The organism is Psychrosphaera saromensis, from assembly GCF_002954545.1.
In the GTDB taxonomy this organism is placed as follows: domain Bacteria; phylum Pseudomonadota; class Gammaproteobacteria; order Enterobacterales; family Alteromonadaceae; genus Psychrosphaera; species Psychrosphaera saromensis.
Window position 1 is genome coordinate 1 of sequence record NZ_MSCH01000003.1, and the last position, 461,373, is coordinate 461,373.

The window sequence follows — 461,373 nt, forward strand, 5'->3', positions numbered from 1 at the left end:
GAGAGTCTAGCGATTGTTGAACGGCTTTTATTTTAAACTCTATGGAGTGCTTACGTCTGAATTCGATTTTCATGACACCTTATTCCTAAAAATAGGTGTCTACTTTTGTGGAGTCATATCAAGTATAGTTCGTTTAAGAAGTATAAACTTTTATTTATAGTTCTTTTTTTACTGCATTTTCTGTTGGTACAACTTCATCTATATGAGTCTTTTTTGGTAAAGGCTCTTCTATTCCACGTAAATAAACCTGCTTATTCGCTTCTTTAGTTAATACCACCATTTCTGTATTAGTAAGTCTGTCTTGTAATGACAATTTAGTTTTAGGCATTAACAACACTAAGATGTTGCCTAGGCCAAATAACGCAAACAAAGCCCTTTTAGCAGCACGAATAAACGAAACTGGCTCGTCGTTAGTACTTTGAATTTTAACGCGCCATGCTCGCATCCCCAACGTTTGACCACCGTCATGCCAAAACCAAGCATAAAAGCCCCAAATCACAGCAATTGTTTCAACTTTATACCACCACTGCTGATTTAAATACGCAGAATGATCTTGGTAACCCGTTAACGTAAACAAGCCAAAAGATTCTAAGGCAAATAGGCCACCCAAATTGATAAGACTAAGCAACATAGCTAAGGCAATAACCGCTAATAAATCATAAACGATCACTGCTAAACGTTTAACAAAGCCAGCACGAGGATAAATTTCAGACATAAATTTCAATTAAGCTAATAATAATTGGGGCTAGTCTATCAACAAAAGCAATAAATCCAAACAACATAGAGCGCGTTGATTTAGCAATTTGCACAATATATAAACACTCAAGAGCTATATATTGATAAATCACTTGCAAGCAACCAAAGCGTGGTTATAATTCGTCTCGCTAAATGTAGCGCAGTTGTGACAAACTTATTGTTGCAGCAAATTACATTAAAGCATCAGTTATAGTATAGAAATGCCAGCGTGATGAAATTGGTATACATGGGGGATTCAAAATCCCCTGCCGAAAGGCGTGTCGGTTCGAGTCCGACCGCTGGTACCATTTCTAACTAATAACTAAAACAACCGACCTTCTTGTAATAAAGAGCAGTCGGTTTTTTTATGCCTGAAATTTAGTGTAATCTTCTACAAATAATAATACTTATGGAATGGGTAAACAAAGGGGATTCGCTTTCAATAAGAGCGCCCTGCCGAAAGGCGTGTCGGTTCCTGAGTTTTGAAAGTAGCGACCGCTGGTACCATTTCGCCTTGTTCTTATTAAGAGCATAACTAAAACAACCAGTATCTTTTGTATAAAGAATACTGGTTTTTTTATGCCTGCTCTTTATGAAACCTAAGAAGTAAAATTGGTATACGAGGGCATCTTCCATAAGAGCAACTTGCCAAAGTAAATCAAGTGTTCTGACTCCACTGATTGCTAATTAGTACTATATAATATTGTCTTACAATCTTATTCGTATAATATGAGCCCCTGATTTTTATTTATTGAGTATACTACCTTGCAATTTAGAAAAGATATCAATGGGTTAAGAGCCATAGCAGTGATCGCTGTCGTGCTATTTCATTTCAATGCTAGTTGGATGCCCGGTGGTTTTGCAGGAGTAGATGTCTTTTTTGTCATCTCCGGTTTTTTAATGACGGGAATAATATTTAAGGGAATCGAACAAGAAAACTTTTCTATTCTGAAGTTTTATGTTGCTCGAGCAAACAGGATCATCCCTGCCTTGGCCGTGCTTTGTTTAGTCTTGTTGGTATTTGGCTGGTTCTACCTTACTCCATTGGATTACAAAGCGCTAGGCAAGCACGTAGCCAGTAGTATGGCGTTTCTATCTAATGTAATTTATTGGAGAGAGTCTGGCTATTTCGATGCAACATCGCACGAAAAATGGTTATTACATACTTGGTCATTATCTGCAGAATGGCAGTTCTATATAATCTATCCATTAGTGCTTGTTGCTATGCGAAAGTTTATGTCAGTAAATGCAATGAAAGCGACTGTGTTACTTGGAACAGTTTTAGGCTTTATCTTTTGCGCCATCGCTACCTATAAATGGCCTACCCCTGCATACTACCTATTACCAACAAGAGCGTGGGAAATGATGATAGGCGGTGTTGCTTTTCTTTATCCTATGGCAATAAAAGAAGAACGAAAAAAACTATTAGAATGGCTTGGTTTAGCATTAATTATTGGCTCTTATTTCTTAATCTCAAAAGATAACCCTTGGCCTGGTTATTTAGCAATATTTCCCGTTTTAGGCTCGTTCTTAATAATTCAAGCACAACGCAATGATAGCCTTATTACCAGTAATCTAATATTTCAAAAATTAGGTGCTTGGTCTTACTCTATTTATCTATGGCATTGGCCTTTTGTTGTCGCTATTTACTACTTTTCATTGAATGAAATATTCGTTTATTTTGGTATTTCCATGTCTGTATTACTTGGTTTTTTGAGTAATAAATATATTGAAAAAATCAGATTCAGAAGTGATTTTGGTTTTTTTTGGGGATACCTAAAATGTAAGCCTGTTTATATAATGTTAATTGTTGGATTATTAGCTTCGTATATTTATAGCATCAAGGGGGAAAATGCTTGGCTACTTAGACAAAATATAATAACACAGAAAACATATACTATTATTAGTGAAAGGTCGCCAGAATTAGATAGTTGGGGAAGAGATGTAGATGGTAACCAAGACTTTTCTGATTGCCGTTTTAATGTCCAAAACTTAAATCCTAACCTTGAGTCAAGGCTGTCAAAATGTCTGTCTAATTATGGTTCTGGAATATTGATTTTAGGAGATAGCCACGCTAAAGATTTATTTGGAATGGTTTCTTCCAGATTTGATGATGATTTTATTGTTGGAATAACAAGTACGCAAGGATGTCGGCCACATACACCGAAGAGTCAGTGCCAATATGAGGAAGTGAAGACATTTTTATCAGCTAATCCTCGGATATTTAAGCATATTATTTATGAGCAGGGAGGGTTTTATTTGTTACTTGATGAAAATGGTAATAAAGGCACTAGAAATATGTTTAGTAAATTAGATATATCTATGAGCGTTGAGGGTTTAAGCATTGATATAGAACATATAGAACTTGTACTTAACTACCTTTCAGAGATAAGTGAGTATGCACCTATCACTTGGTTCGGTAGTAGAGTTGAGCCACATTTTACACCGAAACAAATACTTCAGAAAGGTTGTGATTTTAACTTTAAGTTAAGAAATAACCATAAAATGTTTTTTGATTTGCTTGATGAGTATATAGAAAGTAATACCCCCCCTTTAAACAGGGTTAAGTTTATATCGCAAAATAAAACTCTAAAGTATCAATTTCCACAGGATTTTATGAACTGTGAAAAAATACTATGGTCTGATGGAGATCACCTTTCAATTATTGGCGAAGAAGTATTAGGAAAACGCCTTCCTGATAACTTCCTACACTATTAAATAAATGCCACGTCTCGAGTATCAGAAGCGGTATTTACTATCCCTTTTGACTTTTTGGGGCTTATACTTTTCAACGAGTCGAGCTCTGAACTTATTTTTTGAGCTCACATTTCCTCCTTTCTTCGTTATGAAATCAATGGGGCCAGAGACTGTACGATCCCCACAAATTAAAGTGTCTCAAATAAGTATGCTCCTCCTGTTAAGTGGAGTTGCTTTACTGCTGTTAAAAACTGCCTAACAGTGAGTTTTGAATACCTATCGGCAATGACTCGAAATCCGATAAAATGCAGTGATAGCACGTTATCGATTTTTAAACTATTTGCTTGATATTGACGATGGCGCTTTGCATTCTTTGTAGCCAACCCAATAGCCATCAGCACCCAATGCGTTATTGTTGTTAATAGAATTAACACGGCAAGTCTTTTTGTCTCGGTGGTTTTATTGTATTCAAATCCTTGCCCATAACGGTGACTTTTCATGTCTCTGAAGCCTTCTTCAATCTGCATTCGTAAACGGTATATTTTCACTACTCTTTTCGCTAGCTGACCCCCTTGTGGTAAAGAGGTCGTTAACAACCACGGGTCATGCGCTGATTTAGAGTGAACCTTTGAGTGTTTAGATTGCTTGATTTGGCCACTTCGATTGACCGCATGTCTGCCTTTGACCTTTCCTTTAAAAAGAACCAGCTGACAATTCAACGGATTTCTCCTTGCTATCGTTCCGGTGTAGGACGTTGGGCATGTTGTTGCTGTTTTATATAGGTTGGTAATGGATTGCCAACTTTCACCATCCAAGCTGTAAAAATTAGGTAAACGCGTACGTCCTACAAAATCCCAACCTTGCGCTAATACAGAACGAAAACATGGCGTTTTAAATCCTGCATCGCTTACTATGATTGGTTTGCAGTCATCAGGCAATATTTGAGCAAGGCGCTGTAAGAATAGCGTATGTATAGAGGGTTTTTCTTTGGTGCTATTAGTAATTTAAAAGACGCAGGATTAGTGATTGTTATGGCTATTGGAGGCATGGTACTTCCAGCTCTAATATACATAGGTATTATTTGGCTTAGTGATACTAATGCATATCAAGGCTGGGGGATCCCAATGGCGACAGACACCGCGTTTGCCATAGTTATTTTGACTCTTATGGGCACTAAAGCTCCAAAAGCCGCGGCAGTTTTACTCACAGGCTTGGCAATTGTTGATGATATGGGAGCGGTGGCTGTTATTGGTTTATTTTATACCGAGCAAATTGTTGTTCAATCACTTGTTTGGGCTGGTATCACTTTATTATTTCTGTTTCTGTTGAACATACTTGGTATAAGAAAGCCTATATTTTACTTTACTGGCGCACTTCTACTTTGGTGGTTTATCCTGCAATCTGGTGTGCATGCGACAACAGCCGGACTTTTAGCTGCGATGATGGTTCCAACTCGACCTTACGCCAAAAAAAAATGGTTTCGTAATAAAATGTCCGACGTTATCGAAGACTTCCAAGATATGGACAAACCTAACCCCCCTATTCTAGCTAATGAACAACAACATGCACTTGCTATGCAAGCCGAAGATATAGCTAAAAGCAACACCATTCCTATTTTGCGTTGGGGAAGTGCATTAGACAAACCCGTCACTCTTATTATTTTACCTTTATTTGCCTTTTTAAATGCAGGTGTATTATTACCCACCGAGATACCAAATTTTAATGACACTATAGTCACACTCGCTATTATGTTTGGTTTAGTCTTAGGTAAAGGAATTGGTATTAGTCTCTTTGCTTGGGTTAGTTTAAAAATAGGGTTAGTCAGGTTGCCACCAGATATACATTTTTATCATATTGTTGGTATAGGATTTTTGGCAGGTATAGGATTTACTATGTCATTATTTATATCAGCGTTGGCATTTGCAGGGCAGCCTGCATTAATTGAACAAGCCAAATTAGGTATTCTGTTTGGGTCAATCATTGCTGGGATTTTAGGATTCATTATATTTTCATTACCATCTAAAACATAAACTTTCAGTATTAACTCTTGTTAATGTCGTTTAACATTTGAGTTATAAACTATTTATTAAAGATGAAAATAATGACCATTGAAAGACTAGAAACCAAACAACGTATGAGCCGTATTGTGAAACACAACGGGGTTATTTATTTATGCGGCCAGGTTTGCGCAGATGCGACCAAAGGTATAACTGAACAGACTCAAACTATGTTAGATAAAGTGGATACATTGCTTGAACAAGCTGGTAGCGACCGTAAGCATATTTTATCTGCCACTATTTATATAAAAGACATGCAAGACTTTGCTCAAATGAATGCAGTTTGGGACAGTTGGGTGCCAGACGGTTTTGCTCCTGCTAGAGCTTGTGTGACTGCGGATATGGCACGCGAAGCTCTGTTAGTTGAAGTGTCTATTGTTGCCGCTGAAATATCTGCGAAGCTTTAGGTTTAAAACAAAACGACTGTCTTAATGTAAGAACAGTCGGTTTTGATTATCTGAATTTAAGGCTATTCGCTTTTACTTACCGGTTATGGCTTACCGCTTTTTTGCCTCCATCTTTACAAGCCTATAGCCTTACAACCTTAAAACTCATAAATCGCCCTTTCACTACGTTTTCAATTATTAATAAGCCTTTTATCTAAATAGTACTACAGTGATAGATATGGTTAACATGCTGATTTTTTCTACTACTTTAGTCTTAGTTTCTATCTTTTAGGTTGACCTTCTAGCGTCATAGTTAAACACTATAAAAAAAGAGGAATTACTATGGTTTACTTCCAATTAATCAGCAATTTAGGACTTATTGTTTTATTTATTATTGGTTATCTACAAAATGAGATTTCCCAGCCCTTTACCATTGTTGGTATTTTACTTGGCTGTTTGCTTCTTCTACCACAATTACGATCTGGAATATCAAATACAGACAATAAAGGTTCACAGGGTAAAGATACCGATGTAGAGCCCGATAATTTTTATTCTCAAATAAGTCAAAAAGTCACAAGTGCAACGTCAAAAATGGCCATGGGTGCAGCGGAAGTTTCTTATTTTGTCGATACCTTAAGTAAAGACATACATAGTACTCGCGACGACAGCGAACAAATTACCCAGGCGGTAGAAACCTTATCTAGCACAGGCATGACTCTCTCTAGTAACCTTGGTCAATTAACTCACACTATGCGTGATACCGCAGAGTCTAGCCGTATCGCTCAACAGGCTTTAAAACAAAGTGCCGAACAAGTTAGCGAGCTGACACAGAAAGTACAAAAAGCCAGTGAACAATTAACCCTGTTAACACAAAGTGCGGATGATATTGATAGTATTACTGCGGTTATTAAAGGTGTGTCTGAACAAACCAACTTATTATCGTTAAATGCAGCCATTGAAGCAGCCCGAGCCGGTGAGTTAGGGCGAGGCTTTGCCGTTGTTGCAGATGAAGTAAGAGCGTTAGCTGGGAAAAGCGCTGACGCTTCCGAGCAAATTTCAGGATTGTTGGCCGATGTACGTACTAACAGCGAATTAACCAACAATGAAATGACTTCACTGAAGACGTTAACCGAATCTTTATCCACTACATTATTAGGCGAAACCCAACGTTTTATTACCTTAACCGAAGAAGTTCAAAATGCTTCTGTCGTGTTATCTGAAGTTGAAAGTGCCGGTGAAAAACTCGGTGAAACCAGTGCACAAATTAGTGGTTCTATTACACGTATCAGCACGTCGTTAAACGATATATCCCAACGTAGTGATCATTTATCTAAAGAGGCGTCTGGTTTAAGTAATGGCGCTGAGGTGGTATTTAGAGAATTGGATAAAGTAGACCAATCCCTGTTTTTCTCTGACCTGGTTAAAACCGCTAAAACTTCGGCTCAAGCCCTTGGTGATTTACTTGAAACTGCCATTGATAGTGGCGGGTTAACAGAACAAGCTGTGTTCTCCAAAGATTATCAACCCATTAAAAACTCTAACCCGCAAAAGTTCAGTACCAGTTACGACCACTTTACCGATCAAAACTTCCCTGCAATTCAAGAGGCGGTATTACAACAATATGATGAAGTTATGTTTGCTGGAGCGGTAGATACCAATGGGTATTTCCCAACCCATAACAACAAATTTAGTCAGCCGTTAACGGGGGATTACGATAAGGATTTAATCAACAATCGTACCAAACGTATCTTTGATGATCCTACAGGTCGTCGTTGTGGAGCGCATACTGACAGCTTTTTATTGCAAACCTATAAGCGTGATACTGGGGAGATTTTACATGACTTATCTGTGCCGATTTTTGTAAAAGGCAAACATTGGGGTGGGTTTAGAATGGGCTTTAAATCCAGTCACTAATTAAATGAGCTAGCTTAAACTCACTAGCACAAATGGCCTAGTTCAAATGCCTGAGTTCAAATGCCTGAGTTCAAATAAACTGAATCAAAAGAGTAACCAAAAGAGTCATCAAAAATAGAATGCTCTTTATTACAGCCTCTTGAGTTCAAGAGTTTTCACTGTACTAAAGAGCTCTATTTACCACCAAGCACTCAAACTGATTTAAAAAAACAGCTTACAAACCGTTATGATATTGCACTACGGTTGAGTCTGGCACTAAGGTGTTAATAGCTTCAATTGGTGCGATATCGCCACTAAGCAGTTGTTCAAACTGCTGAATTAACGTCACTTTATCCGGTGAGGTTTTATCCCCAGCGCCAATGTTGGTTAAATCAATCATAAAGCTGTCAAACAAGTCTGATAAGTCTTTGATGATCTCAGTATTTAAGAACTGATCTTGATTATAAATACTTGGGTAACCGGCTTTTTGTTTGTCGATGGCAAACGAGTCACCTTTGAGGTTGGTGATACTGGTGGATTTATCACAAGACAACATACAACCATTGTCTATACGTGGTTTTTCACAACCAACACTTTGTTGGAAGAAACACTGTCGGCTTGTCATCAATAATATTGGATGATAAATGCTATACATCATCTTAAAGTTATCAGGACGCGCCATGTGTCTAATTTGCTTGAAGTTTATCTCGTTAGAAATAAACGCACCGGCACAATCAAATTCTTGCTGTAAACCTAATAACGCATACGAGTTAGTGGTGTTTAAAAACGGACCTGCTATCCACTTAATACCTAACGCGTTGGCTTCATAAGCGATACCTGTGTTGTTAGTCACAATCAGTTTAGGTTTAACCTGCTTTAAAATATTTACCGCAACGTCGTAATCTTTACCAATTAATACTGGTGGAAACCAAGGTATTAAACGAGGGTTTTGATTTAAGAAATCGATGTAGTGGGTGCAGTCACGCTTGTAAGCATCTGGCAATTTGAAGTAAATATCCGCGTCGGTAGAATCCGCTAATATCACATCCGCTTCGTCACAAATTAGAATACTCAAGTCTGCTTTTTTAAGGCCGTCTGTTTGCGGTTTTTGATGTTTAGTTAACGGCGGCAATACCACTTCTGGGTGAATTGGCGTGTTTTTATTAAGAATGAGTGATATTTCATTTCTAATCGCAGTCAGTTCTTTATAAGGAATACTTAAGCCATCATCTAACCCATCTGAGTTTAACGCTAATAAGTTATACTCTTCATTGTTTAAGCTTCTGAATCGTTTACTTAGCGTGCTGTCATCTAAGCTTAACTTCTCACTTTTAACTAATGAACTGGTTGAATTAATTTCAAACGATTTAGTCTCTGTCTTTAACAAGCTAGAAATATATTCTTGGGTTGTTACCGTAACGGTAAATACGTCGCCAAGTTTGCCTGAGAAGTTTAACGTTAATGGTATTTTATCTATGCTTAGATGTTTGATTTTATCTAGCATGATGTCTTGCAGTTCGCTTTTCTCTTTATTGAGATCTTTCTCAACTTGTTGGATTTGAACGACCGATATTAAATCACGACTCTCGATACCTGGTTTTCTTAATACCAAGCTTTCTGCAACTTGTTTTTCTACACCGTTTTTCTCTAATGCATAAACTTTAGAGTTATCTCTCGGGTTGTCGATAAACATCGACTGATTTAAGTCACCACGCAAAAAGGCATTGGAGAAGTCGCGGTTAAATACTTTGTATAAACGTTCGCCATCTTCTAACAATTCACCGGTTTTTAAGAATCCGTCAATTTGCTTGCGGAAGCTATCCACGACAGTGTGTACATAACTTGCACCTTTAATACGCCCTTCTATTTTAAAAGAATGAACGCCGGCTTCAATTAACGCAGGCAAGTCAAAAAAGGCGGAATTGTCTTTGATATTTAGTGGGAAATTATTACCAGACTCTGTGGTTTCATATTCTTCACGACAAGCTTGGCTACAACGGCCACGGTTACCTGAATTACCAACACTCGCTGATGTTGAGTAACACAAACCAGAAAACGCAACACAAAGCGACCCATGGACAAATACTTCCATTAGTACATCGTGTTCAACACCTACTTTAGTTAGTTCGGTGATTTCGCGTAAATTCATTTCTCTGGATAAGTTAACACGAGATGCGCCAAACTTTTTCAAAAATGGAATTTGCCCAGCGTTATGCGTAGTCATTTGCGTAGAGGCATGGATATCAAGAGTTGGATAATATTTTTTCAATACATAAAGCAAACCAAAATCTTGGATGATCACGCCGTCTAACGTGGTGTTTACCAACTTATTTAATAACTTAGTTAACGCCTTAAATTCATGCTCTAAAATAACAATATTAAGGGTTAAGAATATCTGACATTCATACTGGTGCGCCAAACGAATTAGGCCAACAAGTTGTTCAAATGTGATATTACCCGCACGATTTCGTGCATTAAATGTATTTAACCCGCAATAAACGGCGTCAGCTCCGGCTATGATTGCGGCTTTAATGGCTTCGGCGTCTCCACCTGGGGCGAGTAATTCAATTTTAGGGCTCATTTGTAGGCTCATAAGTACAACTTGTTATCTGCAAAACTTTGGGCGGGGATTTTACCTGTATAATTAAAGAATGAATATGGTTAAAATGCTTATTCCTACTAAAATGCTCAACTATTATTAATACGCCAGGCAAAGAATACAACGTGATGAAAGAGAATCTTAATAAAGCCAATGAGTTACCAATACTCTACTCATTGAGAAATTGCCCTTTTGCTATGCGCGCTAGGTTAGCGATATTTCGTTCACAGACTCAAGTTATTCTGCGTTCTATTGTATTAAATGACAAACCTGCTGATATGTTAACGGCTTCACCAAAAGGCACAGTACCCGTTTTGGTTTTACCGCCAACAATTAACCTTGAGGATAAAGGTGAAAATGAAAAGCCTGAACAAGTCATTGATGAAAGCTTTGACGTTATGGTGTGGGCATTAACACAAAACGATCCAGACAATTTATTACACAGCCAAGATTCAGCAGCTTCAACAGATATGTTTGCACTAGTCGCTAAGTTTGATAATGAATTTAAATCAGCCTTAGAAGATTACAAAGCAGCCAAACGTTATCATGAAGATAACTTAGTTGAGTGCCGACAAGTTTGTGAAACATATATTGCTGACTTGGAACAACGATTAACGGCGCACTCGTTTTTGGTCTCCAACCAAGAAAGCTTTGCAGATTTAGCATTGCTGCCATTTATTCGCCAGTTTGCCAAAATTGAACGCCAATGGTATTTACAATCCCCTTACCCCAATTTACAAAAATGGCTTAACAGCTATTTACAGAGTTTGATGTTCAGCAAAGTCATGGTGAAGCATCCTTTGTATTTATCATCGGATGAAGTGATTTATTTGAACTAATTGTTTTGTTTGATTTTTTACCATACATAAAAAAACCGACCTTATTGAGTCAACAAGGTCGGTTTTATATTTAGTAATTTAATTACTGTTAACACTTACTTATGTAAATGCACATCCATTTGTGGGAATGGGATATTAAGCCCTTCTTTACCAAATGTTTTGTATACGTTTTCATTCATGTCGAAGTATACGCCCCAGTAATCTGGTGCTTTAACCCAAGCTCTTACCGCAAAGTTCACTGAACTGTCTGCAAGTTGAGATACCGCAATAAAGACTTCAGGGTCTTTTAAGATTCTTTCGTCTGCATCACATAATTGTTTAATTACCTGACGAGCTTTGTCTAGGTCATCGCCGTATGCAACACCAATTGTCCAATCAACACGTCTTTTTTCTTCCGTTGAATAGTTGATCATTGATGACGTTGATAAACCACCATTTGGGATAATAATGGTTTTATTATCTGGTGTTTTTAAAATGGTATTAAATATTTGTATTTGAGCAACTGAGCCAACATAACCTTGTGCTTCAATTACATCACCCACTTTAAACGGTTTGAATAGCAGTATCATTACACCGCCAGCAAAGTTCTGTAACGTACCAGACAATGCCATACCAACCGCTAAACCTGCAGCACCTAAGATAGCAATGAAAGACGTCATTTCAATGCCTAACATTCCAAGCACACTGATGAACAACATCACCTTAAGTAACATGCCTAACATGCTAAGTAAGAAAGGTTTAAGTGACGGGTCAACGCTGCCCTTATCTAACGCAATTCTTACGCTACCAACAACCGCTTTTATTACCCAGCTACCTATAAATAGAACAGCGATTGCAGCTAATAAGTTAGGTCCGTTAGTTAGCACTAACTCAGTTAACTTATTTAATAATACTTCTGGATCCATGAATTTTCCTACATTTTTTTAGTGAGTTATATAATCGAATCAAGCATAGCTTGATATTGATTAATCACCACTTTGATTACACATTTTTACAATTAATCCTTGCTGTTTACTTGTAGGGTTAGCTTTATGCTTATATTATTGGGTTAAAGCAGTTTGGCTTGACCCAATAATTGGAAAGATTAGATTCATGGATTGTCGTTTAATTACTCAGTTTTTTGCTAATGCGGTGTTTATTAAACGCAGCACTAAAAAAACATTAACTGTAATTAGTTTTATGGCTTTGATTGTTATTCCGCAATTTCCAGCGTTTGCTAGTTCACCTTGTTGGTTAACAAATTTAAATACCGATAACAAAAACATTTATGGTGTCTCTAGTAAAATAAGTGCGTCTAATATGCCGGCTCTGCATTTTGCTAAAGCCAATGCGTTAAATAATTGGTTGTTATCTGAAGGCTTAAGCCCTGTCCAAATTAAAGAAAATCTAGCACCACTGAAACAGTATTCAGTGCAGCAGCATACGGTTTATTTTTTAGATGAGTACGAAGAAAACAATCGTATTTATAGTTTAGTCTCCAATAAACCAAGCCCTGATTATACTAGCCAAAGCTGTGAGGTTAACTCTTGCGACATTAAGCAATGTTCGCCGCTTTGGTTATGTGAAAATACCAGTGACAATATCGCTATTATTGCGGTTTCTGAGCGTACAGCAATGCCTAACACTCAGATTAAAAGCGTAATACAAAACGCCCAAGATATAGCTCAAACAATTAATAATGCACATGTAAAAGGCTACATTGATACATTGCACTCAAATACTGATCAAATAAAAGTATCGAATACCCAACAACGTTACTCGATAACTAATTTAACTGAACATCAGCCTAAAGTAACAATTGGAGAGATGTGTAGTCACACGGGAACCTTGTACGCTCAAGTCAGCCTAAATAAAAAAAGTATTGGCTCTGAACATAACTGGATGGATCAACCCTTGCTAGGTGATATATTAGGTGTTGTCGGGTATGCTAAAGGGCAAACATCAACGGGACGTTTAAGTGACTTAATAGACGTTGCTGTTAGACGTGCTTTATTTGAAATGGCAACAGCCAAAAATATAAATGTGAAAAATAATCTTAAATTAGTTATAAATGAACAAGGTTATTATTCACTGGTGAGAAAGTCTCATCAATATACCGAATCTATAGTGTCTGCATACATTGCGGATATGAAGATGAAAATTAACGATAAACTCCAACCTGAGATATTTATTTGGTTATTGGAAAATAAGGATAGATCATGAATAAGCTTACAAAATTATCAACTGTTATCGCTATTACTGCAGCTCTAGCTGCATGTGGCACTACTCCAGAAACGCCGGATGAGCTTAACGCTAATATTCCAGACTGGGTATTAAGCCCTAGTGTTGAAGACGGTATTGCAGCAGCTGCTTGTGTATCTGCATCTGGCAGCATGACGACTGATAAAGCTCAAGCAACGGCTTTATCTCGTGTTGATTTAGCTCAACAAATTGGTACTCGTGTTCAGTCTTTAGACAAAACATACCAAGAACGTATTGATGTTGATGGTCAAGCACAAGTAGGTTCAACGTTTACTTCTGTTTCTAAACAACTTACAGAACAATCTTTAACTGGTTCGCGCGTTATTAAAACGTCTTATGCAAACTTTGATGGTAAAAATCAATTATGCGTATTAACTGCACTAGGTTCTTCTTCAACTAAAGAACTTTTTGCTAGCATCTTAAAAGACAGCCAACGTCCAGTTACTCCTGATCAAGAAAGAGTGTTATACCAAGAGTTTAAAGCGTATAAAGCTCAAGATGAGTTAGACGCTGAACTTATGAAAAATAAGTAGCTGTTAAACAGCACTTATAAAAAAACCCAAACACATGTTTGGGTTTTTTATTGCCTGTCATTTAAGTTCTTAACGAGCATAAAAGTCAGATTCTTAAAGAAAGCATTAAATAACTAGTCTCTAAAATTATTAAACTGTAAAGCTTGCTCAAGGTCTGCTTGTCTTAACACTTGCATCACTTGCTGTAAGTCATCACGTTTTTTACCCGTGATACGAACTTTATCACCTTGAATAGACGCTTGAACTTTATACTTACCTTCTTTAAGCAGCTTAACAATTTTCTTAGCTAGGTCCTGTTCAAGCCCTTGCTTAAAGTCGACCCAAAACGTATGGGTTTTTCCAGTAATATCAATTTTGGCAGAGGTATTCATTGCTTTGGCATCTAAACCGCGTTTAGTGCATTGCGAACGCAAAATGTCAGTTAATTGGCTAATTTGATACTCGCCTTCCGCAACTAATTTCACTTTCTCATCTTTAAATTCAACACTTGCGTCGACACCACGAAAATCGAATCGTGTGGCGAGTTCACGCTTTGTGTTATCCGCAGCATGGCGTACTTCATTCATATCTATTTCTGAAACAATATCAAACGATGGCATGGAGTTTCTCCTAACAAAAAGCCTTTCAAATCCTAATTTTGGATAATAAGAAAGGCTTTATTTATAACAAATTACTTTTATTTACGTATGGCTGTTAAGGCATCATTGGATCTTGATCCGCGCCTTCTTTTTCAACAACCGTTGGCATTAAGTCTTCTTTACTTATACCTAAACCCAGTGCAATTGAACTTGCTACATAGATTGAAGAATAAGTACCGATAACCACACCAAATAATAATGCAGTAGCGAAACCTTTGATTAATTCACCACCCACTAATAACAATGCAACAAGTACTAACGCTGTTGTTATTGACGTAACCATAGTTCGGTTAAGCGTTTGAGTTAGTGAAGTATCAATAATTTCTTCTGAGTCGCCTTGACGCATTTTCAAGAAGTTTTCACGGATACGGTCAGATACAACAATCGTATCATTAAGTGAATAACCAATAACCGCTAATACCGCCGCTAACACAGTTAAGTCAAACTCAATACCTAATACACTGAATAAGCCAACCGTTATGATAACGTCGTGCGCTAACGCTGACACAGAGCCAACCGCAAAACGCCATTCAAAACGCATAGCAACGTAAATTAGTATACAGATAAGCGCAGTTAACATAGCTAAACCGCCCTGCTCTCTTAGTTCGCTACCAACACTTGGTCCAACAAATTCGATTCTGCGCATAGTGGCAGTATCATCCATCGCTGTTAACGATTTCATAATACGGTCACCCACCATTTTAGAATCGGCAGTGGTTTTACCTGCATTTTCTAATGGCGCCATACGAATTAATACATCTTTACTTGAACCAAAGTTTTGTACTGTTGCGTCTCTAAAACCTTCTTCATCCATCACTGAACGAATTTTTTGTAGGTCTGCACTTTCAGCAAAAGAAACTTCAATCAGGCTACCGCCAGTAAAGTCTAATCCCCAGTTAATTCCTTTGGTCGCAAATGACGCTAAAGAACCAATAATAAGGAGCAGTGAAAACGCCAAAGTAAAACGGCGTATCGACATAAATTTAATTGTGTCTTGAAGATTTAATAATTGCATTGTAATTATTCCGTCGTTTTAAATTGAAAGATTGTCAATACGTTTACCACCCCAGGTGGCATTAACAATTGCACGTGTACCCACAATCGCTGTAAACATTGACGTAGCAATACCAATCGCAAGCGTGATAGCAAATCCTTTAATTGGACCTGTACCTACTGCAAATAAGATAACCGCTGCAATAAAGGTAGTAATGTTAGCATCGGCAATGGTTGAGAATGCACTTTCGTAACCGTGATGTATTGCTTGTTGCGGACTACGATTATCTTTCAGCTCTTCTCTAATACGTTCAAATATCAGTACATTGGCGTCAACAGCCATACCTACCGTTAATACGATACCGGCAATACCAGGTAAGGTTAATGTAGCACCTGGGATCATCGACATAACACCAATAATCATCACTAAGTTTGCAGCAAGTGCAACGTTAGCAACTAGGCCAAATTTCTTGTAGTAAACGAGCATGAAGATAAGTACTAGGCCAAAACCTAGTAATACTGCGTTCATACCTGCATCTATGTTTTCTTGGCCTAAGCTTGGACCAACAGTACGCTCTTCAACAATTTGAATTGGCGCAATTAACGCACCAGCACGTAATAACAATGCAAGGTTATGCGCTTCAGCTTGTGAACCAGAACCTGTGATACGGAAGTCACGACCTAAACGGCCTTGAATCGTAGCAACACTAATAACTTCTTCAATCTTCTTAAGTTTGAATTTGCCGTTAGCGTCTTGTTTATCTGTTTTTTTGTATTCAATAAAAACAACCGCCATTTGATTGCCAACATTATCTTTAGTAAACGCTGACATCTTACTGCCGCCTTTAGAATCTAAAGAAATATTAACTTGTGGCATACCGTATTCATCAAAAGAACTCGTTGCATCAATAATATGATCGCCCGTTAACGCCACTTTCTTTTCTAATAAAACTGGACCGACTTTTGAGTCTTTGTACAATTTAGAACGTGGAGGAACACGACCATTTAACGCGGCACTTAAGTCACCATTTTTATCAACAAGTCTAAAGTCTAACGTTGCTGTTGCGCCTAAAATTTCTTTAGCGCGAGCTGTATCTTGTACACCAGGAAGTTGCACTACAATACGGTCTTGACCTTGACGTTGAACTAATGGTTCAGCAACACCTAATTCATTTACACGGTTACGAATAATTGTGATGTTTTGCTCAACCGCATAGTTACGAATTTCTTTTATTTTATCTGCTGTCATTTTAACTAACAGATCAAATTCGTTTGTATTGTTGTCTTCAAAAACGGTATAACCTTGATAACGCTTTTCTAAGAAGTCTTGAGCTATCTCAATGTCTTCTTCGCTACGTAATTCAATACGAACCGCTTCTTTAGCTAGGTCACGTTTAATTGTACGGTAACGAATTTTTTCTCCGCGTAGGTCAGCTTTGAAGTCTTGTTCCATTTGAGTAAACGACTTATTAAGCGCTTCTCCCATGTCCACTTCCATCAAGAAATGCACACCACCGCGTAAATCTAGACCTAGTTTTAACGGAGTAGCACCAATTGCGTCTAACCAAGCTGGTGTCGCTGGCGCTAAGTTTAATGCCACAACATAGCTGTCACCTAAACTATCACCGATCGCTTCTTTTGCTTTAAGCTGATCATCTGAATTGTTTAAACGAATTAGAATACGGTCAGTCGTTAATTCAGATTTTTTAAAACCGATTTGGGCTTTATCTAACTTAGCTACTACGCTATCTAGTACTAACGAGTTAATTTCCGCACCACGAAGTCCTGAAACTTGAATAGCGGGATCTTCACCATATAAATTTGGAGCTGAGTATAAGGCGCCTATAGCCAATACCATCACTACCATTATGTATTTCCAAAGTGGATACTTGTTTAACACGTGTTAACCCTTTTGAATTTATGTAATTAAAAAACAAAAAGGCCAGCCCATTGGCTGGCCTTCTTAGACACTTATATTGACTTGATGGTGCCTTTTGGAAGTACAGAGCTTACTGAGGCTTTTTGAATCGAAATCTCTACACCGTCAGCTAACTCAAGTTTAACAAAATCTTTGTCGTCAGGTACTTTTGTTAATTTACCTAGAATGCCACCAGCGGTAAGCACTTCATCGCCTTTAGCTAGTGCTGAAATTAAGTTCTTTTGTTCTTTAACACGCTTAGCTTGTGGACGGTAAATCATGAAGTAAAAGATAAGACCGAAAATTGCTAACATGATCAACATGTCTGGACCTGCACTAGCTGGGCCTGCGCCGCCTTCTGCGTATGCGTTTGAAATAAATAAGCTCATTATGTTTCCTTAGTATTTTATTTTAATTTTTATATGGAATTCTATATAAGGGCAAACAGGTATAGAAACAACTGATTTCCCTCATAATAATTATTTTTTATATTATTTTGCTAAACCTTCGTCAGATAGACTTGGTACTGGCAACTCACGTTTTGCATAAAAGTCAGCAACAAATTCTTCTAATGTATTGGTTTCTATTGCCCCTCTTAAACCTTCCATAACTCGTTGGTAAAAACGTAAGTTATGTATTGTGTTAAGTCGAGCACCTAAGATTTCGTTACACTTGTCTAAATGATGCAAATAAGCACGAGAATAGTTTTTACATGTATAACAATCACATTCAGCATCTAACGTGGATGGGTCGTCTTTATGACGAGCATTACGGATTTTAACTACGCCATTGGTAACAAACAAATGACCGTTACGAGCATTACGCGTTGGCATAACACAGTCGAACATATCGATACCACGACGAACTGACTCAACTAAATCTTCTGGCTTACCAACACCCATTAAATAACGAGGTTTATTTTCAGGTAATTTATACGCTGTGGTATCCAGAATATTCATCATGTCTTCTTTTGGCTCACCAACTGACAAACCACCAATTGCATAACCGTCAAAGCCGATGCCTTCCAAGCCTTCAAGAGATGACTCTCTTAAATCTGGGTACATGCCACCTTGAACAATACCAAATAAAGCAGATTCACTGTCGCCATGTTCTTTCTTACAACGTTCAGCCCAACGAAGAGATAACTCCATTGAGGTTTTAGCTTCTTCAAATGTGGCAGGATATGGCGTACATTCGTCAAAAATCATAACGATGTCTGAGCCAAGTTCACGCTGAACTTCAATTGAACGTTCTGGTGTTAACATGATCTTTTCACCATTAATTGGTGAACGGAATTCAACACCCGCTTCAGAGATTTTTCTTAAATCTCCTAAGCTGAATACTTGGAAACCACCTGAGTCGGTAAGAATCGGTTTATCCCAACCCATGAAGTCATGTAAATCACCGTGTTTACGAATGATTTCTGTACCTGGACGTAACATTAAGTGGAAGGTATTACCCAAACAAATGTGAGCACCGGTTTCTTTTACTTCATCCGGAGTCATGCCTTTCACTGTGCCGTAAGTACCAACAGGCATAAATGCAGGTGTTTCAATGACACCTCGGTCAAAGGTAATTCTACCTCGACGGGCTTTGCCGTCGGTATTTAATAATTCGAACTTCATTATAAGTCTCAAAACTAAGGGCTGAACGAGAGTAACTAACATTCAGCGATAGGTAATAAAATGGCGGCTATTATATACCAGAGGGCTTAAAGAGTAACCCTTTAGATCAAATTAGCTAGGATCTAACTAAGCGTATAATTACAGGCATAAACGCCCCAACTAAAGCGCTAATCAACCGCTTGATTGGTTAAAAACATTGCATCGCCATAACTGAAAAAACGATATTCGTTAGCAATTGCTTGGTTATAACCTTTAAGGATATTTTCTTTACCAGCAAAAGCCGACACCAACATAATTAAGGTTGACTCTGGTAAATGGAAATTCGTTACCATGGCATCAACCACTTTAAATTCATAACCTGGGTAAATGAAAATATCGGTTTCACCAGTGAACGTAGTTAATTTATCAAATTGCTTACTTGGCATGTCACACTTCCATGCGGCCGACTCAATTGAACGTACTGATGTTGTACCTACTGCTATAACTCGTTTGCCGTTGGCTTTGGTTCTTTGAATCGCTTCAACCACATGCAATGGTACTTCTGCGTATTCAGAGTGCATGACATGCTCTTTTACATCTTCAACACGAATAGACTGGAATGTCCCCGCCCCTACGTGCAAAGTAACAAATTCAGTGTTAACGCCTTTTTGCTTTAACTTTTCAATAAGCTCTTCAGTAAAATGCAAACCTGCAGTTGGTGCTGCAACCGCACCTGGCTTTTCGTTATAAACCGTTTGATATCGTTCTCTATCATCTTCTGTATCGGGACGGTCGATATATGGAGGTAATGGCATGTGACCATATTTTTCTAATGCCGTTAATGCAGTTTCATCCGATAAAAATTTCAATTCAAATAAATCGTCATGACGTTTTATCATCTCGGCTTTTACCGCACCTTCTAAAATCAGAATATTACCCGGTTTAGGGGCCTTGTTAGCACGCACATGTGCAAGAACCGTATGTTCATCCACTAAACGCTCTACTAATATTTCAACTTTACCGCCACTTTCCTTTTGGCCGAACAAGCGAGCTGGAATTACGCGAGTATTATTAAATATTAATAAGTCCCCTTCGTTGACCAATTCGATTATTTGTTCAAATTGGCAATCTTGTATATCACCAGTTTGGCCATTTAACGCCATTAGTTTACTGCTACTACGCTGTTTTTTGGGCGCTTTGGCTATTAATTTTTCTGGTAAATCAAAATGAAAATCAGCTACCTGCACTACAAACCTCTACAAGGATAAGTTGCCATAATCGAACTGGCATAGAAAATTGATGAATATAAATCGATATTGTATCAGCGTTTAAGATTTAGAGTCTTGTTTATTCCTCATATTCTTTATAAAGTAGAACACGTTTTAACCAACTCTTACTTTAATAAGCGGTCTCACTCAATATGAATAGTCAACTACCCTTGTTGTTAATTTCTGCTGATGCAGGAACTAGGACAAAGTTGAAGAATTACATTAATAAACTTCAACTGTTTGATGTTGACGTAGCATTTGATAGTAAGGACGCAATCGATAAGTTAAGACAAAACCCTTATCAGTTCATCATTTCCGACATTAATATTGGCGACGTAGATGCTTGGTGCTTATCAAGTTTAATCCGTTCAGATATATATAAATGTGACAAAAAAACCCCTATCGTATTATTAGCTGACACCCATAGTGAACGTATTGCAGAAGCTACCGCTAAGTCTTTTGGTATCAATTCGGTATTAGCTAAGTCTGATTCAGCACGGGTAAATGAAATTTTAGCGGATGCTTTTTCTACCTCTTTACCACTAAGAGACCGACTTAATGGCTTAACTATCATTTCACAATCTGCTAACACAGCTGATTTTGAAACCTTATTACAAGACAAGTTTTACATTGAATCGGTTTATTCCGCTAAAGACGGGCTAGCGTTAATTAGACAAAAAGAATTTGATTTTGTCATTATTGATAGTGAGTTAGAGCACGAATCTGCGATGCCATTAATGCAAACGATACGTTTTGAAATGCCAAGTTTACCTGTTGTGATCCTCGCACCTAAAAATAACTATGCTTGTGCCGAACACTTTGTATTAAATGGCGCGAGTGACTTTATCTACATTCCGTTTAATGCCTCAAGAGTCATCAACATTTGCGAACGCGCGGCTCGTCGTAATGACTTTATGATCAGTAATAAACAATTTACTCGCAAAGTTAATCAATTAGAAAAAAGTGAGAAAAAGTTTAAGGCACTATCCAATGAGCATACTCAATTACTGGGGAATTTAAGTTCCGTGGTTATGGAATTGGATGAGACTGGTCATATACGCTTTTTAAACAATGCCTGGAAAACTTTAACTGGCTTTAGTATCTCTCAATCTATTGGCCGTAATATTATGGATTTCATCGACACCGATGAATTAGGCGTTACTAAATTTTCAAATCAATTAAACAATTTATTAATGCAAGTCACCCCCTCTTCTACTGAAGAAGTGAGAGTGTTAAATGCCCAAGGGCACAGTGTTTGGGTAGAAATTAAATTCCATCAACTAATTAAAAATAAACAAGCCCATGGCCTTGCTGCCACTATTGACAATATTGATGATAGAAAAATAGCTGAAGAAAAATTACAACACTTAGCCTTACACGACACGTTAACTGGGCTTAACAATCGCTACTTTTTTGATAATGAATTAAACCGTTTAACTATGCTGGCATCACGTGGCAAAACAACTCATTGCCTTTTATATATCGACCTAGATCACTTTAAGATCATTAATGATACCGAAGGCCATCAAATGGGCGACTTAGTTCTAAAAGAAGTCGCACTATTGTTAGAGAAACGTATACGCCAATCCGATATTTTATGTCGAGTTGGTGGTGATGAGTTTGTGATTTTATTAGCGGAAACTGAATTACAACAAGCAATGACGATAGGTAAAAGTATTTGTCATCAAATTGCAGAAGCTCATTTCCAATTTGGCAATAACAGCTATAAAGTCAGTGCCAGTATTGGCGCTGCTGAAATCGATGGTAATGCCTCAGCTGCAGAGTATCTACGAAGAGCTGACATTGCATTATACGTGGCTAAAAACAAAGGTCGTAATCGTACCCATTGCTATTCAGAAACCGATACTGACAGCAAACAACAACATGACAATATGCAGTGGGCGCATCGCTTACAAGAAGCCGTACTCAACGACAATATTGTTTTACACTTCCAGCCTATTTGGGATTTAAGAACTGACGAGGTTGCTTATTATGAAGCGCTAGTTCGGCTAAACTTTAATGGCGAGTTAATATACCCAAATGACTTTATACCCGCTTTAGAACACACTGAAGATATTAATTTATTAGATCACCAAGTGGTTCACCAAGCAATAAAACTAGTCAGCCAGCATCCTGAGTTACATAAGATTGCGATAAATTTATCGGCCCAGGCATTTTCTGATGAAGGTTTATTGCCTTTGATCCAAAAAGAATTAAAAGCTCACAATGTGGATGGCGCGAAGATTATTTTTGAATTAACAGAATCTGCTAGTTTAACCAATGTGAGTGCGACCAGACGAATGATCCAACAGCTACAACAGCTTGGTTGCCAATTTTCAATTGACGACTTTGGCACTGGATTTAGTACCTTTGCCTATTTAAGAGAACTACCTGCCGAGTCCGTAAAAATTGACGGTAGTTTTGTCAAAGACATGGCAACGAGCTCTGTAGATAGATCTTTAGTATCAGCCATCATCAATGTCGCAAATACGCTTGGTAAAGTTTGTATTGCTGAATTTGTTGAAGATAAAATTACATTTGATGAATTACGCAAGTCAGGGGCTGAGTTTGCTCAGGGTTATTATATTAGTAGACCATTAAGAGTTGACCAAATTAAAGACTTCAAATTCACACCTTAAGATCTATTCCCTCTAGATAAATATGCCGAACAGTCTCAATTATGAAATATATGTATTAAATCTCAGCCATAAAAAAACCGCTTACATGCGGTTTTTTTTATATTTGTCGTTAATTTGAATAACGCCTAACGCTCTGCAATTGCTGTCACGATTGGTGAATCTGCAAACCCGTTACCTGTAGCCCATTCTGCATCACCAGAACCAGCAAAATGTGATGCAGGCATTCGTTTTACGATATATGCACCCGTTTTTGCTGAGCCTGTTTTAATCGCATGACGAACCAAATTTTGACCACCACAAGAAATACCATCGTAAATATCGCGAAGTTTAACTCCGGCTTCTTTTAATTTTTTACGGAATCGACCTTTATTATCAGCTGCAACATTATCACAAATGCCCGCTAATAAAGCGCCAACATCCGCAGATTTAACTGCTGGTGAATAACTAAGCGTCATTACCACCAAAAAACTGGCTAAAATACTTGCAAAAAACTTCATAAAATACCCCTTATTAGTTGCTTCAAATTGAAACTAACATAAAAATATAGGTTATTAAACTTTAATGCAAAAGTTCCCTAATTATTTTTTATTTAGCGTAACAAACTCATATGCAAGAGAATTTTTTTCATCAGCTTGATAGGATTCATGTGAAACTTGTTGCCAATCAGCCACTTCAAGCCAATCAGGGAAACGAGTATCTCCATCCACCTGTAAATCAATAAAGGTCAAATATAAGGTATCTGCTTGAGGTAGAAACTGCTGATAAATATTACCACCACCAATGATCATAACCTCTTCAACATCTGATACTAGCTCTAGAGCTAACTCAGGTGATGAAACGACTTCAACACCATCGTGAGACCATTGTTGATTGCGCGAAATAACAATATTTTTACGCCCAGGTAAAGGTCGACCGATAGATTCGAAAGTACGGCGCCCCATTATTACAGGTTTACCTAACGTAACCTTTTTAAAATGTTGCAAGTCAGCAGGAAGGTGCCAAGGCATGTCATTGTCTTTGCCAATAACCCGATCTTTCGCCATTGCTGCTATTAAAGAGATTTTCGTCATATACTTATTCTTTTAAACGCTATTCGTTGGTATAGACAACATTTGGATGATCATCTTCATCTTCATCATCCCAAACATCATCGTCTTGCTCATCATCTAATGCTTCTGGTTGAGGCGTATCCCATTGGAACATAAGCTTATCGTCAGCATCGGTAACTATCTCTCTTGGCATTAGGTCTAATGCGTCTGAGATATCATTACATAAAGCTTTAGTATTAATACCATTAACCGCTGAAATTTGATAAATAGGACCTTCCCATTCTAGCTCAGCCGCAATTTTCTTACATAATACATCAGCTTCTTCATCAGACATTAAGTCAATTTTATTGAATACTAACCAACGAGGTTTTTCTGCTAATTTCTCACTGTATTTTTTTAGTTCATTTACGATGATTTTAGCGTTTTCAACTGGATCAGACTGATCCATCGGCAAAATATCAACTAAATGCAGTAATACACGACAACGCTCTAAGTGACGTAAAAAACGAATTCCTAAACCTGCACCTTCAGATGCACCTTCAATCAATCCTGGTATATCGGCAATAACAAACGAATTACCCGCTCTTACTACACCAAGATTTGGTACTAAAGTAGTAAACGGATAATCCGCAACTTTAGGTTTAGCTGCAGATACGTTTCTGATAAAGGTAGACTTACCTGCGTTAGGAAGACCTAACATGCCAATATCAGCCAATAATAATAACTCTAATTGTAGCTCTCTAAGTTCACCGTCAGAACCGTTGGTCTTTTGTCTAGGCGCTCGGTTTACACTACTCTTAAAACGGGTATTACCTAAACCGTGGAATCCACCTTTAGCGACTAATAAGCGTTGACCATGTTTAGTCAAATCACCAATAACTTCATTGGTATCTAAGTCTCTTGCTCGAGTTCCAATAGGAACTGGCATAATACAATCTTCACCACGTTGGCCAGTACATTTACGGCCCATGCCGTTTTGACCACGTTGCGCTTTATGGAATCGTTCAAAGCGATAATCAACTAAAGTATTTAGGCCTTCGTCTGCTTCAAGAAATACATCACCGCCATCGCCGCCATCACCACCGTCAGGGCCACCCATTGGAACATATTTTTCGCGACGAAATGATATGGCACCGTTGCCACCATCACCGGCTTCTACTTTAACTTCTACTTCATCTACAAATTTCATATCACGAATAACTCTTATTTTAAGAAGAATTGTAATTATTCAAGTTATTACTCAACAACGCTAACGAGAATACCAAGTTGAATAACTACAACTATATGACTGAACCAAACATCTGCCAAATATTTTGGACATTTGCATTCAATTATTAATACTTATGTTACAAGCGCAAAAACAAAAAACCCCGCAAGCAGCGGGGTTTCAAATTTTGCAAAGGTTAACTGAAATTATTCAGCAACAATACTTACGTATTTACGGTTAAGAGGACCTTTAACGTCGAACTTAACTTTACCTTCTACAGTAGCAAACAATGTATGATCGCGGCCCATGCCAACGTTTGAACCAGCATGGAACTTAGTTCCACGTTGACGAACGATGATGCTGCCAGATAAAACTGATTCGCCACCAAAACGTTTAACACCTAAACGTTTGCTTTCTGAATCACGACCGTTACGAGTACTACCACCAGCCTTTTTATGTGCCATTTTATAGTTCCTCTATTAATTAAGCGTTAATGCCGGTAACTTTCACTTCTGTAAACCACTGACGATGGCCAGCTTGTTTACGTGAATGCTTACGACGCTTAAATTTAACAATTTTCACTTTCTCACCACGACCGTGAGAAACAACTTCAGCTGAAACTTTTCCGCCAGCTACTAATGGAGCGCCAACCTTAACGTCGTCGCCATTAGCTACTAATAACACCTGATCAAACTCAATGATAGAACCAGTTTCTACATCAAGTTTCTCAAGACGAATAGTTTGGCCTTCAGCAACACGGTGTTGTTTACCACCACTTTGGAATACCGCGTACATATTACTCCGTCTCCTGTGCGTTTCTCGCACAAATTAATTCTTTAAAACAGGGCGCGAATTCTAATGGAGATGAAATATAGACGCAAGCATAAATTGACTTAATTTTAAATAAATCGGTAATAATTGGCATATTCATCGATATTTAGCCCAAAATTGCGAAATATTTAAGGGAAATCTATTTTTCCATTAGACCGAGCGCATTATAGTAACAAGAAACTGGGTTAAGTTATTTAGAAATTAAATATATTAAGGTAAGATACGTTCAATTTCAGACTCCAGCAAAAGTTAGTCGATAATAATGAACATCATACAAATTTCAGAGTTAGCAGAACAAGACATGCAGTTAGTTAATCAATGTATTGGCAAGCAGTTAAACTCTGATGTTGCGTTAATCAATCAACTTGGTATGTATATAGTTAATAGTGGCGGTAAAAGAATTCGTCCTATGTTAACGGTATTAGCGGCCAAAGCTCTAAACTACCAAGGTGAAAATCAACATACCCTAGCGGCTATTATTGAATTTATTCATACCGCTACATTATTACATGATGATGTGGTTGACGAATCAACACTGCGCCGCGGTAAACAAACAGCCAACGCTGTATTTGGAAATCAAGCCAGCGTATTAGTTGGTGACTTCTTATATACACGTTCATTTCAAATGATGGTGACATTAGACTCTATGCGCATCATGAATATTCTGGCTGATGCAACCAATGTTATATCTGAGGGCGAAGTACTGCAGTTAATGAACTGTAACGACCCTGACACCACTGAAAAAAGCTATTTTGATGTTATCTACGGAAAAACAGCGCGCCTGTTTGAAGCCACTACACAGCTTGCGGCTATCATTGCCGAAAGTACTCCTGAAGTAGAAGATGCGATGCGTTTATATGGCATGCATTTAGGAACGGCCTTCCAGTTAATTGATGATGTTATGGATTACGCTTCAGAAGCTGAAGATATGGGTAAAAACGTGGGTGACGATTTAGCTGAAGGTAAACCAACACTGCCACTTCTGTATGCTATGTGGAATAGTGAAGGAAAACAAAAACAACAAATCAGCGATGCTATTGAGCACGGTAATGGCATGGAACATCTAACTGATATTTTAGCCACGATGAAACAAACCGGGGCGCTGGAATACACAAAACAAAAAGCAGAAGATGAAGCTGACAAAGCAATTAAAATGTTAGATATCATTCCAGAGTCTAGTTACAAACAAGCGTTAATTGGCTTAGCTAATATTTCGGTAAATAGAACGGCTTAGGCGCGAGTGTCGAGTGTCGAGTGTCGAGTGTCGAGTGTCGAGTGTCGAGTGTCGAGAAAGTAAGCCTTTAAGAAAATTTATGCGCAACTAGTTTATTAGTCAGTAATTATTATTTTATGGTATTCCACACTAAGATTTTCGAAAACACTTTTAATCATTTCCAATAAAAAAGGTGCATTCAATATGCACCTTTTTTGTATCTAAGCTTTTGCTTTACTCGAAGCCCTGCGAGCTAGTAACTCGTCACTCGCAGCTTTCTATCCCTTAAGCAGGGCTATTAACAAAATCTTCACCTAGTTTGATGTCAGCTTTTTTCCAAGCAATAAAAAAGGTGCATTCAATATGCACCTTTTTTTGTATCTAAGCTTTTGCTTTACTCGAAGCCCTGCGAGCTAGTAACTCGTCACTCGCAGCTTTCTATCCCTTAAGCAGGGCTATTAACAAAATCTTCACCTAGTTTGATGTCAGCTTTTAAGCCATCAAGCATTTCAGTTTTACATTTTGTTTCATATTCACTGATATCGCCGTAATGTAAAATTTCTTTTACGCCGTCTTTACCAATTAATACAGGTTGAGCAAAGAAACGTGCATCTTCGCCGTCGCCTTCAACATATGTATATTCATAAACGTCGTCTTCGCCATTTAATGCGTCAACTAAGCTTAAGCAGAAACGTGCAGCTGCAAGTCCCATTGATAATGTAGCAGAACCGCCACCAGCTTTTGCTTCAACAACTTCAGTACCAGCATTTTGGATACGATTAGTTAATTTTTCAATTTCTTCTTGAGTGAAGTCAGCGCCTTCAACTTGAGAAAGTAATGGAAGAATTGTAGTACCACTGTGTCCACCAATAACTGGAACAACGATTTCTTCTACGTCTAAGCCTTTTAATTCAGCAACAAACGTTTCAGCACGGATAACATCAAGTGTTGTAACACCAAACAATTTAGCTGGGTTATATACACCTTTCGCTTTTAATGCTTCTGCAGCAATTGCTACAGTTGTATTAACAGGGTTAGTAATGATAGCAATACAAGCTTCTGGAGCATGATCAGCAATAGCATCTACTAAGTTTTTAACGATACCCGCATTGATGTTGAATAAATCTGAACGATCCATTCCTGGTTTACGTGGAACACCAGCTGGAATTAATACTACGTCAGCACCTTTTAGTGCTTTAGGTAAATCATCAGCACCAAAACCTTCAACTTTTACCGCTGTTGGTATGTGGCTTAAATCAACAGCAACACCTGGAACAACTGGTGCAACGTCATATAACGCTAAATCTGTACCTGCTGGTAATTGCGTTTTTAATAATAAAGATAGAGCTTGACCGATACCGCCTGCGGCGCCTAATACTGCAACTTTCATATTCTTCTCCGAAGTCATTTTGTGTAGAGTACATTTATACGCACAGACCATACTTAAATCTGAGTAAAAACTCAATTAGCATTTAGTCTAAATTAGTATATTTTAGTGAAATACTTTAAACTGCGCTCCTGTTTGAAGGGGGATACATGAGCCAAGTGAAACAAGAAGAATTAATAAAGTCATTTAAAGCACTATTAAAAGAAGAACGATTCGGCTCTCAAGGGGATATTGTAGACGCATTAAAAGGCTTAGGCTTTGATAATGTAAGTCAATCTAAAGTCTCTCGATTACTGTCAAAATTTGGTGCGGTTAGAACCAGAAATGCCAAATTAGAAATGGTGTACTGCTTACCTGCGGAGTTGGGTATGCCTACGGCTAAAAGCCCATTAAGACAGTTAGTACTCGATATAGAACACAATGAATCTATGGTTATAATTCGCACTAGCCCAGGAGCTGCGCAACTTATCGCGCGATTATTAGACTCAGTTGGTAAAGCTGAAGGGGTTTTGGGTACAATTGCTGGCGATGACACTATTTTTATAGCGCCATTAAAAGTAAGCGATATTGAACATACGATTCAAAATATTAGACAATTATTTGAAACTGTCTAAATAGTCTTAAATCTTTAATACCAATTGTACCAATACAATTGGTATTAACGTGCCACTTACATCAACAACCACAATCCATATACAAATTGCAGTTAGTCTATATTTCCTTGGTTTTTAAGGAAATCGATAGACGGAGCAAAAAACGCGGAGCCAGTCTCTGCCGTTGTATAATCCAACATATGATCGTAATTACCTTCATCAGTACCAAATACCATACTATTTAATATACGTTCAAAATAAGTAGGTTGTGCACAATACGATATAAACAATAAGCCTTGAATTGATGCGTTACCGTAAGGCATGCTTTGACGCATTAATTCCAAACCATTACCGTCTTCATCTTTTACATTGGCTCGTTTTACATGGGCAGTTTCTGGCATTTCTTCTTTCGACATTTCAATGTCATCTATTTTGGTACGGCCAATGATCAACTCTTGATCTTCCGTCGGAACTTGATCCCAACGAGCCAAATTATGGCGATAACGCTGAACATGTAAATAGCTACCTGCGGCAAATGCCCCTTCTTTAACCAGTGCAACTTCTCTACGACTGCGCCCTTTTGGGTTTTCAGTACCGTCGACAAATCCGGTTAAATCTCGGCCATCTAAATAACGAAAACAAGGCACTTGCTCAATTAACTCTATCATTTCACCGAACAAACTCACCAAACGCTGACATGCTATATAATTCACATCTTGTCTATCCGATCTTAACTGCACAAATAAATCTATCGATTCTGCAGGCATATATCTATCATCATGGTTAATGGCTGTAAAAGGCTTTAACCCCTCAGGTTTTTTATCTGGATAAAGTTCATCCCAAAACGTTGCCCCTATCGCAATAACGCCACTGAACATAGCTTCAGAAAATTGCTCATTAAGCTCTTCAAATATTTTAGGTAACTGAGTTAATGCTTCTCGTATTACTGGTTCATAACCGTCATGCGCATTAAAAAACAAATGAAGCCCATGTAAATTTGCCTCAGAGCAAATACCCCATTGTTCTCTTGCCATGCTAGCCCCTTATTACATTTATGAAGTTATTATAATTAATAAACTGTGATCAAAACTATACGATACCGACCGAGCGGTCTATACTGTCCACACCCATTACGAATACTTTACATTATCAATGCGAATACTTCTTTTATTTATAGTACTTTTATTTTCAGCCTCAGCAAAAACAGCGACTGAAGAGTTTGAATTTCAATCTGCTGGATTAGTCGGTTTAGGCCATGCTTTTTATAGTGTGACCTTTTACGATAAACACACCTACTCTATTGGTCTTGGTTATGTACCTGAGTTGTCGGATCATGATGATATGACATTAATCAGTTTAAAGTATAGATATACTCTAAGTAAAACGTATCAACTAGATATAATGGACCATAAAATACAGTGGCGACCTTATAGTTTTTCGGTCACTCTCTTACGTGGTGAAGATAATGATATCTATAAAAAATTACCGGATGAAATCCCTGCCAACTATTACCAACCAACAGCTAGGCGTTTAATATTTAGTATGCAGACCAACTTTCTTATTAAAGACAATGTTGAAGTTTACTGGGATTGGAGTGTATTAGAAGTAGGTTTGGTTAATTACGCAAGAAATTTTGAGTTTTACCGTGATAATTATAGGTTCCTTGGTCTTGAAGGGATAGTGAGTTACGGCGTTGGTTTTAGGGTGAAATTATAATGAAGTTATTTATGCAATCGGTCAATAGAGTTATATTTGTTGCCATTATTACAATGCTAGTTGCATCGTGTAAGTTTGATATTTCCCCATGGGAAACCGATGTAGGTTGCGCTACCTTAAATTTAGAAAAAAACTTGGCCTGGTTAAGTGAAATAGAACAAGCAAGCCCAGATCAAGACTCATTCAGCGTTGCTGTTATTGGCGATCCTCAGCAGTACCCTGGTGATTTAGAACTTACGGTTAAAAAGATCAATAACATTGATAAGATTGATTTCATCGTGTTACTCGGCGATTTAGCGGAAACTGGCGTAGAAAAAGAGTATGAGTGGACTTGTAAAGCAGCTAGCCATTCTACCAAGCCAATCTTGGCTGTAATTGGCAATCACGATGGACTTGCGTATGGACCAGTCATTTGGCTAGAAACTATAGGTCCCTATGATTACTCGTTTACCTATAAAAATACCAAATTCGTTGCGTATAACGATAATAAATATGAATTTGAAGATGTACCTGACAAAGAATGGCTAGAAGATGAAGCCAGTATCGCTATTGGTGAGGTTCGTAATCATACAATAGGCATGTCTCATATAGAGCCTTGGGACAGTGAGCCTACGCTTACTGATGATTTAAAATCATTTGGATTTGATCATATGTTTCATGCTCACAATCATAAATTTGATTACTGGCAAAAAACTGAAGTTCAATTACCCCACTTTATAACTGCAAACACGTTAGACGTTAAATATGGTATTGCGAATATTACACCTGACGCTATATCCATAGAACAATGTGAACCTGAATGCACCACCGTATTACCAACTAATAGATAATCGATAGGTAAACATTTCAATAATTACAGTTTTTGGTATTTTTTATTACAAGAATATGACACTTGTCATATTCCTGTAACATTTGTGTTTTTTAATAGTATCAACTTAAATAAGACTAACGTTTTATTACGTACATCTATTATTAACTAGTTCCTTATAAAGGCTCCTCAAATGAAAATGCTTAAAACAATACTAGCAACAGCTGTTATCTCTGCTTCAATTACTCCAGCTTTAGCTAACACCGACGTATACGGCAAACTAAATGTATCTCTGCAAAGCTCAGACAGCGGTGACGGCGCAGTTTCAGAGCTTAAAAGCAACTCTTCACGCTTTGGCCTAAAAGGAATAACTCAGTTAGAAGACGGCTTATCATTAATTTACAAATATGAATTTCAAGTTGATGTCACTGATGAGTCTAAAGAAGAAAACCTTAAATCACGTAACCAATATATTGGTTTAAAAGGTAACTTTGGTGAAGTGTTATTAGGTCGTAATGATACTGTCTTAAAACAGTCACAAGGTAAGTTTGACCTTTTCTCTGATTATGAAGCCGATATAAAAAACCTTGGCTGGAAAGGTGAAAATCGCGCTAATGACTCTGTCACCTATAAAACACCGAAGTTTAATGATTTCCAATTTGGTTTAACTTACATCCTTGACGAAGAAAACGAAGATGCATCAACATCATTCTCTGCAACCTACGGTGATGGCGCACTGAAAAAAAGCAAGTACTATGCTGCCGTAGCGGTAGACAGTGAAGTGGGTGGCTATGACTCTACTCGTATCACTTTAGGGACTAAACTGTCTGATGTTAAATTAGGCTTAATGTTTCAAACTCAAGAATCGGTTGAAACGGGTGTTGATAAATCAGGTGTAATGTTAAGTGCTGACTACAAAATCGGTTTATATAACTTAAAAGGCCAATACCAAACATTAGAAGATGACGCTGGCATTTCAGTTGGAGCGGACCGTAAACTGGGTAAAAGTACCAAAGTATTTGCCTTCTATACCACCTTTACTCCTGATGTTGGTGACGACGCGTCTTATCTTGCTTTAGGCTTAGAACATAAGTTTTAACCAAATATAAATCCCTTACTACCTGTTATGTAAGTTAAAAATAAAACCGCCTTGTGCGGTTTTTTTATGTCCTGGATTCAAGAAACATTCAAGTTTTATTAAATATAAGTTATAAACTAACTCTAGTGTCATAAAAGTGTCATAATTATTAGACATACTGAGCTCACTGAATAATTTCAACATCATTCCAATTGAATTTTGTATAACCTATTGAAAAAGATTAACAATGATGAATAAAATTTTGATTATCGAAGACGAAGCACCTATTAGGGAAATGCTCGTTTTTATACTAGAACAAAATGGTTACCAAGCTCTTGAAGCGGGTAGCTTTGAAGAAGCTCAGCGTCACTTAGTAGAGCCTGTACCTGTATTAATATTACTTGACTGGATGTTGCCGGATATTAGCGGCATTCAAATTGCCAAGTCGTTAAAACAAGGTGACTTAACCAAACATATCCCAATTATTATGTTAACCGCCAAAGGCGAAGAAGAAGACAAAATAAAAGGTTTAGAAGTTGGTGCAGACGACTACATGACGAAACCATTTTCACCAAAAGAATTGATGGCGAGAATTAAAGCTGTATTACGTAGAGTAGCGCCTACAGCCATTGAAGAAGCAGTTGAAGCCGACGGTATAATCCTTGATCCCGTATCTCACCGTGTTACTGTGCACAACAAATTGGTAGACCTTGGTCCTACTGAATTCAGATTACTTCATTTTTTCATGACTCACCCAGACCGTGTTTATAGCCGAGAACAGCTACTAGACCATGTATGGGGAACCAACGTTTACGTTGAAGACCGTACGGTTGATGTCCAGATAAGACGATTAAGAAAAGCCATTGGCGAAGTTAATACCATGATCCAGACGGTACGAGGCTCAGGGTATCGTTTCTCTAAAATGACATAAAGAATTAACAAATGCGTCAATTACCAAGCAGTAAAAATTTGTTTATAAAGGTGGTGATATTCTTACTGCCTTTTTTCTTAATAGGGATGTTTTTTAACGCCCCTATTGAGAGCCTTTGTATTGGACTTGTTTGTCTAATCGTTTGGCATTATCACCAACTGTCTCTACTTATTGACTGGTTATGGAAAAAACGAGGCGCATACCCACCTGCATCTAAAGGTATTTGGGCCGATGTTTTTGACGGCATCTATCAGCAGCAACGTAAACATAGAAAAAAACGCAATGAGCTAACGGTATTAGTTAGGCGTTTTCGTTTAGGTGCTGAATCTCTGCCAGACGCAGCTTTAGTATTCAACAATGACAGAACCTTAGTTTGGTGTAATTCTTTAGCGCAAAAAATGCTAGGATTTAAATGGCCAGAAGATATGGGAAACCGTATCGATAACTTCTTACGCCAGCCAGAGTTTATTGAGTACTTAGAATTAGAAAATTACGAAAAACCATTTGAATTCCCCTCCCCGGTAAATGAACTCACTATATTAGAGTGTCGAATCGCGCCATTTGAAAAAGACAAATGGACCTTGATAGCCCGAGACATCACTCAAATAAAACAAATTGAACAAATGCGTAAAGACTTTATTGCTAACGTATCTCACGAATTAAGAACACCACTAACCGTTATGCGTGGTTACTTAGAGCTATTAACTGAATCTGACGTGCCAGAAGCCGCTATTTGGAAAAAAGCGCATGCCATGATGAATGAGCAAACTATTAGAATGGATGGGTTAGTGAATCAATTATTAACCCTAACAAAATTAGAAAACAAACAATTTGTGTTGGCTCAAAGTAAAGTCAATGTAGCGCGTTTACTGCAAATGATTGCAGAGGAAGCAAAAACACTTTCTGACAACAAGCACATAATAAATTTGGATATAGAGCCGAATTTATTTATCAGCAGCAGCGAAGAGCAAATACGCAGCGCATTTTCTAATTTAATCTTTAACGCAGCAAGGTACACACCTGCGGGCAAGAGCATCAATATTAGTTGGAAAGCGTTAGATAATGGTGGAGCTAGATTTGTCTGTCGTGATACTGGCGATGGTATACCAGCCGAGCATTTATCCCGTTTAACAGAACGATTTTATCGTGTGAATCAGGCAAGAACGCGTGACTCTGGAGGGTCTGGTCTTGGCTTATCAATTGTTAAGCATATCTTAGCAAATCATAATTCAGACTTAGAGATCTCAAGTCAGGTGAATGTTGGTAGTACCTTCTCTTTCACTATCCCCGCTCAGTTTATTGTTAAAGAGTAATTAATAACCAAATGTCCACTATAGCTCCAGGAAAAACAATACAACCCAGCTAACAATTGAGCTTAAGTGGCTAGATATGATTAAAAAACGACTAAACAGTCGTTAAAACCAGTCCATTAATAGACAAAAATATAAATTGCCGTTATGTTAAGGAACGTTTACCTTTCATATTGTGCAATATAAATAGCCCCTAATGAAATATTGCTAGGTGACGGTCAGTTACTCACTTTGTCACTGATTTTATATCTGGAGAGCGATTTGAATATTAAGCCTAACAAAAACGACCAACTAACATCTTCAACACAAAATAACGTTGCAGTTTTAGACATAGGTTCAAATAGTTTTCACCTCATCATAGTTAGCCTAAATCCAAATGAATTAAGTATATTACATAAAGCTAAGTACAAGGTTGGACTGGCTGAAGACTTAATTAATACTGGATTACTCAGCCATCAAGCCATTTCAAATGGCTTAGAGGCGCTCAAAAAGATCAACACTGTGGTAGATAGTTACCCAATTGACCATGTCAGAATTATTGCAACCCAGGCATTACGTAGCGCTAAAAATACAGAAGATTTTATTAGCCAGGCTGGAAAAGTGTTTCCTTACCCTATCGAAGTTATCTCAGGTAAAGAAGAAGCACGCTTAATTTATAAAGGTGTGGTTAGTCGAGAGCAAGCTAGTGATGTTCAATTGGTTATTGATATTGGTGGTGGTTCTTCAGAGTTCGTTATCGGACAAAGCATACAAGCTAAGTTACTCAATAGTATTAATATTGGCTGTGTCAGTTTCACCAACCAATTTTTTAGTCATGGTGAGCTTACTGAACATGCATTTAACCAAGCAATTGAGGCTGCCTGTAAAGAAATAGAACCTATTTCATCTGAATATATAACACATGGTTGGGATGTTTGCTTTGGTACATCAGGTTCAATTGAGAGTATTTTCTCTGTTATGCAAATGATGAAAATTGGCAACCAAGTCAACCTTCACAATTTAGAAACATTAATGTCACAAATCATCACATTTAAATCCGCTAACTTGCTTAAGTTGGGTGTCATTAATGAAGATAGAAAATGTGTTTTCCCTGCGGGCTTAGCAATATTAATAGCTATGTTCCGTACCTTAAAGATTGACCAAATGGCGTTTTCACAAGCTGATCTCGGCCAAGGTGTTGCCTTTGAACTCATGGATCAACAAGATTAATTAATATTAATAACGTTTAAACCCTGCCTTCTACTTACCGCTTTTTCTAGCCTTTTCAAAGTCATTGTTACAAACAAAGACACTTATGTATTTACTAATATTTAATAATTGTTCAGTTAAATTCACTTTGTAATATTTTTGACATATAACCCGAATATGATGAACGCAGCTTTTTAAGAAACAACTATTTTTATAACGAAACCTTTAACCCATTGCCAAATATATAAACTTGGCAGGAGTAAAATATGAAATTAAAAACATTGTTCAGCGTATTAGGTTTTACCTTAACTACGTTAGTATCTACATCAACTATGGCTGTTGATAAAGAAATTGCCGACTACGAAAAAACAAGCGGTATCTCAGGTAACCTTTCAACGGTTGGTTCTGATACTCTTGCTAACATGATGACATTTTGGGCTGAAGAATTTAAACGTCTATACCCAAATGTAAATATACAAATTCAAGCAGCTGGTTCTTCTACTGCTCCTCCGGCATTAACGGAAGGGACGTCTAACTTTGGTCCTATGAGCCGTAAAATGAAGTCAAAAGAAATTGAGTCTTTTGAAAAACGCTTTGGATATAAGCCAACTGCAATTCCAGTTGCTATTGACGCGCTTGCCGTATTTGTACATAAAGACAATCCAATTAAAGGATTAAAAATCTCAGAAGTAGACGCTATTTTTTCTGCTACACGTAAGTGTGGTAGCGACCAAGATATCTCTCGTTGGGGCGACACTGGTTTAACAGGTCAATGGGCTGCGAAAGACATTCAATTGTACGGACGTAATTCAGTTTCTGGTACATACGGTTACTTTAAAAAGAAAGCATTATGTAAAGGTGACTTCAAAAACAACGTAAACGAACAACCTGGTTCAGCGTCTGTTGTACAGTCAGTATCTTCATCATTAAATGGTATCGGTTACTCTGGTATCGGTTACAAAACGTCTGGTGTTAGAGCTATCGCATTAGCGAAAAAAGGCACTAACTACGTTGAAGCTAACATGGAAAATGCAGTGTCTGGTAAATACCCGTTATCTCGTTTCCTTTATGTTTATGTAAACAAACACCCAAACAAACCGCTTTCTCCAATGGAAACTGAGTTTGTTAAAATGGTACTTTCACAACAAGGTCAGCAAATTGTAGAAAAAGATGGATACATTCCATTACCTGCAAAAGTTGTAGCCAAACAGCTTAAAGTACTTGGCTTAAACTAATACCCACGTTTGTAGGTATAAGCCACTCATAAAAAAACCGAGCATAGCTCGGTTTTTTTATACTTTAAATTTACATTATAAACTTCAGCACGCTTCTTCTAAATCAACAATAATATCTGACGCTAAGTCTTCTAAAGCATCGGCAATAACATCAGCATTCATACCTGTAGGCAAATACACTTTTGCTATCGCATGAAATAAACCACCTCCCCAATTGGGTGCAGTTTGACGACTACTAACAAACTGAATAATACTGCCACCTTTGTGGGTAATTATACTTGCAAGTTCTTGGACGATACCTTTGCGATCGTTGCCCGTAATAACAAATTCAATTTCTTGGCCAGCAGGTAACTCTTCTCCAGCTGCATCATGGATTTCAATTTTCAATTCATCAATATTGGAAAGAGCTAATGTTAATGCTTGGATATTCTCAGCAGCAACTTCGATTTCTACTACGCCAGCAAAGTAACCGCTTAAGTGAGATAAGTTACTCACTAACCAGTTTGCATTATGATCAACTAAAGCGTTGGAAAGCATTTCTACCAATCCCAATCTGTCCTTACCAATCACTGTCAAAATAAGTCGTTTCATTAAACTTTTAGCCCCTACTGCCTTTTTTAAACGTCTCCAGAGTATTAACGGTAAAGTATAAATAATCCAGAAAGCGAATGCATAAAAACCCAATACGCTACTTGAGGATTGATTTTTAATCAAATTTTTATTTTACATTATCAAATTATTACATTGGTAGATGACTTATGTCACATAACTGTAACATTAGCGCCATATACTAGCGTCAATCAAAACTAAGTTGGATTTTTAGATGTCTAGAACTTCAGACAATGCTTTAAAAACAGAGTCGACTAGGTTACTCAAAGACAAAGTAGCCAAGTATGGTGTAACCGCAGGTGGCATAATGGTTTTATGCGCTTTGTTACTAATATTCTTTTACCTTCTTTATATCGTAAAACCGGTTTTTAATGCAGCCGAGATTGAACCGATCACTAATATAGAAAAGCTGACACAAACTTATGCAAGTGTCGCGGTAGAAGAGCAAAATGAAATCGCGTTTGCTCTGACAGAAAAAGGCTTAATTGATTTTTACGCGTTAACGGGTGACAAAGCCGGACAATTAATCTTGTCTGAAAATATCCCAGAAACCAGTGAAATAACCGCATTTGATGCAAGTGCACCTCAAAAAGGGCTGTACGGCTACATCAATGATCAATCCGAATTATTGATCACAAAGCCAGACTTTAGAGTTACATTCCCAAATGACAAAAGACAGCTTATGCCTTATATGAGCTACCCTTTTGGCGAAAGCGCTATACCGTTAGACACTGAAAGCTTATTTACCATTAACAGCTTCTCATTTGCCACTGACGAAGAGTCTATTGGTTTAATTCATCAGCATTCTGATTCAAAAGTATTCTTCACCAAATTGGAAGGTGAAGAAGACATGTTTACCGAAGAAATTGAGTGGACCTCAAGCTCAACTGAATTAACTCAAGTGAATGGCAACATTCTACATACACTTGTATCTCCTGATTTGTCTCGTGCATTTATCATTACCACTAATCAGTTATATGTATTTAATACCCGTGACTCAAGTGATGTATCGCTGCTTTATAACGTCAACTTAATTGCTAAGTTAAATTCAAATATTAAAGTGACGGCGGCAAACTTATTAGCTGGCGCAAACTCAGTTATCGTAGGCTTTAGTAACGGTGTGCTTGAACAGTGGTTTGAAACCAACAGCGACCAAGGCCGTGACTTTGTTAAGGTTCGTCAATTTGAATTATCAGGTGAAGCTAAGGGGTCTGCGGTTCAAGCTATTTACCCAGAGTTTTATCGTCGTACTTTCCTTGCCACAACGGAATCAGGTCATATCAACCTTTTCCACACCACCTCAGAAGCAGAATTATGGCAAGGTAAACTAGCTGACGGAAAAATTGATTCGTTGGCGTTTTCACCTCGCTCAAATGCTGTTATTTCAATTGCCAACGATACGTTAAACATTTCAAAAGTTGAAAATGAACACCCTGAAGTAACGTGGTCTGGATTATGGCAAGAAGTTTGGTATGAAGGTTATCCTGAAGCCGACTACGTTTGGCAGTCATCTTCAGCCAGTGATGACTTTGAATCAAAATTCAGCTTAGTACCAATTTCGTTTGGCACCTTAAAAGCGGCTATGTACGCTATGTTATTTGCCGTTCCTATTGGTTTATCGGCTGCTATCTACACAGCTTACTTTATGGCTCCAAATGTTCGTAAATTTGTTAAACCTACCGTAGAAATTATGGAAGCCTTACCTACTGTAATTCTAGGCTTCCTTGCGGGATTGTGGTTAGCCCCTGTGATTGAGGAACATCTGCCCGGGGTCGTATTGTTGTTAATACTATTGCCTATTTCAATTTTATTAACCGCGTTTGCTTGGCACAATTTACCGCAAAAAATCAAAAATGCGGTTCCACAAGGCTGGGATTCAATCGTATTGTTACCAGTGGTTGTTATTGTTTCTTATGTATCATTTGGTCTGAGTCCACTTGTTGAGGAATGGTTATTTGATGGTAATACACGTTTATACATTACTAACGAGCTGGGAATTACTTTTGACCAACGTAACTCATTAATTGTTGGTATCGCTATGGGCTTTGCTGTTATTCCAACCATCTTCTCTATTGCAGAAGACGCGGTATTCAGCGTACCTAAAACACTTTCAAACGGTTCATTAGCCCTTGGTGCAACCCAATGGCAAACCTTAGTTAAAGTGGTATTACTAACCGCCAGTCCAGGTATATTTTCAGCCGTCATGATGGGCTTAGGCCGCGCAGTTGGTGAAACTATGATTGTGCTTATGGCAACCGGTAATACACCAATTATGGATTGGAGCATCTTTGAAGGTATGCGTACCTTATCAGCCAACATAGCGGTAGAAATGCCTGAGTCTGAAGTGGGTAGTTCACATTACCGCATCTTATTCTTAGCCGCCTTTGTACTATTTATATTTACTTTTGTGGTAAACACCATCGCCGAATTTGTGCGCCAACGTTTACGCGAAAAGTACAGTTCACTTTAACCCGTAACTTGAAGATATCAGGAGTATAACAATGAAATTATGGTTCAAGTCTGGGTCACCGTGGGTATGGATGACAGCTGGTGCAGTTAGTGTCAGTTTAATATCCGTTATTGGCTTATTACTATTAATCGCAAGCCGTGGCCTATCTTATTTTTGGCCGGCAGATATCCATCAATTTGATATAGTCACTCAATCGGGTGCGAATAAAACAATTATTGGTGAGATATACGAAAAAGAACAAGTACCTACTCAACAACTTGTTGAATCTGGTGTTTTATTTAAAGAAGCACAAGGTGAGACAGTAGAGAGATTTTTGATTAAAACCGGTAACCGTGAATATGTTGATTTAGACTTTCAGTGGTTACTAACTACGTATATTAAACAAGAGTCTACACCAACTGGCTTAGCGGTTTTTGAACGCAGTAAAAATGGTAACTTTTATGGTTACTTAGACAGTATTGTCCAAGACGGCAAGGTTATTACTGACAATAAAAATGAATTATTAATTGAGCTAATAGATCGTGCCGTTGAGTTAAATGACAAAGCATTGGATTTACAAAACGGTGAAATTGGTGCGATTAACTACGAGTTTGAAAGGCTTAGACTTAAGCAAAGAAAACATGAACTAGACGGTGATTTAACCGATCAAATAAAACTCGATATAACAGCACAACGTGATGCACTTCAAGCTGAATACCTCACGTATGAAAAGCAGTTGTTTGAATATCGTAATTTAGCAAAACGTGACACTGTTATCGTTAAAGATATGCGTGGCGAATTAGTTACCTTACCGCTAAATTATATACTAGATGTTATTTTTCCAAATGACATGTCCACTATAGAAAAGGTTGGACAGTTTGGTAAACAAATTGGCAAATTTATTGTTGATGACCCACGTGAAGCTAATACTGAAGGTGGCGTATTCCCTGCTATATTCGGTACGGTTTTCATGGTGATGTTGATGGCTGTTATTGTAACGCCGTTTGGGGTTATCGCTGCGGTTTACTTACATGAATATGCAGGTAACGGCGCAATTACTAAAATCATCCGTATTTCGGTTATTAACTTAGCGGGTGTACCGTCTATTGTTTATGGTGTATTTGGTTTAGGCTTCTTTGTTTATATGTTTGGTGGCTCGATAGACCAACTATTTTATCCAGAAGCGTTACCGGGTCCAACATTTGGTACTCCTGGTATGCTTTGGTCAGCCTTAACATTGGCTATATTAACCTTACCTGTGGTTATTGTTTCAACCGAAGAAGGCTTATCTCGAATTCCTGGTTCATTACGTCAAGGTTCACTTGCGTTAGGCGCAACAAAAGCTGAGACGTTATGGCGTATAGTTATTCCTATGGCGAGCCCTGCAATAATGACAGGTTTAATACTTGCTGTTGCACGAGCTGCCGGTGAAGTAGCCCCGTTAATGTTAGTTGGCGTAGTAAAAATGGCACCAACATTACCGCTTGATGGTAACTTCCCATTTGTGCATTTAGACCGTAAGTTTATGCATTTAGGTTTCCACATTTATGATGTTGGTTTCCAAAGTCCAAATGTTGAAGCGGCAAGACCATTAGTTTATGCAACATCCTTTTTACTGGTCTCCGTTATTGTCGCTTTAAACATAACTGCCATTGGCATACGTAACCATTTACGTGAAAAATATAAAGCGCTAGACCATTAATACACTAGTAATAGATTAGTAAAGCGGTATTTATAACCATTGAGTGTAAATACCGTTACAACAAATTAAAACGATTAAGTGAGTAAGACATGATTTCCATGGCACCTGATATGAGTAATAAAAAGTCATCAATAATAGATTTGAATAACTTACAAGAGCAACAAATCGCCCTTAGAATTCAAAACCTAAATTTATTTTATGCAGAGAAACAAGCTTTAGAAAATATCACCATGAATATCCCTAAAGGCCAAGTTACTGCGTTTATCGGCCCATCTGGTTGTGGTAAGTCAACGTTATTACGTTGTATCAATCGTATGAACGACTTAGTAGATACTTGTAAGATTGATGGTCAAATCCTTTTACATAGCCAAAATATTTACGACAAGTCTGTAGACGTTGCCTCTTTACGTCGTAAAGTTGGAATGGTATTTCAACGCCCTAACCCATTCCCTAAAAGTATTTATGAAAATGTCGTATACGGTCTACGCTTACAAGGTGTGAGTGACCGTCGTGTGTTAGACGAAGTAGTTGAAAACGCCTTACGTAATGCGGCACTTTGGAATGAAGTAAAAGACCGTTTACACGACAGTGCCTTAGGTTTATCTGGTGGACAACAGCAAAGACTGGTAATTGCTCGTGCCATTGCTATTGAGCCAGAAGTATTATTGTTAGATGAACCAACATCAGCACTTGATCCAATCTCAACCTTAACCATTGAAGAATTGATCACAGAGTTAAAAAATAAATACACAGTGGTTATTGTTACTCATAACATGCAACAAGCGGCTCGAGTTTCTGATCAAACGGCCTTTATGTATATGGGTCAGTTAATTGAACATGCTGATACAAACACATTATTTACAACACCAAGTAAGAAGAAAACAGAAGATTATATTACTGGCCGTTACGGCTAGTAATATCGAATTACTCCTTAGCGGTTTTTAACTCGATACTTGGCATAGCAAAATTTAACAAAGGTAAGACGATGGAATTTAATATAAACAAACATATATCTGGTCAGTTTAACGATGAATTAGAGCAGATCAGAAACGACGTATTAAAAATGGGTGGACTTGTTGAGCAGCAACTTACCAATGCACTTAACGCCGTTAATAAAAGCGACAGAGATTTAGCTAAACAAGTTTTAGAGTCGGATTACCTAGTAAATAAAATGGATGTTCAAATCGACGAAGACTGCACCCGCATTATTGCTAAACGCCAACCCGCCGCTTCTGACTTACGTTTAGTATTAGCCATTATCAAAACCATTACTGACCTAGAACGTATTGGTGATGAAGCCAAACGCATTGCTAAAGTTGCCCTTGAGTCGTTTAATAAAACACAGCAAGAATTCTTAGTTTCTATGGATGGAATGGGAAGAAAAGCCATTGCTATGCTGCATGATGTATTGGATGCCTTTGCCAGAATGGATGTTGATGCGGCGTTTGACGTACACAAAGCCGATAAAGAATTAGACCGTGAATACGAAGGTATTGCGCGTCAATTAATGACTCATATGATGGAAGACCCTCGTTCAATTCCAAAAATAATGGACGTTTTATGGTCGGTTCGTTCTTTGGAGCGTATTGGTGATAGATGCCAAAACATCTCTGAGTACGTTATTTACTTTGTAAAAGGTAAAGATGTTCGTCATACGTCAGAAGATGATATTAAACAAAACATCCTAAGCTAGCCCTAAAGTTAACAGGACAAGTAGTAGCTTATTATAGTGCACTTTTCATATAGCCAATAAAAACGCCTATTTCAGGCGTTTTTTTGTGCTTAATGTTTTTTTATTACCATTTTGTTACATAAACTATAATCTCGTCACATAAATGTAACATTACGGACATATAATCTACTCTTGTTGACATGCATCATTAATTAAATCGCAGAAACAACTAAACAGGTGTGACATGGTCACGTCTACAAGTTACAATTCGCTCGTTTTTACCAACCCCAAAAAGGTATAAAAATATGGCCTCTAATTCAATACTTGGCTTATTTGCAAAATCTCCTCTAAAAGCATTAGAAGAGCACATTAATAAAGTACACAGTTCGGCTAAATTACTAGTTCCGTTTTTTGAAGCTGTCTTTGTAGACGATTGGAAAACCGCTGCAAAAATTCGTGAAGAAATATCACAACTAGAAAAGCAAGCTGACGTACTTAAACGTGAGATCAGAATGAATTTACCACGTGGTTTATTCATGCCTGTTGAGCGTACTGATATTCTCGAGCTTGTTACTCAACAAGACAAGATAGCTAACAAAGCTAAAGATATTTCTGGGCGATTCTTAGGGCGCGAACTTTCAGTTCCTAAGTCAATACAAACAGAATTCAAAGCTTTTGTTCAACGCAACATTGATGCGACGAAACAAGCTAGAAATGCTATCAACGAAATGGACGAATTACTTGAAACTGGTTTTAAAGGCCGTGAAGTAGACTTAGTTGAAAACATGATAACTGAATTGGATGCGATAGAAGATGATACCGATCGCATGCAAATTGCCATACGTTTACAACTTAAACAGTTGGAAAGCGAATTAAATCCTATTGATGTGATGGTGACTTACCGCATGATTGAATGGATTGGTGAGTTGGCCGATTTGGCCGAACGAGTAGGTTCACGTCTTGAGCTTATGCTTGCACGTTAATCTCAAACGTTCTTTTATTAATTAAAAATTAGGTTAAATCTATGGATTTTTTCGCAACGTACGGTGTAATGCTGGTAATAACGGCAGCAGTAGTCGGATTTTTTATGGCTTGGGGCATAGGTGCCAATGACGTAGCAAATGCTATGGGCACTTCTGTAGGCTCTAAAGCACTTACTATTAAACAAGCAATTGTTATCGCGATGATATTTGAATTTGCCGGCGCTTATTTAGCTGGCGGTGAAGTTACTTCAACTATTCGCAAAGGTATCATTGACTCAGCAATGTTTGTCAATAACGCAGACTTACTGGTTATTGGTATGATCTCAGCTCTTTTATCAGCGGCTATTTGGTTAGCGGTAGCATCTTACTTAGGTTGGCCAGTATCTACCACTCACTCAATTGTTGGCGCCATAGTTGGTTTTGCTGCATTTGGTGTAGGAATGGATGCAGTTAACTGGGGTAAAGTTGGCGGTATTGTATTAAGTTGGATTGTGACGCCTGCCCTGTCAGGTATTCTTGCTTACGTTATCTTTATGTCCGCACAACGTTTGATATTCAATACTAAAAACCCGTTAGAAAATGCAAAGAAATATGTACCTTTTTACATGTTCCTAGCTGGTTTTATTATGTCACTTATTACCATTCAAAAAGGTCTTAAGCATGTAATAAAATCGAGTGACTTTGCAATTAGCACATTTGAAACTTACTTGTACGCTGTTTTAGTCGGTCTTCTTGTGGCGTTAGTGGGGAAATACTTTATTAGTAAAATAAAGATGGATCCTAAAGCTGACAAGAAAATGCACTTCAATAATGTTGAAAAAATCTTTTCAGTATTAATGGTTATAACAGCATGTTGTATGGCGTTTGCTCACGGCTCTAATGACGTTGCGAATGCAATTGGTCCTTTGGCTGCAGTTGTAAGCATAGTTGCTAACGACGGTGAAATCGCTGCAAAATCAACATTAGCGTGGTGGATATTACCACTTGGTGGATTTGGTATTGTTGCTGGTCTAGCATTATTTGGTCATAGAGTTATTAAAACAATTGGTACAGGTATTACTCACCTTACACCAAGCCGAGGTTTTGCTGCTGAATTAGCGGCTGCGACAACCGTTATTATTGCATCAGGTACTGGTCTTCCTATCTCTACTACTCAAACCTTAGTAGGTGCGGTATTAGGTGTTGGTCTAGCTCGTGGAATTGCAGCTCTTAATATGGGTGTTGTAAGAAACATCGTTGTATCTTGGGTCATCACCTTACCTATTGGTGCAGGCCTTGCGATTATCTGTTTTGTAATATTAAAAGCAATATTTGGCATCGCATAAATACTCAAATGTACACTTAATTGGTGTACACCAATTAAAAAAACCAGCTTCGGCTGGTTTTTTTATGGCCTAGTTATGACCTTTTAAAAATTACCCACTCATAATTTACCTATAATAGAAACTTAATCTATACTTGTCCTGCAACTTATAAATAATATAAACAAGGACAGTTATGACTCACATCACTCTTTTAATATTATGCATTTGCTTAGCTGTAATGCCTTCACAAACATTAGCGCAGTCGGTCAAGCCTAATATCATGTTATCCAAAACTACCTCTTTAGAAAGCATACAAGGCGATGAACAATATAATAAATATATTCTCAAAGACTACCTAGTAAGTGAAAAGCTAGATGGAGTAAGAGGGTATTGGAATGGTCAACGTTTATTGTCACGTACAGGTAAAGTTATTAATGCACCAGCTTGGTTTATTAAAGACTTTCCGAATATAAAATTGGAAGGTGAATTGTGGACAGCTAGAGGTCAATTTGATTTAGTCTCAGGTATTATTCGCAAACAAACACCTGTAGATAGTGACTGGCAAAAAGTGAAGTTTATGTTATTTGATGCGCCAGACTCAAAACTCATTTTCAGCCAACGACTCGACTACATAAAAAACCAGATCACGCCTTTGAAGCTGCCTTGGCTCAAACTAATAGACCATAAATCCTTTACCGAATTCAGCCAGCTTAAAACCTATTATGAAAGCGTGATCAACAATAATGGCGAAGGTGTCATGTTAAACAAAGCCAATGCCTATTATCAAACTGGCCGTACCGACAATATAAAAAAACTAAAACCTTTCACAGACAAAGAAGCAATAGTAGTAAAACACTTAACGGGGAAAGGGAAATACAAGAATATGATGGGCTCATTGTTAGTAAAAGATAAAAACGGCAGAGAGTTCAAAATAGGCAGCGGCTTTAGTGACCAGCAAAGACTACAGCCACCTAAAATTGGCGACATCATCAGTTATCGTTACACAGGCACCACAAAAACAGGATTACCAAGGTTTCCGGTGTTTATTAGGGTTAGAACGGATATGGAAGAGTTGTAGGGGTGAGTTGGCGAGTGACGAGTTTCGAGCTTCGAGTGGCGAGTTTCGAGTTTCGAGAAATAGGCTGTAAGCTGTAAGCTGTAAGCTGTAAGCTGTAAGCTGTAAGCTGTAAGCTGTAAGGCAAATATTATAAATACGTACTGAAAGCATACTACTAATATTAATTTGTATTTAGATTAGCTCTGAGCAGTTTTATTAGGGGCTTCTAGTTCACATTTTCGCTTGCAAAAGCAAACTCGTTAATAGATGTTAGACACTTAAAGGAAATGTACGTAAATACAGTAAACTTGGAACTAATAAGTTTTGGAAATAAGAAAATTAAATACTCTCAGGGGTTTGGCTGCACTAATTGTATTTATTACACACTTTAGCGACGAAACAAACTGGCTTGGAGGTATTCTAGGAGGCGCAGCTGGGCAATATGGCGTCATGCTGTTTTTTCTATTAAGCGGTTTTCTAATGTCTCACCATTATTTTGAACAAGACTTCAACAAACAAAATATACAGAAGTACTTCCTTGCTAGGTTGGCTAGGGTACTTCCGTTATATTTATTAATTGTATTTTGCTCATATTTTTTGTCTTTGTGGGACATCCAAACGCTATACAATATTACAACGACCGAAGAATTAATATCCCATTTAACCTTTATCTATGGTGACAGTGTTCTCTGGACCATCTCCCCTGAAATACAATTCTATTTAATATTTCCCTTATTTTGGTATTTGGCTGTAAATAGAGTTGGATATATTTATGTGTTGATCATAGCCGTGCTTATTATTTTATTTTTAACCAACTTCCCTCGCTTAAGCGGCGACTTACACGGTGTTAAATATAACATTTTTAATGTACTCAGAAGCCTTCCATATTTTTTTATTGGGCTAATAATGGGCATGCATTATAAGGCATTCAAAGTACCTCAATATCTTAATAAAAATTGGTTTGTGCTTACTCTTTTATTAATCCCATTAATGTATCCAGAGTTCACTCCTGTAACCACAGATGCCAACAAGAGAATGTGGTTAAGTTACGAGGTGTTACTGGTGATGAGTTCGGTGTTTTTTGCTATTGTTTTTTTAGTGCCAAATAACAATATATTACTAGCGAATAGCGTTGGGGATTTTTTTGGGAAAATATCATACTCGTTATACTTGCTGCATCTGCCAATTATTGTTCAAGTTAATAATCTTAATATTTCAATAGAATTTAAGCTTCTAACCTCTACCATCCTTAGTATTACAATTGCTTACTTATCGTATATGTATCTTGAAAAGCCAACCGCCAAGTATATTCGAAATAAAATCTTTAAAAAAACCGGTAAATTAGATTATTAAGTCCGTCTGCAATTCATAGTTTAATTTAACCCTGACTCGTTTTATTTAAACGATGCGAAGAAATATGCCTTATAAAAACAAAATCTCTTTTAAAAAAATTTACAAAAAATGCCAGCATAAGCTGGCATTCTCTAATCGTAAATCTTAGTAATTAATATTAATTACCAAATTTTAACGCGATCTTCTTTTTTCAAGTAAAGACCATTACCTTCTTTAACATCAAAGGCTTCATAAAACTCTGGCATATTCTGTAGGATACCGTTTACACGATATTCACTAGGCGAATGTGAGTCTGTTTTAAGACGAGTTTGTAACTCTTTATCACGGTACAGACGACGCCAAATTTGGCCCCAACCTAAGAAGATACGCTGCTCAGCAGTGTAACCGTCAAGTACTGGTGCGGCTTTTCCTTCAAGTGATAAGAAGTAAGCTTTATAAGCGACGGTTAGTCCACCTAAGTCGCCAATGTTCTCACCTAAAGTTAAGTCACCATTTACAAACTCACCAGGGAATACTTCAAACTTACTGTATTGCTCTGAGAACATTTTACCGCGAGCGTTAAATTGCTCTTCGTCAGACTCAGTCCACCAGTTACGTAAGTTACCTTCACCGTCGTATTTAGCACCTTGGTCATCAAAACCGTGGCCTAATTCGTGTCCGATAACAGCACCAATACCACCATAGTTAACCGCATCTTCCGCTTCTAAGTTAAAGAATGGAGGTTGTAAGATAGCCGCAGGGAATACAATTTCGTTCATTACTGGGTTGTAATAAGCGTTAACCGTTTGTGGCGTCATGTGCCATTCATTACGGTCAATTGGTTGGCCTAATTTTTCCAACATGTTTTGCATTTGCCATTGGTTGTAACGCATGTAGTTACCAACCAAGTCACCTGGTTTGATTTCTAGAGAAGAGTAATCTTTCCACTCATCTGGGTAACCAATTTTCGGCGTGAATTTAGATAGTTTTTCAAGTGCCGATTTTTTAGTTTCTTCACTCATCCACTCTAATTCTTTAATAGCAACTTCATAACCTTTGATTACGTTTTTAACCAACTGTTCCATACGTGCTTTTGCTTCAGGTTTAAAGTGTTCAGCTACGTACAAACGGCCTAACAATTCACCCAATACTGAATTAACACCGTTAACGGCTTGTTTCCAGCGAGGTTGTTGCTCTTCTATCCCACGTAAATCTGTTCCATAAAAACTAAAGCTACGGTCTACAAATTGTTTAGACAATTTACTGCCGTATTCTGACACTAAATGTAGAGTTAAGTACTCTTTCCAAGTATTCACATCAACAGTATTAAATACTTCACCAAACGCTTTTAAGTAAGTATTTTGTGAGGCAATTACGCTGTCTACTTTATCTAGACCTGTTGCTTTTGCGTATACTTCCCAAGGGAAGTCACCCATATATTTTGTGAACTCTTCTGTGCTGTATTTGTTGTAACGTTTATTCGCGTCACGGCTTTCTACACGAGACCACTGTTTTTCAGCAATTTGAGTTTCTAACGCCAAAATACGAGACGCCGCGCCTGCCGCATCTTCAGAACCAGCCATCGTTAACATATCAGTGATATAGCTCACGTATGCTGCACGGTTAGCTTTTGATTTTTCGTCGTCTTTTAAATAGTAATCACGGTCTGGTAAACCTAGACCTGATTGCACAACATACACTGCATATTGGTCAGATTTTTTAGCGTCGTTATTTACATACCAACCTAAAGGACCACTTACGCCAGCGCTATATAAGCCACCAATTAACGATGCTACGTCGTTATGAGTTTCTACTGAATTGATTTTAGCAACCAAACCTTCTAACGGAGCAAAACCTTTTTCTTCAGCTTGAGACTCATCCATAAATGAATTATAGAAGTCACCTAATTTCTGTTCGTCAGAACCAGGCTTATTGTTTTTTGCCTGTGATGAACGCTCAATAATAGTTTTAAGATTTTGCTGAGCATCGTCATATAACTTAGAGAAAGAACCATAGTTAGATTTATCACCAGGAATTTCCGTAGTGTCTAACCATTTACCATTGGTGTGACGATAAAAATTGTCAGCTGCTTTATAACTTTTATCCATGTTCTCAAGTGCGATACCTGAGGTTAACGGTTTAACTTCAGCTTGTTCTGCTTGAGCATCTTGTTTTGGTGAGCATGCTGTTAACGACAACGCTCCAAGGCTCAATGCAACACTTGCTGCAATTGCACTAATTTTTTTCATAATGATTTCCCAAAAATGACTTACAGGATAATTGACTAAACTTAGTTTTAGACAATTTCCAATATTATTATTCTAATTTTAACAGCTAACGTCAACGCACAAGACACTGTAAAAAAGACCCAACTAGAGTACGGATTGTGACATTAAAGTCAATATTGGGAACACTTAGTTACAATTTAATTACAGAGTCTAGATCTTAACGTTTGAACTCTTTGTAATTATCTCTAAACACTTGAAATAAATGAGTAAGATTCTCAGCCATGGTTAATTCACCAACTTGTCTGAAAATTTCAGCGGCTACTTCAACTGTGCTTAAATGGTGATCATGATATGCCTCGCGCAATTGATAATCACCTTTGGCTTTATGCGACACTTGCAGTACAGGCAACTTGGCTAAATAAGGTGACTTCACAAACATCTTTTTGGCTTGACGCCAAGTACCATCTAAAAATACTAATAATGGACGTTTCCCGCCTAATTCTAGTTTTTCAGGTACTTGCTGAATTTGACGTTCAACTTCAACGTTGTCGTGCGGAAATACAATAATTGGATACCAGAGTTTCGAGGTTAACAATTGCTCAAGCTCAGACTCTAATTCCGTTCTCTGCCAACGATATGCAAAGTTATCTTTAATAACATCACAGATTAATTGGCCAGTGTTTGACGGTTTATAATACTCTGCATGATACATCAGCATACACACGCCAAGCGTTGAGTCGAGCTGCGGCACTAAACCACAAACACATCGAGTTTCCGCTAACAAACAAGACTCACAACGCTTTAATAAATATCCACGGGCTTTAAATTCACGAGTTGAAAACTGACGTTGATAATCTCTTAATACTCTCACCGAGTTATTTTTAAAGCTTGGTGAGCTTTTTATATCTATAGACGGTTTTATATCTACAGGCGTTTCTATATTATTCGTGCTCATCAGCTTCTTTATTTCGTTGTTTAGCTTCTGTTAATGCTGAGTCAAAAAGCGCATCAAATTGATCGACCGATTGTTCAGTTGAAATGGCGGAGTTAAGTAACATGCCCGACGGTAAAACAACCGCATATGACATTGGGTATGGTTGAACCGCCCCATCGTCTTGGCTACTAAAATAGAATAAAGCAGCAATCGAGACCACTAGGGAACATGAGACAATGGAGATACGTTTTAAGCTCATGTTACTGGCTAGATAAAAACAGCCACAAAAGAACAGTACCATCATCACAAATTCAACAAGATCCGCGCCTAGGTTAACTAAGCCAGAATCGCCCCAGTTAAATAGTAATAACTGACCTAAACCTGCAGTAATTTGCCAAGCGACAAACATAGTAAAGCTGAACACAACCGCAGTAAAAAACTTAACGTCTTTTTTAAATACCCGAGCAGAAAGTGCAATTAACAAAGGGAATAACATAAGTCCAATTGTCACTAACAAAGCGGTGGCAAATAACTTAGTCCAAATGATGTCGTCTATCGCAGAGAAGTAAGATTTAACTAACATGCTAGAGAAGAACACTAACGCAGCAAACAATGCTAAATACCATTGGTTTGCATGACTGGCGATATCTTCAAGTGGATTCAATTTTTTAGTTTTAGCAATAGGATGATGTGGTAATACAATTCTGATTAAATGTTTACCTATGGTAACTACGTCGCCAGATTTTAAATTGACCTGAGCACCAACATCTTTGTTTTTATTATCACGAATACCGTTAACCGAGCATTTGTCGATTAACACTAAGCTGCCATTTTCAGCTTGAACAATCTCAGCATGATGTGGGCTGATATGTTCATCTTGTAATATAAAGTCATTCTCGTACGAGCGACCTATTTTTATAGAGTCACCTGACAACTTCTGAAAGCTTTTTACTTTATTATTACGGGTGATAAGCTCAATTATTATTTCCATTGAACATTCTCCATAAACTTAGCGTAAAAGGCATTGGCCGTTTGTTTTGTTACACCTTGTAAAAAGTATTTACCTATTAATGTTTGATCATCTTTTTCTAGCAGTAACGACGTAAATCTAACATCAAATAAACCCGCATATTGTCGATAAGCTCTTATACACATAAGACCTTTTACGGTATTACCAACTGCGTTTTCTAGAATATTTTCATTGCATTGAAAGTCAGAAACATCATCGCGGCCCGCATTATTATGACCATAACGTGCATTCAAATTTAATGTGTATAAATGGCTTAACTGCATAGTATTTAACTTATCGCTTTCAATCCAATTGAAACCAATTTGGGCAAAACCAGTACGCAGGGAATCACTGATATAAATACTTTCTTCTAAACGGCAGTTTGAAGTTGCCTGATTATATTGTTTCTTTTCTTGGTCTTGGTTTGAGTCACCCCAACAAGGCATAAAGGTCGACATTTCGTTTGGCACAATTGCACCACCTAAAGACGTTGTCGGCCAATCGCTTGCTAATAGCTGTTGGTATAAGTCGGTTTGATTAGCGATTAATTGTTCACCAATATCTGCAAGTAAATCCACTTCTGCTGTTTTTACATTTTTATATTTATTAACCAACAACCAAAGGCGCTCAACTGGAACCAAAAAGCCGATTTGATTACCCGCGGTTGCGACATTAATACCAACCACATTGCCCGCATGGTTAACCGTTGGGCCACCTGACATACCCGGATTTATTGAACCGGTAAAGTGAATACGTTGATAAAAGCTCTTTAATTGAATCCCGTTATAAGTACCTGGAACCACTATCATGCCTAAGTCATGAGGATTACCTAAGGCAAAAAGATCGGCCCCTTTTTCAGGTTCTTGTTCAGACAGTTTAAAAAATACATCGCTGTTTGTGCCACTGGATAACAAAGCAAGGTCGTTGATAACATCAACCGCGATCACTTTTACGCTATAGGTACCTTGTTGGTCGTCAACATATTCAAGTTTGTATTTTTCAGGTGACTGCACAAAGCTAGAAATAACATGATAGTTAGTGACTAAGTTGCCATCTTTAGAAATAAAGAAACCAGTACCAATTGAAGACTTTTGTCCCGACTCCAAGTTGATTGACTTTATTTGCACTAAGGCTGGGCTAAAGGTAGTAAATAATTCATTGGCATCTTGTGCCATTACCGCCTTAGGCAACACAGTTAAACTAAGAAGCATAATAAATACGGACTGTATTCTCACCTTAGTGTTAATTAAAAAAGGTATTTTTATTTTATTCAATGAAACAAACTCCACCTAGATAAGAAATCGCTAAATACAAAATAAACGCCTTCCAATCAGAACAAGAACAAAAATGCCGCTCCCATATAAGAGCGGCATTTATTAAGATATTAACGTGTTGTAAATTGGTACGTCATTAAGATAGTTTTTCAGTTAAAAACGCACTAACCGATGCTAATGCAGTATCAACATTTTCAGGTTGAGTACCACCAGCTTGAGCCATATCTGGACGACCGCCACCTTTACCACCAACTTGTGAAGCAACGTGATTAACTAAGTCACCGGCTTTTACTTTACCAATTAAGTCTTTAGTTACGCCTGCGATTAAACTAACTTTATCGTCGTTCACCGCTGCTAACATAATAACCACTGAGCCTAATTTGTTTTTCAGCTCATCAATCATGCCGCGTAACGATTTAGGGTCAACCGACTCTAAATTAGCAATTAGACATTTAACACCTGCAATTTCAGTAACGTGTTTAGTTAAGTCACTACCTTGTTGGCTCGCCATTTTTTCTTTTAGCTGACGTAACTCTCTTTCTAATGTTTTATTACGAGATAAGGTTTGTTCTACTTTTTCAACTAAAGAGCTTGTATCAGCTTTTAATAAACTAGCAACCGTATTCACGGTATTGTCAGTTTGATGTAAAGCTTCAATCGCTGCCATACCGGTAACGGCTTCAATACGACGTATACCTGCCGCAATCCCCGCCTCTGATATTATTTTACATAAACCTATATCACCAGTGCGCGATACGTGTGTACCACCACAAAGTTCAATTGAAGATGGTCCCATGCTAACAACGCGTACTTCATCATCGTATTTCTCGCCAAATAACGCCATTGCGCCTTTTTCTTTGGCAGCATCAATTTGCATTAAATCTGTGGTTAAGTCATGGTTTTGTTGAATTTGTTCATTCACCAAACGTTCAGCTTGTTGTAGCTGAGCCGCCGTCACACCTTCATAATGTGAGAAGTCAAAACGGAATTTGTCAGCTTCAACTAACGATCCTTTTTGACCAACATGATCGCCTAACACTGTGCGTAATGCGGCGTGTAATAAGTGAGTTGCTGAGTGATTTTGTTTAATCGCATCACGACGAGCCGCATCTATTTGTGCATTAACACGAGCATTTACCGTTAATGAACCAATGATTTTACCGTAATGACCAATCGCGTTACCGACTTTTTGTGTATCTGTAACCGTAAATTGAGCGACGTCATTATCAAGTACACCGTGGTCGCCTGACTGACCACCAGATTCAGCGTAAAAAGGTGTATTATCTAAAATAACAATACCTTCTTCGCCATCACTTAATTCAGTTACCGACTCACCATTTTTGAATAACTCAACCACAGTGGCTGAGTACTCTAAGTTGTCATAACCTTTAAATACCGACTCATGCTCAGACTTAACTTGATCGTTATAGTCTGCACCAAAACCAGAAGCCGCTTGCGACATTTTACGCTGTGCAGCCATCTCGGCGTCAAACGCCTCTTCGTTTATGGTTAATTCTTTTTCACGTGCAATATCAGCCGTTAAATCTGCTGGGAATCCATACGTGTCGTATAACTTAAAGACTAGTTCGCCCGGAATTACTGTACCTTTTAATTCAGCCAGTGAGCTCTCTAATAAAGCTAATCCGCGTTCTAATGTTTTAGCAAATTGCACTTCTTCAATACGCAACATCTTTTCAACAATGGCTTGCTTTTGCGTTAGCTCTGGAAAAGCCGCACCCATTTCTTTTACTAATGTTTTCACTAATAAATGGAAGAATAAATCGCTAGCGCCTAACTTGTTACCATGACGAATAGCACGACGAATAATACGTCTTAATACATAACCACGGCCTTCGTTTGACGGCATAACACCATCAACGATTAAAAATGAACATGAGCGAATGTGGTCAGCAATAACACGTAATGATTTGTTTTCTAAGTCCGTTACGTTTAATAACTCAGCGGCTGCTTTAATAAGGTTTTGGAAAATATCGATTTCGTAGTTTGAATGTACCCCCTGCATAATTGCAGAAATACGTTCAATGCCCATACCGGTATCAACCGACGGTTTAGGTAATGGATGCATTACGCCATCAGCAGTACGGTTGAACTGCATGAACACTAGATTCCAAATCTCGATAAAACGGTCACCATCTTCTTCTGGAGATCCTGGAGGACCGCCCCAGATATGTTCACCGTGGTCGTAAAATATTTCAGAACATGGACCACAAGGACCCGTATCGCCCATTGACCAAAAGTTATCAGACTCGTATTTTTTGTCCGCTGACTTATCACCAATACGAATGATCTTTTCTGCTGGAACGCCAATAACTTTGTTCCAGTAGTCGAATGCTTCACCGTCAGATTCATACACAGTAACCAGTAATTTATGCTCTGGTAGTTTTAACTCTTTGGTTAAAAATTCCCACGCAAAGCTCATGGCGTCTTGTTTGAAATAGTCGCCAAAGCTGAAGTTACCTAGCATTTCGAAAAATGTATGATGACGAGCGGTATAACCTACGTTTTCTAAATCGTTATGTTTACCACCAGCTCGTACACAACGCTGAGAAGAAGTTGCGCGAGTATACGGACGAGATTCAGCGCCCAAAAATACATCTTTAAAAGGCACCATACCTGCGTTGGTAAATAACAAGGTTGGATCATTGCCTGGTACCAAAGAACTTGAAGCAACTATTTGATGTTGTTTATCTGCAAAAAAATCTAAAAATGCCTGTCGTAAACCGGCCGTCGTGTTATACATACAATAATACCTAAGTTCTAATTATCTTATTTACAATACTCTTTGATCACCAATCGTCTGACTGGTTTTCCATTGAATACTTTATTTCATCGGGTTTAAATCCCCGATACGACATATAGCGATAACGTTTCGCTTTTTCTTTATAAAATTTATCTTTACCTAATTGGTCTATATCCATTGGCTTATTTGCGAACTTTCGCTCATAAGTGGATTTGGCTTGTTCAAACCAATCTATCTCTAGTGACTCAATATATAAGTTAGTAACATCACTTTTTAAACCGTGTTGTTTTAACTCTTGCTGAATTCGTTGACAACCTAATCCCATTGATAACTTTATACGAACAAAGCCCTCTAGGTAACGTTGTTCGTTTAACCAATCTCGGCTGACGAAGTCGGTAATTAACGCTTCCGTTAATTCAATATTTTCACAAACCTTTTCTAACTTAACTCTAAAGTCATGTATTGAGTACTCTTGTCTGCCAAGCCAATACAATCCTCTAGCGCGTAATTTAGCAGGATCAGTTATCAGGGGTATTGTTTTTTGAAACTTGTTCATTATCCGTATCTTGTTCGCTACTTACGTCAGTTTCGTCATCTTTAACAATTTCACCAGCGCCATTGGTAATTATCGTTTTATGTTTTATTGGCGTTTCAGGTTGATAAATAGATAAAAACATTTGATAAAAAGATAACACGCTTACTGAATACATCACTAACCAGCCTACCAGAATAATAGGCATGCTTATCAAAATAAGAGCCATAATCATAAAACCGTATATAGTTAACGGCAGTACGTTTATCCAACACGCTTTAAAGCTTTGTTTTAATAAGGTTAATACGTCAGTCTCTGGTGAAATCCAAGCGGCAGGTAAAGCAAAAGCTAACAACATAAAGTTTAGCCACATCAAAACAACTAACAAAGATGCGTTATTAAAATCGATTGTCCCCACACCTTCGATCATAGCTTGAACATCAGCTGCAACAGAAACGGCGATTTGTGTCATTGGAATACTTAGTACTATGCTGACAAACGCCAAGTGGATAAATACTCTATGGGTTTGTATTTGAGAAAAGTAAGCAAAAATATCAACGGCAGTAATACTTTCGCCTTTTTCAGCTCTGGATGCACATTGATAAAATCCGGCAGATAAAAACGGCATCATAAAAATCACAACAACGCCAAAAATGGCATTCAAGTTACCTAAAAAACTAATCGCGATAATTATGGCACTCATAGCCATAAATGGACCAGGCTGTAAGGTAAATAAACTCCATCCTTGTTTAATCCAAGTAAAGGCGTTTAGGGTCTTTGTTTTAGTAACGACAAGCTTCATAAAATCTACTTATTTTCCGTAATTCAACAATCAATTTAAACTATGCTGATCTGTAATAATTATTTGATAATGGTATTTAGTACCAAAGTGAGTAATCATACCTTATTAGCTGTGGAATTCCATCGTTGAAAGCCACTAATTAAATAACTAAATTGAACAACTAATTAAGATAACTCGTGACTAATAATAACTGGCAATTAATTCATTCGCTTAATGACATTGAGCCTGAATTACAAAAACAAATATTTGCACATTCAAATAATCCATTCACTAGCCTAGCGTTTTTACTCGCCTTGGAACAGACTCAATGCATTGGTGAAAGTTCAGGTTGGATACCGCATTACTTTCTATATAAAGAGAATTTATACACCAAGACTCTAGAAGCTGAGAAATCTGCCCCACGTTTTGGTTTATTTATTAGTTATTTAAAAACACATTCTTATGGTGAATATGTATTTGATTGGGCTTGGGCAGAGGCTTATCAACGTAACGGATTAAATTATTACCCTAAATTACTCGCAGGCGTTCCATTTTCGCCTATCCCTTGCAGTAAATGGTTAACTAATTCATCAATGTCTGAGTTAGAAGCTTTTGAGCACATTAGGCAGTTTTCAGTACAAGAGTTTGATATCAGCAGCAGTCATTATATTTTTCCAGATAAACGTTTACTTATACCTGTTGATGACAATAAGGATATACATTGGATTGAGCGAGAAGGACATCAGTTCCATTGGTTTAACGAATACCAAGACGGCAGTTTGCTAACTGATTTTGACCAATACTTATCATTAATGACGGCGAGAAAACGAAAAAACATTATTAAAGAACGTAAAAAAGTACGCGATGCAGGAGTCACAACACAGTGGCGTTCAGGCTCTGTGGTTTCTGATTTGGAATTAGAGACTTTTTATCAATGTTATCAATCCACCTATTATAAACGCAGACAAACTGGTTATTTGAATCCAGAGTTTTTCCAACAAATATGCCGTACTATGTTAGACAAAGTACAAATACTGTTTTGCTTTCATGATGATGAAATTATTGCTGCAGCTTTGTATCTTGTCTCTAACGATACCTTATATGGCCGTTATTGGGGGGAGATGCAAGAGCACGAAATCCTGCATTTTGAAGCCTGTTATTACCAAGGCATTGAATATTGTATTAGCAACAAACTAAAGACGTTTAATCCTGGCACTCAAGGCGAGCATAAAATATCCCGTGGTTTTAAACCCATCACCACTTACTCCTATCACCAGATAGAACTAGCGCCTTTTCATCAAGCCATTGAAAACTTTTGCCTACAAGAAAAACAACAGAACAAACATTATATGCAAGCTTGTGAAACTCGCCTGCCCTTTAAGACAGGAGATTAGTGCAAGGGCAAATACCAGAGCCTAAGCCTGAACCAATGATAGAGCTTAATACTTGAATACGTGTAATTGCCATTTCCATTTAATTGCCGCTAAGCGGAGAAGCAGCACAGCAGAGAAAGCACTTATAATCGCCACCTCTTCGTAAAATGGAATGATAAGAACATATAAACTAGCACCAACAATACAACAGATGGCATATAACTCTTTTTGCAAGATCATCGGGACTTCGTTAGCTAATACGTCACGTATCATGCCACCAAAGCATCCTGTCATCATGCCCAAAATAATCGCAGTTACATCAGAAACACCATAACTTAATGCTTTGCTTGTGCCCATCACCACAAATAATGCCAGTCCAATCGCATCGGCAATCTCTAACGCTTTGGCTGGAATTCTTTCAGAATAGTTTAACCAAATAATTGCCAGCACTGCCGCAAATATGACCACGTAAATATAACTGGGCTGAGTTAACCAAAAAACGGGCGCATCTAATAATAAGTCCCGAACTGTACCACCGCCGATTGCTGTAACCGCAGCGAGTACTAACACACCAAAGCCATCCATCTTTTGTTTATACGCCATGATGGCACCAGAAATAGCAAACACGCCACAACCAATTAAGTTCATCATATAAATAATGTCTATTTCTACTGTACTCATTACCACGTTATTAGTCTCTCAGTCTTACATTTTCAGGAGTGCTTACTTTTTATCAGCTGGTGTTTGTAATTCTTTTGGATCAGACAAGTCTTGGTATTCTTGCCAATGCTTGAGCTTGGCAAAGTAATCATCCCATACACAAGGGCAACAACTTCCACCACCACAACATTCATTAGGTGCTGGCTTATCCGGCTTTTCCATTTTTTGACGATCCAATATTACGATTGGTTGAATATATAAGAAGGCGCTTAAGGTTTGTAGTTTTTTATTTAAAACACTGAAATAACGCTTATTTTAACTTTTGATTAGACAGTTATTTAAGCAATAGCGTTAAAGTGAATTTGGGGGGATTTTTATTTAACCAATAAAAAAACGCTTAAGTTTACATTACCTAAGCGCTTATATTTATAACACGATTAACTTAACGACTAGAATTTGTAAGCAGCCATGATGAACATGTGAGCATCAGAGTAAAGGTTATACTCAAACGTTACGTCAAATTTCTCATTAATTTCGTATTTAGCGAATCCGCCAATAAAGGTATCACCACCTTCCGATGCTACGTAACCTTCAAGGATCACTTTATTTCCAAAGTCCCAGCCAGCACCAAATTTATATGCTAGATCATTTTCAGTAACTTCAAAACCAGCCACTTCAGCTGCACTACGCACAAAACCACCTTCTGCTAACCAATATAATTGATCAGTTGAAGGAAAGTGCATACCAACAATTGCTTTTAATTGAGATGTCTCAACATCAAAAGTGTAAGAGCCATAACCTTCATCGCCACTAACGGTAAAATAAGATGCGTCTGCATAAAGACCTGATGCTAAATCAATACGACCACCAAATTTTACGCCAGAGTAGTCACCTACACTTGCAAAACCTACAGTGGCGCTTTTCTTAGCGTTTTCCATATCGAACATTTCGTTTGCAAAAGAAGATGATGTGGCAACCGTTAATGCTAAAGCCAATAATGTTTTTTTCATTTAATTTAATTCCATTAAGTTATATTTAATTGCCGATCAATCGGCGCGACTACTATATAAAAATAAATCTATATTTCAATCCGTTAGTTAAAGAAAAATTGATATTAACAAACAGACTAATAACGTTAAATTTATATTTTATGGGCTTGTGCTGAAATTTTTATCCGTTATCTCTGGTTATATACAGTACAGTAACATTACTTCCATTTTGGAGTTACCAATGAATTTACGATATACATTACATGCATTAGTCATTAGTTTAATGGCGTTTAGCTTTGCTAGTTGCAGTACCGAGTCAAAACCAGCCGCTAAACTACTGGCTGACTCTGATTTTAAAACCATGCATCTTGATACTGTGGTATTTGGTTTAGGTTGTTTTTGGGGGGCAGAAAAACGCTTTGCTCAACTTTCAGGTGTTGCCGACGTTATCTCAGGTTATGCCGACGGTAAAGGGGTTAAAGCTAACTACCAAGCCGTAACACTACGCCAAAATAAATTTAATCCTAACAATCATGCTGAAGTTATTCAGGTATCTTATAATCCTGATCAAATAACCCTGACTCAATTATTACAAAGCTTTTTTGAGCAGCACGATCCAACTCAAATGAACCAACAAGGTAACGATATTGGCACACAATACCGTTCAACCATTTTACTCAAAGAGCAAAAGCAAATTGATTTGGCCAATAACGTGTCAGCTCAATACCAAACTTTATTAACAAAAGCTGGCCTAGGTAAAATTAAAACCCAAATAAAGCTAATCGATACTTTTTATCCAGCAGAAGAATATCACCAAGATTATTTAGTTAAGAACCCAAATGGTTATTGCCCAGATCATTCCACCGGTGTGCGTTTTTTAAAAAAAGATGGCTCACCATCGGATAAAGTCGAAAAGAAAGACAACACTGCAATTCAATCTGGCCAACACATAGTGATCATCGACTCTGAATTTTGTCCTTACTGCGACAAGTTTAAAGCTGACGTAGCGAATGACTACCAAGGTAGCATTCCAATGCACTTTCGCCGCGCGTCACAACTTGATGGATTAACAATAACTTCACCAACGTGGGCAACTCCAACCATTTTATTTATGCAAGACGGTAAGGAGCAATACGCGATTCAAGGTTATGTGAATGCACCTAAGTTTTATAAAGCATTAGGCTATTTTAAGCTAGGTGACAGCGAAGCATTTAATGTGGCGTTTACCGAAGGAACCGATTCACGGTTTTGTAAACAATATGAGATTTTCAAAAACACACCAGATGGCGTATTTATTGATAAAATATCTGGCGCACCGCTATTTGATACACGCGATAGATTTAACTCAGGCACTGGTTGGTTATCGTTTACTAAACCGATAGATGATTCAGTTTATTACAAAGAAGATAATCGCTTTGGTATGGAACGTTTAGAAATTAGAGCTAAGAAATCAGATATCCACTTAGGTCATAAATTTGATGATGGTCCAAACGGACAGCCAAGATACTGCATCAATGCCACAGTATTGGAATTTAAAGCTAGAAGTTAAGTCTGGATGCCGTTCAAAACAACAGTTAACATTAAATAATATAAAGGCGGTTTTTAACCGCCTTGTTTATTTGTTCTGCTTAACTAATCCGCTTTCACGCGGTTTAAAATAATTTTAACTAAGCTATTTAACTCTTCATCTTTACATTCTTGATGGCCCATAAACCAAGCGAATAAATCAGGATCTTCACTGGTTAATAAACGCTGGAATATTGCTTTTTGATGCGTAGATAAAGCGTCATAAGCTTCATCAACAAACGGTTCCAACAAAACATCTAATTCCAGCATACCTCGACGACATGCCCATTTAAGTTTAGGCTTTGAGTCTAGTATGAATTTATTGCCACTAACATCGACATAAACTATTTCTGCTTTCGGATTTTTATCTGTCATCTTATTTGTGCGCCATTATTGGTCTAATAATTTGTTAACGAGCGAATAATAACAAATTTTTGTAATTATATTCGCGATTATATATGAAACTACTTGAGCTTTAGCTATTTATCCCCATTATTAACTGTTCTAATTTATTAAAATTAAGTTTTGTTAAATGTCTGCTCAAAATATTACACGATTACCAGAGTTTTCCGTTATTAAATTAACCGGTCCAGACGCAGTTACTTTCTTGCAAGGGCAAGTATCTTGTGACGTAACTAAACTCGCCGAGCAAAAAGTCATGCCTGGATGCCATTGCAACGCAAAAGGCAAAACATGGTCAACATTTATTGCGCTTCAGCATGACGCGGATATTCTTTTAGTATTAACAAAACAAAGTGCTGAAGTATCTTTAGCGGAATTAAATAAATACGGCGTTTTTGCTAAGGTCGACATTACCGACGAAAGTGAGAATTGGTTTATTTATGGCTCAGATGAAAACCTAGCGTTAACCCAAAGCGCAGAGATCTCAGTTCCATTAGCCGACAAGCACTTTATCAATTTATCCAAACAAGAGTTAACAGAAACAACAAATTCTGACTCTTGGTGGAAAACGGAAATATTATCAGGCCGTGCACATTTATATAGCGCAACCTCTGGCGAATATGTGCCGCAAATGATCAATATGCAAGCACTCGATTATATCTCCTTTAATAAAGGCTGTTATATGGGCCAGGAAATGGTTGCCCGCATGCGTTATTTAGGGAAAAATAAACGCGCTTTGTATATCGCATCGTCTGATAACATTGAATCGATAAATATAGGTGATGATGTTTATCGTGAAGTAAACGGCAACAAACGTTCTGCAGGTAAAGTTATCAACGTTTGTCATGCCGATAGTAAGACCTATTTACAACTTGTATTGCCTAATGATACTGACTTAGCTGATCCTATATTTGTAAATCAAACAACGTCACATTCCATAACATTAATGGCACTGCCATATTCTTTAGAACAAAGCTAACAAGGTTTCCACATGAAAATTGCAGATAAAACAGTAGTAAAAATGCACTATTCCGTACTCGACGGTGAAGGTAATTTAATCGACAGCTCATACGATGCTGAGCCATTAGAATTCCTACACGGCACAAACTTCTTACTCGAAGGTTTAGAAAACGCATTAAACGACCATAAAGCTGGTGATACGTTTGAAGTAACTATTGCATCAGACGATGCATACGGTCCTCGTGTTGATGCCTTAGTTCAACAAGTTCCGCCTGAAATGTTCACTGACTTTGAAGTGGAAGTTGGTATGCAACTTAGAGCGGGTACTGATGAAGGTGACCAAACCGTTATCGTTGTCGATAAAACTGATGAGTTTATTACTGTTGACGGTAACCACCCACTGGCAGGTATCGATCTTAAATTTGACGTCGAAATCTTAGACGTTAGAGCAGCAACGGCTGACGAAATCACTCACGGCCATGTACATGCTGCAGGCGGTTGTGGTCACGCACACTAGTCACTAAAGTTTTCAAATTAAAAATGCCAGCTTATGCTGGCATTTTTTTTGTTCTAAGCAAATGAAAACTAAATAAAAGCTTACCGCCGCCGCTATATAAGTTAACTAAAAAGATAACCCATACAGGCACCGCAGCTAACAATAAGTTAATAATGTATTAATTTTTATAGTTAATTATTCTGGCGATTGGGTTATCATTTTGCGATCTACCTGAGGAGTATTATGTTTAAGTTAATTGGTTTATTTATTTGTATCGCATCTATTGCTGTTGTTATGAAAGCAGGAGGCGGGTTTAACATGTATCTTGATTTACCAACGTTACTATTATTGTTTGGCATTACATTAGCTGGCACGATTGTAGGTTACGGTAAACAAACGATTTATTATTTTATGTTAGCCGGAAAAAAGCAAATTCCGTCTAAGGACTTACTGCCTGCGTTAAACTTTTTTAACTATATTTCTAGACTGACATTATATTCAGGCATTTGTGCTTTCTTCATTAGCGCTGTGGTTGTCTTAGTTAATTTTACTGACGTGAAAATGTTAGGTCCTGCGATTGCGATCACATTGCTTAATATTATTTATGGGTTGATTTTCTCTTTTATCATCATACAACCTATTAAACATGGCATTTTACTTAATCGTTTAAATGTTGATTCTTCGACTGAGAAACAAGGCAAGTAACATGAATAAATTCATTGGATATTTACTTTTTATCGCGACCTTTGCCGGTGTAATATTTCTAACAGGCTACAGCGAATTTTTCATTGACCGATTTAGCTTACTGCTTATCTTTGGCATGGTGTTTGGTGTTATGTTTTTAAGTTATGGCATTCATGCATTTAGTGCTTTTAAATACATATCTCGCCCTGTGACTTCACAAAAAGAATTCTTTTTAGCTGTGTCGTTTTTTGATCACCTATCAAACACGGCGATTATCGCAGGTATTTTAGGAACTTTACTCAGTCAATTAGCTATGCTGTCAAACGTCACAACTACCGCCGAAATATACCCGGCCACTGGAGCTAGTCTAGTTAGTTTTCTTTATGGTTATTTAGTAGCCAAGTTGATATTTGAGCCGTTAAAACAAAACGTGATCAGAAATGCAAAAATCGGCAATATAAACGGATTAATCCAATTGCACATAGATCAGAATAATTCATTACCAAATACTTTTGTTCTAATGGGATTTGCAGCCATAGTAGGCAACTTTGTTATTTTGATTAGTTCTTATTAATCCCCGCATAAAAAAACGCCGCGAGCTAAATCATTAGCTTGCGGCGTTTTTGTATCTGTATTATTTATATGTGAATAAGGCTTATGCCTCTATCAAACCTACTCTAATTGAAAACCTTACCAGGCCAGCAACGTCTCTAATACTTAATCGATCCATAATGTTAGCTCGATGTGCTTCTATCGTTTTAACACTCAAGAACAGCTTCTCAGCGATGTCTTTAGTGGAATGCCCTTCTGCTATCAACTGTAAGATATTGCGTTGACGTGACGTTAGTATGTCTAACGCATCAACGGCGACATCATCATTACTGTTAATTTTAGCAATAATGTTTTGGTCAATATCCGGACTGATATACATGTTGCCATCAATAATATTTTTGAGGCCATCTTGTAGCTCGTCCACGGCCGCATCTTTTAGCATATAGCCGTCAGCTCCAGCTTTTAATGCTCTGATCACATAAGGTTCATTATTATAGTGAGATAGCATTAATACTTTTATTTCTGGAAATTGATTTTTTATTGCATCGACCGCTTCAAGCCCATTCATCTCAGGCATAGAAACATCCATAACGATTAATTGTGGCTGAGTTTTCTTTACGAAATTAACCGCTTCACGGCCATTAGCCGCTTGATATATTCGGTCTTTATCAATGAATGAAAAGTTCTGGGTCAAGCTGATCAAACCTTGACGTAACAAGGTGTGATCGTCTGCAAATAAAATACTGTACTTATTCATAAAAAAGCCTTAATTGTTTAATGCCGCTTCTGCACTTTTTAGGCGAAGCTCTAATTCACTTATTAAACGAACTAAATTTTCATGTTCTTGTTTAATAGAGCTGATGTCTCTCATACTCGATACTAATCGTTTGGCTTTGCCTTTATCATCACGCTCAATAACACAACCGCGCTCAACTAACCAAACCCATTCTTGTTCTTTACCTGAAATGCGGTATTCAATCTCGTAGTTATTTTTACCGCCTTGCATTAACGATTCAAAGTGGCCTAAGAAAACACTTTTATCATCCGGATGTAAGGTCTCGATAAAGGCTTCAGATTGAAAATAAACCTTATCTGGTAAGCCGATCGTGGCATTTTTATTAATACGATTAATCGTATTATTCATTATGTCACAGTCTAAAACCTCATCCCCTGTTGCTAACGAAGAAATACTCAATACTTGTTGTTGAATTTTCATGCGCTCGTAATAAGCTCGTCGGCGTTTATTTAACGCTGATTGATAGTAAAGGTAAATACCCACAAAAATAACGACAATCAAAATAGAACTAACACCAACGAATCGTTGCCATGCACTTTTAAATTCTACGTTGGCTTTAGCAATTACCCCTTTATAAGGCTTAGCATCCACGGATACAGCTTCAACACTGCTTTTACTGTCGACTCTGATGAGCTTGTCATTATCTAATAACCAAGTGCCTGTGTCGGTAATAAGATAAATGTCGGTATTTGACGACTCGACTAGCTTATAAACTTCAGTGAAAGCAGCAGGTTCACTTTCTGCACTGATTAATTTACCACTGAATCCTAAACTAACACATAACAAAAATAATGCTTTAAACAGTCTCATCATTTATCTCCATCCCAAACGAGCCGCCATCTAATACATTATCCAAAACCGGTACTCTTAATTCAATTAACGTGCCTTCTTCTGGTGTCGATGAAATCTCAATCAAACCATTTATTAAAAAAGCCCTTTCTTGAATACCCAACAATCCTAAGCTTTGGCCTTTAATGGCACTGTTGATTTTAGAACTCACATCAAAACCAACGCCGTTATCTTCTATGCTTAGCTGCAGATAATTATGTTCAATTGAACAACGAATCGTTACTAAATCGGCGTGTGAATATTTATGAATATTGGTAAACGCTTCTTGGGCAATCCTAAATACGGATATTTCAAACTTGTCATTAAACCTAGGTAACCCTGGCATAATGTCACTGACAATCGCCAACTGACTGAACTTTCGTTGTCGGTCGGTTAACCAGTCTAATGCCGCAGACAGTCCCATATCGTCTAAAATTGATGGCCTTAAATTTAATGATAAATTTCTAACCTTGTCGATTAACTCAGATAAAACAGATGTTATTAATTCTTTATCTGGTTCAGGTAGTTGATGCTGAATTTTCAATAAGGTTAAACTTTGCCCAATTTCATCGTGTAGCTCTTTGGCAAAATAACGTCTTTCTTCTTCTTGTTTATCCATCAAGTTAAATGACAGTCTTTCTAACTTCTCTCGAATGGTATGTTCGTTAGTTTGTAATGCTATTTTTTCGGCTAAGTCTAAAAACCAAGCTTGGTGATAACGTTCGCCATTAATATCAATAACTTTAAACTCAACACGAACAGAAATCACATTGCCATTATCACCAATAATAACCGTTTCACCAGACCAATAACCTTGACTGGAAAGTGCCTTAGAAATCGTTTCAAATAACGGGTGTGTATGCAGAGGATGTTTTACTTTATCTAATCGAGTTCCCTCAACGACGCCAAATAACTTCTTAAACGCGTCGTTAACAAAACGTATTTCGCTATGTTCTGTGCAGTAGAAGTAGGCATTTTTCGACGAATTTAAACCGGTTGATAATAATGTCCAATCTGCCGCAAAGTATTTGTCTACTTTAACAACCAAACTGATCACGACCACGACAAATAACATCTGCAATAAAGTCACGGCGGACCATAAGATGGCATTTTCAGCGGCAACTAAACCAAGAAAACCGGTGAACATAATTAACACCGGCAGTAATTCAAATTCAGAGTATTGAGTTAATTTAAATTGAATCCTCATTAACCCAACGGCCAATAAGATTGAACAACTAAACGCACTAAATATCATCATCACGGAAAGATCTGAGTGCAGAATTTCAGTGGTGTTGGTCCACTCGTAGGTATAACCAATAAAAAGGAAAAAGCTCAAACTTAATAACGTGATCACGATGAGATCGGCAAGACGCTTGGATAAAAAAGTCAGGTATAAGTTTAAATAAAGTAAGCAGGTAATGAATAAATTTATACCAATAACCATGGACCAATTGGTTTGGTCATGGGTGAAAAATAAATACAGCCCTTCAACCGCTTGCAACAGTAGAACAAACCCTATTTGCCATGTTTTAAACAGGCTAAATAGCGTCATTGCCGCCAAGCTATATCTAATGAATAACCAGTACAAAAATACAGAAGAACATACCAGCCCTTTCATTAAGCTAATAGCCTGATAAGTATTTAAATTAGTTACATCAAGATGAATAAATTGAGCAGTGATTAAACTACCAATAAAAATCAAAAACGAGAAAATTAATGACGAATGTAATACCGCTTTAGGCTTAATTAACAAAACAATTCCTTTATTACTCGGCTCTAAAATCAGACCAGGCAATTAACAACTCAATTAAGTCAGCTTTGCCGCACTCTGACTGAAAATCCCACACCACATCAGACAAGCTTTGTTCTGACTCAGTTAGTTTATCCTGCTCAGACTTAGTTTCAAGCTGACTGGCATGAATTATTGTTAATTCATCGTTATCAAATTCAATACACCATTCTGTGAATTGAATAACGCCGTCTTTTTTTGATTCTAACACGTCAACTAAGTCATTTAGTTGTTCAGATGCATTGCTAGCATCGCCAAATTCGGTATTTAAAAAGCGACCGACAGCGAATTGCTCACCAACCACCTCGACAGTATGTATTTTAGTACTTGTATCAAAGATAAATTCGTAATCCATACTTAGTCCCTGGTAATTTATAGTAAACTGATTTTAATACGTTTTTTACGAAACGTACGGTTTGTTTATGAAGTATATGTGAATCTAGCAAAAGTGCTATGCAGAGTTTCAATGCACCATCTCTAGTTAGCTTGTGAGATATATCTCACATTCGATAGGGATAATACTGTTATTTACTTAAATTACAATTTAATAAAACAATCAACCTATTGTTTTATATGTATTTTTACAACATTCCGTCAAATCTAAATTATTAGTGCGTATATTTTTGTAGGTTCTTATCCTTTTTACTATTTATAAATTACGTACTATAGCTCCATCTTAACGACGAGACTGCTAAATGACTTAGCAAACATGGATTGGAATCGCTGGATGCGAAAACGGATTTAATTAGGAAAGCAGGAGCTTTTTTGACAGGGAAACTAGGACCAACAGGGACATGGATCGCAAGATGCGAAATGGATAGGCGAGTATTACGCCAAACCGAATTCAAGGAAAAAAAGGAAAGGACTGGCTGGATGCCATAGGGATTATAAAGGAAAGCGGGAAGCTTGTTGCAAGGAAAGGGAAAAAAGGGAAGGAAAGTCTAGGGATTGGGCAGCATGGAGCAAAAAGGAAGAACATACAGACGGATTTGTTTGGTAGGATGCCAAAAAGGAATATAAAGAAAGTAGCTGAGGCTACTTTTTTTATGCCTGTAATTTAAGATTTGTATCCTTATTTATTAACGTATCTACCGATTAAAGTACTTACCGATTTAAATATCTATCGCATTCAAGCCATATTATTTAACTATCTTATAAATGCCTTGTTCCAATGTCTTTATTGAAAATACCTAGGAACTTTGCAGGTAGCCCTGCCACTGAGCTTCATATTCACTCATACGTTTATGCTTTTTACCTGCTTGGTGACTTGTTTTCTCTTGTTCAGTTTCAAATGGTCCTGCATGGCAAATGTCACAACCTAGCTCGCCGAATAAAGTCGGTAGAGGATTCATCGCTGGGAATAAGTCTAACCTAGCCTCTCTATTGTGGTTTGATGTCCATACATAAGTTAAAGAGGCGGTATCTTTTACATGTTTGTCTCTATCCACATTCCTAATTTTATAACCAGGGAACTGTTCCGTTATAAATTCCATTGAGCCAATACAGCTAAGCTCAGTCTCTTTTGTTAAGGAATACTCAATATCCCATTCAATATAAGGTTTAACGTCTTTGGAACTGATATAAGCTAACTGAGCGCCATCTTGTGCTAATAAACAATCAAAGCTGTTGATTAAAAATAATCTTAACAACCTTCTGTTAATTGTATTAATACTCAAAAATTGTTCACTGCTTTGAGAGCCGATTTGGGTGCGAGTTTTAGTATGTTGCTGAAATTCACCTTGGCTGGAGAAATTAGGCACTAAAGGGAATTGAAAAATAACTAAGTCGTATTCTTGGGTTAATTGGCGAACCTTATCTAAATCAGTGATATCAAATTCAGTCACGACCTGACAATCAACCTCGTTTAATACGCCGTCACTTTGTTTCTGTAAGTAATCTAAGTGCTCACTGCCATATTTACTGGTTAACTCATTTACTGAGTCCAATACCGTAGCGGTAAGTTTTTTAGGTTTGTAATTGTCAAATATAGATCGAGAAAAAGATAGATCACCGTCGCCAATTGTTAGAACTGACCACTCCTTATTAATTACCATATGTGTTAATTACCACTATTCTAATTTATGCAATTGGCATTATGCCTAATTCTGGTAGTAAACGACAGACACAAAAAAGCCGTCACTAGGACGGCTTTAAGATAATACTAGAATACTAAATATTAGTTATTTGCATTCACAAATTCAGGATAAGCTTCTATGCCACATTCTGAACGGTCAACACCTTCGTATTCCTGCTCTTCTGTAACACGAATACCAATCACTGCTTTAAGAATTGCCCAAACGATAAGGCTTGTGCCAAATACCCAAACAAAGATTGTTGCTGCACCAATTAGCTGACCAGAGAATGACGCCCCGCCATCTTCAGTTAATGGGTTAGTCAAAGGAACTAACATTAAACCTAAGAAGCCAACAACACCGTGCACTGAGATAGCGCCTACTGGATCATCAATTTTCAATTTATCTAATGCTAATATAGAACCAACAACTAGCAATCCACCAATAGCACCAAACAATGTTGCTTGTAATGCAGTAGGAGTAGAAGGTTCAGCTGTAATTGCAACTAGACCTGCTAGCGCACCGTTAAGTGCCATCGTTAAATCTGCTTTTTTGAACAATATCGCACTTAATACTAATGCTGCAATTGAACCACCTGCCGCTGCTGCGTTAGTGTTTAAAAATACCATAGCAACTGAGTTTGCATTACCGATATCGCCAAGTTTTAACACTGAGCCACCGTTGAAGCCAAACCAACCCATCCATAAAATGAACGTACCTAATGTTGCCATTGGCATGTTTGCACCAGGGATTGCATTTACTTTTCCGTCTTTAGTGTATTTACCCTTACGAGCGCCTAACAACAATACACCAGCTAATGCAGCTGAAGCACCGGCCATATGAACAATACCAGAACCGGCAAAGTCAGAGAAACCTAAATCACCAAGTGTATACATACCAAATACAGATGCACCGTTCCAAGTCCAAGCACCTTCCATTGGATAAATGAACCCAGTCATTACAACTGCAAATGCTAAGAATGACCAAAGCTTCATACGCTCAGCAACGGCACCAGATACAATTGACATAGCGGTTGCAACAAATACAACTTGGAAGAAGAAATCTGATGCACTAGAGTAAATTGAATCGCCAGCAAAACCATCTTCACGTGCTGCAAACTCACCAAGCGTTGCTTCAACGTCTACGGTTTCAATTCCAGCTAGGAACAGGCTACCGTCATACATGATTGAATAGCCAACGATTAAATACATAGTGCAAGATATAGCGTATAAGGCTACATTTTTAGTAAGAATTTCTGTTGTGTTTTTAGCACGAACTAAACCAGCTTCTAACATAGAGAAACCAGCAGCCATCCACATAACCAATGCTCCACAAACTAAAAAGTAGAATGTGTCCATTGCATATTGGAGGTGAAAAATATTTTGTTCCATTGTTATTCCCCTATATCGCTTCGTCGTCAGTTTCACCAGTACGGATACGTACGGCTTGAGCTAGATCTACTACGAATATTTTACCATCACCGATTTTACCAGTGTTAGCTGCCTCGGCGATTACTTCAACTAAACGCTCTGCATTTTCATCTGATGTAGCAATTTCTAGTTTTACTTTAGGTAGGAAATCTACTTGATATTCCGCACCACGATATAGCTCTGTGTGACCCTTTTGACGACCAAAACCTTTAACTTCAGTTACTGTAAGTCCTTCAACTCCGACTTCACTGATGGCTTCGCGTACATCATCCAGTTTAAATGGCTTGATTATGGCTGTTACCAGTTTCATTGTTATTCCTTAGTCTATTTTTTTTATTATCAAAGAAACTAAAGGAAGATCAATGCCAGTAATGTAAGTAACTGTTATATAAAATTATTCCGAAAAGGAAAGGCGTTAATTAATTACAATTGCACCATATTGGGATATTTGAATGTACAGTTATGGTGCACTATTAACGTGCACCTTTGTGCGAACTAATTTGGGGATTTAACGACTGGGAACACAGACCAAACAGCTGTGTTAATGTCAATTTTTACCGATTGATTTAAAAATGAATTTGGGGTTTTTACAACGATAGTTTGCCCTAACCATTGAACCTGCGATTCATAGAACTCACCAGCAAAACGTTCGTTTGTTACTACAACATGAGAATCATCAGACAAAGTTAATTTAAGCTGGTGTGGCCTAATATAAACATCCACTTCATCTTCAACTTGTAACGACATTACGCTAAGTAAATCTTTATCACCGGCATAAGCGATATCACCTAATTCTGATAACAGAACAAGCGCCGATGCCACTTTACAGCGCAACCATAAACCTTGCCCTAGAAATTCAGCGACAAATCGGGTTTGTGGATAATTAAACAAACGTTCGGCATGATCTATCTGCTCAATTTTTCCTTTATTTAACACGGCAATTTTGTCACAAAAAGCAAATGCTTCATCTTGGTTATGCGTTACAAATAAAGCCGCAATGTTATGTTGCTTCAATAACGCACGAATATCGTTTATCAGCTCAAAGCGAAATTGCGGGTCGATATTTGAAAAGGATTCATCAAACAACAGCAACTCAGGCTCACACGCTAATGCTCTAACAATTGCAATTCGTTGTTGTTGCCCACCGGATAATTCATGTGGATATCTATCGGAATATTCCGCCATCTTTATTAACTCTAATAAAGAGTCGACTTTGGCTGTCCTTGCAGATCTGATAGCTTGTCTAAACCAAAAGCCACATTTTGTGCCACAGTTAAATGCGGGAATAACGCATAGTCTTGAAAAATAAGACCTATCTTTCTATCTTCAGTCGCTATGTTAATACTCGTATTACCGTGACGGTTAATACCAAGAACTTGTTTGCCACCAATGATGATGTCACCAGAGACATCATCTAATAATCCAGCAATGGCTTTGAGCACTGTGCTTTTTCCACCGCCAGATGGACCAAACAAGGCAACGATTTCCCCAGAATTAACTTGTAACTCGAGCTCATCAATTATTTGAATCTTGCCTTGGGAGCTTGCAGAGCTTTTATAACTGACATTTAACTTAGATAAGCTCAATACTGACATGGTAATAATTCCATACAAAGGTTCACTCTATTTGCCATTCACTCTATTTTGAATCACTTTACTTGAGTCAATGTTAGTTGAGTCAATGCTACTTGAGTCAATGCTACTTGAGTCAATAGAACGGTTTAAAATTAACAAAGGGATAAGGCCAACTAATACTATCAAAATTGCGCCTAATGCGGCTAACTCAAGTTGCTCGTCACTGGCATATTGATATACATAAGTCGGTAACGTTTGGAAGTCAAAAGGCTGTAATAACAAAGCAGCTGGTAACTCTTTCATACTCTCAACAAAAATAAGCAGCGCTGCAACCATTGCACTTTTTCGCACTAACGGTATATGTACTTTCTTTAATAAACTTCCCCCATTAGTTCCCATAGTTTTGGCTACCATATCCAACGACGGACTTATTTTTTCATAACTCGATTCTAAGGTTTTATTGGCAATCGCAATAAATCGCACCAAGTGAGCAAAGATAATAGCAATGACAGAGCCGCTTAATAACAGACCAGGCGCAGAAAACCCCAACCAAATCGCAAGATCATTCATTTGTATATCTAAAAAGGTTAATGGCACTAATACGCCAATCGCCATCACAGTCCCAGGAATTGCGTAACCAGAACTAGCGGCCTTTAATGAAAATGCTTGTACCTTGTTTGGTTTAACTCGGTATGCATAATTGAGTATTAACGATAAAAGTAACGCTAACAGCGCAGTAATAAAAGCAATGCCTGCACTGTTGAGGGCAAACTCAAACACTTGTGTACTCCAAGATTGCTCAAAGTAATTTACCGCATATTGCAGCAATACAAACACAGGGACGATAAAAGCAACAAACAAAATAACTGAACAAAAACTAACAGCAAATACGGTTTGTTTTTTACTCAATTTATAAGTCAGTGACTGCTGACTTACTTTGGCATCATTACTGCTTTTTTGTTTTCCTTTTTGTAATTGCTCCAGGAACAAAAGTACAAAAACCCCCATAACCATAATAGATGACAACTTGGCGGCGCTGGCTAAATCATAATGTCCTAACCATGTATCGTAAACGGCTGTGGTTAAGGTACTGACAGCAAAGTAATTAACGGTAGCAAAGTCCGCCATACTTTCCATCATGACTAAAGCGCAACTGGCAACAATAGCGTTTCTTGCTAAAGGTAAAGACACTTGCATAAAACACTTAAAAGGTGACTTACCTAGCACTCTTGCCGCTTGGGTTAACGTGGCATTTTGCTCAAGAAAGCTCGCTCTAACCATCAAATACACATAAGGATATAACACCAAAGACAGCATAACCGCAGCACCAGATAAGCTACGAATGTCAAAAAACCAATAATCATTCACACTTGTCCACCCAAACCAGTCTCTAAGAGCTACCTGGATAGGTCCAGCGTAATCTAATAAATCAGTGTAAGTGTAAGCCACTAGATAAGCCGGCATAGCAAGGGGTAAAACTAATGCCCAATTAAAAAAGCGTTTTCCCCAAAAGTCACAATTGGCAATCAGCCACGCTAACGGTATGCCAATGATTAAAACTAAAGTGCCAACAGAACCCATTAATAACACGGTGTTTATTACGTAATCGGTTAATACGGTTTCTCTTATGTGAGCAAAACTATCGCCGCTGCTAGAGAATGCTTCAAATAGCAAAGTGATTAATGGTAACGCCATCACTAGTGCTAATAAAAAACTTATAATTTTGACGTGTTTAAAACTCGGCAATCGATAAGCCAATTTTGATAAGAATGTGTTTGAGGAGGAAGGTGAAACACCAACGGAGGTTACTTTGTTAATAACGTCCGTTGGCTTTAAATCATTCATTTACAGCTCATGTATTTACGCTAGCGTGTATTACTCATCCGTTATAATACAGATTCATTAATACCGACAACTCATTTATAGGTCGAACTTTACTTTATCAACTAACTTTAACGCAGCTTCTCTATATTCTGCAACTTTAGTTAACGGTAAAGTATCTTCTTTAAACTCCCCCCAACTTAACATTATCTCTGCAGGTTTTACTGCTGGGTTAACAGGGTATTCCATGTTGACCGACGCATACGTTTGCTGCGCTTTTTCTGAGGATAAGAAAGTTAACAATTGTAGAGCGTTTGATTTATTAGGTGCGTATTTAGTGATCACAGCGCCAGAAACATTAACATGTGAACCACGATCATTCTGATTTGGATAAACAATGTTTACTGCATCAGCCCAAGGTTTTTGCTCTGCATTTTCAAGCATCTTACCGTAGTAATAACTATTACCTAAAGACACATCACACAAGCCTTCTTTAATTGCTTTAACTTGCGCTCTATCGTTTCCTTGTGGCTTACGTGCCAAGTTTGCTTTAACACCTTGTAGCCAAGTTTGAGTTTCAGCTTCACCTTTATGAGCAATCATAGAAGCAATTAATCCTAAATTATAAGGATGCTTACCACTGCGAGTACATACTTTGCCTTTAAACTCAGGTGCCGCTAATGACTCATACGTTAATGCTTGAGGGTTACTCACTCTGGTTTTAGATGCATAAATATTACGAATACGTTTAGTTAATGCAATCCATTGACCTTGATCGTCACGAAAATGAGCTGGGACATTTTTATCAATATTGCTACTTTCAATTGTTGAAGTTAAGCCTTCATCTTTTAATTGCAGTAACTTATTAAAATCAGACGTTAAAACCACATCAGCAGGACTGTACTTCCCTTCGCGTTTAAGGCGTTCAATCAAACCTTTTTTGGCGAACACCACTTTGGTTTGAATACCCGTTTCTACTGTGAATTTTTCTAATATTGGGTCTATTAAAAACGACTGTCTAAAAGAATAAATATTAACCGTTTGTGTAGTTTCTGCTAAAACGCCAAATGTACCTAATGCTAAAAAAGCTAATATTAATTTTTTCATATAATAGAGAATCCAATGAGTGAGCTATTGCAATTGAGAATTATTCTCAACAATTCTAGCAAGGGATGATAAAAAGTACAGAATTAAATTTGATTTAAAAACAAAAAACAGTCATTTTTATAACTCATTAAAAATAATAATAAAATAAGAGATTGTTTGATGATTAAAAATATTGCGCTTGTAGCACACGACAAAAAAAAACCAGAAATTATTGCCTGGGCTAAAAGACATCAAGATAAGTTAATTAAACACAACTTATATGGCACCGGCACAACTGGGAAATTAATTAAAGAAGCGGTTCCTGGACTAGATATTACGCCATTAAAAAGTGGCCCTTTAGGTGGCGATCAGCAACTCGGTGCTATGATCTGTGAGGGCAAATTAGACATTCTGTTTTTCATAATAGATCCTATGACTCCACAACCACACGATGTTGATATTAAAGCACTATTGCGTTTATCAACTATGTATAACTGCGTGGTCGCCTGTAACTTTGCAACCGCTGACTTTGTTATTGAGAGTCCGCTATTTGAAGAGCCACAAGTACACGCTACCGATTTTAGTGAATATGCTGATAGAAGTATTTAATTTATGCTGACATGTTTTTCTATAGTAAAACGATATGGTTCAAAGCCTATTATTAATAACTTCAGTCATGACTTTACAACTAACAACACAAAAGTTATTGGCCCAAATGGCAGTGGTAAATCAACCTTACTAAGATTATTAGCTGGTTTAGAAATGCCAACTAAGGGCAAGATAAATAGCTCGGCGCCATTAACCGAATTAATATCGATAAGCTCTGACAGCATTACCCCACCAGAGTTTTTATCTACAGCTGAAGTCACTGAGCTATTTCAACGCTATAGCCATTTTGATAACACCTATTACCAAAATGTTATTAAGCAGTTGGACCTTGGTGAATTTGAACATAAAAAGTTTGCTAAGCTATCTTCAGGGACAAAGAAGAAATTTTCTGTTCTTTGGGCTTTATCGCAACATTCAGAAATATTAATTTTGGATGAACCCTTTGCCAGTTTAGATCAAGACAGCCAGAGCGTTTTCAAAAAAATCATCCAGGCAGATGACAGAAAATTAATCTTTGTCGACCACGAAAATATTTTAGACTTTGATGACTCCGTGCATGTTTAGCCAAGTATTCAGTAAAAAACAAAGCATTCATAAACAGCAAGATCAACTCTACCGTGTTCTTATATTTTGCTTGCTCTTGTTTAGCCCAGTAATTTTATTACTGTCACCTTTACCTAGCTTTTTGATTTATCAAGGTACTGATAATTACGTATCGCATCTTGTAGGTTGGCTTATTATTACTCTTGTTAGTTTACTCGAAGGGTATTTATTCTTGTCCGTTTGGCAAAACAAAGAGTTGATATTTTTCAAGTACTTATTTGGCCGAAATTTTAACAAGAATCTATTACTTACCTTTTTTAAATTTACTATTTTATTACATGTTTGTGTTTGGGCAGGTTATGCAAAAGTCGACTGGTCGTTGTCAAACCTTGCTTTAACAGCAAGTATATACGCTTATAGTGCTGGTATTTTCATATTACAGCTCAAGTTTAAACTAGCACCAAAAGCAGAAATAAAGATGAAATGGCCCAATATAAAAATAGTTAACTTTATATTATTAAAGGGTAATTTAACGTCCATTGCTTTATTTTTAATTGGAAGTTATGTCTGTTATATTTTTCTCAATAACGTTGAAAAAATTGAAGTTATATTAGCAGTCGTTGGTCTGTGGTTAATATTAACCACTTATTTGATGTTGCAAATTTGGCGTTCTATTAGAAAAAACCAAGCTAGCATGAGTTTATTCTTAACCAACATAAACTCAAATTACTGTACTCTTATCTGCACGATAACTAATTGGTTGTTTATTTTTGCACTAGTAACAAGTTTAACCATAATGGTTATTATGTTGTTGCCCGCAAAATAAACTCTCTCCTTTGTAATATACAAATAGTGTAGGAGACAAACCTATAAAAAAGGCCAATATATTCATTGGCCTTTTCTTTTATACGATCATCTATAAAGTTTGATCACTTAATCCAGATTTTCAATTGGTATCTTTTTAGCTAGATAATCTCTGATCTCAGCTTCCATTTGATCGGCAGCACTGCCGTTGTCTATGCGTTTTTTCTGACGTTGGCCATTAATATAAAAACCACTGCGTTTGTTCGCACCTGCTAAGCCTAAATCTGATATTAGAGCTTCACCTGGACCGTTCACAACACAACCAATAACCGATACAGTAATTGGTTCAATGACATCTTCTAAACGCTCTTCAAGCTGATTCATGGTTTGTACCACATCAAACTCTTGTCTTGAGCAGCTAGGGCAAGCAATAAAGTTAATTCCGCGAGAACGTATACTTAGTGATTTTAAGATATCAAAGCCCACTTTCACTTCTTCTACCGGATCCGCAGCTAAAGATATGCGCATTGTATCGCCAATACCTTCGGCTAATAACATACCTAAACCAACTGCCGATTTAACCGCACCAGAGCGGAAACCGCCAGCTTCTGTAATGCCTAGGTGAATGGGTTGTTCAATTTCTTTGGCCAATAAACGATAAGCACCTACCGCTAAATGCACATCAGACGCTTTCACACTGACTTTAAAGTTATGAAAGTCATAGCTCTTTAAGATATTAACATGACGCATAGCCGACTCTAATAAAGCTTCTGGGCAAGGTTCATGATATTTTTCTTGAATGTCTTTTTCTAAAGAACCGCCATTTACGCCGATTCTAATTGGAATGTTTTTTTCTTTTGCTGCATCTATCACCGCTTTAATACGGTCTTCACTACCAATATTACCTGGATTGATGCGTAAACAGTCAGCACCATATTCAGCAACTTTTAGCGCAATACGATAATCAAAATGAATGTCCGCAACTAATGGAATATCCACTAACTGTTTAATTTGTTTAAATGACTCAGCAGCATCCATCGTTGGTACAGAAACTCGAACGATATCAGCACCGGCTTTTTGCAGTGCATTAATTTGGTTTACAGTTGCTTCAACATCAGAAGTGTTAGTGTTGGTCATCGACTGAACCGAAATTGGAGCATCGCCACCAACAGGGACATTACCAACCATGATCTGTATTGATTTACGGCGAGTTATTGGGTTTTCACCAAACATTTATTTCTCTCTACAATTAAATTCGGGCAAAATAAAAGGCTGAACGTGACAGCCTTTTATTTATGAATAAGCTATTAAGGCAGTTTACCCTATTATAAAGCTTCTAACTCAAAACGAGCTACTCTATTTTTAGGTAAATGATCAAGAGTGAACGCTTTGCCATTTACAAAAACACTCACACCTTCAGGTTTACCAAGTGACACACTTAGTGGACCTTGTGCATTTAATGACATTACGTAACCACCAGGTTTATTACCAACGGCAATACGGTCACCGTTTACGTCATAAACTTCAACCCAGCATTCACTTTCAAAACGCATCTCTACTTTAATGTAACCTTCTGCATCAACAGTACCATTGTCGGCAACCATAGATTTTTGTGATGCACTTAATGGAACCGGTCTTTGAATATTATTAACTGGAACCGCCGTTTCTACAAATTTAGGTAATTCTTCCGCAGCAACCGTTGTTGTTGCAGCAGCTATAGTAGAAGTCTCTTCATCTGAAATGACAGGTAGTTTAACCGGCACTACCGCTTTCACTTCACTGGCTTGTACAATAATATGATCGTCATCACCAGCTACTGGAGCAAAGTCACTATATTGATTATCTTGAATCCACCAAAAACCTAATGCTGCGATAACAATCATAGCAAAGATCCAGGTAACAAAAGACAATCGTCTTTCTAATTCTTTACGTTTCGTTCTACGAGAAAAAGATTGCATCTCTTTAGCTGATTCGTCAAAAACCACACCTTTAGTTTCAACTACAGGAAGAACTGAATCTTCTGATACATTTACTTTTTTAGCATAAGAGCGGATATATCCACGAACAAAAGTATCAGGTAAGTTTTTAGGAACTCGATCTTTTTCAATCGCTTCTAATACATGTAATGGTACTTTTATTTGTTTTGCTAAATCAACTAAATCGATATTTAGTGCTTGTCGAGCCGCAACTAGAATTTGTCCAGGACTTTGTTTTTGTTTTTGTTCGTCGTTCGATTGCTCACTCATGACCAAAACTACTCCACTTCCACTTTTAAGATTTTAGTACCTACGGCGACTAAACCGTCATGTTTCACTTTATTCCAAGCCATTAACTTAGCCAAAGGAATATTCAATTCATCGGCTATTGCTGACAAATCTTTACTTTGTTTTACCGTATAAAAAATATCTGGGTTTTGAACAAACAACTTATCGCCAGAGTTTACTTGCTGACTTTTTAATTTATTCCATTTCACTAAAGCTGAAATTTGAACATTAAATTTAAGCGACACTCGATATAAATTTTCTCCATATTGAACTGTATAACTTGGAATTTCAACATTATCGACATTTATATCTAAAGTAGGTGCTCGTTTAACCGACTCAGTCTTAGAATTATCATCTTGTTGTGAAACAATAATTTCACTAGGTAAAGCTGACGACTTCCCAATACCGACCACTGAATGCGGACTACTCGGCTTACTTTCTACTTTAACAATTTCTTGATTTTTTGATAATTTTTGTACTTTCACCGTTTGAGTATTTGCTTTTGAACCTTGTTTAACTATTTGTAAGTAGCGTATTTTTCGCTGTTCAAAAATAGATTCCTGAATTAAATTCGAGCTTAACAACAAACTTTGGTGACTTAGCGGAAAATCTGAGGTTAAACGAGTACGGTATTGTTTAGCTTTATTATGTTTTCCTGCTGAAGTTTCCAGCAAAATCCCCATTAACAAACTTTGGGCATTTTGTTCTGACCTAGCTAAATAGGTGTTATATAACTTAAATGCTTCTGATAAATGCCCCATAGCATAATGCACTGAAATAAGGTCGAGTAAGGTTTCAGAGCTATTCGGGTTATGTTGGTAGGATTGAGTTAGCGATTTGAGAGCGTCTTCAAAATAATCAGCTTTTAGCATGCACAAAGCCATATTCTCATAGCTTTCAGCGATTTGGCTGTAACGAGGAATTGCAACGGCTTGCTTAAAACGCATTATTGCATGATCGTAATCGGTTAATTTACATAAAAATACGGCATAGTTATTTAATGTATTAGGGTTGTTGGGACCAATTTGCAATGACTTCTGATAGGATTGTTCAGCTTTTACCACATCACCAACCGCTTGATAATAGTAAGCTAAACTGGAATGAGTATCGGCACGCATCGGCGCATATTCTAAGGCTTTATCTAAATTGTATTTAGCTTGTGGGTAGTTTTTATTACGTAGGTAGCCTAGACCTAATAACAGTCTAGACTTTGCAGCATCTTCTTTATCAAACGCTAACGAGCGAGCTTGCTGATCAGAGTCAATATAAGACTGTTCTGTCACACAGCCAAATATAAATATTAACCCTAAGCTATATATGATCGCTCGCAAAATACTAGTGCGCATATTTCTTCTCAATTATTTTTAGTATAAGTGTTTAAAACTATTAAACTATTTTGACCGAGATTGAATCACCTTTCGCCTGTTTTTTCAATACTCTCTTAGTTCTATCAACAATATCACCAGCAAGTTGACCACAAGCTGCATCGATGTCATCACCTCGAGTACGACGTACAATACAAGTATACCCCTCTTCTTGCATCACTTTAGCAAATCTATCTACACGAGAGTTAGACGATTTACCGTACGGTGCTCCTGGGAACGGATTCCACGGTATAAGGTTTATTTTTGAAGGCGTGCCACGTAATGTTTTGGCTAATTCACGAGCTTGTTCCATGGAGTCGTTGATACCGTCTAACATAACGTATTCAACCGTAATATCTTGATTGGCAGTAGAGCCATCAATATAACGACGACATGATGCTAAAAAGGCTTCAATATTATATTTTTTATTAACTGGAACTAAGATATCTCGTAATTCATCATTTGGCGCATGTAATGAAATAGCTAACGCCACATCAATTTTTTCTTTTAATAAATCTAAAGCCGGTACAACACCAGAAGTGCTAAGCGTAACTCGACGTTTAGACAAGCCAAAAGCGAAGTCATCCATCATTAGTTCCATAGCAGGAACCACATTATTAACATTTAATAACGGCTCGCCCATGCCCATCATAACCACGTTAGTTACAGCACGGTTGGTTGATAAACCATCCCAACCAATATCTTGCACTACACGCCAAACTTGACCGATGATCTCACCGACTTTCAAATTACGGTTGAAGCCTTGTGCGCCCGTTGAACAAAACGGACATTCTAACGCGCAACCGACTTGAGAAGACACACACAAGGTTGCTCGATTTCCATCAGGGATCCAAACGGCTTCTACTTCTTGTCCATCTTCTAATAGTAAAGCGTATTTAATTGTTCCATCAGTCGATACTTGGCGAACACTGATCTCTGGTGCTTTTATCACACACTTTTCTTTTAATTTGGTTCTTAAGACTTTAGAAAAATTGGTCATTTCATCAAAATCAGTTTTACCCATTTGATAAATCCACTTCACCGCTTGGTCAGCACGAAATCCTTTCTCGCCAAATTCATCAGCAAAAAACTTACGCATACCTTTACGGTCAAAATCCATTAAATTAATTTTTGCAGCGGTAAGTTGGGTCGCCGGTGTGGTTATTTCTACAGTCATAAAAGCCTCTTTGTAACTTATATCTTGGTTCTTTATTAGGGAGTGCTCCCTAAAAGAAATGGATGCGTTATTACACGCGTACTAATTTTTCTAATAACTCTAATTTATAGCTAATTCTGTGCAATATTTAAGAGTGATTAGAAAAACAAAAAGGACTTAGAATTTCTAAGTCCTTTTAACGTATTGTTTATTTAATATTGCTTAACGATAGTTGTGCTTAAGCAAAAAGTTAAATTAACGAGTACGTGAACAAAGTTCGTCTGCAGAGAAGAAATATGCAATTTCACGAGCTGCTGATTCAGGAGCATCAGAACCGTGACAAGCATTTTCGTCGATAGAAGCTGCATAGTCAGCACGTAAAGTACCAGCTAGTGCTTCAGCTGGGTTAGTTGCGCCCATGATTTCACGATTTTTTAATACTGCATTTTCGCCTTCTAAAACTTGAACCATTACTGGGCCAGAAGTCATGAAAGAAACTAAAGCACCAAAGAAAGGACGTTCGCTATGTTCAGCGTAAAAACCTTCAGCTTGCTCTTTTGAAAGGTGAACCATTTTAGAAGCAACAATGCGTAAGCCTGCAGATTCGAAACGGTTATAGATAGCGCCGATTACATTTTTAGCAACTGCGTCAGGTTTGATGATTGAAAAAGTACGTTCTAAAGCCATGTTAGTTAAACTCCAAGGTTTAAATTTAATAATTAAGGGTTCTAAAATTTAGGGCGCGAATTATACGTTAATTAATTAAAAATAAATATGGTAAAAACTACTATTCACAAACTTATATTAATTGCGCTATTCTTATTACTCACACGATCTGAAATTAAATAAGACTTATCACCTAAGTGCTTATTAAATAAACATATTACGGGCTCAATTTAATGTCACAACCTCAGTTTGTAACTGAACTACTAAATACTTTAAAGTCAAAATATCAACTTGTGTTAGATGATGCCGTTGACTTTTTTGCCCAATATAAAGCCTTACATATGGTATACGCTAAGGAATCTAAAAGATTCGAGGAAATACAGCATCAGCTTACCACTATTTATAATTACAAAAAAAAGCATAATGTCTTACCTAAAATAAAAGGTCACAGTGATCCTAAATCTTATCTTTTAGAGTTAGAAGCGATAAAACTAAGGTCTCAAGCTGAAGTAGATAAAATTGAACCTCAAATATTTGCAGGGTTTAAAAAACGCCAAGCTTTGTTAAACGATATCGCCACATCCATTGCCAAATCTACGATACAGGAAAGAGACGCGAGTCAGTTTATTGCAACTATGATGTTACGCGCGCCACTACCCGCCGATCATAATCGTTGTGAGATCAACGAAAAAACCAAACCTATTTATATATCGGCATTGGTAATTTCACTGTTAACTCAGCTTATTGGCCAAGGTATTATTGATGATGATTATATTATAAGTCGTATTCCTTCTCTGTCAGAGCATGAAAAAGATCCCGACTTAGTGGAACATCACGCTGAAGAATTAGACATTTATATAACAGAAGTTCTCAATCCAATTATCATCGCAGCCCTGCTGCATAATATTGGCAGTTACTGCATGGAAGCAGAAGCTATTTATCAAGGTGATCGTTTCCAGGCATTAGATGAAGATGCCCGTAAGGTATTAATTAAAACCATCAGCGACAATACCAACATCTACTTAAATTGGGGATACGGTAAACCATTAGAGCGTTATTGGGGTGAAGAGCAACTTAATATTGAATTAGATAAGTTTGATATTATAGAGTCCATTGTTAAGAACTACCCTAAATCACAAGATCCTATGGGTAATTTACTCCGTATTCCAATGATCTATTCGTCATTTACCTTGTCGACTAAGCACCAGCATGACTTTAGATTTATTTTCAAAGCTTACGATATCTTAAACAGCGGTATAGAAAAAAAGATGGTGTACCAACCTTATGCTGAAGTATTTTTAAATATGGTCGGCAAATATCCGCTAGGAGCTGGTATTTCGTTTATATCTTTAGAAACTGGCTATCCAGAACGCGCAATTGTATCGGCGTTGAACCCTCCAGAGCCGACAACGGCAGTAGTCAAACAACTTACTCGCCGCCAAGTTTATGCGGACGACCATACCCAAGTTGCGGTCACTAAGGATTATATAGTTTCAAACAGTACAGCACGTAAAAACTCAGAATTCGATACGTCTTATTATAAAAAACAGTTCCCTAATGGTTACTTTTGGAATCCATCAGAAGCTTGGCAAATCGATTTAGAGCATAAGAAGTTTTGGCGTAGAGATAACAGATTAAAACCAAACTAGCATTGAACCAGAATGTTCGACCTTTGGACATTCTGGCATTTCCCTTTTATTTCAGCGAACTATCGGTAAACTAAGGTGTGTCAAAACTAAGACGAATTCAAGAGAGCCCAATGAAATTAAAAGCTATTTTTTTCCTATCGACCCTATTTATCATCAACGCTTGTACTGATGCTGGCAGCAATAACACAGCTCAGTTTCAGCAACTATTAGATAAACATTGGCAAAATGCCAGCACAGAGCAAGTCTTTTTTAGAAACGATCCAGACACCTTTAGAATGAATGGCAAACTGCCAGAAATGTCTGATGCAGGCAGAAAGCGCCGCGCCGAATACAATCAAGCCTTGTTAACCGAATTAGATAACATTGACGTAACGGCTTTATCAGACGATGACCAAGTTACTTACCGTTTATTTAAATATGAACGTCAAACTGAAGCTAAAAGTTACCAGAATATAGATCACTACTTCCCAATGAATTATTACGCGGGTTACCACAGCTACTTTGCTGGCGCACCAGCTAACATGTCATTTTTAACCACCACAGACTACGATAACTATTTAGTAAGCTTGGCTGACTTCCCACGTTACAACCAAGAACATATTAATGACTTAACCATAGCAATTGAAAAAGGCTATACCCAGTACTGTGAAACCTTTAAGGATTACCACAAATCAATTAGTAAACACATAGTTGATAAGGTTGAAGACAGTAACTTTTGGGCACCTCTAGCCAATATCCCAGCAAACTTTAACCAACAAGATAAACAAACCTATCGCAAAAAAGCCAAACAGCTTATCACTGATGTAGTGATCCCTGAATACCAAAAGTTTTATAACTTTTTCACAGAAGATTACATGACAAATTGTAGAACCATCGCTGGAATTAGTAGTGTTGAAGGTGGAGCAGATTACTACAAATATCTCATTAATTACTTTACAACCACAGACATGACAGCGGATGAAATACATCAAATAGGTTTAGATGAAGTAAAACGTATCCGCCAAGAAATGCAGCAAATCATAAACAAAGTTGGCTTTAAAGGTGACTTTAAATCCTTTATTCAATTCTTAAGAACCGACCCACAATTTTACGCGACAACCGAACGCGACTTACTAGAAAAAGCCAGTTACATAAGCCGTAAAATGGCAGCACAACTACCTAAGTGGTTTTCCGTATTACCGCGTACGCCATTTGATATTAAATCTAGTGCCAGTGGCGCTTATTATGTTGGCTCTGATGGTTCAGGTAAAACATCTGGGACTTATTTTCTAGCCACTAAAAACCTAAAAAGCGAACCTTTATACACACTTGAAGCATTAACCTTCCACGAAGCCGAACCAGGTCACCATCTACAAGGTTCAATCGCCCGTGAAGTAGACATGGCAGAGTTCAGAAAAATATTGTCACACTCAGCATTTACCGAGGGTTGGGGCTTATATTCAGAAAAATTAGGCAAAGAAATAGGATTTTACCAAGACCCTTACAGTGACTTTGGCCGTTTAACCTATGAAGCATGGCGTGCATGCCGTTTAGTGGTTGATACCGGCATTCATGCCAAAGGTTGGACTCGTCAGCAAGCAATTGATTATTTAGCTGAAAATACCGCATTGAGCATGCCTGACGTAATTGGCCAAATAGACAGATACATTAGCTGGCCAGCTCAAGCGTTATCTTACAAAATTGGTGAGATAAAGATGTTAGAACTGAGAAAACTTGCAGAAACGGAACTTGGCGAACAATTTGATGTAAGGGCTTTTCACGATCAAATACTTAAAAATGGTAGCTTGCCGTTAGCGCTATTGGAAGAGTTAACTAAAGACTGGATTGCTAAACAGAAAATCTAATTCTGAACGTCTTATGCTCGGAGCTATATAAATCAGAACTATATAAATCAGAACTATATAAATCAGAGCTATATAAATTGGTGCTATATAAATCAGAGCTATATAAAATAGCTCTGATGATAGTTTTAGTTTTACGTACTAACGTCTATTACATTTATTTATATTTTTTCCAATAAAGTTTTAGCGTATCGACAAATTCAATATCACCTTTATCAACCGCTGACACAAATAGTAGAAATTCACTTTCATCATCTAACACTATGGTAACAATTGTATCCTTAGACGCATTTTTTGATTGCTTCACATTGATAGCTTTTATTTTGTCATAAGTAGCCGACTTAATCTGGAAGCCAGTGTCATCATCCATCCAATACGAAAACACTCTTGTTTCTGTGAAACCATTACCATCTTCACGAACATCAAACGTTCCTGCACTGTAAAAGTGAGAAATAGTTTCATTCGGCGACAAGACATTTTTACGATAAAGATATTTGAGATCACTTGATAAAATATCTTGTTCAGTTACAACACTCGAATTTGGTAGATAGTTAGTGAAAGTAGCAGCTGTATAAATCCATAATGGAGCAAAAAGAATAATGCTTAAATACGTAGTAATACGCCAGGTAGAATTGTAATTATAAGCTTGAGTCTCTTTTTCATTCACTTTATTGATATAGGCAAGTGAAGGCAAAAATAACAATGGCGTAAGAAAGAAGGTTATATATCCATAGTTAGAATCGACATACACATCAATAATCGACATCACGACATAACCTACCGCTAATAAAATAGCAGCATAAACTGGCATAGCTCGGTTATCGCCAAATCGTTTTTTAGAGTCGTCAATTAAGTGAGCCATAAATGGATAAAACCAAATTATAATAAACCATCCACGGACAATTGGCATAATATGTAGCTTATGAGCTGTTTTTATTGCCAACCAATTTCGATACATCCAGTAAACGTTAAATAACCCCATAGTCAAAGTACTTAAAACCAAAAATTTCACGATTGAGATAGGAAAAAATACAACCCCATCAAATTGTGGACGCTTTTTAGACTCTTGACGCCAGAGTATAATTATAATGGTCAAGACAATGATGTAAGCCCACACTAATTTTACTGCCCAATCACGTTTTCCTGGACTATCTACGCTTTCATTATTTGTAATTTCATTATCGGTAGTTTCATTGTCTGTAATTTCAGCATCAGTACTTTGGCTGGTGTCTGAATTTTCTACTTTGTCTGGGTATTTTGTAATTCCAAAATAAGCCACCTTACGTAGTCGTTTTCGGGCTTCAATATAGTCGGTAATTTTTTCGGCTGGAACATGATCCGTTTTTGCTTGATACTCATTATGGATAGTCAGTATGTTATTAGAAAACGTGACTGCTTCGCTAAACTTAAAATACTCATTATCTTCTAATGTACTTTCATCAGTAAATTTCCAGCCATTGGTAGCAAACTTAACGATAAAAGTATTATTTATACTATTTGGAAACTCTAAAGAAAGCGGAGTAGTACGATTTATTTCTTTAACTTTTTTGACGGCATTGCGTATATCAGTAGGATAAAAATCCGTAGAAAGGTTGTCACCTTGGCGCCAAAACTTAGGAATTTGGTATGCCTCCTTCAATGTAACAACACCAGATATAGGATCATTTTTTATATCAATACCAGCTGTTGCTAATAACGACGCAAAAAAACCTTGATAATAAATTTCGAAATCTTCTGACATTGCCGCCTTGCCGTCTCGTTCAACACGGTTTAAAAACAAAGTCGCTTCATGGCCATAATATTCAGTATCAACAGCTAATATCGCATCGGCATCATCCCCAAATCCCACTGAATATGTTTCCGTTATTGCTAACTTCGAATATTGGTCAACGTTGAGCATCTCGGTCAAATCGCTCTGTCCTTTTTTTAGAACTAAAGCGTAGCCAAAATTAGGTTGGTAAAGTTCAGCTAATTGACCAAATTGATTGGACATGGTCGGATCAAGCCATAACTGTTTACCTTTATAAAATACGTTTGCTATAACATGGTCAAAACGTCCGACACCTGGAGGTAATGACTTTAATAATTTAGTGTCATCGGTATTAACTAATGCTGGGTAGGCTTCAATATCTAACCCTGCTAATAACGACAGAAATAAAACAACCTTGTCTTTACAGTCACCATACTTAAGTTTCATCGTTTCTTCAGGTGCGGTAGGCATGTGGGAGTTTTCGCCCATCTCGATACCAAAATATCTAATTTCGTCTTGCACATACTTTAGTGCTGCAACTATCTGTTGGTCTTTACCAGAATAGGTATTCTTGATTGTGTTGACCACGTCATTAATTGAGTCATGATCCAAGTCAAAACTATACATAGGTTCAGCCCAATTAACGACATCGCCCCAGCTCTGACTTTCATTAAAATACACATGAGCATAAGAGTCGTACCAATTAGGACTTTGGCTTGGTCTATTGATCGTCGTCTCAAAGTTTAAACTCACTTGATATTGCTTGTATTCCTTCCAATTTGACTGTTTAACGGCCTTATCAAGGTTGGTAAGTTTTACGTTTAAAGGCTTATCTTTTCCCCATAATATTCGCACAAATTGATTTTGAACCGGTACGCTCCAGTTAATGCTACGAGAGTAGGAGAAAATTCCTTTATAAACTGGATTTGCACCAACCTTAGAATAGCTGTAATCAAGAACATCCCCTGTTTGTAAATCGTCGATGATTATATTTAACGACAAAGAGCCGTTATAAATCTGATTAGACAAGTCGCTTTCACGATTTACAACTGAGATATTCGACGAGTCTATTTTGCTGATCCGCTTACCATTTCTAATAATATCGAGGGAATGAAAATGCAAAGTATGGTAACTAGGATCAAAATTTAAATTAATCTGAGATGAACTTTCAACTCCAGTTTGATTAACCACAGTCTCAACATAACGTGAAAATGTAGCTCTTGAGCCGTCACTTTCTACTTTAACTTGGTTGTCGACTAATCGATAAAACACACCACCGCTAATTTCATCAACTGGGATTGGGCTGTTTAAAACAACCTTTCTACTTTCAACCCAATCAGGTTGTTGCTCAATAGAAACCGCTTCATGTAATTTTTTGCCAATAGCTTGGTAACTAAAAGTACAGATGAAAATATAAAACACTAACGATATTAATGATTTGAAAATAGGTAACTTGAAAGGAGATGATTTATACATTTATAAATTCCGTTTTAAATTCAGCAATGAGTTTACCCCACATAACTTAAATTTAAAACTGAGTTTAACATTGCCGATTTTGAACTTGCTTGATGGAATTAAATACAAACACTACAGCTCAAATAACAAAGCAACGCGCACCTTTCTTAATAAAAGTCTTCATATTATAAGAAATAATGACGTTGCTTTTTTGTACTTTGAAACAGTAATATTAAGAGCTCAGATAAGGGCTCAGCAGCATAAAGACTGTTATCCTTTTACTGATTCGTCTTTATTTTTTGGCGGTAACATGCCTTTTAATAAGCGGCCAAATATATCAGCGCCAGTAATGATGCGTTTATTTTCACCCCATATTAACAATACGTCATGCTCAATAACGCCATCAAAGTTTTTGTCAATTGAACCATTAGCTTTCATATCCAATATTGCCTGGTTTAGCGAGGTTGATTCATCCGTTAACACCACTGGACGATGACAATAACGATAAGGGTCAAATTCATTAGGCTGAAACAATGCAGCTCTTGAGAACCCATCGGCATCTAACACTAACAAAGGCCAACCTTCCTCATTGGTTAAGATAACCCAGTTGTAATCGGTTTGATTAACTAAAACTAAAAACGGATCATCGGTTTTATTTGTCATTTCTGGAATAATGGGTAAATCCAGTTTTGTAGGTAAGGCAATAATTGATTTAGGTGCAATTAACTCCCCTTCTTCTATTACTTTAATTTCATCCATAGAAAAAAAGTTTAACGCACCTATGCCTTCAACATGATTAAGATCGGCTTCTTCCGCCGTAATATGGGAGCGTATAATGTTACGTAATTCACTTTCTGCAAAGTAGGTAATGCCCTCTTTTCCTAACCAACCATCAAGTACAAGCCCTGTCGGTTTTGCCACTATATAAAATACCATTTGGTAAAAGCGTACTATTGGTGACAATAAACTGCCCATTTTTAATGCATTACGCGAGAAATAAGCCTGTGGCGTAATTTCACCAATAATAGTAATAGCTATGGTTGAGAATAAAAATGCACTTACCCCCGCCAACACTGAATCTGATAACAAGGTTAACAATACATTAATACACACATTGCCCCATAAAATAGTGGCTAACAAAAAGTTAGAGTCATCCCGTAACTTGAGTATTTTCTTAGCGTCTTTGTTGCCCTTTTTAACTTCCACTTCGAGGTGTAGTCGGCTTATTGAGAATAGCGCTAAGTTCAAGCCTGAAAATATCGCTGACTGTGAAATACAAAATGCAATTGCGCACCAAGTAAGAATGTCCATTGACATAAGTTATGTCCTAATAAGTAAATAAGGTCGTGAATATAGACTAATACTAAATAAAGTAACTTAATAAATTATTCACTACTCAATAAATTTTATTTGTTAAAGTCTACCATCAATCAAACTAGTACATTCTAAAATAAAAATCACTTAGTTGATGAGCATAAAGCCATGTATTATGGCATCAGTAACCAACTATGATTAACAGTAAAAGAAGATTAAATTGAGCGATAATAAACTAGAAGTCGAAACTGGCGTAATTCGTAAAGTACAACATTTTAGTATTTGGCTAATTAGTATTTTAGTCATTGCGCTTGGTGTTTATCTAACCATGATAGAGTTTTGTAATATCGAATGGTTAACTCGAAGCGGCTGTATTGTTGTGATGTTGGGTATTTGGTCTGGTATGGGCGGAATAATTGAAGAAGGTTTATTAAGTAGTCGATTGGATGTACAGCGCCGTATCGCGTTATCTCGTGCCAAAGTCAAATTACGTAAAATTGCTGCACCAGAAGAATATGCAGAAAAAGAACTTGAGTCCATTGAATCTGATCACGAACGTAAAGTGGAAGACTTAAGAAACAAATTCCGATTACAGCTAGGCATACTGGAAGTATCACTGTTATTAACAGGCACATTCATTTGGGGTTTTGGCGACTTACTTTTTAAACTCAGCTTTTAGGATCAACAAGGTTATGACTGACAATAAATGGTGGGGCGACTTTTCTTTTGATAACCAGCAGATCAAAAGTTGGCAAATTGGTGAACGAGCAATAACCATAAAACGTTCCGTTAACGAATGGAATTGTTGGAACTTGGATACCGAAGATGAAATAGACCAACCTATTGTGCAGCGAGAATTGACCGACAATAATCAAGAGTCGGATACGGCTGAAAAAATGTTTGGCCGTTACCTAGAAAACCATTCAGAAGGTAAGATCAGAATATTACCTTTACTGGCAGACCGTTCAGTAGTCACGCGTCCTGCAACACCGTTAACCTTATTGGCTGGTGAAAGTGCTCGACTATTTATTAGTACGCCAATCTGGTTTAGTGCACAAACTCTCACAGATCAAAAAACGTTACCGACTCAGCAGTTATTTTTAGACTTACCATTTTGGCGACCTTCCGACTCTTGGTTTGGTGCATCAACCATAGATGGTCAACTGTGTTACGCAAAATACACCTCGGCTAGAGTACAGTTAGAGCACTTGGAAAAACGTTCTCATCGAGCCATAACGCCAATTACCGTTATTAACCATCAGCACACACCGCTTGTGATAGAACGCATTAATGTGCCAGTTAACTTACTGCATTTATATTGTGACAATCACCATCAATTTTGGACTTCAGGCATTACGGTTAAAACGGAGAACAACTCAAAAAATGTAGAAATGCACATTAATCAAAAAGTTCCGTCAGAAGTGCATTCATATGAGCTGATAAGTACGCCTCGTATTAAGTCAGAAACAAATAAATTAATACGTAATATCAGCAACTTATTTGGATAACCAAGATATGGATTCTATTCGCGAGATTATTAACTTAGTACAAACCTCATTTTTATATGTGTTATTTCAGGCCGTGTTATTGTTAATTATTGGCTACATTCTGGGCCGGATATTCAGTGGGATTGTGGCTAAAATTGTTGATAATAAAATGACCACTCATGGCCAATTTTTATTAAAACGAACGGTTTTTTATGTCATCTTAGCCTTGTTTGCCTTATCGGCTCTTAAACATGCAGGTTTTGATTTAAGTATCTTATTAGGTGCTGCGGGACTATTTACTGTGGCATTAGGATTTGCTTCACAAACCTCGGCCTCTAACTTAATTAGCGGCTTATTTTTGATGGTTGAAAGACCATTTTCAATATCTGACATTATAAGAATTAATGACATAACTGGCGAAGTGATATCTATTGATTTATTGTCGGTGAAACTCAGAACATACGACAATTTATTTGTGCGTATTCCAAACGAAAGCATGATCAAAACGCCAGTAACCACGTTAACCAAATTCCCAATTAGACGAGCCGATATAAAAGTTGGTATCGCCTACAAAGAAGATATTGAACGAGTGCGTGAAGTGTTATTAGCCATCGCCGCTAAAAATGTTATTTGTTTAGACGAGCCTGCGCCATTGTTTATTTTAACTGGCTTTGGTGATTCGTCAGTGGATATTCAATTTTCTGTTTGGGCCAAAAGAGAAAACTTCTTAGAACTGAAAAACTCTATGTATCAACAAATTAAGAAAACCTTTGACGAGCAAGGCATTGAAATACCTTTCCCACATCTAAGCCTTTATAGCGGTAGTGAAACTAAACCTATGCCAGTAAAGTTAAATGATGTCCGTGATAGCAATGAAGGTTAAACGCTCAAAGTTAAATCCTCAAAGCTTTGCAGTAAAAAAACAAGCATAAAAAAAGGGAGTGTTTAAAAACACTCCCTTTCGTTTACTTTAATTAGCTCAGCTACTTAGCAAGCTTTAACCAATAAAATACCCACCTTAAACTCTAGTACTTCTACTTTTGAGCCTTTAGCGATAGGTAAGTCAGACTCAACTTTCCAATCGATACCCGAATAATGATGTTTACCAAATACGCCTGCATCAACATCTTGCTCTAAGGTAAATTGATAACCGTCTAAGTCGGTACTCACTTTTTTATTGTTGCTAGTTGCCTGCAAGTTTTTTAGCGGCTTCCACAATACAAGACTAAATAATGCAGTTAAAAAAGCCACTGATATAAACACAGTTGTAGTGCTATCTGAGATAACCCCAAAGTGAATTAATGCGCCAGTAACTAGCATAGCTAGACCAATTAAGGTTAAGTAGAAAGTGGCAAAACCAAATACCAGTACATCAATAACTGCCATTAATAAACCAACAGCCATTAACGTCTGACTCACATCAGAAAATAACCACATAAACTAACTCCTAATTAACTTTGTTTAGTGTTTAGCGTATTAATAATCGTCATTGCTTGAGCTACAACACTAGAAGCATCTGTGCTGCTATCTGGAAGTAAAACAACGGTAGACTCTTTGGCGATTGCTTGTTTAGCCGCAATTGCTTTGGTCGCTAAATCTAATTGGATTGCACTTTGGCCTTGAGCCGTTTTCGCTACAGAACCAACCATCTCTAATGCTTCAGCTTGTGCTTTAGCCACTTGAAGTATAGCTTGCGCTTCACCTTCAGCACTTAAAATTTGTTCAGCTTTTTCACCTTCAGCTGCTAATACTTGAGATTGTTTTTGACCTTCAGCAACATTGATTGCCGCTTGTCTGTCACCTTCAGACTCAAGTACTTGCGCACGTTTTTCACGCTCTGCTTTCATTTGACGTTCCATCGCTTCCATTACAGAAGATGGTGGAACGATATCTTTAATTTCATAGCGTAATACCTGAACACCCCAAGGCGCTGCAGCATCGTTAATTGCAGATACGATATTCGCATTTAACGCATCACGCTCTTCAAAGGTTTTATCTAGCTCCATTTTACCAATTTCGCTACGCATTGTTGTTTGTGACAATTGCACAACAGCAAAGATATAATCGTCAACACCGTAAGACGCTTTATAAGGGTCAAGAACTCTGAAGTACAACACACCATCAACCGTTAACGAGATATTGTCTTTAGTGATAGCTGATTGGCTAGGTACGTCAATCGCTTGTTCTTTTAACGAACGGTCGTAACCAACTTTATCAATAAATGGCACAATGAAGTTTAAGCCAGCTTCGATTGTTTTATTAAATTTACCAAAACGTTCAATTAAGATAGCTCTGTTTTGCGGAACAAATTTAACTGAAGACCTAAGTAATACAATCACTAACACAAGTATTGCAAACTCAAACGTGAATAACCGAGTAAGTAACATTTCCATAAAAAAAATCCTTATTAATGCAAAATAATTTCAAGCTACATTAATGCAAACAAACACGAAAATGTAAACTAATTTCGCCACGAGATAACTGAAAACTATTGGGATAATTAACTTTAAATGTAAACATTGATTTATAGGTAGGATATACGCCTCTTAATACAATGACTCTTGAGCTTAATATTAAAAGATCCTTTGCTGAATTAGTATTCAGGTTCACAAAACCAACCGTTATTTCATAACATTTATCGCCTATTTATCACTTCCCCCTAGACATTGCTTCAACATTTAAATAGGTTAAGCACAGAACCAATTTAACTGGATAATAATTAATGAATAATAAAAAACTATCACTAAGTTTAGCTGTCATTTCAGGCTTGTTTTTAGCAGGTTGTGGTCAATCTGCTGACTCTTCAGATACAGTAAAAAGCAGTGAACAAACAAAAATGGAAAAAGTTATGTACCCAATCACTAAAAAAGGTGATGTTGTTAACGAATATTTTGGTACGCAAGTAGCAGACCCATATCGTTGGTTAGAAGATGACATGAGCGCGGAAACCGCAGACTGGGTAAAAGCACAAAATAAAACCACGCAAGCTTATCTAAGTAATATCCCTTATAGAGATAAAATTGAAAAACGCCTTTCTGCATTCTTAGATTATGAAAAAGTTGGAACGCCATTTGTTGAAGGTGATTACAGCTATTTTTACAAAAATGATGGATTGCAAAACCAATACGTTTTGTATCGTCAAAAAGGCAATGAAGAAGCTGAAGTATTCTTAGACCCAAATACCTTTAGTGAAGACGGTACAGTCTCCCTTGCCAGTATGGAGTTTACCCAAGACGGTTCTCTTGCGGTTTATATGATCTCTGAAGGCGGCAGCGACTGGCGTAAAGCTAGAATAATTAATACCGAAACCAAAGAGATGGTAGAGAAAGAATTAGTTGATATTAAATTCAGCGGCTTATCCTGGGTTGGTAATAAAGGGTTTTATTACTCTAGTTACGACAAGCCTAAAGGCAGTGAGTTGTCAGCAAAGACTGATCAACACAAACTTTATTATCATGAGCTTGGTACTGCTCAAGCTGACGATACTTTAGTATTTGGCGGCACTGATGCAGAAAAACACAGATACGTTGGTGGTAATGTTACCGACGATGGAAAATACTTATTAGTTTCGGCTGCTGTTTCTACCTCTGGCAATCGTTTATTCATAAAAGATTTAACTAAGTCTGACTCAAAACTAATTCCAGTCGTGACTAACACAGACTCTGATAACTATTTACTAACTAGTGACGGTGATGATCTTTTATTAGTAACTAATATGGATGCGCCGAATAAACGTGTTGTAAAAGTAAATGCGTTATCACCAGAGCCAAAAAACTGGGTTGATGTTATTCCAGAAACTGAAAACGTATTATCAGTGTCAACCGGTGGTGGTTACTTATTCGCTAAATACATGCGTCATGCAACGTCGTTTGTTCAGCAATATGAGCTAACAGGTAAATTAGTGCGTGATATTGAATTACCTGAAGTTGGCACAGCAGGTGGATTCTCTGGTAAGAAAACTCAAGCAAAAATCTATTACTCGTTTAGCAATCAAAAAACACCTAGTACGACGTTTAGCTTAGATGTTAAATCTGGTGAGTCTAACGTGTATATGAAATCTAAAGTTAAATTCAACAGCGACGAGTTTGAATCTAAACAAGTATTTTATGCCTCAAAAGATGGCACAAAAGTACCTATGATTATTACTCACAAAAAAGGCCTTGAACTAGACGGCAGCAACCCAACCATTCTTTACGGATACGGTGGCTTTAACGTAAGTTTACAACCTCAATTTAGTTCAACTCGCGCGGCATGGTTAGAACTAGGTGGTGTTTACGCAGTCGCTAACTTACGTGGTGGTGGTGAATACGGTAAAAAATGGCATGACGCTGGTACCAAGTTACAAAAACAAAATGTTTTTGATGATTTTATAGCTGCTGCCGAGTACTTGATCAGCACTAAAGTTACCTCGTCAGAAAAACTTGCAGTAATGGGTGGTTCAAATGGTGGTTTATTAGTAGGTGCGGTTATGACTCAACGCCCTGAGCTATTCAAAGTAGCCTTACCTGCCGTTGGTGTACTCGATATGCTGAGATACCACACGTTCACATCAGGTGCAGGCTGGGCTTACGATTATGGCACGTCTGAAGATAACAAAGAGATGTTTAACTATCTATTAGGTTATTCACCGGTACATAACGTAAAAGCTGGTGTGCAATACCCTGCTACCTTGGTGACTACTGGCGATCATGATGACCGTGTTGTACCAGCACATTCATTTAAATTTGCAGCTGAGCTACAAGCTAAACAAGCGGGTAGTAACCCAACGCTAATTCGCATAGAGACAGACGCAGGTCATGGCGCAGGTACGCCAATTAGCAAAACAATAGAGCAGTATGCAGATATTTATGGCTTCACCCTATACAACATGGGCGTGAAAGACATTTAGTTTATACGGTAAACTTATAGCCAAAAGCCATCGTTAAGATGGCTTTTTTGTCTTCAGTGTTTCTTCCTTAGTCATAATTTCAATATTTTCTTAGGGACTGCTTCAATAATTTCTTAGGGGCTACTTCAATAATTTCTTAGGGACTGCTTCAATAATAAGTCCAGCAATAAGTTCAATAATAAGTCCAGCAATAAGTTCAATAATAAGTCCAGCAATAAGCTAAAACATAGCAACAAAATGACTAACGATTAAGATCAGTAAGGTTCGTCACTATGATGTCTGTTACTCTTTTAAATTCTTGTAGCTCTTCGTCGGTAAGGTTTTTCTGCATCTGTTGATGGACTTTACCTTGAGTTTCAGCAATCAATAAGGCTAAACGTTTTCCTTCATCCGTTAATGATAACAACTGACTTCTTCTGTCTTGCGGATTATCGGTTTTTATCACCCAAGCATTGGCAATCATATCTTTCACCAATCTGGCAATTTGGGCTTTATCTCTAGCAAAAAAATTAACGATATCATTGGCAGTACAGGATTTATTTGAATCGATAAAGGTTAAACATTTTACGTGCATATAATTCAAGCCAAGTTCACTCGCATTTAACCCTGATCTCATCGCCAGTCTGTAAGAATGAACAAAAGCAAAAACAGTATCTGGAATTGAGTTGTCGTGCATTTTATTACCTTTTAAAGTATTAGTTGACAATATCAACCAATAAAGAATATAGTAGACCTTATCAACTTAATATCTAATATACAAGTTAAAGGTGATTTACCATGGCTCAGAGAAAAACCAATGCTCGTGTAACACAAGTTAGTAACATTATTGAATTGTCATCGCATTTACGCCGCATCGTTCTATCAGGTGATAGCCTTAATGGCTTTCCTACAGGCCAAGAAGGTGCTCATGTAAAAGTGGTTCTACCGTCAGAGCAACAAACTAACTCAGCCGATAAAAATCAAAAAATGCGCTCGTATACTATACGTAGCTTCAATCAAGACACGCTAGAATTAACACTAGATTTTGTCATAAATCGACATAAGGGTCCGGCTACCGACTGGGCTAAAAACGCTAAACTGGGTGATCAGCTCGCTATTGCAGGACCAGGGCCTTTAAAGATCACGGATTATAATCAAAGTAGTTACTTATTAGTGGGTGATATTACCTCAGTAAATGCAATCAACGGATTTGTACCTAAGTTTACTCAAGATGCCGATATTCAAGCTGTGATATCAGTGCCGACACGCTCAGATATTATAACAATGGATTATGATGACTCAGCGAATACATATTGGTTTATTGAAGATGAAATGAGTATTTCATTAGAACAGCAAGTATTGGCATTAGCCAAAAACATGGCAAAAGACACTTGTGTTTTTCTAGCATTAGAAGCCAGTAAAATACGTTCACTCAGACCTATGTTAGAAGAGCAATTAGAGCTCAACAGACTAAACTGTACGGCGGTTGGTTATTGGAAACAAGGCGTGGATGCAGACAAATTTGGTGCACAGAAGAAGTCTGAACCATTCTAATTATAGAAAATAAACGCCAACCTAAAAACTAACGGTTGGCGTTGTCATATTTATTTAACTCTAAACTGAACCTTCCTTACAGCGATTAATCTGTAAGTAATTATCTTCAACAACCGGTGGGAGTTTTAAATCTCGAACTAACACTTCAGAGGCTAACGAGCCGTTTGCAACGTCTTCTATCCAGATAGAAATTTTATTATCTTCTATTTTTTTATTGAGTCTATAACTTTTATTGCCGCTCAAATTAGTTTTAAAGTTGGCATATGCTTCCTTCATTCCATCCATACGACTATGGATAACAGCTTTAATCCATAGATCATGTTCACCTGCCAAGTATTGTTTAGGCTCAGACCAGAGCGTGGGCCTATTCTTCCAGCACATTAAATATACTGTTTGTGAATTACTTCCACGTCCTTCATGTAAATTTGTAAATTTAAAATGGCCATCTTTAATCGTTTTTTCAAAGGGAAAAGTACTGCATCCCCAAATAGATGTACCTAATGCTAATATTAGTAAGACCTTAATATTCTTCATTTTAGTTAGCCCTTTATACAATGATTATGTTTAACGAGAATTATTAATTCTCGCGACCATTTAATATAGTCCGTATCTACTTAATATGACTAATTGTACAAATAAAGCAATATTATTGTGCCGTATAATTTAGATTTTCATCAAAAGATTTAATCAAAGCCTACTTTACCGCGTAGCTGTTTAACTTGGGCTTTGTTCTTTTTGCTGTCTAGGCGGCGGGTTTTAGAGGCTTTTGTCGGTTTCGTTTCTATTCTTGCTTTCACTGGTACGTTTACGCTTTTAATAAGGTCAGTTAACCTTTTGATTGCGTCGTCTCGGTTTTTTTCTTGTGTTCTATGTGATTGAGCTTTTAAAACTATAACGCCCTCTTTTGTAAGGCGTTTGTCGTTTAACTTTAATAAACGTTGCTTGTAAAATTCAGGCAAGCTTGAAGACGTAACATCGAATCTAAGATGAATAGCTGAAGAGACCTTGTTAACGTTCTGGCCACCAGCACCTTGTGCTCTGATTGCTGTCAGCTCTACGTCTTCGTCTGGTATGGATACATTGTTTGAAATAACTATCACTGGATCTTAGTAACCTATTCTTTAAAAAACTGGTTATCTTGCTCAGCTAATAAATCTTCCATCGCGTCTAAATCAGCTTCTGACATTACCGCACCTTGAATTGGTTGGGTGATCACTCTTGTATCACTAGCCCATTCACCTAGGTCAATTAACTTGCAGCGTTCGCTACAGAATGGTCTAAATTCAGAAAGAGGTTGCCATATAACGGCGGTTTCACAGGTTGGGCATTTTACTACAGTAGTCATAACGTCTTTTAACAGGTTGATAATCCGAACTCGATTGTATCATCTACACCAGTTTTGACTAATACTTTATCTGGCACCATAAAGGTAATGGTGTAACGATGTTTACTGCCACTGACCATTGGAAACACACCAAGGTCTGCGTCGTATTTTACTCTGATCAATGAAATTTTATTACTGCAGGAATCTTGGTAAAAGCCATTAACCGCTGATTTATTCTCAAATGGGTCTAGCTCTCGTAAAAAGTGCAAAGTAAAGTCTAATGCCTGTCTTAAAGGTTTTAGGATACTTGTCCACTCATCAACATCAAGTTGCCTTTGCTCTATAGGCTTATTGCACCAGTAATCTAACTGAGGAAGGTCAAAACAACATGAGCCACCAGCAATAGAAAAACGCTGGCGTAAACTGGCTAAAAACTTGTCTTCTTTTAAATCGTGACAAACTTTATTCATGTTACTAACTTGGTGTTGTAATTTAACCGCTTGTTTTAGGTTATTTTGCAGGGTCTCATCAAAAATATCAGGATGTGCTGACCAACGAACCATATTTTTTTCAAGTAAATCCAAATAAAATGAAAGGGTCGGTCTAATATCATTTCTTTCCAGTACTTCAATGCAGTTAAATAAAACTGAAAAGAACGATTGGATATTCACTCTTTGGCTTATGTCTTTGTGGCCATCTAACAAACCAAACAATAACTCTAAGCGCATCAAAACACGTACTCTTTCATTTAAAGGATGTTCGTAAATCGCTGAATTCATTATTCTGTCTTTTTATTATTAATATTAGTAAAGGTAGATAACTCAATTAGACTAAAGCTTAATCATAACTTTTAAAATGACTACGAACTAAACATTAGTGCATTTTGCCTTAATTCGCTACATGTTAAATTGCTCTATTACCAAGCTTATCGGCGGACAAACGTAAAAATTCAGTATTTAACTTAATTACTTGTTTCGCTAACAGCGAAATGTCGTGTTCGTTGGCTACTAAATAATCCGCCTTTTCGTTTCGTTGCTCTCTGGAGAACTGACTTGCCATAATCGCTTTAATTTGTTCTTGCTCTACATCATCTCTACTCGACGCTCTATTTACCTGAACATGCTCAGGCACGTCCACAACGACTACTTTGTCGGTTAACTTATCTAACTTATTTTCAAATAACAAAGGAGCCGATAAAATAACATACGACGATTTTGCATGGATAAGTTGTTGTATCAATTCATTACGGATAGCTGGGTGCATAATGGCATTTAATGTCTGCTTACTTTGTTCGTCACTAAAGATAATTTCTCTTAATTTGACTCGGTTTAATTCACCAGTTGATAATAAAATGTCAGGGCCAAATTCATTAACAATTTGCATTAAAGCAGGAGAGTTTACGGCCACTACTTCACGGGCAACAACGTCAGCATCAACAACGACTACATTTAACTTTTCGAACTCGGCCGTTAACGCTGATTTACCCGAGCCAATTCCTCCGGTAACCCCTATGATTAATTTATCATTAAGATTCAATTGATTGGTGTTCGCTGTTTCAGTCATTACATTAAACCTATATACCAGTTAAATATTTGATCACCCCATAACATTACAATCCAACCCGCTATTGCCAAATACGGACCAAATGGCATTTCAGTATTACGCCCAGCACCAGATGTAAACATCAAGCCAATACCAACAATGGCCCCAACGATGGAAGACATTAAGATAACCATAGGTAATTGTATTACACCAACAACGGCACCTATGACAGCTAATAGCTTAAAGTCGCCGTGTCCCATGCCTTCTTTGCCAGTCACCAGTTTAAATAACCAATAAACTGTCCATAAGAATAAGTAACCTGCAACTGCACCAAAAATCGTCGCCATTGGGGTTAAAAATACATTCCAATTGGCAGCAATTAACACGCCCCATAAAAGTGGAATTGTAATTTGATCAGGCAATAACATCTTATCTATATCGATAAAAATTAAGCAGATAAATGCCCAGGTTAACGGAATAAGTACCAAGCTTTGAGCCGAGAAACCAAATTGGTAGGCTACGATAGCAGATGAAAAAGCGGTTAATAACTCAATCGCTGGATAACGTTTCGATATTTTAGTTTGGCAATTGGCACACTTACCTTTTAATAATAAGTAGCTAATAACCGGAATATTCTGCCATGCTTTTATTGGCGTATTACAACTTGGACAATGTGAGTCTGGCTTTGCTAAGTTAAACGTTTTAGTCTCAGCTTGCTGTTCTGGTTGCGACTCTGATTGAGTCTCAACTTGAGGTTTTGATGGTGTTTTAAGCTCATCTTTTAATAGCTCACGACAGTCACATTGCCATTCACTTTCCATCATTTTAGGTAATCGGTAGATCACCACATTTAAAAAACTTCCGACTATTAATGACAGTAGCGCAACGCTTATAACAAAGAAGATAAGGTTGGCTTCTAGTAACGATAATAAAGGCTCAAACATAGGTTTTTAACATTCCGTCTTAAGGTATAACAATTATATGGAACTGCTCATGTCAAAAATAGGCAAGTACATAACCAGTACCAACCCACCAACTAATATTCCCAACAATAGCATAATGCTAGGCTCTATAAGATTGGTTAACTTATCAATATCGTATTCAACTTCGTTTTGATAAATATTGTTAATTTTAAGTAAACAATGCTCTAACTTCCCGGACTCTTCACCTATTGCTAACAGCTGAATAAAGGTATCAGAAAACAGGTGTTTATCTTCCATAGCAATATGCAACATAGTACCAGAAGAAACTTGTGCTTGAATCTCTAAAAGTGCATTTTTATAAATCAAATTACCTGACGATTTTGCAGCTGAATGCAAAACCTGATGCATCGGAATGCCGGCTGAGAATAAGGTATGGCAAGTCTGGCTTATATTGGCATAAATAAATTTAGTCATTATAGAACCAAATAAAGGCAGCTTTAATACCAATGTATCCTTGAGTAAGCAAAACCAATGAAGGCGGCAGGCAAATTTGAAAGTGACAACAACACACAAGATAACCGCTAATATTAAATGCCAATTTTGCTGAATACTTTGCGACCAAGATATCACTAACCTTGTTGGCTCTGGCAACGCTCGACCAAAACTAGAAAAGATATCCTCAAAGCTGGGGATCACTTTTACCATTAAAATGCCGACCACAATGAAAGCGACAATAAGCACGGCGGTGGGATACATCATGGCTTTGTTAATTTTATTTCTCAGCTGTTCCTTATGCTCTAAATAATAAGTAAGTCTGACAAAACTTTCATCTATTCGTCCAACGGACTCACCAGCTTCAACCAATTCACAATAGAAGGAGCTGAAATATTGTGGCCAAAATTTCAATTCGGCTGATAATGAATGTCCCATATTTACTCGACCGATTAACCTAGCAAGTAACCTTGCATAACCATAATGCTTAACTTCTTTTTTGATGATCTCTAAGCTAGTCACTATCGGTAGGCCAGCTTGTAAAAGTGTTGCTAAGCTGCGAGTGAAATCGCTAACCTGCTTTTTAGACAAATATTTATTAAAAAACCTAATTTTAAAGTTAGATTTTAAACGAACTGAGGTAAATCCTTTATCATCTAGCTGCTGTTGCGCCAATGATTTAGACATAGCGGCGAGCTTGCCCGACACTTTTTGTCCGCTAGTATCAACGCCTTGATAAATGTATGTACGCTCTTTATTAAACAACATTGTTGATCCGTGAATGATGCTAAATGATTATCGGGTTAATGATTTAATGGCTCACTACCCTATTAACTTCTTCCAGGCTAGTTATGCCCTGTAATACCTTAGATAACCCAGCTTGTCTTAACGACATCATGCCACTTTGCATCGCTTCTGTTTGTATATCCAATGCATCAGAACCTTGCATAATAAGTCGTCTAATTTTTTCATTTGGTTTTAGTAATTCAAAAATAGAGGTACGCCCTTTATAGCCTTGATTACAACGACGACAGCCAACGGCTTTATATAACGTGATACCACTTAATTTAGTGTTAATCACATTTGGAATGTCCGCACTCACCATAGAGCTAAAGCCTTGTTTAATTAATTCCTGCTCAGGGATATTCAGTTCCGGTTGTTTGCAGTGCTCACACAAACAGCGCACTAGTCTTTGCGCAATAATAAGAGATATTGCACTAGTTAAGTTATAAGTGGGTAGCCCCATATTAGTAAGGCGATTCAATGTTTCTGCGGCCGAGTTAGTATGTAATGTTGATAAAACTAAATGGCCGGTATGAGAGGCTTTTATTGCTATTTGTGCGGTTTCTAAATCTCTGATCTCACCGACCATGACGACATCAGGGTCTTGACGTAAAAACGCCCGTAAACTACTAGCAAAATCCAACTGGGCTTTTTGATTAACCTGTACTTGGTTTATCCCCTGTAAATGATATTCAACCGGGTCTTCAATGGTAGATATATTTCTATCTTCTGAATTTAGAAAATTGAGGCCACTGTATAGAGTTAACGTTTTCCCAGAGCCCGTAGGACCTGTGACTAAGATAAGTCCTTGTGGTTCAGAAAGTGTATCGATATAACTTTGTTGTTGTGTTGTTTCAAAGCCTAATTGGCTAACATCGGCCATATAACCTTGAGTGTCTAGGACTCTTAGTACAACTTTTTCGCCCCAGATTGTTGGTAAGGTACTCACCCTAAATTCAACATGTTTATTGTTGTCTAAGTCTAGTTTTAATCGACCATCTTGCGGCTTACGTTTTTCCGCGATATCCATATTAGCGATAACTTTGATCCTAGCAGCCAAACGAGAATGTAAACTTTCTGGTGGCGATCCTTTATTAATTAATACCCCGTCAATTCTAAATCTAATGCGGTAACTATTTTCGTACGGTTCAAAATGTAAGTCTGAAACACTCTGATTGATGGCTTGTTTTAATATTTTCTCTACATAGGAAATAATGCGATCATCTTGTTGATTAAACGTCACGGCGTCAGAATCTCTTACTTCTAGGTTAGTAACCGGCTGCACTAATTGCGGATTGAGTTGACTTGCTCCTTTCAGGTTGTTGTTTGTATTTGTGCCTGTTTTAGCACTTGTATTTGTGGACTGTAATAACGGTAGCAATTGCGCAATTTTTTGTTGTAACACTATAGGATCACAAAATACTAAATCTACATGTAAGCCAGTATTAAATTCAAAGCTAGTTTGCACTGCGTAGTTAGATGGTTCCGCAGTCGCTAAAGTCACCAGTTGATCTTGTTGTGCAATAGGTAAAACTTGATGCTCACGCATAAAGTCAGCCTGGCTTTTCAACAATGCGCTATGCAGACATTTCCCATCAGCAAGTTCCAACCTAGCAACCTCAAGTTCGCCAACAGTTAAAACAGGAACGTCAAATACCTTGCAACAAAAATGAGCTAGCTGTTGTGATGTTAAAATTTCCTCCGACACTAAAGCCAAAGGAATTGTTAAATAGTTATCAGCCTGCTTTGCCAGTAATTCAATATCCACTTTATTGATCATGCTGTGGCTCAGCAGTTGCTTTATTAGTATGTTTTCCATAACAGATTTCATAATGTATCTCCTTTTACTTAGTCCTTCCTCTTACCAGGAAAATAGGCCTTATAAGCTATATATTTAAAAGCCTATAAACGAGGGAGAAAACCTTTAAATGCTAAATTTGCGTCACGGCTTGGGTCTAACAGGATATTGACTGAACCATTATCATTTAAGCTAATCACTAACTCGGCGGTTAATGTTTGCAACGCTTTAGGGGCAACTGTAGTGCAGCTAGAGGACACTGCAGTACAAGCAAACTTAACACCTAAAATAAGTTCACTAGAAGAGTCCGTTGGAAAACTAACATCAATACCTGACACAGCCCCGTTGGCAAAGTCGGTAGCACTGTCGTATTGCAGTCCGTCATTATCAACAAAACCACTACTGGCTAAATCGGTAAAACTTTCAGGTAGTTCACCATTGTAAGAAACGTATTCAAAGATGGCATTTTGCAGCGGCCGAATGGCCGAACTGATTTGGGTAGAGACTGTGGCTTTTAAACTGTAGTTTTGATATTTGGGAACCGCTAACCAAGATAAGATACCTAAAATAGTAACCACTATCATAAGTTCTATTAGCGTAAACCCTTTTATATTAGAAGATGGCATAACAATAATCCCTATTATCTATTTTGTTCCCAAAATAGATAATAGTTCACATTTATGAAGATGCCAGTTTGGATCTGTTGCTAATTATATTTCAGTAAAACGCATAGATAAGTCGATGGCTTCAATATGTTTGGTTAAGCCACCAATTGAAATAAAGTCGACGTTGAGTTGCGCGTACGCTTTAAACTTTTCTCCGTCCATATTACCAGATGCTTCCAATTTAACACGGCCATCAGCCAATGCGATCGCACTGGCAGTTTGTGCTACGTCAAAGTTATCTAACATGATGATATGTGCGCCAGCTTCTATTGCTTCCATCAATTCTTGTTCAGATTCAACTTCTACTTCAATGGTTTTATTTGGATTTAATTCTTGCGCTCGTGCAACTGCTTGAGTAATGCCACCAGCCGCTTGAATATGATTTTCTTTTATTAAGTACGCATCAAACAAACCAATTCTATGATTTTCGCCGCCACCACATTTAACTGCATATTTTTGAGCAAAACGTAAACCTGGGATAGTTTTACGTGTGTCTAAAATCTTAGTTGTGCTACCTAGTGCTTTAACTTTAGAAACGTATTTATGCGTTGATGTTGCGGTCGCTGACAAGGTTTGTAAAAAGTTTAACGCGGTACGTTCCGCTGTTAAAATGGCTCTTGCAGCACCTTTTACAATAAATAACGTTTGATCTGGTTTAACTTCATCTCCGTCTTTTACCAACCAGGTAACCACTAAACTAGAATCAACTTGTTTCATGGTTTCATTTACCCACTCAACACCACAGATAACGGCAAGTTCACGAGTGATCACTTTGCCTGTGGCTTGTTGCGTAGCAGGAATGAGTTGTGCGGTAATGTCACCATCAAAGGCAGTTTGACCATTTAGGTCTTCGCTTAAGGCTTGGCTAACTTGTTGCTTTATATAAGGTTTATGCATTTCAATTACTTACAATATTGGCGGTTGAAAATAGTTATTATTTTATTATTTCTTATTTAACTAGTGCAGTTTTAATTATTAATGTGATGCTTTAACGTAAGTTGGTCGCCCAACTGACGGAATTCTACTTGTTTCAATACATTCATGCCTAATAAAATTTGAGTACCTTGCATACCAGGAACGATACTCGCTTTCACATCAAACAATTGAATTTCACCAAGATTTAACTGGTCTATCACTGTGGTGTAAGCCGTGGCGATGCCATTGGCAGTATTCACTTGGATAGGCTGTCCTTTGCGTAAACCAACCTTGTTGGCTACCGCTTGTGGCACGGCAACATTGGTTGCACCTGTGTCCAACATGAATTCAACACTGACCTGGTTAATTAAGCCGCTAGTAACGTAATGACCATAACGATTACGTTGTAGCTCAAGCACTTGAACATCACCAACTTGATAAGAGTTCGGCTGAGAATTTGGGTTTTCTTGTTGGGCTAATTTATCTTGGAAAAAATAAAATAGACCGACCAACAACAGTCCCCAAAAAATGAATGCGAAAGTTTTACCTATTTGTTTAGGTTGATTGCTCATATTAATTAACTACCACTAGATATTTAGTTGCCTTTAACTTATGTGTATTTGGATTATTTCTTCTTTTTGTTTTTCTTTACAGCCGCTTTAGCAAGTTTCTTTTTATGTGGCTTTTTATGTTTCTTCGGCACACTTGCTTCTTTATTCTTAGGCTCTAAACCTTTAATTTTTCTATGTTTAAATTGTTGCTCTGTATAACGTTCAATCTTTTTAACAACGGCCATTTCATGCGCTTCAATCAAACTAATGGCATAACCTTTAGCGCCCGCTCGTGCGGTTCTACCTATACGGTGAACATAGATGTCAGCCGTGCGTGGCATATCAAAGTTAAATACGTGACTGATATCAGTTATATCCAATCCTCTAGCGGCAAGGTCGGTTGCCACTAATATTGTAGAGCGACCAGACTTAACACGTTCAACGGCTTTTAAACGTTTATCTTGCGGCATGTCACCTTGTAAATACGTTGCTGATATATCTTCCGCTTGTAGCTTTTGCACCACTAATTCCAAACGTTCTTTGGTTTTAACAAAGATGATTGATTTAGTGACTTCTTCCGACTTCAAGTAATGCATTAACATAGCAAATTTATGATCTGTGCTGTCGGCCAAATGCGTCCACTGTACTATCTTTCCACGTTCTCTACGTGGCGCATCAGCATCAATACGAGCAGCTTCCGTTAATACCTGATGACTAAACTCGATAATGCCACGCCCTTCTAATGTGGCTGAGAACAACATGGCTTGTTTACGGTTACGAGATTGCTCAGCAATGGTTGCCATAAAGCTACGAAAGCCCATGTCTAACATGCGGTCCGCTTCGTCTAATACAAGTATCTCAACATTCTCACAGTGAAAGCTTTCAGCTTCTAAGTATTCAGTTAAACGTCCTGGAGTCGCAATTAATATATCGTTATTTTTTTCAAATATTTCTTTATGACTGCCGTAGTTAATACCGCCAGTTACCACACCTGATTTTAAGTCGGTGAAGGCAGTTAACTGCTGAGCAACTTCAAAGATTTGGTACGCTAATTCACGAGTTGGTGCCAATACTAATACCCGAGCAAAACCCGGTGCATTACGAGGGAAATCTAATAAGTATTGAATAGAAGGGATTAAGAACGCAGCGGTTTTACCTGTGCCTGTTGGCGCACTGGCTAAAATATCTAACCCTTCTAGCGCTTCAGGTATCGCTAATTTTTGAACCCTGGTTGGCTGAGTATAACCAATTGCATAAATGCCTTGCTCAAGGCGAGGGTCTAAATCAAATTCACTAAACGACATTAAAAATTCCTGAAATACTATCTATGGATAAAACACGGCTCTGATGTTTATAGGTTTGTGAGGTTTTAAAAAATAACTAAAATAAATGATTTAGTTATAAAATCTTAACTTACAAAACATCAAAGTAAAATATTTTGGTATTATAGCGGAATTAGTTATACGACGGATACCTTAATCTTGCCCAGTTTTCCTCCTGCCGACTTTTGTTTTAAACAATTTTCAATTTGGCACCAGCAATGTGCGATGAAAGTAAACACTGACGGCATTTTATTAGGTGCCTGGGCAAATGTAGGTAATGCAAAAAATATTTTAGATATAGGCACAGGAACTGGGCTTATCGCCTTAATGTTGGCACAACGTACTGACTTATTAATCTCTAAACCTAATATCAGCGCATTGGAAATAGACTTAAATGCTTACCAACAGGCCAAATATAACGTTGAGCAGTCACCCTGGTCTTCTCGTTTACAATTAATTCATCATGACTTTTTAACTTGGCAGCGTGAACAAAAAATTGAATCTGAAAGCTTTGATGTTTTAATCTCAAACCCGCCTTATTTTGAAGATTCGTTATTAAGCGATGATCAAAACAAAAATTTAGCTCGCCATACCAAACACATGAGTTTTGAACAGCTGTTATTCGCGGCCGATAAATTGCTAACAAGAGGTGGCGAATTTAATTTAGTGTTACCACCAGAACAAGCAAACAAAGTTATCCAGTTAGGAATGAATATTGGCTTAACACTGACAAGACAGTTGTTAGTGAAAACCACACCCAATAAATCGGTGAGCCGAGTGCTGCTCTGTTTAAAAGAAGATTTAAAAGAAGATTTGCAAAAAGCGGATAAAACAGTAACAACATCCACTTTGACAATTAGAGACCAAGAGCAAAATTACACGCCAGAATATATAAACTTATGTAAAGAGTTCTATTTGAAGATGTAACTTTGCTTTAACTAGATTAAGTTTGTCTGACTTTTTAGTTAAATTTTATCTTCTGCTTTGGAGTTGATCTCTGGCTTGGCTCTGTCTTTTGGTTGGACATCAGCTTTATTAGAATCACGCGTATACGTTACTGTCATAGTCGTTGCACCAAGAGTGATACCTTTTATTGCTGCGAGCAATGTGGCTCTATCTACTGGTTTTTCGTGGTTCACTGTAGCTGCAGTCGATAACGCATAGAGAGTAAATTGGTAAGCTTTTTCGCCAGGACCTTTAGAACAAGGCGGCGCATACCGCAGTAAATCATTAACACTATTACCGCCTATTTCACCTAGAATTTCACCACTGTTTATCAGGCTCTTGTTTGATGGAATATTATACATAGTCCAATACCAATGTACTCCATCAGGTGCATCATGATGCATGACTAGCGCATAATATTGTGTCAACTCAGGTGCTCCAACCCAAGAAAATGGAGGGCTAACGCTTTCGCCATCGCAGGTATAAGTAATTGGTAACTGTCCACCGCTAGTCATTGCAGAACTCGTTAAAACAAAACCTTCCACATGAAGGTCTTCATTATCGTTTTTAACACAAGCACTCAAGACAAAAGCACATATTGTAGTCATTAATAACGCTGAGATTTTTCCCATTATTTACTACTCCGCTAAAAGAAGAACCAAGTTAGATCTGATTAAAAGCTATTTCAGAGCCAGTACAGATACAATGAATAGACAGCCTACCAGAAAAAGTAAAAACACCGTCAGTTAAAAACTATCGAATTTGAATGCCTGCCCTATTATTTCTAGCCCTTATAAATTACTAAGACAGCTTTCATATACTTTTCCTATCCCCCCTTATCCCATCATCCATCTTTTTTATCTCAAGTTTTGTTACTGAGGATTTCATCCTTGGCTTTACTCTGGCATTATCTACTGCAAATTAGAACTGATAGTAAAAATTAGCTTTCTAATGGTCTTATAACCTCAAAAATAAGAATTAATAATGAACAAATTATTCAGTACCTTGCTTGCTGGATTGATGGCTTTGTCATCAACAGCACAGGCAGAAAAAATTAGCTTAGAACGTATCTATTCAGACCCTTCGTTATCTGGTAAAACACCTAAAAACCTAACGGTATCGCCAGACGGAAAACGTGCCACTTACATTCAATCTCGTACTGACGATTACAATCGTTATGACTTATGGGAATACAATGTTGAGTCTGGCAAACGTTCTATGTTGGTTGACTCCAAAGCATTAATGTCTGGTTCAGAGAATTTGTCGGATGAAGAAAAAGCCCGCCGTGAACGTTTACGTATTTATGGCAAAGGTATCTTGCAATACACCTGGTCAGCTGACGGCAAGGCACTTATGTTCCCTTTAGCAGGTGATGTTTATTATTATGAATTAGCTGCAAAAAAAGCCGTTAAGTTAACTAACTCAGAAGGCTTTGCCACTGACGTTAAGTTCTCACCAAAAGGCAATTACATCTCTTATGTACTCGACCAAAACCTGTACATTATTGATATTAAATCGGGTAAAACTAAAGCGTTAACCACACTTGGTGGCGGTGATATTAAATATGCGATGGCGGAATTTGTAGCACAAGAAGAAATAGACCGCATGACAGGTTACTGGTGGTCTGGTGATGAGTCTAAAATTGCATTAACCAAAGTTGATATGTCTCCGGTTAAAGTGGTGACTCGTAATGAAATATACGCCGACAGCATTAAATTAGTTGACCAACGTTACCCATTTGCTGGTACGCCTAATGTAAATATTGAATTAGGTATTATGGATGTTGCAGGTAAAGCTGACGACATTCGTTGGATTGCTCTTGGTGAAGATCAGGTTGAAGGTAAGGGTGCAGACAAAGACATTTACCTTGCCCGTGGCAAGTGGTTACCAAACAACAAAACCTTCAGTTACCAATGGCAAAACCGTACGCAGCAATTACTTGAATTACGTTTTGTTAATGCCGACTCGTTAGAGCAACAAACCATTATTCAAGAAAAGTCAGATACCTGGGTAAACATTCATGACTCGTTAAAGTTCTTAGACAACAGCTTTATTTGGGGCTCTGAGCGTGATGGTTTTCATCATCTTTATCAGTTTGATTACCAAGGTAAATTAATTGCTCAACTGACTAAAGGTGATTGGGTTGTCGACGCACTTAAAGCGGTTAACACTAAAACAGGCGATATCTTTTTCACTGGCCGTAAAGACACACCGCTGGAAAGCCAAGTTTATAAAGTAAACCTTAATAAGCCAAATGTAATTACCCGAGTATCAAAGCGTGACGGTTATCACCGAGTGAACTTTTCCAAAGATGCCAGCATCTACTTAGACTCATACTCCAACATAATGCAGCCAACGCAAGTGAGCTTACATAAAGCCAATGGTCAGCACATCACTTGGATGGAAGAAAATAAAGTAGATAAAGATCATCCTTTTTATCCGTACAAGTCTGACTTTATCAAACCAAGATTTGGTACGTTAACAGCCGAAGATGGACAAACTTTGTATTACCGTATTTTCGAGCCAGTTGGCTTTGAAGGTAAACGCCCTGTTATTAACTTTGTTTATGGCGGCCCAGGTTCGCAACAAATCACCAATAGCTGGAGTGGCCGTAATGCCCTATTCCAACACTTAACGCAAAAAGGTTATGTGGTATTTACCCTAGACAATCGTGGTTCGGCTAATCGTGGTAAAAAGTTTGAAGATCCAATTTACAAGCATTTAGGTAACGTTGAACTTAAAGACCAATTAACGGGGATTGAGTACGTTAAAACCTTAGACTTTGTAGATCCAAATCGCATTGGGATTTATGGCCACAGCTACGGTGGTTACATGACAATTATGGGCATGTTCAAAGCCTCTGATGTTTATAAAGTAGGCGTTTCTGGCTCACCAGTTACTGACTGGGGTTTATACGACACACACTACACAGAGCGTTTTGCCGGACATCCTGGTAAAAACAATAAAGACTACGAGATCAGCAACGTATTCCAATACGCTGAAGGCCTTAAAGGTGACTTGTTGATTTATCATGGAATGGCGGACGACAACGTATTGTTTACCAACTCAACTAAGTTATTTAAACACTTACAAGACCTAGGTAAACCGTTTGATGTGATGACATATCCGGGTAGTAAACATAGTATTCGTGGTAAAAAGACAGGCTTACATTTAGCTAAAACTATCGTGCGCTATTTTGATAAGAATCTTTAAAGTTTGAGGGCTGGAAGGCGATAAGGTCTGAAGGCTGTAGGGCTTGAAGGCCTTAGGGCCTTAGGGCCTTAGGGCTGTAGGGTTTTAAGGCTGGAAGCTGGAACGCTTTATCGCCCTATCGCTTTATCTCCCTACAACCCTAAAGCCTTACAGCCTTACAGCTTCATCCCCTAAAGCTTTAAATTCCATAACCGCTTTATTTATTAGACTTTTCTCTCATATCCAAAATTGGCATATTACCGCTGCCTAAAATGGTTGCTGGTAACTTACCATCCCAATTTTGCGCTTCTGTTAACTTGATGATCAACGGATTGTTGTTTAACGCTTTGGCTTTGGCGGTAATCGACTCAGCTTCTGCTAAACCTTTAATACGAATTGATTCCGCTTCTGCAATCGCTACAAGTCTAATACCGTCCGCTTTGGCTTTTGCCGTATTAACATCACGCTGAGCTTCTAGGTTTTGTCTTGCTAATTTATGTTTTTCAGCATCAGCAAGGTTTTTTTCTGTTTGCTTAGTTTCAATAGACGTTAAGTATTTTGCAGGCAATTTAATGTCTTCAATTTGAATGTTATCAACCGTTACTGGGAAGCTTTTCATTTCTTCAATTAAGTTTGCTTCAATGGCTTGGATTGCACCAGCACGGTCTTGAATTAACTTTTCAGCATCGTATTGAGGAATAACGTCTTTAGTGGCAGAACGGAATCTAGGATCTAAAATTCGGTTTTCAAATTGCGTAAGACCACCGTATTGTCTAAATAAATCTAGCGCAGCTGCTTTATCCACCGTCCAGTTCACTGAAACACTGATAGTAACTGGCATTTGCTCTTTGGTGCTTGATGCCATTCTTTCTTCGTTCTTACGTGTTCTTACTTCTATTTCTTCAACGCTGTCGATAAATGGAATTTTAAAATGCAAACCTGGGTTAACTTGTTGCTTAGCTTCACTAAAACGTTTCACAATACCGATATGGCCTTCATTTACTGTATAAATAGATCCCATAACACCAATCACACCAACTAAAATGCCAGCGATTGTTTTTACTGGAATATTTACTTTCTTCATTTCATTTCCTTTTTGAATATTACTCATATTATTTTTCATTGTTAATTACCCACTCTTAATTCTAACGCTTCAATTGCATCTTCCAATGCATACTTAACACTTGAGTTGGTTGGTGTTGGCAACGTTTTTAAAAACTCAATCAGCCCATCAAATACTTTCATTTTACTGATAGATTCAATGATACGTTGTTGAGCTTTGCTGTTGGTGTTTGAATATGCTTTTTTCATTCCCTCAAACGCAGGTTTGCCAATAACGGCTAATGCATCCACTGCGGCCTCCGCAACTTGTTTGTTGCTTTCTTGTAGAGTCTTTAACATCAAGTTAATAGCTTTTGGGTTTGTGCTTTTGATATTGGATAATACAGTTATAAACGCTAACTCTATACGTGAACGGTAACCAGATTTATGCAACGCTTGTAGACGTTCAAATTGCTTAATAATTTCTTTCTCTGCCGAACTCGCTCTGCTGCCATAAGCCACTAAATAGTCTAAGTAAGTACCTTGTTTTCTGGCACTCAAATCTTTGTTACGACTTTGCTTAGTACATTCAACTGGTTTACATACGTTCACAGCAGGTAAATTATATTTAAGTAAAAATAGATTTTTGTAAGACGCATGCATATTCCTAGATTCGACTAAGTAAGTAAATTCTGCTGGGTAGTCTTTTAATAAGTCATTAAGGTATTGATAATCAACACCGTCTTTTTTTACTCTGTCATTCATCAAAGGTCTTAACACTTCGTATAACGAACTTTTAGAGCTATCAGGTAAGGTTTCAACATCATTATTATCTAAAAAGTGATGCATTACTTTGTCAGCTAATTCCACGGCGTTAAGCTCATTTGAGTCACGCTCTACTGGTGAATGTCCCCACTGGTAAAATTTAATCACGTTTTTTGTAGTTTTATTCACATCAGTTAAATCATCTGCGTAAGTCAGGTAAAGGTTAGCTGAGAATTGATTATGCTCATTATCTTTATTATAAGTAGAGAAAGACTGGTAGATTAATAACTGAGTAACTTTAGATTTAGTAAGCGTCTTATCTTTAAATTTTTGTTCATCCACTAATTCAATAATGTCGTTAACTTTTTCTTTATAGCTTTTAGTATCTAACGAACTGATTTCCCTAACTAAATTTTGTAATGAACGATACGAAGCACTTACCATTACTTTTAAAGTAATAGCCCATTCATCATTGGTTACCTTACCGCTTTGACTTATTGCATACTGAATTGCCTTTGCTGGTAGCTCTAACAATTCAGTTGATTTAATTTTGCTTAATTGGTCAAACAAAAACTCTCGGTAACCGTTTACAGGATATTGTTTATAATAAATAAGAGTATTTAAAACACTGTACTGCCAAGCATTACATTCGTCATTAAAATTGGCTTTCATTGCCAACTCTGCCAGTATTTTATTTCTTTCTGTACTGGCGGGTTTATTTCTTAATTTTTTTACTTGGTTAGTATTAGCGTCACAAGTGTTTACCTTAGGTTTGGCAGATAAACCATTCATTGCATTGGTAATACCGTTAGGATCAACTTCAATTTCTGCTTTAATATAAAAGGTTTCGCCGTTCCACTTTTCATCTAATATTTTTGTTTTTGTTAGTGCCTGAGAAAAAGTTTTAAAATTAAGCTGCATCTCTTGCTTTAATTTACCTTGGATAACCGACTCATGATTAACAACACTCGATTGTATGTGTACTCCAACCTCTTCTATCGCGGCTTTTTGTAACTGCTCTAACGCTGCTCGTCTGGCACTGACTTTTGAGTCATTTTCACTAGCGCGGTAAGTATATTCTTTTACCATAATGACAGGTTCCCTTTGAGTCGCTTGGTCTTCAAAAGGTGCAGCTTGAACGGTAAAGGCTGCACTGAGGCTACATAAGATAAGCAAATAAGCAGTACTAAAAGAGATAAAACGTACTGAAGTAAAAAATGAAGCAAAGAGTGAAGCAAAATAAGTAGTACTGCGCATTGGTGTTCCCTACCGCTGTATGGGTTAAATTAAATTATTTTTGAGTTAGGTTATTTGAACGCTGTCATTTAAACGCAATTAGTAAACTATTGTTATCCTAACTTTGCCCTAAGACAGGACGAAAGAAGCTACGATCGTAACTTAAAATGCATTTAGTGTCTTCAGCATATTGAAATGCACTCATACACTCAGCGTCTAGCAGGGATTTTGTGCGGTATTCTTCGTAAGCCGCTAAGCTTGGAAAAGAAAACAAAGCTAATGCTTTATTATTAGCGCCTTCAGATGGTAAAAAATAACCGTGGTGTTCACCACCAAACTTATTTACTAACGGGATCCAAAGATTAGCGTAATGCTCAAACTCTTTCAGTTTGTATGGGTCAATTACGTAATTAAGATAACAAGTGATCACAGGCATTACTCTTTCTTATTTTAGTTATTTGGTCATTTTTGCGGTTTTTATATAATGAGCATGTTCAGTACTGATAGGCATAACCTTAAAAGGACTGACATTAGCGCCGCCAGTATTTCCCTCTGGCACTAAGCCTATAGCTGTCTTTGTTGCAGCACCAAATATTCTCATAATTTGCCCCAAAAGCTCTTTAAGTTTTCTTTCTTTTAGCGCCCAGACAAACATCAAACAATGTACTTTAACGTGTAAGTATGTGGAGTTTTGACCAATCACGTGTGCATTCTCTAGGTGCTTAAATGCGTTAACTTTGTCAGCTTGAGAATAAGCAATAGAAGCTAATTGCAATTCAGCGTCAACAAACGGCTTAATGTTTTTGGTAAATGTGGAATTCATATTAGCCCCTGAACAATTTAACTTCTAATAAATTTAACGTCTAACTAATTAAAGAAGGAAAAGGTAATTTTTTACCTTAATTGTGCTTGCCATTGTTATACCAGTAATGGTTTTATTTATCATTAACTCAAGCTGGTTGTATGACTAAAACAAGAGCGACGGATAATACTATTGGGTTTGAATATAAAGTCTACTAGGAAATACCCTATTGATTTTTAAGGTTAAAAGAGACAAAGTATGCGGTCAATTTACATCCAGTACGTGATCGTAATACTCAACTCTAAACTCTCAAAAAATATTTAGGACTTTTTACATGAAAAAATGGACATTATTTACTGCAGCTATTGTGGTATCTGGCGGGCTTCTCGCTTGGAATGCTGGTTGGTTACCAATGCAAAAATCTAACGAAAATTTAGCTTATATATCAGCAGACACAGCATATTACTTCGGTGGTACTTCTACGGATGAAATCGCTGAATTTGTAAAAGACTACCCAATTATGCCGTCTTCGCCTAGTCAATCACAAGTTTGGCAGACGCTGTTAGAGTCAATAAATAGTGACCAAGAAAATTCACCTAAAGTTCGTTTCTTTACTCATTTAATGAATAAATACAATGATTTTAGTGAAGGAACAATGGGCGAGCTTGCTGCATTTAGTGGTATGTCACTTACAGGTTCTTTTGCTTTCTATAGTGATGGTATAGTGCCGGTTCTACGTATGGACGTCTCTAATGAAGACGTATTTAATGCGTTAATAGAAGACGCAGTACAAAACAGTGAATGGCAATATGAATGGCAAGATTTAGGTGCATTCAAAGCTCGTACCTGGAAATTAACCGCCGATGATAAAGAAGATGAAGCTTACTTAGCAATATCTAATCATGAAGGTAATGTGGTTATCACCTTTGTAACTAATAAAGATGACTTAATGGCTAAGCAACGCCGTTTCGGTATCGTTAAACCAGAAATGTCATTAGCGACTAACTCAACGGTTAAAGACTTAAAAAATCGTTACAGCTACACTGACAGTATGGTTGGTTTCATTCAATTTGACCAGATTGCTCAAGCAATATTATCACCTGAAAGTAACAGCCTAGGCCGTGACTTAATAACTTACTTACCTCAAGACCAGTTTGCTCAATTCCAAAATAGCATAACAGCTGAATGTAAAACTGAATATGGTCAACTTGCTGATTCAATGCCACGTTTTGTAATGGGTTACCAATCTTATGATATTAATGGCAACAGCATAGAGTTTGATATGCACTCGGCATTCGAGTTAACAAATACTGCAGTTGTTAGTGAACTACAAAAAATGCAAGGTCACTTACCTATGCATAGCACAACATCTAAAGATAAAATATTCGCAATGGGTGTAGGTGTAAATGCAGATAACATAGGTCCGGCAGTGACCGCATTATGGACGCAACTAACTACCACAGAATATAATTGTAGTGAATTACAAATGGTTCAATACATGGCTCGTGAACAAAATCCGGCTATGTTAGGTATGATGACAGCAATGGCTCAAGGCGTTAAAGGCGTTGGTGTTTCTTTGTTTGATATCACTATGAGTGAAAATGGTCCTCTACCACAAGGTATAGACTTTATTGCAAGCATTGCGACTGAAAATCCTGCGACATTATTAAATATGGCAAAAATGTTACCATTTTTCGCTGATTTAAACTTATCTGACGATGGCACTCCAGCACTATTAAACTTGCCTATGCTACCACCAACAATTGAGTTAAAAGCCGCTATTAAAGGCAAACATCTTGTCGTGTTTTCAGGTGAGAAATCTGAGCAAGTTGCTAATGAACAATCTAGTGAGTCAATCGACAGTAATGGTTTACTTAGTATGGCATTTAACTACCGTGAGATTTCACAGCTAATCACTTCAAAAACATTCAATAGCTTATCGTCTAACATGGGCGGAGTTGATACTTGTACTGAACAATATGAAATGGCTCACATGTTTAGCAGCTTACAAATGGATATGAGCATGGTTACTAGTGTAGAAACTGATGGCTTAGTGACAAAATATGCAGGAAGTATGGATAAGCCTTTAGCGGTAAGTAACGAAGTTGCAGGTAAATACCGCGTTGAATATATGGATGAAAATTGTGAATGGACAGGTACCACTGTTGACGATTTAAAAGCTGACGGTACAGGTTATTACGAGTCTAAATCTGATAATAACTCGTGTAACTTATATGAATCAAACTACACATGGGCTAAAAAAGGTAATACTTTAGAGCTTAACGGTAGCGACCAAATTCGTGATACATGTGACCAAGAATTCAATGAAGCAACTCAAGAAACTTACACATGTCATTTGATCAATGTAAAAGCTGATAGCTTTCAATGCTTATTTGACCCAGCTACAGATTACACTAGCTTGTCTCGTTACACGCGTATGTAATAATAAGTTAGGTTCTATAATTTTGTAACTGCGATAGTTGCACATGTTATATGACAGTATGCTTGATATGAAAACGGCACATAAACCTAATGATTTATGTGCCGTTTTTTTATGTCTTTTATTTACAATAACTAGCGTATTTCACTAGAGACTGTTTATCTTGTTAGCTCTTACTTTCATTCTAACAGGTAAATTAAGACGACCTAGTTATTCACTTTCATTAACCGTTTCTTGGTCTTTTAAGTCCATTAGCAAGTCATGGATCTCTGCCTTTAATTCTTTATCAACTATTTTATTGCTGCTTACCTTAGCTTTCTCTAAATACTCTATTGCGCTGTCTTTCTCACCTAGTTCTAATTTTAATAATGCAGTCGAATAAGCGATTGATGACAAGAAGTCTTTTGAATTTATCTCTTGAGCTTTCGTTAAGGCTTTGTCGTAAATAGTGATAGCCAGCTCTAAATCATCTGTGAAGTCGGCTAGAGTTTCCCATTGAACAGGGTGATCTTTGTCAGTGTTGTCGTTGTCGTCACACACTTGTTTTAATTCTTGATAACTTTTATCAAAACGAACTTGATCTTTTTTCTGTACGGCGACCATTAACTCTTCTGCCAGAGAATGTACGTGTGTATATATTTTTGTATTCATGATTTACTCTATTTTAAGCAATACAATTTGCATTACTGTTTATTTTTAAAAATATTAATGCCAATTTTAACTGGCCATAGTTATAACAAAGACTTACCAGCTAATAGTCACAACAACATCATTAGCACCAACACCCCAGCATTGACTATCTGAGCAAGCAATTGCCCAAATATCTAAGTCTGATAGTTTTTTCCAGCTGAGGTTGTCTTTAAGCAGGTTTTTACTGCTAGTGGTAGTTCTACTTGCACTCGCGTCTTCATAGCTAGTTTCAGTGTATTTTTCACTTTTATTCATCACGGCAATCCCTTGTGGGCTTGTGATCAATACATGTTTTTCAGTTATGGCGGAACCATAAACTGCGCCATTAAATGGCGATACAGGTAATGGCATCCATTTAGATTTAGTTAACGAATATTTGTAACCTACCGCCGGCGCCTCTTTTGTTTTTAAACTGCCACCAAAGGTATATAAATTATTTTCATCAAACTGTACGGTAAAAATACCCGCAGCTTCGCCACCGTCATACGGAGAAGGAATTGACTGCCAAGCTTGATCTGCTTTCTTGATTAACAACCGTGGGGTTTCAGCATTGCCAGTACCAATTGCAATGTCACCTTTATCATTATGATTTAAACAAGTGCCACTCGATGCAAAACCACCTTCATCTTCTTGTGCTGCAAAAGGTAAGGTTACTGCTTTCCATGATTTTGCTCCGTCCGTGGTTTTTAACATAGAAAACTTCTCATTGACCGAGTCACCATATAACCAACCTGTTGAGTCATCTAACATGCTAAAGCAATCATAAAAAGTAGACTTGTTTCCACCCTGATTAGTTAATATCCAAGATTCGCCCGCATTTTTTGACATATACAGTTTTGAGTCAGCGCCTTCGCCTGCACTCATTAAAATGATAGTGTCGTTAACCACTTGGATATCTCTAAACTGTAAAGCCTTACTTGTATTAGGAGTGTTTACCGCACTCCATGACTCACCGGAGTCGACAGAATGATAAACGGCAGAGTTAGTTCCGCTTACCCATAAACCACCTTTTTCATCAATAGAAATAGCTTGAAAACGATTACCCTCTGATATTTTTTGTGTGGTGACAACAAAGTCAGCTGCCACAGAGCCAAAGCTCATAAGTAGGGAAAATAATATAACGTTCTTCATAACCGCTCCTAAGGTAAAACAGCATGTTATAACAAGTTTGCTTGCAAGACTCGTTATAATTAAATGTTGATTACTACTCAATTATATAAGTAAGAAAAACAGTTACAAAACTCACTGTCCACTGATTAAAAACGGACACTTTTACTGAGCTTCCGGACACTTTCCACTGTCCGGTCGGACACTTTAAAAATCATAAAAATACAAAAAAACATTATAAAACAGACGGTTAATCTTTTGGCACGTCACTGGCAATACCTTAGATATATTATTCAACACGACTGAAAAAATTATGATCAACAATACCAGCGGACAAGATGAAGTTATCAGCCAAACCATAAGTGCAAAACCATGGAAAAAGATAATGATTACCTTATTAATCACGGTTGCCATTATCTGGATTAGCTTACCAACATTAAGCCAATGGATGGGTGGAGTACCTAGTGTTGATGCGCAAACTATTAGCCGAGCAAAAGTATTTAAAGGCACGCTCATTAGAGATGTTGCTGTTAATGGTAAGTTAGTGGCAGCCAACGCACCAACACTTTATAGCTCAGAAGCAGGCCAAGTGACTTTATTAGCTAAACCCGGTGACTTAGTTAAAAAGGACACTATAGTAGCGACTATTTTAAGTCCTGAATTACAATCTACAGTCAAACAAGCAACAGCCACATTAGAGCGTCTAAAAATAGAAGCAAGTCGTGGAGAATTAAGCGATAACGAAGCGTTACTTGATTTAGAGCGTAGCCTAGACTCAGCTCAAATTACTTACAATGCCAGTGTTAGAGAGCTCACTCGTGCTGAACTGTCATTTGATAAACAAGTGATAAGCGAACTAGAACTAGTCACCAGACGTGACACAAAAACTGAAAGTGAATTGCTGTTAAAACATGCTCACAAACGTGTTGAGTTATCTAAAAAACGCTTAGCCTTTGAAAGCCAAACTCGTACGTTTTTTGTTAAAAGCCAACAACTTGTGGTTGACGAATTACAACGTCGTGTTGAATTACTGAATGTTAGAGCGCCTGTAACTGGTGTAGTGGGTAACTGGTTAGTGCAAAAGAAAGAACGAGTTACTGATGCTCAATCAATTATGACCATTGTTGATTTAAGCCAATACGAAGCTGAACTAAATGTCCCAGAATTCTACGCCGATGACTTAGGATTAGGCTTAGATGTACAAATCACTATCTCTGGTAAGTCTCTATTAGGCAAGGTGATTTCAATCTCCCCTGAAGTTAAAAATAGCCAGGTAGCAGTAAGAGTTTCTATCGCTGATATTAGTGATATCCAACTACGTCAAAATCAGCGCTTAAATGCGCGCATTGAATTTGAGAAAAAAGACAACGTATTAATGGTAAAACGCGGAGGCTTTTTAGCTAGTAACGCGGGTAAAGCAGCTTATGTTATCACTGATAATAACGCTGACAGAAAGCCAATCTCAATAGGTTCACAAAGTGTTGAATTTATTGAAATAATATCAGGATTAAATGCAGGAGATGAGATCATAATTTCATCTACAGAAGAGTTTGATGCTCACCCAGCCATCTTATTAAATTAAAAAATCGTTTAAACGAACAACCAAATTTAGTTAACAAAACTTAAAAAAATTAGGAATAAAATTATGCTTAACATGAAGAACATCAGCCGAATTTACCGCAGTGACACTATTCAAACTCACGCATTACGTGACTTTAATTTAGAAGTAAAAGAAGGCGAGTTTGTTGCGGTAACTGGGCCGTCTGGCTCTGGTAAATCAACATTTTTAAATGTTGCTGGATTATTAGATAGCTTTGACGAAGGCTCTTATGAACTAGACGGTGTTAATATCAAAGGGCTTAACGATGACGAACTATCGCGTTTACGTAACGAAAAAATTGGTTTCATTTTTCAAAACTATAATCTCATTCCCGACTTTAACCTTTTTGATAATATTGATATGCCATTACGCTACCGTGGCTTTAATGCAGCCGAGAGAAAGCGCCGCATTACTCATGCTCTTGAGCAAGTTGGTTTAGCCAGCAGAGCCAACTACCTACCAAGCCAGTTATCAGGTGGGCAGCAACAACGTGTTGCTATTGCTCGTGCATTAGCCGGTGAGCCAAAAATATTATTAGCCGATGAGCCTACGGGTAACCTTGACTCATTAATGGCTCGCCAAGTTATGGAATTATTACATTCATTAAACGAAGCAGGCAGCACCATTATTATGGTAACGCATGACCCTGAGCAAGCACGTGCTGTAGGACGTAACGTACAAGTTATTGATGGTCAAATTACCGATCACAGCGTGTATGCCCCAAGTCACGACAATACCTCAATTGTTGTTAGCGTTTAAGGGTTAAATACTAAGGAATTATCATGGAAATGTTTAACTATTACATAAAGTTGAGCGTGCGGAATTTAATCCGTAACCGACTATTTTTTATATTAATGATCTCAACCCTAGCGGTTGGGGTTGGTGTTTTTTTAGCGAATATCGCGATTATAAAATCCATGTCAGCGGATCCTATTCCACATAAAAGTGACAAAATATTTAATGTCTCACTTAATGTTTGGCCACTGGATAACTCGGATGCAGAGTTACTTGAAATTATGCGTTATGACGACGCTATGCATATTTTAAAAAATGACATAGCAACTCATACTATGGTGCATTACCAATCACAGGTTTATACAAGAGATATTAATTCCAAAAACCTTACTCGTCACCAAGCGGTTGTGCGCGCAACAACACCTGAATTTTTTCCATTAACTGATGCTCCTTTTGCTTTTGGTGGTGTTTGGCAACAAGACTACGCGAAACAAATCGTTATTGGTGACACACTTAATCAGCAAGTTTTTGGTGGGGGCAACAGTGTAGGTAAAGTACTTGAAATAGACGGCAAGCCTTTTGAAATTGTAGGTGTATTAAAACCGTGGGAATTAAAACCTTTATTTTACAACGCATCATTTGGACAAAAATTCGCAAAAACCGATGACATTTATGCACCTATAGAAACCGCACTAGATAGCGAATGGGCTATTGCTCTAAGAAGTATGTCATCAGAGCGTATTAATTCGGTGTCGGATAATCGTGGTAAAAACGGTTTCTTTATTCAGGCTTTTGTTCAACTAGAGAATCAGCAACAAAAAAATGCAATGCAAGAATACATAGATAACTACTCACAATATAGAAAAGCACAGGGTGAATTTTTACGCGCTAATGACAACCGTTTATTAGACGTAAACCAGTGGCTTACGCACCAAAAAGTTGTTGATGAACGCATGTTAGCGTTTGCTTTAGCCAGCTCACTATTTTTAGCTGTGTGTATTTTTAATGCCAGTAGCTTATTACTGGCTCGTTATCACAGCGCAAGATTTGAAACAGGCTTAAGACGTGCTGTCGGTGCCAGAATAAAAGATGTGTTTTACCAAGGCGTGGTTGAAAGTATGTTAATTGGCTTATGTTGCGCGGTATTGACCTTAATATTTGGCTGGTTGTTTTTACAAATTTCAATAACTCTATTTCCAGCACTTCAACAAACTAGCGACATAGACATAACATTAATATTGATGGGAATTGGTATTGCACTAATTACCTCATTTATAAGCATGTTGTACCCATTAATCCGTTCTTGTAGAACGCCTTTATCAACGACGTTGAAGTAGGTCTTATCATGAATATCAAAGCATTATTAAAAGCACTTCGTCTGCGCAAGTTTGCGACAGGACTATTATTACTCCAACTGAGTCTAACCATAGGTTTAATGGTTAACACTGTAATCTTAACTAACTCAGCCATTGAAAAGTTAAACAAGCCATTAGGGTTTGATGTAGAGCAACTTATTTCAGTTGATTTGTTGCCAACGTCAGGTGCTTATCGAGACACGGATTATTATCAGTCTATAACCAAACAAGACATTGCAAAGATATCGGCAATGGACGGCGTTATTAGCGCAGCTCATTATAATCAACTACCAATTCAACGAGGTGGGTGGAATGGTAACATACGAGCAGCTGACGCACCTGAAGATACTGTAACCCCCCGAGAATTACGTTATGTACCTCAGTTTTACAGCAGTAAAATAGGCTTAGAAAATTTAGGGGTCGAGATTATTGAAGGACGAGCATTAACCGATGCGGATGATATTACTACCGATTTTTATACCACAGGAAAACGTGGCGAAATTGAACAGAATATAATCCTTACAGAATCATTAGCTAAAGCGGTTTTTCCTGACAAGTCAGCACTTGGAGAGTTAACCAATAATGGCCGAGTGGTAGGAATAGCGCGAGATTTCATTATTAGCCCTACCCGCCAAGGCATAGATAAAACCTTTGGCTTGTTTGGTAACTTTTTATTTTCACAACCAGACTTTGAGCAGCATTATATTGTGCGCGTAGAGCCTGGAAAAGTAGCACAAGTGCAAGCAAAATTAGCTGACACCATTTTATCGGTTCAAGCTGAGCGTGACATACTTCGTGTTGAAAGCATGCCAGAACGATTAAAAGACTTTTACAGCCAAGATGCAGGTCTAGCGAGTTTGTTTGCTATGCTGTCATTTTTAATGATAGTGGTAACGGTTGTCAGTAGTTTCGCTCACGCTCATTTCCATGTTACCCAACAGCGTAAGTTCATTGGTATCCGCCGTGCCCTTGGCGCGCGTAAAAAAGACGTCATGTTGTATGTATTTAGTGAAAACTGGTTACTTAACTTTGGTGCTAGCATTATTGGCATAGCGACTATGATTGGGTTAAATATTGCGTTATCACAGGTTATTGAGATCGATAAACCAACCGTATTGTTATATGCTTTGGCTGTATTCGTAGTATTTGCAGCAGGCTCTCTCGCAACTTGGTTGCCAGCCTATAAGACAACAAAGATATCACCAGTGATAGCCACTAAAACGTTATAACTGAGTTCTGCAATTGGGTACTCGAGCACGAGACTCTAATAAATAATTGGCCGTTCACAGTTAACGGCCATTTTACATTTACTAAACTCGCTAATGCGACACATCAAAAACAAGGTAATTAAACATGAAGCGGGTTTTAGTAGTTGACGACAATCCAGATATTTTAGATGCACTGGATTTATTATTGAGTTTGCATAACTACCAAGTAGTCACTGCAAGCACAGTAAAAGACGCCGTTATCGCCGCTAACAATCAGTCGATAGATTTAATTATTCAGGATATGAACTTCAGCCAAGGGACAACCTCTGGCGATGAAGGCAAATCACTGTTTTATCAATTAAAAGAATTAGTACCTAACACGCCCATTATTATCATTACCGCATGGAGCCAGTTAGAAACTGCCGTTGAACTGGTTAAATCAGGCGCGACCGACTATTTGCCTAAACCTTGGAATGACGAAAAATTACTAGAAGTGATTGCTGCGAACATTAACTTAAAGTCATCTAAGAATGTAAAAAATCAAATAAGCAAAGCAACTAAAGCAAACAACCAACAAACCAACACGCCTCAATTTATTGTAGAAAGCTTGCCAATGAAGCAACTAATATCTATGGCTGACAAAGTCGCAGCCAGTGAAATTAGCGTATTAATAACGGGTGCCAACGGCAGTGGTAAAGAACGTATTGCCGACTATATTCATCAACACTCCCCACGACATGCCAATCCTTTTATTAAAGTAAACATGGGCGCACTTGCCAGTGAACTGATGGAAGCTGAACTGTTTGGTGCTGAAAAAGGCGCCTATACAGGCGCAACTGCTGCACGCGTAGGTCGTTTTGAAGCAGCCGACGGTGGTACCTTATTTTTAGATGAGATTGGTAATTTATCTCTTGCTGGCCAAATGAAATTATTACGAGTGCTGCAAACCGGACAATTTGAACGTGTGGGTTCAAGCCAAACCATAAGTGTGGATGTGCGAGTTATTAGCGCCACCAACAGTAACTTAGTTCAAGCTATTCAAGATGGGCTATTCCGTGAAGATTTATATTATCGTCTTAATGTTGTGGAATTAAACTTACCACCGTTATGTGAACGCCAAGATGACATTATTCCCCTTGCTCAGCACTTTGTATCTGGCAGCCACACATTGGCGGATGAAACGGCTCAGTTATTAACTCAACAACCTTGGTCTGGCAATGTACGAGAATTAGAAAACCACTGCCAACGAGCCATGGTACTTTGCAGCGATGACATTCTATTGCCAGAGCATTTTATGCTTGATAGCAAATCATCTAAGTTAAAAGCATCTAAATTAACAGCTTATACATCAACAACTGCAAGCTCAACCAGTACCAATGAAGATGACAAAACCCATGTCAAAGCTGTATTAGATAAACACCAATGGGTGATAGCAAGAGCAGCCAGTGAGCTGGGTTTAAGTCGCCAAGCCCTATACAGACGCATTGAGAAGCATCAACTGACTCAAGAACCTTCATCTCAACGGGAGCCTGATTCTCAACAAAAGCCTGCACCTCAACAAAAACAAGTTGCTAAACAAGATCTTGAAAAAGTACAGGGGAAATAGCATGCGCCTCATACTATTTTTAGGCTCGTTGCATTTAACCTTAATGATCGCGGTTTATTATTTTGTGGCCCAATATCCTAGTGCCATTATTGTGTTACTTGTTATTACTTTATGGCTCACTTTTGTCTTATTAAAAAAGCAATTCCAGCGCCACCAGATAATTTTACAAAGCCTAGATCATGGCCTGCAAAGCTTGCGTGACAATGACTTTTCAATCAGCTTAAACCAGCAAAAAGAAACCAGTTACAATTCACTTATTAACGCCTTTAATCAAACCAGTGAGAAACTACGAGACGAACGCCAACGTTTATACCAACGTGAAATGATGTTAGACAAGGTATTAAACGCATCTCCTATGGTCACCATATTAGTGGATCATCGCGACACTATAGTGTTCACCAATAACAGCGCTCAACAAGCGTTTGAATTAAACGGCTCTATTGTTGGGCGCAATTGGCCAAGCTTAGTTAAATCATTAGCGCCTGAATTTCAACACGCTTTAAATCATCAAGGTGAATCCATTTTTACCTTAACGGATAACCAAGGCGCACAACAAGCCTGGCACGTGACTAACTCTAACGTCACCATTCATCAAGCTCGTCATCAATTATTTTTGTTAAAAACCATTACCCAAGAATTATCAAAACAAGAAGTGGCGACGTGGAAAAAAGTAATAAGTGTAATAAGCCACGAGCTGAACAACTCTATAGCGCCAATAAGCTCTATGTGTCACAGCGGAGAGTTACTGGCGAAAAATCTAGACGAACCACGCTTAAATCGCGTATTTAATACAATCAGCGGGCGAGTTAATCACCTTAACGATTTCATCAAAGGTTACGCCACCCTAACTAAAGTCAAACTGCCAAACAAACAGCCAATTAACTGGCCGGCATTAATAGAGCAACTGCAAGCCTTGTATGCATTTGAACTCACCACAGATTTGCCCACAGCAACTTTAAATGCAGACATAGCCCAACTTGAACAAGTATTTATTAACGTGCTTAAAAATGCCCATGAAGCGGACGCTTCCGGCAAAATATCAATGGCATTCACAACCACCAGCAACACCATAGAAATGACAGTAAACGACAATGGTAGTGGCATGTCAGCAGAAGTATTACAAAACGCCCTACTGCCATTTTACTCCACCAAACACTCAGGCACAGGTCTAGGCTTAGCGCTTTGCCGAGAAATAATAGAAGCCCATGACGGAAAACTACTGTTTAACAACCGCGAACAAGGCGGTTTATGTGTGTTAATTATTTTGCCGTTTGAGAGCAGTTAAGAGCAGCTGTAAGTTGTAAGCTATAAGAGTGGCTTCGCCACAAGTAAACAGTGAAAGGGAATATTGAATTACTAGCGACCACAAGGCTGTAGTCGCTCAAGGTTCTATATTATTGCCAGCTATATAGCTGACAATCAAAAACCAGCTATACTTCGTCTGCTTTTTTAACGCGGATTGGCTTGCCACCTAAAACGGTACCATTTAGTTTTACGATAGCTAACAATGCTTTTTTATCGTCTGCTATTTCAACAAAACCAAAACCTTTAGATTTGCCAGACATTTTGTCTAGGACCAAATTACAATATTCAACATTACTAAACTTGGAGAATAGTTCTGATAACTCGTCTTCTGTTGTAGAACGTGAAAGGTTACGCACTAATATTTTCATCTCTAAGCCTGCTTGTTGTATTGATACATTTGGTTAAGGGCGTATTGTCCCAGACAAATTGTAATAAGCCAAGCAATAACCGCTTTCATTGTAACGACAGCAGGTGATTCCACTTTCAATTTGCTCTAAGTTACTTTAGGATTCTGACAAGCTAAATCTGCACATGCTAATTAATGACCCTATTAAACAACACTTTGTTCTATACCAATAAAAAGCTAAGCCACGTTTTCGTTTCTTTTCTCCATTTTTGCTGCCTAAGTCTTTTACTACTAACTAGTTTCATCTCGTATGCCGCGAATGCTCAAGCTGACACAAGCAGTAAAGTTAAAATTGCGGTTGCTAGCAACTTTTATTACACCTTATCAGAGTTATTAAAAAGCTATCCGCAAGCAGATAACGTGCAATTTAAATTATCTTCTGGCTCCAGTGGACTTTTGTACGCTCAAATTAAACAAGGTGCGCCTTTTGATTTATTTTTATCCGCCGATAGCTTACGCCCCAATTTATTGGAACAAGATGGTTTAACCCTTTCACGCCATACCTACGCATTAGGTAAATTGGTGCTGTGGGCTAATGAAAAAGCGCTACTAACAGAGGACAGAGCCCAGTTAAAAAAACGTACATCCTACTCTCAAGTATTAAGCTCACATCAAGGTAAACTAGCTTACGCTAATCCCAAACTTGCGCCCTTTGGCATAGCAACACAGCAAGTATTGTCATATTTAAAACTAGATGATGAATATAAAAACCGCCGAATTTTAGGTAACAACGTGAATCAAGTGTTTCAATTTGTCGACTCTGGAAATGTGGCGCTTGGCTTTGTTCCTGAATCATTATTGTTACAAGCTCAGCAGCAACTTAAACAAAAAAAATATCAAAATTATTGGTTGATTCCAAAACAACAATACCAAGTTATCCAGCAGCAACTAGTTAGCTTAAAACGCAGTAAATACCAAACAGAAGTGAAAGAATTGGTGGATTACTTATTGTCTGACAACATCCAACAACGCATACAAAACATGGGCTATAACTCCCCCAAACAATTATCAGACAGGAGCTTATAAATGACAGATTGGTTTACCGATGCTCAAGCCCTTTGGCTGACTATTAAGCTGGCTTGTTTAACGGTTATTTTGTTGTTATTGATTGGTATTCCGTTGGCTTGGTGGTTAACAAAATATCAAGGCCGTTTAAAACCTATTTTTGAAGCTTTGGTAGCCTTGCCTTTGGTGCTTCCTCCTACCGTTTTGGGTTTCTATTTATTGTTGGCTTTCTCCCCTGATTCTTGGTTTGGCCAATTGTGGATCACCTTAACTGGCGAACAGTTGGTATTTAGCTTTAGTGGGATTTTACTTGGCTCGTTAATTTACTCTTTGCCATTTGTTGTGCAGCCGCTTATGGCTGGTTTTTCTCAATTGGGGCATCAATATGGTCAAGTAGCAGCAAGCTTAGGTGTACCTCCTGTTAAACGTTTTGTGTTCTTAATTTTGCCCTTAATAAAGCCAAGTCTTATTAGCGCAGCAACGTTAGGATTTGCGCATACGTTGGGTGAATTTGGTTTAGTACTTATGATTGGCGGTAATATCCCAGGTGAAACTCAAGTACTTTCCATTGCCCTTTATCATCACGTTGAAATGTTAAGTTATGACAAAGCCCATAATTTGGCCTTGGTTTTACTGTGTTTTTCTTTTGTTAGTTTGACCTTGTTATACAAATTTAATAAACCGTTTTATAGCAATGATAAAAGCCACAGAACAAGCAATAGAAATCAAAACAGTGCGGTAGATTAATGAATAACTTACATATAAAAATCAAAAATAGTCATTTGAATTTATCTATTGATACCAGCTTGCCATTATCCCAAGGCATAGTTGGCGTGTTTGGAAAATCTGGCGCAGGAAAGTCTACCTTATTACGCGTGCTTGCGTCTTTAGAGAAGGCGGCTACAGAAAAAACTGTTTTAAAGAAGCATGGATTTGAAAAAAACGCAGAGCATACAATCACATGGCAACAACAAGAATATAACAATGTCCAAGCCGAACAAAATCCATGTTTATTACAAACTCAACAAGCTCAGCTATTTCCCAACTTAACCGTATTAGAAAACCTAGAATTTGTTTTAAAATATTCTAATTGGGCCAAACAAACACCTTTCACTATTGAGCAAGTTATTCAATGGTGTGGCATTGAACATTTATTAACGCAACCAAGTATCAGCTTATCTGGCGGTGAACAACAAAGAGTTAACTTAGCCCGCAGCTTATTGTGCGGTAAACCTATTATTTTGTTAGACGAGCCATTTTCTGCTTTAGACTGGAATGCCAGAACCCAACTTTTAAGCTTGCTGGTGCAGTTACAACAAGACTACAAATTGTACTTTGTAATTGTCAGTCACTCATTAAAAGAATTGGCATTGTGTAGCCAACACATCTTGGTTATTGATAATGGTGAACTGGTGCAATCTGGCTCAACAACCGAGTTAATCGACAAGCTAACTCATGCTAGTTCAAACTCTGAAATAGACTCTGGTTCAAAAACAGACGCAGGCTTTAGTAACCAAACAAGATTTTCTACTTTAACCTTAACAAACCCAGTCGCTTTGACTGAATACCATTTAACCAAATGGCAACTTAGCGACGGCGATAAAAATCTAGTCATTTATACCAAAGGATCTGAAACCACAAGATCTGAAAGCAAAGGCTCTGAAAACATAGGTTCTGAAAGTGCAGGCTGTGAAAGCAAAAACTTGGATAATAAATCCAGCAAAAAGCTCGTAACGCTTGATGCCAATAGAGTGAGTTTATCCAGGCAAGCCAATTTAGACACCAGTATGTTAAATCACCTTGAAGCAAACATTACCGATATTACGCATATTGAACACTTGGTATTGGTGACATTAAACGTGCAAGGACAAACACTGTACGCAGAAATTTCACTGCTAAGTTTTAGTAATTTAAACTTACAACTTGGTGAAACTGTATTTGCTCAGTTCAAAGCGCTTTAGATAAACGTTATTCAGATACAACACTTTGGCAATTAATCACTAAACAATCAGTTTAACGGTTGGGCTTGGAGTGCAATTAATATAAAATCCCCGCTTTCCTAGCTGTCTTTCTAAGAGCTCGCGCTGCTATTTATTTAAAGGCAAGCGCTTCCATTATTTAACGAGATAAATACGCATTATGATCTTTTCATTTTTTGAAAATCTAGCTAAGCCATTTCCAAAACTAGACAACCAACGTCCACCTTCCACTTTATTTGCGTTTTTAATGCATTACTCAAAAGGCATGATAGTTCCGGTAATCGCAGTGGCGGTTATGAGTGCGGTTATTGCCATATTAGAAGTGTCGTTATTTGGCTTTTTAGGTCAGCTAGTTGACTGGTTAACTACACAAGATAGAGCAACCTTTTTGAGTGACAACCAAAGCACATTAATGTGGATGGGTGTGTTAGTTTTAGTCGGCTTACCTTGTATTGTGATTTTACAATGTTTAGTGACGCATCAGACTTTATTGGGCAATTACCCGATGAAAGTTCGGTGGCAAGCACACAATTATTTGTTAGCGCAAAGCTTGTCATTTTTTCAAAATGAATTTGCTGGACGTGTCGCCACTAAAGTAATGCAAACATCACTTGCGGTAAGAGAAACCGTAATGAAAGTGGTCGACATATTAATTTACATTGGCGTGTACTTTTTATCTATCGCCGTACTTGTGTTTAGTATCGACTGGCGTTTATCTGCCCCTTTGTTAGTTTGGTTTTGCGTTTATATTTTGGTGTTAAGAGTTATGCTACCAAAATTAAAAAAGGTGTCACAAAAACAAGCGGATGCGCGTTCACTGATGACAGGACGCATTATTGATAGTTACACCAATATCTCAACGGTAAAGTTATTTTCTCATACCGACCAAGAAGCAGAATATGCCAAAGACAGCATGGATGGCTTTTTACAAACCGTATACCCACAAATGCGTTTGGCTACAGGGTTATATTCAGCGGTATGGTTTAACAATGCCGTTTTATTATTTGGCATGTCGAGCATGGCCATTTACCTTTGGCTTCAGCAAGCTGCAACTCCGGGTGAAATAGCTATCGCCATCACGCTATGTTTACGTATCAATAGTATGTCTCAGTGGGTTATGTGGGAAGTCTCGGCCTTGTTTGAAAACATAGGCACAGTGCAAGATGGTATTAATACCTTAGCTCAGCCGATTGACGTACAAGACACCAGTACAGCAGAGGATCTTAACATCAGCCAAGGTGCGATTGATTTTAGAAACGTCACCTTTAATTACGATAAGAAAAACCGTGTTTTTGATCAATTGGATATCAAGATCAAACCTGGCGAAAAAGTCGGGATTGTTGGTCGCTCTGGTGCGGGTAAATCTACTTTGGTTAACTTGTTATTACGTTTTTATAACTTAGACCAAGGTGGCATTTTTATTGACGGCCAAGACATATCAAAAGTAAGTCAAAATAGCCTGAGATCAAATATCAGTATGGTGACTCAAGACACATCTTTGTTACACAGGACTATAAAAGAAAATATTGCCTACGGTAAACAAAATGCTGAATTTGACGAAATTGTTGCCGCTGCAAAATCGGCAGAAGCCGACGAGTTTATCAAAAACTTAAGTGATAATAGTGGCAACACAGGTTACGACGTACAAGTAGGCGAGCGCGGAGTAAAACTCTCTGGTGGACAACGTCAACGTATCGCTATTGCTAGAGTTATCTTGAAAAATGCACCAATACTTATTTTGGACGAGGCAACATCGGCACTCGACTCAGAAGTAGAACAAGCCATTCAGAAAAGCTTAGACAATTTAATGGAACAAAAAACTGTATTGGCGATTGCTCACAGATTATCAACTATTGCGCAAATGGATCGATTGTTAGTATTGGATCAAGGGCGCATTGTTGAGTCTGGTAGTCATGCCGAGTTGCTTGAATTAAACGGTATTTATGCCAAGTTATGGCAACATCAAACTGGTGGTTTTTTGGGGCTAGAATAAGTTAACTAAAGTTGCTTTAGTGCGATTAACTACAAACCTGACAATTGGGATTTTTAGCCACTTTAAATTCATTGAATTTCATTGTGCTGGCATCAAACATTAATAACCTTGATGACAGTACAGTGCCAATTCCAGCCAACAACTTAATGGTTTCTGTTGCCTGTAATGAACCGATAACACCGACCACGGGTGATAAAACGCCTGACTCTGAGCACGTCAATTTTTGATCACCGCTACCACCAAAAATGGTACTTAAACATTGATAACAAGGTTGTCCCTGTTGCATTGTATAAGTCGCAACCTGCCCTTCCATTCTTATTGCGGCACCAGATACCAATGGCGTTTTCGACTGAAAACAGCATAAATTCAGTTCATTTCTGGTGTCCAAATTATCAGAACAATCCACCACCACATCATGACTTTCTACGGCCGCTGACAGCTCAGCCCAGCCTAATCTGTGTTCAGTTGTGTTAATGGTTATTTCACTGTTTAGCTGCTGTAGACTTTGTTTGGCAGATTCACACTTATTCATACCCACATTATTTTCAGCGTGTAAAACTTGTCTTTGTAAGTTGGTTTTATCTACCAAATCGTCATCCACCAGCGTTAACTGACCAATACCAGAACACGCCAAATACTGTGCTACAGCGCAGCCTAATCCACCAACACCAATGATTAATACTTTGCTATTCCACAACTTTTCTTGCCCATCAATATCCATGCTAGGCAACATAATATGACGGCTATAACGCATTAACTGGTCGTCTGACAAAGGTTTTGATGAGTGAGGCTTTACGGTTTTAGACATGACTTAATACACTTCTCTTATTTTATACTTTGATTGTTATACTTCTATGGTTACAAGTGCGGCAAAACACGACTGAGTACTTTTGAATAGTACAGGGAGAATACCCCGTTTATTACAAACAACAAATATTGTTAACTGACTATTTATTTTATTATTGTTTTTATTTGTTATTAACACTTTCATTTGGGTCTAAAAATAGCTTTAGACAGGCCTTTATTTGTTAACAAAAACAGTTATGATGGAGATTCACAAAAATTAACTCCGAGCTAATACGTTCACTCGTTTTATTGCCTAACCTTATTGAACTTAAAATGTATCACTACATTTTTCATCAAATAAATATGGCTTATTAGCCGTAGCCACTTCACTGTTTGAAGTGTGCTACCAGGGTCACAATAGAAATGTTGCTATTGGCCTCCCACATTTGGAAAGGTGTTATGTTACAAGACAATTTTGGCCGTAAATTTGAATATTTGCGGTTATCCATCACTGATGTCTGCAATTTTAGTTGCGACTATTGCCTGCCCGACGGTTACGACTGTTCTGGGGCACGCGACTTCCTGTCTCTGTCAGAAATCAAAACCTTAGTCACCGCCTTTGCCAAACTCGGTATGAAGAAAATTCGTATCACAGGTGGTGAGCCAGGCTTACGCAAAGACTTAGTCGACGTTATTCGTATCTGTAATAATACCCAAGGCATAGAGCAAATTGCCCTTACCACCAATGGTTTTAATCTCGAAAATAACATAGAGCAATGGGTTGAAGCTGGACTAACTCATTTAAATGTTAGTGCTGACAGTTTAGATCCTAGGTTATTTCAAGCCATTACAGGCCATCAAAATTTAGAGTCCATTTTACGTGGTGTCGACAAGGCGATATCTTTAGGCTTATCCAACGTTAAACTTAATGCGGTTTTGCTTAAAACATTCAACTTAGATCAAATCGACCAGTACTTATCTTGGATTAAAAATAAGTCCGTCACGGTACGTTTTATCGAGCTAATGGAAACTGGTGATAACAAAGACTACTTTGCCACCAACCATATATCTGGCGAATATATAAAACAAGATTTATTAACCAAAGGTTGGACTCAAGTTATTAAAGGAAAATTAGCAGGCCCAGCTCAAGAGTTTTGCCATCCTGATTATCAAGGCCGATTTGGTTTGATCATGCCGTACAGCACTGACTTTTGTAAAACCTGTAACCGTTTACGCATTGCCTCTAATGGCAAATTACACTTATGTTTGTTTGCCGAACAAGGCATAGATTTAAGACCATATTTAACCGAAGATGGCATTGAGCAAACTTGTGATGCGTTATTGGCGGCGATGACGAATAAAGAAGTAGGCCACGAATTAGCTAAAAACTTCACCGGTGCGACTACCCATTTAGCCATGCTTGGCGGATAAATATAGGAAGGTAGATAATGACAACACAAACTATTCGACCATTCATTGGCTTAATATTAGCCGGTGGCGATTCCTCACGTATGGGCGCAGATAAAGCATTGTTGGAAATTAACGGTGAAACCTTATTACAACGTAATATCGCCTTATTAAAAAGAATAGGTGCAGCCGACGTGTTTATTAGTCGTAATGATTTTACGGAAGGTAGCTTACCCGATATTTATCCGCATCATGGACCGTTAAGTGGTATTCATAGCGCGCTATTTCAGAGTAACTTGTATCATTTGAGTACCCCAATTTTGGTGCTACCAATAGACATGCCGTTATTATCCGAAGACTTATTGATATGTTTGGTGGAAGCAGGTTTAACTATGAGTAGTCCAGTGCATTATGCTGAACATCCACTTCCTGCCTTTATCCTCAACTCAAGTGTAGTTAGAGAATATTTGGAAACCATATTGTCAGACGTAACGGCCGCTAGACCAAGCCGCTCTGTTACACGATTTTTAGAACGAATTGGCGCAGTGCAATTAAGCACCACAGAAGCTGAAAAGTTAGTTAATACCAACACCCCTGAGCAGTGGGGTGACATGGTTAACAACTTCATTAAGTAGCATAATTAATGTTATAGCTTGAGTACATAAGTCAGTCGCATTACATAAACAACTCCATAATTAGTAACAGGTAATAAGATGTCAGCAAAAAAATCAGTTCCTTTTAAGCCACTTAACATCGCGGTATTAACTGTGTCGGATACCAGAGATGAATCGACCGATACCTCTGGCGGCTACCTTGTCGAAATCTTAAATGAAACAGGCCATCACTTAGCTGATAAGAAAATAGTCATTGATGATATTTATCAAATGCGCGCCGTGGTTTCCGACTGGATTGCCAGTACCAATGTACAAGCCGTCTTAATAACTGGTGGAACCGGTTTTACCAAACGCGACTCAACGCCTGAAGCTATGTTGCCATTATTCGACAAAGTCGTGGATGGATTTGGCGAGCTATTCAGACATGTGTCTTATCAAGAGATTGGTACTTCCACTATTCAATCTCGTGCGGTTGCAGGTTTGGCAAATGAGACAATTATATTTTGTATGCCAGGCTCTACTGGCGCATGTAAAACCGCTTGGGGAATTATTGAATCTCAACTGGATGCGTCACACCGCCCTTGTAACTTTGTTGATCAGTTAAAGTCAGTATCTACTGATAGCTGTGCTGACTCTAGAGGCTAATACTGAAGGAAAACAATTGTTCAAGGAAAAAATCATGACTAAATTAACCCACGTAGACCAAACAGGTCAGGCAAACATGGTTGATGTTACCGACAAGACTCCAACCGTGAGAACGGCGATTGCCGAAGGTTATATTCTAATGTCTGCCGCGACTATTGAGGAAGTGATCAATCACTCCAATAAAAAAGGTGACGTGATCACCACAGCCAAAATAGCTGGTATTCAAGCTGCCAAAAAGTGCGCCGACCTTATTCCATTGTGCCATCCACTGGCGTTATCAAAGGTGGATGTAGACTTTGACATTCAGCCAGAATATAACCGAATTCGTGTACAAGCTATGTGTAAATTAACAGGCCGTACAGGCGTAGAAATGGAAGCATTAACCGCCGTTAGCGTGGCAACCTTAACCTTATTTGATATGTGTAAGGCCGCTGATCCTTATATGGAAATTCAAGGTATTAAAGTGCTAGAAAAACTGGGTGGTAAAACAGGCCATTGGTTACATGACAGCAATACCAATAACAACGAAAACTTAGATAAACCATTATGATAAAAGTTTTATTTTTCGCTCAACTCAGAGAGCAATTAAATTGCGCAGAGCTAACTATTAATTTAGCCGAAGACACACGTTTTACAGCAGTGAGTACGTTAGAACAATTACGTACTGAGTTAGCGTTAACTGACGACAACTGGCAGTCTTGTTTGCAAACTGGCAAGTTATTAATGGCCGTTAACCAAACCATAGTCGATGGTAACCAAGTGTTAAAAGATGGAGACGAAGTCGCCTTTTTCCCTCCAGTTACAGGTGGGTAATAAATGGATGAAATGATCTCAGTACAAACTCAAGATTTTGATATGGCTGCAGAATACCAAGCCCTGCTTGCTAACACCGACGGCACGAGTAATAGCAGCGACGGTGCGGTTGTTACTTTTGTCGGTTTAGTCCGAGATTATAACCAAGGTAATCATGTTGAAGGCCTAACTTTAGAACACTACCCAGGCATGACAGAAAAAGCGTTAGAAGACATCGTAGTAGCAGCGCAAAGTAAATGGCCTTTAGGTAAGGTTAGAGTTATACATAGAATTGGAAAGCTGGCATTGTCTGATCAAATTGTATTTGTTGGCGTCACCAGTAAACACCGTGAAGCGGCTTTTGAAGCGACTCAATTTATTATGGATTTTTTAAAAAACAAAGCGCCGTTTTGGAAAAAAGAAGTCACTAATATTGGCGAACGTTGGGTAGAAGCCGAAGATAAAGATGTAAAAGCACAACAAAGATGGGATAAAGCTTAAGCTTCAAAATAACGAAATTTACGCCCTTACTTACAACTTAACTTTTCCTACCCCCAAAAAAATTGTGGCGAAGCCATTCTTATAACTTAGTACATCCTCCTAAAAAATAATTTCAAAAAACCAATCCAGAAAAAACCAAAAAAATCATATCTTTAACTTTAATCTAGATGCAAATCTGTAAACAATTCACTTCAATTTTCTATTAATTGCATAACCTAGACTAAATTATAAATAATTACCCCTTGCTAATGAGAATAGTTATCACTTAGTATAAGTCATCTAAATGATAACAATTTCCATTAACATCTAACTATTAAAGCTTTTTATATGAAACCTATCATCAAAACTATCACCTCATTTATTACTGTTGCTTTAGTTGGCCACATTTCTTTTTTTCAATCTGTGTCTGCTAATACCACAGAACAAGATACTGAATCGCTTGTTCAGCGATTGAAAGAGCTAGAACGTAAAGTTGAATTACTTTCTACAAAAACAGTTACGGCTCAAACATTAAGCCAAAAGCAAGATAAAAACTGGCAGATTATATCTTATGGCAGCATTGCTTACAGTAACGCCCCTGTATTTCGTAATATTCAAGACACCGACGCTGAAAATAAAGGCACAGCTGACCTTGAACGTGTTGTATTAGAATTAAAATATCGACCGTCTGATAAATGGCAAATAGAAACTGAAATCGAATTTGAGCACGGCGGAACAGGCGCGGCTTTAGAATACGACGGATTTGAGGAATTCGGTGAATTTGAAACTGAAATAGAAGCCGGTGGTGAAGTTTTAGTTGAGAAAATTGAATTCAAATACACACACAATGACAATATCAGTGTCAAATTTGGTCACATTGCACTTCCAGTTGGTTTAGGTACCGACTTCCATAAACCTGACCAATATTTTACAACTCAGCGCCATTGGAGTGAAGCGACTCTTATTCCACAAACTTGGCACGAAACCGGTATTAATTTATTAACTAACTGGCAGAATTTCCACTTACAAACCCTAATTACTACAGGTTTAAACTCTGAATACTTCAGAACTTATAACTGGATTGCTAGCGGCCATCAACAACGGTTTGAAACCAATAATGCCGACGATTTAGCATTAACGGTTCGTCTAGATTACGGTGACATTAGAAAAGAAAGTGGCATTGGCTTTAGTTATTACTCTAGCAACACTTCTGGCAATCGCCATAACGACAATAATGTGTCTGCCGATGGTCATGTATCTATTTTAGGTTTACATGGTGTATGGCGTAGTCACGACTTTACTGTTAAAGCTCAATACTTATTAGGTAATTTACAAGACAGTGAAGTGATCACTCAAGCAAATAAAACCACGGCTGGCTTACAACCTGGTAATTTCGCTCTAATTGGAAGTGAAGCTCACGCAGGCTTTGTTGAAGCTGGCTTTCACGTTAACGACTTATTCAATATAACCAACCCAACCACCTTATTTGTTGCTTACAGTTTCGCCAATCCGGTAAAACAAGTTGAAAGCTCCACAGCAACAGACCGATTCGACACATCAGAATTGGCATTTGGCATTAACTACAAACCAGTTAAAAACATAGTTATTAAGAGCCAATTTGCTATTCAACAATATGCCGTTGAAGCCATAGATGACACAAGCTCATTTGGCATTTCAGTCGGTTATCAATTCTCTATTTAGTTTTATATTTAACAAATTTATTTAATTTTAAGGAAAGAAAATTATGTTCAAGAAGTCATGTTTATCAATTTTAGTTTCTGTCACTCTATTATCAGCCTGTGGTTCAGATAATGATGACGACAATACATCGTTTGATTTTGACGCTACGCCAATGATCACTAACCTAACGGAAGACGTGATTGTTGCAGGTTATGTTGATTTGAATACTAAAGCAGAAGCGTTTGTTGCTGCGATAACGACATTATCAACTGATAAAACCGAAGCTAACTTAGCTGCTGCACAGCAAGCATGGAAAAATGTTAGACAACCTTGGGAACAAGGCGAGTCTCACATATTTGGTCCAGTTGATTCATTGGGTATTGACCCGCATTTAGATAGCTGGCCATTGAACACAAGCGATTTAGAAGATCTTTTAAGTTCTCAAAGTAGCTTTACCGCTGACGGTGTACGTAATTCAAATGATGATGTTCAAGGTTTCCATACAATGGAGTTTTTGTTATTTGGTGATGGTGTAGAAGATAACACTAAAGCTATTACTGAAATGACAGACCTAGAAATTGAATATTTAGCTTCAGCCGCAGAAGTATTTGAAGGTTACACTCAAGACTTAGAAGACGCTTGGCTTGTAGCGAGTGATGCGAATAACGCGAGTTCAGAAGCATATAAAGACTACTTATTAGAAACTGACAACGAAGTATACTCTTCACAAGTTGGTGTAGTGGAAGAATTAATTAATGGCCTAATTGGTATCGTGGACGAGGTAGGCAACGGTAAAATTGCAGAACCATTTGGTTCAGATATCGACAATACCGATACATCATTAGTTGAGTCACAGTACAGCTGGAATTCATTGGCCGATTTCACTAATAACATCATTGGTGTGCAAAATGTTTACCGTGGTGAATTTGAAGATGCTGCAGACGCACAAGGTATTATCGACTTTGTAAGCGCTACCGATTCTGAGTTAGCAACTAGAATTGATGACGAAATTTCAGCCGCGATTGCTAACATCAAAGCTATTGCTGGCACTGACGACTTGCCGTTTAGACAGGCTATTGGTGATGCTGATGCACGAGTTCGCATACAAACAGCTATTGATTCATTAACCCTGTTACAAGCGTCTTTAGAGAACGATGTATTACTACTTCTTAATGAGTGGAACGTTCAATAACAATGAATAGATAATAAGTGAAAATTTAATAAGTACTTATTATTCAAGTAATTAACAAAAGGCTCTTATGCAGAGCCTTTTCGTTCATCTAAAACCGGATAATTTAATAATTATGGCCTGTAAACAAATACAACTTATCTCACTGACTTTACTGCTCAGTCAAATCATTATTGGGTGTGACTCAAATGATAATTCAAGCAAATATCCAGATTACGCCTTAGTCGAAAAATTAGGTGACACAGCTACAGCAGAGAACGCCAGTAATTCTGGACATGGTTTTTCTACTCCAATCCCAACATTAACAGACGATGAACTAGCTCAGCATTTAACGGGTGATGTACATTTTGAAACAGCGTTCACCACTGCACCAAATACTGAACATCCAGAATTAGATGGTTTAGGGCCAGTATTTAACAATCAAGATTGCAACTCATGTCATCAACGTGATGGTCGTTCATCCACATTAACAATTCCATCAACACAAGACAGAATACTATTAGGCAGCAGCGCGGGCATATTTTTGCGCATGAGCATAGAAGACGGCTTATGTGAGTACCCAGATGCAGACAATGAATATTGTAATAACGTTGGAGTCGAGGGTTTTGGCACTCAGCTATTTCACCGTGGCGTATTAAAAGCCCGTGATGATTGGAATGCACAAGCGCCAGATACAGCCAATCCATTTATTGGACAAGCTAATGTGTATTTATCTTATGAGAGTTCAACTTACACTTATCCAGACGGAAGTAGTGTTGAATTAAAAAAACCACTATTTGATATTGAAATTCCATACGACGTAGAAAGTGATGATCAAACGAGCAGCGCGATTATGCAAGACAATGTACGTTTTAGCCCAAGAAACGGTATGCCTGTTTTCGGTTTAGGTTTATTAGAGTTGATTGCCGAAGAAGACATTTTAGCACTGGAAGATGAAGATGATACCAACTCAGATGGTATCTCAGGCAGAGCCAATTGGGTATTTGACCCAATAAAAGCAAGAGACGGTGATGACACACCTATTTCATTAGGTCGTTTTGGTTGGAAAGCCAGTACACCAAGCGTACGAGTTCAATCCCTTGGCGCTCTTCGTGGCGACATGGGTATCACCAATCCTTTATTTCCGGATGAAAGCATAGCTAATACCTCAATGCATGAAAGCTACTTAACCCGAACCAATAATGAAGATACAGGCACAGATATTTATGGCGATACAGAAGCAAGCCAAAGCTTTTCTGACGACGTGGTTTTTTACGCCGAAACATTAGCCGTGCCAGCAAGACGTGACATTGATGATGAGGATGTATTGGCAGGCAGTATTTTATTTGAGCAGAGTCAATGTACCGCTTGCCATACGCCATCATTTACAACTCAAACTGGTGAATTAAGCATTGGCGGTAAAGATGCACCTGAGGCATTAAAGGGTCAGAAAATTTACCCTTTCACTGACATGTTATTACACAATATGGGTGACGAGTTAGCGGATAACCGACGCGACTTTATGGCTGACGGTTTTGAATGGAAAACCAGACCATTATGGGGAATAGGCTTAACTAAGACAGTAAACCCAGCAGCTGGTTTTTTACATGACGGCAGAGCAAACACAGTAGAAGAAGCAATACTTTGGCACGGTGGTGAAGCGGCTATTAGCCGAACATTATTTGCTAACTTAACGTCAGTACAGCGTTCACAATTAGTTAGTTTTGTGATGTCTTTGTAAACTGACCTTATGCATTGAGCACTCTGTTAAAAGTTGCGTTAAGCCTTACGTTAAAAATAATATTAAAACAAAAAAACAGCCAAAGGGCTGTTTTTTTATTTATACGTATTGGTGTTTTATAACGCTCACATTCAACTTTGACTGAGAGTGGTTAATAACGAGTCCAACAGAGAATAAGCAACCACAAACATGATCATACCAACAACAATGTCGATTACTTGCTGTACCTTTGAACGACTTAACCAGGGAGCTAACTTAGCGGCGGCGATTGCTAATGCATAAAACCAAAGCACAGATGCGAGTATCGTTCCAAGTGCAAAAGCCACTCTATCGTCACCTTCAAATGTACCACCAACACTCCCTAAAATAATAATGGTGTCTAAGTACACATGTGGATTTAACAAGGTGACCGCAAAAGTCGTTGCTATGATCATTTTCCGGTTAGGCCTTTTATCACTAGCCTTAACACTATGGTATTGATTACGAAAAGCGGATCTTAACGACATTCCACCGTAAATCAGTAAAAATAGAATGCCGCCTATGGTAATAAACAACATTAATAATTCATTGCTAGAGATAAGTTTACCTCCACCCAAAATACCAATACTTATTAATAACACGTCACAAATAATACAAATTGTAGCCGCAAGAATATGATGATTACGTTTAATACCTTGATTTAAAATGAACGAGTTCTGTGCGCCAATAGGAATGATCATTCCTGCACCTAAAATCAACCCTTTCAATAATGCCGCTGTTACCATTTATCTCTCTCTAAATTTATTACTGTTTCTGTATGAATAATTATCACAATACCATGGCGGCAATAACGCCAAATATGACCAAAGGAATATTGTAATGAAGGAATGTAGGAACAACCGTGTCCCAAATATGATCATGTTGTCCGTCTGCATTTAAACCTGATGTTGGACCTAAGGTTGAGTCTGATGCAGGAGAACCAGCATCACCTAAGGCGGCAGCCGTTCCAACTAATGCAGCTGTCGCAAGTGGTGAAAAACCAAAACCTAGTGCGAGAGGCACATATATAGACGCTATAATTGGAATGGTAGAGAAAGACGAACCAATTCCCATCGTTACCAACAAGCCAGTTAACAACATTAAAAATGCCGCTAATACTTTATTGTCCCCTACTAAATCTGTTGTCGTTAGCACTAACGAATTTATTGCATGAGTGGCTTTCATAACCTCGGCAAAGCCTGCTGCAGATATCATAATAAAACCAAATACTCCCATCATATAAACCCCTTTGGTAAATACGTCTTGGGTTTCTTCTACTTTTAATACACCACCTAGTACAAATACGATAAGACCCGCTAACGAGCCAATAATGACGGAGTCCGTGATTAACTGTAATGAAAGCGCACTGACAATAGCCACACCTGCAACCCATAAATGTTTTGTTTGTACTGTGTGGTTTTCAGGCTCAGAGGCTAATATTTTATCCAAAGAATATTCACGTTTTCCTCGGTAAGATACAAACAACGCAAATAACAAACCTAACAACATACCAAAAACAGGAATAGCCATCACTAACGGTAATTGGTCGACCTGAATATTCACGCCGTTATCCACTAAGTTGTTATACAACAAAGTATTAAGGAATATTTTACCAAAGCCGACAGGCAACAACATATAAGTAGACGTTAGCCCGAATGTTAAAATACAAGCAACCGCTCTTCTATCTAATTTAAGCTGGGCCATTACATGTAACAAAGGAGGAATTAAAATTGGAATAAAGGCGATATGAACAGGAACAATATTTTGTGAAGAAATGGCGGCTAATAAAATAACACCAAACAGAATACTTTTAACCCAAATGGTACTGCCAACAGAAGCGTCTTTGCCACTAATTTGAGTGATCACTTTATTGGCTAACACATCAGTAATGCCTGACTTGGAAATTGTGACAGCAAAAGCACCTAACATGGCGTAATTTAACGCAATAGCCGCACCACCACCTAAACCTTGAGTGAACACGTTAACAGTTTCTAGCAGAGGTAGACCGCCAACAACGCCGCCGACTAACGCGCTTAAGAGTAAAGCGATAACAATATTAACGCGCACTAAACTTAAGCCAACCATAAGCAATACCGCAACAACAACAGCGTTCATACTTCTTCCTAATTGAGGGGGTGTAATTAATATTGTGGGATTATCTCTTAATTAGCTGAAATTACTAGTCTCATGTAAGCATTCCCTAAGGATATTAATAATTTACTCACGAATAATAAAAATTAAAATAAATACAATAAACTCGGAGTTTTGACCTTTAGTTAGTTGATAAGTTCATCATTACAAACTACTCTCTACTGACTTTTATGTTGAATTACTACTGAGAAATATGAAAATTTATGTCGTTATTTTATTTTGTATTTTTCAGCTGTTCAGCCCAAATATACAAGCATCTACAGAACAATCTTTTATCCCCGAAAAAGCAACGCAAATTTTATTTATAAACTCGTTAAATCAAGATATGCCTTGGCAAAAAACGATTGAGTCAGGATTACGTAACGAATTAACCGAACAAGCGTCTAGCTTTGATCTGTTTGTTGAAAATATGGATACGGGACGATTTGACCAAGCTCAGCAAAAATCAGTAATGAAGCTTTACTTACAAGAAAAATATCGTGAGAAAAAAGTAGATATCATTATTAGCTTAGGCGTTTCAGCTGCCGCATTGTTGTCTGAATTAGAACCATTTTTTACCGAAATACCCAAAATATACTTAAGACCGGGCTCTAAGTTTACAGTGCCAGATAAAGACGTTGGGATAACTATTCGCCCTAGATTAAATTATAAAAAAGCAACTCAAGACGCTGTTGATTTAATTAATCCTCAAAAAATAATACTTATCTTGGATACCAAAAGTGACTTAGACCTCAGTTTTTACCGACGTATAATGCCGATTATTAATGATGATTTTTCACATCTAGCCGTCGAAAAATGGTTGGATATTCCAACAGAAGAATTAATTGAAAAAGTGAATAATGCTCCATCCGACGCCATTATATTGTTCATGCCTATTTTTCGAAGTTATAACGATAATATACTTAACCCATATCAATTCTTACAGTTGATAACGAGTAAAAGCCCAGCACCTATTTTTAGTTACTGGCATTCATTGTTTGGTTCTGGAATTGTTGGGGGTTATTTATTATCAGGTGAAATTATTGGTAAAAAAGCGGCCGATTCAATAATTTACTTTCATGATTATAAAAGTTTAAAAGTCGTAAATTCGGAAGAATTAAGCTCTTATTATTATGATTGGAGACAATTAGATAAATTTGCCATCGCCCATGAAAAATTACCTACCGACTCAGTAATTTCTTATTATGTACCTTCATATTTTGAAAAAAATCACACGCTTATTTATAGCGCAATTGCCGTTATAGCAATGTTAACTGGCTTTTTAGCTTTTGTATTATTTTCAAATAATAAACGAGCACAACTGCTAAAAGAGCTTGATAACGAAAAGTTGAAATTAGAATCTCGTGTTATTGAAAGAACTGAAGAACTATTAATTGCAAAAGAAGAAGCTGAACATTTAACATCCGTAAAATCAGACTTTTTAGCTAATATGAGTCATGAAATAAGAACGCCAATGAATGGCGTTATTGGGCTCACCAATATTTTACTCAATAGCGATTTACCAGAAAAACAAAAACAATACCTAGATAAAATCAAATACTCGTCAGATCAATTACTCATAGTGATCAATGATATTTTAGACTTTTCTAAAATTGAATCCGGTAATATTAATCTTGAAGACTTCCCTTTTTCGATTCACTCGATTGTCGATTACATCAAAACCACATTTGAAAGCCAAGCTGAAGAAAAAGGCATAGAGTTTGTCATTAATGTTACCGATAACGTTAATCCAGATTTAATCGGTGATGTAGTTCGTATCAATCAAGTACTACTAAACCTATGTTCTAATGCGATTAAATTCACGCCTCATGGCAAGGTATCCATAAGCATTCAAACTGAACCTACGATAAACGAGCATGAAGAAGTGATCATGCACTTTATCGTTAAAGACTCAGGCATAGGTATAGCACCTAAAAACGTACCACACTTATTTGAAGCTTTTACTCAAGAAGATAGCTCAACTACCAGAAAGTTTGGTGGAACTGGCCTAGGTTTAACCATTAGTAAACGTTTATGTAAATTAATGGGTGGTGACATTTCGGTAAGCAGTACACTAAATGTAGGTAGTGTATTCACCGCCTCAATTAAACTAAAACTTCATACTCAAGTACTAACACCTAACTGCCAGAACTTAGTATTCCCGGACGTTTTTGATGTATTGGTGGTCGACGACAATACCTTAGCGCTAAATGCAATTGAGAAACAACTTTCACTGATGGGATTAAGCTGTACCTTGTGTACATCTGGGCAGCAAGCTCTCGATCTTATAAAAAAACGGCAAGATAAGTTTAAAGTCATTATTACCGATTGGAGTATGCCAATTATGAATGGTGAAAGCTTTTTGACCCATATAAAAAATATGGACTCTAAGCCTTGCGACATTATCATTGTCCTTACGGCCTATAGTAAAAGTGCAATAAACGATTTAGCCAACAAACTAAATATCAATACCGTTTTAGAAAAGCCCGTTCTTACCAGTTTATTATATAGCGTTATTCAAACTAACATTGAGAACTCAGTAACATTGGCACTACCAAATAATGGAGAATCATTAGACGGATTAAAAGTATTAGTCGCGGAAGATAACGTGATTAATCAATTGGTCATAACCAAAATGTTAGAGAAAGAAGGCATTGTTTTTCAACTAGTAGACAATGGTTTTGATTGCACCCAAGCGATTGAAAATGAAGACTTTGATTTAATATTAATGGATATCCACATGCCAGTGATGGATGGTGTTGAAGCAAGTAAAATCATACGCAACTCTACTAACGAAAAAGTAGCTAACATTCCAATTATCGCCCTGACAGCCAATGTCATGTCAGATGATATTCAGTACTACCTTTCCATTGGTATCAATGCTCATATTGCAAAACCAACTCAGCCAAAAGATTTACACAACACAATTGTAGAATGCTTAAAAGATTGTTCCGATTACTTTGATAAAATCGCATAACAAACCTTCTTAATATTTGCTGATACGCCTTTAGCTAGCAAAATAAATAAGTACGTAGTTATTTATCCTCTAAAAAAAAGAGAGCCTATAAGCTCTCTTCAATGATTGTATTACTTTGTTGTGTACTGATTAGAATAGATTAATTGCGACAGATGAGTGACCACAGCTATTAATTACAATCACTTATAGATAGTTATTCGGCTGCCTAATAAAGGCTTCTAATACATCTATATTCTGAGTTAGCTGTAACTTTAATCTGTCTTTAAACATAACCGTCAATTTATCAAGTCGGTCAAATTCAGTGTGCCAAATCATGCCCCATTTTTTCTCAGTATCTCTATCGCAAGCCGTTAACCCGTCTTGCTTTAAACAATTCCAAGCATCTTTGTGCGTGGTTTGTGAATAACCGTCATTACCTGAATGTCCGTCAATGGCAAAGTTTGTCGCTTCTAAATACGCAATGGGGATACCATTACAGGCAAAAAGAGCATGATCAGACCAACTGCCCGTTTGCCCTTGAGGGTAACCTTGAAATGCAGGATGTAATTGATGACTATTTTCAGCAAATAAGTCTTTAGAGATAGAAAGCAATTCATCTCTTAATTTTGTTGAAGAGTTATAATTAGGTTTGCTTACAGCTTTACATTTATAAGGCGTTTCATGAGCGCTATGCACGTAGAGTTTATCGCCACCAATTATGGTATCTAAGTTAATCATACCTACAACATGTTTAAGTGATTCTTGTTGTTGTCCCACATAGGCTTTAGAGCCTTGCAAACCAAATTCTTCCGCACCAAAGGCAACTAATCTAACCGTAACCGCTAGCTTTTGTGCTTTTAAACGATTCGCTAAGTCAAGAATTGCTGCGACTCCAGAACCATTATCCGTCGTGCCTAGACTGCCTTGCTTTTCACCTGTTGAGTCATAATGAGCCCCAATAACTAGGATTTTATCTGACTGACCTTTTATGGTGATAGACAAGTTTTCAGACGTTAATTTTTGACCTTTAAGAGAGAATTCAAATGGAAATCCATTAACTGTATAACCTAATAACTGCCACTGTTTTTTGATCCAAACGGCGGTTTCTTTTTCTTTATCTGAGCCGGCGGGTCTTGCGCCAATACCTGAGGTTTCGTCGGTTAATTCAATCAGCTTTTGCCAAGCAAAATCGTCAGCTGATACTGGTTTTGAAAAGCTAAATAATAAACATAATGTTAAAAGATATTTCACGCGGGTTTCCGTATATTTGATGCCAATGTAAGTAGCAGTAAAATACAGGTAAATTGATAGGATAAAAAGATAAATGATATGAAGTAAAAATATTACGAGGTGAATGAAATATCAACCACCCCGTATAAATTGCTATTTAATTACACGTAACCAAATTTAATATGGCTAGTTAACTACAGCTTAGTTAAATGCGGTTAACTAAGTGCATGACTAACTGATAATTAAAAAGCGAGTTTTGCTGATACTTGCATATAAGTTGAATCAGCATCGGCTTCAGCCATTTCAAAGTTACCAACTTCAGCACCAATTGAAAATTTAGGTGTGTAATTTTTGAATATGTTTACACCCCAATGACTTCTGTCTACATCACTTTCAGTTGTTGTGATATTGCCATAAAATACTGAACTACGAACAGCCTCTGTCCAAAAATGACGATACGCCACCATGAAACTACTCGACTCTTCTACTTCTTCTCCCACTAAATCTTGTGCCGCGGCAACACCTACATAACGACCTAAATTGCCTTGATGAAGTTGGAACCTAAAGTCATCTTTACCTGCAACATTAATTTTACCCGCAACAGATACGCCGGCTGCACTTTCAGTTTCGCCTGTTAATGTAGTTAATTGTCTTACTAAAGCAGCAACAGAAACATTACCCCAGTCACCTTTAAATTGATATTTGGCGATCATATCAGGCATAGAATCATTGGTTGGATCACCACCGTATGACTCTGGATTCTCTAACGCTACTGAGAAACCATTTTTGCTATATCTAACTTGTGTGTTTCGAACAAACGCTTCACCTACCATAGCACCAGCAAAATCAACTGTTTCTGCCAAAGCACTGGTATTCATAAACGTGGTCCATGTTTGACCAATAACAAAGTTGTCATATTTAATCGTGGCATGACGTAAACGCGGATTAGATGAATTAGAGATAATTTCATTACCACCGCCGCCGTAAAAATCCATTTCAATAAATGCCGTTACACCATTACCTGTATATGTGGTGTTGATCCGAGACTCGTTAGCAAAAAACTTAGTTTGTGAAGCATCTTCAGCCAATACCGTCCCTGAACCTATCCAGAAATCACGATATCCAACATTACCATCTACATGGCGTCCATCTATTTTAATAAAACCACCAAATTTAATAGTTTCATCATCATTTACTTTTATTTCGTAAGCGGCATAAGAGGCACCACTTAGTAATACGGTTGATAGTACAGTTGCAGACGTTAATACATTTATTATTTTTTTCATTTTATTAAACCCTGTTTCATCTAAATTCAAACATGTGAAGTATCTACTTATAGTTGACACTCTACTGCTATGCAACTTCTTCGAGTTGTAGTTTTCGGAATCCATTATTTGAAAAGAATAAAAATTAAACAATTAGCAATTAGTCTATTCGACTAAGGTCTAATAGCATTCGAAAGGTCATTTCGACTAAGGTTTATTCCATTAAAAAGAACTAGTTGTCATAAAACTTAGTCCAAAATCAATCTACTCATTAGGTGCCTTATTATGACCTCAAAATCATATGCAATACCAAAATTTGACCATAACAATTCAACCCCTTTAACTATTGAGCAATATCATGATTTATATCAAGCCTCAATTAACGAACCTGACAATTTTTGGGACATTCAAGGGCAAAGACTAGATTGGACAAAACCTTATACAAAAGTCAAAGACACACGCTTTAACAAAGGTGATGTGAAAATCGATTGGTATGCAGATGGCGAACTAAATGTTTGTACTAACTGTGTAGATAGACACTTACCTGATCACGCGGACCAAAGTGCCATTATTTGGGAAGCTGATAGCCCAGGTCATAGTAAGCACATTAATTATCAAGAACTACACGATGAAATATGCAAATTAGCAAACGGCTTAAAATCACTTGGGGTTAAAAAAGGTGACCGAGTTGTTATTTATATGCCTATGGTGCCAGAAGCCGCTTATGCAATGTTAGCTTGTGCCAGATTAGGTGCCATTCATTCTGTAATATTCGCAGGTTTCTCTCCTCATGCAATTGCCGATCGTATTATAGACTGTGAAGCAAAAGTAGTTATCACATCAGACATTAGTAAACGTGGCGGGAAAAGCTTGCCATTAAAAGCAAATGTAGATGAAGCATTAGCTAGAGATGACGTCACTACAATTGAAAAAACCATCGTATTTAATCACGACGATACAGAAATGCCATTATTAGATGGTCAAATTTGGTGGCACAAATTAACTGAAAACTGTGATACTAATTGCCCAGCAGAACCTATGAATGCTGAAGATCCACTTTTCATTCTGTACACTTCAGGTTCAACTGGTCAGCCAAAAGGTTTAGTTCATACCACTGGCGGCTATTTAGTTTATGCATCACTGACCCATCAAATGATTTTTGATTATAAGCCTGGCGAAGTTTACTGGTGTGCTGCAGATGTTGGTTGGGTTACCGGTCATACCTATATTGTTTATGGGCCACTTGCTAATAGAGCAACAACCGTAATGTTTGAGGGTATTCCAACTTACCCAGATGAACGTCGTATTGGCCAAATAATTGATAATCATAACGTTAATATTCTATATACAGCGCCTACTGCGATTAGAGCATTAATGGCAAAAGGTGACTTGGCAGCAAAAGACTCTCACCGTGATTCGTTACGTTTATTAGGTAGTGTAGGTGAACCTATTAATCCTGAAGCGTGGCAGTGGTATTACGAAGTTGTTGGTAAATCTAGATGCCCAATTGTTGATACTTGGTGGCAAACTGAAACGGGTGGCGCAATGATCACTCCTCTTGCTAGCTCTACAAAATTAAAACCTGGCTCTGCAACCTTCCCATTTTTTGGTGTGCAACCAGCTTTAGTTGACGCTGAAGGTAATGAACTTGAAGGCGAAAACGAAGGTAACTTAATCATTAAAGATTCTTGGCCTGGACAAGCCAGAACCATACATGGCGATCATAAGCGTTTTGAAGAAACTTACTTCTCAGCATACGAGAATGTCTATTTCACCGGTGATGGTTGTAAACGTGATGCCGACGGATATTACTGGATAACAGGCCGTGTAGATGACGTTCTTAACGTGTCAGGTCATAGGTTAGGTACGGCTGAAATTGAAAGCTCATTAGTTGCGCACGAAAAAGTCGCAGAAGCTGCCGTTGTAGGTTATCCTCATGATATTAAAGGCCAAGGTATTTATGTTTATATCACTCCTATATCTGGGACGGAAGTAACGGAAGAGTTAACCAAGTCTGTACGCGACTGGGTTCGTCACGACCTTAGTCCGATAGCAACACCAGATATGATCCAGTGGACAAACGGTTTACCAAAAACCAGAAGTGGAAAGATCATGCGCCGTATATTAAGAAAAATTGCAGCTGATGATTTTGCTCAATTGGGCGACACGTCTACTTTGGCCGATCCAAGTGTGGTGGACTCCATCATAGAAAATCGACTAAACAGATGAGTGTATGGCTAACTTTTTAATTGCAGATGACCACCCTTTATTTCGTGAAGCGCTTATTGGCGCTTTACGAAGTCAATTTTCTGAGCTGAGTATTGTGGAGTCAGATTCGCTTGAATCCACTATTCAGCAAATTGAAAGCCACGATGATCTAGACTTAGTATTGCTAGATTTACATATGCCCGGTAGCGGCGACTTGTATGGCATTATTAGAATTAGAGAAGACTTTCCGGAATTACCAGTTGCAGTAATTTCTGGCTCAGATCAATTGGACATCATCTCAAAAGTGATGGGCTTTGGTGCAATGGGCTTTATTTCAAAGTCATCCTCGTCAGTTCAAATAGCCCAAGCAATTAACAACATATTAGAAGGTGATACTTGGCTTCCGCCTGGCATTGCCAATCAAATTCAAGCGCTGTCTAGCGACGACTTAAACTTAGCTAACCGAGTCGCTAAGTTGACGCCTCAGCAATATCGAGTTTTATATTTATTACACGAAGGTATGCTAAACAAACAAATTGCTTACGAGCTTAATGTGACAGAAGCCACTATAAAGGCCCATATTACGGCAATATTTAAAAAGTTGGGGATCAATAATAGAACCCAAGCTGTGTTACTTGCAGAGAAACTACAGTTAGAGCCTAGCGTGTCGAGCCACTCATAGAAGGATAAATAAAGTGAACTCAGCAAAAAATGAAAGTGAAATTAACAATAAAACATTTAAAGATTTCTATTTTATGATTGGTTTTAGCCTCGCATTAATTGCGGGGATAGCGATAGGATCATCTTTAATTAGTCTTTTAGACAAGCTGATAACGCAACTGTGATATTTATATCCAGTAAATTCGAGCTATGTATTTAAGCTTAAATAGCGCTTACTGGCTCCAATGCAATTTACTCAAATATATTCACGGTAGTATAATTTAAACATCAGTTTCGAATCTGTGGGTTATACTGACGGCTACAATTTGTTATAGTGACGAACTAACAGCCTTAGGCCGTGTCAATTAATCTTATAAAGAGTAAAATAACGTAATGAAGACATTTTCAAATATTGCAGAATTGATTGAAGTTTATGAAGCCGAAATTGATTCGCTTAACGTTAGTATTGCTGCTTTAAAGAAAAAACCACAAAGTTTTAATGAACGAGTGCTTTTTAATTACATTGATACAGGTAGCACAGGTAAAACAAAAGATTTTGTTAGAGCATTAGGTATAATGTCTGAACGTGGTTCACTATTTTCTTCTGCCGATGTCAGTAAATTGATAAAAGACGGCGCTGGCGACGTTTCACCTGAGTTGCTTGCAATAGCAAGAAAGGTAGTTGGAATGAAAAAAAGAAACGGTAAAGGCTAATAATTTAGCTATAATTGACAATAGTAAGCATTGATTGCAAGTTTGGTGTAGCCAAACACTAATAAAAAATTTAAACTAGCCAAAGTAAAGTTAGTTGAATAGAATTCAAAGTCTGATTTGTAATGGTGATAACAAGTCAGAAATTTATTTTTCACCGAAGAGAAAGAGAAAGTTATGAGTAAAGGTACAGTTAAGTGGTTCAGTGCAGATAAAGGTTTCGGATTCATTACTCCTGAAGATGGAAGCAAAGATTTATTTGTTCACCATTCAGAAATTCAAGCAGGCGGTCAATTTGCAACATTAGATGACGGTCAAGCTGTTGAGTTTGAAGTTGGCCAAGGTCCTAAAGGTCCATGTGCAAACAAAGTTGTTGCTGTTTAAGCGATAATTAATAGGCAGCTGGTGCGCATTGCGCATTGGCTTTCCTATACTTCCCCTGCAATAGATTCCAATTTACCTCTAAATACATACATCCACAAAAATAAACTTCCGATATATACATATTCAACCAAGTACAATATTCCAATCAATAAACTAAAATATTATTCTTATTAAATAGATTTAGACTCTCGTACTCCAAGTGTTAGTTAACTTAACTCGCTATTACCTCTCCTATTGTTCTTACTGCTTTTGCACCAAACTCTTCAGCCAAGATTTTAACGCTGCTGGTTTTAATGGTTTTGGCATATAGCGTACATCTAATTGCTTACATGTTTCTTTTAAGCTCTCTTCTTTTACCGCTGTTATTAGCGCGGCGGGAATATCTAAGTCCCAATGAGATCTAACTTGCTGAATCAACTCTAAACCTGATGTAGTGGAAGGTACTAATTGATAATCAATTAATAATACATCTGGGCAAACGCACTCAGGTAGTTGCAAGTATTCACTCAGAGCTTCTACGCTTGAGAAACATAAACAATGACAGTTCCATTTCTCTAACAATGACTTCATCGCATCCAAGTTTTGAGTCTCATCATCAACGCAAATAACATTCAAATGATTAAATTGGCTAGACTCATGTAGAGCAAATTGTGATGCTTCTGCAACTAGGTTAGGATCGCCAAGTTCAATCGTCACACCAAAACAAGAACCTTTACCAAATCGAGAGCTTAGTTTTATTGGGCATTTAAGCTGCTCACTCATACGTTCAACTACACCTAAGCCTAATCCTAGTCCTTTAATGCTTCCGGTATGAGTACGATAAAAGTCCTGGAAAACATGCTGATGGTCAGACTGTGAGATGCCCTCTCCGGTATCCCATACTTCAATTCTTATACTTCCTTGTCCATTGCTGCTTTTTACATAACGAATCCCAATTAACACTTTACCTTCATGAGTATATTTAGCGGCATTCGATAAAAAATTCTGCAAGATCCTACGTAAATACGTAGCATCGCAATGCACCACCTCATCATGCCAATGCTCAATAAACTTAATTCCCTTTTGTTGGCACTGGGCGGCTATTTCATCACATAACGGTCGTAACACGCTGGATAACTTAAAGTGGGTAAAGGTCGGCACTAATGCCCCTTGCTCTAATTTAGATATTTCCAATAACGTCGCGAGTAAGTCTTCCATTGCATACAAGGACTGGTCGACTTTATCTAAGGTTTGATGTTGGCTTTGAGTAAGTGAGTCTTCACTTAATGATGAAACATATAACCTTGCTGCGTTTAATGGTTGTAATACGTCGTGGCTCGCTAGCGCTAAAAATCGGGTTTTTGAGGCATTTGCTTGTTCAGCTTCTTGTTTTGCTAGCCTTAATTCTTGGCTAATTTCACTTATTTGATCGACTCGACGTTTCACCTTATGTTCAAGGTTAATATTGGCGTCTTTTAATGCTTGTTCCGTTTCTATAAAACTGGTGATGTCATTGAAACTCGTTACAAAACCACCATTAGGTAATGGATTACCAACCATTTCTATCACTCGACCGTCTGAGCGTCTGCGGATAAAACTGTGTTTTTGACTGCTTTTTAAATGCGATAGACGTTTATTTACTAGCTCGTCAATTTCGCCATGACCACACTCGCCTCTTAATGCATTAAATTTGATTAAGTTTTTAATTGGTAATCCAACTTTTACCATCGACTTAGGGTAATCAAATAATTCTAAGTATTGCTTATTCCAGGCGACTAAATTTAAGTCTTTATCTATAACACTAATACCCTGACTTAAATTTTCTAACGAGCTAAACAAAATAGCCTGGTTGGTTTTTAATGCCATCGTGGTGTCATCAAAGAAATTTACAACATCTTCAACATCTAATTGCTTACCGGACAATACAATATTCACCAAAGATTGAGCTGATGATGCTCCGAGCACACCGGCTAACATTCTTTCGCAATACTCGACAAAGTGATGAGTTAATTCCTCAGTGTCTTTTAACTTAACGATTTGGCTGCCCTCTTTAATGGCCAGCTCTTCTTGGTCTTGCTCGTACTCCAGTAATAGCTGATCACATCTACCATTACCTAAAAAGGTAAGTAACAAGTCGGTTAAGTCTTTTACACTTGCGCTGGTGTGCAGTAATTTTTGACGAGCAATTGGCACCTTAACGTTAGGATGAACAAACGCAGCTGCTTGAATTTTATCAATTAATCGCTCTTTAGCCATTAACGAAAATACATAATAAGCCAAGCTATTGACAATTAAACTAATGATCACGCCTTGGCTAATGATCCCACTGTGCTGTGAGACATCACTTGCGGAAGCAAGAGGCATAAGTAGAAACATCAGCCAACTTAAAAAACCGAGAGTTAAACCAGCGTAAACTCCATTAGCATGGCCTTTACGCCAGTATAAGCCACCAATAATAGCCGGTAGTAATTGGATCACTAACGAAAACGCAATAAGCCCTATGCTGTGTAACGACGTTTGATTGGCCCAGGATAAATAATAGGCGTAGGACAAGAGTAAAATAGCGCCTATGGTAAATTGTCTAAGAGGCACAACTTTAAATTTATACATTCCTTGGTCGAGGATTTGATGACTGTCGCGTTTTAACAATAACGGCATAAATACATCGTTTGTGATCATGGTACTTAACGTTAATGTCGCAACAATGATCATGGCACTAGCGGCCGAAATACCACCTAAAAATACAAAGATAGTTGCCCAATGACTATTAACGTACATTGGCAATTCCATTGTAAAAATGTCTTTATTTACGCCAGTATCCAATAAGAAATAATGACCCGCAAGAGCAATAGGAATAATCGCAGCAGCTGTCAGTATTAAATATAAAGGGAACAACCAGCGTGCTGTTTGTAAATTTTTAGAGTCGCTATTATCTACTACCATGACATGAAACTGCCTTGGCAAACATAATATTGCAGCACCCGCCATAAAGGTTTGGACAATAAAATCTAAACTAAAAAAACGGTCTGTGGTCCAAATCGTTTCTGGCAGAGGTGGTAAATCAGCAATTTCTATTTGATCAAATAAAGTGAATGCAATCCAGGCTGAAACCATTAGACCGAGTAGCTTAAACAGTGATTCAAAGGCAATGGCAAAAATTAATCCTGATCTATATTCAGTCACATCGGCTTTTCTTGCACCATATAAAATGGCAAAGAGCGCAATTAATAATGCGGCTAAAAATGCGGAGGTGTATTCAATACCAGTCACACTATCGTTTACTAAAGTAAGAGCTGAAAAGCTCGCGTTAATGGCTTTTAGTTGTAATGCAATATAAGGAATGATGGCCAAGGTTGCGATTACCGTGACGATAAGCGCCGTTTGCTGACGTTTCCCGTAACGTGCAGAAATAAAGTCGGCAATAGACGTTAAATTTTGTTTCTTAGATACTTTAACTAATTTGGCTAATATCGGATAACCAAATAACATCAATAAAATGGGGCCTAAAAGAATTGGTAAAAACTGCCAACCGTCGGTAGATGCTGTGCCTACAGCTCCAAAGTAAGTCCAACTAGAACAGTATATGCCCAGCGCAAAAGCGTAAATGATAGGATGATGAGTGATCTTTTGTGATAACGGATTATTAGTTCTATCGCCCCAACGAGCAATTGAGAACATTAACCCTGCATATATAGCTGAAACTATAATTATCACTGCGGTCATTCATTTTTCCTTATGCGTTATCTGTATTGTGTGCCGAATTCATAAACTAAGTACGTTTATCTGTGTCGCCACTATTTGCACATCTATGATGCTAAGTAGCTAAATTAACACATCTTTTAATTGCATGTTGCTCGCTTTTTTCTCATCTATCATAGTGAGATACAACTCTGCGGTAGCAATTGCATCGGATAAGGCATGATGTTGCTGATAAAAAGGCAATTTGGCTCGTTTTCTTAAATTAGCCAAGGTTAAATCTTGCGGTTCAAAAGGCAGCCCTCGTCGATTAAATGCTTTGTTTGCTAACACTAAAGTATCAATCATAGGCAATACTGGCGCGACGCCATACAACTTTATGCAAGCTTCATTAATAAACTCACGTTCAATTTTGTTAAAGTGAACTAACATGACTTTACCGGCTATCAACTTTAAAAACTCATCCATAACTTGCCTAAGTGGCGAACCAGATTGGCATTCAGAGTCGGTAATTGTATGAATGGTCACGTTGTCAGCATCAAGCGCTTGGTCAATGGCAATGATTTTATGGAAGCTTGAACCCAATTGAATTTGGCTATGGGACATATTTACGCAGCCAATACTCAATAACTTATCTTGTTCTGCATTTAATCCTGTTGTTTCAAAATCGACAGACACTATATCAACCGACGACAATTGAGCATTTAACGCTGGCATTGGCACAGACAAAAAGTCATAAAGCCCGTTATCTTTGGGCAAACGTTTCAGTAGTGACAGTCGCACTTTTTCATACTTACGATTTGCCGGTGTAAGCAACCAAGCCAAAGGCATTACAACATTACCTGTCGAGCATCTTGTAAGGTTTTAATTACCTTAAATGCATCTTTTAAATGTGTGCGTTCCAGCCGTGAAATATCCCCAGGTGATAAATAATTGTTAACTGGTAAATCAGCCAAACTTTTTTTCAGATACAAGCCTAATTTTAATTGGACCAAAAATTCAAATGCATCAATCAAACTAAGGGCTGATGAGCGACTCACGACACTATTGCCGGTTTTACATTCTGCCACTTTTTGTAGTCTGCCTATTGTGCAGGTTTCTTCTATTCCCAAAGCTAAAGCATAAATACGAGCCAAGTCGACAATGGGCGCAATAGCATTATGTTTCAAGTCCATGGTAGATTTATTATCCCCACTTGAGATTAAGACAAAGTCCCGAATAAAACCTAACGGCGGGCGATTGGACTGCATATTTTTACTTAGGTGAGCCAAAAACAATGTGCTTTTAGTGGTTTTACTCAGCACGTATTTTTTGATGTCACTAACTAAACTCATTTCGCCATACACAAAACTTAAGTCAAAGAAGATACTAGAATTTAATAGCGCTTGTGGCGATGGGGTGTCAATCCAAGTTCGAAAATAATCAAGCCATACTTTTTGAGTCTGTCGCCACTTAATATTGCTCGCCATCACATTGCCAGGGCAATAAACAAAACCACATAGGTTTAAGCCATCACAGACAAAATTAGCTAATTTTTTAAACCAGTCAAAATGCTCAGGTAATGCACTGTCACTGATTATCAAACCATTATCTTGATCCGAATAGGCTAACTGCTCTTGCCTAGCTAATGATCCTGCCGAAAACCAGGCAAAAGGAACGGGAGCTTGTCCTAATTCTTCTTGGCCTAGCTCTATTAGTTTTACAGTAAGTGCTTTTGATAATGCACTAATACTCTTACCTATTTGTAATCCGGCTATGCCTAGCTTAGTCATTTTCAATTGCACGTCAGGTAACATAACGCCAACTTTAACTAATTCATCCACGGTTTTCGCTCGTCGAATAACACTAATGAGATGAGCGGCATTCTGTGCTTCTTTGTGCATTAAGTCGGTAATGGTGATAACGCCATGTAACTGGCTGTTTTTAGTAACAAGTAAGTGATGGATATTCTTATCCATCATCATGATCAGTCCATCAAAAGCAATACTACTGGCATCTATGCTGTATAAATCTTTGGTCATGATCTCACTAACTTGAGTGGTATACGGCAAAGCTTCGGCGACACAACGAACACGAATATCTCTGTCTGTGACTATACCTAACTCTTTGATACCAATTGAGCCTTCCTGCTTTAAAACAACCAGACTGGAGTAGCCTAAACGAGTCATTTTCTCTGCCGCTTGCTGAATCGTTTCATCTTGTGAAATGGTGGCAGCTTGTTTGGAAATTAAATCCCCAATTAAAGTATTATTTAACGGAGATGCACTTATTTCAGTGGCATGTTGGCTAATGATTGTTTGTTTTAATCTAGTCTCATGGGAGACAGTTAAAAATTGCATAACGCTTGGGTATTCACCCACGGCCGACAAAACATCATCAAGTTTTAAGCAATAGACTAAGGCATCTTCTTCTACTACTAAGGTTGAGTTGTTGTTTAAAATTAACTGACGACACAAATCACCTTCGCCGTATTTTTCAATGGTACTTGTTTCATTATTTATACAGGTTCGTTTTACCAATATGCCTTTTTTGATCAGTAATATCGTGTCTTGTAACTCGTCATTGTCGGTGAGCACCTGGCCTGCGGTAACATAAGTAATGGTTATGTTTTTTGTTAATTCTTGTAAGACTTGCTTTGGCAAGATATCAAATGGAGGAATTTGTTGAACAAACATGACATGTTCTATTAACTCGCTATTCATCTCTTTTCCCTAAATCCATTCAAATCTGCAATTTCATTACACATTAATTATTTACATGCTTTATTTTTAAAGGGTTAACGCCATTTTTACAAGATTTAAATCACCTCTTTAGACTAAAGTTGAATACCGCACATGTAATCTCATTGTTAATGTAATTCTAGTTGGTTGGTGTATCAATGTTGTTGAAGGTCTACGTGCTTAACTTTTACGATTCGGCTTTAACAGGGTTAGCTTCTGAGAGTTTAGTTTCCACGACAGCGATACATCACATCTCCCCTTGCAATTAACAGAGATTAATTTGGAGTAAGTTGTGGAAAATAAAACGTCATATTGGCAAGAAAATCTTCGCCTAATATTTATCTGCTTAATAATATGGTTTGTTGTGTCATTTGGTCTAGGCATTATGTTTGTCGAAGAACTTAACACAATACGATTAGGCGGTTACAAACTCGGATTTTGGTTCGCTCAACAAGGTTCTATCTATACCTTCCTAGGTCTTATTTTTTGGTATACCAAAAAAATGAATGACCTAGATAAAAAATATAATGTGGAGGAAGAATAATGGAACAGCTGAAACTCTTTACCTATATCGCCGTATTCGGCTCTTTTGCGTTATATTTCGCTATTGCTTGGTGGGCTCGTGCTACCACAACTAGCGATTTTTATGTTGCAGGTGGTGGTATAACGCCACTACAAAACGGTATGGCTATTGGTGCCGACTGGATGAGCGCCGCGTCGTTTATTTCTATGGCGGGCTTAATCGCTTTCCTTGGTTATGGTGGCTCTGTATTTTTAATGGGTTGGACTGGCGGTTATGTGTTACTCGCTATGCTACTTGCCCCTTATATGCGTAAACACGGTAAATTTACCGTGCCAGAATTTATCGCTGATAGATATTATTCAAAAACAGCTCGTATAGTTGCTGTTATTTGTTTAATCATCGCTTCATTAACCTACATCATAGGTCAAATGAAAGGTGTAGGCGTTGCTTTCTCTCGCTTCTTAGAAGTTGAATATGACAATGGTTTATACATAGGTATGGCGGTTGTTTGGGTTTATGCTGTTTTAGGTGGCATGAAAGGTATTACTTACACGCAAATCGCACAATATTGTGTACTTATTTTTGCTTATACCATCCCAGCTGTATTTATTTCATTAGAATTAACGGGTAACCCAATTCCACAACTTGGCTTAGGTAGTACACTTGCCGATGGCAGTGGTATGTACTTACTCGACAAGCTCGACTTAGTCGTTACAGATTTAGGCTTTAAAGAATACACCACAGACAACATGGGCGGTTCAGTTAATATGTTCGCTTATACTCTATCATTAATGATAGGTACTGCGGGTCTTCCTCATGTGATCATGCGCTTCTTCACGGTTCCTTCAGTAAAAGCAGCACGTTCATCTGCAGGTTATGCTTTAGTATTCATCGCGTTACTTTATACAGTTGCTCCAGCTGTTGGCGCAATGGCTCGTTTAAACCTTATGAATACGATTGAACCAGTCGCTGGTCAAAATTTAGAATATGCAGAACGTCCTCAATGGTTTAAAGATTGGGAAAATACTGGATTATTAAAATACGAAGACAAAAACGGTGATGGTAAAATTCAATACACGGCAAATGCAGAAACAAATGAAATGGTTAAAGTTGACCGTGACATTATGGTTCTTGCTAACCCTGCTATTGCGAATTTACCGAACTGGGTTATTGCACTGGTTGCCGCAGGGGGGATTGCAGCAGCACTGTCCACCGCAGCAGGTTTATTATTAGCTATTTCGTCATCGGTTTCGCACGATTTAATGAAAGGAGTCTTTACGCCTGACATATCGGAAAAGAATGAACTGTTGGCAGGTCGAGTAGTCATGACAATATCGATCATTGTCGCAGGTTATCTCGGACTCAATCCGCCTGGATTTGCCGCAGGTACGGTCGCGTTAGCCTTTGGTTTGGCTGCGTCATCTATCTTCCCTGCACTAATGATGGGTATATTCTCTAAACGTATGAACAGTAAAGCCGCTATCTGGGGTATGTGTTCTGGTATCGGCGTAACTATGCTGTATGTATTCCAACATAAAGGCATTATGTTTATCCAAGGCACTGATTTCTTGGGTGGTTTAGAGCCAAACTGGTTCTTTGGAATTTCACCTAACGCATTTGGTGTAATCGGTGCAGTTGTTAACTTTACCGTTGCCTTTGTAATCCTTCAGTTCTCAGAAGATGCTCCTGAAGAAATTCAAGAGATGGTAGAAAACTTCAGAACTCCAGTGGGTGAAGTAGTTGCGGCACACGATCACTAAACTTTAAGCAACACCGTTCCTAACTTGGCCTCTTCTTAGAGGCCTTTTTTTTCTCATACTTTTTAGTGAGCTATTTACTTAATTATTGCTTGTTTTGGCTATTGGACTTAGCTCTCAAATTAAGCTTTTTAATTTAACTATTTAATACCGCTTTTTTGATATAGTCTTTTACATGAGTTTTATTTTTACAGAAATTTTATATAAGCCCTTATTCGCCCTTAATAAAATCAATTACAATTAACGGATACGAAATGAACAAACATACCAAAACTGCATTATTTGTTGCACCAGTGTTAATAATTTTAGGTTATATATTGTCGGATATATATGTAGAGAACAAAGCCTACGACGACAAAGTCGTTCAGTTATCACCAATTGGTGTTTGCGACATTATCAACAAGTCTTGCGTATTAGAAGCAGACGATCTACAAATAAGCATTTATGATGAAAACGGAACAACCTTCGTCAACTCTACATTTCAATTAACTAAAGCGACTTTATTTTTGGTTGATATAAACGGCCAAAGCACAGAAGTAAAACTACAGATGCACGACAACCCATTTTATTGGAAACAAGAAACTCAGCTAAGGCAGTTAACGTCAAATTCAGGTGATAAGCACAAACTGAGATTGATAGCTGAAATCAAAGGCGGGAAATACATTAGCGAGTTTTATACTAAGACATTTTAAACTATAAAAAGTTAATCCCCAGCAGGTAATAATTATCACGATTTCAAGTGTAATATATATAATGACCTCAAAATAAACATTAAAGTGAATATTATGTCTGAGAAAAAAGTTAAGTTTGAATTTGAGAAAGCAACTAAGAATAGTGTGCGCTACAAAGAAGTACCAGAAGAAGGCATGCCGCCAATTATTGGTAGTATTTATGTGCAAAAATGGTTTGCTGGCGATACTAAAAATATTGAAGTCGTTATTAACAAAAAAGACTAATTAAAAAAGATTAATACACAAGATTAAGCAAACATTAGGCTAATTACAAAGGATGAGTTACTACTCGTACAACAAAGAGTAACTCATCCCCTATCTATACAATTCATTCCCAACACCCACCAGCAAAAAGCGCATTTAATATACAATTTAACGTTGACCACTACCGACTGGTAAAGTAACATGCGCGACCTGTACCCAAAGGTAAGGTTTTGTCGTAACCATTATCTAGGCGGACAAATATAAACTTATTTCAAATGTTGTATTAGCTTAAAGTTAATTAAAGGAACCCTTAATGTCTCTATCCTCTCTCACTGTCTTTAACTTCGGTTATCTTGGACTCTCAAATATTATTCGTAATTGCTCTCGTCTGCTTGTTGCAATCTCTTTTGCATTAACACTAGCTGCTTGTGGTGGAGGAGGTGGTGATTCGGGTGAAGAAGTTATAATAGAGGTACCTGTTGATGATGCTACTGATGCTGGTAGTGAAGTAGCTGTAGACACAACAGCTCCAATAATTACCTTAAATGGTGATGCAGAAGTAAATGCTGAATTTGGTAGTACATACACTGATTTAGGCGCAACTGCGACTGATGATGTGGATGTTGTGGTTGATGTTATTACTACAGGTGTAGATGTGATAGATACATCATCATTTTCTACTTATACTATTACTTACACAGCAACTGATGCAGCAAACAATACCACAACAAAAACACGCACAGTTACGGTTGTTGATACAACACCGCCTGTTATAACTCTAGCTGATGATGAAGATTTCAATTTAGTACAAAATAACCGCTACAGTAAGTACAGCGAGTCTGGCGCTACGGCCTTTGATCTAGCTGATGGAGACATTAACGTTGTTATTACTGGCGATGTGGATCATAGCGCAATTGGCACCTACACCATTACTTATACCGCAACAGACAATAGCAATAACATAACAACACTGTCTCGCAGCGTTAATGTAGAGGAGCAAACGCCATTTATTACGGTATGGGATACAAACCCTGCCGGCACTAATTTTTCTTCAGCAAGTAACCAAATAATAATAGGCACAGATGGTTCGGGATATAACTTCACTGTTGACTGGGGTGATGGCATCATTGAAGAAAATTTAACAGGAGATACAACCCATACTTATTCAGCCGAAGGTGAATACACAGTCAAAATAACTGGGGAATTTCCAGGGATATATTTTGGCTATCATACTAGGGGCTACGATAACGACAAATTGTTATCTGTTGAGCAGTGGGGTAACAACCCTTGGCAAAGTATGGAGAACGCATTTAATGAAACGAATCAAATGACATTTAACGCCACAGACGCACCTGATTTAAGCCAAGTTACAAGAATGAATAACATGTTTTACGATTGTTTAGCTTTTAATAGTGATATTAGCCATTGGGATGTTTCTAATGTCACTAATATGAGTGCTATGTTTGAAGAAACAAATAGCTTTAATCAAGATATTACTGCTTGGGATGTATCCAGTGTTACTAATATGAGTAGAATGTTTAAATATGCAGATGCATTTAACCAAGATATTAGTGCTTGGGACGTATCGAGTGTTACTAATATGAGTGAAATGTTTGCCAATACTGAGATTTTCAATCAAAGTTTGAACGATTGGGACGTGTTAAACGTAACCGATATGCACGATATGTTTAGTGTAGCAGAAGCTTTTAATCAAGACATTAGCCAATGGGATGTTTCCAATGTAACTACTATGGACCGTATGTTTTATAAAGCAGAAGTTTTTAACCAGGACATTAGTCAATGGGACACTTCTAGCTTAGTTAATGCATCAAATATGTTTAATGGCGCTACGGCCTTTGATCAAAACCTTGGTGAATGGGACATGTCAAATGTAACCAACGTGACTAATATGCTAAGCAGCAGTGGGTTATCAACAGTTAACTATGACGCATTATTGAATGGATGGAGCACGCAAATATTAAAACCGAACTTAAATTTTTCGACTAACGCTACTGTTAGCTCTGCAGGGTTGGATGCATGGCAGTACATTGAAAATACTTATAACTGGGTATTCAATCACAATAGCCCGTTTTAGTGTTATAAAAGGATACGAACAGTTCCGAGTGGCGAGGAGATAAAAGCAGTTTCGAGATTCGAGTGGCGAGTTTCGAGTACAAAACAAGTTTGAGCTTTTGCTTTTTACTCGTACCTGAAAGCAGTTCCGAGCTGCGAGGCTCGAGTGGCGAGGCCAAAACGAGCTTGAGCTTTTGTTTTTGCTTTTACTCGTAGCTGAAAGCTGAAGCCAGTTTCGAACTGCGAGCAGCGAGTTTCGAGAAAATACGAAGTTTGTGCTTTTGCTTTTACTCGTACCTGAAAGCAGTTCCGAGCTGCGAGGCTCGAGTGGCGAGGAGATAAAAGCAGTTTCGAGTGGCGAGTTTCGAGAAAAAGACAGAGCATTTTGGAGAAGAAACGAAATTTAAGCTTTTGCTCGTAGCTAGAAACTCGTGGCTCGACGCTGAAGAAATTAAGAGCAGTTTCGAACTGCGAGCAGCGAGTTTCGAAATTTAAGCTTTTGCTTTTGCTTTTGCTTTTACTCGTAGCTCGAGACTCGATTCTCGTTGCTGAATGAAGTTTCGAAAGGATTTGAGCTTATGTTTTTGCTCGTAGCTACAAACTCGTAGCTCAGAGCTGAAGAAAATTGCGAGATGGCCGTTAAGCCGGGTTTTGTCTAGGACAATCATTCGTCTAGGCCTTAAATCGCTCTAAGGCTCAAGCTTTCTACCCGGTTCCCGCGCGGACCACGCGTTGACCTCTAAGGATCGAGGAACCCTATTTGAAATTGCTCCGGCTGAAGTTTACCGTGCCACGAACTATTACTAGTCGCGCGGTGCGCTCTTACCGCACCCTTTCACCCTTACCTGTGCACTTTTACAAGAAAAGGCCATCGGCGGTATACTCTCTGCTGCACTAGTTGTAGGCTCACGCCCCCCAGAAGTTATCTGGCAACCTGTCCGTATGGAGCCCGGACTTTCCTCCCCCACATCCGTCTACTAAAACCCGAAGGCTAAAGTACAACGATATAGCGGCGATTGTCTTGGCCATCTCGCGGCGCGGATTATAATTGATGTAAACCAATAAAGCGAGGAAAGATACGGCAGTTTCGAGATACGAGGATAAGAACAGTTTACGAGTGACGAGTTACTAGTTGCGAGGAAAAGATGGAATAGCTTCGAGCGACGAGCTTCGAAAAAACTCCAAGCTTGAGCTTTTGCTTTTGCTTTTACTCGTGGCTCGTAGCTCGAGACTCGTGGCTAGAGACTCGCTGCTCGCCGCTCGAGTCTCACTACTCCCCTTCTTCCTGCCATGTCAGTGCTAACTTATACAAATCATTCTTTTTTAAATCATGTACCTGAGCGGTTATCGCAGCGGCTTTTTTAGTTGGTAGTTCAGCCATTAACAACTTCATTAGTTGTTCGGCTTCTGGCGACAAGGCTTGTTCGGTTTTATTTGGCGCTAACATCAACACCATTTCACCTTGTTGGCGGTCTTTATCTTCAGCAAACCAATCTATGACTTTTTGCGCATTACCTTTAACAAAGCTTTCAAAGTGTTTGGTTAACTCTTTGGCTAATACCACTTCTTTATCTTCACCTAGTGTTTGCTTGATATATTCTAAAGTATCGATAATTCTGCGTGGACTTTCATAAAATACAGTGGTGAAGTCGGCATTTTTATATTTTTCAATTTCGGCGATTCTGGCTTGCTGCTTTACTGGTAAAAAACCAGCAAACAAAAACTTATCCGTTGGTAATCCAGCAGCACTTAATGCCGTGATCACCGCACTTGGTCCTGGAATAGGATGAATGGTAACGTCTTGATCTCTGGCAATATTAACTAAATTGTAACCTGGGTCAGAAATTAATGGCGTGCCGGCATCACTTATTAATGCAATATTTTTACCTTCATTAATTAAATCTATTAAATACTGAGCTTTTTGTTTTTCATTATGATCATGCAAAGCAAACATTTTGGTTTTGATCCCAAAGTGCGACAACAGCCTACCGCTATGGCGTGTGTCCTCTGCAGCAATCAAATCTACACTATGTAATATGTCCAACGCACGTTGTGTTATGTCAGATAAATTGCCGATTGGAGTGGCAACAATATAAAGAGTTCCAGCGTCTATCATGTTTGAATGTCTCTTGGCCGTTGTGTAGATGATAATTGGCTTGTATGATACCTTTTTATTCGACGAATAAGTAATACCCATTAATACAATTAATTCTGGTTTAAGTTAGAGTAAATTGCGTTAAAATGTATCGAATTATATTCAATTAAGGTGGATGTACGTGACTCTTGGACAAACAAGCAAATCTGTTTTTAGTAACTGGTTACGCTTAACTCAGCTGTGTGTTTGCATGATAGTTATTGTGAGCTGTTCTTCTTCTGAGCCATCAAAAGAACCTCGTTCAAAAAGAACTAAACCTCAGCGACACGATCAACTTAGAGAAGTAAACCCTGTTTACAATAGTGAATATTTCTTAAATCGAGCCGATGAGCTTGGTTTAATTGAAGGTAGACCTTACCGAATTACGGCTGCAGAACTCGCTATTCAGGAAAACCACAGTATTGGTTACATTAAAAAAATTCTAGTTAACATCGACTTAGATGCACGTGGCACGTTAGACAACGACATCACTTTAATAAAACTGTTATTACACATAAAAAGTAACCAGGATGCAGAACGATTATTAATACGCTTAAAAAGAGGTGTATTACCAATCAACTACCAAGTACCTATGTGGTTATTAACAGCGCAAGTTAGCTCTAACAATAATCAACACGTTAAAACAGTAAGAACTTTATTTAGAGTAAAAGATCTCTACGCCAAAAGGTTATCCACCTTTGATAAAATATTAGCCAATGAATTGATTTGGAAACATATCGTTCAAGTTCCTGAAGATTCACTAAATACATTTGTAAAAGACTTTGGTAGCGAAGCCGCAAGTTGGGTACAGCTAGCTAAAATCGTACGCAACAATATTGGCGCACCAGAGCAATTCCCTATTGAGTTAGCTCGCTGGCATACCAATTATTCAAGGTTTGATGACTTTGAGTATTTACCTCAACAAATAAAAGACCTGATCTCTGTTGCGCCTTATTCACCAACAAGAATAGCTTTATTGTTACCTCTTACAGGCTCTCTTTCGGCTCAAGCACAAGCTATCCGAAACGGCTTTTTAGCTAGCTTAAATTTTGATGACAATGTTGAAGTTACAATCTTAGATACTGAAGTTGAGACTTTAGAGAGCATAGAGCAGAAGCTTCTTGCAGAAAGTGTTGGCTTTATTGTTGGTCCATTGAAAAAAGATAAAATCACTGAGTTCCAAAAAAGTGAATTATTAGCAAATATTCCAACTCTATATTTAAACTCTATAGAATTAGAACAATACGACAATCCGTCTCAGTTCTACTTCTCTTTAGCACCTGAAGATGAAATTGATCAAGCGGTAGATTACTTTATCCGTAAAAAAATAGCCTACCCTGCGCTTATTTATGCCGACAATTCATTAGGCCGACGTTTAGCTGAACAATTTAAGCAACAATGGTTATTCCAAACGGACAAAGAAATAGAAACCATAGCGTTTAAAAACAAGTTAAAACTAGGTGTCGCAGTTAAGAACTTATTAGACGTAAATTACAGTGAACAACGTGTTAGAGATATGAAACGTTTATTTGGCTCTCATCTAAAAACTGAAAGTCGTAGCCGTAACGACATTGATGCTATTTACGTAATTGCTAACTCACAGCAGACACGTTTGATTAAACCGTTTTTTGATACTAATGTAAGTGTGTTTAACAAACTATTACCTATCTATGCATCTAGTCGTAGTTATTTGATTGGTGAAACTCGTTCACAAAAACGTGATTTAAATGGTTTAACGTTTACTGAGATGCCTTGGTTGGTTAAAGATACTAACTTAGAAGCTACCTCTATTTACCGTGAAGTTAGTGAAGATCATACCCAACTTAAAAAGCTATTTGCCTTTGGTTATGATGCTAAATATCTGATCCCATTATTAAAACAACTACAAACCTTATCTGGTTTAGAAGTGGCGGGTCTTACTGGTAAATTAAGCTTAAATGATAAAAACACGATTAAACGATATTTAGATTGGTCAAGATACCAACAAGGAAAAATCGTTGTTCTTAAGCAACTTAATTAATAAACGTTCTTTAGGTGATATTAAAGAGCAACAAGCCAAAAAATATTTACAAGCTCAAGGTTTGACCTTTGTTGAACAAAATTTTAATTGTAAGTTGGGTGAAATCGATCTGATATTTTCAGATCCTGACACTGACATTTTAATATTTGTTGAAGTTAAGTATCGTTCCAGTAGCAAGTTTGGTGGTGCAGCCGCATCAGTTACACCAACCAAGCAACAAAAAATAAAAAAAGCCGCGCTTTTTTATCTATCCCAAAGTAAAATTACTCCATCTATCCGATTTGATGTTGTTGCTTTTGATAATGAGCAAATAAACTGGATTCAATGTGCATTTACATGACTGACAATAAAATAAAACAGCTATATACAAATAACATACAAAACCTGATGGCGTCGGGCGAACAAAACGCAGACTTTTTAGCGCTTTCAGCTGCATTAATTTCACAGACTTTATTATCTGGCAACAAGGTTCTAACTTGCGGTGATACCTTATGCTCTATGATTGCGGATCACTTTGCTGGCATTTTAGTAAACTACTATGAAATTGAGCGTCCATCTTTACCGGCAATCGCCTTATCCAATACCGCACATACTTGTGCGTTTGAGCCTTTAGATAACAATCACTTAATTGACGTGTACGCTCGTCAAATTAGAGCGATGGGCAATGCACAAGACATACTGGTTGTGTTTTCAATAAACAACCGGGAACTTTCCATCAAGTCAGCAATCGAAGCTGCATTAACGAACGATATACAAGTCATTGCATTTACGTCCGATGATGGTGGTGAAATTGCAGGACTACTCGGTGAAAACGACATAGAAATTCGTTTACCTACCAACAAACCAAGTAGAACGTTAGAAATTCAATTATTCACAGTTCATGTATTAAGTGAGTTAATAGATGAAGTTATCTTTTCAATGTGATCCGTCTTTTTCGATGTAATAAATAATAAAAATGAGAAAACCAATATGACATTTACTAAAAAGCTATTAATTTTGGCACTATCTCTGTCGACCTTACAAGGCTGTACAACACTTTTTGTCGCAGGAACTGCCGTTACCGCCGTTTCAGCAGCTAATGACCCTCGTACTATCAGCGCCCAAATAGATGACAGCAGCATTGAGCTTAAAGCGAGCTTAGAGCTAATGAAAGACGACGGCATAAGTAAACATACCCATCTCAATGTTATTAGTTACAACGGTAAAGTATTAGTGGTTGGTCAATCGCCAAATAAATTCTTAATTCATTCAGCTATTAATATTCTGAGAAATATTGATGGCGTGACAAAAATACATAATCAGATAAAACTAGGTACTCCAGCATCGCTTTCAACTAAAACAGCAGATACTTGGATAACCACTAAAGTTAAATCAGAACTACTAACTGATGATGTAGTAAAAGGCCATAGCATCAAAGTGGTAACAGAGAATAATGAAGTCTACTTAATGGGCTTAGTCAGTAAAGAACAAGCCGCACTTGCCGCTACCATTGCATCAAATGTAAGCGGCGTTACTAAAGTGATCACGGTATTTGAAAATTAGGTTCATCTATAACTGTTATTAAAATCATCCCGCCTTAACCACAAAAAAACGAACAATTAATTGTTCGTTTTTTTGTTTTCATTCGGTAATAAATGTACTTAGTACTTTTATTTTTTATTAATAAACATAAAAAACAGTCTATTTATGTATTTGAGTTAATTAACTTTTATTGGGATTAAGGTAGGAACAATCAAACACTTTATTTCTAGGTCTTCACATATAACGTTACATACTTCTGGTATATACCAAAAAAACATTAAAAAGGCCGCTATAAGCGGCCTTCTTTGTAACTATATATGTTTAACTAAACGCTAAAGCTAGCACCACAACCACAAGTTGTTGTTGCGTTAGGGTTGTTAACAAAAAAGCGTGAGCCTTCTAGCCCTTCAGTGTAGTCAACTACGCCACCAACTAGGTATTGTAAGCTCATAGGATCGATAACCATGCTAACGCCTTGTTTTTCAATCGCCATGTCGCCTGGGTTTACGTCTTCATCAAACGTAAATCCATACTGGAAACCAGAACAACCACCACCGGTTACATAAACTCTAAGTTTTAATGCTGGGTTCTCTTCTTCGTCCACTAATTGTTTAACTTTAGTCGCGGCGGCATCTGAAAACTGGATTGGCAGCTCAGGAATATCGGCTGATGCTTCAGCTGGAGTAAAAAGTTCAGTCATGAAAAAACCTCTAAAATTTGAGGGCAAGATTATGTAATACCCGACAGTTTTAGTCAAGTATTCAAATCCAGTAAAATGCCCAACAATAGCAATTAGGTTAATGCATTTAGCACAAACACTAGTGATATCAATTTATTAACGAGGAGTACTTATTCCTCTAACTCTGGCCAGTCAAATTTTTGTGTGAACGATTTATATGGCTGCCATTTATTTTTCGGTTGTATTACTTTAACCGCTAGCTGTTCAGCTATCATCCCTGGTTCTAAATCAAACTCAGCTTCAAAATATTGGAAAAAGTGAAAACTAAACGTAAGATTCTTTTTCGACATTTTAGCTAACTTAGCTAAGTCTAACGTGCGCTTTTCATCGTTTTGGCTCACGACCAAATTAACGCGAATGTTGCCTCTGGCATAACGCTTCGCTGAATTTGTTTGAACTAGTGCAAACCTAAATACATAACGGTTAGCAATATTGGTCGCTTCAACATTAAATTGCTCAACGGAAATACCATCGGCAACTAACTCAGGCGCTAACACTTTTTGGTAAAAGTTAAGTTCACGTCTAAGGGCAAACGACTCTTCACGGATATCCAATAACTCTTGCTGAATTTGTTCATTGGCTCTTTGTTCAACTTCAAGCTCAACGGTCAGGTAGTTTATTTGCCTGATTTTTTCATCAAGCTCGCTGTATAGATTGTCTAAACGATAATCTTGGTCTTTTATTTTATTTTCTTGCCAAATATCACTTTCACCGCCCAAGGAAAACCCAAGGTAACCCACTAGCGATGTGATAATTAAAAGAGCCAACATAAATTTGAATCGGCCTAGCTTGTATTTCAGGCCATTAAAGCTCCACCAAGGAGTCATAGATTTTCCTATCGAAAAGATTGCAAATTAACTCGCGTTCAACAACTAAATGACAAACCAGATCAGTAATATCAAGCTCGTTATTCAATTGGAATTACACACAGATAATTTTAATTACACTTACTCACTTTATGGTACACTTTTGTCCTATTGATTGACCACTACTTATATCGGAATTTTAATGCTCTCTGCTGGCCTTTATGCATTAAGGAAACGACTGGCTATTCCCTACACTAGCTTGCAACTTAGTCTTTTAGGGCTAATTGGTGGAATTATAGCTGCATGCTTAATAGTCCTATTCCGATTATCAATAGAATTTATTCAATTATCATTTACCCCTAGCGGTATTTTTGGCGACATCTCACCTTATATTATTCCGTCCCTTCCTATATTAGCTGCAATTTTAATTGTCATCATTGCGGATTTAACCGGATTTAAAAACTACCGACTCGGCATTCCTTTTGTATTACACAGAATTAAAGCGCATTACGGCAACATGCCATTTGGTAATGCAATCAATCAATTCTTTGGTGGCATATTAGCCTTAGCGAGCGGATTCTCAGTTGGTCGTGAAGGACCATCTGTACATATTGGCGCATCTGGTTCTAGTTGGTTAGGTAATTGGTTACGCTTGCCATACAACGCAGTGAGAACGTTAACTGCATGTGGTATAGCAGCTGGCATTTCAGCGTCGTTTAATACGCCACTGGCTGCGGTTATTTTTGTTATGGAAGTGGTACTAAGAGAATACAAAATCCATATCTTTATTCCAGTTATGTTGGCCTCTTCAGCAGGTTCCATCATCACTCAAGCTGTGTTTGGTCAACAAACTGAATTTGCTTATTTAAGTGTATTTAACTTACCGGTTAATCATTATCCGTACTTAATTTTATTGGGTATTACCTTAGGTGCGTCGGCCTATGTCTTTAATACTAATTTAATGCGTATGATGCGCACATTCCGTCATGTGTCTATTTTTCCTCGTTTATTATTTGCAGGTGTTATCACGGCTTTATTTGGTTTTTTTGTACCAGAAGCATTAGGTGATGGAACCAGCGCAATAAACGAAGCTATGCTTTCGCCTACCAATACTCAGCTTATTATTATTTTATTATTCTCCAAACTTATCTTAACTTGGGTCGCCCTAGGGTTAGGTATTCCTGGCGGTATTATTGGCCCAGTATTTGGTCTTGGAGTATTAGTGGGCTTAAGTGTCGCGAATGTGATTATGCTGTTTGATCCGAACATTCAATTTGTCAGTACTTTTGGCGTATTAGGTATGGCTGGATTAATGGCGTCTTGTTTACACGCTCCATTAGCTGCACTTGTGGCAGTTATGGAACTAACTCGCTCTGCTGATGCGGTAACGCCAGCCATCATAGTTATTGCTACGTCTTACATTACCAGTGCTCAAGTATTAAAAAACCGCTCTATTTTCTTACAACAACTTGAGTATCAAAAACTCTCATTTCAAACGCCACCGGTTATTGATGTACTGTCAAAAACCGGCGTGTTAGCAGAAATGAAAACCAATATTAGCCTTATAGAATACCGAAGCGAACAAGACGTTCGTTTCCATTTGAAACAAGCCAAAGATGATGAAATTGTTGTGGTCTCCATTAAACACGGTTTAGGTACAGATTATTCTTTAGCGGAAACTGAACCCACTATTACTGGTGATGCGAGTAAAATCAAATACACCCCACTGCAAACACTTGATACACGTACAACCATGGCTCACGTATACGAAGTGCTAGAAGATCAACGAGACGGCGCAGCGTTAATCATGTCTACCGACGGTGATAAAGTCATGGGCATCGTTTTATGGGAACAATTACATACAATTTTAATGAAGAGGTACGCATTAGCATAATGACTATTTTATGGTTAAAAGCATTTCATATATTTTTCATGGTGGCCTGGTTTGCAGGTATTTTTTATCTACCAAGGTTATTTGTTTATCACTCAGAAAATAACAGTGCGACTAACGCTAACATGCATACGTCAGACACTTTAAAAGTAATGGAAAGACGGTTGTTATTTTTTGTTACTCCTTTTGCCATTTTCACTTTAATTTTTGGCACTTTGCTGATCAGCCAATATGGCGCAGCTTGGTTTAAACAGGCTCATTGGTTACACGCCAAATTACTGCTCGTTACCATCTTATATTGTTATCACGGTTACTGCTTTAAACTATTAAGTGACTTTAAACACAACCGCAATACAAAGAGCAGCAAGTTCTACAGAATTTTTAATGAAGTACCAGTACTAATACTGCTAGCCATTATTTTACTGGCGGTTTTAAAACCAGCGTTTTAGCTGGTAATTACTTAAGTATTAAGTTGTGAATTTACCTTCGGTAACACGCTTAATACTTTTTAGGTAATTACACCAACGGGTGTAATCTTAGCTTTAGCCTTTTAATTTGCTCAGCTATAATCGCCCCCACTTATTCTTGTCCTTTTTAAGCGTGGATCTTTGTATGAATTTTTCTGGTCAACATGTACTTTCAGTTAATCAATTTGAGCGTGACAATTTAGAATACATTTTCAGTATTGCTGAAAAAATGGAGCCCTACGCTAAACGAAAAGTTCGCACTAATGTGTTGGACGGCGCTATTTTAGGCAACCTATTTTTTGAACCATCAACACGTACTCGTGTTAGTTTTGGTTGTGCCTTTAACTTGTTAGGTGGTGAAGTTAGAGAAACAACAGGCATGGAAACCTCAGCGTTAGCCAAAGGCGAGTCGTTATACGACACCGCACGCGTAATAAGCAGCTACAGTGACGTTATCGCTATGCGTCACCCGCAAGCAGGTTCTGTTGCTGAATTTGCAGAAGGTAGCCGAGTTCCCGTTATTAACGGTGGCGATGGCGCTAACGAGCATCCAACTCAAGCATTATTAGACCTTTATACTATCCAGTCTGAATTAAAAGCGTTTGACCAAAAAGTAGATGGCATGCATATCGCTATGGTAGGGGATTTAAAAAATGGCCGTACGGTGCATTCTTTATCTAAATTATTATCTATGTATAAAAATGTGCATTTAAGCTTAATTTCACCAACTGAATTAGCTATGCCAGATTACGTGATAGATACCCTTGAAAATGCCGGACACAAGGTAACAATTTCAGACAATATGGAACAAAACTTAAATGCCGATATTGTTTACCAAACACGCATTCAAGAAGAACGTTTTGAAAGCCAATTAGAAGCTAATAAATACCGTGGCCAGTTCCGTTTAAACAGCGACATCTACACGCGCTTTTGTAAGTCTAATACCGTGATTATGCACCCATTACCACGTGACTCTCGTGCCGACGCGAATGAGCTAGACAACGACTTAAATCAAAATCCCAATCTGGCTATTTTCCGCCAAGCAGATAATGGCGTATTAATTCGCATGGCGCTGTTTGCTATGACATTGGGTGTGGCTGACAAAGTTGATAAATACCAATGTGAAGTGCCTTTTTACAGCGCAAAATAAGCAGATAGAAAATACGCCAGTAAAAAATAAATAGATAAGACAGCACAAACAAATTCGTCTAAACCTCAGTCATCGGCTGAGGTATTTATAACAAACAAATATATTAAGAATCCTTATGAACAAATCTTCAGAGTTATTTGAACAAGCAAAAAAACATATCCCAGGTGGCGTTAACTCACCAGTCCGTGCATTTAATGGCGTAGGCGGCACACCTGTGTTTTTCGCTAAAGCAGACGGCGCATGTGTTTACGACGTAGACGGTAAAGAATATATAGATTACGTAGGTTCTTGGGGGCCAATGATCTTAGGCCATAATCACCCAGCAATAAAAACAGCAGTACTTAAAGCAGTGGAAAACGGCTTGAGCTTTGGCGCACCAACAGAAGTTGAAGTGACAATGGCTGACAAGGTATGTGAATTTTTACCGTCAGTTGAAAAAGTACGTATGGTAAATTCAGGCACTGAAGCCACAATGACGGCAATTCGCCTAGCACGTGGTTTTACCGGTCGTGACAAATTACTTAAATTTGAAGGTTGTTACCACGGTCACGCAGACTCGTTATTAGTTAAAGCGGGTTCTGGTTTATTGACCATGGGCGTACCTAGTTCTCCAGGTATTCCTGCCGATGTTGCAGCGCATACGTTAACGGCAGAATTTAATAACTTAGACTCTGTACGTGCGTTATTTGAAGCGCAACCTGATGATATCGCTTGTATTATTGTTGAGCCAGTTGCGGGTAACATGAACTGCATTCCACCAAACGACGGTTTTTTACAAGGTCTTAGAGACTTGTGTGATGAATTCAAAGCAGTTTTGATTTTTGATGAAGTGATGACAGGTTTCCGTGTTGCTAAAGGCAGTTGTCAGACTCTGTATAACGTTAAGCCAGATTTAACTACACTAGGTAAGATCATTGGCGGCGGCATGCCTGTAGGCGCATTTGGTGGCCGAGCTGACATCATGGGGCATTTAGCACCTGACGGCCCTGTGTATCAAGCCGGAACATTATCAGGTAACCCAGTTGCGATGGCAGCAGGTTTAGCGGCATTAGAACAGTTAGAAGCTGACGGTTTCTACCAAGAGCTAACAGACAAAACCACTTATTTGTTAAATGGCATAAAAGCACAAGCGGCTAAATACAAAGTAGCTATGACCACCTCACAAGTTGGCGGCATGTTTGGCTTATTCTTTACTGACAAAGAAAAAGTCCAAAGCTTTGCAGAAGTAATGACCTGTGATGCAGACAAGTTTAAACGCTTCTTCCACCTATGTTTAGAGCAAGGTATTTACCTAGCACCATCAGCCTTTGAAGCAGGCTTTGTATCAGCCGCCCACAGCTATGAACAACTGGATAAAACCATTGCAGGGATTGGTAAGGCGTTAGAGCAGCTGTAGAAAAAAGCAGTTGCGAGATAAAAGCAGTTTCGAGCTACGAGTGGCGAGAGGCGAGGAAAAGATAGAGCAGTTTCGAGCTGCGAGTTTCGAGATAAATTTTTGAGCTCGTGGCTCGTGGCTCGTGGCTCGTGGCTCGTGGCTCGTGGCTCGTGGCTCGTGGCTCGTACAAAAGCTTGAATTGAGGTGATACTCTTTTCAAGCTTTTTTGTTAATTATTATTCTGGGGATTCATATTTGAAAACTACATGTTTTACAAACATTGGAATCCCAAGATATTAATAAGCTACTGCAGTTTTCTTTATAAACCTCCCATCATTATCTAACCCTCCCATAAAATCAGAAGGTAAAAACCAAAGAGTAAGTATTAATATAAAGAACGTTATCCAAAGGTATTTTTGGGGTAATGGCTTTCTTGTTGGTACCACAACAGTGAACAATGGTTGTAGGAAAAAGCAACGATTATCAAGGATGGTTAATACTGCAACAGATAGTAATCATTAATGTCAGCTATTGACTAAGGCTGTTAACAAACAGGATTTCACTTTACTATCATTCATAAAAAATGCCGCTAAAAAGCGGCATTTAAAATGATGTATATTTACTCTGTCATCTCATACCACCGCACAAGATGACAATCACGCAGTGATTTAAGGTTCTAAACCATCATCAGTAATATTCCAACCAAAAGTACTCTCTAGCAGGTCACGTGCTGCACTAGCACTATCACTATAATAACTATCAACCCCTAAAGTCACGTTTTCCTGTACGGTTTGAGCACTCCATCCAATAAGTAGTGCATCGTAATTAGCCACCGATAAATTAGCGTTAGAAAACATACTACTCATTCTAGTAACAGATTCAATGTTCCAGTTACTAATATCTTGGTCGAAAGCGACTGCACCTTGGAACATGTATTGCATTTCCGTCACATTAGATGTATCCCAACGACTAATATCTTGATTGAAAACGCCTGCATATCGGAACATGTATTGCATTTCCGTCACATTAGATGTATCCCACTCACTAATATCTTGATTGAAAGCGACTGCACTGTCGAACATGTATCCCATATTCTCCACATTAAATGTATCCCAACCGCTAATATCTTGGTTGAAAGCGGCTGCATCTGCGAACATTTTATCCATTCTCGTCACATTAGATGTATCCCAACCGCTAATATCTTGGTTGAACAAGGCTGCGCCCTCAAACATATTAGCCATATTGGTGACATTAGAAGTAATCCATTCGCTAATGTCTTGATTAAATTTACTTGCGCCCGAGAACATGCTGTACATATTCTGCACATTAAACAGGTTATACTTCCAATTATCTAATGGCTGATTAAAAGCAGTGGCACCATTAAATATATAATTCATGGTTGTTACACTAGAAACATCCCACGCATTAATATCCTGATTAAAAGCACTAGCCCCACTAAACATAGAAGACATGTTTGTGACATTTGACACATCCCACTGACCAATATCTTGATTGAAAGCCCTTGCGTTGTAAAACATTTGAGTCATATCAGTGACATGAGGAGTAATCCATTCGCTAATATCTTGATTAAATTTACTTGCGTTCACGAACATGCTGTACATAGTTGTCACATTATACAGTTTATCTTGCCAACCATCTAATGGTTGATTAAAAGTAAAGGCTCCAAAAAACATGCTAGTCATGTCGGTCACACTAGAAACGTCCCACGCGTTAATATCCTGATTAAAGATTGCAGCATTATAAAATATTGAATTCATACTGGTTACACTAGAAACATCCCAAGCACTAAGGTCCTGGTCGAACGCTTTAGCATTTTTGAACATGTTGCGCATATTTGTGACGCTCGAGGTGTTATCACTCCAATCTCCAATAGGTTGATTGAAATATTCAGCGCCTTCCAACATACTTTGCATTGTAGTAATAGTCGATACATCCCAACTACTAATATCGCTATTAAAGTTGGTCGCATCCTTAAACATTTCGTTCATGCTGGTCACTTGATGTAGTACTGGTGAATCTGTCGCTGTAATTTCTAGGTTCTCAGCCCCTTCAAACGCACTGTCCATACTTGACCAAATATTATTACCCCAAGCTGTAACAGCGGTAATCTTAGTCTCAATCGATGAATTGCTGTTTATATACAATCTTGGGAATGGACCTGTAATTGTTACTGTGTATGTACCTGCAGAAGGGTAAGTATGCGTAACGCTACCTGTTTGATTATCTTCAACAGTACTGTCTCCCCAGTCAATAGAGTAATCATAACCTGAACCAGAAGTCGGTATTGTTAAAGCAAGATCACCAGCCGGAATTTCCCAAGTAGTAATAAATGGCGTTGCTGCAACGACATTAACAATACGAGTTACTACCGTTTCATTGCCTGCAGCATCAGTGGCGGTATATGTTAATTCATTCTTGCCTGTTGTCGTCGTATCAACGCTACCAGTTACTACAACAGTAAGTTCGCCATCACGTTCATCATAAGCAGAAAAACCTAACTCGTTAAAGCTAAAGTCTTGAGTCCAGTCGATGGTATTGCCGCCTGTTAGGGTAATAACTGGCTCAGTACCATCAGTATCTAACACTTGAACAGTACGCGTAACACTTCCGACATTACCGGCAGCATCGGTTGCTGTGTACGTTATCTCATAATCGTCTTCTACGGCAGTATTTACAGTGCCAGAAATAACAACGTTAACAATACCATCTCGCCAATCTTCTGCTCTAGCGTCTAACTCGGTATAAGGCGTATTTATAGTAAGCTTGATGACAGCGTCACCATTTAAAGTAACAACCGGAGGAGTGGTATCAACAGGGACGATAACTGTACGCGATGTTGTCACCGTATTCCCTGCTGCATCTGCTGCCGTGTAAGTAATGGTGTAGGTGCCAGTTACTCTATAATCCACTGTTCCAGAGATGACTGGAGTTAATATGCCGTCTCTTTCATCAAGTGCTGTTACGCCCAGATCAATATACGCTTCATCTTGACCTAACGTAATGGTAGGTGCGCCGTTTAAAGTTAAAACAGGATCAATAGTGTCAGCCTCAATCACATTCACAGTACGCGTTATAACGTCTTCATTACCCGCTGCATCTCTTGCGGTATAAGTGACGGTGTATTCACCTAGTGTTGTGGTGTCAACTGTTCCGCTGATTATAGTGACTGGCATAGCACCGTCGCGATCATCAACAAACAGAGCGCCAAGCTCAACATAATCAGTGCCTACTGAAATAGTCACATTAGACTCACCAATTAAGGCAACTTCTGGGCTAACGCTATCAGCTTCTGTTGGTAGCAATCCCTTATCAGAAATAGTCCAATTGAAGTCGTTTACTAGTTTATCTCTAGCGTCGCTAGATGCTGCACTGTAGTATGAATTAACGTTTAAATTTACAGATGTCTTTAGTTTTTGCTGGCTCCACGCGATCAATAACGCATCATAATTAGCCACTGACAAATGAGCATCAGTAAACATGTTATCCATGAGCCTCACGTTTTTCACTTGCCAGCTACTTATATCCTGATTAAAGTATTTAGCGTTTTCAAACATACTTACCATGCTATCGACGTTAGATACATCCCATTGGCTTAAATCTTGGTTAAAGTCTGTTGCACCTTCAAACATCGATTCCATGTCGGTAACGCTTGTAACTACCCAGCCACCAATATCTTGATTAAAGGCTTCAGCATCACGAAACATATAATCCATTGCTGTAACATTGCTAACATCCCACCCACTAATATCTTGATTAAAAGACTCAGTATCATAGAACATACTTTGCATTTCAGTGACATTGGAAACATCCCACTGGCTAATATCACTATTAAATGAATAGGCTCGGTAAAACATCTCAGACATATCCGTTACGTGACTCAAATCAGGTACATCAGTTGCGTTAACAACCATATTATTTGCTGAATGGAACGCTTGAGACATACTCGACCATTGATTATTACCCCACTGTTCAACCGATAATAATTTATCATTATCATAACCACTGCTGTCCAAATCAGAATACAAACGAGGGAATCTGCCGGTAATTTTTATTGTATAAATGCCAGGAACTTCATAAGTATGAGTTTTACCTTCAGTTTGATTATACTCAATAGTGCCATCCCCCCAATCAATGGTAAAATCGTAACCAGTGCCTTGTGTGCCAATTTTTATTTGATTGTCATCTGACGCATCACTGCCAGCACTTGGGTGGTCAGTTTGCCATGTTGTAATAAATGGTGTTGGGGCGGCCACCGTAATAGTACGAGTTACAACAGCTTTATTACCACTATCGTCGGTTGCTGTGTAGGTCACGACATAGATGCCGACCGCATCAAGGTTTATATTTTCTTCGCCTGTAATAACAACATCAACTTCACCATCTATAAGGTCAACTGCCGTTGCACTACTTGATTCATAAACATTGTAAGGACTGCCAAAAACAAAACTTACATCTGAAGGATCTTCCAACGTAATAACAGGTGCTGTTATATCAGCAACCGTTATTGTACGCGTTGCACTAGCTGTATTACCCGCAGCATCAGTCGCTGTGTAAGTGATAGTGTAAGTTGCAAATACGGATGTATCTATCTCATCCAAACCAGTTGTGATTACATCAACATTACCATCTGTTTCATCATTAGCTGTAGCGCCTGAATCAGAATATGTACTGTCAAGTCCAATCGTTACTTGAGCATCGCCATTTAAGGTTATAACAGGAGCTGTTGTATCTACAATCTGTTCACTGTCAGAATCATCAACAGGTACTTCTATTACCGTATCATCGTCAGGTGTAGACGAACCAATACCCCCACCACAAGCGGTTAATACGCTTGAAAAAGCAATAACAGCAAGTATACGTATGCTTTTCTGCGTTATATTAGACATGTTTATTTTAATAAACCGATTGCCAAAAAGACCGAAAGTTGTGAGTGTGGATAAAAACATTAAATTTTCCTTTAATTAGCATTAAGCTAATACAGCAATAAAGTAGTTGTAAATTAGTCCATGATAGGTAAAGCCATCTTCTTTACCGAGTAGTATGGAAAGTCGCGCATAATACTGTACCAGTTAGTAATGGTCAACATTCCCTGCACAATTTACATACTACTTTTGATGTTTAAACAAACTAACATTAAGTAAGATTTTGATATAGCAGGCTTTAAAGTATAAATTCGGTATATCAGCTGTAAGTAAACTTCGAGATAGAAGTAGTTGCGAGATAAAAGCAGTTTCGAGCTACGAGTGGCGAGAGGCGAGGAAAAGATAGAGCTGTTTCGAGTACAAAACCAGTTTGAGCTTTTGCTTTTACTCGTACCTCGAGACTCGTTTCTCGTTGCTGAAGGAAGTTTCGAGTGGCGAGTGGCGAGTGGCGAGAAAAAGATAAGGCTGTTTCGAGTACAAAACCAGTTTAAGCTTTTACTTTTGCTTTTACTCGTACCTCGAAACTCGACTCTCGTTGCTGAAGGAAGTTTCGAGTGGCGAGGAAAAGATGGAGCAACTTCGAGACTCGAATCTCGTCACTCTTAGCTCGCAGCTGCTCTTGTGTCATTTCAAAAAATCAAAAAACGAGGGACATTCTTTAATTTGATCTGATTTTGAGGCCACTTCGGCTTTTCTGATCGGCAGTAAAATATAGTCACCACATTCACCGGAAAGGATCTCACCTGTATTTAAATCTACTGGGTAAACATCAATATCATTTGGTTTTGGCGTGACAATAGACTCCGCTTTTCTGGCGGCTTGTAAGTCTAAAAATATAGTTACCGCCCCTTGGCTACCCGTAAGTTTAACCGGTGAGTTATCGTCTTTGCCTATCCAAATGGTGGTTAACTTGTTTTGGTCAAAGCCCATAAACCAACTATCTCTTGAGTCGTCGGTGGTGCCGGTTTTACCTGCATATTGGACATGTGGGTAATACATACCTAAACGTTTTCCAGTGCCCACTTTAGTTACTTGTTTTAGTCCTTCATTAAGCAGGTAACTGGTGGAGTAGTCGGCGACTTCGGTGACGTCTTTAGACTTACTCCAGATAGCAAAGCCATTAACGTCGGTAATATCAAGAATGGCCGAACTTGTTAGCTTTTGGCCATAACTTGCAATAGGTTGCAACATTTTGGCGACATTAAGTGGTGACATAGGCACAGCACCCAACAAGATAGATGGATATTGTGGAATACGTTGTTCAACACCCAAAGATTCTAGTGTCGATATCACCCGATTCAGCCCCAATTCAAGACCTAAATGCACGGTAGGTAAGTTAATTGAGTTAACTAAACCTTGTTGCAATAACACTGAGTCTGATGTGGTTTTATCGTAGTTTTGCGGCTGCCACTGATCACCCTGATTGTTTTTCATGGCAAGGGCTTTATTAGATAACACGCTGGCAAAGTTATATCTTTGGGATTGCAGCGCAGTTAAATAAATAGCGGGTTTGACCAACGAGCCAATATTACGGTTGGCATCTAACGCTCGGTTAAATCCAAACGAGTTAGGATTTTTATCACCCACTAACGCCATGATACTCGCGTTGGTACTATCAATAGAAACAACGGCACCGTTAATGTCTTTTAAGCCGTATCTCTTTTCTAACTTTCTAACACTACTACCAAACAACTTCTGGTAGTTTTTTTGTAGCACAGGGTCAAGTCCAGTGAATACCAATAAACCATTGGCGCTGTATTCATCAACGTCCAACGCTTTTAATTCGCGTTCCACTAGTTGCATATAAGATGGATATAAGTCTCGGCCTTTGGTTTTTTGTTGTCTTATTACCATAGGTTTAACTATGTATTTTTCATACTCAGCACTGTCCATTACGTTTTCGGACACCATTAGCTGTAGCACTAGATCTCTGCGTTTTTTAGCACGTTCGGCGTGTCTGGTCGGATTGTAATAAGACGGCCCTTTGACAATAGCGATGAGTAACGCAAATTCGTGTTGCTGCAACTCTACCAGCGGTTTACTAAAATAAAACTTACTGGCTAAGGCGAAACCATGTACCGCACGACTGCCATTTTGACCTAAATATATTTCATTAAAATAGGCTTCCAGAATGTCATCTTTACTGAATCGATAATCTAAAATTAATGCGGTTATCGCTTCTTTGAATTTTCTTAAATAGGTTTTTCTGTTGTCGTTTAGCAGTAAATTTTTAGCTAGCTGTTGAGTAAGCGTACTACCGCCTTGTACTTTACGCCCTGCAACTAAATTTGCCCATAAGGCTCGTAAAATAGCAAAAGGCGATACACCATGATGATGATAAAAGTTTTTGTCTTCCACCACCAACAAGGTATCTATCATCCACTCTGGCACTGTGGCTAAATTGATAATGTCGCGGTCTTCATTTTTAGAGTTGGTTTTACGGGAAATTAATAAAGGGTCTAAGCTTTCAATACTAGACAATAACCACTGACCGTCTTGCTCGCGTTGTGCCGAGACAATACGGTCGTCGCTAAATGTTACTTTTAATTTTTTAGGTTCAAGCTGGTCGTCAACGTAAATAAATCCGCGGCGGTAGACTTCTACCGTTTGGCCTGACACGCTGTACTGACCTGGCTCTACAACGTTATCGACTTGCCTATAACTCAGAATTTTAAGCTCAGCTACTAATTCATTTCTAGGCAAAAATTTGTGTTGATACAAAGATAAAGGACGAGCAAATACCTTAACCGGCGTTTCCCATTTTTGTCCTGTCATACGAGTTTGCACCCAAGCGTCCATGTAAATAACATAAAATGCTAAAACAATAGATACCAGAACACCTACCTTTAGAAAACGGATACTCCACTTTTTTAGGAACTGATTAGGGTCAACTACGTCTGTCATACTTTGCTCTTATAGATAAATGGGGTTCTTATATACGAATATTTTCACACTCTCTATTGATTCATTGATTTAATAGAGAGCTAGTTATATGTCGGTGCTTATTCTGCTGCTGATATATTTCGGCTGCTTAAATCGCCATTTACATGTAGCGATCTACATATAAGGCGACAAAAAGAGAATACTGTCATTTATTGTGACTAATTAACATATTAAAAAGTAAATTATCCCAATTGTATTCTTTTGTGTTTTTGTACTGCATTCGTATTCGCCAGCTTTACTAGCCAAGCGTTTTCTTAAAACGCATAGATGCGACCGCTAAACCAATAATGGTAAACAGGGCTAACCAATATATATCAAACGTAAGATCGGTAAACTCCAGGTCTTTTAGCACCACACCACGAATTAACCGCATAAAATGCGTGGCAGGAAAGGCTTCTGCAATATATTGAGCCGCCAACGGCATGCCTTCATAAGGAAACATAAAACCCGACAAGAGTATCGATGGCAACAAAACAAATATCGTCATTTGAGTAGACTGCAGTTGGTTTTTCGCGATAGTTGAAATCACCAAACCTAAAGTGAGACTGGCGGCGATAAATAACAAAGTAATGGCTAACAGAGACAGCAAGCTACCATTTACCGGCACATCAAATAGCAGATAACCTAAGCCTAAAATAATCACCACTTGTACTACGCCAATAAAAATATACGGAATGATCTTACCTAACATAATCTCTATCGAACGAATTGGCGTGGTGATCAGCATTTCCATATTGCCTTGTTCACGTTCGCGCACAATAGCTGCCGAAGTAAACATGATCATTGTCATAGTTAATATAATACCGATTAAACCAGGTACTATATTTACCGCCGTTCGTTGTTCTGGATTGTAATACAAGGTGACTTCAAACGTTGGCGTACTTCTATTTGCAGGCTTTACCGACACTAATTCAGACAAGGGCATATTGCGTAAACTTTTAATGGTTGCAGCAATTGCAGTATCGGCGCCGTCCACCAGCCACTGTGCAATTGGCCTACTGGTTTCTTCATCACTGGAGGCGGGTAAACCAAAGCCTGTGCTAGGGTGACGAGCAACACGTTTAGTGACATCTGGCGGGATAATTAATATTGCGCGGATTTCAGAGCGTTTAAGTGCGTCTTCTGCCGTTTTTATATCTTGGAATTGCTGCTCAAATTTAACCACTTGAGTGGCGGAGATAGTTTGCACTAACACTCGGCTTAACGCACTTTGGCTTTGATCAACCACGCCAACTGGAATATGTCTAATATTGGTATTAATCGCATAACCAAACAACATCAGCTGAACAAGTGGGATCATTATCACCATGCCAAAGGTCATTCTGTCACGTTTAAGTTGGGTTAATTCTTTGAAGAATATCGCCTGAATACGAAGTAAACTTAACATCATTGTCGGCTGTTCCCAGTACAAGTAACAAAAACATCTTCCAAACTTGGTCTAACCAAATTTAAAGCCTGTTTGCCTATATTGCTGTGCAGCGCAATAAAACCAATTGGGTCATTTACCGTATTTTTAATTAATACTCTGAGTCGAGCACCCAACTGAGAGGCGGTGATCACCTCGGGCAATTGTATTAGTTGCTGTTTTAACTCACGAAGTTCAGATGCTTCAATTTCAATAACATGAACCGCCATATTGTCCATTAGCTCCGCAGGCGTACCGTCGGCACGTTTAACACCGTCTTCTAATATCGCAAGCTTATGACAACGTTCAGCTTCATCCATGTAATGGGTAGACACCAAAACACTGGTACCTTGATCACATAAATCAAATAACTGCTCCCAAAATTCACGGCGGTTTTCTGGGTCGACAGCAGACGTTGGTTCATCTAAAAACAACAATTCTGGTTTATGCAAAGTTGCGGCGGCCAATGCTAAACGCTGACGCTGTCCACCACTCATGCTGCCAGCAAATTGGGTTTGTTTATGATTTAAACCGTAAATAGACAGTAATTCGTCAATTCGTTTTTTTTGTTGAGTGCCAGTAATGCCGTATATTTTGCTAATAAACTGTAGGTTTTCTTTTACCGTTAAATCGTTATACAGAGAAAATCGTTGCGTCATATAACCAATTTTAAGTCTGAGTTTTTCAGCCTCTTGCGGCAAACGTAAACCTAACACTTCAATCTCGCCAGAAGTTGGCGTTAACAGGCCTGTTAACATACGAATAGCCGTGGTTTTTCCGCAGCCATTTGGACCCAAAAAACCATAAATACGTGATTTCTCAACGCTAATATCAAGGTTATCTATCGCTTTGAGATCGCCAAAATGTTTACTTAATCCTTTGGCTTGAATCGCGTATTCAGACACGGGTGAATTATTCATGGCAACTCTACTTGTGCACCAACACCATTAGGTAAAGTGGCGTAACTATCCGGTAATTGGACTTCTGCCAAATACATCAAACGAGAACGTTCGCCCTGGTTCAACGCATAATAAGGAGTAAATGCAGGCTCTGATGAAATCCAGCGCACTTTGCCCGGCATTGACTGTTTTAAACCATCAACTCTTACGGTTAATGTATCCCCTGCCGATATTTTTATTCTGTAAGGTTCTGGGATATACACACGAGCATAAGGCGCAACGCCGGCTAATACCACAGCCACAGGACTACCGAGAGTGACACGTTCGCCAAGGTTCCAAGGTAGGTTATCTAAAATTCCGTCACGGGTTGCCACTACAGTTAAGTCTAATAGCTTTTTAGACTCGCTGGCTGCTATCGCTTCCATTGCCGCTAAATGCGCTTTAGCAATGGCTAAGTCTTCTGGACGTGTACCATTGGTTAGTTTTAATAATTCTTCTTTTGCCGACTGCACCGCTGCAACATTGGCATCTCTGGACGCTAACGCTTGATCTAACGAGGCCTTACTAACAAGCTCTTGCTCAACTAAGTTTTTTGCTCGGTTGTAACCAATTTCACTTTCCAGCAGAGACGCTTTAGCACCATCTAACTTTGCGGTGGCAGATGCTACATCTTCTGATCGAGCACCGTTGCGGAGTTTTTCTAAGTTGGCTACCGCTTCTTTTACGTTAGCTCTGGCTTTTGCTGTCATGGCCAATTGTAAACGTGTATCTAACTGTACTAATACATTGCCTTTTTTTACTCGCTTGCCCTGTGCGATAGGCAAATAAACCACAACTTCATTGGCTGTGGCGGTATGGGAGATTCGGTCACGTTCCAATGTCCCCAAAGCCAAACTAGGAGAATCTAAATCACACCCAGTTATGGTGAACATTAAAGGGGTTAAAATAATAACAAGCACAGCAGAAAATGAAGATGCTTTTGGCTTGGCTGTTAAGAGTGTCTTTGAAAGGACTTGGCTGAATGAACGAGTAAACAAAATACATTCCTATTAGGTTGAACGTGCGTGATTTTAATTTATCATCTTATAGTTAACATGCTGAATGATTTTATGTTATCTAAACGTTAATGGCTATTAAGCTTTAACGTCTATCAACCATTAACTTCTCTTAAGCTGAGACTTAGTTTTACTGGTGGCCACAAAATTAATTGGGTCGTCTGGCCACGGATGCTTAGGGTATCTACCTTTCATTTCTTTTTTTACATCTTGATACGCATTGTTCCAGAAATTAACTAAATCTTGAGTCACTTGCAACGGCCTTTGTGCGGGCGATAACAACTCTATTAACAAAGGTTGTTTACCGTGGCAGATAGCTGGGCTAGTTGGCTCACCAAACATTTCCTGTAATTTGGCAGACAGTTTTGGCGTGTCGGCCAAGTAATCAATTTTTCGGCTAGAACCCGCTGGCGTTTTATAAGTGTCTGGACAGGCTTTTTGGAGTTCTTGTTGTAATGACCAGTCCATTGTGTTTAACAGTATGTCAGTAATGTTGAGTTTTTTTAATTGCGCGACACTTTTTACATCCGCCAAATAACTCACTAACCAGTTCTGCGGATTATTAATCCCCGTGAATAAAGACTCAAACAAGGTATTGTAACTAAAATCAGGCCAAGGCTGGTTTGATTGAGCTTGTGGTAAATGCTGTTTTACTAGCTGTAATTTTTTTATCAGTACATCAGTTTGCTCATTAATGTTTAAGCAGTTCAAGCCTTTTTGCTTAATGTAATCCAACCAAATTTGTTGCCAACCTTCTGGCGTTAACGTCAAAGGTTTAGCCTTTTCCGATATAACCAGCTCGCCAATTTTTACTTGCTGGGCTTGATACGGTTTTTGTAACGCGTCTGACCAACCGGTTTTATCCTCAGATACGATAAGCTCAGGTAACACCTCTTGTATTTCCGTTAAGCTCACTGCGGCATAAGACTGAACATACTGGCCATATTGCCCAGCATTAAACTGTGCTATCACAATAAGCTCTGCGTTTGGCTCCACTTGATTGGGATGAAATTGCACGCCAACGCCGTTACTTAACTTCCACTGTTTACCAATCTTTTTGGCTATATTTTTGGCTATCCTGTCTGGAAATGCCAACGCCAATAACAAGCCTATATGTTCTGGCTCTAGCTGAGACTTTTGTATTTTTGTCAGCTTAAAACGTTTGCCATAACGGTTAATAAACTCAGATAACTGTGACCAGGTGTAATGATCCATTTTTTCTATTTGCGCAGTTAAGTCACTTTCGTTGTTAGACGCTCTACCGTGCTCAATTAATGCGGCTAATACACAAGCGGTTGGTAACAAACCGCTTTGTTCGCTTGGCGAGTTTTGTAAAGCTGCGGCTTTAAGCAACATTTTACTTAAGCGTAATCCGGCTCCAATATTTTGATATTGGTTTGCCAAATTACTTACCTGAACACCTTTTATGCCTTGTTCAAAATAGCCTAGTCCTTGTAGTTTTTGTTGCGCTACATTTAATAAAAAGGGTTCTGGTTTGGTGAGCCAAAACAAATCGTCAAATTGTGCGCCCCACAAATACACTTCTAGTAACAACTGGGCTAAATCTACTCGTTCTATTTCTGCTGTGTCGTGTTTTCTGCGGCGGTCAAAGTTTTCTTGTGATCCTAAACGATAACAAAGTCCTGCGCGTAAACGCCCTGCACGTCCCATTCGTTGTACAGAAGACGCTTGTGAAATTTGTTGCGTCACTAACTGCTCAGATTTAAGTTTTGGTTGATACACCATGACTTTTTCAATGCCTGCATCCACCACAATATCCACACCGTCTATGGTTAAACTGGTTTGAGCTATGTTAGTGGCCAGTACAATTTTACGCATGCCTTTTTCGGCTGGTTTTATTGCGTTCGCTTGTTGCTCTATGGTGAGGCCACCAAATAGCGGATAACATTTAATGTGTGCTGGTAAGGTTTGGTTTAGCCTTTGTTGCACTCGGTTAATTTCACCTATGCCAGATAAAAATACCAAAACAGAAGACTGCTGATTATTAAAATTTGCGTTAATCGCCATATCAACAGCACGGCAAATATCATCAATACTTGGGGTGGTATAAGTCGTAGCCGTGGCGTTTACGTATTCTACTGTAACTGGGTATTGTCTACCGTCTGACTCTACGATTGGTGCATCCAAGGAGGTTGATAAGGCTTGCAAGTCTAAGGTGGCCGACATGATCAGTACCTTAACCGTTTCATTTAACTCTTGTGCATCTAAAGTTAAGGCGAGCGCTAAGTCGGTTTGTAATGCACGTTCGTGGTATTCATCAAAAATGACTAAAGCAATATTGTTAAGCTCAGGATCATTTTGTAACTGCCTAACCAACACGCCGTCGGTCATTATGGTAATAACCGTATCTTGCGAGGTTTTGTTTTCACCACGCATCACTAAGCCAATTTGCTCACCTATTTTTTGATTTAACTGTGCAGACAAATACGCTGCAATTTGCCGAGCAGCTACACGACGCGGCTCTAATATTATGATTTTATGTTTGTTATTAAATTGCCCAGTTTGTAATAGCAATAACGGCAACCGAGTTGACTTACCAGCCCCTGGCGGCGCTTGCAAAATAACACGATTTGACGATAAAAGTACTTCAGCCAGTTGTGGGAAAATATCATCTATTGGTAAGGTCATGCAGTCGACTTATCTCGGTTTATCTCAGCCCGCCTCAGTCCACCTAAGTCCATAAACAAAGAGCAGAGCGGGCAAAGCTGAAGAGAATATAAATTGTGCTTTTATATGAATAGCTTTTACAAAAAGCGCTTTTTTATTAAGAGCCCTTAAAAAGAATGCAACTTTACCATACCTTGAATTCAAGCGTAATAAACTCATTTTTATATTAAAAACGATAACAACTGAATTCCCTCTGCATCTCAATAAAGCAGATCATTAGGTTTTATAGTTTTTCCTCAAACCTATGTCCTAATAATAAACGTATTTATAAATAAAAAAACGGCATTTAAGTTACCTTAAACGCCGTTTGCTTGTGTGTTTATTTTGTTTTTTACCCTGTTAATTAATAACTCAGTTGTTTAATTAACAATCCAGTAAATCTAAAGACGATACGAAACACTCAACATCACTGTGTTTACATCTCGCTCTACACTGGTCTTTAACCATCTAAGTCCCAAGCTAGCTTTGTTATTCAATTGGTAGCCTAGCGTTAATCCATATAATAATGAGATATCGCTTTCTTTAAATGTATGTGATTCATCACCTACGTCTACGCCAATTTCACCATTCCATGAAAACAGACCAACTTGTGGAGCTAAGTACCAATTCTCTAAGTTATAGTTATTGGCACCTTTGTATTGATAAGTGTATTCAACACTCGCCGTTAAGCCTTTGCCGCTGACCATATCAAGCTCAGATAACGCATCAACCAAATCTTCTACTGAAGACGTTACGCCATTAAAGGTTAACGTTGCTGGTCCCAAGTCCATATAACCAGCGAGTACACGCCAGTCACTATAAATTTGATACCCAATCTCGGCGTGATATCCAAAACGACTGCCGTCCGTTGATATGCCATTTTGCTCTTGGCTATTATTAGCTAAACCTTGCTCTGCGCTTTTATTGCTTACTTCACTACTTGCAGTGCCCAAGCTTAAATCAATCGTCAAATCACTCATTTTAAAGCTTTGTGATTGAGTCTCTGCTGCTTGAACGCCAGTGGCAAATAACACCAAGAATGCCGCCATTAGCTTTTTTATCGGTGTCGGTGTCGCTGTAGATATAGACGTAAGCTTAACTTTGCGTATTAGTAACAATATCAAACAACCAAATAAGCCCATGATTGGCATACTGCCGCCACTGCTTTTTGCTTTTACTGTCACTTCTTTAAACACAGAATTAAATGTTGTACTTGCACTACTGGCTTCGCTGCTTGCGTCAGCACCTACAATGCTAGTCACTATTGCACCATTAACATTTGCACTGCCAACTAAAGCTAACGTAATGGTAACCGTCTCCCCTGCTTCAACACTTGCAATCGTACAGGTTAATAAAGTACCCACTAGTTCACAGTTATCTGGTACAACGCTCAATACAACACCTTCTGGTATCGTCGTGGTTATTTGTACATTCTCAGCCGCCTCGTCACCACTATTGGTAAGCGTGATTTCATAAGATATGTCATACGATGTGTTATTTGGTGTTGTGGCTACTGCACTAACCGTTAAATTTGCAACACTAGATGTTGATGATCCATTAACACTAGGTGTTGATGATCCATTAAGATTACTTGCTGTGATTGTTATGGTGCTATCAGCAATGGTTAAACTAGTTTTAGCCCCTGCATTCCAATCTTCTGCAGCCGCTAAATTATAGACAGTACCATCCATTGAGGTAGTGCCGTTTTTATTGATTAACGCATTTACTTCCGCTTTGTCAGTTTCACTTAAGGTTAACGTAAATTCTGTTGAGCTGGCTATATCAACATCGACCGAATCAGTTAATGTATAACTGTCACTCGCTTCACCTGTAAAGGTAAACATTGAAACGTCAATATCATTAGTTGCACCAGTTTTATCAGAAAAATTAATGCCAGTTACTGTTAATTTGCCATTTAAAATATCGTAAATAACACCTGTAATTTCAGGAAATACGATATGTAACATTTCAACTTTTGACAGTACCGGACTAATAACCGGTGACAGTGAATTCAATTGTGCACGCCAGCGTATATCGTCAGTGCCAGTTTCTGGGAAGGTAAACTCAGTGCCTGATTTTACGCTGTACCATTTGTCACCACCATTATTGCTTACATAATAATCGATAGACGTATTGCGGGTGGTAGCGGTATTGGTTGTTGCTGTGGCGGTTAGCGTAACACTGATAACATCAACCAAAGTGCCATTCACTTTATTTGAGTAGACTTGATTAGCATGAGTGTTGTAGTAAGCTTGTTTATACAGCTTATTACTTTGTCCATTATTGCCTGCGACAAGGTCTACATCCCCATCGTTATCAACGTCAAATAAGGCTAGTGCCCTAGTCGCATCTGTCTCATCACCTATGTCAATGCCTGTGGTTGAAAACGCGCCACTGCCGTCATTTAAGTAGATTTTATTAGTCTGATTAGCATTGCTTACAACTAAATCTTTATCGCCATCATTATCCACATCCATGAAAACCACTGTACGGGTCTCGTCCAGTTCAGTACCGATATTTGTACCCGCCGCAAAAGTGCCATTCCCAGCATTCAAGTAAAGCTTATTCACATCCAAATAATTACCTTCAACCATATCCAGATCGCCATCAGAATCGACATCGAGAAAAGCAAGAGAAGCGGTATCATCTTTATTTGTATTAATAGGCGTGCCTATTATAGGCCAATCTCCAGTACCATCATTCATGTAAGTTTTATTAGTCGCATCCTTGCTATTACCTGCCACGACATCTAGGTACCCATCATTATTGATGTCCTCTAAGACGATTGCATAAGTAGCCTCGTAATCACCACCAATGTCACGACCTCTTGTAGGAAAGCCGCCACTGCCGTCATTACGATATAGCTGATTGCTTACAGTGAGATCAAGGTTACCAAGCACTATATCTATATCCCCGTCCTTATCGACATCACCTACCGCAATACTACTGGTGTCATCCGTATCATCGCCAATGTTGATGCCTGTAGCTGAAAAGCCACCAGTACCATCATTAAGATACACTTTAGAAGCTTCTCCAAAAGCATTGCCGGCTATCACATCTATATCACCATCTTTGTCGATATCGGCTAAGGCAATCGCATTAGTATTATCAGTTTCACTACCAATGCTGGTACCAGTTTCAGGAAAGTTACCACTTCCGTCATTGAGGTAAAGTTTATTGGTATTATTAGTATTACCTACCACTAGATCTAAATAGCCATCTTTATTAACATCACCATAGGCAAGTGCAGTGGAATAATCCTCCTGGGTGCTTATATCAGTACCTCTCGACTCAAAAGTACCACGCGTATGGGTAAGGTAAAGTCTGTTGGTGCTGCTATTATCTTTATTCGCCATAAAAACATCAAAATCGCCATCATTATCAACATCAGCAAACGTTATTGCATTGGTAAGTTCGATCTCTTCACCATAAGTGTCAATATTAATAGCTGTACCTGTGGTAGGAAAATTAGCACTGCCGTCATTAAGGTAAATTTTATTGGGTTCACCTGGATCAGCGGTCATCACATCTATATCACCATCATTGTCTATATCGAACAACTTAAGCCCAAGAGTTGGAGCTGTATCATTACCAATGCTGGTACCTGTCGTAGGGAATTCACCAGTACCATTATTAAGATAAAGTTTATTTGTTGATCTATCCTCCGCTGTCACAAGGTCTAAATCACCATCATTATCCATGTCGGCAAAGACAACGCGTCCAGTAGCATCTGTCTCAGTTCCAATGCTAGTAGCTGTAGCAGAAAAGCCACCACTGCCATCATTAATATAGAGTTTGTTTGTTTCAGAATTATTCGCTATAACCACATCTATAAAACCATCCACATTTACATCTACTAGCGCAACATGAACAGAAATATCTGTGTCATTACTAATGTTAACTCCGGTATTGGAAAAACCACCACTACCGTCATTGAAGTATGCTTTATTGGTTTCATTAACGTTAGCTGCCACTATGTCCAAGTCGCCATCGTTGTCCAAATCAGCCAAAGCGATAGACAAAGTTGCATCTATATCACTACTAATGTTTGTAGGTACTGCAGGAAAACCGCCATTACCATCATTAATGAAGAGCTTATTGGTTTCATTTTTATTGCCAATAATTATATCAAGATTTGCATCGCCATCCACATCAGCCAATACAATAGAAATACTCTCTTCCTCGGTAGTGTCTATAATCGTACCTGTTTCTGCAAAAGTGCCATTTTCATTACCAAAGTAGATTCTGCGTTTGTAATAACTAGAAACGATTATATCAACATATCCATCGTTATTTATGTCTCCCGAAGCAGCACTAATGTTAGAATCTGTATCAGTACCAAAGCTGATCCCTCTTGATGTAAGGCCACGATCACTTTCATTCCGATAAAGCTTATTGGTTTGATTATAATCGCCTGTCATAAGGTCAATGTCGCCATCATGGTCCACATCACCAAGCGCTAGACTACGAGTGTCATCCGTATTACTGCCTACGGCTGTGCCTGTTGCAAAAACGCCGCTACCATCATTAAGGTATAATGTATTGGTTTGACTATCATTAGCTGTCATTAAGTCAAGATCACCATCAATATCTACATCTGCTAAGACGCCCAAATAGGTTTTATCGGTACCACTGCCAATGGCGGTGGCTGTTGCCGTAAAACTACCGTTCCCGTTGTTAAGGTGTAACTTATGGGTTGCATCATAATTACTAACCAGTAAATCAAGATCGCCATCACTATCTAAATCCCCTAAGGAGACAGAGACGGTATCATTTGCATCACTGTCTATAGCAGTACCTGTTGTTGAAAAACTACCACTTCCATCATTGAGGTATAACTTATTGGCTTGATCTTTATTTCCGACCACGACATCAAGGTCGCCATCACTATCCACATCCCCTAATGAGATAGTTTGGCTGCTATCGGTTTCACTTCCTATATTTGTGCCTACGGTAAAACCGCCCACTCCATTATTAAGGTATAACTTATTGGTTTTACCTTTATTTGCGGTTACTACATCAAGGTCACCATCACTATCCACATCCCCTAAAGCAAGTTCCCATGTTTCATCGGTCTCATTGCCAATATCTGAGCCTGTTGCTGCAAAACTGCTGGCGCTACTATCATAAAGATACAACTTATTGGTTTCACCCGAATTACTAACCACAAGGTCAAGGTAGCCATCTTTATTAACATCGGCTAAAACGACATGATAGGTAACATCCGTCTCACTGCCTATATTTGTACCTGCTGCAAAACTATTATTACCAGGGTTATAAAGATATAACTTATTGGTTTGACCATTATTACCAGCCACAAGGTCAAGGTCACCATCTCCGTCCACATCCGCAACGGTGATACTTGTAGTAGCATCCGAATCACTACTATTCGAGTCAAATCCTAGTGTATTTCCGTCAAGTAGACCTTGTTCTTGTTGCCTTGGTCCAGCCAAATATAAGGCTTGCTTTGCAGTAGATAAATTTGCCGTAGTTTTTGAAGTGTCAATTGAAGCGTCACTTGAAAAGCCTTCAGAGAAAGTAACGCTTGCGGCAATAACGCCAACACTCGTAATAAGTGCAAAAGAAACTAACCACTTCTTTTTTGAATTATGTGTCAGGTTAAACATGTGTGTACCTACCTTTTGGGATAGTGGATTTATGGCTAAGCTTTTGTGCTAGCTCTTATAACAGTCTCTTTTTTATAAACATCGTGGGTGTTTCATACTTATAAAATGACATTTAAAATAACAAGAATATTAACTGAACAATATTGCACGGTATTGCACGTGACAAATGCAAGTAGCAAAGTACACGTGGCAAAATGCACGTAGCAAATTAAATTACCTTGGTAGCAATGGTAAAGAAAAAACAGATGTGTCGATATATGCAGAGGTGAGGAATGTTTGCTTAAATGTCTCAATCTTTATCGTATTTGTCTCATGCAGGTCTATTTTTGCAATAAAACTCGATTTAACCATGCACTTATTAACAGAGAATTAGCTGTAGGTTGTTCATTGGGATCATTCAAATCAACCATTTTGTAGGTATTAGTTAGCTGGATAGATTCTGAAGGTGATATCCCAAACTCTTCTTTAAATAACAAGCTAAAATTAGATAAAGATTTAAACCCTGACTGAAAGGCAATAGTCGATATTTGTGGTTTTGTTTCTTCGTTACTGCACAGTAAGTGATACGCATGATGTAATCTTTGCTTCCTAATAAAATTTGCAACGCCGCCTAAAGCCTCTGTTATACGATACAGTTTTGCTCTAGAAATATTATATTTTGTGCAAATATCAGCCACATTAAAATCAACACTTTGGATATTTGCACAGATATATTCTTTAATTTTAAATAATAGATAATTATCTGATCTAGGAGGAGTAAGAACAGCTGTTTTGATATGATTTTGTAAGGCTGATATAACCAATTCAATGGTCAATTTAGAAACGTCTAAAATTTCATTCTGAGTAATATATTGTGCTTCTTGTCTTAACATCCTCAGATGATTTACTAATAGGCGAGTCATCACACTTGCTTGGTCTAACGTTTGTAGATGTAATCCCTCTATGTTTATACCATATTTGCTTATAACATCTCTTGGTATAACAAGACTTATAGTATCAATTATAGGGGTAATGCCAGTGACCTCCCGTGACATATCAAGGATAGTTATCCCTCCAGCACCATTACGAATGCTACTACCGTCACCAGAGAAATCACAATATCCATCTAATATTAATTTAACAATTACGCCATCATAGCCAGATTTAAGCGCTCGCTCTGTATTACTGTAATATTTTTGCGGAGTGGCTCCTGCGTTAATACATAGGAAGTTTTTAAAAAAATAACCACTTACTTTAGCTTCAAAGGTAGCATCCTCAACATTAGCATCTTCAACGTTAGCGCCTTTAGCTTGCTCTGGTGTAAGATTTGATGTTTGATAAAATGGATGCATAACATCTCGCCACGCCACTTTTTTATGTTCAGTAGGAAGCGTAGAAGTACAAAAATGAAAAGATGATATTTTTTGTGGCATGCATAATCTTAATAGATTTTATTATAGGCTTTATACAATATTACTCATATTGCAGTAGCAAAACTACCTATTAATGCTTGAATGCTTGAATGCTTGAATGCTTGAATGCTTGAATGCTTGAATGCTTGAATGCTTGAATGCTTGAATGCTTGAATGCTTGAAATGGTAAAGCCCTAAAAACACAAGGTCAACAAAATGCAAAAAAATCACTCGCGTTATTTTATTGGTTTAGATTTATCTAGTACTGACAAGTTGGCTATTGCTCATTGGCGTGACAAGCAAATATTTGCAGCGACAGACAAGCCAGTTCCAGTTGAGAATTTTCACATTACCTTGTCGTTTTTGGGGCAAGTTACTCAGAATAAACTTGAGCAGTTGGAAACGTTATTAGATGCAATTTCAACCCAAAGAGTTAACACAATAACCAATGAGCTTGGTGTATTTAGTAAACCTAAAATATTGTATTTGGGTGTGGAGTTAACGCCAAGTTTACAACAGCTAGCCAAGCAATGTTTGGGGGTTAATGGAAAATTAGCATTGCCTAGTCCACATGAAATATACCGTCCGCATATAACACTAAATCGTAAACACGCAGAAGCAGTTCCTATCATGTTTGAACCACCAAAGCTTGAATTAAACTTCACTGAGTTTCATTTATTTGAGTCCGTATCAAGTTCCAAACAAGGTAAACCACCGCATTATCCTAAACGCATGAGCTTTAGACTGGAATAAGCTGTAAGCTGTAAGCTGTAAGCTGTAAGCTGTAAGCTGTAAGCTGTAAGCTGTAAGCTGTAAGCGAAAAATGATGTATCGTTATTATATACAGTCAACAATTAAAAGTTAGATAAGCTTGAGGGAAGTGATGGTAAATTTACAATCTTTAATTGTATTCTGTCTTTAAATATTTCGAGCATTCTCAAAGTATCACAGTCATACATTCTTGGGTCATCGTTATATGCAATATTAGTTAAGGGTAAAAATATATAATCTCGATAATCTTGATCTAATTCCCACCAATCACAAACGTAAATATTTAAGAAATCGACTACGGCGTTTATCGCTAATTCAGCTTCACTAATAGACCAACGTCCTCGCTCATATGTCATATTTTGTACGTTCTGTTTCTTCAATTTCTTTTTTTCTATTGATTTGTGAAGCCAAGATAACTCACCTTCTAATTTTTGTGATTTATACTGAATTTTCTTCGAGGAAACCTTAGGATGTACGCTGTCATTTCGTAGTTTAATTAAATTTTTAATGCCTTGATATTCTTTACATGACTTATCTAAACTTTTACCTGTGTTTTTATTTAATACCAACTCAAATTTTTTTAAAGTATCATATTGCCTTTCATTTACAGGTTCCTCTAAAGCTTCAAGTATACAATTAGCAGCAGCCTCTAAACTATATGTAATAGTCAGAATAGAGGATGTAACTAAGCAGTTTTGTAAAAAAGTTTCTTCGGTTCTTTCAGCTTCATATAACAATCGTAAGGCTTCTCCAAGCAAACTAAAAAACCTATTTTCTGTTTGTTCACCTACTTGCATTTTTAAGCCTTTAATATCATTTCATAATATACATACTGTACTCTAATTTTAATCTTTCATCTAAATCAGCTTATGTTAAGTTTCAATCGCCCAACATTTTTAAAAACTATCACTATTTAAGTAATATGAAACTCACCGCAATTTCAATCAAGACTGAATGATTTATGCGTGTAAACTTGAGCATTACATTACTTAAAGAATCACTAAACTGAAAAATGAATATAGTAAATGGATAAATATCAACAGAGTATCGTTAGGGTTTGTGATTACATTAATCAGAACCTTGATGATGACTTAACCTTAGATAGGTTAAGTGCGGTGTCGGGGTTTTCTAAATATCACTTTCATCGTGTTTTTTCAGCTTTCACTGGGCTTAACTTAATTAAGTATATTCAAATATCCAGACTAAAACGGGCTTCATATCGCTTGGTATTTAAAGCTGACATTAAAATTATCGACATTGCTTTTGAAGCTGGGTTTGAAAGTGCCGAGGCATTTTCAAGAGCCTTTAAGCGCGAGTTTGGACAAAGCCCTTCTGAGTTTAGAAAGTCTCCTCAATGGCTTAACTGGCATGATAAAACAGATACGTTGACCCTAGCGTTACCTGAAAAAACGGATCATACAATGGATGTAAAGGTTGTTAATTTTCAACAACAGAAAGTAGCGGCGCTGGCGCATCGTGGAGATCCAAAACTGCACTACCAAACATCTATGAAGTTTATTGCTTGGCGTAAAGCCAGCAAGTTGTCACCAATAAAAACCAGCAATACTTACGGCATTCCTTATTCTGATCCGAACGTGGTAAAAGCAGAAGATTTTCATTTTGATCTTTGTGGCGCGGTCAAGGCAGACATTCCAGAAAATGAATTTGGTGTGGTAAATCAAATCATTCCAGCAGGACGTTGTGCCGTTGTTCGTGATATTGGTAATCGTGATGACTTAAAAAAAGGTGTTTATTATTTATATCAACAATGGTTGCCAACAAGTGGTGAACAATGTCGAGATTTCCCTGTGTTTTTTCATTATGTTAATTTTGTTCACGACGTGCCTGAACATGAAGTGATCACTGATATATATTTACCAATTATATAGTTTTTGCTTACTGACTTTTATTCGCAAGCTTTTATTAATGAGCTTTATCCAATTAGGAATGTTTAAAATATGACGACTTCTTCTAACAATATGTTTCTTGTCGGTTCGTTACCGTCTGTGTTTATGAAAACCGCCGCACCTATTATTTTAATGATGTTGGTCAATGGTTCATTTTCATTGGTAGACGCTTATTTTCTTGGCGAGTATGTTGGAGCACATGCACTTGCGGCCGTTACCTCTGTATTCCCTGCTTTTATGTTATTGGTGGCGTTATCAAGCTGGGTGTCTGCGGGCTTTTCAAGTGTGATGGCAAGGCTGTTGGGCGCCAATAAAAAAGATGAAGCGATCTCGGCTTACGGACAGGCGATGACCCTGTCTATGTTTGTTTGCATGGTGCTGATTTTACTGTTTTTAGTCGGCGGTGAACAATTGGTATTGTTTGTTAATAATGGCTCAGCAAGCCTATCTAGCATGAGTTACGATTATTTGTCTTTAATGATATTTTTCTCGCCACTGTTGTTTATTCTCACCATTAATAGCGACAGTTTACGTTGTGAAGGACAAATGGCTTTTATGGCAGTTGTGCCTTTGTTATCGGTATTCTTTAACATTGTATTTAACTACATTTTTATTGCGATGCTTGGCTGGGGCGTAGTTGGTTCTGTTTATGGCACTTTGTTAGCGCAAACCTTATCCCTGTTAGCTGTGTACTTATTTCGCCGTTACAGTAAAACCGCTTTAAAAGTGTCTATTGTGCGCTTTACTACAAACCGTAAATTATGGTCAGACTTTTTAGCGTTAGGCGCACCAACGAGTTTATCTTATGTAGGTGTTGCGCTCTCTTCTGCTTTTATTTTATATAACTTACAAATTTGGAGTAATGAAAACTACAGCATGATTGTGGCGGCTTATGGCATTATCACCCGAATTATGACGTTTATTTTTCTGCCTTTGTTGGGATTGAGCATGGCGTTTCAAACCATTTTAGGCAATAACATTGGCGCAAAAGAATGGTTAAGATCGAACAGCGCGATTAAAATCGCCATCATCATCGCTTTTATTTATTGTGTATTTTGCCAGTTGTTTGTTTTGCTACTTAAAAACCAATTGGGCGGTGTGTTTGTTAACGATATAAATGTGACGACAGAAGTGGCGCGTATTTTACCTATTATGTCGTCGGCTTTATTTTTATTAGGTCCGTTAATGATGATTGGTGTTGTATTCCAAGCCATGGGCGATGCAAAAAGAGCCGCTATTTTACGTTTGGCAAAAGTGTATTTATTCACCCTGCCGTTGATTTTTATACTGCCAATCTTGTTTGCCGAAACAGGTATTTGGTTAGCAGGCCCGAGCTCTGAATTATTAGCCTTATTTTTAACTATTGGCGTTTTATATCAACGCCGTAAAAAGTTAGGCAATCCGTTTGGCTTATTCTTTAAAACGGAAACTGCAAATGAGATTAACGCCAAAGAAAATAATTAAGTTTTTGTTCGAATTAGTTTTAGCTAACAATTAAAGTTCTCAACATTAAAAAGTAACTATTGATGAGTTCATTACTGTTGCGTATTATCAGCCTAGCAAAAAATATTTATATAAAAAAAGGAATAAAATGAAAAAGATAATCCTTATTATCATGGCAGTAATTCTAACGGGCTGTGCTTCACTCCCACAACACAAAGGGGTTATCCCACTTGATGTTAGCCCTACTTATAATCAATCAGCTAAGCAAGGTGATGAAAACTTAGCCGAGATTATATGTGCTGAAGGCGAAAGACAGTATTACTTTTTAGGCACAAGTAAACCTTCACTTTCGTTAATGTTCACAGATGAAGGCTTTAAATTCTTCAATGACTATAAAAGTTCGTGGAAATTAGCACCAGGTAAAAGAAATTTTACACTTCATTGGAGCTTTGATGATAGATATGCTGACTTTAAAGTTAGCCAGTTTGAATTTAAAGCTAACGAGAAATACCTTGCAAAATATTCGGTTCAAAATCGACAAATTAAAGTTTGGATAGAAACTGAAGATGGCACTGTAGTTTTTGGTAAAAGACCAAATGAAGGTGAGTTTTAAATTTAATAAAACTCGTATTCTATTACAAAAAAGCGAACTTTCTAAGTTCGCTTTTTTGTTTCAGCAACTCCCCTCTATAACTTTCATGCTCCACCAAGAACTAAGAATCAGTATCTGAGCTGATTGCCTCTACGTTTATAATAGTCGAGCGGTTTAGCGTGATTTTATAGCGCTGAGTATGCTGTTGATGTTGCTTATTTGTATGTACTAACACGACATTAATCTGGTAACGTCGTTCAACCGCTTGTTTGGTTATTTTACTACCTTCAAGTGAATATAAACGCCCTTCGCCTTTTTTTAAGAAGCGAATAAAAGGTGTTAAATTAAATGTAATACGTTGTTGAATTTCGTCGTAACCGGGTAAAAAGCTTTTGGCCGATACACGAGTATCACTACGAAAATGTAATAATTGCGCGGCTTGTTTATTTTGTTGTCGGCGTGTTTGAAACAGCTCGTCTACGTGTTTGGGCAAATCTTTATTACGAATATATTCCAGCCAAATTGCTTGCCCCGCTATTCTGCTTTTATTAACACTGTGACTATAAATGATCTTCCATTTGGGTAGGCCTTTTTGAATACGCCGCCAAATCATACGGGTAAGATCTTCTTTAAATATTTCACGTAATCCATAAATAATCCCTAACATACCCACCAAGGCAACGGTTACTTCGGTAAAGTTAGTTCGGGCATTTAGTACCAACAACATAACAAAAGCCATAATTACAGCGGTTACAGTGCCACGGACTATACGATTTAAGTTTCTATTGAGGTTTTTAACTTCTTTTTTAAACACCACACCATATTCAATTAATCTTTGCAGTAAGCGCATTTTATTGGTGATGCGATTAGGATCGCCGAGTGTGACTTGTGTATTGTATTGGTTATCGTTTCTGTATTCGCTTTCACTGCGGCATAAGGTCAACAAGAAGTTTCTCTCGCTGGTAAAGTCACTACTTTTGGGTGCTCTGGATAACAGTTTTAAAAATGACTGCTCAACTTGCCAACTAAGATAGTTGTCGGCATTTTCAAAATAAGCTCTAAGTTTTTTATCTGGTGGTGCGTAGCGTCTTAGTTTTTTCAGTAAACCCGAAATTTGCTCTGCCAGTATGATGGCTTGCGGATAGAATTCTTCGCTCTCAGTTAGCTTGAGCGTTTGTTTTATGTCGGTGTCTAAAGCAAGACGAATTTGATAGGAAAACAAATTAAGGTTTAAACGATAATCGGTTTGTTCACCTTTTTGTTGACTAATAAAACGACTGCGCACTAAAGGTAGATGCAATTGATCTGAATAGTAGGCGCTGTTGTTCTGAATACTATTATGGAAGTAATTTTCTTCAGTTAAGGTTTTAGGGCTAATCCCCATTTCATCGGGTAAAGAGAAATATAGGTCGACCCGCTGCTTATCACTCGGCAATAATTGGTAACTGACTTTTATGGAAAGGTTTTCATCTTGGCTAAGTTTGATTTTATTCAATTTTCTCTTTATCTCCCCGTCGTTATATCGTCAAGCCTGAGTCAAATGAGTATGCCTTATTTTTACCTCATTACCCACATTAATCAATCACAGTTTTTTAATATAAATAAGGAATAAACGAGCTGAAGCTCTAAGTTGGGAAAACTGTGAATTATCGCGCTTATAGCCCTATGACGATTATAAAACTCATGGGATACATGAGTTTTATAAAGTCATTGTAGACTATTGTGGTAGTAGTCTACAGTCAGTCCAAGTTAATTCAGCTTTAGAAGAAAGCGTCTGTAACTGTGGTAGGTTATTTAATGCTTTGGCATAGATATCGTGGTAAAGAATGATCCCCTTACGCCAAAATAACATAAGCGTAATAACTCTATCTTGAACGTCTTGGTCTGTTAGTTTTCTATTCCAGTCTTGGCTATCAATATTCCATAACATGACTTTTTCATTATGCTCTTTCAGTGATTCAATAAGGTTCACATGACGTTGTCCATAAGGAGGCCGAAACCAATAAGGCGCATTTTGATATTCAGCTAATGCAGACCGAGTCATTTTTAATGATGACTCCCACTCGTCCCACTTTTGATGACTTTTGTGCTGATAACCATGTGAGCCTAAGCATTGTTCGTCATACATATTTTTAGGGGGCTTTGACGATACGAGCCTTTCACCGAGTACAAAAAAAGTGGCGTGTATATTTAGTTCACGTAAAGCGTCGGTTAATGACTGAGTATGGTTTGTTCTAATATTATTTTTTACTGTGTTAGCCGATGGGCCATCATCGTATGTTAATAAAAAACTACCATCTTTAAACTCAGAACCCGTTATCTCGCGCGCCGAATCTAAGCTATCAATTTCGCTGGTGATCCTAGGAAATAAAGTCGCTAAGCGGGCTTGTTCATATAAATAACGTAAGTAGAAACGCTCACTCGCTAAAGCCCAAGCTGCAAGTTCGGCTGGCAATTGAACCCGACTTTTTTCAACTAAATCATCCCAGTTATCTAACGTGCAATTATCACAAGCATTCTGGTAATTCTGTTGTAGTTTTTGTCGTATTTCTAAATGCCATTTTTCTACACTTTGCAGATTTATATTACTGATGCCAGTGAAGGCGGTGATCTTGGCTTCAGTATTAAGTTTAGTTTTTTCGAAAACACGTACAAATGAAAGGATTTCATTGGCCGATGCGTAGTTAAAATCTTTATTGTTTTCTATTGGATAAGGCCATAAGTTACGATCAAGTGTTGCAACTTTTTCTGGTCCAGCAGCCATAGATAAAGAAGGCAATAATAAAAGAATGAGAAGTAGAATACGCATGAATAGCCTTTTAAATAAGAATGAAACTACATTTGTTTAACTATTTTTTAACTGTACTAATTTGATTAGCTCTAAATTATTCGTTGGTATTTTCTATAGATAATGAAGTGCCTCTATGTATTCAACATCAAAGGGCACTTCATGCTTCTATATTTAACTTTGGTTACAGTTTTTCTAGCATACGAGCGATGCCTTTATCGTATGCTTTATGACTACGTAAGGCTTTAGCATTACGGAAGTTATTAAGCGCTTCTTGCCACAAACCTTTTGACTCATAGATTCGAGCTATATTGTAATAACTACTCGCCTTAACTCTATCTTTTCTATCGCCTTCAGCTAACTCAATTGCTTTGCGATTTGCCCAAAGGCCTTCTGCCGTTCTGTTTAATTTTTGGTAAGTAAGACCCAAGTTGCTATACGCTTGACCGTAGCTAGGATAAAGGTCAATTGCGCTTTGGAATACATACATAGCATCTTCCAATTTACCTTGATGATATATTTTTTCACCACGGGTATTAATACGCTTAGCTTCTTTTTTGATCGCATTTGTGATCAATGAATGATTATCAAATGAAGATGCTTGAATTAACTCATTTAGATGACTTGCGACTCCGTCTCTGTTCAAACTCAAGTACTGGTTGATGTCATGAAATGCACCATTTTCATCGATACCAAACACAACCCAACTTGTTCCTTCGGCTGAAGGTTTAACGTTGTATGTACGGATCAGCGTTTGCCCTACATATACCTGTACACGTGCATCACTGAAACTCATTTCTTTTGAATTTTTAGTATTATTTACGCCATTAGTGTAATCGTGAACAGCATAAACATAACGTTTACCTTCATGCTTTTTCTCAATAGTAATTGTTTCTGGTCCATAACTTGTTGTGTCATCTACATCTAGATTGGCATCAAGTTGTTGCTGCTGGCTGAAAAAAACATGGTTATTAGGGAAGTTAAGATGTGCATCTAAATCAGAAGGATTAGCTCCCCAAGTTAGAACCACTCGTAAACCATCTAAATTATCCATTACAGGTGATAATGCATAAATGAAGTTATCGCATGGACATTTGGTTACAAGTGTAGAAAAGCCAGCCTTACGGATGATCATTATCGTGTCAGAGTCATCAGCTAAATTTGCAGGCAAGGTTACTTGTCCATTGCTATTTGTGACGGCTTGTTGAGAACTTTCACCATTACGTTGCCAAACTACATTGGCTTGGTTAATTGTTTTATCTTTTTTAACTGCACTTAATACGGTTAAGTTTCCAGCCTCTGCAGCTGATGGCATTAACATGGTTGATAGCATTAATGCTAAGGGTAATAAATGACGCATAATAAGTTCCTTCATAAATGCTTTGGAGCATTAATTTAAAATGTAAATCCTAAAAATATAGACTCGCTATATCCATTGAATTAACAGCTCGTTTTGCCAAGGATACACAATCTACGACTAATTGGGAAACAGTGTTAATTGGAATAAATTCATAAAAATAATATACATAGGCGTGAATTTTAAATTTATTAAAACCGACAGATAATAAAAAACCGCCGATAAAGGCGGTTTTGATTTTGCTTCTTTTTTATTTCTGTTTTTACAAATAGTGGAGCTGACTCCAGTTGGGAACTATTGTTACAAACACTCTTTTATAAAAACGGTTTTAACTCTGTAGCTGAACCTGTTTATCTAGTCTATTAACCAAATTGGTTCATTGTATTGTCTTTACCACCGGCTTTTAACGCAGCATCACCAGCAAAGTATTCTTTATGGTCGTCGCCCATATCAGAACCCGCCATGTTTTGATGTCTAACGCAGGCAATGCCTTGACGAATTTCTTCACGTTGAACATTTTTAACGTAACCCAACATACCTTGGTCACCAAAGTATTCTTTGGCTAAGTTATCGGTAGATAACGCTGCTGTATGATACGTTGGCAATGTAATTAAGTGATGGAATATGCCAGCTTCACGTGCACTGTCTGCTTGGAAAGTACGGATTTTTTCATCTGCTTCAATTGCCAACTCAGTACCATCATAATCAACATTCATAAGTTCAGCACGGTTATAACTTGATACGTCTTTACCTGCTTCAACATACAAATCAAATATTTGCTGACGGAAGTTTAGCGTCCAGTTAAATGATGGGCTGTTGTTGTAAACTAGCTTAGCATTTGGCACTACTTCACGAATACGATTAACCATGCCGCCGATTTGGCCTACATGTGGTTTTTCAGTTTCAATCCATAATAAGTCAGCACCATTTTGTAATGACGTTATGCAATCTAGTACACATCTGTCTTCACCTGTACCGGCACGGAATTGGAACAGATTAGATGGTAAACGTTTCGGACGTAATAATTTACCATCTCGATTGAGAATAACATCGCCGTTTTGCAATTTACCTGGTGCAACTTCTTCACAATCTAAGAAACTGTTGTATTGGTCGCCTAAGTCACCTGGTTCATTAGTAACGGCTATTTGTTTAGTTAAGCCTGCACCTAATGAGTCAGTACGCGCAACAATAACACCGTCATCTATACCCAATTCTAAAAACGCGTAACGTACTGCGCGTATTTTAGCTAAGAAGTCTTCATGCGGAACGGTAACTTTACCGTCTTGGTGACCACATTGTTTTTCATCAGATACTTGGTTTTCAATTTGAATACAACAGGCACCCGCTTCAATCATTTGTTTTGCCATTAAGTAAGTGGCTTCTGCATTACCAAACCCAGCATCAATATCTGCAATAATTGGCACAACATGCGTTTGATGATTGTCGATTTCGTTCTGTACTTTTTTCTCAGTTGCTTTATCGCCTGCTTCTTTTGCATCATCAAGTTGACGGAATAAACCACCTAACTCACGAGCATCGGCTTGACGTAAAAAGGTATATAGCTCGGCGACTAAACTAGCTACTGAGGTTTTCTCATGCATTGATTGGTCTGGTAAAGGGCCAAACTCAGAACGTAGTGCCGCAACCATCCAACCAGAAAGGTATAAGTAACGACGGTCAGTGCTATTGAAATGTTTTTTAATAGAGATCATTTTTTGCTGACCAATAAAACCATGCCAGCAACCTAACGATTGTGTGTACTGACTGCTGTCAGCATCGTATCTGTCCATATCTGTACGCATAATAGCGGCAGTATATTTAGCAATATCTAAACCCGTTTTGAATTTATTTTGCGTACGCATTCTTGCTGCATACTCAGGGCTAATTGCATCCCAACTTGCACCACGAGAGGCGCGAATAGCTTCTAATAGCTGAATCTCATTTGTATATGCTGACATAGTTGTACCCTCTTAATATCATTTATAATAATTATAGTTATTTTAAATTTACTCATTTAACGACTCACTTTTTGTGAGCTGGAGTAAATCTGTTGATGACAACTCTAATCCAAACGACTAACATTCAACAAATAGATAAATCGCATACATAGGATTCACAGAATGAATATTAGTAAGATAGATCTCAATTTATTGGTATACCTAGATGTATTATTACGAGAGAAAAACGTAACTCGCTCAGCAGATCAGCTTTCTATCACTCAACCGGCTATGAGTAATGGCCTAAAACGGTTACGAGATTTATTTTCAGATCCTATATTAGTGCGTACTTCAGAAGGCATGATGCCCACAGCACGTGCATTACAGCTACAACCTGTAGTGCGAGATGTACTGTCTAAACTAGAAGCGACGATTCAGCCAGAAACTGAGTTTGAACCCATTAGCTCAAATAGAACCTTTAGAATAATGGCCAGTGATTATGCAGAAACTACGCTACTGGCAAAGGTTTTAGGAGAGTTACGAACCAAAGCGCCTAGTGTTACTTTAGATATAGTAACGCCATCAGACGTTAGTTTTCACGATGTTGAACTTGGTAAAGTAGACATGGCCATCAATCGGTTTGAAGAGCTGCCAATGTCATTCCACCAAAAAGTAATTTGGTACGATACCTTCAGCTGTATGGTGAATAAAGACCACCCTTGTCTGCCAAACTTTGACCTCGACAGATATTTAGAACATCAGCATGTTTGGGTGAGCAAAACGGGCTTTGGTGTGGGCGTAGGCATTGACCCTAATGAGGTTCAGAAGCTAGGCTGGGTAGACGCTGAGTTAGATAAATTAGGTAAAAAACGTAATATCCGTGTTTTTACTCGTCATTATCATATGGCGATGTGGCTAGCTAAAGAACAAGGTTTAATTGCAACATTACCAACCAAAGCAACAGAACTATATGCCGACAATGACAACGTTAAGGTACTAGAGCCACCATTCGATATTCCACCAATTGCCTTGAAAATGGCTTGGTCACCGTTATTACACCACGATGTTGGTCATATTTGGCTAAGACGTTTGATTGTAGATGTTGGCAGTAAATGATCTAACTTAGGGTTTTACCCTTTGATTTTAAAGATAAATCACACCTTTATTCATACTATCTATGATGGCTATATAAAAACAAAGCTAGATGAATTTTAGTAAATAACTTTACACTGTCGCTATAAATAAATGTCAGCCTAAGTGTGAGAATAGTTATGAATAATATGGTGCAAGGTAGAGAACACGTTAAATCTGGTCAATTATCTGTTGACGCCGAGTTGTATAACTTTGTGAATACTCAGGTGTTGGATAAAATTGATCTTAGTAAAGAAAACTTTTGGAAAGATGTAGAAAAACTTACCAAAGAGTTGATGCCAATTAATAAAGCGCTGCTGCAAACCCGAGAAAAATTGCAACAGCAGATCAATAACTATCACAAAAAGCAGACAAACTTAGATCCAAAACATTACAAACAATTTTTAACTGAAATTGGTTACTTACAACCAGAACCTGCAGATTTTAACATCACGAGTACCAATGTAGATGATGAAATTGCAACAATGGCGGGCCCTCAGCTTGTTGTGCCTGTAATGAATGCACGTTATGCAATTAATGCGGTAAATTCTCGTTGGGGTAGTTTATACGATGCGTTATACGGCACTGATGTTATTAGTTCAGACAAGGGGGCAGAAGTACAAAGTACTTACAATCCAATACGTGGACAAAAAGTGGTGGCATACGGTCGTGATTTTTTAAATAAAAACACACCTTTAGTAACTGGTGACTTTAATCATGTTACTGGCTTTAAAATTGAAGCTGGGCAGCTAGTTGTTCAAACAAATTCTGGTGACACGTCATTAGCCCAAGCAAGTCAATTTGTTGGTTACCGTGGTAATGTTAACGCCCCTACTGATATCGTATTACAGCATAATAAATTACACATCATCATTAACATTGACGCCAATCACCCTATTGGCAAAACCGACCTTGCGCATATTAAAGATATTACACTGGAATCTGCCCTAACCACGATTATGGACTGTGAAGACTCTGTTGCCGCAGTCGATGCTGAAGATAAATGCATTGTTTATCGTAATTGGCTTGGCCTAATGACAGGTGATTTAACAGAAACCGTTAATAAAAATGGCAAACAATTTACCCGCTCTTTAGCGAGTAATGTGGAGTTTCTAACCCCAAGTGGCATAACAACATCCTTAACAGGACGTGCACTTATGTTTGTGCGTAATGTGGGTCACTTAATGACAAATCCCGCTATTTTGGTAAATGGCAAAGAAATACCTGAAGGTATTTTAGATGCAATTATGACATCAGCCATAGGCAAAATAGACTTGTTAAAATCTGCTACTCCAGCTGCGATAACATCAGCAATTAAAAACTCGCAAAAAGGTTCTATTTATATAGTAAAACCGAAAATGCACGGTGCCGACGAAGTCGCTTTCACCAATACTTTATTTGATAAAGTAGAAGATATGTTGGCTTTACCACGCCACAGCATAAAAATGGGCATAATGGATGAAGAGCGAAGAACATCACTTAATTTAAAAGCCTGTGTAGAACAAGCCAAACACCGAGTTGTTTTTATCAATACTGGATTTTTAGACCGCACTGGCGACGAAATTCATACCAGTATGGATGCTGGCGTATTTGCACCAAAGGCTGAACTTAAAGTGAAACCTTGGATCCACGCTTATGAAGAATCAAACGTAGCTGTTGGCTTAAATTGTGGTTTTAAAGGCAAAGCGCAAATAGGTAAAGGCATGTGGCCTATTCCGGATCAGATGGCGCAAATGATGAAAGTTAAAATTGGTCATCCAAAAGCAGGGGCGAATACCGCCTGGGTTCCATCACCAACTGCGGCGACATTACACGTAATGCATTATCACCAAGTTAATGTTACCGGCATTCAGCAACACTTACTGAGCACGATAACCTCCGACATAGACACTATTTTAGCTATTCCATTAATTACTGATGAATGTGAGTTAACCAAAGAGTTGATCAACAAAGAATTAGAAAACAACGCCCAAGGCATATTAGGTTATGTAGTACGTTGGGTTGACCAAGGTGTTGGTTGCTCAAAAGTGCCAGACATCAACAATGTAGGTTTAATGGAAGACAGAGCAACCTGTCGTATTTCAAGCCAGCACATCGCCAACTGGTTACATCAAGACGTATGCACTGAGCAACAGGTGAACGATGTGTTAGTCACAATGGCGGCTGTGGTAGATAAACAAAATCAAAACGACCCGTTATATGAAAACATGACGCCAAATGTGGAAGACTCACTGGCATTTCAAGCGGCAAGAGACTTGATTATAAAAGGCACGACACAGCCTAGCGGTTATACAGAACCTTTATTGCATCATTATAGATTGTTGAAAAAGCAGGAGATAGCTAAGCGCTGATAACGGATAGCGATCACTGAACTGATAATAAACCGCCTCTTCATTGGCGGTTTTTTTATGTTTCTTATATGAGAACTAATCATTATGAAAAACCCATTTAGAGCTAGGCCCATTACCAAGCCTTTTGGCAAACTCAGTATTTTTTAGAAACAAACTAGTATGACTTGTACTTTGATTTAACAAATTTGATACATCTTCATTAGTGGCTTCTCCATATGCATTTAGAAAGTCATATAACTTAACGTACTTTTCAGATGTTCGAGGTACTTTAAAGTTTTTTGATATACCAAAGTTATTACTCCAACTCTTGCTTATTTTGACATAAACTCCGCTATTATTACCACACAGCTCAAAAAATTGTTGTTGTTCGACTATCTCTTTAATTTCTTGCCATCCACTGTTTTTAAGATGTTTAGTTCGTTTCAATAAATCAGAAACTGATATATGTCCTACTTTATATAGGCTATTAATAAGAATCAGTTCCATTAATCCAAAATCCTCAGAGGACTCTACAGTTATCACGAATATCGCAGGGATAAGAGCTTTAGCTGAAAATGCGACTTCAACTGTATCGTTTGCTTCTTTAAATGTGGGAAACTCACGACCGTACTTTAATGACCCCAATCCCATTCGTTTAACTCCCATCCCAGCACGATCAACTAAATTGAAGTTCATCATTAAGTTTGCAAGAGCTTTGTTTCGATGCCTTGGGTGATGATTAGTAATATTTTCAGGGGAAACTCCGCCAAAAAAACAACCTGGATTTGTAATTGTCATCAGAGTTGAATCAAACTCTATTGACACCATTCCCTCTAACATATAATCCCGGTGTACCAAAGAATTTAAAAAACCTTCATGAAATGCGTCCACATCTAACAATTTACAAGTATAAGACTTTGATTTAAATGTAAATACCTCACTACTATTACAGTCATCAAAATGCTTTTTGGCCTTTATATTTGTATCCCATAAATTGCCATCCCACACCTCATTTACCTTTAGTGTTCCATTTCTCTTTATCCAACTAAAACGATACTCATATGTTCCTAATAAAGCTTTTATTTGCTCAGATTTACCTAAAAATAGCAGCCCGGCTTTTGTAACTTTACCATCAGAAGTAACGCCTATGGCTTCTAAAAACTGCTCTAACGATGGTTGTTCATCATCTGCAATATCTTTTCTAGCGACATAATCCGCATAAGCAGCAGAGATAGAGTGAACATCTAATAATTTTTGATATTCTATGTCCTCAATAGTCTGCGACGTCCAATCATAAGCTCGTAAATTATTTATTGCTGTAGTAACTTCGTGGGGTTGTAATGGTCTGCTTGAACGACCATCTCTAATCATATATTTACCACTACTAGTAGAAACAAGACTGTTTACAGAGCGCTCCACTTGAATTGATAAATATGTAACTGAGTTAATAGCATGGTAAGCGGTACGTAGTTTCTGTCTTGGCTGAAGGTTCCCCTGAATGGAGTCATTAACTATAATTGGATCTCCGAGTTCAGTTCCGACGAGCTGCTTGCTCCAATTATTATCTTTTACATTACTTCCATCTTTTATGCCGACGATTACAGTCCCGCCTTTATGGTTAGCAAAAGCAGCAATTTCTTCTGAAAGATCTTTTCTTTTATCATGTAATGCCTTTAGAGAACGATACTCTTTAAACTCAACAACTTCATTTTCTAGTAGATCGCTATTAACTTGTCCGCAAGAACGGATTAAATCCAATATCTGCTCTTCATTTTTAAAAGTCATAAACATCCTTATAAAGCATAATAACTAGCCATTTTAAATCAAATTAGTTTAGTTTGTAATCTAAAGAGTCATGATATATTTTTATTGTCACTAGGGGTAACCTGTTTAATATGATTGTAATATAAATGGATAATACTTCTGTTATCCATTTTGTGAACTCAATTAGCTTTAGCTCTATTAACTTTAGACCTACTAAAGTTAGCTCTGCTAATTTAAGCCCAACTTATTAAGCGTAAATCACCATGAAATTTATATTTTTAATTCTACTTTGTTTCTTAACATCATGCGGCTTTGCACCTCAAATTAATACTCAAGATAAGCTGGTCATTGCACATCGTGGTGCAAGCGGTTATTTACCAGAACACTCTATAGCAGCTAAAGCGATGGCTCATGCTATGAACGCTGATTACATTGAACAAGATGTCGTGATGAGCAAAGACAACCAACTGCTAATATTGCACGACCACTACCTTGACCGAGTCACCAATGTCGCGACTGTTTTCCCTAACCGAAAACGTCAAGACGGTCGTTATTACGCCATTGACTTTACCCTGACAGAAATCCGTACACTCAAGATGACAGAAGGATTTAGTGTGGATGAAAGTGGCCAACAAAAAGCCGGATTTCCAGAACGTTTTCCATTATGGAAATCTACATTTGCAGTACATACCTTGGCTGAAGAGATTGAGCTCATTCAAGGCTTAAATAAAAGTACCGGCAAAAACATCGGTATTTACGTAGAAATAAAATCGCCAGCGTTTCATTTACACGAAGGTAAAGACATCAGTAAAGCGGTATTAAAAGAGCTGAAACGCTATGGTTACGACAAGACTAACGATAAAGTGTTTCTGCAAAGCTTTGATGCTATTGACTTGCAACGCATTAAAAAGCAGTTGTTACCTGAGCTAAACATGCAGATAAAACTCGTACAGTTAATTGCCATGACAGACTGGCAAGAAACCTTAATTTACCAACAAGATAGTACCAGTGTTTATAATTACGATTGGATGTTGCAGCCAAGCTCCATGCAAAAAATTGCGACTTACGCGGATGGCATAGGCCCATGGAAACCTATGTTAGTTGACTCTAAAAGTAAGCCAGTAAAGTCTAATGGCTTATTAGAAGCTGCACATAAAGCGGGATTAGTTGTTCATCCCTACACGTTCAGAGCAGATAGCGGCCGTATTCCAGAATATGCCCAGGACTTCGATGATCTTTTAAAGATCTTCTACTTCGACATTGGCGTAGATGGCGTATTTACAGACTTTCCAGATAAAGCGGTGCAGTTTTTACAAACAAGAAGGTAAAAAATCCGTAGGAAGCCTAAAGCGCTTCCTAGGTTCGTTCTGAGCTTACTTATCAGCTAATCCCAAAAACGTTTGGACTTTAGGTAGTTTTGGAAACCCCCATTTTTCTAGAACCCAAATAACAATAAGCGACATTAATAACATAGGCAGCAGTGCTGCTAAGGTCACGATCAATACGATTACGCCTTTACTCTTTGTTAGTTTTTGGTCTTGCAGTTTATTAGGAGCGCCTAAACGATCAGCCGGTTTTCGTTTTCGCCATAATACAAAACCACTCACCGACAAAATCAATAAACCTAAAGCAACAATAACGCCCAATAATTGATTAGCCCAACCAAATAACTGCCCTTCATGTGCTGATATTCCAATGCCAATAATGCGATCTAACAATGCTTTATCACTAAAACCATTACGCTTAATGATGTCGCCATTATTATCCAGCCAGGCATTTTGCGACAGCATCATGTTTTGCGACCTTGAAGATACTTTCCATATTCTCTGTTCTGCATCACTTACTGACAATTCAACAGGCGATGCGAAATCAAGGGCAACAGCCTTTTTGTAAACTTCATTTGATAAAGGTATATAAGCTCTAGATTGACGTTGCAGAGTTTGCAACTGTTCTTTTTTATTTATACTCCAATCAGAGCTAGTCATGTGTGTAATTGCTTTACGCACCTCTTTAAAACCAGCTCCCCAGACTTGTGTCCAAGGCAAGCCACTTATTAATAAAAAAAGAATCAAGATGCTTATCCACATACCAATAACCGCATGTAAATCTCGCCAGAAACGACGACCACCTTCTGTTAATCTAGGGTAAATAACACCAGCCATGCCTTTATTGTCTTTTGGCCACCACAAATACATGCCAGTTAACACTAAGAAAATAGTCCAACATGCAGCCAATTCTACTAACAAAGAGCCATTTTCTCCCGCCAGTAAACTGCCATGTAATTCCCTTACCCATTCAATAAATCGATTGTCCGATTCAACAACATCCATAACGGACAAAGAGTAAGGATCTACATAAACAAAATAGCTTTGTTTGTTTTGTAGCGCTGTGATCCTAGTTGCATCTTGATTATTTTGAGGTAGACGATAACTTCGAAACTTAGCGTTTTCCATTGCGGACATCGCAACTGCTATTTGATCGGCAGGAAGCGTCCGCACACCTGAAGTTGATGTTGTTACATAATCGGCTTCTCGCAAATTTTCTATTTGTGGTTTAAACAAATAAATAGAGCCGCTAATAGCTAAAATCATAATGAAAGGAATGCAAAATAACCCAGCATAAAAATGCCATCGCCAAAGTATTCGATATGTGTTGTTGGTATTAGCCATTAAATTCTCATCTTAAATCTAAATTGTCACATTCAGTCATTGTTAATGTGCTAGTAGCCACATCTTCAAACTGATCAAGTTACCATAAGTTTAATTAGAAAAATGATTATACAACAGTGACATATTGTCGCACCTACGGTCATAAAATGAGCACGTAACGTAATAACTGATCACTAAATAAGTAAGGATAGGGTGATTTGTTCAATGAAATAAAGACTAAGCGATAATATTTATCTAGAAGACGTTTTACCTGCAAAAAGCCAAGTATACAAGCCAATTAGGAGTGCAATATTAAACGACAAATAAGCCAGCCAATATACAATTTCTACACCGCTTAATTGCAGCATTAGTAAAGTTGAAATTGCTATTCCACTCCAGCCAATTGTTTTAAATGTGTACCGCGCTTTTTTTGTTAACCTGGTGTTAAAAACAACTTTGAAATGTTTATCCATGCTTAACAATAAACAAGGCAAGGCAAACATCTGCAAAACAATACTTATTAACATGACTTGGCCTCAACCTTTAAATAATTAACCGACGTTCTTACTTTTAACCAAAGCGCTGTTTTTAATAAAATGACGCCAATAATAAACATAGCGACAGTCACGCCAAGGTAAGTAACATTAGTCTGGATTATCGCATTAACGAGCCATTGACTATTTTGCATAACATCAACAAACGGCAGTAAAATACATCCCACAGCAGATACAAGTAATTGCTCAAACCATGCTTTATTGGCAGGACGTAACAATGCATGAATTAAGCATATTAACCAGGTCCATAAGAACACATGAACTTCTAGATTGGCCCGGTTTGCTATTTCAATGGGCAATAATCTACTGGCTAGAAAAAATGCAGTGGTTGCCACCAACAAACCGGCAATTCCCGAGATATTTAGCCGTTCAACAATAAAGTAACCCAAGTGAAAACCCTGGTGTTTTTCTTTGCGTTTTTTTAACCAAATAATAAGACCAGTGGCGATTAATGCACTGGATAACAAACCAAGCAGAAACAGCAACCAACGCAAACCGGTGTCGGCAAAGTGTCCTTCATGTAAACCAAAGAACACTCGTCTCACCTCTGTTGCTGTACTGGCTGGTTGATAGCCTTCAAGCGCTTCACCAGTGTGAGAAGAAAACACCAAACGTTCAGACTGGCGAGACAAGGTGTTGTCTTTTACTCGGTCGACTATAATACGGCCGTTTTGACTAAACGGTTGTTCAAATGTAATACGACGAATTTGATCTTCACCAGCCCACGTTTGTTGTACTTGCTGCTGAACAACAGCAAAGTCTTTTAGTGGTGATGGCATCTCAGATACAGCGTTTGAAGATGACTCTATGGAAGGCAAATTAGGGGCTAAATGAGGAGCTAAGTTAGGGGCTAGCTGCCTAATTAACGCTCGCTCTCCACCAGCATAATAATTGGCGCTAAACGGCATATACATAATGTTGTAGATCATAATGCCGCTGGTGCAGATCATAATACAAAAAGGAATTGTGGTGACGCCAGCTAACGCATGAAAGTCGGTTAACGCTTTACCTACTTTATTGAAACGTAAGGTAAAGAAATCTCGGAAAAATCGCCTGTGAGTAAAAATGCCACTAAACACAGCTATCAGCATAAACATTGCTGCGAGACCTGAAATATAACGACCACCATAACCCCGTAATTCCAATGTGTAATGGAAAACTCTAAAAAAGTTTCCACCAGCAGATTCACGCGGTGTAACAACTTGGCCTTCGTCAGGCCCTAAACTAAGATTCTGCCTATCTCGGCCTTTACTCCATTGGATAGACCAATGTTCGGTTCTTTTATCTGGTAAATTAATACGCCAGCGATCTGAGTCTGTACCTTCTTTATGTAATACATCCAGTGAGCGGTTTACCATATTTTGCGTTGATGAAACTTGAACTAATTCGGGTTTCATCCACTGAGTAATTTCTGGGTTAAAGTAACTTAACGTGCCGGTTAAAAATATCGTAAACAGCAACCATCCAATAACGAGCCCTGAGTACGTGTGTAACCAGATCATCGACTTTCTAAAGTCAGGCTTCATTCTTTTCCTACCATTTCACGACTAACATGTAATAAATAACGCCAAACAAACAGAGACTTAACAATATATCTCGCCATAATAGCCAAGCACTTTTACGACAAAAACAGGCGATTATCACAATAAAGTAAACGACATAACTTAACATTGACGCGGACATTACCGCTTCATTTAGCTCGCAAACTTTCCCCCAAACAAGCAGTTGAGCAAATGCAAAACTGAATGCAACAGACAAAGCATAGCCGCCAATGACGGCGGCTATAACACGAGAGAACACATCTAACTTGTGTTTCATTTTACAATTCAAAATTGTGTAATGTTAAAAGCTATAGGTAGCGGTTAATTTTGCGTTACGGCTTTCACCCGGTAAACCACCTAAGTACATAGCTTTGCTGTAATAAGTTTCATCCGTTAAGTTGCGTAAGTTAAGTTGGATATTCCACTCTTCACCTACATAACTAACTGCGCCACCTAAAACGGTATAAGCTTCAACAATTGCGTAGTCAACACCAAATGCAGACGCTGCAATAGAACGCTCACCTTCATGCGTTACACCAAGGCTAAATTTAATTGGACTTGGTAAAGCTTCAAACTTATAGCTATAACTTGTCCATAAACTAGCAAGGTTTTCTGCAAGACCTTTAGTTACTTCTTCATCCTGGCTAGCTGCGTAGCTGCCTGGAAGAGTTGCCGGTGTTTGGTATGTTGCATTAAAGTTCATTGTCCATTGGTCGTTAAACGCTAAGTTTAAATCAACTTCAACACCTTCTGTTTGGTCTTTCTCGTCGTAGTAATACTCAGTCACATCAAAGTTATCTACATCATCATAAAGAGGATTTGAGTAGCGTAAGTTAGTACGACTTGTTTGGAAGAACACAACAGAGGCAAGTAAGTCTTCTTCAAATGCGGTAAAACGTGCACCTAAATCAAAAGACTCAGACTCTGAATCTGGGCGGTTGTCGTCTTCACTTAAACTACCTAATACGCTGTATGCGGTTCTGCCTTTTGATGCATTTAAAAATGTGCTTAACTGCTCAATTGGTTGGTAATTTAAACCTAGGTTGTAAGTAAAACCACTGTCATCCGCATCTAATTCAGGGTTGCTGTCTGAAGTTTGGTTTTGATATGTTTGACTGATACTACTGTATGCGCCACCAACACGAGCGGTTAGTTCATCTGTAATATAAACCACTTCTTGTAAGCTTAAGCCCCACGCTGTGGCTGACTTATCATATTTACTTCTTAGTGAAGGGTTATAATCTTCAAAAGTACCTGTAGGCCAGTTAGGATTACGGATATCTAAAATATAAGGAACTGCATCACTTCTAGTATCGTCAGCATCCCAAATTGAATATTGTTGGTAATCCATTTCACGGTTTTCATAGTTGGCACTTATTAAATGCTCACCGCTTATATCGCCGAATGTCCATGCGTTAGACAAATCAGCAAAGTATTGCCAAGTTGTTTCATTTGCTTCAATACTACGATATTCCTGACGACGAGCTGCATAAGGATACAATACATCGTCAATCACTAAAGGTGCTCTAGGATTAACATTAGTAGTTTCACCACGTTCCGTGAAGATATAATTATTTGCTGATGTTTGACGAATGTAATCTGTTGAATAGCTTCGGTATTGTAATTGATGCGCTAATACCCAGTTATCTGTAATTTCAAGATCGTGACGAACTTTAAATCTAACTTCTTCACCTTGGTTTGGTGTAGAGATAGGTGAAATTAATGCAGTGTCACCTAACTCAATTGGCTGCCAACCGTCTGTACTACTTAAACTGTCAGCTAATTCTTCACGCTGAGCGTCAGTAAGTTGCAAGGCGTCTGCACTGATAGCAGTATCACCATTTGGTAAATCTGCTGCAGTAATACTTCCAGCTTCGGCATCAATTAGACTTAAATCAACTAAACGTACAGGATGCCCAACAGAATCAATTTGCACAGCATCATCAACATAAGCGGCAGAGAAAAGTAATGAATTACCACTAGAGATGTTATGACTTAAAGAAGCGTAAAACTCTGAGCGTTCTGAGCTTAATCCACGGTAACCGTCAGATGTTTCATAATTAGCAACAATTCTATAAGCCGTGTCTTTAGTTAAACCAGCCGTTGCATCAATCATTAAACCTTGGTTATTCCATTGCCCAGCAACTGCACGGATTTGATAAGCAGCTTCTTGTTGTGGTTTTTTCTCAATTAAATTGATAACACCACCAGCAGCACCCATACCATAAAGCCCTGTTGCAGGACCTTTTAATACTTCAATACTCTCAACATTGGTCATTGTACGTGTTGGGTTATAACTATTTTCTAAGTCAGCTCCGCCATACATACCATCGTAAGCATAATTAACACCTAAACCACGAATAGCTAGATTATCACCAACACCATAGTTATTACCTGCTTGGCTTAATCCACTTACATTACGTAAACTTTCTTGTAATGTTGCGCCAGACTGCTCTGTGAATAACAACTTGTCTACCACGACAATGGCTGCAGGCGTCTGCATTAAATTCATATTAGATTTAGTCGCAGTTCCAGAATCAACAATAAGTTTATTATGTTTGCTATATACGCTTATTTTTTCAATTTCACCGTCTTTAGTTACTTTTGTAGTGTCTTCGTTTGCATAAGTTAGAGGTGAAGTTGTTGCCATTAACATGGTTACAGCAGCTGAAATCGGCCATGTAGGTTTAAGCTTGAAACGCATTAGAGGATACCCTTATTAAATATGTGTGTTTTATATCTTTTCAATTTCGCGCAATGATAATGATTCTCATTTGTTTTTCAAGTTTTAAATCACTATATTTTAACTTGTGTATTAAGCCTGTAGGGTGATGCGGGATTATTATGAGTAAACTTAGTTGATAATTAGGTTGGTGAATGGCGTTATAAAAAAAGCCCGTATTTAAAAATACGAGCCTTTTTTAATCGCTAAAAATTGAAGCTAAACTTAAATCCCACTTAACATAAAGTTAGAAAAACAAAGGGATTTTTATACCATTTATATCTGCAACTTTGTCTTTAAGCGTAAATTCTGTGAAGTACTTTTCACCTTTAATTACTATAAAGCCTTGTCGCACTAGCATTTCCAGTATCGTAGAAATTTCCTGTTCAACCTGTCTGCTTATTTCCTCTCTAGATATATCTTGATTGATAACTTCAGAGTTATTCATAAGGCGTTGATTCATGGCGCTGTTCAAAAATAGATTTAAAACCTCAGCATCTAACTCAAGGCGACTATCCGCTATTAAATGACTGCCCCAAAAAGTCATATTATTAAGCTCAGTAGGTAATGTTCTTACATCAGAAATTTTACTATTTAATTGAAGGTCAAAGCTTCCTTCTGGAATAGTTCCGGACAGTTTAGTTATATTTAACTCTGGATCAGGCGCCAATAATAAAAGAAGATTATCTTCAACAAAACCATAGATTCGGTGAAGATTCATATCTTTATTTACTCCAGTTTTATCGTTAACAATGACATTGAGCCCATCAAAAAATTTGCTGTCCAAATTATTAAACTGAGTATTAAATTCAAAATCACTGGCTTGCCAATCATTAATACTTAACGCCTTAAATTGGTAATCCATGCCTGAGTTTAGAATTCTTGTCGTTTCATCTAAGTCCGACACTATCTCTGTTACAAGACCTTCAATAGATAAACTATATTGTTGACCTTTTACCGTAAATTCAGCCTGCGATGACTCTACCGATACAGTTAGTAGTGAATCGTAGAAAGACGTGTTAGCTAACAGTGCAAAGATATTACGCGGGACCTGGAGGTCTGCGACAAGATTAATAGCTTCACCGTTGAAATCAGCGCCATAGTAAGAAATATTATTTAGCTCACTGTGATGAACTAACTGATTGCCAACGGTCTCGCCCTGCCCCAAATAGCCAGTTAAGCTAATTCCGACACCCGATTTTGGAGCGTGAAATTCAAAGTTACTGATTTTTTCTTGATAAGACAAACCACCTAATACACCAACCTTCCCATCAAAGTAGTATAAAGGCGCGTCTTTTTCCCAGGTAAAATATTCTCTTAATGCTTCACCCGCCACTTCTAATTTTATATTAATTAAATTTAAGCCAGAGCCATTCACTAATCCGCTGTTAGTTGTAAAGTCGATGTCAAATTTCACAGTATTAAAATCGAAAGAGCTTCTTTCACCAATGAGATTCATTAACGCTTCTGGTGCTAGCTCAACCGCTATTTTTCCACGAGTAGAAAACCAGCCAGTTTGCATATCAGATAAGGAAGCTGAATAACCTGGAATATCATTTATTCCACCAACAACTGAGGTCAGTTGTTCTGCGGTTTTATAGGTAATGAGTTTAGCGGAGATAAGACCAAGTGCCGATAATACGATTGCACTTGATAGTATTAATTTTTTCATTCTGAATCCCTTCAAGACCCTGTATTTTTTTATTTTTCAGAGATTAACGTAAACAAGGTCGGTTTTATAGATTTGATTTAACTCTAACTTTTATTAATTCTGTAATTAAATCTCTTCTGGAAACTCAATAACCTGAGACATGGCTTCTTCCCTGTTAGCCCTTATTGCCCTTGATTCATTGTACTGTCGAGCTTCAGCGGTTATATAAAATTCAGCATCACCATGTTTGTCTTTAACTACTTTTTCAATTTCTAATAGTTCCACATCAAAAAACTCTTTGCGGCTATTAACTAAGTTTAATCTTCTATCATTAAATTCATTGTGAAGTGATTTCTCAAGATCTGGTGCATTTTCGGTGTATATCATTGCATGAACATCAAATAGGAAAGGTACACTAGCATCTCCTAATTCTTTAACTCTATCTAGCGGCTCTAACCTTCTAGTCATACCTATTTTATAAACATTTTCGCCAAATGAACCAACATTAGATATGACATAAACATGACCTGCCTTAGTTTGTTCTGCCATTGATTTGGCACGTTCTGACTTCTCATGAGCTTCAGCCAATTCATTGTGTAATTTAGCTATTTGTTCTTCTAATTTAGATAATTTATCGCCCGTAGATTTTTGCGCCTGTTTTGTAGCTTTATCTAATAAAGTCTGGAATTTCCCTTCTTCTTTAAGAGCCTCCTCCATGTCTTTTTCTAGCCTAGACTCTTCACGCATCTGTTGTCTAATTTCAGCTTGTTCTTCTTTTTCTTGCTGTCTTTTTTCATGATATTCATGCGTTAGTTTTAACTCACTTATCTTTAAATCTAAATACTCATCATTGATAAAAATCATATTAGATTCATTAAGTTTATTAATGGCGTCGAAAGCTTTATGAATGCGTTCAATCATTCGCTGAGCATTATTCCATTTTACTTTACCAATAGCTGCATCACATTCATTATTGAAAGCTCTAGCGGTCATTCTAATATTTCTATTAGTCATAGTTCGACCTTTCACTTTACTCCCTTCGACAGACCACTCGGTAGTACAAGTAATAGCAGCTTTATCTCCCACCATTATTTTTTGTTCAGCTTTAATCTCATTAATCTTTTCTTTATATATCTCTGAATGATCAAATGAGAAACTTGGTTTATAGAACCCTAAATCTGCTAATTCAATAGTTTCATCATAAATTGCCGCTTCAGCCATTAAGTTGTCAAAAATCTTCTTTTTTTGTTGATAGCTACTGCGTAAAGAATTTATATCGTTATTCTTTTTTGCTATTTCTTGATCAAGACTAGTAATTGTTTTTTCTCGATCGAAAACATCCGAATATTTGTCTTCAAATTCTTGCACTTTGTTTTGTAATTGAGATTTAACTTTGATTTCGGTAAGTAAATTAGACTTGAGTAATCCAATATTTTTCCGTAGACGAAAAACAATAATGGTAATTATGATTAAAAAAATTACAGCGAATATTAGTGCTAATTTATAGGTTGCAGGGTTTAACGAAAACATAACCATCCTTGATATTGTATTAATTACTTTATGTTAGAAGCTACTTGAAACATGTCAAAACATAAAGTGCTAAACCTAAAGTTAACGTACCTTATCTATTAATTCCTTCTAATATTTATCTCTAAAGAGTTTCGCCATTAGTCCTAATTTATACATTATATCTCGCGACCTAGCTTGCGCATGCCCGTCAGGAGACAAAATCGTCATCAGTAAATAATCAACGTCACTTGATGCACCTTGGCAGTAAACTAGGTGAATATCACTAGTTCTATGAAATTGAATTTTATGCAAAGGAAGAGGATTATCATCACTGCCCAAATGAATATGTTGAACATCTTCTGACTTAACTATTGGCATTGTATTAGGATGATCGTACGGAACGTCCCTACCAAAGTTGTAAGGCACAACGCCTGTACTTTTATAGGACTTAAAGTCCTTAACTAAAGACTCTAATTCATCCGTTGATAATACGCTCTGTATTAATCGACTTTTAAAAACTCGCATCACTCTTCAAAGTCACCTAACTCTTGCTCAGAAGCTGCAAGTAATTGCTCAGCACCTAAAGATGCAATAGTCGCTAAACGTGAACTTGATGGACGAAACTGAGACATTTGTGATTTAGACTCTAATAACATAACCATCTGCTCATAAAGCGCTGCACTTACCATATAACCGGCCGTTTTATTGTTAGACAATACAGCCACAGGCTCATCTATAAAATAATCTGTTGGTTTTTTTCTTAACTCTGAAACTGAGACCGTCTTTTCAGCCAATATCGATTGAATAGCCATACATCACCTCATATTTGAATACACACTTAAAACAACTTAATTATGTACCAAATTTTGTACTTTACAACTTAATTTTAGTTAAAGTCTTAAGTTGATTGATAAATTCATGAAGCTTCACATACAAAAAAGGCCAGAGACAATGTCACTGACCTTAGATAAGTTGTTAACCTATTAAATTGGAAGCTTATTTAATAAAGCGCCAATATTAACAATTAATCATCTAACAATATTCTTGCAATAGTACGTACGCCCATACCTGTTGCTCCGGCTGAGTATTTTCCATTGCCTGCAGGGTTGAATGCGCCTGCTAAGTCAAAGTGTAACCAGTTTTGACCTTCGTTAGACACAAAGCGTGATAAGAAGCCTGCTGCGTTTGAAGCTCCACCTTGACCACCACCTTTTTGTGCTCGGCTGTTTGCCGTATCTGCATACGGTGACGGACACGCTTTTTGATGGAATTTCTCTAATGGTAATGCCCACGCGCCTTCAAACTCTAATTCAGCAGCTTGTAAGCCTTGTGCAACAAATGGTTTGTCTAAACCAAATACCGCATTGTAATCACTACCAACCGCCATCATAGCGGCACCAGTTAGCGTCGCTGCGTTAATAACACGTTGTGCTTTTAACTCGCCTGCGTGTAATAAACCGTCTGCCAATACAACTCGGCCTTCTGCATCTGTATTTACAATCTCAACCGTTGTGCCATTTTTATAAGTTAAAATGTCACCTAGTTTATAAGCGTTACCGCCAATAAGGTTTTCTGCACAACATAAAATAAGTTTAACGCGTTTATTAAGACCACGAGAAATAGCTAATGCAAGTGCAGCGGTTACTGTTGCTGCTCCGCCCATATCGCATTTCATGCTCAACATGCCTTCGGACGCTTTAATCGAATAACCACCACTGTCGAAGGTTATGCCTTTACCAACTAGTGCTGTTGAAATTGGTGCATTTTTATCTTTCGTTGGATTGTAATCTAACGTCAACATCACTGGCGGATGAATACTAGCGCGGCCAACTGAATGCAGTCCAACCCAGCCATTTTCCAATAAGTCATCACCCATTACGATTTCGTGAGTCACGCAATCTGGCGCTAATTCTGTAATAAGGTTTATTGCGCTGTTAGCTAATGCTAATGGATACATATCTTGTGGAGATTGATTGGTAACATTTTTTGACCAATCAAACGCTAGTTTACGATTGTTTAATTCAGTCGTATCACCTTCAGCCCAAACAACCGTTTGGCCACCTTTGGCTGTTGTAAAACCAAGATAGAAACTCCATTGTTGTTCTATGTCCCACGCTTTCGTCAGTGCTACCGCATTAACACCTAAAGATTGAATTTGGCGAGCCGACGTTTGGATAGTTGATAATTGGGATTTGTAATCTGTATCCGTTAGATGAATTACCTGACCTTCGGCATTCATACTAATTGAATTATTTGTCCCCCATTGTGCTGGTGCAGCTTGTTTTGAAACGGTTACGTTTAGGATATCTGACATGGGTTACTCTCATCTGTTGATTAATTGCCTCTATAATAGAAAATTAATTGGCATTAGTCAGTTTATTCCTTGTTTTATCATTCAGATAGTTATTGAATTCTTGTACAAAAAAAGCGACATTCGCAAATTGAACGATTAAATAGCAAATAAAAACACTTAATCGCCCAATGATATGACGTCTCAATATAAATTTAATAATAGATCCAAAGGAAAATAACCATGGCTGGAGCAAGTTTTTTTGCATTGTTTGATGATATCGCCCTCATTTTAGATGACGTGGCTGCAATGACAAAAGTGGCAGCAAAGAAAACCGCTGGCGTATTGGGTGATGACTTAGCCGTTAATGCCGAGCAAGTCTCTGGCGTTAAAGCCAACAGAGAGTTGCCGGTTGTTTGGGCTGTAGCAAAAGGATCTTTTTTTAACAAAGCCTTGTTAGTGCCCGCCGCTATATTAATTAGTATTTTTGCTAACTGGTTAATTGTGCCGTTATTGATCATGGGTGGTTTGTTTTTGTCTTTTGAAGGCGCAGAAAAAATCATAGAAATGATGACTCATAAAACAAATAAAGCAGAAAAACATGAAGCTTTGGTGTCAGCTTTAAATGAGCCTGAAGTGGATATAGTCCAGTTTGAAAAAGACAAAATAAAAGGCGCAATAAGAACCGACTTTGTTTTATCCGCCGAGATAATCATTATTGCTCTTGGCACGGTTGCCAATAAAACGTTAATGGATCAAGTATTGGTATTGTCAGTAATCGCAATTGTAATGACCACTGGCGTTTACGGACTTGTTGCTCTTATTGTAAGAATGGATGATGTTGGTTTAGCTTGGCAGTCGCTAAAGCCGAGTAACTTATTTAACAAATTACGCAATAAAATAGGCTCAGGCTTATTAATGTTTGCACCAAGATTAATGCAAAGTTTAAGTTGGATTGGCTTGGTTGCTATGTTCTTGGTTGGTGGCGGCATGCTAACGCACAATATGGCTTGGTTGCATCATATCTCTGATTTTGTTTTGGGATTCTTACCCGTAGGCAGTAGCGTAACTCATACGATTGTTAGTGTTTTATTAGATGGTAGTTACGGTATTATTGCCGGCTTATTAGTAGCGGGTTTGTTACATCTGTTGGCACACATTTTACCTGCAAAAACAAAAGCGTAACGGTTATATGCAGAATTATTTTATGAGACACTATTTTATGAAAGGTGGCTTTTATGAAGCATAGCTCTGCACTTGAAAAAGGCACGTTAATAAAACGCTACAAGCGTTTTTTAGCCGATGTGGAAACCGAAAATGGTGACGTGATCACGATTCATTGCCCCAACACTGGGGCAATGACTGGATGTGCTGAGCCGGGTTATACCGTGTATTACAGTACTAGCGACAATCCAAAACGCAAATATCCAAATACCTTTGAGTTAGCTCAAAATCACTTGGGTCACTTTATTGGGATAAATACCACACGGGCAAATCATGTGGTGAAAGAAGCTATATTAAACCACGTAATTCCAAGTCTTAATGGTTACAGTGAGCTTAAGACCGAAGTAAAATACGGTAACGAGAATAGTCGAATTGACATATTACTCACGGACAATACGCTAGATGCCGTTTCTGTTAATAGTAGCTCTGTTAATACTAGCTCTGAGAATAACAGTGCCAAACCAGATTGTTATATAGAGGTGAAGTCGACCACTTTATTGTTAGATGAAGAAAGTGGTTTAGGGGCGTTTCCAGACGCAGTTACCACTCGTGGTCAGAAGCATATTCGAGAACTGGCTGAAATGATCCAACAAGGCCACCGAGCCGTATTAGTATTTTTAGTTCAACACTCGGGTATAGATTTTATGAAAGTGGCCGATAATGTTGATGCTAAATATGCTGATGAACTAAAAAAGGCATTTTTAGCCGGATTAGAAATAATTGTATTACACACACAAATCGATGTTGATGGTATTACGGCGAATAACACCAGTAAATTTCAGTGGTCACAGTAAGATTTATTTTGTCCATATTAAATAAATAAATTGCCCTGACCGCTATTATTTGCTATAGATAGCGCCGTTTTTTAAAGCAGTGACACCACTGGTTGCTGGATAAAAATACTTAAAATGCGCTAACCAGTTGAATTATCAGGAGAAAACAACGCATGGCAGATAAAAAATCATTAGGATTGCTAGCCTTAGCAGGCGTTGAGCCGTATGTTGAGAAGAAAAATGAAGAGTATATGTCTGATGAACAGTACATTCATTTTGGTAAAATTTTAGACGCTTGGCGTACTCAGTTACGCGAAGAAGTTGACCGTACTTTGTCTCATATGCAAGACGAAGCAGCAAACTTCCCAGATCCAGTAGACCGTGCTTCGCAAGAAGAAGAGTTTGCATTGGAATTACGTACTCGAGATCGTGAACGTAAGTTGATTAAGAAAATCGAAAAAACACTTGGATTGATTAAATCTGGTGATTTTGGTTTTTGTAAGACTTGTGGAATAGAAATTGGTATTCGTCGCCTAGAAGCACGTCCTACCGCAGACCAATGTATCGATTGTAAAACATTGTCTGAAATTAAAGAGAAACAACTAGGTGGTTAAGGCTTAAGCCTTAACCCTTTTTCCCTTTAGTGTTTATCCATTTTAGTGAAGCCTCACTTGTGAATCCGTTTCACCTGCAAAAACAATTTCAAGCTGACAATTCCCAATACCGTGGGCGTTTTGCGCCATCTCCCTCAGGGCCTTTACATTTTGGTTCTTTAGTTGCCGCCCTTGGTAGCTTTTTACATGCCAAATCACAAAGTGGCTTATGGTTTGTCCGGATTGAAGATATAGACAAACCAAGAGAGCAAGTCGGTTCTGTTGATGACATTTTAGATGCTCTTGTCAGCTTTGGTATGATTTGGGATCAAGACCTGCAAACGCCGGATGATAACAATTATCGTGGCTGCGCTGTTCAGTCCAAGCGTTTAGCTCGTTACCAACAAATTTTTGTACAATTACAACAGCAAGAACTCTTGTATACTTGTTATTGTACCCGTAAAGACATCAAGCAAATGGGTGGCAATTATCTTGGCCATTGCCGTGATAAACAACACCAATTTGACGGTCATGCGGTACGGATAAAACAAACACCAGGTAAAGCTGAGTTTGTCGATTTACTGCATGGCAAAGTGACCGTGGATGATCATTTAATTAACGAAGACTATATCGTTAAGCGTTCCGATGGCTTGTTTGCTTATCAGCTCGTTGTCGTTGTCGATGACATAGATCAAGGCATTACTAACGTAGTAAGAGGTGCCGATATCATGGAATTAACGCCTCGGCAGATAAGTTTATTTAATTTATTTGAAATTACGCCGCCAGCCTATTTGCATTTACCTTTGATAATAAATGAAAATCGGCAGAAGCTAAGTAAACAAAATAAAGCGTCGGCCATTAACTGTAATAATCCAAAGCCTGAACTGCTTAAAGCCTTAAGCTGTTTGGGGTTACCTATTAATGAAGAATCGTTATTAGGCTCTGCTACCGTGGCAGAAATTATTGATTGGGCAATACAAAACTGGGATATGAACAAGGTTCCAGCTCAATTAGATATATTGATTTAACGGCAGAATACACAAATAAAAAATTAAAGATGTTTGATTCATCGTTAACTTATTTATATTTACAGCTTATTGCTGTAAAATGCGCCGCTTTCGTAGCCATCGCTACATGCGTCTAATCATAATTAATAAAATTGGGTAAATCTCTTAGTGGTATTTAAAAAAGTAATATCTTGGTTTAGTAAAAGTAAGCCTGAAGCAGCGGCTACAACTCCAAGCAAGTCAAAGGCACCGACAAAAAATTATGTTGCTCGAACTCCTCGAGTGATCGAGGGCGCCACGACAATTCCACGTAGCGAACATCCTGTGTCCAGAAAGGACATAAGTCCAAGTGCGCTTAAAGTTTTATATCGTCTAAAAGACAATGGTTATGAAGCTTACTTAGTTGGCGGCTGTATCCGAGACATTTTATTAGGCTTAGAGCCAAAAGATTTTGATGTTGTTACCAACGCCACACCAGAACAAGTTAAACGTTGTTTTAACAACTGTCGTTTGATTGGCCGACGTTTCCGTTTGGCGCATATCATGTTTGGTAGAGAGATCATTGAAGTTGCAACGTTCCGTGGTCATCACGAAGCAGAAGCCGAACCTGAAGAAAACGAAACAAAAGAAGAATTAGCTAAAAAAGTTTCTCGTCAAAGCGACGAGGGACAATTACTACGTGACAATGTATTTGGTTCAATGAATGAAGATGCGGAACGTCGTGACTTTACCATTAATGCCTTGTACTACGACATCAGAGACTTTTCTATTTACGACTTTGCTAATGGCATGGCCGATATCGAAAAAGGCTTAATTGACTTAATTGGCGATCCTGAAACTCGTTATCGTGAAGATCCAGTGCGTATGTTACGCGCAGTTCGTTTTTCTAATAAATTACGCATGCAAATTGCAGAACGTACCGAAAAACCAATTTTTGAACTGGCTCACTTATTACAAAATATCCCACCGGCACGTTTGTTTGATGAATCATTAAAACTAATGTTAGCGGGCAAAGCACAGGTAAATTATCAGTCGTTAAGAGAATATGGTTTATTCCGTTATTTCTACCCTGCTGTTGATAAAGAGCTAACTGGTAATTTAGATGATAAAGAAGAACGCTTATTGTCTACTATGTTTTCAGCTACCGATGCGCGCATAAACTCTGGTAAGTCAGTTTCTCCAGCTTATATTTTAGCGGCAATGTTCTGGTATCCGTTGGAAGCTATTGCAACCTCTCTAGAACAAGAAGGTGGTTTACATCCATACGATGCATTCCAAGTTGCGACTAATGACGTACTACAACAAGCTGTGCAGACTATCGCGATTCCAAAGCGTTTTACCGCTGCAGCTCGTGAGATTTGGACTTTCCAACATAGATTAACCAAAATCACTGGCAAACGTCCGTCAGTGTTAATTGAAAATCCAAGATTTAGAGCCGCTTATGACTTCTTAGTATTACGTGCTGAAGTTGAAGGTGGCGAGTTAGTTGAATTAGCCCAGTGGTGGACGGATTACCAAAAGTCAGATGAAGGTAAAAAACACGCCTACTCTAGCCCTAAAGATAAGCCGAACTTTCAATCGACAAATTCAAACTCAACGTATCCGAAGAAAAAACGTAAACCGCGCCAATATGATAAGCCTAAGGCCAAAAACCAAGGAAGCTAAACATGAGTGAATTGGTTTATATTGGCTTAGGGGCTAATTTACAATCTCCTTTGGCAACAATTCAGTTAGCGATAGAAGAGTTAACGTTTTTACCTAGTTCTGAATTTATTGGGGCGTCTAAAATATACAGCAGTAAGCCTATGGGACCTGCTGATCAACCCGACTACGTTAACGCCGTAGCGCTAATTCGAACGGAATTAACCGCTCACGAGTTATTTATCCATACTTGCGCCATAGAAGATAAACATGGCAGAACGCGAGTAGGTGAGCATTGGGGGCCTCGTACGTTAGACTTAGATATTCTATTGTTTGGTCAACACAACATAAATGACGAAACCTTAATTGTCCCTCATTATGGTTTACAGCAACGTGAGTTTGTTATTTACCCTTTATTGGACATTACCCCAACTCTTGTTCTACCTTGTGGGACATCAGTTTCATCATTAACGAATAACATTCCGTTAAATGGTATGACAGCAATTTAAAGCACATATAAAATCACGCATTTAAAATAATCGTTAGGCATATTACAAAGGTTTATCATGGCAAAGATCACAACTTCAACGTTATTAAAGATGAAACAAAACGGCGAGAAAATCGCAGCGTTAACCGCTTACGACGCTAGTTTTGCTCAATTATTTGATGCCCAAGGTGTTCATGTTTTATTGATTGGTGACTCAATGGGGATGGTTTTACATGGTGCTGACAGCACATTAAGTGTGACCAATGAACAAATTGCTTACCACACTCGCTGTGTACGAGCTGGCGCGGCCAATTCGTTAGTTATCGCAGACATGCCATTTATGACTTACTACAGCGCGGATAAAACCTTAGAAAATGCTCATGAATTAATGGCCGCTGGTGCCAACATGATCAAAATGGAAGGTGGTGACTGGTTATACGACAGCATTACTAAGCTGACACAAAACGGTATTCCAGTGTGTGGTCATTTAGGTTTAACCCCGCAGTCAGTTAATGTATTTGGTGGTTTTAAAGTACAAGGTCGTGATGATCTAAAAGCATTAGAAATGATTGAACACGCAAAAGGCTTAGAAGCTGCCGGCGCACAGTTATTGGTATTGGAATGTGTTCCAACCGATTTAGCTAAAGCAATAACCGACGCTATTTCAATTCCAACCATTGGTATTGGTGCAGGTAACCAAACTGATGGACAAATCTTAGTTATGCACGACATGTTTGGTATTAGCTCAGGTTATATTCCTAAATTTTCAAAAAACTACATCGCGTTAACGGGCAACATGCGTGAAGCAGTAGATTTATATGTATCTGAAGTACAATCTGGTGAATTCCCAGATGAATCTCGTTCTTTTAATTAAGGGTTATTGCATTGTTAGTCTTCAATCAACTTTCCGAATTACGTCAATGGCGTAAAGAATTAGCATTACAAGGTAAGTCATTAGCGTTTGTACCAACCATGGGCAACCTACATGAAGGGCATATTAAATTAGTTGAAGAAGCTCATAAATATGCCGACGTTGTGATCACGTCTATATTTGTTAACCCAATGCAATTTGGCCAAAACGAAGATTTAGACGCTTATCCACGCACATTTACAGCGGATTGCGACAAACTAAAAGCCGTCAATAATCACGCTGTTTTTTATCCTAACGCCAAAGAAGTGTACCCAAATGGCTTAGACGCTCAAACCTATGTTGAAGTACCAGATACTGCTCATAGCTTGTGTGGTGAAGCAACCCAAAGGCCTGGTCACTTTCGTGGCGTGTCTACCGTAGTAACTAAGTTATTTAACTTGGTTCAGCCTGACGTTGCGGTCTTTGGCGAAAAAGATTATCAACAATTACGCCTGATAAAAACTATGGTTGCGGATCTGAACATGCCTATTGAAATAATTGGCGTTGAAACGGTAAGAGAAGAAAGTGGTTTAGCAAAAAGCTCACGTAATGGTTATTTAACTGCACAAGAGAAAACTTTAGCGCCTGCGTTAAATCAAGCTCTGAACTTAGTAAAACAAGCTGTGCTAAACGGTTCATCTGATATCGACGCATTAGAAAAATTGGCAACTGAATTCATAGATGAAGCAGGATTAAAAACCGATTACGTTCTGGTTCGTGAAGCGACGACTATGGAACCAATTGCGGATAGCCATAAAGAGATTGTTATTTTAGCGGCTGCTTATTTAGGTAAAGCACGCTTATTAGATAATGTCTCTTTCAAACGTTAACTCAGTTAATTGTTAATCTGGTATCGACAATGTCCAAGATTGAAATACTAATGTCTCGTCCTAAAATACAAAAAAACCAACTTTTATAAGTTGGCTTTTTGTTTGTTTTATTAATGAACGTGTACTTATTGGCTAAGAACTTTCTTTAAAATAGCCGGTAAACTGCGCCAGCTTTCTTTAGCAATTTCTCTTTGCTCATCCAAAATATCTTTTAATATTTCTTTTGTCGTTAAAGGGTTAGCCAATACCGTTCTAAATACCGTAATGGTTTTTCCGTCATAACGTTTCGGCGTTAAACGTGTTCTTGAAACGAACGATTTACCAGACTCACGCTGTTTCTTTTGAATAAAACGCGTTAAGTCATTTAGTAGATCGTTGATGATAACTTTTTCTTCTTTCCCACACATCGCCATAAAATCTTGTACTGCTTTAGGCACATAACGATAGGTTAAAATACATAACTCAGGGTGCGTGATCAGCTCAAAGTCATCATCTTGTTGGATTAGTTCGGCAAAATAGTTGGCGTTGTCTATGCTGCGATCTATCAACATTTCGTAACCTTTGCGTCCCATTACTTTTAAGCACGCATAAACTAACATCGACATACCTGGGCGACTGCCCTCCAGCGTATGTGAACCTAAATCTTTGGAGCCTTTACGTAATATATACTCAGCATGATGCTCAATGACGTCGGTCGCATGTGGGTCTTTAAATAACACCATGCCTGCTCCCATAGGCACATACATTTGTTTATGAGCGTCTATGGTAATAGAGTCGGCTCTTTCTATGCCAGCAAGCTTAGAGCGTTGATTAGCGGATAATAACGTCGCTCCGCCCCATGCTGCATCCACATGAAAGTGAATATTATGTAATTCTGCTAAGTCAGCCATGGCAACGAGAGGATCTATGCTGCCAGTTTCTGTGGTACCAGCCACACCAACCAGCGCCATAATGCCTACGTTTTGTTGTTTTAATTCTTTAATAGTTTCAGCAAGTAAGTCGATTCGGATTTTATTATCGTCATCCGTCGGTACAGTCACTATATCTTGACGACCAATACCAAGAATATCCGCTGATTTACTTAACGAATAATGACCACGCTCAGATACTAATACGACAACACGTTCGTAACCGTAATGCTTCATTGCGCGGAATAAGCCTTCTTTGCCGACACCTTTAAAGTCACCATCTGGTCCCAAAACGGTATTACGTGCAATCCACAATGCCGTTATATTGGCCACCGTGCCACCTGAACAAAACGCACCCAGTGAATGATTTGCACTGTGCATATAATGCTCATAATAGCCGTCATTATTCTCACGCGTTTCGCCATAAGCGATGCGATGCATCATACCGATAACTTGTCGTTCCAATGGCGTGAATGCTTTGGAGGTTTCTATTTTTACTAGGTTTTGGTTTAAACCCACCATCAATTTAGACAGAGGTAGTAAAAAGTATGGAAGCGCAGAGGTCATATGACCAATAAAGCTCGGAGACGAAGTGTGTACTGACTGAGCAACTAATTTATGCAGTAATTCATCAGCAATGTCTGAGACAAACTGAGGATTTTCTGGCATAGCCGAATCTAGAAAGTCTTTTTCAATTTCTGATAGAGGTTTTTCGACTGCAACAATATGATCACGCAAAAAACCATCTAGGTTTTGCGATACTTCTTGTTCAATCAGCGACAGCGTTGAATCTGGATCTTCAGGTATTGTGAAGATCCGATATAAATTTTCTTCTGTTGCCGCAGCAATTCGTTTGTCAGACATAGCTAAATTCAGCCGATTTAAGTTGCCAGTACTTTACTGTAACTGACGGAAAATGTCTTCACTTTATAGTAGGTAAACTTGCTTTTTAATGTGATATTTAACTTATTTAGCTTAATTAAAAACTTAGTAAGCTATAACGGTAAAGTCTCAACATCTAGTTTAGATTTAAGGATATTGATGACAACATCAAGCATTTCGTTATTAAGTTGTCGCCAATCAAAATAAGGAGTGACAAGGCATTGATGTGGTTCAGACCATTTTAATTTATCGAATTTTTGATGCGATATTAATGGTAATACATCTAATTGGCTTTGCGCATAACTAAAACCACAGACAATAGAAACGGTTTTGTGTTTGGCTAAGTCTAATTGACTACGCGTGTCGACTAATGACGAAAAACAAATATATTCAAAGCCCTGCTCTGTTAACAGCTTTGTATCTCGGTACTCTTGCCATGTTTTACATCCTGTATCAAATAACGCAAAAGATATTTTAGCCAAAATTGAAAACACTTTACGCCAATGATTACCCGTTTGTTGAATAATACTAGCAGCTTCTGATACTTGTAACGGGCGATTAATATCTTCTTCGCCATTAATTGCGGCAAAGCCATCAACGGGCGGTCGATTTGCAATATGTAATATCACAGTTGGTGAATCACTTCCGATACCAATTAGATTATTTTTGGACATGTTACTCCCCGCTACTAACTATTCATGCTCTTTATTCCACAGCAATTGCATTCATCTTCTAGCTAAATTTACTGTTATTACAGATATAAAAAAACCGAGCTTAGCTCGGTTTTTTTGATTAAGTCTATCGATTAAATATCGTTAGGCTTAGGACGTGAATGACGCTTACGTTCGTTTTCAGTAAGGAATTTCTTACGGATACGAATGCTTTCTGGTGTAACTTCTACTAATTCGTCATCATCGATGAATTCTAAAGCTTGTTCCAATGTCATTACGATATGTGGAGTTAGCGTTTGAGCTTCATCTGTACCAGATGAACGTACGTTAGTTAATTGCTTACCTTTAAGTACGTTAACTGTTAAGTCGTTATCACGGCTATGGATACCAACAACTTGACCTTCATAGATGTCAGTTGCGTGTCCAATCATCATACGACCACGAGATTGTAAGTTAAAGATTGCATTTGTTAATGCTTTACCCGTTGCGTTTGCAACTAATACACCATTCAAACGTTGACCAATTACGCCACCTTTGAAAGCTCCGTACTCTACGAATGTGTGATAAATCAAACCAGAACCAGACGTTAATGTCATGAATTCAGTTTGGAAACCAATTAAACCACGGCTAGGCATCATGAAGTCCATACGAATACGGCCTTTTCCATCTGGAGCCATGTCAGTAAGCTCCGCTTTACGGATACCCATTTTTTCCATGATAGAACCCTGATGTTGTTCTTCAACATCAATGGTTACTGCTTCATATGGTTCTTGTTTTTCGCCATCAACTTCACGCATGATAACTTCAGGACGAGAAACCGCTAATTCAAAACCTTCACGACGCATGTTTTCAATTAATATGCCTAGGTGTAATTCACCACGACCAGAAACTTTAAACTTATCTGGATCGTCAAGTTGTTCAACACGTAATGCAACATTATGAACTAATTCTTTGTCCAAACGTTCTTTGATGTTACGTGAAGTTACAAATTTACCTTCTTGACCAGCAAATGGAGAAGTGTTTACTTGGAACGTCATTGTTACTGTTGGTTCATCAACAGATAATAACGGTAAACCTTCAACTTGAGATGGATCACAAATAGTGTCAGAGATTTTTAATTCGCCAACACCAGTAATAGCAATAATATCGCCTGCGTGTGCGCCTTCAGCTTCGTAACGGTCAAGACCTAAGTAACCAAATACTTTACCTACTTTAGCATTATGAACCGTACCAGCAGCAGTTTGAATTGTTACTTGTTGGTTTGGTTTAACTGTACCACGTGTAACACGACCAATACCGATAACACCTAAGTATGAGCTGTAATCTAGTTGAGAGATCTGCATTTGTAATGGACCATCAATGTCCGCAGCCGGAGGTGGTACTTGGTCGATAATGGTTTCAAACAATGGAGTCATGTCTGTACCAGTTTCGCCTTCTTCATGAGAAGCCCAACCGTTTAATGCTGAAGCATAAACCACTTTAAAGTCTAATTGTTCGTCAGTTGCGCCAAGGTTGTCAAACAAGTCAAATACTTGATCCATAACCCAATCAGGACGAGAACCAGGCTTGTCGATTTTGTTGATAACTAGAATTGGTTTAAGACCTTGTGCAAATGCTTTTTGTGTTACAAAGCGAGTTTGCGGCATTGGACCTTCTTGCGCATCAACAATCAATAGTACTGAGTCAACCATTGACATAACACGTTCAACTTCGCCACCGAAGTCAGCATGTCCTGGAGTATCTACGATGTTTACACGGTAGTCTTTCCAGTCAATCGCTGTATTTTTAGCTAGGATTGTAATCCCACGTTCTTTCTCAATATCGTTTGAGTCCATAACGCGTTCTTCGGCACCACCACGAGTCTCTAATGTTCCAGACTGTGCTAATAGTTTGTCAACAAGGGTAGTTTTACCGTGGTCAACGTGAGCAATGATAGCAATATTGCGTAAGTGAGCAGCATCAGCTGGTTTGTTCATTTTAATTCTCTCAAATTCATTTTTTGGGGGTACACGTAGCGCAATTTACTATATAAAAGCCAAAACCTCTGGACCATTAAATGTTATCTACTACATTAAAATTTTCGCGCATTATACACGAATAATAAAATAGTGGGTAAAAAAAGAATCAGGTTGAGGCAGCTTATTTTGCTATTGCCACTAACAATGAGTAATTCGTTGAATTTATTGAGGAAGATTATTTAACATTTACGGTTGTTTTTCACTCTAAGATGAATAGACTAAACATCGGTTAAAATTTAGCTAGTTCGGTGTTGTATGGAAAAAAATGCCTTTTATAAAGAAGTATTCTCAACTGTGTTGGGATACAGCCTCGACCTGTTTGCTTATATAGATATTAACTATAAATATCTATATGTCAGTAATAGCTATGCTCATTTTTATGGATTTAAACCTGATGAGTTGATTCAGCAAAGCCCTAAAAAGGTTTTTGATGGTAGTACTTATAAAGAAGTGATCAGCCCGTATTTAAGTCAATGTGTTAATGGTAAAAAACCAGTTAACTTCGAATCTTGGATCACTACCAACAAGTTAGAACAACCTCATTTCTTATATATGTCTTATCTGCCCCACGTTTCACAAGAAACCGGGAAAGTGGTTGGCATTATCGTTATCGCCAAAGACGTCACTGAATTTAAACGAGCAGAAAGTATATTGTCGGTCTCGGCCAATACCGACCCTTTAACCGACATCCCAAACCGCCTTTATTTAGAAAGAAAATTGGAATCATTAACCACGGAGAATAGTCGTTCTTCTGATAGATTTGCACTTTTGTTCTGTGACTTAGATGGATTTAAAAATGTAAACGATTCTCACGGCCATGCCGTTGGTGACAAAGTCTTGTACCAGGTGGCGAAACGGCTCAACAAACATATTCGCAACGAAGATATTATTGCTCGTTATGGTGGCGATGAGTTTGTTATCTTAATTTCTCCACTGACTGACGATAATGTTATTTCTGTTATCAAAGAAAAAATAGACCGCTCTATTTCTCAACCTTTCGATGTGGCTGGCATAAAAATACACATAGGGGTTAGTATTGGTGTGTCTATCTACCCTGATGAATCTAGTGATGTATTAGAACTGATTGACCAAGCTGACCGAAGAATGTACAAAATGAAAAATAACAAACCTCAAATGTAGCGTTTTTCTTACTAATATATTGGATTACATCCAAATTAATGAGATCAAATTAACTAAAAACATTGTTATTAATCACATATCGTTCTAAGTTTAGCGTAGGCAAATAAAATCATTCTCTAAATTCATCAACTAAAAGTAAATATAACCCCATATGAACGTAAAATTTATAAACCCATTTTTAGCATCGTTAATGAATGTACTTGAAACTATGGCCATGACTACGTTAGTGCCTGGTAAACCATCATTGAAAAAAGAACAAATAGCCAAAGGTGATGTATCCGGCTTAATGGGCATGGTTGGCCCTCAAACTAAAGGCTCATTATCTATTACCTTTGAAGAGTCACTTGCCTTTTCTATTATGGAAAAAATGCTAGGTGAACGCCCTGACTCTATTAATGAAGATGTAACGGATATGGTTGGTGAAATAACTAATATGGTTACTGGTGGCGCTAAGAATATTCTATCCGATAATGGTTACGAATTTGACATGGCAACGCCTATGGTTGTTTCAGGTAAAGGTCATACCATAAACCATAAATGTGAAGCATCTACATTGATCATTCCTTTTGACTCAGAAAACGGCAAAGCATTTATCGAAGTATCGTTTGATGTACTTGAGGCAGATGACGAATAAAGGTTAGAGCAATATTTATGTCTAACTGGCAAAAACAAATACATTTAAAACCGCGTTCACGCGGTTTTCATTTAATAGATTCGGATATTTTAAACCAATTACCGCAACTACAAAGCTGTGAAATTGGCATACTAAATCTATTTATCCAACATACCTCAGCCTCATTAACCATAAACGAAAATGCAGATCCCACCGTAAGAATTGATATGGAGTCTCATTTTAATAAATTTGTGCCTGAAAACGCACCATACTACCTTCATGATTATGAAGGTAGCGATGATATGCCCGCCCATATTAAAGCATCCGTAATAGGCAGTTCAGTCAGTATCCCAGTGAATAATGGCAGCTTATTATTAGGAATGTGGCAGGGAGTTTATTTGGGTGAACATAGAGATCACGCAAGCAGCCGAACTATTGTAGCTACGTATATCGGTAGCTAAGGCTGTAAAAAATGTTGTTTGATGTTGTCACTGACTTGATTCAATAAACGCTGACGGGCTTCTATACTCGCCCATGCAATGTGTGGAGTAATGATTAGGTTATCTAACTGAGTTAACATTATATGTTCTTCTGGAGGTGGCTCTACGCTAACAACGTCTAATGCCGCCCCAGCGATTATATTTTTCTGCAATGCTTGAATTAAATCCGCCTCATTAATTATCCCGCCTCTTGCAGTATTAATGATGACAGCAGTGTCTTTCATTAATTCCAATTCTGTTTTACTGATCAAATCAGTAGTTTCTGCGGTTAATGGACAATGGAGACTAATCACATCTGAGTGTTTAATTACATCATCAAAACTCGTTCGACCTTGTCTTAAAACACTCGCATTTTTATGCTCTGCAATAAGCACTTTCATATCAAAGGCTAATGCTATTTTCTCTACTGATTTCGCTAAGGTGCCATACCCTATTAAACCTAATGTTCTGCCAGTGACTTCAGTTATTGGAAAATCCAGCAAACAAAACGATTTACTCTGACTCCAAGCCCCTTGTGCAACACGCTCACGGTATTTACTGGTGTTATTAAGTAACTCCAGCATTAAACTGATCACTAGCTGAGCGACTGAATTACCCGCATAGTTTTTTACATTTTTGACCGTTATACCATGACTCTTCGCAGCAACTAAATCAACGTTATTCATGCCAGTCGCTGCTACACATATCAGTTTCAACTCTGGTAGTTGAGACAATGTCTGAGCGTCTAACTGCACTTTATTAGTTATGATCACCTGTGCGTCTGCGCAGCGTTGCAATACTTCATCTGATGACGAATAGGAATGCATTTGCCAGTCTATTGGTAATGCATTTAATGGTTCAAGATTGATATCTTGACCAAATGTAGCTACATCTAAAAATACGCCAGTTAGCTTTTTCGTCATCATTTTCTATTTAATTACCTGGAAGGTGAGTCGGGGAAGTTAATATTCAATTGCAGGGAGTATGTAGCTTTGCTTAATTAAAGTACGCTGACTTGCTAACTTATCTAGTGCGCTTTGGTAAGCCTGGATCACATCATCAGAAGTGTCTACGTTAAACGCTATATAATTATCAATTTCATTCACTTTCCATACCTGTTCATATTGACTTGTATCTATACTTAAACGATTGGTTAAGTGTTGAAAGCTATGCACTGATACCACCATCATCTCAACACGGCCTGATTGCAGCATGATGAATGAGCGTTCCAAATCATCTACTTTGGCTATATTAAAATCTGGAAAGCCAATTTGGCGAAGTGAGATTTCTGAAATATCACCTTTAATTGCGGATACTTTGTAATTTAACACATCCGCTAAATTGGTGAATTTTAGATTAGACGATTTTTTTGCCACTAAGATATGTACCGACTTAAACAAAGGGCCAACCCACTTAAATAAAGGTTCACGAGCGGGAGTTTTAGCCATTGTAAACAAGGCGGTGTTTGGAGTTTTTAAAGTGTTTCGGTAAGCGCGAGTCCAAGGCAGAACGGTTATACCTTGCTCTGGTAATTTTAACTCACTCCATACCAACTTTAACGAATCCACTGTAATACCAACTAATTCATTATTACTCATATAGTTAGCCGGAGGGAATATTTCGGTGTAAAACGTGATTGGGGTTAGTTTACTCAAATCTAAATTAGACTTGGTGACTGCCATAACTGTATTTGAAAAAGCAAATAACGACAGAGATAAACAAAGGTAAATAAACTTTTTCATAAACATTGTTAACCTATAGTGTGCTTTTATTAAACTAAAATTTTAACTAGCCCGATTATCAAGGATTTTGTAGTTTATTCAAGCTAATACCTACATTATTGGTTAAATTAGCGTCATTTATTTGGAGAATAGTCTAAAACGTTTAAATCTCGACTTTAATCGGTCGGTTTTTGGTTGTAACTGACTAATTGGTGCTTTTTTATGATATCGGCCAATAACGGAAGTTAATACTAACGAAGCAATGACTGAATATAAAACCTGCTCAACCGAATAAACTTGAAACGCTATGGTCAGAATTATCATATCAATGATAAAGATCACTTTTCCGGTATGAATACCATAATGCTTTTCTAAATACAGAGCTAAAATATTTACACCACCAAGAGAGGCGCCATTTCGGAAAACGAGTAATAGGCCAATGCCCATTAAACCACCGGCAATAATCGCAGCTAACCATAGTGGAATAACATCAATAACGATCATAGAAGATAAGGCGTCTGACAAAACGGAAACTAATGCGATGGAGACGATACTTTTAAAGGTAAATGATTTGCCCATTTGTTTAAGCGCAATAACAAAAAACGGTAGGTTAATTAAGAAGAACCAAGTACCAAGACTTATCTCGTACAGGTTATTTGTGATAGCCGCCAGGCCACCGGTTCCGCCAATTAGCAAGCTGCTTGATTGTAAAAAGAAAAAACCTAAAGCGACTAAGAAACAACCTTCAATTATCGCGTACCATTCAAATGCAATTTTTTTCATTTTTACCTCAATATATTTGGCCTGCAGTATATGTTTTTACCCGTTTGATTTCGAGTATAAACTCTAAAAACACTAAATGATTTTTTTACAAAAAAGCCAATAATCAGCAAAACGTATTGAAAAAATGACATAAAAAAACACCGTCCAAGGACAGTGTTTTTATTATCTAACTTATTACCGCAAGCGGTGAATAAATTAAGCTTCCGCGATTACTACAATTTTAATTGATGCAGTAACTTCAGGGTGTAATTGGATAGCAATATCAAATTCACCTAGTTCACGGATAACGCCTTCAGGCATTTTAACTTCAGATTTAGCTACTTGAACGCCGGCTTCAGTTATTGCAAGAGCAATATCACGAGTACCGATTGAACCAAATAGTTTACCTTCTTCACCAGCTTTAGAAGCGATAGTCACTTCACCAAGACCAGTTACTTTGTCAGAACGAGCTTCACATGCTGCTAATTCAGCAGCAACTTTCTTCTCTAATTCTGCGCGACGAGCTTCAAACTGTTCAGTGTTAGCTTTAGTTGCAGGAACTGCTTTTCCTTGAGGGAAAAGGAAGTTACGTGCAAAACCAGACTTAACATTAACGCTGTCGCCAAGAGAACCTAAGTTCGCAACTTTGTCTAAAAGGATTACATTCATATTATTAAACCTCTTATTGGTGTAAGTCTGTGTAAGGTAACAATGCAACGTAGCGTGCGCGTTTGATTGCACGTGCTAGTTGACGCTGATACTTTGCGCTTGTACCAGTGATACGACTTGGTACGATTTTGCCACTTTCAGTAACATAGTTACGTAGCGTAGCTAGATCTTTATAATCTATTTCTTTTACGCCATCAGCTTTGAAACGGCATACTTTACGACGTCTGAAATAACGTGCCATTTGAATTCTCCTAATTGAGTATTTCTATATGTTGAGCGTGCAAGGCAATAATGGGAGTCCCTTTATTACTTTCGTGGCGATTTAAAAAACCACTCACTTGAACTGCATCACCCACAATAAAATTTTTTATTAACTGTTGTTGCTCTTTCCCACAGGTTACAACATGAATTCGAATATAAGCATTTCTACTAAACTCTGACTCTTGTTGAATGGATTTATGTTCAATTGAAAATTGACCATGAACCACCCCTGCTGGACTATCTGAAAACTTAGGTGCTTTGCAAATCAGGCCACTTAATACAACTTGATTCAACACTTAAGACACTCCAAACAAATTAAGCAGCTTGTTCTTTCTTCTCTTCTTTAGCTAAAGGAGAAGCTTCTGTAACTGCACTATCTTTACGGATAGTTAAGCTACGTAAAACCGCATCGTTATAGCGGAAAGATTCTTCTAGCTCAGCAACTACTTCACTTGGCGCTTCAATGTTCAAAAGAACATAATGTGCTTTGTGTAGTTTCTCAATTGGATAAGCTAATTGACGACGTCCCCAGTCTTCTAGACGGTGGATTTGTCCGTTTGCTTCTGTAATTGTACCGGTATAACGTTCAATCATACCTGTAACTTGTTCACTCTGATCAGGGTGAACCATTAAAACGATTTCGTAATGACGCATCGTTAGATTCCTTATGGATTTTTAGCCTCAAAATCAAGCTCAGCCACACTTGAACAAAGGCAAGGAATTAAAATAAATGGCTGATTTGGGCGCGAATTATACTGGGATTGGCTGATAAAACAAGAATTAACTGACTAATTAACAAACTATTTGCTGGCTTGTTCTTCTGCTTGTTTTTTTGCTAACTCTTCTGCGGCTTTTAGTTGGTCGGCTTTCACTTGGTCAACGAGTGTTTCGTATGCCAGCCTAAGCTGTGGATCGTTAGGATCTGACAACACATAGGTAAATACTATTTCACCACGATGGTTAATAAACACAGTCGTTGGGGTGCTAGTTACGTCAAAAGATTTAGCGGCAACATCACCATCGACCAATACGGTAAAGTCGAGTCCACGACTTTTCATTTCTTTTATCGGCTTTGTTCTTGGATTTTCCCAAAAACTGACGGCGTATGTTTCAATCCCTTTTTTCACATACCCTTTAGATATTGTTTCTAAACCCGGTTGTAGTTTTTTACAGTAAGGACACCAAGTCGCCCAAAAGTGAAGAACATACGGTTTACCGAGTAAGCTTTGTGATGAAAGCTCAATAGTGTCATTGGTGATCTGCCAAGCCGGCGCCATAACGGCTTCGACAATGGGATTACCATCTTCATCTAATTCGGGCTCATCACTTAGTGCTAATAACGAGAAGCTACATAAAAAAAGTATGGCTAGTAATTTAATTTTAAACATCATCTTTTACTAAACTCCTCGAACCAGAAAAACTAGCTTCTTTGACGCACAGCTTCAAACAAAATAACCCCAGTTGCAACAGATACATTCAAACTAGACACAGTGCCAGCCATAGGTATCTTTACAAGTTGGTCACAATGCTCACGAGTTAAGCGACGCATTCCAGAGCCTTCAGCGCCCATTACGATAGCCAAAGGACCGTCAAATTTCATTTGGAATACATCTTTTTCAGCTTCACCTGCCGTACCTATGATCCAAACTTGTTCGTCTTGTAACATCTTTAATGTTCTTGCAAGGTTAGTCACAACCATTAATGGCATTACCTCAGCAGCACCACATGCCACTTTACGAGTAATAGACGATAACTTAGCTGACTTATCTTTTGGTACGATAACCGCATCGATACCCGCAGCGTCAGCAGTACGAATAACCGCACCTAAATTATGTGGGTCGGTTACACCATCTAATACTAATAAAAATGCCGCTTCGCCAGCTGCAGATTTTGCATCTAACAAATCTTTTAAGTCAGATTCATTTTTTTGTTTGCCGGCTTTAACTCTAGCCATGATGCCTTGGTGTTGTTCGCCATCACTTTTGTCATCTAGAGCTTTTCTAGACATAAACTGGACAGAAACGCCTAACTCTTTTGCATCATTAATAATGGGTAAAACGCGGTCATCTTCACGGCCTTTTAATGCAAATACTTCAATAATACGTTCTGGTTCATGCTGTAAAATTGCAGCCACTGAATGGATGCCGTACGCTAATTCAACGCTCATTTTTTAACTTACCTACTTACTGTTAACTGCGAGTTTCTATTTATTACTGCTAGCTGTTTATGGCTACTTTTTGGCTGATTTACCTGAACTAGCCGAATCCGTTTTCTTAGCAGCTATGCGTTTACCCGCTCGTGACTTAGGTTTTTTCTTGCCACTTTTTACAGGCTTTTTACGAGAAGCTCTTTTAGGGCTTTTCTCGTCAGTCGACTCGGCGGTTTTACTTTTGCCAGTGCCTCTTTTACCAGAACCGTCAGATTTCGCAGTATTTGGTACATCACCTTTACGCAATTTATCTCTAATTGACGTAGCTGTGTTGTTGGTTCTTTCTTCATTGGCCTTACTACGAGTTCTTGAACCTTTTCCTGCGTTAGCTTTACCTGAATTAGTTCTGCCACCTTGAGTTGGTAACTCGGCCAATTCAAAATCTATTTGTTTTTCGTCTAAATCTACTGCTTTAACACGAACATCAAATTTGTCGCCCAAACGGAAAACTCGACGATTGCGTTCACCGACCAAGACATGACGGTCTCCATCGTACTGGTAATAATCATTACCTAGAGCAGTGATATGAACTAGACCTTCAATATGTAAATCTAACAAGCGAACAAAAATACCAAATGAGGTTACTGATGAAATAACGCCTGCGTGTTCAGAACCAATATGGTCTTGCATGAATTCACATTTCAACCAAGATTCTACGTCTCTAGTAGCTTCATCAGCACGACGTTCAGTCATGGAACATTGTTCACCAAGTGCCTCTAACTCTTCTGAGTTATACGCATAATGCCCAGATGTTTTTTGACCTTGTTTGTTTATGATTGCTTTAATTGCTCTGTGAACAATTAAGTCAGGATAACGACGAATTGGTGATGTGAAATGAGCATACCCTTCCAGTGCCAACCCAAAGTGACCTATGTTGTCTGCTTGATATACAGCTTGGCGCATAGAGCGGATCATCATGGTTTGAATTAACTCACCATCTGGTCTGGATAAATATTTGTTAACCTGAGCACTTAACTCTTTTGGTGTTGGTTCGTCACCAAAGGTAAGTTCGCCACCAAGTTCAGCAATAAAGCTCCTAAATGCAGCTAACTTACTTGGATCCGGTTTATCATGCACTCGGAATAAGGCTTCTGCGTTATTCTGTTCAATAAACTGCGCCGCCGACACATTAGCTAAGATCATACATTCTTCAATGATCTTATGTGCGTCATTACGTGCAACGGTTTCTACTGATTCAATTTTACGTTGAGCATTGAAGATGAATTTAGCTTCAATAGTTTCAAACTCAAACGCACCACGCTCTGCACGAACCAATTTAAGTTGAGTGTACAACTCAAACAAATCAACAATATGTGGGTAGACGTGCTGATAACGTTCTCTTTGTTCTTCATCACCATCTAACATTGCCGCTACTTTGGTATACGTTAAACGTGCATGTGAGTGCATTACAGCTTGATAGAATTTGTGTTCAGACAATTCACCGCTGGCACTAATGGTCATTTCACAGACTAGACACAGGCGGTCTACCTGTGGATTTAGTGAACATAAACCATTAGATAATTCTTCTGGCAACATAGGCACAACTTGATCAGGGAAATATACTGAGTTGCCTCGTTCAATGGCTTCTTTATCCATTGGCGAATTATGTTTAACGTAATGCGATACATCGGCGATTGCGACATATAAGCGCCAACCACCGGTTTCTAATTTTTCACTGTAAACGGCATCATCAAAATCTCGTGAGCTTTCACCATCAATCGTCACTAATGGCAGTTTACGTAAATCTACGCGGCCTTCTTTGTCTTGTTCTGTTACTTCTGCTGATAAGTTCTCAGCAAAGTCACTTACTTCTTTTGGCCATTCGTGAGGAATTTCGTAATTTCTAAGCGCGATTTCAATTTCCACACCCGGCGCCATATGCTCGCCAAGTACTTCAACTACTTTACCAATACCACTTGAACGTTTATCAGGGCGAGTCACTAATTCAACCACAGCCATTTGGCCATGACGAGCGCCTAGCTCTTCACCTTGTGGGATAATAATCTCTTGTTTGATGCGGCTGTCATCTGGAATAACAACTTGCACACCCATTTCCACAAAGTAACGACCAATAATTGGTGCGGTTCTTGGTTCTAATACTTTAACCACTCTAGCTTCTGTTTTGCCTTTGTGTTCGCCAATTTCTTGCGCTTTAACAACGTCGCCGTGGAATAATTTACGCATTTGGCTATGGCTAATATACCAGTCATTTTTGCCAGGACGAGTGCCTTCAAGTTGCAAAAAACCGAAACCATCACGGTGACCGATCACCTTGCCAGTTACAAAGTCACTTTCCAATGGGATTTCATATTTATTATGTCGATTATATAAAAGCTGACCTTCACGCTCCATGGCACGAAGTCGACGCTTTAACGCCACTTTCAGATCTTCGTTGGGGATATGACACAATTTAACCAGTTCGCCAAAACCTAACGGCCCACCATTTTTTACAATTTGTTCAAGAATAAACTCTCGACTTGCAATAGGTGTGTCGTATTTTTCTTGTTCCCGTGAGAAATTCGGGTCGTGTTTAGGCATTTATACTCGCTTAATTAAATTTGTTTTTAGAAGATTTTCTAAGGCTATTATAACTCGGTGGATTTATTGAACAATGTTTAGTTTTGGTTTAGTTTCAATCTTTACTTTCAATGTACAATGTACTCTAGTGTTCAACCCACAATTCAACTTAGTTTAGAAACACTTAATTACAAGTGTATTACATACAAAAAAGAGCCAACATTATGGCTCTTTTTGCGTTATTCATCACTAAGAAGTATAAAGATTAATTACGCTGGGTAAGCCGATTTTAAACCGTTATAAACTAGCTCTTTGAAATTGGCACTCGACGCATCCGTGGAACGTAATACGTCCATTAATACTTCGTTGTCTTCTTTACCATTCCAAATTTTAATATATTCACCGGTTTTATAACCGTGATCTTGACGGAAGAAATTTAAAACATTTTTACCAACGTAATGTCTAAATAATTCATCAAAGCTCAAGTCTGTTTGTTGCATTAAACCAGCGAAGGTATTTACATCGAAACCTTTATTAGCCAATGTATTGCTCACCATAGTTTCAATAGTTTCGGCAAATGTTGGTTGCGTTAATGGTTTACTTAATTCTTTTTCAATGTCCGCAGCAATATCAGCAACATCTTGTCCTGAAACCAAACGAGCACTTAAACCAAAATGAAAAATATCAATTAATTCTAAGTGTACTTGCTCGATATCTGGCTCTTGGTGTTTCCACCATTTCCAACCGTAATGATCTAACATTTCAGCCAGTTCAACCCACATAGCTCTATGCCATGAAAAGCCTTGTTCACGCCACTGAGGGTGAACTTTTGTATTCATATCGTCCTGCATTTGTAACATGGTTAATAATTGTTGCTGCATTATATTCACGCTCAAAAAAATAATTATTTACTGATTGTGGAGCATCATATAATTTTCCGTTGAAATTAACACTACCAAAAAGCTTTTAAATCATTAGTATTCATTCAAATCAGAATAAATATATATTGCGTGTTTATTGATGTGAACATCAAAACAACATGTAAAAATCACTAATTAATTATTACAAATTTTAGGCAGTCCCCTATGAAGTCTTTGTTAAAAACCAGTTTATTATCATTAGTTGTTGTCCTTTCCGCTTGCTCGGATGAAGATGAAAAACTAAATTACCCTGTACTACAGGGCGACTCTAATACACCCTTTGATTTATCTCGCGGCGAATACGCTTGTTATGAAATTATTACCAACTTCGGCAATATAGAATTAGCTTTAGATGAAAAATATGCTCCAGCCACCAGCTTAAACTTTTACAATTACGTTGAAGATAGTTTTTATGATGGTTTGATTTTTCATAGAGTTATCGAAGACTTTATGATCCAAGGTGGCGGCTTTGAACCTGGACTAATTCCAAAAGCAACTCAAGCTCCTATTGAAATAGAATCTAAAAACGGGCTAAAGAATTATCGTGGTCGTATTGCCATGGCAAGAACGTCAGTACCAGATTCAGCAACTTCGCAGTTCTTTATCAATACCGTTGATAATGCATTTTTAGATTATGGGAATGCGTCTGATGGTTACGGTTATACGGTATTTGGTGAAGTGATTGAAGGTATGGATGTGGTTGACGCAATAGAAGCACTTGAAACAGCAACTACCAATGGTTATGCCGATGTACCTGTGGACGATGTCACTATTGATACGATAACGCCAATGGACTGCCCAATAGATTAAGCTTCTGTTTAATATAAAAATAAATATCCAATAACTAAAAAGCGAGATCAATTTAATTGAACTCGCTTTTTTTGTCACTTCAGCCTTAGTTGTAAGGCCAAATGCACAGCACAATCATAACAGCTCAAATATTAATTATTCGCTGATTAAACCAACCTGCTGCTGTTGCCAATCCGTGATGATGACTTGAGGATCTTTATTGAACCAATCCGTTAACATTCGCTTCTCATAATCATAAGAATCACGACTTGAATGAGAATTGCCACCTCTGCTCATAAATGCAGTATCTTTTAACTTTACAGTTTCACTCTTAATGAGTTGTTGACCCTGCATCAGTTGGTATTCAAATTCAATTGATGGCCAGTACATCTGTTGCACCAGCCTAATGTCTTGACTCATTGAAAAGTTATAACTCACATCGCCTGCCAAATTAAGATTGGTTACCTTAATCTTTAATGTCAAATCTGACGGTGCTTTTTCAGCAAGTTGACTGAGATGTTGTTCTAGCTGAGTAAATAAGTTTTCTCTGAATTTAGTTTTATGTGAATTACCATGGCGAATATCTGAATAACTATCAGGTTCTTGCCATTTCACCTCAACATTAGCGGCTTGAGTGTGTGATGCAGTAAAAATGCATACGCAAAATAAAAGTTTATTCATTAATATTTTATTGATAAATGTTTTCATATTATTGTTCCTTAATATTTGAAGATTCTATTTTACCTCTGACCGTTAAAGCTTATAACAGCCAATTTCAACGTTTGTTTCAATAAGTTTATCTTAGTACGAAATAAATACTGAATTACTGTTACCAATTCTATAACCTAATGGAATAACTCCATTATTATAGTTGAGTAAGAATTAGTGCAGCTTGATACCACTGTATACAAAACGAACAACACACACAAGGTTATGCATCCGAATGTATGGCTACTCATGTTAGCTCAAGCATTAATTGGTTCAATTGGCCCAGTTATCGTTTTTGTCGGTGGTTTTATTGGGTTAAAACTAGCACCAACGAAAATATTAGCGACTATGCCGATTGCCTTAATGGTGGTTGGCATTGCTTTATTTATGCTGCCGGTTATTAAAGGTTTATCTATAGTTGGTCGTAAAAACGGTTTTATTATTGCGATTGTTTCTGGTTCACTTAATTGTTTATTTGCCGCCTACGCCATAGAAGTCGCTAACTTTTGGTTGTTTTGTTTAAGTATTACCTTATTTGGTATTGTGATTGCCGCTGTACAACAGTTCCGTTTTGCCGCTATGGAATCTGTATCTGATGAATTGGCCAGTAAAGCAGTATCTATTCTTTTATTAGCCGGTTTAATTGCTGCTTTTATTGGGCCTGAAATCGCATTTGTTGGTAAAGACTGGTTTGCGACTGAGTTTGTTGGTTCGTTTGTTGGCGTTTCAATTCTATTACTGCTGTCTATTATCTTTGTTTGGTTTTATAAACCACTGAGTAAAACGCAAGAAGAAGTACATGCACCAAAACGTGCGTTAAGTGAAATAATCAAACAACCTGTGTTTTTAGCTTCAATCATTAGTGCAACGGTTGGCTTTACCGTAATGAGTTTTATTATGACGGCAACACCCATTAGTATGCATGTGTACAGTGGCTTTGATATAGAAGACACTAAGTGGGTTATTCAAAGTCATATTATCGCTATGTATTTACCTTCCTTTTTTACCGGGAAGTTGATCCAACGATTTGGCCAAGCCAAAATTTTATTCAGCGGTATCTTTGCTTTATCACTTTGCATAATTATCGGTTTTGCTGGTCATCAGTACGTGCATTATTGGGGAGCTTTGGTATTGTTAGGGATTGGTTGGAACTTTATGTTTATAACTGCAACAACATTATTACCGCAAAGTTATACACCTTCTGAAAAATATAAGATCCAAGGTCTAAATGATCTTGTTATGTTTTCTTGTCAAGCAGTGGCGTCCTTGTCTGCTGGTTGGGTTATTAATACTCTTGGCTGGAATTCAATGTTAGTTATTTGTATCCCATTACTGCTAATTGCAGCATTTTTTGTGTTGTACTGGCGTAGTTGGCAATTAAAAAATAAATATACACTCACTAAAATACACACAGTTAAGGAATAATTATGGATTGGCTAGGTTCTATCATGACTGCATTTTCAAACTTTGTTTGGGGAATGCCCATGATTGTCTTATTAGTGGGTGGTGGTATATTTTTTACTGTTTATTCTCGACTAACCCCTTTTCGTTATATTGGTCACGGTATCTCGCTGTTAACGGGAAAGCACGATAAAGACTCAGAAAAAGGTCAATTAACTCATGCTCAAGCATTGTCAGCTGCATTGGCTGGTACTGTAGGAATGGGGAATATTTCAGGCGTTGCGTTGGCAATTACCGCTGGCGGACCTGGTGCTGTATTTTGGATGTGGCTCACCGCTTTATTAGGTATCTCTACCAAATTCTTCACTTGTTCTTTGGGTGTTATGTTCAGAAAAACCGACAAAGACGGTGAAGTGCATGGCGGCCCTATGTATGTGATAACCGAAGGGCTAGGAAAGAAATGGAAACCGTTAGCGGTTTTATTCGCATTTGCTGGATTATGGGGAACCATACCGTCATTCCAAGCGAATCAGTTAACTGCAGCGTTACGTGAAGAGTTAATTCCTAAATCATGGTTTTCATCTCCTGATATGTTCAACCTTGTTGTTGCTATTGTTATTACTTTATTAGTGGCAGGCGTAATTATGGGTGGCTTAAAACGCGTGGCTTATGTCACAACACGTTTAGTGCCAAGCATGGCGATAATGTATGTATTGATGACATTAGCTGTGTTGTTCAATCATTTACCTGAAATCCCGCAATTGTTCCAATCTATATTTGTTGAAGCTTTCCAACCACAAGCGGTTTCTGGCGGCATATTAGGTGTACTTATTATTGGTGTATCTCGTGGTGTATTCTCCAACGAGGCTGGAATTGGTACTGAAGTACTTGCTCACGGCGCAGTAAAAACCAATGAGCCAATCCGTGAAGGATTAGTTGGTATGTTGGGACCGATTGTTGATACCTTAATCATGTGTACTTGTACTGCCTTAGTTATTTTGGCATCAGGTATGTGGCAAGATGTGGAAGGCGTTAAAGGCGTTGAGTTAACTATGCAAGTATTTGGGCAAGAACTAGGTGTTATTGGACAAGTCTTATTAGCCATTCAAATTCTGTTTTTAGCCGCCAGTACTATGTTCACTTATTGGTATTACGGTGAGAAATGTTTCGTCTATCTATTAGGTGAAGCGAATCGTAAATATTACAAACCGTTTTACTTAACCACAATTATGATCGGCTGTTTAGTTACGCTAGATATTATATTTAACTTTATGATTGGTATGTACGGACTTATGGCCATACCAACTATGTTGTCAGCTATTTTATTGGCACCTAAAGTGAAAGCCGCAGCTAAAGTATATTTTGCTAAGCTTTAGTTAAGCTGAGATTGTGCTGAGATTGTGCTGAGATTAAACCGAGCTTTGATTGAGCATCGTTAAAAGAAACTAACTAATATAGATAACAGGAAGGATTAAAGATTATGAAAAAAGCGTCAAAACCAGTTATCTATATTATTGCAGCCCTATCTATCGCATTGGTTGTAATGTATCTATGGCGTTCTTCTTTAACTGAGCCTGTGTTAACTGACTACCAGCCTGAGTTTAATCAATGCGAGAAAGTATACGTAGGTAAAATTCCGTACGTCTGCAATCCCGGTGAGTTAATTTATATCGATGCCGAGGTTGCACAAGAGTACTGTACCGATGAGGTTTTTGTTAAAACTGAGGATCATATTTATTGTGTTTATAACGGTAATCGTCCCGACAGAACTCGAACTCTTAAGAAATTTAATACCCGCACAACAAAAAAGTGATGCTCCTTGGAACATCACTTTCTGTTATTTCAATCCACTTTCTAACTATGCTAACCGCTAAAACTTAGCTAAAAACTTAAATATTTTCTGTTTCCAGTTAGAGTATGGCGCATACCTCATTGGCATGTCGGCAAAAAAGCTCTTATGTAAAATCGGTTTAAAGTGGCTGAAAGTATCAAAACCCCACTTCCCATGATAAGACCCCATACCTGAATGACCAACGCCACCAAATGGAAAGTCAGAATTAAGCATAAAGGTAAGTGTATCGTTAATGCTTAATGTCCCTGAGCTGGTTTCATTTTTTACCATTTTAATTGTTAGATCATCGTTACTAAATAAATATAACGCTAATGGTTTTTCTCTGTCATTAATAAACTGAATCGCTTTATCCATCGATGCAATTTCAATAATAGGCAGTAAAGGACCAAATATTTCTTCTTCCATTATTGGACTGGTTAACTCTGGATTAAAAATTAACGTTGGCGCTATGTATTTTGTTTTTTTGTCGGTTTGCCCACCAATGATCAATCGTTCTTCATTCTCTTTTAGATAACCCGAGATCCGCTGAAAGTGACGGTCATTGATAATTCGACCATAATCCTCAGATTGTTTTGGATCGCGTCCGAACTGTTTGATTAGAGCTTGTTGTAAGGCTTTAATGAGTGGTTCACGCATCAAAGGTGTAACTAATATATAGTCTGGTGCGATGCAGGTTTGTCCTGCATTAATAAATTTGCCCCAAATAATTCTAGCCGCCGTTACTTTTAAGTTAGTGTTGTTATCAACGATACACGGACTTTTACCACCCAACTCTAAAGTAACCGGGGTTAAGTATTCACTTGCGGCGCGCATCACTATTTTGCCAACCGCTTCGCTACCGGTATACATAATATGGTCAAAGCGCTGCTTCAGTAGTTCAGTGGTTGCTGCCACATCACCTTCATATACAGCTACAGCGGATTTATCTAAATATTTAGGCACTAACTCAGCGAGCAGTTTTGATGTCGCCACAGACAATTCTGAAGGCTTAAGCACAACACAGTTGCCTGCAGCTAATGCGGCAACCAAAGGGCTTAACACTAACTGTAATGGATAATTCCACGCCCCCATAATTAACACTGTACCTAACGGTTCAGGCGTGATTTTACTGTGTCCGGGTTGTAACAATAATGGAGTACTAACGTTTCTTGTTTTCGCCCATGTTTTGGTTTTCTTAAGAAACAAAGCGATGTCTTTTAATACAAAAGCATATTCTGATATATGTGACTCAAATTCACATTTACCTAAGTCATCATGGAGTGCTTGATAAATAGACTTTTCGTTTTCCTCTAACATTTGTTTTAACGCCAATAGTTGGCCGTGACGCCACTCTACTGATCTGGTTTTTCCACTAGTAAATGTCTTTTTAAATTGAGAAATAAATTCCATTATTACAACGCCTCATCACTGATTTTCTAATACCGAAGATAACTTGATTTGTTACCCTTGGCAACTTGGACAATAGAACGAATTACGCTGTCCTATTTTTACCGATTCTATAATAGTTTGACAGGTTAAACATTCCTTCCCTGTTCGAGCATACACCAACAATTCTTGAGCAAAGTAACCTGGACTTCCATCTGATTGGGTGAAATCTTTTAATGTTGTGCCACCTTGTTTAATAGCTTGTTCCAAGGTTTGTTTAATATGCACGGTCAGCTCTGCATATTTTTTCTTAGTAATTTTTCCAGCAGGCTTTCTTGGGTCTATGCCCGCTTTAAATAAACTCTCATTGGCATAAATATTACCTACACCTACAACAATGTGATTATCCATAATGAAGTTTTTCACCACAGTGTTTTTGCCTCTGGATTGATCAAACAATACATTAGCGTCAAATTCGTCCGTTAACGGCTCTGGGCCTAATTTCATTAGTAACTTGTGGGTTGTATTAGGTTGTTGCCATAAAAACGAACCAAAGCGACGAGCGTCGTTATATCTGAGTACTTTACCGTTACTAAACTCTATGTCGATGTGATCATGCTTAACCAATTCGACATCTTTGTCGACAACACGTAATTTACCCGACATCCCCAAATGTAAAATGCCACTTCCTGCTTGAGTTTCAATAAATAAATATTTTGCTCGACGGGTTACCGCTTTAACCGTTTGGCCAACTAACAATTGAACTTCATCCGGCACTAACCAACGCAAGCGTCCGTTTCGAACAATGACTTTAGTCACGACTTGATCTGTTATATGAGGTGAAATACCTAAACGGCTAACTTCAACTTCTGGTAACTCAGGCATTCGTATTAACCTAACTAGTTATATTGAGTAAAACGAGTGGAATAAATAAAGGTAACTGGGACTGATCAATCATCATCCATTGTGCTAAATGATGGTCAAAAACATAAACTAGCCCTAAATCATTATCAATAATAAACTCAAAAATGAGCGTTTGTTTGGTCCCCAATACATCCACGGAAATTGGTAAACGAGTATTTGAACTATTTATCGCCGGTTCGTTAGTCAAAAGTTCAATCGAAGTCGAAGTCCAATGACTTACAACATCGGCTGGTATTAACTCTTTATCTAGCGTTATTGCGCTCACTGTACGCCAATTAGCGCCGATGCGTTCAAAACGTAGACCACTGTAATCTATATTCTGAATTAAGCTGTTTGAGTCGATTAGCGTGCGTTTAACTTTGTTATTTTCATTTGATACGAAGCGCTGATGTGTACTGTTAAATAATACGATCATAAATAACGAGGCAAAAATTAAAACATTATTCCACCCTCTTTGACTTAAGCCTGTTCTCATTATACGTCCTATCGAAATTATTAGATCACAAATTATAATCGCACAATTTAAACTTATTGTGCGAGCTTAAAATTAATTAATACAGTCTAGGGGCTGTTTATCTTTCATATTCTGCAATATAGAGAGATCCCCCCTCTAACCGAACTTGAATTTTAGACATAAAAAAACCCGACGTTAGTCAGGTTTTTTAAACTTTTGCAAAAGTTTCAATAGAATCAAAAAGCTTACTTAATTTTAGCTTCTTTGAAGATCACGTGTTTACGGATCTTTGGATCAAATTTTTTGATTTCCATCTTTTCAGGCATTAGCTTTTTATTTTTATCAGTAGTATAAAAATAACCAGTTCCAGCCGTTGAAACTAAACGAATTTTATCACGCATGTTAGTTCCTTAGATTTTTTGACCATCTGCACGCATATCTGCAAGCACTGTATCAATACCTTTTTTATCAATTATACGCATACCTTTAGTAGATAAACGTAATTTCACAAATCGCTTCTCACTTTCAACCCAAAAACGGTGTGTTTGTAGGTTAGGTAAGAAACGACGTCTAGTAGCGTTGCGCGCGTGTGAACGATTGTTACCAACCGCTGGACGCTTACCTGTTACTTGGCAAACTTTAGCCATGTCATTTACTCCAAAACAAAAATTCTGACGTCAATCTAATTCGCCCTATTGGCCAATTGATTTGTCCGGGCATTCGAAAGGGCGCAATTTATACAGAATTTGATGACCAAGATCAAGTTCTTTTATGATTAAGGGCGTAAAAAATGCTTATTTATGTAAATTAAGTTCAATAAATAGGCAAAGCTCTTTTTCAGTACAATTTACGTCCTCTGATGCGCAAACAATTATCGGAGAAAATCGACTTAAAATACAGTTAATTATTTTTAATAAATTGGCTTAAATTAAGCTTAGCGTTATTTTGTTTTCTATTCTTTAAATAGAAGGATATTGCATATTTTATATTGCGCCAAGTTGAACTTTTTTCAGCCCGTCCTTTTCCAGCAGCAATTTTACTAATTTCGCTCGTTTCACTCGTTTCACTATTCTGTTGTTTAATCAGCGGAGGATCTATACCTAAAACATTAATGTTTTTTTCCCAATAATGTTTAAAATCGACATCAACAGGTCTAAAAATTTGTTGTGAATTAGCCACTAACTTAATTGCTCCCTGATTAGACACTACTTGGGCTAATGTATTAATTGGAGTCTTTTCATATTTTACTAAGTCATACGAGTCAGAAATCTCAGTCCGTTGCAATGCTGGCACTTCCCTTGATGAGAATGCTAAACGGATATAATCCCAATTTTTTAACTGAGTTAGTAATGACTCAAAGTCTTTAAACGAATCAGACAGTATAAAGTCATCTTCTAGAATTACGGCATAATCCAAGCTTTCATCTATAATTTTTTGCCAACAGGTAATGTGACTTAAATAACAGCCTATCTCACCTAAGCTTAATGATTTTTTATATAATTTATAATTATTGTCCGCATTGTATACATCATCTACCTGCTGCTGTGACAAATCTTTACCATAGACAGCGGCAACTCGCTCAAATTCTACCCCAAACTTTTCTAACTCTTTTTTGCATAACTCTAAACGGTCAGTGCTTTTATCTAAATTTATTAAAAAAACTTTAAATTTCATTGGCTTTCTCTTGGATAGTACAGGGACTATAAGGATTATCTAATCGCTGAGAAACAGCTTGAAAATGTGCATTCTCATCCGTTAATTTATTCCAACTTTGTGGTAATAAATATTCCACTTTCATATAACTTAAAAACTTACTAACGAGTTCTTGATTAACTGATTTTGTATCAATAGTTAATAATATATTATTTAATTCTTCTTGCGTGTCAGCGTGGTGAACGAGTCCTTCTATATTGAAAAACGCATTACCTAATGTGATCACATTTTTATTCAATAATAGAGATTCGATACCAACGGTTGAATTAATAGTAATAACCGCGAGTGCATTCTCTATCAGTGCTTGTGTATTATTTTCATTAGCAAAAATAATATTGCTGTTTTTATTATGTAAATCGATAAAACTACGAGGCCAACTAGGATGCTCTTTAATCACAAACTTCACAGGTTTCCAATCAGTTTGTTGCTGTAAAAAAGTTAATGCACTCTCTATTGATTGATAGAAAGACTCCATATCAGGTACCCAAGGCGAATGACAAACAATCTGTGTGTCATTCGGCACCTGAAATGGCACAAAAATATAACGTTCAGGTAATGTAATTTCAGCCTTGCTCACTTTTCTATTTTTATGTGCTTCTCTAGCAACGAGCGTTTTATCGGCATTTTCAACTTTCCCTTGCCAGTTTAAGTAAAAATTAGGGTCTCGTGGTAATGAATTTACGGCATTAACGCCTTTAGTATCCAAAACTGTGGTGTTTGGTAATAATCCATTTTCAAATAAAACAGTTTTTTTGCCAACCATCTTTGCAACAACATACGGCGTGCGATTTGGCTGCTTCATCCCGTTCCATATCACAACGGTTTCACATGGATGTTCACTTAGTAACTGAAAATAATAACTCGCTCTAGATTTTTCTCTGAAGCGATAAAATGATTGCACTAAGTCATATAAGAATTTAGAGCGCTTTAAAATTGGATGTCTTACTTGTTTTCTTTTTAAGTGAACATCAACTAGATCATCAATATCCAATTGCTTTAGTTTTTCCCATTGGCTAAAACGAGGAAAAACAAATGTTTTTAATTGATGTAATGAAGCACTATTGCCTAAGTATGAGATTAACTTTTGATAATAACGATAATGCGAAGATTTACGGGAAATAAATAAATATTTTTGTTGGACTGTATTTGGCTTCAAAATAAGCTAATCCTATTATCTTAATTATTGCGTAACATTCTAATCTGCCGAATATTACAGTGATATTATCAAAAAGTTAATGAAATAGTGAATTTCGAGTTTAAAGACATTACACTAGCATCTACTTAAAGACAGAGCTAACTACCTATTGTGCATATTAAAAAATTTCTAATATTCTTCTATCCAGCGTTTTATTTAGCTGTATTCTTAACCGCGAACTCTACGGTTGCAGCCTCTGCGTATTTACCAATCAAGCAATCGGCGAGTATCGAACGTAAAATTGATAAATTGTTGTTATTAGCCAATATGACGACTTTAAAAAAACCAATTGCAATTAATCAAGTAAACAAAGCTGTTGAAAAAGTCTGTTCCGTACAAAATAGCGTACTTTGTAGTGACATTAGAAATCATCTTAAAAAATATGAAAGTGCTGCCAATTTAATAGATGCAAAAGTGACGGTTCAACTATCAAACAGAGATGATGCCGCATTAGCAAATCAAAGAGGCATAAAGTATCAATCTAATTATCATGGACATGCTACGGGGTTCAGTCGAATAAATGATTACATTTCATTTTCTGCTGGCATTCAAATGGATGAAGACAACTTAACCATGGAGAATACTTATTTATCCGTGGGGACAGATTGGCTGCAGTTCGACTTGGGAACAAAACCTCATTGGTTATCTCCGATGGACAACTCTGCCATGTTATTGAGTACTCACGCCTCCACGATTCCTACGCTATCATTTTCTAATTCGGTTCCATTAACTAGTGTTGGGATAAATTATGAGATTTTTGTGGGTGAACTATCCACTTCAGATAAAATTTACTACCAGGGCGAATACATCAGTGGGAAGCCTATTTTAACTGGCCTGCACTTTTCTATAACGCCTTGGCAAGGTTTTAGTTTAGGAGTTAATAGATTATTACAGTCTGGCGGTGGTGAACGCGACTCAAATTCTTTGAGTGATTTCTTTGGTGCTTTTTTAAAACCTGCTACAAATGATAATACAAGTGAAGACTTGTCTGTAGATGAGCAATTTGGAAACCAAGTAGCATCATTAGTAAGCCAATTCACGTTTACTGGGACTGTACCTTTTTCGTTATACTTTGAGTATGCAGGCGAAGACACTAGTAGAGGCTTTAATTACAAACTAGGAAATTCAGCTCTTTCCGCTGGTTTATACATACCGACCCTTACCGATAGTATAGGGCTGCGCTTAGAAATGGCTGAGTGGCAAAATGGTTGGTATGTGCATCATGTATATAAAGATGGATTGACTAATAAAGGTAATATTATAGGCAATTGGGCTGCCGAGTCTCGCTATAGAGAAACCTCTTTTTCAGGTGATGGTGTTGGTGCATATAATGCGATGGCTAAAATATACTGGTCTCTAAACAATGGGGATGACATCACAATTACAGCTAATATGACTGAAAATGAAAGCTATACACAATACAACTACGATACAAGTTATCAGCTCAGAGTGGAATGGCTGAAAGTGGGTGACGAACATTCATGGGAGTCTTCCATTGAATATGGCAAGGATATTTTTAACGAGTCTTATTATTCAATATCAACCTCAATAGCTTGGTGATCTCATGATGAAAAAAATACTAATTATCTTACATTTGGTTTTGTTGCATTTTTCAGCGACTAGTTATAGCACCGAGTCATACCAATTAAGGTTAGACACTGGTGTTAATATATACGCCAGTCGTTTTTTTGAAAATCTTAAACAAGATTTGCCTGGTTATGACTCTTTCAATCTAGACCCATACATAGGAATAGCTGCATATAAATATGTATCTCCAAATAATAAATTAGGCTCTCGTATAGATATCCAAGAAATTAACCAGCATACACTTATCAGCGTTAGAGCGATCGATTACCAATTTGCTATATCGGAATCATTTATGACAAATGTATATTTAGGAGCTGCTCGCTACCAGTTTAGGACTCCAGCTTATGGCTATGCTTTAGGTTTTGGTTTGTTGTATCACCCCCAAAACTGGGGGAACTGGGGGGTTCAGTTAGAAGGTCGTTATTTTGATGCTCTAGCAAGGGATAAATTAACCGATGCAGATCCACAAGGTGGAGATTTTGGGCCAGATTCGTTTCATGATATTCAATCTCTCTCTATCGGACTGAATTACTACTTCTAGGAATATTTAATGACACAAAAAAATATCGCGATATTTATTGATAGTCTTGGTGGTGGTGGTGCGGAAAAGGTCATGTTAACGCTAGCCTCTGGATTTCAAAAAGAAGGCCATCAAGTACATTTCTTTTTATTAGAACCTAGAGTCGAATATGCTAGTTCTAGCGATTTTTTTGTTCATGTTTTATATGACAATATTACTCACCGTAAAAGCACAAACTGGTTAAATATAAAAAAAACCACGTCAGATATGACTCGTTTAGTTAATGGTATATCAACTTCACATGGTCTATTTGATTTACATTTAGTCAATCTAGATCCAAGTAGTAAAGTTCTATCGCGTTGTGATTTCAACAATACATTTTATATTCTACACAATGCGATGGCTGAAGAACTAAAACGTGAAGCTAAACTCGGTCCAATAAAATATTTTCGCAAACTAAGAGAAAAGAAAAGTTACAATAATAAACAGTTAATTGCAGTATCGGACGGAGTTAAAAATGAAGCATTATCTGGACGTTATATAAAACCTAAATCGGTAACCCGAATTTATAATCCTTCTGACATTGCAGTAATAACTAAACTAGCCAACGAATTAAACGATGAGATACCAAAAGAACCATATTTAATTCATGCAGGACGAGTGGTAAAACAAAAGCGTCACGACATTTTATTTCAAGCTCTTGCGTTAGTACCTGAGATTAAATTAGTCCTGCTATGCAAATATGCTGACAAAGCTCGAAAGCTTGCAAAGAAATATGGCGTAGAGCATAGACTCATAACACCAAGCTTCCAAGCTAATCCTTATAATTGGCTTGCTAATGCAAAATTACTTGTATCCAGTTCGGATTTTGAAGGTTTACCTACGATTTTAATCGAAAGTCTCATTTGCCAAACACCTGTGGTTAGTACCAATTGTGATTATGGTCCAAGTGAAATACTAACGGGTGAACAAGCTGAGTTTTTAACACCACTAAATAATCCAGAAGCCCTAGCAAGCAAAATAATTCAGGCATTTAAATCACCGCCAAGTATTGATTCTGAGTATATTAATAAACAATTCTCAATTGACTCTGCAGTTAAAGCTTACCTAAACTTAATTGAATAGATATTTAAGTTATATAACCTATAACTTAAATACAAGACCATTAGATTAGATATTGCTAAAATACATTTTTGGCAATTATCGAGCTTTTTAAATGGTTGAATTAACCTCTAGTGATTTTTTCTTAGCAGCTTTGGGTGGTAGTCTCATTGGAATATCTGCTATTTTAATGCTTTATTTTATTGGCAGAATAGCCGGGATTTGTGGCATTACTTTTTCTTTATTGGACTCCAATGAAATTAATAAGCCTTGGCGTTGGGTATTTTTACTGGGCCTGATACTCGGTCCAATGTTAGTCCATCAAATCTATCAACTGCCAATCCCAGACGCGCCAACAGACAATATTCCGTTGTTGATCCTTGCCGGTTTAATAACTGGATTTGGTACAAAACTGAGTAACGGTTGCACCAGCGGTCATGGTGTATGCGGCATAGCTCGTTTCTCCTCACGATCCATAGTGGCGACGATAACCTTTATGTTATTTGGATTTATTTCAGTTTATGCCCTCAAACACCTTATAGGATTGTAATGAATACATTATTTAGCTATTTAATCATTTTATTAGCTGGCCTATTATTCGGTATAGGTTTGGCAATTTCAGGTATGAATGACACTCATGTTGTACAAGGGTTTTTAGATGTATTTGGCCAATGGGACAGTCGTTTGATTTTTGTTATGTTAGCGGCGTTAATTGTCACTCTATTAACCTTCCCGTTAATATTAAAACGTGAAAAACCGATATTTGATTCGTTATTTCATTTACCAAAATTCAGCCAGATAGATCGTAAGCTAATTATTGGCGCGGCTATGTTTGGTATAGGTTGGGGTTTAGTTGGCTATTGTCCAGGCCCTGCGATTGCCTCAATTAGTTATGGTTATTGGCAAACGGCAGTCTTTATTGTCAGCATGTTAATTGGTGCTTTTGTCTGTAATAAAACCACCAGCTAAGGTACCGCCTAAACGGGGTTCATAACAATCCTCGTTCAGCAAAGCTCACCACTTCGTTATAGCCGATAACAAAGTGGTCGAGTGTTCTAACATCAATAAGGGACAAGGCTTGTTTAAGTTTATTGGTGAGGTTTATATCGGCATTACTGGGCTCTGAAATTCCAGATGGGTGATTATGGGCAAAAATCACAGCGGCCGTTTTGTGTTTAATAACCGAGTCGACAACCACTCTTGGGTAAACCGCGGCGGCGTCAATTGTTCCTGTAAACAATACTTCATCATTAATGACTCTGTGCTGATTGTCCAAATGTATAATCAAAAACTTTTCATAAGTTTCATCTCTTAACAATTGATGTAAATACGTTCTTACTACTTCTGGCGAGTCTAGTACATTTTCTCGAAACATCGACTCTTGAAAGTAACGTTTCGACATTTCTAACACAGCTTGTAGTTGCACGAATTTAGCTTGCCCCATTCCCTTAGTTTGGCAAAACGCACTTTCGTCAGCGTTAAATAACTGATTTAACGAACCAAAGTGTTGCAGTACATGGGTAGCGAGACTAACAACATCCATACCCACCACGCCTGTGCGTAAAAAGATTGCTAACAACTCAGCATCAGATAACGAGTCTGCCCCCTGATTTAATAATTTCTCACGAGGTTTTAAATGTTGTGGCCAATGATTTAATGACATACTGCCTCCGTGCAATAATTGTTTTTATGGTTTTAAATTAGGGCCTGTTGATCTTTCGAGTATGAATTTTGTTCAACCCAAGCCGTTTTGATCGCGGCGCTAATTTACAGGCCTAGTGGGCTAAGTCAAAAATCAGCAACAAAGAGCAAGGCGGCTTGGTTGAATCCTTCGGACAGCGTTTGTTTGGCATTAATACTGCTTCATAACATGATTTATGTAGAATAACTACACTTCACATGTTCTGACTTGTCTAAATACCAAACAATTCGCTGCAAAAACAAACTCAAAAGATCAACAGGTCCTAGTTAAGTTAAACATTATTGAGTTAAACAATGGTTTCCAAACTCGAAAAACGTTAAGGTATAGCCCTAAAAATTATAGTGCCCGTTTTCATTTTTACCAATATTGGCAACAAAAATATGACCATGAACTCCCAATTGAATTCTAATAAAAACATTCTCCTTATTATTACAGGCGGTATTGCTGCCTATAAAATGCCTGAATTTGTTCGCCGAATTAAAGAACATGGCTGTAATGTAAAAGTCGTTATGACTTCTGGTGCTAAAGCGTTTATTACGCCATTAACATTACAAGCGGTTAGTGGCGAGCCTGTTGCAGAGGATTTATTAGACCCTCAAGCAGAAGCATCAATGGGACACATAGAATTTGCGAAATGGGCAGACTTAGTTGTGGTTGCTCCTGCAACCGCCGATATGATTGCAAAAATGGCAGCGGGTTTAGCAAATGACTTAGCCACTACCTTATTATTAGCAACCTCAGCTCCGGTAATTATCTGTCCTGCAATGAACCAACAAATGTACGCTCATCCAGCAACTAAGCATAATCTGAATATTCTAACTCAGCGTGGAGTGTCTATCTGTGGGCCAGCAAGCGGTGAACAAGCTTGTGGTGATGTAGGTTTAGGCAGAATGGTAGAAGCGGCAGAGATTGTTGAAACCTGTATGCAACACTTTGATGCTACATTGAATACGTCATCGACAATAGCAGCATTGCCAATTTGGCAAGGAAAAACAATTACAATTACAGCAGGTCCTACCCGTGAAGGTATTGATCCGGTTCGTTATATCTCAAATCATTCAAGTGGAAAAATGGGATTTGCTTTAGCGCAAGTAGCTAAACAACTTGGTGCAAAGGTAAATCTAATTGCAGGCCCGGTTAATTTAGCCACGCCTGCGAATGTATCTAGAGTTGATGTAGTTAGTGCTTGTGAAATGCATAAAGCCAGTCTTGATTTAGCTAAAAGCTCTGATGTATTTATTGCCTGTGCTGCAGTAGCCGATTACCGACCAGATAATGTAGCAACACAAAAAATCAAAAAAGATAATGATGTGATGCAAATTACCATGACCAAAAATCCAGATATTGTTAAAGATGTGGCTGCGCTAACCGCTAACCGCCCTTTTGTGGTTGGATTTGCAGCAGAAACTCAAGACGTAGAACAATACGCTAAGTCGAAGATGCAACGCAAAAACTTGGATATGATCTGTGCAAATGATGTATCAGTTTCAGGTCAGGGCTTTAATTCTGATCAAAATGCGCTTAAAGTATACTGGGATGATGGAAGTAAGGACTTACCTCTAGATAACAAAGATGCATTAGCCAAACATTTGTTATCGTTAATTCATCAAACCTATAATCGCTAAAATTTAAATTCGAGGAACGTTATGCCAGCAGGAAAAAAAGGAAACCGTAAAGAGCAAATCTTACAATGCCTTGCGGAGATGTTGGAAAGTCACTCAGGTCAACGCATTACAACTGCAAAATTAGCAGAAAAAGTAGGTGTATCTGAGGCTGCTTTATACCGTCACTTTCCTAGTAAAGCTAGAATGTATGAAGGCTTAATTGAGTTTATTGAAGGCACGTTATTATCACGTATCAATATCATATTAGAAAAAGACAAGTCCACTGAAGGACGTATTTCCAATATGATGAAGCTTATTCTAGGCTTCGCTGAAATGAATCGTGGTATCACTGCAATTCTAACCGGTGACGCTCTTATGGGTGAACATGACCGTTTAAGAGAACGTGTGGCAGCATTATTTGAAAAAATAGAAACCCAATTCAAACAAGTATTACGCGAGCGTAAATTGCGAGAAGGTAAAACCTTCCCAATTGATGAAGCCGCGTTTGCTAATATGCTATTAGCTTATACTGAAGGGAAGATGAATCAATTTGTTCGTTCAGGCTTTACTCGTAGCCCAATGGATGGTTTTGACGTTCAGTGGAAAGGTTGGCAGCTTTTTTGGTAAAAACGCGTTAAACACTTGCATAAGCTCTCTTATTAAGAGAATAAAAGGGCTTATGTATTCGCTTTTTGCATCTGCATCTGCATCTAAGCGCAATCAAATCGAGTTCAAAACTCTACATTCAATTCCGTACTTTTCTGCCCACTAGCCCAATACTTACGTTCAAATGGTGTCATTGCATTATCACTGGCATATTCAGTTACGATCGCCGTTACGTTTACGTGTGTAAGCGCTTGAGCAAACTCGTTAATATAAATATCCCAATTACTTCTTACTGTGAGCTTTTCACTTAATAAAGGTATGTATTTAAATACAGGTGCGCCGTGCCATCGTCTTGGTAAGTGTTTACCTTTAGGCCAAGGGTTTGGGTATAAAATGTAGTGATGTGCAATTGGCCAATGAGCCTCTGCAATTAATCGCCACAAGTCATTTAAGTCACCACGGATCAAAATAAAGTTATTCACCTTTTGTTGAAAATGGTGCTCAGACTTATCAATTCTATGTTCAGATTTATCGATGCCAATCACCAACATATCTGGATTATTAATGGCTAAATGGTAAGTGCTTTCCCCGACTCCACAACAAGAATCTAAGATTAGCTTTCCATCTGGATTATCCAACAAAAATGCATTAACTTTAGTTTTAATTTCTTCAAAACCAGCCAAAGAGTAAGGCGCATATGGTTTCTTAAATTCAGAAGTTAAATGTTTAGTCACAACCTTATCTAAATCGTCGTTAATGCCGACTTGGTTCGATGTAATACTTCTGGAGTTGCCTTCAATCATAGGGGCTCTTTGGTTGTGCGAAATAGTAAAGAGATGACTCTGATTTATTACCAAGGTGATATGAATAAATCAGAGTTTCTGGTGTTTAACTAAATCTAGTATGAATCTAAACTTTTTTTACAAACTTAGTCAAAATAACAATTTTTTGTCCGTTAACTCGACCTTCAACATGTTCAGGATTTGATGTTAACGAAATACCACGAACCGTTGTACCTTGTTTTGCGGTAAAACCAGCGCCTTTAACTTGTAAATCTTTTATCAGGTAAACGTTATCACCAGCTGACAATTTAACACCGTTTGAGTCAAATGCTTCTGCATCATCGTCAGACATTAAATGTGCAATACCAGACTCAGCCCATGCTTTTGCATCATCATCTAGGTACATCATGTCTAATAAGTCTTGAGCCCAACCTTCACCGGCTTTAGTTAAGACACTAAGCTGTTGCCATGATAATACTTGAACCGCAGGTGTGGTACTCCACATGCTGTCGTTTAAACAACGCCAGTGAGTAATATTCAATGGCTCTGCACCACTTAACTGTGAAGAACATGTTGAACAAACTAAAACACAATCATCTGAATTTGAAGCGTCCTTTGGTGCAACAGCTTGCACTGTTAGCCCATCAGTTGCGCCGCATAACTCACACACATCATTACTTCTTTGTTTTAGTGCTGATTCGATTGCCATGATAATCCTTAAAATAAACCTAGCTGAGCGTTAAGCTCAATTATATGAGGGCGGATTATGCCAATTTGTGCGATAAATTTAAAGTATTAGCCTATTTTTGTCCGTAAATAACCTCAAATATAGTTATAAAAACTGCATTATTTCATTTTTCATAACAATTTGACCTATCCGAACTTGTCAGATGCTTCAGCTCAATAATAGCGACTATGCGAAAATAGTCTTAGTTCGGCACTTCGGTTTTTACTATTTCAAGTATCTCGGATACCCACTCACCTATAAAAGGGACAAATTCAATTTGCGACAACAAATAAATTAAGGCTGACAAAACAACCGTTGCACCTAAAACACTGCCTAAGCCAAAAGCCACACCTTTTAACAAGTTAAACCATAACAACTGAGGTATTGAGTTATAAACTTTAAACAATTTATGCTTATGGAAGTAGGTTAATTGCTTATTAACCTTTTCAGTTTGAGCAATGATCTGCGCCATCTGATTTTTATTTTCTTGCTGTGCATTTAGCTCTGGGCTAATTTCACTGTCCACTTCTGGTGAAGTGTCTTTTACAACTGAGTCTGTAACTTGGTTCATGCTAATTTGATGCCCTATCGATAATAACTAAGCAGTTTTCATTTATATCATTGTAGACATGATCTGTAATGCACTTCGAGGTTTAATCTACCCAATCTTTTAAATAAGTTTCTTAAATACGTGTAAAAAATGATATTGGGAATAATAGAAGAAGAATTTTAAAAGAGTAAATACGAATAAAAAAAAAGCTGAAATAAAGGAATTTGTTTAAAGATAAACAAATCCCTTTCTCTATTTTAGACCAAGAATATTACGGCTGAGCTTGAGGACGCACGCCTAGCATATGACAAATAGCATACGTCAGCTCACTGCGGTTTAATGTATAAAAGTGGAAGTCTTTAACGCCCTCTTTAGATAAAACTTTAACCATATCCATAGCAATGGAAGCACCAACCATATTACGCGTTGTCGGGTCGTTATCTAAACCTTGGAAAGAGTCGTGGATCCAATTAGGTACATTTACATTGGTTAAGCCTGCAAAGCGTTTTAACGTATTAAAATTAGTAACTGGCAATATGCCTGGAATAATATCAGCCTCAATCCCAGCAGCCGCACAGCGGTCTCTAAAGCGTAAAAATGTTTCTACATCAAAGAAGAATTGAGTGATAGCGCGGTTAGCACCGGCATCTATTTTACGTTTTAAATTAATAAGATCTGCTTGAGCATTACGAGCGTCAGGATGTACTTCTGGATAAGCCGCAACTGAAATATCAAAATCGGCCACTGACTTTAATAAAGTGACAAGATCAGAACCATACATATGTGGTTTTTCTGAGTTATCTGGCAAGTCACCGCGTAAGGCAACAATATGACGAACATCATGTTTCCAATAATCTTTGGCAACTTGGATCAGCTCTTCTTTACTGGCATCAATACAAGTCAAATGCGCAGCAGTAGATAAATTAGTTTCTTTTTGAATGCGTTTAATAACATCATGCGTTCTATCACGAGTACCAGAGCCTGCGCCATAAGTAACAGAGACAAACTTAGGATTTAATGGCGTTAATCGCTCAATTGAATTCCACAGTGTTGTTTCCATTTCCACAGAGTTTGGTGGAAAAAATTCAAATGAAACATCAATTTTTCCTTTGATATCCAATAAGTTGTTATTTATTGACTCTAAGTGCTGTGCATTATGAAAACTCATGTCGCTCTCTTTTAATTATTTTTATGGTTGTTGATCTCATTGGCAATCGCCAACTGAGTTACAAATTTGTTTAAATCAATATTCACGGCTGTCGCGGTAACCGTTGCACCTGCGCCTGGACCTCGAATAATCAAAGGGTTTTCGTTATAAAAGTCAGTTTTCAGAGTAAATACATTATCAGTTGGTGATAGCTGCGTCACGGCATTACTGCTTGATAATGATGTTAAGCCCACAGACGTTAAAGCAACTTTGTCCACAAAGCTTACTTTTGCCTGATAAACTAACTTTTTATTTTCTTGTTCTGCAGCCGAGAATTGCTCCGCCATATAGCTATCGATTTGGTCTTTACTGTCCCAAAAGTCAGCTAAACTGCCTTTTAACAATTTTTCAGGTAATAATGGCTGCACTTCAATATCACCTAAGTTAATAATATAGCCTGCGAGTCTCGCCAAAATTAATAACTTTTTCTGAACGTCGGCACCAGATAAGTCGTCTCTTGGGTCTGGCTCAGTAAATCCAGCCTCACGGGCTTGTTTTATTAAATCAGTGAAACTCGTTTTACCATCATACTTAACTAAAAGATAAGACAAACTTCCTGAAAAAACACCACTAATTGATAGTATTCGATCACCTGCTTGAATTAACTCAACCAGACTCGCCTGTATAGGCAAAGCAGCCCCAACAGTGGCATTTATTCCCCAGTAACAAGCATTGCTTTTTAACAAACTGATCAAACGTTTATATCTTTCAGACGATACCGTCCCCGGTATTTTATTGGCTGAAATAATATGCCAACCTAAAGATGCAAACTCAGGATAGCTATGCGTAATTTGCTGACTAGCGGTTACATCGATAACAACAATATTATCTAATTTAGCGTTTGTTACTACTTCCGTTAATGCCGATAAGTTTCCAGTAATCGCATTGTCAGAAAAGTCATTAAATTCACTAACACTTAATCCTGCAAGATTAAGTAAATATTTTGTTGAGTTCGCTACCGCAACTAAGTTAACTGTAATCGTATCGGCATAACGTGCTTTTTGCTCTTCAAATAAAGATAACCAAGCGTTACCCACATTGCCTTTACCAAGTAAAACTATGTTCACGTCTGCGATGTTTAACTTCCCAACGGCCTTATTTACCATAATGCAGCCAATGCTGGGCTTAGTCGACAAGTTGCAGAAACGTCTTCATCCGTTAAGCTTTCTTGTGCAATAGACGTTTCACCGTCTGAACAAAATGCACTTGAACGCTTTACGTTACCTAATGAATCTAACGCATTCACTAAGTCGTTAATTAAATCACCTTTGTCTTCAATACCAACAGAGAGTCTGATCAACTGTGCGGTAATTCCAGCTTCTTTTTGTGCTTCTGCATCCATAGCTGCATGGGTCATATTGGCAGGGTGACAAATTAAACTTTCCGTCCCACCTAATGATTCAGCTAAGGTGAATAAGTTAAATTCTTTAACGAATGCATCGATTTGACTAGCATTCGCATTAATTTCAAAACTAACCATACCACCATGGTATTTGTGCTGACGGTTAGCCAGCTGGTGATCTGGGTGTTGAGGCAAACCTGGATAGTTAACCGTAGTCACATTTTTATGTGCTTGCAAAACTTCAGCTATCGCTTGTGCATTTTCACTGTGCTGTTTAATTCTAATCGGCAAGGTTCTGATACCACGTAAAATTAAATAACTATCAAATGGCGCACCTGTCACCCCAGTGTTATTAGCCCACCAGCGAACTTGTTCATGAATATCTTCACTCGCTGAGATCACTGCACCAGATACAACGTCACTGTGGCCGTTAAGATATTTAGTACTAGAGTGCACGACAATGTCGGCACCTAATGCTAAAGGAGACTGGCCTAGCGGAGATAAGAATGTGTTATCCACAACAACCTTTGCGTTTACTTGTTTTGCTACTTGGCAAATATGTTCAATATCAGTCAAACGTAATAAAGGATTACTTGGGGTTTCTAACCAGATCATTTGCGGTTTGGTTTGAATAAGTTGTTTGTCTAAGTCATCAGCATAAAAGTCTAACCAAACCAGTTTAAATCCGCCACGCTTAGCTAAACTAGTGAATAGTCTATGTGTGCCACCGTAGCAGTCTTTTGGTGCGACTAAAGTGTCTTGTGGTGTTAGCAACTGCAAAACCAAATTAATCGCCGCCATGCCAGATGAGGTAACAACAGCACCTTTACCACGTTCTAATTCAGTAAGGGCTTGTGCTAATAAATCTCTGGTTGGATTACCACCACGACTATAATCAAAGTTTGGTTTATTGGTTATAGTGTCAAACTCAAAGTTAGTCGCCAAATAAATTGGGGCAACAACAGAATTATGATTTGTATCAGAATTTAGTCCTGACTGAACCGCTATAGTTGCAGCATCAAGATTTGTTAATAACTCGTTTGACATATCGACCTCAGACTTTTATACGTTTAGATGGCTAAACTATAACCCGATAATTCCTATTGTCAACCATCTAGACGTCTAAACTTTTAGAATGCGATAATTGACTAAATAAATAAATTCAATACAATTTCACCGTCTTAAAAATTTAGTACCTCAGTTATCAAATTATTAATAGCTGGATTGAAAATAAATAGGTTTGTTATGGCAAAGTGGAATGGTGAATATATTCACCCATATGCAGAGCATGGAAAAAAATCTGAGCAAGTAAAAAAGATCACAGTATCGATTCCGCTCAATGTTTTAAAGGTGTTGACCGACGAACGAACTCGTCGTCAAGTGCAAAATCTTAGGCATGCGACCAACAGTGAATTATTATGCGAAGCATTTTTACATGCTTTTACAGGGCAACCATTACCTGCAGATAATGATTTAATGAAAGAAAACCCAGAGCAAATTCCTGAAGAAGTAAGAAACATTCTTATTAAAATGGGTAAAGAAATTCCAACAATTGAAGAATAAGTGAAATAAATTCAAATTTATTTTTATTTTTTCAAATAAAAAACCGCAGTATTAATTCTACTGCGGTTTTTTTATATCTGCCTTTTCATAGCTATAAAAAAGGCACACTCTTATTTTAAATCCTAGAAACACCCGATTTAATGGCCGCATCTGAGACCGCTTTTGATACTCGTTCCAATAAGCGCGGATCCATAGGTTTTGGAATTATATAATCCTTACCAAAGGTTAACGTTTTTACATTTGATGCTTTTAATACGTCTTCTGGCACAACTTCTTTGGCCAATTGTCGTATAGCTTCAACCGCAGCAATTTTCATTTCATCATTGATAACGGTTGCTCTTACATCTAATGCACCACGAAATATAAATGGGAAGCACAAAACATTGTTAACCTGATTTGGATAATCTGAACGCCCTGTTGCCATAATTAAATCGTCACGTACTGACATGGCTATTTCAGGTTTAATTTCAGGATCGGGATTTGAGCATGCAAATACCACTGGGTTAGGTGCCATTAGCTTTAATGCATCAGCCGTTAATAAGTTTGCACCTGAAACGCCAACAAAAATATCAGCACCATCGATAGCTTCTTCCAATGTGCGTTTATCGGTATTGTTAGCAAAACGCATCTTGTATTCATTTAAGTCGTCACGACGAGTATGAATAACCCCTTTGCGGTCTAACATATAAATACGTTCTCTTTGCGCTCCACATTTTATAAGGAGTTCCATGCAAGCGATAGCTGCCGCACCGGCACCAAGACAGACGATGGTACAATCGTGGATGTTTTTGCCTTGAATTTCCAACGCATTCAACATTCCGGCACTGGTTACAATTGCAGTTCCGTGTTGATCATCATGAAATACCGGAATATTACAGCGGCGAATTAATTCTTTTTCAATCTCAAAACACTCTGGCGCTTTAATATCTTCCAAATTAATACCACCAAACGAGTCAGCAATACTCGATACCGTATTAATAAATTCTGCGGTGGTTGTATGTGTCACTTCAATATCAAACGAGTCTATATTGGCAAATCGCTTGAACAGTAACGCTTTACCTTCCATTACTGGCTTAGACGCTAAAGGACCAAGATTGCCTAATCCCAAAATCGCGGTACCGTTGGTGATCACAGCAACGGTATTCCCTTTAGCGGTATACTTGTATGCATTATCTGGGTCTAGCGCAATTTCTCGAACGGGTTCTGCAACACCTGGGCTATAAGCTAGCGCTAGGTCATCAACGGTTTCAGCTGATGTGGTTAAGGCTACTTCTATTTTCCCCGGCTTTGGAAATTGATGATATTCCAGTGCTCTTCTTTTCAAATCAGACATTTAATTTATTCCTGATATTTGCTACTCATAGCAATAAGGTTGACTATTTATATGTCAGTTGTAGATAAACTCAATGATTACCCAACTAACATTTAACGGACTTTATATTAGATCTAATGTACTACTAAAGTATTAGAGAAAGAACCACATGCTAGTAATAACTTATAAGCTTTAACGCTGTTCATACCAGTTAGATGTAATTTAACAACATTTAGCATCAAAAAATAAATACAGAGACATTAACTTCGTTAGTTAGATGAATGCAATTAATCACCATTTGTTAAAGAATTAGTACAATTAAATACAAAACTGCCCTATTTTCATACAAGAGCGATAAGTCATAAGAGAAAGTGTTTGTTACTTAATAACAACAAAACGAGGGGAAATGAGAAAAAAACATTTTATTACAGGCATAAAAAAAGCACTTTTCAGTGCTTTTTTTGTACATTAGGCAATTATTACTTTTTGCCAAGCATACCAAAACGATTCTTGAACTTATCAACACGGCCACCAGTAGTAGCTTCTCTTTGTTGACCAGTATAGAAAGGGTGACACGCAGAACATACGTCTAAGTGTAAATCTTTACATACTGTTGAACGAGTTACGAATTTGTTGCCACATGAACAAGATACGTTAATTTCTTCGTACTGTGGATGAATGTCTTTTTGCATGGGAATACCTCATTGGGCCGTATCGCCATCCGGTCATTGCCGAATACCATACGAAGTTAAATAAAATTTCGAGCGCGCATTATAATGGGTCTCTACCAAAGATCAAGCGCTATCTATACAAGAAAGTAAAGATAATTCAATTATCGACGTCGAGTTTTATTTTTACCTCGAGCTTCAATGATCTTCTCTACTTGCTCAGGGTTCAAATAAATACTGCTACCCGGATAAGGTTGGCCAAACTGATAAATCCAGCTTTTTGGTTGGAATTCAGCAACAAGTCTATTCACTCTATTGCACAGTTTAACTTTTGGACGAAAACCAAGTCGACTTTCGTACAGTTTTAAGTAATCATTGTCTACTTGTTCAAACGCGAGAATACAATAACCTTCAGTAGAATAGGTTCTTGCTTCTTTGGCATATATGTTAACATTCACGCTTAGAATTAAGCATGAAAATATAATTTTATACATCTTGGGTACACATAATTTCATCTGTTTTTACTATTCATAGTTACGTAAATCCTAGCAAAAGTAAGTGATTGCCTTTGTTTTGTCAACTTATCCATCTGGGTTATAGAGTGTAATGTCTTTATTTAACAATCAAGTTCTGCAAGTCGCTTTACCTCTTCCATTGCGGAGACTTTTCGACTATCTCTATTTAGAGCCTACATCTGATACTCAAGAATCTAATAAACCGCAGCAAGGTCAAAGGGTAATCGTACCTTTTGGACGCCAAACTTTAGTTGGCGTTGTGATCAAGGTCACTGACAAATCTGAGTATCCGATTGAAAAGCTTAAACCTATTAAAGCCCTGATAGAAAATGAAAGTAGCTTTAATACTCAACAATTAAATTTACTCCATTGGGCTGCCGACTATTACAAACACCCAATAGGCGAAGTGTTTGCTTCAGCATTACCTGGTATTTTACGTGAAAATAAAACCATAGCCCAATTAGCACCGCAAGCTCTCGTGTTATCTGATGACAAAAGCGTTGATGAGCAACTATCTAAAAACGCGACGCAATTACATAAGTTACTTACCTTGCTAAAACAAGGCACATATACTCGTCCTGAATTAACAAGCGCCGATATCAAATCCACCAGCATCAAACGATTTGTAGATGAAGGCTGGGCGAGTTGGCAAGCGATGCCTGCCAATGTAAAAGAAGTAACGCCTGACGATATTTCTGGGCAACTATCACTTAATACTGAGCAAGCAATTGCTGTGTCGGCCATAAATAGCTCATCGGCCAGTAGTAATGTATCTAGCTGCTTTTTATTGGATGGCGTTACCGGCAGTGGTAAAACCGAAGTCTACTTACAAGCTATTGAACATGTATTATTAAAGCAGCAACAAGTGCTAGTGTGTGTGCCTGAAATAGGATTAACGCCACAAACAATTAGTCGATTTAAACAACGCTTTAATTTAGATGTCGAACTTTGGCACTCTGGTATGACAGACAAACAAAGATTTAACACTTGGTATAAAGCTCGTAACGGACAAGCTAAAATTGTTATTGCCACACGCTCAGGTGTATTTTTACCTTTTTCCAAGTTAGGCATGATAGTTATTGATGAAGAGCATGACGCTTCATTTAAACAGCAAGAAGGTTTTAAGTATCATTGTCGCTCTCTTGCTTTGTATCGTGCAAAATTGGCTAACGTTCCAGTGATACTCGGCTCAGCTACACCAAGCTTAGAAACGTTACAAAATGCTTTAGTTGGTAAGTTTCATCATTTGGAATTAAAAAGTCGTGCAGCGGGTAGTCAATTACCGACGATGAAATTATTAGACTTAAATCAATGCCGAGTAGATTCTGGCATTGGTGAGCCATTACTTGAAAAGATAAAACAATGTTTAGCGGCTAAACAACAAGTTATGTTGTTTATAAATCGTCGAGGCTTTGCTCCTGTACTCATGTGCGAAGAATGCCGTTGGTTAACTGAATGTAGCCGCTGCAGTAGTTTCACCACCTTTCATAAAAGTAAAAATTTACTTATTTGTCATCACTGTGGTGATCAACAACCGACGATTCATCAATGTAAAGGTTGTGGCTCTACCCGTCTATCAACCGTTGGCGTTGGTACAGAACAATTACACTTAGCCTTACAAGCCGCCATACCTGACTATCCTGTTATACGTTTAGACAGAGATAGCACAAGTAAAAAAGGTGAGTTTGACGCTATATTAGAGCAGATCAATAAAGGTGAACCTTCAATTATTGTTGGTACGCAAATGGTTGCCAAAGGCCATCATTTCCCAAATGTGAGTTTAGTCGGGATTGTTGATGTGGATGGTTCGCTATTTAGTAGTGACTTTAGAGCACCTGAAAAGCTTGCTCAATTAATTGTGCAAGTAAGCGGACGCGCTGGTAGAGGCAGTGTTAAAGGTGAGGTTTGGCTACAGACCAAATTCCCAGAACATCCAGTGATCCAAGATTTAGTTAACAACAAGTATTCCGACTTTGCTAGTTTTGCCTTAACCGAGCGGGAAATGTTAAGTTTACCACCGTATTCCTATCAAGCTCTTATTCGTGCAGAAGCGACTAATGAGCAATACGCCAGTCATTGGTTACAATCAATTAGCCCGCACTTAAACCAATTTAACGACTTATTAGTGTTAGGTCCAAGTCCTGCGCCGATGACAAAAAAGGCTGGGAAATTTCGTCACATGCTAACGATTCAATGTAAATCACGCCCTTATTTACATAAAGTGGTAGATTGGCTAATTGAAAACTTGGATAGTGTGCAAAAGGATAATAGAATCCGCTGGTCAATTGACATAGATCCTTTGGATTTAAGTTAACGAATTTTAACATTAAGGTTCTCGCCCCAATATGAAAAATAAAGATTACGTAAGCCAAAATAAAAACAAAAGACAACCTAGACGAGCTTCTAAAGCAAGAGAGACTAGACCATTCCCTGTGTTTAAATTATCTATGATTTTAGTCGCTGTGTTTGGCTTTGCTTATTTCCTATCTCAAATCGATGGTGAGTCATCTTCCGATATTGTTGAACGAGAGCAAAAAACAACAACGAAGAAAACCAAACAAACCTTACCACCACCGCCAGAAGACGAAGAGTGGCAGTTCATTGAAGAATTGGAAAACAAACAAGTAAAAGTAAGCACTGAAGAATTAGAAGACAAAGGCCCTTATATTGTACGTTGTACAACGGTTCGTTCTAGAGAGCGTGCTGAAGCGTTAAAAGCCAAAATCGCTTTTGCTGGATTTGAGTCACAAGTGAAAGAATACAAAGGTACTTCAGGCGTTTGGTATCGTGTTGACCTAGGCCCTTATGAGAAAAAACGTACTGCAGAAAAAACACGTCATGAACTAAAACGTAACAACATTCATGGTTGTTTATTCAGATAATATCAAAAGGTTAAAACGGTTTAAGCACTTAATTTACAAAGGCTAAGTCTTAAACTGTTTTAACAATTTATCTAAACCTGACACCAACTGACCAAGTGAGCCAGTAGCTTGTCTGGTCTCTGCACTGGTTTGTTTAACTCGCTCAACTGAATCATTTATTTCATCAATATCTTCACGTATCAAGGTCACATCTTTTTGGCTAGCCTTACCAAATTCAGCCAATTGATTATTTTCATCACTTAGCTTAATAACCGTAGTCTTAAGTTCACTTAATGATTCGACTGTGGTCTGAGTTGCATTTACCGCTTCATTAGCTTTAATTTTATTCGTTTCCATTGACTCAACAGTCACAGAGATAGCACTTACAATTTCAGCTAAAATCGAGTTTATTTCATAAGTAGATGCATGCGTTCGTGTTGCTAACGTTCTTACTTCGCCCGCTACAACAGAAAAACCTCGACCAACCTCTCCAGCTCTCGCGGCTTCTATTGCTGCATTTAATGCTAATAAGTTGGTTTGATCCGCTATTTCAGCAATGGTTTTAACCACTGAACTTACTTTGTCACCAGACTGTTTCAAGCTCAGTAACATATCTGAAGATACGTCAATATCTGTAGATAATTCAGAAATGATAGCGGCTGTTTGTTTAATGTTATTTGACCCCAGTTCCACTTGTTCAGCGCCAAGCATTGCTTGCTCTGATGCAGACATTGAGCGATTAGCGCCATCACCAATACTTTGCTCTAATTCGCTTAAACTAGATAACATAGTGCCTACGGTGGCAGATAATTTCTTAATTTGCTCATCCGATAAACCTGCACTGTGATTTAACAACTCTATAGACTGGCACAGCACATCGGTAGAATTACTTATCTCACCATTTACTTTTCTATAAGCACGTAATAGTTCATTAACACTGTTGGCTGTAATACTAATTTCATCTCCGCTGTTAATGCTTACGTCACGGCTTAAGTCGTGGGCATCTACGATGTAATCTAGTTGTGAAGATAAAGACTTCACCGGTTTTACTATGGTATTTCGAGCTAACAGCAAAGCAAATAATGTGATCACTACAATGATAATAATGGTGAGCACTAACCAGGTCAGCATGTTGTCTATATTTACAGTGATATCATCGACTCTAACATTTGCCTGGGTCGATACCGCAGATTCCGCCATATCGAGTGAGTTTTCAATTTGTTCAGATTGCATCTGTAATTCTGACAACAAGTCTCTCGCTACGTCCCAATCAACTGAATCTGAAGTCATTTGCGCTTTCAATTGAGTTAATGATTCATATAAGTCCGTTAGCTTAAGATCTTGCTTAGTTATATGTTTGCTTACTTTAGGTAAAGCGCTCGACAGCAGCTTAAATTGTTCATCAACCACGAGGGTAAATTCTTCAGCCGTTAAGGTGTATCCGTATAAACCATAAGCTGATATTGATAATTTGCTAAGGCTGGATATTGCCTGATTTGCAGATTGTAGTGTCGGTAAAGTGTCAGTAACAAATTCATCGTTAATTGAATTAATTGTTAACAATTTAGAAAACAAAGTACTGGTGGTCAGCGCTAATACAATTAAAATTGATAAATAGCCGATAACCACTTTTTTACTTATTGAATTTAACAAAGCTCTGCCTTCTAAACATTAATGTAAGCTAATAAAGAACGAATATAGTCAAAATAACTTTCATCGCATCATGAAGTAATATCGGCTAACTCAAAGAATTATTGAATTTAATCCTGTTAAATTCAGATTAATCACAACTATTAAAATGCCAGACTTGAATTCAAAGAAAAAAACATTACATACTCTTTAATCTAAGTTTTTAGGAATGTGCAATGACTACTATAGTATCAGTTCGTCGAGGTAACAATGTTGTGTTAGGTGGAGATGGTCAAGTTTCACTAGGTAACACAGTAATGAAAGGCAACGCTGTAAAAGTAAGACGTTTATATAACAATAAAGTAATAGCAGGATTTGCTGGCGGTACAGCAGATGCATTCACTTTATTTGAAAAATTTGAAGCTAAATTAGAAATGCACAATGGTCACTTAACTAAAGCGGCCGTTGAGTTAGCGAAAGACTGGCGTACCGATAAAATGTTACGCAAACTCGAAGCCTTGCTCGCGGTTGCCGATGAAACCGCCTCTCTTATCATCACAGGTAATGGTGATGTGATTCAGCCCGAGAATGATTTAATAGCTATTGGCTCTGGTGGTCCGTTTGCTCAAGCCGCTGCAACAGCTTTAATGGAAAACACTGAACTATCAGCCCGAGAAATTGTAGAAAAAAGTTTAAACATTGCCGGCAATATTTGTGTTTATACCAATAACAATTTAACTATCGAAGAATTATAGAATTTAAAAAGGTGATCAAATGTCAGCAATGACCCCAAGAGAGATCGTTCACGAGTTAGACCAACATATTATTGGCCAAAATAATGCAAAACGTGCGGTTGCAATTGCCCTTAGAAATAGATGGCGCAGAATGCAACTTGATGCAGAATTACGCGCAGAAGTTACCCCTAAAAATATCTTAATGATAGGCCCAACGGGGGTTGGTAAAACAGAAATCGCTCGTCGTTTAGCAAAATTAGCTCATGCTCCGTTTATAAAAGTGGAAGCAACTAAGTTCACTGAAGTTGGCTATGTTGGTAAAGAAGTTGAATCTATCATTCGTGACTTAGTCGAAATTTCGATTAAATTAACTCGCGAAGTGGCAATGAAGAAAAACAAATACAAAGCAGAAGAAGCGGCTGAAGAACGTATTTTAGATGCTTTATTACCAAAACCTCGTGATTCGTTCGGCCAAAACATTGAATCAACAGAGCCAGAAAGTACAACTCGCCAAGTATTACGTAAACGTTTACGCCAGGGTGAGTTAGACGATAAAGAAATTGAAATTGACGTAGCTCAAAGCGAAATTGGTGTCGAGATCATGGCTCCTCCGGGCATGGAAGAAATGACATCTCAATTACAAGGTATGTTCCAAAATTTATCAGGTGATAAAACTAAACCGCGTAAGTTAAAAGTGAGCGCTGCGTTAAAAATGTTAATTGACGAAGAGGCCGCTAAGTTAGTTAACAATGACGATCTCAAAGAACAAGCGATTGAAGCCGCCGAACAAAACGGCATCGTGTTTATTGATGAAATAGATAAGATTTGTAAACGCGAAGGCGCAAGTAGCGCAGACGTTTCTCGTGAAGGTGTGCAACGCGACTTACTACCGTTAGTGGAAGGCAGTACAGTATCCACTAAGTACGGTATGGTAAAAACCGACCACATGTTATTTGTCGCTTCAGGCGCATTCCAGATGAGTAAACCGTCTGATTTAATCCCTGAGTTACAAGGTCGTTTACCTATCAGAGTTGAGTTAAGTGCATTAACACCTGAAGACTTTGAACGAATCTTAACTGAGCCTAATGCATCTTTAACTGAACAATATATAGCCTTACTTGCCACCGAAGGCTTAGCTATTGAGTTCACGAAAGATGGCATTAAAGAAATTGCTCAAGTGGCATTTAAAGTTAATGAGCGTAGCGAAAATATCGGAGCTCGACGCTTACACACTGTACTGGAACGTTTGATGGAAGAGATTTCATTTACCGCATCAGAAAGCAGTGGTAGTTCAGTGGTGATTGACCAAGCGTTTGTTAAAGGTAATCTAGATGAGATAGTTGAAGATGAAGATTTAAGTCGATTTATTCTCTAAGTCTTTATTTAAAGCGTCCAGTTTAAAACATTAAAAAAGCCCGATAATTCGGGCTTTTTACTAACAATTATTTAACGATATAAATCGCTTTATTTTACTGTTTTATAACGCTCTACTTCTTGTTGTAAAATAGCCGCTTGTTTTGCAATATCTTTGCTCGCATCAGCATTTACCGCAGCACGCTCTTGCGAGTCACTAGCAATATCACGAATTTTAATAACGTGTTTGCTCATTTCTGTCGCCACCATATCTTGCTCTTGCAATGATGCAGAGATTTGGCTATTCATCCCGATAACTTCATCAACCTGATCCGAGATAAGTTGCAACGATTTCCCTGCGTTTTGCGCTTGTTCAGAACATTCAATACCACTTTTATAACATTGATTTACCACATCAACGATAGTCTGAGTGCTTGCTTGTAACGAAGTAATAATTGTTTCAATTTCACCAGTCGACTCTTGTGTACGCATGGCTAAGTCTCTTACTTCTCCAGCAACAACAGCAAAACCACGACCTTGCTCACCAGCTCGAGCCGCTTCAATAGCTGCGTTAAGGGCTAATAAGTTTGTTTGATCTGCAATACTGCGTATCGCATCCGATGCGGTTCCAATTGAATGGCTATCTTTCTCTAGCTTTTCCATTTGCGTTAATGCATTTTTTAACTGGCTGGCCAATTCACCAATGCTTTCAACGGTTAATCCAACTTCTTTAGAACCCGCTTGTGCCATCTCACCGGTTTTTTGTGCTGTGGTAGTAGCTAGTTGAGTGTTTTGACTTATATCAGCAACTGTTGCCTGCATTTCTGCACCTGATGTAGCAACCATGTCACTTTCAGTGAACTGCTGTTCCATACCTTCTAATGTATTCTGGGTGTTAGAAGCAAGTTCCTCTGTGGCATTATCTAATGTATTTAATGCCGAATTAACGTTTACGATTAAGTTTTTAAAATCAGCCACTAATGAATTTACATCCGTACCTAGTTCAACTAATTCATCTTTGCCTTTAGTTTTGACTAACCAGGTTAAATCATTATTTGTTCTGATATGAGAAATCGCATTTCTTACCGCTAGTATCGGCATTAAAATACTTCGACTTGTGGTGTAAACAATAAATAGCGTAAATATCACAGCAGTAACAAACACTATGATTGCTTTAGTTATTGTTGAGTCTACTTCCTGCTCTAGTGCCACATTAAAATTAGTGATGATTGCATCTAACGAAGATTCGGTTTGATGAATTGTTGCTCTTAATTGCCCTAAAGCACCTGACTTTTCATTAAGACCGATTTGTACTTCAGCATTAACAAACTGTTCAAATTTACTTTTATAAATACCAAGATTATTTTGAATACTATTTGCGTTAGAAGGATCTAAAGGTTCATCAAGCAGCTGCTCATTAAATGCTTGCACACCTGTATTGAATTTATCTATATATTTTAAATCACGACGTAGCATAAAGTCTTTTTCAGCACGTCTTAACTGCAGCATTAAAGATAGTAGTTGATATGAGTTTGATTGTTCTAAATCTTCCTCAACGTTATGTACGGCACTTCTTAATTCACCATAAAATCCGTCTTTAGGGTTCATTCCAATTTTTGATTGCAGCTCACTAACTTGATTAAACTGGATTGAATAATTTTTTATCGCTTGTTCAAAATCATTAATTTCTGCGATTTCAAAACCAAAATCAGCAGCTACACGTCGAACATTTAAAATATTGTTCTGTAATTCAGTAACTGTATCTTGAAATTTACCAACGTATTTCAGATCTTTCCGAGCTAAAAAGTCTTTTTCATGCTTGCGTAGTACAAGAACCTGAGCCTCTAACTTTTCAACTTTAGCCAGTGATAGACCCAACTTACTTAACGTATCCGCATTAGACAACATGATTACAAATAAGATTGATAGAGCTGTCGCTACAACAATGGCATTGGCAAACAAACGAGTTTTAATCGTTAAGTTTGTTAAGAGTTTCATTTTTTATCCTTTAAAATAGAAAGTAGGAGATTAATTCAGAATAGTTGTATTTTTTTAGATGGTTTATTACATTTTTATTACACTAACTGTGCAATGCTAAAGTTATCGACCAGTTATCTAAATTCATTAAATATTGTGTGCTTTTATATATTTAAGCTTAATAATGAAAACCATAATACCCAAATTCAGAAATCGAATAAAGATATTCCAAATAAACATATCAAAAACTACGCAGCTGTTTACTTAAACTTAGGGGTTTGGAGAATTGTAACTTGCCACTAATTAACGTATAAATTGATTAATAATCAAACTAAGTTGTGCGCAAATGAAAGTAACCTTTTACGGAGTTCGAGGCTCTATCCCAACACCGGGACCTGATACAGCTCGTTACGGCGGGAATACTCCATGTGTTGTCTTAGAAAGTGATGCTGGTCAAAAGTTAATTTTAGATGCAGGAACCGGTCTACGTTTGGCAAGTAATGAGTTTGAGAACTACAATGACACGATTCATTTATTGTTAAGTCATCATCATTGGGATCATGTGCAGGGATTTCCATTTTTTGCTCCCATTTTCAATAAAGGCACAAATCTGACAATTTATCCGGGAAATACCACACTTAATCATGATACGGCTATACTCGATCAAATGAGTAAAAGCTATTTTCCAGTTAAGTTTCATCAATTGCCATCGACTATCACGATAAAGAAGACTAACTTCTCAGTGGATGATGGAATCGAAATAGGTGATTTTATTATACAAGCAATGGATATGAACCATCCAGATGGTGGATCAGCGTATAGAATATTGTGTGATAACCAAATACTCGTATATGCCACAGATAATGAACTGGTGGCACCAGTAAGCCATAATGTTCATAGTATAATGCAGTGGACTGAGTTTTGTAAAAATGCAGATTTGTTAATTCATGATGCACAATATCTTGATAATGAAATGACACAAAAATTTGGTTGGGGTCACTCATCAGTCTCTGAGACGTTAAATCTGGCGCACAACGCCAATGTTAAAATGTTATCCTTGTTCAGTCATGATCCGTCACGCTCTGATGAACAGATTGATGATTTAACCGCTAAAATATTAAAAACAAATCCAAGCTTCAGTTTCTTTTTTGCAAAAGAAGGTCAAAGCTTAACTTTACGAGGTTAATCCTCTTTTTTTGCAAACAATGTCTTTAAATAACGTTTGTTTTTTAAAGGACTATTAAAAGTGCCAAGGAATTAGAATCACAATGAGTCGAATTTTCACGTTTTTGTTAACGATAGTGCTAGTTGTAAGCTTTAACGCTTATGCTAAGGCTATGTCATATCCAGATGTTATAAAACAACTTAATGATTTATTAACAAATAAACAATACGCAGCTGCATTTCAATTATCCGATGAATACACTTATGAATATGGAGGTTCTCCTGAATTTGATTTATTGAGTGGTTTTTCAGCCTATGGAGATCAGAAGTACCAAGAAGCCGTATTTGCATTTGAGCGTGTTGCGATTGAAGTTCCAAATTCCTATCTAGCTAATTTCTATTTAGCGCATACATATAAGAAATTAGATAACCTTCCTGCGGCCGTTGCACAACTAGACCTATTACTAAATAAACCGATAACAAGCGTGCAAAAAGACAAAGCAAGTAAGTTACGAGATCGCATCAACAATACTATATTGAATAAAAACAAAGCTTGGGAACATAGCATCTCTGGCATGATGGCATTTGATAACAATATAAATAGTGGAACGAGCGAAGATGAAATTTTCATTCCAAATTTAGGTACCATCGACCTATTTGATAGCTCACAGAAAACCAGTGACTTAACATACTCTCTTAATTACCGTGCTCATTACCAACATCCTATTAGCCAAAACAAATCGATTAACGTTAACTTTGGTGCTAATTATGTTGATTATATAGAGTACAAAGAATATCAACGCTTAATAACAAACTTTGATTTAGCTTATGCGCAAGAATCAAAATTTGGCACCATATCAGTGTCAGGTTTTGCGCGTCCGCTATGGTTAGATGGTACTTACTACCGAACCGAAATAGGCGCTAGTTCCAATTGGAAAAAAGACATATCACAACGAAACGGATTAATGTCGAGTCTGAGTTATTCAGTAATAAATAACGATGTGAATTTAGCGTTAGATTTATCTCGTACCAGAGCCTCATTCTCTTACCTTTTCAAATCAAATCAAATCCATACTTTAATGGCTCACTGGCAACAAGATGTTAGTGATGACAGAGAGTATTTTTATAGAGACAAAGATGTAGTAGGCCTTATGTATCAATTAACCTGGCCAATTACAGATTCAATTGTTAGTAATAATTCCATTCTGGTTGAACAACATATGTACCAAGGTGTTCATCCTCTATTTTTACAAAAGCAGGACGAAACTCTGTCCATGTTTTCATCACAATTACTGTTTAATACAAGCGACAAATTACGCTTGAAGCTTTACTTAAATGTACAAAATAAAAACAGTAACATAAAATTATACAGTTATGACCGAGTTGAGCTTGGTGCCAGCTGGCAATATAAGCTATAGAGGTATTTATGAATACGTATAAAGTAATATTAGGGCTTAGCCTATTAACTGCGCTTAATGTTAATGCGCAATCTACTGCAGGCAAAACACTTATCTCTAAAGGGAAAGTTACTGCCAGTGCCAATGACGTTAGCCGCGATTTAAAACGTCGTTCTGTGATATTCGATACCGATATGATCACCACAGGTGATAACAGTAAGGCGCAATTGCGTATGACTGATGGCGGTATGATCGCGTTAAAACAAAATACTGAACTACAAATATCCGATTACCACTTTTCTGATGAAAACGGTAAAGGTTCTGTTGTGATGGAATTGGTAAAAGGTGGGTTACGCTCAGTAACAGGTGCAATTAAAGCCAAGAATGGTGGTGATTACAACTTAAAAACTCCAACTGGTAGTATCGGTATACGGGGAACTCATTACGAAGTTGAGTTAATCGACGGTGATATGTTTCTAGCGGTTTGGGACGGTGCTGTTGATGTCACTGTCGATTCTGACACTGGTGGCAACACAGTTTCTTTTGGCGAAGGCGAAAACTTCTCATTTGGTGTAGTTAGTGCTGAAGGTAAAGTGACTGAGTTGTTAGAAGCTCCTAAGAATTTTAATAAAGGTCACAGTACTAACGACAGTGGAGAAGAAAGTGAAGATCAGAGTAACTCTGAACAAACCGCTGAAAACGACTCAAGCGATGAAGATAGCTCTGAAGCTGCAGCCGAAGATGTTGGGATATCAGATGACGCAGAAGTAGTTGCTAATATGTTAGATGATAGTTTCCAACAGGTTGAGGATGATATCGCCTCTACAGCCAATGACGCTTTCAGCTCTATTCAAAGCACATCAACAGAAGAGTTACTATCTGAACGAAGTGGTAGTTTCACCTACAGTAATCTTGAAAGCTTCCAAGTAAACTCTAGCGAAGGATCCGTTTCCAATTTTAGTATGGAGATGGATGTTAACTTTGATCTTGCCACTATTCCTACCGGCCAATTATCATTTAATGATAATGACGGAGAATGGTTCGCTGCATTTAGCGGAATTATTTCGGCAGATAAACTTAATTTAGATGTAAGTTTTGCGTCTCATGCTAACAACCTTGCTGATGGTGATATTAATGCATCATTCTTTGATGGACTAGATTCTATTATTGGCGAGTTTGATTTACATGAAGTACGTAACCCCAACATTAGGGCTGATGGCAGTTTCTTGCTTAAGTAGTGAATATTATGAATATAGCCACACAAGTACCCAATAAAACAAAGATGTATAAAATTTTTGCCTTATCCACGGCCATGTTATTTATTAATGCATGTAGTGAGAGCAATTCAGATTCAGAGCAAACAAGCTTAGAGTCAAATACGCTTTCAGGTAATGTGATTGATGCTTCTAAAGTGACTTTAGTGCAAAAATCAGGGCCTAATTCATCAGGCAGTCAAAATAAGGCTACTGATACAACAGGTAGCTTCAACTACCCAACTACCCTATCGGAGTTTTCTGGCAATATATCGGTTGCTTTTGATGTGGCGAATCCCCAAGGCCTTAAGCAAGTTTTTATTGGTTTTGAAGGTTCTGATTTAACATTACCTATTTGCCAACAAGACTGTGGCACTGAGTATTCAGCTTTTGTTAACGGTATTAATCCAACCTTATTTGGACTAAGTGGTCGTGAGCAAAATATAACCTTATGGGTTGAAGATAATGACAATGATACATATCAAGTCACTAGCCTAGGTTTAACCTGGCGAGAATTAGCTATTTCTGGCGTAACCGTTACGCTAGATGAATCGTCTGAAGAATTGTCAGTAAGCTGGAATGCATTAACTGGAATGCTAAGGTACAACGTTTACATAAGTAACGATGAAAGCTTAACAGGTCAAAATTATGTTGATTTGGACGGTGGTGAAGCTAAGTTGGCACTAACCAGTACATCAACCGTTTTCACCGAAAAACCAGTTAACGATATTTATTATATTTTAGTTAGCGGTATTGATGGCAGTGGCGAAAGCGCATTTAGTGATAAAGTTATGTTAGGTGATGATGATACGACCACTATAGTAACTGAAAATAGTGCCCCTAGATTTGCTGATCAAGATGGTCATATCGTTACTGTAGATGAAAATAGCCCTGAAGGTACTCCGGTTTATACTCCTAGCGTTACCGATCCAGATGAGGATGCTGAACTAACATACAGTCTATCTAATGGTCATGGTGTATTTCAAATGCACTCAAAAACAGGCGTTGTGTATGTTAATAACCAAGGATTATTAGACTATGAGACTCAGCCTCACAGCTATGAACTAAACATGACAGTAACGGATGAAACCTCATTATCCGACTCATTGACTATAATCGTTCAAGTGAATGATGTAACTGAAAGTAGTAAATTTGCATTAGACACCTCTTTTTCTAATAACGGTATATCAGATTTTAATACTTATGCTGATACAGCTAATAATGATTATCCTGTCGATGCGGTATTAGACGATGAAAATAACAGATACCTTTTATCTTACAGTGACAAACCTATAGATGAAGCCGATTATGTATTTACCGTTTCCAAAATAAAGCAAGATGGCACGTTTGACTTAGCTTTTGGTAAGAACGGTAGAAAACACCTAGAGTTTGATAACTTAAACGACTCTAATGTAGATGAATTTGATGATGGAGCGTCCATTGACACCTTTACCCCCACAAAACTAAAAATTGATAACCTAAACCACAAAATCTATGTGTTAGGTTATCAAGGTTATACAGCCGCAGATTTAGAGCCATTTCTTCTGCGGCTTAATCACAATGGCACTATCGACAATACGTTTAGTCAAGACGGTAAATATGAATACTTAGGTTCCGGCGACAGTTCCGAAGCTGTCGACCTAGTCATCCACTCAAATGGTTCTTTATATCTAGCAATTTCAAGTAAATACAATCCATTAAGCCAAACCAATCCAGCAGCAAATTTCAAACTCGCCAAATTATCAACTTCAGGAAGCCAAAGCGAAGCATATAATTACGAATTAATTAGCCCAAACTCAAATGTATATGTCGTTGGTTTAGTTGAAAATACGGCTGGAAATTTAATTGCATTGGGTTATGCCGATAACGATGGTGATGGCAATGTCGATGGTATGACGCTGGAAATGTTAATCGATAACTTATCTACTGAGGCCAATAATACCAAAGCTCGTAGCAAATTCGATTTAGGTAGCACAAGTGACACAGTCGCAACATATAAACAAATTGATGGTGATACGGTTTTATTAGGTGGTTCAACAGGAACAGATTCAGTCATCATAAAGCTAAAAATTAGCGAACTTAATTCAATTCCAATTTTAGACACTGACTTTAATGGCAGTGGATATCAAACTATTGATACCCAAAGCGTTGAAGAAAGTGTGGTTAGCTTAGATTTCAATTCTGCTGGTGACATTACCTACATTAGTAAAGTTGTCTTAGATTCTGGCCTCTATGAACTTATCCCAGGTCAATTGGATAGTGTGGGACTACCAACCGAAGTAAATACCTCGCTGCAAACTAAAGAACTGACAAATACATCAGGCAGTGGTATTGCTGATGAAAATATTCATGCAGTAGTGCTTTTTGATAACTCAGATACCACCAATACGATAAATATTTTTAGTTCCTTAGAAAAAGAGAATGATAATGGTTTATCTCCATCAGAAGGGATCAATACCGAACTTGAAATATATTACGAGACTCTTGCCAACAATACTTCGTTAGAGGTATTAACTAGCCGGACTGATTACGAGTTTCAAATTGCTGATAGCTTAGCAGTTGATAGTAAATTACTACATTCATCAGGCAAAATAATTACAGTAACACCACGTTATAACGACTCTGGAACTGGTGATAATAGTGATGCGGAAGGTCATACTATCACTAGGCATGATTTTGTAACTGGCTTAATAAACCAAGAACAGAACAGTCTACTACAGCGTAATGGTTATAGTGACAATTATATTAAGCGCCATAGCACCCAATTGATAGAATTGGCTGAAACAGATGACAATGGAGACAATTACTTATTATCTGCTGAAATAATTGAAGACGTAAGTACATCCACTTTACGAGTTACTAAATTTACTATTGATGGGGAGATTTATTCTGGTTTTCCAGTAGAAAAAATCTTACCTGACTACGCTTATTTTGAAAATAATGCATACAATAGCACAGCGGATAGAGTTGCCTTACTTGGCGGTTATAGCGACGGTCAAACCGAAAATACTGAAAATAATTCACTGTTAGTCACCATTGAGCTTAATTGTAGTAGTTGCCCAGCTTTTGACGTGCAAGAGTTCTCAAACACACCAGGCCTGGTATCATCCTATAATCGACTCACCTCTGGTGTGATACAAGATGACGGTTCTGTTATTGCACTTGGCTTTGGTGCTGTAGATGACTCTCTAAAAGAAGATGTTTTTTTACTCAAAATGAATTTTGACCAGTCTTTTATTGGAATAATAGATCCTGATTTTGATAATTCACCAAACGATGGTTCAGATAAGGATGATGGTGATGATGTTCTAAAGATCTCGACTGGCAATTCAAATAATGTTCATTCTGGAAAGTTAGTCCAATTATCAGACTCTTCTCTTGTGTATATCGCCACTCAAACTGAATCGGATGCCCAATCATATTTAGTCAGGTTAATTGATACAGATGCCTCTTCAACTCAAAAATATGCAATTGATGTTAACTTTGATGACATATCTGCTGGCGATAGCGGAGTCGATGGTATTATTTTATTAGATATGGACTCGTTAAGTGCCAATCCACTGAATATTGAAGTAAAAGATTTGGCCGTTAACTCAAATGACGAAATTATTTTAGTTGGTAATGTCAGTACCACTGAAATTGATGCCGGTTTTATTGCAAAATTTAACGGACTTAACGGTGAAGCTGATAGCCTTGTAGGCAAAAACTCGTTATCCGGTTACTCTATTCCAAATGGCGATGCAGGTTGCAACTACTTAAATACAGGTCAAAACGAAGGCGACCTTTGTGACATTCTTGGGTATGACAGAGTGTCGATTGCAAGTGATGGTTCACTGATTATTCACGCACTGCTGCCTGACTCTTCAGGTAGTTCGAATAATAGCGCAATTATGAAGTTCACAGAGCAACACAACGATAATGCAAGTTCCTATACGATCTCTAATGGATAACCAAGGTAAATGAAAGTAACTTTTTATGGTACTCGGGGATCATGCCCTACCCCGGGACCATCTACGTTGAAGTATGGCGGCAATACAGCTTGTGTAATGGTAGAGTCTGAAGGCGGACAAAAACTGATTTTAGACGCTGGTACTGGTATTCGAGTTATCGGTGATGAATTTGTGAAACATAAAGAAGATGTTTATATTTTATTGTCCCATAATCATTATGACCATATTCAAGGCTTTCCATTTTTCAAACCTATTTACCAAAAAAATAGGAACATCTATATTTATCCAAGTGAAACCACACCTAATCACCCAAGAGCGATAGTAGAGCAGATAAACGGCAGTTACTTCCCGTTAGATGAACATGAGTTACGAGCTAATTTGAATTTTGAACATCCTAATTGGCAAGCACAACCCGTTAGTATTAATGGCTTTCATGTCCACAGACGAGCGATTAACCACCCAAATGGTGGTTCTGCTTACATTATAGAGTCTAATGGCAAGAGAATGGCTTATGTTACCGATAATGAACTTAGTCCACCGTCAGCACCATCAACTACACACAGTGAATGGAAAGCGTTTTTACTCGGTGTAGATTTGGTTATTCATGACGGCCAGTACACTGATGTTGATATGCCACTAAAACACGGTTGGGGGCATTCGTTAATCGCAGAAACCATTGACTTAGCGACGACTAGCCGCATTAAACAGTTAGCAATTTATAGCCATGATCCAGACCGAACCGATGACGATTTAGACAAATGGCAGTACAAAATTGATGCTATGAATTTAGATTGCAATATCTTCTTCGCACAAGAACAACAGTGTATTCAACTATGATGTGAATATTGTTCACTCGCATTGAATAAAAAAACACCATATACTTAACAATAATTACGCTTATGTTAGTGATAACAATAAAAAAACTGACAGGTAATAGAGAGTAACCATGACTAATAAATTTAGCGACTCGGCTCTACAGCATTTAATTAATGTTGGTGTTGAGCTATCGACTGAGCAGGATACGACCAAGTTACTAGAGAACATTCTACTTAGTGCTAAAGAGCTGTCGAATGCTGACGGTGGTACTATTTACTCTATTACAGAAAAAAACACTCTTAAGTTTGAAACCTTATTAAATGACACCCTTAATATGTATATGGGTGGAACTTCTGGTGTACCAATTCCGTTTCCAGAAATACCAATGTTTGTTAATGGTGAACCAAACGCAAATGCATTAGTGGCATATGCAGCAGCCACAGATCAAGTTATTAACATTTCAGATGCTTATGAGTCCGGCGACTATGACATGAGTGCATCTCGGAATATGGATGAAAAAACAGGTTATAGAACCAAATCTGTTTTAACCATTCCAATGAAAAACCATGAGAAAGAATTGATTGGTGTTATTCAACTCCTTAATGCACAACAAGATGATCAAGTCATAGACTTCACTCCTGAGTTAGAGACCATTATTCGCTCTCTCACATCAATGGCCGCTGTCGCACTGACCAATAGACAATTAATTGATGGTATGGAAGAGTTATTCCAATCACTAACTCGCTTAATTGCACGCGCCATCGATGCAAAATCGCCATACACTGGTGGTCACTGTAATCGAGTTCCGGAATTAACTATGTTAATTGCAGAGGCCGTATGTTTTACCAATACAGGGCCTTTAGCTGACTTCCACATGGATGACGCTGAAAAGCATGAGCTTGCTGTTGCAGGCTGGTTACATGACTGTGGAAAAATAGTCACGCCTGAATATGTAATGGATAAGTCCACTAAGTTAGAAACCATATTCGACCGCATTGCTTTAGTCGAATGCCGTATTGAACTGGCCATATCTGAAATAAAAATTAAACATCAACAACAGATTATTGATCAGTTAAAACAAGGTAAAGACATAACTAGCCTTGAATCACAGTTACCAGCGTTAATTCAAGAGCTTGAAGATGATAGGTTGTTTTTATGCGCCGCTAATATTGGTGGTGAATTCATGAAACCAGAAGATCAGCAAAGAGTTCAAGACATCGCCAACAAATATGATGTCACTATAAATGGAATTAAACAGCCTTTGCTTACCCGTAATGAGGTTTGTAATTTAGAAATTGCCAAAGGGACCTTGTTACCAGAAGAGCGAGAGATCATTAATCATCACATGGTGATCACTATAGAAATGTTGGAATCACTACCATTTCCAAAACACTTACGTAATGTCACTGAATATGCCGGAGGTCATCATGAAAAAATGGATGGCACAGGTTATCCAAAAGGATTAACCCGTGAGCAAATGTCAGTGCCAGCAAGAATGATGGCAATTGCTGATATATTTGAAGCGTTAACCGCTTCAGACAGACCTTACAAAAAAGCAAAAATGTTAAGTGAATGTTTAAATATTATGGGATTCATGAAGCTAGACAAACACATAGATCCAGATTTATTTGACGTGTTTATCGATGAAGAAGTTTACCTGCAATACGCACAGCAGTTCTTGGCTGAAGCACAAATAGACAATATAGATAAAAGTAAAATACCAGGGTATGTGCCACCTAAAAATAGGAAAACAACAGCTTAATACGCTGAACATACTATTTATGGAAAATACAGCAGACATAATTAAAGGATTAATGAGCAAGATGAAACAATCAATAGCCGTTTTGTTATTCAGCCTTTGTCTGTGTTGTACTTTGTCTGTCTCTGCCAATACCGCAACAACATCGATTTCCCCCAAATTAAAAGCAATTGAATCTGTTTACAAAGCGGACAGTCAACAAGCCTTAATATTAGCTAAAGAATTAATCACTGAATATCCAGACAACGCTGAAGTGATTACTTGGTTAGGCAGGTTATATCCAATATTTTCCGAGTTTGAGTTAGGTTATGAATATGCAAATAAAGCACTCACATTAAATATATCTGCTTATGACAAAACCTATATGTACCTAACATTGGCGGATTATTATCAATATAAACAAAATACCCAACAACAATTTGAGTATTTAGAGCAAGCTATTGAATACGCAAAGAAAACCGAAGACCCAAATCTGATTGTCGAAATGGTATCGGCATATAGCAATATATTAGCTGACAATAACCGTATTGACCAAGCGATGAGGTTTATGAGCCAATCCTATGAGCTTATTGACAGTGTAACTAGCCCTGATGCCCTTTCGACTATGTACAACGCCTTATGTAACATTTATTTAAAAACAGGTCATACAGATGGCGCGATAGAGGCAATGTTAAAGTCTATCGACTATGTGATACAAAGTGGTAATACACAGCAGTTATCGGTTGCTTATTACAACCTTGCTGATATTTACATCAGTACCAATGACTACGAAAAAGCCATTAATGCGTATAAAAATTCGGATAAATATAGCCGGGAAAGCGGAGATATAATTGGTATTGCCTATGCCTATATGGGAATGGGACGAGGTTATTTACAAGCGAAAAATTATAAACAAGCATTGAGGGTTTTATTAGACGCTAAACAACGCTTTCTCTCAGAAAATATTGTTGAGAGCTTAATTCAAATCTATGGCGATCTTGCTAGTGCTCAATTGCATTTAAAACTATACGACGACGCTCAAGCCTCACTGTCAGATCTAAGCGCCTTGTCATCATATAAAACAGAAAAATCAGCTTATACTTACATTCAATCTATGAATACACAGGCTAGTTTATTCTTCGCGTTAAATAAATTTGAACAAGCTTACCAAGCACAGAAAAATTATACTGAACAACTTAAGGATTATCACCAAAAGCAACTAGACGCCTCCACAGAGTCAGCTTTTGAAAAACTAAAAAACTCTATTTACGCCAAAGATAACCAATTGCTGCTATTAGAAAACCAACTCAAAAAAGTTGAACTAGACAAACATAAGAAACAAACCAACTTCCTGTTAATTGTATCGTTACTCTCTATTTGCACCGCCGTTTTTGTTACCTTTATATTGTCGCGCAATATCAAACTACAAAAACAATTAGATAAGTTAGCCACCACTGATTATTTAACTGGGTTATATAATCGTCGAAAAATCATGGCAATTTTATCCGAACGTTTTATTCAATTTAAAAAATCGAAAGACGTATTATATGTTTGTATGTTTGATTTAGATTTATTCAAAAAAATAAATGATTTATACGGTCACGTGATGGGAGATAGAGTGTTAAAACTTATAGCGGATTGCGCTATCAAGCACTTTGGTCCGGAACAACCTATTGGTAGATATGGCGGCGAAGAATTTTTAATTATCCTCAACTCAGAAAACTATCAAGCGGCTTATGCGTCGCTAGAACAATTTAGAGCTGCAGTTGAAGCTATTCAAGTAGATGGTTTATTCGAACCAGTTACTATCAGCTTAGGCTTATCTGAAGCATCGGTTAGTGACCTTTATCAAACTGATATCATCCAAAGAGCAGACACCTCTCTTTATGAGGCTAAAAAATCTGGGCGAAATCGCCTATGTGGCAACTAATTCGCTTAAATATTCTAGTTAGTAAATAATTTGATCTTTATTATAGCCATATAAGCTTTTACCTTGGTGTCGAATACCGTACTCTCTAATCAAATAAATTTATAAGGATCACCCATGTCACAATTTGACAATGTCTCTGTTACAACCAATGCCAATGTTTACTTCGACGGAAAAGTAACAAGTCGTACTGTTACTTTCGCCGATGGCACCCATAAAACATTAGGTATTATGATGCCTGGTGATTACGAGTTTGCCGCTAGCGATCAAGAATTAATGGAAATCAGCTCTGGTGAGCTAGATGTGTTATTACCAAATGCAGATTGGGTTTCAATCAAAGGTGGGGAAAGTTTTGAAGTGCCTGCTAATTCATCTTTTAAAGTAAAAGCCTCCACTGTGATTGATTATTGCTGTAGTTATTTTAAATAGGTCATCTACTACCGCAGAATATAAAAACAAAAAAGCCAGTTGTTATTAACTTAACAACTGGCTTTTTTTATATGAATACACTTCATATTAACAAACGTATTATTCTGACTTAGGATCTCTGGCCAACAAAGCCATGGCAGCTTCTTGTGCAGATTTTCCTTTATAAAGCACCTGATAGATTTGCTCAGTAATTGGCATTTCTACATTTACTTCGTTTGCTAACATATGTACTTCTTTAGTATTACGATACCCTTCAACAACTTGGCCTATCTCTTCCATCGCTGTATCAACTGATTTACCTAATCCTAAAGCTAAACCAAAACGTCGATTTCGAGATTGATTGTCGGTACAAGTTAATACTAAATCACCTAAACCTGCCATGCCCATTAATGACTTAGGATCAGCACCAAGTGCTACTGCCAACCTCATCATCTCAGCGAGTCCACGAGTGATCAAAGCGGTTCTTGCATTGGCTCCATAACCAATTCCATCAGCCATTCCTGCACCGATAGCAATAACATTTTTAACCGCACCACCAAGCTGTACCGCAACAAAATCTGAGTTTGTATAAACTCTAAATTTGCGTTCGCAATGCAACATACCACTGATAGTTTCGGCAAACTCTTGATCTTCAGAAGATAAAGAAACCGCAGTTGGTAGACCTTGTACCATTTCTTTAGCAAACGTCGGTCCTGACAAAACAGCCAGTGACGCGGAATCACCAAGTATATCTCGGGCAACCGTATCTAACAAACGGCCGGTATCAGGGTCTAATCCTTTTGTTGCCCAGCAAATCTTTGGATTCTCAGGTAACAAAGGTTGTATTTGTTTTAATACATTTGAAAATACATGACTAGGAACAACCACCAAATGTAACTCTGACTGAGTAACTGCTTCGGTCAAATCATTGGTTACATGGAGTGTTTCTGGGAAGTCAGCACCTGGTAAGTATTTTCGGTTTTGACGATGTAATTGCATATCTGCCATTTGTTCTTTATCTCGTCCCCACATGATCACTTCATGACCATTACGGGCAAAACAAAAAGCAAGGGCGGTGCCATAAGAGCCCGCCCCTAAAATTGCAATTCTGAATTTTTTATCAGAACTCATACTGTCTCCACTTTAAGCGACAAAATTTATAAAGTAACGTTTACGCGTCTAACTTTTGACCTTCAGCTTGTGCTTTAGCTTGTTGCATATATTGAGCAAACAAGGCATCAAAGTTAACAGGTGAAAGGTTTAATGCAGGGAAAGTTCCACGATTAACTAAATTAGAAACCGTTTCACGAGCATAAGGGAATAATGTATTTGGACAGAACGCACCTAACATATGTGCAATTTGACCTTCTGGCATATTACCAATTACAAAAATACCAGCTTGTTGAACTTCACACAAAAACGCAGTTTGTCCTTCAACTGTTGCCGTTACTGTTACTGATAACGTAACTTCAAACACGCCTTCTTCAACTTTTACACTTTTGTTGTCTAAGTCTAACTTAATTTCTGGCTGCCATTCTTTAGTAAAGATAGCTGGAGAGTTAGGTGTTTCAAACGAAACATCTTTTACATAAATGCGTTGAATTGAAAATTGTGGAGCTGTTTCATTTGTTTGAGTTGCCGCTTCTTGTTCTGCCATTTTATTTTATTCCTGAATTTTATTTATTTTGATAACAACGCGTCTAATTTATTCGCACGTTCTAAAGCCATTAAATCATCACAACCGCCCACGTAATGATCGCCAATGAAAATTTGAGGAACCGTTGACGGTCCTTTTGTTCTAGCTATCATTGGGTCTCTTAGTTCTGGGTGTTGATCTATTTTTATTTCAGTAAACTCAACTTGTTTTGCATTTAACAAAGCAAGTGCTCTACTGCAAAAAGGACAATATCCTTTGGTATAAATATCTATATGTGCCATATCTAAGAGTCTTATTTTTATTTATTTTTTAACTACAGGTAAGCTTGCGCTTATCCAACTTTGAATGCCACCTTGCAGTACAGAAACCTGTTCAAAACCAGCTTTGCTCATTTGCTTAGCTGCTCCTTTGGCCGTCATACCAGTGTTACAAACAATTACTATGGGGTCAGCCTTTTTATTTTCAAGCGCACCAAATTGACCACTAGTGATTTTATCCATTGGTAAATGAATAGAGTCTGTAATACGACCTTTATTAAAATCAGCAATCGCACGGGTATCAACAACTTGACCGTTTGAACGATTCACCAACATGGTTAAGTCGTGGCTGGATACCATCTTAACTGAAGATGTAGCACCAGATAACCAACTCATTACCAACATTAAAAACAACAGAGCCCACGCAGCTCCTAACATATAATGATTGCCAATAAACTCAACAAACTGTTCCATAGATTAACTACCTAATTATTATTGTCTGAAATGTTTTCAGAATTTCTTAAAGTGGCGGGATTATACCTGCTTAACGTTAAGATACCAAAAGCTTATAAGATGATATTAAAAATTGTTAAACACTCAAGTTAAAACAGGTTAGAATCATTTCATACAAGAAATGCATTCACTCAAAAAAAGCCGGGAAATTTCATGACAGATAAAAAGCCTTTTGTTTTAGTTATTATGGATGGTTGGGGTCACAGCACTGCAATAGAAAACAACGCGATTGCAGCAGCAAACACTCCTAATTTAGATAACCTTTGGAATACCAAACCGAGTACGCTAATTTCTGGTAGCGGCTTAGATGTTGGTTTACCGGATGGACAAATGGGTAATTCTGAAGTTGGTCATGTAAATTTAGGTGCCGGGCGTATCGTTTATCAAGACTTTACTCGTATTACCAAGGCGATTGAAGATGGCACATTTAATACTAACCCAGCTCTAGTTAATGCGGTTGATGCTGCAGTTTCAAATGACAAAGCCGTTCATATAATGGGTTTAATGTCACCAGGTGGCGTACATAGTCACGACGAACATATCCTAGCTATGGTGAAAATGGCCGAACAACAAGGCTGTAATAAAGTTTATGTACATGCCTTTTTAGATGGACGCGACACTCCACCGCGCAGTGCTCATGATGCGTTAGAGAAGTTCGAGCAACACTTTGCCGAAACAGGTAAAGGTAAAATTGCTTCATTAATTGGTCGTTATTATGCAATGGATAGAGATAACCGTTGGGATAGAGTGCAATTAGCTTACGACTTATTAACATCTGCAAAAGGTGAATTCACTTCAATTTCAGCCCTAGACGGTTTGCAAAATGCTTATGACCGTGAAGAAAATGACGAATTTGTAAAACCAACCGTTATTGGTAAGCCAGTTCCAATGCAAGATGGTGATGCCGTTATCTTCATGAACTTTAGAGCCGATAGAGCCCGCGAATTAACTCGCAGCTTTGTTGATAATGACTTCGACGGTTTTGAACGTAGAATGACGCCTAAACTTACTGATTTTGTGATGTTGACTCAATATGCAGCTGACATCAAAACCACTGCGGCATTCCCGCCAACACCATTAACAAATGTACTTGGTGAATGGTTAGAGAAACATAACAAAACTCAACTACGTATCTCAGAAACAGAAAAGTATGCTCATGTTACTTTCTTCTTCTCTGGTGGCCGTGAAGAATTATTTGTTGGTGAAAAGCGCGAGCTAATTCCATCACCTCAAGTGGCAACTTACGATTTACAACCTGAAATGAACTCAGAAATGTTAACCGATAAGTTAGTAGCTGCAATCAAATCAAAAGAATATGACTTTATCGTTGTTAACTATCCAAATGGTGACATGGTTGGTCACACTGGCGTATTTGATGCTGCGGTTAAAGCATGTGAAGCAGTTGATCATTGTATTGGACGCATAGTAAACGCGTTAGAAAGTGTAGGCGGCGAATGTTTAATAACCGCTGACCACGGTAATGCAGAAAAAATGGCAAATGCTGAAACAGGTCAAGCACATACGGCTCACACCAGCGAACCCGTTCCTTTCATTTATGTTGGCCGTGATGCCAAAGTAGTTGAAAACGGTAAGTTAAGTGATGTAGCCCCTACCATACTTAATTTAATTGGTATGGAAATCCCTGCAGAGATGACAGGTAAACCTTTAATGTTAGTTGATTGATGTCAGCTGATTAATCTGATTAGATAGACAGGGACGTTTTTAACATCAGGAATATTGTGAATCATTTTTTACTAATTATGAATAAATTGTGTATTAAGTCGGCTGTTATTTTAATAACAGCCGCTTTGTTTTTTTGCGCCTCTGTTTTAGCAAGCCCAAGCAAAAATTCAGAAAAAGACATCAGTACAAACAATAAAAAACTAGAACAAGTCCAAATTAGTATTCAACAGCAACGAGACGCGCTAAATAAGCGTATCGACCAAAAGTCGAGTATTGAAGATTCCTTTAAAGCGGCTGAATTAAAAGTGGCTGAAATTGCTATTCAACTAACTCAAACCACTAACTCGTTACGCGATTTAAAGGATAAAATTGCTAAGTTAAAAAAAGAACAAAGTAAACTTAACAAAGAAAAGAAAGTTCAACAGACGTTATTAGCATCTATGGTCAAAAATGCCTATTTAAGTGGCAAGCACGACTACACCAAATTACTGCTTAATCAAGATGACCCTGCTCAACTAGAGCGATTAATTACTTATTACAAATCAGTTAATGAAGCTCGAGTTAAACAATTAGAAGATATTCAACGAGTACTAACTCGGCTCGACGAAATTGACAAAGAATTAGCCAATCGTCAAATTGATCTTTTAGCGCTGAAAAAACACCAAAACAATGAAAAGCAACAGTTAGCAATTTCTCAAAAAGAAAGAAAAACAGCGCTACGCAATCTCAATAAAAATATAAAGTCTAATCAGGATAAGTTAAAACAATTACATGCCAATCAACAACAATTAACCAACGCGATTGATGCGGCTCAAAATGTAATTGCTGTTGACCCAGCAAATTTAGTTGGCCTTTATAAATTAAAGAAAAAATTGGGTTGGCCTACAAAAGGTAAAATAATAAGCCGGTTTGGACAAAGACGAAATGGCGCTCTTAAATGGAAAGGCGTTATGATTTCAGCGTCATTAGGTAATAGAGTAAATAGTGTCGCAGAAGGCATTGTTTTATACGCTGACTGGTTGAGAGGTTTTGGCTGGGTAACCGTAATAGACCACGGCAAAGGTTATATGAGCTTATATGGTCATAACCAAGCCTTGTTAAAGTCTGCAGGCGATTATGTAGAACCAAATGAACCGATTGCATTGGTAGGACAAAGCGGTGGGCAGTCCGACCCAGGTTTATACTTTGAGATACGTTACAAAGGTAAAACCGTTAACCCTGCTCGTTGGTGTCGTTAACAGGCGACTCAGCTATCCTGAGCTTTAGTGTAAGGCAATTAGCAACTGCCTCTTGTCTGGTTATATTGCCCACAAGGCTTCACTAAATTATTTAACCCAATAATAAGAATTAAAAATTAAGACAATTTTGCGCATAATAAAATCAATCACATTAGTATTACTTTATATCTTATCTGTAGGTTTTGCCCACGCAGCAAAAATTGCAATTGTGATTGATGATATTGGTAATCAATTGAGTGATGAAAAACTTCTTAATTTAAACGAACATTTAACCTACGCTATTTTACCGCACACGCCTTACAGCTTTATATTTTCTAAAAAAGCAGCTGAACTACAACGTGATATTTTAATCCATTTACCAATGCAAGCGACCACCAAAAACATCCTACTTGGCCCAGGCGCTCTTACCGAAGACATGTCTAAGCGCCAGTATCAACAAACGTTAATTGCCGCAATTGAAGATATTCCCTACGCCATTGGAATAAATAATCATATGGGGAGTTTGTTAACACGACTAGATAAGCCAATGCGATGGACTATGGAGCTGTTACAACAACACAACATGTTCTTTTTAGACAGTAAAACTACGGTTTACAGTAAGGTTGAATCTATTGCAGATCAGTACGGGGTTAATGCACTTCATCGGAATATTTTTTTAGATAATGTTAAAAAGCCCAATGTTATGGATATTCAATTTAAACGCTTGATTAGCATAGCTCAAGAATACGGCTCTGCGATTGCCATTGCCCATCCATACCCAGAAACTTATGAGTTTTTACGAGATAACTTACCTTTGCTATCAAGCATGGGAATAGAACTAGTGCCATTATCAAGGCTATTGCCAACAGAACTCACCATTAATAATAACTTCATAGCACCAGATAGCAAACAAGTAGTTAATTAATCTTTGTGATAACTTATTAGTAATTTAATACATTGAGCTTCAACATATATCCTAATCATTTATTCCCTTACTTATGTAATAACGAATTTTCCCATTATCAAGCCAATGTGTTTTAATTGCTCGAGTGCCTTCATTATTAGTACTTCCAAGCCTCATTAACGCATTACGAAGTTCTCTTTTTTGAGTCTCCCAATCAGCTAAATCATCAGATACATTTTGAAAATCGATTTTACATAATGTTCCGCGGCATTCTAATTCATCAACCGCGATAGCAGAGAACCGATTACTCCCATTTTCAATATCAAATAAAATAGTGTCGTTAATATCATTAATCATTCTACTTGACCACTCTGAATCATATTCATCACTTTCAAAAGCCTCTGCAAAGTCTCGTATTTTCATAAAGTATCCATATGCTTCATCATTCTTTCTATCAAACTCTTTTTGGAATTCAATAATTTGTTGATTTGTTGGATATATTTTTTCTTGCTGAAGAAGTTCTTGCTCATGATCAGAGTTACGTTTTTTATTAGTATTAGATATAGGCTTAGGAGTATTCTGAGAGATTATTACCTTCTTTTCTTCTAAATAAGCTTCATTTAATTTCTCACCATCTAAATTAACTAGAGCAAGTGTTGACGTTTCACTATCCAAGTTAGTTTTTAAAGGTTTATTTATTGCAATAGAGTAAAAATAAAATAACGTTAATGACAATATAAATATTAGAAAAATTGAATAGATTAGTTTTTTTTGATTCATACTTAATATTCCGCAGAGATCTCATAAGATGTGAATTTTCGAATATTGATAACGCCGGTATCAAATATTAAGTACTGACCTTTAATTCCTTTCAAAACACCCGACACACCCACTTCTTTATCAAAGTTATATGAGCTAATTTTAACTGGATACTTTAATACTGGAAATTCGATATTCACTACATCTTCATCAAGAATTTCAATACTGTCTTCACCAAATTTAAGCTTAATCTCTGATAAACGTTCCGTAATTTGAGGAATGAGCTCTTGAGCTTTGGCTTTTAAATCAATCGACTCATTGCCACCTTTTAACATGGCGCGCCAATTGGTTTTATCAGCAATAAACTCAGCTAAAGCCGTTTCAACTAAACCAGATTGATATCTAGTTTTTACTTTTATAATAGGTAACGCTTGTGTCGCACCTTGATCTATCCAACGAGTAGGCACTTGAGTATGACGAGTGATCCCCACTTTTAAACCCGATGTGTTAGCCAGGTAAACGTAATGCTCAATCATGCAGTTTTCTTCGCCCCATTGTGGCTCTCTGCAGGTTCCTTCCGCATGGTGACATGTCTCAGGCTTCATGATGCACATATCGCAAGAGGCTAGCTTTCTCATGCATGGAAAGCAAAATCCTTGTGAGAAACTTTTCTTGGTTTTTTTATGGCAGTTTAAGCAACTGATATTGCCAGTGTGCGTTAAAGTAAGAGGTTTGCCTATTAAGGCATTTAAAGGCAGTAGTTCATCGCCGATAGGTAACTTATATTCAACTTCTCCAGTTTCCAAATCTAAAGAGGAAACCATTTTTTTTACAAACCCAATCATTTTTTATTCTTATTTTTATTTACTGTTAATCGCTACGTAATTTTAGCACAGGAAACATAATCCTGTTGTTCAATAACGATTTATTTAACCGACCGACTCAAGTGTCAGAGTCAATATCTACTTGATGGAATATATTTGGGGCATAAAAAAACCAGTCAATTGACTGGTTTTTAAAAAGGACGTTATTGCTTAAGCAGCTAACAAACCTTGAATTTTCTTCATTGCATTTTTTTCTAATTGACGAACTCGTTCAGCCGAAACACTGTACTTATCTGCAAGTTCTTGCAATGTTGATTTATTATTGTCATTTAACCAACGGCTGTGCAAAATATCTTGGCTACGTTCATCTAATGTTTTGATAGCAGAGAACAAACGTTTATTTGTATGCTCTTCCCACTCTTTGTTCGCAACATTTTCTGCAACATCTGAATTATCACGTTCTAAGTATAACGAAGGTGAATACGCAGGCGTTTCCGAATCATCGTCGTCATTACTCATGTCAAAAGCCATGTCGTAATTACTCATCCGAGATTCCATTTCCAACACTTCTTTTTTGGAAACCCCTAAAGTCTCAGCAACCGTTGCAACTTCATCATTACTAAACCAACCTAAACGTTTTTTAGATTTACGTAAGTTAAAGAACAATTTACGTTGTGCTTTAGTTGTAGCAACTTTTACTATGCGCCAGTTTTTAAGTACAAATTCATGTATCTCAGCTTTAATCCAATGAACCGCAAATGATACTAAACGTACACCTACTTCAGGGTTAAAACGTTTTACCGCTTTCATTAGGCCAATGTTCCCTTCCTGGATTAAATCCGCTTGAGGTAAACCATAACCAGAATAACTTCTTGCAATGTGCACAACAAAACGCAAATGCGACATAATTAATTGCTTTGCTGCGGCTAAATTTTCATTTTCATATAAGTCAAAAGCGAGTTCGCGCTCTTGATCTGCAGTTAACATACTGATGCTGGTAACAGAAGACACGTAAGCTTCAATGCTACCGCTATGAGGTGTTACCGATAAATTCATAGATTGACTTAATTTCGACATGATCAATCACTCCTTTTAATAAGTTGAGATGATATTAGCACTCTCAAAGCTAGAGTGCTAATTTTATTTTAAAGCTTTATAGATCTTTTAGTTCTATCTGTTAATTGGCTTAGTTTGTTTACTTATTTGAATACAATTACACATGGTTCATGTGCAATAGGAACTGCAAGGTCAGACTAGTTACACTGCCATTAGTTCAAAATATATTTACTTGTAAAATCAATATATTAAATAACATTTTAAATATATACGTTAAGTAAAAGAGGCATTAATCAAGCCGATTAATTTAATGTATAAAATGAGAGTTTTGTAACAGATGTGAAAGGCAGAGAATGAAGCTAAGATTTTTGGATGAACTACAAAATGAATAACAAATAAAAAGTAAAATTAGCCCATAGTTACAACACAGCGGATATAACTATGGGGTTGTGCTTATTAATCTAAGTCAGGCTCTATTTCTTTAATATGACGATGCACAGACCAAAATGCACCAATGAAGCCTAAGCCAGAAGCTATTAACATTAAAGCTCCAAACTCACTAAATGTTAAGCCCTCAATATGAAAGTCAGCCATATATAAACCAGATATTTCACCAATAGCGGACTGCATCCACCAAATGACAAAGGTAACAATTAAAAAGGCGACAAGACCGCCCATTAAACCATACCAAATACCTGTATAAACAAACGGGCGTTGAATAAAGCTTTCTGTTGCGCCAACCAATTTCATCACCTCTATTTCTTCTTTACGAGAAATAATGGAGAGTCGAATAGTATTACCTATAATAAGCACCACTGAAATCATTAATAACAAAGCCACTGTGATAACCGCTTCTTCTAGCATACTGACAATTGCATTTAATCGGGCCAGCCAGTCAATATCTAATTTACCAAAGTCGATTTCCCGCTCTTTTTCTAACTTAGCTAATAAGGCTTTCGCCGGATCAGCTTGCTTATGATATTTGGTCGGAGTGACGATAAAGGATGCGGGTAAAGGATTAGACTCTAAATAATCTAGCGCTTCGCCAAATCCTGACAAAGACTTAAATTCGGTAACCGCATCGTCTTTACTGATATATCTTAATTCGTCAATTTCATCGTAACTACGAAGCCGACGTATTGCACTTGAGATTTGTTGCTCAGATAAACCATCGTTTAAAAATAAACTTATCTCTGAAGCGCTATCCCACTCTAGATTTATCGACTGCACGTTTTTAACAATAATATGCAAGGTAGCAGGTAACGTTAAACTTAACCCCATTACACCTATCGTCATTGCGGATGCAAGTGGTGTGCGCCAAATCTCACCAATACTAGTAATAATTTGACGTAAATTATGGATCCAAAAATAGATGAATTTTTGTAAAGGATTGACTGATTTTGCATTAGCGCCTGATGAGTCTTTAGAAAATAGAATACTCATAGAAACATACCACCTGTAGATGATTTTTCATCATCAACAGCCAAACCATCATTTATCATACGACCGTCTTTTAAGGTCAAACTACGGTTTTTCATTCTAGCGATTAGGCCTAAATCATGGGTCGCGATTAATACCGATACACCCACATCATTAAATTGCTGAAATACGTTAATGATCTCTTTTGATAACTCAGGATCCAAGTTGCCCGTTGGCTCATCCGCTAATAACAAAGGTGGTTTGTTGACAACCGCTCTAGCAATACCAACTCGTTGTTGTTCTCCACCAGAAAGGTATTTAGGCAGTAACCTGACTTTACTCAACAGCCCAACTTTATCTAGTGCAGCATGTACTCGTTTGGTTATTTCACCTTGAGTGTAAGTCCCTTCTATAACCAAAGGCAAAGCAACGTTATCAAATACACTGTGCTCTTGAAGCAAACGATGGCTTTGAAAGATCATGCCTATATCTCGACGCGCAAAAGGTACTTGCTTGGCAGATATTTGATTTAGATTTTTACCATTGATGAATACATTACCGATAGAAGGTCTTTCTATCATGCTGATCAATTTTAATAGTGTACTTTTCCCTGCGCCTGAATGCCCTGTTAAAAAAGCCATCTCACCTTTTTCTAGGTGAAACGAGACTCTCTCTAGAGCCCGAAAGCCACCAGGATAAGTTTTACTTACCTGCTCAAACTTGATCATTAACGCGTTCCAAATTAAAAATGGTATTGATGTTATTTTGATAGATTAACTCATGCAGCTAATAGAGAAAAGCCAGATGTTAAATTTCTGGCTTTTGCATGGAATAATCTTACGATGTTTTTATATCTTCACCTGATATTACTGGTACTTAGTGGTTATTCAGAAAACAAAGCATCGATAAATGCTCCATGCTCAAATACCCGTAAATCTTCAACGCCTTCGCCCACGCCAATATAGCGAATAGGAATACCAAACTGTTCCGCAAGTGCGAATATAACGCCACCTTTGGCTGTGCCATCTAACTTAGTTATCGACAACCCAGTCAAGCCCACAGCTTGATTGAAAATCTTAGTTTGGCTAATGGCATTTTGACCCGTGGTGGCATCAATCGTTAGCATAATCTCGTGTGGTACCGCAGGGTCAAACTTTTTAAGAACACGAACTATCTTTTCTAGCTCTTGCATTAAGTTATCTTTATTTTGTAAACGCCCTGCGGTGTCAGCTATTAATACATCGACTTTTCTGGCTTTTGCCGCTTGGTAAGCATCAAAAATAACCGATGCGCTGTCAGCACCAGTATGTTGGGCGATAACTGGAACTTGGTTACGCTCGCCCCATACCTGTAATTGTTCAACAGCTGCCGCTCTGAACGTATCACCAGCGGCTAACATGACGGTTTTACCTTGCTGTTGAAATTGCTTGGCCATCTTACCAATGGTTGTTGTTTTACCAACCCCATTAACGCCAACCATTAAGATAACAAAAGGTCCGTCATCTGCTTTTGCTACTAAAGGTTGATCTGACTTTTTCAGAATGTCACTCATTTCAGACTTTAGCAGTCCGTAAAGTGCATCTGCATTTTTTAGGTCTTTTCTGTCCGCATGTTCAGTTAATCTATCAATTAACTTCACCGTTGTATCCATGCCAACGTCGGCCATTAATAACTGGGTTTCAAGTTCTTCATATAAATCGTCATCAATTTCTTTGTCTTTAAACAAAGAAATAAAGCCGCCTCCTATTTGTTGGCGAGTTCTTGATAATCCATTTTTTAGGCGTTTAAAAAAACTAGCTTTTTCAGCGTCTGCCGTTTCAGGTGTTTCTGTTTCTGTTTCTGTTTCTGTTTCTGTTTCTGTTTCTGTTTCTGTTTCTGTTTCTGTTTCTGTTTCTGTTTCTGTTTCTGTAGGCGAGGTTATTTCATCAGCCTCATCTAACAAGACATTTGATGATGCTAGTTCTGATGTACTAACTTCCGACTCTTGTGAAATTAAATTCTCAGATTCAGTAGTGGGAGCACTTTCTGATTTATCTTTTTTTAACCACGAAAATAAACCTGACTTCTTTGACATGAAATAAACCTTTAAAAGACGTAAATTGCACGGGATAATACGCAAATTGATATTGGCCGTATGTTAACCTAATTTTCGTGATTAATTAACCGTTGAACGATCAAATATATCGAGCAAGTTAAGATCCTATCTAACCGTAATTTATCTGTTATTTAGTAAATATGTTAAACCTAGCCGTTATAAAGGGCGTTATTGTGAAATTATCATCTAAGTCTCAAAGCAAAAGTAAATCAACCAACAAGTCGAGTTCCCAGTTGGGTGAGATACGTATAATCGGTGGTCAATGGCGCGGGCGAAAACTAAAAGTGCAAGACAAGGAAGGATTGAGACCAACCACTGACAGATTAAAAGAGACTGTTTTTAATTGGTTAATGATGGATGTGCGCCAAGCAAATGTTTTAGATTGCTTTGCAGGTGCAGGCTCGCTTGGTTTTGAAGCTGCTTCTCGTGGTGCAAATTCAGTAATTTGTGTTGAAAAAAACAAAGTGGCTGCCAATCAATTAAAAGCCAATGCGCAGTTATTAAAAGCAGGTGATCAACTAAATGTTATTCAAGCTGACTTTTTTACCGCAATAAAAACCTTTAACACACCATTTGATTTAGTGTTTATCGACCCACCATTTCATAAAGATATGGTGCAAACATGCATGCAAGCTTTACTAGATAATCACCTTATTGTGTCCGGTAGCTTAATCTATTTAGAGCAAGAATTGAGTAGTGGTTATCAATTAATGGACTCTGATTTTTCTGAGCTGTTTAGTCTTAAAAAAGAAAAAATTGCAGGGCAAGTGAGTGCCCAATTATTCGAGATGATTTAATACAAATAGCCATAATTTAAAATGTTAAATCATGGCTATTGTTATAGCGGTAACAAAGGCGCAAGGTTTTCATTTGAACTTATCGTTTAATCAGTTCTTTATGCAGCTCTTATTTAGTCATTTATTCAAAGTCGGGAAGTTGATTAACCCCGACTTCCAAAAACGCGTTTACATCATCAGGCATCATAGCTTGGCTAATAATATACCCTTGGATTTCATTACACCCCATTCCCAATAAGATATTAACTTGCTCGGCCGTTTCTACACCCTCGCCAATCACCGAAATATTTAAGTGCTCTGCTAATTGCACCAAAACACTGGTAATATTTTTATCTTGCTCTGACGTTTCAATGTCCATGATAAAGCTACGGTCGATTTTCAGTCGATCAATTGGGAATTGCTTAATGTAACTTAACGAACTGTGGCTAGTGCCAAAGTCATCCAGGGCGATGGTAAAGCCTGCGCTTCGTAAGTCTTGTAAATTCTCTAAGCCTCTAGTCAGGTCTGTCATCATAGCGGTTTCTGTTATTTCTAACTCTAGATATTCGGCTGAGATATTTTCTTCTAATACAATGTCTTTTAAGTTTTGACAGAAATCAATTTGCTGGAAGTTTAATGCCGACACATTAACGGCCACCTTACCAAAGGATAACTCTTGTTTTTGCCATACTTTAATCTGTTGGCATACCTGTTTAAATACCCAAGTATCTAACTTACGGATCAAGCCATTTTCTTCTGCTAATCTGATAAATTGATCTGGCGCCACTAAACCACGAGTTGGATTATTCCAGCGAATTAAGGCTTCAAATCCTGAGACTTGTTTCTCTTTCAATTTATATTTAGGTTGATAATAGACAACAAATTGGTCGTTATCTAATGCACCTATCAGTTCACTTTCTAATGACAATAATTCAGTACCGGCTGCATCAACGGTTTGGCGGTAAATATGGCAATTATTTTTACCACTGCGTTTGACCATACTTAATGCCGTATCAGCACAACGCATTAACACTTCTGCTGTTTTGCCATTTTCAGGGGAAATTGAAACACCTAAGCTCGCAGTAATATTTACTTCTGTTGCGCCGAGTAAAAATGGGGTTTGCAATGCCGTTTTTAGACTCTCAGCAACACGTTTAATATAAGAGCGTGGCTCACTACTTAATAATACGTTGGGGATCAATAGAGCAAACTCATCACCGCCAAGTCGAGCTAAAGCAACACCTTTATCTAAACTATTACTTAAGCGTTCACCAACTTGTTTAATTAGTGCATCGCCTTGTAAATGGCTTAAGCTTTCATTCACTTTTCTAAAGTTATCTAAGTCTATAAACACAACAGCAAAATGCGGATTTAACGGACTTGATGTGTTAATTGCATTGTTTACGTATTCAATAAATAAGGTTCTATTTGGCAATTGCGTTATTGAATCTCGAGTAGCTAAATGACGTAAGTCTTGTTCGCTTTTCTTACGTATAGTGACATCTGAAAAAACGCCTACAAAGGTTACATCGGTTTTCGACGACAGTTTGTTTTCAGTCTCAACTCGTGTAACGGATAAGTCGAAAGAAACTGGCGTTCCATTTTTCTGTCTACTCCAAACCTCACCAGACCAAAAACCAGATTTAGTTACTTCTTGCCATATTAGAGTTTCAACTTCATGGTTACGCCCTTGCTCCGTCATTAACGGGAAACTTTTACCCGCTATATCTTTAAGCTCATAACCGGTAATTTCTTTAAATGCGCCATTAACGCTTTTTATTTCGCGGTCTTTATTGGCAACCCAAACACCATCTTTGGTCGACTCTAACAATGACGTAATAAACGCTTGTTGTTTCACCGCATTAAACGCAACTTTTACACCACTAAAACGGGCATATAAAAACACAGCTAGGGCAATTAATAGAAAAATAACGCCATAAACGATCAACCACTTTGTTTGTAATGCGCTGTACGGTAATACATAGCTAAATATCTGGGTTGGTTCCCAATCTTGACCTTCTAGGCGCGCTTGTACTTCTAGTTGATTACGGCCTTGTCGTAAGTTCTTTAACGTAAGTAGTTGATTTAACGTATCTATATTTGACCACTTACTATCATCTGTGTACTTAAAGCGAACAAATACATTCTCTGATGGATGCTGCTTAGTTAAATTAAATAACAGCTTGAGTTCCTGCTCACTATCCGATAACTCTACGTTATCCGCCACCGTATTTAACGCTAAGGTATTCGTTCTATTGGTGTACTTCTGCATCCAAAAACGATTAGGTTTATCTGACGTTAACTCTTGTTCTGTGGTTAATCGCATCCAACCTTTTTGGCTTAACAGCTCAATTTGTTTATCGCTGCTGGTTAGTGCATCTAAAATTTTATTATTAGGAGTAAAATACAACATAGAAGTTAACGATTTTTTATCCATTTGAGCTACTTTATTAGGATAAACCACCCAAATTTTCTGCTTTGTTGCCTTTAATACTTTGATAACTGGCGCTTGGGTATTTAATAAATCCAAACGTGTGGATGTGAATTTTAAAGTGGCTAAGTCTAATTGATGTAATCCTCGATTTGTCGCTAGCCATACGGTTCGTCCATCTAACAAGTACTCACTTACTTTATAATCAGGCAAGCATGTTGTGCCGCATAATTCTTTGGATTGAATTTGAGTTTGTTTACCTACGGCAGAGATAGAGACAACCTGACCTGACTGAACAATTAATAAATTATTGTCCGTATGAGGAAGTACTAAGTCATGATTTGAAATAGGCAGTTCTAAAGATAACAACAAAGTTTGTTTTTCATAACTCCAGATCTGTTTTGGACTAACAAACCAAATATGACGATTGGTTTCTATAAGCTGAGTTACATTTTTAATATGAGGAAAGTTAACTTTGTATTGCCAAACTAATGTCTCGTTCACCATTTTTTGCTGGTATAAACGATTCCCTTTTAAAGCATAAGTGCCACTAATACTGATTAAATCAAAGGTATATTGAGTAGAGTTGGCCTTAGAAGGTTTAAATATATCAGCGTTAAATGGTTGATTCCAAATAACTTGAACGCCGAATGAATCGACTACCCATAAGTTGTTATTGTCATCAAAGAACAAATCATTTATTTTTTTAGGTAAGGCCAACGAATAGCTTTCTGATTGTATTGAATACAATTGATCACGTCTTTTAGCATAAACAGCACCATTAAAAGAGATGAGTTCCGTGACAGCATTGAGTTCGTTGAGTCTTTTTTTACTCACATCTTTAGTTGTATAAAAGTTAAATGGATTGGCAACTTGCACATTGCCCTTTTGAGTCAGGTATAACAAATTGCCTTGATACTCGACAACTTGTTTTAACTTGTTAGAAATATTAGCGGTTAGCCAAGTTTTTTCTTCCGTGGAATATAAGTCTAATTGATTAACTTCTAAAATTAATACCCCTTGTGGGATAACCAATAACTCTTTAAATTTAGCAGGGAGTTCAAAAAACGGTTTAACGGTTGGGGAGCTTTGGTCAGCTTCAGGCTTATTTAATTGGTATACATTTTTATTGGTTTGAATTAACAAAGAACTTTCGTAACTGACTAAATCTACAATCTCATGATCTTTGATTTGCCATACTGAGGTAATTGGTAACGCACTATCAAGTATAGAGACCTGGTATATCTGAGTACTTGTAGCTACGTACAAATAATCATCAATTATATTGCCGCTTAATACATCGTTGCTGAAGTCAAACGTTCTAAATGAAACAAATTTTCCATCGCGAAATAAACTAATGCTTTGTTCCGACAAAAGCCAAATCTGACTATTATCATCTTGGATAAATTTAACACTTTGTTCTAATGCATGTTCACTAGCTAATTGAACTGTGAAAATATCAGTATATTGTTTACTGCTTGCGCCAAAACTTAAAGTAGAAATAAGTAGGCAACACGCCAATTTTAATACTGAAATTTTCATTCTTGTCTCACTGCAATTTTTAAATTTAAAAAGGACTAACTGTATCTATCATTTATTTGAGAGATTGCCAAGTAAAGTGAGCAATAACTAACATGCTCCAGCGAAGTCTAATTGTCGCCATGACTCAAATACGAAAACCGCAACAGCGTTCGATAAGTTCATGCTACGACTATCCGGTTGCATAGGAATGCGTAACCAATTCTCTTTTGGCATGCTATTTAGCACGTCATCAGGTAAGCCTCGAGTTTCAGGCCCGAAGACCAAACTATCGCCGGCTTGATATTTAACTTGAGAGTGAAAATTTGAGCCTTTTGTGGTGCAGCTAAACAGTCTAGATTCTGGATGTTTGTCAACATACGCTTGAAAGTTTGGATAACGTTTCACTTTTGCAAACTCATGATAATCTAAACCTGCACGTCTAACCTTTTTTTCATCTAAATCAAAACCTAGCGGCTCAATTAAGTGTAAATTGAAACCTGTGTTGGCACATAAGCGAACTATATTACCTGTATTTGGCGGGATCTCTGGCTCGTATAAAACTATATTTAACATACACTCTCTTAATTTTCATTACGTCATACTGCAAACCCCATGTATTTATTGAGGTAAGCAATAACGTCTTCTATTTACTTACTGGATAAAAAGGTAAATATTTTATCTAGTACTTCGCTGCGTTGTTTATCTGGTGCAATAAACAATTCGTGCTTTGCATCATCAATAATAATTGGCGCATCGTTCACACAAGGATTGCCTAATTTTGCTAATTCAGTACAAAATTCATTTTGCGCCATATTATCAACAACTTCATCGTCTTTCGCCTGAAATACCATTACAGGTAATTTTACTAAGTTTAGTTGTTCAAATGCTATATCGATTGCATCGACAGATTCTTTAATCCAACTAAAGGTAACACTGCCCAATTGTAGCTCTGGAGTAGCCGCATAAACCGATCTAAAATAATCATATCGCGTTTTACTACTGGTTAACTGATTCTCTTCAAACGGTGTAGGATTGTAATCTTCTCCACCAAAAAAATAAGGACTTTGATCCATTGTTAATTGGGTTGTCCAATTTACAACACTAAAAATACTTTTAGCAATCCATTGAGGTAGCCCGCCCGAATTTAATCCCCACATAGGCGAGGAGAACACCGCTTTGGTAAATTGATTTGGATATTGCTCTATATATCTTAAACCTATAGCGCCACCCATAGAGTGACTAGCAAGCACTAACTCACCATCGTATTTAGATTTTACAACTTCTTCAATAAACTGATGAAAGTCGACAACGTAATCGTTAAAGTTTTCAACATAGCCTTTATATTTATTATCTAAACGACGGCTAGATAAGCCCTGTCCTTGATGATCAAGAATAAATACCGAATAGCCTTGCTGAGTAAAGTCGTATAATAGTTCTTGGTATTTTGCATAACCTTCCACTCTACCTGGTGAAAATACCACGGCTTTTTCTGCGCCGGGAACTAATACATATGCATAATGAATATCGAGTTTTTGTTTATTAACAAAGTGACCTTTTATAACCTCATTATCCCAAAACGGTAATAACGTTTCAGACACAAATGCCGAAAAGGTAGACTCTCGTTCAACTAATTCTGGTGATACATAATGGTATTCTTTACTTTCTGCCGACACTGGAACACTTACTCCAAAACTTAATAACAACACAAGATACATATACTTCATCGTAGGTCTCCATGTCTATTCAGACACTAACAAAACAACTCTATTAAATTTGTAAACTTAGAAAAATAACAATTAAAGTTTATACTCGCTTAATAACCAAGCTCATAATAGTACTTATTCTTAAAAGTAAACAGCCAAAATCTAAAGTTTATAATAGATTCAATTACTTATCATACTTAGCTATTATGTATCTTATATGAAAGTATGGTAAGTTGAATTACTTTACAAAAAACGCTCAAGAAACATACAATTCAGCCGCTAAAGAACTGGGTAGTTATATAAAGGTAGAAAGTCATGATTCAGTTAAATTCAGATTTAACGCGTGGCCTTGATCTGTTCTCGTCTAGACAACGAGATACATTACAACAAAAGAATGAACAAATTTCATTTAATCGTGTTGAATCATCGTCCGTGTCATTAACGCAAAGTAACAAAGAAAGTTTCACATTTTTTTATCGCTCAACTCATCAGAGTGTGGGGCAAAGCATTGGCAGTGAACAAAGCCCAATGCAAAAACAAATGGCCGAAGCTGAACTAGATCGCCAAGATCAACGTGCCGACACAGCGGCCAACAATGTCTTAAAATTTATTGAGCAAAGACTGCAACAAGATATGCAAGATGGAGCAACTCCAGAGGAGTTAGCTAGTCGCATTGAAGCAGGCTTGGAAGGGTTTGAGCTTGGCTATGAACAAGCAAACGATACATTAGGCCAGCTTAGTTTGTTGAATCCTGAACTTGAGGGTGAAATTTCATTAACCAAGTCCAAGTTCTTAGAAGGTATCGAGCAATTAAAGCAAACCTATTTAGGTACGACGCCTGAGAATACAGATGCAGTAAAAGAGCCTGTCACTGAAACCTCTAATGACACATCATTAACGCGTTCAGTAACCAACACTCAAAACTTCCTGCAAGGCAGCTCTTATGCTCAAGCGCAAGAATTTAGTTTTGATTTAGTTACCGCTGATGGCGACAAAGTAACAATATACACGAGTAGTTTGATGGCACAACAAAGTGAGTCAGGCTTTAGTTCATCATCACAAGATGGCAATTTAGTTGAAATGGCTTATCAATCTTACGGTGAAATGAGAGAAAGCGAATTTAGACTCTCTGTTGACGGTGACCTAGACGAAGATGAACTGAAAGCTATCAATGATTTATTGAATAATGTGAATGATTTAGCCAAAGACTTTTATAGTGGCGATCTTGAAACTGCATTTAATAAAGCGGTAAAAATGGAGTATGACGCGGATGAAATTAGTGAATTCTCGATTTCATTAACGCAAATTCAAAACTTTACCGCTTATAAAGCATATCAAACTGATACTCCGATCAGCAATACGAATGCATTTAATGAATTGAAGCCTTTGGCTGACTTCACTAATGATTTGAAAAATACATTAGCAACACTGCAAACCTTGTTTGATCATCCAAGAGATTTATTCTCTGAAATTAGTAAGCAAATTAACGAATTACAAAAGCCTCAAGACTATCCAGTAAACCAGGTCGACTTCTTCGACTTTGCTGATAGCTTAATGAGTAAATTGTCAGAGCTTTCTAATATAGAAGCAGAATAAGCTTAAGCTAGATAAAATCTAGTTAGTATTCTTGTACCATCTAAACCTAAACCTTTAGGTGGTACAAATCATTCCAACATACAATCTATTGCGTCCTATCAACCACTCTCTATTCCCGATTAAAAGTTGGATGACTTAGTAATTTAATAACTCGCTATTGTTTGCCTAGACTTATCTATTTTCCCACACATGTCTTCTAAACCAATCAACATACGGCTACTAAAGCGGTGAACTAAGTCCGCATCAATTTCTACAAATTGATTATGTTTTACTGCGGGGATCATTTGCCATTGTTGCCAGTTAATTTTAGGTTGCGGTGTTTTTGAATTTTCTTGCGGCATGATTATCAAGTCAGGTTTTGCTACCACGACGTTCTCAATACTCAAATGTGGGTAGTTTGTGCTGTTATCTGCAAATACATTTGTTGCCCCACAAGTTTCTAATAACTGATGTATCCAAGTATTTTTATTGACTGACATTAACGGCTCTGACCATAATTGGTAAAACACAGAAATAGCTGGCTTGTCTTGATAGGTTTGGCGTAATTTTAATAATGTTTCTGAAAACTCTAGCGCTAGTTGCTCTGCCTTTTCCTCATGCCCAGTCAATTTACCAAAACGTCTTAGTTCATCGGCAACGCCATCAACATTTTTAGCTTCACTGTATATGACTTTTAAACCTAAACTTTTTAGTTTCTCTATATCTTCGACTTTATTACCACTGCGCCAAGAAATAACAAGGTCTGGACGCATTTGTAATATTTTCTCGATTTGCATGCCATGATGCCCACCAATGCGTGGGATATCTAATGCTGATTTTGGAAAGTCCGCATAATTCACAGTTCCGACAATTTGCTCTCCTGCACCAATAGCAAATAAAGATTCAACAATATGCGGTGACAAAGCGATAATACGCTGTGCTGGCGCGGCCTCTGATTTCTCTGCAGTGGTTGCCACTTTCACCGCTAATTCAGTGGCTGCAACTTTAGTGGCTAAAGCAAAAACACAGGATAAGACTATTAAACGTTTGGACATATCTGAACTCACTTATATCAATACTATTTCGATTTCTACAGATGACAATAGATTAATAATCAAAGCCTTTTTGCGCTTTAACGCCAGCTTCAAACGCATGTTTAACATTTCTTACTTCACTTACTGTATCAGCAAGTTCAGTTAACTCACGATGCGCTGCACGTCCTGTAATGATCACTGACTGCATAGGTGGTCTATTTTTTATCGCCGTTAATATATCTTCTACTTCGATATAACCGTATTTCACCATGTAAGTAAGTTCGTCCAATAGAACTAAGTCGATAGACTCGTCTTCTAAGTACTTTTTACCCAACTGCCATGTTGCTTGCGCTGCTTGAGTGTCAGACTCACGATTTTGAGTTTCCCAAGTAAAACCAGTTTCCATATGAGTAAATGGTACGCCTACTTTTTCTAATAAGTTACGCTCGCCACACTCCCATCCACCCTTTATAAACTGAACAACTGCCGCTTTTTTACCATGCCCTACACAACGAGCAACCGTGCCAAAGCCAGAGGTAGACTTACCTTTGCCGTTACCTGTAATAACTTGGAATACGCCTTGTTCCGTTTGCGCTGCTGCTATTCTCTCATCGACTGCGGCTTTCAATTTCTTTTGGCGCGCTACGTGTTTTTGTTCTTTCTCTGATAGTTGAGAGTCTGATAATTGAGAGTCTGTTGCTTCAGAATTGGTTGGTTTTGTATCTTCGCTCATGCTGTTATTCCTAAAATTTGTTTAATTTTTTCAATATCTAAATGTGTGGTTAACGTATTTGCTAATTGGTTTAACTGACGTTCTCTGTGTGCATCCAAGTCAAAACCTTGGTTAATATTATGCTTGGGATCTATCCAGTCAAAAATAGCCTTGTTCATTTCTGGGCTATCAAACAAACCATGAATATAAGTCCCCATAATTTGGTTATCTACAGATATAAATCCGTCATTTTTTATATCAGAGCTGTTTATATCAGAGCTTTTTATATAAGAGCTCTTAACATCACTGTTTGTCTTTATTTTAAATGCAGGGACTTTAAGTGCCTCACCTGAACTTTCACCACAGTGAATTTCATAACCTTTAAAGTTAGCCGCATCGGCTGAAAAACAAGACTGACCTTGAATTTGTTTTAACTGCTTATTTTCGGTTAACTCGGTAGAAAATTCAGCAAAGCCTAAACCATCAATCGACAACTGATTAGATTCTATCCCTTGTGGATCATTGATAGTTTGACCTAGCATCTGAAAGCCGCCACAAACGCCCAACAACTTACCACCATAACGTAAATGGCGATTGATTTTAGCCAACCATCCATTTTGTTTTAAATGAGTTAAATCACCAATTACATTTTTACTACCGGGTAAAATCATAAGGTCACAAGCTGGTAATTCATCAAAAATTTTAACGTATTGTAAATCCACATTTGGATGTAAACGTAACGCATCAAAGTCTGTGTGATTACTAATATGAGGCAAAGTGATCACCACAATAGTGAGCTGTACTTGGGTTTGCACATTGGCAATACTTACGGCATCTTCTGCATCCAATGCTAAGTCGTGTAAATAAGGTAAAACGCCTAACACAGGAACCTTGGTCTTTTGTTCTAACCAGTCCAAACCAGATTGCAGTAAAGCAATGTCTCCACGAAACCGATTGATCACAAAGCCCTTCACTCGCTTTTGTTCCGACTCCGACAATAACGCTAAGGTACCAACTAAATGAGCAAACACACCACCTTTGTCGATATCCGCAATAATAATAACTGGGCAGTCGACTCTTTCGGCGTATCCCATATTAGCAATATCGTTTTCACGTAAGTTAATTTCTGCTGGACTACCGGCACCTTCAACCACCAAAATATCAAACTCTTTGGCTAAACGTTGATGTGAAACTAACACAGCGTCCATCGCGACTTTTTTATAATCGTGGTAACGCGTCGCTTCCATATTTGAAATGGCTTTACCGTGCACAATAACTTGCGCACCAGTATCAGAATTTGGTTTCAACAGTATTGGATTAAAATCAATTCGACTTGGCACTCTTGCGGCAACTGCTTGAAGCGCTTGTGCTCGACCAATCTCGCCACCATCTTCGGTTACGGCGCTGTTTAATGCCATATTTTGTGGTTTAAATGGAGCGACTTTATATTTTAAATCTGAAAATACTCGGCATAATCCAGCAACTAATGTGCTTTTACCCGCATCTGACGTAGTGCCTTGCACCATTAACACTTTCATTATTTCGTTGCACCTAATTGCACTGCACTTGATTTACAGGCACTTGAATTAGTCATATCTATTTGCTTTAACGTCAAAGGCAATCCCGCCATGACAAACTCAACTCTATGGGCGATTTTAGCAATTTCTTGATGTAGCCATCCTGACTCGTCTACAAAGGATCTAGATAACTCACCAAGTGGCACAATGCCATGGCCTACTTCGTTACTTACTAGGATCACTTGGCATTTTGCTTCCGCTGCTTTTTGTAAAACCACGAGCAAGTTTTGTTTTTGAGCTTGCCACTGATCACTTTGTTTTGAACATAGCCAATTGCTTACCCATAAAGTTAAACAATCCACCAGCACACAAGTATCTGTATTCATGGCGTGTTCTATTGCTTGAGCTAAATTTAATGGTTCTTCGGTTAACAACCAATGTGTAGGTCGGTCATATTGATGTTGCGTAATACGGGCATCCATTTCAGCATCATTATTTTCTGCCGTGGCAATGTAATGAACCTGTAACCCAGACTCTTGAGCTAAACCTTCGGCTAAACGGCTTTTACCTGAGCGTGCGCCCCCTAACACAAATTGAATGATAGCTCCGTTATCAGTACTTATATTGGTATTAGCATCCAAACGATTCATCTAACCCACTCCTATACTTGAAAAGGTAATATTGAAAATATAAAAAGGTAAGTCGTCAATTCAAAAATTTGTTGAGCCGCACCTAAAACATCTCCTGTGTAGCCACCAATTTGTTTTTTGGTAAAGGTGATGAATAAAAAACGTATCAGCCAAACCAAAGTGAAAAAACCAAGTCCATAAAAAACGTTAATATCGATAAACGAAACCAAAACCAATGACACCAATATAAGACTTAATAATAGCGGTACAACACTAGAGACAGCTAATGACTTAGCCACAGGTTTAGTTTTAGACTCATTTTCCAACTGAACATAATCTAGCGATGGAATAATACTCACCGCTAACACACGACTTACCACATGAGCAAACAGCAATGAGATAACGGCAGTAGTAGCACTAAATTCAGCCAACATTAATAGACCCTGATACTTAAGCAGTAATGACATGCACAAAGCAGATGCGCCATAAGTACCAAGTCGGCTGTCTTTCATTATTGTGAGCTTTTGTACCACAGACCATCCACCACCAAAACCATCGGCCGTATCTGCTAGCCCATCTTCGTGGAATGCTCCTGTGAGCATTAAACCAAATACCATACTAATAAGGACAGCAATAGGTAATGGAAGAAATAACGTCACCAGGTAGAACACACCTGCGCATAAACTCCCGACTAACAGACCAACAAACCCAAAGTAACCCGTGGCTTTATTTAATAAATCGTCATTAACATCTTGTTTAATAAGCAAAGGAAGTCTTGTTAAAAACACTATGGCTAGTTTTAATAACAAAAATTGCTGTTGTAATTTTAGCTTTAGTTGCGCCATTATTCTTTTTCACTCACCACGTTTTCAACATTGGCTTGGGTAAAGCTCGCCATATCATTATAAAATGCCAAGGCCGATTGCATTAACGGTAAAGTTAACGCAGCTCCAGTGCCTTCACCTAAACGTAACTCCAACTGCAATAAAGGTTTAGCATTAAACCATTGCAACATTTTCTCGTGCCCTTGCTCTCCAGAGCAATGAGCAAAAATAAAGTAATCTTGCACATTTGGTTGAATTAATTTAGCAATCATCGCTGCTGCGGTACAAATAAAGCCGTCCACTACAATTGGAATATTTAACTCAGCTGCCGCTAACATAGCACCACATATTTGTACTATTTCAAAACCACCGTAGGCGGCAAGTATTTCAAGAGCTTGATTACTAGGTACTTGATGAAAGTCTAACGCTTGCTGAATAAGTTGCTGTTTTTTAATAAATGTCGCTTGGTCTATACCTGTGCCTTTACCAACACTTTCAACCGCGGGGATATTCATAACCGCGCTCATAATCGCTGAGGCTGAACTTGTATTACCAATTCCCATTTCACCAAAGGCAATTAAGTCACATCCATTTTTGTGCTTCTCTTCAACTAATTTTTTAGCTAATGAGAAACCGAGCTTTACATCGGCTAACGACATAGCTGACTCTAAATGAAATGCTTTTGTACCAGCCCCCAGTCTTTGATTGCAAATAGCGTCATTGTCAGTTGCGGTTAAGATCCCAGCATCAATAACGTCTAGCTGCCAACCAAGTTGACGACTAAATACATTAATAGCCGCACCTCCTGATGCAAAGTTTGCCACCATTTGACCGGTAACTGCACTTGGTGCAATTGAAACGCCGTACTCTGCAATGCCATGATCGCCAGCAAAAACCAACATATGTGGATGGCTTATTGTTGGATTGGTTACCAAGACACCATTAGATTGGCTTTTAACGTTAACTAACTGTTTAGCTAAATCTTCCAACTGACCTAATGCACCTAATGGTTTCGTTTTACTATTAATAATTGTAAGAATGTCAGATTCAAACTGAGCCGATAATGGAGAAACACTAAACATATTTTTTATAAACCTTAGAATTAAATAACCGACTCATGTTTACGAACATAAAGTAAGGTTAAAAAGAACAAGCTGCCTACCGCTGCGGTAATAATGCCAATGGGTAATTCTTGATTATCCAAAATGACACGAGACGCTATGTCGACCCATAACATAAAGACACCACCGACCAATGCGGTAATAATTAAACTTAACCGCCCTCCTTGACCGATAAAAAATCTGACAATGTGCGGGATCATCAAACCAACAAAACCAATTCCGCCACATAGGGCGACAATGCTTGCAGTTAAAATAGAGCTCAGTAACAGCATAGTGATTCGTAACCGATTTACATTTACGCCTAATGTAACCGCACCTTCATCTCCTAATAAAACCGCGTTTAATTGCCTTTGTTTGGCGAGCATTAAACCTAAACAACTAACAACCACTAAACATGGAAGCCAGAGTAAGTCCCACTGGGCACGAGAGAAACTGCCTAACGTCCAAAATAAAATCGCTGAGACGGCTTGGGGATCGCTCCAATACAGCATCAGGCTAGTAAAAGAGCTAAACAAGAAAGATAAGGCAACACCGGCTAACAACATAGACTCAACTTGTTGGTGTCGGTTAAAACCAGCAATCAGTAGTAACAAGCCAATTGCTAATAAGCTGCCAAGAAAAGCAGCAAAAGATAAATAAAAGCCAAACCCTACACCTGTAAGTGTCATTACAATCACGACACCAAAAGAAGCGCCAGATGAAATACCAAATAGATAAGGGTCGGCTAATGGATTACGAGTAATGGTTTGCAAGATAAGGCCAGCCATCGCTAAACCGCAACCGGCGACAAAAGCTAAAATACTGCGGGGCATTCTGAGTTGCCAAATAATACTATGGGCAACAGTACCTGCTTCATCGACATTGCCGAACAGACTTAATAGCACCTGATTAAAAGTTAAATCTGCAGCGCCAATAGTTAGTGCGCTGATAAAGCTCACAACAAGTACGGATAATACTAAACTGAGTAACCATGACGATTTCATTATTCATCGTCCTTAGTATGTTCTGCTGGTTCTATATTGTTAGTATCGTGATCACTGCTGTTATCATTATCGCTGTTATAGCCATAAAAATAAGTAACATGAGGGGATTGATGTTGAGGATGCGCCGAAACCATAGAGCATACGTCAAATACATCGGTCAGCGTCGTTTCTGTTATTACGTTCTCTGGTGTGCCAGAAGTGTGTAAACGCCCTTGCTTTAAAATTAGCAGTTGATCGCAAAGTGCGCTGGCTAAATTAATATCATGAAAAGACGCGATTACCGTTATGCCTAATGACTTTGCCAATTCCATAATTTGTATTTGATATTTTACGTCTAAATGACTTGTTGGTTCATCCATCAACAATAATTGAGGACGTTGAACTATTGCTCTGGCGATCATCACTCTTTGTTTTTCACCACCAGATAAGGTTTCAAAATCACGTCCTGTTTTGTCGCTTAACCCAACTTGTGCAATAGCGGTCTTTATTAAATTTAAGTCTGCTTGGCTATTGTTACTAAACATAGATTTGTGCGGAATAAGCCCTAGCGCGACGACATCAAATACCGACAAGTCAAAATGCTGAGGCGTATGTTGTAAAACAACCGCAACCTTTCGAGCAAATGCATAATTGGATAAGGAACTTATATCTTGTCCATTAAGTAGAACTTGACCACTTTCTGGTGTTAGATAACGATATAAACAACGTAATAATGTCGACTTTCCAGCACCGTTAGGGCCTAACATTCCGGTAAAACTTCCCAACGGAACTTGGAAACTAATATCAGATAAGATCTTATTGCTGCTAGTACTCCAGCTTAAATTACTGACTTTGAGTATTGGATGGTCGACATCTTGTTTTAATGACACTAATGGCTCGCTGACGATTTGCATTTTTTTTTGCGGTATACGTAAGCAAACACCAACGACAAGGAATTTACTTGAAGGTGATTGAAATGCCCAGTTCGAGTATGCCCGCTCGTTTTGGTATTTTATAAAATATTGATTTATTTTCTCTTATAAGATTAATAAAATAATATTAAGTTAAACTTTTGGTATCCTGACTTACAGCATCTCAGCATTGCTCTTCCTAAACCTTCTATATGTTAAAATATCTAAGGCCAGTGGTTACAATACGGCTCTGTTTACAGTTGCGGGTACAGTTGTGGAATCCCTCATTACTAAAGCTATTTACTAAAAGTAAGGCCACCACATTCCCAATATGTTTAACTTGTTTTTTACAATATTAAAATACTAACACAGGCCATGGATAGCCGTCTTCATCTAATGTGACTTCTATATTCACTATTCCAGCATAATTAACTTTATAAGCACCAACTATATTGTTATCAACATGGCTATTTGAATATTTAGCCATTAATAAGTTATTTAAGATTTGCTTGATCACGCCAGCATGAGTAACAACCACTACAGCACTTTCATCTTCTCTTATTAACTTTTGCCACCAATTATTAATTCGAGTTTGAAACTCATGAAACGACTCCCCGTTCGGTGGCGTTACCGTAGTGGGACTTTGCCAAAAATCACCTATCGATGGTGTTTGATGCCAAAGTGAATCGTAGCTAAGCCCATCCCAGTCACCAAAGTCCATTTCTTTTATTTGTTCATCTATCTCTAATTTAATATTGCGTTCTTCAGCAATTAAATTGGCCATTACTGCACAACGCTTTAACGGAGAACTGATTATCCTATCAAACGTTAAGCCATTAAAACGATTGGTTAACTGTTGCTTGCCAAGTGAAGACAATTCAATATCTGTATGTCCTAACAACAGGCCTAATTGTTTTGGTTCGCCATGCCTAATTAAGGCTATCTTTTTGGTTTTCAAAATCACCTACTTAATACAAATAAAATTACGCCGAATCATCTCGCACACTGTAACGAAATATCAGTACATTTGTGAGATAACTTTTATAAATAGGTAATGTTTTTTTTGAAAAAGTGTGCTGTTTTGTATAATTAATGATAGAATCCCGCGGATTTTTTTAAACACATTATTATAAAGAAGATAGAGAATACAATGGCTGATTTGTCCAAGTATAGAAACATAGGTATCTTTGCTCACGTTGACGCGGGTAAGACTACTACTACAGAACGTATTTTAAAATTAACTGGTCAAATCCATAAGACTGGTGAAGTACACGACGGTGAGTCAACTACTGACTTCATGGAACAAGAAGCTGAGCGCGGAATAACAATCCAATCTGCTGCTGTAAGTTGTTTCTGGAAAGGTCACCGTTTTAACGTAATCGATACTCCTGGACACGTTGACTTCACTGTTGAAGTTTACCGTTCTCTTAAAGTATTAGACGGTGGTGTTGGTGTATTCTGTGGTTCTGGTGGTGTTGAACCACAATCAGAAACTAACTGGCGTTATGCAAATGACTCAGAAGTTGCACGTATAATTTTTGTTAATAAATTAGACCGTATGGGTGCTGATTTTTACCGTGTTGTTAAACAGGTTAAAGACGTACTTGGTGCTAACCCACTAGTTATGGTTTTGCCAATTGGTATAGAAGACGAGTTTTGTGGTGTTGTTGACCTACTTACACGTAAAGCATACATTTGGGATGACACTGGTCTTCCTGAAAACTTCGAAATCACTGATGTTCCTGCGGACATGGTTGATCAAGTAGAAGAATATCGTGAAATGCTAATCGAAACTGCTCTTGAGCAAGACGATGACCTTATGGAAGCATATTTAGAAGACGGTACTGAACCGGCTATGGACGAAATCAAACGTTGTATCCGTGCTGGTACTCGTACAATGGATTTCTTCCCTACTTTTTGTGGTTCTGCATTTAAAAACAAAGGTGTTCAAAACATTCTTGACGCTGTTGTTGATTACTTACCTTGCCCAACTGATGTTGATCCTCAGCCGCTTACTGATGAAGAAGGCGAGCCGAATGGTAAATTTGCAATCGTTGATGCAAACGAAACATTTAAAGCATTAGCATTTAAAATCACTGATGACCGTTTTGGTTCACTTACTTTCGTACGTATCTACTCAGGTACGCTTAAGAAAGGTGATACTATAATGAACGCTGCTACAGGTAAAACTGAGCGTGTTGGTCGTATGTGTGAAATGCAAGCTGATGACCGTAACGAACTTACTTCAGCACAAGCGGGCGACATCATCGCTATCGTTGGTATGAAAACTAACGTACAAACTGGTCACACTTTATGTGATCCTAAAGATCCAATCATCCTAGAAGCAATGGTTTTCCCTGAACCAGTAATCTCTATCTCTGTTAAGCCTAAAGATAAAGGTTCAACTGAGAAAATGGGTATTGCTATCGGTAAAATGGTTGCAGAAGATCCAACATTCCGTGTTGAGACTGACCAAGATTCTGGCGAAACAATCCTATCTGGTATGGGTGAGCTTCACTTAGACATCAAAGTTGATATCTTAAAACGTACATACGGTGTTGAATTAGAAGTTGGTGAGCCTCAAGTTGCTTACCGCGAAACAATCACAAAAGCAGTTGAAGATTCTTATACTCATAAGAAACAATCTGGTGGTTCTGGTCAATTCGGTAAAATCGATTACCGTATCAAGCCTGGTGAACCTGGTTCTGGTTTCACGTTCTCATCAACAGTTGTTGGCGGTAACGTACCTAAAGAATTCTTCCCTGCAATCGAAAAAGGTTTTGCTGGAATGATGGACACTGGTGTACTTGCTGGTTTCCCTGTACTTGACGTTGAAATCGAACTTTATGATGGTGGCTTCCACGCCGTGGATTCATCTGCTGTAGCATTTGAATTAGCAGCACGTGGTGCATTCCGTCAGTCTATTCCTAAAGCTGGTGCTCAACTTCTTGAGCCTGTTATGGCTGTAGACGTGTTCACTCCTGAAGATCACGTTGGTGATGTTATCGGTGACCTTAGTCGTCGTCGTGGCATGATCGCTGGTCAAGAAGCCGGTGCAACTGGTGTTCGTATTAAAGCTGACGTACCACTTTCAGAAATGTTTGGTTACATTGGTTCACTACGTACTATGACTTCAGGCCGTGGTCAGTTCTCTATGGAGTTCAAAAACTACATGCCTTGTCCAGGTAGTGTTGCTGATGAAGTAATTGCGAAAGCAAAAGCTGAAAAAGAAGCAGCTAAAAAGTAAACCTTTTTAGACGCAAAAAAACCCACTTTTTTAAGTGGGTTTTTTATTATAAAAAATTCAAAATCCTAGAGGCTATAGCTTCGTCTATATATGTTATTATCCCCTGTCTTAATCGCTAAAGGTCCAACACTGTGTCAGAACAAATAGGTAAACGCCTCAATAAATTTATTAGTGAATCTGGTTACTGCTCACGCAGGGAAGCCGATAGATTAATAGAGCAAGAAAGAGTAAAAATTAACGGTGTTATCCCAGAGCTAGGCACTAAAGTTATGGCTGGCGACAAAGTAACAGTTAATGGTAAGCCTATAGGCGCTATGCCAGACAATAAATCAGATAGAGTGTACATAGCTTATAATAAACCTATTGGCATCACCTGCACCACGGAGAAGCACATACGAGGCAATATTGTTGACGCAGTTAATCATAGCCAACGTATTTTTCCAATAGGACGCTTAGATAAGCCATCGGAAGGATTAATATTTTTGACGAGCGATGGTGATATCGTCAATAAAATACTCAGAGCTGAAAATGCCCATGAGAAAGAGTATCTAGTTACAGTAGATAGACCGCTGAACGACCGCTTTAAAAGTAAAATGGAAAAGGGTATACCAATACTCGACACCATTACTAAACCTTGTAAAGTTCAGCTTGTTGGCGCAAAGCAATTTAAAATAATCCTAACTCAAGGGTTAAACCGCCAAATTAGACGCATGTGTGAATACTTAGAATATGACGTTGTTAAACTAAAACGCACAAGAATAATGAATGTTGATTTGACAGGCTTAAGAGTTGGCCAATGGCGTGAATTAACAAAGCAAGAAATGAACACTATAAATAAAGCCGTATCTAGTTCATCAAAAACAGCAGAATAAAATCCTCGGTATTTTAAATCCCTAATAGACAATAGTCATAAAGACCATTTTTTGGTTTTTATGACTAGCTCATTATCAACCACACACTCACATTAAAAATAAAACCCAATAAATTCATAAAGTTAAACATTGGCTTCATTATTGATATAAACCACATAGGATATAAACAATACTAGCCAAATAGACTTATTGGAAATCAAATGAAAACAGTAAAATTAATTACCCTTCTCGCTCTTACCACAGCAATATCAGCTTGTGTCTTTCACGTTGGTGGCAAAGGAAAAACAGCCAATGTTAAATTAACAGAAACCTTGCAGCTCGACGCATCTGTATTATCAGAATTGGTTATAGACGCTGGAGCTGGCTCTCTAACTATCATTGGTAGTGATACAACAACCATTACTGTAGAAGCTAATATAACGACAGACGAAAACAAGAGTTATGTACTTACCCTAGAAAAAATGGGTAATAAAGCTAAGTTGATCGCCAGCCAAGATAGCTTTGGTAATTGGTACGGTAGCTCGCCATATACAGACCTAACGGTGACAGTTCCACAAAACTTAGCATTAGATATAGATGACGGTTCTGGTGACATTCGTATTTCACGTGTGAATAATTCAGTGTCTGTCGATGATGGTTCCGGTTCAATGACTATCTCAAATATTAATGGTGCACTTAATATTGAAGACGGATCAGGTTCAATAAGCCTTAATGACATTAACGGCAACATTAACCTAGACGATGGTTCTGGCGAAGTAACAATAGAGAATACCAATGGCGATATTAATATTGAAGATGGTTCTGGAGAAGTTACCGTGCTAAATACCAGTGGCAAGGTGAGCATAGACGATGGTTCAGGTGACATTACAATAAAAGGTGCCGGTGGCTTAAAAATTATTGAAGCTGGTTCTGGTGGCCTAAAAGTGTCAAGTATAACTGGTGAAATGGATATAGACTTTTAATATGAATAGTTACTTACTGATCAGAAAAGTTTTACTCACCATAATAGGCGGTGCATTAACTTTATTAGGTTTAATATTCATCGTATTGCCTGGCCCTTCGGTACTATTCTTACTTCCTGGTTTATACCTATTAAGTTTAGAATACGAACAAGCTAAGGTTTGGCTTAAAAAAGTTCAAAAGATGATGACAAAAACTAGCCGTTGGATAGATAAGAAAATTCGCCAACGAAAGCACTCGTATTAATTACAGAAATAAAATGGAAGCGACAAGCTTCCATTTTTTTATCGCTAAATCTTGTATTTCACGGTAACGTTAATTTTATTTGCCACAAATAAGTTACCTATGACTAACAGCCCAGTTACCCTCAACATTTCAGATAATGGTATTGCTACCGTTAGCTTAAATAAACCTGAAAAATTAAATGCACTCGATATTGAGATGTTTTTAGCTATCAAAAACACCATTAAATCACTCAGAAAAAACCGCCAGATTCGAGTTGTGATCTTGACCGGAGTAGGCCCTGACTTTTGTACTGGACTAGATGTTAAGTCGGTTATGAGTAAACCTAGCTCAGCCCTAAAATTATTATTTAAATGGCTACCTGGTAATAGTAACTTAGCGCAAAAAGTGACAAGCATGTGGCGTGAGTTAAATGTACCGGTTATTGCAGCCATACATGGACGATGCTGGGGCGGAGGATTACAAATAGCCTTAGGTGCTGACTTTAGAATTGCACAGTTGAATTCATCATTAAGCATTATGGAGAGCAAGTGGGGACTTATTCCAGATATGGCTGGCAACACACAAATAAGAAAGCTGATGCCAATTGATGTGGCAATGAAACTAACCATGACAGCAGAAACTCTAACTGCAGATCAAGCTTTACAATATAACCTAGTCACTGAAGTACACGATTCAGCATTGGATAGAGCAAATGAATTAGCCTTAAAATTAATCGAAAAATCACCTGATGTATTAGCCGGTGTTAAAAAACTATTTAACCAAAACTGGAGTCGTTCAGATAGAACGTTTTTTGCTAAAGAAAGTTGGTATCAAGTAAAGATACTCGCTGGAAAAAATCAAAAAATCGCCACCCGAAAAGCACTAGGAAAAGAAGCAGAATATAAAGCCAGAATGCATTGGTGAGCAAATAAATATAAACAATAAAATATAAATTACAGGCAATAAAAAAGGTCACCTAAGTGACCTTTTTTTCAATTAAGACTAAGTCTTAATTAAGCTATTACTGATGCTACAACACCTGCACCAACTGTACGTCCGCCTTCACGGATCGCGAAACGTAAACCTTCGTCCATCGCGATAGGAGCAATTAACTCTACTACCATCTTGATGTTATCACCAGGCATTACCATTTCAACGCCTTCTGGAAGCTCTACAGCACCAGTTACGTCAGTTGTACGGAAGTAGAACTGTGGACGGTAACCTTTGAAAAATGGAGTGTGACGTCCGCCTTCTTCTTTAGATAACACGTAAACTTCTGATTCAAATTTAGTATGAGGCTGGATTGAACCAGGCTTCGCTAATACTTGACCACGTTCAACTTCTTCACGTTTAGTACCACGTAATAATGCACCAATGTTCTCACCTGCACGACCTTCGTCAAGCAACTTACGGAACATTTCAACACCTGTACAAGTTGTTGTTTGAGTTTCTTTAATACCAATGATCTCTACTGTATCACCAGTGTTAACGATACCTTGCTCAACACGACCTGTTACTACTGTACCACGACCTGAAATTGAGAATACGTCTTCGATAGGCATGATGAATGGCTTATCGATATCACGCTTAGGCTCTGGAATATAAGTATCTAGAGCTTCTGCAAGTTCTAAAATCTTCGCTTCCCAATCTGCTTCGCCTTCTAACGCTTTAAGCGCAGAACCTTGGATTAATGGTAAATCATCACCAGGGAAGTCATATTCAGAAAGAAGTTCACGAACTTCCATTTCTACTAATTCGATTAGCTCTTCATCATCAACCATGTCACATTTGTTCATGAATACGATGATGTAAGGAACGCCAACCTGACGAGAAAGTAGGATGTGCTCACGAGTTTGAGGCATAGGGCCATCAGTCGCAGCTACTACTAAGATAGCACCGTCCATTTGCGCAGCACCAGTGATCATGTTTTTAACATAATCCGCGTGACCTGGGCAATCTACGTGTGCGTAGTGACGTGACGGAGTGTCATACTCGATGTGAGAAGTATTAATAGTAATACCACGCTCGCGCTCTTCAGGAGCGTTATCGATTTGTGCGAAATCTCTTGATTCGCCACCGTATGTTTTACTTAACACTGCAGAAATTGCTGCTGTTAAAGTAGTTTTACCGTGGTCAACGTGACCGATTGTGCCAACATTTACATGTGGTTTAGTACGTTCAAACTTTTCTCTAGCCATTTTTAAGTTTCCTTAAATTAAATACAACCTTAATAGGTCATTGATTCAAAAATAATTAATTATCTACGCGCAGACATAATTTTGTCTGCTACATTATTTGGTGCTTCACCGTACTTCAAAAACTCCATAGAGTAAGAAGCACGTCCCTGAGTTGCACTACGCAAATCAGTAGAGTAGCCAAACATTTCTGCTAGTGGTACTTGAGCTTTAATCGCTTTCATACCAGCTGGTGCTTCATCCATACCGTCGATCATTCCACGACGGCGGTTTAAATCACCAACAACATCACCCATTGAAGCTTCTGGCGTTATAACTTCGACTTTCATCATAGGTTCTAACAGCTTTGGAGTCGCGTCCAAAGCACCATCTCTAAATGCCATCGAAGCGGCGATTTTAAACGCCATTTCGTTAGAATCTACATCATGAAATGAGCCATCATATAATGTGGCTTTAACACCCAACACAGGATACCCAGCAAGAACGCCACTCTTCATCTGCTCTTTGATACCTTGATCAACAGCAGGAATGAATTCTTTAGGTACTGAGCCGCCTACGGTTTCGTTAACGAAAACATAAGGTTCATCACTTTCAATGTCTATTGGCTCTAGCTTCAGCCAAACGTGACCATATTGACCACGGCCACCTGACTGACGTATAAACTTACCTTCAACTTCAACGGCAGAGGTTATGCACTCACGATACGCCACTTGTGGCTTACCTACATTGCACTCTACACTAAATTCACGACGCATACGGTCGACAATTATGTCTAAGTGAAGCTCACCCATTCCTGAGATAATGATTTGACCCGATTCTTCGTCAGTTTCGACTTTGAATGACGGGTCTTCAGCCGCTAATTTACTTAACGCCACAGCCATTTTCTCTTGATCAGGTTGTGATCTTGGTTCTACTGCTATTGAGATTACAGGTTCTGGAAACTCCATACGCTCAAGCGTAATCTTGTGATCAGGGTCACATAATGTGTCACCTGTAGTCACTTGTTTCAGACCAACTGCAGCAGCAATATCTCCCGCGCGTACTTCTTTAATTTCTTCGCGGTTATTTGAGTGCATCTGTACGATGCGCCCAAAACGTTCTTTTTTGAATTTAATTGGATTGTAAACACTGTCACCAGTTTGTACAACACCAGAATAAACTCTGAAAAACGTCAAGGTACCAACAAACGGGTCTGTGGCTATCTTAAATGCCAAAGCAGCAAAAGGTGCTTTGTCGTCCGCTGGACGTTCACCAACAGTTCCGTCTTCATTAATACCAGTTATAGCTGGAACTTGAGTAGGCGCTGGCAAGTATTCGACAACCATATCTAATACTGCTTGCACACCCTTGTTCTTAAATGCTGAACCACAAGCACAAAGTACAATCTCATTTTTTAATGTTCTTTCACGTAGGCCGAATTTAATTTCGTCTTCGGTTAACTCTTCACCTTCAAGATACTTATCCATTAATTCATCAGTAGCTTCAGCAGCAGATTCAATCAACTCTTGTCGATATTCTTCTGCTTCTTCAACTAACTCTGAAGGAATGTCTTCATAAGTAAAACTCATACCTTGGTCAGCTTCGTTCCAGTTGATGGCCTTCATTTTAATGAGGTCAACAACACCTTGGAAATTATCTTCAGAACCTATAGGTAATTGAACAGGAACTGGCACAGCCCCTAGACGGTCTTTAATTTGACCAACTACGGAGTGAAAATCAGCACCGGTGCGATCCATTTTATTAACAAATACCATGCGAGGGACTTTGTATTTGTCCGCTTGACGCCAAACTGTTTCAGTTTGAGGTTGTACACCCGAAGATGCACATAACACCACAACAGCCCCATCAAGAACTCGTAGAGAACGTTCAACTTCAATCGTGAAGTCAACATGCCCTGGAGTATCAATAATGTTTACTCTGTGTTCGTCAAACTGAGAATCCATTCCCTTCCAAAAACAAGTGGTAGCGGCAGACGTGATAGTAATACCACGTTCCTGCTCTTGCTCCATCCAGTCCATGGTCGCGGCGCCGTCGTGTACTTCACCGATTTTGTGAGAAATACCGGTATAAAAAAGCACACGCTCCGTTGTCGTAGTTTTACCTGCGTCTACATGAGCTACAATACCGATGTTACGATAACGCTCAATAGGAGTCTTACGAGCCATAAATTCCTCTTACCTGTTCCAGATATATAATGTTTTCTACCAACGGTAGTGAGCAAATGCTTTGTTAGCTTCAGCCATTTTATGAACGTCTTCACGTTTCTTAACTGCTGAGCCTTTGTTTTCAACCGCATCTGCTAGCTCATTAGCTAGACGTAACGCCATAGACTTCTCACCTCGCTTGCGGGCAGCTTCAATTAACCAACGCATGGCTAGCGTATTACGACGCACTGGACGAACTTCTACTGGTACTTGATAAGTAGAACCACCAACACGGCGTGATTTTACTTCCACAGTAGGACGAACGTTATCTAGTGCTTCTTCTAATAGAGCAAGGTGTTCTTTGCCTGATTTTTCGGCAGCTACATCTAACGCTATGTAGATGATTTTTTCAGCAACAGCTTTTTTACCATCTAACATTACTACGTTGATGAATTTAGTAAGTAATTCCGATCCGAACTTAGGATCTGGAAGGACTTTACGTTTAGCTATAACTCTTCTTCTTGGCATTTTAAATTCTCCGGTTGCTTCAGGGATATCCCAAAACTAATAAATTAAGTTTGCTTGGCCTTACTAACGGAGAACCGTTAAGACTTCGGTTTCTTCGCGCCGTATTTAGAACGGGCTTGTTTACGATCGTTAACACCTGAACAATCTAGTGCGCCACGAACTGTGTGGAAACGCACACCTGGTAGATCTTTAACACGACCACCACGGATCAAGATCACACTGTGTTCTTGTAGATTGTGGCCTTCACCACCGATGTAAGATGTTACTTCGTTACCATTAGTTAGACGAACACGAGCTACTTTACGTAGTGCAGAGTTCGGCTTCTTAGGTGTTGTTGTATAAACACGAGTACATACACCACGTCTTTGAGGACATGCGTCCAAAGCTTCAGACATATTACGTTTTGTCTTTTGCTGACGAGGTTTACGTACCAACTGGTTAATAGTTGCCATTTAAAGCTCCTGATTAGTTGATTTACTACCCATTCGGCGCACAAACGCGCCTCCCCTATAATTAGGGGTGGCGTATTCTAATGCTCAGTATTTCACCTGTCAAGTCAGTACTATTGGCCATTTCGCTGAAACGCCCATTTCTAGGGCTTTATTACCATAATTTAAATATAAATTTAATTGGTGAATTTATTTTAGCTATAAAAAAACCCGCTATAAGCGGGTTTTTATTATTTTAACGAGTGATTATTCAGCGTTTAACGCATCTGCTAATGCTTGTTCAGCATCAACTGCAGTCACTGTTTCTGTTGTTTCAGCTGCCTCATCAAAAGCTTTGGCTGCCGCAGCTTTGTCTAAGTGATAGCTAAAACCAGTACCTGCTGGAATTAATCGACCAACAATTACGTTTTCTTTAAGACCACGTAATCTGTCACGTTTTCCACCAACAGCAGCTTCAGTAAGTACTCTTGTTGTTTCTTGGAAAGACGCCGCTGATATAAATGATTCAGTAGACAATGATGCTTTAGTTATACCTAAAAGATCACGGTTGAATTTAACTAAATCTTTACCTTCTGCTTTCAATGCACGGTTCGCAATTTTAACTTTAGATACTTCAACCTGTTCTCCAACTAGGAACTCAGACTGACCTGCATCAGTGATAATTGCTTTACGTAACATTTGACGACAGATAGCTTCAATGTGCTTGTCGTTAATTTTTACACCTTGTAGGCGGTATACTTCTTGAACTTCATTAACTATGTAGTTCGAGAATGCAGTGATACCACGTAAGCGTAGGATGTCATGCGGAGCCTCAGGGCCATCTGCAATAACTTCACCAGTATAAACTGATTCACCTTCGTACACGTTAAGCTGACGCCATTTAGGGATCATCTCTTCGTGTGCTTCGCCTTCAGCAGGAGTAATAACTAAACGTTTTTTACCTTTAGTTTCTTTACCGTAACTGATAGTACCGCTGATTTCTGCAAGAATAGCAGGTTCTTTTGGTTTACGAGCTTCAAACAAATCGGCTACGCGAGGTAGACCACCTGTAATGTCTCGAGTTTTTGAACCTTCTTGAGGAATACGCGCTAGTACATCACCTGGAACAACAGCAGCACCATCTTTTGCTTCAATTGTAGTAAATGAAGGTAGACGAATTTCCTGTATACCAGACTCACCAGAGTCAACGATTAACTTAGGCTCTTTAGCGTTAGCTAAAGATAAGTCTTTAACAACCGTACGAGTCAAACCAGTAAGTTCATCAGTTTGAACTTCTGTATTCGCTTCTTCGATATCAGAGAACTGAATCTTAGCAGCACGTTCAACAATGATTGGATGTGAATGCGGGTCCCAGTTAGCAACTGTATCGTTACCTTTAACTTCAGCACCATCAGCAATCGTCATTACAGCACCGTAAGGTAGCTTGTAACGCTCTTTTTCACGACCTTGGTCGTCAATGATAGTAACTTCAGCAGAACGAGAAGTGATAACTAATCTACCGTCAGCATTTGTAACGTGTTTTGCATTATGAAGACGAACGGTACCGTCACTCTTAACTTGAACACTGTTAGCTGCTGATGCTCTAGATGCTGCACCACCGATATGGAACGTACGCATCGTAAGCTGTGTACCTGGTTCACCAATTGATTGTGCTGCAATAACACCTACTGCCTCACCTTGGTTAATCAAGTGACCACGAGCCAAGTCACGTCCGTAACAAGCTGCACAAACACCAAAGTCATTCTCACAAGTAATGATTGAACGAACTTCAACTTCATCAACTGAGTTCTCTTCTAAAAGGTCACACAGTTTTTCGTCTAACATGATTCCAGCTTCAACTAAAACAGTTTTAGTTTTTGGAATAACGATATCTTTAAGTACAACACGACCTAATACACGTTCGCGTAGTGGCTCAACAACATCACCGCCTTCAATAAGAGGTTTCATTGTTATGCCTTCTTCAGTTCCACAGTCATGTGCTGTGATAACCAAATCTTGGCCAACATCTACTAGACGACGAGTTAAGTAACCCGAGTTAGCTGTTTTAAGTGCGGTATCCGCCAAACCTTTACGCGCACCGTGAGTAGAGATGAAGTACTGTAGTACGTTCAGACCTTCACGGAAGTTTGCAGTGATTGGCGTTTCGATGATTGAACCGTCTGGTTTAGCCATCAAGCCACGCATACCAGCAAGCTGACGGATCTGAGCGGCACTACCACGAGCACCAGAGTCAGCCATCATAAACACGCTGTTAAACGAAGGTTGAGTTTCAGTTACACCATCACGATTAACAACTTGTTCAGTAGATAAGTTGTCCATCATCGCTTTTGAAACTTTTTCGTTTGCTGTAGACCAGATATCGATAACTTTATTGTATTTCTCACCAGCTGTTACTAGACCTTGTTGGAACTGGTCTTGAATTTCAGCAACTTCTGCTTGAGAGTCTTCAATAATTTCATGTTTTGCATCTGGAATAACTAAATCATCAATACCAATTGAGTTACCCGCTAACATAGCGTAGTGGAAACCGGTATACATGATTTGGTCGGCAAACATTACTGTGTCTTTAATACCAAGACGACGGTAACATTCATTGATCAACATTGAGATTTGTTTCTTACCAATTGCTTGGTTCATCAAATCAAAAGGGAAACCTTCAGGTGCAATCATAGATAAAATAGCACGGCCTACCGTAGTGTCTTTAATTGAAGTTACATTGGTACGAGTACCGTCTTCTGCAATTACAACTTCAGTCATACGAACTTTTACACGTGCGTGTAAGTCTGCACAACCTGTACGATATGCTTTTTCAGCTTCTTTTTTATCTTTGAAGATTGAACCTTCACCTTTAGCATTTACTCTGTCGCGAGACATATAGTAAATACCTAATACAACGTCCTGTGAAGGAACGATGATTGGCTCACCATTAGCTGGTGATAAGATATTATTTGTCGACATCATTAACGCACGAGCTTCTAATTGAGCTTCAAGTGTTAATGGAACGTGAACAGCCATTTGGTCACCATCGAAGTCGGCGTTATATGCCGCACAAACTAATGGATGCAATTGGATTGCTTTACCTTCGATAAGAACAGGTTCAAACGCTTGGATACCAAGTCTATGAAGAGTTGGTGCACGGTTAAGCATTACTGGATGTTGACGGATAACTTCATCTAAGATATCCCAAACTTCCGGCGCTTCACGCTCTACCATTTTCTTCGCAGCTTTGATTGTCGTTGCCATACCACGTAGTTCTAATTTTCCGTAGATAAATGGTTTGAATAATTCAAGTGCCATTTTCTTAGGTAGACCACATTGTTGTAGCTTAAGCGTAGGACCAACTGTGATTACAGAACGACCTGAGTAATCAACACGTTTACCTAGTAGATTCTGACGGAAACGACCTTGTTTACCTTTGATCATATCAGCCAAAGATTTAAGAGGACGTTTGTTAGAACCAGTAATCGCACGACCACGACGACCATTATCTAATAATGCATCAACCGCTTCTTGTAACATACGTTTTTCGTTACGCACGATAATATCAGGCGCAGCTAAGTCTAATAGACGTTTCAAACGGTTGTTACGGTTGATTACACGACGATATAAGTCATTCAAATCAGACGTAGCAAAACGACCGCCATCTAGAGGTACTAGTGGACGTAAATCTGGTGGTAAAACAGGAAGAACTGTCATAACCATCCATTCTGGACGGTTACCTGAGTTACAAAATGCTTCCATCAATTTAAGACGTTTTGTTAATTTTTTACGTTTAGTTTCAGAAGTTACCGTTGGTAATTCTTCTTTCATCTCAGCGTATTGTTGGTTGATATCGATATCTTTAAGAAGTTCAAAAACGGCTTCAGCACCCATTTTCGCTTCAAATTCATCGCCATGCTCTTCCAATGCATCTAAATATTCTTCTTCAGATAACATTTGGCCTTTTTCAAGAGTCGTCATGCCAGATTCTGTAACGGCATAAGATTCAAAATAAAGAACACGTTCAATATCACGCAACGTCATATCTAGCATTAAACCAATACGCGACGGTAATGATTTTAAGAACCAAATATGTGCAACTGGGCTTGCTAATTCAATGTGGCCCATACGTTCACGACGAACTTTGGTAAGCGTTACTTCTACGCCACATTTTTCACAAATTACACCACGGTGTTTAAGACGTTTGTATTTACCACATAAACACTCATAGTCTTTAACTGGGCCGAAGATACGAGCACAGAACAAACCATCACGTTCAGGCTTGAACGTACGATAGTTAATTGTTTCTGGCTTTTTAACTTCACCAAATGACCAAGAACGAACAACGTCTGGTGACGCTAGGCCGATTCTAATTGAATCGAACTCTTCGCTCTTGTTTTGTTGTTTCAAAAACTTAAGTAAGTCTTTCACTTGTGTTCTCCTGTCGGAGTGAAACATTAGGGCGACTATTATTAGTACGCCCTACCACTCAATTTCTAAGAACTTAATCGGTTACCCGATTAAGATTAATCTTCTTCCAGCTCGATGTTTAAACCTAGCGAACGAATCTCTTTTAACAATACGTTAAACGATTCTGGTATCGCAGGTTCCATACGATGATCGCCGTCTACGATGTTTTTATACATCTTAGTACGACCATTAACGTCATCTGACTTAACAGTAAGCATTTCTTGAAGCGTGTAAGCAGCACCATAAGCTTCTAGTGCCCATACTTCCATCTCTCCGAAACGCTGACCACCAAACTGAGCTTTACCACCAAGTGGTTGCTGAGTTACTAGGCTATAAGAACCAGTAGAACGAGCATGCATTTTGTCATCAACTAAGTGATTCAGTTTAAGCATATACATGTAACCAACAGTTACTTTACGCTCAAATGCATTACCAGTACGACCATCAAACAATGTGAATTGTCCGCTGCGAGGCATGTCCGCTAGTTCAAATAAGTCTTTGATTTCTGATTCTGCTGCACCATCAAATACAGGCGTAGCAATCGGAACACCAGCACGTAAGTTTTGCGCTAAACGACGAACTTCATCATCAGTGAAACTTGCGATATCAACTTCTTGACGAGAAGTACCAGATGCATAGATTTTGCTCAAGAATTCACGAATTTCGATTAATTCTTTTTGCTCTTTGATCATGCGATCTAATTTCTCACCTAAACCACGCGCTGCCATACCTAGATGCGTCTCTAGGATCTGACCGACGTTCATACGAGATGGAACGCCCAGCGGGTTAAGTACGATATCTACAGGAGTACCAAATTCGTCATGAGGCATATCTTCAACAGGAACAATGGTAGATATAACACCTTTGTTACCGTGACGACCGGCCATCTTATCACCAGGTTGAATACGACGTTTAACAGCTAGGTATACTTTAACAATCTTAAGTACGCCAGGTGCTAAATCATCACCTTGAGTGATCTTACGACGCTTAACTTCATACTTTTTATCGTATTCCGTACGTAACTCTTCAAAACTAGTAGCAAGTTGCTCTAATTCTGATTGTTGAGTTTCGTCTTTTAAGCTTTGTTGGAATAACTTTTCGCCTTCCAATGTTGCTACTTTATCAGCATCAACACCGCCAGCTTTTAACAACTCACGAGTACGTGAATGTAAGTTATTCTCTAAGATTCTGAATTCTTCATTCAAATCTTTCTTAGCTTGCGCTAATTGCATTGCTTCAATGTCTAGTGCACGTTTGTCTTTCTCAACACCGTCTCTAGTAAACACCTGAACGTCAATAATAGTACCTGATACAGAGTTAGGTACACGTAAAGAACTGTCTTTAACGTCAGATGCTTTTTCACCGAAGATTGCTCGTAAAAGTTTTTCTTCAGGCGTAAGTTGTGTTTCACCTTTAGGTGTCACTTTACCTACTAATATATCGCCGCCTTTAACTTCAGCACCAATATAAACAACACCAGAATCATCAAGTTTACCAAGCGCTGATTCACCAACATTAGGAATGTCAGAAGTAACTTCTTCAGGACCTAACTTAGTATCACGAGCCACACAGCTTAATTCTTGAATATGGATAGTTGTTAAACGATCTTCTTTAACTACACGTTCAGAAACAAGGATTGAATCTTCGAAGTTGTAACCATTCCAAGGCATGAATGCAACGCGCATGTTTTGACCAAGAGCTAATTCACCTAAATCTGTAGATGGACCGTCAGCCAAAATATCACCACGTTCAACAGGCTCACCTGTACGAACAGTAGTACGTTGATTAATACATGTGTTTTGGTTAGAACGTGTGTATTTAGTTAAGTTATAAATGTCGATACCGGCTTCGCCAGGTTTACATTCGCTTTCGCTAACTTGAACAACAATACGTGAAGCATCTGCGTAGTCGATTACACCACCACGTTTAGCAACAACAGTTACACCTGAATCTTTTGCCACTACTGCTTCAACACCAGTACCAACTAACGGCTTATCAGCTATTAATGTAGGAACGGCTTGACGTTGCATGTTCGCACCCATTAAGGCACGGTTAGCATCATCGTGCTCAAGGAATGGAATTAAGCTTGCCGCAACAGATACAACCTGTTGAGGTGCCACGTCCATGTATTGAACTTGATCAATAGTAGTAATAGTAAATTCGTTTTTGAAACGACATGGTACAAGTTCGTCAGTTAGACGATTGTTTGCATCCATTTCAGCACTTGCCTGAGCGATAACAAACTTATCTTCTTCAATAGCTGATAAGTAGTCAATCTCACCCGTCACAACACCGTCAACAACACGACGATATGGCGTTTCTAGGAAACCGTAATGGTTTACTCGAGCAAATATTGATAAAGAGTTTATTAGACCAATGTTTGGTCCCTCTGGTGTTTCGATTGGACAAACACGACCGTAATGAGTCGGATGTACGTCTCGAACTTCAAAACCAGCTCTTTCACGTGTCAAACCACCTGGACCTAAAGCAGAAATACGACGTTTATGCGTGACTTCTGACAATGGGTTATTTTGGTCCATGAATTGTGATAATTGGCTTGAACCGAAAAACTCTTTAATTGCAGCAGAAATAGGTTTTGCGTTAATTAAATCTTGTGGCGTTGTGCTATCTAAATCACCTAAGCTTAAACGTTCTTTAACAGCACGTTCAACACGGACTAGACCAACACGGAATTGGTTTTCTGCCATTTCACCAACAGAACGTATACGACGGTTACCTAAATGGTCGATATCGTCTACGTCACCTTTACCGTCACGAATACTAATAAGTACTTTCATAACATCAACGATGTCTTGTTTACTTAATGTACCTTCACCGACAAGATCTTCACGAGCTACACGACGGTTAAACTTCATTCGACCAACGCTTGATAAATCATAACGTTCTAGAGAGAAGAATAAATTCTCGAATAAAGCTTCCGCAGAATCTTTCGTTGGTGGCTCACCCGGACGCATCATACGGTAAATTTCAACTAACGCTTCTAGGCGATTAGTAGAAGAATCTACACGTAACGTGTCAGAGATATAAGAACCATGATCCAAATCATTTGTATAGATAACTTCAAACGTAGTGTGACCAGCTTCAGCCATTTTAGCTAAAAGCTCTAAACTAACTAAATCATTTGCTTCTGCAACGACTTCGCCAGTTGACTCGTCAACATAGTTTTTAGATAAAACTTTATCAATGATGTATTCATGAGGAACTTCAATCTGTTTAATAGCAGATTTTTCCATTGTACGAATATGACGCGCAGTAATTCTGCGGCCTATTTCAACAATAACCTCACCTTCATCATTTTTAATATCAAATAAAGCAGTTTCACCACGTAAACGTGACGGTTGAAGTTCCATTAAGAATTTTTCATCTTTAATTTCAACAGCGATATTTTCAAAGAATAAACCTAGAATTTCTTCTGTAGAATATTCTAATGCACGTAGCATGATAGTAGCCGGTAATTTACGACGACGGTCTATACGAACAAATAAATTATCTTTTGGGTCAAACTCAAAGTCTAACCAAGAACCACGGTAAGGAATAACGCGAGCGTTATACAAAACTTTACCTGAAGAGTGCGTTTTACCTTTGTCATGATCAAAGAACACACCTGGAGAACGGTGTAACTGAGAAACGATTACACGCTCAGTTCCATTTATTACAAATGTTCCGTTGTCCGTCATTAAAGGCATTTCGCCCATATAAACTTCTTGCTCTTTGATATCTTTAACAGTACCAGGAGCAGCTTCTTTATCCATAAGAACTAAACGAAGTTTTACGCGCAATGGAGCCGCGTATGTAACACCTCTAATTTGACATTCTTTCACGTCGAACACAGGTTCTCCAACGCGATAACTGACAAATTGTAATTCGGCGCTACCTGAATAGCTCTTAATAGGGAATACAGAACGGAAGGCCGCTTCTATACCATTGTTACCGTCTACGTCTGCTTGAATGAATTTATTGTACGATTCAAGCTGAACTTGTAGAAGATATGGCATGTCTAAAACGTGTTCACGTTTGCCAAAATCCTTACGAATTCGTTTCTTTTCAGAATAAGAGTAAGCCATGTGGTTCCTCAGCTTGCTGATTTTTGACCCTATATGCCTGCCAGTTTCATACTTAGCAGACTACCTCTGACAATAAACACTTGTCTTAACAAGTAAGTTTTATCATCAAACTTTGCGCTATAAAAGATTTTATGCAGATATAGCGCAAAAAGGCCGGTGATAATAATCACCAGCCCATGCCTAAAATTTAGGCAGATAATCTAACAAACGTTAGACTATTTGATTTCAACAGTTGCGCCTGCTTCTTCAAGAGTAGCTTTAAGTTCGTCAGCTTCTCCTTTAGATACAGCTTCTTTAACTGCAACTGGAGCAGCTTCAACCATTGCTTTAGCTTCTTTCAGGCCAAGACCTGTAGCAGCACGTACGGCTTTGATTGCAGATACTTTATTTGGACCAGCAGCTGTTAACATTACGTCAAATTCAGTTTGCTCTTCTGCAGATTCTGCAGCAGGACCAGCAGCAACAGCAGTAGCTGCAGTTACACCGAATTTTTCTTCCATTGCTTCAACTAGTTCAACAACTTGCATTACAGACATTTCTGCAACTGCATCTAAGATTTGATCTTGAGTTATAGACATTTTTCTATTCCTAACTTTATGAGTGATTTATTCACTCTAATACTTTCACCAAAAACTGCGTTACGTTTATAAATAAACAATAAACTTATGCAGCTTCTTTTGCTTCTTTTACCGCAGCTAGTGTTTTCACTAGTTTGCCTGCAGAAGCTTCTTTTAATACGCTCATCATTCGTGCAATAGCTTCGTCGTATGTAGGTAGTGACGCTAAAACGTCAACTGCTACTACGTTGCCTTCGAATGATGCAATTTTCAGGTCAAACTTATCGTTTTTCTTTGCGAAATCTTTAAAGATACGCGCACCAGCACCTGGGTGCTCGTTAGAAAATGCGATTAAAGTAGGACCAGTAAATGCATCAGACAGACATTCGAAGTTAGTACCTTTAACAGCTAGTTTAGCTAAAGTGTTGCGAACAACCTTCATCCAAACACCATTAGCACGAGCTTCTTTACGAAGTTCAGTGATAGCTGTTACTGATACACCACGAGCATCTACTACTACAGCAGATAGAGCGCTTTTGGCTGCTTCTTGGACTTCAGCAACTACTGCTTTTTTGCCATCAAGATTTAATGCCATTAGCTTTTCTCCTGGTTAAAGTTGGATTACTCCAACTCGTTTTTATTAGTTTAAGGTTTAACCCTTAAACAATTCCGGTGAAAGCCAGAAGGAAATCTTCTGGGGTCATCACCATCTGCGTAGGAAATTAAGTATCATTGACAAGTCAAATCTACACCTACGGTCTTGGATGGAGGCATTTTAAAAAACACCTCAACCCGAATACTAAAGTTACTTATCTAGAGCGATAGAACTTTGGTCTAATGCAAGGCCAGCACCCATAGTCGTAGAAAGGCTAATTTTCTTAATGAAAGTACCTTTTGCAGACGCAGGTTTTGCTTTAACGATTGCACTTACTAATGCTTCTAAGTTTTGCTTGATAGAGGCAACATCAAATTCAGCTTTACCAATTGAAGCGTGAACGATACCAGCTTTATCATTACGGTAACGAACCTGACCAGCTTTAGCATTTTTAACTGCTGTAGCTACGTCTGGAGTTACTGTGCCAACTTTAGGGTTAGGCATAAGTCCGCGTGGACCTAAGATTTGACCTAATTGACCAACAACACGCATTGCATCAGGAGATGCAACAACAACGTCGAAGTTCATTTCGCCAGCTTTTACAAGCTCAGCTAGGTCTTCCATGCCTACGATGTCAGCGCCTGCAGCTTTAGCAGCTTCAGCGTTAGCACCTTGTGTAAATACCGCAACACGTACGTCTTTACCAGTTCCGTTAGGTAGTACAGTAGCACCACGAACGTTTTGGTCAGATTTACGAGGATCGATACCTAAGTTAATTGCAACATCAACACTTTCTTTAAACTTAGCTGTCGCTAGTTCTTGAAGTAGAGATACAGCTTCTTCGATGCCGTATTCACGAGTTGCATCAACTTTTTCACGAATGATACGTGCGCGTTTTGTTAATTTAGCCATTGATTAACCCTCTACATTCAAGCCCATTGCACGAGCTGAGCCGGCAATAGTGCGTACAGCTGCGTCCATATCGGCCGCAGTAAGATCAGGTTCTTTAGTCTTAACGATTTCTTCAAGTTGAGCACGTGTTACTGTACCTACTTTTTCAGTGTTAGGACGACCAGAACCAGACTTGATACCAGCAGCTTTCTTAAGTAAGTAAGATGCAGGTGGAGTCTTAGTTTCGAATGTGAATGAACGATCATTGTAAACAGAGATAACAACAGGCACTGGTGCGCCTTTTTCCATATCGCCAGTTTTGGCATTGAATGCTTTACAGAATTCCATGATGTTCACACCATGTTGACCAAGAGCTGGACCAACTGGTGGACTAGGGTTTGCCATACCAGCTGCAACTTGCAACTTGATTAGCGCTTCTACTTTTTTAGCCATTTTAGCTTCCTCATTAATGGGTCTTTGCCTAGTAAGAACGAGGTTTCTTACTTAACGGCTTCCCGGTTAAACCATTTCTGCATTTTTACAAATGCAAAAAGAAATGGGTCGCGCATTATATAGACAATAGCAACCCATTTCAATGATAATTTTACTTGTTGTTTTATTTATCTTTTTCTATCTGACCAAACTCTAATTCAACTGGTGTTGAACGACCAAATATTAAAACAGAAACTTTTACGCGGCTCTTCTCATAATCTACTTCTTCAACAACACCGTTGAAATCTGCAAATGGACCGTCAGTAACACGAACAACTTCGCCTGGTTCGAATAATGTTTTAGGCTTAGGCTTATCAACATTTTCTTCAAGACGATTAAGAATCGCACTTACTTCTTTATTAGTAATAGGCGCTGGACGATCAGATGTTCCGCCGATGAATCCTAAAACACGTGGTGTATTTTTAACTAAATGCCATGCTTCTTCGTTCATAGCCATTTCAACTAAAACATAACCAGGGAAGAATTTACGCTCTGAACGTCTTTTTTGTCCAGCACGCATTTCTACAACTTCTTCAGTTGGAACAAGTACACGGCCAAATAGATCTTCCATTTGTTCGATTTTAATGTGTTCAGCTAATGCTTTTTGAACTCTAGCTTCATATCCTGAGTAAGCTTGAACAACATACCAGCGTAATTTTTCGCCAGTAGAAGTTTCAGTTCTGTAGACAATTTTTTCGGCTACAACTTCTTCTTCATTTAATTCTGGATTTTCATTCAATTCGTTATCAGACATTTTAAATTCCTACACCCGTTAAGAAAGTAACTAAAGCTCTTAAGCCCATATCGATAAAGTATAACAATACAGCGATAATTGCCGTTGCTATAAAGATGATGAAAGTAGTCTGTGTCGCTTCTTGGCGTGTAGGCCAAACAACTTTACGAACTTCAGTTCTAGACTCTTTAGCAAAGTTTAAAAATGTTCTACCCTTAAACGTTGTAGCTGCAAAGAATCCAGCTATAACTACTGCACCAACAACACCCACAGCACGTAATAATACTGATTCTTGGTCAAACATATTATTTGCAACAACAGCTCCTGCTAACAACGCAATCGCTACTATCCATTTTACTAAATCCAGTCCTTTATTTGACTGTACAATGTTGGCACTCATTTTTTACACCTTACTACACAAAAAAAAATTATTTATCGTTCTTAAACGAGAACAATCTTGCAACAAAACACTCTCGTTTAAAAACAATAAACTTACGTTTACCTAGCCCCACTTAAACTACTAACTAAACTAATAGTTACACCACTTTTGTGAATCATAAAGCTAAAGGGAATCATAAAAGAGGGCGCGCTATTATACTAACTCAACTCCGAACTACAAGTTGAAAGACAAATTAATTTCAATAGTAAACACCAACATAAACAATAGGCAATAAAAAAGGTCACCTAAGTGACCTTTTTTTCAATTAAGACTAAGTCTTAATTAAGCTATTACTGATGCTACAACACCTGCACCAACTGTACGTCCGCCTTCACGGATCGCGAAACGTAAACCTTCGTCCATCGCGATAGGAGCAATTAACTCTACTACCATCTTGATGTTATCACCAGGCATTACCATTTCAACGCCTTCTGGAAGCTCTACAGCACCAGTTACGTCAGTTGTACGGAAGTAGAACTGTGGACGGTAACCTTTGAAGAATGGAGTATGACGTCCGCCTTCTTCTTTAGATAACACGTAAACTTCTGATTCAAATTTAGTATGAGGCTGGATTGAACCAGGCTTCGCTAATACTTGACCACGTTCAACTTCTTCACGTTTAGTACCACGTAATAATGCACCAATGTTCTCACCTGCACGACCTTCGTCAAGCAACTTACGGAACATTTCAACACCTGTACAAGTTGTTGTTTGAGTTTCTTTAATACCAATGATCTCTACTGTATCACCAGTGTTAACGATACCTTGCTCAACACGACCTGTTACTACTGTACCACGACCTGAAATTGAGAATACGTCTTCGATAGGCATGATGAATGGCTTATCGATATCACGCTTAGGCTCTGGAATATAAGTATCTAGAGCTTCTGCAAGTTCTAAAATCTTCGCTTCCCAATCTGCTTCGCCTTCTAACGCTTTAAGCGCAGAACCTTGGATTAATGGTAAATCATCACCAGGGAAGTCATATTCAGAAAGAAGTTCACGAACTTCCATTTCTACTAATTCGATTAGCTCTTCATCATCAACCATGTCACATTTGTTCATGAATACGATGATGTAAGGAACGCCAACCTGACGAGAAAGTAGGATGTGCTCACGAGTTTGAGGCATAGGGCCATCAGTCGCAGCTACTACTAAGATAGCACCGTCCATTTGCGCAGCACCAGTGATCATGTTTTTAACATAATCCGCGTGACCTGGGCAATCTACGTGTGCGTAGTGACGTGACGGAGTGTCATACTCGATGTGAGAAGTATTAATAGTAATACCACGCTCACGCTCTTCAGGAGCGTTATCGATTTGTGCGAAATCTCTTGATTCGCCACCGTATGTTTTACTTAACACTGCAGAAATCGCTGCTGTTAAAGTAGTTTTACCGTGGTCAACGTGACCGATTGTGCCAACATTTACATGTGGTTTAGTACGTTCAAACTTTTCTCTTGCCATTGTAGTGACCTTTAATAATACGTTGAGTTAACAAATCGCTTTAGATGATAAAGCGTGATATATAAAATTGATTATTTGATGCAAGGATTGAGAAGAAGAGGATGGTGCTGATAGGCAGATTTGAACTGCCGACCTCACCCTTACCAAGGGTGCGCTCTACCGACTGAGCTATATCAGCAAAAGTTTGGAGCGGACGGCGGGAATCGAACCCGCGTTATTAGCTTGGAAGGCTAGAGTAATACCATTATACGACGTCCGCTTTGAATCAACTTCTTGATCAAAGCATAGAAGGTCGCGAGCCGACCTTTTTTTATTAAGACGATAAATCTTAATAAAAGAATAGATGGTGGAGGGAGATGGATTCGAACCATCGAAGGCTGAGCCGTCAGATTTACAGTCTGATCCCTTTGGCCACTCGGGAACCCCTCCACGTTGTATCTTACTTGGCCATGTAAATAAATTTACAAAAGTAAGATTTGATGGTGCCGGCTGCCGGAGTCGAACTGGCGACCTACTGATTACAAGTCAGTTGCTCTACCAACTGAGCTAAGCCGGCACTTCATCAAGTGGGCGCATTCTATGGTATGGATTTTGAATTGGCAATAGTAAAAGGTATTTTTTTTTATATTTATTGTTTGTTTGCATAGGAAACAACCAGATAGTGTTAAATATTAATTTATTATGATTATTTTCCGCTCAATTGTTAAATAAATTGTTGCAGACCTAGAAACACAAGATCGTGATTCACATCACTATTTAATGATAAATGTGAATTTAATATCGCTGCATCGCCACCGGTTAAAATAATACTTAACGAACATTCATCTTCATTAGCCAGTTTTTTAGCCAATTCAACGCCCTTCTCTATCATTGCGACCAAAGCATATAAACTACCGTGAAATAATGCAGAGGGCGTATCCGTACCAAATATCTCTGAATTAATTGATTCATTGGTGAAAACACCTGGGGCTTTGTCAATTATAGACTGTTGCATTAGCATGAGGCCAGGTGCAATCCAACCACCTTTATGCTCCTGATTTATACAAATATCGAGTGTTATTGCCGTTCCCGCATCCACAATAATAAGAATGTTTTCGGAATACGTTAACCTAGCACCGATAGTTGCTAACCATCTATCAACACCTAAATTTGCAACAACGTTATAACCGCATATTAAATTATTAAAACTAGGTGTAACTTCGACTTTCTTAACGGTAATATTATTATCAATACAAGCAGTTAAAATCTCTTTCAACTCAGAAGAGTCATTAACCGAACCATAGATAAGCTTATCTACGCTCGTAATTGATTGGTAAAAATCAGCAAGTGTTAATCTTTTGATCTCGTCATCATCAGTTACATAAGCTAACTTCACATTGGTATTGCCAGCATCTAGTAATACAACCACTAGCTTTCAACTTTCTTTTTTCTAAGACTGACTTCACCACCAAATATTTTTGATATTACCTTTGTCGTCAAATCTTCTAGTAATAACGCGCCGCTAGTATCAATCCCTAAACACTTTCCTACTTGAACCTTTGATGTACTTCTTAGTTCGACAATTTGATTTACAAAGGCGTTATTTTGGTTCCATTGATTGGCTAAATTATCGAGGCGATTATCACTATATTCCTGATAAACACTTTCTAATTGCTCAAGTAATTTTGCAATAAACTGATTTCGGTCGATTGTATTATCCGTTATTGTATTCAAATCAGTCCAAGGCTGTTCAATATCTAACGCTGACGCTTTTGGCATGTCTATATTAATACCAACCCCAATGACTAAATGGCAAACACCATCAGCTTGGCCTTCAGCTTCTACTAATATCCCAGCAATTTTCTTGCCTTCGACTAAAAGATCATTTGGCCATTTCAGTTCACATTTTTTATTAGAAAAAGCGTTAATAGTATTAAGGACCGCTAAACCTATTGCTAAGCTTAAACTTGATGCAGCAGAAAGCCCGCTGTCCATAGTCCGATACTGGGATAAGTAAACATGACTGCCATAAGGACTTTGCCAGGTGCGACCTCGTCGGCCTTTGCCTTGAGTTTGGCACTCTGCCAATATTGTGTGGCCATCGGATAAATCGGTTTTTGATTTGATCAAACCCATTAGATATTCATTGGTCGATGGGATCACCGGAAACAGTTCTAACTCATTATTAACTGAACAATTTTGTTTTATTTTTTTAAGATCTAATAGTGATAAGCCGCCGGCCAATTGATAGCCTTTACCTGTGATTGAAAATATATCTAAGCCTATATTTGATAGACTTTTTATATGGCCTGAAACAGCAGCTCTTGATATACCTAACTGCTCACCAATAACTTCACCAGAGTGGAACTCACCGTCTGATAAAATTTGAACTATTTTGTGCTTATTATCCATAAACATTCTGATCTATTTCGCTGAATTTAACTTCCCCATGCTTACCAACAAATCGAACTTCTGGCTCCAGCGTTATGCCAAATTTGTCGTAGACCTTCATCATAACGTGGCTAGCAAGTTCAATTAGTTCACTGCCGTTTGCATCACCTGTTTTATTAGTTAAAACAAGAGCTTGCATATCATGAACGGCAACATTACCTAGGCTAAACCCTTTTAAACCAGCTTGTTCAATTAACCAGCCAGCTGCTATTTTTTTGCTATTTTTGTTGTATTCATAATTAGGTATATTTGCATACTCATCAACAAGTTGCTCTGCTTTATCATTGCTAACAATTGGGTTTTTGAAAAAACTACCTGCATTTCCAATCAGTTTTGGATCCGGTAGCTTTAGCGTTCGAACTTCACAGACTTTGTCATAAATTTCTTTTGCCGTTGGGCTCTGTAAACTATTTAACGGTGCGTACGCTAATTCAGGTTGCCAAATTTTAGCAAATGAAAAATTTACTTTGGTTATGAATACGTTACCTTTCAGTTTATGCTTGAAAATACTGTCTCTATAACCAAAATTACACGACTTATTATCTAATACTGAAACTTCCCCAGTGCTTAAATCAACATATTCAACACTATCTATAAACTTCTTAACTTCAACACCGTATGCCCCAATATTTTGTATTGGACATGCGCCAACAGTTCCTGGGATCAAGGCTAAGTTTTCTAAACCATTAATGTTATTTGAAAGACACCAAAGCACAAATTCGTTCCAATTATTACCTGAACCTACCGATACTTGATAAAAGTCATCATTTTCAGTTAATACGATCCCAACTAACTTGTTTAAAATTAGCGTACCCATGTAGTCATCTATAAAAATAGTATTACTGCCTTCCCCAATAACAATAAACTCACCGTTATTAGTAAGCTCTAGTACTTGGTTAAGATCGGTAATTGAATTTATCTCTGCTAAGTGTTTTACACTGCTAGATAAATGGAATGAATGAAGTGGTTTAGTAGAAAACAAAGGCACAAATCTATAGTTTTAAAGTATGAGAAAGTGTATCTCAGATGAGTAAATAATTCATCACATTTGAATCTAACAGGATAAATAGCTAACACTTGATAATGCTGAAGGTAAAAATAGCTGAAGAGTGTCATAAAAAATGTTGATTCATTGTTGACTGCTCAAGGTATAAGTTACTTTTGCTTTTTACTCGTCTCTAGTAGCCCTCAACTAGAGGCTGATTTTGCTTATTTCTCTTCCTCGAAATTCGAGGCACGCAGCTCTCAACTCGCTGCTGTTTTCTTAACTCGAAATAGCAAAAAACCCGTCAATCTTACGATCAACGGGTTTCTGGATGAACAAGGATGTTCGAATGTCGTGAAGGCATGGATGCCTAGGAACAACCAAATAGGAGTCTAGGATTTTTGCTTTTCACTTTCTCAAAATTCGCCACTCACCACTCACCACTCGAGGCTCGCAGCTCTCAACTCGAAGCTGTTTTCTTAACTCCAAATAGCAAAAAACCCGTCAATCTTACGATCAACGGGTTTCTCTAATAGGAGTCTGGCGGTGAGCTACTCTCGCATGGCGACTGCCACACTACCATCGCCGCAACTGCGTTTCACTTCTGAGTTCGAAATGGATTCAGGTGGGACCACAGCGCTATTGCCACCAGACAAAAGCGTTATTGCGTATTTAACAATGGAAAGCTTCTTAACCGAATAATCAGTTAAGTAAAAAATAAATTTTATTTGTATCAACGTTCAAGAACACTTAAGCGTTGTATGGTTAAGCCTCACGGGCAATTAGTATAAGTTAGCTTAATGCCTCACAGCACTTCCACACCTTACCTATCAACGTTGTAGTCTTCAACAACCCTTTAGGACAGTTAAACTGTCAGGGATGACTCATCTCGAGGCTCGCTTCCCGCTTAGATGCTTTCAGCGGTTATCGATTCCGAACGTAGCTACCGGGCAATGCCATTGGCATGACAACCCGAACACCAGCGGTTCGTCCACTCCGGTCCTCTCGTACTAGGAGCAGCCCCTCTCAATCATCCAACGCCCACGGCAGATAGGGACCGAACTGTCTCACGACGTTCTAAACCCAGCTCGCGTACCACTTTAAATGGCGAACAGCCATACCCTTGGGACCGACTTCAGCCCCAGGATGTGATGAGCCGACATCGAGGTGCCAAACACCGCCGTCGATATGAACTCTTGGGCGGTATCAGCCTGTTATCCCCGGAGTACCTTTTATCCGTTGAGCGATGGCCCTTCCATACAGAGCCACCGGATCACTATGACCTACTTTCGTACCTGCTCGACATGTCCGTCTCGCAGTTAAGCTTGCTTCTACCATTACACTAACCGTACGATGTCCGACCGTACTTAGCAAACCTTCGTGCTCCTCCGTTACTCTTTGGGAGGAGACCGCCCCAGTCAAACTACCCACCAGACACTGTCCACAATCCCGATAAGGGACCAATGTTAGAACATCAAATATACAAGGGTGGTATTTCAAGATTGGCTCCACAACAACTAGCGTCATTGCTTCAAAGCCTCCCACCTATCCTACACATGTAGATTCAATGTTCAGTGTCAAGCTGTAGTAAAGGTTCACGGGGTCTTTCCGTCTAGCCGCGGGTACACAGCATCTTCACTGCGATTTCAATTTCACTGAGTCTCGGGTGGAGACAGCGTGGCCATCATTACACCATTCGTGCAGGTCGGAACTTACCCGACAAGGAATTTCGCTACCTTAGGACCGTTATAGTTACGGCCGCCGTTTACCGGGGCTTCGATCATGAGCTTCTCCGAAGATAACCCAATCAATTAACCTTCCGGCACCGGGCAGGTGTCACACCGTATACGTCATCTTTCGATTTAGCACAGTGCTGTGTTTTTAATAAACAGTTGCAGCCACCAGGTCACTGCGACCAGCTTCAGCTTAGGGAGCAAGTCCCATCACCAATGCTGGCGTACCTTCTCCCGAAGTTACGGTACCATTTTGCCTAGTTCCTTCACCCGAGTTCTCTCAAGCGCCTTAGTATTCTCTACCTGACCACCTGTGTCGGTTTAGGGTACGGTTCTTAATCATCTGAAGCTTAGAGGCTTTTCCTGGAAGTATGGCATCAATGACTTCATCACCTTAGTGACTCGTCTCGTATCTCAGTGTTGAATGAAAGTCCGGATTTACCTAAACTAACCACCTACATACTTTCACACGGACAACCAACGCCGTGCTCACCTAGCCTTCTCCGTCCCCCCATCGCAATGATTAAAAGTACAGAAATATTAATCTGTTTCCCATCGACTACGCATCTCTGCCTCGCCTTAGGGGCCGACTTACCCTACCCTGATTAGCATGGGATAGGAACCCTTGGTCTTTCGGCGTGGGGGTTTTTCACCCCCATTATCGTTACTCATGTCAACATTCGCACTTCTGATATGTCCAGCAAACCTCTCGATTCACCTTCAGCCACTTACAGAACGCTCCCCTACCACCTTTACAATAAAGTAAAGATCCGCAGCTTCGGTGTTATGTTTAGCCCCGTTACATCTTCCGCGCAGGCCGACTCGACTAGTGAGCTATTACGCTTTCTTTAAAGGGTGGCTGCTTCTAAGCCAACCTCCTAGCTGTCTAAGCCTTCCCACATCGTTTCCCACTTAACATAAACTTTGGGACCTTAGCTGGCGGTCTGGGTTGTTTCCCTCTCCACGACGAACGTTAGCACCCGCCGTGTGTCTCCCGGATATTACTTTACGGTATTCGGAGTTTGCATGGGGTTGGTAAGCCGGGATGGCCCCCTAGCCCAAACAGTGCTCTACCCCCGTAAGTATTCGTCCGAGGCTCTACCTAAATAGATTTCGGGGAGAACCAGCTATCTCCCGGTTTGATTAGCCTTTCACTCCTAGCCACAGGTCATCCCCTAACTTTTCAACGTTAGTGGGTTCGGTCCTCCAGTTGATGTTACTCAACCTTCAACCTGCCCATGGCTAGATCACCGGGTTTCGGGTCTATACCTTGCAACTCATTCGCCCAGTTAAGACTCGGTTTCCCTACGGCTCCCCTATTCGGTTAACCTTGCTACAAAATATAAGTCGTTGACCCATTATACAAAAGGTACGCAGTCACAGAACAAGTCTGCTCCTACTGCTTGTACGTATACGGTTTCAGGTTCTATTTCACTCCCCTCACAGGGGTTCTTTTCGCCTTTCCCTCACGGTACTGGTTCACTATCGGTCAATTGGGAGTATTTAGCCTTAGAGGATGGTCCCCCTATCTTCAGTCAAAGTTTCTCGTGCTCCGACCTACTTAATGTGTCCAATATGCTGCTTCGTGTACGGGGCTATCACCCTTTATTGCGGAACTTTCCAGAACCTTCCACTACATCATACTGAATCGGCTGTTTCCCTTTCGCTCGCCGCTACTCAGGAAATCTCGGTTGATTTCTTTTCCTCCGGGTACTTAGATGTTTCAGTTCTCCGGGTTTGCTTCGCATAGCTATGTATTCACTATGCGATACTGCACAAAATGCAGTGGGTTTCCCCATTCAGAAATTCTGGTCTATAACGGTTTTTATCACCTTAACCAGACTTATCGCAGATTAACACGTCTTTCATCGCCTCCAATTGCCAAGGCATCCACCGTATACGCTTATTCACTTAACCATACAACCTTAAATGCTCTCGCACTAAGTCGTAGGTTATGCCATTTTGATTGCGTTCGCTAAAAACACAATCGACATAAATAACGCTTGAGTTTTCTCTTACAGTGATACAAATTACTTTATCTAATTCCTAAGAACTAAAATAAGATTTATACCTTTATTTTTTATTCAGCTTTCCAATTTGTTAAAGAGCAATTGAGTTTTAAAAAACTCAAATAAATAGACACTAAAGTTAACCACTTAATGTGTATTTATTTGAGCTTATGTTCATTTAAGAAGAAGTGGTGGAGCTATGCGGGATCGAACCGCAGACCTCTTCCGTGCAAGGGAAGCGCTCTCCCAGCTGAGCTATAGCCCCATCTATATGATGGCTTGGGTTCAATATCCCCAAAGGCTTGGTAGGCCTGGGCAGACTTGAACTGCCGACCTCACCCTTATCAGGGGTGCGCTCTAACCAGCTGAGCTACAGGCCTTCAGGTTTTTCTTCTTGCTCACAATTCGTAATTAATTATCTGTGTGGACACGAGTAAATCTCATAACTTTATGTATAAGGAGGTGATCCAGCCCCAGGTTCCCCTAGGGCTACCTTGTTACGACTTCACCCCAGTCATGAACCACAAAGTGGTAAGCGTCCTCCCGAAGGTTAAACTACCTACTTCTTTTGCAGCCCACTCCCATGGTGTGACGGGCGGTGTGTACAAGGCCCGGGAACGTATTCACCGTGGCATTCTGATCCACGATTACTAGCGATTCCGACTTCATGGAGTCGAGTTGCAGACTCCAATCCGGACTACGACAAGCTTTATGGGATCCGCTTACTCTCGCGAGTTTGCAACCCTTTGTACTTGCCATTGTAGCACGTGTGTAGCCCATCTCGTAAGGGCCATGATGACTTGACGTCGTCCCCACCTTCCTCCGGTTTGTCACCGGCAGTCTCCTTAGAGTTCTCAGCATAACCTGCTAGCAACTAAGGATAAGGGTTGCGCTCGTTGCGGGACTTAACCCAACATTTCACAACACGAGCTGACGACAGCCATGCAGCACCTGTCTCAGAGTTCCCGAAGGCACTAATCTATCTCTAGAAAATTCTCTGGATGTCAAGAGATGGTAAGGTTCTTCGCGTTGCATCGAATTAAACCACATGCTCCACCGCTTGTGCGGGCCCCCGTCAATTCATTTGAGTTTTAACCTTGCGGCCGTACTCCCCAGGCGGTCTACTTATCGCGTTAGCTTCGCAAAACAGCGCTTAAGCGCCAAGCTGCTAGTAGACATCGTTTACGGCGTGGACTACCAGGGTATCTAATCCTGTTTGCTACCCACGCTTTCGTACATGAGCGTCAGTGTCGACCCAGGTGGCTGCCTTCGCCATTGGTATTCCTTCAGATCTCTACGCATTTCACCGCTACACCTGAAATTCTACCACCCTCTGTCGCACTCTAGTCATCCAGTTTCAAATGCAGTTCCCAGGTTGAGCCCGGGGCTTTCACATCTGACTTAAATGACCGCCTGCGTACGCTTTACGCCCAGTAATTCCGATTAACGCTCGGACCCTCCGTATTACCGCGGCTGCTGGCACGGAGTTAGCCGGTCCTTCTTCTGCGAGTAACGTCACACCTAGTAGGTATTAACCACTAAGCTTTCCTCCTCGCTGAAAGTGCTTTACAACCCGAAGGCCTTCTTCACACACGCGGCATGGCTGCATCAGGCTTGCGCCCATTGTGCAATATTCCCCACTGCTGCCTCCCGTAGGAGTCTGGACCGTGTCTCAGTTCCAGTGTGGCTGATCATCCTCTCAGACCAGCTAGGGATCGTTGACTTGGTGCGCCATTACCACACCAACTATCTAATCCCACTTGGGCTTCTCTAAAGGCGAGAGCCGAAGCCCCCTTTAAGCCGTAGCTATTATGCGGTATTAGCAGTCGTTTCCAACTGTTGTCCCCCACCTAAAGGCAAATTCCCAAGCATTACTCACCCGTCCGCCACTCGTCAGCAACTAGCAAGCTAGTTCTGTTACCGTTCGACTTGCATGTGTTAGGCCTGCCGCCAGCGTTCAATCTGAGCCATGATCAAACTCTTCACTTTAAAGTGTTTCATTTAATCCTACTCAATAAATACTGTTCAAATAAATAAATTTGTTTGCACAGACACTTAAAAAATAGTAAATCTTTTTGTTACTATCATTCACAAGTGCCCACACAGATAATTAATTACAAGTTGTTAAAGAACATTTCGAACCCCGAAGGTTCTGGTTAAGACTGACTCTCATTTGAGTCGCTCAAGGCTTGTCTCAACCGGGATGCGCATTTTACACTTCCCGTTATCGTTGTCAACGATTATTTGAAATCTTTTTTATTTAGTTTTTGCAAACTTCCTAATCAATTTCAATCTCAAACTGCTTACTTAACTTTGTCTTTCTGCCGTTTGATGTCTCCCTGACAACATGGGGCGCATTATAGGGATCTTTTAAACACGCGCAAGATCTTTTTTAACATTTATGTTTGTTTGGTTAATTAGCAAACAACTTGTATAAAAACGATTCGATAAGTTGTTAATCTGACTATATAAAACACTTGTAATCATAAGTAGACGTACTAATATAGCCACACGCTTACTTCCGAGCGTGAATTTATATTTTTAATTTTACTTTTTGAGAGTTCGACTTATGTCTTTTAATTCTTCTGTATTGATAACTTCAGTTATTATTGCTGTTGTGGGTGCTATTCTTATTTCTGTTTTTAATATAGCCGTTGCTTCTAGCGCTATAGTATTTGCAGTAGGTGCTGTTTTAGCTGGTTTAGTTTCTTCTTTAACTGGTAACTCAGGTGAAGGGAAAGCGGATACGACTACATTATATGTAGGCAACTTACCTTACCGCGCTAATGAAGGCAGTGTAAGAGAGTTGTTTAGTGAATACGGTAAAGTATTCTCTGTTCGCTTATTACGTGATAAACAAACTGGCAAGCGTCGTGGTTTTGGTTTTGTAGAGATAGCCACAAGCGATAGCAAAAAAGTTATTGCTGAACTGAATGATTTTGAATTTCAAGAACGCGTATTAAAAGTGCGTTTGGCAAATGATAAATAAACAGTGTTAGATTTAAGAAAAGGCTGCTAATTGCAGCCTTTTTTTTGTCTGCATATCCCTTTATTAAGATAATTCACGTAAAATAGTTATTAACTCGTTTTTAGGTTTCTTTTATATATGCCAATCAGCTCTATCGATCCAGACAATTACCACTCATTACTCACTAATAAAATCTCTCTAATAAAGGATCAGTTTAAGCAGTTTGCTCTTACTGACATCGAGACATTCGAATCACCTAAGCTTAATTATCGAATGCGTTGTGAGTTTAGGGTATGGCATGAAGGTGAAGACTTATTTCATATCATGTTTAATAAAGGCAGTAAGGAACGAGTTCGAATTGATCACTTTCCACCAGCGAGTTTATTAATAACTGAATTAATGGATGATCTGTTAGCTGAATTACGTCCAAATGAAATTTTACGCAGAAAGCTATTTCAAATTGATTACTTGTCTACTCTATCTGGCGAAGTATTAGTTAGCTTGCTGTACCATAAACCATTGGACGATGAATGGACTGCTGAATGTAAAGCGCTTAAAACGCGATTAGAAGCTAAGTACAAAATCAATATTGTAGGTCGAGCACGAAAAGTAAAAGTCGTACTTGATAAAGACTATGTTATTGAGCACTTAAATGTAGATGGTAAACAGTACATATATAAGCAGGTAGAAAACAGCTTCACTCAACCTAACGCTAAAGTTTGTGAACAAATGCTAAGTTGGGCGAAAAATGCCATTCCTTATAAAGGTGACTTATTAGAGCTTTACTGTGGTAATGGTAATTTCTCATTAGCTTTGGCTGATAAGTTCGATAAGGTATTAGCGACTGAAATATCTAAACCTTCGGTTGCATCGGCCCAGTACAACATTGAAGTGAATAATATTGATAACGTAAAAATCATTCGTATGTCTGCGGAAGAGTTTACCGAAGCAATGGAAGGTAAGCGTGAATTTACTCGTTTACAAGATATAGACTTAACGAGCTATAACTGTGAAACCATTTTTGTTGATCCACCACGAGCTGGTTTGGATGATGATACGGTTAACATGGTGTCTAAATACAAACACATCATCTATATCTCATGTAATCCAAATACATTACATGACAACTTAACGGTATTAACTAAGACGCATAATATTGAGAAGTTTGCCGTGTTCGATCAGTTCCCTTATACCGATCACTTAGAATGTGGCGTGGTACTAACAAAAAAGCTTTAGTTCACTACTGAGGCTTGTTACCAACATCTCAACAAAAAGCCCAATCACTTTCAAGGTGACTGGGCTTTTTGTTATCTTATATCTGCTAATCAGTTATTGATAAGCCTATGTGCTTTTAATGGAACTCGACCATGCGTATGTCCTTACTAAAAGTACACTATTTATTATGGCGGAGTGACTCAGAACCTTTTGCTACATACCTAAGTTGCTGCACTACTTTATCTGCTAACAAACTACGTTTACTTGGGGCTAAATCTAAGGCATCGGCTCCGGCATTAAATACTAACGTCACTAATGCATCCGCCTCGTAATATGCAGCTACGTGATTGGCACTGGTTTTGGCTTCAATGTAATCGGACAGCTCTTCCACAAAATGTTGTAATTCGCGTTGGACCGCTAAGCGAAATGACTTTGAAGTACCAGAACGCTCACGTAACAAGAGCCTAAATTCATTACCGTTGGTTTCTACAAATTCCATAAAGGTTGATACTGATGTTTTTACAACACTACCACCGCCCTCTTCAATACGAGCGCGGGCTTGTCGCATTAATTGTCTTAACGTTAGGCCGGCTTCATCTACCAAGGTTAAACCCAATGCATCCATATCTTTAAAGTGACGATAAAACGACGTTGGTGCTATGCCCGCTTCGCGAGTCACTTCTCTTAAGCTTAAATTAGCATAACTTTGGTCTGCACTAAGTAATCGAAAAGCAGCATCAATAATAGTTCGTCTGGTTAATTCTTTTTGCTCTGCTCTAGTTTTATTCATAACTCTCTACTTAATTTACAGTTTGACCAAGGTTAACCTGCTTAATTTAACATAAAAGGTTGCTTTTATATTTATCCCCTCTAAAATTCAGCGTACACATGTAAGCTAAAATTGAGAATATGAAAAATAAACCTGCTATTTTATGGACCAACCTCCTCGTTTTCCTGATTACCTTTTTGGTAGCAGCCATCGGAGTTCCTACTTATGCTTATCTATACGGCTTTGATACCGTACATTGGGTAGCCACAATTGTAATGTTAGGTTACGCAGGCATGTCTATCACTGTAGGTTATCACCGCTTATGGGCACATAAAACCTATGAAGCTCATCCTATATTACAATTTATATTAGCATTAGGTGGCGCTTTTGCTTTGCAAAACAGCGCGTTACATTGGTCGTCTGATCATAGAATACACCACAAGTATGTTGATCAAAACGGTAAAGACCCATATTCAGCAAAAAAAGGGTTCTGGTTTAGCCATATAGGTTGGATGTTAAGAGACTATCAAGGCGATACTTATTCTGATTATTCAAATGTTAGAGACTTACAAAAAAACAAAATAGTAATGTGGCAACACAAACATTATTTAGCTCTGACTATCATAATGAACTTTGGTATCCCTCTAGTGCTGGGTTTCATTTACGACGATATTATTGGCATGTTATTAACCGTAGGTGTTTTGCGTTTAGTACTTAGTCATCATTTCACTTTCTTTATTAACTCGTTAGCTCACATCTGGGGTTCTCAACCTTATACAGATAAAAATACAGCGAGAGATAATGGCGCACTTGCATTCTTAACCTATGGTGAGGGTTATCATAATTATCACCATATTTTTGAAACTGATTATCGTAATGGTATTTTATGGTGGCAGTTCGATCCAACTAAATGGTTTATTAAAGGTTGTAGCTACATTGGTTTAACCAAAAACCTTAGAAAAGTCCCAGGTGCAAAAATTGTTGCAGCTAAACTTAAAATGCAAAAATTTGAGACTGAGAATAAACTATTACAAAAGCCGAACCATACGGAGCTGATTGCAAAATTAGAAGAAGAGTATCAACATCTAGTTGAACGTATGAAGTTATTTGGGCAAGTACAAAGAGAATATTTGATTGCTAAGAAACAGAAAATGTCTGACGCTGCATTTAAAGATTTAAAACAGAATTACAAGCAGCTAAAACAGCAAATATCTGAACAACAAAAACAATGGCAGCAAACTATTGTACAATTAGCTTAGCCATAAAAATTGGTTAAATTAGTGAATAAAAATCAAAAGCGACCTTAGGTCGCTTTTTTTATCACTATAATTAGCCACAAATCATAATAAAGCTTGGAGTATTGGACAAAAGTTTTTATCATTCATATTACTAACTAGCAGAGACAAGGCTTAATCGTGACAGCAAAAAGCAAATCAGCTCAAAAAGTAAAATCTCAAAAGGCACAATCTCACAAGGTACAGCCAGAACTTAAGTACCAGTACGACGTTATCGTTATAGGTACGGGCCCAGGTGGTGAAGGCGCCGCAATGAACCTGACTAAAGCTGGTAAAAAAGTTGCTGTAATTGAAAAGCATAAAGAAGTTGGTGGTGGTTGTACCCATTGGGGCACTATTCCATCTAAAGCTCTTCGTCACTCGGTTAGCCGACTTATTGAATATAATTCAAATCCTTTGTTTAACAGCCCAGAAAAAGCGGAATCGTTAACATTTGATAGTATTTTAAAACACACGACCAAAGTAATTAACGACCAAGTTAAGCTACGCGGTGGGTTTTATAATAGAAATGACGTAGATATTTATCATGGTGCAGCTTCGTTTGTTGATGCTCATACCCTCAACGTTGTATTACTTGATGGTTCTGCTGAACAATTAACAGCTGAGAAATTTGTTATCGCATCTGGCTCAAGACCTTATCGTCCTGTCGATGTAGACTTTACTCATTCACGTGTTTACGACTCAGACACTATCTTATCTTTAAAACACGAACCTAAAAGCATCATTATTTATGGCGCTGGTGTTATTGGCTGTGAATACGCTTCTATCTTCCGTGGTCTAGGTTGTAAAGTTGACTTAATTAATGGCCGTGACAGATTACTTTCCTTTATGGATGCCGAAATGACTGACTCTTTGAGTTATCATTTTTGGAATAGCGGTATAGTTATTCGTCATAATGAAGAATACGATAAAATTGAAGGTACTGAAGACGGCGTTGTCATGACCTTAAAATCAGGCAAACGTATGAAGGCAGATTGTCTTTTATTTGCTAACGGTCGTACAGGTAACACTGACGCATTAAACTTAGAGTCTGTTAATTTAAAAGCGAATTCAAGAGGCTCATTAGCAGTGGATTCGACGTATAAAACTTCTGCAGAGAATATTTACGCCGTTGGTGATGTTATCGGTTACCCAAGTTTAGCAAGCGCAGCTTATGATCAAGGCCGAATTGCAGCTGATTATATGTTGGGCTTAACCACTGAACGTAAGTTAATTGAAGACATCCCAACTGGGATTTACACAATTCCAGAAATGTCATCAGTAGGTAAAACTGAGCAACAACTTACTGCAGCTAAAATACCTTATGAAGTTGGCAGAGCATCATTCAAACATCTTGCTCGAGCACAAATTGGTGGCAGCCCAATCGGTAGTTTAAAAATACTATTCCGTTGTGATACCAAAGAGATCCTTGGCATACATTGTTTTGGTGAACGTTCGGCTGAAATTGTACATATCGGACAAGCGATTATGCAGCAAAAAGGTGAAGCAAATACGATAGAGTATTTTGTTAATACAACATTTAACTACCCAACTATGGCTGAAGCATACCGAGTTGCCGCGTTAAATGGCCTGAATAGATTATTCTAAACTCGAATGTTATAACTAAAACCGCAGTATAAACTGCGGTTTTTTTATGCCTAATTTATACTAAGCACTAAAGACTAACCCCAATAATCATTCTCGCATTAGCTGGTTAAAATACAATTTATGACAGAACTAGAGTTGCTCATTCAGCAAATCAAAAAATGTAATATATGTGCTTCAGACTTACCTTTTGCTCCAAATCCTATTATCCAGCTCTGTCAAAACGCTAAAATTTTAATTATTGGTCAGGCTCCAGGCAAAGTAGCCCATAATATCAGTAAACCTTTTTTAGATAAGTCAGGTGAGCGCCTACGGATGTGGCTTGATGTAACCAATGAGCAGTTTTATAACAAAGATAACTTTGCCATTATGCCAATGGCTTTTTGTTTTCCCGGTAAAAACAATACAAATTCAGGAGACAAGGCACCTCCGAGTATTTGCCAACAAACCTGGCATAACAAAATACGGGAACAATTGGGCAAGGTAGAGTTAACATTATTGGTAGGCCAGTATGCTGCCAAGCAGTATTTAACAGAATTCAGTAATTTAACTAACGCCATTAAAAACAATGAAGTGCACAAAGGTGAAGTGATTGTACTCCCTCATCCTTCACCTAGAAATAATATATGGCTGTCTAAAAATAAATGGTTTGAAACAAAAACGCTGCCAATATTAAGGCAGCGTATTAAGGATATTCTGATTAACTGACGTTAATTCAGTTGAGCTTTTTATTTATGGCTTTTGTTTATGAAAGGCCGGGCTGTATTCCACAACTGATTCAAAGAACACGCCTGCATTTTCAGGACTAACATCTGGTGTTATACCATGGCCTAAGTTAAATACATGACCTGTGCCACTGTCACCATAATCAGCTAATATCGTTTTCACTTCTTGCTGAATACGTTCAGGTTTAGCATACAGCATTGCTGGATCCATATTTCCTTGCAGGGCAACTTTATCACCCACACGACGTTTAGCTTCAGCGATATTAATCGTCCAGTCTAAACCAAGTGCATCACAACCAGTTTCAGCCATCATCTCTAACCATTGACCACCATTTTTAGTAAACAAGGTGACAGGTACTTTACGGCCTTCGTTTTCACGAGTTAATCCGTCGATGATTTTGCTCATATAATTCAACGAGAAATCTTTGTAATCACGAGGGGTAAGTACGCCGCCCCAAGTATCAAATATCATCACAGATTGTGCGCCAGCTGCAATTTGTGCATTTAGGTAACTAGTTACTGAGTCAGCAACTTTATCCAATAGCTGATGCATCATTTTAGGCTCTGAATACATCATGCCTTTTATTTTAGAGAAGGTTTTAGTACTGCCACCTTCAACCATATAAGTAGCTAATGTCCAAGGACTACCAGAGAAACCAATTAATGGCACTTTGCCATTTAATTCTTTACGAATAGTACGCACGGTATCCATTACATAACGTAATTCAACTTCTGGGTCGATAACACCAATCTTATCTAAGTCTGCTTGCGTACGAATTGGCGATTTAAAACGAGGACCTTCGCCCGTTTCAAAATACAAACCTAAGCCCATAGCATCTGGAATGGTTAATATATCGGAAAATAAAATGGCAGCATCTATTGGGTAACGACGCAAAGGTTGCATAGTTACTTCACAGGCTAGCTCTGGATTTTTCATTAACGAAACAAAATCACCAGCAATGGCTCTTGTTGCTCTGTATTCTGGAAGATAACGGCCTGCTTGTCTCATCATCCACACAGGAGTGCGGTCAACAGGTTGTTGCATTAATGCTTTTAAATATCGATCGTTTTGTAATTCTGCCATTTCTGCTACGGTTCCGCCTTAAAAATTCAACGGACAGATTTTATCACCATAACGTCCTCGTCTCTATAGAAACAAATGATCTAAGAAGATATTTATTTATTCTAAATCAATCAAAGATTAATTGTTGCAGTGAAGATCTGCCTTTGCTATAAATACTCCGCGCTCAAGAATAATAAAAGAAGTCGCAATATCAATTGTACAACTCAAGCGCTAGAAAAATTCAACCACTCCTTTGAGTGGTTTTTTCTTTTTTACAGTTACTTATTTACTGGGCTAATTTCATCATCTTTTTTGTCTGCGCGATTAATTGCCCAGCAATAGATTGGATAGGTGCAGTGCTTGGCATGTTATCTAAACCATACCAGTCAGCCGACAGTATTTCTTTTTCACAAAGCACCAACTCTCCAGAATCATATTCAGCGGTATAACCCACCATTAATGAATGTGGAAATGGCCAAGGCTGACTACCAAAGTACTTAAGGTTTTTCACTTTAATACCCACTTCCTCGCCAACCTCTCGGTGAACCGCTTGCTCTAAAGTTTCACCACTTTCTACAAATCCAGCAATAATACTAAATTGCCCCGGCTTATGGTGGACACCTTGTGCCAATAGTATTTTTTCTTTATTACGAATAGCCACAATAATACAAGGTGATATGCGCGGGTAACATCTGTGATTACAAGGTTTGCACTGAGTTGCTAATTCCCAGTCGATCAATGTCATCTTTTCACCACATTGGCCACAAAATTGGTGAGTACGTAGAAACAGATCCACTTGAAAGGCTCGTGCAACAAATTCAAATTTGTCAGGTTGTTCAAACAATACCGTTCTAAAACCAAAAAATTCAGTTTCATGCTGGCTAAACTCTTGGTCCGTGATTTGTAATAAATAGACAGTAACGCCTTCAAATACACCAATTTCATGAACTTGCTCTGGCGGAGTAAAGGGCATAGCTAAATCTGAAAAAACACCGCAGGGAATATTATTATTAGGGGAAGGTAAATAAACTTTATGATTGGCAATCACACACCACCAACCTTCTAGCTCTTGTTTGAAATTAATACTGTGTTGGATCATTGTTTGTTCCTGAGGTTTATCTGCAAGCCTGCAATACCAGTTGCACCAATAAATTGTTGGTTCCGTTATTATTAGAGCCATACGGTAAAATACTTCAACTAATAAATGTTAATTTCTGATATATCACATATATTTAACATATTATGTTTAAAACAGATTGATCTTTCGCTCAAGATCATTTGTTATAACAAAGCTGTAAACTATTTTATAAGGTAATTGCATGTTAACGCGTTTGGAACAAACACAACAGAAGTATGGCGGCATGAATAAGATAATTGATTCGTGGTTAGCTGAACGACAAAAGTTATTAGTCAAATATTGCAAACTAGCTGGTCTTCCGCCTTTTGAAAAAGAAACAAAGGCTTTACCCAAAAACAATTTAGTGAATAATTTTTGCCAACGACTGATTGATTATCTTTCAGCGGGGCATTTTGAAATATATAACGACGTAGTTAAAAAGTGCCAAGAGCATAGCCCTGAAAGTGCCATGTTAGCAGATAAGGTTTATCCAAAAATAACCGCAACGACGGATGACTTAGTTAGCTTTAATGATAAATACGCATCATTAACTGATGACACTGACTTAGATGGTTTTGATACAGACTTATCCGTCATTGGCCAAATACTAGAAGCCAGATTGGAATTAGAAGATGAGTTAATTCATGTCTTCTATTTAAATAATACTGAACAACCAGCTACATAAAAAATGGCGGTAACTTAATTATAGAGTGCTTGTCACTTTATAACTCCCAACAAAAAAGGCGCTTATGCGCCTTTTTTATTATTCATATTTTACTGAAGCTATTGCTATTAACTATTTAGTTTCAGCAATAGACAGTAATTCAACTTCAAATACTAAAGTTGAATAACCAGGAATTGAAGAACGACCACGTTCGCCATAAGCTAAGTCATAAGGAATATAAAACTTATACTTAGAACCTACCGTCATGTGTTGTAAACCTTCAGTCCAACCCGCTATTACTTGGTTTAAACCAAATGTTGCAGGTTCGCCACGCTCAACTGATGAGTCAAATACGCTACCATCAAGGAAAGTACCGTGATAATGAACAGTGACAGTATCAGTAGCTGCCGGTTTTGCACCTTCGCTAGCCGTTAATACTTCAAACTGTAAACCAGATTCTGTAACTGTTACGCCTTCTTTTTTCGCATTTTCAGCTAAAAACGTTTCGCCAACGCCTTTTGCTGCAGCAGTAAGTTCTTTTTGCTTGTCTTCACGACGTTTATTAACTTCAGCTTCAAGCGCGATCATGACCGTTTTAATTTCGTCTTCAGTTAACTGAACATTTTCAGCTAATGCATCACGAATTCCGCCTAGTAATTTTTCTTGGTCTAAAACAATGCCAATTTCTGCATTTTTACTAAGATTATCATTTAAATAACGGCCCATAGATGCGCCTAACGCATAACTTTGTTTATCTAAATCTGTATTTAATTCAACAGTTTTTTGCTCTGCATTTCCGCACGCACTAATAAGGCTAATCGCAGCAGCTATAACTGAAAGCTTAATCGCTTTTCTCATTATATTCTCCATAGTTAAGGTAAGGTTGGCAGTAAATTTAATAAGAAACTTCTTTCATAAAAATCTAATGCTACAATTTTGGTTCCGAAGTGGCCTATACTAGCGAGTATCGCCATAAAGAAAAACCTAAAAAACACAAATAAGGCAATTAGTTTGCATATTTTTTCTCGTTTAAGCTTAACAATTATTTTATCTAGCTACTTGATAAGTGGATGTCAGCCTCAAATTTCAGATTTTGTATCTCAATCTGAGCACAACCAAAATGGTTCATTTGCCGCTAGCGTATCTAGCTCTGGTAAATACTCAGTTTCATCTTCTTTATATCATGGCGTTTCCCTGTGGGATTTGAATACCAATGGCGTGAAATACAATTGGTACCAAACACCAAAAGACCAGTCTTTTTCTATGTTTGATGATGGTAATGCAAAGGCTCAAGCCGATAACAACTTTGTGTTTGCCACTGCAATCGCGAACGACGATAGTTATGCGGTTCTTGCAGACAAAGAGAATTTTTCATTGTGGGATATAAGCACTGGCCAAAACCAAGGTTACTGGCAAGTTAGACAATCTAAAGTGGTGTATAGAACCAAAACCATTAACGGGGCTACCAAGCAATTAAGTATTTATGATGTTGTCGATAGCAATAAATGCCTTAATCCATCGGTCGAGAAAAACGAACATTGCGTTGTTGTTGGTAATATAAGAGCGATAGATGTTTCCAACCAAGGCAAACATATATTAATTGGCAAAAGTAACGGTGTGGTAGTTCATATCACCATAGCTACCGGACGCCGCATAGAGTTTTTAGGTCATCAACAAGTGTTGTTAGACCAAGAGCAAAAACCATTTCATATTAATAACGCGATTAACAGTGTCGCCTTATCCCCTAACGGTTTATATGCTTTGTCTGGCTCAAGTGATCAAAGTGCTTATTTATGGAATACCAAAACTGGACAAGTCATTTATAAGTTTCAACACCATAATCGAGTGGTTCAAGTTGCTTTAGATGCTCAAGCTAGATTTGCATTCACCTCTGACAGCGGTGAGCAAGCAAGCATTTGGGATTTAACGACTGGAAAAATGATATCGCAATTACAGTACATTAGTCGCCAAGAAGTATTCTCGTTTGCTCGGTTTAGCCATAATGGCCGTTATTTAGTGACTGGCGCCCCTACCCGACAATTAACACTGTGGGATGTAAAAACGGGGAAACAAATTAAGCACTGGTTAGTCTCACCAAGAAAAAATAGTCGCCCGGCTAGTGCAGTAGTGTATAGTGCCGCGTTTATAAATAACGACACCCAAATAATCAGTGAAAGTTCATCTGGTTTAAGTGAAGTATGGGATATTAAGTAATGACTGAAAACATGACAGAAAAGCTAATTCAGAGATTGGAAGAGTTAGAGCATAAACAAGCGTTTCAAGACGACACAATTGAACAACTTCATCAAGAGATCACTGCGTTAAACTTAAAACAAGCTATGTTTAAACGTCAGATTGAATTACTAGCAGAAAAGGTAAGCTCCAATAAAAGCTCTAACCTTGCTGATGAATCAGAAGAAACACCACCACCACATTATTAATAAGACACTAAAAATATCACACTCATCACTATCCAGTTATAAAACTAGATAGTTAAAAGTGTGACTGTGTAATTTTAGCCTTTATTCATCTGGTGTGAATACACCAATCACTTGTTCAAACTGGCGAGTCGCACCTTGTACCGCGCCTTCAGGCTGTACCATTTGATGATGACATTTTACGCACTCTACTTTTTCTACATTGTTCTCTAAAAACAACACCATAGTATCCATAGAATCACATTTTGGGCAGGTAGCCCCAGAAATAAATCGACGTTTGTTTTTACTCATCTTTCCCCACAAAAACTAAAATTTGCTATATGCGCCTATTTAACCAATTTTTGCGTTAGATTACACGCCAAATACCAACTCTCTTAAAGATTTAGTCAATTCAGAGCTATGTCAGCGGTGGGAGAATAAGCGAAATTTGTGACGGTATAGTCGTTCTCGGCTTTGTCTCCTGAGTCGCTCTACCTCCTGCATCCATGCAGTCGTACATCAGACAAATTTGGTGATATAATCGCGCCGCTGCCAAGCTCCCGAAGGGCGAATTTAAAAGCTTCATAAGCTGTGTTATTGATTTTGACAAGGGAACAACCATTATCTTTAATCAATGCCTCGGCAATTGTTCCCTACATTGCTCTACCTACGCACAGTCCATGTGCTAGTTGCTTCTAAAACTTTTAATTTTCGCTGAATGACCAACTCTTTATGGGAGCTGGTATTATCCCTTGCGTTTATCGTGTGTGACGATACTATTCCGAACATAGATTTTATCCCTCAACTTAATAAGTCATTTAATTCATGTTGCATATATCCCAGCTCAATTTACAACTCGGTAACAAAGTTTTATTTTCAGGCGCAAATGCCACCATTTATCCGGGGCATAAAATAGGGATCATTGGCGCCAACGGTTGTGGTAAATCCACTTTATTTAATGTTATCCGTGGCGAACTAGGCACAGATAACGGCGATGTAAGTTATCCAAAAAATTGGCAGCTTGCATGGGTGAAACAAGAAACCCCAAATGTAGATACATCAGCTATTGAATACGTTATTGATGGCGACATTAAGTACCGAGAGCTACAAGCTCAGTTGCAAATTGCAGAAGACAACAACGACGGCACTAAAATTGGCCATTTGCATCATGAGCTGGAAAATATTAATGCTTACACCATTAAATCTAGAGCCGGTGAATTACTTAACGGCCTAGGGTTTGATGCCGAAGCTCAGCAAAAGCCAGTTAAAAGTTTCTCTGGTGGTTGGCGCATGCGCCTTAACTTAGCGCAAGCATTAATGATTGATAGTGACTGCTTACTGCTAGATGAACCAACTAACCACTTGGACTTAGATGCCGTTATCTGGTTAGAAAAATGGCTTAAACGTTATGCTGGTACCATCTTATTAATTTCTCATGACAGAGACTTTATTGACAATATTTGCCAAGGTATTTTACACGTTGAACAACAGTCACTTAATAGTTACACAGGTAATTACTCAAACTTTGAGAGACAACGTGCTGAAAAGTTATCGCAGCAGCAAGCGACATTTGAAAAACAACAAGTTGAAATAAAACACATTCAATCCTTTATTGACCGTTTTAAAGCACAAGCGACTAAAGCAAAACAAGCACAAAGCCGTATTAAAATGCTGGAAAGAATGGAAGTTATTGCGCCGGCGCATACAGACTCACAATTCCATTTTGAATTTCCACCAGCCAAACAGCTACCCAATCCAATAATGAAGATGGAAAAAGTAAGTGCGGGTTACGGTGATACCACCATATTAAGTGACATACATTTAAATTTAGTACCTGGAAGCCGCATTGGTTTATTGGGTAGAAATGGTGCTGGTAAATCTACCTTTATAAAAACGATTTCATTGTCTCAACCACCTCTTACTGGTGAGTTAGAACATTCCAAGCACCTTAATATTGGTTATTTCTCACAACATCAATTAGACAGACTACGCCCAGGTCATACACCAGTACAACATATCACTATGCTGACCCCTGGCATATTGGAACAAGAAGCTAGAAATTACCTCGGTGGATTTGGTTTTAATGGTGACCAAGCGCTCGACAATATCGACAGCTTTTCTGGTGGCGAAAAAGCCCGTTTAGTTTTGGCTCTTATCGTATTTGAAAAACCAAACCTATTGTTACTCGATGAACCAACCAATCACTTAGACATTGAAATGCGTCAAGCGTTAACCATTGCACTACAAGGTTTTGAAGGCGCAATGATCTTAATATCCCATGACAGGCATTTACTGAAGTCGAGTTGTGATGAATTGTATTTAGTCGACAACGGAACCGTACAACCTTTTGATGGTGACTTAGAAGATTATCACGCTTGGTTATTAACCGAGACATTGAAAGAAGTAGCGGCAAATAAAAGTACTGACGATAAAGAAAACTCAGCAGCCACTAAAAAAGAACAAAAACGACTTGATGCAGAATTAAGAAAGAAAGTATCGCCTCTTAAAAAGCAAACCGACAAGCTAGAGAAACAACAAGAGAAGCTAGAGACTCGACTTAAACAAATAGAAGAGTTAATGGCAGATACCGAGCTATACACAGAACAAAATAAGACTCAGCTAAATAAACTATTAAGCGAGCAAGCCAGTATTAAATCTGAATTAGAAACCATTGAACTTGAATGGTTTGAATTAGAAGAACAGATTGAAGCAATACGCGAAGAATTTACGGCTTAGTTAGATCTAAGTTGTAAGTTGTAGCACACAAATAAATAAGAGATCTAAATGAAATTTAAATTCACCTTAATGACTTTACTCTCGCTTTTATCCGTTTGTATCTTATCTGCTTGCAGTAGCAATGGAATATCAACGAGTGCATATACGCTAAAAAGTGGTGGAGTAATGCCAGAGTCCCAACAAGGCTTGTCGGTAAAACACGCTGATTTAAGCTTTGATATTAAACCAGAACAAAAAAATATTGTGGCCATAACCACCTTAACCTTAATAGCGGATAAACCACGAGCTACGTTCTCCGTAGATTTAGACCGAGTCTTTACGGTTTCAGAAGTAGCCGTTAACAATGAAGTGCTTACACCTGATTTATACTCAAACCCAAATGGAATGTTATTAATTAACCAACCAGTTTCTGGTGAATTTACGGTAACAATTTCTTATCAAGGGCAACCAAGAATTCCGGTAAGAGCCCCTTGGGATGGTGGCGTTATGTGGGAGACGACGCCAAATGGAGCAAGTTGGATTGCTAGCGCCGTTCAAGGTGAAGGTTGTGATCTGTTCTGGCCATGCATTGATCATCCAAGTGGCGAACCAGTACGAGTTGATCAACATATTACCGTACCAAAACCTTTAGTAGCAGCCAGTAATGGTATTTTGTTAAGCGTAGATGAAGACGAATTTACAAGAACCTATCATTGGCAAACCAAATCAATGCATAACACGTATGGCATTGCCCTTAATATTGCCCCTTATGAGCTGTTAGAGACAAAATACCAAAGTATCTATGGCAATACATTAGACATTCAGTTTTATCATTTACCTGAAACGACAGACAAAGCCAAAATACTGTTTAGTGAAATCCCAACCATGATCAACTTTTTTGAACGTATGATTGGACCTTACCCTTTTGGTCAAGAAAAAGTAGGACTAGCTGAAACACCACACTTAGGTATGGAACACCAAACCATCAATGCTTATGGCAACCAATATAAAAAAGATGAGTTTGGTTATGACTGGCTTATGCAACATGAATTTTCCCATGAATGGTTTGGCAATCAGCTTACCAATGACAATTGGGATCACATGTGGTTACACGAAGGGTTTGGTTCTTATATGCAGCCATTATTTGCTCAATACTTACACGGTGATCTAGCTTATAAAGCACAATTGAATAATCAACGTAAAAAGGTAGTAAGCAAGTCTCCTTTAGTTTCAAATACATTAAGAGAAGTCGAACAGGTTTACGAAGCAGAAACAGGCCCAGGTGGTGACATTTACACTAAAGGCTCCTTAGTACTTCACACACTAAGAAACTTAATTGGTGATGATGCATTTTTTGCCGCCACAAAAGAACTTGTATACGGTACGGCCACACCAAAACCTGGCAATTTCAATCCTGTATTTAAAAACACAGCTGACTTTATTAACATAGTAAATAAAGTAACAGGCAAAGACTTATCTTGGTTCTTTGATGTCTATGTTTACCAAGCCGATTTACCTAAGTTAGTAGTAGATAGAACTGACAAGACCATTTCGATAAAATGGCAGATAGAAAACGACAAGCCATTTTTTATGCCTGTAGATATTCAAATGAATGGCAAGGTGATCACGCTAGATTTAACCAAACCGGTATCTCTTCCTATCAATAAAATGGACGTGATAATACTGGACCCTAACAGTAAAATTCTAAAGTACGACCAACACATTGTTGATTATCAAAGGTTTCTTAAAAACAAGAGAAACAACTCCTAGCACCTTACCTCTGAATTCTTTACTATCACTGAATGAATATAATTACTCTATCTGCGTTCTGGCAATTTAGCCTCACACTTTATAAAAATGATTTAGTGCAGTCGACTCTGCTCACCTGGCAAAATGACGTTAACGCCAATGTTAATTTGGTGTTGCTGTGCGCTATGTTAAACCAGAAAAAAATAGCCTTAACCCAATCTCAGATAATGACTCTGCACAAGAAAGTTTCTGATTTTTCTAATCAGTACACCAAACCTTTAAGAGCTTTACGACATCGTTATAAAGAGGACATGGATTCAATTGAAGGTTATCCAGCTATTAGACAAAAGCTTTTAGATGCAGAACTCATATTTGAACAGCAGGAGCAAAGTCTACTGCTAGCCATACTAACTCAGTTACTAGCTGAACAGACAGAGCATATGCCACCAGAGTTTCATGATAACCTAAACTTATACCAAAACGGGTTAACGAAAACAAAGTCCTCGGCTATCGATTTTAATATCGGCCATATGGTCAAATTAACTGATCTAAATCAATATTTAGTTTAGTCCTTTGCCTACTACAGAAAACATTTGATCTAGATCATATCAACTATTAGCTAGCGCTCTACACTGCCCCTATCAGATTTATTTATATTCTTTCATATTGAAAAGGGGAACGTAATGTTCAGAGATTTTTTTAGTGATCCCGTATTGTACTTAAGCTTTGGCATATTAAGTTTAACTGTTCTTTTGGGGGTATTTTATACCTGGTATTTCATTTCGCATGTTGTAAATGCAAAAGGTGAAAATACTGAGAATACTGAAAATATGAAAGGCACAGATAAATAGTTCAACTTATAGCGACAACCCAACCAATATAAGTCGCACTACCTTTATGGCGTTTAAGTTAATCCGTTAACCTCTAAACGCCTATTTTTTTCATCCGCATTCACACTCTATATTTAATCGTTCTCTTTCTAACAAATAAAACTTGCGGCATAAAAGATACAATGTATCATAAGGCCATATTTTTCTATTAATAATAGTATTTATAAACTCATGTCTAGCAAGTTGATGACTATAATTAGGCTTATCTTAATCAGTGTTTTATTAAACACTGCTTTTTTACAGTCTGAACATCAATTAACACATCTTTCTCAAAATCATACTCTTGAGCAATGTGATATATGTTCACACCCATCTTATATTGATGATGTGATCATTCCCGCTTTATATGCAGTCCAAGTTTTTGATGATAATAACCAGATATTATTAAGTACCTTTGCTTTTGCAAAACAGACATATTCCAAAACTCGTCACGCTCGAGCTCCTCCTTTCATCGCCTAAACATTCCTACAAATGGTTTATTAATAAACCTCAAATTAGCTCGGCTTTCATCAAACAAAGCCGTTCTAAATGCGTTAGTTGTCAATCAACATCCAACTTATGCTCGTAAATTTTTTAGTGACAGATTTAATCTTAGATTAAAGCGATAAGTCACCTTTCAGGCGGATATTATGTTCAAGCAAGTTTGTGCTTTTTTAGCACTATTTATCGTATTACCAATATACGCAAACCAGTCTTTATCTGGCGTTGTGTATTCAAAAAACAAACATCAACAGCAAGTACCTGTAACCAATGCAACTGTAGAAATTCATGGCCACAACCATGCAGAGTTAACCGATGAAAACGGTCATTTTGTTCTGCAACTAGAGAATAAAAACTCAAATAAAAGTTTTGAGTTGCACATAAGTGCAAAAGGTTATCAGCACAAAAACATTGTCCTGACACAACCTCTGGACACCAACAAACCAATGCAAATTGAGATGGTGTCGAGTGTTATGGAGCAGATTGATGTGTATGCATCGCCATTACATTCTTCCACTATAGAATCGGCGTCAGCTATTTCGGTTATTTCCGACGAAGAGCTACGTAACAAACATTCTTCTACTTTAGGCGACACGTTAAAGTCTGAATTAGGTGTACATTCAAGCTACTTTGGCCCAGTAAGCTCAAGTCCAATTATTCGTGGTTTAGATGGTCCACGTGTCATGATCACTCAAAACAGCTTAGATGCCTCTGACGCATCACGAGTCGGTCCTGATCACGTAGTATCAACTGAAACATCAACGGTTAAACAAATCGAAATTTTACGAGGCCCTGCCACTTTATTATTTGGTAATGGTGCGATTGGCGGTGTAGTGAATGTTGTTGATAACCGTGTACCAACCAATGATGACTTTGAAGCAGATTATCAGGTATCACACAACACAGTAGCCAATGAGAACGAAGCGAGTGTTAACTTTAGTTCCGGACTAGCAGCGCAAGGTTTTGATAATGTAGCTGTGCATTTTGATGCATTCACTCGTTCAGGTGACGACTATAAAATCCCAGAAGAAGCTGAGGCTCATGATGAAGAAGAGCATCATGACGACGAGGAACATGAGGAGCACGAAGAAGAGTTTGACGGCACCTTGGCAAACACAGCATCCGACGCTGATGGTTTTAATGTTGGAGCAAGTTACCTATTAGACTCTGGATTTGTCGGTGTATCTTTTGGACAACTTAATCGTTTATACGGCATCCCAGGACATACTCATGAGGAAGAAGAAGAGGAAGATCACGAGGAAGAAGAGCACGAAGAAGAACTAGTACAAGGCGACATGACTCAAAACCGAGTACAAGTGCTAAGTGAATTTGAATTTAATCATTCCTTTGTTACTGGCCTACAAACAAAATTCGGCTTTACTGACTACCAACACGCAGAACTTGAAAATGGCGAAAGAGCCACAGAGTTTAAAAACAAAACGTCACAGCTAAAGTCTGACCTTATCCTAGCGGAAATGGCTGGCTGGCATGCAGCGCTTTCTTTTGAATACAAACACTCTGATTTTTCAGCCATAGGTGAAGAGGCATTTACGCCAGCATCAGTGACAGAGAGTAAATCAGTTGCCTTACTGGAAGAGAAACACCTAGGTTCGGTTTTATTACAATTGGGCGCGAGAGTAGAGTCGATAGAAATAGAAGCGGATTTATCTTCATCTTCTATTGCTGACACAAAAAACACTTATGACTTTACGCCTGTTAGTTTATCCAGCGGAATAGTATGGGACTTCACAAAAGGTTATAACCTTGGTGTTTCTTTAACTCGTTCTGAGCGTGCGCCAAGTGCAAGTGAACTATTCTCTTATGGTGCTCATATAGGCACAGGCAGCTTTGAAGTGGGTTCGGTGTATGCAATTGAGTTTGATGAAGACGATCAACATAACGAACTTGTGTTATCCACAGAGCCAACAGAGTTAGAAACCGCCACCAATGCTGAATTAACCTTACGTAAATTTAATGGTGACTTTGGTTTTATCGTTAACGTGTTTTACAACACCATCGATAACTTTTACTACTCAAAGCAAACCGGCTTAATGTCATCTGATTTAACTGAACATGACGAAGACGAGCACCACGATGAAGAAGAGCATGATGATGAAGGTCACGAAGAAGAACATGAGCACGAAGAAAGTGACTTACCGGTTTATAATACACAAGTTGCTAATGCCAAATTTTACGGCATAGAAAGCCAGTTTAAATGGCAGTTATCGCCTGAATTAAAATTGGTATTACAAGCTGACTCTATTATCGCCAAATTAACAAATGGTGAGTACTTACCGCGTATTCCACCAAACAGAGTTGGCGTTAGTGTTAACTATCAAGGCGACAATTGGGACATGGGTATTAACAACATGTTTTATGCTGCACAAAATAAACTAGCGCCACTTGAAACAGAAACTGACTCATACAACATGACAGATATAGACATGGCGTATTATTTCCAAATGGGACAACAAGACATGACCGCGTTTGCTAATATCAGAAACGTATTTAATGTAGCTGCTCGTGTGCATAGCTCGTACTTAAAAGACGTGACCTTGTTACCAGCAAGAGGATTACATATAGGTGTAAGAGGTAAGTTCTAAACAGTATTAGGTTATTTCCGCCAATAAAAAAGCCAATGTATTCATTGGCTTTTTTATTGCTTATTGAAAGTAATTTATAACTAAGTCCGGCTACCTTTCAAAATAAGAGTCAGGCTTAAACATCGCGGCATCATAAATAGACCACAAGTGTATAAGTCCAGCAAAAATAACAGGAACAATTAAAAACCATAATGCATAACCGATAGTAACTAGCATAAATATAACAATTGCAGATAAAACATTACCTTGAATGAGCTGCCCTAGCCCAGGAATAAATACATTACATAATGCGGCTAATACGTTACCTGTTGAACCTTGTCCTGACATACTTTCCTCCAGTAATTAAATAACTAACACGTCTACTTCATTATTTTAGGTTAGCAAACACTAACTAAAATTATACTAATCTGCCACTAAGTGACTTTTATTATCGGCAATGTGACTTTTGCCATTAAACCACCTTGGACTCGATTTTTCAAAATTACCTCACCATGGTGTGAATCAACTATCTTTTTAATAATCGCTAAACCTAAACCACTGCCTTCTCCGCCACGAGCGATATCACCCTGGTAAAATGGTTCAAATAACTTACTCACATCGTCTTCTGTAATACCCGGCCCAAAATCTGAAACTGAAAAATAAAACATATTGGTTTTTTCATCCAACCCAGTTTCAATCAATACTTTATCATCTGAGTATCTAAGCGCATTTTCTAACAAGTTAGTGAACACTCGCTTAATGGCAATCGGTCGTATCATTTGAGCTTTCACTCTTTGATCAAAAGAGGTTTCAAATTCTCGTTGTTTATTTAACTTCACTGACTCAAGTACATCGTTTAGTAACGCATTTACGTCTGTTGCAACTAGCGCTTCTTCTTTATGGTGACGAATAAAAGCAATAAATTGATCGATGATCATATTCATATCTTCAATATCGTTAACGATACCATCTTTTAAGTAATCTTCATTAGGCCCCATCATTTCCGTGGCCAATCTAATTCGTGTTAATGGCGTTCGCAAGTCATGAGAAACCCCGGCCATTAACAAACTTCTATCTTTTTCTAATTGTTTAATGCCCGCTGACATCTGATTAAATGCACGTGTCACCGCCACAATTTCAGTTGAACCTATCTCTTTCAGTTGCTCTGGAAAATCACCTTGACCGACTTCTTTCGCAGCACTTTCCAATGACTTAAGCGGTCTATTTAATTGACGAGCAAAAACCCAACCACCAGCCACACTTAAAATACCAATGGCAATTAAATAAATAGTGAAAGGCGAAAGGTTTCTTTCTTCCAACCCATCCAAAGGTAATCGCACCCAATAATTTGGCGCTTGAGGTGCTTTGACCCAAAAATAATAATTCTCACCTTCTGATATTCTTACTTCCGTTTCACCACCTAACTGCTTTGACATTTGCTCTGAAAAATATGGATAAATTTTAGCTTGTAACAGGCCCTTATCTTCAGCTTGCTGGTGAGTCAGGACTTCAATTTGTGTGGTTTCAATAAATTCATTGGATAATTGTCTAGGAATTTTTATCCCTTGGGTATCGGGAATGAACAATACTTTAACTTGTTTAGCTAATAAGTTATTCACTTGTTGGTAACTTGGCTCAATGACGTAAAACAAGACACTCACCAAGGACACAATTTGGTTAATGAGTAGTAGTGAGCCAACTAAAAAAACGGTCTGACCAAAAGAGCTCTTAGGCAATAATTTCATAACAACTTCATTTCAATTTGGATAAAGGCCAACTCACATGAGTTGGCATAACGAGGCGGGATAAAATGCAGACTAACCTTTTCCGTCGGGAATGAATACATAACCAACGCCCCAAACCGTCTGTATATATCTTGGTTTGGTATGGTCCTCTTCAATCATCTTACGTAAACGACTAACTTGTACATCTATACTTCTTTCCAGAGCTGAGTAATCTCGGCCACGGGCTAAGTTCATTAACTTGTCACGAGACAAAGGTTCTCTAGCGTGGCTGATCAGCGTTTTTAAAACAGCAAACTCGCCACTGGTTAATGGCATTATTTTACTACCATGATGCATTTCACGGGTGGCTAAGTTTAGCGTGAACTCGCCAAAGCTAACTTCTTCTTCTTCCATCGTTGGAGCGCCAGGAACATCTTTTGATTTACGACGAAGGATGGCTCTTATTCTGGCTAATAACTCCCTTGGATTAAACGGTTTAGCCAGATAATCATCAGCGCCCAGCTCAAGGCCAATAATACGGTCAACTTCATCACCTTTGGCCGTTAACATAATAATTGGAATTTGATTGTTATTTTGGCGTAAACGACGACAAATAGATAAGCCATCTTCGCCAGGCAACATTAGGTCTAAGACAATTAAATGAAAGTTTTCTCGTTCTAATAAACGGTTCATTTGCTCTGAGTTAGAAGCACTTCTTACGATAAAAGATTGTTCTGTTAAGTAACGATCTAACAAGCTACGCAAGCGCATGTCATCATCAACAACCAAAATTTTGGTGGTTTCGCTTTCCATTTTTTTATCCAATCTATTTTTACTATGGGTCGAATATAAAAGAAAAGCGTCGGTTTGCCAAAGCATCTCTATAATTAGGTTGTTACAAAGTTTTACAGAGGGTTTTAACGAGGAGGGTTTTACGGCTAATAAATTGCGTTAATGCTGAAAAGTAAAAAGTTATTTAGCTTCAATAACTAATTGAAAGTCTTCTATTCTAACGATTGAAGGTCCTTTACGAACTGTGTTTGTAATACCTTTACTGCCGAAGTCAAAGTATAAACCGCCATACAAAGTGTGATTAACTTTAACCACAACATTTTCCATATATTCACGACGACGTTGACCTAACGTTTTACGGTAATTTATGGTTTTATTTATTTTATTCTCTAATTGAACCATTTCAGCTTTGGCTGCATCTTTTTGAGCGCCACCAACTAAAGAAGGCATATTAGCTTGTAACAACTCTTGTCTTTCTTGTAACTCTTCTATTTGCTGCCAGAAGCTATCTTCTTTTTGCTTAAATACATCATAAGTTCTATTCATGGAAATATGAGTAACCGTATCTGACGGCGCACCTAAATGACCAGCTTCAATATACTTACTAATATTGTAATGCCCGCCAATGATCTTACCGCGAGGCACTCGTCCTTTACCGACAACAATAGAAGCGGCTGTCACATTACAATGCGATATTTGTTTATGTATAAACACATCACGCTTTGCCACTACATCTACATGATTGGCAAAGGCAACATTTACTCGGTTACCCGACTCTAATAAACAGTTATTTCTGCGCCCATCAACTTCTTCATCTAACGACTTACCTGAAGCGCCAGATAAAACCGTTAATTCACCACGACAACGTATGCTTGCGGACTCAACAAAACCCGATATAAGTACATCACCAGAGGCGATAATTTTCATTTCTGGTGAAACATCACCAAGTATAATCACAGTTCCGTTAAATCTAACGTGGCCTTGTTTTGGCGTTAATTCAGTTAACGTGTATACATCGTCAACTTCCATACGATTATCAATTAATCGTGCCAAACCTTCTTTGTTTGCCAGTAATATATTTTCATTTTCTGGGTCAACAAGAGTACCGGAAGTCACTTCCATCCTGACGTCTTTCCCAGGATTGGCTTTTAACGTTTCGCCTAAGACATTACGCCCGTCGACACCCGCTGTAAGTGGTGTTTTTTGATAAATCTTTTCGCCCGGCTTAACCGTATCTATATCACCTAAGTCTTTAAGATCTACTTTGCCATCGGCCATTTCGGTTGGTTTACGGATTTTATCGGAGAACAATTCTACAAGAGGTTTAAATTTGGCATTTTTACCATGCTTAGGTTCTTTACCTACAGCAATAACAGAGTCAAAAATTTCACCAGGGTGGGCATCAAAACTATTTTCCAGTAAAGCCTCAACTCGAGAACGTTTTAGACCAAAGCTTACTCTTTTGCTTTTGCAGGCTTTTTTAATATCATCAACGCTGGCAATTTTTCCGCCCCAAGGCATTTCAACCTGGGCTTTAGCCGACATTTTGTCAGCTGAAACTTTAATAGTAACAACGGCATCTCTAACTTCAGCAAAGTCACGCGTAAACTTCCTTGGCTGATTTACACCGTTCTTAATTTCCATAACTAATTCATTAACCGACTCAACAAGCTCGAACAATGATTCTTTTTTCACATAGGTTTTATAGAATGTACTGTCCGCATGCGCTTTCAGTAAATCAGCAACCTCAAAGATGGGACTCTTCGCATGGCAATCTATTTCAATAGAAATAGCCATACCATCCTGTGAAAAATTAATATCAGACAAAGAAAACCTTTTTATATTTATTATTATTTTATTAGATTAAAAATAGTTAGTAGAACTCTATCGGCTAATTTTATAAAAAATCCAACCTTGGCTGAATTTTAATCATAAAAAAATACTAGAGTCGTTTTATAACCTAGTATTGGCAATAATCCAAACAGCCGTTATCACTAGTAACTGAATTAGCATAAAAACGAGGGCGAATTTTAATCTTTAGCCCATAGAATACACAAGCATTATATCGATAACGTGCTTAACATACTGATATTTTATCAAAAAATAGTCATTAACTTACCAATATACAGTTACCAATTGTATTAAAAGCCGTACAAGCTCAATGTAAAAACAGAAAGTCACGGTGAAAGGATTGTGAAAAGATGCTCATACCTGCAGATTTTTATAGCTCATTTTACAATTAAGAAGCATAAAAGCAGCTATAAAAAAAACAGTAACATGCAGCAGAGCTAATAAGGAACTATGCAAATAGCACTATATAAAATAGCTTTTTAGCTGAAAAACAAAACAATTGATTAAACAATAAGCAAATAAAGCGAAAAACAAAAAACAGGGAGTGACAAGCAAAACAACATTGCTTATACTCCCTGCCGTTTTCAGCAAGAAACTATTTTTGCAATTGAGAACAAATGGAATGCCCCCTTAGCTCAGTTGGTTAGAGCATACGACTCATAATCGTCAGGTCCCCTGTTCGAGTCAGGGAGGGGGCACCATTTTCCGCTTTAAAGACTTATCCCCACTAGCTCTAAATTAATCACTCATTTAATTACTTTAATCGCCACTAGCGTTTTTGCGCCTTTACATAATCCATTATGCTATCGGATGATAATTTAAACATGATTGAAATATCCATACCAAAACTCTTCAAGCCTTTAGCTGTCCACTTATTGCAGGTATTCATTAAATAATAATTGCCGACGCCTTGGTAAAATTGGCTATCACCATAAAGCCCTAATTGAGTTGATATTAGTGAGTCCTGACTATCCCTAGCAAAGCTAGCTGAGATGAATTGCATTAATAATGCTATTTCGTCATCGGTTAGTAACAATAATTCTATGTCGCTTTCAGGGAAGAACTTAGCCACTTCCTTATTAATTCCTACCACATGAACCACCGAATCCGTTGGCATTAACATAGCCTGCAACGCTAAACCTGCGGTGATCTCTTTCGCTTGGTAAAAGCCTTTATCGCCCCAACCAAATTCAATATACGAACTGCGGGGAAACCGGACAGCCAATTCAGGAAGTTCAGCGGTAGCGTTAATGGTTGGAACGATTAATGAGGTATGCCAGCCGTGACTAACAACATAAACTTGATTATCCCCTAAACCAGAATAAGCCTCTGGCGATTCAATGACGTTAGGTTCTGTTGAGCAGGTGGAAATAACCACGGAAAGAAAAACAATAACGAATAAAGCCGTTAAATAGCGCATGAATAACTTAATCCTTTTGAATGACTTGCTTATATCGATAAAGAGACAAAATAATACTCAAACAAGTACTCTCCTTTTTTACATTGCCACCCACTTTAAATGAAGTTTATCTAGGAGTTTAACTAACTGTCAAATTAAGGAGTGTGGTGTTTTTATTTGTGAGCTATTTTAAAAAGCCAAAACTGACAACCTGCATAAAGGGCGCCCCCTAAAATTCATAAAAGGGGAATTTAGCAATTACATTATAAAACTAGAATATTAACCCGCAGGTGACACAATCTTTTGATTTTAAGATCTTAAGCCCTTGCCTTAGATCTTAAAAAGAAAACCAGCTCCCTTATTCATGCAAAAACATAAACTTCAGCACAAACAACGCCGTTAGCGCCCACACGCCCAATGACACTTGGTTAGACTTACCCGTCCCAACTTTGAGTACGGTATAAGTAATAAAGCCAAACGCGATGCCATTGGAGATAGAAAAGGTAAACGCCATCATTACTGTGGTAGAGACAGCTGGTGCGTATTCAGTTAAGTCATCCCAGTCTAGTCCCTTTAAAGAACTCATCATCAACATGGCCACATAAATAAGTGCGCCATCAACGGCAAATCCCGGCAGCATTCTAGCTAGTGGTAAAAAGAATACACCGACAGCAAATAACAAACCTATCGTTACTGCGGTTAAGCCTGTGCGCCCACCAACAGAAACACCAGCGGCAGACTCAACATAAGATGTCACCGGTGGACAACCGAAAGCGGTACCGATCACCGATGAAATTGAATCGGCTTTCAGTGACTTACTTAAGCCTTTAATCTTGCCATTTTTATCTTGTAACTTAGCACGCTCAGCAACGCCCATTAAGGTGCCTGCAGTATCGAATATATTAACAAATAAGAAAGTCACTATGACTGGTATTAAAGCTACCTGAAAAGCACCAACAATGTCAGCTTTCCATAAAATAGGCTCAAGTGCAGAAAATTCTGGAATTGCTAATAAGCCGTTGTAACTGACAAAACCAGTGGCAGGTGCGAACGACTTAGCGGCTTCAGATACAACAAAGAAATCAGTAGGTAAAACCCAAGTCATAATAAATGCAATTAAGGTAGTGGCAGCAATTCCAATAAGAACACCACCAAACACTTTCCGATAACTTAAGATAGCGATCAGTAAGAAGCTTAAAAAACCAAGCGCTGGTGCTTCAGGACCAAACTCACCAAAACCAAAGTGGGTAAGGTCAGCAATAGAAACTATGTTATCTGGATTAGCAACAACAATACCGGTAAAACGCAAACCAACAAAACCAAGAAATAAACCAACACCTGCTGTCATTGCCAAGCGCAAACTCATGGGAATACTATCTAGCATCCATTCCCTTAGGCGAGTCACACTCATTAAGACAAACAATACACCAGAGAGAAATACCGTTCCCAAGGCAATTTCCCAGCTATAACCCATAGCACCAACCACAGTGAAAGTGAAAAATGCATTTAAGCCCATGCCCGGCGCAAGGCCAACTGGCCAGTTCGCATACATACCCATAAAAATAGTAGCTATAGCGGCACCAATACAAGTGGCTAGAAATAGTCCATCAAATGGCATACCTGAATTTGACATGATAATTGGGTTTAAAAACATAATGTAAGACATAGTTACAAACGTGGTAATGCCCGCCATAATTTCGGTTTTTACCGTGGTATTATTTGCAGAAAGCTTAAACCAGCGTTCTAAAAAACCTACGCTTTTGGGCTCATTGTCGTAAGTTTCATCAACTTGTTTCATAACTTTAGTTCTCTTTGTTATACCAATTGCATTAATGGAGTCTTCAATTCGGCGATTGTTTTACCGATAAAGGATTCTGTTTTATGCTAACAAACTCACAAACCCTGACATTTATGTCAACATTTATCAGCCACTCAACAGATGAATATTATTAGTTTATTGCCACTGGTGAAGTTAAATCACTTATAAAAGCTGACACTTATGATAACTTTCACTGAATATGTATCAGTTGTAAAAACTGAATACTAAATTACCAACAGTGTAAGTAGGTGCAAGCTTTAAACCTCCGCCTTATAGAACAAAAGGATAAGCATGTTTTCATCATTAAAATATTTCACAAGTTTGGCTCTAGTGGCTAGCTCATTAATATTCTGTCAAAGCTTTGCCGTTGCAGCAACGTCGGGAGAACTGTCTGAAAAAAAACAAACCAATGCCAATTGGTTTAACAAATTTAAACAGCAAGCCTCTGACAAACAGCTTTATGACTTTTTATATAACATGCCTAAAGGTGCCGACTTGCATCATCATGCAAGCGGCAGTAACTTCCCTCGTTGGTGGTATGAACTTGCGACTAATACTCAGCTCAATGGCGGTTATCGTTATTACACAAAAACAAAATTAACCTTATGCCAAGGTTATGGCCAAAATACATTTGGTTATGGTTCTCCAACATTAACTTTTGTGAATATAAGTGAATACACTTATGAAAAGCTTAGTGCTTGTGAACAAAAAAATTATAAAGAAATTAGTAAATTAACCAACGCAGAAAAAAAAGCCTGGGAACAAAGTATATGGTTAGATAAAGACTACGAAGGCCGAGATGAGTTTTTCCAAACCCATTGGCAACGTTTAAATGAGTTGTCAGACAATCCATATATCGCAGCGGAATTACTAGTACGTAATATGCAAGCGTTTGCCAATGAAGGTGTTATCTACCTTGAAAGTCAATTTAATGTGGCTGGCTTTATAACACCGAAAGGAAAACCGCAAAGCCAAGAGAAAGCATTAACCATCCTTAAACAACGTTTAGCTCAAGACGATGCCAAACAAACTGGTGTTGAAGTTAAGCTGATTTACCAACTATTACGCTTTACGCCTAATGCAGAACAACAACTAACTGACATCTATAAATTTGTTGATCAAAATCGTGACATGTATGTGGGCATTAACATGGTTGGCCGTGAAGATAATGGCAAAGGTCATCCACTACGATTTTTAGCAACCTTACGTGAACTAAGACAACAATACCCTGCAATTGCACTAACTATTCATGCAGGAGAAGTAGATGAACCAAACTTTCATATCAGAGATACATTACTGCTAGGCGCAGACCGAATTGGTCATGGCGTTAATTTATTAGGCGACCCACAAACTTTATTACTAATGCGTCATAACCATTATTTAATCGAAATAAACTTGGTCAGCAACTTGTTATTGGAATACGTTGATGAGTTTAAACAACATCCTTTCCCTGAGTATCTACGCACTGGTATTCCAGTGGCTTTATCAACCGATGACCGTGGGATGTTTCATTCAAACTTAACCGATGAATTCTTTATTGCGGTTAAAACCTTTAACTTGTCCTGGCAAGAAGTGCTAACCCTGAGTAACAACTCACTCAAATATAGCTTTTTAGACCCACAAACAAAACAGGCTATGCTTGATAAATATCAGCAAAACATGAAGACGTTTGAGCAAAACTTTAAACAAAGCGGGGCAAGCAGTTTGCAGAAGCCCGCGGTGTTAAATCAGTTCATTCGCCGTCAATATCCACAATTAACTCATTAGGCTGCCTTTTATGAAAAATGTATTTAGTCACCATTTATTTAGCAACCGCACCTTTAATCAGCTCATTTTTAACCAGAGTACTTTTACTTGCAAAAGAGCTAATTTAAAACAGCTAACCATCGTATTTATCAGCTTATTTTTAATCAGTTGTACCCAAGCTGACAAATCTTATACTCAAGTAGTCGCTAATGCCCAGCTAACTGAGGTAGCCAGTACCATTAACCTAGAAAACAATAAAGCAGCTTTAAAAACTGTCGCCGATGTAGATTACGCACAATGGAGCCAAGAAGAAAAACAGTCAGCTCTGTTATTAACGGCATTAGGTTGTATCGACATTAGTACTAACGATAGCAAGCAATCAACGTCAGTAAATGACTGTGAAGCTCTAGCGCCTTTATCCATTGATTATCCAAGCGTCCCATCTTCGCTAACATTGTTATTGAATCAATTGGTAAGCCAAAAAATTGTGCAAGGTTACAATGTTAAAGAACAAACGTTGGTTACATCAAATGAGACTGGTGACAACATTATCCTTTATGGTCATAGTTCTTTGATACACGCAAAACAGTTAATTAGTCTATTAACCATTAGTAATATTGATTTTATCTGGCAAGTTATTGCAAAAGAATCAGCCTTTAATATTCGTGATGATTGGCAAGATATTCAGCCTGACGAGAAAATATCGAGAGTACGAATAGCCAAAGAATACGATGTGCGATTTACCTTTGCAGATAACGCAGAACAACTACGCTTTATGCCTTTAATTAATCAATATGCCAAAAAAGACAGTGACGATGAAACTGGATTAATTAAAAACGCTTGGTGGCAGCCTTTTTACCGCACGTTTGCTCCTCAGCAATCTTTTATGCCAGTTAAAAGAATCTCGTTACAAGCTGACGGATTTGTCGCATCTACACTTGTATTACCCGCTGATTTAACCAGCATCTTAAATTTGATTAAAAGCAATTTATCACAAACCGACGTGATTATTTCCAGCGAAGATGTATGGGTAAACCCAGCGTTTTATCGTTACCTTGAGGGCGACTATAAATAGTAATAGCTAACTCCCAGTTCGTTAGTGAAACATTAATAAAAAGCGCTAACGAGAAAGTCCAATAGTGCTATTAATTCAAATAGCACTATTAATAAAGCATTAGCTACACGTTAGCACTAGCTTAGTGCAATTGCTCCAATCTAGTGCTGAACAGTCTACTCCCCAAACCTTTTTAGTATACACACCAAGTTTCCCACCTAATAAATTAACCAACAAAAACAACTCCTTAGAAGAGAAAAACAGAGTTGACACTTGAGTCAACTAAATGGCATTAATTCTGCTTTAGTTAGCCTAATAAAATAATAAAAACTAACTGAAACTGGCCATCGAGCTAGTACTTTCGATAAAAATTTAGGGGAATATTCTATTATGTCATTACGTGCATATAAAACCACTTACCTTGCTTCTGCTATTGCGTTAAGCCTTAGTATGTCAGCGAATACTTTCGCGGCAGATGAAGCAGAAGAACCAACCGATAAAGAAATTGAAAAAATTGAAGTGAGAGGCTCTCTAGGCAGCCTTCCTGGACAAGCTGTTGAGTCGGTATTTGGTTTTGGTAAGTCAATTTTAGAAACCCCTCGTTCTGCCTCAACCATCAGCCAAGAGCAGATGGAACGTTTTAGTGTTAGTGACATAGATGAATTAGTTGCTTTTGCACCTGGTACATTTACCCAATCTTTCTTTGGTGTTGCAGGATCGTTAGATGTCCGTGGTACGCCAGGTGAAACTTATTTTCGTGGTGTTAAACGTCTAGATAACCCAGGTAATTACCCAACACCAATTGGAGCGTCAAGCCGAGTTGATATTGTACGAGGCCCAGCATCACCTATTTATGGTCCGGCCAAAATAGGCGGTTACTTAAACTTTAACCCTAAATCTGCACGCGCTAGCGGTGGTCAATATTTAGATGAAAACACTGGCGGCTTTTCTTATACAACAGGAAGTTGGGATAAAAATGTAATTACCGCAGAAATCGGCGGACCAACCAAAGTTGCGGGTAAAGATGCTGGTTTTTACTTATACGGTGAAATTGAAAACTCTGGTAGTTTTTACGAAAATACAAAAACAGATCAAACTGTATTACAAGCGGCATTTAACATTGATGTAGCCGACAATCTTCGTTTTGAATTTGGCGGTATGTACCATGATTACGATGGCAATCAAGTTGCTGGTTGGAATCGACTTACTCAAGATTTAGTTGATAACGGTACTTATATTACCGGTACAGCGCAACCACTAGACACAGATGGCGACACTTATATCTCGCATCAAGAATATAATGCAGCGGGGGTTGATCAATATATTTGGCAAGTGCCAATGAATCAAACAACGGCGGATCTTATTCCAGCGATTATGGCTTTAGAAAATGTTGGTACAACAACATTAGATCCTAGCCAGGTATTAGTAGCAGAAGATGATGAACTGACCAATACCGTTCAAACATTGTATTTTGATGCTATGTATTACACAGACAACGGTTGGGAAATTAAAAACCAATTGTTTTATGAAGGATACGAGAATAACAATGAAAATGCCTACGGGTTTTCTCAATATCACGATAGCTGGGTAATAGAAGATAAAATCGTTTTCTCTACTGAATTAGAACTTGATGACATGGTAGCGCAAATACAAATATCACCGTCATTGCGTTATGTTGATTTTGAGCATGGTGAAGACTGGAAGAATGAATACTTTGACCGTCGTGACTTAACAATGGCTTCAGGTTCACTTGACCGTCGTTTGTTAGCAACGTCAATTGATGATGATTACACCGAGTGGTACGAAGGTAATTACCTAGACATTGGTTTTGCCGCTATGGTCGACTTAACTTGGGAGTCAGGTTTAAATCTTGTTCTTGGTGCACGTTACGACTCATTTGATATGGAAAGCCACACCGACGTCGATAAATTATTACTAGGAAACTATGGTTCTGGTTTTGTTATTACTTCTGACGATGGTAAATACTTATTAAATGACTTTGGTGCCGACTCTGCCAACTATACAGCTGCTGATATTACAGCACCTGTAGATGCTGAAGATACGGTTGATGGTATTTCTTGGAACACCAGTCTTTCGTACAAATTTGATATTGGTTTAATTCCATATATCACAGCAGCTGAACAGTCGACTATTATTGTTGGCCAAGGTGCTGAGATTAAAACCGGCGCTATATACTCAGGTGGCGTTTTCGATAAATCTACCTTAATGGAATATGGTGTTAAAGGTACATTCTTAGAAGACTCTCTTTACTTTGCACTTTCAAACTACAAGCAAGAACGTACAGATACCAAAGCACAATCGACTACACTAAATAACGTAACAGAAACCGAAGGGACTGAGCTTGAAGTGCGTTGGGTAGTGACTGATGACTTAGTTGTATCTGCAGGTTATACCAATGTTAAAGTGATGAATTTAACCGCGATAGAAGATGGTGGTCAATATGGTTTCTTCGGTGCTGAAGATATGCCATTAGTTGAACCTTCACTTGCTTATGGTGGTGTAGTTGGCGGTCCAAATCCTAGTAGCAATAACCCTGAAGGCCTTAAAGCTGGTATTCCAGAAAACATTTACTCTTTCACGGCTAGTTATGATTTCCAAAATGGATTTTCAGCCAACGCCAGTGTTATTGATGTAGATTCGGCCTATTCAGGTTATTCACAAGCTGTGTTACTTCCTGCTTATACTTTAGTAAATGCAGGTGTGTTGTATCAGGCGGATACATGGTCAGCGAGTCTTAACGTTAAAAACTTAACTGATGAAACTTACTACCGTGCAAACTTCCCTGACTTATTTGGTAGTGCAGTTGTTTTACCTGAGCTACCTCGTAGCGTTCAAGCTAAGTTCACGTACAACTTTTAAGCTGTAAATTTTTAATTATGATGTTAAAAATAAGAGCTCAGCTCTAAGACAAAGCGAAGCATATAACCAATATGTTTCGCTTTTTTAGCTTTTAATGACGTTCACAACAATTAATATATGAGGAAATATAATGAAGTATTCCTATCGATTATGTTTATTTTTTGGTTTAACGGCGCTGCTTAGTGCATGCAACCAAAATACATCAGCTACAAGCCAACAAAATAGCCCTATCGAAGTTAAAGTCGTGGTGGTGAACATGTTTGAAATTGGTGAAGACTCTGGCGATAAAGCCGGTGAATTTCAAATGTGGAAACAAGGCCAGAAATTAGATACTCGGTATCCATTTCCACAGTCTTTTCATGACTTATATTACAATGAAGACACTGGTGTTTTAGGTATGGTCACTGGGATGGGAACCGCGCGTTCTGCCTCAGCAATAATGGCATTAGGACTTGACCCTCGTTTTGATCTAACCAAAGCATATTGGTTGGTTGCAGGGATTGCTGGCGTTGATCCACATGATGCATCAATCGGCTCTGCGGTATGGGCAACTTGGTTAGTAGATGGTGATTTAGCCCATGAAATTGATACTCGTGAAATACCTAAAGATTGGAACACTGGATTTTTCCCGCTGTTCTCACATGGCCCATATACAGACAAAACCGTGAAAGATACGAGCCATAAATCAGCTGGCGAAGTGTATAAAATCAATGGCGAACTGGCTGAATGGGCTTATCAACTAACCAAAGATACTCCGCTAACAGATTACCCTGCGATGCAAAAACTCAGAGCTAAATACGTTAATTATCCAAAAGCTCAATTACCACCGTTTGTTTTAAAAGGTGACCACGTTGCTGCATCTACATTTTGGCATGGCAAGTTACTTAATGAGTGGGCAAATTCATGGTCTAAATTTTGGAGTGACGGTGAAGCAAACTATGTTACATCTGGCATGGAAGATACAGGCACGTATCAATCTTTAGTTTATTTAGACCGAGCTGGTAAAGCAGACAAAAGTCGCTTTATGGTGCTAAGAACGGCGAGTAACTACAGCATGCCACCAGATAGTTTATCGGCAGCGGAAAACTTAAAACTGGAAAGTGGTGAAAATGGCTTTGCAGGGATGACTTCATCACTAGAGTCGGCTTACTCAGTCGGTAGTATTGTGGTTGACGATATAGTGGCTAATTGGTCAATTTATAAAAACACAGCGCCATATCAAGTTAAGCCCTGATTAATTGGTGATTAGTCGTTAGTTAGTTGATTAATTAATAAAAATAACGGATGTAGTTAACTAACATCTCACAGCATAGCTAAAGGTATTATTAGCGATTATGGAAATATTATATAAGGTTGAGGATAAGCCACCTGTAGGTACATCGATTTTGCTAGCAGCGCAGCATTTATTGGCGGCCTTAAGTGCAATAATCACAGTACCATTAGTCATTGGTGGCGTTTTAAAACTACCGGTAGAAGATACTATTGTTTTAGTAAATGCGGCAATGTTGATATCCGGTGTGGTTACTATTATTCAATGCCGAGGGGTTGGTCCTGTCGGAATTAGACTGCCTTGTGTGATGGGCACCAGCTTCACCTTTGTTGGTGTCTCTATTGCAATTGGTTTTGAATATGGCGTTGCTGGTATTTTAGGCTCCGCCTTGGTCGCTTCTCTTGTTATGATAATTGGCAGTTTCTTTATGCCAATTATCAGAAAGTTTTTTCCTCCTGTTGTTACCGGCACTGTGGTTACCTTAATTGGCCTGTCATTAATTCCCGTTGCAGTTGATTGGTTGGCTGGCGGTCAAGTAGGCCAAGAGGGTTATGCATCCCTGTCTAATCTAGCAATAGGTTTACTGGTATTAGTGACTGTGGTGGGCTTATCTATTTTTGCTAAAGGATTATTATCCGCAGCGTCAGTTGTTATTGGTATGTTAGTGGGTTACCTCATTTGTTTAGGCTTAGGATTAATTGACTTTAAACCTGTGCAAGATTCGCCGCTAATTTCTTTACCTAGCCCTTTTCACTTTGGTTTAAGTTTTCCAATTAGTGGGATCATAGGTATGTCTATCGCCTACTTAGTAACTATCGTTGAATCTACAGGTGACTTTCTGGCGTTATCCAATGTCACCAAAACAAAATTAACCGGTAAAAAATTATCCAGTGGTATTTTATGTGATGGTTTAGGTTCAGCCTTGGCCTCGGTATTTTCTACTACACCCTTTTCTTCATTTTCACAGAACGTTGGGATTGTTGGTATGACCGGAGTAGCAAGTCGATATGTTGTTGCTATTACCGGCGCTATGTTAGTCCTTGCTGGATTATTTCCAATTTTAGGTGCTATGGTGGTTTCTATTCCCCTGCCAGTATTAGGCGGTGCAGGCTTAGTTATGTTTGCCATGATCATCACAGCTGGAGTGAATATTTTATCCACTACACAGCATACAAAAAGAAATGGAATGATCATCGCCGTTAGTATCGCCTCTGGCATGGCCGTTACGTTTCGTCCTGAATTGCTAAGCCAATTACCTGAGTCTTTAAAGATTATTTTAGCCTCTGGCATTACCACAGGTTCAATTATCGCTTTAATATTGAATATTATCTTGCCGAACCCTGATACGGTTATAGAGACAGAGAATGCAGAATTGAAGGTGGAAAATTAATAACAATGACAACTAATGCAGTGAGCAAGGAGTTAACAATTACGAGTACTCCAACGACCCAAACTACTACCCCATTAAAAAATGCATGGCTTGCAAGCTTGTCTTTAGAATTTAGTTTAACGCCCAACGGCAGCCAACTTACCCGTACCAAGCGCAATGGGCCCTTGAGTGTGCAAAAAGCGTTTTATCCAGAAGGGCGCGACTGTGCCCATATTTATTTATTGCATCCACCAGCAGGTATTGTATCTGGTGATGAACTGCACATTGATATACAGGTAAATGAACAAGCGCATTGTTTAGTGACTACCCCGGGAGCAAATCGCTTTTATCGCGCCCGTGAAGACTTAACCATTGGTGACTCAAAACAAGTTCAGCATTGTGGTATTTCAGTTAAACAAGCCGCTAAATGTGAAAACTTTCCACTTGAAACCATTGTTTATGAAGGTGCCGATGGTTTTAATACCGTTGATGTCTATGTAGACAGCGATAGCAGTTATTTAGGTTGGGATATTACCTGTTTAGGTTTACCGAGTTCTGGCCAACTTTTTAAACATGGCAGTTACACTCAATTAAACCGAGTTTATTGTGAAGACAGGTTAATTTATCACGACAGAATTTCGATTAAACCAGACAATCAGATACATCAGCATATTGCCGGTTTAAACAACCACAGCGTATTTGCGACTTTTATGGCTTATGCCGCGAAAGGACAAATCACTGACGCCGACAACAAAATGTTAATTGAGCAATTACGCGATTGCATGATTGCCGCAGACGCACAGCACAAAGTCAGCGTTAGCCAAATACGTCAGTTACTGATAATACGTTATTTAGGTGATAGTGCAGAAGAGTGCAAAGCCTTGTTTATCATTTTATGGCAAACAATACGGCCACTATATTTAAATAAAGCAGCCAATGTACCGCGCGTTTGGCATACGTAAACAGTACTCATAAAAATTAATTTGAGCATCCGTTTTAGATGCTTCTATTTAGAAAAGAACACAACACAGTCGAGAATATTATGGATTTATTACCAAGAGAAAAAGACAAATTACTTATCTTTACCGCAGCCTTGTTAGCTGAACGTCGTTTAAAACGAGGGGTGAAATTAAATTACCCTGAAGCGATGGCTTATATCTCAATGGAGATCATTGAAGGCGCACGTGATGGTAAAACCGTTGCTGAGATGATGGATTACGGTCGTACCTTATTAACGCGTGAGCAAGTGATGGACGGCGTGTCTGAGCTAATTCCTGAAGTGCAAGTTGAGGCGACGTTTCCGGACGGTACTAAGCTAGTCACCGTTCACAACCCGATTATTTAATCTAGGGTTTTACTAATGAGCAAATCACAAGTGAGAAAACTATGATCCCTGGTGAAATAAAAACTGACAGTGGCAATCGTGAGCTTAACGTAGGCCGCGAGCAGATAACCGTAACCGTTGCTAACTCAGGTGACCGACCTATTCAAGTTGGCTCGCATTATCATTTTTACGAAGTGAATCGCGCGTTGATTTTTGAGCGTGCAATCACCAAAGGTTATCGTTTAGATATTACCTCAAGTACGGCGGTTCGTTTTGAGCCGGGTCAAGAAAGAGAAGTTACTCTCATCCCTTATCGCGGTAAGCGTCGAGTATTCGGCTTTCGTGGTGATATTCAAGGTGATGTTGATGGTAAAAAAGAGGGAGATAAGTAGTCATGGCAACGATTGATAAACATTCTTATGCACATATGTTTGGTCCAACAGTTGGTGATCGTGTGCGTTTAGCCGACACCGACTTATGGATTGAAGTAGAAAAAGATTTTACTGAATACGGCGAAGAAGTCACTTTTGGTGGCGGGAAAGTTATTCGAGATGGTATGGGACAAAGCCAGGCGTCCTGTTTTGAAACCGTAGATTTGGTCATTACCAATGCACTTATTCTTGATCACTGGGGCATAGTAAAAGCTGACGTCGGCATTAAAGATGGCCGCATCGCGATTATTGGTAAAGCTGGCAACCCTGATATTCAAGATAATATTGATATTGAAATTGGTGCAGGTACTGAAGTTATTGCGGGTGAAGGCCAAATATTAACGGCCGGTGGAATTGATGCGCATATCCATTTTATTTGCCCACAACAAATTGAAGAAGCCCAAATGTCAGGGGTCACCACTATGATTGGCGGTGGTACAGGTCCAGCAACAGGCACCAAGGCAACGACTTGTACGCCAGGTCCGTGGAATATTCATAAAATGTTGCAAGCGACCAATGACTTTGCAATGAACTTTGGCTTTTTAGGCAAAGGCAATGTGAGTTTGCCACAAGCTTTAGAAGAGCAAATTGAAGCAGGTGTTTGTGGTTTAAAATTGCATGAAGACTGGGGCACAACGCCAGCGGCTATTGATAACTGCTTATCCGTTGCTGAACGATATGATGTTCAAGTTGCGATTCATACAGATACGCTAAATGAATCTGGCTTTTTAGAAGATACATTAGGTGCATTTAAAGGGCGCACTATTCACACTTATCACACCGAAGGTGCTGGCGGTGGTCATTCACCAGATATTATTCGCGCTTGTGGTGAGCCTAACGTATTACCTTCATCAACTAATCCTACGCGTCCTTATACGATTAATACGATAGATGAACATTTAGATATGTTGATGGTATGTCATCACCTCAATCCATCTATTCCAGAAGACATTGCCTTTGCTGATTCTCGTATTCGTAAAGAGAGTATTGCCGCCGAAGATATTATGCATGACCTAGGCGCAATCAGTATGATCTCTTCTGATTCACAAGCCATGGGACGTGTTGGTGAAATGATCACCCGCACTTGGCAAACTGCTCACAAAATGAAACAACAACGCGGCCCTTTAGCACCTGATACAGAACGTAACGATAACTTCCGCGCTAAGCGTTATATCGCCAAATACACAATTAATCCGGCCATCAGTCACGGAATTAGCCATGAAGTTGGGTCGATTGAAGTTGGCAAATTAGCGGATTTAGTATTATGGAAACCCGCATTTTTTGGTATAAAACCGTCGATGATCATCAAGTCTGGTTTTATCGCAGCGGCGCCAATGGGGGATGCAAACGCATCTATTCCAACGCCACAGCCTGTGTATTATCGCCCAATGTTTGGTGCTTTTGGTAGTGCGTCGGCTAAAACGTCGATGACCTTTATGTCGCAAGCGTCAATTGACGCTAACGTGCCTGAGAAAATAGGCATGACTCGAATGATTGGAGTGTGTAAAAACACTCGTAATATCGGCAAAGACGATATGATCCACAATAGTTGGCAGCCAAAAATTGAAGTTGACGCACAAACTTATGAAGTAAGAGCCAATGGCGAATTACTCACTTGTGAACCTGCGACGTCACTTCCTCTTTCTCAACTTTACTGCCTATTTTAAATAGACTTATTTAAGGACTTACATGTTAAAAGCATATGAACGTTTTGATCATATTCACAGTGAAATTACAGACTCAATCACACTCGATCAAGACACCCGTAAAAAAGCGCGCATTAAAGGTAAAACTGACGGCGGATTAGACATTGGCATTTTTATGGAGCGCGGCCACCCATTATTGGTCGGTGAAATATTAAAAACTGAATGCGGTTTATTTATTGAAGTAAAAGGACTTGAAGAGCCAGTATCTACTGCGGTTGCAACTGACTGGTTGGCATTTTGTAAAGTGTGTTATCACTTAGGCAATCGCCACACGTCATTGCAGATTGGTGAGCTGTGGGTGCGTTTTAAGCCAGATCATGTATTAGAAGAATTAGCTGAAAAGTATGGCTTAACTATCAATCATACTCCCGCTATTTTTGAACCTGAAAACGGCGCTTATGGTAAAGGTGGGCATTCCCATAGCCACTCGCATGAGCATGATGAGAAACATGAGCACGGACATTCACATGCCCACTAGCTCAAATACTCAACTTGCGAGTAAACCACAGGCAGATCCGATAAAACTTAATCGGCTTTTGCAGCTGTGTAGTGCAAATTTACCCGTTGGCGGATTTTCATTTTCCCAAGGTTTGGAATATGCCGTTGAAATGGGTTGGCTAACGTCACCAGAAACAGCCGCAAGCTGGATAAATATCAACTTGGAAGAGTCAATAGCACAAACTGACTTAGCAATTTTACAACGCTTATATCAAGCGTTAAGCAACAATAACTTTGATGCGTTTAATACTTGGAATCAACACTTGATAGCTTGTCGTGAAAGTCATGAGTTATTACTGGCAGACTTAGCTATGGGTAAAGCATTAGTGCGTTTGTTAAGGCAATTAAATAGCATAGACAGCCAAGCTTATGAACCAATTTTAGCGTCAACAGAAATTAGCTTTGTTAGTGCTTTTGCCATCTGCGCTTACTTGTTTGAGCTTGACCTTCTGTCGGCACAAAGTGGTTATTGCTGGACCTATATCGACAACCAAGTGGCGGCGGCGACTAAGTTAATTCCGCTTGGTCAAACTCAAGCACAAAACTTACTGTTTGAATTAACAGAAAATACACAATTGATTATCGAAAAGTCGAACTGCATTGCAGATGATGATGTTGGCACTAGCTTACCGCATTTAGCAATGGCAAGTGCCTGGCATGAAACCCAATATTCACGACTATTTCGTTCATGAATAACAAATAAATTTCTGACAAAAGAAAAGATAAAAAGAGAACAAATAAATGAAAAAACAAGTTTTACGCATCGGCGTTGGTGGTCCAGTAGGATCAGGGAAAACTGCATTATTACGTCAATTATGTATAGCATTGCGTGATAAGTACAGCATGGCTGTGGTTACTAACGATATTTATACCCGCGAAGATGCTGAGTTTTTAACTAAAAATGATGCGCTGTCAGCAGACAGAATTATGGGTGTTGAAACAGGTGGTTGTCCGCATACTGCAATCCGTGAAGATGCATCAATGAACTTAGCTGCTATTGATGAGTTACAAGAGTTACACCCAGATTTAGATTTTGTTTTAGTTGAAAGTGGTGGTGATAATTTAAGTGCGACGTTTAGCCCGGAATTATCTGATTTAACCATATACGTTATTGATGTTTCAGCGGGCGATAAAATCCCACGTAAAGGTGGTCCTGGTATTACTAAGTCTGACTTGTTAATTATTAATAAAATTGATGTAGCTGATTTAGTTGGCGCGTCATTGGAAGTAATGGACAGAGATACTAAGAAAATGCGTGGCGACGGAAAATTCATATTCTCTAATATGAAAACCCAACAAGGTTTGGCGGAAATAATAGAATTTATTGAACAAGAAGGTATGTTGAAAATTTAATTTTCAGCATTGATTTACTCATAAACCAAATTTATACCAATTGAATTAAGGAATTAACATGAAATTTTTAACAATACTTATTAGCTTACTTTTTATATTCAGTGCTCAAGTAGCCGCACATCCAGATCATAGTTTAACTGAGAATTCTCATGCTATTTATCACGCTGTGTTTTGGGCTTTATTTGCTGTGGTAGTTTACAAAGGCTATACATGGTTTAAAAATAAGAAGTCTGAAAAAAATCAGGATTGATAATTAGGGGCTGTTTATAAATAAGATTGCTGTAGTGGATACGTCTTTAGATAAGGCTCCATTACAGCAATTTTTGTCGCTTTTTAAAGGTTAAACAGCTGAGCTTATTTGATACCACAGCCTTTAAGAATGATCTGCGTTAATGAAGCAACCACCTCTTCAAAATCTTGATCTTGCATATTATCTTTATCTAAAGCTGCCACAACCTGCACATTAAAATCTGCGTAGTGTTGAGTAGAACTCCATATTAAAAACAATAAATGATGCGGATTAACCTTGTCGATTAAACCTTGCTCAACCCAAGACTCAATAACCGCAACTTTGCTTGCAAGCCATGTTTTAAAGTCGCTATTAAGGTAGTCATTTAGCACTGGCGCACCATGAATAATTTCACTGGCGAATATTCTCGAAGCATCCGGATCATCTTTCGCGTGCATTACTTTTGCTCGAATATAATCACTCAATGCTTGTTTTGGTTCGTTGTCCACATTTAGGGTGTCGTAGTCGGTATTCCACGCAGCAATAATGCTGCTAAGCAATTGCTGATATAAGTCAGTTTTGTCTTTAAAGTAGTAATGGATATTGGCTCTGGCGATGTCGGCTCGTTCAGCTATGCGCTTAATTGATGCACCTTTAAAACCATGAGTTACAAATTCTTTTTTTGCAGCATCGAAGATAATGGCTTTATTCTTTTGCCTGATACGGCCTTCTTGCTCCTTCACTTTTGTCACAATAACTCCTATAAAACAATTAACGTTAGGATTTAATCTAAACGTCAGCGGCAGATTTAACGATATTAATATAGGCCGCTGATAATGTTAACAATTAGAAAGTAAAAAACCAATTTTTTACAACCTATATAAGCTCAGCCTTCAATTCAACACGACGCTGATGTAATAACGGCTCTGTGTAACCACTTGGTTGTTCTTTACCTTTTAAAATTAAATCGACTGCAGCCTGAAACGCAATATTAGTATCAAAGTCAGCTGACATAGGTCTATACGTTGGGTCTGCTTGGTTTTGAGAGTCAACCACCGCGGCCATTCGATACAAAGATCCCATCACTTGCTCTTGGCTTAACATGTCGTGTAACAACCAATTACAAATGTGCTGACTAGAAATACGTAACGTTGCTCTATCTTCCATACGACCAACGTTATCAATGTCTGGTACTTTTGAGCAGCCCGTACCTTGGTCAATCCAACGTACCACGTAACCTAATAAACCTTGAACATTATTATCTAACTCATGCTGTATGTCAGCGGCCGTTAACTGTTGTTTATTTTTTAATAGTGGAATAGTTAACAAATCGGTTAAACCATCATCCACTTGCTTCGTTGCAAACTGCTTAAGCATTTCATCTTGAATATCACTGACATTAACCTGATGATAATGCAGAACATGTAAGGTAGCAGCGGTTGGCGATGGCACCCAAGCACAGTTAGCGCCTGATTTTGGATGAGCAATTTTAGTCTCAACCATAGCGGCCATTTCATCGGGTGTTGCCCACATGCCTTTGCCTATTTGCGCTTTGCCTTTTAAGCCCGCTTGTAAGCCGATACGCACATTACGTTTCTCATACGCGTCAATCCACGGTTCGTTCTTCATTAACTCTTTACGTGCCATTGGGCCTGCTTGCATACTGGTATGGATTTCATCACCAGTACGGTCCAAAAATCCGGTGTTAATAAAGGCAATACGGTCTTTAGTCGCTCGGATACATTCTTTTAAGTTAACCGATGTGCGGCGCTCTTCATCCATAATTCCCAATTTAATGGTATTGGTTGCTAAACCTAAACATGACTCAATACGAGTAAATAACGCATTACTAAATGCCACTTCAGCAGGGCCATGCATTTTAGGTTTTACAATGTAAATACTGCCTTGGCGTGAGTTTACAAATTGAGAATTACGTTTTAAATCATGCAGGGAAATTAGTGTAGTGATCAATCCATCTAAAATACCTTCAGGGACTTGCTGATTGTCAGCGGTTAGCACCGCATCATTTGTCATTAAGTGACCGACATTGCGAATAAATAACAAACTACGTCCTGGCAAGGTTAAGGTTTGATTATCTACTGTGCTGTAGGTTCTGTCGGGATTAAGTTTTCTAGTAATTGTGACGCCATTTTTCTCTAACTGTTCGGTTAAGTCACCTTTCATTAAACCTAACCAATTACGGTAAACACTGGTTTTATCTTCGGCATCAACCGCCGCAATTGAGTCTTCACAGTCTTGAATCGCCGTTAACGCTGACTCTAAAATAATGTCGGCTACCGAGGCCGCATCAGCTTTGGCCACAGGCGAACTTGGATCAATTTTAATCTCTATATGAAGGCCGTTATTTTTGCACAAAATTGCACTTGGTTTTTGTCCATCACCGTTATACGCAACAAACTTTTCAGGCTGCTTTAAACTCACTTGCTGTCCTGACTTGAGTGTTATAACTAATTGAGACGCTAACACTTGATAACCAGTTACATCACTATGGCTACCAGAAGTTAACGGAATAACACTGTCTAAAAATTTACGAGCATAAGCGGTTACTTTGGCGCCACGGATTGGGTTGTAACCTTTGCCAGCGGCTGCGTTGTCATCGTCACTGATAACGTCTGTGCCATAAAGTGCATCGTACAAACTGCCCCAACGTGCGTTGGCTGCATTTAATGCAAAACGTGCATTCATTAGTGGCACGACTAATTGTGGTCCTGCAACCACAGCGACTTCTTCATCCACTTGTGTTGTGGTGATAGAAAAGTCTTCTTGTTCTGCCACTATGTAACCAATATCAGTTAAAAACGTCTGGTACTTTCTCTGGTGATCAAGCACTTTACTGTGCTCAAGCTGTGATGCTTTATCTGTCGGGTTAACGTGTTGAGGGGCAGAATTTGCTAAATGCCACGCATCTATTTGTGCTTGAAACTCTTCTCGTTTTTCAAGTAAGGCTTTATTTTTAGGCATGAATTCATCAAAGATATTCGCCATAGATTGCCAAAAATGATCAGCCTTGATACCTGAATCTGGCAGCACTTCATTTTCTACCAAGTTGTATAACGACTCAGCAACTTGATAACCGTGTTTTATTACTCGCGTGTTCATAAACCTATCCTTCATCGCATTAATCAGAGCTATATTTTAGTCCCGATTATTTACTAATTTGTTGTAACCAAGTCGCTAATTGACCGCGCTCTTGATCCGTCATTTTAGTCTTATTCATAAATGGCATGTCTTTAGCGTCGACAACTCGTGCTTGTATGCGTGGCGCCCATTGTTTAATTGAAGCTTCACCATTAAATACCACACCACCTTGAGCTACCGTGAAAATGTCGTCGGTATTTTGTTCTGAATGACAGGCACTACAACGCCTTTCTATAATTGCTTGTACTTGCTCCATACTAACTTCTTGTTCTAGCTGCTCAGCACTAATTTCTACTTTAGCTGGCGCAATGACATAAGCTAGCGCAATGGTTGCGGCCACGGCTCCAACAATAATACCTGGCTTATTTTTACCGAAATGACGAAGTACAAAATATTGTCTAACCGCTGCCGTGGTTAATATAAGCGCCATCAATACAACCCAACCGGCATTGTGATTAAATGTCATTGGATAGTGGTTAGAGATCATAATAAAGATCACGGGCAAGGTAATATAAGTATTATGAGTTGAGCGTAATTTGGCGTTCAAACCATATTTAGAGTCTGGTTTTGAACCATCTTCTACCGCTTTCACCAAAGCACGCTGTGCGGGCATAATGCCAAAGAACACATTACCCGCCATGATAGTTCCGATAACTGCGCCCATGTGCATATAAGCACCACGAGCACTAAATACTTGCATCAAGCTGTAAGATAACCAAGTGCCTAATGCCAGTAAAATAACGGCTAAAATTAAACTATGATCTTTAAGTTTAGTTCTCACTAAAACTTCATACGTTCCAACACCAACAACAATTGAACCTAAGCCATATAAAATAGCTTGCAGCTGAGTAAGCTCGGCAACACTAGAGTCAATAAGGTAAGTTTCAGCCCCTACATAAAACATTAGCGATAATAAAAAGAAGCCAGTGATCCATGTGGTGTACGCTTCCCACTTAAACCAATGCAACATAGTTGGCATTTTTGGTGGCGCAAGTTTGTATTTGGCTACCTCATAAAAACCACCGCCATGGATAGCCCATAAATCACCAGAAATACCTTTGTCGACTTTTTCTTGTGGTGGCGTTTCTAAGTGATTATCTAGCCACACAAAATAAAATGATGCGCCAATCCAAGCAATTCCTACCACTACATGTGCAAAGCGAATGACTAAATTTAGCCAATCTGTAATATACGGATCCATAATTTTTCTCGATTCTTGTTATGTTTTAATAATTCTTTTAATGCGTATTTTAATAGCACTTGTTAAATTTAAACTTTTTCACCCATTACATGGGTGGCTTTTACATGACGTTCGTCACCTAACATACTCAGAATAAATAGCTTTTCAGATAGTTGAGTACAATGCTGCATTCGTCTGTCCATTAACGCAGTTGCATGATAATCAAGAACCACAAAGTCAGCTTCTGCACCTTTAGTGAAATTACCAATTGTGCCTTCCAGGTCCAACGCGATAGCACCGCCAAGCGTGGCTAAATAGAACGACTGAAAAGGACTTAACTTATCACCACGTAACTGTTGAGTTTTATAACCATCACTCATCGTACTTAACATAGAAAATGTAGTACCAGCTCCAATATCAGAGCCCATTCCAACATTGATATCGAACTGCTTAGCTTGGGTAAGATTAAACAAACCACTGCCTAAAAACAGATTTGAACTCGGGCAAAAAGCAATAGCGGAGTCGGTTTCACCTAAACGCTGACATTCAGAGTCGTGTAAATGCACACCGTGGGCAAACACACTTCGGCGGCCTAACAATTTACTCTTGTCGTAAACATCTAAATACCCATCACTTTCTGGGAATAACTCTTTTACCCAGGCAATTTCATTGAGGTTTTCACTTAAGTGCGTATGCAAATAAACACTTGGGTTTTCTGCTAGTAATTGCCCCGCTTTATCTAATTGTTCTGGTGACGATGTTGGCGCAAATCTAGGTGTAATTGCGTACTGTAAGCGGTCGACGTTATGCCATTTTTCAATTAATTGTTTTGACTCTTGATAACCTAATTCTGCCGTGTCTGATAAATCTTCAGGGCAATTACGATCCATCAAGACTTTGCCACAAATCATTCTAAGTTTTTTCTGTTGGGCGGCGGTAAAAAATGCATCGACCGAGGCTTTATGAACTGTACCAAATACCAATGCCGTTGTGGTTCCAGCATCTAACAACTGCTCTAAGAAGAAATCAGCAACCGCTTTTGCATGATCAAAATCACTAAATTGTTTTTCAAATGGGAAGGTATAATTTTCTAACCACTCAAGTAACTGTTCACCATAAGAGGCGATCATCTCGGTTTGCGGATAATGCACGTGCGTGTCGATAAAACCCGGCATGATCAAACCATTTTCATAGTGAGTCACTTGGATGCTGTCATCAATATTGGGTAACAGCTCAGCTGCGCTGCCAACCTGTTCCACTAAGCCGTCTTTTATGATCAATAGGCCATCTTCAAAATATTGATAACTTTCTTCCAATGCAACTTTGGCAGGGTCTGCCAAAAAATGAAGAAGCTCACCACGATATACTTTTAACATCTTTTTTTACCTTAATTAATAACGCTGATTTTATGCATCAAAAACGTTATTTTTATATTCTGTTTATTTTTTCTTAGCTGTTTTCTTAGCTACTTTTTATTTAGCTGCTGTCTGTTTAACTACTTGGCTAACTATTCTTAAACTATCTTCGAATAACGCTAACTCTGGGCTATCACTAACGCGCCGTCGAGTTCCAATACATCACAGTTACCACCTTCTCCACCTCGGTCTATCACAAGGAAGTCACTTTCGCTGTTTAGTGCTAAACAGAAATGATGCCAAGTGCCTTTGTGATAGTTTACACCTTGGTTAGAGTCAGCTAAAAACACTTCAATTTTGTTAACATCAAATTCCCCAGCAGGCGCAACCACGACCAAATATGGATTATTCCCCATAGGAATGAATGCTTGGCTACCTAAAGGATGACGTTCCATCATCTTGATTGCGATGGGCTGCTCTAGTGGTGTTGAACGGAAAATATTAACCAATACTCGCCCGTCTTTGTCATTAACATCTACCTTAGCTAAGTCGTGATAACGCTGGGTAAAACCATCATTAATGGCAAAGTTATTAGCTTGTTCATTCGCTTCAATTACATCACCAAAGACTTTAAATGCATCTTTGGTTAATGGCTTTGGCATACATTTTTTTAACATGATATTTTCCAGTTATGGCTTTTCAGCTAATTTACAATAAGCCGAACTAGCTGCCACGATATGTTGAATAACCATACGCGGTTAATAACAAAGGAATGTGGTAATGCGAACCGCCTGCGTCAATTTCAAATACGATATCAACATAAGGATAAAATCCTTTTTCGTTATTCGCGTTAAAGTAAACCGCAGTCGCAAAATGCATACGGTAAATACCAGCAGGTAACACCTCACCGTCGGCTAATAAATTAGGTAAACGCCCGTCTTGATTGGTGACGCCGCCATTAACTTCCTGCCAATCATTACCCTTTTGGGCAAATAAAGTGATAGGTACATTTTTAGCGGGTAAACCGCGTGTAACATCTAATATGTGGGTAGTAATTTGACTCATATCTATTCCCTGTTCTTAGTGCTTCAGTTTCGAGTTTCGAGTTTCGAGTTTCGAGTTTCGAGTTTAAGATAGCGATTTTGTGATGCGCAGTTGAAAGATTTTTCTTTGTTCTTCCGCGGCATTAACTAACTCTTGTGCTCTGTTATTTGGTAAACGCGCTTGCAGTAAATCAGACATTTGTTGTGCGCTTTTACCTGTGGCACACACAATAAAAATAAAACCGAATTTGGCTTCATAATCTGTATTACCTTGAGCAAGCAGATTCAGTACATCTTCATCTGCCTCTTTAACTAAACCTTGTTCGTTGCCAGCTAATTCTTTGGTGTTGGCGTACTTAGCTCGTAGGCTAGAGACATCACCAATTTTAGGATGACCTTCAAAGGCTTCCAGGTAATCGGCTTCTGCAAGTCCTTGCCATGCTAAGTCAGCTTGTTGCTCTAGTACTTGCTGAGACGCAAATGGACGCGCCTGCACCATAACGTTAACCCAGGTACTTGATGTACAACATTGCATAAACATGTGCGTTGCTTGCTCTGTATTCAGCGTATTTAGCTGTTCTAAATTCATATATTAAAAGCCTGTTTTACCAAAAACGCGAAGTCGAGATATACCACCATCTGGGTAAATACTTAATCTTACGTGGGTAAATGCTTGTGTATTGTCGGGAATAATCTCGCTAAGAAATAAGTGCTCACGATGGGCATACAATTTAGTTTGGATAATAACGGGCTGCCATTTGTCTTCTTGAGCACCATTAGTAAAGTCATCACTGTCGCTTACCATAGCTTCTAACTTAAAGGTGTCAGGGAAGTTACCTTTAAAATGGCACGTATCTACAATCACTTTTTCAATACTGCCTTTGCTGGCAAGTTTAACGATTGACCAATCAGGACCTGGATCACGACGGCGCTTTGTTTCCCAACCGTCGCCCATATCTTTACCGCGACCTGGCATGATCAGATTGTTTTTATCGCTGAAAAACATGTCAGAAACCAACAAGGCTTTTGCGCCATTTTTGATATACGCTAGGTCGATTAACTCGCCATCAACAAAGTCATTCCAGTTCACATCAGCTTCACCGTAAACGCGAAAACGAGCAATACCGCCATCAGGGAACATATTTAAACGTACGTGAGTCCAAGATGTATCTTCAGTTATTTCAAACATATTTTGGCTATGCGCATCCACAGATACTTCTTTTAAGATAGTGTGCCAAACCGTGCTTTTATTTGGTTGAACATCGCTCACACAAGCTTCTACTGAAACCGTTTGAGGCGCGTTACCACGGAAGTAATTGGTGTCTATATCAAAACCACGAATCACACCTTTAATGCCAAGACGGACAATACACCAGTCAAATTCACGACCATTATCACGGCCATAACTACGACGAGATTCCCAACCGTCCATCCATTTACCACGGTCGGTAAATTTACCGTCGATAAAAATACCACGACCTTCTTTCAGTAAGTTTTCCATTCCAGCAAAAAAGTCATCACTGCAGGATAAGGTTTCACCACCAACTCGAGCGCTGGCTAAATCGACGCAATGGGTTTTAAATTTGCGTTCTAATTCAAGTGGCTCACCGCTTAATTTATTTTGTTCTTGAGTGTTTATATCTGACATCATCGCTTGGTTTTCCTACCTAAAAATCTATTAATTAATATTCTGTATTTGTCATGTTCTGACGGCTTATGGTTAGTCTTTTAACTATCCTTTTAACCGGCCTTTTAGAAGAGGACGCCCTTTTGGCTCATTAATAAATTCGTCTTGTTGATAAACATGATGACCACGGACATAAGTATGCAGCACTTGCCCAGTGACTTTACGGCCAGCATAAGGAGTTATGTTATGGCGGTGTTTGATCATTTCGTTAGTAATGGTGAATTCTGCATCCGGATCAAACACTAAAAAGTCAGCATGATTGCCCACTTTAATAGCCCCTTTAACTGAATCTAAACCTGCAAACTTGGCGGTTTCTGTCGACATTAAACGCGTAATATCCACTAAGCTGAAACCACGTTCTTTTGCTTCCGTCCAAATTAATGAAATACCAAATTGTAAGGCCGAAATTCCGCCCCAAGCTTTTTCAATATCGCCGGTATCAATATGTTTTAATTCTGGCGTGCAAGGGGAGTGGTCGGAAACAATAAAGTCTAAACGACCATCCGTAATGGCTTGCCATAAATGTTCGCGATTTTTATTTTCACGAATTGGCGGACAACATTTAAATAAGGTTTTGCCATCGGGAATAGTTTCAGAGGCAATGGTTAAATAATGCGGACAGGTTTCTGCACTAAAACGTAATCCTTCTTTTTTAGCTTGTTCGATGGTATCGAGCGCTTCGTCAGACGATAAATGCACGATATGTACTTTGCAGTTATCGCCTTTTTGTTTTGACTCTCTGGCCATATCGACCATTAACGAAATCGCCTCGTTCTCCCAACTTTTTGGCCGTGACGCTAAAAAGCTATTATATTCTTTGGTGATCTCTACATGATCAAAATTGCCACAATCTAACTCAGCATGGATAAGATATGGCACATCATGTTTAGCTAATATCGGCATGGCGGCACGAATATCTTTAGCTTCCACATTTGGAAACTCGGCAATTCCAGAGTCGATTAAAAACGACTTAACACCTAATACACCGGCATTGAGTAACTCGTCTAAATCATCGATATTTTGTGGAATAACTCCGCCCCAAAAACCGCAATCAACCCATAATTTGTCGTCAACCGAGTCGAGCTTTTCCTGGAATGCTGCTTTGGTTGTGGTTACTGGAATACAATTTAATGGCATATCAACCAAGGCAGTAATGCCACCAGCGGCAGCGGCTTGCGTAGCAGTATTAAATCCTTCCCATTCAGTACGTCCAGGCTCATTAATATGCACGTGTGAGTCGACCAATCCTGGCATGATCACTTTGTCTTTATAATCTTGAACTGGACAAGATGGTGCTTGTCCATACGGATGAATTTTGAAAATCAATTGGTCTTTTACTTCAATACAAGCGGCTTTCATTTCGCCGTCAATAATGACGTTTTCACTTTGTAGGGCAAAATGTTTCATTTTACGTCTCCGTTTTCTAGCTCTTTGCTTTGTGTATTTTCTACCACTGATTGTTGTTCGCCAGTCGCATCTTGCATTGATAGGAGTTGCTTTATTTCTTGCCAAGCAACGCCTTTGCTTTTTTTATTAGTTTTATTATCAGAAACCGATAGCAGCGACTGATAAGACTCTATAATTTCGCCTGCTACGCTAATCGCAACTTCCATTGGCATTTTGCCTACGACTTGCTCTAGCCCAATTGGACAATTCATGCGTTCAACAAGAGATTGTTTTACGTCTCTGTGTTTATAACGTTGTTGGAAACGACGCCACTTGGTATCGGATGCAATTAAGCCTAAGTAGTGAAAATCTTCACGTTTTAAAATCGCTAAGCTAATTTCAAAGTCCAGTTGATGATTGTGCGTCATCACTACATTTAACGTATTACTTGGCATAGAAGCCACTTCGCTCGCGGGATCATCACTAAGTAATTTTGTTACGTTGGCATATTGTTCACAATTAACCGGAAACTGAGATTCGCGGTTATCGACCCAAGTAATATGACAAGGCAAACCTGCCAACATAGGAATTAACGCCTGCGCCACATGACCGGCACCAAATACCGCAATATGAATTTTACTGGCGGCAAAACATTCAAATAATAAACTGGCATTGCCACCACAACATTGCCCTAATTGACTGCCCAGTTGGAAGTGTTCAATTAGCTGACAATCTTTATTTTGCTGTAATAACTGTTGTGCTTTTTTTATCGCTTTATATTCAAGATGACCGCCACCGATAGTGTCAAAGCTCTGGTTTTGACTAACCACCATTTTTGTTCCACTGTCTCTTGGCGTTGAACCACTCACGCCAATAATAGTAATTAATACAAACGCTTTACCCTGGCGGTTTAAATTAAAACTAGCTTGATCCCACTTTAATTTATGCCCTGAGCTTTCAGTAAATAAATGGGTGTTATTCGAATTTGAGCCAGAATCAAAATCATCATCAAAGTCAGTTATATTATTCCCTCTAATCATCAGCCTTTACCATCTGCTTTTAACGCTTCAACAGCCCAAAGCACACGTTCTGGTGTTGCTGGCGTATCAAGCGCAGGACTTACTTTATAGTCCGCGACACTAGCAATCGCATCTTTTAACGCAGACCATACTGACATGCCCAACATAAATGGAGGTTCACCGACCGCTTTTGAATTATAAATAGTGTGTTCACGGTTTGGCGCATCTGGTAATAAAGCAACACGGAAATCTTCCGGCGCATCATTAATCGCAGGTATTTTGTAAGTTGCCGGATTATTAGAAAGTAAACGACCTTGTTCATTCCACACAAGTTCTTCGGTGGTTAACCATCCCATGCCTTGTACAAAGGCACCTTCAATTTGTCCGATATCAATAGCCGGATTAATTGAGTGACCCACATCTTGTAAAATGTCGGTCCGTAAGGTTTTGTATTCACCCGTTAATGTGTCAATTATAACTTCAGATACTGACGCTCCCGTTGCGTAATAGAAAAACGGACGTCCTTTACCCGTTGCACGGTCAAAATGTATTTTAGGGGTTTTATAAAAGCCAGTAGACGATAACGAGACTCTTGCCATATAAGCCATTTGGGCAAATTCAGCGAAACTAAACATGTGCTCACCAACCAACACCTGGCTGTTGGCAAAACTAACCTGCTCTGCCGTTACTTGATATGTTTCACAAGCAAAATCAATTAAACGCTGTTTGATAATTTTTGCTGCCGCTTCCGCCGCTTTACCGTTTAAGTCGGTGCCAGAAGATGCTGCAGTTGGTGATGAATTAGGGACTTTGTCGGTACGAGCCGACGAACTAGCTACCGTGTCTACATCTACCTGAAATTCTTCCGCCACTATTTGCGCGACTTTGGTATTTAAGCCTTGGCCCATTTCTGTGCCGCCATGACTTAAATGAATAGTGCCGTCGGTATAAACATGAACCAAAGCACCAGCCTGATTTAAATGCTGAGCGGTAAATGAAATACCAAACTTAACAGGAGTTAACGCTATGCCTTTTTTCAGTATGCTGCTTTCTTGATTAAATTTTGTGATCGCTTTACGACGTGCTTGATAGTCAGAACTTTCCTCTAGCGTACTAATGATCTCAGCTAAGTTATTATGCTCAACGGTTTGATGATAATGCGTTTCATCACGACCTTGCTCACCATATAAATTCACTTTTCTGATATCGAGCGGGTCTTTGCCTAAATGGCGTGCAATGGCATCCATCACCATCTCTATCGTCATCATGCCTTGTGGCCCACCAAAACCTCGGTAAGCGGTATGGGAAACGGTATTTAACTTACAACGATTGCCCGTTACTTTAGCCTGATCTAAAAAGTAAGCATTATCAGAATGGAACATAGCTCGGTCGACGATAGCGTCTGATAAATCTGGTGAATAACCACAGTTACCATTTACTTCAATATTAATGCCTTTGATTTGACCTTTGTCATCAAACCCAACGGTGTAGTTGTTTTCAAAAGGATGACGTTTGCCAGTCATTACCATGTCGTCCATTCGTCCTAGTTTGAATTTAACTGGACGTTTGGTTTCGTTGGCTAATAATGCCGCGATACATGCCCAAGGCGCAGCTTGAGTTTCTTTACCACCAAAACCTCCGCCCATGCGGCGCATATCAACTAACACTTTGTTTAATGGAATATCTAACACTTCAGCAACAAGCTTTTGTACTTCGCTTGGATGTTGTGACGAAGTGAAAATATTCATGCCGCCATCTTCCGTTGGCTCAGCTGTAGACACTTGGCCCTCAAGATACATGTGCTCTTGACCACCAACCATAATCTCACCAGATAACTGATGTGGCGCTTTGGCAATAGCCGAGTCTGAATCGCCGCGTTTCATGGTTGCAGGTGGGCGAACAAAGTTTTGTTTCGCTAATGCATCTTTCACTGTTAATACAGATTCAAGTTCTTGGTATTCGATTTTTGCTAGTGTTACAGCTTTACGTGCAAGGTCGTAACTTGTTGCGGCTACAGCAAAAATAGGTTGGCCAATGTATTCAACTTTGCCAATGGCTAATACAGGATCGCCAGGGAAAACAGGACCAATATCGGTATGTCCAGGTACGTCGTCCACAGTGATAACTTTTATCACACCTTCGGCAGCTTTAACGGCAGATAAATCCATAGAAATAATATTGGCGTGAGCTTGGGTAGATTGACCTACCGCAGCATGCAATTCGCCACGTAATGATGGACGGTCGTCCACATATATTGCTTCACCAGCGACTTGCTTGTCGGCACTTTCATGTTTTTTGGAACGTCCGACACCGCCCAAACCAACATTTGCTTGGCCTTGCTTTAATTCTGTTTGGCTTGGTGAAGATGAGCTTACCTTGATCAGACTACGCATAATTCATTACTCGAGTTTCTATAGTTTTGTTTTGTAGCTCTAAATAGCATTTTTCAATTAAGTTTTGAGCGACTGTCATACGATATTTATCTGATGCTCTTACATCCGACATTGGCTGAAAATCAGTTGCCAGCGCCAATTTAGCTTCAGCTACCGACTCCTTGTTTAAACTTTTACCTTGTAATGCTTGCTCTGTCGCCGACGCTCGTTTTGGAATGCCAGCCATGCCACCAAAAGCTAGACGAACATTGGTAATTTTACCGCCACCGTCTTGCTCAATAAAAAATGCCGCTAATACGGCCGAAATATCATCATCAATACGCTTAGATATTTTATACAACTTTAACGTTTGCCCTGTGACAGGTTTTGGAATTTGAATCGACTTAATAAATTCTGACGGCTTAAGCACCGTTTTTTTGTAATCGACAAAGTAATCTTCGACTAGGATAGTGCGTTCTTCACCATTTAAATGAAGTGTCATGCTTGCACCTAACGCGATTAACGCTGGAGGCATATCACCAATAGGCGATGCGTTGCCAACATTGCCGCCTAAGGTGCCAGTATTACGTACTTGTTTAGAACCAATACGTTCAATCATATCGCCTAGCTCAGGATAATAATGATGCAAGGTGTCGATGAATTTACTGTAAGGCAAAGCCGAGCCGATAATAATTTCAGCCTCAGTTTCTGTCATGTTGGTTAATTCTTTAACATTACCCACATAAACTAATTTATCTATGGTGGCTAAGTTTTGTGTTACTGAAAGCGCTAAGTCTGTTCCACCAGCGACTAACGTTGAATTAGGTTCACTTGTTAATTCATAAGCCAATTCAGCGATATTTTTTGGCGAAATAAAATCATGGTTATTGCCTGATAAAGCGGGCTTAGGTAATTTTTGTAGTTCGATAAGCTTACAGAGTGTTTGCTGATAATGTTGCGCAAACGAATCTTGCTCTGTGCTTTTATTTGCTGTGATAGCCGCTTCTATAATTGAGCGATACCCAGTACAACGACATAAGTTACCAGCCAATGCTTCCAATACGTCACTGCGACTTGGTGTCTGATTATGTTTATGTAGAGCAAACGACGACATTACAAAGCCAGGAGTACAAAAACCACATTGTGAACCGTGATTATCAACAATAGTTTGCTGAGCGTGATGCAACTTAGCGCCGTCTTTTAAGTCTTCAACTGTGATCAATTGTTTACCATGCAAGCTACCAACAAAGGTTATGCATGAGTTAATAGATTTGTAATTAAGTTGGTCTGGCTTGTTCTCGTCTAGCTCAGCCAATACAACAGTACACGCGCCGCAATCACCTGAAGCACAACCTTCTTTGGTACCCGACTTAAACTGTATTTCACGTAGGTATTGTAAAACCGTCAAATTAGGATCGATGTTTTCAATTACCACATCGTCGTTATTCAATAAAAAACGAACTTTGCTGGTTTTCATAATGTGTTCCGTAGTTGTGTACTGGTGAAATCGAGACGTACAATTTCTGATTGGTTAATATATTAAAAAATAAAAGCTGACACAAGTGTCAGCTTAGCAGAATTTCATACAATTAATACACAGAAGAACATCTTTCATCTATCGATGTTAACTATCTGCAAATATAGGTCGAAAATGCCGATAAAGGGAATGTATTGCAGAAGAATAGAAAAAGGTTTGGATAAAACACAGCCAGCTATTAATTTTTCTGGCTGTTTAGAATGGCGGCTATGCTGCTTATGCCGTGTTACTTGTTGCCGTGTTATATAAAAGCACGGCAATAAAATCACTGGAATACAAAAGCTCTAAAATAGAAACGCTTTAGAGTTTGGATATCGCAACATACTTACTTACCGAGGTATTGGTAATTTGATCAAGACTCAGTTTCTCTATTACGCTCAACGTTTTCACTATCTCATTTAATGTTGATTGTTCATCCGCTGACATTGTTGAAAATTCCGGTGAACCTACAACTTCCATTAATGTTTTATTATTTTCACTAACGGTTTGTTTAAAATCAGATTTTGTTTTTGCACTAGCCACATCATTAATAATTGTTCTTGCACTGCCCAGAGCACTTTGCAACTCGTCTATACCGACAGAACCAAAGGTGTCAGTTTCATCTCTAACACTTAAACTTTGCTCTAAGTCATCAATATAACTTATCAAAGTTTGAGTCATCATCTCAGAAACTGCATCTGCATCAGCCTCGCTAGCAGTGTCGTCTTCACCTTTAAGCATTGAATATTCAGTACTGGTTATTAGTCCATACTCATGCAACCTCACAACTAAGGTTTTAATATCTGCGCTAGTAAGAGAATCGCCCCTGAAAAATTCATTATCAATCGCATTAAATTTTTGTGCTCGAGTTGATAACGAAATATCGTCATCGCTACTCGCCGCTGCAGCTTGTTCGGTAGTAGTTGATGCAGCATCAGAATCAACACTTTCTGTTGAAGTAACACCCGAGTAGGTTTGGCTAAGAGGAGTTGAGGTTGTGTTTATAGTATTGAGCATAATCGTGTTCGGCTAAATTGTTAATTTAAGTACGTTTACTTAAGCAAGAAGCAGTCCTATTTTTGCACTAAGATCCTTTTTTCTTACACTTTTTTTGCATTATTGCCAATTACTCTCAGGTCATAAATACCAAAATAGCTATCTCTGAGGCAAGTATCCCTCAAGCATAACTTTCAGATATAGCTTTCAACAATAGGATCCTCATATGTTTAATTTAGTTTGGAATAAACAATTGCTTTTACTGGGCGCTTTCAGCTCAGTTTTATTTATTACCGGATGCGATACCGATGATAGTGATAGTGATAGTGATACGACTGAAACCTATACGGAAGAATTCACTGATGCCGACTTCACAGCCACGGACTGGACAGAAGCAACTCACAGTAAGGACGCTGATCCTGACTTCACAGAGGTGTTTGATAACACACAAGTGAAACGTTTCGACTTTGTTATCAGCGAAGAACGCTGGCAAGCTATGTTAGACAATATGACCGATATTTACGGTACATTTGGCCAATCTTCAGGTGGTCCAGGTTTGAGCGACACAGATGAAGATCCAATCTTTATGCCTGCCGACGTTTATTACGAAGACACCCAGTGGTACAGAGTGGGTATTCGTTTTAAAGGAAACTCTTCTCTACAAACGAGCTGGCAAGCTGGAATACTTAAATTGTCTTTTAAAATGGACTTTGACGAATTTGAAGATGACTACCCGCAAATAGACAACCAACGTTTTTATGGCTTTAAGAAATTCAGCTTAAAAAACAACTACGACGATGACTCTCAGCTACGTGAAAAAGTAGCATCCGATGTATTTAAAAATGCAGGCATGGCTGTATCTAACACTGCATTTTACACTGTATATGTTGACCACGGTGATGGCCCTGAATACTTTGGCCTTTATACCTTAGTTGAAGAAATTGATGACACAGTTATTGATACTCAATTCAGTAGTGACGACGGTAATTTATATAAACCAGAAGATGATGGTGCAACCTTTATTGACGGCAGCTTCAATGAAGATGACTTTGAAAAGAAAACAAACGAGGACGAAGAAGATTGGTCCGACATAATTGCTTTATTTGACGCCCTACACGATGACACGAGAACAAGCAGCCCTGAAACATGGAGAAGCAACTTAGAAACCGTGTTCAATGTAGACGGTTTTCTTAAATATTTAGCGATTAATGGCGCGATTCAAAACTGGGATACTTATGGTGTAATGCCGCATAACTTCTACCTTTATAACGACCCTGACACATCTAAGTTGACTTGGATCCCTTGGGATAATAATGAAGCATTACAAGATGGCAAGCAGGGCGGTGCACTCAACCTTAACTTCTCAGACCTGAATGACAATAGCTGGCCTCTTATCGCTAAAATCTATGCCGACGAAGAGTACAAAGCGATTTACGACGCTTATCTGTTAGATGTTATTAACGACGCATTTGAGATAAGTAAAATGCAAGCAATATACGATACTTACTCGGCATTAATAGAACCTTATGCAACGTCTGAATTATCTGGTTATTCATTCTTGAACAGTAGTACTGACTTTTATGAAGCGGTTACTGAACTCAATGAGCATGTTGAAGATAGAACTGATGCAGTCACCAATTATCTGGATGAACAATAACATGTAAACCACTGTGTTTTGATTAACCGACTTTATTAACCACTTTGTTAATTCTAAAATGCCATTCATTAATTGAATGGCATTTTTTTGATCTTTTATCGGCTTAAGACTGTATTACAAACTATAACCTTGTTAAAACAGCTTATCTAAAAGGTCACTTATGAATATTCTTGTCACTGGCGGTACCGGCTTTATTGGTAGACCTTTATGCTCATTCTTGCAAAATGCAGGGCATAAACTTGTTATTCAAACCAGATCTGCTCAATCGACTAATATCGCCTCTGCTAAAACGAGCATCAAATCGACTGCCGACAACAGTAATATCAAAAGAATTTATCAATTGAGTCAGCTCAATAGTAACGACAAATTTGATGTTGTTATAAATCTGACTGGTGAACCTATAGCTGATAAAAGATGGTCAAAAAAACAAAAGCAGGAAATATTACGTAGCCGAATAGATAAAACTGAAGAGCTTATCCAGTTCTTCCAACAAGCAAATAACAAACCTGCCGTATTCATTAGCGGATCAGCTATTGGCTATTACGGAATAGCGCCGTCAAATAACGAGATTAATGACGATGCTACAGACAAAGAAAAAGGCGACGATAGTTTTTCCAGTCAACTATGCCAAAAGTGGGAGTTAAGCGCACGACAAGCCGAAAAGCTAGGTATTAGAACTTGCTTATTGCGCACTGGAATTGTTTTAGGGATAAACGGTGGTGCGCTGAAAAAAATGTTACCGCCTTTTAAATTAGGACTCGGTGGAAAAATAGGTTCTGGCACTCAATGGATGCCTTGGATACATATTGATGACATGATTGGTTTAATTGATTTATGCATCAATAACAAGGATATAAGCGGCGCAATTAATTGCACTGCACCTAATCCAGTAACCAATTTAACCTTCACAAAAACATTAGCTGCAGCCATAAATCGCCCTGCTATTTTCCCTATGCCTGCCTTTGTTATAAAACTATTAATGGGGCAAATGGGGGAAGAATTATTATTAAATGGTAAAAAAGTGGTTCCTAAAAAAGCGTTAGATTTTGGTTATCAATTTAAATATCAGCAATTAGACATTGCACTTAAAGACATTGTTTAATGTTCAGTGCTTATCTCTGAGCTAATAAGTAAAATAAGATAAGTCTCTTCTATCAAAGGTGCTTTTCATCAATAAAACCTTGGTCTGCCAGCTGTTGTAAAATAACCGCACATTTTTCCTTTAACATATCTCTTAATAACCGAATAGCCGGGGTAATCGATTGTCTACTTGGGCAAACCAACCAAAGCTCGCTGGTCCTTGGTTGGTATTCAGGCATAACACTGACTATTCTTTTCGCAAGTAAATCGTCGGCAACATCCAAACAGGATTTCACTGCAAAGCCATGACCTGCCACACACCAACGTCTGACTAAATCACCGTCGTTGGATGCGCGATTCCCAGACATTCTAATTTTGTATTCTTGGTCGTTTGAGGAAAAGGTCCAAACGTCATTGATCACGTCATGCAATTGATAAAACAAACCATTATGACCGGCTAACTCTTGGGGATGAGTTGGCGTACCATTTTGCGCTAAGTATTCCTTGGTCGCAGATAAAATCCCAGGCACGTTACAAATTTTAAAACCATACAAATTCGTCTCCGATGGTGAGCCATAACGCAAAGCCACATCTACCGCATCTCGATAAAAATCAATATTACTGTCGCTGACATTAAGCTTTAACCCAACCTTTGGGTGCTCTTGCACAAATTCATCAAGCCAAGGTGCCACTAAGTTACGTCCCAAGTCAGACGACAACGCAATCCTCAGCTCACCTTCCACGCTACCTTGCTCATCCTGCATATTTTGTTTTGCTTGAGTTAAGGTTAACAATGCTTGTTCACACTGGGGAATATACCTTTCTCCGGCGCTAGACAAGCGTAACTGGCGTGTAGTACGAATAAACAATTGCATGCCTAAAGCGGCCTCAACTCGTTTTATTGCAGCACTTGCGGTGGCCATTCTCATATCCAAACTGGCGGCAGCTGCGGTGATACTTCTAAATTCAGCCACTTTTACGATGACCTGCAAATCTTCTAATAACATAAATCTCCTAACAGCATAAATTTCTAACAACATGATTGTCAAAAATCCTTTGATAATGATTCAATTATTATGCTGTTTATCTTTACTAAAGCAAGTCCTAGAATTAACCACATCAGCAATACGAACAAATATACACAGAGCAAACAAACCGAATTACTAACTTAAATCACTAAATCAGATAAAGAGCTTGTATCAACACAAGATATCAATAGCCAATAAATTTGAGTTTATAAATAAAGAGAAAAATTATGAAAGCAATTGCCTATAAAAAATCATTACCAATCGACCAAGCTGACTCACTAATTGATATTGAATTACCACAACCTATCGCCACAGGTCGTGACATATTAGTAAAAGTGAATGCCATAGCGGTAAATCCAGTTGACTATAAAGTACGCCTAAACATGCCTCCAGCAGAAGGCGAAGCTAAAGTATTAGGTTGGGATGCCGTTGGTGAAGTTATTGCAACGGGTGAATCAGCACAAAACTTTAAACCTGGTGATGTGGTTTATTACGCTGGTGACTTTACTCGCCAAGGTAGTAATGCTGAATATCAATTAGTGGACGAACGTATTGTTGGTTTAAAACCTAAGAGTGTTAGCGACGCAGAAGCAGCAGCATTGCCATTAACGACAATTACAGCTTACGAATTATTGTTTGAACATTTAAATATCAAGCAACAAAAAGCCGGCTCAACAGAAAAATCTAAAGAAGTTTTATTAGTGGTTGGCGCTGCAGGTGGTGTTGGTTCTATTTTAGTTCAGTTAGCGAAAGCAATTACTGGTGCAACCATTATTGCAACGGCATCAAGACCAAGCTCTAAAGAATGGGTGACAAATCTTGGCGCTGACTATGTGGTTGATCACACTCAAGCATTACAACCTCAAATTGAGGCCTTAAATATTGGTCAAGTAACACACGTTGCTAGCTTAAATGGCACTGAGTCTTACTTTGATACTTATATTGAGTTGCTAGCGCCATTTGGCAAAATAGCTATGATTGACGATCCAGAAAATAGCCTAGATGTCATGAAGTTAAAAATGAAAAGCTTGTCTTTACATATCGAGTTTATGTTTGCTCGCTCTATGTTTAATGCCAGCGACATTGACGAGCAAGGTAAATTATTAAACCAAGTTGCGCAGTTAATTGACTCAGGTTTTATAAAAACGACCTTAGGCAAAAACTTAGGTGCTATTAATGCGGCAAACTTGAAGTTAGCGCATAAAGAACTAGAAACCGGTAAATCGATTGGCAAAATCGTTTTACAAGGCTTCTAACCATTTGTTAATCAGATAAATAAATATAGGATTTTACTATGTCAAAACTTACCATTGTTGCAAATATTACCGCTAAAGCGGGTAAAGAAGAATTAGTAAAAAGCGAACTGATAAAGCTAATTGCTATTACTCGTAAAGAGCAAGGTTGTATCAATTACGACTTACATCAGGACAATCAAAACCCAGCGCATTTTATGTTTTATGAAAATTGGGAAAGCCGTGAATTATGGCAAACCCATATGAACAATAAACATTTAGCAGAGTATGTAGCTGCGACGGAAGACGCCGTTGATGCATTTATACTGAACGAGATGACAACCGTCGAGTAATGTTTATAGCAAACGCACTAGGTCTACTATTGGCCTAGTGCTTTTTTATATGCTTTTTTTATATGCTTTTTTATAAACCTTTTATACAAACATTGAAACACACATCACATAAATACAGTTAACAATCCCCAACCTCCATAAAGCCTCAATAGAAGCATAGTCACAACACAACCATTATTTCCGCAGCCAATGTAAATACTATTTATTTTAAGACTAGATGGGGTTTTTAAATGAAAGTTTTTTATTTGTATCAATTTTATATTGACCAAATGGTCAGGAAAGTTATTATTAGCCGCAATTAATCAATACATCCAATTTCAGTTCAATTGACCTTGTAATAAATACTAAGTCAGTGACAGAATAAAAAAGGAATTATTGTGGTAGAACTATTAACCGCATTAGCAACCGGTGCTTTAGTCGGTGTTTTATTCTCTTTATTTAAATTACCCTTACCTGCCCCACCTGTTTTGTCGGGTATCGTTGGTATTTTCGGTATTTATTTAGGGGGAGTTGGCTACCAGTGGATTATTGAGCGCTTTTCTAGCTAAAGTCGCTTATTTATAAAGATCATTCACTAAAGAGCGCTTACTAAAATCGTTTACTTTGTTTATAGTAAACAGCACAGCCGAGCTTTTAATAGCTTATGTTTTAAACAGCTTATAATTTTAATTAAATTGTCAGTAAAAAATCCTTGATAGCAGACAGTCATATCGCAGTCTGGCTTGAAACTTACTGAGTTATACTTCTTAACAAAAAGGTTAACTCTTATGTCTACAGCACATATTGAAGCCCAAATGGGCGATTTCGCAGAAACGGTATTAATGCCAGGCGACCCTCTTAGAGCAAAATTTATTGCCGAAAACTTTCTAGACGATGCTAAATGCGTAACACGCGTTCGTAATATGTTTGGTTACACGGGTACTTATAAAGGTAAACGCATCTCAGTTATGGGTTCTGGAATGGGTATTCCTAGCGTATCAATTTACGCAACTGAGCTTTACAAAGACTATGGCGTAGAAGAGATCATACGCATTGGCTCATGTGGCGCAGTACGTGATGACATTCATGTACGTGATATTGTTATTGGTATGGCAGCAAGCACAGACTCAAACGTTAACCGTCAACGTTTAGGTAATGTTGATTTTGCAGCTTGCGCTGACTTCTCTTTGTTGAAGAAGGTTGTCGATACCGCTGAAAAATTAAAAACACCAGTTCACGTTGGTAACATTTTCACTGCAGATTTGTTCTATACACCAAATCCTGAAATGTTTGCTCAAATGGAAAAATACGGCATGTTAGCGGTAGAAATGGAAGCGGCTGGCCTTTACGGTGTTGCTGCTGAATATGGCAAAAAAGCATTAACGGTATTAACAGTTAGTGACCATATTAAAACGGGTGAAGTAACGACAGCTGATGAACGTGAAACGACGTTTAAAGATATGATGGAATTAACGTTAGAAAGTATTCTGTAACGTAAAAAACGCTTTCTATATAAAGCTTCTGGCTTAAAAAACAGATACAAAAAAGGGTTAACTGATTCAGTTAACCCTTTTTTAATACTCAAGATTTGTTATCTAACCTAAGCTTTATTTAAAGTTTAGTTCCGTTAAGAAGCTAGTACCATAATCCATATCTTCAACGTTAAACAACTCAGCAACCGTTTGTCCTAAGTCGGCAAACGTTTTACGCTCACCTAAGTCAACGGCACCAATATTATGATGATAAGCCAATACTGGAACATACTCACGAGTATGGTCGCTGCCCGGCCAAGTTGGATCACAACCATGATCGGCAGTTAACAGGAGTACATCGTCATCCGCCATTGCTGCGTATACTTCTGGCAATCTAGCATCAAACGCTTCTAATTCTTGCGCGTAACCAACGGGGTTACGTCTGTGACCAAAGTCTTGGTCAAAATTAACTAAGTTAGTAAAAATCAACGTGTTGTCATTGGCTGTTTTTATATGCTTTATGCTGGCATCTAACAGGGCATCTAAACCAGTCGCTTTGGTTTTTTCACTGATACCTTGATGAGCAAATATATCCGCTATTTTACCTACGCTTATTACGTGTGTTCCAGCCTCTGCTATTTTATCTAATACCGTTGGTGCAGGCGGTAATACTGAATAATCACGACGATTACCAGTTCTTGCAAATTCAGCAGGTGTTTCACCAACAAAAGGTCTGGCGATAACACGCCCAATATTTAAGTCGTCCAACTGCTCTCGCACGATTTCACAATATTTATATAAATTGTCGAGACCAAAATGGGTTTCATGTGCAGCAATTTGGAAAACACTATCGCCCGAGGTATAACAAATTGGTAAACCCGTTTTTATATGTTCTTCACCTAACTGCTCTAAAATTGTAGTGCCAGATGCATGGCAATTACCTAACATTCCGTCAAAGCCAGTCGCTTTATTTATCTTGTCAATTAAGTCGCTAGGGAACGAGTTTTCTTTATCAAGGAAGTAACCCCAATCAAATAATACCGGAACACCAGCCATTTCCCAGTGTCCACTTGGCGTATCTTTACCTGTGCTGATCTCGCGAGCATAGCCATGAGCACCTTTACTAGCCAATCCACCTTTATGAGGTACTGAAATATTGGATGCGCCTTTGCATGCGTCAAATAATCCTAAAGCCGCCAAATTAGGTAAATTTATTTCATTACCCGTTTCATCTAAATAGGCTTTAGCCAAATTTGCTAAGGTATTTGCCCCAACATCACCAAAGCTTTCAGCATCAGGAGAATACCCTATACCAAAACTATCCATTACTAATATAATTGCTGTAGACATTACGAGCCCTATTCGATGTATAAACCGAAATAATTTATGTATAAACTACGTATAAAAACATGACCACATGGTCAACTTGTGTTAATTTATCATCATTTGAAATTAGGGTAAACGATGATATTAAGATCACAGCAATAACAATTGTCGCTGTGTGAAAAATCATTTCCTAAAATGCACTTATATCATTTGGCTTTTTGGATTAATTTGCTAGTCTATTCACCGAATTTTATGAACCTGCGTAACCAACAGGCAAGACATTGAAACCAACTATTATTACAATTGCAGGTCCGTCTGCATCAGGCAAAACACTGTTTGCACAAACAATTCATGACGAGTTAATTGAAGAGTTGGGTGAAGGTGGAATATCCATCATATACGAAGATGCCTACTATCGAGATCAATCTCACCTCTCAATGGAAGAACGTGTTGAAACCAACTACGATCATCCAGATGCATTTGAACATGACTTATTAACTGAGCACTTAGAAAAGCTCACTAATAACGAACCAATTCAAAGTCCAGTATATTGTTACAAAACACATACTCGAACGGCTGAAACTAACGCTTTTGCTCCAACCAAAATAATTTTGGTTGAAGGTATTTTATTACTTTCTAATAAAAAACTCAGAGAGCAGTTTGATATTAAAGTGTACATGGATACTCCTTTGGATATTTGTTTAATCCGAAGAATTAAACGTGACATTGTTGAACGTCAACGTAGTGTTGAGTCGGTTACCAACCAGTATTTAGAAACGGTAAGACCTATGTACCATCAGTACATTGAACCTTCCAAAGCTTGGGCTGACATTGTTGTCACAAGAGGCGGAAAAAATAGAATGGCGATTGAAGTAATAAAAGCAAAAATTCGCCAAATTTCACAACTACCACCACAAAAATAATTAAAAAAGGGTGATCATGGATTTATCAATGCTTAGAGGTTTAGTAGGGATTGTAGCGTTACTCGTTATCGCCTACACCTTATCAGACGGTAAAAAACAAATTAACTATCGTACAGTAGGATTCGCTTTTGCGGTTCAGCTTTTACTTGGAGCCTTTGTTTTATATCTTCCATTTGGTAAAGACGTTTTATTGTCTATTACTGGTGGCGTTCAAGGTGTTATTGATAGCGCCAAAGAAGGTATTAACTTCTTGTTTGGTGGCTTAGGCACAGACGCCATGTACAGCAATGGCGTTGGCTTTGTATTTGCTATCCGTGTTTTACCTAATATTATCTTTTTCTCATCTTTAATCGCGGTTCTTTATTATTTAGGCGTTATGCAATGGGTAATAAAAATCATTGGCGGTGGATTACAAAAATTATTAAAAACCAGTAAAGCAGAATCTCTTTCTGCCACCGCAAATATTTTTGTTGGGCAAACTGAAGCGCCATTGGTTGTGCGCCCTTATATTGCAAAAATGACCCAATCAGAATTATTTGCCATTATGGTTGGTGGTTTAGCTTCAGTTGCAGGCTCGGTAATGGTTGGTTATGCCGGACTTGGTATTGAACTAAAATACCTAATTGCTGCATCTTTTATGGCCGCCCCTGGTGGTTTATTAATGGCAAAAATAATTTGTCCTGAAAAAGAACCTGAAAGAATAATTGAAGAATCAGTCGAGATTGATAAATTTGACGAAAATAAACCGGCAAATGTAATTGACGCTGCTGCCTCTGGTGCAGCATCAGGCCTTAAATTAGCAGTAAATGTTGGTGCTATGTTATTGGCCTTTATTGCATTAATAGCTTTGTTTAATACGATTGTTGGCGGCATATCTAGCATGTTTGGTTTTGAAGGTATTACCATCGAATTTATTCTTGGTTACCTGTTTGCACCATTTGCCTTTATCGTCGGTGTACCATTTGAAGAAATGTTACAAGCTGGTAGTTTTATTGGTCAAAAGGTTGTGATTAATGAATTCTTTGCTTACACAAACTTTGTCGACGTCAAAGGTGCATTGTCACCGGTAACTCAAGTCATTATTACCTTTGCTTTGTGTGGTTTTGCTAACTTATCATCTATCGCTATTTTACTTGGTGGTATTGGTTCAATGGCGCCGAGCCGTCGTCCAGATATCGCAAGACTTGGTATGCGCGCTATGATTGCCGCAACCTTAGCTAATCTTATGAGCGCCGCAATTGCTGGCTTCTTCTTTGCCTTGTAGGCCTGACGTTAGGAAATGAATATGACTGACTTAAAAGCAGTAGCACAACGTGCATTATCCTTAATGGATTTAACCAGTTTAACCAATACAGAAACCGATGCTGACATTATCAAATTATGTCAGCAAGCCAAATCACCAGCTGGTGAAACTGCCGCTATTTGTATTTACCCACGATTTATACCACTGGCAAAAAAAATACTAAAAGCGCAAGAAACTCCGCATGTAAAAATAGCCACTGTGGCTAACTTCCCTGCAGGCAATGACGATTTAGACATTGCCCTTGCTGAAACCAAAGCGGCTGTTGCTTATGGCGCTGATGAAGTCGACTTAGTATTTCCATACAAAGCCTTAATAGCTGGTAATGAAAATATTGGCTTTGATATGGTCAAAGTGTGTAAACAGGCTTGTATTGGTAAAGCCAAATTAAAAGTGATCATTGAAACCGGTGAATTAAAAACACCTGAGTTAATTAAACGAGCAAGTGAAATTGCCATTAATGCCGGTGCTGACTTTATTAAAACATCAACCGGTAAAGTAGCCGTTAACGCAACACCTGAAGCTGCTAAAATTATGTTAGAAGTGATTAAAAACAAAAATATAGATGTTGGTTTTAAACCTGCTGGCGGCGTTAAAAATGCACAAGATGCTGATGTATATTTATCACTAGCGGATCAAATCCTTGGTGAAGAATGGGCAACAGCTGAGCATTTCCGATTTGGAGCCAGTAGCTTATTAGCAAGCCTGCTAGATACCTTAGGCCATAAAGTTGATACGAGTTCAGCAAGCGGTTATTAATTCCTAACTAGTTGCTATCAATACTAGAATACTAAATACATCAGACAATAAAGAAGCAGACTATGGCACAACTTTACTTTTATTATTCGTCAATGAATGCCGGAAAATCTACTCATTTATTGCAGTCATCGTATAACTATCATGAGCGTGGATTGCGCACCGCAATCTACACAGCTCAAATTGATGACCGTTTTGCTAAAGGTAAAGTTGCTTCAAGACTAGGTATAGATGCCGACGCTTATTTGTTCGACGACAGTAAAAACTTATTGTCTGAAATTGAACAAATGCACGCAGATCAAAAATTAGATTGTGTACTGATTGATGAAGCCCAATTCTTAACCACCGAACATGTTAAGCAATTAACCGACGTGGTGGACCTATTAAATATTCCAGTCCTCGCTTACGGTATTCGTACCGACTTCTTAGGGCAAACCTTCTCAGGTAGCGCCGCATTATTAGCCTGGGCTGATAAATTAGTTGAGTTAAAAACCATTTGCCATTGTGGCCGCAAAGCCAATTTTGTTATTAGACAAGACGCCAATGGCATAGCAGTAAAAGATGGTGCGCAGGTGGAAGTTGGCGGTAACGAACGTTACGAACCACTTTGCCGAGCTCACTTTAAACAGCTAGTTTGGAATTAATTGAAGCTTAATGTCTTAACGAAACACAATCACTTATTCATACACTAACGGGAAAAACATGGCCATTTTTGAAAGCACTCATCCACTGGTAAAACACAAAGTTAGTTTGTTACGTGACATTGATATATCCGTTAAAGCGTTTCGTGAGCTAACTAAAGAAGTTGCCGTATTACTTACTGTAGAAGCCACACAACACTTTGAATTAACACAAGTGCCACTTACTTGCTGGTCAGGTGACATTCAAGTTCCTATGGTCGCAAAACCTCAACCAACCTTAGTGCCAATTTTAAGAGCTGGTTTAGGTATGTTAGATGGTGCATTAACTATCTTACCTTGTGCCAAAATAAGTGTGGTTGGCTTACGCCGTGATGAAAAGACTTTAGATCCAGAAACTTACTACGAAAACATAATCAACGATATTGAAAGCAGAACGGCAATTATTATTGACCCTATGTTAGCCACTGGTGGCACGGCCATCTCAACCATAGATTTGCTTAAAAAATCAGGCTGTAAACACATAGTTGCTTTGTTTTTAGTTGCAGCACCAGAAGGCATTCAAGCATTAGTCGATGTGCATCCAGATGTGGATTTGATCATAGGTACAATAGATGAAAGATTGAATGAAAATGGATACATTTTGCCTGGTTTAGGCGATGCGGGTGATAAGATATTCGGCACGCTTTAGGTTTGAAGGCTATAAGGCTATAAGGCTATAAGGCTATAAGGTTTTAAGGTTTTAAGGTTTTAAGGTTTTAAGGTTTTAAGGCTATAAAGCTGGAAGGTTTTAGGGTTTGAAGGCTTTAAGTTTTAATTATCAGTGGAGAGAGCCGAGTTGCGAATCTTAACTCGTATCTCGGCTCTCGCAGCTCGATACTAATATTTAACTATAAATCACTGGCGCTAGCTTTGGCTTAGCGTCTGAGAAGCTCAATGCTCCTAGATATTGCTCTGCCGCTAACTTTGCTCCAGCTTCATCTTTCGCATGCACACGTGCTATTACATCGCCAGATGTTACCTTTTCACCAAGTGGTAAAATAGCATCAAAACCAACAGTGTGATCAACCAACTGACCTGGTGCAGTTCTTCCTCCACCTAAGCCAACCACTGACATACCAATATCACGAGTATTCATTTGTGCTAAATAGCCACTTTGCGCCGCTTTAATATCAACAATCACGTTAGCTTTTTGCATTGCTGCCCAAGGCTGTTCAATATAATTTGTTGGACCGCCTAACGCTGCAACCATCTTGTCAAAAATCTCAGCTGCTTTGCCTGAGTCTAAGGCGTTATTAATTTGTTTTTCTGCTGAACTCGCATCAAGTGCTAAACCAGAATTAACCAACATAGCCGTCGCTAGAGACTTCACCACGGTATGTAAACGTGGGTCAATAAATTCACCCGTTAAATACTGTACAGTCTCAAACATTTCAAGCGCATTACCTGCAGTGACACCAAGTACTTGGTTCATGTCGGTAATAATCGCTTGGGTTTTTACCCCTGCGTTATTGGCCACACTGCTGATGCTTTCTGCCAATGCTTGTGCATCTTCTAATGACGTCATCATAGCGCCATTACCGACTTTCACATCCATCACTAACGTATCAAGACCTGCCGCTAATTTTTTAGATAAAATAGAAGCGGTGATCAATGGAATAGACTCTACCGTTGCAGTGACATCTCTGATTGAATAAAGACGTTTGTCCGCCGGAGCCAAATTATCAGTTTGCGAAATAATAGCAACGCCTAGCTCTTTTACTATTTTCTTGAACTGAGGAATAGTTGGCTGAACGTTAAAGCCTGCAATACTTTCTAACTTATCAGACGTACCACCAGTGTGGCCTAAACCACGGCCAGAGATCATAGGAACATAACCACCACACGCGCCAACAATAGCAGCCAGCATAAAGCTAACTTTGTCACCAACACCACCCGTTGAATGTTTATCAACGATAGGGCGGTCATAACCTTCCCAGCTTAAAACGTCGCCTGAGTGCATCATGGATGTGGTTAATGTTACTTTTTCTTCGGTGTTTAAGCTGTTTTGGAAAATAGCCATTGCCATCGCGCCCACTTGAGCATCTGAAAACGAACCGTCGACTAAGCCATCAACAAAGCGCTGAATTTCTTGTTGCTTTAATACACCACCATCACGTTTTATTCTTATAATTTCTTGAGGTAATAACATGTACTTGTCCTTAAACGTTAGATAATTGTTTTGGTGTAAAGGCATCCGGTAAAAGACCAGATACTGTCCATATTTTTTGTACATTTTTATGATTTACCGCAACCACAGGTGCATCGTTGGCAAAGAACTCAGAGATCACTTGTCTGCAAGCGCCACAAGGTGGTGTTAACTCATCTTGTTCTGTGTAAATCACGATAAGCTGAAATTCCTGCTCACCATTAATAACGGCATTACTAATACAGTTACGCTCAGCACAAACCGTTAAACCGTAAGACGCATTTTCAACGTTACAGCCTTTAACAATATTACCGTTAGCAGTTAATGCCGCAGCACCAACATGGAAGTTGCTATAAGGTGCATAAGCCTTGTTGTATGCGTCTTTGGCAGCATCTACAAGTTCTTGAGTAAGTAGCTCTTTTAAGTCAGTCATAATAGTTTCATTGTTATTATCGTCATTCATACAATAGCATTGTTGACCATTTGGTCAAGTAATAACTATTGTGTGTTAATCACTTTATTTTGCTCATAAAAAAACCGCACTAAATAGTGCGGTTTTTAATTTAAGGCTTAATCAAATTCGATTAGAATTTATATTTAATACCAATTTTAGCGCTCCAAGTAGACTCTCTGTCTTGGAACTCAACTGGTGAATCACCAGCTTCTACGCCATTACTTTCATAAACGTATTGGCCAGCATCATTGATTGAGTAACCAAATATTGCGTCACTTGTTGAACCAAATGGGTTTTGATAAACACGCGCTGATTTAGCATCAATTAATGCTAATGCATTGTTGATATCTATATAGAATATACCTTTATGACCATCTAAGAAGCCAGGTAACTCTTGTTCAAAGCGTAAATCCATTGTAGTTGTCCATGGACCACGGAATGAATTTTTATCTAAATAACCACCGCTTGTTGAAGCACCAATAGTATTTAAATCAGCAATGATTTCTTCATAGCTTAAGCCATTAACAAAATCGACAGCTGGATCATCAGCACCTGTTGGGATATAAGCTAACGCACTAGTTGTTAAATCTAGGTTACCAGATAACCCATCTTCATCATTAGTTCCAAGTAACCAGCTGTATGGTTTAGCTGATTTACGTTCCCAGAACATTGAGAAGTTAGAGTTATAACCAGAAACTAGTTCAGTATTATAAGAAAGACTAAATGTTAGTCGATGCTTAGTCTCAAATGCTGACGTTCCAATCTCAGGACTTTCAGGGTCAATTACAGGGTTATATTCATAAGCTGTATTTGTTGAAGTACCTGTAGCTGAAATACGATCTTGTACATCAGAGTGAGTGTATGAGAAGTTAGCATTAAAGCCACTTTCAAAACGTTTAGCAATTGAAAGTGATTCAATCAGTGTATGTCCACCTGAACTATTGCTCAGTAGAGTATCACGATTGCTTCTATTTTCATCCGTTCTAGTATAGATAGGACGACCTTCAACTGTGTATCCGTCGATACCTTTAGAAGTATCTAGGGTACGTGATAAATCAGACCAGATAAGATCAGTTTCAATATCCTTATACAACACCTCAGCACTAACATACCAGTCTTCACCTAGACCGATGCTAGATAAATCGGCTGTATAATCAGCAGCAATGCTGTACTGCCAAGTTGTAGGTATATCAAATCCAGGAGCAATAGCATCTATATTAGTATTAGAACCACCAAGTTCACTCGCCGCAACTGCATCTTGTGCAATTTGAGGAATAGAGCTTGGATCTGCACTATCTAAGATTGCTGAATCAGAATATGTGTCATATGAAGCTATACGAGAACCATCGTTGGTAAATGCATTTGAAATAAATACATTAGGGCGTCCACCACTAAAGCGACCAGCACCACCACGAACCACTAGGTCGTCAGCAACATCCCAAGTGAAACCTACACGAGGCAAGAATAATGAAGCACCATCTAGATTTTCGGTATTATCAAATCCGTAACGGTCAACAAAACCAGAATTTAAATTTGGAGTATCGTCGTTAAATGTACGCTCGTAACGAATACCGTATGTCAGATTAAACTCATCTGTCATATCCCAGCTATCTTCAACATACAATGTGTTTGTACCAAGTGAGAATTCAGCTGCTGCATCATCACGATTTAAAGTTGGATTGTTTTGATATTCAAAGCCATAAGCTTCACCAGCTTCAAATTCATCAATACTACCGAAATACCATGAACCTAAGTAGTGTTGCATAAAGATGTTAAATACATCTACTTTCTCATATTCCCAACCAAATGAAATCGCATGATCATCCAATAAGTATTCACCGCCTAGGCGCATTTGGAATGTTTCATTAGTAAGCTCATTGGCATGACGGCTATCATCAGAACCAAGCATAACTTTTGCTGGGTATTTGTCATCGGTTAAGCTAATTTTTACTTCACCAAAATCATAACCACCTAATGATACTTGTCCGTTAACACTTTCTTTGTATGAAATTTTAGCTTCTGTTGAGAAGTTATCAGACCAAAATGAGTACAACTGAGCTACATAAGTGTCATATTCGTTTGAACGGTTATACCAGTGAGAAGACAGGTATAATTCGTTTGAATAACCAGCGCCCATATTACCAGCACTATTACTAAAGCCGTGTGAGTAAGCAAATGAAGCACGGTGATCGTCGTTTATATTCCAATCAAGTTTTAATGAATATTTTTCATCTTCAAGAGGAATTGAATCATCCCAGCTACCAGCATCATAGCCATACTTATCTTTAGCTATGCTTATAATTCTATCTACTTGAGCTTGACTAATGTCATTAGCACCAACAGCGGCATTTGAATCTTCAGGGCCTTTTGTTGGTGAACTAGGAGATTCGAATGTTTCGTAAGCCGCAAAGAAAAACAACTTATCTTTAATAATTGGACCGCCAAGCGTTGCACCCCAAGTTTTTTCATCGAAACTTAAATCAATATCTTCGCCTGTTTCTGGATTTTCTGGAGTACCAGCCCATGAGTCTTGAGCTTGTTCAGCAAAGATACTACCGTGAAATTCATTAGTACCAGATTTAGTTACTACGCTTACTTTACCACCAGAAAAACCACCTTCTTTGGCAGTAAATGGAGCAATAGCTACACTAATTTGGTCAATTGAATCAAAAGAAATAGGAGAACGTTCTGTAGGGTAGCCGTTAGTTGCTAAACCAAAATCATCGTTAAGGTTTACACCATCAACAGCTAAGCTATTATATCTAGGGTTACTACCTGCTAATGATAGAGACTGTCCGTCATTACTTACTACAGCCATAGGGTTTTGTTTTACAATATCTTTTAAGTCACGGTTAAATGCTGCAGATTTTGTAAGAGCGTCGCCACTAAATGTACTTGATGAACCTTTTGACGGGTCAAAGAAAACAGAAGAACCGTTTACCGCTATTCTTTCCATATCTATATTATCTAATGTTTCAGTAAGACGGAAAGTGTCACCTAAAGTAATATAAATCCCTTCAAGTTTTTTATCTGAATATGCATCTGAGTCAATAGTAACCGTATATGGTCCACCAACACGAAGACCATTAGCGATGAACGCACCCGATTCATTTACTTTTAACGTTTTACTCGTTCCTGATGGTTCATGAACAATAGTAATAGTTGCATCTGTTACAACATTTCCACTTACAGATAAAACACTTCCGCGAATAGAAGATGATGTATCTGCAGCCATAGCAGCTGTTGATAAACCTAGAGCTAAAACAACTGCTCCGGCGATGTGTGAAAGACGATGAGTTTTCATCTGATTTCCTTGGTTTAAGTTATTAATTCGGTAATGATTTATTATTATTTAAAGCAAAGGATTAAAAACTTAACCATTTGCTCTGTTTTTCATTTCGAACGAAATTAGACCAGATTTTTATGTAAGTTTCATTACAATTAATGAGTCTTTTTAGAAAAGATCAACATTTTAACTACAAAAATGGACAAATAAAGACAAGTTAAATAAATTTAACCTTTAAATTCAATAATTTAAAAAAGTTCAATAAATTTAAAAATATAGATGAATTATTTTTTCCCTTAGCAATTTTTTGTACAATTTACGGATGAAAAACAATCACCTCACAGGGGCGCGCAAACACCAACTCAAAACCTGACCATACAGTCAAGTTTATAATATCCTATATAAACAACAAGTTACACTTTTGTTGAATTGGATAAATTTCAGCCATTGCTAATATTCAACAAAAAAAATGATTTGTTTTTCAGCTTTTCTTTAAAATGTAACTATTACCATTTATAGTAGCCGCCTAGTGCCAAAGTAAGTTTGTTTAGTTGTAAGGAACAACGGCAGCTAAATATAGAAAACCAACTACTTGGTCAATATTTATAAACATGGATTAAATTTCTTTCTATTAATGCATCATTTAATTAGAAGTCTTTAGCGTTTGGGTAATAACACATGACAACAAATCAGACTAAAAAAACCGGTAACATCCGTGTTCAAAGTCAACAGAAGATCCTTATTGCGGCAAGTACTGAATTTGTTCTTCAAGGCTATAAAGGGGCGACAGTGCAATCTATTGCCGACAGAGCAGAATTACCTAAAGCTAACATCCTCTATTATTTCAAAAACAAAGATAACATCTACCAAGCTGTACTTGAGCACACATTGGAAATGTGGGATCAAGGTATTGGCGATATTGACCCAGTAGATGGTCCTAAGGTAGCAATAGAAAAGTTTATTGATGCCAAAGTACGCTTGTCTTTCAATTACCCTGAATCTTCAAAAATATATGCAATGGAGATCATCCAAGGCGCACAACATCTAAAAGAATTCGCTCGCACCTATTTAAGACAGTGGGTACGTGAAAAGGCTAAGTTATTTCAACAGTGGATTGATAATGGCGAAATGTTGGATGTTGACCCGGTTCACTTAATCTTTCTTATTTGGTCTTCAACGCAGCATTACGCTGACTTTGAAACGCAAATATTAACCATAATGAATCGAGCTGATTACGAAGATGATGACGTAGAAACCGTTATCAAATTTTTAACCGACATGATTTTACGAGGCTGCGGGTTAAAATAAACCATAATGAAAAACTACCTATTAATAGCGATACTATTTATGCTGACCGCAACTGAATTAGATGCTAGTGAAATTAGAGTGGCGACATTTAATGTCAGTATGGAAGCGCTGAACTATGCAAAAAACTCTAAAGATAAAAAGTCCGACCTATCAGGTCAAACTCTGGTTAATGCATTAGCCACAGGTCATCAACAAATTAAAAACATTGCTGAAATTATCCAACGGGTAAAACCAGACATCATTTTGTTGAATGAATTCGACAATGGAACAAACAGCGATAACAGCATTAACAAAAGCAAAAACAAAGATCACGCCGCATTAGTAAGCTTTATCAAAGACTATTTAAACCAAGGTCAAAATGGCCAGGCTGGTATTGATTACAAATATTTCTACCAAGGGCCAGTAAACACCGGAGTTAATTCAAACTTAGACCTAGATAATAATGGTACTAAAGGCCAACTCCCTGCTGATGGTTATGGCTACGGTCATTTTTCTGGTCATTATGGCATGGCGTTATTATCTAAATACCCAATTGACCAAGCTAACATTCGTACTTTCCAGATGTTTAAATGGAAAGACATGCCTGGTGCACTTCGCCCTGTTACTCCAATAAATACCCCAACAGCAGACCCAAAAGCAGGTAAATCTTGGTACGACGACACTACATGGAATGAATTACGTTTATCCTCCAAGTCTCATTGGGATATTCCAGTTAACGTTAATGGTACCGAACTGCATATTTTGGCTAGCCACCCTACGCCACCAGTATTTGATGGTAAAGAAGATAGAAACGGCAAACGTAACCATGATGAAATTCGTTTATGGACGGATTATATAACGCCAGAAAAATCTTCTTATATTTATGATGACCAAGGTAATAAAGGTGGACTTGCCAGCGATAAACCATTTGTATTATTGGGTGACTTAAATGCCTCTAATGTTGAAGGTAATGCCATATATGCAGGCATAGGTGATTTATTAAATCATAAAAATGTACAAGATGTGATGCCACAAAGTAACGGCGCACAGAAACATAGCCCTAGTAATAAGTTTGGAAAAAATCACACGGCATTTTGGCGCATGAGAGCAGATTATGTTTTACCGTCAAAAAGCAGTATAAAAGTAAAAAGCAGTGGCGTATTTTGGCCCACTAAACAAGAAGATACTTTCAGATTAATCAAAGATCGCAGTGCATCATCCGATCACAGATTAGTCTGGCTGGACTTACGTGTTGAGTCCGTGAACTAAATTAACCCTAATAATTCAGTGTATAAATATTGGAATATAAAATGAAAAAAACAATTTTAATCGCATGTCTTGCTTTGCTTACAAACGCTTGCAGCAACGAAGGTACCAATGCTGCTCAAGCACCTAAAAATATAATTATGGTTGTAGCTGATGGAACAGGACCAGCTTATACCACGGCGTATCGTTATTATAATGATGACCCGACGACCCAAGCGATTGAAGAAACCGTATTCGACCGTCACTTAGTTGGTATGGCAAGTACTTACCCAGCTAGAGTGTCAGGTTATGTTACTGACTCTGCTGCAGCCGCTACTGCACTGTCGACTGGCGTTAAGTCATACAATGGCGCTATTGGTGTCGATGTTGATAAAAAGCCAGTTCAAACGGTTTTAGAATATGCAAAGCTATCAGGTAAAAAAACCGGCGTTGTTGTTACTTCACAAATTAACCACGCAACACCAGCTTCATACTTAGCCCATAACGAAAGTCGTAAAAACTACGACGCAATTGCAAACAGCTATATAGATGAAGGGATTAAAGCTGACGTTTATCTTGGTGGTGGTTGGAGTTACTTTATCCGTGATGACCGTAACCTTGTCGATGAATTTAAGACTGCAGGATTCCATTACGTTGATAGCTACGACCAATTAGCAAACGTACCTGATGATAAACCTCTTCTTGGTTTATTTGGCAACACAGGCTTACCTTGGTCTTTAGATGATACCAATCCACAGCGTTTATCTGTGATGACTAAAGCCGCTACTGATCAGTTAGAAAATAAAAAAGGTTTCTTCATGTTAGTTGAAGCGAGCCAAGTTGACTGGGCTGGGCATAGCAATGACATTGCAGCGGCTATGGGTGAAATGACAGACTTAGCGACTACAATGGAATACCTAGAGCAGTATGTAAAAGACCATCCTGATACACTAGTTGTAATGACGGCAGATCACAGCACAGGCGGTTTAACGGTTGCAGCAAATGGCAAATATGAATGGAACCCAGAGTACTTACGTACGATGACCCAATCACCTAGTGCTATTACTAAAACCTTACTAGATTCAGAAATTAACAAAAAGCTAGTTGAAGAGTTACTTCATTTTACAATTACCGACGAAGAACTCGTATTTTTACAACAAGCTAAAGTTGAGAAATCATCTGACAAGCAAGTTTATAAAATAGTCAAAGCAATCATTGATCAACGCACTAACACTGGCTGGACATCTGGCGGCCACACTGGAATTGATGTTCAAGTTTTTGCTATGGGTGCAGGTAGTGAAATGTTCAGAGGCAAAATCGACAACACTGATATTGCCAAAAAAATCTTTAGTTTATTGGGTAAATAAACGAGTAGTAAATATATTTTTTTACAATAAAAAGGGACGAATATTCGTCCCTTTTTTGTGCGTATTAATTATATGATCTGAATACAGTTAACCGCATCAATGAAATCTTGTTAATGAGCTTTTATAAAATTATTAATTCAACCACTGCTTTGCTACCGGCATAGAAAATAACAAAGGTGACATAGCTTTAAACTTAGCTTCATTCGACGGGCAAATAACGTTTTTCATATAGTTACGTTTCCAAGGGTCGTTCACCATCCAAATGGTATCGCCGATAATACCTAGCCCTTCTAACGACGCATTGTCCATTTCATCCCAAACGTTACAAGACCCATCACTCACATTGGTTGGCGCTAAAAAGCCTAACTCGATTACTTTGGTCGGTTGTTGTTTGGCTAAGTCAATAATCCACAGCTTGCTGTCGTTTCTTGCCGCTGCGATTAGAAAGCCAGCTTTTCCATTAACCGCAAGATAATCCATGCCATTTAACGGATGATTGCCAGAGTCAAATTTAGGCAATAATAATTCAGGATCAGCAACAGGCGCAAAGTCGTCTGTGCTCCAAAAGTCTTGTCCAATCTGAACCGAGAAAATACGAGCTTGTTTTTGTTGGTCTTTTTCTAACGCTAAATAAAGTTGATTGTTTTGGCCAAACGCTAACCCTTCAATCCCGTCATTTGGAAAGTTACCTACGTTAAAATCAGCAGCAAATTGTAGCGGACGTACATTACTTATCTCTACCGTATTTTTATCTTTCACCAGTAAACGCACTAATAAGCTTGGGTAGTTGGTGGAACCAGAATTAGTAAAACGTTGCATACACTCTTTTGATAAACCAATGCCGCGTGTTGCATCTTCCGTCACAATAATAATTTCACTATCGTTCGTTGGATTTACAGCAAGCGCTTCATAGTCAGGTTTGTCAGTTAAGTAATCAGCAAAACAGCCTTGCTGAACAGCGTCAGACATGGTTATTTGCATTATGGTAGGGTCTAAAACCGCTGAACTCGGGTCAATAACATGCAACTGTTTTTGCTGTGAACTATCAGCACTGGCATCAGAAATAGATAACAACTTGCCACGCCAATGTTTTAGCCCTGAGGTTTGTGGGTCTAACATCGCCTGACCATTTGTTTCTGTTATCCACTTACCTTGCAACATTATCTTACTATTAAGCGCTGCATTATCATCAGAGCTGCTAGTCTCATTAGTGCTTACCGTTATTATTAAAGCAGATATCGCCACAGCAATAATAAGTAGCCATGAGTTGCGTTGCATATATTTCATTATTATCTTTCCAGTTTTATGATCTTTAAAATTCTGTGATCTTTTTACGAGTGTTTAACATTTAGTTGATTAGTCATTTGCGACATATCTGATTAAAGGCTGATTATATTACACACTAGCAACTAATTCTGATATTGAATTCAAATAATAACCTGCGCAATAAAAAATATTAGTCAATCTCCGCACTTTTTTTTGTTGTACTTTATTTGCTTAGTCCATTCTAATCGCCGCCTATTTTTAAACCTATTGATACATCTAAATTATCAAGGAAAAGCATTGAATAAAAACACACTTGAGAACGTACGCGCTTGTTATAACGTACGTCATTGGAGCCAAGGGTATTTTGGTATAAACGACTCAGGCAACGTGTATGTGGCACCAAAAGTGGAAAGCCCAGAACATACCGTAGACTTAAGTACGATAGCTAAAATGATCCAAGACAGAGGCTTAACTTTGCCTGCTCTTGTGCGTTTTCCTCAAATTATTCACCATCGTGTGCATAGTTTATGTGACGCGTTCAACAACGCCATAAAGTCATATGACTACCAAGAAAAGTACTTACTGGTTTACCCAATTAAAGTAAATCAACAGCGTGAAGTGGTGGACGAAATTCTTGCTAGCCAATATAACCAAGAAAACAAACAGCTTGGTTTAGAAGCAGGCAGTAAAGCTGAATTGTTAGCGGTATTAGCCTTGGCTCATAAAGCGTCGTCTGTAATTGTTTGTAATGGTTATAAAGATAAAGAATATGTTCGCTTAGCACTTATTGGTGAAAAGCTAGGTCATCAAGTTCATATCGTTTTGGAAAAAATGTCTGAACTAGAGATGATTTTATCGGAAGCTAAAAAACTTGGTGTTAAACCACGTTTAGGTATTCGCGTCCGTTTAGCATCACAAGGAAAAGGTAAGTGGCAAGCCAGTGGCGGTGAAAAATCTAAATTTGGTTTATCCGCATCACAAGTTTTGCACGTAGTTCAGGTATTAAAGAATATTAATATGTTGGATGCATTAGTCCTAGTGCACTTCCACTTAGGTTCGCAAATGGCCAACATCCGTGATGTTAGGCTAGGCGTAAGCGAAGCTGCGCGTTTTTATTGTGAATTACGTAAACTTGGTGCAGGTATTACATGCATGGACGTAGGTGGCGGCTTAGCCATTGATTACGATGGTACTCGTAGCCAATCTCATAACTCAATGAACTACAGCTTAGCTGAGTACGCTAACAATATCGTTTACACCATAGGCGACACTTGTAAAACCTACAAAGAACCTATGCCGATGATTATTTCTGAATCTGGCCGTGCTTTAACCGCACACCATGCAGTATTAATATCCAACGTTATTGGCGCAGAATCGTATCAGCCTGAAGTGTTACCAGAGCCAGAAGTGGTTGCACCTTTGTTATTAAAAAACATGTGGAATTCTTGGTTACAACTAAGCCAACGTAATGACGACAGAGCCTTAATTGAAATTTATCACGACACTCAAAGTGACATTGCCGAAGTACATACTCAATTTGGTATGGGTTTATTAAACTTGCCACAACGCGCTTGGGCAGAACAAGTTAACTTACGAGTATGTTACGAATTGCATCAATTAATGGATGCTAAAAACCGTTTCCACCGTCCAATTATCGACGGTTTAACTGAAAAATTAGCAGATAAGTTCTTTGTTAACTTTTCTTTATTTCAATCTTTGCCAGACTCATGGGGCATTGACCAAGTATTCCCAGTATTACCACTGACCAACTTGGAACGCTCACATGAAAAACGAGCGGTATTGTTAGACATCACTTGTGACTCAGACGGCACAATTGGTAGTTATGTTGACGGACAAGGCATAGAAACAACCTTGCCAGTTCCAGCCTGGAAAGAGGGTGAAGAGTACTTGCTAGGTTTCTTCTTAGTGGGCGCTTACCAGGAAATTTTAGGCGACATGCATAACTTATTTGGCGACACACACAGCGCCGTTATTTTATTGGATGACGACGGTGAAGTTGACATCAAAGAAATAAACGAAGGTGACTCAGTTGCCGATATGCTGAGCTATGTACATTTAGATGTGGACGTATTTACCGAAGCTTATGAAGACTTAGTAAATACCAAATTACCGGAAGATCAACGCGCGCCTATTCTAGAAGAATTAGTCGCTGGATTACGTGGTTATACTTATTTGGAAGATTTTTAGCATGACGGCTCTTGTTAATAACCTATTTAACCAAGTAGATAATTCAATCTACTCAAATGCCATGACCTTTATGCGTCAGCCATTAAGCTTTGACCCGTTAATGTCAGATGCCGATGTTGTGGTATTAGGTTTACCTTTTGACATGGCAACATCTGGGCGCTCTGGCGCTCGTATGGGGCCAACCGCTATTCGTCAGGCGTCGGTTAATTTAGCGTGGGAAACAAGAAAATACCCTTGGACATTTTCTTTGTTTGAACACTTACGTGTTGTTGATGCTGGCGATTTAGTTTACGCCACAGGTGATGCCGTTGAGTTCACCCAAAAAGTAGAAGACGCAACCACGCAATTACTTAATGCCAACAAAACTATATTGGCCTTAGGTGGCGATCACTTTGTGACTCTGCCTTTGTTACGTGCGTACAAAAAGAAGTTTGGCAAAATGGCATTAATTCATTTTGACGCTCATACCGACACTTACAATAATGGCAGTCGATATGATCACGGCACTATGTTTTACCATGCACCAAACGAAGGTTTAATAGACAAAGAGCGTTCAATCCAAATTGGTATAAGAACCAATTACAAAAGCCAAAACCATGGCTTTAAAGTGATTGATGCCATGCAAGCCAATGACGACAGCGTTGAGCAAATAGTACAAACCATCAAACAAACGATTGGTGACTTGCCTGTTTATTTAACCTTTGACATTGACTGCCTAGACCCAGCGTTTGCACCAGGTACAGGCACGCCAGTTTGTGGTGGTTTATCTAGTGATAAAGTATTGAAGATACTACGAGCATTAGCGGGAATAAACTTAATTGGAATGGACGTAGTGGAAGTTGCTCCTGCTTATGACAGCGCAGAAATAACCGCACTTGCAGCGGCAACCATAGGCGTAGAGCTATTACATTTGTGGACTACAAAACACAAAAACCTGCTGTAAAGCAGGCTTTTGTTACACACTTATGAGGTGATAAAAACATATAAGCTGCGCTTATTTATTGCCCCATAATTTTTAGTGCTAAATATGGCGCGATCATAAAAACTAATATTGCTATTTTATAGTTACTTAAAAAATTAAAATATTGGGCGCTTAATTCACTCTCATCCACTCCAAATATTTTACTGTGAATATAAAATATAGGCTTTCGCAAAAATACTAAAAACATAGTCGCCAAGAAAAGGTAGCCAATATTGATCACTGACGCCCAGCCTAATAATTCTGTTAATTGTTCAATTGTCATAATGCCCATACCTTTAAATTTAGTACCTTTTAATTTAGTACCTTTTAACTTAGCGCTTTTAAACTTAGAGCTTTTAAATTTAGCACCTTTAAATTCAGCCGCTTAAACAAAAGAGATTTGTTGAAAATGCGGATTCTCAATACCCACTTCTAACATGGCAATTCCAGCCAATGTTATTAATGTTTCACTGTCATCAACATCTACTTTGATACATTCTTTACGCTCGTCATTATATTGAGTATCAAGCGCAATGCCCTCAATGACCGTACCAGTTTTTAATGTGATCTTAATCGGATATCGATACATACAAACTATTTCAACATAGTCATACTCATTACAACTTATCATTAATTTTTACCTGCTGGCATGGGACAACTGTAGGCCATCTTGTGAGTCATTTTATTGTAAGTCGCTTATTATAAGCCTTCCATACACAAAGCGATTTTCTCATTTGCATCTTCAACCAAGCTAACGACTTTCTCTGGTGTGATAGTTCCAGCCTCTATATCAGACTGCATCAGAGCTTCAACCTGCGCCGCACTTTCAAATACATTAACACCTTGAGAGATAGTGCTTATTGATAAATTACGATAGCGCTCTGGATAATCAGCAATAGAATAATAAGAACAATCTGCCATTTGTTCCGTGGTAGTAGTAACAATAAGATTTAAGTCATTGAGAGATAAATCTGGCATTCTGTTCATTACATTTTTTCGCAGTAAAGGTGTCATCGACTTTATATAGCTAGCAATATATAAATCTTTTGTTGTATTGGGTTCCGCTGACACAGCAAAGGCATAAATTGAAAATACGAATAACATTAGTTTTTGCATGTAATTTCCCTGTGACAATAGCAGATTAGAATTGGCACAATTTAACTTAACTTATTTTAATCTAACGAAAAGATGAGATGGGAAATTCAGAAGAACGCCAATAGTTAAAGATTAATTATTGGCGCTTAGATCTTGCTGGGCTTTATTAGTTACCTAATTGGTCCATAAGGCCTTTGGTCATATTCTCAACCACTTTCTGTTGTGCAAGTGCCGCATTTTTACACTCTTCTGTATTTGTATCCTTTCCTTCCATCATCAGTTTAGTACATTCTAAAGAGACCTCAGCTAATAACTCTTGGTCTTCTACCATGTCATCAACGCTAGGTGTTCCACAAGCCGTTAACAATAATGCGAATGGTGCTATAAGTAACAATTTTTTCATTTTACAACTCCTCGTCCTACAAAATACAGACGTTAAGCTCGGACAAATAAAAGCCTAACGACAAAAGAACTGACGATAAAATAGTTGATTTACATTAGTAAAAAAACGACTTAGTTCAATTTTTCCCTGTCACAGCAATAACTTATCAGCTACTGAAAAGATAAACAACGAGTTTTTAGTTTGGTCAAACTGGCACTTGTAAGAAGTATTTAGACACAGACAAATCCAATTGAGAATCATTTGCATTTAATCGTTTATTAATTTACATTTAGCACTGGTGTTGCAAACAAATGGATTTCTTATTTATGAATAAAATAAATATCATACGAGTCATTACTCTTGTTTTAATAACTATGAGTAACCTAGCGATAGGTAGTGACAGTAGTATTGGAAGTGATAGAGGTATTGGGAATGGCAGTGCGTCATACGAATATGAGCACCTACTCACTTACCTAATATTTGATCTGGTTGTATTAGGCGTACTGTTTGTTATTTACCGAGTATTTTACAAGCTAAAAATGAAGACTTAAGTCTTACTTTGTACTTTTCTTTTTCAGCTTTTCTTTCTTCGCTTTTTTATGTAAATACTCCATAGGTAAAACGGACGACACAACCCAAATTGCAATTGTTATAATCCCTTTATAAAAGTCATCTAATTGAACTAACGGCATGATAGTGCTTGTAGAGAGGATAGCCATTATAAAACAAGCTACACCAACCAATATCGGTATTATTACAGTCTGGAACATCATTACCCTTTATTTTAAATGCTGCTTTCAGCAAACAGTCTGCAGTATGGCAATGCAACCGAATGAAATCAACATCCCTAAAGAGATAGTCTGCCGAACTCAGTGATTAAAAATCAAATTAATTTTTCTCTGACCCGTTTTATTTCAAGTTTAATTTAAGTAACTCATCCTTGCAGTTTCCTCACTAACCTAGTTTCGAATTAAAGTAGGTAGGCACGTTATATTTTTTTAACAACTTGAATATACATTACACTTTCATTTGCATCTAAAGTCTCAACTTCAAAGCTATTTTTACTTTTCAATAAAAAATTTAAACGATATGACGATGATGTATTACTAGGATTAGACAAATATAAACTACATGATTTTGTATCAATAACACCAGAAAGGTAAGTTGGACGCTCTGGTTGCCTATCATTTACAGTTTGTAAATATAATGTATTACCATTAGGTATCCATCCAAATAAACTTAATCCTCTTTCTACGCCTTCTACTTCATATTGAAAAGTAACTAAATTCCTCAGACTCCGCTCACCTTTTGCATTGCCTGATGACATAACTTTTCCTGCAACAAGTTGATTAAAAGTAAAAGAACCGGTCAATAGTTCAAAAAACTCCACTACTGCACGCTCTTTTTTTGAATTCAACCAGCAACTACCAAAAGCATGGTTTGATACGAACAGAGCAACTAACAAAGACATTTTTATTAATACTTTCATTATTATCCTATATGGTGAACTACCATAAGCGTCTCATTGAAGTGGGTGGCACTTTTATTTGTTATCCCTTTATAAAAGTCATCTAATTGAACTAACAGCATGATAGTACAGCCATTATAAAACAAGCTAAACCCACCTATATCGGCATTATTACACTTTAATTTTTTAACGCTTCTTTAAGTAAACGGCGTCCAGTATGACAATGCAACCTAATGAAATCAACATCCCTAAAGAGATAGTCTGCCAACCCCAACAGTTAAAACATTTAATTTTTCCCTGATCCGTTTTATTTTTATAAGCACTGTTGCACGTTGGCTTCAATATACTTAACGATAGACGGCACATTATAGTTTTTTAAATAATTAACTCCGCACTTTTCAAGACATTGGTACGTAATTGATACAGCAGCATCACCACCAGAATGAATAGTTTCGTGAAAACCAAGAATAACCATCTGCTTTTTCTTATTAGTTTTATCAAAATCAGTTCTTGTTATGAAAATTGGATTTTCATTAAGGCTATATTCAACGATCGTTGATACTGGAACCCATTTTTTATCAATCACTGATGGGTAATTTAAACCAACGTATTCCTCACCGGGGCGGTCTAGAGTGAACCCCAAGCAAAAGGCTTTTTCAGGAGTTAATTGGATATTTGTAGAAGTTACGCTAGCCAAGCTAGGGTAACTTAATAAAGATAACAAAATGAGAATATCGCGCATGAACTTCCCCTGTGCTTATAACGCTGCCTAGCACGCAATGTGTTGGCGTGGATTTTTGAGTTGTTTGCAAAAACTATGACAACTTAACATTGTCGGAGTCTAGGCGCTTCTTATATCCGTTCATTTAAGTCGGATCTTTTCATTTTATTCATTAAATATGGTGCAAGATTATCTGTTACATTTTTTAGCATATCAAGTTGCCATTCTTGACAATAAGGTGAAATCCAGACTTCATTTATCATCGATTGTAAATCTGAATCGAAACTAATAACTTTTGGCAAAGAATTGGGGTCGATTTGAACTGGAGGATTAGCCGCTGAAAGCTCAGCTTCAGGTAAATGCATCAAAGATTCGTTAACCGAAAAACGTACCTCCGATTCAGAAGAATAAGCCAATGCTTTTGAATTTAATAATTTTATATTATTTTGAAGTTCTTCGGCGTTTTCAAAAGTATCACGATAAATAACTTCGTTACAATTTACCCCATAGTCTCCCCAAGCGATATGCTCTCGAACCTGGCCGACAGTTGATTTTATTGCGACACCAAGCCTTGATTCTCCAAGATAAGAGAACCACAAAGACCTACATTCATGTTCTTTACCTGTCCAACAGCTAATGTACTGTGATTTTCTCAGTAGATTTATAAAGTGAGATGCACTTTCTAGTATATTCTCTCTACCATCTAAACTACCATTCTGCTCTAAACGCTTAAGCATTAATGATATCTCTAGCTGATCAGCGGCAATACCGACTTGTGTAAATTTTATAGTTTTTGTTAATAACAAGTCTAAATATTTATCTAAGCTTAAATAGCGCCATATTACTTTTTCATTCGGTGGTCGGGGCGGATTACCAAGCATAAAGATTACCTTTGAGGATATAAAAATTTAATATCGCCCCAATGGGTCGTTTTCCTACCGACGATTGGGTTATTTTTATTCTATTATTATTTTTAGCACATAGATTAACCTATTACTATCTATAGATTTTCAACTGAATAAATCAGCTAACCAAGCACCTAACGCTCTTAGTTCTTGCTCTGCTTTACCTCTCTATGCAAATATTTCTGTTATAAAAATAAATTTATAACAGGAAACGTTAATAGTTCAGGTTACTTTGCTCCCGATTTAAAATATCTGTATTTAATATAACTTTTCTCAAATCGGTTGGGCATGGATGCCCATTGAGGAAAGGTTTTCAGGGACGAAAGTTTTTCCGTATTTGACGAGTAAAGTTAGTATTTAATACAAATAGATGTTTTGGTACGGGCGGCCTTTTTGGGTTACGTTTTTGGGCTGTTGCAAAAAGGTCACTCGCCGAGGGGCGAAATAAGATCTATCAACAAGCAAGATCTGACAGTAAAAACGAATAAACCCAGCCGAAGGCAATAAAAATCTAACTAGCCTGCGGCCTTTTCCCCAACTTACGTTGTAACGTCCTGCGGTGCATACCTAACTGGCGAGCGGTTTCGGAAATGTTGCCCTGGTTTATTTTTAATACTTGCTGGATATGTTCCCATTCCATACGGGCTGGTGACATACTTGTTGCGAGTGTGTCATGTTTTGTTGATGTGCCTTTTAACTTACCTTCTGCCCCTGCACCTGAGTTGCCATCAGCTCTACCGCTCGCTCTAGCACTTGCCCTAATGTTTGTTCCACCATTTAGCGCCGCCAATAAACTTGCGCCATCAATGGGTTTGGATAAGTAGTCGTCTGCTCCAGATTTTATTGACTCAACCGCTGTAGCAATACTAGCGTAACCCGTTAACAGAATAATACGGCTGCTAGGTAACAACTGTCTTAATTGCGGTAAAATATGGATGCCGTTGTCGTCACCCACTTTCATGTCTAACAATACATAACCTGGTGTGATTTTAGTGGCGAGTTCAAGCCCTGTTTGTGTGGAATGCGCAATATCTACTTGGTATTCATGGCGCTCTAAACGGCGAGCTAAAATAGCGGCAAAACTTTCGTCATCTTCAATGATCAGTAAACGGTTATGTTTTTCTTCAGGAGATTGCTCAGCACTTTTTTTATGACTTTCTACAGCACTCGGTTCATGACCTTCTTCATAGCTTTCTTTATAATCTTCTGTATAGCTTGACTCGTTAGTCATTTACGTCACCCTCTACTCGAACCTGCTGCTGTTCTTGCTTCTGCTCTTGAGCAGATGTCTGAACAATAACAGGCAAAGTGACTTCTGCAACCGCGCCACCTAACTCGTGGTTATACAGCTTTAATTTTCCGCCTAATTTATTCAACGTTACATGGGATAAAAATACCCCCATCCCTAAGCCATGTTTACTATCCACCAGCTCACTACCGAGCTGCAGTAAAGTATCGTTAGCAAAGCCAGGGCCGTGATCTCGGATAGAGATAACCAATTCACTATTATCCAATTCACTATTTTCCAACCGTGGAGTAATTAGGATCTCTACGGTGTCAGTATGCTCGTCTGCAGTTTCGCTGTTATCCGCTAGGTTATTTGTGTTATTCACACTGCTAGCAACAGCTGCATTTTGAATAAGGTTTAACAACGCTGGGATTAATATAGGTTCTACAACTAGGAATAAATGTGCAATTGGGGACACTCGCCAATCTACTTTGGCGCTAGGGAAGCTCAGTTGCACTTCGTCTTGTAAGTCACTTATTAAATCTTGTACTGGCAGAGTTTGTTTTGAACTAGTTTTAACTTGTTCTGCCATGGCTCTAAAGTCGTCCAAATGACGACGACAGGTTGTTAACTGCTCATCTAATTGCTTGATAAGCATAGCGTCGTAAGACTGAATTTCTTGCAGCTCTTCTGACACTAAATGCGCGGTAGCCAAAGGCGTTGCTAATCTGTGAGCAAATTGTGCAGCAGCAGCGCCTAAAGACAACAATTGCTCTTGGCGTAATTGTTCTTCTCTTTGTTTGCTGGCTAACTGCTCTTGCTTATTCATCGCTTTAATTAAAGAGGCAACCACCAAAACCACCACGGCAGCGGATAATAAAAAGTTAAACCACATGCCCAACAAGTGCTGTTCCATGTTCATGTGGTGTAGGTCGTGTGGGCTTAATGAGGTTAATAAAGCGAAATAAGCACTTATGGCCAACATAGTCACAGTTAGTAATAAATGTTTAGGTAAGGTTACCGCTGCAATTGCGATAGGCAGTAATAACAGAGAAACAAATGGATTAGACGCGCCACCACTAAAATATAACAGAGCTGTTAAAAATAGAATATCCATCACCACTTGCATAAAGTAGGCATTGGAACTGACGTTTCTATTGGTTTGATATATATACATAAACATCACGTTTAATGATGTTTCCAGTGCAACAATAGCGTATAAATTGAAAAAGGGCAGTGACGACTCAGCCCAATATTGCGACAACAAAATAGCAATCATCTGCAACGCGATAAAAGAAAATCGCGCTGTAATTAATGGCCTAATATGTTGACTACTTTTTATGGTTTGCATTTAAACACGCTTGTTATTGGATAATTCAGAGTGGCTGTTTCTACTTCGTACTGATCTTGTTATTGCTCTTGTTAATGCTCCTATTACTAATAGAGCTAGAGCTTATTTATAATAGCTAAATCAGTTAACCATTTACCAGCCTGTTTTATAGCAGTTTATGCTGCCAAATCAAACCTAAAGACCAGTATTGTTGAGTTTCGTTTTCACCTTGCGTGTAGGCTTGTGTTTTGTCACTGACCGACTCAATCCGTAAAGTGAAATTAGAATTCCACTGCCAATGATAACCCAATATTAAGCGTTGCGGTTCCAATCCGTCGTTATACAAACCTTGCGACTCAATCAATGTGGTACTGGCGTCGGTGAATTTATTATTAATGGCTAAATGCTCTTGTTGCACAAAGAACTTATGCGCTTGAATATTCACGCCAAGCATTAAGCGGTAACCGTCTAATGTTTGGTCTATGCCTGCACTTTGGGTTGTGTCGGCAATTTGGCCGTCGAGCTGACTATGTATCCACTCCCACTGGGCTAACCATAAAAAGTTGTCGTTAACTTGATGTGATAACAATAAGTAACTTCCCGCCATAGCCACGTCACCAGTAAAACTCACATCTGGTGCGGTAATGGTTGTGGCTGAATGACTATGCCCGCTGTCATAACGACCATCAATACGTTGCTCAGCATTACCTTTGGAATACCAAGTGGCAAAGTCGGTTTTAATACCGTAAATAAAACCATGATAACGAGCAAAACCAGCAAAGTTCCCTTTGCCGCTTTTTGTACTTGTAGTTGAAGTGGTTGGCCAACTGTCACCGTTCCAAGCTTCTACGCCTAATTCTAACTCTTGCCAGTACCAGTTTGCTTTTATACCTGTGTCTTTGTGATGGCCACCAAAAAACACTTCTGCCAATAATGGCTTGGTAGTAAATTCATCTTGAGAGGCATGGTAGTTCGCGGTTGGTGTTACTTCTGTTGCGGTTTGGCCAACATCAATTTTTAATATGCTGTTATCAAATACAAAGTACTTACCTAACCAATAATTTTCTAGCTCTAGTTCACCTTCACCTAAATGTTGGTGATAACCAAGTTTACTGCCTAAGTAATAACTGTTGTCCAAGTTAAGGCGACCAAACAACTGCAAGTCATTAATAGCGGCACCTGAATATTGTGGTGTGGCTTCACCGCCAAGCATTACCCCAGGAATTAACCAAGCCTCGTCATCTGCAACAATAGATTTGTTTTGTACGGCTATGGCGCTTTTTATTAATAACTGCGATGGCATATTAATAGAACTAGGTTCATGTGCGTTTGCCAAAAAAGTGGAAACACCACTAGCAAGAACGGCCATAATTAATAGAGGTTGTTTTAACATAAAATTATTCTTCAAATGGGTTTGAAAATTTTGGTGAAGTTATAAATTCTTCATCGGTGAGTGACTCTAAAAATGCAATAACCGCCTCTATTTCTTCATCGGTGGCATCAAAGCCTAAGATCAACGCCGATTTTAACGGACTGTTTTTACCGTCACCGGCATTAACACCCGACTCTGTCAGGCTGCCGCCACGAGCATAATGCTCAATCACTTCACGCAATGTAGCTATGCTGCCGTCGTGCATATACGGAGCAGTTAATTCGATATTACGTAGACTCTGTGGACGGAATAATCCTTTGTCTGCGGGGTCAAGCGATGCATCATAAAGACCTTGGTCTTCTTCTGGATAGCTACCGTCACCACCTACGTTATATAAACCATTGTTAAAAAATGGGAATTCGGTGGCGTCGCTTGCGGTGTTTGCATCACGATAAGACGATGAAAAGTTGATCCCTGAATGGCAATGAAAACACTCAAACTTCTCGCCGTTAAATAGCTGATAACCTGCGATCTGTTGTTCGGTTAATGCGGTTTTATCGCCCGCTAAATATTGATCGTAAGGACTGGATGCGCTGATCATACTTCTAACAAAACTTGCCAAAGAAAATATGATCTTGTTCATGCTGATAGTGTCATCTTCATCAGGGAAAGCCGCGGCGAACAAAGCCAGGTATTCTTCATCTTGCTCAAAACGTAATAACACTTCATTTAACTTAGCATCCGTAACCCCAAGTTCTATTGGGTTGTCCGCTCTAATTGGTACATTAAGCTGATCTTCAAGTTCTAAAAAGCTGTTGTTACTCCAGGTAAACGTTGTGTGATAAATAACGTTAGCTAACCCTTGGCTGTTTCTTACTAACTGATGTCCTGTAGAGCCAAGCGGTTGAGCTACGCCGTCGGAGAATGCCAAAGACTGATCATGACAAGACGAACAAGACTGCGCTTGATTGGCCGATAGCTTTTCATCGTAAAACAAAAAACGCCCTAGCTGAATTTTGGCATTGGTTAATGGATTAAAATCTGGAACGGCAGGTGTTGGCATGTGATCGGGAAGTTCTAAAATTTCCCTTACGGAGGCACTTTCATCGCTGGTTTGGATCTCTGTGCTGGACTCTTGTTCACAAGCCGACAACAGAAAGAATATGCTGCTTAGCACTGTCATTTGAAAAACTGTTATTCGAACAGCTGTCATACGAATAGAAACCAAATTAACTATATATTTCAAAATTTAATAACTCTATTGTCATCAATTAAAACTAATAAAAAGGAATAAAAAAGAAAACGACAAAAAGGGCCGAAGCCCTTTAATACGTCTACATTAACGCTTATTGAAAAGTAACAACCTTATTGTCACTAGCGACAGCCGTTCCATCGTCAGTATCTAAACCTAAGTTACTAAAGATAGGGGCACAGTTTGGCTGCATGGTAGGACTTTGAGAATGACAATTAGCGCTTAATTGTTCGGTTGCTTCGTCATCGTCACTTATTGATGAAAATGTCACATCGGTTAATAGTTGGTCGATGTCTATTACTACGGTATTGATGCTTGGATCAAAGTCCGTTAATTCAACTTGTGGGGTATTTACAAAGTCACAACTGTCTTTATCTTCTAGTGCTAACAAGCCATCAGTGCTACCACAACCTTTGCTGCCAATATGTAAAAAGCCGCCGCCGGTTAAAGCACTGGTGTTTTCAATAATAAAGTTCATTAAAAAATGACGGTAGCCAGATGCCCAAGGCCAGTTCATTTCGTTTAACGGTGACGGTGCATCTTCGGCAGAGCTTGTTGCGATAACGTCTTTCATTACGGCTTGTGGTACGCCAATATCAAAAGTTACTTTGCTCACGCCTGTATCTAGCATGCTCCCAGTTAATATAGCGTTGGTTCTTTCTGTGCCAGAGCTGATGCAAGTACCTGAGGTGTTGCTAGTTAAGTCAATTAAACCAACAAAGCCTTCTTCATGATTTAATTGAAAGTCACTATCATCTAATGTCATCTCAATTTCTTCGCCGTACTGGTCGTAAAACGCTAGATTGCTGACGTAAAATCTTAAGTCATTTACCCCAACAGAATATTCTTCGTCGGCACCAAACCCACTTATCGTATTGTCACAAGTTACTTCTTCTACGCCGCTCATGGCTTTGAAGTTTAAAGTAAATTCAGTCATGGACGTTTCATTTTCTGAGTCACTACTACAAGCACTCAACATAAATACGGTGGCTAATGACACTAAAGTCGATTTGGTTTTAAAAGCTAGATTCATAATATTCTCTCATTGTTTTTCTGAACTAAAAGGCGTTACTTTTATTCATCCAGATTAATGACTGTATTATGATTTTTATCTAACGAGGACTCAATGCGACAAATTGTCGCACCTAGCCAATTTAAATGGGGATTATGGTTATTGAGGCTTAGCGAGAAACGCTATGCTTTTACACTTATTCTTTATCTAAAGAGTCCACCACAATCGCACCCATAGATGCTGGCATAGTGATGACAACAATCCGATTTAACGAGGTCATAGGATCCCCCCAAAGTGGTAACTTATCCAAACAGAATAAGACTAATGCAACAACAAGAGCTGTGATTAAGTACGCAATCACAATTCTAAATACAAACGCACCTTTGCGAGATGCGATGTCCTTTTGAAAAACACTCTGATAAGTGAATAAGCCTAGGAATAAAACCGACAAAGCAAATAACATAAACAGGTTTGCCAAAGGTAAGGTTTCACCTAATTTCCATGCTTCTTCTGAAAATGAAATCGGCACAGCTAAGGCAAATGCACCAACAAATACTTGGCTTGCGTCTTCTACATTAAAACTATATTTCATTAAATGGATACCATTTCTGTTAAAGGTTTTTCTTTTCTTTTCTTTTCTTTAGCACTGACTGTTATTTTGAAGTATGGGTAAACGAACCATCCCAGTCAGGGTCTAATTCGATATCTCTGAGCTGTTCTATTCGCTCAATATATATTTGGTATATTTTCTTGTTTGGATATTGAGTTAACAAGTTTTTATATGCAGTGTCAGCTTGCTGCCATTGTTGATCCAAATACCAATTGTAAGCCAGCTCTAACTCCGCTAATTCTTGTTCTAATTCAGCGGTACTTTGTGTGATTTGGCACACTGGTTCAAAAATGGCAACGGCTTCATCTTTACCTTTCACTTTTACTTTATCGACCGGCCTGAATAAAATGTTGGGACATTGCGCTTTGGTGAACTCACTGACCAAAAATTCTAGGCCATAAAATTTGGTTAAGCTTTCCAGACGAGAGCCTAAATTTACCGCATCGCCAAGTACTGTATAAGCTCGGCGGTATTCCGATCCCATATCCCCCACGTTCATGTCGCCAGTATTAATACCAATACCAACATAAATGGCGGGCCAATCTTTTTCTAGAAATTGCTCACGTAATTCAGCGGTGATTTTTAACATATCAAAACCACCAATAACGGCATGTTCTGCATGATTGGGATCGTTTAACGGTGCGCCCCAAAATGCCATAACCATGTCACCAACGTACTTGTCGATTGTGCCTTGGTGTTCAAAAATACTTTTGGTTATTGGCGAGAAATATTCGTTTAATAAGTCTTTTAAATCGTTGGCCGACAGTTTTTCTGAAATGCTGGTAAAGCTGCGAATATCAGAAAACAGCACTGACATTTCCTTACGTTCACCTTCTAACGATACGCCATTTGGATCACTAAGCATTTTGTCGATGTGCGCCGGTGGTACATATTGGTCGAACATAGATTTAATTTGTTGTCGGTTACTGTTTTCCGCAAAAAATCCGCGCGCTAAATTAAAACCACTAATTAAAATCACCAAGCCTAAGGGTTGAGTAACGGGCAACGAAATATGCTGTTGCCACATAAATAAATTAAATCCAACCACAAAGACAAAAGACACACCACCCACTAACGCCATACGAGATGGCCCTAATAAAGGCAATACAATTGACAACAAAAGACCTAACAACAATATTTGTACTAATAAAGCACCTTCCCACCAATCTGGTCGGTAAGAAAACAATTCAGGCTGTAGTATTCCCTCAAATACATTGGCATGAACTTCCACACCTGGGTATTGCAGGCCAACTGAAGTCGCACGTAAATCGGCTAAGCCAACGGCGGAGGTTCCTATGAAAGCGACACCGCCTTCAAGTAATTCTAAACCTATATCACCATTTAAAATGTCGGCGGCAGAATAGTATGGGAACGACTTTTGACCACCACGAAATGGCACTAACACTCGGCCATATTCGTCAGTCGGTATTCGGTTATTAGCAAATTTAACCGCGGTTATATTATAAATGTCGTTGGCTGGTAATTTGGTTGTTTCCAGGTCGATTTTATCCGCCAAGTTAAATAAGCGAGCTGCCTCTAATGCTAACGATGGATAAAACTGATCTTTATGTTTAATGACTAACGCTGCGCGCCTTATAAAACCGTCTGGGTCGGGGGCTGAATTAAAGAAGCCTTGTCCGTAGACTGCCTCTTGTAATACATCGACATTGGCCAGCTGCCCTGAAAACTCTATCCCTCTGACTTTTTCTACTGCGGCTGATTTATCTAGCAACTCAATGGTAGAGTTTTTTAATTTACCGACATCTACATCAGCTTCTTGTTGGAATAACACACCTAACACTATGTCAGTATCGCCAAGTACTTGTGCGAATTGTTTATCCGCATCAAGCTCATCTCTTAATTGAATTAATTGCTCTGACGATAAACCCGCTAGTTTTTTACCTAACTCGGTATTAAACACAGTATCTAGTGGATTTATCTCCGGCTCAGTGAAGGTAATATCAAAAGCAATAACGACAACACCAGCGTCCACTAGGTTTGTAACTAATTGCTTTACCGTATGACGGCTCCAGGGAAATCGGCCATATTGTTTTAACGCTTTTTCATCAATATCGACAATAAATATATTGTGATCAGATTTACGCACCGTCTCAGGTAATGTGGCATTTAAGCGGGCATCGTAAATAATCCCTTCAACTCTATCTATTGCCGTTCTTAAAACTGGAATTTTTGAGTCGACTAAAGCAACAAAGAATAGTGTGATTACTAGGCCAATAACAATTGTATTAAGATGTTTTTTTATTTTGTTCATGTAACGATTCCGCATCGTTATATTCGTGCCCTTACTATAATTGGCTCAAAACCATTTGCACAGCCTTAATCCGTAACAAGTAGGATGTAATTAGATATAAAGCATTGATTGGATAAGAAACTGCTACGATTAATGAATATTGGGGTATTATAACGAAAGAAATATATTCACTTGTTTTAGTAGAGGAATAAACATTAATACTAATTTTAATAACAACAGCTCTATGCCTGACGTAATACACAAAATTATTCACAGATTAACTGTCGCTTATTTGATCGGCATAGTCCCATTTGGCATTTTAAATTTTATTAACGGTGACATCTTAATTGGTCTTCTTATCGCCGTCATTTGCTGCAACTTAGTATATATAGATGCAAGTATGCATCGTAAAAAAACATACAACAGCACTATCGCCTTTGGCGTATTAATGCCAATTGTCTATTTTCTTTTATATCAGCTAGTGGTTGATAAAGGCATCATAGGAATTTTGTGGTGTTTTCCTACCATATTGATTGTCAATTTCATTATGCCGCAACGGCAAGCCGTGATTGCCAACATATTAACATTGGGAATTCTCACGCCTGCAATTTTAACTCAGTTTGATATGGCTGTGGTTATCAGAATGTATGCCAGTTTAATTATTGTTGCGGCCTTAGCCAATTTGTTTGTAAATATCATTACCGAGCAACATTTAAAATTAAGCGAACTGGCAGTAAAAGATCCGTTAACCGGTTTGTTAAACCGCTTAACTCTGGAAGACAATATTACACTTGCGATTCAGCAACATAATAGAACATTAAATCCCATGACATTGGTCAGCATAGACATAGATCACTTTAAATTAATCAACGATAAATATGGTCATGACGCTGGTGATCAGGTCATTATTGAAATTGCGACTTTGTTAAAACAACGCTGTCGCAGTGTTGATCAAGTTTATCGCTTAGGTGGTGAAGAGTTTTTAGTGGTTTTATTAAATACCGACTTAAAAAATGCTCAAAGCTTTTCAACTTCTGTCCAGGAGAAATTAACCGAGATTAATTTTGAGCATGGACTTACTCCAACCTTGAGTATTGGCTTAGCCGAAATAGAAAAAGACAAAACATGGAACGAATGCTTAAAACAAGCTGATGACAATCTATATCTAGCGAAAAATAATGGACGTAATACCATTATTGGTTAATTCATCCACAGCTTCCCACCATTAGCCATCTAAAGTCGAGCAAGGCCTATTTAAATAGGCCATTTCA

The 461,373-nt window shown here is 38.3% G+C and carries 399 protein-coding genes, 8 tRNA genes, 3 rRNA genes, 1 other RNA gene, 1 pseudogene and 2 riboswitches; of the genes and pseudogenes, 180 read left to right on the forward strand and 232 right to left on the reverse strand.

Features of this window, described 5'->3' with window-relative positions:
- Positions 1–154: 154 nt before the first annotated feature.
- A complete protein-coding gene (locus BTO11_RS00025; protein ID WP_105050652.1) occupies positions 155–715 on the reverse strand; it encodes an RDD family protein in 561 nt (186 codons plus the stop codon).
- A gap of 243 nt (positions 716–958) precedes the next feature.
- Here BTO11_RS00025 and BTO11_RS00030 point away from each other — a divergent pair.
- Both BTO11_RS00030 and BTO11_RS00035 read left to right on the forward strand, forming a co-directional pair.
- Positions 959–1,043: transfer RNA gene (locus tag BTO11_RS00030), tRNA-Leu, on the forward strand.
- Positions 1,044–1,500: 457 nt separating this feature from the next.
- On the forward strand, positions 1,501–3,453 hold the full coding sequence (locus BTO11_RS00035) for an acyltransferase family protein (protein WP_105050653.1): 1,953 nt from the start codon (positions 1,501–1,503) through the stop codon (positions 3,451–3,453).
- Positions 3,454–3,620: 167 nt separating this feature from the next.
- On the opposite strand, the gene BTO11_RS00040 is transcribed toward BTO11_RS00035, so the two are convergent.
- Positions 3,621–4,370 (reverse strand): IS4 family transposase, encoded by a 750-nt coding sequence (locus BTO11_RS00040; RefSeq protein ID WP_229793409.1) that lies wholly within the window; start codon positions 4,368–4,370, stop codon positions 3,621–3,623.
- 30 nt (positions 4,371–4,400) lie between these two features.
- Here BTO11_RS00040 and nhaA point away from each other — a divergent pair, with 30 nt between their 5' ends.
- From nhaA to BTO11_RS00055, 3 genes are all read left to right on the forward strand, one after another.
- Positions 4,401–5,462: a Na+/H+ antiporter NhaA gene (gene nhaA / locus BTO11_RS00045; RefSeq protein WP_105050655.1), complete on the forward strand. Its 1,062-nt coding sequence runs from the start codon at positions 4,401–4,403 to the stop codon at positions 5,460–5,462.
- A 71-nt stretch (positions 5,463–5,533) separates the two neighbouring features.
- Entirely contained in the window at positions 5,534–5,896 is a 363-nt protein-coding gene (locus tag BTO11_RS00050) for a RidA family protein (RefSeq protein ID WP_105050656.1), read from the forward strand.
- 321 nt (positions 5,897–6,217) lie between these two features.
- Positions 6,218–7,789 carry a methyl-accepting chemotaxis protein gene (locus BTO11_RS00055; RefSeq protein ID WP_105050657.1) on the forward strand — a complete coding sequence of 524 codons (1,572 nt, stop codon included), beginning with the start codon at positions 6,218–6,220 and terminating at the stop codon, positions 7,787–7,789.
- A gap of 214 nt (positions 7,790–8,003) precedes the next feature.
- Here the strand turns inward: BTO11_RS00055 and BTO11_RS00060 are convergent, their stop codons facing one another.
- On the reverse strand, positions 8,004–10,349 hold the full coding sequence (locus BTO11_RS00060) for a peptidase U32 family protein (RefSeq protein ID WP_105053607.1): 2,346 nt from the start codon (positions 10,347–10,349) through the stop codon (positions 8,004–8,006).
- 146 nt (positions 10,350–10,495) lie between these two features.
- Here BTO11_RS00060 and BTO11_RS00065 point away from each other — a divergent pair, with 146 nt between their 5' ends.
- Positions 10,496–11,206 (forward strand): glutathione S-transferase, encoded by a 711-nt coding sequence (locus BTO11_RS00065; protein WP_105050658.1) that lies wholly within the window; start codon positions 10,496–10,498, stop codon positions 11,204–11,206.
- Between the two features lie 95 nt (positions 11,207–11,301).
- Here the strand turns inward: BTO11_RS00065 and BTO11_RS00070 are convergent, their stop codons facing one another.
- A complete protein-coding gene (locus tag BTO11_RS00070; RefSeq protein ID WP_105050659.1) occupies positions 11,302–12,111 on the reverse strand; it encodes a mechanosensitive ion channel family protein in 810 nt (269 codons plus the stop codon).
- A 187-nt stretch (positions 12,112–12,298) separates the two neighbouring features.
- Here BTO11_RS00070 and BTO11_RS00075 point away from each other — a divergent pair, with 187 nt between their 5' ends.
- A complete protein-coding gene (locus BTO11_RS00075; protein WP_105050660.1) occupies positions 12,299–13,408 on the forward strand; it encodes a hypothetical protein in 1,110 nt (369 codons plus the stop codon).
- Positions 13,405–13,980, forward strand: coding sequence for an LPP20 family lipoprotein (locus BTO11_RS00080; protein WP_105050661.1), 576 nt, complete (start codon positions 13,405–13,407; stop codon positions 13,978–13,980). Before BTO11_RS00075 ends, BTO11_RS00080 begins: the two co-directional genes overlap by 4 nt.
- Positions 13,981–14,093: 113 nt before the next feature.
- Here BTO11_RS00080 and BTO11_RS00085 read toward each other — a convergent pair whose 3' ends face one another.
- The 6 genes from BTO11_RS00085 to queA form a co-directional block, all read right to left on the reverse strand.
- Entirely contained in the window at positions 14,094–14,579 is a 486-nt protein-coding gene (locus tag BTO11_RS00085) for a YajQ family cyclic di-GMP-binding protein (protein ID WP_105050662.1), read from the reverse strand.
- 94 nt (positions 14,580–14,673) lie between these two features.
- On the reverse strand, positions 14,674–15,633 hold the full coding sequence (gene secF, locus BTO11_RS00090) for a protein translocase subunit SecF (protein ID WP_105050663.1): 960 nt from the start codon (positions 15,631–15,633) through the stop codon (positions 14,674–14,676).
- A gap of 18 nt (positions 15,634–15,651) precedes the next feature.
- Positions 15,652–17,511 (reverse strand): protein translocase subunit SecD, encoded by a 1,860-nt coding sequence (gene secD, locus BTO11_RS00095; RefSeq protein ID WP_105050664.1) that lies wholly within the window; start codon positions 17,509–17,511, stop codon positions 15,652–15,654.
- 71 nt (positions 17,512–17,582) lie between these two features.
- Positions 17,583–17,918, reverse strand: a complete 336-nt coding sequence (yajC, locus tag BTO11_RS00100) for a preprotein translocase subunit YajC (RefSeq protein ID WP_105050665.1) — start codon at positions 17,916–17,918, stop codon at positions 17,583–17,585.
- Between the two features lie 102 nt (positions 17,919–18,020).
- Entirely contained in the window at positions 18,021–19,154 is a 1,134-nt protein-coding gene (tgt, locus tag BTO11_RS00105; RefSeq protein ID WP_105050666.1) for a tRNA guanosine(34) transglycosylase Tgt, read from the reverse strand.
- Positions 19,155–19,321: 167 nt separating this feature from the next.
- Positions 19,322–20,380 (reverse strand): tRNA preQ1(34) S-adenosylmethionine ribosyltransferase-isomerase QueA, encoded by a 1,059-nt coding sequence (gene queA / locus BTO11_RS00110; protein ID WP_105050667.1) that lies wholly within the window; start codon positions 20,378–20,380, stop codon positions 19,322–19,324.
- 173 nt (positions 20,381–20,553) lie between these two features.
- Between queA and BTO11_RS00115 the strand changes: the two genes are divergently transcribed.
- Positions 20,554–23,040, forward strand: a complete 2,487-nt coding sequence (locus tag BTO11_RS00115; RefSeq protein ID WP_105050668.1) for a GGDEF domain-containing response regulator — start codon at positions 20,554–20,556, stop codon at positions 23,038–23,040.
- Positions 23,041–23,165: 125 nt separating this feature from the next.
- Here the strand turns inward: BTO11_RS00115 and BTO11_RS00120 are convergent, their stop codons facing one another.
- From BTO11_RS00120 to rplU, 5 genes are all read right to left on the reverse strand, one after another.
- Positions 23,166–23,537, reverse strand: a complete 372-nt coding sequence (locus BTO11_RS00120; RefSeq protein ID WP_105050669.1) for a DUF3718 domain-containing protein — start codon at positions 23,535–23,537, stop codon at positions 23,166–23,168.
- An 81-nt stretch (positions 23,538–23,618) separates the two neighbouring features.
- On the reverse strand, positions 23,619–24,110 hold the full coding sequence (folA, locus tag BTO11_RS00125) for a type 3 dihydrofolate reductase (RefSeq protein WP_105050670.1): 492 nt from the start codon (positions 24,108–24,110) through the stop codon (positions 23,619–23,621).
- A gap of 19 nt (positions 24,111–24,129) precedes the next feature.
- Positions 24,130–25,278 carry an Obg family GTPase CgtA gene (gene cgtA, locus BTO11_RS00130; protein WP_105050671.1) on the reverse strand — a complete coding sequence of 383 codons (1,149 nt, stop codon included), beginning with the start codon at positions 25,276–25,278 and terminating at the stop codon, positions 24,130–24,132.
- A gap of 224 nt (positions 25,279–25,502) precedes the next feature.
- The gene (gene rpmA, locus BTO11_RS00135) at positions 25,503–25,760 is read right to left on the reverse strand and encodes a 50S ribosomal protein L27 (protein ID WP_105050672.1); all 258 of its coding nucleotides are present in this window, start codon (positions 25,758–25,760) and stop codon (positions 25,503–25,505) included.
- 19 nt (positions 25,761–25,779) lie between these two features.
- Complete coding sequence (gene rplU, locus BTO11_RS00140) at positions 25,780–26,091, reverse strand: 50S ribosomal protein L21 (RefSeq protein WP_105050673.1); 312 nt, start codon at positions 26,089–26,091, stop codon at positions 25,780–25,782.
- Positions 26,092–26,389: 298 nt separating this feature from the next.
- On the opposite strand from rplU, the gene ispB reads away from it, so the two are divergent.
- Positions 26,390–27,361 carry an octaprenyl diphosphate synthase gene (gene ispB / locus BTO11_RS00145; RefSeq protein ID WP_105050674.1) on the forward strand — a complete coding sequence of 324 codons (972 nt, stop codon included), beginning with the start codon at positions 26,390–26,392 and terminating at the stop codon, positions 27,359–27,361.
- 424 nt (positions 27,362–27,785) lie between these two features.
- Here the strand turns inward: ispB and mdh are convergent, their stop codons facing one another.
- On the reverse strand, positions 27,786–28,730 hold the full coding sequence (mdh, locus tag BTO11_RS00150; RefSeq protein ID WP_105050675.1) for a malate dehydrogenase: 945 nt from the start codon (positions 28,728–28,730) through the stop codon (positions 27,786–27,788).
- A 146-nt stretch (positions 28,731–28,876) separates the two neighbouring features.
- Between mdh and argR the strand changes: the two genes are divergently transcribed.
- Positions 28,877–29,341 (forward strand): transcriptional regulator ArgR, encoded by a 465-nt coding sequence (gene argR, locus BTO11_RS00155; protein ID WP_105050676.1) that lies wholly within the window; start codon positions 28,877–28,879, stop codon positions 29,339–29,341.
- Positions 29,342–29,433: 92 nt separating this feature from the next.
- Here argR and BTO11_RS00160 read toward each other — a convergent pair whose 3' ends face one another.
- Positions 29,434–30,354, reverse strand: a complete 921-nt coding sequence (locus tag BTO11_RS00160; RefSeq protein WP_105050677.1) for a Dyp-type peroxidase — start codon at positions 30,352–30,354, stop codon at positions 29,434–29,436.
- Positions 30,355–30,472: 118 nt separating this feature from the next.
- On the opposite strand from BTO11_RS00160, the gene BTO11_RS00165 reads away from it, so the two are divergent.
- The 7 genes from BTO11_RS00165 (at position 30,473) to BTO11_RS00195 (ending at position 37,586) form a co-directional block, all read left to right on the forward strand.
- Positions 30,473–31,036, forward strand: a complete 564-nt coding sequence (locus tag BTO11_RS00165; RefSeq protein WP_105050678.1) for a hypothetical protein — start codon at positions 30,473–30,475, stop codon at positions 31,034–31,036.
- On the forward strand, positions 31,036–31,866 hold the full coding sequence (locus BTO11_RS00170; RefSeq protein WP_105050679.1) for a metallophosphoesterase family protein: 831 nt from the start codon (positions 31,036–31,038) through the stop codon (positions 31,864–31,866). The genes BTO11_RS00165 and BTO11_RS00170 overlap by 1 nt, the downstream gene beginning before the upstream one ends.
- 171 nt (positions 31,867–32,037) lie before the next feature.
- Positions 32,038–32,943: a porin gene (locus BTO11_RS00175; protein WP_105050680.1), complete on the forward strand. Its 906-nt coding sequence runs from the start codon at positions 32,038–32,040 to the stop codon at positions 32,941–32,943.
- Positions 32,944–33,169: 226 nt separating this feature from the next.
- Positions 33,170–33,853: a phosphate regulon transcriptional regulator PhoB gene (gene phoB, locus BTO11_RS00180; RefSeq protein WP_105050681.1), complete on the forward strand. Its 684-nt coding sequence runs from the start codon at positions 33,170–33,172 to the stop codon at positions 33,851–33,853.
- 11 nt (positions 33,854–33,864) lie between these two features.
- Entirely contained in the window at positions 33,865–35,166 is a 1,302-nt protein-coding gene (gene phoR / locus BTO11_RS00185) for a phosphate regulon sensor histidine kinase PhoR (protein WP_105050682.1), read from the forward strand.
- A gap of 258 nt (positions 35,167–35,424) precedes the next feature.
- Positions 35,425–36,372, forward strand: coding sequence for a Ppx/GppA family phosphatase (locus BTO11_RS00190; protein WP_181135801.1), 948 nt, complete (start codon positions 35,425–35,427; stop codon positions 36,370–36,372).
- A 245-nt stretch (positions 36,373–36,617) separates the two neighbouring features.
- Positions 36,618–37,586, forward strand: a complete 969-nt coding sequence (locus BTO11_RS00195) for a PstS family phosphate ABC transporter substrate-binding protein (protein ID WP_105050684.1) — start codon at positions 36,618–36,620, stop codon at positions 37,584–37,586.
- Positions 37,587–37,670: 84 nt separating this feature from the next.
- On the opposite strand, the gene BTO11_RS00200 is transcribed toward BTO11_RS00195, so the two are convergent.
- Positions 37,671–38,177 carry a glycine cleavage system transcriptional repressor gene (locus BTO11_RS00200; protein ID WP_105050685.1) on the reverse strand — a complete coding sequence of 169 codons (507 nt, stop codon included), beginning with the start codon at positions 38,175–38,177 and terminating at the stop codon, positions 37,671–37,673.
- 232 nt (positions 38,178–38,409) lie between these two features.
- On the opposite strand from BTO11_RS00200, the gene BTO11_RS00205 reads away from it, so the two are divergent.
- From BTO11_RS00205 to BTO11_RS00240, 8 genes are all read left to right on the forward strand, one after another.
- Entirely contained in the window at positions 38,410–40,665 is a 2,256-nt protein-coding gene (locus tag BTO11_RS00205; RefSeq protein ID WP_229793410.1) for an ABC transporter permease subunit, read from the forward strand.
- Between the two features lie 31 nt (positions 40,666–40,696).
- Complete coding sequence (gene pstA, locus BTO11_RS00210) at positions 40,697–42,346, forward strand: phosphate ABC transporter permease PstA (RefSeq protein WP_105050686.1); 1,650 nt, start codon at positions 40,697–40,699, stop codon at positions 42,344–42,346.
- An 89-nt stretch (positions 42,347–42,435) separates the two neighbouring features.
- Positions 42,436–43,260: a phosphate ABC transporter ATP-binding protein PstB gene (gene pstB / locus BTO11_RS00215; protein WP_105050687.1), complete on the forward strand. Its 825-nt coding sequence runs from the start codon at positions 42,436–42,438 to the stop codon at positions 43,258–43,260.
- A gap of 71 nt (positions 43,261–43,331) precedes the next feature.
- Complete coding sequence (gene phoU / locus BTO11_RS00220; RefSeq protein WP_105050688.1) at positions 43,332–44,039, forward strand: phosphate signaling complex protein PhoU; 708 nt, start codon at positions 43,332–43,334, stop codon at positions 44,037–44,039.
- 284 nt (positions 44,040–44,323) lie between these two features.
- Positions 44,324–45,001 carry a TIGR00153 family protein gene (locus tag BTO11_RS00225; protein WP_105050689.1) on the forward strand — a complete coding sequence of 226 codons (678 nt, stop codon included), beginning with the start codon at positions 44,324–44,326 and terminating at the stop codon, positions 44,999–45,001.
- 41 nt (positions 45,002–45,042) lie between these two features.
- Positions 45,043–46,326 (forward strand): inorganic phosphate transporter, encoded by a 1,284-nt coding sequence (locus BTO11_RS00230; protein ID WP_105050690.1) that lies wholly within the window; start codon positions 45,043–45,045, stop codon positions 46,324–46,326.
- Between the two features lie 172 nt (positions 46,327–46,498).
- Positions 46,499–47,383 (forward strand): DNA ligase, encoded by an 885-nt coding sequence (locus tag BTO11_RS00235; RefSeq protein ID WP_105050691.1) that lies wholly within the window; start codon positions 46,499–46,501, stop codon positions 47,381–47,383.
- Between the two features lie 303 nt (positions 47,384–47,686).
- Positions 47,687–48,715, forward strand: coding sequence for an acyltransferase family protein (locus BTO11_RS00240; RefSeq protein ID WP_105050692.1), 1,029 nt, complete (start codon positions 47,687–47,689; stop codon positions 48,713–48,715).
- A gap of 161 nt (positions 48,716–48,876) precedes the next feature.
- Here BTO11_RS00240 and BTO11_RS00245 read toward each other — a convergent pair whose 3' ends face one another.
- The 7 genes from BTO11_RS00245 to BTO11_RS00275 form a co-directional block, all read right to left on the reverse strand.
- Positions 48,877–50,943 (reverse strand): M13 family metallopeptidase, encoded by a 2,067-nt coding sequence (locus tag BTO11_RS00245; RefSeq protein WP_105050693.1) that lies wholly within the window; start codon positions 50,941–50,943, stop codon positions 48,877–48,879.
- Between the two features lie 196 nt (positions 50,944–51,139).
- Complete coding sequence (locus BTO11_RS00250; protein ID WP_105050694.1) at positions 51,140–51,877, reverse strand: tRNA-uridine aminocarboxypropyltransferase; 738 nt, start codon at positions 51,875–51,877, stop codon at positions 51,140–51,142.
- Positions 51,864–52,847 carry an FHA domain-containing protein gene (locus BTO11_RS00255; protein WP_105050695.1) on the reverse strand — a complete coding sequence of 328 codons (984 nt, stop codon included), beginning with the start codon at positions 52,845–52,847 and terminating at the stop codon, positions 51,864–51,866. Before BTO11_RS00255 ends, BTO11_RS00250 begins: the two co-directional genes overlap by 14 nt.
- Positions 52,838–54,076 (reverse strand): S1 family peptidase, encoded by a 1,239-nt coding sequence (locus tag BTO11_RS00260; RefSeq protein WP_105050696.1) that lies wholly within the window; start codon positions 54,074–54,076, stop codon positions 52,838–52,840. Before BTO11_RS00260 ends, BTO11_RS00255 begins: the two co-directional genes overlap by 10 nt.
- Positions 54,077–54,275: 199 nt before the next feature.
- Positions 54,276–56,900: an alanine--tRNA ligase gene (gene alaS / locus BTO11_RS00265; RefSeq protein ID WP_105050697.1), complete on the reverse strand. Its 2,625-nt coding sequence runs from the start codon at positions 56,898–56,900 to the stop codon at positions 54,276–54,278.
- A 46-nt stretch (positions 56,901–56,946) separates the two neighbouring features.
- Positions 56,947–57,456 carry a regulatory protein RecX gene (locus BTO11_RS00270; protein WP_105050698.1) on the reverse strand — a complete coding sequence of 170 codons (510 nt, stop codon included), beginning with the start codon at positions 57,454–57,456 and terminating at the stop codon, positions 56,947–56,949.
- The gene (locus BTO11_RS00275) at positions 57,419–58,234 is read right to left on the reverse strand and encodes a DUF2189 domain-containing protein (protein ID WP_105050699.1); all 816 of its coding nucleotides are present in this window, start codon (positions 58,232–58,234) and stop codon (positions 57,419–57,421) included. Before BTO11_RS00275 ends, BTO11_RS00270 begins: the two co-directional genes overlap by 38 nt.
- Before the next feature lie 176 nt (positions 58,235–58,410).
- Between BTO11_RS00275 and BTO11_RS00280 the strand changes: the two genes are divergently transcribed.
- On the forward strand, positions 58,411–59,607 hold the full coding sequence (locus BTO11_RS00280) for a GNAT family N-acetyltransferase (RefSeq protein WP_105050700.1): 1,197 nt from the start codon (positions 58,411–58,413) through the stop codon (positions 59,605–59,607).
- A 45-nt stretch (positions 59,608–59,652) separates the two neighbouring features.
- Here BTO11_RS00280 and BTO11_RS00285 read toward each other — a convergent pair whose 3' ends face one another.
- From BTO11_RS00285 to BTO11_RS00295, 3 genes are all read right to left on the reverse strand, one after another.
- Positions 59,653–60,267, reverse strand: a complete 615-nt coding sequence (locus BTO11_RS00285; RefSeq protein ID WP_181135802.1) for a trimeric intracellular cation channel family protein — start codon at positions 60,265–60,267, stop codon at positions 59,653–59,655.
- Between the two features lie 42 nt (positions 60,268–60,309).
- Positions 60,310–60,468, reverse strand: a complete 159-nt coding sequence (locus BTO11_RS00290; protein ID WP_105050701.1) for an oxidoreductase-like domain-containing protein — start codon at positions 60,466–60,468, stop codon at positions 60,310–60,312.
- A 227-nt stretch (positions 60,469–60,695) separates the two neighbouring features.
- On the reverse strand, positions 60,696–61,256 hold the full coding sequence (locus BTO11_RS00295) for a hypothetical protein (protein WP_105050702.1): 561 nt from the start codon (positions 61,254–61,256) through the stop codon (positions 60,696–60,698).
- Between the two features lie 220 nt (positions 61,257–61,476).
- On the opposite strand from BTO11_RS00295, the gene msrA reads away from it, so the two are divergent.
- Positions 61,477–62,784 (forward strand): peptide-methionine (S)-S-oxide reductase MsrA, encoded by a 1,308-nt coding sequence (msrA, locus tag BTO11_RS00300; protein WP_229793373.1) that lies wholly within the window; start codon positions 61,477–61,479, stop codon positions 62,782–62,784.
- A gap of 83 nt (positions 62,785–62,867) precedes the next feature.
- On the opposite strand, the gene BTO11_RS00305 is transcribed toward msrA, so the two are convergent.
- Positions 62,868–63,176, reverse strand: a complete 309-nt coding sequence (locus tag BTO11_RS00305; protein WP_105050703.1) for an FAD assembly factor SdhE — start codon at positions 63,174–63,176, stop codon at positions 62,868–62,870.
- Positions 63,177–63,333: 157 nt separating this feature from the next.
- Between BTO11_RS00305 and ygfZ the strand changes: the two genes are divergently transcribed.
- The 4 genes from ygfZ to BTO11_RS00325 all read left to right on the forward strand — a co-directional run bounded on the left by ygfZ (position 63,334) and on the right by BTO11_RS00325 (position 65,917).
- On the forward strand, positions 63,334–64,182 hold the full coding sequence (gene ygfZ / locus BTO11_RS00310) for a CAF17-like 4Fe-4S cluster assembly/insertion protein YgfZ (protein ID WP_105050704.1): 849 nt from the start codon (positions 63,334–63,336) through the stop codon (positions 64,180–64,182).
- Between the two features lie 12 nt (positions 64,183–64,194).
- Entirely contained in the window at positions 64,195–64,680 is a 486-nt protein-coding gene (locus BTO11_RS00315) for an FKBP-type peptidyl-prolyl cis-trans isomerase (protein ID WP_105050705.1), read from the forward strand.
- A gap of 222 nt (positions 64,681–64,902) precedes the next feature.
- A complete protein-coding gene (locus BTO11_RS00320) occupies positions 64,903–65,364 on the forward strand; it encodes a hypothetical protein (RefSeq protein ID WP_105050706.1) in 462 nt (153 codons plus the stop codon).
- Position 65,365: 1 nt separating this feature from the next.
- Positions 65,366–65,917 (forward strand): MotA/TolQ/ExbB proton channel family protein, encoded by a 552-nt coding sequence (locus tag BTO11_RS00325; protein WP_105050707.1) that lies wholly within the window; start codon positions 65,366–65,368, stop codon positions 65,915–65,917.
- Between the two features lie 81 nt (positions 65,918–65,998).
- Here BTO11_RS00325 and BTO11_RS00330 read toward each other — a convergent pair whose 3' ends face one another.
- The 11 genes from BTO11_RS00330 to BTO11_RS00380 all read right to left on the reverse strand — a co-directional run bounded on the left by BTO11_RS00330 (position 65,999) and on the right by BTO11_RS00380 (position 77,312).
- Positions 65,999–66,652, reverse strand: a complete 654-nt coding sequence (locus tag BTO11_RS00330) for a response regulator (protein ID WP_105050708.1) — start codon at positions 66,650–66,652, stop codon at positions 65,999–66,001.
- A gap of 9 nt (positions 66,653–66,661) precedes the next feature.
- On the reverse strand, positions 66,662–67,504 hold the full coding sequence (locus tag BTO11_RS00335; RefSeq protein WP_105050709.1) for a PAS domain-containing protein: 843 nt from the start codon (positions 67,502–67,504) through the stop codon (positions 66,662–66,664).
- On the reverse strand, positions 67,488–69,272 hold the full coding sequence (locus BTO11_RS00340) for a sensor histidine kinase (RefSeq protein ID WP_105050710.1): 1,785 nt from the start codon (positions 69,270–69,272) through the stop codon (positions 67,488–67,490). The genes BTO11_RS00335 and BTO11_RS00340 overlap by 17 nt, the downstream gene beginning before the upstream one ends.
- Positions 69,273–69,285: 13 nt before the next feature.
- Positions 69,286–69,663 (reverse strand): YacL family protein, encoded by a 378-nt coding sequence (locus BTO11_RS00345; RefSeq protein WP_105050711.1) that lies wholly within the window; start codon positions 69,661–69,663, stop codon positions 69,286–69,288.
- Positions 69,664–70,498: 835 nt separating this feature from the next.
- Positions 70,499–71,362 (reverse strand): Rossmann-like fold-containing protein, encoded by an 864-nt coding sequence (locus BTO11_RS00350; protein WP_105050712.1) that lies wholly within the window; start codon positions 71,360–71,362, stop codon positions 70,499–70,501.
- 122 nt (positions 71,363–71,484) lie between these two features.
- A complete protein-coding gene (locus BTO11_RS00355; protein ID WP_105050713.1) occupies positions 71,485–72,771 on the reverse strand; it encodes an ammonium transporter in 1,287 nt (428 codons plus the stop codon).
- A gap of 10 nt (positions 72,772–72,781) precedes the next feature.
- Positions 72,782–73,120 (reverse strand): P-II family nitrogen regulator, encoded by a 339-nt coding sequence (glnK, locus tag BTO11_RS00360; protein ID WP_105050714.1) that lies wholly within the window; start codon positions 73,118–73,120, stop codon positions 72,782–72,784.
- 185 nt (positions 73,121–73,305) lie between these two features.
- On the reverse strand, positions 73,306–73,995 hold the full coding sequence (locus BTO11_RS16650; protein ID WP_105050715.1) for an ABC transporter ATP-binding protein: 690 nt from the start codon (positions 73,993–73,995) through the stop codon (positions 73,306–73,308).
- Positions 73,996–74,006: 11 nt separating this feature from the next.
- On the reverse strand, positions 74,007–74,405 hold the full coding sequence (locus tag BTO11_RS16655; protein WP_105050716.1) for an ATP-binding cassette domain-containing protein: 399 nt from the start codon (positions 74,403–74,405) through the stop codon (positions 74,007–74,009).
- Positions 74,406–74,432: 27 nt separating this feature from the next.
- Positions 74,433–76,079 carry an ABC transporter permease gene (locus tag BTO11_RS00375; RefSeq protein ID WP_229793383.1) on the reverse strand — a complete coding sequence of 549 codons (1,647 nt, stop codon included), beginning with the start codon at positions 76,077–76,079 and terminating at the stop codon, positions 74,433–74,435.
- Between the two features lie 225 nt (positions 76,080–76,304).
- Positions 76,305–77,312 (reverse strand): extracellular solute-binding protein, encoded by a 1,008-nt coding sequence (locus BTO11_RS00380; RefSeq protein WP_105050718.1) that lies wholly within the window; start codon positions 77,310–77,312, stop codon positions 76,305–76,307.
- Between the two features lie 159 nt (positions 77,313–77,471).
- Between BTO11_RS00380 and BTO11_RS00385 the strand changes: the two genes are divergently transcribed.
- Genes BTO11_RS00385 through BTO11_RS00395 form a run of 3 tightly spaced genes read left to right on the forward strand, consistent with a single transcriptional unit; the run spans position 77,472 to position 79,269 of the window.
- On the forward strand, positions 77,472–77,900 hold the full coding sequence (locus BTO11_RS00385; protein ID WP_105050719.1) for a methylglyoxal synthase: 429 nt from the start codon (positions 77,472–77,474) through the stop codon (positions 77,898–77,900).
- 3 nt (positions 77,901–77,903) lie between these two features.
- Complete coding sequence (locus BTO11_RS00390) at positions 77,904–78,464, forward strand: ATP-binding cassette domain-containing protein (protein WP_105050720.1); 561 nt, start codon at positions 77,904–77,906, stop codon at positions 78,462–78,464.
- Positions 78,457–79,269 (forward strand): hypothetical protein, encoded by an 813-nt coding sequence (locus BTO11_RS00395; RefSeq protein ID WP_105050721.1) that lies wholly within the window; start codon positions 78,457–78,459, stop codon positions 79,267–79,269. The genes BTO11_RS00390 and BTO11_RS00395 overlap by 8 nt, the downstream gene beginning before the upstream one ends.
- Positions 79,270–79,376: 107 nt before the next feature.
- Here the strand turns inward: BTO11_RS00395 and ispG are convergent, their stop codons facing one another.
- The 5 genes from ispG to ndk form a co-directional block, all read right to left on the reverse strand.
- Positions 79,377–80,480 (reverse strand): flavodoxin-dependent (E)-4-hydroxy-3-methylbut-2-enyl-diphosphate synthase, encoded by a 1,104-nt coding sequence (gene ispG / locus BTO11_RS00400; RefSeq protein WP_105050722.1) that lies wholly within the window; start codon positions 80,478–80,480, stop codon positions 79,377–79,379.
- Between the two features lie 92 nt (positions 80,481–80,572).
- The gene (locus BTO11_RS00405; protein ID WP_105050723.1) at positions 80,573–81,493 is read right to left on the reverse strand and encodes a RodZ domain-containing protein; all 921 of its coding nucleotides are present in this window, start codon (positions 81,491–81,493) and stop codon (positions 80,573–80,575) included.
- An 8-nt stretch (positions 81,494–81,501) separates the two neighbouring features.
- Positions 81,502–82,857 carry a type IV pilus biogenesis/stability protein PilW gene (gene pilW / locus BTO11_RS00410; RefSeq protein ID WP_105050724.1) on the reverse strand — a complete coding sequence of 452 codons (1,356 nt, stop codon included), beginning with the start codon at positions 82,855–82,857 and terminating at the stop codon, positions 81,502–81,504.
- Between the two features lie 40 nt (positions 82,858–82,897).
- Complete coding sequence (gene rlmN, locus BTO11_RS00415) at positions 82,898–84,052, reverse strand: dual-specificity RNA methyltransferase RlmN (protein WP_105050725.1); 1,155 nt, start codon at positions 84,050–84,052, stop codon at positions 82,898–82,900.
- 234 nt (positions 84,053–84,286) lie between these two features.
- On the reverse strand, positions 84,287–84,718 hold the full coding sequence (ndk, locus tag BTO11_RS00420; protein WP_105050726.1) for a nucleoside-diphosphate kinase: 432 nt from the start codon (positions 84,716–84,718) through the stop codon (positions 84,287–84,289).
- Positions 84,719–84,930: 212 nt separating this feature from the next.
- On the opposite strand from ndk, the gene BTO11_RS00425 reads away from it, so the two are divergent.
- Both BTO11_RS00425 and BTO11_RS00430 read left to right on the forward strand, forming a co-directional pair.
- A complete protein-coding gene (locus BTO11_RS00425) occupies positions 84,931–86,346 on the forward strand; it encodes a hypothetical protein (RefSeq protein WP_105050727.1) in 1,416 nt (471 codons plus the stop codon).
- 110 nt (positions 86,347–86,456) lie between these two features.
- Complete coding sequence (locus BTO11_RS00430) at positions 86,457–88,190, forward strand: DUF885 domain-containing protein (protein ID WP_105050728.1); 1,734 nt, start codon at positions 86,457–86,459, stop codon at positions 88,188–88,190.
- Positions 88,191–88,344: 154 nt separating this feature from the next.
- Here BTO11_RS00430 and BTO11_RS00435 read toward each other — a convergent pair whose 3' ends face one another.
- Both BTO11_RS00435 and BTO11_RS00440 read right to left on the reverse strand, forming a co-directional pair.
- Complete coding sequence (locus tag BTO11_RS00435; protein WP_105050729.1) at positions 88,345–91,413, reverse strand: DUF3857 domain-containing transglutaminase family protein; 3,069 nt, start codon at positions 91,411–91,413, stop codon at positions 88,345–88,347.
- Between the two features lie 249 nt (positions 91,414–91,662).
- Complete coding sequence (locus BTO11_RS00440; RefSeq protein ID WP_105050730.1) at positions 91,663–92,709, reverse strand: DUF21 domain-containing protein; 1,047 nt, start codon at positions 92,707–92,709, stop codon at positions 91,663–91,665.
- Positions 92,710–92,926: 217 nt separating this feature from the next.
- On the opposite strand from BTO11_RS00440, the gene BTO11_RS00445 reads away from it, so the two are divergent.
- From BTO11_RS00445 to BTO11_RS00455, 3 genes are read left to right on the forward strand one after another with little or no spacing between them, the layout of a single operon-like run.
- Complete coding sequence (locus BTO11_RS00445; RefSeq protein WP_105050731.1) at positions 92,927–93,385, forward strand: hypothetical protein; 459 nt, start codon at positions 92,927–92,929, stop codon at positions 93,383–93,385.
- A gap of 13 nt (positions 93,386–93,398) precedes the next feature.
- Positions 93,399–94,214 carry a hypothetical protein gene (locus BTO11_RS00450; RefSeq protein ID WP_105050732.1) on the forward strand — a complete coding sequence of 272 codons (816 nt, stop codon included), beginning with the start codon at positions 93,399–93,401 and terminating at the stop codon, positions 94,212–94,214.
- A gap of 7 nt (positions 94,215–94,221) precedes the next feature.
- A complete protein-coding gene (locus BTO11_RS00455; protein ID WP_105053611.1) occupies positions 94,222–95,076 on the forward strand; it encodes a mechanosensitive ion channel family protein in 855 nt (284 codons plus the stop codon).
- 104 nt (positions 95,077–95,180) lie between these two features.
- Here the strand turns inward: BTO11_RS00455 and BTO11_RS00460 are convergent, their stop codons facing one another.
- A complete protein-coding gene (locus BTO11_RS00460) occupies positions 95,181–95,630 on the reverse strand; it encodes an NfeD family protein (protein WP_105050733.1) in 450 nt (149 codons plus the stop codon).
- 14 nt (positions 95,631–95,644) lie between these two features.
- On the reverse strand, positions 95,645–96,586 hold the full coding sequence (locus BTO11_RS00465) for an SPFH domain-containing protein (protein ID WP_105050734.1): 942 nt from the start codon (positions 96,584–96,586) through the stop codon (positions 95,645–95,647).
- A gap of 329 nt (positions 96,587–96,915) precedes the next feature.
- Between BTO11_RS00465 and BTO11_RS00470 the strand changes: the two genes are divergently transcribed.
- Positions 96,916–99,081 (forward strand): prolyl oligopeptidase family serine peptidase, encoded by a 2,166-nt coding sequence (locus tag BTO11_RS00470; protein ID WP_105050735.1) that lies wholly within the window; start codon positions 96,916–96,918, stop codon positions 99,079–99,081.
- A 241-nt stretch (positions 99,082–99,322) separates the two neighbouring features.
- Here the strand turns inward: BTO11_RS00470 and BTO11_RS00475 are convergent, their stop codons facing one another.
- On the reverse strand, positions 99,323–99,757 hold the full coding sequence (locus BTO11_RS00475) for a MarR family winged helix-turn-helix transcriptional regulator (protein ID WP_105050736.1): 435 nt from the start codon (positions 99,755–99,757) through the stop codon (positions 99,323–99,325).
- 101 nt (positions 99,758–99,858) lie between these two features.
- Here BTO11_RS00475 and BTO11_RS00480 point away from each other — a divergent pair, with 101 nt between their 5' ends.
- Positions 99,859–100,614 carry a siderophore-interacting protein gene (locus BTO11_RS00480; protein ID WP_105050737.1) on the forward strand — a complete coding sequence of 252 codons (756 nt, stop codon included), beginning with the start codon at positions 99,859–99,861 and terminating at the stop codon, positions 100,612–100,614.
- Positions 100,615–100,674: 60 nt separating this feature from the next.
- Here BTO11_RS00480 and BTO11_RS00485 read toward each other — a convergent pair whose 3' ends face one another.
- The 12 genes from BTO11_RS00485 to srmB all read right to left on the reverse strand — a co-directional run bounded on the left by BTO11_RS00485 (position 100,675) and on the right by srmB (position 110,911).
- Positions 100,675–101,148 (reverse strand): hypothetical protein, encoded by a 474-nt coding sequence (locus BTO11_RS00485; protein ID WP_105050738.1) that lies wholly within the window; start codon positions 101,146–101,148, stop codon positions 100,675–100,677.
- Positions 101,149–101,297: 149 nt separating this feature from the next.
- Positions 101,298–101,714, reverse strand: coding sequence for an alternative ribosome rescue aminoacyl-tRNA hydrolase ArfB (arfB, locus tag BTO11_RS00490; protein WP_105050739.1), 417 nt, complete (start codon positions 101,712–101,714; stop codon positions 101,298–101,300).
- Between the two features lie 14 nt (positions 101,715–101,728).
- Positions 101,729–101,959, reverse strand: a complete 231-nt coding sequence (locus tag BTO11_RS00495) for a DNA gyrase inhibitor YacG (RefSeq protein ID WP_105050740.1) — start codon at positions 101,957–101,959, stop codon at positions 101,729–101,731.
- 8 nt (positions 101,960–101,967) lie between these two features.
- Positions 101,968–102,717 carry a cell division protein ZapD gene (locus BTO11_RS00500; protein ID WP_105050741.1) on the reverse strand — a complete coding sequence of 250 codons (750 nt, stop codon included), beginning with the start codon at positions 102,715–102,717 and terminating at the stop codon, positions 101,968–101,970.
- A 124-nt stretch (positions 102,718–102,841) separates the two neighbouring features.
- Positions 102,842–103,501 carry a dephospho-CoA kinase gene (gene coaE / locus BTO11_RS00505; protein WP_105050742.1) on the reverse strand — a complete coding sequence of 220 codons (660 nt, stop codon included), beginning with the start codon at positions 103,499–103,501 and terminating at the stop codon, positions 102,842–102,844.
- Positions 103,501–104,424, reverse strand: a complete 924-nt coding sequence (locus BTO11_RS00510; RefSeq protein WP_105050743.1) for a prepilin peptidase — start codon at positions 104,422–104,424, stop codon at positions 103,501–103,503. Before BTO11_RS00510 ends, coaE begins: the two co-directional genes overlap by 1 nt.
- A 33-nt stretch (positions 104,425–104,457) precedes the next feature.
- Positions 104,458–105,663, reverse strand: a complete 1,206-nt coding sequence (locus BTO11_RS00515) for a type II secretion system F family protein (RefSeq protein ID WP_105050744.1) — start codon at positions 105,661–105,663, stop codon at positions 104,458–104,460.
- 43 nt (positions 105,664–105,706) lie between these two features.
- Positions 105,707–107,509 carry a GspE/PulE family protein gene (locus tag BTO11_RS00520; RefSeq protein WP_229793374.1) on the reverse strand — a complete coding sequence of 601 codons (1,803 nt, stop codon included), beginning with the start codon at positions 107,507–107,509 and terminating at the stop codon, positions 105,707–105,709.
- Positions 107,510–107,580: 71 nt separating this feature from the next.
- On the reverse strand, positions 107,581–108,102 hold the full coding sequence (locus BTO11_RS16660; protein ID WP_105050745.1) for a pilin: 522 nt from the start codon (positions 108,100–108,102) through the stop codon (positions 107,581–107,583).
- Positions 108,103–108,186: 84 nt separating this feature from the next.
- Positions 108,187–109,044 (reverse strand): carboxylating nicotinate-nucleotide diphosphorylase, encoded by an 858-nt coding sequence (gene nadC / locus BTO11_RS00530; protein ID WP_373295205.1) that lies wholly within the window; start codon positions 109,042–109,044, stop codon positions 108,187–108,189.
- Between the two features lie 65 nt (positions 109,045–109,109).
- A complete protein-coding gene (locus BTO11_RS00535) occupies positions 109,110–109,628 on the reverse strand; it encodes a retropepsin-like aspartic protease family protein (protein ID WP_105050747.1) in 519 nt (172 codons plus the stop codon).
- A 53-nt stretch (positions 109,629–109,681) separates the two neighbouring features.
- Entirely contained in the window at positions 109,682–110,911 is a 1,230-nt protein-coding gene (gene srmB, locus BTO11_RS00540) for an ATP-dependent RNA helicase SrmB (protein WP_105050748.1), read from the reverse strand.
- Positions 110,912–111,088: 177 nt separating this feature from the next.
- Between srmB and BTO11_RS00545 the strand changes: the two genes are divergently transcribed.
- A complete protein-coding gene (locus BTO11_RS00545; RefSeq protein ID WP_105050749.1) occupies positions 111,089–111,856 on the forward strand; it encodes a tRNA1(Val) (adenine(37)-N6)-methyltransferase in 768 nt (255 codons plus the stop codon).
- Positions 111,857–111,894: 38 nt separating this feature from the next.
- Here the strand turns inward: BTO11_RS00545 and BTO11_RS00550 are convergent, their stop codons facing one another.
- Positions 111,895–112,506 (reverse strand): YbhB/YbcL family Raf kinase inhibitor-like protein, encoded by a 612-nt coding sequence (locus BTO11_RS00550; RefSeq protein ID WP_105050750.1) that lies wholly within the window; start codon positions 112,504–112,506, stop codon positions 111,895–111,897.
- Between the two features lie 352 nt (positions 112,507–112,858).
- Here BTO11_RS00550 and BTO11_RS00555 point away from each other — a divergent pair, with 352 nt between their 5' ends.
- Positions 112,859–115,087 carry a S9 family peptidase gene (locus tag BTO11_RS00555; RefSeq protein ID WP_105050751.1) on the forward strand — a complete coding sequence of 743 codons (2,229 nt, stop codon included), beginning with the start codon at positions 112,859–112,861 and terminating at the stop codon, positions 115,085–115,087.
- Positions 115,088–115,283: 196 nt separating this feature from the next.
- Here BTO11_RS00555 and BTO11_RS00560 read toward each other — a convergent pair whose 3' ends face one another.
- The 4 genes from BTO11_RS00560 to BTO11_RS00575 form a co-directional block, all read right to left on the reverse strand.
- Positions 115,284–116,189 carry a prohibitin family protein gene (locus BTO11_RS00560; protein ID WP_229793375.1) on the reverse strand — a complete coding sequence of 302 codons (906 nt, stop codon included), beginning with the start codon at positions 116,187–116,189 and terminating at the stop codon, positions 115,284–115,286.
- 2 nt (positions 116,190–116,191) lie between these two features.
- On the reverse strand, positions 116,192–118,129 hold the full coding sequence (locus BTO11_RS00565) for a HEAT repeat domain-containing protein (RefSeq protein WP_105050752.1): 1,938 nt from the start codon (positions 118,127–118,129) through the stop codon (positions 116,192–116,194).
- Positions 118,130–118,226: 97 nt separating this feature from the next.
- Positions 118,227–118,544, reverse strand: coding sequence for an NIPSNAP family protein (locus BTO11_RS00570; protein ID WP_425319636.1), 318 nt, complete (start codon positions 118,542–118,544; stop codon positions 118,227–118,229).
- An 18-nt stretch (positions 118,545–118,562) separates the two neighbouring features.
- The gene (locus BTO11_RS00575; RefSeq protein WP_105050753.1) at positions 118,563–118,931 is read right to left on the reverse strand and encodes a DUF3703 domain-containing protein; all 369 of its coding nucleotides are present in this window, start codon (positions 118,929–118,931) and stop codon (positions 118,563–118,565) included.
- 313 nt (positions 118,932–119,244) lie between these two features.
- Here BTO11_RS00575 and BTO11_RS00580 point away from each other — a divergent pair, with 313 nt between their 5' ends.
- Entirely contained in the window at positions 119,245–121,353 is a 2,109-nt protein-coding gene (locus BTO11_RS00580; RefSeq protein ID WP_105050754.1) for a hypothetical protein, read from the forward strand.
- A 207-nt stretch (positions 121,354–121,560) separates the two neighbouring features.
- Here the strand turns inward: BTO11_RS00580 and BTO11_RS00585 are convergent, their stop codons facing one another.
- Together BTO11_RS00585 and BTO11_RS00590 are read right to left on the reverse strand one after the other, a co-directional pair.
- The gene (locus BTO11_RS00585) at positions 121,561–122,001 is read right to left on the reverse strand and encodes a tetratricopeptide repeat protein (RefSeq protein WP_181135803.1); all 441 of its coding nucleotides are present in this window, start codon (positions 121,999–122,001) and stop codon (positions 121,561–121,563) included.
- 93 nt (positions 122,002–122,094) lie between these two features.
- On the reverse strand, positions 122,095–123,171 hold the full coding sequence (locus tag BTO11_RS00590; RefSeq protein ID WP_146105444.1) for a hypothetical protein: 1,077 nt from the start codon (positions 123,169–123,171) through the stop codon (positions 122,095–122,097).
- A gap of 289 nt (positions 123,172–123,460) precedes the next feature.
- Here BTO11_RS00590 and BTO11_RS00595 point away from each other — a divergent pair, with 289 nt between their 5' ends.
- The 6 genes from BTO11_RS00595 to BTO11_RS00620 all read left to right on the forward strand — a co-directional run bounded on the left by BTO11_RS00595 (position 123,461) and on the right by BTO11_RS00620 (position 130,936).
- Positions 123,461–124,729, forward strand: a complete 1,269-nt coding sequence (locus BTO11_RS00595; RefSeq protein WP_105050757.1) for an efflux RND transporter periplasmic adaptor subunit — start codon at positions 123,461–123,463, stop codon at positions 124,727–124,729.
- 63 nt (positions 124,730–124,792) lie between these two features.
- Entirely contained in the window at positions 124,793–125,506 is a 714-nt protein-coding gene (locus BTO11_RS00600) for an ABC transporter ATP-binding protein (protein ID WP_105050758.1), read from the forward strand.
- Between the two features lie 23 nt (positions 125,507–125,529).
- Positions 125,530–126,819, forward strand: a complete 1,290-nt coding sequence (locus BTO11_RS00605; RefSeq protein ID WP_105050759.1) for an ABC transporter permease — start codon at positions 125,530–125,532, stop codon at positions 126,817–126,819.
- Positions 126,820–126,827: 8 nt separating this feature from the next.
- Positions 126,828–128,066 (forward strand): FtsX-like permease family protein, encoded by a 1,239-nt coding sequence (locus tag BTO11_RS00610; protein WP_105050760.1) that lies wholly within the window; start codon positions 126,828–126,830, stop codon positions 128,064–128,066.
- A 124-nt stretch (positions 128,067–128,190) separates the two neighbouring features.
- Positions 128,191–129,651, forward strand: coding sequence for a sigma-54-dependent transcriptional regulator (locus tag BTO11_RS00615; protein ID WP_105050761.1), 1,461 nt, complete (start codon positions 128,191–128,193; stop codon positions 129,649–129,651).
- 1 nt (position 129,652) lies between these two features.
- Positions 129,653–130,936, forward strand: coding sequence for a sensor histidine kinase (locus BTO11_RS00620; protein WP_105050762.1), 1,284 nt, complete (start codon positions 129,653–129,655; stop codon positions 130,934–130,936).
- A gap of 145 nt (positions 130,937–131,081) precedes the next feature.
- Here BTO11_RS00620 and BTO11_RS00625 read toward each other — a convergent pair whose 3' ends face one another.
- Positions 131,082–131,324: an RNA recognition motif domain-containing protein gene (locus tag BTO11_RS00625; RefSeq protein WP_105050763.1), complete on the reverse strand. Its 243-nt coding sequence runs from the start codon at positions 131,322–131,324 to the stop codon at positions 131,082–131,084.
- 173 nt (positions 131,325–131,497) lie between these two features.
- On the opposite strand from BTO11_RS00625, the gene modA reads away from it, so the two are divergent.
- The 4 genes from modA (at position 131,498) to BTO11_RS00645 (ending at position 136,339) form a co-directional block, all read left to right on the forward strand.
- Positions 131,498–132,388, forward strand: coding sequence for a molybdate ABC transporter substrate-binding protein (gene modA, locus BTO11_RS00630; protein WP_105050764.1), 891 nt, complete (start codon positions 131,498–131,500; stop codon positions 132,386–132,388).
- A complete protein-coding gene (gene modB, locus BTO11_RS00635) occupies positions 132,389–133,114 on the forward strand; it encodes a molybdate ABC transporter permease subunit (protein ID WP_105050765.1) in 726 nt (241 codons plus the stop codon).
- Positions 133,114–134,328, forward strand: a complete 1,215-nt coding sequence (locus BTO11_RS00640) for an ATP-binding cassette domain-containing protein (RefSeq protein ID WP_105050766.1) — start codon at positions 133,114–133,116, stop codon at positions 134,326–134,328. Before modB ends, BTO11_RS00640 begins: the two co-directional genes overlap by 1 nt.
- Before the next feature lie 181 nt (positions 134,329–134,509).
- Positions 134,510–136,339, forward strand: a complete 1,830-nt coding sequence (locus BTO11_RS00645; RefSeq protein ID WP_105053615.1) for an ABC transporter ATP-binding protein — start codon at positions 134,510–134,512, stop codon at positions 136,337–136,339.
- A gap of 25 nt (positions 136,340–136,364) precedes the next feature.
- On the opposite strand, the gene BTO11_RS00650 is transcribed toward BTO11_RS00645, so the two are convergent.
- Entirely contained in the window at positions 136,365–137,147 is a 783-nt protein-coding gene (locus BTO11_RS00650) for a molybdopterin-synthase adenylyltransferase MoeB (protein WP_105050767.1), read from the reverse strand.
- Positions 137,148–137,394: 247 nt separating this feature from the next.
- Positions 137,395–137,598: riboswitch (molybdenum cofactor riboswitch) on the forward strand.
- On the opposite strand from BTO11_RS00650, the gene moaA reads away from it, so the two are divergent.
- From moaA to BTO11_RS00695, 9 genes are all read left to right on the forward strand, one after another.
- Positions 137,585–138,556 (forward strand): GTP 3',8-cyclase MoaA, encoded by a 972-nt coding sequence (gene moaA / locus BTO11_RS00655; RefSeq protein ID WP_105050768.1) that lies wholly within the window; start codon positions 137,585–137,587, stop codon positions 138,554–138,556. It overlaps the preceding riboswitch by 14 nt.
- A 17-nt stretch (positions 138,557–138,573) precedes the next feature.
- Positions 138,574–139,167, forward strand: coding sequence for a molybdenum cofactor guanylyltransferase (mobA, locus tag BTO11_RS00660; protein WP_105050769.1), 594 nt, complete (start codon positions 138,574–138,576; stop codon positions 139,165–139,167).
- Positions 139,168–139,245: 78 nt separating this feature from the next.
- Positions 139,246–139,791: a molybdenum cofactor biosynthesis protein B gene (moaB, locus tag BTO11_RS00665; RefSeq protein WP_105050770.1), complete on the forward strand. Its 546-nt coding sequence runs from the start codon at positions 139,246–139,248 to the stop codon at positions 139,789–139,791.
- Between the two features lie 34 nt (positions 139,792–139,825).
- Entirely contained in the window at positions 139,826–140,341 is a 516-nt protein-coding gene (moaC, locus tag BTO11_RS00670; protein WP_105050771.1) for a cyclic pyranopterin monophosphate synthase MoaC, read from the forward strand.
- Positions 140,338–140,604 carry a molybdopterin synthase sulfur carrier subunit gene (gene moaD, locus BTO11_RS00675; protein ID WP_105050772.1) on the forward strand — a complete coding sequence of 89 codons (267 nt, stop codon included), beginning with the start codon at positions 140,338–140,340 and terminating at the stop codon, positions 140,602–140,604. Before moaC ends, moaD begins: the two co-directional genes overlap by 4 nt.
- A 3-nt stretch (positions 140,605–140,607) precedes the next feature.
- Positions 140,608–141,084 (forward strand): molybdopterin synthase catalytic subunit MoaE, encoded by a 477-nt coding sequence (gene moaE, locus BTO11_RS00680; RefSeq protein WP_219846447.1) that lies wholly within the window; start codon positions 140,608–140,610, stop codon positions 141,082–141,084.
- Positions 141,085–141,411: 327 nt separating this feature from the next.
- Positions 141,412–142,764 carry a hypothetical protein gene (locus BTO11_RS00685; protein ID WP_229793376.1) on the forward strand — a complete coding sequence of 451 codons (1,353 nt, stop codon included), beginning with the start codon at positions 141,412–141,414 and terminating at the stop codon, positions 142,762–142,764.
- A 43-nt stretch (positions 142,765–142,807) separates the two neighbouring features.
- Positions 142,808–143,935 (forward strand): imelysin family protein, encoded by a 1,128-nt coding sequence (locus tag BTO11_RS00690; protein WP_181135805.1) that lies wholly within the window; start codon positions 142,808–142,810, stop codon positions 143,933–143,935.
- A gap of 112 nt (positions 143,936–144,047) precedes the next feature.
- Positions 144,048–145,652 carry a di-heme oxidoredictase family protein gene (locus tag BTO11_RS00695; protein WP_105050774.1) on the forward strand — a complete coding sequence of 535 codons (1,605 nt, stop codon included), beginning with the start codon at positions 144,048–144,050 and terminating at the stop codon, positions 145,650–145,652.
- A gap of 131 nt (positions 145,653–145,783) precedes the next feature.
- Here BTO11_RS00695 and BTO11_RS00700 read toward each other — a convergent pair whose 3' ends face one another.
- Positions 145,784–146,416: a LysE/ArgO family amino acid transporter gene (locus BTO11_RS00700; RefSeq protein WP_105050775.1), complete on the reverse strand. Its 633-nt coding sequence runs from the start codon at positions 146,414–146,416 to the stop codon at positions 145,784–145,786.
- Positions 146,417–146,459: 43 nt separating this feature from the next.
- Entirely contained in the window at positions 146,460–147,785 is a 1,326-nt protein-coding gene (locus BTO11_RS00705) for a Na+/H+ antiporter family protein (RefSeq protein WP_105050776.1), read from the reverse strand.
- 229 nt (positions 147,786–148,014) lie between these two features.
- Between BTO11_RS00705 and BTO11_RS00710 the strand changes: the two genes are divergently transcribed.
- Positions 148,015–150,777: a response regulator gene (locus BTO11_RS00710; RefSeq protein WP_105050777.1), complete on the forward strand. Its 2,763-nt coding sequence runs from the start codon at positions 148,015–148,017 to the stop codon at positions 150,775–150,777.
- Between the two features lie 183 nt (positions 150,778–150,960).
- On the opposite strand, the gene BTO11_RS00715 is transcribed toward BTO11_RS00710, so the two are convergent.
- The gene (locus tag BTO11_RS00715) at positions 150,961–152,007 is read right to left on the reverse strand and encodes a M28 family metallopeptidase (protein WP_105050778.1); all 1,047 of its coding nucleotides are present in this window, start codon (positions 152,005–152,007) and stop codon (positions 150,961–150,963) included.
- Positions 152,008–152,228: 221 nt separating this feature from the next.
- Positions 152,229–153,272, reverse strand: coding sequence for a DcaP family trimeric outer membrane transporter (locus BTO11_RS00720; RefSeq protein ID WP_105050779.1), 1,044 nt, complete (start codon positions 153,270–153,272; stop codon positions 152,229–152,231).
- 285 nt (positions 153,273–153,557) lie between these two features.
- Here BTO11_RS00720 and acs point away from each other — a divergent pair, with 285 nt between their 5' ends.
- The 4 genes from acs to BTO11_RS00740 all read left to right on the forward strand — a co-directional run bounded on the left by acs (position 153,558) and on the right by BTO11_RS00740 (position 157,214).
- Positions 153,558–155,480, forward strand: a complete 1,923-nt coding sequence (acs, locus tag BTO11_RS00725) for an acetate--CoA ligase (protein ID WP_373295206.1) — start codon at positions 153,558–153,560, stop codon at positions 155,478–155,480.
- A gap of 4 nt (positions 155,481–155,484) precedes the next feature.
- Positions 155,485–156,141, forward strand: coding sequence for a response regulator transcription factor (locus BTO11_RS00730; RefSeq protein WP_105050781.1), 657 nt, complete (start codon positions 155,485–155,487; stop codon positions 156,139–156,141).
- Positions 156,142–156,512: 371 nt separating this feature from the next.
- Complete coding sequence (locus BTO11_RS00735; RefSeq protein WP_105050782.1) at positions 156,513–156,833, forward strand: hypothetical protein; 321 nt, start codon at positions 156,513–156,515, stop codon at positions 156,831–156,833.
- Positions 156,834–157,007: 174 nt separating this feature from the next.
- Positions 157,008–157,214 (forward strand): cold-shock protein, encoded by a 207-nt coding sequence (locus BTO11_RS00740; protein ID WP_105050783.1) that lies wholly within the window; start codon positions 157,008–157,010, stop codon positions 157,212–157,214.
- A gap of 240 nt (positions 157,215–157,454) precedes the next feature.
- On the opposite strand, the gene BTO11_RS00745 is transcribed toward BTO11_RS00740, so the two are convergent.
- The 3 genes from BTO11_RS00745 to BTO11_RS00755 all read right to left on the reverse strand — a co-directional run bounded on the left by BTO11_RS00745 (position 157,455) and on the right by BTO11_RS00755 (position 163,591).
- A complete protein-coding gene (locus BTO11_RS00745; RefSeq protein ID WP_105050784.1) occupies positions 157,455–160,916 on the reverse strand; it encodes a PAS domain-containing hybrid sensor histidine kinase/response regulator in 3,462 nt (1,153 codons plus the stop codon).
- A 99-nt stretch (positions 160,917–161,015) separates the two neighbouring features.
- Entirely contained in the window at positions 161,016–161,720 is a 705-nt protein-coding gene (locus BTO11_RS00750; protein WP_105050785.1) for an exonuclease domain-containing protein, read from the reverse strand.
- Entirely contained in the window at positions 161,720–163,591 is a 1,872-nt protein-coding gene (locus tag BTO11_RS00755) for a DUF294 nucleotidyltransferase-like domain-containing protein (RefSeq protein WP_105050786.1), read from the reverse strand. Before BTO11_RS00755 ends, BTO11_RS00750 begins: the two co-directional genes overlap by 1 nt.
- A 310-nt stretch (positions 163,592–163,901) precedes the next feature.
- Here BTO11_RS00755 and BTO11_RS00760 point away from each other — a divergent pair, with 310 nt between their 5' ends.
- The 5 genes from BTO11_RS00760 to BTO11_RS00775 all read left to right on the forward strand — a co-directional run bounded on the left by BTO11_RS00760 (position 163,902) and on the right by BTO11_RS00775 (position 168,919).
- Positions 163,902–164,153, forward strand: coding sequence for a DUF4212 domain-containing protein (locus BTO11_RS00760; RefSeq protein WP_105050787.1), 252 nt, complete (start codon positions 163,902–163,904; stop codon positions 164,151–164,153).
- A complete protein-coding gene (locus tag BTO11_RS00765; RefSeq protein WP_105050788.1) occupies positions 164,153–165,892 on the forward strand; it encodes a sodium:solute symporter family protein in 1,740 nt (579 codons plus the stop codon). Before BTO11_RS00760 ends, BTO11_RS00765 begins: the two co-directional genes overlap by 1 nt.
- A gap of 251 nt (positions 165,893–166,143) precedes the next feature.
- Entirely contained in the window at positions 166,144–166,581 is a 438-nt protein-coding gene (locus BTO11_RS00770; RefSeq protein ID WP_105050789.1) for a hypothetical protein, read from the forward strand.
- A 93-nt stretch (positions 166,582–166,674) separates the two neighbouring features.
- A complete protein-coding gene (locus BTO11_RS16430) occupies positions 166,675–166,845 on the forward strand; it encodes a hypothetical protein (protein WP_181135806.1) in 171 nt (56 codons plus the stop codon).
- 292 nt (positions 166,846–167,137) lie between these two features.
- Positions 167,138–168,919 (forward strand): BspA family leucine-rich repeat surface protein, encoded by a 1,782-nt coding sequence (locus BTO11_RS00775; protein ID WP_105050790.1) that lies wholly within the window; start codon positions 167,138–167,140, stop codon positions 168,917–168,919.
- A gap of 602 nt (positions 168,920–169,521) precedes the next feature.
- Here BTO11_RS00775 and rnpB read toward each other — a convergent pair.
- An RNA gene (gene rnpB / locus BTO11_RS00780) (RNase P RNA component class A) lies at positions 169,522–169,930 on the reverse strand.
- 237 nt (positions 169,931–170,167) lie between these two features.
- The gene (gene rsmI / locus BTO11_RS00785; protein ID WP_105050791.1) at positions 170,168–171,013 is read right to left on the reverse strand and encodes a 16S rRNA (cytidine(1402)-2'-O)-methyltransferase; all 846 of its coding nucleotides are present in this window, start codon (positions 171,011–171,013) and stop codon (positions 170,168–170,170) included.
- Between the two features lie 160 nt (positions 171,014–171,173).
- Here rsmI and BTO11_RS00790 point away from each other — a divergent pair, with 160 nt between their 5' ends.
- From BTO11_RS00790 to dolP, 4 genes are read left to right on the forward strand one after another with little or no spacing between them, the layout of a single operon-like run.
- Complete coding sequence (locus BTO11_RS00790; protein ID WP_181135807.1) at positions 171,174–173,051, forward strand: penicillin-binding protein activator; 1,878 nt, start codon at positions 171,174–171,176, stop codon at positions 173,049–173,051.
- Positions 173,029–173,391, forward strand: a complete 363-nt coding sequence (locus tag BTO11_RS00795; RefSeq protein WP_105050793.1) for a YraN family protein — start codon at positions 173,029–173,031, stop codon at positions 173,389–173,391. Before BTO11_RS00790 ends, BTO11_RS00795 begins: the two co-directional genes overlap by 23 nt.
- Positions 173,388–173,975, forward strand: a complete 588-nt coding sequence (locus BTO11_RS00800) for an SIS domain-containing protein (protein ID WP_105050794.1) — start codon at positions 173,388–173,390, stop codon at positions 173,973–173,975. The genes BTO11_RS00795 and BTO11_RS00800 overlap by 4 nt, the downstream gene beginning before the upstream one ends.
- 45 nt (positions 173,976–174,020) lie before the next feature.
- Complete coding sequence (gene dolP / locus BTO11_RS00805) at positions 174,021–174,593, forward strand: division/outer membrane stress-associated lipid-binding lipoprotein (protein ID WP_105050795.1); 573 nt, start codon at positions 174,021–174,023, stop codon at positions 174,591–174,593.
- 304 nt (positions 174,594–174,897) lie between these two features.
- On the opposite strand, the gene erpA is transcribed toward dolP, so the two are convergent.
- Positions 174,898–175,272 (reverse strand): iron-sulfur cluster insertion protein ErpA, encoded by a 375-nt coding sequence (gene erpA / locus BTO11_RS00810; protein ID WP_105050796.1) that lies wholly within the window; start codon positions 175,270–175,272, stop codon positions 174,898–174,900.
- A 149-nt stretch (positions 175,273–175,421) separates the two neighbouring features.
- Complete coding sequence (locus BTO11_RS00815; RefSeq protein ID WP_105050797.1) at positions 175,422–176,138, reverse strand: DUF6776 family protein; 717 nt, start codon at positions 176,136–176,138, stop codon at positions 175,422–175,424.
- A gap of 181 nt (positions 176,139–176,319) precedes the next feature.
- Between BTO11_RS00815 and BTO11_RS00820 the strand changes: the two genes are divergently transcribed.
- The 4 genes from BTO11_RS00820 (at position 176,320) to hemL (ending at position 181,021) form a co-directional block, all read left to right on the forward strand.
- Positions 176,320–178,011, forward strand: a complete 1,692-nt coding sequence (locus BTO11_RS00820) for a chloride channel protein (RefSeq protein ID WP_105050798.1) — start codon at positions 176,320–176,322, stop codon at positions 178,009–178,011.
- Entirely contained in the window at positions 178,011–178,457 is a 447-nt protein-coding gene (gene hemJ / locus BTO11_RS00825) for a protoporphyrinogen oxidase HemJ (protein WP_373295204.1), read from the forward strand. Before BTO11_RS00820 ends, hemJ begins: the two co-directional genes overlap by 1 nt.
- A 163-nt stretch (positions 178,458–178,620) precedes the next feature.
- A complete protein-coding gene (locus tag BTO11_RS00830) occupies positions 178,621–179,625 on the forward strand; it encodes an aspartate carbamoyltransferase (protein ID WP_105050799.1) in 1,005 nt (334 codons plus the stop codon).
- Between the two features lie 115 nt (positions 179,626–179,740).
- Entirely contained in the window at positions 179,741–181,021 is a 1,281-nt protein-coding gene (gene hemL, locus BTO11_RS00835) for a glutamate-1-semialdehyde 2,1-aminomutase (protein WP_105050800.1), read from the forward strand.
- A gap of 647 nt (positions 181,022–181,668) precedes the next feature.
- On the opposite strand, the gene BTO11_RS00840 is transcribed toward hemL, so the two are convergent.
- The 8 genes from BTO11_RS00840 to BTO11_RS00880 all read right to left on the reverse strand — a co-directional run bounded on the left by BTO11_RS00840 (position 181,669) and on the right by BTO11_RS00880 (position 201,951).
- Positions 181,669–185,907 (reverse strand): BspA family leucine-rich repeat surface protein, encoded by a 4,239-nt coding sequence (locus tag BTO11_RS00840; RefSeq protein ID WP_181135808.1) that lies wholly within the window; start codon positions 185,905–185,907, stop codon positions 181,669–181,671.
- Positions 185,908–186,567: 660 nt separating this feature from the next.
- Positions 186,568–188,847 (reverse strand): penicillin-binding protein 1B, encoded by a 2,280-nt coding sequence (gene mrcB / locus BTO11_RS00850; protein WP_105050803.1) that lies wholly within the window; start codon positions 188,845–188,847, stop codon positions 186,568–186,570.
- A 277-nt stretch (positions 188,848–189,124) separates the two neighbouring features.
- Positions 189,125–190,276, reverse strand: a complete 1,152-nt coding sequence (locus tag BTO11_RS00855) for an ABC transporter permease (RefSeq protein ID WP_105050804.1) — start codon at positions 190,274–190,276, stop codon at positions 189,125–189,127.
- Positions 190,273–191,211: an ABC transporter ATP-binding protein gene (locus BTO11_RS00860; protein ID WP_105050805.1), complete on the reverse strand. Its 939-nt coding sequence runs from the start codon at positions 191,209–191,211 to the stop codon at positions 190,273–190,275. Before BTO11_RS00860 ends, BTO11_RS00855 begins: the two co-directional genes overlap by 4 nt.
- Positions 191,208–192,122 carry an HlyD family secretion protein gene (locus BTO11_RS00865; RefSeq protein WP_105053619.1) on the reverse strand — a complete coding sequence of 305 codons (915 nt, stop codon included), beginning with the start codon at positions 192,120–192,122 and terminating at the stop codon, positions 191,208–191,210. The genes BTO11_RS00860 and BTO11_RS00865 overlap by 4 nt, the downstream gene beginning before the upstream one ends.
- 225 nt (positions 192,123–192,347) lie before the next feature.
- Positions 192,348–194,894: an ATP-dependent helicase HrpB gene (gene hrpB / locus BTO11_RS00870; RefSeq protein WP_105050806.1), complete on the reverse strand. Its 2,547-nt coding sequence runs from the start codon at positions 194,892–194,894 to the stop codon at positions 192,348–192,350.
- A gap of 419 nt (positions 194,895–195,313) precedes the next feature.
- Positions 195,314–200,539, reverse strand: a complete 5,226-nt coding sequence (locus BTO11_RS00875) for an FG-GAP-like repeat-containing protein (RefSeq protein WP_105050807.1) — start codon at positions 200,537–200,539, stop codon at positions 195,314–195,316.
- A gap of 320 nt (positions 200,540–200,859) precedes the next feature.
- Entirely contained in the window at positions 200,860–201,951 is a 1,092-nt protein-coding gene (locus BTO11_RS00880) for a helix-turn-helix domain-containing protein (protein ID WP_105050808.1), read from the reverse strand.
- A 195-nt stretch (positions 201,952–202,146) separates the two neighbouring features.
- On the opposite strand from BTO11_RS00880, the gene thpR reads away from it, so the two are divergent.
- Positions 202,147–202,683, forward strand: coding sequence for an RNA 2',3'-cyclic phosphodiesterase (gene thpR / locus BTO11_RS00885; protein ID WP_105050809.1), 537 nt, complete (start codon positions 202,147–202,149; stop codon positions 202,681–202,683).
- A 101-nt stretch (positions 202,684–202,784) separates the two neighbouring features.
- Here the strand turns inward: thpR and BTO11_RS00890 are convergent, their stop codons facing one another.
- Positions 202,785–203,498 carry a hypothetical protein gene (locus BTO11_RS00890; RefSeq protein WP_105050810.1) on the reverse strand — a complete coding sequence of 238 codons (714 nt, stop codon included), beginning with the start codon at positions 203,496–203,498 and terminating at the stop codon, positions 202,785–202,787.
- 228 nt (positions 203,499–203,726) lie between these two features.
- Here BTO11_RS00890 and BTO11_RS00895 point away from each other — a divergent pair, with 228 nt between their 5' ends.
- From BTO11_RS00895 to BTO11_RS00905, 3 genes are all read left to right on the forward strand, one after another.
- Complete coding sequence (locus BTO11_RS00895) at positions 203,727–204,590, forward strand: AraC family transcriptional regulator (RefSeq protein ID WP_105050811.1); 864 nt, start codon at positions 203,727–203,729, stop codon at positions 204,588–204,590.
- Positions 204,591–204,659: 69 nt separating this feature from the next.
- Positions 204,660–206,072, forward strand: coding sequence for an MATE family efflux transporter (locus BTO11_RS00900; RefSeq protein WP_105050812.1), 1,413 nt, complete (start codon positions 204,660–204,662; stop codon positions 206,070–206,072).
- A gap of 127 nt (positions 206,073–206,199) precedes the next feature.
- Positions 206,200–206,664, forward strand: a complete 465-nt coding sequence (locus tag BTO11_RS00905) for a hypothetical protein (protein ID WP_105050813.1) — start codon at positions 206,200–206,202, stop codon at positions 206,662–206,664.
- Positions 206,665–206,764: 100 nt separating this feature from the next.
- Here the strand turns inward: BTO11_RS00905 and BTO11_RS00910 are convergent, their stop codons facing one another.
- The 4 genes from BTO11_RS00910 to BTO11_RS00925 all read right to left on the reverse strand — a co-directional run bounded on the left by BTO11_RS00910 (position 206,765) and on the right by BTO11_RS00925 (position 212,746).
- Positions 206,765–208,138, reverse strand: coding sequence for a hypothetical protein (locus BTO11_RS00910; RefSeq protein WP_105050814.1), 1,374 nt, complete (start codon positions 208,136–208,138; stop codon positions 206,765–206,767).
- Between the two features lie 222 nt (positions 208,139–208,360).
- On the reverse strand, positions 208,361–209,452 hold the full coding sequence (locus BTO11_RS00915) for a polysaccharide deacetylase family protein (protein WP_105050815.1): 1,092 nt from the start codon (positions 209,450–209,452) through the stop codon (positions 208,361–208,363).
- A gap of 163 nt (positions 209,453–209,615) precedes the next feature.
- On the reverse strand, positions 209,616–210,791 hold the full coding sequence (locus BTO11_RS00920) for a YfaP family protein (protein WP_105050816.1): 1,176 nt from the start codon (positions 210,789–210,791) through the stop codon (positions 209,616–209,618).
- Positions 210,792–211,150: 359 nt separating this feature from the next.
- Positions 211,151–212,746, reverse strand: coding sequence for an isocitrate lyase (locus tag BTO11_RS00925; RefSeq protein ID WP_105050817.1), 1,596 nt, complete (start codon positions 212,744–212,746; stop codon positions 211,151–211,153).
- 162 nt (positions 212,747–212,908) lie between these two features.
- Here BTO11_RS00925 and BTO11_RS00930 point away from each other — a divergent pair, with 162 nt between their 5' ends.
- On the forward strand, positions 212,909–213,841 hold the full coding sequence (locus tag BTO11_RS00930) for a LysR family transcriptional regulator (protein WP_105050818.1): 933 nt from the start codon (positions 212,909–212,911) through the stop codon (positions 213,839–213,841).
- 155 nt (positions 213,842–213,996) lie between these two features.
- The gene (locus tag BTO11_RS00935; protein WP_229793377.1) at positions 213,997–216,207 is read left to right on the forward strand and encodes a malate synthase G; all 2,211 of its coding nucleotides are present in this window, start codon (positions 213,997–213,999) and stop codon (positions 216,205–216,207) included.
- Between the two features lie 75 nt (positions 216,208–216,282).
- On the opposite strand, the gene BTO11_RS00940 is transcribed toward BTO11_RS00935, so the two are convergent.
- A complete protein-coding gene (locus tag BTO11_RS00940; RefSeq protein ID WP_181135809.1) occupies positions 216,283–217,971 on the reverse strand; it encodes an RNA-binding domain-containing protein in 1,689 nt (562 codons plus the stop codon).
- 242 nt (positions 217,972–218,213) lie between these two features.
- On the opposite strand from BTO11_RS00940, the gene glpQ reads away from it, so the two are divergent.
- Positions 218,214–219,278 carry a glycerophosphodiester phosphodiesterase gene (gene glpQ / locus BTO11_RS00945; protein WP_105050820.1) on the forward strand — a complete coding sequence of 355 codons (1,065 nt, stop codon included), beginning with the start codon at positions 218,214–218,216 and terminating at the stop codon, positions 219,276–219,278.
- Between the two features lie 45 nt (positions 219,279–219,323).
- Here the strand turns inward: glpQ and BTO11_RS00950 are convergent, their stop codons facing one another.
- The 10 genes from BTO11_RS00950 to pepB form a co-directional block, all read right to left on the reverse strand.
- Positions 219,324–220,619: a PepSY-associated TM helix domain-containing protein gene (locus BTO11_RS00950; RefSeq protein ID WP_105050821.1), complete on the reverse strand. Its 1,296-nt coding sequence runs from the start codon at positions 220,617–220,619 to the stop codon at positions 219,324–219,326.
- Between the two features lie 230 nt (positions 220,620–220,849).
- Positions 220,850–221,125 (reverse strand): DUF3325 family protein, encoded by a 276-nt coding sequence (locus tag BTO11_RS00955; RefSeq protein WP_105050822.1) that lies wholly within the window; start codon positions 221,123–221,125, stop codon positions 220,850–220,852.
- Complete coding sequence (locus BTO11_RS00960) at positions 221,119–222,678, reverse strand: PepSY-associated TM helix domain-containing protein (protein WP_105050823.1); 1,560 nt, start codon at positions 222,676–222,678, stop codon at positions 221,119–221,121. Before BTO11_RS00960 ends, BTO11_RS00955 begins: the two co-directional genes overlap by 7 nt.
- A 7-nt stretch (positions 222,679–222,685) precedes the next feature.
- A complete protein-coding gene (locus tag BTO11_RS00965) occupies positions 222,686–222,970 on the reverse strand; it encodes a hypothetical protein (protein ID WP_105050824.1) in 285 nt (94 codons plus the stop codon).
- Between the two features lie 24 nt (positions 222,971–222,994).
- Complete coding sequence (locus BTO11_RS00970; RefSeq protein ID WP_105050825.1) at positions 222,995–225,397, reverse strand: TonB-dependent receptor; 2,403 nt, start codon at positions 225,395–225,397, stop codon at positions 222,995–222,997.
- A gap of 265 nt (positions 225,398–225,662) precedes the next feature.
- Complete coding sequence (locus tag BTO11_RS00975) at positions 225,663–227,087, reverse strand: DUF945 family protein (RefSeq protein WP_105050826.1); 1,425 nt, start codon at positions 227,085–227,087, stop codon at positions 225,663–225,665.
- 105 nt (positions 227,088–227,192) lie between these two features.
- Complete coding sequence (locus BTO11_RS00980; protein ID WP_229793378.1) at positions 227,193–228,596, reverse strand: SNIPE associated domain-containing protein; 1,404 nt, start codon at positions 228,594–228,596, stop codon at positions 227,193–227,195.
- 108 nt (positions 228,597–228,704) lie between these two features.
- Positions 228,705–229,100, reverse strand: coding sequence for a type II toxin-antitoxin system YafO family toxin (locus tag BTO11_RS00985; protein ID WP_105050828.1), 396 nt, complete (start codon positions 229,098–229,100; stop codon positions 228,705–228,707).
- A complete protein-coding gene (yafN, locus tag BTO11_RS00990; protein WP_105050829.1) occupies positions 229,100–229,387 on the reverse strand; it encodes a type I toxin-antitoxin system antitoxin YafN in 288 nt (95 codons plus the stop codon). Before yafN ends, BTO11_RS00985 begins: the two co-directional genes overlap by 1 nt.
- 212 nt (positions 229,388–229,599) lie before the next feature.
- Entirely contained in the window at positions 229,600–230,889 is a 1,290-nt protein-coding gene (pepB, locus tag BTO11_RS00995; RefSeq protein ID WP_105050830.1) for an aminopeptidase PepB, read from the reverse strand.
- 219 nt (positions 230,890–231,108) lie between these two features.
- On the opposite strand from pepB, the gene BTO11_RS01000 reads away from it, so the two are divergent.
- The 8 genes from BTO11_RS01000 to panC all read left to right on the forward strand — a co-directional run bounded on the left by BTO11_RS01000 (position 231,109) and on the right by panC (position 238,330).
- The gene (locus tag BTO11_RS01000; RefSeq protein WP_105050831.1) at positions 231,109–232,050 is read left to right on the forward strand and encodes a DUF808 domain-containing protein; all 942 of its coding nucleotides are present in this window, start codon (positions 231,109–231,111) and stop codon (positions 232,048–232,050) included.
- A gap of 53 nt (positions 232,051–232,103) precedes the next feature.
- The gene (gene sfsA, locus BTO11_RS01005; protein WP_105050832.1) at positions 232,104–232,883 is read left to right on the forward strand and encodes a DNA/RNA nuclease SfsA; all 780 of its coding nucleotides are present in this window, start codon (positions 232,104–232,106) and stop codon (positions 232,881–232,883) included.
- A gap of 152 nt (positions 232,884–233,035) precedes the next feature.
- Positions 233,036–233,476 (forward strand): RNA polymerase-binding protein DksA, encoded by a 441-nt coding sequence (gene dksA, locus BTO11_RS01010; RefSeq protein WP_105050833.1) that lies wholly within the window; start codon positions 233,036–233,038, stop codon positions 233,474–233,476.
- Between the two features lie 59 nt (positions 233,477–233,535).
- The gene (gene gluQRS / locus BTO11_RS01015; RefSeq protein ID WP_229793379.1) at positions 233,536–234,483 is read left to right on the forward strand and encodes a tRNA glutamyl-Q(34) synthetase GluQRS; all 948 of its coding nucleotides are present in this window, start codon (positions 233,536–233,538) and stop codon (positions 234,481–234,483) included.
- A 261-nt stretch (positions 234,484–234,744) separates the two neighbouring features.
- Positions 234,745–236,127 carry a polynucleotide adenylyltransferase PcnB gene (pcnB, locus tag BTO11_RS01020; RefSeq protein WP_181135945.1) on the forward strand — a complete coding sequence of 461 codons (1,383 nt, stop codon included), beginning with the start codon at positions 234,745–234,747 and terminating at the stop codon, positions 236,125–236,127.
- 2 nt (positions 236,128–236,129) lie between these two features.
- The gene (gene folK, locus BTO11_RS01025; RefSeq protein WP_105050834.1) at positions 236,130–236,612 is read left to right on the forward strand and encodes a 2-amino-4-hydroxy-6-hydroxymethyldihydropteridine diphosphokinase; all 483 of its coding nucleotides are present in this window, start codon (positions 236,130–236,132) and stop codon (positions 236,610–236,612) included.
- 57 nt (positions 236,613–236,669) lie between these two features.
- Positions 236,670–237,464 (forward strand): 3-methyl-2-oxobutanoate hydroxymethyltransferase, encoded by a 795-nt coding sequence (gene panB / locus BTO11_RS01030; protein WP_105050835.1) that lies wholly within the window; start codon positions 236,670–236,672, stop codon positions 237,462–237,464.
- An 11-nt stretch (positions 237,465–237,475) separates the two neighbouring features.
- The gene (gene panC, locus BTO11_RS01035; protein WP_105050836.1) at positions 237,476–238,330 is read left to right on the forward strand and encodes a pantoate--beta-alanine ligase; all 855 of its coding nucleotides are present in this window, start codon (positions 237,476–237,478) and stop codon (positions 238,328–238,330) included.
- A gap of 125 nt (positions 238,331–238,455) precedes the next feature.
- Here panC and panP read toward each other — a convergent pair whose 3' ends face one another.
- The 3 genes from panP to typA form a co-directional block, all read right to left on the reverse strand.
- Entirely contained in the window at positions 238,456–240,102 is a 1,647-nt protein-coding gene (gene panP / locus BTO11_RS01040; protein WP_105050837.1) for a pyridoxal-dependent aspartate 1-decarboxylase PanP, read from the reverse strand.
- Between the two features lie 131 nt (positions 240,103–240,233).
- Positions 240,234–240,794, reverse strand: a complete 561-nt coding sequence (locus BTO11_RS01045; protein ID WP_105050838.1) for a DUF6942 family protein — start codon at positions 240,792–240,794, stop codon at positions 240,234–240,236.
- A gap of 131 nt (positions 240,795–240,925) precedes the next feature.
- Positions 240,926–242,767 (reverse strand): translational GTPase TypA, encoded by a 1,842-nt coding sequence (gene typA, locus BTO11_RS01050; RefSeq protein WP_105050839.1) that lies wholly within the window; start codon positions 242,765–242,767, stop codon positions 240,926–240,928.
- 297 nt (positions 242,768–243,064) lie between these two features.
- Here typA and BTO11_RS01055 point away from each other — a divergent pair, with 297 nt between their 5' ends.
- The 3 genes from BTO11_RS01055 to BTO11_RS01065 all read left to right on the forward strand — a co-directional run bounded on the left by BTO11_RS01055 (position 243,065) and on the right by BTO11_RS01065 (position 245,023).
- Positions 243,065–243,949 (forward strand): sensor domain-containing diguanylate cyclase, encoded by an 885-nt coding sequence (locus BTO11_RS01055; RefSeq protein ID WP_105050840.1) that lies wholly within the window; start codon positions 243,065–243,067, stop codon positions 243,947–243,949.
- A gap of 151 nt (positions 243,950–244,100) precedes the next feature.
- Complete coding sequence (locus BTO11_RS01060; RefSeq protein ID WP_105050841.1) at positions 244,101–244,583, forward strand: chemotaxis protein CheX; 483 nt, start codon at positions 244,101–244,103, stop codon at positions 244,581–244,583.
- A 17-nt stretch (positions 244,584–244,600) separates the two neighbouring features.
- Positions 244,601–245,023 (forward strand): secondary thiamine-phosphate synthase enzyme YjbQ, encoded by a 423-nt coding sequence (locus BTO11_RS01065; protein ID WP_105050842.1) that lies wholly within the window; start codon positions 244,601–244,603, stop codon positions 245,021–245,023.
- Here BTO11_RS01065 and BTO11_RS01070 read toward each other — a convergent pair.
- The 11 genes from BTO11_RS01070 to BTO11_RS01120 all read right to left on the reverse strand — a co-directional run bounded on the left by BTO11_RS01070 (position 245,020) and on the right by BTO11_RS01120 (position 254,076).
- Positions 245,020–245,967, reverse strand: a complete 948-nt coding sequence (locus BTO11_RS01070; protein WP_229793380.1) for a D-2-hydroxyacid dehydrogenase — start codon at positions 245,965–245,967, stop codon at positions 245,020–245,022. The two genes, BTO11_RS01065 and BTO11_RS01070, sit on opposite strands and share 4 nt — an antisense overlap.
- A gap of 36 nt (positions 245,968–246,003) precedes the next feature.
- Positions 246,004–246,783, reverse strand: coding sequence for a substrate-binding periplasmic protein (locus BTO11_RS01075; RefSeq protein ID WP_181135810.1), 780 nt, complete (start codon positions 246,781–246,783; stop codon positions 246,004–246,006).
- A 117-nt stretch (positions 246,784–246,900) separates the two neighbouring features.
- Complete coding sequence (locus tag BTO11_RS01080; RefSeq protein WP_105050844.1) at positions 246,901–247,545, reverse strand: YitT family protein; 645 nt, start codon at positions 247,543–247,545, stop codon at positions 246,901–246,903.
- 195 nt (positions 247,546–247,740) lie between these two features.
- The gene (gene rplI / locus BTO11_RS01085) at positions 247,741–248,193 is read right to left on the reverse strand and encodes a 50S ribosomal protein L9 (RefSeq protein ID WP_105050845.1); all 453 of its coding nucleotides are present in this window, start codon (positions 248,191–248,193) and stop codon (positions 247,741–247,743) included.
- Between the two features lie 13 nt (positions 248,194–248,206).
- On the reverse strand, positions 248,207–248,434 hold the full coding sequence (gene rpsR / locus BTO11_RS01090; protein WP_105050846.1) for a 30S ribosomal protein S18: 228 nt from the start codon (positions 248,432–248,434) through the stop codon (positions 248,207–248,209).
- Positions 248,435–248,444: 10 nt separating this feature from the next.
- Entirely contained in the window at positions 248,445–248,747 is a 303-nt protein-coding gene (gene priB, locus BTO11_RS01095; protein ID WP_105053624.1) for a primosomal replication protein N, read from the reverse strand.
- 22 nt (positions 248,748–248,769) lie between these two features.
- Complete coding sequence (gene rpsF / locus BTO11_RS01100; protein ID WP_105050847.1) at positions 248,770–249,108, reverse strand: 30S ribosomal protein S6; 339 nt, start codon at positions 249,106–249,108, stop codon at positions 248,770–248,772.
- A 146-nt stretch (positions 249,109–249,254) separates the two neighbouring features.
- A complete protein-coding gene (locus BTO11_RS01105) occupies positions 249,255–249,845 on the reverse strand; it encodes a TlpA disulfide reductase family protein (RefSeq protein WP_105050848.1) in 591 nt (196 codons plus the stop codon).
- A 29-nt stretch (positions 249,846–249,874) separates the two neighbouring features.
- On the reverse strand, positions 249,875–250,621 hold the full coding sequence (gene rlmB, locus BTO11_RS01110; protein ID WP_105050849.1) for a 23S rRNA (guanosine(2251)-2'-O)-methyltransferase RlmB: 747 nt from the start codon (positions 250,619–250,621) through the stop codon (positions 249,875–249,877).
- Positions 250,622–250,684: 63 nt separating this feature from the next.
- Positions 250,685–253,201: a ribonuclease R gene (rnr, locus tag BTO11_RS01115; RefSeq protein ID WP_105050850.1), complete on the reverse strand. Its 2,517-nt coding sequence runs from the start codon at positions 253,199–253,201 to the stop codon at positions 250,685–250,687.
- Positions 253,202–253,449: 248 nt separating this feature from the next.
- Positions 253,450–254,076 (reverse strand): dUTP diphosphatase, encoded by a 627-nt coding sequence (locus tag BTO11_RS01120; protein ID WP_105050851.1) that lies wholly within the window; start codon positions 254,074–254,076, stop codon positions 253,450–253,452.
- Between the two features lie 189 nt (positions 254,077–254,265).
- On the opposite strand from BTO11_RS01120, the gene BTO11_RS01125 reads away from it, so the two are divergent.
- The gene (locus BTO11_RS01125; protein WP_105050852.1) at positions 254,266–254,910 is read left to right on the forward strand and encodes a peptidylprolyl isomerase; all 645 of its coding nucleotides are present in this window, start codon (positions 254,266–254,268) and stop codon (positions 254,908–254,910) included.
- 135 nt (positions 254,911–255,045) lie between these two features.
- Here BTO11_RS01125 and BTO11_RS01130 read toward each other — a convergent pair whose 3' ends face one another.
- The gene (locus tag BTO11_RS01130) at positions 255,046–255,597 is read right to left on the reverse strand and encodes a DUF3016 domain-containing protein (protein ID WP_105050853.1); all 552 of its coding nucleotides are present in this window, start codon (positions 255,595–255,597) and stop codon (positions 255,046–255,048) included.
- Between the two features lie 249 nt (positions 255,598–255,846).
- Here BTO11_RS01130 and BTO11_RS01135 point away from each other — a divergent pair, with 249 nt between their 5' ends.
- The 3 genes from BTO11_RS01135 to BTO11_RS01145 all read left to right on the forward strand — a co-directional run bounded on the left by BTO11_RS01135 (position 255,847) and on the right by BTO11_RS01145 (position 258,811).
- Positions 255,847–257,022 carry an MFS transporter gene (locus BTO11_RS01135; protein ID WP_181135811.1) on the forward strand — a complete coding sequence of 392 codons (1,176 nt, stop codon included), beginning with the start codon at positions 255,847–255,849 and terminating at the stop codon, positions 257,020–257,022.
- A 2-nt stretch (positions 257,023–257,024) separates the two neighbouring features.
- Positions 257,025–258,374 (forward strand): alanine/glycine:cation symporter family protein, encoded by a 1,350-nt coding sequence (locus BTO11_RS01140; RefSeq protein WP_219846449.1) that lies wholly within the window; start codon positions 257,025–257,027, stop codon positions 258,372–258,374.
- A 104-nt stretch (positions 258,375–258,478) separates the two neighbouring features.
- Positions 258,479–258,811: a hypothetical protein gene (locus tag BTO11_RS01145; protein WP_105050855.1), complete on the forward strand. Its 333-nt coding sequence runs from the start codon at positions 258,479–258,481 to the stop codon at positions 258,809–258,811.
- Between the two features lie 57 nt (positions 258,812–258,868).
- On the opposite strand, the gene BTO11_RS01150 is transcribed toward BTO11_RS01145, so the two are convergent.
- From BTO11_RS01150 to BTO11_RS01180, 7 genes are all read right to left on the reverse strand, one after another.
- Positions 258,869–260,239, reverse strand: a complete 1,371-nt coding sequence (locus BTO11_RS01150) for an aldehyde dehydrogenase family protein (protein ID WP_105050856.1) — start codon at positions 260,237–260,239, stop codon at positions 258,869–258,871.
- 51 nt (positions 260,240–260,290) lie between these two features.
- Positions 260,291–261,100, reverse strand: a complete 810-nt coding sequence (gene mutM, locus BTO11_RS01155) for a bifunctional DNA-formamidopyrimidine glycosylase/DNA-(apurinic or apyrimidinic site) lyase (RefSeq protein ID WP_105050857.1) — start codon at positions 261,098–261,100, stop codon at positions 260,291–260,293.
- 10 nt (positions 261,101–261,110) lie between these two features.
- On the reverse strand, positions 261,111–261,614 hold the full coding sequence (locus BTO11_RS01160) for a hypothetical protein (RefSeq protein WP_105050858.1): 504 nt from the start codon (positions 261,612–261,614) through the stop codon (positions 261,111–261,113).
- 224 nt (positions 261,615–261,838) lie between these two features.
- Entirely contained in the window at positions 261,839–261,994 is a 156-nt protein-coding gene (gene rpmG, locus BTO11_RS01165; RefSeq protein WP_105050859.1) for a 50S ribosomal protein L33, read from the reverse strand.
- 9 nt (positions 261,995–262,003) lie between these two features.
- A complete protein-coding gene (gene rpmB / locus BTO11_RS01170; protein WP_105050860.1) occupies positions 262,004–262,240 on the reverse strand; it encodes a 50S ribosomal protein L28 in 237 nt (78 codons plus the stop codon).
- Positions 262,241–262,493: 253 nt separating this feature from the next.
- On the reverse strand, positions 262,494–263,267 hold the full coding sequence (locus BTO11_RS01175; protein WP_105050861.1) for a glycosyltransferase family 25 protein: 774 nt from the start codon (positions 263,265–263,267) through the stop codon (positions 262,494–262,496).
- The gene (locus BTO11_RS01180; RefSeq protein ID WP_105050862.1) at positions 263,257–264,462 is read right to left on the reverse strand and encodes a capsular polysaccharide export protein, LipB/KpsS family; all 1,206 of its coding nucleotides are present in this window, start codon (positions 264,460–264,462) and stop codon (positions 263,257–263,259) included. Before BTO11_RS01180 ends, BTO11_RS01175 begins: the two co-directional genes overlap by 11 nt.
- A gap of 150 nt (positions 264,463–264,612) precedes the next feature.
- On the opposite strand from BTO11_RS01180, the gene BTO11_RS01185 reads away from it, so the two are divergent.
- The 5 genes from BTO11_RS01185 to BTO11_RS01205 all read left to right on the forward strand — a co-directional run bounded on the left by BTO11_RS01185 (position 264,613) and on the right by BTO11_RS01205 (position 268,678).
- Positions 264,613–266,061: a capsule assembly Wzi family protein gene (locus BTO11_RS01185; RefSeq protein ID WP_105050863.1), complete on the forward strand. Its 1,449-nt coding sequence runs from the start codon at positions 264,613–264,615 to the stop codon at positions 266,059–266,061.
- A gap of 4 nt (positions 266,062–266,065) precedes the next feature.
- Positions 266,066–266,629, forward strand: a complete 564-nt coding sequence (locus BTO11_RS01190) for a hypothetical protein (protein WP_146105446.1) — start codon at positions 266,066–266,068, stop codon at positions 266,627–266,629.
- Between the two features lie 9 nt (positions 266,630–266,638).
- The gene (locus BTO11_RS01195) at positions 266,639–267,733 is read left to right on the forward strand and encodes a glycosyltransferase (RefSeq protein ID WP_105050865.1); all 1,095 of its coding nucleotides are present in this window, start codon (positions 266,639–266,641) and stop codon (positions 267,731–267,733) included.
- A gap of 91 nt (positions 267,734–267,824) precedes the next feature.
- Positions 267,825–268,259: a YeeE/YedE family protein gene (locus tag BTO11_RS01200; protein ID WP_105050866.1), complete on the forward strand. Its 435-nt coding sequence runs from the start codon at positions 267,825–267,827 to the stop codon at positions 268,257–268,259.
- Positions 268,259–268,678: a DUF6691 family protein gene (locus tag BTO11_RS01205; protein WP_105050867.1), complete on the forward strand. Its 420-nt coding sequence runs from the start codon at positions 268,259–268,261 to the stop codon at positions 268,676–268,678. The genes BTO11_RS01200 and BTO11_RS01205 overlap by 1 nt, the downstream gene beginning before the upstream one ends.
- Before the next feature lie 19 nt (positions 268,679–268,697).
- Here BTO11_RS01205 and radC read toward each other — a convergent pair whose 3' ends face one another.
- Positions 268,698–269,372: a RadC family protein gene (gene radC, locus BTO11_RS01210; RefSeq protein ID WP_105050868.1), complete on the reverse strand. Its 675-nt coding sequence runs from the start codon at positions 269,370–269,372 to the stop codon at positions 268,698–268,700.
- Between the two features lie 419 nt (positions 269,373–269,791).
- Here radC and coaBC point away from each other — a divergent pair, with 419 nt between their 5' ends.
- Both coaBC and slmA read left to right on the forward strand, forming a co-directional pair.
- Entirely contained in the window at positions 269,792–271,036 is a 1,245-nt protein-coding gene (gene coaBC / locus BTO11_RS01215) for a bifunctional phosphopantothenoylcysteine decarboxylase/phosphopantothenate--cysteine ligase CoaBC (RefSeq protein WP_219846450.1), read from the forward strand.
- Positions 271,037–271,057: 21 nt separating this feature from the next.
- Positions 271,058–271,642, forward strand: coding sequence for a nucleoid occlusion factor SlmA (gene slmA, locus BTO11_RS01220; protein ID WP_105050869.1), 585 nt, complete (start codon positions 271,058–271,060; stop codon positions 271,640–271,642).
- 104 nt (positions 271,643–271,746) lie between these two features.
- Here the strand turns inward: slmA and trmB are convergent, their stop codons facing one another.
- The 6 genes from trmB to metB form a co-directional block, all read right to left on the reverse strand.
- Positions 271,747–272,424 carry a tRNA (guanine(46)-N(7))-methyltransferase TrmB gene (gene trmB, locus BTO11_RS01225; RefSeq protein ID WP_105050870.1) on the reverse strand — a complete coding sequence of 226 codons (678 nt, stop codon included), beginning with the start codon at positions 272,422–272,424 and terminating at the stop codon, positions 271,747–271,749.
- A gap of 106 nt (positions 272,425–272,530) precedes the next feature.
- Positions 272,531–273,112: a PhnA domain-containing protein gene (locus BTO11_RS01230; protein ID WP_105050871.1), complete on the reverse strand. Its 582-nt coding sequence runs from the start codon at positions 273,110–273,112 to the stop codon at positions 272,531–272,533.
- Positions 273,113–273,332: 220 nt separating this feature from the next.
- A complete protein-coding gene (locus BTO11_RS01235) occupies positions 273,333–273,701 on the reverse strand; it encodes a DUF5665 domain-containing protein (RefSeq protein ID WP_105050872.1) in 369 nt (122 codons plus the stop codon).
- A 250-nt stretch (positions 273,702–273,951) separates the two neighbouring features.
- Entirely contained in the window at positions 273,952–274,848 is an 897-nt protein-coding gene (gene metF / locus BTO11_RS01240) for a methylenetetrahydrofolate reductase (RefSeq protein ID WP_105050873.1), read from the reverse strand.
- 11 nt (positions 274,849–274,859) lie between these two features.
- Complete coding sequence (locus BTO11_RS01245) at positions 274,860–275,993, reverse strand: aspartate kinase (RefSeq protein WP_105050874.1); 1,134 nt, start codon at positions 275,991–275,993, stop codon at positions 274,860–274,862.
- Positions 275,987–277,276: a cystathionine gamma-synthase gene (metB, locus tag BTO11_RS01250; protein ID WP_105050875.1), complete on the reverse strand. Its 1,290-nt coding sequence runs from the start codon at positions 277,274–277,276 to the stop codon at positions 275,987–275,989. The genes BTO11_RS01245 and metB overlap by 7 nt, the downstream gene beginning before the upstream one ends.
- Positions 277,277–277,474: 198 nt before the next feature.
- Between metB and metJ the strand changes: the two genes are divergently transcribed.
- On the forward strand, positions 277,475–277,792 hold the full coding sequence (gene metJ, locus BTO11_RS01255; protein ID WP_105050876.1) for a met regulon transcriptional regulator MetJ: 318 nt from the start codon (positions 277,475–277,477) through the stop codon (positions 277,790–277,792).
- A 115-nt stretch (positions 277,793–277,907) separates the two neighbouring features.
- Here metJ and BTO11_RS01260 read toward each other — a convergent pair whose 3' ends face one another.
- The 3 genes from BTO11_RS01260 to BTO11_RS01270 form a co-directional block, all read right to left on the reverse strand.
- On the reverse strand, positions 277,908–279,125 hold the full coding sequence (locus tag BTO11_RS01260) for a malic enzyme-like NAD(P)-binding protein (protein ID WP_105050877.1): 1,218 nt from the start codon (positions 279,123–279,125) through the stop codon (positions 277,908–277,910).
- A 458-nt stretch (positions 279,126–279,583) separates the two neighbouring features.
- On the reverse strand, positions 279,584–279,796 hold the full coding sequence (rpmE, locus tag BTO11_RS01265; protein WP_105050878.1) for a 50S ribosomal protein L31: 213 nt from the start codon (positions 279,794–279,796) through the stop codon (positions 279,584–279,586).
- 140 nt (positions 279,797–279,936) lie between these two features.
- A complete protein-coding gene (locus tag BTO11_RS01270; protein ID WP_105050879.1) occupies positions 279,937–280,230 on the reverse strand; it encodes a hypothetical protein in 294 nt (97 codons plus the stop codon).
- A 148-nt stretch (positions 280,231–280,378) separates the two neighbouring features.
- Here BTO11_RS01270 and priA point away from each other — a divergent pair, with 148 nt between their 5' ends.
- The gene (priA, locus tag BTO11_RS01275) at positions 280,379–282,601 is read left to right on the forward strand and encodes a primosomal protein N' (RefSeq protein ID WP_105050880.1); all 2,223 of its coding nucleotides are present in this window, start codon (positions 280,379–280,381) and stop codon (positions 282,599–282,601) included.
- Positions 282,602–282,632: 31 nt separating this feature from the next.
- Positions 282,633–283,169, forward strand: a complete 537-nt coding sequence (locus tag BTO11_RS01280) for an SPOR domain-containing protein (RefSeq protein ID WP_105050881.1) — start codon at positions 282,633–282,635, stop codon at positions 283,167–283,169.
- Positions 283,170–283,211: 42 nt separating this feature from the next.
- Here BTO11_RS01280 and BTO11_RS01285 read toward each other — a convergent pair whose 3' ends face one another.
- Entirely contained in the window at positions 283,212–284,801 is a 1,590-nt protein-coding gene (locus BTO11_RS01285; RefSeq protein ID WP_105050882.1) for a methyl-accepting chemotaxis protein, read from the reverse strand.
- A gap of 212 nt (positions 284,802–285,013) precedes the next feature.
- On the opposite strand from BTO11_RS01285, the gene hslV reads away from it, so the two are divergent.
- Positions 285,014–285,532, forward strand: coding sequence for an ATP-dependent protease subunit HslV (gene hslV, locus BTO11_RS01290; RefSeq protein WP_105050883.1), 519 nt, complete (start codon positions 285,014–285,016; stop codon positions 285,530–285,532).
- 19 nt (positions 285,533–285,551) lie between these two features.
- On the forward strand, positions 285,552–286,886 hold the full coding sequence (gene hslU / locus BTO11_RS01295) for an ATP-dependent protease ATPase subunit HslU (protein WP_105050884.1): 1,335 nt from the start codon (positions 285,552–285,554) through the stop codon (positions 286,884–286,886).
- Between the two features lie 89 nt (positions 286,887–286,975).
- On the opposite strand, the gene BTO11_RS01300 is transcribed toward hslU, so the two are convergent.
- A complete protein-coding gene (locus BTO11_RS01300; RefSeq protein WP_105050885.1) occupies positions 286,976–288,862 on the reverse strand; it encodes a methyl-accepting chemotaxis protein in 1,887 nt (628 codons plus the stop codon).
- A gap of 325 nt (positions 288,863–289,187) precedes the next feature.
- Between BTO11_RS01300 and BTO11_RS01305 the strand changes: the two genes are divergently transcribed.
- The 8 genes from BTO11_RS01305 to ppnP all read left to right on the forward strand — a co-directional run bounded on the left by BTO11_RS01305 (position 289,188) and on the right by ppnP (position 301,515).
- On the forward strand, positions 289,188–290,027 hold the full coding sequence (locus BTO11_RS01305) for an MBL fold metallo-hydrolase (protein WP_105050886.1): 840 nt from the start codon (positions 289,188–289,190) through the stop codon (positions 290,025–290,027).
- A gap of 82 nt (positions 290,028–290,109) precedes the next feature.
- On the forward strand, positions 290,110–291,423 hold the full coding sequence (locus BTO11_RS01310) for a tetratricopeptide repeat protein (RefSeq protein ID WP_105050887.1): 1,314 nt from the start codon (positions 290,110–290,112) through the stop codon (positions 291,421–291,423).
- An 8-nt stretch (positions 291,424–291,431) separates the two neighbouring features.
- Positions 291,432–292,640, forward strand: coding sequence for a FecR family protein (locus BTO11_RS01315; protein ID WP_105050888.1), 1,209 nt, complete (start codon positions 291,432–291,434; stop codon positions 292,638–292,640).
- Positions 292,641–292,648: 8 nt separating this feature from the next.
- Positions 292,649–296,605, forward strand: a complete 3,957-nt coding sequence (locus BTO11_RS01320) for a cadherin repeat domain-containing protein (protein ID WP_105050889.1) — start codon at positions 292,649–292,651, stop codon at positions 296,603–296,605.
- Positions 296,606–296,614: 9 nt separating this feature from the next.
- A complete protein-coding gene (locus BTO11_RS01325) occupies positions 296,615–297,442 on the forward strand; it encodes an MBL fold metallo-hydrolase (protein WP_105050890.1) in 828 nt (275 codons plus the stop codon).
- A 109-nt stretch (positions 297,443–297,551) separates the two neighbouring features.
- Positions 297,552–299,183: an HD family phosphohydrolase gene (locus tag BTO11_RS01330; protein WP_105050891.1), complete on the forward strand. Its 1,632-nt coding sequence runs from the start codon at positions 297,552–297,554 to the stop codon at positions 299,181–299,183.
- Between the two features lie 61 nt (positions 299,184–299,244).
- Positions 299,245–301,089, forward strand: a complete 1,845-nt coding sequence (locus BTO11_RS01335) for a tetratricopeptide repeat-containing diguanylate cyclase (protein WP_181135812.1) — start codon at positions 299,245–299,247, stop codon at positions 301,087–301,089.
- Between the two features lie 114 nt (positions 301,090–301,203).
- Positions 301,204–301,515 (forward strand): pyrimidine/purine nucleoside phosphorylase, encoded by a 312-nt coding sequence (ppnP, locus tag BTO11_RS01340; protein ID WP_105050893.1) that lies wholly within the window; start codon positions 301,204–301,206, stop codon positions 301,513–301,515.
- Positions 301,516–301,614: 99 nt separating this feature from the next.
- Here ppnP and gpsA read toward each other — a convergent pair whose 3' ends face one another.
- From gpsA to BTO11_RS01360, 4 genes are read right to left on the reverse strand one after another with little or no spacing between them, the layout of a single operon-like run.
- Positions 301,615–302,625, reverse strand: coding sequence for an NAD(P)H-dependent glycerol-3-phosphate dehydrogenase (gene gpsA, locus BTO11_RS01345; protein WP_105050894.1), 1,011 nt, complete (start codon positions 302,623–302,625; stop codon positions 301,615–301,617).
- Between the two features lie 40 nt (positions 302,626–302,665).
- On the reverse strand, positions 302,666–303,151 hold the full coding sequence (gene secB / locus BTO11_RS01350) for a protein-export chaperone SecB (protein WP_105050895.1): 486 nt from the start codon (positions 303,149–303,151) through the stop codon (positions 302,666–302,668).
- A gap of 23 nt (positions 303,152–303,174) precedes the next feature.
- A complete protein-coding gene (grxC, locus tag BTO11_RS01355) occupies positions 303,175–303,432 on the reverse strand; it encodes a glutaredoxin 3 (protein ID WP_105050896.1) in 258 nt (85 codons plus the stop codon).
- Positions 303,433–303,453: 21 nt separating this feature from the next.
- Positions 303,454–303,882, reverse strand: a complete 429-nt coding sequence (locus tag BTO11_RS01360; protein WP_105050897.1) for a rhodanese-like domain-containing protein — start codon at positions 303,880–303,882, stop codon at positions 303,454–303,456.
- 192 nt (positions 303,883–304,074) lie between these two features.
- Here BTO11_RS01360 and gpmM point away from each other — a divergent pair, with 192 nt between their 5' ends.
- The 3 genes from gpmM to BTO11_RS01375 all read left to right on the forward strand — a co-directional run bounded on the left by gpmM (position 304,075) and on the right by BTO11_RS01375 (position 307,746).
- Positions 304,075–305,604: a 2,3-bisphosphoglycerate-independent phosphoglycerate mutase gene (gpmM, locus tag BTO11_RS01365; RefSeq protein ID WP_105050898.1), complete on the forward strand. Its 1,530-nt coding sequence runs from the start codon at positions 304,075–304,077 to the stop codon at positions 305,602–305,604.
- A 56-nt stretch (positions 305,605–305,660) separates the two neighbouring features.
- The gene (locus BTO11_RS01370; protein WP_146105447.1) at positions 305,661–306,842 is read left to right on the forward strand and encodes a murein hydrolase activator EnvC family protein; all 1,182 of its coding nucleotides are present in this window, start codon (positions 305,661–305,663) and stop codon (positions 306,840–306,842) included.
- Between the two features lie 127 nt (positions 306,843–306,969).
- The gene (locus BTO11_RS01375) at positions 306,970–307,746 is read left to right on the forward strand and encodes a divergent polysaccharide deacetylase family protein (RefSeq protein ID WP_105050900.1); all 777 of its coding nucleotides are present in this window, start codon (positions 306,970–306,972) and stop codon (positions 307,744–307,746) included.
- Positions 307,747–307,797: 51 nt separating this feature from the next.
- Here BTO11_RS01375 and BTO11_RS01380 read toward each other — a convergent pair whose 3' ends face one another.
- The 6 genes from BTO11_RS01380 to ftsY all read right to left on the reverse strand — a co-directional run bounded on the left by BTO11_RS01380 (position 307,798) and on the right by ftsY (position 313,857).
- Positions 307,798–308,505 (reverse strand): hypothetical protein, encoded by a 708-nt coding sequence (locus BTO11_RS01380; RefSeq protein WP_105050901.1) that lies wholly within the window; start codon positions 308,503–308,505, stop codon positions 307,798–307,800.
- 2 nt (positions 308,506–308,507) lie between these two features.
- Positions 308,508–309,329, reverse strand: a complete 822-nt coding sequence (locus BTO11_RS01385; protein WP_105050902.1) for a DUF2797 domain-containing protein — start codon at positions 309,327–309,329, stop codon at positions 308,508–308,510.
- A 189-nt stretch (positions 309,330–309,518) separates the two neighbouring features.
- Positions 309,519–310,385 (reverse strand): RNA polymerase sigma factor RpoH, encoded by an 867-nt coding sequence (rpoH, locus tag BTO11_RS01390; protein WP_105050903.1) that lies wholly within the window; start codon positions 310,383–310,385, stop codon positions 309,519–309,521.
- A gap of 435 nt (positions 310,386–310,820) precedes the next feature.
- Complete coding sequence (ftsX, locus tag BTO11_RS01395) at positions 310,821–311,807, reverse strand: permease-like cell division protein FtsX (protein WP_181135813.1); 987 nt, start codon at positions 311,805–311,807, stop codon at positions 310,821–310,823.
- A complete protein-coding gene (ftsE, locus tag BTO11_RS01400) occupies positions 311,804–312,511 on the reverse strand; it encodes a cell division ATP-binding protein FtsE (protein ID WP_105050904.1) in 708 nt (235 codons plus the stop codon). Before ftsE ends, ftsX begins: the two co-directional genes overlap by 4 nt.
- Positions 312,512–312,666: 155 nt before the next feature.
- On the reverse strand, positions 312,667–313,857 hold the full coding sequence (gene ftsY / locus BTO11_RS01405) for a signal recognition particle-docking protein FtsY (protein WP_105050905.1): 1,191 nt from the start codon (positions 313,855–313,857) through the stop codon (positions 312,667–312,669).
- A gap of 194 nt (positions 313,858–314,051) precedes the next feature.
- Here ftsY and rsmD point away from each other — a divergent pair, with 194 nt between their 5' ends.
- A complete protein-coding gene (rsmD, locus tag BTO11_RS01410) occupies positions 314,052–314,675 on the forward strand; it encodes a 16S rRNA (guanine(966)-N(2))-methyltransferase RsmD (RefSeq protein WP_229793381.1) in 624 nt (207 codons plus the stop codon).
- Between the two features lie 121 nt (positions 314,676–314,796).
- On the opposite strand, the gene BTO11_RS01415 is transcribed toward rsmD, so the two are convergent.
- The 3 genes from BTO11_RS01415 to BTO11_RS01425 all read right to left on the reverse strand — a co-directional run bounded on the left by BTO11_RS01415 (position 314,797) and on the right by BTO11_RS01425 (position 320,330).
- Entirely contained in the window at positions 314,797–318,627 is a 3,831-nt protein-coding gene (locus tag BTO11_RS01415; RefSeq protein WP_105050907.1) for a putative bifunctional diguanylate cyclase/phosphodiesterase, read from the reverse strand.
- An 87-nt stretch (positions 318,628–318,714) separates the two neighbouring features.
- Positions 318,715–319,179: a tRNA (uridine(34)/cytosine(34)/5-carboxymethylaminomethyluridine(34)-2'-O)-methyltransferase TrmL gene (gene trmL, locus BTO11_RS01420; RefSeq protein ID WP_105050908.1), complete on the reverse strand. Its 465-nt coding sequence runs from the start codon at positions 319,177–319,179 to the stop codon at positions 318,715–318,717.
- A gap of 74 nt (positions 319,180–319,253) precedes the next feature.
- Positions 319,254–320,330, reverse strand: coding sequence for an alpha/beta fold hydrolase (locus tag BTO11_RS01425; RefSeq protein ID WP_105050909.1), 1,077 nt, complete (start codon positions 320,328–320,330; stop codon positions 319,254–319,256).
- A 294-nt stretch (positions 320,331–320,624) separates the two neighbouring features.
- Here BTO11_RS01425 and BTO11_RS01430 point away from each other — a divergent pair, with 294 nt between their 5' ends.
- On the forward strand, positions 320,625–321,905 hold the full coding sequence (locus BTO11_RS01430) for a DUF5610 domain-containing protein (RefSeq protein WP_105050910.1): 1,281 nt from the start codon (positions 320,625–320,627) through the stop codon (positions 321,903–321,905).
- A 143-nt stretch (positions 321,906–322,048) separates the two neighbouring features.
- Here BTO11_RS01430 and BTO11_RS01435 read toward each other — a convergent pair whose 3' ends face one another.
- The 9 genes from BTO11_RS01435 to BTO11_RS01475 form a co-directional block, all read right to left on the reverse strand.
- Positions 322,049–322,939, reverse strand: a complete 891-nt coding sequence (locus BTO11_RS01435; RefSeq protein ID WP_105050911.1) for a cobalamin-binding protein — start codon at positions 322,937–322,939, stop codon at positions 322,049–322,051.
- A gap of 52 nt (positions 322,940–322,991) precedes the next feature.
- Positions 322,992–323,651, reverse strand: a complete 660-nt coding sequence (cobO, locus tag BTO11_RS01440) for a cob(I)yrinic acid a,c-diamide adenosyltransferase (RefSeq protein WP_105050912.1) — start codon at positions 323,649–323,651, stop codon at positions 322,992–322,994.
- A complete protein-coding gene (locus BTO11_RS01445) occupies positions 323,648–325,168 on the reverse strand; it encodes a cobyric acid synthase (RefSeq protein ID WP_105050913.1) in 1,521 nt (506 codons plus the stop codon). The genes cobO and BTO11_RS01445 overlap by 4 nt, the downstream gene beginning before the upstream one ends.
- Positions 325,168–325,797, reverse strand: a complete 630-nt coding sequence (gene cobU, locus BTO11_RS01450) for a bifunctional adenosylcobinamide kinase/adenosylcobinamide-phosphate guanylyltransferase (protein ID WP_105050914.1) — start codon at positions 325,795–325,797, stop codon at positions 325,168–325,170. The genes BTO11_RS01445 and cobU overlap by 1 nt, the downstream gene beginning before the upstream one ends.
- An 11-nt stretch (positions 325,798–325,808) precedes the next feature.
- Entirely contained in the window at positions 325,809–326,621 is an 813-nt protein-coding gene (locus BTO11_RS01455; RefSeq protein WP_105050915.1) for an adenosylcobinamide-GDP ribazoletransferase, read from the reverse strand.
- Complete coding sequence (gene cobT, locus BTO11_RS01460) at positions 326,621–327,682, reverse strand: nicotinate-nucleotide--dimethylbenzimidazole phosphoribosyltransferase (protein WP_105050916.1); 1,062 nt, start codon at positions 327,680–327,682, stop codon at positions 326,621–326,623. Before cobT ends, BTO11_RS01455 begins: the two co-directional genes overlap by 1 nt.
- 20 nt (positions 327,683–327,702) lie before the next feature.
- Entirely contained in the window at positions 327,703–328,704 is a 1,002-nt protein-coding gene (locus BTO11_RS01465) for a FecCD family ABC transporter permease (RefSeq protein WP_105050917.1), read from the reverse strand.
- Positions 328,704–329,597 carry an ABC transporter ATP-binding protein gene (locus BTO11_RS01470; RefSeq protein ID WP_105050918.1) on the reverse strand — a complete coding sequence of 298 codons (894 nt, stop codon included), beginning with the start codon at positions 329,595–329,597 and terminating at the stop codon, positions 328,704–328,706. Before BTO11_RS01470 ends, BTO11_RS01465 begins: the two co-directional genes overlap by 1 nt.
- A gap of 139 nt (positions 329,598–329,736) precedes the next feature.
- A riboswitch (cobalamin riboswitch) is annotated at positions 329,737–329,945 on the reverse strand.
- 4 nt (positions 329,946–329,949) lie between these two features.
- Positions 329,950–330,552, reverse strand: coding sequence for a histidine phosphatase family protein (locus BTO11_RS01475; RefSeq protein WP_181135814.1), 603 nt, complete (start codon positions 330,550–330,552; stop codon positions 329,950–329,952).
- A 192-nt stretch (positions 330,553–330,744) separates the two neighbouring features.
- Here BTO11_RS01475 and fusA (BTO11_RS01480) point away from each other — a divergent pair, with 192 nt between their 5' ends.
- From fusA (BTO11_RS01480) to BTO11_RS01500, 5 genes are all read left to right on the forward strand, one after another.
- On the forward strand, positions 330,745–332,841 hold the full coding sequence (gene fusA, locus BTO11_RS01480) for an elongation factor G (protein WP_105050919.1): 2,097 nt from the start codon (positions 330,745–330,747) through the stop codon (positions 332,839–332,841).
- Positions 332,842–332,972: 131 nt separating this feature from the next.
- Positions 332,973–333,713 (forward strand): 23S rRNA pseudouridine(2604) synthase RluF, encoded by a 741-nt coding sequence (gene rluF, locus BTO11_RS01485; RefSeq protein ID WP_105050920.1) that lies wholly within the window; start codon positions 332,973–332,975, stop codon positions 333,711–333,713.
- 200 nt (positions 333,714–333,913) lie between these two features.
- The gene (locus tag BTO11_RS01490; RefSeq protein WP_105050921.1) at positions 333,914–334,675 is read left to right on the forward strand and encodes a DUF4097 family beta strand repeat-containing protein; all 762 of its coding nucleotides are present in this window, start codon (positions 333,914–333,916) and stop codon (positions 334,673–334,675) included.
- A 1-nt stretch (position 334,676) separates the two neighbouring features.
- Positions 334,677–334,919 carry a PGPGW domain-containing protein gene (locus BTO11_RS01495; protein ID WP_229793382.1) on the forward strand — a complete coding sequence of 81 codons (243 nt, stop codon included), beginning with the start codon at positions 334,677–334,679 and terminating at the stop codon, positions 334,917–334,919.
- Positions 334,920–335,018: 99 nt separating this feature from the next.
- Positions 335,019–335,822 carry a crotonase/enoyl-CoA hydratase family protein gene (locus BTO11_RS01500; protein ID WP_105053629.1) on the forward strand — a complete coding sequence of 268 codons (804 nt, stop codon included), beginning with the start codon at positions 335,019–335,021 and terminating at the stop codon, positions 335,820–335,822.
- Between the two features lie 89 nt (positions 335,823–335,911).
- Here the strand turns inward: BTO11_RS01500 and tuf (BTO11_RS01505) are convergent, their stop codons facing one another.
- From tuf (BTO11_RS01505) to BTO11_RS01625, 25 genes are all read right to left on the reverse strand, one after another.
- A complete protein-coding gene (tuf, locus tag BTO11_RS01505; protein ID WP_105050922.1) occupies positions 335,912–337,096 on the reverse strand; it encodes an elongation factor Tu in 1,185 nt (394 codons plus the stop codon).
- A gap of 59 nt (positions 337,097–337,155) precedes the next feature.
- Entirely contained in the window at positions 337,156–339,258 is a 2,103-nt protein-coding gene (fusA, locus tag BTO11_RS01510) for an elongation factor G (protein WP_105050923.1), read from the reverse strand.
- Between the two features lie 36 nt (positions 339,259–339,294).
- A complete protein-coding gene (gene rpsG, locus BTO11_RS01515) occupies positions 339,295–339,765 on the reverse strand; it encodes a 30S ribosomal protein S7 (RefSeq protein WP_105050924.1) in 471 nt (156 codons plus the stop codon).
- A gap of 77 nt (positions 339,766–339,842) precedes the next feature.
- Entirely contained in the window at positions 339,843–340,217 is a 375-nt protein-coding gene (rpsL, locus tag BTO11_RS01520) for a 30S ribosomal protein S12 (RefSeq protein WP_105050925.1), read from the reverse strand.
- A gap of 243 nt (positions 340,218–340,460) precedes the next feature.
- Positions 340,461–344,624: a DNA-directed RNA polymerase subunit beta' gene (gene rpoC, locus BTO11_RS01525; RefSeq protein WP_105050926.1), complete on the reverse strand. Its 4,164-nt coding sequence runs from the start codon at positions 344,622–344,624 to the stop codon at positions 340,461–340,463.
- A gap of 95 nt (positions 344,625–344,719) precedes the next feature.
- Positions 344,720–348,748 (reverse strand): DNA-directed RNA polymerase subunit beta, encoded by a 4,029-nt coding sequence (rpoB, locus tag BTO11_RS01530; RefSeq protein ID WP_105050927.1) that lies wholly within the window; start codon positions 348,746–348,748, stop codon positions 344,720–344,722.
- A 215-nt stretch (positions 348,749–348,963) separates the two neighbouring features.
- The gene (gene rplL / locus BTO11_RS01535) at positions 348,964–349,326 is read right to left on the reverse strand and encodes a 50S ribosomal protein L7/L12 (protein WP_105050928.1); all 363 of its coding nucleotides are present in this window, start codon (positions 349,324–349,326) and stop codon (positions 348,964–348,966) included.
- 85 nt (positions 349,327–349,411) lie between these two features.
- Positions 349,412–349,900, reverse strand: coding sequence for a 50S ribosomal protein L10 (gene rplJ, locus BTO11_RS01540; protein WP_105050929.1), 489 nt, complete (start codon positions 349,898–349,900; stop codon positions 349,412–349,414).
- A 210-nt stretch (positions 349,901–350,110) separates the two neighbouring features.
- Positions 350,111–350,812 (reverse strand): 50S ribosomal protein L1, encoded by a 702-nt coding sequence (gene rplA, locus BTO11_RS01545; protein WP_105050930.1) that lies wholly within the window; start codon positions 350,810–350,812, stop codon positions 350,111–350,113.
- A 3-nt stretch (positions 350,813–350,815) separates the two neighbouring features.
- Positions 350,816–351,244, reverse strand: coding sequence for a 50S ribosomal protein L11 (gene rplK, locus BTO11_RS01550; RefSeq protein ID WP_105050931.1), 429 nt, complete (start codon positions 351,242–351,244; stop codon positions 350,816–350,818).
- Positions 351,245–351,407: 163 nt separating this feature from the next.
- A complete protein-coding gene (gene nusG, locus BTO11_RS01555) occupies positions 351,408–352,037 on the reverse strand; it encodes a transcription termination/antitermination protein NusG (RefSeq protein ID WP_105050932.1) in 630 nt (209 codons plus the stop codon).
- A 1-nt stretch (position 352,038) separates the two neighbouring features.
- Positions 352,039–352,416, reverse strand: a complete 378-nt coding sequence (gene secE / locus BTO11_RS01560) for a preprotein translocase subunit SecE (RefSeq protein ID WP_105050933.1) — start codon at positions 352,414–352,416, stop codon at positions 352,039–352,041.
- A 321-nt stretch (positions 352,417–352,737) separates the two neighbouring features.
- Positions 352,738–353,922, reverse strand: coding sequence for an elongation factor Tu (gene tuf, locus BTO11_RS01565; protein ID WP_105050922.1), 1,185 nt, complete (start codon positions 353,920–353,922; stop codon positions 352,738–352,740).
- Positions 353,923–354,024: 102 nt separating this feature from the next.
- A tRNA-Thr gene (locus BTO11_RS01570) sits at positions 354,025–354,100 on the reverse strand.
- Between the two features lie 7 nt (positions 354,101–354,107).
- Positions 354,108–354,181 (reverse strand) — tRNA-Gly (locus BTO11_RS01575).
- 85 nt (positions 354,182–354,266) lie between these two features.
- Positions 354,267–354,351: transfer RNA gene (locus BTO11_RS01580), tRNA-Tyr, on the reverse strand.
- A 51-nt stretch (positions 354,352–354,402) separates the two neighbouring features.
- Positions 354,403–354,478 (reverse strand) — tRNA-Thr (locus BTO11_RS01585).
- A gap of 147 nt (positions 354,479–354,625) precedes the next feature.
- Positions 354,626–355,330 (reverse strand): type III pantothenate kinase, encoded by a 705-nt coding sequence (locus BTO11_RS01590; RefSeq protein WP_105050934.1) that lies wholly within the window; start codon positions 355,328–355,330, stop codon positions 354,626–354,628.
- On the reverse strand, positions 355,330–356,313 hold the full coding sequence (birA, locus tag BTO11_RS01595) for a bifunctional biotin--[acetyl-CoA-carboxylase] ligase/biotin operon repressor BirA (RefSeq protein WP_181135815.1): 984 nt from the start codon (positions 356,311–356,313) through the stop codon (positions 355,330–355,332). Before birA ends, BTO11_RS01590 begins: the two co-directional genes overlap by 1 nt.
- Entirely contained in the window at positions 356,306–357,334 is a 1,029-nt protein-coding gene (gene murB / locus BTO11_RS01600) for a UDP-N-acetylmuramate dehydrogenase (protein ID WP_105050936.1), read from the reverse strand. Before murB ends, birA begins: the two co-directional genes overlap by 8 nt.
- 541 nt (positions 357,335–357,875) lie before the next feature.
- Positions 357,876–357,990 (reverse strand): 5S ribosomal RNA (rrf, locus tag BTO11_RS01605).
- A 108-nt stretch (positions 357,991–358,098) separates the two neighbouring features.
- A 23S ribosomal RNA gene (locus BTO11_RS01610) occupies positions 358,099–360,987 on the reverse strand.
- A gap of 281 nt (positions 360,988–361,268) precedes the next feature.
- Positions 361,269–361,344 (reverse strand) — tRNA-Ala (locus BTO11_RS01615).
- Positions 361,345–361,382: 38 nt separating this feature from the next.
- A tRNA-Ile gene (locus BTO11_RS01620) sits at positions 361,383–361,459 on the reverse strand.
- A gap of 75 nt (positions 361,460–361,534) precedes the next feature.
- Positions 361,535–363,068, reverse strand: a 16S ribosomal RNA gene (locus BTO11_RS01625).
- The 16S, 23S and 5S rRNA genes sit together here with 2 tRNA genes alongside, the layout of an rRNA operon.
- A 580-nt stretch (positions 363,069–363,648) precedes the next feature.
- On the opposite strand from BTO11_RS01625, the gene BTO11_RS01630 reads away from it, so the two are divergent.
- Together BTO11_RS01630 and trmA are read left to right on the forward strand one after the other, a co-directional pair.
- Complete coding sequence (locus tag BTO11_RS01630) at positions 363,649–364,068, forward strand: RNA recognition motif domain-containing protein (RefSeq protein WP_105050937.1); 420 nt, start codon at positions 363,649–363,651, stop codon at positions 364,066–364,068.
- A 117-nt stretch (positions 364,069–364,185) separates the two neighbouring features.
- Positions 364,186–365,283, forward strand: a complete 1,098-nt coding sequence (gene trmA / locus BTO11_RS01635) for a tRNA (uridine(54)-C5)-methyltransferase TrmA (protein WP_105050938.1) — start codon at positions 364,186–364,188, stop codon at positions 365,281–365,283.
- A gap of 157 nt (positions 365,284–365,440) precedes the next feature.
- On the opposite strand, the gene fabR is transcribed toward trmA, so the two are convergent.
- Positions 365,441–366,052, reverse strand: coding sequence for an HTH-type transcriptional repressor FabR (fabR, locus tag BTO11_RS01640; protein ID WP_105050939.1), 612 nt, complete (start codon positions 366,050–366,052; stop codon positions 365,441–365,443).
- A gap of 119 nt (positions 366,053–366,171) precedes the next feature.
- Here fabR and BTO11_RS01645 point away from each other — a divergent pair, with 119 nt between their 5' ends.
- The 3 genes from BTO11_RS01645 to BTO11_RS01655 all read left to right on the forward strand — a co-directional run bounded on the left by BTO11_RS01645 (position 366,172) and on the right by BTO11_RS01655 (position 369,618).
- Positions 366,172–367,290: a fatty acid desaturase gene (locus tag BTO11_RS01645; protein WP_105050940.1), complete on the forward strand. Its 1,119-nt coding sequence runs from the start codon at positions 366,172–366,174 to the stop codon at positions 367,288–367,290.
- A gap of 156 nt (positions 367,291–367,446) precedes the next feature.
- Positions 367,447–368,913 carry a Si-specific NAD(P)(+) transhydrogenase gene (gene sthA, locus BTO11_RS01650; protein ID WP_105050941.1) on the forward strand — a complete coding sequence of 489 codons (1,467 nt, stop codon included), beginning with the start codon at positions 367,447–367,449 and terminating at the stop codon, positions 368,911–368,913.
- A 120-nt stretch (positions 368,914–369,033) separates the two neighbouring features.
- Complete coding sequence (locus BTO11_RS01655; RefSeq protein ID WP_105050942.1) at positions 369,034–369,618, forward strand: uracil-DNA glycosylase family protein; 585 nt, start codon at positions 369,034–369,036, stop codon at positions 369,616–369,618.
- A 24-nt stretch (positions 369,619–369,642) separates the two neighbouring features.
- Here the strand turns inward: BTO11_RS01655 and hemE are convergent, their stop codons facing one another.
- A complete protein-coding gene (gene hemE / locus BTO11_RS01660) occupies positions 369,643–370,719 on the reverse strand; it encodes a uroporphyrinogen decarboxylase (protein WP_105050943.1) in 1,077 nt (358 codons plus the stop codon).
- A 265-nt stretch (positions 370,720–370,984) separates the two neighbouring features.
- Positions 370,985–371,797, reverse strand: coding sequence for an NAD(+) diphosphatase (nudC, locus tag BTO11_RS01665; RefSeq protein ID WP_105050944.1), 813 nt, complete (start codon positions 371,795–371,797; stop codon positions 370,985–370,987).
- 220 nt (positions 371,798–372,017) lie between these two features.
- Between nudC and rsd the strand changes: the two genes are divergently transcribed.
- Positions 372,018–372,500 carry a sigma D regulator gene (gene rsd, locus BTO11_RS01670; protein ID WP_105050945.1) on the forward strand — a complete coding sequence of 161 codons (483 nt, stop codon included), beginning with the start codon at positions 372,018–372,020 and terminating at the stop codon, positions 372,498–372,500.
- Between the two features lie 111 nt (positions 372,501–372,611).
- Here the strand turns inward: rsd and bamJ are convergent, their stop codons facing one another.
- Positions 372,612–373,337, reverse strand: coding sequence for a BamJ family beta-barrel-assembly machinery protein (gene bamJ / locus BTO11_RS01675; RefSeq protein WP_105050946.1), 726 nt, complete (start codon positions 373,335–373,337; stop codon positions 372,612–372,614).
- A 153-nt stretch (positions 373,338–373,490) separates the two neighbouring features.
- On the opposite strand from bamJ, the gene BTO11_RS01680 reads away from it, so the two are divergent.
- Entirely contained in the window at positions 373,491–374,693 is a 1,203-nt protein-coding gene (locus BTO11_RS01680) for a WD40 repeat domain-containing protein (protein WP_105050947.1), read from the forward strand.
- Complete coding sequence (locus BTO11_RS01685; RefSeq protein ID WP_105050948.1) at positions 374,693–374,920, forward strand: SlyX family protein; 228 nt, start codon at positions 374,693–374,695, stop codon at positions 374,918–374,920. Before BTO11_RS01680 ends, BTO11_RS01685 begins: the two co-directional genes overlap by 1 nt.
- An 81-nt stretch (positions 374,921–375,001) precedes the next feature.
- Here BTO11_RS01685 and BTO11_RS01690 read toward each other — a convergent pair whose 3' ends face one another.
- Positions 375,002–375,208 carry a YheV family putative zinc ribbon protein gene (locus BTO11_RS01690; protein ID WP_105050949.1) on the reverse strand — a complete coding sequence of 69 codons (207 nt, stop codon included), beginning with the start codon at positions 375,206–375,208 and terminating at the stop codon, positions 375,002–375,004.
- Between the two features lie 513 nt (positions 375,209–375,721).
- On the opposite strand from BTO11_RS01690, the gene BTO11_RS01695 reads away from it, so the two are divergent.
- The 6 genes from BTO11_RS01695 (at position 375,722) to BTO11_RS01715 (ending at position 383,333) form a co-directional block, all read left to right on the forward strand.
- Positions 375,722–377,632: an ABC transporter ATP-binding protein gene (locus BTO11_RS01695; RefSeq protein ID WP_105050950.1), complete on the forward strand. Its 1,911-nt coding sequence runs from the start codon at positions 375,722–375,724 to the stop codon at positions 377,630–377,632.
- A 48-nt stretch (positions 377,633–377,680) separates the two neighbouring features.
- On the forward strand, positions 377,681–379,381 hold the full coding sequence (locus BTO11_RS01700; protein WP_105050951.1) for a M1 family metallopeptidase: 1,701 nt from the start codon (positions 377,681–377,683) through the stop codon (positions 379,379–379,381).
- 32 nt (positions 379,382–379,413) lie between these two features.
- The gene (locus BTO11_RS01705; protein ID WP_105050952.1) at positions 379,414–379,929 is read left to right on the forward strand and encodes a TIGR02444 family protein; all 516 of its coding nucleotides are present in this window, start codon (positions 379,414–379,416) and stop codon (positions 379,927–379,929) included.
- 114 nt (positions 379,930–380,043) lie between these two features.
- On the forward strand, positions 380,044–380,211 hold the full coding sequence (locus BTO11_RS16435; protein ID WP_181135816.1) for a hypothetical protein: 168 nt from the start codon (positions 380,044–380,046) through the stop codon (positions 380,209–380,211).
- A 225-nt stretch (positions 380,212–380,436) separates the two neighbouring features.
- Positions 380,437–380,709, forward strand: coding sequence for a hypothetical protein (locus BTO11_RS01710; RefSeq protein ID WP_105050953.1), 273 nt, complete (start codon positions 380,437–380,439; stop codon positions 380,707–380,709).
- A 170-nt stretch (positions 380,710–380,879) separates the two neighbouring features.
- A complete protein-coding gene (locus BTO11_RS01715) occupies positions 380,880–383,333 on the forward strand; it encodes a TonB-dependent receptor (RefSeq protein ID WP_105050954.1) in 2,454 nt (817 codons plus the stop codon).
- 90 nt (positions 383,334–383,423) lie between these two features.
- On the opposite strand, the gene BTO11_RS01720 is transcribed toward BTO11_RS01715, so the two are convergent.
- The 4 genes from BTO11_RS01720 to BTO11_RS01735 form a co-directional block, all read right to left on the reverse strand.
- Positions 383,424–383,660 carry a hypothetical protein gene (locus BTO11_RS01720; protein ID WP_105050955.1) on the reverse strand — a complete coding sequence of 79 codons (237 nt, stop codon included), beginning with the start codon at positions 383,658–383,660 and terminating at the stop codon, positions 383,424–383,426.
- Positions 383,661–383,746: 86 nt separating this feature from the next.
- The gene (gene envZ / locus BTO11_RS01725) at positions 383,747–385,057 is read right to left on the reverse strand and encodes a two-component system sensor histidine kinase EnvZ (RefSeq protein ID WP_105050956.1); all 1,311 of its coding nucleotides are present in this window, start codon (positions 385,055–385,057) and stop codon (positions 383,747–383,749) included.
- Positions 385,058–385,129: 72 nt separating this feature from the next.
- The gene (gene ompR, locus BTO11_RS01730) at positions 385,130–385,849 is read right to left on the reverse strand and encodes an osmolarity response regulator transcription factor OmpR (RefSeq protein ID WP_105050957.1); all 720 of its coding nucleotides are present in this window, start codon (positions 385,847–385,849) and stop codon (positions 385,130–385,132) included.
- Between the two features lie 159 nt (positions 385,850–386,008).
- Positions 386,009–387,655, reverse strand: a complete 1,647-nt coding sequence (locus BTO11_RS01735) for a flagellar assembly protein A (protein WP_146105448.1) — start codon at positions 387,653–387,655, stop codon at positions 386,009–386,011.
- 648 nt (positions 387,656–388,303) lie between these two features.
- Between BTO11_RS01735 and BTO11_RS01740 the strand changes: the two genes are divergently transcribed.
- Positions 388,304–388,380 (forward strand) — tRNA-Ile (locus tag BTO11_RS01740).
- Positions 388,381–388,448: 68 nt separating this feature from the next.
- Here the strand turns inward: BTO11_RS01740 and BTO11_RS01745 are convergent.
- On the reverse strand, positions 388,449–389,099 hold the full coding sequence (locus tag BTO11_RS01745; RefSeq protein WP_105050959.1) for a TIGR02117 family protein: 651 nt from the start codon (positions 389,097–389,099) through the stop codon (positions 388,449–388,451).
- Positions 389,100–389,436: 337 nt separating this feature from the next.
- Positions 389,437–390,876, reverse strand: coding sequence for an NCS2 family permease (locus tag BTO11_RS01750; protein ID WP_105050960.1), 1,440 nt, complete (start codon positions 390,874–390,876; stop codon positions 389,437–389,439).
- Positions 390,877–391,188: 312 nt separating this feature from the next.
- Here BTO11_RS01750 and BTO11_RS01755 point away from each other — a divergent pair, with 312 nt between their 5' ends.
- From BTO11_RS01755 to BTO11_RS01815, 13 genes and pseudogenes are all read left to right on the forward strand, one after another.
- Complete coding sequence (locus BTO11_RS01755) at positions 391,189–392,664, forward strand: adenosine deaminase family protein (protein ID WP_105050961.1); 1,476 nt, start codon at positions 391,189–391,191, stop codon at positions 392,662–392,664.
- 10 nt (positions 392,665–392,674) lie between these two features.
- Positions 392,675–393,718, forward strand: coding sequence for a hypothetical protein (locus BTO11_RS01760; protein WP_105050962.1), 1,044 nt, complete (start codon positions 392,675–392,677; stop codon positions 393,716–393,718).
- Positions 393,719–394,087: 369 nt separating this feature from the next.
- The gene (locus BTO11_RS01765) at positions 394,088–396,577 is read left to right on the forward strand and encodes a TonB-dependent siderophore receptor (protein ID WP_105050963.1); all 2,490 of its coding nucleotides are present in this window, start codon (positions 394,088–394,090) and stop codon (positions 396,575–396,577) included.
- Between the two features lie 130 nt (positions 396,578–396,707).
- Positions 396,708–397,799: pseudogene (locus BTO11_RS01770) on the forward strand (cupin domain-containing protein); the annotation flags it as partial.
- 112 nt (positions 397,800–397,911) lie between these two features.
- The gene (locus BTO11_RS01775; protein WP_105050965.1) at positions 397,912–399,237 is read left to right on the forward strand and encodes a nucleobase:cation symporter-2 family protein; all 1,326 of its coding nucleotides are present in this window, start codon (positions 397,912–397,914) and stop codon (positions 399,235–399,237) included.
- A gap of 5 nt (positions 399,238–399,242) precedes the next feature.
- Positions 399,243–400,178 (forward strand): urease accessory protein UreD, encoded by a 936-nt coding sequence (locus BTO11_RS01780; protein WP_105050966.1) that lies wholly within the window; start codon positions 399,243–399,245, stop codon positions 400,176–400,178.
- A gap of 80 nt (positions 400,179–400,258) precedes the next feature.
- On the forward strand, positions 400,259–400,561 hold the full coding sequence (locus BTO11_RS01785) for an urease subunit gamma (protein WP_105050967.1): 303 nt from the start codon (positions 400,259–400,261) through the stop codon (positions 400,559–400,561).
- A gap of 41 nt (positions 400,562–400,602) precedes the next feature.
- The gene (locus tag BTO11_RS01790) at positions 400,603–400,932 is read left to right on the forward strand and encodes an urease subunit beta (protein ID WP_105050968.1); all 330 of its coding nucleotides are present in this window, start codon (positions 400,603–400,605) and stop codon (positions 400,930–400,932) included.
- 2 nt (positions 400,933–400,934) lie between these two features.
- The gene (gene ureC, locus BTO11_RS01795; RefSeq protein ID WP_105050969.1) at positions 400,935–402,638 is read left to right on the forward strand and encodes an urease subunit alpha; all 1,704 of its coding nucleotides are present in this window, start codon (positions 400,935–400,937) and stop codon (positions 402,636–402,638) included.
- Positions 402,639–402,660: 22 nt separating this feature from the next.
- Positions 402,661–403,155 (forward strand): urease accessory protein UreE, encoded by a 495-nt coding sequence (ureE, locus tag BTO11_RS01800; RefSeq protein WP_105050970.1) that lies wholly within the window; start codon positions 402,661–402,663, stop codon positions 403,153–403,155.
- Entirely contained in the window at positions 403,145–403,867 is a 723-nt protein-coding gene (locus BTO11_RS01805; RefSeq protein ID WP_229793358.1) for an urease accessory protein UreF, read from the forward strand. The genes ureE and BTO11_RS01805 overlap by 11 nt, the downstream gene beginning before the upstream one ends.
- A 49-nt stretch (positions 403,868–403,916) precedes the next feature.
- Positions 403,917–404,528 carry an urease accessory protein UreG gene (ureG, locus tag BTO11_RS01810; RefSeq protein WP_105050972.1) on the forward strand — a complete coding sequence of 204 codons (612 nt, stop codon included), beginning with the start codon at positions 403,917–403,919 and terminating at the stop codon, positions 404,526–404,528.
- Between the two features lie 58 nt (positions 404,529–404,586).
- On the forward strand, positions 404,587–404,778 hold the full coding sequence (locus BTO11_RS01815; protein WP_105050973.1) for a hypothetical protein: 192 nt from the start codon (positions 404,587–404,589) through the stop codon (positions 404,776–404,778).
- A gap of 104 nt (positions 404,779–404,882) precedes the next feature.
- Here the strand turns inward: BTO11_RS01815 and BTO11_RS01820 are convergent, their stop codons facing one another.
- The 13 genes from BTO11_RS01820 to BTO11_RS01880 form a co-directional block, all read right to left on the reverse strand.
- Positions 404,883–405,509 (reverse strand): TetR/AcrR family transcriptional regulator, encoded by a 627-nt coding sequence (locus BTO11_RS01820; RefSeq protein WP_105050974.1) that lies wholly within the window; start codon positions 405,507–405,509, stop codon positions 404,883–404,885.
- A gap of 124 nt (positions 405,510–405,633) precedes the next feature.
- On the reverse strand, positions 405,634–407,877 hold the full coding sequence (locus tag BTO11_RS01825) for a malate synthase G (RefSeq protein WP_105050975.1): 2,244 nt from the start codon (positions 407,875–407,877) through the stop codon (positions 405,634–405,636).
- Between the two features lie 46 nt (positions 407,878–407,923).
- Positions 407,924–409,117, reverse strand: a complete 1,194-nt coding sequence (locus tag BTO11_RS01830) for a urate hydroxylase PuuD (RefSeq protein ID WP_105050976.1) — start codon at positions 409,115–409,117, stop codon at positions 407,924–407,926.
- Between the two features lie 68 nt (positions 409,118–409,185).
- A complete protein-coding gene (guaD, locus tag BTO11_RS01835; RefSeq protein WP_105050977.1) occupies positions 409,186–410,472 on the reverse strand; it encodes a guanine deaminase in 1,287 nt (428 codons plus the stop codon).
- Between the two features lie 158 nt (positions 410,473–410,630).
- On the reverse strand, positions 410,631–411,128 hold the full coding sequence (locus BTO11_RS01840; RefSeq protein WP_105050978.1) for an ureidoglycolate lyase: 498 nt from the start codon (positions 411,126–411,128) through the stop codon (positions 410,631–410,633).
- A 46-nt stretch (positions 411,129–411,174) separates the two neighbouring features.
- A complete protein-coding gene (gene uraH, locus BTO11_RS01845) occupies positions 411,175–411,516 on the reverse strand; it encodes a hydroxyisourate hydrolase (RefSeq protein ID WP_105050979.1) in 342 nt (113 codons plus the stop codon).
- 63 nt (positions 411,517–411,579) lie between these two features.
- Positions 411,580–412,083, reverse strand: a complete 504-nt coding sequence (gene uraD, locus BTO11_RS01850; protein WP_105050980.1) for a 2-oxo-4-hydroxy-4-carboxy-5-ureidoimidazoline decarboxylase — start codon at positions 412,081–412,083, stop codon at positions 411,580–411,582.
- 3 nt (positions 412,084–412,086) lie between these two features.
- Positions 412,087–413,145, reverse strand: a complete 1,059-nt coding sequence (gene alc / locus BTO11_RS01855) for an allantoicase (protein ID WP_229793359.1) — start codon at positions 413,143–413,145, stop codon at positions 412,087–412,089.
- A gap of 81 nt (positions 413,146–413,226) precedes the next feature.
- Positions 413,227–414,588 carry an allantoinase AllB gene (gene allB / locus BTO11_RS01860; RefSeq protein WP_105050981.1) on the reverse strand — a complete coding sequence of 454 codons (1,362 nt, stop codon included), beginning with the start codon at positions 414,586–414,588 and terminating at the stop codon, positions 413,227–413,229.
- A complete protein-coding gene (gene xdhC / locus BTO11_RS01865) occupies positions 414,585–415,607 on the reverse strand; it encodes a xanthine dehydrogenase accessory protein XdhC (RefSeq protein WP_105050982.1) in 1,023 nt (340 codons plus the stop codon). The genes allB and xdhC overlap by 4 nt, the downstream gene beginning before the upstream one ends.
- A complete protein-coding gene (gene xdhB / locus BTO11_RS01870; protein ID WP_105050983.1) occupies positions 415,607–417,979 on the reverse strand; it encodes a xanthine dehydrogenase molybdopterin binding subunit in 2,373 nt (790 codons plus the stop codon). Before xdhB ends, xdhC begins: the two co-directional genes overlap by 1 nt.
- Complete coding sequence (xdhA, locus tag BTO11_RS01875; RefSeq protein WP_105050984.1) at positions 417,972–419,435, reverse strand: xanthine dehydrogenase small subunit; 1,464 nt, start codon at positions 419,433–419,435, stop codon at positions 417,972–417,974. The genes xdhB and xdhA overlap by 8 nt, the downstream gene beginning before the upstream one ends.
- A gap of 360 nt (positions 419,436–419,795) precedes the next feature.
- Positions 419,796–420,491: a hypothetical protein gene (locus tag BTO11_RS01880; RefSeq protein ID WP_105050985.1), complete on the reverse strand. Its 696-nt coding sequence runs from the start codon at positions 420,489–420,491 to the stop codon at positions 419,796–419,798.
- A 205-nt stretch (positions 420,492–420,696) separates the two neighbouring features.
- Here BTO11_RS01880 and BTO11_RS01885 point away from each other — a divergent pair, with 205 nt between their 5' ends.
- Both BTO11_RS01885 and BTO11_RS01890 read left to right on the forward strand, forming a co-directional pair.
- The gene (locus BTO11_RS01885) at positions 420,697–422,127 is read left to right on the forward strand and encodes a CotH kinase family protein (protein ID WP_105050986.1); all 1,431 of its coding nucleotides are present in this window, start codon (positions 420,697–420,699) and stop codon (positions 422,125–422,127) included.
- A 160-nt stretch (positions 422,128–422,287) separates the two neighbouring features.
- On the forward strand, positions 422,288–423,229 hold the full coding sequence (locus tag BTO11_RS01890) for a TIGR01777 family oxidoreductase (protein WP_105050987.1): 942 nt from the start codon (positions 422,288–422,290) through the stop codon (positions 423,227–423,229).
- Between the two features lie 52 nt (positions 423,230–423,281).
- Here BTO11_RS01890 and BTO11_RS01895 read toward each other — a convergent pair whose 3' ends face one another.
- Complete coding sequence (locus tag BTO11_RS01895) at positions 423,282–424,214, reverse strand: LysR family transcriptional regulator (RefSeq protein ID WP_105050988.1); 933 nt, start codon at positions 424,212–424,214, stop codon at positions 423,282–423,284.
- 248 nt (positions 424,215–424,462) lie between these two features.
- On the opposite strand from BTO11_RS01895, the gene BTO11_RS01900 reads away from it, so the two are divergent.
- The 4 genes from BTO11_RS01900 to deoD all read left to right on the forward strand — a co-directional run bounded on the left by BTO11_RS01900 (position 424,463) and on the right by deoD (position 427,292).
- Complete coding sequence (locus BTO11_RS01900; protein WP_105050989.1) at positions 424,463–425,491, forward strand: zinc-binding alcohol dehydrogenase family protein; 1,029 nt, start codon at positions 424,463–424,465, stop codon at positions 425,489–425,491.
- A 38-nt stretch (positions 425,492–425,529) separates the two neighbouring features.
- The gene (locus BTO11_RS01905; RefSeq protein WP_105050990.1) at positions 425,530–425,820 is read left to right on the forward strand and encodes a putative quinol monooxygenase; all 291 of its coding nucleotides are present in this window, start codon (positions 425,530–425,532) and stop codon (positions 425,818–425,820) included.
- Between the two features lie 377 nt (positions 425,821–426,197).
- Positions 426,198–426,368 carry a XapX domain-containing protein gene (locus BTO11_RS01910; RefSeq protein WP_105050991.1) on the forward strand — a complete coding sequence of 57 codons (171 nt, stop codon included), beginning with the start codon at positions 426,198–426,200 and terminating at the stop codon, positions 426,366–426,368.
- Between the two features lie 219 nt (positions 426,369–426,587).
- Positions 426,588–427,292, forward strand: coding sequence for a purine-nucleoside phosphorylase (gene deoD / locus BTO11_RS01915; RefSeq protein ID WP_105050992.1), 705 nt, complete (start codon positions 426,588–426,590; stop codon positions 427,290–427,292).
- A gap of 114 nt (positions 427,293–427,406) precedes the next feature.
- Here the strand turns inward: deoD and BTO11_RS01920 are convergent, their stop codons facing one another.
- Entirely contained in the window at positions 427,407–428,621 is a 1,215-nt protein-coding gene (locus tag BTO11_RS01920; RefSeq protein ID WP_105050993.1) for a phosphopentomutase, read from the reverse strand.
- Between the two features lie 257 nt (positions 428,622–428,878).
- Between BTO11_RS01920 and udk the strand changes: the two genes are divergently transcribed.
- From udk to upp, 5 genes are all read left to right on the forward strand, one after another.
- On the forward strand, positions 428,879–429,520 hold the full coding sequence (udk, locus tag BTO11_RS01925) for a uridine kinase (RefSeq protein ID WP_105050994.1): 642 nt from the start codon (positions 428,879–428,881) through the stop codon (positions 429,518–429,520).
- Between the two features lie 16 nt (positions 429,521–429,536).
- Positions 429,537–430,784 (forward strand): NupC/NupG family nucleoside CNT transporter, encoded by a 1,248-nt coding sequence (locus BTO11_RS01930; RefSeq protein WP_105050995.1) that lies wholly within the window; start codon positions 429,537–429,539, stop codon positions 430,782–430,784.
- Positions 430,785–430,805: 21 nt separating this feature from the next.
- Positions 430,806–431,579 carry a deoxyribose-phosphate aldolase gene (gene deoC, locus BTO11_RS01935; protein WP_105050996.1) on the forward strand — a complete coding sequence of 258 codons (774 nt, stop codon included), beginning with the start codon at positions 430,806–430,808 and terminating at the stop codon, positions 431,577–431,579.
- Between the two features lie 62 nt (positions 431,580–431,641).
- Positions 431,642–432,220, forward strand: coding sequence for a thymidine kinase (locus tag BTO11_RS01940; protein WP_105050997.1), 579 nt, complete (start codon positions 431,642–431,644; stop codon positions 432,218–432,220).
- 58 nt (positions 432,221–432,278) lie between these two features.
- The gene (upp, locus tag BTO11_RS01945) at positions 432,279–432,905 is read left to right on the forward strand and encodes a uracil phosphoribosyltransferase (RefSeq protein WP_105050998.1); all 627 of its coding nucleotides are present in this window, start codon (positions 432,279–432,281) and stop codon (positions 432,903–432,905) included.
- A 195-nt stretch (positions 432,906–433,100) separates the two neighbouring features.
- Here the strand turns inward: upp and deoA are convergent, their stop codons facing one another.
- The 3 genes from deoA to BTO11_RS01960 form a co-directional block, all read right to left on the reverse strand.
- A complete protein-coding gene (gene deoA / locus BTO11_RS01950) occupies positions 433,101–434,405 on the reverse strand; it encodes a thymidine phosphorylase (RefSeq protein WP_105050999.1) in 1,305 nt (434 codons plus the stop codon).
- A 10-nt stretch (positions 434,406–434,415) separates the two neighbouring features.
- Positions 434,416–434,865: a cytidine deaminase gene (locus BTO11_RS01955; protein ID WP_105051000.1), complete on the reverse strand. Its 450-nt coding sequence runs from the start codon at positions 434,863–434,865 to the stop codon at positions 434,416–434,418.
- A 121-nt stretch (positions 434,866–434,986) separates the two neighbouring features.
- Entirely contained in the window at positions 434,987–438,160 is a 3,174-nt protein-coding gene (locus tag BTO11_RS01960; protein WP_105051001.1) for a TonB-dependent receptor, read from the reverse strand.
- Between the two features lie 660 nt (positions 438,161–438,820).
- Between BTO11_RS01960 and BTO11_RS01965 the strand changes: the two genes are divergently transcribed.
- The 3 genes from BTO11_RS01965 to BTO11_RS01975 are packed head-to-tail and all read left to right on the forward strand — an operon-like array spanning position 438,821 to position 442,041.
- The gene (locus BTO11_RS01965; RefSeq protein WP_105051002.1) at positions 438,821–439,450 is read left to right on the forward strand and encodes a TetR/AcrR family transcriptional regulator; all 630 of its coding nucleotides are present in this window, start codon (positions 438,821–438,823) and stop codon (positions 439,448–439,450) included.
- A 6-nt stretch (positions 439,451–439,456) separates the two neighbouring features.
- Positions 439,457–440,698: an endonuclease/exonuclease/phosphatase family protein gene (locus tag BTO11_RS01970; RefSeq protein ID WP_105051003.1), complete on the forward strand. Its 1,242-nt coding sequence runs from the start codon at positions 439,457–439,459 to the stop codon at positions 440,696–440,698.
- A 41-nt stretch (positions 440,699–440,739) separates the two neighbouring features.
- Positions 440,740–442,041, forward strand: a complete 1,302-nt coding sequence (locus BTO11_RS01975) for an alkaline phosphatase (RefSeq protein WP_105051004.1) — start codon at positions 440,740–440,742, stop codon at positions 442,039–442,041.
- A 132-nt stretch (positions 442,042–442,173) separates the two neighbouring features.
- Here the strand turns inward: BTO11_RS01975 and BTO11_RS01980 are convergent, their stop codons facing one another.
- Complete coding sequence (locus tag BTO11_RS01980; protein ID WP_105051005.1) at positions 442,174–443,328, reverse strand: SdiA-regulated/phytase-like domain-containing protein; 1,155 nt, start codon at positions 443,326–443,328, stop codon at positions 442,174–442,176.
- 276 nt (positions 443,329–443,604) lie between these two features.
- On the opposite strand from BTO11_RS01980, the gene speA reads away from it, so the two are divergent.
- Both speA and speB read left to right on the forward strand, forming a co-directional pair.
- Positions 443,605–445,515, forward strand: coding sequence for a biosynthetic arginine decarboxylase (gene speA, locus BTO11_RS01985; protein ID WP_105051006.1), 1,911 nt, complete (start codon positions 443,605–443,607; stop codon positions 445,513–445,515).
- A gap of 1 nt (position 445,516) precedes the next feature.
- A complete protein-coding gene (gene speB, locus BTO11_RS01990) occupies positions 445,517–446,458 on the forward strand; it encodes an agmatinase (RefSeq protein ID WP_105051007.1) in 942 nt (313 codons plus the stop codon).
- Between the two features lie 55 nt (positions 446,459–446,513).
- Here the strand turns inward: speB and BTO11_RS01995 are convergent, their stop codons facing one another.
- The 4 genes from BTO11_RS01995 to BTO11_RS02010 form a co-directional block, all read right to left on the reverse strand.
- Positions 446,514–446,759 (reverse strand): DUF6868 family protein, encoded by a 246-nt coding sequence (locus BTO11_RS01995; protein ID WP_181135817.1) that lies wholly within the window; start codon positions 446,757–446,759, stop codon positions 446,514–446,516.
- Between the two features lie 102 nt (positions 446,760–446,861).
- On the reverse strand, positions 446,862–447,107 hold the full coding sequence (locus BTO11_RS02000) for a Rho-binding antiterminator (protein WP_105051008.1): 246 nt from the start codon (positions 447,105–447,107) through the stop codon (positions 446,862–446,864).
- A 68-nt stretch (positions 447,108–447,175) separates the two neighbouring features.
- A complete protein-coding gene (locus BTO11_RS02005; protein WP_105051009.1) occupies positions 447,176–447,592 on the reverse strand; it encodes a hypothetical protein in 417 nt (138 codons plus the stop codon).
- A gap of 145 nt (positions 447,593–447,737) precedes the next feature.
- Positions 447,738–447,974 carry an EexN family lipoprotein gene (locus tag BTO11_RS02010; RefSeq protein ID WP_105051010.1) on the reverse strand — a complete coding sequence of 79 codons (237 nt, stop codon included), beginning with the start codon at positions 447,972–447,974 and terminating at the stop codon, positions 447,738–447,740.
- A gap of 305 nt (positions 447,975–448,279) precedes the next feature.
- On the opposite strand from BTO11_RS02010, the gene BTO11_RS02015 reads away from it, so the two are divergent.
- Positions 448,280–448,504, forward strand: coding sequence for a hypothetical protein (locus tag BTO11_RS02015; RefSeq protein WP_146105449.1), 225 nt, complete (start codon positions 448,280–448,282; stop codon positions 448,502–448,504).
- 3 nt (positions 448,505–448,507) lie between these two features.
- Here BTO11_RS02015 and BTO11_RS02020 read toward each other — a convergent pair whose 3' ends face one another.
- From BTO11_RS02020 to BTO11_RS02070, 11 genes are all read right to left on the reverse strand, one after another.
- Positions 448,508–448,723: a hypothetical protein gene (locus BTO11_RS02020; RefSeq protein WP_105051012.1), complete on the reverse strand. Its 216-nt coding sequence runs from the start codon at positions 448,721–448,723 to the stop codon at positions 448,508–448,510.
- A 218-nt stretch (positions 448,724–448,941) separates the two neighbouring features.
- Positions 448,942–449,442, reverse strand: coding sequence for a hypothetical protein (locus tag BTO11_RS02025; protein WP_105051013.1), 501 nt, complete (start codon positions 449,440–449,442; stop codon positions 448,942–448,944).
- Positions 449,443–449,734: 292 nt separating this feature from the next.
- Entirely contained in the window at positions 449,735–450,163 is a 429-nt protein-coding gene (locus tag BTO11_RS02030) for a hypothetical protein (RefSeq protein WP_105051014.1), read from the reverse strand.
- Positions 450,164–450,273: 110 nt separating this feature from the next.
- Entirely contained in the window at positions 450,274–451,023 is a 750-nt protein-coding gene (locus tag BTO11_RS02035; RefSeq protein WP_105051015.1) for a hypothetical protein, read from the reverse strand.
- Between the two features lie 535 nt (positions 451,024–451,558).
- Entirely contained in the window at positions 451,559–452,278 is a 720-nt protein-coding gene (locus BTO11_RS02040) for a response regulator transcription factor (RefSeq protein ID WP_105051016.1), read from the reverse strand.
- On the reverse strand, positions 452,271–453,626 hold the full coding sequence (locus BTO11_RS02045) for an ATP-binding protein (protein ID WP_105051017.1): 1,356 nt from the start codon (positions 453,624–453,626) through the stop codon (positions 452,271–452,273). Before BTO11_RS02045 ends, BTO11_RS02040 begins: the two co-directional genes overlap by 8 nt.
- Before the next feature lie 145 nt (positions 453,627–453,771).
- Entirely contained in the window at positions 453,772–454,998 is a 1,227-nt protein-coding gene (locus BTO11_RS02050) for a hypothetical protein (protein WP_105051018.1), read from the reverse strand.
- Positions 454,999–455,002: 4 nt separating this feature from the next.
- On the reverse strand, positions 455,003–456,190 hold the full coding sequence (locus BTO11_RS02055) for an MbnH family di-heme enzyme (RefSeq protein ID WP_229793360.1): 1,188 nt from the start codon (positions 456,188–456,190) through the stop codon (positions 455,003–455,005).
- Between the two features lie 133 nt (positions 456,191–456,323).
- A complete protein-coding gene (locus BTO11_RS02060) occupies positions 456,324–457,262 on the reverse strand; it encodes an MbnP family copper-binding protein (RefSeq protein ID WP_105051019.1) in 939 nt (312 codons plus the stop codon).
- A 175-nt stretch (positions 457,263–457,437) separates the two neighbouring features.
- Positions 457,438–457,833 (reverse strand): DUF2391 family protein, encoded by a 396-nt coding sequence (locus tag BTO11_RS02065; RefSeq protein WP_105051020.1) that lies wholly within the window; start codon positions 457,831–457,833, stop codon positions 457,438–457,440.
- A gap of 61 nt (positions 457,834–457,894) precedes the next feature.
- Positions 457,895–460,123 (reverse strand): CHASE2 domain-containing protein, encoded by a 2,229-nt coding sequence (locus BTO11_RS02070; protein WP_105051021.1) that lies wholly within the window; start codon positions 460,121–460,123, stop codon positions 457,895–457,897.
- A gap of 223 nt (positions 460,124–460,346) precedes the next feature.
- On the opposite strand from BTO11_RS02070, the gene BTO11_RS02075 reads away from it, so the two are divergent.
- A complete protein-coding gene (locus BTO11_RS02075) occupies positions 460,347–461,306 on the forward strand; it encodes a GGDEF domain-containing protein (protein WP_105051022.1) in 960 nt (319 codons plus the stop codon).
- Positions 461,307–461,373 lie beyond the last annotated feature (67 nt).

Excerpts from the sequence above, each read along its gene's own strand:
- BTO11_RS00025 (WP_105050652.1), bottom strand. The coding sequence starts at position 715 with ATGTCTGAAATTTATCCTCGTGCTGGCTTTGTTAAACGTTTAGCAGTG.
- nhaA (WP_105050655.1), top strand. The coding sequence starts at position 4,401 with ATGTATAGAGGGTTTTTCTTTGGTGCTATTAGTAATTTAAAAGACGCA.
- BTO11_RS00050 (WP_105050656.1), top strand. The coding sequence starts at position 5,534 with ATGACCATTGAAAGACTAGAAACCAAACAACGTATGAGCCGTATTGTG.
- BTO11_RS00055 (WP_105050657.1), top strand. The coding sequence starts at position 6,218 with ATGGTTTACTTCCAATTAATCAGCAATTTAGGACTTATTGTTTTATTT.
- BTO11_RS00060 (WP_105053607.1), bottom strand. The coding sequence starts at position 10,349 with ATGAGCCCTAAAATTGAATTACTCGCCCCAGGTGGAGACGCCGAAGCC.
- BTO11_RS00065 (WP_105050658.1), top strand. The coding sequence starts at position 10,496 with ATGAAAGAGAATCTTAATAAAGCCAATGAGTTACCAATACTCTACTCA.
- BTO11_RS00070 (WP_105050659.1), bottom strand. The coding sequence starts at position 12,111 with ATGGATCCAGAAGTATTATTAAATAAGTTAACTGAGTTAGTGCTAACT.
- BTO11_RS00075 (WP_105050660.1), top strand. The coding sequence starts at position 12,299 with ATGGATTGTCGTTTAATTACTCAGTTTTTTGCTAATGCGGTGTTTATT.
- BTO11_RS00080 (WP_105050661.1), top strand. The coding sequence starts at position 13,405 with ATGAATAAGCTTACAAAATTATCAACTGTTATCGCTATTACTGCAGCT.
- BTO11_RS00085 (WP_105050662.1), bottom strand. The coding sequence starts at position 14,579 with ATGCCATCGTTTGATATTGTTTCAGAAATAGATATGAATGAAGTACGC.
- secF (WP_105050663.1), bottom strand. The coding sequence starts at position 15,633 with ATGCAATTATTAAATCTTCAAGACACAATTAAATTTATGTCGATACGC.
- yajC (WP_105050665.1), bottom strand. The coding sequence starts at position 17,918 with ATGAGCTTATTTATTTCAAACGCATACGCAGAAGGCGGCGCAGGCCCA.
- tgt (WP_105050666.1), bottom strand. The coding sequence starts at position 19,154 with ATGAAGTTCGAATTATTAAATACCGACGGCAAAGCCCGTCGAGGTAGA.
- BTO11_RS00115 (WP_105050668.1), top strand. The coding sequence starts at position 20,554 with ATGAATAGTCAACTACCCTTGTTGTTAATTTCTGCTGATGCAGGAACT.
- BTO11_RS00120 (WP_105050669.1), bottom strand. The coding sequence starts at position 23,537 with ATGAAGTTTTTTGCAAGTATTTTAGCCAGTTTTTTGGTGGTAATGACG.
- folA (WP_105050670.1), bottom strand. The coding sequence starts at position 24,110 with ATGACGAAAATCTCTTTAATAGCAGCAATGGCGAAAGATCGGGTTATT.
- cgtA (WP_105050671.1), bottom strand. The coding sequence starts at position 25,278 with ATGAAATTTGTAGATGAAGTAGAAGTTAAAGTAGAAGCCGGTGATGGT.
- rpmA (WP_105050672.1), bottom strand. The coding sequence starts at position 25,760 with ATGGCACATAAAAAGGCTGGTGGTAGTACTCGTAACGGTCGTGATTCA.
- rplU (WP_105050673.1), bottom strand. The coding sequence starts at position 26,091 with ATGTACGCGGTATTCCAAAGTGGTGGTAAACAACACCGTGTTGCTGAA.
- ispB (WP_105050674.1), top strand. The coding sequence starts at position 26,390 with ATGAACATCATACAAATTTCAGAGTTAGCAGAACAAGACATGCAGTTA.
- mdh (WP_105050675.1), bottom strand. The coding sequence starts at position 28,730 with ATGAAAGTTGCAGTATTAGGCGCCGCAGGCGGTATCGGTCAAGCTCTA.
- argR (WP_105050676.1), top strand. The coding sequence starts at position 28,877 with ATGAGCCAAGTGAAACAAGAAGAATTAATAAAGTCATTTAAAGCACTA.
- BTO11_RS00160 (WP_105050677.1), bottom strand. The coding sequence starts at position 30,354 with ATGGCAAGAGAACAATGGGGTATTTGCTCTGAGGCAAATTTACATGGG.
- BTO11_RS00165 (WP_105050678.1), top strand. The coding sequence starts at position 30,473 with ATGCGAATACTTCTTTTATTTATAGTACTTTTATTTTCAGCCTCAGCA.
- BTO11_RS00170 (WP_105050679.1), top strand. The coding sequence starts at position 31,036 with ATGAAGTTATTTATGCAATCGGTCAATAGAGTTATATTTGTTGCCATT.
- BTO11_RS00175 (WP_105050680.1), top strand. The coding sequence starts at position 32,038 with ATGAAAATGCTTAAAACAATACTAGCAACAGCTGTTATCTCTGCTTCA.
- phoB (WP_105050681.1), top strand. The coding sequence starts at position 33,170 with ATGATGAATAAAATTTTGATTATCGAAGACGAAGCACCTATTAGGGAA.
- phoR (WP_105050682.1), top strand. The coding sequence starts at position 33,865 with ATGCGTCAATTACCAAGCAGTAAAAATTTGTTTATAAAGGTGGTGATA.
- BTO11_RS00195 (WP_105050684.1), top strand. The coding sequence starts at position 36,618 with ATGAAATTAAAAACATTGTTCAGCGTATTAGGTTTTACCTTAACTACG.
- BTO11_RS00200 (WP_105050685.1), bottom strand. The coding sequence starts at position 38,177 with ATGAAACGACTTATTTTGACAGTGATTGGTAAGGACAGATTGGGATTG.
- BTO11_RS00205 (WP_229793410.1), top strand. The coding sequence starts at position 38,410 with ATGTCTAGAACTTCAGACAATGCTTTAAAAACAGAGTCGACTAGGTTA.
- pstA (WP_105050686.1), top strand. The coding sequence starts at position 40,697 with ATGAAATTATGGTTCAAGTCTGGGTCACCGTGGGTATGGATGACAGCT.
- pstB (WP_105050687.1), top strand. The coding sequence starts at position 42,436 with ATGATTTCCATGGCACCTGATATGAGTAATAAAAAGTCATCAATAATA.
- phoU (WP_105050688.1), top strand. The coding sequence starts at position 43,332 with ATGGAATTTAATATAAACAAACATATATCTGGTCAGTTTAACGATGAA.
- BTO11_RS00225 (WP_105050689.1), top strand. The coding sequence starts at position 44,324 with ATGGCCTCTAATTCAATACTTGGCTTATTTGCAAAATCTCCTCTAAAA.
- BTO11_RS00230 (WP_105050690.1), top strand. The coding sequence starts at position 45,043 with ATGGATTTTTTCGCAACGTACGGTGTAATGCTGGTAATAACGGCAGCA.
- BTO11_RS00235 (WP_105050691.1), top strand. The coding sequence starts at position 46,499 with ATGACTCACATCACTCTTTTAATATTATGCATTTGCTTAGCTGTAATG.
- BTO11_RS00245 (WP_105050693.1), bottom strand. The coding sequence starts at position 50,943 with ATGAAAAAAATTAGTGCAATTGCAGCAAGTGTTGCATTGAGCCTTGGA.
- BTO11_RS00250 (WP_105050694.1), bottom strand. The coding sequence starts at position 51,877 with ATGAGCACGAATAATATAGAAACGCCTGTAGATATAAAACCGTCTATA.
- BTO11_RS00255 (WP_105050695.1), bottom strand. The coding sequence starts at position 52,847 with ATGGAAATAATAATTGAGCTTATCACCCGTAATAATAAAGTAAAAAGC.
- BTO11_RS00260 (WP_105050696.1), bottom strand. The coding sequence starts at position 54,076 with ATGCTTCTTAGTTTAACTGTGTTGCCTAAGGCGGTAATGGCACAAGAT.
- alaS (WP_105050697.1), bottom strand. The coding sequence starts at position 56,900 with ATGTATAACACGACGGCCGGTTTACGACAGGCATTTTTAGATTTTTTT.
- BTO11_RS00270 (WP_105050698.1), bottom strand. The coding sequence starts at position 57,456 with ATGAACAAGTTTCAAAAAACAATACCCCTGATAACTGATCCTGCTAAA.
- BTO11_RS00275 (WP_105050699.1), bottom strand. The coding sequence starts at position 58,234 with ATGAAGCTTGTCGTTACTAAAACAAAGACCCTAAACGCCTTTACTTGG.
- BTO11_RS00285 (WP_181135802.1), bottom strand. The coding sequence starts at position 60,267 with ATGAGTACAGTAGAAATAGACATTATTTATATGATGAACTTAATTGGT.
- BTO11_RS00290 (WP_105050701.1), bottom strand. The coding sequence starts at position 60,468 with ATGGAAAAGCCGGATAAGCCAGCACCTAATGAATGTTGTGGTGGTGGA.
- BTO11_RS00295 (WP_105050702.1), bottom strand. The coding sequence starts at position 61,256 with ATGAAAAAAACATTATTGGCTTTAGCATTAACGGTTGCCACATCATCT.
- msrA (WP_229793373.1), top strand. The coding sequence starts at position 61,477 with ATGAATTTACGATATACATTACATGCATTAGTCATTAGTTTAATGGCG.
- BTO11_RS00305 (WP_105050703.1), bottom strand. The coding sequence starts at position 63,176 with ATGACAGATAAAAATCCGAAAGCAGAAATAGTTTATGTCGATGTTAGT.
- ygfZ (WP_105050704.1), top strand. The coding sequence starts at position 63,334 with ATGTCTGCTCAAAATATTACACGATTACCAGAGTTTTCCGTTATTAAA.
- BTO11_RS00315 (WP_105050705.1), top strand. The coding sequence starts at position 64,195 with ATGAAAATTGCAGATAAAACAGTAGTAAAAATGCACTATTCCGTACTC.
- BTO11_RS00320 (WP_105050706.1), top strand. The coding sequence starts at position 64,903 with ATGTTTAAGTTAATTGGTTTATTTATTTGTATCGCATCTATTGCTGTT.
- BTO11_RS00325 (WP_105050707.1), top strand. The coding sequence starts at position 65,366 with ATGAATAAATTCATTGGATATTTACTTTTTATCGCGACCTTTGCCGGT.
- BTO11_RS00330 (WP_105050708.1), bottom strand. The coding sequence starts at position 66,652 with ATGAATAAGTACAGTATTTTATTTGCAGACGATCACACCTTGTTACGT.
- BTO11_RS00335 (WP_105050709.1), bottom strand. The coding sequence starts at position 67,504 with ATGATGAGACTGTTTAAAGCATTATTTTTGTTATGTGTTAGTTTAGGA.
- BTO11_RS00345 (WP_105050711.1), bottom strand. The coding sequence starts at position 69,663 with ATGGATTACGAATTTATCTTTGATACAAGTACTAAAATACATACTGTC.
- BTO11_RS00350 (WP_105050712.1), bottom strand. The coding sequence starts at position 71,362 with ATGGTAATTAATAAGGAGTGGTCAGTTCTAACAATTGGCGACGGTGAT.
- BTO11_RS00355 (WP_105050713.1), bottom strand. The coding sequence starts at position 72,771 with ATGGAACAAAATATTTTTCACCTCCAATATGCAATGGACACATTCTAC.
- glnK (WP_105050714.1), bottom strand. The coding sequence starts at position 73,120 with ATGAAACTGGTAACAGCCATAATCAAGCCATTTAAACTGGATGATGTA.
- BTO11_RS16650 (WP_105050715.1), bottom strand. The coding sequence starts at position 73,995 with ATGGCGGAATATTCCGATAGATATCCACATGAATTATCCGGTGGGCAA.
- BTO11_RS16655 (WP_105050716.1), bottom strand. The coding sequence starts at position 74,405 with ATGTCAGTATTGAGCTTATCTAAGTTAAATGTCAGTTATAAAAGCTCT.
- BTO11_RS00375 (WP_229793383.1), bottom strand. The coding sequence starts at position 76,079 with ATGGCGTTACCATTAATCACTTTGCTATTTGAAGCATTCTCTAGCAGC.
- BTO11_RS00380 (WP_105050718.1), bottom strand. The coding sequence starts at position 77,312 with ATGAAAAAATTAATATTAGCTTTTTTAGCATTAGGTACATTTGGCGTT.
- BTO11_RS00385 (WP_105050719.1), top strand. The coding sequence starts at position 77,472 with ATGATTAAAAATATTGCGCTTGTAGCACACGACAAAAAAAAACCAGAA.
- BTO11_RS00390 (WP_105050720.1), top strand. The coding sequence starts at position 77,904 with ATGCTGACATGTTTTTCTATAGTAAAACGATATGGTTCAAAGCCTATT.
- BTO11_RS00395 (WP_105050721.1), top strand. The coding sequence starts at position 78,457 with ATGTTTAGCCAAGTATTCAGTAAAAAACAAAGCATTCATAAACAGCAA.
- ispG (WP_105050722.1), bottom strand. The coding sequence starts at position 80,480 with ATGTTTGGTGAAAACCCAATAACTCGCCGTAAATCAATACAGATCATG.
- BTO11_RS00405 (WP_105050723.1), bottom strand. The coding sequence starts at position 81,493 with ATGAGTGAGCAATCGAACGACGAACAAAAACAAAAACAAAGTCCTGGA.
- pilW (WP_105050724.1), bottom strand. The coding sequence starts at position 82,857 with ATGCGCACTAGTATTTTGCGAGCGATCATATATAGCTTAGGGTTAATA.
- rlmN (WP_105050725.1), bottom strand. The coding sequence starts at position 84,052 with ATGACTGTAGAAATAACCACACCGGCGACCCAACTTACCGCTGCAAAA.
- ndk (WP_105050726.1), bottom strand. The coding sequence starts at position 84,718 with ATGGCTTTAGAACGTACTTTTTCAATCATCAAACCTGACGCAGTTGCT.
- BTO11_RS00425 (WP_105050727.1), top strand. The coding sequence starts at position 84,931 with ATGTCACAACCTCAGTTTGTAACTGAACTACTAAATACTTTAAAGTCA.
- BTO11_RS00430 (WP_105050728.1), top strand. The coding sequence starts at position 86,457 with ATGAAATTAAAAGCTATTTTTTTCCTATCGACCCTATTTATCATCAAC.
- BTO11_RS00435 (WP_105050729.1), bottom strand. The coding sequence starts at position 91,413 with ATGTATAAATCATCTCCTTTCAAGTTACCTATTTTCAAATCATTAATA.
- BTO11_RS00440 (WP_105050730.1), bottom strand. The coding sequence starts at position 92,709 with ATGTCAATGGACATTCTTACTTGGTGCGCAATTGCATTTTGTATTTCA.
- BTO11_RS00450 (WP_105050732.1), top strand. The coding sequence starts at position 93,399 with ATGACTGACAATAAATGGTGGGGCGACTTTTCTTTTGATAACCAGCAG.
- BTO11_RS00455 (WP_105053611.1), top strand. The coding sequence starts at position 94,222 with ATGGATTCTATTCGCGAGATTATTAACTTAGTACAAACCTCATTTTTA.
- BTO11_RS00460 (WP_105050733.1), bottom strand. The coding sequence starts at position 95,630 with ATGTGGTTATTTTCTGATGTGAGTCAGACGTTAATGGCTGTTGGTTTA.
- BTO11_RS00465 (WP_105050734.1), bottom strand. The coding sequence starts at position 96,586 with ATGGAAATGTTACTTACTCGGTTATTCACGTTTGAGTTTGCAATACTT.
- BTO11_RS00470 (WP_105050735.1), top strand. The coding sequence starts at position 96,916 with ATGAATAATAAAAAACTATCACTAAGTTTAGCTGTCATTTCAGGCTTG.
- BTO11_RS00475 (WP_105050736.1), bottom strand. The coding sequence starts at position 99,757 with ATGCACGACAACTCAATTCCAGATACTGTTTTTGCTTTTGTTCATTCT.
- BTO11_RS00480 (WP_105050737.1), top strand. The coding sequence starts at position 99,859 with ATGGCTCAGAGAAAAACCAATGCTCGTGTAACACAAGTTAGTAACATT.
- BTO11_RS00485 (WP_105050738.1), bottom strand. The coding sequence starts at position 101,148 with ATGAAGAATATTAAGGTCTTACTAATATTAGCATTAGGTACATCTATT.
- BTO11_RS00495 (WP_105050740.1), bottom strand. The coding sequence starts at position 101,959 with ATGACTACTGTAGTAAAATGCCCAACCTGTGAAACCGCCGTTATATGG.
- BTO11_RS00500 (WP_105050741.1), bottom strand. The coding sequence starts at position 102,717 with ATGAATTCAGCGATTTACGAACATCCTTTAAATGAAAGAGTACGTGTT.
- coaE (WP_105050742.1), bottom strand. The coding sequence starts at position 103,501 with ATGACTGAAACAGCGAACACCAATCAATTGAATCTTAATGATAAATTA.
- BTO11_RS00510 (WP_105050743.1), bottom strand. The coding sequence starts at position 104,424 with ATGTTTGAGCCTTTATTATCGTTACTAGAAGCCAACCTTATCTTCTTT.
- BTO11_RS00515 (WP_105050744.1), bottom strand. The coding sequence starts at position 105,663 with ATGTTGTTTAATAAAGAGCGTACATACATTTATCAAGGCGTTGATACT.
- BTO11_RS00520 (WP_229793374.1), bottom strand. The coding sequence starts at position 107,509 with ATGAAATCTGTTATGGAAAACATACTAATAAAGCAACTGCTGAGCCAC.
- BTO11_RS16660 (WP_105050745.1), bottom strand. The coding sequence starts at position 108,102 with ATGCCATCTTCTAATATAAAAGGGTTTACGCTAATAGAACTTATGATA.
- BTO11_RS00535 (WP_105050747.1), bottom strand. The coding sequence starts at position 109,628 with ATGAGCAATCAACCTAAACAAATAGGTAAAACTTTCGCATTCATTTTT.
- srmB (WP_105050748.1), bottom strand. The coding sequence starts at position 110,911 with ATGTCGTTTAGTGAATTTGATTTAGACCCTCGCCTTGAGCAAGGCATT.
- BTO11_RS00550 (WP_105050750.1), bottom strand. The coding sequence starts at position 112,506 with ATGGGAAAAATCTCAGCGTTATTAATGACTACAATATGTGCTTTTGTC.
- BTO11_RS00555 (WP_105050751.1), top strand. The coding sequence starts at position 112,859 with ATGAACAAATTATTCAGTACCTTGCTTGCTGGATTGATGGCTTTGTCA.
- BTO11_RS00560 (WP_229793375.1), bottom strand. The coding sequence starts at position 116,189 with ATGAAAAATAATATGAGTAATATTCAAAAAGGAAATGAAATGAAGAAA.
- BTO11_RS00565 (WP_105050752.1), bottom strand. The coding sequence starts at position 118,129 with ATGCGCAGTACTACTTATTTTGCTTCACTCTTTGCTTCATTTTTTACT.
- BTO11_RS00570 (WP_425319636.1), bottom strand. The coding sequence starts at position 118,544 with ATGCCTGTGATCACTTGTTATCTTAATTACGTAATTGACCCATACAAA.
- BTO11_RS00575 (WP_105050753.1), bottom strand. The coding sequence starts at position 118,931 with ATGAATTCCACATTTACCAAAAACATTAAGCCGTTTGTTGACGCTGAA.
- BTO11_RS00580 (WP_105050754.1), top strand. The coding sequence starts at position 119,245 with ATGAAAAAATGGACATTATTTACTGCAGCTATTGTGGTATCTGGCGGG.
- BTO11_RS00585 (WP_181135803.1), bottom strand. The coding sequence starts at position 122,001 with ATGAATACAAAAATATATACACACGTACATTCTCTGGCAGAAGAGTTA.
- BTO11_RS00590 (WP_146105444.1), bottom strand. The coding sequence starts at position 123,171 with ATGAAGAACGTTATATTATTTTCCCTACTTATGAGCTTTGGCTCTGTG.
- BTO11_RS00595 (WP_105050757.1), top strand. The coding sequence starts at position 123,461 with ATGATCAACAATACCAGCGGACAAGATGAAGTTATCAGCCAAACCATA.
- BTO11_RS00600 (WP_105050758.1), top strand. The coding sequence starts at position 124,793 with ATGCTTAACATGAAGAACATCAGCCGAATTTACCGCAGTGACACTATT.
- BTO11_RS00605 (WP_105050759.1), top strand. The coding sequence starts at position 125,530 with ATGGAAATGTTTAACTATTACATAAAGTTGAGCGTGCGGAATTTAATC.
- BTO11_RS00610 (WP_105050760.1), top strand. The coding sequence starts at position 126,828 with ATGAATATCAAAGCATTATTAAAAGCACTTCGTCTGCGCAAGTTTGCG.
- BTO11_RS00615 (WP_105050761.1), top strand. The coding sequence starts at position 128,191 with ATGAAGCGGGTTTTAGTAGTTGACGACAATCCAGATATTTTAGATGCA.
- BTO11_RS00620 (WP_105050762.1), top strand. The coding sequence starts at position 129,653 with ATGCGCCTCATACTATTTTTAGGCTCGTTGCATTTAACCTTAATGATC.
- BTO11_RS00625 (WP_105050763.1), bottom strand. The coding sequence starts at position 131,324 with ATGAAAATATTAGTGCGTAACCTTTCACGTTCTACAACAGAAGACGAG.
- modA (WP_105050764.1), top strand. The coding sequence starts at position 131,498 with ATGACCCTATTAAACAACACTTTGTTCTATACCAATAAAAAGCTAAGC.
- modB (WP_105050765.1), top strand. The coding sequence starts at position 132,389 with ATGACAGATTGGTTTACCGATGCTCAAGCCCTTTGGCTGACTATTAAG.
- BTO11_RS00640 (WP_105050766.1), top strand. The coding sequence starts at position 133,114 with ATGAATAACTTACATATAAAAATCAAAAATAGTCATTTGAATTTATCT.
- BTO11_RS00650 (WP_105050767.1), bottom strand. The coding sequence starts at position 137,147 with ATGTCTAAAACCGTAAAGCCTCACTCATCAAAACCTTTGTCAGACGAC.
- moaA (WP_105050768.1), top strand. The coding sequence starts at position 137,585 with ATGTTACAAGACAATTTTGGCCGTAAATTTGAATATTTGCGGTTATCC.
- mobA (WP_105050769.1), top strand. The coding sequence starts at position 138,574 with ATGACAACACAAACTATTCGACCATTCATTGGCTTAATATTAGCCGGT.
- moaB (WP_105050770.1), top strand. The coding sequence starts at position 139,246 with ATGTCAGCAAAAAAATCAGTTCCTTTTAAGCCACTTAACATCGCGGTA.
- moaC (WP_105050771.1), top strand. The coding sequence starts at position 139,826 with ATGACTAAATTAACCCACGTAGACCAAACAGGTCAGGCAAACATGGTT.
- moaD (WP_105050772.1), top strand. The coding sequence starts at position 140,338 with ATGATAAAAGTTTTATTTTTCGCTCAACTCAGAGAGCAATTAAATTGC.
- moaE (WP_219846447.1), top strand. The coding sequence starts at position 140,608 with ATGGATGAAATGATCTCAGTACAAACTCAAGATTTTGATATGGCTGCA.
- BTO11_RS00685 (WP_229793376.1), top strand. The coding sequence starts at position 141,412 with ATGAAACCTATCATCAAAACTATCACCTCATTTATTACTGTTGCTTTA.
- BTO11_RS00690 (WP_181135805.1), top strand. The coding sequence starts at position 142,808 with ATGTTCAAGAAGTCATGTTTATCAATTTTAGTTTCTGTCACTCTATTA.
- BTO11_RS00695 (WP_105050774.1), top strand. The coding sequence starts at position 144,048 with ATGGCCTGTAAACAAATACAACTTATCTCACTGACTTTACTGCTCAGT.
- BTO11_RS00700 (WP_105050775.1), bottom strand. The coding sequence starts at position 146,416 with ATGGTAACAGCGGCATTATTGAAAGGGTTGATTTTAGGTGCAGGAATG.
- BTO11_RS00705 (WP_105050776.1), bottom strand. The coding sequence starts at position 147,785 with ATGAACGCTGTTGTTGTTGCGGTATTGCTTATGGTTGGCTTAAGTTTA.
- BTO11_RS00710 (WP_105050777.1), top strand. The coding sequence starts at position 148,015 with ATGAAAATTTATGTCGTTATTTTATTTTGTATTTTTCAGCTGTTCAGC.
- BTO11_RS00720 (WP_105050779.1), bottom strand. The coding sequence starts at position 153,272 with ATGAAAAAAATAATAAATGTATTAACGTCTGCAACTGTACTATCAACC.
- BTO11_RS00730 (WP_105050781.1), top strand. The coding sequence starts at position 155,485 with ATGGCTAACTTTTTAATTGCAGATGACCACCCTTTATTTCGTGAAGCG.
- BTO11_RS00735 (WP_105050782.1), top strand. The coding sequence starts at position 156,513 with ATGAAGACATTTTCAAATATTGCAGAATTGATTGAAGTTTATGAAGCC.
- BTO11_RS00740 (WP_105050783.1), top strand. The coding sequence starts at position 157,008 with ATGAGTAAAGGTACAGTTAAGTGGTTCAGTGCAGATAAAGGTTTCGGA.
- BTO11_RS00745 (WP_105050784.1), bottom strand. The coding sequence starts at position 160,916 with ATGACCGCAGTGATAATTATAGTTTCAGCTATATATGCAGGGTTAATG.
- BTO11_RS00750 (WP_105050785.1), bottom strand. The coding sequence starts at position 161,720 with ATGCCTTTGGCTTGGTTGCTTACACCGGCAAATCGTAAGTATGAAAAA.
- BTO11_RS00755 (WP_105050786.1), bottom strand. The coding sequence starts at position 163,591 with ATGAATAGCGAGTTAATAGAACATGTCATGTTTGTTCAACAAATTCCT.
- BTO11_RS00765 (WP_105050788.1), top strand. The coding sequence starts at position 164,153 with ATGGAACAGCTGAAACTCTTTACCTATATCGCCGTATTCGGCTCTTTT.
- BTO11_RS00770 (WP_105050789.1), top strand. The coding sequence starts at position 166,144 with ATGAACAAACATACCAAAACTGCATTATTTGTTGCACCAGTGTTAATA.
- BTO11_RS16430 (WP_181135806.1), top strand. The coding sequence starts at position 166,675 with ATGTCTGAGAAAAAAGTTAAGTTTGAATTTGAGAAAGCAACTAAGAAT.
- BTO11_RS00775 (WP_105050790.1), top strand. The coding sequence starts at position 167,138 with ATGTCTCTATCCTCTCTCACTGTCTTTAACTTCGGTTATCTTGGACTC.
- rsmI (WP_105050791.1), bottom strand. The coding sequence starts at position 171,013 with ATGATAGACGCTGGAACTCTTTATATTGTTGCCACTCCAATCGGCAAT.
- BTO11_RS00800 (WP_105050794.1), top strand. The coding sequence starts at position 173,388 with ATGACTGACAATAAAATAAAACAGCTATATACAAATAACATACAAAAC.
- dolP (WP_105050795.1), top strand. The coding sequence starts at position 174,021 with ATGACATTTACTAAAAAGCTATTAATTTTGGCACTATCTCTGTCGACC.
- erpA (WP_105050796.1), bottom strand. The coding sequence starts at position 175,272 with ATGACTGAACTTTTTACTCCAGCTGAAGCATCAGCCGATATTCCTGAG.
- BTO11_RS00815 (WP_105050797.1), bottom strand. The coding sequence starts at position 176,138 with ATGACTCCTTGGTGGAGCTTTAATGGCCTGAAATACAAGCTAGGCCGA.
- BTO11_RS00820 (WP_105050798.1), top strand. The coding sequence starts at position 176,320 with ATGCTCTCTGCTGGCCTTTATGCATTAAGGAAACGACTGGCTATTCCC.
- hemJ (WP_373295204.1), top strand. The coding sequence starts at position 178,011 with ATGACTATTTTATGGTTAAAAGCATTTCATATATTTTTCATGGTGGCC.
- BTO11_RS00830 (WP_105050799.1), top strand. The coding sequence starts at position 178,621 with ATGAATTTTTCTGGTCAACATGTACTTTCAGTTAATCAATTTGAGCGT.
- hemL (WP_105050800.1), top strand. The coding sequence starts at position 179,741 with ATGAACAAATCTTCAGAGTTATTTGAACAAGCAAAAAAACATATCCCA.
- BTO11_RS00840 (WP_181135808.1), bottom strand. The coding sequence starts at position 185,907 with ATGTCTAATATAACGCAGAAAAGCATACGTATACTTGCTGTTATTGCT.
- mrcB (WP_105050803.1), bottom strand. The coding sequence starts at position 188,847 with ATGACAGACGTAGTTGACCCTAATCAGTTCCTAAAAAAGTGGAGTATC.
- BTO11_RS00855 (WP_105050804.1), bottom strand. The coding sequence starts at position 190,276 with ATGATGTTAAGTTTACTTCGTATTCAGGCGATATTCTTCAAAGAATTA.
- BTO11_RS00860 (WP_105050805.1), bottom strand. The coding sequence starts at position 191,211 with ATGAATAATTCACCCGTGTCTGAATACGCGATTCAAGCCAAAGGATTA.
- BTO11_RS00865 (WP_105053619.1), bottom strand. The coding sequence starts at position 192,122 with ATGTTCACCATAACTGGGTGTGATTTAGATTCTCCTAGTTTGGCTTTG.
- hrpB (WP_105050806.1), bottom strand. The coding sequence starts at position 194,894 with ATGACCTTACCAATAGATGATATTTTCCCACAACTGGCTGAAGTACTT.
- BTO11_RS00875 (WP_105050807.1), bottom strand. The coding sequence starts at position 200,539 with ATGTTTAACCTGACACATAATTCAAAAAAGAAGTGGTTAGTTTCTTTT.
- BTO11_RS00880 (WP_105050808.1), bottom strand. The coding sequence starts at position 201,951 with ATGCCACAAAAAATATCATCTTTTCATTTTTGTACTTCTACGCTTCCT.
- thpR (WP_105050809.1), top strand. The coding sequence starts at position 202,147 with ATGCAAAAAAATCACTCGCGTTATTTTATTGGTTTAGATTTATCTAGT.
- BTO11_RS00890 (WP_105050810.1), bottom strand. The coding sequence starts at position 203,498 with ATGCAAGTAGGTGAACAAACAGAAAATAGGTTTTTTAGTTTGCTTGGA.
- BTO11_RS00895 (WP_105050811.1), top strand. The coding sequence starts at position 203,727 with ATGGATAAATATCAACAGAGTATCGTTAGGGTTTGTGATTACATTAAT.
- BTO11_RS00900 (WP_105050812.1), top strand. The coding sequence starts at position 204,660 with ATGACGACTTCTTCTAACAATATGTTTCTTGTCGGTTCGTTACCGTCT.
- BTO11_RS00905 (WP_105050813.1), top strand. The coding sequence starts at position 206,200 with ATGAAAAAGATAATCCTTATTATCATGGCAGTAATTCTAACGGGCTGT.
- BTO11_RS00915 (WP_105050815.1), bottom strand. The coding sequence starts at position 209,452 with ATGCGTATTCTACTTCTCATTCTTTTATTATTGCCTTCTTTATCTATG.
- BTO11_RS00920 (WP_105050816.1), bottom strand. The coding sequence starts at position 210,791 with ATGCGTCATTTATTACCCTTAGCATTAATGCTATCAACCATGTTAATG.
- BTO11_RS00925 (WP_105050817.1), bottom strand. The coding sequence starts at position 212,746 with ATGTCAGCATATACAAATGAGATTCAGCTATTAGAAGCTATTCGCGCC.
- BTO11_RS00930 (WP_105050818.1), top strand. The coding sequence starts at position 212,909 with ATGAATATTAGTAAGATAGATCTCAATTTATTGGTATACCTAGATGTA.
- BTO11_RS00935 (WP_229793377.1), top strand. The coding sequence starts at position 213,997 with ATGAATAATATGGTGCAAGGTAGAGAACACGTTAAATCTGGTCAATTA.
- BTO11_RS00940 (WP_181135809.1), bottom strand. The coding sequence starts at position 217,971 with ATGACTTTTAAAAATGAAGAGCAGATATTGGATTTAATCCGTTCTTGC.
- glpQ (WP_105050820.1), top strand. The coding sequence starts at position 218,214 with ATGAAATTTATATTTTTAATTCTACTTTGTTTCTTAACATCATGCGGC.
- BTO11_RS00950 (WP_105050821.1), bottom strand. The coding sequence starts at position 220,619 with ATGGCTAATACCAACAACACATATCGAATACTTTGGCGATGGCATTTT.
- BTO11_RS00955 (WP_105050822.1), bottom strand. The coding sequence starts at position 221,125 with ATGTTAATAAGTATTGTTTTGCAGATGTTTGCCTTGCCTTGTTTATTG.
- BTO11_RS00960 (WP_105050823.1), bottom strand. The coding sequence starts at position 222,678 with ATGAAGCCTGACTTTAGAAAGTCGATGATCTGGTTACACACGTACTCA.
- BTO11_RS00965 (WP_105050824.1), bottom strand. The coding sequence starts at position 222,970 with ATGAAACACAAGTTAGATGTGTTCTCTCGTGTTATAGCCGCCGTCATT.
- BTO11_RS00970 (WP_105050825.1), bottom strand. The coding sequence starts at position 225,397 with ATGCGTTTCAAGCTTAAACCTACATGGCCGATTTCAGCTGCTGTAACC.
- BTO11_RS00975 (WP_105050826.1), bottom strand. The coding sequence starts at position 227,087 with ATGAAAAAATTAATACTATCAAGTGCAATCGTATTATCGGCACTTGGT.
- BTO11_RS00980 (WP_229793378.1), bottom strand. The coding sequence starts at position 228,596 with ATGTTTTCGTTAAACCCTGCAACCTATAAATTAGCACTAATATTCGCT.
- BTO11_RS00985 (WP_105050828.1), bottom strand. The coding sequence starts at position 229,100 with ATGCGAGTTTTTAAAAGTCGATTAATACAGAGCGTATTATCAACGGAT.
- yafN (WP_105050829.1), bottom strand. The coding sequence starts at position 229,387 with ATGGCTATTCAATCGATATTGGCTGAAAAGACGGTCTCAGTTTCAGAG.
- pepB (WP_105050830.1), bottom strand. The coding sequence starts at position 230,889 with ATGTCAGATATCCTAAACGTAACCGTTTCAAAACAAGCTGCACCAGCA.
- BTO11_RS01000 (WP_105050831.1), top strand. The coding sequence starts at position 231,109 with ATGGCTGGAGCAAGTTTTTTTGCATTGTTTGATGATATCGCCCTCATT.
- sfsA (WP_105050832.1), top strand. The coding sequence starts at position 232,104 with ATGAAGCATAGCTCTGCACTTGAAAAAGGCACGTTAATAAAACGCTAC.
- dksA (WP_105050833.1), top strand. The coding sequence starts at position 233,036 with ATGGCAGATAAAAAATCATTAGGATTGCTAGCCTTAGCAGGCGTTGAG.
- folK (WP_105050834.1), top strand. The coding sequence starts at position 236,130 with ATGAGTGAATTGGTTTATATTGGCTTAGGGGCTAATTTACAATCTCCT.
- panB (WP_105050835.1), top strand. The coding sequence starts at position 236,670 with ATGGCAAAGATCACAACTTCAACGTTATTAAAGATGAAACAAAACGGC.
- panP (WP_105050837.1), bottom strand. The coding sequence starts at position 240,102 with ATGTCTGACAAACGAATTGCTGCGGCAACAGAAGAAAATTTATATCGG.
- BTO11_RS01045 (WP_105050838.1), bottom strand. The coding sequence starts at position 240,794 with ATGTCCAAAAATAATCTAATTGGTATCGGAAGTGATTCACCAACTGTG.
- typA (WP_105050839.1), bottom strand. The coding sequence starts at position 242,767 with ATGAACAAACCAGCTGATGCTGCTCACTTACGCAATATTGCTATCATT.
- BTO11_RS01055 (WP_105050840.1), top strand. The coding sequence starts at position 243,065 with ATGGAAAAAAATGCCTTTTATAAAGAAGTATTCTCAACTGTGTTGGGA.
- BTO11_RS01060 (WP_105050841.1), top strand. The coding sequence starts at position 244,101 with ATGAACGTAAAATTTATAAACCCATTTTTAGCATCGTTAATGAATGTA.
- BTO11_RS01065 (WP_105050842.1), top strand. The coding sequence starts at position 244,601 with ATGTCTAACTGGCAAAAACAAATACATTTAAAACCGCGTTCACGCGGT.
- BTO11_RS01070 (WP_229793380.1), bottom strand. The coding sequence starts at position 245,967 with ATGATGACGAAAAAGCTAACTGGCGTATTTTTAGATGTAGCTACATTT.
- BTO11_RS01075 (WP_181135810.1), bottom strand. The coding sequence starts at position 246,783 with ATGAAAAAGTTTATTTACCTTTGTTTATCTCTGTCGTTATTTGCTTTT.
- BTO11_RS01080 (WP_105050844.1), bottom strand. The coding sequence starts at position 247,545 with ATGAAAAAAATTGCATTTGAATGGTACGCGATAATTGAAGGTTGTTTC.
- rplI (WP_105050845.1), bottom strand. The coding sequence starts at position 248,193 with ATGAATGTAATCCTTTTAGACAAAGTTGCGAACTTAGGTTCTCTTGGC.
- rpsR (WP_105050846.1), bottom strand. The coding sequence starts at position 248,434 with ATGGCACGTTATTTCAGACGTCGTAAAGTATGCCGTTTCAAAGCTGAT.
- rpsF (WP_105050847.1), bottom strand. The coding sequence starts at position 249,108 with ATGCGTCATTACGAAATCGTTTTAATGGTTCACCCTGATCAGAGTGAA.
- BTO11_RS01105 (WP_105050848.1), bottom strand. The coding sequence starts at position 249,845 with ATGATGTTTAAAATTAAATTACTAGCCATACTTTTTTTATGTAGCTTC.
- rlmB (WP_105050849.1), bottom strand. The coding sequence starts at position 250,621 with ATGAGCGTTGAATTAGCGTACGGCATCCATTCAGTGGCTGCAATTTTA.
- rnr (WP_105050850.1), bottom strand. The coding sequence starts at position 253,201 with ATGCCTAAACACGACCCGAATTTCTCACGGGAACAAGAAAAATACGAC.
- BTO11_RS01125 (WP_105050852.1), top strand. The coding sequence starts at position 254,266 with ATGAAGTCTTTGTTAAAAACCAGTTTATTATCATTAGTTGTTGTCCTT.
- BTO11_RS01130 (WP_105050853.1), bottom strand. The coding sequence starts at position 255,597 with ATGAAAACATTTATCAATAAAATATTAATGAATAAACTTTTATTTTGC.
- BTO11_RS01135 (WP_181135811.1), top strand. The coding sequence starts at position 255,847 with ATGTTAGCTCAAGCATTAATTGGTTCAATTGGCCCAGTTATCGTTTTT.
- BTO11_RS01140 (WP_219846449.1), top strand. The coding sequence starts at position 257,025 with ATGGATTGGCTAGGTTCTATCATGACTGCATTTTCAAACTTTGTTTGG.
- BTO11_RS01145 (WP_105050855.1), top strand. The coding sequence starts at position 258,479 with ATGAAAAAAGCGTCAAAACCAGTTATCTATATTATTGCAGCCCTATCT.
- BTO11_RS01150 (WP_105050856.1), bottom strand. The coding sequence starts at position 260,239 with ATGGAATTTATTTCTCAATTTAAAAAGACATTTACTAGTGGAAAAACC.
- mutM (WP_105050857.1), bottom strand. The coding sequence starts at position 261,100 with ATGCCTGAGTTACCAGAAGTTGAAGTTAGCCGTTTAGGTATTTCACCT.
- BTO11_RS01160 (WP_105050858.1), bottom strand. The coding sequence starts at position 261,614 with ATGAGAACAGGCTTAAGTCAAAGAGGGTGGAATAATGTTTTAATTTTT.
- rpmG (WP_105050859.1), bottom strand. The coding sequence starts at position 261,994 with ATGCGTGATAAAATTCGTTTAGTTTCAACGGCTGGAACTGGTTATTTT.
- rpmB (WP_105050860.1), bottom strand. The coding sequence starts at position 262,240 with ATGGCTAAAGTTTGCCAAGTAACAGGTAAGCGTCCAGCGGTTGGTAAC.
- BTO11_RS01175 (WP_105050861.1), bottom strand. The coding sequence starts at position 263,267 with ATGAAATTTAAAGTTTTTTTAATAAATTTAGATAAAAGCACTGACCGT.
- BTO11_RS01190 (WP_146105446.1), top strand. The coding sequence starts at position 266,066 with ATGATGAAAAAAATACTAATTATCTTACATTTGGTTTTGTTGCATTTT.
- BTO11_RS01195 (WP_105050865.1), top strand. The coding sequence starts at position 266,639 with ATGACACAAAAAAATATCGCGATATTTATTGATAGTCTTGGTGGTGGT.
- BTO11_RS01200 (WP_105050866.1), top strand. The coding sequence starts at position 267,825 with ATGGTTGAATTAACCTCTAGTGATTTTTTCTTAGCAGCTTTGGGTGGT.
- BTO11_RS01205 (WP_105050867.1), top strand. The coding sequence starts at position 268,259 with ATGAATACATTATTTAGCTATTTAATCATTTTATTAGCTGGCCTATTA.
- radC (WP_105050868.1), bottom strand. The coding sequence starts at position 269,372 with ATGTCATTAAATCATTGGCCACAACATTTAAAACCTCGTGAGAAATTA.
- coaBC (WP_219846450.1), top strand. The coding sequence starts at position 269,792 with ATGACCATGAACTCCCAATTGAATTCTAATAAAAACATTCTCCTTATT.
- slmA (WP_105050869.1), top strand. The coding sequence starts at position 271,058 with ATGCCAGCAGGAAAAAAAGGAAACCGTAAAGAGCAAATCTTACAATGC.
- trmB (WP_105050870.1), bottom strand. The coding sequence starts at position 272,424 with ATGATTGAAGGCAACTCCAGAAGTATTACATCGAACCAAGTCGGCATT.
- BTO11_RS01230 (WP_105050871.1), bottom strand. The coding sequence starts at position 273,112 with ATGGCAATCGAATCAGCACTAAAACAAAGAAGTAATGATGTGTGTGAG.
- BTO11_RS01235 (WP_105050872.1), bottom strand. The coding sequence starts at position 273,701 with ATGAACCAAGTTACAGACTCAGTTGTAAAAGACACTTCACCAGAAGTG.
- metF (WP_105050873.1), bottom strand. The coding sequence starts at position 274,848 with ATGAGTTTTCATAATGCACAGCACTTAGAGTCAATAAATAACAACTTA.
- BTO11_RS01245 (WP_105050874.1), bottom strand. The coding sequence starts at position 275,993 with ATGGTAAATAAGGCCGTTGGGAAGTTAAACATCGCAGACGTGAACATA.
- metB (WP_105050875.1), bottom strand. The coding sequence starts at position 277,276 with ATGTCAAACGAGTTATTAACAAATCTTGATGCTGCAACTATAGCGGTT.
- metJ (WP_105050876.1), top strand. The coding sequence starts at position 277,475 with ATGGCAAAGTGGAATGGTGAATATATTCACCCATATGCAGAGCATGGA.
- BTO11_RS01260 (WP_105050877.1), bottom strand. The coding sequence starts at position 279,125 with ATGTCTGATTTGAAAAGAAGAGCACTGGAATATCATCAATTTCCAAAG.
- rpmE (WP_105050878.1), bottom strand. The coding sequence starts at position 279,796 with ATGCAAAAAGACATTCATCCACAGTACGAAGAAATTAACGTATCTTGT.
- priA (WP_105050880.1), top strand. The coding sequence starts at position 280,379 with ATGTCTTTATTTAACAATCAAGTTCTGCAAGTCGCTTTACCTCTTCCA.
- BTO11_RS01280 (WP_105050881.1), top strand. The coding sequence starts at position 282,633 with ATGAAAAATAAAGATTACGTAAGCCAAAATAAAAACAAAAGACAACCT.
- hslV (WP_105050883.1), top strand. The coding sequence starts at position 285,014 with ATGACTACTATAGTATCAGTTCGTCGAGGTAACAATGTTGTGTTAGGT.
- hslU (WP_105050884.1), top strand. The coding sequence starts at position 285,552 with ATGTCAGCAATGACCCCAAGAGAGATCGTTCACGAGTTAGACCAACAT.
- BTO11_RS01300 (WP_105050885.1), bottom strand. The coding sequence starts at position 288,862 with ATGAAACTCTTAACAAACTTAACGATTAAAACTCGTTTGTTTGCCAAT.
- BTO11_RS01305 (WP_105050886.1), top strand. The coding sequence starts at position 289,188 with ATGAAAGTAACCTTTTACGGAGTTCGAGGCTCTATCCCAACACCGGGA.
- BTO11_RS01310 (WP_105050887.1), top strand. The coding sequence starts at position 290,110 with ATGAGTCGAATTTTCACGTTTTTGTTAACGATAGTGCTAGTTGTAAGC.
- BTO11_RS01315 (WP_105050888.1), top strand. The coding sequence starts at position 291,432 with ATGAATACGTATAAAGTAATATTAGGGCTTAGCCTATTAACTGCGCTT.
- BTO11_RS01320 (WP_105050889.1), top strand. The coding sequence starts at position 292,649 with ATGAATATAGCCACACAAGTACCCAATAAAACAAAGATGTATAAAATT.
- BTO11_RS01325 (WP_105050890.1), top strand. The coding sequence starts at position 296,615 with ATGAAAGTAACTTTTTATGGTACTCGGGGATCATGCCCTACCCCGGGA.
- BTO11_RS01330 (WP_105050891.1), top strand. The coding sequence starts at position 297,552 with ATGACTAATAAATTTAGCGACTCGGCTCTACAGCATTTAATTAATGTT.
- BTO11_RS01335 (WP_181135812.1), top strand. The coding sequence starts at position 299,245 with ATGAAACAATCAATAGCCGTTTTGTTATTCAGCCTTTGTCTGTGTTGT.
- ppnP (WP_105050893.1), top strand. The coding sequence starts at position 301,204 with ATGTCACAATTTGACAATGTCTCTGTTACAACCAATGCCAATGTTTAC.
- gpsA (WP_105050894.1), bottom strand. The coding sequence starts at position 302,625 with ATGAGTTCTGATAAAAAATTCAGAATTGCAATTTTAGGGGCGGGCTCT.
- secB (WP_105050895.1), bottom strand. The coding sequence starts at position 303,151 with ATGGCAGAACAAGAAGCGGCAACTCAAACAAATGAAACAGCTCCACAA.
- grxC (WP_105050896.1), bottom strand. The coding sequence starts at position 303,432 with ATGGCACATATAGATATTTATACCAAAGGATATTGTCCTTTTTGCAGT.
- BTO11_RS01360 (WP_105050897.1), bottom strand. The coding sequence starts at position 303,882 with ATGGAACAGTTTGTTGAGTTTATTGGCAATCATTATATGTTAGGAGCT.
- gpmM (WP_105050898.1), top strand. The coding sequence starts at position 304,075 with ATGACAGATAAAAAGCCTTTTGTTTTAGTTATTATGGATGGTTGGGGT.
- BTO11_RS01380 (WP_105050901.1), bottom strand. The coding sequence starts at position 308,505 with ATGAATCAAAAAAAACTAATCTATTCAATTTTTCTAATATTTATATTG.
- BTO11_RS01385 (WP_105050902.1), bottom strand. The coding sequence starts at position 309,329 with ATGATTGGGTTTGTAAAAAAAATGGTTTCCTCTTTAGATTTGGAAACT.
- rpoH (WP_105050903.1), bottom strand. The coding sequence starts at position 310,385 with ATGTCGAAATTAAGTCAATCTATGAATTTATCGGTAACACCTCATAGC.
- ftsX (WP_181135813.1), bottom strand. The coding sequence starts at position 311,807 with ATGAGTATTCTATTTTCTAAAGACTCATCAGGCGCTAATGCAAAATCA.
- ftsE (WP_105050904.1), bottom strand. The coding sequence starts at position 312,511 with ATGATCAAGTTTGAGCAGGTAAGTAAAACTTATCCTGGTGGCTTTCGG.
- ftsY (WP_105050905.1), bottom strand. The coding sequence starts at position 313,857 with ATGTCAAAGAAGTCAGGTTTATTTTCGTGGTTAAAAAAAGATAAATCA.
- BTO11_RS01415 (WP_105050907.1), bottom strand. The coding sequence starts at position 318,627 with ATGAAAATTTCAGTATTAAAATTGGCGTGTTGCCTACTTATTTCTACT.
- trmL (WP_105050908.1), bottom strand. The coding sequence starts at position 319,179 with ATGTTAAATATAGTTTTATACGAGCCAGAGATCCCGCCAAATACAGGT.
- BTO11_RS01425 (WP_105050909.1), bottom strand. The coding sequence starts at position 320,330 with ATGAAGTATATGTATCTTGTGTTGTTATTAAGTTTTGGAGTAAGTGTT.
- BTO11_RS01430 (WP_105050910.1), top strand. The coding sequence starts at position 320,625 with ATGATTCAGTTAAATTCAGATTTAACGCGTGGCCTTGATCTGTTCTCG.
- BTO11_RS01435 (WP_105050911.1), bottom strand. The coding sequence starts at position 322,939 with ATGTCCAAACGTTTAATAGTCTTATCCTGTGTTTTTGCTTTAGCCACT.
- cobO (WP_105050912.1), bottom strand. The coding sequence starts at position 323,651 with ATGAGCGAAGATACAAAACCAACCAATTCTGAAGCAACAGACTCTCAA.
- BTO11_RS01445 (WP_105050913.1), bottom strand. The coding sequence starts at position 325,168 with ATGAAAGTGTTAATGGTGCAAGGCACTACGTCAGATGCGGGTAAAAGC.
- cobU (WP_105050914.1), bottom strand. The coding sequence starts at position 325,797 with ATGAATCGTTTGGATGCTAATACCAATATAAGTACTGATAACGGAGCT.
- BTO11_RS01455 (WP_105050915.1), bottom strand. The coding sequence starts at position 326,621 with ATGGCGCAACTAAAGCTAAAATTACAACAGCAATTTTTGTTATTAAAA.
- cobT (WP_105050916.1), bottom strand. The coding sequence starts at position 327,682 with ATGTTTAGTGTTTCTCCATTATCGGCTCAGTTTGAATCTGACATTCTT.
- BTO11_RS01465 (WP_105050917.1), bottom strand. The coding sequence starts at position 328,704 with ATGAAATCGTCATGGTTACTCAGTTTAGTATTATCCGTACTTGTTGTG.
- BTO11_RS01470 (WP_105050918.1), bottom strand. The coding sequence starts at position 329,597 with ATGCAAATCGTCAGCGAGCCATTAGTGTCATTAAAACAAGATGTCGAC.
- fusA (WP_105050919.1), top strand. The coding sequence starts at position 330,745 with ATGGCTGATTTGTCCAAGTATAGAAACATAGGTATCTTTGCTCACGTT.
- BTO11_RS01490 (WP_105050921.1), top strand. The coding sequence starts at position 333,914 with ATGAAAACAGTAAAATTAATTACCCTTCTCGCTCTTACCACAGCAATA.
- BTO11_RS01495 (WP_229793382.1), top strand. The coding sequence starts at position 334,677 with ATGAATAGTTACTTACTGATCAGAAAAGTTTTACTCACCATAATAGGC.
- BTO11_RS01500 (WP_105053629.1), top strand. The coding sequence starts at position 335,019 with ATGACTAACAGCCCAGTTACCCTCAACATTTCAGATAATGGTATTGCT.
- tuf (WP_105050922.1), bottom strand. The coding sequence starts at position 337,096 with ATGGCTAGAGAAAAGTTTGAACGTACTAAACCACATGTAAATGTTGGC.
- fusA (WP_105050923.1), bottom strand. The coding sequence starts at position 339,258 with ATGGCTCGTAAGACTCCTATTGAGCGTTATCGTAACATCGGTATTGTA.
- rpsG (WP_105050924.1), bottom strand. The coding sequence starts at position 339,765 with ATGCCAAGAAGAAGAGTTATAGCTAAACGTAAAGTCCTTCCAGATCCT.
- rpsL (WP_105050925.1), bottom strand. The coding sequence starts at position 340,217 with ATGGCAACTATTAACCAGTTGGTACGTAAACCTCGTCAGCAAAAGACA.
- rpoB (WP_105050927.1), bottom strand. The coding sequence starts at position 348,748 with ATGGCTTACTCTTATTCTGAAAAGAAACGAATTCGTAAGGATTTTGGC.
- rplL (WP_105050928.1), bottom strand. The coding sequence starts at position 349,326 with ATGTCTATAACTCAAGATCAAATCTTAGATGCAGTTGCAGAAATGTCT.
- rplJ (WP_105050929.1), bottom strand. The coding sequence starts at position 349,900 with ATGGCATTAAATCTTGATGGCAAAAAAGCAGTAGTTGCTGAAGTCCAA.
- rplA (WP_105050930.1), bottom strand. The coding sequence starts at position 350,812 with ATGGCTAAATTAACAAAACGCGCACGTATCATTCGTGAAAAAGTTGAT.
- rplK (WP_105050931.1), bottom strand. The coding sequence starts at position 351,244 with ATGGCTAAAAAAGTAGAAGCGCTAATCAAGTTGCAAGTTGCAGCTGGT.
- nusG (WP_105050932.1), bottom strand. The coding sequence starts at position 352,037 with ATGTCTGATAACGAATTGAATGAAAATCCAGAATTAAATGAAGAAGAA.
- secE (WP_105050933.1), bottom strand. The coding sequence starts at position 352,416 with ATGAGTGCCAACATTGTACAGTCAAATAAAGGACTGGATTTAGTAAAA.
- tuf (WP_105050922.1), bottom strand. The coding sequence starts at position 353,922 with ATGGCAAGAGAAAAGTTTGAACGTACTAAACCACATGTAAATGTTGGC.
- birA (WP_181135815.1), bottom strand. The coding sequence starts at position 356,313 with ATGGATAATAAGCACAAAATAGTTCAAATTTTATCAGACGGTGAGTTC.
- BTO11_RS01630 (WP_105050937.1), top strand. The coding sequence starts at position 363,649 with ATGTCTTTTAATTCTTCTGTATTGATAACTTCAGTTATTATTGCTGTT.
- trmA (WP_105050938.1), top strand. The coding sequence starts at position 364,186 with ATGCCAATCAGCTCTATCGATCCAGACAATTACCACTCATTACTCACT.
- fabR (WP_105050939.1), bottom strand. The coding sequence starts at position 366,052 with ATGAATAAAACTAGAGCAGAGCAAAAAGAATTAACCAGACGAACTATT.
- BTO11_RS01645 (WP_105050940.1), top strand. The coding sequence starts at position 366,172 with ATGAAAAATAAACCTGCTATTTTATGGACCAACCTCCTCGTTTTCCTG.
- BTO11_RS01655 (WP_105050942.1), top strand. The coding sequence starts at position 369,034 with ATGACAGAACTAGAGTTGCTCATTCAGCAAATCAAAAAATGTAATATA.
- hemE (WP_105050943.1), bottom strand. The coding sequence starts at position 370,719 with ATGGCAGAATTACAAAACGATCGATATTTAAAAGCATTAATGCAACAA.
- nudC (WP_105050944.1), bottom strand. The coding sequence starts at position 371,797 with ATGATCCAACACAGTATTAATTTCAAACAAGAGCTAGAAGGTTGGTGG.
- rsd (WP_105050945.1), top strand. The coding sequence starts at position 372,018 with ATGTTAACGCGTTTGGAACAAACACAACAGAAGTATGGCGGCATGAAT.
- bamJ (WP_105050946.1), bottom strand. The coding sequence starts at position 373,337 with ATGAGAAAAGCGATTAAGCTTTCAGTTATAGCTGCTGCGATTAGCCTT.
- BTO11_RS01685 (WP_105050948.1), top strand. The coding sequence starts at position 374,693 with ATGACTGAAAACATGACAGAAAAGCTAATTCAGAGATTGGAAGAGTTA.
- BTO11_RS01690 (WP_105050949.1), bottom strand. The coding sequence starts at position 375,208 with ATGAGTAAAAACAAACGTCGATTTATTTCTGGGGCTACCTGCCCAAAA.
- BTO11_RS01695 (WP_105050950.1), top strand. The coding sequence starts at position 375,722 with ATGTTGCATATATCCCAGCTCAATTTACAACTCGGTAACAAAGTTTTA.
- BTO11_RS01700 (WP_105050951.1), top strand. The coding sequence starts at position 377,681 with ATGAAATTTAAATTCACCTTAATGACTTTACTCTCGCTTTTATCCGTT.
- BTO11_RS01705 (WP_105050952.1), top strand. The coding sequence starts at position 379,414 with ATGAATATAATTACTCTATCTGCGTTCTGGCAATTTAGCCTCACACTT.
- BTO11_RS16435 (WP_181135816.1), top strand. The coding sequence starts at position 380,044 with ATGTTCAGAGATTTTTTTAGTGATCCCGTATTGTACTTAAGCTTTGGC.
- BTO11_RS01710 (WP_105050953.1), top strand. The coding sequence starts at position 380,437 with ATGACTATAATTAGGCTTATCTTAATCAGTGTTTTATTAAACACTGCT.
- BTO11_RS01715 (WP_105050954.1), top strand. The coding sequence starts at position 380,880 with ATGTTCAAGCAAGTTTGTGCTTTTTTAGCACTATTTATCGTATTACCA.
- BTO11_RS01720 (WP_105050955.1), bottom strand. The coding sequence starts at position 383,660 with ATGTCAGGACAAGGTTCAACAGGTAACGTATTAGCCGCATTATGTAAT.
- envZ (WP_105050956.1), bottom strand. The coding sequence starts at position 385,057 with ATGAAATTATTGCCTAAGAGCTCTTTTGGTCAGACCGTTTTTTTAGTT.
- ompR (WP_105050957.1), bottom strand. The coding sequence starts at position 385,849 with ATGGAAAGCGAAACCACCAAAATTTTGGTTGTTGATGATGACATGCGC.
- BTO11_RS01745 (WP_105050959.1), bottom strand. The coding sequence starts at position 389,099 with ATGCGCTATTTAACGGCTTTATTCGTTATTGTTTTTCTTTCCGTGGTT.
- BTO11_RS01750 (WP_105050960.1), bottom strand. The coding sequence starts at position 390,876 with ATGAAACAAGTTGATGAAACTTACGACAATGAGCCCAAAAGCGTAGGT.
- BTO11_RS01755 (WP_105050961.1), top strand. The coding sequence starts at position 391,189 with ATGTTTTCATCATTAAAATATTTCACAAGTTTGGCTCTAGTGGCTAGC.
- BTO11_RS01760 (WP_105050962.1), top strand. The coding sequence starts at position 392,675 with ATGAAAAATGTATTTAGTCACCATTTATTTAGCAACCGCACCTTTAAT.
- BTO11_RS01765 (WP_105050963.1), top strand. The coding sequence starts at position 394,088 with ATGTCATTACGTGCATATAAAACCACTTACCTTGCTTCTGCTATTGCG.
- BTO11_RS01775 (WP_105050965.1), top strand. The coding sequence starts at position 397,912 with ATGGAAATATTATATAAGGTTGAGGATAAGCCACCTGTAGGTACATCG.
- BTO11_RS01780 (WP_105050966.1), top strand. The coding sequence starts at position 399,243 with ATGACAACTAATGCAGTGAGCAAGGAGTTAACAATTACGAGTACTCCA.
- BTO11_RS01785 (WP_105050967.1), top strand. The coding sequence starts at position 400,259 with ATGGATTTATTACCAAGAGAAAAAGACAAATTACTTATCTTTACCGCA.
- BTO11_RS01790 (WP_105050968.1), top strand. The coding sequence starts at position 400,603 with ATGATCCCTGGTGAAATAAAAACTGACAGTGGCAATCGTGAGCTTAAC.
- ureC (WP_105050969.1), top strand. The coding sequence starts at position 400,935 with ATGGCAACGATTGATAAACATTCTTATGCACATATGTTTGGTCCAACA.
- ureE (WP_105050970.1), top strand. The coding sequence starts at position 402,661 with ATGTTAAAAGCATATGAACGTTTTGATCATATTCACAGTGAAATTACA.
- BTO11_RS01805 (WP_229793358.1), top strand. The coding sequence starts at position 403,145 with ATGCCCACTAGCTCAAATACTCAACTTGCGAGTAAACCACAGGCAGAT.
- ureG (WP_105050972.1), top strand. The coding sequence starts at position 403,917 with ATGAAAAAACAAGTTTTACGCATCGGCGTTGGTGGTCCAGTAGGATCA.
- BTO11_RS01815 (WP_105050973.1), top strand. The coding sequence starts at position 404,587 with ATGAAATTTTTAACAATACTTATTAGCTTACTTTTTATATTCAGTGCT.
- BTO11_RS01825 (WP_105050975.1), bottom strand. The coding sequence starts at position 407,877 with ATGAACACGCGAGTAATAAAACACGGTTATCAAGTTGCTGAGTCGTTA.
- BTO11_RS01830 (WP_105050976.1), bottom strand. The coding sequence starts at position 409,117 with ATGGATCCGTATATTACAGATTGGCTAAATTTAGTCATTCGCTTTGCA.
- guaD (WP_105050977.1), bottom strand. The coding sequence starts at position 410,472 with ATGTTAAAAGTATATCGTGGTGAGCTTCTTCATTTTTTGGCAGACCCT.
- BTO11_RS01840 (WP_105050978.1), bottom strand. The coding sequence starts at position 411,128 with ATGTTAAAAAAATGTATGCCAAAGCCATTAACCAAAGATGCATTTAAA.
- uraH (WP_105050979.1), bottom strand. The coding sequence starts at position 411,516 with ATGAGTCAAATTACTACCCACATATTAGATGTTACACGCGGTTTACCC.
- uraD (WP_105050980.1), bottom strand. The coding sequence starts at position 412,083 with ATGAATTTAGAACAGCTAAATACGCTGAATACAGAGCAAGCAACGCAC.
- alc (WP_229793359.1), bottom strand. The coding sequence starts at position 413,145 with ATGATGTCAGATATAAACACTCAAGAACAAAATAAATTAAGCGGTGAG.
- allB (WP_105050981.1), bottom strand. The coding sequence starts at position 414,588 with ATGAAACATTTTGCCCTACAAAGTGAAAACGTCATTATTGACGGCGAA.
- xdhC (WP_105050982.1), bottom strand. The coding sequence starts at position 415,607 with ATGATTAGAGGGAATAATATAACTGACTTTGATGATGATTTTGATTCT.
- xdhB (WP_105050983.1), bottom strand. The coding sequence starts at position 417,979 with ATGCGTAGTCTGATCAAGGTAAGCTCATCTTCACCAAGCCAAACAGAA.
- xdhA (WP_105050984.1), bottom strand. The coding sequence starts at position 419,435 with ATGAAAACCAGCAAAGTTCGTTTTTTATTGAATAACGACGATGTGGTA.
- BTO11_RS01880 (WP_105050985.1), bottom strand. The coding sequence starts at position 420,491 with ATGCTCAATACTATAAACACAACCTCAACTCCTCTTAGCCAAACCTAC.
- BTO11_RS01885 (WP_105050986.1), top strand. The coding sequence starts at position 420,697 with ATGTTTAATTTAGTTTGGAATAAACAATTGCTTTTACTGGGCGCTTTC.
- BTO11_RS01890 (WP_105050987.1), top strand. The coding sequence starts at position 422,288 with ATGAATATTCTTGTCACTGGCGGTACCGGCTTTATTGGTAGACCTTTA.
- BTO11_RS01895 (WP_105050988.1), bottom strand. The coding sequence starts at position 424,214 with ATGTTATTAGAAGATTTGCAGGTCATCGTAAAAGTGGCTGAATTTAGA.
- BTO11_RS01900 (WP_105050989.1), top strand. The coding sequence starts at position 424,463 with ATGAAAGCAATTGCCTATAAAAAATCATTACCAATCGACCAAGCTGAC.
- BTO11_RS01905 (WP_105050990.1), top strand. The coding sequence starts at position 425,530 with ATGTCAAAACTTACCATTGTTGCAAATATTACCGCTAAAGCGGGTAAA.
- deoD (WP_105050992.1), top strand. The coding sequence starts at position 426,588 with ATGTCTACAGCACATATTGAAGCCCAAATGGGCGATTTCGCAGAAACG.
- BTO11_RS01920 (WP_105050993.1), bottom strand. The coding sequence starts at position 428,621 with ATGTCTACAGCAATTATATTAGTAATGGATAGTTTTGGTATAGGGTAT.
- BTO11_RS01930 (WP_105050995.1), top strand. The coding sequence starts at position 429,537 with ATGGATTTATCAATGCTTAGAGGTTTAGTAGGGATTGTAGCGTTACTC.
- deoC (WP_105050996.1), top strand. The coding sequence starts at position 430,806 with ATGACTGACTTAAAAGCAGTAGCACAACGTGCATTATCCTTAATGGAT.
- BTO11_RS01940 (WP_105050997.1), top strand. The coding sequence starts at position 431,642 with ATGGCACAACTTTACTTTTATTATTCGTCAATGAATGCCGGAAAATCT.
- upp (WP_105050998.1), top strand. The coding sequence starts at position 432,279 with ATGGCCATTTTTGAAAGCACTCATCCACTGGTAAAACACAAAGTTAGT.
- deoA (WP_105050999.1), bottom strand. The coding sequence starts at position 434,405 with ATGTTATTACCTCAAGAAATTATAAGAATAAAACGTGATGGTGGTGTA.
- BTO11_RS01955 (WP_105051000.1), bottom strand. The coding sequence starts at position 434,865 with ATGAATGACGATAATAACAATGAAACTATTATGACTGACTTAAAAGAG.
- BTO11_RS01960 (WP_105051001.1), bottom strand. The coding sequence starts at position 438,160 with ATGAAAACTCATCGTCTTTCACACATCGCCGGAGCAGTTGTTTTAGCT.
- BTO11_RS01965 (WP_105051002.1), top strand. The coding sequence starts at position 438,821 with ATGACAACAAATCAGACTAAAAAAACCGGTAACATCCGTGTTCAAAGT.
- BTO11_RS01970 (WP_105051003.1), top strand. The coding sequence starts at position 439,457 with ATGAAAAACTACCTATTAATAGCGATACTATTTATGCTGACCGCAACT.
- BTO11_RS01975 (WP_105051004.1), top strand. The coding sequence starts at position 440,740 with ATGAAAAAAACAATTTTAATCGCATGTCTTGCTTTGCTTACAAACGCT.
- BTO11_RS01980 (WP_105051005.1), bottom strand. The coding sequence starts at position 443,328 with ATGAAATATATGCAACGCAACTCATGGCTACTTATTATTGCTGTGGCG.
- speB (WP_105051007.1), top strand. The coding sequence starts at position 445,517 with ATGACGGCTCTTGTTAATAACCTATTTAACCAAGTAGATAATTCAATC.
- BTO11_RS01995 (WP_181135817.1), bottom strand. The coding sequence starts at position 446,759 with ATGACAATTGAACAATTAACAGAATTATTAGGCTGGGCGTCAGTGATC.
- BTO11_RS02000 (WP_105051008.1), bottom strand. The coding sequence starts at position 447,107 with ATGATAAGTTGTAATGAGTATGACTATGTTGAAATAGTTTGTATGTAT.
- BTO11_RS02005 (WP_105051009.1), bottom strand. The coding sequence starts at position 447,592 with ATGCAAAAACTAATGTTATTCGTATTTTCAATTTATGCCTTTGCTGTG.
- BTO11_RS02010 (WP_105051010.1), bottom strand. The coding sequence starts at position 447,974 with ATGAAAAAATTGTTACTTATAGCACCATTCGCATTATTGTTAACGGCT.
- BTO11_RS02015 (WP_146105449.1), top strand. The coding sequence starts at position 448,280 with ATGAATAAAATAAATATCATACGAGTCATTACTCTTGTTTTAATAACT.
- BTO11_RS02020 (WP_105051012.1), bottom strand. The coding sequence starts at position 448,723 with ATGTTCCAGACTGTAATAATACCGATATTGGTTGGTGTAGCTTGTTTT.
- BTO11_RS02025 (WP_105051013.1), bottom strand. The coding sequence starts at position 449,442 with ATGAAAGTATTAATAAAAATGTCTTTGTTAGTTGCTCTGTTCGTATCA.
- BTO11_RS02030 (WP_105051014.1), bottom strand. The coding sequence starts at position 450,163 with ATGCGCGATATTCTCATTTTGTTATCTTTATTAAGTTACCCTAGCTTG.
- BTO11_RS02035 (WP_105051015.1), bottom strand. The coding sequence starts at position 451,023 with ATGCTTGGTAATCCGCCCCGACCACCGAATGAAAAAGTAATATGGCGC.
- BTO11_RS02040 (WP_105051016.1), bottom strand. The coding sequence starts at position 452,278 with ATGACTAACGAGTCAAGCTATACAGAAGATTATAAAGAAAGCTATGAA.
- BTO11_RS02045 (WP_105051017.1), bottom strand. The coding sequence starts at position 453,626 with ATGCAAACCATAAAAAGTAGTCAACATATTAGGCCATTAATTACAGCG.
- BTO11_RS02050 (WP_105051018.1), bottom strand. The coding sequence starts at position 454,998 with ATGTTAAAACAACCTCTATTAATTATGGCCGTTCTTGCTAGTGGTGTT.
- BTO11_RS02055 (WP_229793360.1), bottom strand. The coding sequence starts at position 456,190 with ATGACAGCTGTTCGAATAACAGTTTTTCAAATGACAGTGCTAAGCAGC.
- BTO11_RS02060 (WP_105051019.1), bottom strand. The coding sequence starts at position 457,262 with ATGAATCTAGCTTTTAAAACCAAATCGACTTTAGTGTCATTAGCCACC.
- BTO11_RS02065 (WP_105051020.1), bottom strand. The coding sequence starts at position 457,833 with ATGAAATATAGTTTTAATGTAGAAGACGCAAGCCAAGTATTTGTTGGT.
- BTO11_RS02070 (WP_105051021.1), bottom strand. The coding sequence starts at position 460,123 with ATGAACAAAATAAAAAAACATCTTAATACAATTGTTATTGGCCTAGTA.
- BTO11_RS02075 (WP_105051022.1), top strand. The coding sequence starts at position 460,347 with ATGCCTGACGTAATACACAAAATTATTCACAGATTAACTGTCGCTTAT.